Origin of the sequence: Meinhardsimonia xiamenensis, from assembly GCF_900102905.1 — a bacterium.
Lineage (GTDB): Bacteria > Pseudomonadota > Alphaproteobacteria > Rhodobacterales > Rhodobacteraceae > Meinhardsimonia > Meinhardsimonia xiamenensis.
The window spans coordinates 445,924-777,930 of record NZ_FNFV01000001.1 but is presented as its reverse complement, the minus strand read 5'-3'; the positions used below and the strand labels follow the sequence as shown (position 1 = coordinate 777,930).

The 332,007-nt window shown below is 68.3% G+C and carries 322 protein-coding genes, 3 tRNA genes and 1 pseudogene; 158 read left to right on the top strand and 168 right to left on the bottom strand.

Translation table 11 applies throughout. From position 1 onward, the window contains the following. From BLQ14_RS03775 to BLQ14_RS03765, 3 genes are all read right to left on the bottom strand, one after another. A partial coding sequence (locus BLQ14_RS03775; protein ID WP_143004456.1) for a GTP-binding protein occupies nucleotides 1–372 on the bottom strand: 372 nt, incomplete at its 3' end. An 87-nt stretch (nucleotides 373–459) separates the two neighbouring features. Then, nucleotides 460–1,107 carry a hypothetical protein gene (locus BLQ14_RS03770; RefSeq protein ID WP_176759520.1) on the bottom strand — a complete coding sequence of 216 codons (648 nt, stop codon included), beginning with the start codon at nucleotides 1,105–1,107 and terminating at the stop codon, nucleotides 460–462. A 103-nt stretch (nucleotides 1,108–1,210) separates the two neighbouring features. Further along, complete coding sequence (locus BLQ14_RS03765) at nucleotides 1,211–3,529, bottom strand: DNA topoisomerase IV subunit A (protein ID WP_092498230.1); 2,319 nt, start codon at nucleotides 3,527–3,529, stop codon at nucleotides 1,211–1,213. A 46-nt stretch (nucleotides 3,530–3,575) separates the two neighbouring features. Between BLQ14_RS03765 and BLQ14_RS03760 the strand changes: the two genes are divergently transcribed. The 5 genes from BLQ14_RS03760 to BLQ14_RS03740 all read left to right on the top strand — a co-directional run bounded on the left by BLQ14_RS03760 (nucleotide 3,576) and on the right by BLQ14_RS03740 (nucleotide 7,145). Beyond that, entirely contained in the window at nucleotides 3,576–4,406 is an 831-nt protein-coding gene (locus BLQ14_RS03760) for an SDR family NAD(P)-dependent oxidoreductase (RefSeq protein ID WP_092498228.1), read from the top strand. 117 nt (nucleotides 4,407–4,523) lie between these two features. Continuing rightward, nucleotides 4,524–4,724 (top strand): twin transmembrane helix small protein, encoded by a 201-nt coding sequence (locus tag BLQ14_RS03755; protein ID WP_092498226.1) that lies wholly within the window; start codon nucleotides 4,524–4,526, stop codon nucleotides 4,722–4,724. A 3-nt stretch (nucleotides 4,725–4,727) separates the two neighbouring features. Further along, nucleotides 4,728–5,300: a cob(I)yrinic acid a,c-diamide adenosyltransferase gene (locus tag BLQ14_RS03750; RefSeq protein WP_092498224.1), complete on the top strand. Its 573-nt coding sequence runs from the start codon at nucleotides 4,728–4,730 to the stop codon at nucleotides 5,298–5,300. A 145-nt stretch (nucleotides 5,301–5,445) separates the two neighbouring features. Then, complete coding sequence (locus BLQ14_RS03745; RefSeq protein ID WP_092498222.1) at nucleotides 5,446–6,204, top strand: electron transfer flavoprotein subunit beta/FixA family protein; 759 nt, start codon at nucleotides 5,446–5,448, stop codon at nucleotides 6,202–6,204. Next, a complete protein-coding gene (locus tag BLQ14_RS03740; protein WP_092498220.1) occupies nucleotides 6,204–7,145 on the top strand; it encodes an electron transfer flavoprotein subunit alpha/FixB family protein in 942 nt (313 codons plus the stop codon). The genes BLQ14_RS03745 and BLQ14_RS03740 overlap by 1 nt, the downstream gene beginning before the upstream one ends. 38 nt (nucleotides 7,146–7,183) lie before the next feature. Here the strand turns inward: BLQ14_RS03740 and BLQ14_RS03735 are convergent, their stop codons facing one another. Continuing rightward, nucleotides 7,184–8,029 (bottom strand): DUF6473 family protein, encoded by an 846-nt coding sequence (locus BLQ14_RS03735; protein WP_092498218.1) that lies wholly within the window; start codon nucleotides 8,027–8,029, stop codon nucleotides 7,184–7,186. Between the two features lie 214 nt (nucleotides 8,030–8,243). Here BLQ14_RS03735 and BLQ14_RS03730 point away from each other — a divergent pair, with 214 nt between their 5' ends. The 4 genes from BLQ14_RS03730 (at nucleotide 8,244) to BLQ14_RS03715 (ending at nucleotide 11,851) form a co-directional block, all read left to right on the top strand. After that, the gene (locus tag BLQ14_RS03730) at nucleotides 8,244–9,119 is read left to right on the top strand and encodes a 3-hydroxybutyryl-CoA dehydrogenase (RefSeq protein ID WP_092498216.1); all 876 of its coding nucleotides are present in this window, start codon (nucleotides 8,244–8,246) and stop codon (nucleotides 9,117–9,119) included. Between the two features lie 90 nt (nucleotides 9,120–9,209). Continuing rightward, nucleotides 9,210–10,208, top strand: a complete 999-nt coding sequence (locus BLQ14_RS03725; protein ID WP_092498214.1) for a VOC family protein — start codon at nucleotides 9,210–9,212, stop codon at nucleotides 10,206–10,208. Between the two features lie 63 nt (nucleotides 10,209–10,271). Continuing rightward, complete coding sequence (locus tag BLQ14_RS03720; RefSeq protein WP_245656915.1) at nucleotides 10,272–11,234, top strand: calcium/sodium antiporter; 963 nt, start codon at nucleotides 10,272–10,274, stop codon at nucleotides 11,232–11,234. A gap of 29 nt (nucleotides 11,235–11,263) precedes the next feature. Beyond that, complete coding sequence (locus BLQ14_RS03715; protein WP_170068391.1) at nucleotides 11,264–11,851, top strand: exopolysaccharide biosynthesis protein; 588 nt, start codon at nucleotides 11,264–11,266, stop codon at nucleotides 11,849–11,851. 15 nt (nucleotides 11,852–11,866) lie between these two features. On the opposite strand, the gene BLQ14_RS03710 is transcribed toward BLQ14_RS03715, so the two are convergent. The 7 genes from BLQ14_RS03710 to BLQ14_RS03680 all read right to left on the bottom strand — a co-directional run bounded on the left by BLQ14_RS03710 (nucleotide 11,867) and on the right by BLQ14_RS03680 (nucleotide 18,097). Then, nucleotides 11,867–13,165 carry an NAD(P)/FAD-dependent oxidoreductase gene (locus BLQ14_RS03710; protein WP_092498208.1) on the bottom strand — a complete coding sequence of 433 codons (1,299 nt, stop codon included), beginning with the start codon at nucleotides 13,163–13,165 and terminating at the stop codon, nucleotides 11,867–11,869. Nucleotides 13,166–13,197: 32 nt separating this feature from the next. Continuing rightward, nucleotides 13,198–13,476 carry an HPr family phosphocarrier protein gene (locus tag BLQ14_RS03705; protein ID WP_092498206.1) on the bottom strand — a complete coding sequence of 93 codons (279 nt, stop codon included), beginning with the start codon at nucleotides 13,474–13,476 and terminating at the stop codon, nucleotides 13,198–13,200. 18 nt (nucleotides 13,477–13,494) lie between these two features. Beyond that, a complete protein-coding gene (locus tag BLQ14_RS03700) occupies nucleotides 13,495–13,893 on the bottom strand; it encodes a PTS sugar transporter subunit IIA (protein WP_092498204.1) in 399 nt (132 codons plus the stop codon). A gap of 15 nt (nucleotides 13,894–13,908) precedes the next feature. Then, nucleotides 13,909–14,871, bottom strand: a complete 963-nt coding sequence (gene rapZ / locus BLQ14_RS03695; protein WP_092498202.1) for an RNase adapter RapZ — start codon at nucleotides 14,869–14,871, stop codon at nucleotides 13,909–13,911. Next, nucleotides 14,864–15,295, bottom strand: a complete 432-nt coding sequence (locus BLQ14_RS03690) for an HPr kinase/phosphorylase (RefSeq protein ID WP_092498200.1) — start codon at nucleotides 15,293–15,295, stop codon at nucleotides 14,864–14,866. The genes rapZ and BLQ14_RS03690 overlap by 8 nt, the downstream gene beginning before the upstream one ends. Before the next feature lie 372 nt (nucleotides 15,296–15,667). After that, nucleotides 15,668–17,305 carry an ATP-binding protein gene (locus BLQ14_RS03685; protein WP_092498198.1) on the bottom strand — a complete coding sequence of 546 codons (1,638 nt, stop codon included), beginning with the start codon at nucleotides 17,303–17,305 and terminating at the stop codon, nucleotides 15,668–15,670. A gap of 90 nt (nucleotides 17,306–17,395) precedes the next feature. After that, nucleotides 17,396–18,097, bottom strand: a complete 702-nt coding sequence (locus tag BLQ14_RS03680) for a response regulator transcription factor (protein ID WP_092498196.1) — start codon at nucleotides 18,095–18,097, stop codon at nucleotides 17,396–17,398. A 314-nt stretch (nucleotides 18,098–18,411) separates the two neighbouring features. On the opposite strand from BLQ14_RS03680, the gene BLQ14_RS03675 reads away from it, so the two are divergent. Then, on the top strand, nucleotides 18,412–20,013 hold the full coding sequence (locus BLQ14_RS03675; protein ID WP_092498194.1) for a phosphoenolpyruvate carboxykinase: 1,602 nt from the start codon (nucleotides 18,412–18,414) through the stop codon (nucleotides 20,011–20,013). 60 nt (nucleotides 20,014–20,073) lie between these two features. On the opposite strand, the gene BLQ14_RS03670 is transcribed toward BLQ14_RS03675, so the two are convergent. Together BLQ14_RS03670 and BLQ14_RS03665 are read right to left on the bottom strand one after the other, a co-directional pair. Beyond that, nucleotides 20,074–20,391, bottom strand: a complete 318-nt coding sequence (locus BLQ14_RS03670; protein WP_092498421.1) for a DUF1244 domain-containing protein — start codon at nucleotides 20,389–20,391, stop codon at nucleotides 20,074–20,076. A 67-nt stretch (nucleotides 20,392–20,458) separates the two neighbouring features. After that, nucleotides 20,459–21,241, bottom strand: a complete 783-nt coding sequence (locus BLQ14_RS03665) for an N-formylglutamate amidohydrolase (RefSeq protein ID WP_092498192.1) — start codon at nucleotides 21,239–21,241, stop codon at nucleotides 20,459–20,461. 138 nt (nucleotides 21,242–21,379) lie between these two features. On the opposite strand from BLQ14_RS03665, the gene pyk reads away from it, so the two are divergent. The 10 genes from pyk (at nucleotide 21,380) to mscL (ending at nucleotide 29,454) form a co-directional block, all read left to right on the top strand. Beyond that, nucleotides 21,380–22,825, top strand: a complete 1,446-nt coding sequence (gene pyk / locus BLQ14_RS03660; RefSeq protein ID WP_092498190.1) for a pyruvate kinase — start codon at nucleotides 21,380–21,382, stop codon at nucleotides 22,823–22,825. 14 nt (nucleotides 22,826–22,839) lie between these two features. After that, complete coding sequence (locus BLQ14_RS03655; RefSeq protein WP_092498188.1) at nucleotides 22,840–23,085, top strand: hypothetical protein; 246 nt, start codon at nucleotides 22,840–22,842, stop codon at nucleotides 23,083–23,085. A gap of 134 nt (nucleotides 23,086–23,219) precedes the next feature. Then, nucleotides 23,220–23,420, top strand: a complete 201-nt coding sequence (gene rpmI / locus BLQ14_RS03650; protein WP_092498186.1) for a 50S ribosomal protein L35 — start codon at nucleotides 23,220–23,222, stop codon at nucleotides 23,418–23,420. A 12-nt stretch (nucleotides 23,421–23,432) separates the two neighbouring features. Next, nucleotides 23,433–23,795, top strand: a complete 363-nt coding sequence (gene rplT, locus BLQ14_RS03645; protein ID WP_092498184.1) for a 50S ribosomal protein L20 — start codon at nucleotides 23,433–23,435, stop codon at nucleotides 23,793–23,795. A gap of 138 nt (nucleotides 23,796–23,933) precedes the next feature. Beyond that, nucleotides 23,934–25,007 (top strand): phenylalanine--tRNA ligase subunit alpha, encoded by a 1,074-nt coding sequence (gene pheS / locus BLQ14_RS03640; RefSeq protein WP_092498182.1) that lies wholly within the window; start codon nucleotides 23,934–23,936, stop codon nucleotides 25,005–25,007. Next, a complete protein-coding gene (locus BLQ14_RS03635; protein WP_092498180.1) occupies nucleotides 25,004–25,357 on the top strand; it encodes a DUF2513 domain-containing protein in 354 nt (117 codons plus the stop codon). The genes pheS and BLQ14_RS03635 overlap by 4 nt, the downstream gene beginning before the upstream one ends. Next, complete coding sequence (gene pheT / locus BLQ14_RS03630) at nucleotides 25,354–27,756, top strand: phenylalanine--tRNA ligase subunit beta (protein ID WP_092498178.1); 2,403 nt, start codon at nucleotides 25,354–25,356, stop codon at nucleotides 27,754–27,756. Before BLQ14_RS03635 ends, pheT begins: the two co-directional genes overlap by 4 nt. Before the next feature lie 63 nt (nucleotides 27,757–27,819). Further along, a complete protein-coding gene (locus BLQ14_RS03625) occupies nucleotides 27,820–28,497 on the top strand; it encodes a phosphoribosyltransferase (protein WP_092498419.1) in 678 nt (225 codons plus the stop codon). Next, nucleotides 28,494–28,949, top strand: a complete 456-nt coding sequence (locus BLQ14_RS03620; RefSeq protein WP_092498176.1) for a YtoQ family protein — start codon at nucleotides 28,494–28,496, stop codon at nucleotides 28,947–28,949. Before BLQ14_RS03625 ends, BLQ14_RS03620 begins: the two co-directional genes overlap by 4 nt. 73 nt (nucleotides 28,950–29,022) lie before the next feature. Further along, complete coding sequence (gene mscL, locus BLQ14_RS03615; RefSeq protein ID WP_092498174.1) at nucleotides 29,023–29,454, top strand: large conductance mechanosensitive channel protein MscL; 432 nt, start codon at nucleotides 29,023–29,025, stop codon at nucleotides 29,452–29,454. A gap of 3 nt (nucleotides 29,455–29,457) precedes the next feature. Here the strand turns inward: mscL and ald are convergent, their stop codons facing one another. Then, nucleotides 29,458–30,576, bottom strand: coding sequence for an alanine dehydrogenase (gene ald / locus BLQ14_RS03610; RefSeq protein ID WP_092498417.1), 1,119 nt, complete (start codon nucleotides 30,574–30,576; stop codon nucleotides 29,458–29,460). 137 nt (nucleotides 30,577–30,713) lie between these two features. On the opposite strand from ald, the gene BLQ14_RS03605 reads away from it, so the two are divergent. Continuing rightward, nucleotides 30,714–31,175, top strand: a complete 462-nt coding sequence (locus BLQ14_RS03605; protein ID WP_092498172.1) for an Lrp/AsnC family transcriptional regulator — start codon at nucleotides 30,714–30,716, stop codon at nucleotides 31,173–31,175. 8 nt (nucleotides 31,176–31,183) lie between these two features. Here BLQ14_RS03605 and BLQ14_RS03600 read toward each other — a convergent pair. The 8 genes from BLQ14_RS03600 to BLQ14_RS03565 form a co-directional block, all read right to left on the bottom strand. After that, nucleotides 31,184–31,259 (bottom strand) — tRNA-Arg (locus BLQ14_RS03600). Nucleotides 31,260–31,332: 73 nt separating this feature from the next. After that, nucleotides 31,333–32,592, bottom strand: a complete 1,260-nt coding sequence (locus tag BLQ14_RS03595; RefSeq protein WP_092498170.1) for an NAD(P)/FAD-dependent oxidoreductase — start codon at nucleotides 32,590–32,592, stop codon at nucleotides 31,333–31,335. A gap of 106 nt (nucleotides 32,593–32,698) precedes the next feature. Next, the gene (locus tag BLQ14_RS03590; protein WP_092498168.1) at nucleotides 32,699–33,766 is read right to left on the bottom strand and encodes an ABC transporter ATP-binding protein; all 1,068 of its coding nucleotides are present in this window, start codon (nucleotides 33,764–33,766) and stop codon (nucleotides 32,699–32,701) included. Next, nucleotides 33,766–35,037: an MGH1-like glycoside hydrolase domain-containing protein gene (locus BLQ14_RS03585; RefSeq protein ID WP_245656900.1), complete on the bottom strand. Its 1,272-nt coding sequence runs from the start codon at nucleotides 35,035–35,037 to the stop codon at nucleotides 33,766–33,768. The genes BLQ14_RS03590 and BLQ14_RS03585 overlap by 1 nt, the downstream gene beginning before the upstream one ends. Before the next feature lie 8 nt (nucleotides 35,038–35,045). Next, nucleotides 35,046–36,257, bottom strand: coding sequence for a carbohydrate ABC transporter permease (locus tag BLQ14_RS03580; RefSeq protein ID WP_092498166.1), 1,212 nt, complete (start codon nucleotides 36,255–36,257; stop codon nucleotides 35,046–35,048). After that, nucleotides 36,257–37,501 carry a carbohydrate ABC transporter permease gene (locus tag BLQ14_RS03575; protein ID WP_092498164.1) on the bottom strand — a complete coding sequence of 415 codons (1,245 nt, stop codon included), beginning with the start codon at nucleotides 37,499–37,501 and terminating at the stop codon, nucleotides 36,257–36,259. Before BLQ14_RS03575 ends, BLQ14_RS03580 begins: the two co-directional genes overlap by 1 nt. A 67-nt stretch (nucleotides 37,502–37,568) precedes the next feature. Next, nucleotides 37,569–38,927 carry an ABC transporter substrate-binding protein gene (locus tag BLQ14_RS03570; RefSeq protein ID WP_176759518.1) on the bottom strand — a complete coding sequence of 453 codons (1,359 nt, stop codon included), beginning with the start codon at nucleotides 38,925–38,927 and terminating at the stop codon, nucleotides 37,569–37,571. Further along, nucleotides 38,924–40,051 (bottom strand): LacI family DNA-binding transcriptional regulator, encoded by a 1,128-nt coding sequence (locus BLQ14_RS03565; protein ID WP_245656898.1) that lies wholly within the window; start codon nucleotides 40,049–40,051, stop codon nucleotides 38,924–38,926. Before BLQ14_RS03565 ends, BLQ14_RS03570 begins: the two co-directional genes overlap by 4 nt. 354 nt (nucleotides 40,052–40,405) lie before the next feature. On the opposite strand from BLQ14_RS03565, the gene leuC reads away from it, so the two are divergent. The 6 genes from leuC to BLQ14_RS03530 all read left to right on the top strand — a co-directional run bounded on the left by leuC (nucleotide 40,406) and on the right by BLQ14_RS03530 (nucleotide 46,469). After that, entirely contained in the window at nucleotides 40,406–41,812 is a 1,407-nt protein-coding gene (gene leuC, locus BLQ14_RS03555; RefSeq protein ID WP_092498158.1) for a 3-isopropylmalate dehydratase large subunit, read from the top strand. Between the two features lie 24 nt (nucleotides 41,813–41,836). Next, entirely contained in the window at nucleotides 41,837–42,373 is a 537-nt protein-coding gene (locus tag BLQ14_RS03550; RefSeq protein ID WP_092498156.1) for an HdeD family acid-resistance protein, read from the top strand. Between the two features lie 43 nt (nucleotides 42,374–42,416). Beyond that, complete coding sequence (gene leuD / locus BLQ14_RS03545; RefSeq protein ID WP_092498154.1) at nucleotides 42,417–43,022, top strand: 3-isopropylmalate dehydratase small subunit; 606 nt, start codon at nucleotides 42,417–42,419, stop codon at nucleotides 43,020–43,022. 278 nt (nucleotides 43,023–43,300) lie between these two features. Next, the gene (locus BLQ14_RS03540; protein WP_245656897.1) at nucleotides 43,301–44,125 is read left to right on the top strand and encodes a hypothetical protein; all 825 of its coding nucleotides are present in this window, start codon (nucleotides 43,301–43,303) and stop codon (nucleotides 44,123–44,125) included. Nucleotides 44,126–44,133: 8 nt separating this feature from the next. After that, entirely contained in the window at nucleotides 44,134–45,297 is a 1,164-nt protein-coding gene (locus BLQ14_RS03535) for an endonuclease/exonuclease/phosphatase family protein (RefSeq protein ID WP_170068370.1), read from the top strand. Nucleotides 45,298–45,335: 38 nt separating this feature from the next. Next, nucleotides 45,336–46,469 carry an alkane 1-monooxygenase gene (locus tag BLQ14_RS03530; RefSeq protein WP_092498152.1) on the top strand — a complete coding sequence of 378 codons (1,134 nt, stop codon included), beginning with the start codon at nucleotides 45,336–45,338 and terminating at the stop codon, nucleotides 46,467–46,469. Between the two features lie 34 nt (nucleotides 46,470–46,503). Here BLQ14_RS03530 and BLQ14_RS03525 read toward each other — a convergent pair whose 3' ends face one another. Both BLQ14_RS03525 and BLQ14_RS03520 read right to left on the bottom strand, forming a co-directional pair. After that, complete coding sequence (locus BLQ14_RS03525; protein WP_092498150.1) at nucleotides 46,504–47,232, bottom strand: endonuclease/exonuclease/phosphatase family protein; 729 nt, start codon at nucleotides 47,230–47,232, stop codon at nucleotides 46,504–46,506. Nucleotides 47,233–47,242: 10 nt separating this feature from the next. Next, nucleotides 47,243–48,595: a phospholipase D-like domain-containing protein gene (locus tag BLQ14_RS03520; protein ID WP_092498148.1), complete on the bottom strand. Its 1,353-nt coding sequence runs from the start codon at nucleotides 48,593–48,595 to the stop codon at nucleotides 47,243–47,245. Nucleotides 48,596–48,902: 307 nt separating this feature from the next. Between BLQ14_RS03520 and BLQ14_RS03515 the strand changes: the two genes are divergently transcribed. Genes BLQ14_RS03515 through BLQ14_RS03505 form a run of 3 tightly spaced genes read left to right on the top strand, consistent with a single transcriptional unit; the run spans nucleotide 48,903 to nucleotide 51,480 of the window. After that, a complete protein-coding gene (locus tag BLQ14_RS03515) occupies nucleotides 48,903–49,676 on the top strand; it encodes a 5-oxoprolinase subunit B family protein (protein ID WP_092498146.1) in 774 nt (257 codons plus the stop codon). Then, on the top strand, nucleotides 49,673–50,695 hold the full coding sequence (locus BLQ14_RS03510) for a 5-oxoprolinase subunit C family protein (RefSeq protein WP_092498144.1): 1,023 nt from the start codon (nucleotides 49,673–49,675) through the stop codon (nucleotides 50,693–50,695). Before BLQ14_RS03515 ends, BLQ14_RS03510 begins: the two co-directional genes overlap by 4 nt. An 11-nt stretch (nucleotides 50,696–50,706) precedes the next feature. Continuing rightward, a complete protein-coding gene (locus tag BLQ14_RS03505) occupies nucleotides 50,707–51,480 on the top strand; it encodes a LamB/YcsF family protein (protein WP_092498143.1) in 774 nt (257 codons plus the stop codon). A gap of 8 nt (nucleotides 51,481–51,488) precedes the next feature. On the opposite strand, the gene BLQ14_RS03500 is transcribed toward BLQ14_RS03505, so the two are convergent. From BLQ14_RS03500 to BLQ14_RS03490, 3 genes are read right to left on the bottom strand one after another with little or no spacing between them, the layout of a single operon-like run. Continuing rightward, nucleotides 51,489–52,706, bottom strand: coding sequence for an efflux RND transporter periplasmic adaptor subunit (locus tag BLQ14_RS03500; RefSeq protein WP_092498141.1), 1,218 nt, complete (start codon nucleotides 52,704–52,706; stop codon nucleotides 51,489–51,491). Between the two features lie 12 nt (nucleotides 52,707–52,718). Continuing rightward, a complete protein-coding gene (locus BLQ14_RS03495; protein ID WP_245656895.1) occupies nucleotides 52,719–55,091 on the bottom strand; it encodes an ABC transporter permease in 2,373 nt (790 codons plus the stop codon). Beyond that, nucleotides 55,088–55,828 carry an ABC transporter ATP-binding protein gene (locus BLQ14_RS03490; protein ID WP_245656893.1) on the bottom strand — a complete coding sequence of 247 codons (741 nt, stop codon included), beginning with the start codon at nucleotides 55,826–55,828 and terminating at the stop codon, nucleotides 55,088–55,090. The genes BLQ14_RS03495 and BLQ14_RS03490 overlap by 4 nt, the downstream gene beginning before the upstream one ends. 92 nt (nucleotides 55,829–55,920) lie before the next feature. On the opposite strand from BLQ14_RS03490, the gene BLQ14_RS03485 reads away from it, so the two are divergent. Genes BLQ14_RS03485 through BLQ14_RS03475 form a run of 3 tightly spaced genes read left to right on the top strand, consistent with a single transcriptional unit; the run spans nucleotide 55,921 to nucleotide 58,256 of the window. After that, nucleotides 55,921–56,547 (top strand): hypothetical protein, encoded by a 627-nt coding sequence (locus tag BLQ14_RS03485; RefSeq protein ID WP_092498137.1) that lies wholly within the window; start codon nucleotides 55,921–55,923, stop codon nucleotides 56,545–56,547. 3 nt (nucleotides 56,548–56,550) lie between these two features. Continuing rightward, on the top strand, nucleotides 56,551–57,498 hold the full coding sequence (locus tag BLQ14_RS03480) for an ABC transporter ATP-binding protein (protein WP_092498135.1): 948 nt from the start codon (nucleotides 56,551–56,553) through the stop codon (nucleotides 57,496–57,498). Further along, on the top strand, nucleotides 57,495–58,256 hold the full coding sequence (locus tag BLQ14_RS03475) for an ABC transporter permease (protein ID WP_092498133.1): 762 nt from the start codon (nucleotides 57,495–57,497) through the stop codon (nucleotides 58,254–58,256). The genes BLQ14_RS03480 and BLQ14_RS03475 overlap by 4 nt, the downstream gene beginning before the upstream one ends. Nucleotides 58,257–58,276: 20 nt before the next feature. On the opposite strand, the gene BLQ14_RS03470 is transcribed toward BLQ14_RS03475, so the two are convergent. The 3 genes from BLQ14_RS03470 to trpS all read right to left on the bottom strand — a co-directional run bounded on the left by BLQ14_RS03470 (nucleotide 58,277) and on the right by trpS (nucleotide 61,363). Continuing rightward, nucleotides 58,277–59,347: an NAD(P)/FAD-dependent oxidoreductase gene (locus tag BLQ14_RS03470; protein ID WP_092498131.1), complete on the bottom strand. Its 1,071-nt coding sequence runs from the start codon at nucleotides 59,345–59,347 to the stop codon at nucleotides 58,277–58,279. Continuing rightward, nucleotides 59,344–60,261: an aldo/keto reductase gene (locus BLQ14_RS03465; RefSeq protein WP_342670224.1), complete on the bottom strand. Its 918-nt coding sequence runs from the start codon at nucleotides 60,259–60,261 to the stop codon at nucleotides 59,344–59,346. The genes BLQ14_RS03470 and BLQ14_RS03465 overlap by 4 nt, the downstream gene beginning before the upstream one ends. A gap of 73 nt (nucleotides 60,262–60,334) precedes the next feature. Next, entirely contained in the window at nucleotides 60,335–61,363 is a 1,029-nt protein-coding gene (trpS, locus tag BLQ14_RS03460) for a tryptophan--tRNA ligase (RefSeq protein WP_092498129.1), read from the bottom strand. A gap of 224 nt (nucleotides 61,364–61,587) precedes the next feature. On the opposite strand from trpS, the gene BLQ14_RS03455 reads away from it, so the two are divergent. Continuing rightward, nucleotides 61,588–62,274 (top strand): rhomboid family intramembrane serine protease, encoded by a 687-nt coding sequence (locus tag BLQ14_RS03455; RefSeq protein ID WP_092498127.1) that lies wholly within the window; start codon nucleotides 61,588–61,590, stop codon nucleotides 62,272–62,274. Nucleotides 62,275–62,276: 2 nt separating this feature from the next. On the opposite strand, the gene murJ is transcribed toward BLQ14_RS03455, so the two are convergent. From murJ to BLQ14_RS03440, 3 genes are read right to left on the bottom strand one after another with little or no spacing between them, the layout of a single operon-like run. After that, nucleotides 62,277–63,818, bottom strand: a complete 1,542-nt coding sequence (gene murJ / locus BLQ14_RS03450; protein ID WP_092498125.1) for a murein biosynthesis integral membrane protein MurJ — start codon at nucleotides 63,816–63,818, stop codon at nucleotides 62,277–62,279. Next, nucleotides 63,818–66,694 (bottom strand): [protein-PII] uridylyltransferase, encoded by a 2,877-nt coding sequence (locus BLQ14_RS03445; RefSeq protein ID WP_170068390.1) that lies wholly within the window; start codon nucleotides 66,692–66,694, stop codon nucleotides 63,818–63,820. The genes murJ and BLQ14_RS03445 overlap by 1 nt, the downstream gene beginning before the upstream one ends. Further along, nucleotides 66,654–67,835 carry a penicillin-binding protein activator gene (locus tag BLQ14_RS03440; protein WP_249028370.1) on the bottom strand — a complete coding sequence of 394 codons (1,182 nt, stop codon included), beginning with the start codon at nucleotides 67,833–67,835 and terminating at the stop codon, nucleotides 66,654–66,656. The genes BLQ14_RS03445 and BLQ14_RS03440 overlap by 41 nt, the downstream gene beginning before the upstream one ends. Nucleotides 67,836–67,924: 89 nt before the next feature. On the opposite strand from BLQ14_RS03440, the gene rsmI reads away from it, so the two are divergent. From rsmI to BLQ14_RS03420, 4 genes are all read left to right on the top strand, one after another. Then, nucleotides 67,925–68,782, top strand: coding sequence for a 16S rRNA (cytidine(1402)-2'-O)-methyltransferase (gene rsmI / locus BLQ14_RS03435; protein ID WP_092498121.1), 858 nt, complete (start codon nucleotides 67,925–67,927; stop codon nucleotides 68,780–68,782). Continuing rightward, complete coding sequence (locus BLQ14_RS03430; RefSeq protein ID WP_092498119.1) at nucleotides 68,779–69,132, top strand: YraN family protein; 354 nt, start codon at nucleotides 68,779–68,781, stop codon at nucleotides 69,130–69,132. Before rsmI ends, BLQ14_RS03430 begins: the two co-directional genes overlap by 4 nt. A gap of 81 nt (nucleotides 69,133–69,213) precedes the next feature. Next, on the top strand, nucleotides 69,214–70,161 hold the full coding sequence (gene gshB, locus BLQ14_RS03425) for a glutathione synthase (RefSeq protein ID WP_092498117.1): 948 nt from the start codon (nucleotides 69,214–69,216) through the stop codon (nucleotides 70,159–70,161). Beyond that, nucleotides 70,158–71,072, top strand: coding sequence for an alpha/beta hydrolase (locus tag BLQ14_RS03420; protein ID WP_092498115.1), 915 nt, complete (start codon nucleotides 70,158–70,160; stop codon nucleotides 71,070–71,072). Before gshB ends, BLQ14_RS03420 begins: the two co-directional genes overlap by 4 nt. Here the strand turns inward: BLQ14_RS03420 and BLQ14_RS03415 are convergent. The 3 genes from BLQ14_RS03415 to cobU form a co-directional block, all read right to left on the bottom strand. Then, the gene (locus BLQ14_RS03415; protein WP_092498113.1) at nucleotides 71,029–72,552 is read right to left on the bottom strand and encodes a YifB family Mg chelatase-like AAA ATPase; all 1,524 of its coding nucleotides are present in this window, start codon (nucleotides 72,550–72,552) and stop codon (nucleotides 71,029–71,031) included. The two genes, BLQ14_RS03420 and BLQ14_RS03415, sit on opposite strands and share 44 nt — an antisense overlap. A gap of 117 nt (nucleotides 72,553–72,669) precedes the next feature. After that, a complete protein-coding gene (locus tag BLQ14_RS03410; RefSeq protein WP_281220836.1) occupies nucleotides 72,670–73,269 on the bottom strand; it encodes a histidine phosphatase family protein in 600 nt (199 codons plus the stop codon). Beyond that, on the bottom strand, nucleotides 73,266–73,811 hold the full coding sequence (gene cobU, locus BLQ14_RS03405; RefSeq protein WP_092498111.1) for a bifunctional adenosylcobinamide kinase/adenosylcobinamide-phosphate guanylyltransferase: 546 nt from the start codon (nucleotides 73,809–73,811) through the stop codon (nucleotides 73,266–73,268). The genes BLQ14_RS03410 and cobU overlap by 4 nt, the downstream gene beginning before the upstream one ends. 110 nt (nucleotides 73,812–73,921) lie before the next feature. Between cobU and BLQ14_RS03400 the strand changes: the two genes are divergently transcribed. The 5 genes and pseudogenes from BLQ14_RS03400 to BLQ14_RS03380 all read left to right on the top strand — a co-directional run. Continuing rightward, the gene (locus BLQ14_RS03400; protein WP_092498402.1) at nucleotides 73,922–74,797 is read left to right on the top strand and encodes an RNA polymerase factor sigma-32; all 876 of its coding nucleotides are present in this window, start codon (nucleotides 73,922–73,924) and stop codon (nucleotides 74,795–74,797) included. Then, on the top strand, nucleotides 74,797–75,621 hold the full coding sequence (locus BLQ14_RS03395; RefSeq protein ID WP_092498109.1) for a ChaN family lipoprotein: 825 nt from the start codon (nucleotides 74,797–74,799) through the stop codon (nucleotides 75,619–75,621). The genes BLQ14_RS03400 and BLQ14_RS03395 overlap by 1 nt, the downstream gene beginning before the upstream one ends. A gap of 62 nt (nucleotides 75,622–75,683) precedes the next feature. Next, the gene (gene coaBC, locus BLQ14_RS03390) at nucleotides 75,684–76,889 is read left to right on the top strand and encodes a bifunctional phosphopantothenoylcysteine decarboxylase/phosphopantothenate--cysteine ligase CoaBC (RefSeq protein ID WP_092498107.1); all 1,206 of its coding nucleotides are present in this window, start codon (nucleotides 75,684–75,686) and stop codon (nucleotides 76,887–76,889) included. Beyond that, nucleotides 76,882–77,352, top strand: coding sequence for a dUTP diphosphatase (gene dut / locus BLQ14_RS03385; protein WP_092498105.1), 471 nt, complete (start codon nucleotides 76,882–76,884; stop codon nucleotides 77,350–77,352). The genes coaBC and dut overlap by 8 nt, the downstream gene beginning before the upstream one ends. 8 nt (nucleotides 77,353–77,360) lie before the next feature. After that, nucleotides 77,361–78,113 (top strand): annotated as a pseudogene (locus BLQ14_RS03380) (HesA/MoeB/ThiF family protein); the annotation flags it as partial. A gap of 5 nt (nucleotides 78,114–78,118) precedes the next feature. Here BLQ14_RS03380 and BLQ14_RS03375 read toward each other — a convergent pair. After that, entirely contained in the window at nucleotides 78,119–78,970 is an 852-nt protein-coding gene (locus tag BLQ14_RS03375) for an urea carboxylase-associated family protein (protein ID WP_092498101.1), read from the bottom strand. A gap of 170 nt (nucleotides 78,971–79,140) precedes the next feature. Here BLQ14_RS03375 and BLQ14_RS03370 point away from each other — a divergent pair, with 170 nt between their 5' ends. Further along, nucleotides 79,141–79,401, top strand: coding sequence for a DUF167 domain-containing protein (locus BLQ14_RS03370; RefSeq protein WP_092498099.1), 261 nt, complete (start codon nucleotides 79,141–79,143; stop codon nucleotides 79,399–79,401). Between the two features lie 111 nt (nucleotides 79,402–79,512). On the opposite strand, the gene BLQ14_RS03365 is transcribed toward BLQ14_RS03370, so the two are convergent. After that, complete coding sequence (locus tag BLQ14_RS03365; RefSeq protein ID WP_092498097.1) at nucleotides 79,513–79,782, bottom strand: hypothetical protein; 270 nt, start codon at nucleotides 79,780–79,782, stop codon at nucleotides 79,513–79,515. 109 nt (nucleotides 79,783–79,891) lie between these two features. Here BLQ14_RS03365 and BLQ14_RS03360 point away from each other — a divergent pair, with 109 nt between their 5' ends. From BLQ14_RS03360 to BLQ14_RS03350, 3 genes are all read left to right on the top strand, one after another. Then, a complete protein-coding gene (locus BLQ14_RS03360) occupies nucleotides 79,892–80,602 on the top strand; it encodes a M48 family metallopeptidase (protein WP_092498095.1) in 711 nt (236 codons plus the stop codon). A gap of 84 nt (nucleotides 80,603–80,686) precedes the next feature. Continuing rightward, on the top strand, nucleotides 80,687–81,001 hold the full coding sequence (locus BLQ14_RS03355) for a DUF6455 family protein (RefSeq protein WP_092498093.1): 315 nt from the start codon (nucleotides 80,687–80,689) through the stop codon (nucleotides 80,999–81,001). Further along, a complete protein-coding gene (locus BLQ14_RS03350) occupies nucleotides 80,998–81,252 on the top strand; it encodes a DUF6455 family protein (protein ID WP_143004455.1) in 255 nt (84 codons plus the stop codon). The genes BLQ14_RS03355 and BLQ14_RS03350 overlap by 4 nt, the downstream gene beginning before the upstream one ends. A 6-nt stretch (nucleotides 81,253–81,258) precedes the next feature. On the opposite strand, the gene cutA is transcribed toward BLQ14_RS03350, so the two are convergent. Together cutA and rimO are read right to left on the bottom strand one after the other, a co-directional pair. Further along, nucleotides 81,259–81,576 carry a divalent-cation tolerance protein CutA gene (gene cutA, locus BLQ14_RS03345; RefSeq protein WP_245656891.1) on the bottom strand — a complete coding sequence of 106 codons (318 nt, stop codon included), beginning with the start codon at nucleotides 81,574–81,576 and terminating at the stop codon, nucleotides 81,259–81,261. A gap of 42 nt (nucleotides 81,577–81,618) precedes the next feature. Continuing rightward, nucleotides 81,619–82,980: a 30S ribosomal protein S12 methylthiotransferase RimO gene (rimO, locus tag BLQ14_RS03340; RefSeq protein ID WP_092498089.1), complete on the bottom strand. Its 1,362-nt coding sequence runs from the start codon at nucleotides 82,978–82,980 to the stop codon at nucleotides 81,619–81,621. Between the two features lie 108 nt (nucleotides 82,981–83,088). Between rimO and BLQ14_RS03335 the strand changes: the two genes are divergently transcribed. Then, nucleotides 83,089–85,110, top strand: a complete 2,022-nt coding sequence (locus tag BLQ14_RS03335; protein ID WP_092498087.1) for an AsmA family protein — start codon at nucleotides 83,089–83,091, stop codon at nucleotides 85,108–85,110. Nucleotides 85,111–85,215: 105 nt separating this feature from the next. Here the strand turns inward: BLQ14_RS03335 and BLQ14_RS03330 are convergent, their stop codons facing one another. Next, nucleotides 85,216–85,806, bottom strand: coding sequence for a GcrA family cell cycle regulator (locus tag BLQ14_RS03330; protein ID WP_092498085.1), 591 nt, complete (start codon nucleotides 85,804–85,806; stop codon nucleotides 85,216–85,218). A gap of 142 nt (nucleotides 85,807–85,948) precedes the next feature. Next, nucleotides 85,949–87,163: a GSCFA domain-containing protein gene (locus BLQ14_RS03325; protein ID WP_092498083.1), complete on the bottom strand. Its 1,215-nt coding sequence runs from the start codon at nucleotides 87,161–87,163 to the stop codon at nucleotides 85,949–85,951. A gap of 311 nt (nucleotides 87,164–87,474) precedes the next feature. On the opposite strand from BLQ14_RS03325, the gene BLQ14_RS03320 reads away from it, so the two are divergent. The 3 genes from BLQ14_RS03320 to gndA all read left to right on the top strand — a co-directional run bounded on the left by BLQ14_RS03320 (nucleotide 87,475) and on the right by gndA (nucleotide 91,244). Continuing rightward, nucleotides 87,475–88,644, top strand: a complete 1,170-nt coding sequence (locus tag BLQ14_RS03320; RefSeq protein WP_092498081.1) for an aspartate aminotransferase family protein — start codon at nucleotides 87,475–87,477, stop codon at nucleotides 88,642–88,644. A gap of 25 nt (nucleotides 88,645–88,669) precedes the next feature. Further along, on the top strand, nucleotides 88,670–89,596 hold the full coding sequence (gene argF, locus BLQ14_RS03315) for an ornithine carbamoyltransferase (RefSeq protein ID WP_092498398.1): 927 nt from the start codon (nucleotides 88,670–88,672) through the stop codon (nucleotides 89,594–89,596). Nucleotides 89,597–89,828: 232 nt separating this feature from the next. Next, a complete protein-coding gene (gene gndA / locus BLQ14_RS03310) occupies nucleotides 89,829–91,244 on the top strand; it encodes an NADP-dependent phosphogluconate dehydrogenase (protein WP_092498079.1) in 1,416 nt (471 codons plus the stop codon). On the opposite strand, the gene BLQ14_RS03305 is transcribed toward gndA, so the two are convergent. The 3 genes from BLQ14_RS03305 to BLQ14_RS03295 form a co-directional block, all read right to left on the bottom strand. Further along, the gene (locus BLQ14_RS03305; RefSeq protein ID WP_245656889.1) at nucleotides 91,239–92,132 is read right to left on the bottom strand and encodes an EamA family transporter; all 894 of its coding nucleotides are present in this window, start codon (nucleotides 92,130–92,132) and stop codon (nucleotides 91,239–91,241) included. The two genes, gndA and BLQ14_RS03305, sit on opposite strands and share 6 nt — an antisense overlap. 106 nt (nucleotides 92,133–92,238) lie before the next feature. Continuing rightward, nucleotides 92,239–94,707, bottom strand: a complete 2,469-nt coding sequence (gene hrpB, locus BLQ14_RS03300; protein WP_092498077.1) for an ATP-dependent helicase HrpB — start codon at nucleotides 94,705–94,707, stop codon at nucleotides 92,239–92,241. Between the two features lie 18 nt (nucleotides 94,708–94,725). Next, nucleotides 94,726–95,448 carry a DUF3108 domain-containing protein gene (locus BLQ14_RS03295; RefSeq protein ID WP_176759517.1) on the bottom strand — a complete coding sequence of 241 codons (723 nt, stop codon included), beginning with the start codon at nucleotides 95,446–95,448 and terminating at the stop codon, nucleotides 94,726–94,728. Between the two features lie 118 nt (nucleotides 95,449–95,566). On the opposite strand from BLQ14_RS03295, the gene meaB reads away from it, so the two are divergent. From meaB to BLQ14_RS03280, 3 genes are all read left to right on the top strand, one after another. Beyond that, on the top strand, nucleotides 95,567–96,589 hold the full coding sequence (meaB, locus tag BLQ14_RS03290) for a methylmalonyl Co-A mutase-associated GTPase MeaB (RefSeq protein WP_092498073.1): 1,023 nt from the start codon (nucleotides 95,567–95,569) through the stop codon (nucleotides 96,587–96,589). 142 nt (nucleotides 96,590–96,731) lie between these two features. Then, nucleotides 96,732–97,025 carry a 50S ribosomal protein L28 gene (gene rpmB, locus BLQ14_RS03285; RefSeq protein ID WP_092498071.1) on the top strand — a complete coding sequence of 98 codons (294 nt, stop codon included), beginning with the start codon at nucleotides 96,732–96,734 and terminating at the stop codon, nucleotides 97,023–97,025. A gap of 504 nt (nucleotides 97,026–97,529) precedes the next feature. Next, on the top strand, nucleotides 97,530–98,081 hold the full coding sequence (locus tag BLQ14_RS03280) for a copper chaperone PCu(A)C (protein ID WP_092498069.1): 552 nt from the start codon (nucleotides 97,530–97,532) through the stop codon (nucleotides 98,079–98,081). A gap of 21 nt (nucleotides 98,082–98,102) precedes the next feature. Here the strand turns inward: BLQ14_RS03280 and BLQ14_RS03275 are convergent, their stop codons facing one another. Beyond that, nucleotides 98,103–98,810: an NAD-dependent deacylase gene (locus tag BLQ14_RS03275; RefSeq protein WP_092498067.1), complete on the bottom strand. Its 708-nt coding sequence runs from the start codon at nucleotides 98,808–98,810 to the stop codon at nucleotides 98,103–98,105. Nucleotides 98,811–98,930: 120 nt separating this feature from the next. Between BLQ14_RS03275 and BLQ14_RS03270 the strand changes: the two genes are divergently transcribed. Then, complete coding sequence (locus BLQ14_RS03270) at nucleotides 98,931–99,320, top strand: carboxymuconolactone decarboxylase family protein (RefSeq protein ID WP_092498065.1); 390 nt, start codon at nucleotides 98,931–98,933, stop codon at nucleotides 99,318–99,320. Between the two features lie 15 nt (nucleotides 99,321–99,335). Here BLQ14_RS03270 and BLQ14_RS03265 read toward each other — a convergent pair whose 3' ends face one another. Both BLQ14_RS03265 and BLQ14_RS03260 read right to left on the bottom strand, forming a co-directional pair. Beyond that, nucleotides 99,336–99,671 carry an antibiotic biosynthesis monooxygenase family protein gene (locus BLQ14_RS03265; protein WP_092498062.1) on the bottom strand — a complete coding sequence of 112 codons (336 nt, stop codon included), beginning with the start codon at nucleotides 99,669–99,671 and terminating at the stop codon, nucleotides 99,336–99,338. A gap of 15 nt (nucleotides 99,672–99,686) precedes the next feature. Beyond that, complete coding sequence (locus tag BLQ14_RS03260) at nucleotides 99,687–100,094, bottom strand: universal stress protein (protein WP_092498060.1); 408 nt, start codon at nucleotides 100,092–100,094, stop codon at nucleotides 99,687–99,689. A gap of 168 nt (nucleotides 100,095–100,262) precedes the next feature. Here BLQ14_RS03260 and BLQ14_RS03255 point away from each other — a divergent pair, with 168 nt between their 5' ends. Next, a complete protein-coding gene (locus tag BLQ14_RS03255; protein ID WP_092498058.1) occupies nucleotides 100,263–100,775 on the top strand; it encodes a HugZ family pyridoxamine 5'-phosphate oxidase in 513 nt (170 codons plus the stop codon). 19 nt (nucleotides 100,776–100,794) lie between these two features. On the opposite strand, the gene BLQ14_RS03250 is transcribed toward BLQ14_RS03255, so the two are convergent. Beyond that, the gene (locus BLQ14_RS03250) at nucleotides 100,795–103,065 is read right to left on the bottom strand and encodes a glycosyl hydrolase family 28-related protein (RefSeq protein WP_092498056.1); all 2,271 of its coding nucleotides are present in this window, start codon (nucleotides 103,063–103,065) and stop codon (nucleotides 100,795–100,797) included. A 196-nt stretch (nucleotides 103,066–103,261) separates the two neighbouring features. After that, the gene (locus tag BLQ14_RS03245; protein ID WP_092498054.1) at nucleotides 103,262–104,869 is read right to left on the bottom strand and encodes a lysine--tRNA ligase; all 1,608 of its coding nucleotides are present in this window, start codon (nucleotides 104,867–104,869) and stop codon (nucleotides 103,262–103,264) included. A 132-nt stretch (nucleotides 104,870–105,001) separates the two neighbouring features. Here BLQ14_RS03245 and BLQ14_RS03240 point away from each other — a divergent pair, with 132 nt between their 5' ends. Beyond that, nucleotides 105,002–105,424 (top strand): tellurite resistance TerB family protein, encoded by a 423-nt coding sequence (locus BLQ14_RS03240; RefSeq protein ID WP_170068389.1) that lies wholly within the window; start codon nucleotides 105,002–105,004, stop codon nucleotides 105,422–105,424. 109 nt (nucleotides 105,425–105,533) lie between these two features. Here BLQ14_RS03240 and dacB read toward each other — a convergent pair whose 3' ends face one another. The 6 genes from dacB to clpS form a co-directional block, all read right to left on the bottom strand. Further along, nucleotides 105,534–106,913, bottom strand: coding sequence for a D-alanyl-D-alanine carboxypeptidase/D-alanyl-D-alanine endopeptidase (dacB, locus tag BLQ14_RS03235; protein ID WP_245656887.1), 1,380 nt, complete (start codon nucleotides 106,911–106,913; stop codon nucleotides 105,534–105,536). A gap of 163 nt (nucleotides 106,914–107,076) precedes the next feature. Next, a complete protein-coding gene (locus BLQ14_RS03230; protein WP_092498392.1) occupies nucleotides 107,077–107,691 on the bottom strand; it encodes a nicotinate-nucleotide adenylyltransferase in 615 nt (204 codons plus the stop codon). Nucleotides 107,692–107,749: 58 nt separating this feature from the next. Continuing rightward, nucleotides 107,750–108,670, bottom strand: a complete 921-nt coding sequence (gene hemF, locus BLQ14_RS03225) for an oxygen-dependent coproporphyrinogen oxidase (RefSeq protein ID WP_425412080.1) — start codon at nucleotides 108,668–108,670, stop codon at nucleotides 107,750–107,752. A 32-nt stretch (nucleotides 108,671–108,702) separates the two neighbouring features. After that, nucleotides 108,703–109,515 carry an SDR family NAD(P)-dependent oxidoreductase gene (locus BLQ14_RS03220; protein WP_092498050.1) on the bottom strand — a complete coding sequence of 271 codons (813 nt, stop codon included), beginning with the start codon at nucleotides 109,513–109,515 and terminating at the stop codon, nucleotides 108,703–108,705. Nucleotides 109,516–109,588: 73 nt separating this feature from the next. Then, nucleotides 109,589–110,593, bottom strand: a complete 1,005-nt coding sequence (locus tag BLQ14_RS03215) for a class I SAM-dependent methyltransferase (RefSeq protein WP_092498048.1) — start codon at nucleotides 110,591–110,593, stop codon at nucleotides 109,589–109,591. A gap of 24 nt (nucleotides 110,594–110,617) precedes the next feature. Then, entirely contained in the window at nucleotides 110,618–110,944 is a 327-nt protein-coding gene (gene clpS / locus BLQ14_RS03210; RefSeq protein WP_176759525.1) for an ATP-dependent Clp protease adapter ClpS, read from the bottom strand. A 168-nt stretch (nucleotides 110,945–111,112) separates the two neighbouring features. Between clpS and BLQ14_RS03205 the strand changes: the two genes are divergently transcribed. Next, nucleotides 111,113–111,817 (top strand): HAD family hydrolase, encoded by a 705-nt coding sequence (locus BLQ14_RS03205; RefSeq protein WP_092498388.1) that lies wholly within the window; start codon nucleotides 111,113–111,115, stop codon nucleotides 111,815–111,817. A 249-nt stretch (nucleotides 111,818–112,066) separates the two neighbouring features. Further along, nucleotides 112,067–113,455 (top strand): D-alanyl-D-alanine carboxypeptidase family protein, encoded by a 1,389-nt coding sequence (locus BLQ14_RS03200; protein ID WP_092498044.1) that lies wholly within the window; start codon nucleotides 112,067–112,069, stop codon nucleotides 113,453–113,455. Nucleotides 113,456–113,578: 123 nt separating this feature from the next. Here BLQ14_RS03200 and rpsO read toward each other — a convergent pair whose 3' ends face one another. Then, complete coding sequence (gene rpsO / locus BLQ14_RS03195; RefSeq protein WP_092498042.1) at nucleotides 113,579–113,848, bottom strand: 30S ribosomal protein S15; 270 nt, start codon at nucleotides 113,846–113,848, stop codon at nucleotides 113,579–113,581. A gap of 413 nt (nucleotides 113,849–114,261) precedes the next feature. Between rpsO and BLQ14_RS03190 the strand changes: the two genes are divergently transcribed. The 3 genes from BLQ14_RS03190 (at nucleotide 114,262) to BLQ14_RS03180 (ending at nucleotide 118,288) form a co-directional block, all read left to right on the top strand. Next, the gene (locus BLQ14_RS03190) at nucleotides 114,262–114,774 is read left to right on the top strand and encodes a hypothetical protein (RefSeq protein ID WP_092498040.1); all 513 of its coding nucleotides are present in this window, start codon (nucleotides 114,262–114,264) and stop codon (nucleotides 114,772–114,774) included. 202 nt (nucleotides 114,775–114,976) lie between these two features. Continuing rightward, nucleotides 114,977–116,440: a calcium-binding protein gene (locus BLQ14_RS03185; RefSeq protein WP_092498038.1), complete on the top strand. Its 1,464-nt coding sequence runs from the start codon at nucleotides 114,977–114,979 to the stop codon at nucleotides 116,438–116,440. 144 nt (nucleotides 116,441–116,584) lie between these two features. Beyond that, a complete protein-coding gene (locus tag BLQ14_RS03180; protein WP_092498036.1) occupies nucleotides 116,585–118,288 on the top strand; it encodes a calcium-binding protein in 1,704 nt (567 codons plus the stop codon). Here BLQ14_RS03180 and BLQ14_RS03175 read toward each other — a convergent pair. From BLQ14_RS03175 to rbfA, 3 genes are read right to left on the bottom strand one after another with little or no spacing between them, the layout of a single operon-like run. Next, a complete protein-coding gene (locus BLQ14_RS03175; RefSeq protein WP_245656885.1) occupies nucleotides 118,240–118,782 on the bottom strand; it encodes a DUF1643 domain-containing protein in 543 nt (180 codons plus the stop codon). The two genes, BLQ14_RS03180 and BLQ14_RS03175, sit on opposite strands and share 49 nt — an antisense overlap. Before the next feature lie 9 nt (nucleotides 118,783–118,791). Beyond that, a complete protein-coding gene (gene truB, locus BLQ14_RS03170) occupies nucleotides 118,792–119,697 on the bottom strand; it encodes a tRNA pseudouridine(55) synthase TruB (protein ID WP_092498034.1) in 906 nt (301 codons plus the stop codon). Beyond that, entirely contained in the window at nucleotides 119,697–120,113 is a 417-nt protein-coding gene (gene rbfA, locus BLQ14_RS03165) for a 30S ribosome-binding factor RbfA (protein ID WP_092498032.1), read from the bottom strand. Before rbfA ends, truB begins: the two co-directional genes overlap by 1 nt. 103 nt (nucleotides 120,114–120,216) lie before the next feature. On the opposite strand from rbfA, the gene dapB reads away from it, so the two are divergent. Further along, a complete protein-coding gene (gene dapB, locus BLQ14_RS03160; RefSeq protein WP_092498030.1) occupies nucleotides 120,217–121,029 on the top strand; it encodes a 4-hydroxy-tetrahydrodipicolinate reductase in 813 nt (270 codons plus the stop codon). 11 nt (nucleotides 121,030–121,040) lie between these two features. Here dapB and BLQ14_RS03155 read toward each other — a convergent pair whose 3' ends face one another. Together BLQ14_RS03155 and BLQ14_RS03150 are read right to left on the bottom strand one after the other, a co-directional pair. Next, complete coding sequence (locus BLQ14_RS03155) at nucleotides 121,041–121,739, bottom strand: RraA family protein (protein ID WP_092498384.1); 699 nt, start codon at nucleotides 121,737–121,739, stop codon at nucleotides 121,041–121,043. Between the two features lie 75 nt (nucleotides 121,740–121,814). Beyond that, the gene (locus tag BLQ14_RS03150; protein ID WP_211295346.1) at nucleotides 121,815–122,618 is read right to left on the bottom strand and encodes a YdcF family protein; all 804 of its coding nucleotides are present in this window, start codon (nucleotides 122,616–122,618) and stop codon (nucleotides 121,815–121,817) included. Nucleotides 122,619–122,849: 231 nt separating this feature from the next. On the opposite strand from BLQ14_RS03150, the gene BLQ14_RS03145 reads away from it, so the two are divergent. From BLQ14_RS03145 to BLQ14_RS03120, 6 genes are all read left to right on the top strand, one after another. After that, nucleotides 122,850–123,272: a c-type cytochrome gene (locus tag BLQ14_RS03145; RefSeq protein WP_092498028.1), complete on the top strand. Its 423-nt coding sequence runs from the start codon at nucleotides 122,850–122,852 to the stop codon at nucleotides 123,270–123,272. A 130-nt stretch (nucleotides 123,273–123,402) separates the two neighbouring features. Then, the gene (locus tag BLQ14_RS03140; RefSeq protein WP_092498026.1) at nucleotides 123,403–126,618 is read left to right on the top strand and encodes a 2Fe-2S iron-sulfur cluster-binding protein; all 3,216 of its coding nucleotides are present in this window, start codon (nucleotides 123,403–123,405) and stop codon (nucleotides 126,616–126,618) included. Between the two features lie 93 nt (nucleotides 126,619–126,711). Continuing rightward, entirely contained in the window at nucleotides 126,712–126,999 is a 288-nt protein-coding gene (locus BLQ14_RS03135) for a hypothetical protein (RefSeq protein WP_092498024.1), read from the top strand. Next, a complete protein-coding gene (locus tag BLQ14_RS03130) occupies nucleotides 126,996–127,538 on the top strand; it encodes an ATP-dependent zinc protease family protein (protein WP_211295345.1) in 543 nt (180 codons plus the stop codon). Before BLQ14_RS03135 ends, BLQ14_RS03130 begins: the two co-directional genes overlap by 4 nt. Beyond that, entirely contained in the window at nucleotides 127,535–128,440 is a 906-nt protein-coding gene (rimK, locus tag BLQ14_RS03125) for a 30S ribosomal protein S6--L-glutamate ligase (protein ID WP_092498022.1), read from the top strand. Before BLQ14_RS03130 ends, rimK begins: the two co-directional genes overlap by 4 nt. Next, nucleotides 128,440–129,483: a succinylglutamate desuccinylase/aspartoacylase family protein gene (locus tag BLQ14_RS03120; protein WP_092498020.1), complete on the top strand. Its 1,044-nt coding sequence runs from the start codon at nucleotides 128,440–128,442 to the stop codon at nucleotides 129,481–129,483. Before rimK ends, BLQ14_RS03120 begins: the two co-directional genes overlap by 1 nt. 118 nt (nucleotides 129,484–129,601) lie before the next feature. Here the strand turns inward: BLQ14_RS03120 and pnp are convergent, their stop codons facing one another. The 5 genes from pnp to BLQ14_RS03095 form a co-directional block, all read right to left on the bottom strand. Next, on the bottom strand, nucleotides 129,602–131,788 hold the full coding sequence (pnp, locus tag BLQ14_RS03115; protein ID WP_092498018.1) for a polyribonucleotide nucleotidyltransferase: 2,187 nt from the start codon (nucleotides 131,786–131,788) through the stop codon (nucleotides 129,602–129,604). 183 nt (nucleotides 131,789–131,971) lie between these two features. Beyond that, a complete protein-coding gene (locus BLQ14_RS03110) occupies nucleotides 131,972–132,313 on the bottom strand; it encodes a tRNA-binding protein (RefSeq protein WP_092498016.1) in 342 nt (113 codons plus the stop codon). 8 nt (nucleotides 132,314–132,321) lie between these two features. Beyond that, complete coding sequence (gene proC / locus BLQ14_RS03105; protein WP_092498378.1) at nucleotides 132,322–133,140, bottom strand: pyrroline-5-carboxylate reductase; 819 nt, start codon at nucleotides 133,138–133,140, stop codon at nucleotides 132,322–132,324. A 17-nt stretch (nucleotides 133,141–133,157) separates the two neighbouring features. Further along, nucleotides 133,158–133,658 carry a type III secretion system chaperone family protein gene (locus tag BLQ14_RS03100; RefSeq protein ID WP_092498014.1) on the bottom strand — a complete coding sequence of 167 codons (501 nt, stop codon included), beginning with the start codon at nucleotides 133,656–133,658 and terminating at the stop codon, nucleotides 133,158–133,160. Nucleotides 133,659–133,948: 290 nt separating this feature from the next. Next, nucleotides 133,949–134,254 carry an accessory factor UbiK family protein gene (locus BLQ14_RS03095; RefSeq protein WP_092498012.1) on the bottom strand — a complete coding sequence of 102 codons (306 nt, stop codon included), beginning with the start codon at nucleotides 134,252–134,254 and terminating at the stop codon, nucleotides 133,949–133,951. A gap of 96 nt (nucleotides 134,255–134,350) precedes the next feature. Between BLQ14_RS03095 and lgt the strand changes: the two genes are divergently transcribed. The 5 genes from lgt (at nucleotide 134,351) to BLQ14_RS03075 (ending at nucleotide 138,481) form a co-directional block, all read left to right on the top strand. Further along, a complete protein-coding gene (gene lgt / locus BLQ14_RS03090; protein ID WP_092498376.1) occupies nucleotides 134,351–135,256 on the top strand; it encodes a prolipoprotein diacylglyceryl transferase in 906 nt (301 codons plus the stop codon). After that, nucleotides 135,253–136,365: a class I SAM-dependent methyltransferase gene (locus BLQ14_RS03085; protein WP_245656882.1), complete on the top strand. Its 1,113-nt coding sequence runs from the start codon at nucleotides 135,253–135,255 to the stop codon at nucleotides 136,363–136,365. The genes lgt and BLQ14_RS03085 overlap by 4 nt, the downstream gene beginning before the upstream one ends. Further along, on the top strand, nucleotides 136,362–137,120 hold the full coding sequence (gene pgeF, locus BLQ14_RS03080) for a peptidoglycan editing factor PgeF (RefSeq protein WP_092498010.1): 759 nt from the start codon (nucleotides 136,362–136,364) through the stop codon (nucleotides 137,118–137,120). Before BLQ14_RS03085 ends, pgeF begins: the two co-directional genes overlap by 4 nt. Before the next feature lie 310 nt (nucleotides 137,121–137,430). Then, nucleotides 137,431–137,586 carry a hypothetical protein gene (locus tag BLQ14_RS15360; protein WP_170068388.1) on the top strand — a complete coding sequence of 52 codons (156 nt, stop codon included), beginning with the start codon at nucleotides 137,431–137,433 and terminating at the stop codon, nucleotides 137,584–137,586. Nucleotides 137,587–137,665: 79 nt separating this feature from the next. After that, entirely contained in the window at nucleotides 137,666–138,481 is an 816-nt protein-coding gene (locus BLQ14_RS03075; RefSeq protein WP_092498008.1) for a Hint domain-containing protein, read from the top strand. Between the two features lie 34 nt (nucleotides 138,482–138,515). Here BLQ14_RS03075 and BLQ14_RS03070 read toward each other — a convergent pair whose 3' ends face one another. Beyond that, nucleotides 138,516–139,016, bottom strand: a complete 501-nt coding sequence (locus BLQ14_RS03070; RefSeq protein WP_092498006.1) for an Lrp/AsnC family transcriptional regulator — start codon at nucleotides 139,014–139,016, stop codon at nucleotides 138,516–138,518. Nucleotides 139,017–139,216: 200 nt separating this feature from the next. Here BLQ14_RS03070 and trxB point away from each other — a divergent pair, with 200 nt between their 5' ends. The 7 genes from trxB to BLQ14_RS03035 all read left to right on the top strand — a co-directional run bounded on the left by trxB (nucleotide 139,217) and on the right by BLQ14_RS03035 (nucleotide 146,311). Continuing rightward, nucleotides 139,217–140,188 (top strand): thioredoxin-disulfide reductase, encoded by a 972-nt coding sequence (trxB, locus tag BLQ14_RS03065; protein ID WP_092498004.1) that lies wholly within the window; start codon nucleotides 139,217–139,219, stop codon nucleotides 140,186–140,188. 190 nt (nucleotides 140,189–140,378) lie between these two features. Then, nucleotides 140,379–142,085, top strand: coding sequence for a bifunctional sulfate adenylyltransferase/adenylylsulfate kinase (locus BLQ14_RS03060; protein ID WP_092498002.1), 1,707 nt, complete (start codon nucleotides 140,379–140,381; stop codon nucleotides 142,083–142,085). 128 nt (nucleotides 142,086–142,213) lie between these two features. Then, nucleotides 142,214–143,092: a TIGR01459 family HAD-type hydrolase gene (locus BLQ14_RS03055; protein ID WP_092498000.1), complete on the top strand. Its 879-nt coding sequence runs from the start codon at nucleotides 142,214–142,216 to the stop codon at nucleotides 143,090–143,092. A gap of 216 nt (nucleotides 143,093–143,308) precedes the next feature. Then, a complete protein-coding gene (locus BLQ14_RS03050; protein WP_092497998.1) occupies nucleotides 143,309–143,752 on the top strand; it encodes a MaoC family dehydratase in 444 nt (147 codons plus the stop codon). 40 nt (nucleotides 143,753–143,792) lie between these two features. Further along, nucleotides 143,793–144,734: a bifunctional riboflavin kinase/FAD synthetase gene (locus tag BLQ14_RS03045; protein ID WP_092498372.1), complete on the top strand. Its 942-nt coding sequence runs from the start codon at nucleotides 143,793–143,795 to the stop codon at nucleotides 144,732–144,734. A gap of 21 nt (nucleotides 144,735–144,755) precedes the next feature. Further along, entirely contained in the window at nucleotides 144,756–145,253 is a 498-nt protein-coding gene (locus BLQ14_RS03040; RefSeq protein WP_245656880.1) for a YcgN family cysteine cluster protein, read from the top strand. Further along, nucleotides 145,250–146,311, top strand: a complete 1,062-nt coding sequence (locus BLQ14_RS03035; protein ID WP_092497996.1) for a threonine aldolase family protein — start codon at nucleotides 145,250–145,252, stop codon at nucleotides 146,309–146,311. Before BLQ14_RS03040 ends, BLQ14_RS03035 begins: the two co-directional genes overlap by 4 nt. A 171-nt stretch (nucleotides 146,312–146,482) precedes the next feature. Here the strand turns inward: BLQ14_RS03035 and BLQ14_RS03030 are convergent, their stop codons facing one another. Then, nucleotides 146,483–148,786 (bottom strand): cytochrome P450/oxidoreductase, encoded by a 2,304-nt coding sequence (locus BLQ14_RS03030; protein WP_092497994.1) that lies wholly within the window; start codon nucleotides 148,784–148,786, stop codon nucleotides 146,483–146,485. Nucleotides 148,787–148,791: 5 nt separating this feature from the next. Further along, nucleotides 148,792–149,004, bottom strand: coding sequence for a DUF2905 domain-containing protein (locus BLQ14_RS03025; protein ID WP_092497992.1), 213 nt, complete (start codon nucleotides 149,002–149,004; stop codon nucleotides 148,792–148,794). 391 nt (nucleotides 149,005–149,395) lie between these two features. Between BLQ14_RS03025 and BLQ14_RS03020 the strand changes: the two genes are divergently transcribed. Next, entirely contained in the window at nucleotides 149,396–151,126 is a 1,731-nt protein-coding gene (locus BLQ14_RS03020; protein WP_092497990.1) for a type I secretion system permease/ATPase, read from the top strand. Nucleotides 151,127–151,178: 52 nt separating this feature from the next. After that, nucleotides 151,179–152,450, top strand: coding sequence for an HlyD family type I secretion periplasmic adaptor subunit (locus BLQ14_RS03015; protein ID WP_170068387.1), 1,272 nt, complete (start codon nucleotides 151,179–151,181; stop codon nucleotides 152,448–152,450). Nucleotides 152,451–152,583: 133 nt separating this feature from the next. Here BLQ14_RS03015 and BLQ14_RS03010 read toward each other — a convergent pair whose 3' ends face one another. Both BLQ14_RS03010 and BLQ14_RS03005 read right to left on the bottom strand, forming a co-directional pair. Then, nucleotides 152,584–153,945 carry a polysaccharide biosynthesis/export family protein gene (locus BLQ14_RS03010; RefSeq protein WP_245656878.1) on the bottom strand — a complete coding sequence of 454 codons (1,362 nt, stop codon included), beginning with the start codon at nucleotides 153,943–153,945 and terminating at the stop codon, nucleotides 152,584–152,586. Nucleotides 153,946–153,948: 3 nt separating this feature from the next. Continuing rightward, nucleotides 153,949–154,308, bottom strand: coding sequence for a rhodanese-like domain-containing protein (locus tag BLQ14_RS03005; RefSeq protein WP_092497986.1), 360 nt, complete (start codon nucleotides 154,306–154,308; stop codon nucleotides 153,949–153,951). A 331-nt stretch (nucleotides 154,309–154,639) separates the two neighbouring features. Between BLQ14_RS03005 and BLQ14_RS03000 the strand changes: the two genes are divergently transcribed. From BLQ14_RS03000 to BLQ14_RS02990, 3 genes are all read left to right on the top strand, one after another. Further along, complete coding sequence (locus tag BLQ14_RS03000) at nucleotides 154,640–155,341, top strand: LuxR family transcriptional regulator (protein WP_092497984.1); 702 nt, start codon at nucleotides 154,640–154,642, stop codon at nucleotides 155,339–155,341. 104 nt (nucleotides 155,342–155,445) lie between these two features. Continuing rightward, nucleotides 155,446–156,099 carry an acyl-homoserine-lactone synthase gene (locus BLQ14_RS02995; RefSeq protein ID WP_092497982.1) on the top strand — a complete coding sequence of 218 codons (654 nt, stop codon included), beginning with the start codon at nucleotides 155,446–155,448 and terminating at the stop codon, nucleotides 156,097–156,099. Beyond that, nucleotides 156,096–156,323, top strand: a complete 228-nt coding sequence (locus BLQ14_RS02990; protein ID WP_092497980.1) for a hypothetical protein — start codon at nucleotides 156,096–156,098, stop codon at nucleotides 156,321–156,323. Before BLQ14_RS02995 ends, BLQ14_RS02990 begins: the two co-directional genes overlap by 4 nt. A 67-nt stretch (nucleotides 156,324–156,390) precedes the next feature. Here the strand turns inward: BLQ14_RS02990 and ychF are convergent, their stop codons facing one another. Then, entirely contained in the window at nucleotides 156,391–157,488 is a 1,098-nt protein-coding gene (gene ychF, locus BLQ14_RS02985; RefSeq protein ID WP_092497978.1) for a redox-regulated ATPase YchF, read from the bottom strand. Between the two features lie 205 nt (nucleotides 157,489–157,693). Here ychF and trpA point away from each other — a divergent pair, with 205 nt between their 5' ends. Beyond that, a complete protein-coding gene (gene trpA / locus BLQ14_RS02980) occupies nucleotides 157,694–158,485 on the top strand; it encodes a tryptophan synthase subunit alpha (protein WP_092497976.1) in 792 nt (263 codons plus the stop codon). A 15-nt stretch (nucleotides 158,486–158,500) separates the two neighbouring features. Then, complete coding sequence (locus tag BLQ14_RS02975) at nucleotides 158,501–159,691, top strand: alpha-hydroxy acid oxidase (RefSeq protein ID WP_092497974.1); 1,191 nt, start codon at nucleotides 158,501–158,503, stop codon at nucleotides 159,689–159,691. 10 nt (nucleotides 159,692–159,701) lie between these two features. Here BLQ14_RS02975 and BLQ14_RS02970 read toward each other — a convergent pair whose 3' ends face one another. Further along, nucleotides 159,702–160,844, bottom strand: coding sequence for an MFS transporter (locus BLQ14_RS02970; RefSeq protein WP_092497972.1), 1,143 nt, complete (start codon nucleotides 160,842–160,844; stop codon nucleotides 159,702–159,704). A gap of 174 nt (nucleotides 160,845–161,018) precedes the next feature. On the opposite strand from BLQ14_RS02970, the gene BLQ14_RS02965 reads away from it, so the two are divergent. The 3 genes from BLQ14_RS02965 to BLQ14_RS02955 all read left to right on the top strand — a co-directional run bounded on the left by BLQ14_RS02965 (nucleotide 161,019) and on the right by BLQ14_RS02955 (nucleotide 162,900). Then, nucleotides 161,019–161,663 carry a 50S ribosomal protein L25/general stress protein Ctc gene (locus BLQ14_RS02965; protein WP_092497970.1) on the top strand — a complete coding sequence of 215 codons (645 nt, stop codon included), beginning with the start codon at nucleotides 161,019–161,021 and terminating at the stop codon, nucleotides 161,661–161,663. A 123-nt stretch (nucleotides 161,664–161,786) separates the two neighbouring features. Further along, nucleotides 161,787–162,470, top strand: a complete 684-nt coding sequence (gene pth, locus BLQ14_RS02960; RefSeq protein WP_092497968.1) for an aminoacyl-tRNA hydrolase — start codon at nucleotides 161,787–161,789, stop codon at nucleotides 162,468–162,470. A 25-nt stretch (nucleotides 162,471–162,495) separates the two neighbouring features. Continuing rightward, nucleotides 162,496–162,900 (top strand): DUF2237 family protein, encoded by a 405-nt coding sequence (locus tag BLQ14_RS02955; RefSeq protein ID WP_092497966.1) that lies wholly within the window; start codon nucleotides 162,496–162,498, stop codon nucleotides 162,898–162,900. A gap of 11 nt (nucleotides 162,901–162,911) precedes the next feature. On the opposite strand, the gene BLQ14_RS02950 is transcribed toward BLQ14_RS02955, so the two are convergent. From BLQ14_RS02950 to rpsA, 7 genes are all read right to left on the bottom strand, one after another. Beyond that, nucleotides 162,912–163,367 carry a helix-turn-helix transcriptional regulator gene (locus tag BLQ14_RS02950; protein WP_245656876.1) on the bottom strand — a complete coding sequence of 152 codons (456 nt, stop codon included), beginning with the start codon at nucleotides 163,365–163,367 and terminating at the stop codon, nucleotides 162,912–162,914. Continuing rightward, nucleotides 163,364–163,783, bottom strand: coding sequence for a hypothetical protein (locus BLQ14_RS02945; protein ID WP_092497962.1), 420 nt, complete (start codon nucleotides 163,781–163,783; stop codon nucleotides 163,364–163,366). The genes BLQ14_RS02950 and BLQ14_RS02945 overlap by 4 nt, the downstream gene beginning before the upstream one ends. Before the next feature lie 269 nt (nucleotides 163,784–164,052). Next, complete coding sequence (gene trpB / locus BLQ14_RS02940; RefSeq protein WP_092498366.1) at nucleotides 164,053–165,285, bottom strand: tryptophan synthase subunit beta; 1,233 nt, start codon at nucleotides 165,283–165,285, stop codon at nucleotides 164,053–164,055. Between the two features lie 33 nt (nucleotides 165,286–165,318). Further along, nucleotides 165,319–166,017: a phosphoribosylanthranilate isomerase gene (locus BLQ14_RS02935; protein ID WP_092497960.1), complete on the bottom strand. Its 699-nt coding sequence runs from the start codon at nucleotides 166,015–166,017 to the stop codon at nucleotides 165,319–165,321. A gap of 13 nt (nucleotides 166,018–166,030) precedes the next feature. After that, complete coding sequence (locus tag BLQ14_RS02930; protein ID WP_092497958.1) at nucleotides 166,031–166,396, bottom strand: lipopolysaccharide assembly protein LapA domain-containing protein; 366 nt, start codon at nucleotides 166,394–166,396, stop codon at nucleotides 166,031–166,033. 9 nt (nucleotides 166,397–166,405) lie between these two features. Continuing rightward, nucleotides 166,406–166,693 (bottom strand): integration host factor subunit beta, encoded by a 288-nt coding sequence (gene ihfB, locus BLQ14_RS02925; RefSeq protein WP_092497956.1) that lies wholly within the window; start codon nucleotides 166,691–166,693, stop codon nucleotides 166,406–166,408. A gap of 306 nt (nucleotides 166,694–166,999) precedes the next feature. Further along, on the bottom strand, nucleotides 167,000–168,685 hold the full coding sequence (rpsA, locus tag BLQ14_RS02920) for a 30S ribosomal protein S1 (protein WP_092497954.1): 1,686 nt from the start codon (nucleotides 168,683–168,685) through the stop codon (nucleotides 167,000–167,002). A 329-nt stretch (nucleotides 168,686–169,014) separates the two neighbouring features. Here rpsA and BLQ14_RS02915 point away from each other — a divergent pair, with 329 nt between their 5' ends. Both BLQ14_RS02915 and BLQ14_RS02910 read left to right on the top strand, forming a co-directional pair. After that, entirely contained in the window at nucleotides 169,015–170,553 is a 1,539-nt protein-coding gene (locus BLQ14_RS02915; protein WP_092497952.1) for an acyl--CoA ligase, read from the top strand. Then, nucleotides 170,550–171,539 carry a 2-dehydropantoate 2-reductase gene (locus tag BLQ14_RS02910; RefSeq protein ID WP_092497950.1) on the top strand — a complete coding sequence of 330 codons (990 nt, stop codon included), beginning with the start codon at nucleotides 170,550–170,552 and terminating at the stop codon, nucleotides 171,537–171,539. The genes BLQ14_RS02915 and BLQ14_RS02910 overlap by 4 nt, the downstream gene beginning before the upstream one ends. Nucleotides 171,540–171,572: 33 nt before the next feature. On the opposite strand, the gene BLQ14_RS02905 is transcribed toward BLQ14_RS02910, so the two are convergent. Further along, nucleotides 171,573–172,346 carry a DeoR/GlpR family DNA-binding transcription regulator gene (locus BLQ14_RS02905; protein WP_092497948.1) on the bottom strand — a complete coding sequence of 258 codons (774 nt, stop codon included), beginning with the start codon at nucleotides 172,344–172,346 and terminating at the stop codon, nucleotides 171,573–171,575. A gap of 178 nt (nucleotides 172,347–172,524) precedes the next feature. Between BLQ14_RS02905 and glpD the strand changes: the two genes are divergently transcribed. Together glpD and glpK are read left to right on the top strand one after the other, a co-directional pair. Further along, entirely contained in the window at nucleotides 172,525–174,102 is a 1,578-nt protein-coding gene (glpD, locus tag BLQ14_RS02900; RefSeq protein WP_092497946.1) for a glycerol-3-phosphate dehydrogenase, read from the top strand. Further along, nucleotides 174,099–175,586, top strand: a complete 1,488-nt coding sequence (gene glpK, locus BLQ14_RS02895; protein WP_092497944.1) for a glycerol kinase GlpK — start codon at nucleotides 174,099–174,101, stop codon at nucleotides 175,584–175,586. The genes glpD and glpK overlap by 4 nt, the downstream gene beginning before the upstream one ends. A gap of 77 nt (nucleotides 175,587–175,663) precedes the next feature. On the opposite strand, the gene BLQ14_RS02890 is transcribed toward glpK, so the two are convergent. Next, on the bottom strand, nucleotides 175,664–177,556 hold the full coding sequence (locus BLQ14_RS02890) for an acyl-CoA synthetase (protein WP_092498364.1): 1,893 nt from the start codon (nucleotides 177,554–177,556) through the stop codon (nucleotides 175,664–175,666). Nucleotides 177,557–177,673: 117 nt separating this feature from the next. Beyond that, entirely contained in the window at nucleotides 177,674–179,467 is a 1,794-nt protein-coding gene (locus BLQ14_RS02885) for an ABC transporter transmembrane domain-containing protein (protein WP_092497942.1), read from the bottom strand. A 134-nt stretch (nucleotides 179,468–179,601) separates the two neighbouring features. Between BLQ14_RS02885 and BLQ14_RS02880 the strand changes: the two genes are divergently transcribed. Both BLQ14_RS02880 and BLQ14_RS02875 read left to right on the top strand, forming a co-directional pair. Beyond that, nucleotides 179,602–180,018 (top strand): VOC family protein, encoded by a 417-nt coding sequence (locus tag BLQ14_RS02880; RefSeq protein ID WP_092497940.1) that lies wholly within the window; start codon nucleotides 179,602–179,604, stop codon nucleotides 180,016–180,018. 24 nt (nucleotides 180,019–180,042) lie between these two features. After that, nucleotides 180,043–180,924 (top strand): SDR family oxidoreductase, encoded by an 882-nt coding sequence (locus BLQ14_RS02875; RefSeq protein ID WP_092497938.1) that lies wholly within the window; start codon nucleotides 180,043–180,045, stop codon nucleotides 180,922–180,924. A 22-nt stretch (nucleotides 180,925–180,946) separates the two neighbouring features. Here BLQ14_RS02875 and BLQ14_RS02870 read toward each other — a convergent pair whose 3' ends face one another. The 7 genes from BLQ14_RS02870 to BLQ14_RS02840 form a co-directional block, all read right to left on the bottom strand. Continuing rightward, on the bottom strand, nucleotides 180,947–181,132 hold the full coding sequence (locus tag BLQ14_RS02870; RefSeq protein WP_092497936.1) for a hypothetical protein: 186 nt from the start codon (nucleotides 181,130–181,132) through the stop codon (nucleotides 180,947–180,949). A gap of 104 nt (nucleotides 181,133–181,236) precedes the next feature. Further along, nucleotides 181,237–183,186 (bottom strand): 1-deoxy-D-xylulose-5-phosphate synthase, encoded by a 1,950-nt coding sequence (dxs, locus tag BLQ14_RS02865; RefSeq protein ID WP_092497934.1) that lies wholly within the window; start codon nucleotides 183,184–183,186, stop codon nucleotides 181,237–181,239. A 27-nt stretch (nucleotides 183,187–183,213) separates the two neighbouring features. After that, the gene (locus BLQ14_RS02860; RefSeq protein ID WP_092498362.1) at nucleotides 183,214–184,035 is read right to left on the bottom strand and encodes a polyprenyl synthetase family protein; all 822 of its coding nucleotides are present in this window, start codon (nucleotides 184,033–184,035) and stop codon (nucleotides 183,214–183,216) included. 59 nt (nucleotides 184,036–184,094) lie between these two features. Then, a complete protein-coding gene (locus BLQ14_RS02855) occupies nucleotides 184,095–184,337 on the bottom strand; it encodes an exodeoxyribonuclease VII small subunit (RefSeq protein ID WP_092497932.1) in 243 nt (80 codons plus the stop codon). Next, entirely contained in the window at nucleotides 184,334–185,272 is a 939-nt protein-coding gene (locus BLQ14_RS02850; RefSeq protein ID WP_092497930.1) for a histone deacetylase family protein, read from the bottom strand. Before BLQ14_RS02850 ends, BLQ14_RS02855 begins: the two co-directional genes overlap by 4 nt. A gap of 25 nt (nucleotides 185,273–185,297) precedes the next feature. Continuing rightward, the gene (locus BLQ14_RS02845; RefSeq protein WP_092497928.1) at nucleotides 185,298–186,020 is read right to left on the bottom strand and encodes a winged helix-turn-helix domain-containing protein; all 723 of its coding nucleotides are present in this window, start codon (nucleotides 186,018–186,020) and stop codon (nucleotides 185,298–185,300) included. After that, a complete protein-coding gene (locus BLQ14_RS02840) occupies nucleotides 186,017–186,523 on the bottom strand; it encodes a MarR family winged helix-turn-helix transcriptional regulator (RefSeq protein WP_092497926.1) in 507 nt (168 codons plus the stop codon). The genes BLQ14_RS02845 and BLQ14_RS02840 overlap by 4 nt, the downstream gene beginning before the upstream one ends. A gap of 167 nt (nucleotides 186,524–186,690) precedes the next feature. On the opposite strand from BLQ14_RS02840, the gene BLQ14_RS02835 reads away from it, so the two are divergent. Beyond that, nucleotides 186,691–187,557, top strand: a complete 867-nt coding sequence (locus BLQ14_RS02835; RefSeq protein ID WP_092497924.1) for a branched-chain amino acid aminotransferase — start codon at nucleotides 186,691–186,693, stop codon at nucleotides 187,555–187,557. A 158-nt stretch (nucleotides 187,558–187,715) separates the two neighbouring features. On the opposite strand, the gene BLQ14_RS02830 is transcribed toward BLQ14_RS02835, so the two are convergent. Continuing rightward, nucleotides 187,716–187,802, bottom strand: a tRNA-Leu gene (locus BLQ14_RS02830). 127 nt (nucleotides 187,803–187,929) lie between these two features. On the opposite strand from BLQ14_RS02830, the gene BLQ14_RS02825 reads away from it, so the two are divergent. Next, on the top strand, nucleotides 187,930–188,928 hold the full coding sequence (locus tag BLQ14_RS02825) for a complex I NDUFA9 subunit family protein (protein WP_092497922.1): 999 nt from the start codon (nucleotides 187,930–187,932) through the stop codon (nucleotides 188,926–188,928). Nucleotides 188,929–188,932: 4 nt separating this feature from the next. On the opposite strand, the gene BLQ14_RS02820 is transcribed toward BLQ14_RS02825, so the two are convergent. Continuing rightward, nucleotides 188,933–189,736: an undecaprenyl-diphosphate phosphatase gene (locus tag BLQ14_RS02820; protein ID WP_092497920.1), complete on the bottom strand. Its 804-nt coding sequence runs from the start codon at nucleotides 189,734–189,736 to the stop codon at nucleotides 188,933–188,935. 258 nt (nucleotides 189,737–189,994) lie between these two features. Here BLQ14_RS02820 and BLQ14_RS02815 point away from each other — a divergent pair, with 258 nt between their 5' ends. Together BLQ14_RS02815 and gltB are read left to right on the top strand one after the other, a co-directional pair. Continuing rightward, the gene (locus BLQ14_RS02815; RefSeq protein ID WP_092497918.1) at nucleotides 189,995–191,431 is read left to right on the top strand and encodes an NAD(P)-dependent oxidoreductase; all 1,437 of its coding nucleotides are present in this window, start codon (nucleotides 189,995–189,997) and stop codon (nucleotides 191,429–191,431) included. A gap of 83 nt (nucleotides 191,432–191,514) precedes the next feature. Then, on the top strand, nucleotides 191,515–196,056 hold the full coding sequence (gene gltB / locus BLQ14_RS02810; protein WP_092497916.1) for a glutamate synthase large subunit: 4,542 nt from the start codon (nucleotides 191,515–191,517) through the stop codon (nucleotides 196,054–196,056). A gap of 39 nt (nucleotides 196,057–196,095) precedes the next feature. On the opposite strand, the gene BLQ14_RS02805 is transcribed toward gltB, so the two are convergent. Next, on the bottom strand, nucleotides 196,096–196,443 hold the full coding sequence (locus BLQ14_RS02805) for a DUF4342 domain-containing protein (protein WP_170068386.1): 348 nt from the start codon (nucleotides 196,441–196,443) through the stop codon (nucleotides 196,096–196,098). Between the two features lie 174 nt (nucleotides 196,444–196,617). On the opposite strand from BLQ14_RS02805, the gene mtgA reads away from it, so the two are divergent. From mtgA to BLQ14_RS02765, 9 genes are all read left to right on the top strand, one after another. Then, nucleotides 196,618–197,301: a monofunctional biosynthetic peptidoglycan transglycosylase gene (gene mtgA / locus BLQ14_RS02800; protein ID WP_245656874.1), complete on the top strand. Its 684-nt coding sequence runs from the start codon at nucleotides 196,618–196,620 to the stop codon at nucleotides 197,299–197,301. A 55-nt stretch (nucleotides 197,302–197,356) separates the two neighbouring features. After that, entirely contained in the window at nucleotides 197,357–198,022 is a 666-nt protein-coding gene (gene fzlA, locus BLQ14_RS02795) for an FtsZ-binding protein FzlA (RefSeq protein WP_092497910.1), read from the top strand. Nucleotides 198,023–198,037: 15 nt separating this feature from the next. Continuing rightward, nucleotides 198,038–199,093, top strand: a complete 1,056-nt coding sequence (gene queG / locus BLQ14_RS02790; RefSeq protein WP_092497908.1) for a tRNA epoxyqueuosine(34) reductase QueG — start codon at nucleotides 198,038–198,040, stop codon at nucleotides 199,091–199,093. A gap of 79 nt (nucleotides 199,094–199,172) precedes the next feature. Then, on the top strand, nucleotides 199,173–199,370 hold the full coding sequence (locus BLQ14_RS02785) for a hypothetical protein (RefSeq protein ID WP_092497907.1): 198 nt from the start codon (nucleotides 199,173–199,175) through the stop codon (nucleotides 199,368–199,370). A gap of 50 nt (nucleotides 199,371–199,420) precedes the next feature. Then, entirely contained in the window at nucleotides 199,421–200,365 is a 945-nt protein-coding gene (locus tag BLQ14_RS02780) for a DMT family transporter (protein ID WP_245656872.1), read from the top strand. A gap of 147 nt (nucleotides 200,366–200,512) precedes the next feature. After that, a complete protein-coding gene (locus BLQ14_RS02775) occupies nucleotides 200,513–201,337 on the top strand; it encodes a DMT family transporter (protein WP_092498360.1) in 825 nt (274 codons plus the stop codon). 74 nt (nucleotides 201,338–201,411) lie between these two features. After that, nucleotides 201,412–201,693, top strand: a complete 282-nt coding sequence (locus BLQ14_RS15255) for a hypothetical protein (protein ID WP_143004454.1) — start codon at nucleotides 201,412–201,414, stop codon at nucleotides 201,691–201,693. Continuing rightward, nucleotides 201,680–202,159, top strand: a complete 480-nt coding sequence (locus BLQ14_RS02770; RefSeq protein WP_215904813.1) for a hypothetical protein — start codon at nucleotides 201,680–201,682, stop codon at nucleotides 202,157–202,159. The genes BLQ14_RS15255 and BLQ14_RS02770 overlap by 14 nt, the downstream gene beginning before the upstream one ends. A 61-nt stretch (nucleotides 202,160–202,220) precedes the next feature. Then, on the top strand, nucleotides 202,221–202,472 hold the full coding sequence (locus BLQ14_RS02765; RefSeq protein WP_143004453.1) for a hypothetical protein: 252 nt from the start codon (nucleotides 202,221–202,223) through the stop codon (nucleotides 202,470–202,472). On the opposite strand, the gene BLQ14_RS02760 is transcribed toward BLQ14_RS02765, so the two are convergent. Together BLQ14_RS02760 and BLQ14_RS02755 are read right to left on the bottom strand one after the other, a co-directional pair. After that, complete coding sequence (locus BLQ14_RS02760; protein WP_092497899.1) at nucleotides 202,460–203,602, bottom strand: saccharopine dehydrogenase family protein; 1,143 nt, start codon at nucleotides 203,600–203,602, stop codon at nucleotides 202,460–202,462. The two genes, BLQ14_RS02765 and BLQ14_RS02760, sit on opposite strands and share 13 nt — an antisense overlap. Beyond that, nucleotides 203,599–204,678 carry a saccharopine dehydrogenase gene (locus BLQ14_RS02755; RefSeq protein WP_092497897.1) on the bottom strand — a complete coding sequence of 360 codons (1,080 nt, stop codon included), beginning with the start codon at nucleotides 204,676–204,678 and terminating at the stop codon, nucleotides 203,599–203,601. The genes BLQ14_RS02760 and BLQ14_RS02755 overlap by 4 nt, the downstream gene beginning before the upstream one ends. 74 nt (nucleotides 204,679–204,752) lie before the next feature. Here BLQ14_RS02755 and BLQ14_RS02750 point away from each other — a divergent pair, with 74 nt between their 5' ends. The 8 genes from BLQ14_RS02750 (at nucleotide 204,753) to BLQ14_RS02715 (ending at nucleotide 213,769) form a co-directional block, all read left to right on the top strand. Next, entirely contained in the window at nucleotides 204,753–205,958 is a 1,206-nt protein-coding gene (locus BLQ14_RS02750; protein ID WP_092497895.1) for a hydantoinase/carbamoylase family amidase, read from the top strand. Between the two features lie 235 nt (nucleotides 205,959–206,193). Continuing rightward, nucleotides 206,194–208,164 carry a long-chain fatty acid--CoA ligase gene (locus BLQ14_RS02745; RefSeq protein WP_170068385.1) on the top strand — a complete coding sequence of 657 codons (1,971 nt, stop codon included), beginning with the start codon at nucleotides 206,194–206,196 and terminating at the stop codon, nucleotides 208,162–208,164. A 110-nt stretch (nucleotides 208,165–208,274) separates the two neighbouring features. Further along, nucleotides 208,275–209,093 (top strand): ABC transporter ATP-binding protein, encoded by an 819-nt coding sequence (locus tag BLQ14_RS02740; protein ID WP_092497893.1) that lies wholly within the window; start codon nucleotides 208,275–208,277, stop codon nucleotides 209,091–209,093. A gap of 33 nt (nucleotides 209,094–209,126) precedes the next feature. Next, nucleotides 209,127–210,113: a branched-chain amino acid ABC transporter permease gene (locus BLQ14_RS02735; RefSeq protein WP_092497891.1), complete on the top strand. Its 987-nt coding sequence runs from the start codon at nucleotides 209,127–209,129 to the stop codon at nucleotides 210,111–210,113. 3 nt (nucleotides 210,114–210,116) lie between these two features. Further along, nucleotides 210,117–210,368: a hypothetical protein gene (locus BLQ14_RS02730; protein WP_092497889.1), complete on the top strand. Its 252-nt coding sequence runs from the start codon at nucleotides 210,117–210,119 to the stop codon at nucleotides 210,366–210,368. Next, nucleotides 210,368–211,492, top strand: coding sequence for a branched-chain amino acid ABC transporter permease (locus BLQ14_RS02725; protein ID WP_092497887.1), 1,125 nt, complete (start codon nucleotides 210,368–210,370; stop codon nucleotides 211,490–211,492). Before BLQ14_RS02730 ends, BLQ14_RS02725 begins: the two co-directional genes overlap by 1 nt. Nucleotides 211,493–211,579: 87 nt before the next feature. Further along, nucleotides 211,580–212,869: an ABC transporter substrate-binding protein gene (locus BLQ14_RS02720; RefSeq protein ID WP_092497885.1), complete on the top strand. Its 1,290-nt coding sequence runs from the start codon at nucleotides 211,580–211,582 to the stop codon at nucleotides 212,867–212,869. Nucleotides 212,870–212,944: 75 nt separating this feature from the next. Then, nucleotides 212,945–213,769 (top strand): ABC transporter ATP-binding protein, encoded by an 825-nt coding sequence (locus BLQ14_RS02715; RefSeq protein WP_092497883.1) that lies wholly within the window; start codon nucleotides 212,945–212,947, stop codon nucleotides 213,767–213,769. Here BLQ14_RS02715 and BLQ14_RS02710 read toward each other — a convergent pair. Continuing rightward, nucleotides 213,739–214,641: a hypothetical protein gene (locus tag BLQ14_RS02710; RefSeq protein WP_092497881.1), complete on the bottom strand. Its 903-nt coding sequence runs from the start codon at nucleotides 214,639–214,641 to the stop codon at nucleotides 213,739–213,741. The two genes, BLQ14_RS02715 and BLQ14_RS02710, sit on opposite strands and share 31 nt — an antisense overlap. Before the next feature lie 185 nt (nucleotides 214,642–214,826). Here BLQ14_RS02710 and BLQ14_RS02705 point away from each other — a divergent pair, with 185 nt between their 5' ends. After that, the gene (locus tag BLQ14_RS02705) at nucleotides 214,827–216,050 is read left to right on the top strand and encodes a phenylacetate--CoA ligase family protein (protein ID WP_092498356.1); all 1,224 of its coding nucleotides are present in this window, start codon (nucleotides 214,827–214,829) and stop codon (nucleotides 216,048–216,050) included. 59 nt (nucleotides 216,051–216,109) lie between these two features. Beyond that, a complete protein-coding gene (locus BLQ14_RS02700) occupies nucleotides 216,110–217,564 on the top strand; it encodes a peptidoglycan-binding protein (protein ID WP_092497880.1) in 1,455 nt (484 codons plus the stop codon). 176 nt (nucleotides 217,565–217,740) lie between these two features. Here the strand turns inward: BLQ14_RS02700 and ykgO are convergent, their stop codons facing one another. Together ykgO and BLQ14_RS02690 are read right to left on the bottom strand one after the other, a co-directional pair. Beyond that, on the bottom strand, nucleotides 217,741–217,866 hold the full coding sequence (gene ykgO, locus BLQ14_RS02695; protein ID WP_043868284.1) for a type B 50S ribosomal protein L36: 126 nt from the start codon (nucleotides 217,864–217,866) through the stop codon (nucleotides 217,741–217,743). Nucleotides 217,867–217,933: 67 nt separating this feature from the next. Continuing rightward, nucleotides 217,934–218,008: transfer RNA gene (locus BLQ14_RS02690), tRNA-Val, on the bottom strand. Between the two features lie 172 nt (nucleotides 218,009–218,180). Here BLQ14_RS02690 and BLQ14_RS02685 point away from each other — a divergent pair. Continuing rightward, complete coding sequence (locus BLQ14_RS02685; protein ID WP_092497878.1) at nucleotides 218,181–219,047, top strand: N-formylglutamate amidohydrolase; 867 nt, start codon at nucleotides 218,181–218,183, stop codon at nucleotides 219,045–219,047. 6 nt (nucleotides 219,048–219,053) lie between these two features. Here BLQ14_RS02685 and BLQ14_RS02680 read toward each other — a convergent pair whose 3' ends face one another. The 4 genes from BLQ14_RS02680 to BLQ14_RS02665 form a co-directional block, all read right to left on the bottom strand. Beyond that, nucleotides 219,054–220,307 (bottom strand): DNA polymerase IV, encoded by a 1,254-nt coding sequence (locus tag BLQ14_RS02680; RefSeq protein ID WP_092497876.1) that lies wholly within the window; start codon nucleotides 220,305–220,307, stop codon nucleotides 219,054–219,056. Nucleotides 220,308–220,345: 38 nt separating this feature from the next. Further along, a complete protein-coding gene (locus BLQ14_RS02675) occupies nucleotides 220,346–221,107 on the bottom strand; it encodes a TIGR01458 family HAD-type hydrolase (protein ID WP_092497874.1) in 762 nt (253 codons plus the stop codon). Between the two features lie 47 nt (nucleotides 221,108–221,154). Then, nucleotides 221,155–221,859: a purine-nucleoside phosphorylase gene (gene deoD / locus BLQ14_RS02670; protein ID WP_092497871.1), complete on the bottom strand. Its 705-nt coding sequence runs from the start codon at nucleotides 221,857–221,859 to the stop codon at nucleotides 221,155–221,157. A gap of 72 nt (nucleotides 221,860–221,931) precedes the next feature. Further along, on the bottom strand, nucleotides 221,932–223,896 hold the full coding sequence (locus BLQ14_RS02665; protein ID WP_092497869.1) for a methylmalonyl-CoA mutase family protein: 1,965 nt from the start codon (nucleotides 223,894–223,896) through the stop codon (nucleotides 221,932–221,934). A 298-nt stretch (nucleotides 223,897–224,194) separates the two neighbouring features. Between BLQ14_RS02665 and ccrA the strand changes: the two genes are divergently transcribed. From ccrA to BLQ14_RS02640, 4 genes are all read left to right on the top strand, one after another. Continuing rightward, on the top strand, nucleotides 224,195–225,487 hold the full coding sequence (gene ccrA, locus BLQ14_RS02660; protein WP_092497867.1) for a crotonyl-CoA carboxylase/reductase: 1,293 nt from the start codon (nucleotides 224,195–224,197) through the stop codon (nucleotides 225,485–225,487). Nucleotides 225,488–225,855: 368 nt separating this feature from the next. After that, the gene (locus BLQ14_RS02650) at nucleotides 225,856–226,569 is read left to right on the top strand and encodes a helix-turn-helix transcriptional regulator (protein ID WP_092497863.1); all 714 of its coding nucleotides are present in this window, start codon (nucleotides 225,856–225,858) and stop codon (nucleotides 226,567–226,569) included. 98 nt (nucleotides 226,570–226,667) lie between these two features. After that, the gene (locus tag BLQ14_RS02645) at nucleotides 226,668–227,303 is read left to right on the top strand and encodes an acyl-homoserine-lactone synthase (protein ID WP_092497861.1); all 636 of its coding nucleotides are present in this window, start codon (nucleotides 226,668–226,670) and stop codon (nucleotides 227,301–227,303) included. A gap of 47 nt (nucleotides 227,304–227,350) precedes the next feature. Next, on the top strand, nucleotides 227,351–228,886 hold the full coding sequence (locus BLQ14_RS02640) for an ATP-dependent DNA helicase (RefSeq protein ID WP_092497859.1): 1,536 nt from the start codon (nucleotides 227,351–227,353) through the stop codon (nucleotides 228,884–228,886). Between the two features lie 28 nt (nucleotides 228,887–228,914). Here BLQ14_RS02640 and BLQ14_RS02635 read toward each other — a convergent pair whose 3' ends face one another. The 12 genes from BLQ14_RS02635 to BLQ14_RS02580 all read right to left on the bottom strand — a co-directional run bounded on the left by BLQ14_RS02635 (nucleotide 228,915) and on the right by BLQ14_RS02580 (nucleotide 239,889). Then, nucleotides 228,915–229,703 (bottom strand): TIGR02186 family protein, encoded by a 789-nt coding sequence (locus BLQ14_RS02635; protein ID WP_245656870.1) that lies wholly within the window; start codon nucleotides 229,701–229,703, stop codon nucleotides 228,915–228,917. Continuing rightward, a complete protein-coding gene (locus BLQ14_RS02630) occupies nucleotides 229,700–230,623 on the bottom strand; it encodes a sulfite exporter TauE/SafE family protein (protein WP_092497857.1) in 924 nt (307 codons plus the stop codon). Before BLQ14_RS02630 ends, BLQ14_RS02635 begins: the two co-directional genes overlap by 4 nt. A gap of 182 nt (nucleotides 230,624–230,805) precedes the next feature. Then, nucleotides 230,806–231,732 (bottom strand): sulfite exporter TauE/SafE family protein, encoded by a 927-nt coding sequence (locus BLQ14_RS02625; RefSeq protein WP_092497855.1) that lies wholly within the window; start codon nucleotides 231,730–231,732, stop codon nucleotides 230,806–230,808. A 104-nt stretch (nucleotides 231,733–231,836) separates the two neighbouring features. Beyond that, nucleotides 231,837–232,802, bottom strand: a complete 966-nt coding sequence (locus tag BLQ14_RS02620; protein WP_092497853.1) for an ABC transporter permease — start codon at nucleotides 232,800–232,802, stop codon at nucleotides 231,837–231,839. After that, nucleotides 232,802–233,899: an ABC transporter permease gene (locus BLQ14_RS02615; RefSeq protein WP_092497851.1), complete on the bottom strand. Its 1,098-nt coding sequence runs from the start codon at nucleotides 233,897–233,899 to the stop codon at nucleotides 232,802–232,804. The genes BLQ14_RS02620 and BLQ14_RS02615 overlap by 1 nt, the downstream gene beginning before the upstream one ends. Next, complete coding sequence (locus tag BLQ14_RS02610; protein WP_092497849.1) at nucleotides 233,899–235,461, bottom strand: ABC transporter ATP-binding protein; 1,563 nt, start codon at nucleotides 235,459–235,461, stop codon at nucleotides 233,899–233,901. Before BLQ14_RS02610 ends, BLQ14_RS02615 begins: the two co-directional genes overlap by 1 nt. A gap of 87 nt (nucleotides 235,462–235,548) precedes the next feature. Then, entirely contained in the window at nucleotides 235,549–236,544 is a 996-nt protein-coding gene (locus tag BLQ14_RS02605) for a BMP family lipoprotein (RefSeq protein WP_092497847.1), read from the bottom strand. A 169-nt stretch (nucleotides 236,545–236,713) separates the two neighbouring features. Beyond that, nucleotides 236,714–237,133: a GNAT family N-acetyltransferase gene (locus tag BLQ14_RS02600; RefSeq protein WP_092497845.1), complete on the bottom strand. Its 420-nt coding sequence runs from the start codon at nucleotides 237,131–237,133 to the stop codon at nucleotides 236,714–236,716. An 11-nt stretch (nucleotides 237,134–237,144) separates the two neighbouring features. Beyond that, nucleotides 237,145–237,822 (bottom strand): tRNA (adenosine(37)-N6)-threonylcarbamoyltransferase complex dimerization subunit type 1 TsaB, encoded by a 678-nt coding sequence (tsaB, locus tag BLQ14_RS02595; protein WP_092497843.1) that lies wholly within the window; start codon nucleotides 237,820–237,822, stop codon nucleotides 237,145–237,147. Between the two features lie 13 nt (nucleotides 237,823–237,835). Beyond that, nucleotides 237,836–238,396, bottom strand: a complete 561-nt coding sequence (locus BLQ14_RS02590; protein WP_092497841.1) for a NifU family protein — start codon at nucleotides 238,394–238,396, stop codon at nucleotides 237,836–237,838. A 92-nt stretch (nucleotides 238,397–238,488) separates the two neighbouring features. Further along, a complete protein-coding gene (locus BLQ14_RS02585; protein WP_092497839.1) occupies nucleotides 238,489–238,944 on the bottom strand; it encodes a universal stress protein in 456 nt (151 codons plus the stop codon). Between the two features lie 81 nt (nucleotides 238,945–239,025). After that, complete coding sequence (locus BLQ14_RS02580) at nucleotides 239,026–239,889, bottom strand: branched-chain amino acid aminotransferase (protein WP_092497837.1); 864 nt, start codon at nucleotides 239,887–239,889, stop codon at nucleotides 239,026–239,028. Nucleotides 239,890–240,097: 208 nt separating this feature from the next. On the opposite strand from BLQ14_RS02580, the gene BLQ14_RS02575 reads away from it, so the two are divergent. Continuing rightward, nucleotides 240,098–241,510 carry an oligosaccharide flippase family protein gene (locus tag BLQ14_RS02575; protein ID WP_170068384.1) on the top strand — a complete coding sequence of 471 codons (1,413 nt, stop codon included), beginning with the start codon at nucleotides 240,098–240,100 and terminating at the stop codon, nucleotides 241,508–241,510. A 30-nt stretch (nucleotides 241,511–241,540) separates the two neighbouring features. Here BLQ14_RS02575 and BLQ14_RS02570 read toward each other — a convergent pair whose 3' ends face one another. Together BLQ14_RS02570 and BLQ14_RS02565 are read right to left on the bottom strand one after the other, a co-directional pair. After that, the gene (locus BLQ14_RS02570; protein WP_092497833.1) at nucleotides 241,541–242,743 is read right to left on the bottom strand and encodes a CaiB/BaiF CoA transferase family protein; all 1,203 of its coding nucleotides are present in this window, start codon (nucleotides 242,741–242,743) and stop codon (nucleotides 241,541–241,543) included. Then, complete coding sequence (locus BLQ14_RS02565) at nucleotides 242,740–243,918, bottom strand: pyridoxal phosphate-dependent aminotransferase (RefSeq protein ID WP_245656868.1); 1,179 nt, start codon at nucleotides 243,916–243,918, stop codon at nucleotides 242,740–242,742. Before BLQ14_RS02565 ends, BLQ14_RS02570 begins: the two co-directional genes overlap by 4 nt. A 168-nt stretch (nucleotides 243,919–244,086) precedes the next feature. Here BLQ14_RS02565 and BLQ14_RS02560 point away from each other — a divergent pair, with 168 nt between their 5' ends. Together BLQ14_RS02560 and BLQ14_RS02555 are read left to right on the top strand one after the other, a co-directional pair. Beyond that, nucleotides 244,087–245,703, top strand: coding sequence for a GMC family oxidoreductase (locus BLQ14_RS02560; RefSeq protein ID WP_245656867.1), 1,617 nt, complete (start codon nucleotides 244,087–244,089; stop codon nucleotides 245,701–245,703). A gap of 57 nt (nucleotides 245,704–245,760) precedes the next feature. Continuing rightward, nucleotides 245,761–246,615 (top strand): flagellar motor protein MotB, encoded by an 855-nt coding sequence (locus tag BLQ14_RS02555; RefSeq protein WP_092497831.1) that lies wholly within the window; start codon nucleotides 245,761–245,763, stop codon nucleotides 246,613–246,615. A gap of 4 nt (nucleotides 246,616–246,619) precedes the next feature. On the opposite strand, the gene BLQ14_RS02550 is transcribed toward BLQ14_RS02555, so the two are convergent. From BLQ14_RS02550 to BLQ14_RS02525, 6 genes are all read right to left on the bottom strand, one after another. Further along, on the bottom strand, nucleotides 246,620–247,273 hold the full coding sequence (locus tag BLQ14_RS02550) for a DUF1523 family protein (protein ID WP_092497829.1): 654 nt from the start codon (nucleotides 247,271–247,273) through the stop codon (nucleotides 246,620–246,622). Between the two features lie 119 nt (nucleotides 247,274–247,392). Beyond that, nucleotides 247,393–248,610 carry an aminopeptidase P family protein gene (locus BLQ14_RS02545; protein WP_092497827.1) on the bottom strand — a complete coding sequence of 406 codons (1,218 nt, stop codon included), beginning with the start codon at nucleotides 248,608–248,610 and terminating at the stop codon, nucleotides 247,393–247,395. Between the two features lie 172 nt (nucleotides 248,611–248,782). After that, nucleotides 248,783–249,784 (bottom strand): P1 family peptidase, encoded by a 1,002-nt coding sequence (locus BLQ14_RS02540; protein ID WP_092497825.1) that lies wholly within the window; start codon nucleotides 249,782–249,784, stop codon nucleotides 248,783–248,785. Nucleotides 249,785–249,792: 8 nt separating this feature from the next. Then, nucleotides 249,793–250,533, bottom strand: a complete 741-nt coding sequence (locus BLQ14_RS02535) for an SDR family oxidoreductase (protein ID WP_092497823.1) — start codon at nucleotides 250,531–250,533, stop codon at nucleotides 249,793–249,795. A 212-nt stretch (nucleotides 250,534–250,745) separates the two neighbouring features. Further along, nucleotides 250,746–251,852, bottom strand: coding sequence for a 3-isopropylmalate dehydrogenase (leuB, locus tag BLQ14_RS02530; RefSeq protein ID WP_092497821.1), 1,107 nt, complete (start codon nucleotides 251,850–251,852; stop codon nucleotides 250,746–250,748). 63 nt (nucleotides 251,853–251,915) lie between these two features. Next, the gene (locus BLQ14_RS02525) at nucleotides 251,916–253,004 is read right to left on the bottom strand and encodes an A/G-specific adenine glycosylase (protein ID WP_245656866.1); all 1,089 of its coding nucleotides are present in this window, start codon (nucleotides 253,002–253,004) and stop codon (nucleotides 251,916–251,918) included. A 131-nt stretch (nucleotides 253,005–253,135) separates the two neighbouring features. Between BLQ14_RS02525 and BLQ14_RS02520 the strand changes: the two genes are divergently transcribed. The 3 genes from BLQ14_RS02520 to BLQ14_RS02510 are packed head-to-tail and all read left to right on the top strand — an operon-like array spanning nucleotide 253,136 to nucleotide 255,463. Beyond that, nucleotides 253,136–253,621, top strand: a complete 486-nt coding sequence (locus BLQ14_RS02520; protein ID WP_092498346.1) for a DUF721 domain-containing protein — start codon at nucleotides 253,136–253,138, stop codon at nucleotides 253,619–253,621. Nucleotides 253,622–253,644: 23 nt separating this feature from the next. After that, nucleotides 253,645–254,313 carry a DsbA family protein gene (locus BLQ14_RS02515; protein WP_092497819.1) on the top strand — a complete coding sequence of 223 codons (669 nt, stop codon included), beginning with the start codon at nucleotides 253,645–253,647 and terminating at the stop codon, nucleotides 254,311–254,313. A 7-nt stretch (nucleotides 254,314–254,320) separates the two neighbouring features. Beyond that, nucleotides 254,321–255,463 carry a CaiB/BaiF CoA transferase family protein gene (locus tag BLQ14_RS02510; RefSeq protein ID WP_092497817.1) on the top strand — a complete coding sequence of 381 codons (1,143 nt, stop codon included), beginning with the start codon at nucleotides 254,321–254,323 and terminating at the stop codon, nucleotides 255,461–255,463. A 6-nt stretch (nucleotides 255,464–255,469) separates the two neighbouring features. Here BLQ14_RS02510 and BLQ14_RS02505 read toward each other — a convergent pair whose 3' ends face one another. The 7 genes from BLQ14_RS02505 to lepA form a co-directional block, all read right to left on the bottom strand. Beyond that, the gene (locus BLQ14_RS02505) at nucleotides 255,470–256,684 is read right to left on the bottom strand and encodes a 3-deoxy-D-manno-octulosonic acid transferase (protein WP_092497815.1); all 1,215 of its coding nucleotides are present in this window, start codon (nucleotides 256,682–256,684) and stop codon (nucleotides 255,470–255,472) included. A gap of 20 nt (nucleotides 256,685–256,704) precedes the next feature. Next, nucleotides 256,705–256,950 carry a DUF4170 domain-containing protein gene (locus BLQ14_RS02500; RefSeq protein WP_092497813.1) on the bottom strand — a complete coding sequence of 82 codons (246 nt, stop codon included), beginning with the start codon at nucleotides 256,948–256,950 and terminating at the stop codon, nucleotides 256,705–256,707. A 77-nt stretch (nucleotides 256,951–257,027) separates the two neighbouring features. Next, the gene (locus tag BLQ14_RS02495) at nucleotides 257,028–257,810 is read right to left on the bottom strand and encodes a 3'(2'),5'-bisphosphate nucleotidase CysQ (RefSeq protein WP_092497811.1); all 783 of its coding nucleotides are present in this window, start codon (nucleotides 257,808–257,810) and stop codon (nucleotides 257,028–257,030) included. Next, nucleotides 257,797–259,143 carry a TldD/PmbA family protein gene (locus BLQ14_RS02490; RefSeq protein WP_092497809.1) on the bottom strand — a complete coding sequence of 449 codons (1,347 nt, stop codon included), beginning with the start codon at nucleotides 259,141–259,143 and terminating at the stop codon, nucleotides 257,797–257,799. The genes BLQ14_RS02495 and BLQ14_RS02490 overlap by 14 nt, the downstream gene beginning before the upstream one ends. Nucleotides 259,144–259,267: 124 nt before the next feature. Then, the gene (locus tag BLQ14_RS02485) at nucleotides 259,268–260,767 is read right to left on the bottom strand and encodes a DUF2125 domain-containing protein (RefSeq protein WP_170068383.1); all 1,500 of its coding nucleotides are present in this window, start codon (nucleotides 260,765–260,767) and stop codon (nucleotides 259,268–259,270) included. A gap of 76 nt (nucleotides 260,768–260,843) precedes the next feature. Continuing rightward, nucleotides 260,844–262,211 (bottom strand): mechanosensitive ion channel family protein, encoded by a 1,368-nt coding sequence (locus BLQ14_RS02480; RefSeq protein ID WP_092497805.1) that lies wholly within the window; start codon nucleotides 262,209–262,211, stop codon nucleotides 260,844–260,846. A 97-nt stretch (nucleotides 262,212–262,308) separates the two neighbouring features. Continuing rightward, nucleotides 262,309–264,108 carry a translation elongation factor 4 gene (gene lepA, locus BLQ14_RS02475; protein WP_092498344.1) on the bottom strand — a complete coding sequence of 600 codons (1,800 nt, stop codon included), beginning with the start codon at nucleotides 264,106–264,108 and terminating at the stop codon, nucleotides 262,309–262,311. 104 nt (nucleotides 264,109–264,212) lie between these two features. Between lepA and BLQ14_RS02470 the strand changes: the two genes are divergently transcribed. The 9 genes from BLQ14_RS02470 to BLQ14_RS02430 all read left to right on the top strand — a co-directional run bounded on the left by BLQ14_RS02470 (nucleotide 264,213) and on the right by BLQ14_RS02430 (nucleotide 272,766). Beyond that, nucleotides 264,213–265,010, top strand: coding sequence for a pseudouridine synthase (locus BLQ14_RS02470; protein ID WP_092497803.1), 798 nt, complete (start codon nucleotides 264,213–264,215; stop codon nucleotides 265,008–265,010). 136 nt (nucleotides 265,011–265,146) lie between these two features. Further along, nucleotides 265,147–266,040 (top strand): TerC family protein, encoded by an 894-nt coding sequence (locus tag BLQ14_RS02465; RefSeq protein ID WP_092497801.1) that lies wholly within the window; start codon nucleotides 265,147–265,149, stop codon nucleotides 266,038–266,040. A gap of 100 nt (nucleotides 266,041–266,140) precedes the next feature. Continuing rightward, nucleotides 266,141–267,028 (top strand): 5-bromo-4-chloroindolyl phosphate hydrolysis family protein, encoded by an 888-nt coding sequence (locus tag BLQ14_RS02460; protein WP_092497799.1) that lies wholly within the window; start codon nucleotides 266,141–266,143, stop codon nucleotides 267,026–267,028. Between the two features lie 32 nt (nucleotides 267,029–267,060). Then, a complete protein-coding gene (locus BLQ14_RS02455; protein ID WP_092497797.1) occupies nucleotides 267,061–268,251 on the top strand; it encodes a toxic anion resistance protein in 1,191 nt (396 codons plus the stop codon). 7 nt (nucleotides 268,252–268,258) lie between these two features. Continuing rightward, nucleotides 268,259–269,197 carry a DUF2927 domain-containing protein gene (locus BLQ14_RS02450; protein ID WP_092497795.1) on the top strand — a complete coding sequence of 313 codons (939 nt, stop codon included), beginning with the start codon at nucleotides 268,259–268,261 and terminating at the stop codon, nucleotides 269,195–269,197. Between the two features lie 36 nt (nucleotides 269,198–269,233). Next, nucleotides 269,234–270,394, top strand: coding sequence for an SPFH domain-containing protein (locus tag BLQ14_RS02445; protein WP_092497793.1), 1,161 nt, complete (start codon nucleotides 269,234–269,236; stop codon nucleotides 270,392–270,394). Nucleotides 270,395–270,458: 64 nt separating this feature from the next. After that, nucleotides 270,459–270,926: a cytochrome b gene (locus BLQ14_RS02440; protein ID WP_092497791.1), complete on the top strand. Its 468-nt coding sequence runs from the start codon at nucleotides 270,459–270,461 to the stop codon at nucleotides 270,924–270,926. Nucleotides 270,927–270,946: 20 nt separating this feature from the next. Continuing rightward, on the top strand, nucleotides 270,947–272,071 hold the full coding sequence (locus BLQ14_RS02435; RefSeq protein WP_092497789.1) for a TFIIB-type zinc finger domain-containing protein: 1,125 nt from the start codon (nucleotides 270,947–270,949) through the stop codon (nucleotides 272,069–272,071). Continuing rightward, nucleotides 272,068–272,766, top strand: a complete 699-nt coding sequence (locus tag BLQ14_RS02430; protein WP_092497787.1) for a nitroreductase — start codon at nucleotides 272,068–272,070, stop codon at nucleotides 272,764–272,766. The genes BLQ14_RS02435 and BLQ14_RS02430 overlap by 4 nt, the downstream gene beginning before the upstream one ends. Nucleotides 272,767–272,824: 58 nt before the next feature. Here BLQ14_RS02430 and BLQ14_RS02425 read toward each other — a convergent pair whose 3' ends face one another. Next, nucleotides 272,825–273,241: an Hsp20/alpha crystallin family protein gene (locus BLQ14_RS02425; protein WP_092497785.1), complete on the bottom strand. Its 417-nt coding sequence runs from the start codon at nucleotides 273,239–273,241 to the stop codon at nucleotides 272,825–272,827. A 157-nt stretch (nucleotides 273,242–273,398) separates the two neighbouring features. Here BLQ14_RS02425 and BLQ14_RS02420 point away from each other — a divergent pair, with 157 nt between their 5' ends. Then, entirely contained in the window at nucleotides 273,399–274,328 is a 930-nt protein-coding gene (locus BLQ14_RS02420; protein ID WP_092497783.1) for a carbohydrate kinase family protein, read from the top strand. A gap of 7 nt (nucleotides 274,329–274,335) precedes the next feature. On the opposite strand, the gene cueR is transcribed toward BLQ14_RS02420, so the two are convergent. Beyond that, nucleotides 274,336–274,737: a Cu(I)-responsive transcriptional regulator gene (cueR, locus tag BLQ14_RS02415; RefSeq protein WP_092497781.1), complete on the bottom strand. Its 402-nt coding sequence runs from the start codon at nucleotides 274,735–274,737 to the stop codon at nucleotides 274,336–274,338. Nucleotides 274,738–274,750: 13 nt separating this feature from the next. After that, nucleotides 274,751–277,276, bottom strand: a complete 2,526-nt coding sequence (locus BLQ14_RS02410; RefSeq protein WP_092498342.1) for a heavy metal translocating P-type ATPase — start codon at nucleotides 277,274–277,276, stop codon at nucleotides 274,751–274,753. 211 nt (nucleotides 277,277–277,487) lie between these two features. Between BLQ14_RS02410 and BLQ14_RS02405 the strand changes: the two genes are divergently transcribed. Beyond that, nucleotides 277,488–277,925 (top strand): NUDIX hydrolase, encoded by a 438-nt coding sequence (locus BLQ14_RS02405; RefSeq protein ID WP_245656862.1) that lies wholly within the window; start codon nucleotides 277,488–277,490, stop codon nucleotides 277,923–277,925. A gap of 13 nt (nucleotides 277,926–277,938) precedes the next feature. Here BLQ14_RS02405 and BLQ14_RS02400 read toward each other — a convergent pair whose 3' ends face one another. Beyond that, nucleotides 277,939–279,693, bottom strand: a complete 1,755-nt coding sequence (locus BLQ14_RS02400; protein WP_092497779.1) for a Na/Pi cotransporter family protein — start codon at nucleotides 279,691–279,693, stop codon at nucleotides 277,939–277,941. A gap of 189 nt (nucleotides 279,694–279,882) precedes the next feature. Next, a complete protein-coding gene (aroQ, locus tag BLQ14_RS02395; protein ID WP_092498338.1) occupies nucleotides 279,883–280,329 on the bottom strand; it encodes a type II 3-dehydroquinate dehydratase in 447 nt (148 codons plus the stop codon). A 136-nt stretch (nucleotides 280,330–280,465) separates the two neighbouring features. Here aroQ and BLQ14_RS02390 point away from each other — a divergent pair, with 136 nt between their 5' ends. The 3 genes from BLQ14_RS02390 (at nucleotide 280,466) to gph (ending at nucleotide 282,725) form a co-directional block, all read left to right on the top strand. Next, nucleotides 280,466–281,389, top strand: a complete 924-nt coding sequence (locus tag BLQ14_RS02390) for an MBL fold metallo-hydrolase (protein ID WP_092497777.1) — start codon at nucleotides 280,466–280,468, stop codon at nucleotides 281,387–281,389. A gap of 122 nt (nucleotides 281,390–281,511) precedes the next feature. Further along, on the top strand, nucleotides 281,512–282,066 hold the full coding sequence (locus BLQ14_RS02385) for a thioredoxin family protein (protein WP_092497775.1): 555 nt from the start codon (nucleotides 281,512–281,514) through the stop codon (nucleotides 282,064–282,066). After that, entirely contained in the window at nucleotides 282,063–282,725 is a 663-nt protein-coding gene (gph, locus tag BLQ14_RS02380) for a phosphoglycolate phosphatase (RefSeq protein WP_092498336.1), read from the top strand. The genes BLQ14_RS02385 and gph overlap by 4 nt, the downstream gene beginning before the upstream one ends. 14 nt (nucleotides 282,726–282,739) lie before the next feature. On the opposite strand, the gene BLQ14_RS02375 is transcribed toward gph, so the two are convergent. From BLQ14_RS02375 to BLQ14_RS02345, 7 genes are all read right to left on the bottom strand, one after another. Continuing rightward, nucleotides 282,740–283,543: a 3-hydroxybutyrate dehydrogenase gene (locus BLQ14_RS02375; protein ID WP_092497773.1), complete on the bottom strand. Its 804-nt coding sequence runs from the start codon at nucleotides 283,541–283,543 to the stop codon at nucleotides 282,740–282,742. Continuing rightward, nucleotides 283,540–285,069 carry a class I adenylate-forming enzyme family protein gene (locus BLQ14_RS02370; RefSeq protein WP_092497771.1) on the bottom strand — a complete coding sequence of 510 codons (1,530 nt, stop codon included), beginning with the start codon at nucleotides 285,067–285,069 and terminating at the stop codon, nucleotides 283,540–283,542. The genes BLQ14_RS02375 and BLQ14_RS02370 overlap by 4 nt, the downstream gene beginning before the upstream one ends. A gap of 75 nt (nucleotides 285,070–285,144) precedes the next feature. After that, nucleotides 285,145–286,926, bottom strand: coding sequence for an IlvD/Edd family dehydratase (locus BLQ14_RS02365; RefSeq protein ID WP_092497769.1), 1,782 nt, complete (start codon nucleotides 286,924–286,926; stop codon nucleotides 285,145–285,147). Nucleotides 286,927–287,033: 107 nt separating this feature from the next. Next, a complete protein-coding gene (locus BLQ14_RS02360) occupies nucleotides 287,034–288,065 on the bottom strand; it encodes an SDR family NAD(P)-dependent oxidoreductase (protein WP_092497767.1) in 1,032 nt (343 codons plus the stop codon). A gap of 103 nt (nucleotides 288,066–288,168) precedes the next feature. Beyond that, complete coding sequence (locus BLQ14_RS02355) at nucleotides 288,169–288,954, bottom strand: iron chelate uptake ABC transporter family permease subunit (RefSeq protein ID WP_092497765.1); 786 nt, start codon at nucleotides 288,952–288,954, stop codon at nucleotides 288,169–288,171. Further along, nucleotides 288,947–289,720, bottom strand: a complete 774-nt coding sequence (locus tag BLQ14_RS02350; protein ID WP_425412079.1) for a metal ABC transporter ATP-binding protein — start codon at nucleotides 289,718–289,720, stop codon at nucleotides 288,947–288,949. Before BLQ14_RS02350 ends, BLQ14_RS02355 begins: the two co-directional genes overlap by 8 nt. Beyond that, nucleotides 289,717–290,241 carry a Fur family transcriptional regulator gene (locus BLQ14_RS02345; protein WP_092497763.1) on the bottom strand — a complete coding sequence of 175 codons (525 nt, stop codon included), beginning with the start codon at nucleotides 290,239–290,241 and terminating at the stop codon, nucleotides 289,717–289,719. Before BLQ14_RS02345 ends, BLQ14_RS02350 begins: the two co-directional genes overlap by 4 nt. 84 nt (nucleotides 290,242–290,325) lie before the next feature. Here BLQ14_RS02345 and BLQ14_RS02340 point away from each other — a divergent pair, with 84 nt between their 5' ends. The 3 genes from BLQ14_RS02340 (at nucleotide 290,326) to BLQ14_RS02330 (ending at nucleotide 293,290) form a co-directional block, all read left to right on the top strand. Continuing rightward, entirely contained in the window at nucleotides 290,326–291,336 is a 1,011-nt protein-coding gene (locus tag BLQ14_RS02340) for a zinc ABC transporter substrate-binding protein (RefSeq protein WP_092497761.1), read from the top strand. 65 nt (nucleotides 291,337–291,401) lie between these two features. Next, nucleotides 291,402–292,268, top strand: coding sequence for an SMP-30/gluconolactonase/LRE family protein (locus BLQ14_RS02335; RefSeq protein WP_092497759.1), 867 nt, complete (start codon nucleotides 291,402–291,404; stop codon nucleotides 292,266–292,268). Continuing rightward, the gene (locus BLQ14_RS02330; protein WP_245656860.1) at nucleotides 292,265–293,290 is read left to right on the top strand and encodes an aldose epimerase family protein; all 1,026 of its coding nucleotides are present in this window, start codon (nucleotides 292,265–292,267) and stop codon (nucleotides 293,288–293,290) included. The genes BLQ14_RS02335 and BLQ14_RS02330 overlap by 4 nt, the downstream gene beginning before the upstream one ends. On the opposite strand, the gene BLQ14_RS02325 is transcribed toward BLQ14_RS02330, so the two are convergent. Together BLQ14_RS02325 and BLQ14_RS02320 are read right to left on the bottom strand one after the other, a co-directional pair. Then, the gene (locus BLQ14_RS02325) at nucleotides 293,257–293,934 is read right to left on the bottom strand and encodes a nucleoside/nucleotide kinase family protein (RefSeq protein ID WP_245656858.1); all 678 of its coding nucleotides are present in this window, start codon (nucleotides 293,932–293,934) and stop codon (nucleotides 293,257–293,259) included. The two genes, BLQ14_RS02330 and BLQ14_RS02325, sit on opposite strands and share 34 nt — an antisense overlap. 136 nt (nucleotides 293,935–294,070) lie before the next feature. Further along, nucleotides 294,071–294,664: a 2-hydroxychromene-2-carboxylate isomerase gene (locus tag BLQ14_RS02320; protein WP_092497757.1), complete on the bottom strand. Its 594-nt coding sequence runs from the start codon at nucleotides 294,662–294,664 to the stop codon at nucleotides 294,071–294,073. Nucleotides 294,665–294,768: 104 nt separating this feature from the next. On the opposite strand from BLQ14_RS02320, the gene BLQ14_RS02315 reads away from it, so the two are divergent. Then, nucleotides 294,769–295,803: a ribose-phosphate pyrophosphokinase gene (locus BLQ14_RS02315; protein ID WP_092497755.1), complete on the top strand. Its 1,035-nt coding sequence runs from the start codon at nucleotides 294,769–294,771 to the stop codon at nucleotides 295,801–295,803. A 24-nt stretch (nucleotides 295,804–295,827) separates the two neighbouring features. On the opposite strand, the gene BLQ14_RS02310 is transcribed toward BLQ14_RS02315, so the two are convergent. From BLQ14_RS02310 to BLQ14_RS02280, 7 genes are all read right to left on the bottom strand, one after another. Further along, nucleotides 295,828–296,178: an H-type lectin domain-containing protein gene (locus BLQ14_RS02310; RefSeq protein ID WP_092497753.1), complete on the bottom strand. Its 351-nt coding sequence runs from the start codon at nucleotides 296,176–296,178 to the stop codon at nucleotides 295,828–295,830. Nucleotides 296,179–296,331: 153 nt separating this feature from the next. Continuing rightward, entirely contained in the window at nucleotides 296,332–296,739 is a 408-nt protein-coding gene (locus BLQ14_RS02305) for a F0F1 ATP synthase subunit epsilon (RefSeq protein ID WP_092497751.1), read from the bottom strand. Nucleotides 296,740–296,766: 27 nt separating this feature from the next. Further along, a complete protein-coding gene (gene atpD, locus BLQ14_RS02300; RefSeq protein ID WP_092497749.1) occupies nucleotides 296,767–298,191 on the bottom strand; it encodes a F0F1 ATP synthase subunit beta in 1,425 nt (474 codons plus the stop codon). A gap of 18 nt (nucleotides 298,192–298,209) precedes the next feature. After that, nucleotides 298,210–299,091, bottom strand: a complete 882-nt coding sequence (locus tag BLQ14_RS02295; RefSeq protein ID WP_092497747.1) for a F0F1 ATP synthase subunit gamma — start codon at nucleotides 299,089–299,091, stop codon at nucleotides 298,210–298,212. Nucleotides 299,092–299,115: 24 nt separating this feature from the next. Further along, nucleotides 299,116–300,654 carry a F0F1 ATP synthase subunit alpha gene (gene atpA, locus BLQ14_RS02290; protein ID WP_092497745.1) on the bottom strand — a complete coding sequence of 513 codons (1,539 nt, stop codon included), beginning with the start codon at nucleotides 300,652–300,654 and terminating at the stop codon, nucleotides 299,116–299,118. Next, nucleotides 300,655–301,215: a F0F1 ATP synthase subunit delta gene (locus BLQ14_RS02285; RefSeq protein ID WP_092498328.1), complete on the bottom strand. Its 561-nt coding sequence runs from the start codon at nucleotides 301,213–301,215 to the stop codon at nucleotides 300,655–300,657. It abuts the gene before it with no gap. A 303-nt stretch (nucleotides 301,216–301,518) separates the two neighbouring features. Beyond that, a complete protein-coding gene (locus BLQ14_RS02280; RefSeq protein WP_092497743.1) occupies nucleotides 301,519–302,262 on the bottom strand; it encodes a class I SAM-dependent methyltransferase in 744 nt (247 codons plus the stop codon). 62 nt (nucleotides 302,263–302,324) lie between these two features. On the opposite strand from BLQ14_RS02280, the gene gloB reads away from it, so the two are divergent. The 3 genes from gloB to BLQ14_RS02265 all read left to right on the top strand — a co-directional run bounded on the left by gloB (nucleotide 302,325) and on the right by BLQ14_RS02265 (nucleotide 306,783). Further along, entirely contained in the window at nucleotides 302,325–303,092 is a 768-nt protein-coding gene (gene gloB, locus BLQ14_RS02275; protein WP_092498326.1) for a hydroxyacylglutathione hydrolase, read from the top strand. Nucleotides 303,093–303,417: 325 nt separating this feature from the next. Then, on the top strand, nucleotides 303,418–305,736 hold the full coding sequence (gene clpA / locus BLQ14_RS02270) for an ATP-dependent Clp protease ATP-binding subunit ClpA (RefSeq protein WP_092497741.1): 2,319 nt from the start codon (nucleotides 303,418–303,420) through the stop codon (nucleotides 305,734–305,736). A gap of 18 nt (nucleotides 305,737–305,754) precedes the next feature. Further along, on the top strand, nucleotides 305,755–306,783 hold the full coding sequence (locus tag BLQ14_RS02265) for a M23 family metallopeptidase (protein ID WP_245656856.1): 1,029 nt from the start codon (nucleotides 305,755–305,757) through the stop codon (nucleotides 306,781–306,783). Nucleotides 306,784–306,789: 6 nt separating this feature from the next. Here the strand turns inward: BLQ14_RS02265 and BLQ14_RS02260 are convergent, their stop codons facing one another. The 3 genes from BLQ14_RS02260 to BLQ14_RS02250 form a co-directional block, all read right to left on the bottom strand. Further along, nucleotides 306,790–310,092 (bottom strand): peptidoglycan -binding protein, encoded by a 3,303-nt coding sequence (locus BLQ14_RS02260; protein WP_092497739.1) that lies wholly within the window; start codon nucleotides 310,090–310,092, stop codon nucleotides 306,790–306,792. A 3-nt stretch (nucleotides 310,093–310,095) separates the two neighbouring features. Beyond that, nucleotides 310,096–311,325 (bottom strand): biopolymer transporter ExbB, encoded by a 1,230-nt coding sequence (locus BLQ14_RS02255; protein WP_092497737.1) that lies wholly within the window; start codon nucleotides 311,323–311,325, stop codon nucleotides 310,096–310,098. 82 nt (nucleotides 311,326–311,407) lie between these two features. Continuing rightward, entirely contained in the window at nucleotides 311,408–311,983 is a 576-nt protein-coding gene (locus BLQ14_RS02250) for a gamma-glutamylcyclotransferase (RefSeq protein ID WP_245656854.1), read from the bottom strand. A gap of 45 nt (nucleotides 311,984–312,028) precedes the next feature. Between BLQ14_RS02250 and BLQ14_RS02245 the strand changes: the two genes are divergently transcribed. Beyond that, nucleotides 312,029–312,976: a DUF2125 domain-containing protein gene (locus BLQ14_RS02245; RefSeq protein WP_092497735.1), complete on the top strand. Its 948-nt coding sequence runs from the start codon at nucleotides 312,029–312,031 to the stop codon at nucleotides 312,974–312,976. Nucleotides 312,977–312,997: 21 nt separating this feature from the next. On the opposite strand, the gene BLQ14_RS02240 is transcribed toward BLQ14_RS02245, so the two are convergent. From BLQ14_RS02240 to BLQ14_RS02205, 9 genes are all read right to left on the bottom strand, one after another. Further along, nucleotides 312,998–313,963 carry an extensin-like domain-containing protein gene (locus BLQ14_RS02240; protein WP_092497733.1) on the bottom strand — a complete coding sequence of 322 codons (966 nt, stop codon included), beginning with the start codon at nucleotides 313,961–313,963 and terminating at the stop codon, nucleotides 312,998–313,000. Then, complete coding sequence (locus BLQ14_RS02235) at nucleotides 313,960–314,877, bottom strand: prephenate/arogenate dehydrogenase family protein (protein WP_092497731.1); 918 nt, start codon at nucleotides 314,875–314,877, stop codon at nucleotides 313,960–313,962. The genes BLQ14_RS02240 and BLQ14_RS02235 overlap by 4 nt, the downstream gene beginning before the upstream one ends. Next, nucleotides 314,874–315,965: a histidinol-phosphate transaminase gene (gene hisC, locus BLQ14_RS02230; protein ID WP_092497729.1), complete on the bottom strand. Its 1,092-nt coding sequence runs from the start codon at nucleotides 315,963–315,965 to the stop codon at nucleotides 314,874–314,876. Before hisC ends, BLQ14_RS02235 begins: the two co-directional genes overlap by 4 nt. Nucleotides 315,966–316,032: 67 nt before the next feature. Continuing rightward, nucleotides 316,033–316,566 carry a TIGR00645 family protein gene (locus tag BLQ14_RS02225; RefSeq protein ID WP_092497727.1) on the bottom strand — a complete coding sequence of 178 codons (534 nt, stop codon included), beginning with the start codon at nucleotides 316,564–316,566 and terminating at the stop codon, nucleotides 316,033–316,035. Between the two features lie 85 nt (nucleotides 316,567–316,651). After that, nucleotides 316,652–317,272 carry a 30S ribosomal protein S4 gene (gene rpsD / locus BLQ14_RS02220; RefSeq protein ID WP_092497725.1) on the bottom strand — a complete coding sequence of 207 codons (621 nt, stop codon included), beginning with the start codon at nucleotides 317,270–317,272 and terminating at the stop codon, nucleotides 316,652–316,654. Between the two features lie 194 nt (nucleotides 317,273–317,466). Continuing rightward, nucleotides 317,467–318,375, bottom strand: a complete 909-nt coding sequence (locus tag BLQ14_RS02215; RefSeq protein ID WP_342670223.1) for a Hint domain-containing protein — start codon at nucleotides 318,373–318,375, stop codon at nucleotides 317,467–317,469. A 36-nt stretch (nucleotides 318,376–318,411) separates the two neighbouring features. Further along, on the bottom strand, nucleotides 318,412–318,594 hold the full coding sequence (locus BLQ14_RS15655; protein WP_342670222.1) for a hypothetical protein: 183 nt from the start codon (nucleotides 318,592–318,594) through the stop codon (nucleotides 318,412–318,414). Nucleotides 318,595–318,692: 98 nt separating this feature from the next. Continuing rightward, nucleotides 318,693–319,619 carry a lipid A-modifier LpxR family protein gene (locus BLQ14_RS02210; RefSeq protein WP_092497723.1) on the bottom strand — a complete coding sequence of 309 codons (927 nt, stop codon included), beginning with the start codon at nucleotides 319,617–319,619 and terminating at the stop codon, nucleotides 318,693–318,695. A 130-nt stretch (nucleotides 319,620–319,749) separates the two neighbouring features. After that, nucleotides 319,750–322,038, bottom strand: coding sequence for an adenosylcobalamin-dependent ribonucleoside-diphosphate reductase (locus tag BLQ14_RS02205; RefSeq protein WP_092497721.1), 2,289 nt, complete (start codon nucleotides 322,036–322,038; stop codon nucleotides 319,750–319,752). A 111-nt stretch (nucleotides 322,039–322,149) separates the two neighbouring features. Here BLQ14_RS02205 and BLQ14_RS02200 point away from each other — a divergent pair, with 111 nt between their 5' ends. Then, complete coding sequence (locus tag BLQ14_RS02200) at nucleotides 322,150–322,584, top strand: DUF1489 family protein (RefSeq protein WP_092497719.1); 435 nt, start codon at nucleotides 322,150–322,152, stop codon at nucleotides 322,582–322,584. A gap of 20 nt (nucleotides 322,585–322,604) precedes the next feature. Here BLQ14_RS02200 and BLQ14_RS02195 read toward each other — a convergent pair whose 3' ends face one another. Further along, nucleotides 322,605–323,327 carry an NYN domain-containing protein gene (locus BLQ14_RS02195; protein ID WP_092497717.1) on the bottom strand — a complete coding sequence of 241 codons (723 nt, stop codon included), beginning with the start codon at nucleotides 323,325–323,327 and terminating at the stop codon, nucleotides 322,605–322,607. Between the two features lie 95 nt (nucleotides 323,328–323,422). After that, nucleotides 323,423–324,535 carry an S-(hydroxymethyl)glutathione dehydrogenase/class III alcohol dehydrogenase gene (locus tag BLQ14_RS02190; protein ID WP_092497715.1) on the bottom strand — a complete coding sequence of 371 codons (1,113 nt, stop codon included), beginning with the start codon at nucleotides 324,533–324,535 and terminating at the stop codon, nucleotides 323,423–323,425. Between the two features lie 138 nt (nucleotides 324,536–324,673). Between BLQ14_RS02190 and BLQ14_RS02185 the strand changes: the two genes are divergently transcribed. Next, entirely contained in the window at nucleotides 324,674–326,332 is a 1,659-nt protein-coding gene (locus BLQ14_RS02185; RefSeq protein ID WP_092497713.1) for a Y-family DNA polymerase, read from the top strand. 476 nt (nucleotides 326,333–326,808) lie between these two features. Continuing rightward, nucleotides 326,809–327,156 carry a DUF2794 domain-containing protein gene (locus tag BLQ14_RS02180; protein ID WP_092497711.1) on the top strand — a complete coding sequence of 116 codons (348 nt, stop codon included), beginning with the start codon at nucleotides 326,809–326,811 and terminating at the stop codon, nucleotides 327,154–327,156. Between the two features lie 3 nt (nucleotides 327,157–327,159). On the opposite strand, the gene BLQ14_RS02175 is transcribed toward BLQ14_RS02180, so the two are convergent. After that, a complete protein-coding gene (locus BLQ14_RS02175) occupies nucleotides 327,160–327,948 on the bottom strand; it encodes a C40 family peptidase (protein WP_342670221.1) in 789 nt (262 codons plus the stop codon). Between the two features lie 38 nt (nucleotides 327,949–327,986). After that, nucleotides 327,987–329,384 carry a leucyl aminopeptidase family protein gene (locus tag BLQ14_RS02170; protein WP_092497709.1) on the bottom strand — a complete coding sequence of 466 codons (1,398 nt, stop codon included), beginning with the start codon at nucleotides 329,382–329,384 and terminating at the stop codon, nucleotides 327,987–327,989. Nucleotides 329,385–329,593: 209 nt separating this feature from the next. Here BLQ14_RS02170 and BLQ14_RS02165 point away from each other — a divergent pair, with 209 nt between their 5' ends. Both BLQ14_RS02165 and BLQ14_RS02160 read left to right on the top strand, forming a co-directional pair. Beyond that, entirely contained in the window at nucleotides 329,594–330,895 is a 1,302-nt protein-coding gene (locus BLQ14_RS02165) for a lytic murein transglycosylase (RefSeq protein WP_092497707.1), read from the top strand. Between the two features lie 9 nt (nucleotides 330,896–330,904). Further along, the gene (locus BLQ14_RS02160; protein WP_092497705.1) at nucleotides 330,905–331,246 is read left to right on the top strand and encodes a YnfA family protein; all 342 of its coding nucleotides are present in this window, start codon (nucleotides 330,905–330,907) and stop codon (nucleotides 331,244–331,246) included. A gap of 10 nt (nucleotides 331,247–331,256) precedes the next feature. On the opposite strand, the gene BLQ14_RS02155 is transcribed toward BLQ14_RS02160, so the two are convergent. Continuing rightward, nucleotides 331,257–331,910 carry a peroxiredoxin gene (locus BLQ14_RS02155; RefSeq protein ID WP_092497703.1) on the bottom strand — a complete coding sequence of 218 codons (654 nt, stop codon included), beginning with the start codon at nucleotides 331,908–331,910 and terminating at the stop codon, nucleotides 331,257–331,259. Nucleotides 331,911–332,007 lie beyond the last annotated feature (97 nt).

Here is a 332,007-nt window from a genome sequence, read left to right as displayed (position 1 = left end):
CGGCACGCCCACCTGACGGGCCAGAAGGATGTGCTCGCGCGTCTGCGGCATCGGGCCGTCGGCGGCCGAAACCACCAGAATCGCGCCGTCCATCTGCGCCGCACCCGTGATCATGTTCTTCACGTAGTCAGCGTGGCCGGGGCAGTCGACGTGCGCGTAGTGGCGGTTCGGCGTCTCGTACTCGACATGCGCCGTCGAGATCGTGATGCCACGCGCCCGCTCCTCGGGAGCCGCGTCAATCTGGTCGTACGCCTTGAACTCGCCGTAATACTTCGTGATCGCCGCCGTCAGCGTCGTCTTGCCGTGGTCAACGTGGCCGATCGTGCCAACGTTCACATGCGGTTTCGTCCGTTCAAACTTTGCCTTTGCCATTCTTCCGGCGCCTCGCTGGTCTGGGGGGCGCTGTGACCCCCGGGTAGGTTTGCATCGCGCGCGAGATAGCGATGCTACCGTGCAAAATCAAGCACCCGATCTCCTGTCTTCGCCCTCTGCCTGTGCGGCCGGCGATGCGGGCCCCTCCTCCGGCGCCTGTGCTGCGCCCGCCTCCGCCCCGACGCCGAACCAGGCAGCGTTCTCGCGCAGCCACAGGTGGATCTTGCGCGCGGCATTGGCGGCGAGATCTTCCATCTGCTCGCGCCTGCTGCGCGTGAGCCCCGAACCCAGGACCGTGTCGCCGCCCAGGCTCTCGAAGACCGCCATGCGCCTTGGTTCGGCGTTCAGTTTCTCGCCCTTGGCGTCATCCCAGACGGTTACCCCGATGCCCAGCACCGACTTGGGGCTCGCGACCACCGGAATTCCGGGCAAGGCCAGCGTGTATCCGTCGACGCTGACCCCGATGTGATAGAGACGATCGCCCTCGTAGCCGCCAAGCTCGCGCCTGATCGCTTCGGCCAGCACTTCTTCCCATTCCTCGGCCGTCGCGGTGCGCGACAGCGGACCGACCGCCGGCGTCTCGGCGGTGACGATGACAAAGCCGAGGCGAAAGTCGCCAAGCGCGCCCTCGGGGCGCGAGGCCTCGCGCATCGCGGCCGGAGCCGAACAGGAGGCGAGCACGGCCGAAAGGGCGAGGGCGGCCGCGGTGCGAAGGAGTCGGGGCGCTGGCTGCATCTGATCGCTCCACGTGAACACCGCTCAGCCCTAGCCGAGAAGCCGCCACGCTGCAACGCCGCCACCCCAGGGCGGCCACCAGGCGCCCTCAGGTGAAGCGCCCTCAGGTGAAGCGGTTGTCGCGCGGGAAGCCCCTTGGCGCCATGCGCCCGGCGGTGGCGCGCCGGCCCATCCATTCGGTCAGGTCGTGCTCGGTGCGTGTCCGCCCGGCCGGATCGCGCCAGCTCAGCCCCTCGGCAAGACGGAAGGTGCGCGCATCCGACAGACCGCCGTCACGGTATTTCTGCAGCCGCACCCCCTTGCCCCGGGCCATCTGCGGCAGCTCATCGAGCGGGAAGACCAGCACCTTGCGGTTCTCGCCCACCACCGCGACATGGTCGCCCTCGACAGGGCGGCACACCTTCGCCCGGGCCTCGCCCTTGAGGTTGAGCACCTGCTTGCCCGCCCTTGTCTGGGCGAGCACATCGTCCTCGGCCACGACAAACCCTTCGCCCGTGCTGGAGGCGACAAGAAGCCTGCCGCCCGGCCGGTGCGGGAAGAGCGCAACGAGCTCGGCCTCGTTGGGCAGGTCCACCATCAGCCGGATCGGCTCGCCCATGCCACGCCCGCCCGGCAGGTTCGCCGCCGGCAGGGTGTAGAAGCGCCCGTTGGAGCCGAAGGCGAGCAGCCTGTCCGTCGTCTCGGCATGAAAGACGAAGCGGCCCCTGTCGCCGTCCTTGTACTTGAACTCCTGATCGAGCGGCACATGGCCCTTCATCGCGCGGATCCAGCCCATCTCCGAGCAGATCACGGTAACCGGCTCGCGCTCGATCAGCGCCTCGGGGGCGACCTCGGGCAGCTCCTCGGCGGTGGCAAAGCTCGTGCGCCGCGCGCCCCCCGGCGCGGTGGGGCCGAAGCGCTTCTTGATGTCCTTGAGCTCCTCGCCGATCCGCGCCCACTGGCGGCCCTCGTCGGCCAGGAGATCCTCGAGATCGGCGCGCTCCTCCATCAGCCGGTCACGCTCGGCGACAAGCTCCATCTCCTCCAGCCGGCGCAGGCTTCTCAGCCGCATGTTGAGGATCGCCTCGGCCTGCACCTCGGTCAGCTGCGCCTCGGCCGGGTCAAGCGGCCCCTCGCGCCCCGCAAGCGGCGAGACGTAATCGGCCTCCGAGGCCGCGCGCGGGTGCGGCGCGCCCCAGTCCTCGAACATGAGCGCCGTCTTCGGGTCGTCGTCGTAACGGATGATGTCGATCACCCGGTCGAGGTTGAGAAAGGCGACGATGAGCCCCTCGAGCACCTCGAGGCGGTGGTCGATCTTGCCCAGCCTGTGGCGCGTGCGCCGGCCCAGCACCTCGCGGCGGTGATCGAGGAAGGCGCGCAGCACCTCCCTGAGCGAGCAGACCTTGGGCGTGCGCCCGTCGATCAGCACGTTCATGTTGAGCGAGAAGCGCACCTCCAGATCGGAGTGGCGGAACAGCATGCCCATCATCAGCTCGGCATCGACATTCCTCGAGCGCGGCTCGAGCACGATGCGCAGGTCTTCGGCCGATTCGTCGCGCACATCGGCCAGAAGCGGCACCTTGCGGGTCTGGATGAGTTCGGCGAGCTTCTCGATGAGCTTCGACTTCTGCACCTGATAGGGAATCTCGGTGACCACCACCTGCCACTGGCCGCGGGGCAGCTCCTCGACCTCCCAGCGCGCGCGCAGCCGGAACGCCCCGCGCCCGGTGCGGTAGGCCTCGGCGATCTGCTCGCGCGGCTCCACGATCACCCCCCCGGTTGGAAAGTCGGGGCCGGGAATGTGGTCGAGCAGGGTGTCGTCGCGGGCGTTCGGCGCGCGGATCAGATGCAGGCAGGCATCCACGAGCTCGCCGATGTTGTGTGGCGGAATGTTGGTGGCCATGCCGACGGCAATGCCGCTCGCCCCGTTGGCCAGCAGGTTCGGGAAGGCCGCCGGCAGCACAACGGGTTCGCGCAGCGTGCCGTCGTAGTTGTCGCGGAAGTCGACGGCATCCTCGTCGAGCCCCTCCATGAGGGCTTCGGCAAGGGCCGTAAGCCGCGCCTCGGTATAGCGCGAGGCGGCGGGGTTGTCGCCGTCGATGGAGCCGAAGTTGCCCTGCCCATCCACCAGCGGGTAGCGCAGGTTGAAGTCTTGGGCGAGGCGGGCCATCGCGTCGTAGATCGCCGCGTCGCCGTGCGGGTGGTAGTTGCCCATCACGTCGCCCGAGATCTTGGCCGACTTTCGGAAGCCCCCGGTGGAGGAAAGCCGCAGCTCGCGCATCGCATAGAGGATGCGCCGGTGCACCGGCTTGAGCCCGTCGCGCGCGTCCGGCAGCGCCCGGTGCATGATCGTGGAGAGCGCGTAGGTGAGATACCGCTCGCTGATCGCGCGCGAGAGCGGCTCGAACTGCTCGATGTTGCGGTCTTCTGTGGTCTCGTTCATTGCTCTGGTGATAGCGCCGGGCCGGGCCGGGGTAAAGCACGAGGAAATGATGGCACGCTCGATCCTGATCACAGGCTGTTCGTCAGGCATCGGGCGCGATGCGGCAATGACGCTCAAGGCGCGCGGATGGCAGGTCTTTGCCGCTTGCCGCAAGGAGGCCGACTGCGAGGAGCTGCGCTCGATGGGGCTTTCCGCTCCGCGGCTTGACGTGGATGACCCCGCAAGCATCGGGCGCGCGCTCGATGAGGTGCTTGCCGCGACCGGCGGGCGGCTCGATGCGCTCTTCAACAACGCCGCCTTCGCGCTGCCCGGAGCGGTCGAGGATCTGCCGACGGAGGGCCTGCGCGCGATCTTCGAGACCAACCTCTTCGGCCTGCACGAGCTCACCCGCCGGGTGATCCCGGTGATGCGGGCGCAGGGCGCAGGGCGGATCGTGATGAACTCCTCGGTGCTGGGCTTCACGCCGGCGCGATGGCGGGGTGCCTATGTCGCCACCAAGCACGCGCTCGAGGGGCTCACCGATGTTCTCCGGCTGGAGATGCGGGGCACCGGCATTGACGTTGTGCTGATCGAGCCAGGCCCGATCACCACCCGCATCCGGCAGAACGCCATCCCCCATTTCGAGCGCTGGATCGACTGGGAGCAGTCGGCGCGCCGCGAGGAGTACGCGCGGCTCCGCGCCCGGCTTTACGAGGATCACGGACCCGACCGTTTCGAGCTGCCGCCCGCGGCCGTGACTCGCCGTCTCATCCACGCGCTCGAGTCGCCACGGCCGCGCCCGCGCTACCGCGTGACCACGCCCACGCATCTGGCCGAGGCCATGCGGCGGCTTCTGTCAACCCGGCTGCGCGATGCGATCCTGACGCGCAGCGGATGAGGAGTCGCGGCCGAGGCAAGTCGTCGCGGGCGGCGGCGAGCCGAACGACGCCTTTCGGCCTTCGCTTTTCGCCCCCCACGCCCTATGTCGAGGCCAAGACTTCAAGGGAGCCCGCCCATGCTCAGCGATCCGCTTTTCATTGTCGTCGCCGTCGCCATGCTCGCGGTGCTGGTCATTCTGATGGTCGGCGTCCTCGGCTTCGCGCGCGGCGGAGAGTTCAACCGCAAGCACGCCAACCGGATCATGCGCTGGCGTGTCGGCGCGCAGGCGGTGGCCATTGCGCTCATCGTCTTCTTCGTCTGGTATCGCGCAGGCTGAACCATGGTCGTGCTCAATCGCATCTACACCCGCACCGGCGATGCCGGAGACACCGCGCTCGGCAACGGGGCGCGCGTCTCGAAGGCTGACGCACGCGTTGACGCCTATGGCACCGTCGACGAGCTCAACTCCACGGTGGGCCTCGCGCGCTTGCACGCCACCGGCGAGATGGACAGCGCGCTCTCCCGCATCCAGAACGACCTTTTCGATCTCGGCGCCGATCTGTGCCGCCCCCTTGCGGAGGGCGAGGCCGAGGCCGAACACCCGCCCTTGCGGATCATCGCCGCGCAGGTCGAACGCCTTGAAGCCGAAATCGACACCATGAATGCCGGGCTCGAGCCCCTGCGCAGTTTCATCCTGCCGGGTGGGAACGCGCTGGCGGCGCATCTGCACCTCGCCCGCACCGTCGCCCGCCGTGCCGAGAGGCTGGCTGTCGCGCTGGCGCGCCACGAAGCCGTGAACGCCGAGGCGATACGATATCTCAACCGGCTCTCCGACTGGCTGTTCGTTGCCGCCCGCGTCGCCAACGACAACGGCCGGGACGACGTTCTGTGGGTGCCCGGCGCCAACCGATGAACGGCCAACCGGAGGCTGTTGGCGATAACGCGACGTCGCAAGCCCTTTTCCCGTCGATTTTGCCCTGTTAGGGTCGGGCGCGAGCCGCTATTGAGCGGCGAGGATGAGCGGGCCTCCGGGCCCGAGGTCAGAGGGAGAGACGCGAATGAAGGTGCTGGTGCCCGTCAAGCGCGTGATCGACTACAACGTGAAGGTCCGGGTCAAGCCGGACGGATCGGGTGTCGATCTCGCCAACGTCAAGATGTCGATGAACCCCTTCGACGAGATCGCGGTGGAAGAGGCGATCCGCCTGAAGGAAGCCGGCAAGGCCGATGAGGTCGTGGTGGTCTCCATCGGCGTGAAGCAGGCGCAGGAGACCCTGCGCACCGCGCTCGCCATGGGTGCCGACCGCGCGATCCTCGTCGTCGCCGCCGATGACGTGCATCAGGACATCGAGCCGCTCGCCGTGGCCAAGATCCTCAAGGGCGTGGTCGAGGAGGAAAAGCCCGGCCTCGTGCTCGCCGGCAAGCAGGCCATCGACAACGACATGAACGCCACCGGCCAGATGCTGGCCGCGCTTCTGGGCTGGCCGCAGGCGACCTTCGCCTCGAAGATCGAGATCGACGATGGCACCGCGCTTGTCACCCGCGAGGTCGATGGCGGGCTGCAGACCATCCGCGTCAAGCTGCCTGCGGTGGTAACGGTTGATCTGCGCCTCAACGAGCCGCGCTACGCGTCGCTGCCCAACATCATGAAGGCCAAGAAGAAACCTCTCGAGGAGAAGACGCCCGCCGATTACGGCGTTGACGTGACGCCGCGCCTCGAGGTGCTGGCCACCGAAGAGCCGCCCGCGCGCCAGGCCGGGCAGATCGTGGGCTCGGTTGATGAGCTCGTCTCGAAACTCAAGGAAGCGGGGGTGATCTGATGGCGGTTCTCGTTCTTGCCGAAATCACCGGCGGTGAGCTCAACCACGATGCCACCGCGCGCACCGTCACGGCGGCGTCGAAGCTGGGCGAGGTGACGGTTCTCGCCGCCGGCGCGAAGGCGGCCGATGCCGCATCGGAGGCGGCGAAGATCGCCGGGGTGAAAAAGGTGCTCCTGGCCGAGGATCCCTCGCTTGGCCACCGGCTTGCGGAGCCCACGGCCAACCTGATCGTCTCGCTCGCGGGCGAATACGATCACATCGTCGCACCCGCCACCACCGACGCCAAGAACGTGCTGCCGCGGGTGGCAGCCCTTCTTGACGTGATGGTCATCTCCGATGTCATCGAAATCGTTGACGCCGACACCTTCAAGCGCCCGATCTATGCCGGCAACGCCATCCAGACGGTGCGCTCGAAGGATGCCAAGAAGGTGCTGTCGATTCGCACCACGGCCTTCGATCCGGCCGGAGAACAGCCGCCTGCCCCCGTCGAGACCGTGGCCGTGCCCGCCGATCCGGGGCTGTCGGAGTGGGTCGAGGACAAGGTGGCCGAAAGCGACCGGCCCGAACTGACCTCGGCGAGGATCGTGGTCTCGGGCGGCCGCGGCGTCGGCTCGGAGGAGAACTTCAGGCTCATCGAGCAACTCGCCGACAAGCTCGGCGCGGCCGTCGGCGCCTCGCGCGCGGCGGTGGACTCGGGCTATGCCCCCAACGACTGGCAGGTGGGCCAGACGGGCAAGGTGGTTGCGCCCGAGCTCTACATCGCGGTCGGCATCTCCGGGGCGATCCAGCACCTGGCCGGCATGAAGGACTCCAAGATCATCGTCGCCATCAACAAGGACGAGGAGGCGCCGATCTTCCAGGTGGCCGACTACGGGCTTGTCGCCGACCTCTTCCAGGCGGTTCCCGAGCTCATCGAGAAGCTGCCGGAGAAGAACGCCTGACGCAGGCCGCGGCGTGATCGATCGCGAAGGCCCGCCGATCAGGCGGGCCTTTTCAATTCATCCCTCGGGGCGAAGAAGGGCACGAGGCGGGCGGCCACGTCGGCATGCACCCGCGGGCCGAGCATCTCGCGTGCCACGGCCTGCTCGATTTCCGAGAACACCATCGCCTCGCGCCCCGAGGCGATTTCCGCAGGGCTGGCGACATGTTCGACCAGTTGCGCACCGGTGTCCGCCAGGGCGTTCAGCATTTCGCGATTCACCAGAAGCGGCTCGCCGCCCGGAGTGAGTTCTTCGGCATCGTCTTCGGGCGCGCGGTCGGACAGCCACAGCAGGATCGCCCGTCCCGTGACCTGTTCGATCAGGCCGCGCATCCGCGCCACCCAGGCCGCCCGCAACTCCTCGACCACAAGATCGAAGCAGCGCGGCGATTGCGCACGCAATGCCATCAACAGGTGACGCGTGAAGTGGTATTCGGTGAAGTCCACCTCCGGATACAGCGCCTTCAGCGTCATCGAGGCGCGCAGGAACCTGTCATTGCGGCGCGGATGCACCGCGTAAAAGCGGTTCGACATGTTCTGTGCGCCCATGATCTGGATCACCACCGTCTCGGCCCGGGCGATGATCTCGAGCAGGCTCGAATCCTTGACGTAGAGGTCGAGGCCCGCATTGACGCAGCCAAGGTTGATCGCCGGGAGCCCCACCGCCCGGGACACCAGAACGGGAAAAGGCTCCTCGATGAACCTGCCGAATGTTTCGTTGCCCCCAAGATACACCAAATAGCGTCCCTCGGGTTCAACGCGCGGCCCCCGGAAGCTCACCTTCGAACGGCCATACTGACAAGGCTGGTAGTCCGGCCCCAGCCGGGCCGTGCCTGCGACGTGCATCGCGCCACCCCACGTTTGTCTCACACCCAAGAGACAGCATGACCCGCGCTGGTTGAGACTTGCCTAAGAGCAGCAATTTTCCGGATTTCCCGCCCCGCCTTGCCGGCGTCCGGCGAAACGGTCAGACCCGGATTGCGCCGCGCCACATTGCGGTTGCGCGAGGCGCGCGCGCGCCTATGCTGCCCGGGCACACAAGGAGCGGAACGGACAGGCCATGGAAATCCACAGCGTCGGAGTTGTCGGCGCCGGTCAGATGGGCAACGGCATCGCCCATGTCTTCGCGCTGGCCGGCTATGACGTGCTGCTTCACGACATCAGCCGCGAAGCGCTTGATCGGGCCCTCGCCACCATTGAGACCAACATGGGCCGGCAGGTGGCGCGAGGCAAGATTACCGAGGAAGACATGAAGGCCGCGCTCGGGCGCATCCGCACGACGATGACGCTGGCCGAGCTCGGCGCCTGCGACCTGATCGTCGAGTCGGCCACCGAGCGGGAGACGGTGAAGCAGGCGATCTTCGAGGATCTGGTGCCGCATCTGAAGCCGCACACGATCCTGACCACCAACACCTCCTCGATTTCGATCACGCGGCTTGCAAGCCGCACCGACCGGCCCGAGAAGTTCATGGGGCTGCACTTCATGAACCCGGTTCCGGTGATGCAGCTCGTCGAGCTCATCCGCGGCATCGCCACCGATGACGAGACCTATCAGACCATGCTCAAGGTGGTCGAGAGTCTCGGCAAGACGGCCGCGTCATCAGAGGACTTCCCCGCCTTCATCGTCAATCGCATCCTGATGCCGATGATCAACGAGGCGGTCTACACGCTCTATGAGGGGGTGGGGAACGTCGAGTCGATCGACAAGGCGATGAAACTTGGCACCAACCATCCGATGGGGCCTCTGGAGCTTGCCGATTTCATCGGGCTCGACACCTGCCTTGCGATCATGAACGTGCTGCATGAAGGCCTGGCCGACACCAAGTACCGCCCCTGCCCGCTCCTCGTGAAATATGTCGAGGCAGGCTGGCTTGGCCGAAAGACGCAGCGCGGCTTTTACGACTACCGCGGCGAGGTGCCCAAACCCACGCGATGACCCGAGGCGAAAGAGTGCCAAGCGGTGGGCACGGCGTGCCGCTGGTGCTCTGCGCCGGTCGCGCGCGAAAGACGCGCAAGGGAGAGGAGAATGCCGGAAAAGCAATCGCCCCCCGTCCTGCCGTTTGGCATTGCCCGCCTTGGCTATGTCGAGCGCTTCACACCCGACATCGACCGCGCCCGTGCCTTCCATGTCGACACCTTCGGCCTCCAGATCAGCGCCGAGGACGAACGGCACCTCTACCTGCGCGCCCTGCACGAGCGTGGCCACCATTCGCTCATCTTCGCCCAAGGGCCGGAAGCGGGGGCCGGGGCGCTTGGCTTCCGGGTGGCGCGCGAAGAGGATCTCGAGCGGGCGCATCGCTGGTTCACCGGCCGCGGCCTTCGCGCGGAATGGATCGAACGGCCGTGGACGGCTCGGCGGGTGCTGCGCGCTGCCGATCCCTGGGGTGTGCCGCTTGAATTCTACTGCGGCATGACGCCGATGCCGCCCCTGCACCAGCGCTACAGGCTGCACCACGGTGCGCGGCCGCTCTGGCTCGATCGCGTCTGCCTGCGGACCCCGGACGTTGCGGCGGCGGTGACGTTTTACGGTGCTCTGGGCTTCCTCATGTCAGAGGCGGTGCGCGAGAAAGACTCCGGCCGTCTTCGCGTCGCGCTTCTCGGCAACTTCGGCACGGGCGAGACGCTGAGCCTTGTCGAAGGAGCAGGCGCTGGACTGCACCACCTTTCATGGCGCGTGGAGACTCCGGCGCATGTGCTCGACTTTCTCGACCTGATGGCCACGACCGGGCATGGCGAAATGATCGAGCACGGCCCCGGCAGGCACGGCATCTCGAACGCGCTCTATCTCTATCTGCTCGACGCCGATGGTCACCGCACCGGTCTCGTCTGCGCCGGCGCCCGGCCGCCCGGGCCGGACGCGCCGCCCATCGTGTGGGATTACGACGACCCGCGCTGGCAGAGCCTGTGGGGGACGCCACCGCCGCCGGGCTGGAGCGAGCGGGTGATGCCCTTCATCGCCCCCGCCCCTTCCGCACGCAGGGCGGGTCTAGGCTCGCAGGGGCGCGCGCCTGTGCGGCGGGTGTGACTCCGGGCGTGATCGGGATCGCGACGAGCGGCTGAGCCGGGGCGGACGAGGGAGAGGAACGTGATGATTGACGCGGTCATGGTCATCGCCGGGCTGGCCCTCCTTTATGCTGGCGGCGAGGCGCTCGTGCGCGGCAGCGTGGCGCTTGCCCGTCGGCTGCGTGTCTCGAAACTCGTCATCGGCCTCGTCGTGGTGGGTTTCGGCACCTCGATGCCGGAACTGATCGTTTCGATCGACGCGGCGCTTGCCGGAACCCCCGAGATCGTGCTCGGAACGGTCGTCGGCAGCAACATCGCCAATGTGCTTCTTCTCGTGGGCACCGCGGCAGTGATTGCGCCGCTTGCGGGTTGGATGAGGGGCGCCGTGCGCGAGTCGATGACGCTCGTAGCCGTCACGCTGCTCATGTATGCGCTCCTGCGGGAAGACGTCATCGGCCGGGTTCAGGGCGCGTTGCTGCTGACCGGGCTGGTGGCCTATCTCGTCACCACCCACTGGCTCGAGCGGCGCGAACGCCAGGCATCGCTGCACGAGATCGAGGCGGCGGCGGTGGAACCCCTGCCTGCCGGCGGGGCATCCTACGCGCTTCTGTTCGTCGTCGGCGGGCTGGTCGGCCTGGTGCTGGGTGCGGACCTTCTGGTTGACGGGGCGGTGGACCTTGCCCGATTGCTGGGCGTGTCGGAGGCAGTCATCGGCCTTTCCCTTGTGGCCATCGGGACGTCTTTGCCGGAACTTGCGGCTACGGTGGTCGCCGCGATGAGACGCCAAGGCGATGTCGTGCTTGGCAACGTCATCGGAAGCTGCATCTTCAGAATACTCGGCATCACGGGCTTGACTGCGACGGTACAGCCCCTCACGGTTGATCCGCGCTTTGCCGGGGTCGACGGCATCGGCCTCGTTCTTTCCGCCGTGCTTCTTGCGCTTCTTCTCGCCCTGCGCCCCTCGATCGGGCGGCTGTGGGGCGGCACCATGCTCATTGCCTATGGCGCTTACGTCGCATTCCTCTACACCAATGGCGCTCCGTCTTAAGCGATGATGGGCGGCGAAGGAGCTCTGCCGTGGAAAAGCGGATTTCGGAAATCGTTGCCTCGCTGCACGAGGTTGGCGAGGGCGAGACGGTAAGCTTCGGCGAGATTCTCGCCGTCCTCGGTCGGCGGGCGCATGGTGCGGCGATGCTTGTCTTTGCCCTGCCCTGCTGGCTGCCGATGCCGCCGGGAATCCCCACGGCGTGCGGCGCGGCGATTCTGCTCATCTCGCTGCAACTGCTTGCTGGCCGCGAAACTCTCTGGCTGCCGCGCCGCCTGCGCGACCGGCGGCTTCCGCGCGCGGCACTTGCCCGCATTGCCGAGCGGATCGGCCCCACGGTCTCACGCGCCGAGCGGTTCTTCCGCCCGCGCCTGCCCGGGATTGCCGAGGGGCCGGTGGGTCAGGCCATCACCGGCGTTCTCGGCGCCGTTCTCGGGCTGACGATGATCCTGCCCATTCCCTTTGTCGGCAACATCCCCCCGGCGATTGCCGCGAGCTTCCTCGCCATCGGCCTGATCGAGCGCGATGGCGTGGCGCTTCTGGTCGCGCTTGCGCTTGCGTTCCTGGCGGCAGCTCTGGTGGCGCTCCTGTGGTGGGGCGTTGTCAACGGGCTGAACTGAGGCAGACAGGCGCGGTCAGCGCCAGCCTTGCCAGAGCTGATTGCCCAGGAAGACCGCCTCGAAGAGGGGCGCCTTGATATGCCTGAACGGATCGCGGTCAGGCGGCGTCAGCGGGAGCGGCAACGCATCGTCCCCTTCGCCGGCCAGAAACGCCGCGAGGTCGCGCCCGAAGACCGTGCCCGTGGTGATGCCGCGGCCGTTGTAGCCGATCGGGGCAAACACCCCTTCGGCCAGCTGATGGATGCGCGGCAGGTGATCGGGCGTCATGGCAATGCGCCCGTCCCATGCCGCCTCGAAACGCAGGCGGCCAAGGCGGGGAAACAGCCGCGCAAGTCGCGCCTGCGCAAAACGCTGCGAGAGTCCGTGAAAGGCCCGGTCCGCGCCGGCCGCGAACCCGCCCCGCAACCGCCCCATGCTGCCGATGACGAGCCGCCCCGCCGCATCCTTGCGCAATGAGCACATGACGGGCGCGGTATCCCACAGCCCCTGCCCCTCGGGCAGGATCTCCTCGGCGCGCTCGCCCAGCGGCTCCGTGGCCAGGTTGAAATAGTGGATTATGGTCAGATTCCGCCCCAGCCCCGGCCACAGGCGCCCGCCATATGCGTTGGTGCACACGACCACCCGCTCGGCCAGGAGCGCACCCGCGTCGCATTCAAGCCGCCATCGTCCGCCCGCGCGCAGGATGGCGCGCACCGGCGAACGCTCGCTGATCCGCACCCCCCTCGAGAGCGCCGCCCGCGCCAACCCCCGCGCGTAGGCCGCGGGGTTGATGGTGCCGGCCCGCCGGTCGAGGAGCCCGCCGTGAAACCCGCCACCGCCGACGAGCCGCGCCACCTCTTCCCTGTCAAGAAGCTCCACCGGGGCGCCGCGGCGCCGCCACGCCTCCGCGCGCGCCGCAAGCCCGGCAAGGGCGCGCGGTGAATGCGCCGCGTGGATCGTGCCGCTACGGGTAAGCTCGCAATCGATCCCGTGACGCTCGATCAGCCCCATCACATATGCAGGGGCCTGCCCGAGCTCATCGACAAGGCGCCGCCCGCGCTCGGGGCCAAGCGCGGCCTCCACCGCGTCGGGGGCAAGCCAGAGCCCGGCGTTCACCAGCCCCACGTTGCGCCCGGAAGCTCCGTGACCAACCCGCTCGGCCTCCAGCACATGCGCCGACATCCCCCTCTCGGCACAATGGAGCGCGGTGGAAAGCCCGGTGAACCCGCCGCCGACGATCGCCACGTCGCAGCGGGCTTCGCCGCAAAGCGCGGCTCCGTCCGGCCAGCGCTCCCTGGCCGTCACCTCCCACAGCGCAACCGGGGCCTCGACCATCGGTGCCTCTCCCGCTGTTCGCGCGCCAAAAGCTACATCTCCTCACCGAAACGGTCGGCCACCAGTGCCTCGATCGCATCGGCAAGCTTTTCGGCCTCCGGCCCGCGCGTGCGCAGCTCGATCACCGAGCCGCGGGAGGCCGCGAGCATCAGCAACCCCATGATGCTGTCGCCCGAGGCCGTGACGCCGTCCCGGCTGACCTCGGCCTCCGCGTCGTGGGCCTCGACCAGTTCGACCAGCTTGGCCGAGGCGCGGGCGTGCAGCCCCTTCTCGTTGACGATCGTCAGCTGTCGCGTGATCCACTCGCTCACCGCCGCCCACTCCTCTGGCTATTTGCGCACCGCCGGGCCGGAGAAGGCGTCGATGTACTTGCGGCCGGCCTCGAGCGAGATCGCGACCGCGTCGCGCAGCGGCAGGCTGCGCGATTTCGCGAGCTTGATCAGCATCGGCAAGTTGGCACCGTAGACGATCTGGCGGTTGGCCGGTTCACACGCCCTGAGGCTCAGATTCGAGGGCGAGCCCCCGAACATGTCGGTGACCACCACCACGCCCTCCCCCTCGTCAACGCTGTCGGCCGCGGCGCAGATTTCGGCCTGTTTCAACTCGCGGTCATGGTCAGGCTCGATCGTTATCGCCACAATGCCCCGCTGCTTGCCCACCACATGCTCGACGGCAGCAAGATATTCCTTCGCAAGACCACCATGCGCGACGATCACGATGCCAATCAAGGCGTCACCCCAAAGTCACCCCGAAGTGTCGGGCGCTGCCCCCATGCGCCGCTCCAGCTCCCTGTGCCTTATAGAGACCTGCCAGCCTGCCTTTTCAAGGCGATTCGCGAGCTGTTCGGCCAGCGTCACCGAACGGTGCCTGCCCCCCGTGCAACCGAAACCGATCGACAGATGCGACTTTCCCTCCTCCCGGTAGGCAGGGAGCAGGAAATCGACAAGCTCCGCGACCCGCTCGAAGAATTCGGCGTGCCGCGGATCGGCCGACACATGTTCTCGCACCCGGGGCGAGAGCCCCGTCAACTCGCGAAGCTCGGGCTCCCAGTGCGGATTGCGAAGAAAGCGCACGTCGAAGACGAGATCCATGCCGCGGGGTATCCCCCGCTTGTACGAAAACGAATGCAGCGAGACGCTGAGCCCGTGCTCGGGGCTTGGGTCGAAGAACCGCCGGATCTCGGCGGCAAGCTCGTGCGGTGTCAGCTCCGAGGTGTCGATCAGCACGTCGGCATGGGCACGGATCGGAACCAGAAGCTCCTGCTCGCGCTCGATGCCGATGCTCGGCGCCTCGGCACCCGCGAGCGGGTGGCGGCGGCGGGTTTCCGAATATCGGCGCACGAGCACGTCGCGCCGGCAGTCCAGGTAGAGCACCTCGACCCGCAACGCCGGGTCGCGCGCAAGTCGGGCGCGCAGCTCAAGAAAGCCGTCGACGCTGAAATCGCGGTTGCGCGTATCGAGGCCGAGCGCCAGCGGCCGCCCGATGGGCGGGCCGTCGAGCAGGCGCGGCAGAAGGCTGAAGGGCAGGTTGTCGATGACCTCGTAGCCTAGATCCTCGAGTACATGAATCGCCGTGGAGCGCCCGGCGCCCGAGGGGCCGGTGATCAGCACCAGGCGATGCGCCTCGCCCGCGCCCGCCTCGTCCACCTGCGCGGGCGCCGTTGGTGCCGCAGCGCGTTCAGCCGCGGCTTTCGCCTCATCAGACATCAGCCAGACCTCCTCCCCTGAGGTATTGCACGATCGCAGGTATGAGGATGGCGCTCTCGACCTTGTGAAGGAGCGGCACGCTCAGCGACAGGCACTCCCATGTGCGTTGCGGCGGCAGGCGCGCCTCCTCGCGGCGGCCGAGATCGACGACGAGCGCCAGCGGCACGTTCTGGCGCGACGCGGCCCGCAGCAGACCGACCCCGCGGGCCTCGATCACCCCCCTGAGACTGGGCGGTGCCGAGACGATGAGCCGCCCCTCCCGCGCCGCAATCTCGGTGCGGTCGTCGGCAACCAGATCCGCCCCAAGCGCCATCAGCGCCAGGGCATGCCCCGACTTGCCACTCCCGGACGGGCCGACAAACAGCACCGCTCGCCCCGAGAGGGCCACCGCCGTGCCGTGGACGATCGTGTTCGCCCTTCCCATCTTCCCGTCCCATCACCCGAAGAAGAGTCGCCCGAGTTGCCGGTGCATTGCCTCCGGTACCCCTTCCTGGCGCACCCCCTCTTGCCCGCTCGTGTCCCCGCAGACGCCTTGCGGCGGACATCGAACGCCCATCCCGCCCCCCATAACGCCCCCGCGCATCCTGCCCCCGCGCCGGTGTTCCCCGCGCGGATGATCTCGCCACCACCTGTCATGCGGCCCGCCGCGCCTCACGGCCGGAGAACACCGCTGCCGGCACGCGAGACGGCGCCGCGGGCAGCCCGGCCCTCTTGCCCGGCCCACCCGGCAGCGCCGCGCCCGACACACCGGACCCGGCCGCGCAATGTTGCGGCGGGGCCGCGTCGGTCGCAAGCCTCAGAGGGGCAGGCCGACGACGAAGCGCGCGCCCAGGGGCTCGGAAGTGACATCGGCATCGGTGGGGCGGATGTTCTCGGCCCAGATCACGCCGCCGTGGGCCTCGACGATCTGCTTCGAGATCGCAAGCCCAAGGCCCGAATTGTTGCCGAACTGGCCTTCCGGACGCTCCGAGTAGAAGCGCTCGAAGATCTTGGTGAGCGCGCCTTCGGGAATGCCGGGGCCGGTATCCTCGACCACCACGAGCACGCGATCCTCACGCCGTCGTGCCCACACGCGGATGGCATCGCCCTCCTGGCAGAAGGAGATCGCATTGGAGATGAGGTTGACGAATACCTGCGCCAGCCGCGCCTCGAGCCCGTGGATGATGATCGGCTCGGGCGGCATGTCGGTGATGAATTCGATGCCCTTGGTGCGCGCCTCGTTGCCGAGATAGTCGGTGAGGTTGCCCAGCATCTTGAGAAGGTCGAAGGGCTCCTCCTCCTCCTTGACCAGCTCGCTGTCGAGGCGGGAGGCGTTGGAGATGTCGCTGACCAGCCTGTCAAGCCGGCGCACATCATGCTCGATTACCTCCAGCAGGCGCTGACGCTGATCCTCCCGCTGGGTGACGCGCAGCGTGCCGATCGCCGAGCGCAGCGAGGCCAGCGGGTTCTTGATCTCGTGCGCCACATCGGCCGCGAACTGCTCGTTCGACTCGATGCGCTGGTAGAGCGCGGTGACCATGCCTCTCAGCGCCGCCGACAGCCGCCCGATCTCGTCGGGCCGGCCGGAAAGATCGGGAATCCGCACCTTCCGCGAACGTCTGCGCCGCACACTGCCGTCGACTCCCGCCTCAGCCGCGGCGGCGAGGTCGGCAATCGGGTTGGCGATGGTCGAGGCGAGCACCAGCGAAAGCCCGACCGAGACCAGCAGCGCGATCACGAACACCTGCAGCACCTGTTCCCGGCCGGCGCGCACCAGCGCGTCGATCTCCTCTCCCGAGGAGACGAGCTGCAGCACCCCAACGACACGATCGCCCTGCAGGATCGGCACGGCCACGGCAAAGATGGTGCGGCCGGAGGCATCTTCCGTCGCGCGCACCACGGCCCGCCCCTGCGCCGCGCGCTGCACGAGTTCGCCGCTGAGCGCCTCCTGACCAGCAGGCGCATCCGGCGCCGGCGTCGCGCCGACAAGCCTGAACAATGCCTGCCACACACCGGTGAGAAAGTCCGTCAGCACGGTGCGGGGCGCCTCCTGCGACAGCCCCTCCACAGGGTCAGGGCGAGCCGGCCCCGCGCGCTGGACGACCAGGTTGCCCCGTGGGTCGTAGAGCCGCGCCGTCACGCCGGGCGGCAGATCGAGAGCAGCAAGGGTCTCGGCCGGGTCGAGCCCATCGCCGCCGGCAAGGCTCACCGGCCCGTTGCGGGGCAGTCGCACCTCGAACACGTCGGCGGCAAGCCGGGCCTCGGCGACGAGATCGCGCGCACGCTGCTGCACGAGGCTGTCGCGCGCCGGGCTTAGGTACAGCACCCCGGCCACGAGAATGACCAGCGCCAGCAGGTTGAAGGTGACGATCTTCCGCGCCAGCGGCGAGCGGATGAACCTCAGCATCCTCGGCGTCCGGCCCTCGCTCTCGACCGAATCATCGGCCCGCGGCATCGCGATCCAGTCCTCTCCGAGGACAAGATCGCCCTGCCGCTCCCGGCGTTCTGCCGGCGCAGAAGACCCGGACACGGAGACCACCGGCGCCTACTCTTCGTTGTAACGGTAACCGATGCCGTAGAGCGTCTCGATCGCGGAGAAGTCCGGATCGACGGCGCGCATCTTCTTGCGCAGACGCTTGATGTGGCTGTCGATCGTGCGATCGTCCACGTAAACCTGGTCGTCATAGGCCACGTCCATGAGCTGATCGCGGCTCTTCACATATCCCGGCCGCTGCGCAAGTGCCTGAAGAAGCAGGAACTCGGTCACCGTCAGGGAAACATCATGGCCCTTCCATGTCACGGCGTGGCGCAAGGGATCCATCGTCAGGCTGCCGCGCACCATGACCTTGTTGGCCTCGCTCTCGCCGGCGTCGCCCTTGGTCAACGCCTCCTGCCGCCGCAGCAGCGCCCGGATGCGCTCGACCAGCAGCCGCTGCGAGAAGGGCTTGCGCACATAGTCGTCCGCGCCCATGCGCAGACCGAGCACCTCGTCGATCTCGTCATCCTTCGAAGTGAGGAAGATGACCGGCATCATCGTCTTCTGCCGCAGCCGCTGCAGCAAGTCCATGCCGTCCATCCGGGGCATCTTGATGTCGAGAACGGCCATGTCCGGCAGCCGCCGGTTGAAGGCGTCGAGAGCCGTCTGGCCGTCGTTGTAGGTCTCGACCTCGAAGCCCTCCGCCTCGAGAGTCATCGAAACGGACGTCAGGATGTTCCTGTCGTCATCGACGAGCGCGATCCGCGACATGGGAATTTCCTTTTCTGCTCTGCCTGCCTGTTTTTCCCGCATTGTTGCCATTTGGACCCGGCGAATCAACATCGAACTGCGAATCACACGGCTCCACGCCCCGTATGGGACGCGAAAATTCCGAACCAATGGCTAATTTGCCTCAGTTTCGGGCTGTCGCCGTGACGCTGCGACATTTCGCGCCAAACCGGTTGCGCTAACGTCGCCGATGGTTGCGCTAACGCCCTTCCCAAGAGCTGTATCTGTGAAAAATCATTGTGTTATACGGCAACACGGCAAACCGCCGGAGGAAGAGTATCGTGAGGAGCGGGAGCATGCGCGACGGGCGTTGCAACGAGAACTGGCGACTGGAGGATCAGGGCATCACCGGAGTGGCCCGCGCCTATTACAACCTTCTCGAGCCGGCCCTCGTCGAGGAGGCGATCAGGCGTGGGGAAGGCCACTTGGGGCGCGGCGGCACGATGCTCGTGACCACCGGCCAGCACACCGGCCGCTCGCCGAAGGACAAGTTCGTCGTCCGCACGCCCTCGGTCGAAGACACGATCTGGTGGGAGAACAACGCGCCGATGGCGCCGGAGGCGTTCGACCGGCTGCACGCCGACATGCTGGCCCACATGCAGGGCCGCGAGGTCTTCGTGCAGGATCTCTACGCCGGGGCCGATCCCGATCACCGTCTCGATGTGCGCGTGATCACCGAGCTGGCCTGGCATGCGCTGTTCATCCGCCATCTTCTGCGGCGCCCGAGCCGCGCCGAGCTCGCCGACTTCGTGGCCGACTTCACCATCATAAACTGCCCGAGCTTCAAGGCCGATCCCGCGCGCCACGGCTGCCGCTCGGAAACGGTGATCGCGCTCAACTTCGACCGCAAGCTGGTGCTGATCGGCGGCACCGCCTATGCCGGCGAGAACAAGAAGGCGGTGTTCACCCTGATGAACTACCTGCTGCCCGAGAAGGGTGTGATGCCGATGCACTGCTCGGCCAACCACGCCCTGGGCAACCCGGTCGACTCGGCCGTGTTCTTCGGTCTCTCCGGCACCGGAAAGACGACGCTTTCGGCCGATCCGGACCGGGTTCTGATCGGCGATGACGAGCATGGCTGGTCGGAAACGGGCATCTTCAACTTCGAGGGGGGCTGCTATGCCAAGACCATCAACCTCTCGCCCGAGGCCGAGCCCGAAATCTATGGTACCACTCACCGCTTCGCCACGGTGATCGAGAACATGGTCTTCGATGAAGAGGATCGCACCCTCGATTTCGACGACGACTCGATCACGGCGAACATGCGTTGCGCCTACCCGCTCGACTATATCTCCAATGCCTCGCCCACCGGGCTTGGCGGGCATCCCAAGAACATCGTCATGCTCACCTGCGATGCCTTCGGCGTGCTGCCGCCGATCGCGCGCCTGAACCCGGCCCAGGCGATGTATCACTTCCTGTCGGGCTTCACCTCCAAGGTGGCCGGCACCGAGCGCGGCGTGACCGAACCGGAGCCCACCTTCTCCACCTGCTTCGGCGCGCCCTTCATGCCGCGCCGGCCGGAGGTCTACGGCCAGCTTCTTCGCGAGAAGATCGCGCACCACGGCTCGTCCTGCTGGCTGGTCAACACCGGCTGGACGGGCGGCGCCTATGGCGTGGGCTCGCGCATGCCGATCAAGGCCACGCGCGCGCTGCTCGCCGCAGCGCTCGATGGCTCGCTCAACAACGCCGATTTCCGCAAGGATCCGAACTTCGGCTTCGAGGTGCCCGTGGCCGTTCCGGGCGTCGCGCCGGTGCTGCTCGACCCGCGCCGCACATGGGCCGACCAGGAGGCATACGACGCCCAGGCCAGAAAGCTCGTGTCCATGTTCGCGGAGAACTTCCACCAGTACGCCGATCACATCGACGAGGACGTGCGCGCGGTCGCGATCGGCGCCTGACACGAACGGGGGCGGAGCCCTTTCCTCCGCCCCCACGCCCCTCAGGGCCGATGCCGCGCCTCAGCCTTGCTCCTTGCCGACGTTCTCGGCAAAGGCCACCTTGAAGGCCGCCTGCTGCTCCGGCGTGGCATCGGTCTGATAGCGCGCCTTCCACTCGTCATAGGGCATGCCGTAGTAGATCTCGCGCGCCTCCTCCTTGCTCAGGGCGATGCCGCGCTCGGCCGCTGCCTCCTGATACCAGCGGCTGAGGCAGTTGCGGCAGAAGCCGGCAAGGTTCATCAGGTCGATGTTCTGCACGTCCCGTCGGTCTTCCATCAGGTGCTTGCGCAACCGACGGAAGGCCGCCGCCTCGATCTCGATGCGCGTGCGCTCGTCAATCTCCATGCTGGCCTCCCTCATTTCACGCCCCGAAAGTGGCGCGCGATCGCCCCGGCGTCAAACGCCGTTACACACCCGCATCCGCAAGCGCCGCCGAGAGAATCGGCGCCAGCCGCTCTGCCCAGCGCCGCTGGGCCTCGGGCGTGTCGATGAGATCATGCCGGATCTCGATGAGCGCATTCGGCCGTCCCTTCCTCAACGCATGACGGTCAATCGAGTCGCCCTCGAGGTAGCCCGCATATGGCTCGTTCTCGCCCACGCACAGGTCGCCCTCGGCTCTGAGCCGGGCGATCAGCGGGCGCGCGAGCCGGTCGTCGTGGCCAAAGAGGATGCCCACATGCCAAGGCCGCGGCTCACGCCCGCGCAGGCGGGGCGTGAAGCTGTGCACCGCGAGTATCACGCTGTCATGGCGGCGGGAGGCCAGCGCCTCGAGCGCGTCGTGATAGGGCCGGTAGAGCCGCGCCATGCGCCGCTCCCGCTCCGCCGCGTCGAGATGACGGTTTCCGGGAATGACCGTTCCGTCATAGAGCTGCATGATGAGCGTGGGGTCGTCCTCGCCGCGGTTGGGGTCGATGACGAGCCGCGAAAACGTCGAGAGCACGGCAGGCGCGCCGAGCAACTCCGAAAGGTGCCGCGCAACGCCTTCGGCACCGATGTCATATGCAATGTGGCGCTCCATCTCCAGCCGGGGCAGCCCAAGCGTGCCGCCGTTGATGAAGCTCGGCACATTGTTGGACGCGTGGTCACAGGTGATCGTCCAGCGCCCCGGCAACCCCTCGCCAATGAGGCGGAAGGGTGGCTCCACTCCGGCTTCCTCACCGCTCACTTCATGCCCGCGAATCTCTGTCATGGCGCCATCCGATACGCGAGCGCGCCGCCAAGCGCCAGTTGCGGCAGGGCGCCAATTCGTCCATAAGCGCGGCGGTTCCGTTATCGCTAACCGGGTCCTTCGACCCGTCCATCCCGTCACAAGAAGGGCCGTCCGCCAATGAGACGCCAGCGCAATGTCAAGATCGTCGCCACGCTGGGACCGGCGTCGAGCGACTACGAGATGATCCGCGCCCTGTTCGAGGCCGGTGCGGATGTGTTCCGCCTGAACATGAGCCATGGCAGCCATGAGGAGATCCGCAGCCGCCACGCGATCATCCGCCAGATCGAGGAAGACACCGGCCGCCCGATCGGCATTCTGGCCGACCTGCAGGGGCCGAAGCTGCGCGTCGGACGTTTCGCCAGAGGGGAGGAGGAACTTGAGGAGGGGCAGCGCTTCCGCCTCGACCTCGAGGACGCGCCCGGCGATTCCCGCCGCGTTCAGCTGCCTCACCCCGAGATCTTCGCCGCGCTCGAGCCCGGCGCAACGCTTCTCGTCAACGATGGCAAGATCCGCCTGCGGGTGGAGGAATGCGGCCCGGAGCACGCCGAGTGCATCGTCGTCGTCGGGGGCACCATCTCCGACCGCAAGGGCGTGAACGTGCCCGATGTGGTCCTGCCGCTCGCCGCGCTGAGCGAAAAGGACCGCGCCGATCTTGAATTCGTCTGCGAACTCGGCGTCGATTGGCTGGCGCTCAGCTTCGTTCAGCGCCCCGAAGACGTGATCGAGGCCAAGGCGCTGGCGCGTGGCCGCGCGGCGGTGATGGCCAAGATCGAGAAGCCCGCCGCGGTGCGGGCGTTTTCCGACATCCTCGCCGTGGCCGACGGCATCATGATCGCCCGCGGCGACCTTGGTGTTGAACTTCCGGTGCAGAACGTGCCGCCCATCCAGAAGCGGCTGGTGCGCGCGACCCGGGCAGCGGCCAAGCCGGTGATCGTCGCCACCCAGATGCTCGAGAGCATGATCGAATCGCCGGTGCCCACCCGCGCCGAGGTTTCTGACGTGGCCACGGCGATCTATGAGGGAGCGGATGCGGTGATGCTCTCGGCCGAATCGGCGGCCGGCGCTTATCCGGTGGAAGCCGTTCGGACAATGCACAATGTGGCGCTCGAAGTCGAAAGCGACCCCACCTATCGTGAGGTGATCGAGGCCTCGCGTCGGGCGCAGCGGGAAAGCGTGGCCGATGCCATCGTCTCCGCCGCTCGCGAGATCGCCGAGACGACCGATGTCAAGGCGATCTGCTGCTTCACCGAATCGGGCACCACGGCGGCGCTGGTCGCGCGCGAGCGCCCGCGCGTGCCGATCATCGCCATGACCTCTCGGCGCGCGGTGGCGCGGCGGCTCACCCTCACCTGGGCCATTTACTGCGTCATGAGCGAAGAGCTCGGCCGCTTCAAGCAGGCGGTGGTGCGTGCGGTGCGCGCAGCCACCGGCGAGGGCTTCGCCGAGCCCACCGATCAGATCGTCGTCACCGCCGGTGTGCCCTTCAACCAGCCCGGCACCACCAACATCGTCCGCGTCGCCCCTTGTGACGAACGGCTGATCTACCGCGCCGAGCCGGAGTAGGTTAAGGCTGGGCCATGGAGCCCACGCTGACCCATGACCTGTACATCGTGATCGGCATCGTGCTGGGCGGCTTTGCGCTGTCGGCGCTGCTCGGCGCCTTGGCCGACCGGCGCCGGCCCTGGCCGGCGCTTTTCGCGCTTCTGGTGGGGGCGGGCCTCGTCGGGCTTGCGGTCTCCCGGCAGCCGGAAGTCTATGACCTCGACGGGATTGCCCATGCCTTCATCCGCGTGATTGCCTGGGCGAGGAACCAGTTCGGCTAGTGTTTGCCGCGCGCGGGCGGGATTGGCACTTGCCAGCGGGAAGGCTTGGGCGTATAGGCCCGGGCTCGTGGCGCGCGTCCGGCCCGAGCGGCATGCCGAGGCGCGCGGAATACCGCCCGCAAGAGGAGACGGAAATGCCCAAGCTCAAGACCAAGTCGAGCGCCAAGAAGCGCTTCAAGATGACGGCCACCGGCCGGGTGAAATCGGCCCAGGCCGGCAAGCGGCACGGCATGATCAAGCGCACCAACAAGTTCATCCGCAATGCCCGCGGCACCACGGTCCTCTCCAAGCCTGACGAGAAGATCGTGAAGTCCTACATGCCATACGACCGCTGAGGAGGCCGCCCAATGTCCCGAGTGAAAGGTGGAACCACCACCCACGCCCGCCACAAGAAGGTGATCAAGGCCGCCAAGGGGTACTACGGCCGCCGCAAGAATACCTTCAAGGTCGCCCGCCAGGCCGTTGACAAGGCCAACCAGTATGCCACGCGCGACCGCAAGCAGCGCAAGCGCAATTTCCGCGCGCTCTGGATCCAGCGGATCAACGCCGCCGTGCGCGCCCATGACGAGGGCCTGACCTACTCGCGCTTCATCAACGGCCTGAGCAAGGCCGGCATCGAGGTTGACCGCAAGGTTCTGGCCGATCTCGCCGTACGCGAGCCCGCCGCTTTCGGCGCCATCGTCGAGAAGGCGAAGGCCGCGCTCGCCTGATCGGCACCTGCCGGATGCAATAGGGCCGCGGCACGCACCGCGGCCCTTTTCGTTTCCGCCTTCCGTCTGCGCCGGGCTTGCTTGCATTCGCCGGGGCGCCCCGCTAGCAGACATCCGACCGTTGCAGGGGGTTCGGGTATGGACGAGCTTCGCCAGAAATACCTCGAGGCCATCGCCAATGCCGCCGATGAAGCGGCGCTTGAAGCGATCCGGATCGAGGCCTTGGGCAAGAAGGGCGAGATCAGCCTGAAGATGCGCGAGCTGGGCAAGATGAGCCCGGAGGAGCGCAAGGTGATGGGGCCGGCGCTCAACGCGCTCAAGGACGAGATCAACGCCGCCCTCGCCGCGCGCCGGGCCGCGCTGGCTGACGCCGCGCTCGAGGAGCGGCTGAAGAGCGAGTGGCTCGACGTCACCCTGCCCGCCCGGCCGCGCCGCAAGGGCACGATCCACCCCATCAGCCAGGTCACCGAGGAAATCGTGGCGATCTTCGCCGATCTCGGCTTCTCCGTGGCCGAGGGGCCGCAGATCGAATCCGACTGGTACAACTTCGACGCGCTCAACATCCCGCCCGAGCATCCGACGCGGACGGAGATGGACACCTTTTACATGCACCGCGCGGCCGGCGACGACCGCCCGCCGCATGTGCTGCGCACCCACACCTCGCCGGTGCAGATCCGCGCGATGGAGGCGCATGGCGCCCCGATCCGCGTGATCGCGCCCGGCCGCGTCTACCGCGCCGATTACGACCAGACCCACACGCCGATGTTCCACCAGCTCGAGGGGCTGGCGATCGACCGCGACATCTCCATGGCCAACCTCAAGTGGGTGCTCGAGGAGTTCTGCCGCGCCTTCTTCGAGGTCGATCACGTGGAGCTCAGGTTCCGCGCCTCGCACTTCCCGTTCACCGAGCCCTCGGCGGAGGTCGATCTGCGCTGCTCCTGGGAGGGCGGCACGCTGAAGGTCGGCGAGGGCGATGACTGGATGGAGATCCTCGGCTCGGGCATGGTGCACCCGAAGGTGCTCAGGAACGCGGGCGTTGATCCCGATGAGTGGCAGGGCTTTGCCTTCGGCATCGGCATCGACCGGCTGGCGATGCTGAAATACGGCATCCCCGACCTGCGCGCCTTCTTCGATTCCGACCTGCGCTGGCTGCGCCACTACGGCTTCGCCGCGCTCGACGTCCCGACGCTGCACGGGGGGCTGAGCCGGTGAGACGAGACGATGATTTGATACGCGAGCTACTCCTCGAGTACGAGGGTAGCGATGAGTGGCTTCACTTGATCCCCGGCATGTATCAAGCTGCGCCGCCTGAAGAACGGCGGAAGCAATATCATGTCCTGCTCTTGATCGATGAGGGGCTGGCAGTCCAAGTGGGGGATGGAACCTTTCGCCTAACCTCTCAAGGTCACGATTACATAGACGCGATCCGCTCTGACAACGTTTGGAAAAAGACCAAGGATGCTGCATCGATAGTCGGAGGCGCCGGCCTGTCGGTGTTGAGGGAACTAGCGGTGGCCTACCTCAAAGAGGAAGTTGGCAATAGGCTTGGAATTACACTATGAAATTCACCCTCTCCTGGCTGAAGGATCACCTCGACACCTCCGCCTCGGTGGAGGAGATCGCCGAGACGCTCACCGACCTCGGGCTCGAGGTGGAGAGCGTCACCAACCCCGCCGAGCGGCTCAAGGACTTCACCATCGGGCTGGTGCTCGAGGCCGAAAAGCACCCCGACGCCGACCGGCTGCGCGTGTGCAAGGTGGAAACCGACCGGGGCGTGAAGCAGATCATCTGCGGCGCGCCAAATGCGCGGGCGGGCATCCGCGTGGTGGTGGCGCATCCCGGCACCCACATCCCCGGCATCGACACCACCATTCAGGTGGGCAAGATCCGCGGCATCGAGAGCCACGGCATGATGTGCTCGGAACGGGAAATGGAACTCTCCGACGAGCACGACGGCATCATCGAGCTGCCCGGAGAGCCGCCCGTCGGCATGCGCTTTGTCGACTGGCTGGCCGAGCATGACCCGGCCAAGGTCGACCCGGTGATCGAGATCGCCATCACTCCCAACCGGCCCGACGCGCTTGGCGTGCGCGGAATCGCCCGTGATCTTGCCGCCCGCGGCCTCGGCACGCTCAAGCCTTACGAGGTGAAGCCCGTCGAAGGGCGCTTCGAGAGTCCCATAAAGGTTGAGATCGACCCCGCGCTGAAGGAGAAGGGCTGCCCGCATTTCACCGGCCGCCTGATCCGCGGCGTGAAGAACGGGCCTTCGCCGCAATGGCTTCAGGACCGGCTGAAGGCGATCGGTCTCAGGCCCATCTCGGCGCTCGTCGACATCACCAACTTCCTCACCTACGACGTCAACCGCCCGCTGCACGTCTTCGATGCCGACATCGTCAAGGGCAATCTGCGCATCCACCCCGCCAAGGGCGGCGAGGAAATCGTGGCGCTTGACGAGAAGACCTACCGGCTCGAGCCGGGCATGATGGTGATCTCAGACGATGCCGGCCCCGAGAGCATCGCCGGCATCATGGGCGGCGCGCACACCGGCGTGACCGAGGAGACGGTCAACGTCTTTCTGGAATCGGCCTGGTGGGATCCGGTCACCATCGCCTCCACCGGGCGCAGGCTGAAGATCAACTCCGACGCGCGCTACCGCTTCGAGCGCGGTGTCGATCCCGAATTCACCCTGCCCGGGCTCGAGGTGGCCACGCGCATGATCCTCGAGCTGTGCGGTGGCGAGCCCTCGGATGTGGTCGCCGATGGCGCGCCCATCGATACCGATCGCGCCTACCGCTTCGATCCCGAGCGCATCGAGCGGCTGGTGGGCATGTCGATCCCGGCCGAGGTGCAGCGGGCAACGCTCGAGGCGCTCGGCTTCCGGCTCGAAGGCGACATGGCGCATCCGCCGAGCTGGCGGCCCGACATCCAGGGCGAGGCCGATCTCGTGGAAGAGGTCGCCCGCATCGCCTCGCTGACGAAGCTTCAGGGCCGGGTGCTCGCGCGGCCCGAGCCGGGTGTGGCCCGGCCGATCCTGACGCCGATGCAGAAGCGTGCAACTGCCGCCCGCCGGCAGGTCGCCGCGCTTGGCTACAACGAATGCGTCACCTATTCCTTCATCGACAAGGCCTCGGCCGAGATGTTCGGGGGCGGCGGGGACGAAACCCGCATCGAGAACCCCATCTCCAGTGAGATGAGCCACATGCGCCCCGATCTGCTGCCGGGGCTTCTGCAGGCGGCGGCGCGCAATCAGGCGCGCGGATTCGCCGATCTGGCACTCTTCGAGGTCGGCCCCGTCTTCACCGGCGGCGAGCCGGGCGAGGAACGCATGGCGGTGGCGGGGCTTCTCGTCGGCCACACCGGCCCGCGTGACCCGCACGGTGCGCGCCGGGCAGTGGATGTCTTCGATGCCAAGGCCGACATCGAGGCAGTGCTCGAAGCGGTCGGCGCGCCCGCGCGCACGCAGATCCTGCGTGGCGGCCCGGCGTGGTGGCATCCGGGCCGTCACGGCCGCATCTGCCTTGGACCGAAGGTGGAGCTGGGCGTCTTCGGCGAGCTCCACCCCAAGGTGCTTCAGGCGCTTGACGTGAGGGGTCCGGCGGTGGCCTTCACGGTCTGGCTCGATGCCATACCCGAGCCACGGCGCAAGGGGGCGACGCGCCCGGCGCTGGCCACCTCCGATCTGCAGGCGGTGGATCGTGACTTCGCCTTCGTCGTCGACGCCGACGTGGAGGCGGCCGCGGTTGTCGCGGCGGCGGCCGGAGCGGACAAGGCGCTGATCGAGTCGGTTTCCGTCTTCGACGAGTTCCGCGGCGGGGCGCTTGGCGAGGCGAAGAAATCGCTCGCCATCACCGTGCGGCTGCAGCCCAGCGATCATACATTGACGGAAGCCGAGATAGAGGCCGTCTCGGCGAAGATCGTCGAAAAGGTCGCCAAGGCCACGGGCGGTGTCTTGCGCCGCTGACGGGGGGCATTAGCATTCATGCCTCCGGCGGGGGTATTTGCCCCCAGGATGATGGAGGCGGCCATGAAGCGATTTGCCGACCGTGAAGAGGCGGGCCAGCTTCTGGCCGAGCGTCTGGCCGCCGAGGGGCCGTGGAATGATCCGGTTGTCCTCGCGCTTCCGCGCGGCGGCGTCCCCGTGGCGCGCCCCGTCGCCGACCGGCTTGGGGCGCCTCTCGATCTGCTCCTCGTCCGAAAGATCGGTGCGCCGGGAAACCCCGAACTGGCCGTTGGCGCCGTGGTGGACGGCACCGATCGCGAAGCGGTCTGGAACGACGATCTCCTTCGCCTCATGGGGCTGTCGAGGGAGGACATGGCGCCTGCCGTGGCACGGGCGCTCGCCGAGATCGAGGAGCGGCGGCGGCTGTATCTGGGCGACCGCGCGCCGGTCCCGGTCGAGGGCCGGGACGTGATCGTGATTGACGATGGCATCGCGACAGGTGCCACCATGCGGGCGGCGCTGCGGGCGGTGCGTCGGCGCAACCCGGCCTCGGTGACGCTCGCCGTGCCGGTGGCGCCCGCCGACACGCTGCACGAGCTTCGCCCTCTGGTCGACAGGCTGGTTTGCCTCGCTGTGCCCGAACCGTTTCATGCCGTCGGGTTGCATTATGAGGATTTCCGCCAGACAACCGACGAAGAGGTGCGCGCGCTGCTCGCGCGCGGGCCGGAGATTGGCGGGCAGGAACAGAAGGGCGGGGCATGACACTGAAGGTCTATCTCTCGGGCGAGATTCACACCGACTGGCGCGCGCGGATTATCGAGGGCGCGCGGGGGCTTGATGTGGAGTTTTCCGGCCCGGTGACCGATCACGCCGCTTCCGATGATTGCGGGGCGGCGATCCTGGGGGAGGAGAGCGATCCCTACTGGCGCGATCACAAGGGGGCGATGATCAACGCCATTCGCACGCGCAAGGGCATTCGGGATGCCGATGTGGTGGTGGTGCGTTTCGGAGAGAAGTACCGCCAATGGAACGCGGCCTTCGATGCGGGCTGTGCGGCGGCGCTTGGCAAGTCTCTGATCGTGCTGCACCCCGAGGAGCATCAGCACGCGCTCAAGGAAGTTGACGCCGCCGCACTTGCCGTGGCACGGGAGCCGGAGCAGGTGGTGCAGATCCTGACTTACGTTCTGACAGGCCGACTGCCCGGCCGCGACTGAGACGGAACGCCTTCAGGGCCTGCCCGGCTCGCAGGCGCCTGCCGGCAACGGAAATGAACAGGGAGGGGCGGAGATGCTCAGCGAGTTCAGAAAGTTCATATCGCGCGGCAATGTCATGGACATGGCCGTCGGTATCATCATCGGCGCCGCCTTTACCGCCATCGTCAAGAGCCTCGTCGATGACGTGATCAACCCGATCATCGGCCTGTTCCTTGGCGGTGTCGATTTCACCAATCACTACCTCGTTCTTTCCGGCACGGTGCCGGAGGGAGCAAGTCTTGCCGAAGCGCGCGAAGCCGGGGCATCGGTGCTGGCCTATGGGTCCTTCCTGATGTCCGTGCTCAATTTCCTCATCGTCGCCTGGGTGGTGTTCCTGCTCGTGAAGACCGTCAACCGCATTCGCGACGCGGTCGAGGCCAAGGAGGAGGCCGCCGAGCCCGCGCCGAAGGGGCCGAGCGAGCTCGACGTTCTTCTGGACATCCGCGACGCGCTCAAGAAGGGCTGATCCCTACTTCTTCAGGGCAAGCTGGGGCGAGAGCACATCGAGCCCCTGCGCCTTGCCGACCTCGTAGTTGGTCAGGTGCCCGGCGTGCACGTTGAGCCCGTCGAGCAGGTGCGGATCATCCTCGCAGGCCTTGCGCCACCCCTTGTCGGCGATCGCGAGGATGAAGGGCAGCGTCGCGTTGGTGAGCGCGATGGTCGAGGTGCGCGGAACGGCGCCGGGCATGTTGGCCACGCAGTAGTGCACGATTCCGTCCACCACGAAGATCGGGTCGGCATGGGTGGTCGGGCGTGACGTCTCGAAGCAGCCGCCCTGGTCAATGGCGACGTCGACCAGGACGGCGCCCGGCTTCATGTCGGCAAGCTGGGCGCGGCTGACGAGCTTGGGTGCGGCGGCGCCGGGAATGAGAACGGCCCCGATGACCAGATCTGCCGTCTGCACGAGTTCGGCGGTGACGGCGCGGTTGGAATGGCGGGTGCGCAGCCGCCCACCGAAGGCCTCGTCCAGATGGCGCAGCCGCGGGATCGAGCGATCAAGCACCGTCACTTCGGCGCCCATGCCCGCGGCGACGCGGGCGGCATTCGTGCCAACCACGCCGCCGCCGATCACCACCACCCGCGCCGGTGCGACGCCGGGAACGCCGCCAAGGAGCACGCCCCGGCCACCGTTCACCTTCTCGAGCGCCCAGGCCCCCATCTGCGGCGCCAGCTTTCCGGCCACTTCGCTCATCGGAGCAAGAAGCGGAAGTCCGCCCTGGGCATCGGTCACCGTTTCGTAGGCGATGGCCGTCACGCCCGAAGCGATGAGATCCCGCGTCTGCTCCGGGTCCGGGGCAAGATGCAGGTAGGTGAAGAGAACCTGACCCGCCCTGAGGCGCTTGCGCTCCACCGGCTGCGGCTCCTTGACCTTGACGATGAGCTCGGCGCGCTCGAACACTTCCTCAGCGGTGGCGACGATTTCGCCCCCCGCATCCACATAGTCGGCGTCGGCAAAGCCCGCTCCCTCGCCGGCGCCGGTCTCGACCAGAACCGAGTGGCCGTGGTGCACCGCCTCGCGAACGGTGTCGGGCGTCATGCCGACCCGAAATTCCTGCGGCTTGATCTCCTTGGGGCAGCCGATCAGCATGTTCATTCTCCTCCATCCGGCATGACGGGATCATGCCGGAGACGGCGCGAAATGTGATCGACAATGCCGCTTGGAATCTTGGCGCGCTGTCGTAGATTGTTCGGCATTGGCCATGATTTGCGCACGGAAATTGCGCCATGCATGAACTCGACGCCATAGACCGCAGAATCCTGAACGTTCTGCAACGGCATGGCCGGATCTCGAACGCCGAGCTTGCCGAGCGGGTGCACCTGTCTCCCTCGGCCTGTCACAGGCGCGTGCAGCGGCTCGAGCAGACAGGGGTGATCGCCGGTTATGTCGCGCTGCTCGACCCGCGCAGGCTCGGGCGGCCGACCACCGTTTTCGTGGAGATCACCCTCTCGGGCCAGACGGAGGACATTCTCGACGCCTTCGAGCGGGAGGTGGCGCTGATACCGGATGTGCTCGAATGTCACCTCACCGCTGGCAGCGCCGACTATCTGCTCAAGCTGTCGGTCCGCGACACGGAGGATTTCGCCCGCATCCATCGCCGCTATCTCGCCCGCCTTCCCGGCGTGGCGCAGATGCATTCGTCGTTTTCCCTGCGCACGGTCTGCCAGACCACGGCCCTGCCGGTCTAGAGACGGGGTGGCGGCCCCGGCAGGAGTCGAACCTGCGACCCACCGCTTAGGAGGCGGTTGCTCTATCCGCTGAGCTACGGGGCCGGACGGATGGAGTGATAGCGGGCGTTGCGCCGACTGTCACCCCACGATCGAAACGGCCGCGAGCCTGGCGTGCTCATGGGCGCTGCCGCGCGAAGCGTGCCGGCGTATAGGGCGCGACGTCGAGGTTGGGCTTTCGGCCCGAGATCATCTGCGCCAGAAGCCGCCCCGTGCGCGGCCCGGCGGTGAGCCCGATATGGTGGTGCCCGAACCCCAGCCAGACCCCCTCTACGCCCGGCACCTCGCCGATCACGGGGATCGAGTCGGCCGTGGTCGGGCGATGGCCCATCCACACGCGCTCCTCCTTCCAGCGCAGCCCCGGCATCGCCGCCCGCGCGCCGCGCCGCAGAAGCTCGACGGGGGCGCGGCGCGGCCCGGCCGCCAGCCCACCGAATTCGACCACCCCCGCGAGCCGCAGCCGCCCCTCCATTGGCGTGACCACGAACTTGCCACCGGCGATCATCACGGGCGCCCTCGGCATGGCGGAAGGCTCCCACAGCTCGAGGTGATAACCGCGCTCGGTCTCGAGCGGCACGTTCAGGCCCAGCCTTCGCGTCAGCGCACCGGACCAGGCGCCGGCGGCGATCACCACCGCCTCGGCGGCGATCGTCTCGCCGCCCGCGCGCACGCCCGTCACCCGCCCCGCCTCGCGCGCGATGTCGGTGACCTCGGCGCGGATGACGCGCCCGCCCTCGGTCTGAAAATGCGCGGCGAGCGCGCGCAGATAGGCAGCCGGATCGGTGATGTGCCCATGCCCGGCGAAGCGCACCGCAAAGCCCAGCTCGCGGGAGAAGACCGGATCATAAGCATGGAAGGCCGGGCCTTCGAGCTCCTCCCATTGCCAGCCAAGCTCTTCACGCAGGCTCCAGCCGAAGGCATCGGCCCGGAACTCCTGCCGCGACCGATAGACGTAGAGATAATCCGACGGCACCACGAAGCGTTCGGCGAGAGTGCCGCGGGCAAGCGCGAGATGCTCGGAAAGGCTGTCGGCCACGACCCCGTGAATGGCCCGCGCGATGCGCCGGGTCTCCCGCGCATTGGCGTGGGACAGATAGCGCCACAGCCACGGCGCAAGTCGCGGCAGATGGCGCCAGCGCAGAAAGAGTGGCTGATTGGGGTCGAGAAGCATGCGCGGCGCCTTGGCCAGAAGCCCCGGCACCGTCACGGGAACTACCGCCGCGGAGGCCAGCACGCCGCCATTGCCGTAGCTCGCACCGGCGGCAGGGCCCTCGCGGTCGATCAGCGTGACGCGGTGGCCTTCCCGCTGGAGCCACAGGGCGGTCGAGACGCCAACGATACCGGCACCCACGACAGCAACGCTGATGCCCTGACCCATGGCGCCCGCCTTCCGCGCACTCCGCCCCGACTCGCGGGGCCCCGACTCGCGGGCATGCTTTGCGCCGTGCTCGCCTGCTGTCAAGCAACCGCCAACACGGGGGCTGTCACGCCAGCTGCTGAACCGGCTCGATCCTGAGCCCCCCGGCATCGAAGAAGTGCATGCGCGCCGGTGGAAAGTCGAGCCCGACCACATCCCCAGGCCCCACCGCCTCGTCGCCGTGCGAGCGCACGGTGATCTGGCCCAAGGGCCCGCCATCGAGGATCACGAAGCTGTCCGCACCGAGATATTCGAGGACATCCACCTTCGCATCAAACCAGCCCTCGCCGGGCCGGGTGAGGGTGATGTGCTCGGGCCGGATGCCGAGCCGTGCCGCCGGGCGGCTGCCGGCAAAGGCCCCGGCGCGGCCGCCTTCGAGATGAAACCGCCCCTCCTCGGTGCGGCAGGGCAGGATGTTCATCGACGGGCTGCCGATGAACTGCGCCACGAACAGATTGGCTGGCCGCTCATAGAGCTCGCGCGGCGCGCCGACCTGGGCGATGGTGCCGAACTCCAGCACCACGATGCGGTCGGCAAGCGTCATCGCCTCCACCTGGTCATGGGTGACGTAGATCATCGTCGCCCCGAGCCGCTGGTGGAGCTTGGCGATCTCGAGCCGCATTTCCACCCGCAGCGCCGCGTCGAGGTTGGACAGCGGCTCGTCGAAGAGAAACGCCGTCGGCTCGCGCACGATCGAGCGGCCGATGGCCACGCGCTGGCGCTGCCCGCCCGAGAGATCCTTCGGCCGCCGGTCGAGATAGGGCTCGAGCCTCAGGATCTCGGCGGCCTTTCGCACCTTCTCCTCGATCTCGGCGCGCGGGCGGCCGGCGGCCTTGAGAGCAAAGCCCATGTTGTCGCGCACGCTCATGTGCGGATAGAGCGCGTAGGACTGGAACACCATCGTCAGCCCGCGCCTGTAGGGAGGCTCGGCAGTCACGTCGCGCCCTTCGATCAGGATCTGCCCGCGCGAGGTTTCCTCAAGTCCGCCGATCATGCGCAGAAGCGTGGACTTGCCGCAGCCCGAGGGACCGACAAAGACCACGAACTCGCCGTCGGCGATGGTCAGGTCGATGCCCTTGATGACCTGCGCCTCGCCGAACCACTTTTCCGCCCCGCGCAGCTCGATCGAACCCATCACGCTCCCTCCCCGTTGAGCCCGCCGCGCGCCCATGTCAGCCAGATCGCGGCTGTCCAGGTGAAGGCGTCGCCGCCGCAGGGCGTGCCGTCGAGCGGGTCGAAATATTCCCAGAAGCCGCCATTGGCGATCAGCTCCGCCGTCTCGCGCCTGAGCCTCGCCTCGAGCGCGTCGCGGCCGCTGTCCCTCATCCCGATGGCGATGAGCGCGTTGACCACGGGCCATGTCGGCCCGCGCCAGTAGCGCCGCGACTCGAAGCCTGGCGCGGCGGGGTCGGAGGAGGGTATGCCGAAGCGCACCCGGTCCCAGATCGCGATCAGCCGCGCCTCGGCCTCGTCGCGGGCGCAGTTGGCAAGCCAGGCAAGGAAGGCGCCGGAAGAAATCGCCGGGGCGAACTCCCCGCTCCTGAGATCGCGCGCCACATGCGCCCCGAGCTTTTTGTGCCAGATCATCGGCAGCGCGGCGACGAGATCGGCGGCCCACCCCTCGAGCGTGGCGATCTCGCCGGGGTCCGCCCCAAGCTCCTGCCCCAGCGCGGCGAGGTCGCGATGGGCGCGGATGAGGATGAAGGTGATCGCCGGATCGGCCATCAGGAAGGGGCCGCGTTCGACGATCGTCTGCTGGTCCCATCCGCAGTCGCGCCCGAATTGCAGGATGGCGAGGAAGCGGTCGTAGTCGAGCTTTCCGGGCCGCATCGAGGCATCGACATGGCCGGTGTCGCGGCGGGTGTACTCGCCAACCCCCGAGGCATCGACGCGGGCCATGCCCGGATCCCAGTCGGTGCAGTTGTCGCGCCCCGATTCCCAGGGGTGGGCGACCGCCGCCACCCCGTGGCCGCACCGACAGCGGCGCCACCAGCGGTGCCAAGCCAGCATCTTCGGCCAGAGCGCCTTCATGCGCGCGCGCCCGGCCACCGGGTCGGCAGCGAGGATGCGGCGCGCAAGGATCGCCGCCACCGGCGGCTGGCTGATGCCCGAGGTCGGCGGATCGGTGCGCGTGCCCCACACCTCGGGGCCAGGAAAATAGCCCGGATCGGGGCGGTGGAAGATGATGTGGGGCACCATGCCATCGGGCCACTGCGCCGAGAACAGCGTCTCGAGCTCCGTCCAGGCGCGGTCCAGGTCGAAGGTGGAAAAGCCCCAGGCGGCAAAGGCCGAATCCCAGTTCCACTGGAAGGGGTAGAGCCCCTTGGTGGGAATGGTGTAGCCGCCCATGTCATTGCCGCGCATGATCTCGCGGGCGCGCGCATCGAGCGCTTCGATCCTGTCCATCACGATAGTCATCCCTTGACGCTCCCCGCGGTCAGCCCCTTGGTCATGAAGCGCTCGAGGCCGAGAAAGAGCAGCATGATCGGCACGGTCGCGATCACCGCGCCGGCCATGAGGTGCTGGCGCGGCACCTCCGAGGAGTTGAGCATCGCCACCCCGCGCGTCAGCGTGAACTTGGCCGGGTCGTCGAGCAGCATGAAGGCGAGGAGAAACTCGTTCCACGCGATCATGAAGACATAGAGCGCCACGCTCGCGAGCGCGGGCAGCGAGAGCGGCAGCGTGATCTTCCAGATCACCTGCAGGCGGGTGAGCCCGTCCATCAGCCCGGCCTCCTCCACCTCCGCCGGCAGGCCGCGGAAATAGCCCTGCAGCATGTAGAGCGCGACCGGGATGGTGGTGACGGGGTAGATGAGGATGAGCCCCGAGATGGTGTTGCGCAGACCCGTCATCGAGAAGGCGATGTAGATGGGCAGCGCCAGCACGATCATCGGCACCATGTAGATCAGGAGGATCGAGCGCGAGAACAGCGTCCGCCCGGTGAACCGCAGCCGCGCCACGGCATAGGCGCCGGGAATGCTGACGAGCAGCGTGATGATGACGGTCAGCACCGAGACGTAGAACGAAGTCCAGAGATAGCGGCCGAAGTTGAAGTCTCGGAAGAGCTCGACATAGCTGCGAAAGACCCCCCAGCCCTTGTCGAGATCGAGCGAGAAGTCGAGCGGATTGGCCAGAAGCGCCTGCTGGCTCTTCAGGCTGGTCATCACCATCACGTAGAAGGGAATGGCCACGATCGCGGCGAAGATCACGTGACCGGTGGCGGTGAGAAACCGGATCACGGCCGCCTCGAAGGCGTGGCGGGAGAGCGCGCCGCGCCCGAGCCCCGCGAGCATCCAGCCAAGCGGCAGGGCGGCGCCCGCGCCGAGGCCGAGGGCGGCGACGGCGCGCGCGCCCGTGCCGACGCCATTGCCGATCACAACCGGGCCGAGACCGGCGAGTGTTGCCGCCGCCATCAGCGCCGCGGCCACGGCAGGCCCCGCCCGCCCGGCTTCGCGCCATGAGGCGGGCCAGAGCAGCGCGCCCCAGACTGCGGCCAGAGTGAGAGACGGGCGGAAGGCGCCGCCGGTGGCGAAGGACATCACAACCGCCACGGTGGTCGCGGCGACCATCACCCAGAAGACGCCGATCAGCGGACCCGCGACGAAGCCGAAGCGGAGCGCGCGCATCACAGCCCCTCCTCGCGGCTGACGTATTTGAGGAAGAAGATCGAGAAGACGAGCAGCACGCAGAAGATCACCACCGCAACCGCCGCGCCCGCGCCGATGTTCGACACGGCGAAGGCCTGCTCATAGACATCCACGGTGAGGGTGCGCGTGCCGGCGTTGCCGCCTGTCAGGAGGAAGATGTCGTCGAACTTGTTGAAGGTCCAGATGAAGCGCAACAGGAACAGCACGCTGAGGATGCCCATGAGCATCGGCAGGCTGATCCAGCGGAACTGCTGGAAGGGGCTGGCGCCGTCCATCTCGGCGGCCTCGTACATCTCCGCGCCGATCGACTGCATCCGCGCGAGGATGAAGAGGAAGGACAGCGGAAAGTAGCGCCAGATCTCGAACACCGTCACCATGACGAGCGCCAGCGGGCGCTGGCCGAAGAAGTTGATCGGCGTCTCGACAACGCCCATCTGGACGAGAAGCGCGTTGACCGAACCCGAGAACGGGTCGAACAGCGTCACCCAGGTGAAGGCCACCGCGATCACCGGCGCGACATAGGGAAAGAGGTAGAGCCCGCGCAGGATCCCCTTGCCGCGGAAGGCGTGGTTGAGCAGCAGCGCCGCGAACAGGCCCACCACGATGGCGCCGATGGTGCCGAAGACCGTGTAGAAGGTGGTGGCATAGAGCACGTCGATAAATTCGCGGCTGTCGAAGACGGCGCGGAAGTTTTCGAGCGTGAATTCCCCCGAAGTCAGAACGTTGACCGACTCGCCCGTCACCACCGGCGCGCTCGCGCGGATGTCGGCGCCGCTTGCGAAATAGGCCTCTGTCAGCGTGACGGGGAGGCGCAGCCGTTCGCTCTGCCCTCCCTCGAAATCGCCGAGCCTGCAGCTCAGCCTGCGCCCCTCGAGCGCGCAGCGGGGGTCGAGCTCGCCGACCTCCACGCCCTCGGGAATCTCGTCGGTGAGGGTGACGTTCAGGATCGGCTTGTCCTGCGAGGAGTTGCGGATGCGATACTCGATCTGCCCGGCATCTCCGGGCGCCTTCGGGCCGCCCCGGAGCGACTCCCGCACGAGCGGCGTCGGCGGGCGCAGGTCAGCCAGCGTGACCGGCTTGAAGCTGATCCAGAACACCGCGAGGAGCGGCAGGATCACCACCGCGGCAACGCTGATGATGGTGGGCGCGAGCAGCCCCCAGGCAAGGCGTGCCTCGCGGCGCGCGAGGGGGCCCTTGCCTCTGGGTGGGTTGGCGGCGGTCATCGGGGAAGGCTCCGCATGCGCGAGAAGGTGGGCCGGGCAGCACGCGCGCCGCCCGACCCGGGGAGGATCACCTGATCTTGGCAAGCTCGGCGTTCATCTCGGCCACCGCCTCCTTGGCGTCGATCTCGCCGTCGATGAACTTGCGCACGACGCGGTTGATCACCTGGCTGTTGATGATCTTCGAGGCAAGCGCGAGCTGGCCTTCCTTCACGCCCCAGCGCTGGGCCACGTCGAGCCCGCCCACGATCTCGTCGATCATCTCCTGCGGGTAGAGCTCCGAAAGCGGCGCCTTGCGGTCAACGCCCACGGGCAGCTTCGACCATGCCTCGACGAACTTGTCCGGGTCATCCGGCGTACCGCGGCGGACGGGGAACTTGCCCTCGGGCGCGATGGCCAGCGTCTGGGTGTAGCCCTCGTCCATCGAGAACTTCACGAACTCCATCGCCGCTTCGGTGTCGGCGTCTGCCGTGATGCCGAAATAGCGGATGTCGGCCCAGGCCGCACCCTCGGGGTTCGAGGGGCCGGCGAGCTTGGTGACGATGCCGGTCTTCGAGGCAAGCTCGCGGCTCGTCGGGTCGTCGTTGATGGTGGGCGGGGCGCTGTCGCGCAGGCCGGCAAGCTCGTCGAGGATGAAGGGCGACCAGATGATCATCGCCGCCTTGCCAGCGAAATAGAGCTCGCGCGACTGCTTCCAATAGAGCTCGCCCGGCGGCGAGGCTTCGGCGAGCGCCTTGTAGAATTCCAGAACCTCGATGGTGCGCTTCTCGTCAAAGCCCTTGAAGCCTGACCCGTCAACCGGCGTCGCGCCGTTGGCGAGGAAGACGTGCTCGAGCACCTGGCTCATGAAGTTCTCGTCCACCTTGGTGGCGGCGACGAAGCCGTACATCTCGGGCGGGTTGTGAAGAACCTCGATGGCCTTGAGGATGTTGGCATAGGAGTTGGGCGGCTCGAGCCCGTTGGCCTCGAAGAGATCGCGGCGGTAGACGATCATCTGTGTCCATCCATCGACCGGCACCGAGGCCCAGCCATCGCCGAACCTGGCCATGTCGAGCGCGCCCGGCGCGAAGGTCGAAGGATCGAGCGCCATGATCACCTCGGTCGCCGCCTCGGTGTCCAGAATGCCGTCTTCCGCCCAGGGAAGGGCATATTGCAGGGTGTGGTAGATCACGTCCGGCAAATCGCCGGCGGCGAAGGCGGCGGTGGCGCGCGTGCCGAGCTCGGACTCGGTGACCGGGATCACCTCCACGCCGATGCCGGTCTTGGCCTTGAACTGTGCGGCCATCTCCTCCTGCTTGGCCAGGCGCTCGGGCTGCTCCTCGGTGGTCCAGAAGCGGATGTCGGCGAGCGCGGCACCGGCGAGCAGCATGGTTGCCGCCGAGGCGCCGGCGAGAAGCCGGCCCAGAGTCTTCGTGGCATGAAACGTCATGTCATCCTCCCATCTGTTCTTGTGACATGCTGGCGTAGGGCCCGGAGTCTTCGGGCCAGTTCGGAACTGGTCAGTTCGGGCGGCCCGTCGGAGCCGCCTTCGCGCAGGCGTGCGCGCTCGGTCTCGCGCAGGGCTTCGGCCTCCTCCCCCCGTATCTGGCGGATGAGGAGATGCGCGAGCCGCTCCCCGGCGCGCTTGGTGTCCACGTCGAAGCTGGTGAGCGAGGGCCGGGCAAGCGCGCCCTCCGGCACCCCGTCATAGCCGATGACCGAAAGCTCGCGCCCGATGGCAAGGCCGAGCTCTGCCGCCACCGGCCAGGCGCCGAGTGCCGCCATGTCAACGGCAAAGACGATCGCCGTGGGCGGCTCGGGCAGGGCAAGGAGCGCGCGCGTGGCCGCAGCTCCCTCCTGCGGCGTCAGCGCGTCGCGGCGCATGAGCTCGGGCGCCTCGGCAAGGCCCGCCTCCCTCAGGCCCGCGCGGTAGCCTGCCTCGCGCAACACCGAGTAGTTGTAGCGGTTGCCGCCGTTGACAAAGGCAATCCGGCGGTGGCCGAAGGACGCGAGCCGCAACACCGCCTCGCGCATCGCCTCCTCGCCGAGAATGTCATACCAGCTGCAACCGCGCCCGTCGCCGGTGCGCCCGAAGAGCACGAAAGGCACGCCGAGCGCGCGCAACAGCGCCACGCGCGGATCCTCGATCATGGTGCGTGGCAGCACGAAGCCGTCGGCCTTGTGCTCTTCGACGAGCCGGCGCAGCACCCCGGCAAGCTCTGCCTCGGAAGGGGCGGTGGAGACGGTCAGCGTCCAGCCCTCGCGGCTTGCTTCCTGGGTGAGGCCGGAAAGGAACTCGGCAAGAAAAGGCCGCATCCCGTCGTGCACGTCGCTTTGCAGGACGAGCCCCAGGGAGCGGGTGCGGCCGGTGCGGATGGCCTGCGCGTGGCTGAGCGGCCGGTAACCCATGCGCTGGGCGGCGCGCTTCACCCTCAGGCGCGTCGACTCGGAAATGTCCGGGTAGTCGTTAAGCGCGCGCGACACGGTGCCCTTGGCCAGCCCCAGCGCGTCGGCGAGTTGGCCGATGGTCACCCGTGGCGGGCGCTGCAGGCGTTTCTGTCCTGTCGTTGTCACCGGCATCCTCCCCTGCTTCGACGATTCGTGACTTCCGAAACCGGTTTCGGCAACGGTTTTCTGGCGCCTCTCTTCCGCAGTGGCCGCCACCGCCGCCTTGCCGGCCGCCCACGCAGCGTGTCTGCGGCCGCGTCGTGCGCCCTTGCACAGTGCCGGTGCAAGGGCTACCTGAAACGGCGATGGAACCGGTTTTCGACATCGATGATCATCGGCGCCTGCCTTGGCGCTTCTATGGGGCGACGCTCACCGTCCTCGCCCGACTTTGACGCGCCCGCAGGACGCGCGCCCGCCGGCGCGCCGTTTTCCCGGGCGTACGCCCGTCCCACAGAATCCGAACATCGCGGGAGAGGAATGATGACCGCCCCGAAGACGCTCTATGACAAGATCTGGGATGCCCACCTCGTGCATGAGGCCGAGGACGGCACCTGCATCATCTACATCGACCGCCACCTCGTGCATGAGGTGACAAGCCCGCAGGCCTTCGAGGGGCTGAGGCTCTCGGGCCGCACGGTGCGCTGCCCCGAAAAGACGGTGGCGGTGCCCGACCACAACGTGCCGACCGACCCGGACCGGCTGAACGGCATTCGCGACGAGCAGTCGCGCATCCAGGTGGAGGAGCTGCGCCGCAACGCGCGCGAATTCGGCATCGAGCTCTACGATGTTGACGACATCCGTCAGGGCATCGTGCACATCGTCGGCCCCGAGCAGGGCTGGACGCTGCCGGGCATGACCATCGTCTGCGGCGATTCGCACACCGCCACCCACGGCGCCTTCGGCGCGCTGGCGCATGGCATCGGCACGAGCGAGGTCGAGCATGTGCTCGCCACCCAGACGCTCATTCAGAAGAAATCGAAGAACATGCTGGTGCGTGTCGATGGCGAGCTGGCGCCGGGGGTGACGGCCAAGGACATCACGCTGTCGATCATCGGCAAGACCGGCACCGCCGGCGGCACTGGCCATGTGATCGAATACGCGGGCTCGGCAATCGAGAGCCTGTCGATGGAAGGGCGCATGACCGTGTGCAACATGGCCATCGAGGGCGGCGCGCGCGCGGGCCTCATTGCCCCCGACGAGAAGACCTTCGAATACATCAAGGGCCGCCCCCATGCGCCGAAGGGCGAAGACTGGGAGAAGGCCCTTGCCTACTGGCGCACGCTGAAGTCCGACCCCGGCGCGCATTACGACAAGGTGGTCGAGATCGATGCCGCCGACATCGCGCCGGTGGTGACCTGGGGCACGAGCCCCGAGGACGTGCTGCCGATCACCGCCACGGTGCCGCACCCCGAGGATTTCGAAGGCCCCAAGCGCGAGGCGGTGCGCCGGGCGCTCGACTACATGGGGCTGACGCCGGGCATGAAGCTGACCGACATCGAGATCGACACCGTGTTCATCGGCTCCTGCACCAACGGGCGCATCGAGGATCTCCGCGAGGTGGCGAAGATCATGGAGGGCCGCAAGGTCAAGGAAGGCATCCGCGCCATGATCGTTCCGGGCTCGGGGCTGGTGCGCGCCCAGGCCGAGGCCGAGGGCATCGCGCAGAAGCTGATCGAGGCCGGCTTCGAGTGGCGGATGGCCGGCTGCTCGATGTGCCTTGGCATGAACCCCGACCAGCTGAAGCCGGGCGAGCGCTGCGCCTCCACCTCGAACCGCAACTTCGAGGGCCGTCAGGGCTACAAGGGGCGCACGCATCTGCTCTCGCCGGCCATGGCCGCGGCGGCGGCGGTGACGGGCCGGCTGACGGATGTGCGCGATCTGCTGTAAGCTCGTGGCCGGGAGGGCCGGATCATGCTGAACTGGAAGAAATGGATGCTCGCGGGGGGTCTGGCCCTCCTCTTTGGCGTGCTGGTCATCTACGACGCGGTCACCGCCTCGCTGGCGATCACGACGCTTGCCGGCGTGCTCTTGCTCATCGCGGGGCTGTCGCAGATCTTCGCCGCCTTTGACGAGCCGCGCGGGCGCGAACGCGGGCTCTCTCTCGTTCTCGGCATCCTTGCGAGCGTGCTCGGTTTGGCCTTCGTGGCCGACCCCGAATCCGGCGTGATCTCGCTGGCGCTTGTCGTGGTGGTCCTGTTTGCCATCGGCGGCGCGGCGCGGCTCGCCTGGGCGTGGATTCTGCGCGGCACGCCGGTGTTCTGGCCGATGCTCGCTTCGGGCGCGCTGGAGCTTCTGCTCGCGGGCTATGTGGTGGCGAATTTCGATGTCGCCGGCCCGAGGCTCATCGGCATCCTGTTCGGCGTCGAGCTTCTGGTCACCGGCCTTGTCCTGATCGCCCTTGCCAACTTCATCCGCTCGGCCACCGGCGCCGGGCGCCCTGAGATCTGACACATGAGCCGGCACCTCCGCCGGCCGACATCGGAGTGAAACGATGGAAAAATTCACCACGCTGACCGGGGTTGCGGCGCCCCTGCCGCTGATCAATGTCGACACCGACATGATCATCCCCAAGCAGTTCCTGAAGACGATCAAGCGCACGGGGCTTGGCAAGAACCTCTTCGACGAGATGCGCTATGACCGCGATGGCAACGAGATTGCGGATTTCGTGCTCAACCAGCCAGCCTACCGCAATGCCCAGATCCTGATTGCCGGCGACAACTTCGGCTGTGGCTCGAGCCGCGAGCACGCCCCCTGGGCGCTGCTTGATTTCGGCATCCGCTGCATCATCGCGCCGAGCTTCGCGGACATCTTCTACAACAACTGCTTCAAGAACGGCATCCTGCCCATAGTGCTGCCCCAGGAAGAGGTCGACATTCTCATGGAGGATGCGAAGAAGGGGGCCAATGCGCGCATCACCGTTGACCTCGAGAGCCAGACCATCACCACCTCCGATGGACAGGAGATCCACTTTGATATCGACCCGTTCAAGAAACACTGCCTGCTGAACGGGCTCGACGACATCGGCCTCACGCTCGAGCACGTGGACAAGATCGATGCCTATGAGGCTCGTCTCAGGGCTGAGCGCCCCTGGGCCTGAGCGCAACGCCTGCGCGACTCGACTCAACATCTTGCGTCGCCCCAGTGGGGCGGCGCAAGGCTGATGCAAAAATGATGCAAGCTTGCACCACTTTCTCCCCGAAATTGCCGTTTCCGTTTTGTTAACTTTCCCAGAGCCTTGCCGGGGAAAGTGAAAGTGGGCAGGATCATGGCAAATATGAGGCAGCCCGCTGGCAGTGGCGGGATCAACTGGGAACAAGGGCGCGGCATCGTATCGCTCCCGTCCAGATTGAGGGTTTCGGAGCGGTGATTGCACGCATGACAGGGGCGGTTCTGCGCGCAGTGCTGGTGGTGCTGCTGGTCGTCATGCCCTCGATGGCAATGCCGGGGATTTCGGACGACGCCATTCAGATCGTCACCCTTGTGGCCATCTTCGCCGCGGCTCTCGTGATCTTCGAATACGGTTCGGTCTATCCCGGCATCGTGGAGTTCCGCGCCGCTCCCCCCTACAACCGGATCCGCTACGTCACGCTGCTCGTGATCGTGTTCGCGCTGACGATGGTCGCGCGCCACGAAATCCAGCCCAACGACGTGAGCCGGGTCATCGTGACGGCGGGCGTTGCACTCGCCGATCTGCTCGACTTTCCCTACAGTCCCGTGCGGATGGCGGCGCTCATGCTGCCGGAAACGGCCGCGCCCGCGCTGGCCGAACGTTTCCGCATCTCGGCCGCCATCGCCTACACCGTGTCGATCTCGTCGCTGGTGGTGTTCGCGTATTTCGTGCAGTTCCGCCGCTGGCCGCTCAACGCCGGCCCATTCAACGTGTGGATCAATCTGCCCACCTTCGACCCGACACGCGGCGAGGATGTCGTCTCCCGCCTGACGCGCGATGGCCGCGTTTACATCGCGTTAGGGGTCGTGGTGCCATTTCTCGTGCCTGCGGCGGTGCGGGCCGCCGCTGCGGTGCTTGGCACCGTCGAGGTCGAAAATCCGCTGACGATGATCTGGGTCGCTGCGGCATGGGCGTTTCTGCCGACAAGCCTTCTGATGCGCGGCATCGCGCTGAGTCGCATCGCAAGCCTGATTGCGATGCGCCGACGCCGCGCGCCACAGCCCGTGGCAGGGTTCCAGCCGGCCGTCTGATCCGACGCGTGCTTGTCCTGCTGGCGGCAGTGCTCGCCGCCAACGGGGAGGCTTCGGGCGAATCGCTGCGCATCGCCACTTGGCACGCGCCGCTCTCGCGCGAGGGGCCGGGCCTTCTCCTGCGCGACATTCTCGCGGGCGAGCGGCAGGTCATGGCGGTGATCGAGCGGATCGCCGCCCTTCGCCCCGACATCCTTCTGCTGACGAATTTCGACTGGGACAGCGGCGCACAGGCCCTCGACGCTTTCGCCGCGCGCCTGCAGGCGGCGGGGCTCACGCTGCCCTACCGCCTTTCCCGGCGCCCCAATGCAGGCTGGCGGACGCCCCTCGATATCGACGGCGACGGCCGGCGGGGCACGCCGCGGGATGCGCGCGGATACGGGCGCTTCAGCGGAGCCGGCGGGCTGGCGCTTTTCTCGCGGCTTCGACTTGACGAGGGAATGATGCGCGACTTCACCGCGCTGCGATGGGCCGAGCTGCCGGGGCACCTGCTCAGCGTGGAGGAGGCGCGGCGCGCCGGGGACGGCGGGCCCTGGCTGTCATCGACCGCCCATTGGGATGTGCCGGTGATCCTGCCTGGCGGCGCGCGGCTGCACCTTCTGGCCTTTGCGGCAACGGCGCCGGTCTTCGACGGGCCGGAGGATTTCAACGGCCGACGCAACCACGACGAAATCGCATTCTGGCACGCCTATCTCGACGGGCGGCTCGCCACGCCGCCGCCGGGGGCGCCCGTGGTCGTGCTCGGCCTGGCCAATCTCGACCCCGCCGATGGCGAGGGGCGACATGAGGCGATCAGGACGCTTGCCGCCCATCCCCGCCTGCAGGACGCGCGCCCGCGCAGCGAGGCAGCGCTGCACGCCGCGCGCCGGCAGGCAGGGGCAAACGCCCGACATCGGGGGGATCCGGCTCTCGACACCGCGGATCTCGATGATGCGGAGGACGGCCCGGGCAATCTGCGCCTGTCCTACATCCTTCCCGACCGGCGCCTGACGGTCACCAGCGCCGGCGTCGCGTGGCCGAGACAACCCGAACCGCAGAGTGCGCGGTTTCGTCACCACCTCGTTTGGGTCGATGTCGACGTGCCGGAAGGCCACTGCGCGGCACCCGAGACCCGTGACCGCTGTCCAAATGCCGCAGCGGGGCGAATTGAAAGGGAACGAAGTGCGCGCTAACCTCGTGCCTTGGGGGCCAAACAGGTTTCGGCATCGGCATGATACCCGCAAGGCAGGTTGCACGTCTCCACAACGCTCTTCCGTTCTGGCTGTCGCTGGCGCTGATCCCGCTGGCGGTCTACGGCGCCCTCAAGGGGGGGTGGGCCGTCCTTCTGGTGCCGGTGGCAACATGGTGGCTCTTCACCCTGCTTGACGCGATCACCGGCCGCTATGAGGAAAACGCCGACCCGCAGACACCGGAGGAGGCGCTGTTCTGGTACCGGCTGATCACGCTCATCTGGTTCCCGCTGCAGTTCGCGCTTCTGGTGTGGATGCTGTGGTATGTGCCGCGCGCGCCGCATCTCGGCACGCTGGAGAAGATCGCGCTCTTCTTCGGCATGGGGGTGATCTCGGGCACGATCGGGATCAACTACTCCCACGAGCTGATGCACCAGAAGAACCGGCTTGAGCGCTGGCTCGCCGATCTACTGCTGGCAAGCGTTCTCTACAGCCACTTCCGCACGGAGCACCTGCTGGTGCACCATGTGTATGTCGGCACCCCGCGGGATGCGGTGACTGCGCGTTACAACGAGGGCTTTCACCGCTTCTTCGTGCGCGTTCTGCCCCAGTGCCTTGCCTCGGCCTTCCGGGCCGAGCGCGAGCGCCTCGCGCGCAAGGGCCGGCCCTGGTGGGATCGGCGAAACCCCTTCTGGCGCTACTGGGCGCTGCAGCTGGCCTTTCTCGTACTTGCCTATGCGCTGTCGGGATGGGTTGGCGTGGGTCTCTTCGCCTTTCAGGCGTTCGTGGCCATCTGGCAGCTCGAGCTTGTCAACTACGTCGAGCACTACGGCCTTACCCGCCGCTATCTCGGCAACGGCCGCTTCGAGCATGTCCTGCCGCGCCATTCCTGGAACGCTTCGCACCGCGCCTCGAACTGGCTTCTGATCAACCTGCAGCGCCATTCGGACCATCACTACAAGCCCGACCGGCGCTTCCCGCTACTGCAGAACCACGACGAGGACGAGGCGCCGCAGCTGCCCTTCAGCTATCCGCTGATGACGACCGCCGCGATGATCCCGCCCCTTTGGCGGCGCGTGATGAACCCAAGGGTGCGCGCCTGGCGGCGGAAGTACTACCCGGACATCACCGACTGGAGCAGCTGGCCGGGGATGGGTGACGCCGCCGCCCGCTGATCCGGGTTGAGACCGGCTCCCAAGGACAGGCTTTTCACGCGCAGCCTTCCGCAGCGGGCGCTTCGCTCAAGCTGAAATCGGCCACCATCGGCAGATGGTCGGAGGCAAGACGCGCCTCGGCCTCGCGAACGACACGCGCGCTGAGCAGCGCGAACTCGCGGGAGGCGGCGATGCGGTCCAGGGGAAAGATCGGACTGCGCGCGTGAAAGGTGGGCCCCGCATCGATGATGTTGAAGCGCCTGGCAAGGCGGCCAAGCCCCACCTTGAGGGAACGTTCGTTGAAGTCGCCGGCAATGAGGGTGGGGTGCGCCTCGTCCTGCCCCATCAGGCGGATGAGCGCCGAGAGTTGCGCCCGGCGCGAGGCGCGCATCAGCCCAAGATGCACGCCGAATACCCTGATCTCGCGCCCGCCGACGGCAAGCAGAGCCTGCACCGCGCCGCGGGGCTCGACGCCGGGCAGGTCGTGATGGTCGCAGGAAATGATGCGTACATGCTCGCGCACCAGTATGCCATTGCCATGCCAGCCGAGGCTGCGTCGGCCATGCTCGAAAGGAACCGGACGCAGGCCCGTGACCGCGCGCAGCTCCTCGCGGTCAAGCACCGGATCGCGGGGCGGCAGGCGGCGGTCGGCTTCCTGCAGCGCGACGATGTCGGCGTCGAGCGCGGCGATCACGCGCATGATGCGTTCGGGGTCGCGGCGCCGGTCAAGGCCAACGGCCTTGCGTATGTTGTAGGTGGCGACACGCAGGCGCAATGCGTCCATCGCCGGTCTCTCACAGAATCGGGGCGCCGAGGCGGAAGACGCCCTCGATGACCCTTCTGGGCAGGCTCACCGGTCGAATGCCCTCCTCGCAATGGGTCTCGGCCTCGGCGAACCACTCCTCGAGCGCCCTGCGGCTGCCGGAATCATAGGCGAAGAGCGCCAACTCGAAGTTGAGCAGCATGGAGCGCGTGTCGAAGTTGGTCGTTCCGATCATGCCGACATCGTCGATGAGAAGAACCTTGGCATGCATGTTGCTGCCGGCATAGCGCAGGATGCGACCGCCGGCATGCGCAAGGCTGCGCAGGTAGCTGCCACGGGCAAGGTCCGGGGTGAGATGGTTTGACCGGTCCGGGATCAGCAGCCGCACATCGAGTCCCCGCCGCGCGGCAACCGACAGCGCCTGATCGAGCGCATCGGTGGGCACGTAGTAGGGCGTCGCCACCCAGACCCGCTCGCGCGCACGGTGGATGGTGTTGACAAGCCCGTCGTGCAGCGCATCGCTGGGCTCATCCGGTCCGGCCGGGACCATCTGCAGCACCGCCGTTCCCGTTTCGGGAACCGGGTTGTAGGGGGGAACGTCCGGTGCGGGGTTGTCGATGTCCCATCCCGCTTCGAAGACATCGATGAAGGTCTGCACCACCGGCCCGGTGACGGTTGCCGTCAGGTCGACCCAGGAATCGGGCGAGCCGCGCAAGTACTCATCGGCGATGTTCCGCCCGCCAAACCACACCCGGGCGCGGTCGGCGATGACCATCTTGCGGTGATTGCGCAGGTTCAGGTGCCCGCGCTCGGGCATGCGCAGGAACGGCGAAAACCAGCGCAGCTGGCCGCCGGCCCGCCGCAAGGCCCGGAGCTCACGGCGCGGCCGGGGCACCATGCCGCCGAACCAGTCGAGATTGAGGCGCACACGCACCCCTTCCCGGGCCTTCTCGGTGAGCCTGCGGACGAACCAGCGCCCCGTCTCGTCATTGGCAAGCAGGTAGAACATCGCGTCGATCGACTCCTCGGCTTCGTCGATCAGCGCGGCGAGGCTTGCCCAGGCCCGATCCGGCGGGCCGTGCAGCAGCATCCGGTTGCCCGAGGTCGCCCTCTCGCTTCCAAGCCGGGCGAAAGTCTCTGCGACGGGATGTTCGTCCGCTTCCCTCGGCATGCCCTTGAAGCGGATCGGCAGGTATCCCGAGCCCCGCTTGCGAAAGCCGAGAATGACGAAGAACGGAACCGCCACCCATGGCATCGTGACGATGAACACGATCCACAGCGCCGCCGACTGGGGGGAGCGGCGCTGTTCGAGCACGACAATCACGGCGCCGGCCGCGAGCAACCCGCCGAGCAGCGGCCAGAGATAGGCTGTGACAGGTTCCATTCGCTGCGGCCTCTCTGGTTGATCGTGTTCCCGTCTCGGTCCGCGATGATGGCGTGATTGGGGACAAGTGCAAGGCGCGCGGCTACCTTTGTCCGCAAACGCACGGGCAGTGGTTTGCCCTGCGCGCGGTTGGCCGTGACCGGGCCCCGGCAGCCGAGGGCGCCGAGGCCCTTGGCGTCTTGCGGTGAAATCCTGCCGTGTCTCGGGCGAACAACCACCTGAAAGTGCAGGGCTGGGCCTTGCCCATCGCCGCGCGATGCTTTTCACCTGTTCGCATCTTTCTTTCCGGCTTCGAGGTTGAAGCGTGATGTCCGACGCTCGTGATGCGGCCAGCCCCGAACAGCCCGCCCGTGGCTTTCCGCGCCTGCGCCGGGCCGGTCTCTCGGGCCTCCTGGTCAGCTTCGGCGACAGGCTCACCGAACCCGCAAACCGCGCCGCGCTTGCCTTCCGCGCCGCGATAGAGGCCGAAGACTGGCTTGAGGTGGAGGAGACGACGTCAAGCCTTGTCTCAACCTTCCTGCGCTTTGACCCGCTCGCGGTGCCGCACGCGCAGATGGAGGCGCGTCTTACCCGCCTGATGACCGCGCGCAACTGGTATGCCGCCCCCCTGCCCCATGGCCGACGGCACTGGCGCATTCCCACCGTCTGGGGAGGCGATCTCGCCCCGCAGCTTGCGGAGGCCGCCGCACTCGCCGGGCTCGACGAGGCGGCGGCGCGGGCAGAGCTCTCGGGCACGCGCGTGCGGGTTCTGACCATCGGTTTCGCACCGGGCCAGCCCTATCTGGGCGAGCTGCCCGAGCACTGGAACCTGCCGCGCCAGACCGCGCTTAACCCGCAGGTGCCCGCGGGCGCGCTCGTGCTTGCCATACGGCAGCTCACGCTCTTCACCTCCGCAAACCCGACCGGCTGGCGGCATGTTGGGCAGGTCGCCTTCCGCCTCTTTCGCCCCGATGCCGAGAACCCCTTTCCGCTGCGCCCCGGCGACGAGGTCACCTTCACCGACACCCCCCGCGAGGCGTGGGAGCGGATGCGCGCCGCCGACCCCGACAACGCCGGCGCCACCTGGGAGGCGATCGGATGAGCGCGGAACTCATCGTCCACTCCGCGGGCCCTGCCGTCACGGTGCAGGACATGGGCCGGCCCGGATGGCTCGCCGAGGGGCTGGGGCGCGGCGGCGCGATGGACCGGCTCGCACTCTCGGAGGGGGCGGCGCTTCTCGGCCAGCCCGAGACATGTGCCGCTCTCGAGATGGGCGGCATGGGCGGGGTGTTCGAGGTGACGGTCGATGTCGAGATCGCGCTGACCGGCGCGCGCATGGCCGCGCGTATCGACGGCCGCCCCATTGCCTGGAACGCCAGCCACCTCCTGCCCGCCGGCGCGCGGCTCGAGATCGGCGCGGTGCAGGAAGGGGCGTGGGGGTATCTCCATCTTGCCGGGGGCATCGCCACCGAGCCCCTGCTCGGCTCGCGCGCGGCGCATCTCGTCGCCGGCATCGGGCGGGCGATCCGCGCGGGCGACCGCCTTCCTCTCGGCGCTCCCGCCTCAACCGGGCGCGCGGGGCTCTGCGTTGAGCCCGAGCCGCGATTTGCGGGCGGCGTGGCGCGCGTGCTGCCCGGCCTTCAGGCCGATTTCTTTGCCGAGAGCGAACGCGCCCGCTTCGCCGCCACCCGTTTCACCCGCGACATGCGCGCCAACCGCATGGGCGTGCGGCTGACCCCCGAAGGCGAGGGCTTCATGGGCGCGGCGGGGCTCACCATCGTCTCCGAGGTGGTCATGCCGGGCGATGTGCAGGTGACGGGGGACGGCGCGCCCTATGTGCTGATGACCGAGTGCCAGACCACCGGCGGCTATCCGCGCATCGCCACGGTGATCGAGCCCGACCTGCCGCGGGTGGCCCAGGCTCCGGCTGGCGCGGAGCTGCGCTTTACCTTCGTCAGCCTCGAGGAGGCGGTGGACGCCGAGGCCCGCGCGCGGCAGGATCGGGCGGGGCTGAAGGCGCGGGTGCGGCCGCTCGTGCGCGATCCGGCCGAGATTCCCGACCTTCTGGCGTATCAGCTGATCGGCGGGGTGATCTCGGCCACCGACCCGCCGCAAGAGTGAGGAAATGTGCCATGGCAGGCAAACGCGTCGATCTCAACGCCGACATGGGTGAAAGCTTCGGCCCTTGGCGCATGGGCAATGACGAGGCGCTCCTTGACATCGTCACTTCGGCCAACATCGCCTGCGGCTTCCATGCCGGCGATCCGGACCACATGGCACGCACCATGCGCCTTGCCGTGGAGAAGGGCGTCGGCATCGGCGCCCATCCCGGTTTCGACGATCTGAAGGATTTCGGCCGCCGCCGCATGGCGCTCCCGCATGACCGGCTGGCCAGTCTCGTCGCCTATCAGCTCGGCGCGGCACAGGCGATTGCCCGGCTTGTCGGCGGCGAGGTGCGGCATCTGAAGCTGCACGGCGCGCTGGCCAACATGTGCGCCGAAGACGAGGCGATGGCGCGCGCCTGCTACGAGGCGGCGCTGAAGGTGGCACCCGACATCATCATCATGACCATCGCTGCCACCGCTCAGGAGCGCGCGGCCACGGCGCTCGGGGCGCGGCGCGCGGGAGAGATTTTCGCCGACCGCGCCTACAACGACGACGCCACGCTCGTCGATCGCAGCCAGCCCGGCGCCATGATCCACGACCCCGAGGAGGCCGCACGGCGCATGGTGGCAATGGCAAAGGAGGGCGCCATCATCACCGAGAGCGGCAAGCGCATCCCGACGCGCATCGACACCATCTGCCTGCATGGTGACGGGCCGACGGCGGTGGAGATCGCCCGCGCCGTGCGGAGTGCGCTGGAAGCAGCAGGCATCGAAGTGCGCGCCTTCGACGGGGAAAGGTAGCGCCGCGCTCAGCTTGAGGTGCGGGAGACGATCTCCACCCCCTCGACCACGCGGTCGGAAGGGTGAACGATGACCACGTCACCCGCGCTCAAGCCTGACAGAAGCTCTGCCACCTCGCCATTGCGCCGGCCAAGCTCCACCCTGACCCGGCGCGCGCGCCCCTCGCGCACGGTGAAGGCAAACCACTCGCCGCCCTCGCGAAAGACCGCGCTCAGCGGCAATTGCACGACATCTTCCGCCTCCCATTCGATGATGCGCAGATAGACGGCAAAGCCATGGCCGAGGCCGGGGCGCTCCTCGGGAGGGGTGAGAATGTCGAAGATCGCATCCACGCGTTGCTCCTCAATCCCAAGGGCGGAGACCTTGGTGCGCGCCACCGGCTCGATGCGCCTCAGCCGCGCTTCGAGAGCCTCGGCGCCGCCCCACCGTTCGACGCTGGCCCGCGCGTCGGGCGGCAGGCGCACCGCGTCGGCGGAAAGAAGATCGGCCACGATCTCGAGGTCGTCGGGCCGCCCGACCGAGACGAGGAATTCTCCCATCTGCACCGGCCGCGCGCTGATTTGCGCCACCTCGAGCACCACGCCATCGGCGGGCGAGCGGATCTCGAGGCAGCAGCCCTCGCAGCAAGGGCCGCCCTCTTCGGCAAGCTCCTCGGGATCGACAAGCGCGGCGCGGGCACGGGCGAGCGCGCTGCGGGCGCGGGCCTCCTCCGAGCGCGCAGTGTCAAGGGCCGCTTCCTTGAGCTTGAGAATGCGGTGGGCGTTCTCAAGCTGTGTGGTGCTGGCCACGCCGCGCTCCACAAGCTTGACGATGCGCTCATATTCGGTGCGGGCGTAGTCAAGTTCCTCCTCGGCCTGCCGGACCCGGCTTGCCGCAGCGGCGAGCGCGGCCTCCGCCTCCCGCACCGCCGCCTGAGCCTCGAGGCGCGCGCGCGCGTCAAGAAGCGGCGGCGCGGCGGGGCGGACGATCGCCACCACCGTCTCGCCCTTCACCACCGGGTCGCCCACGCGCACCGGCGAGCGCTCGGCGCGCCCGGTGAAAGGCGCGGCCACCTCGAACACCTCGCGGATGCGCGTGCGCCCGTCGGCGCCGACGGTGATCTGCATCGGGCCGCGGGTCACTTCAGCGAGATCCACCGGCACCGGCTGAGGCCGGAAGGCCGCCCAGAGGAGTCCCGCCAGCGCCGCCGCGCCCAGCGTCGCCCCGATCAGGGTGCGCATCTTCATTGACTGTTCCCTCTATTCCCTTGTCTTCATCACTTCGATCAGATCGAGCCGCGCGAGCCGCCGCCGCACCGCGAGCGCCGAGGCCGCCGCCGCCGCCAGCACGACGAGCGAGGCCTTTGCGAAGGTGTCGCGCTCGAGCACCAGAGGAATGGTGTAGAGATCGGAGGCGAAGCCCTCCACGATCAGCCAGGCAAGCCCGGTGCCGATGGCCCATCCCAAGGGTTGGGCAATGATCGCCAGAAGCAGCGTCTCGCCCATCAGGATGTAGGAAACCTCGCCTTCCGTGAAGCCGAGGATGCGCAGGCTGGCGAGATCGCGCGCGCGTTCGGAGAGCTGGATGCGGGCGAAGTTGTAGGCCACGCCCACGGTGATCAGCACCGCGACAATCACATAGATCGTCGCCATCACCGTGACGTTCTGGTCGATCGTCTCCTGAAAGGACTGGCGCGCGCGGTTGAGCATCACCGGGGCCGACAGGCGCGGCAGTTCCTTCAGCGCGGCCTGAAAATCATCGTGCCGGGCGGGGTCAAGCTCGACATGGATGACCGAGAGCCGCGGCCCCTCGCGCCTGAGCCGGCGCAGCGCCTCCTCCTGCATGTAGGCGCCAAGGCCGATGTACTGGGTGACGACGCCGGCAACCGTCACCTCCGCCGTCTCCCGCCGGCCGCTCAGAAACTCCACCTCGATGACGGTGCCGGGCGGTGCCTCCAGCACCTCCGAAAGCCGCTTCGAGATCAGAATTCCATCGCTAGGCGCCTCGACCGCGTTGCCATCGGCATCGAGCGCGCGGGCGAGCGTGGCGCCGGGGGGGCGCGCCTCGATCGCCAGTCGCCGCGACAGATGCCCATGCCGCAACCTGACCGGCACGCTGCGCCCGCCCTCCACCATCATCACGCCGGGCAGGCGCGCCACCTCGTCAAGCGCGACCGGGGGCAGCTCGCGCGTCGGCACCAGCGTCGCATCCTGCCGGTTGGCGCGGAAGAAGGCGTTGTCCATCATCTCGTCCATCGAGTCGAACATGAAGCCCGACGAGACGAGCACGGCCACGGCAAACGCGATGCCAAGCGCGGTGAGCGCCGCGCGCAGGGGCCAGCGGAAGATGCCGCGCAAGATCATCGTGGTGGGCTGCGAGAGCCGCAGCGCGGCAATCACCCGGTCGATCGCGCCGCGCCGGTAGAAAGGCGGCGCGGGCGGCGCCATTGCCACCGCCGGCGGCAGGCGCGCGGCCTTCATCGCGCTGCGCAGGGCGCCAAGAAGGGCGCTGGCAAGCCCGAGCACGCCCGAGACAGCATAGGCGTCGGACGGGTTGGCGAAGATCACATAGGGAAAGTCGAAGTACTGCGCATAGAGCTCTGCGAGCTCGCGCGACATCCATGCGCCAACGCCATAGCCCACGGCAATGCCTGCAACCGCGATCAGCGCCGCAAGCGAGAGGTAGTGGAAGGCGACCTCCCTGTTCGAATAGCCCAGCGCCTTCATCAACCCGATCTCGGAGCGTTCCAGCTCGATGATCCGCCCCACCACCATGCTCACCAGAAAGGCCGCGATGCCGAAGAACACCGGCGGCAGCACCACCGCCATGTTGCGCAGCTGCTCGATCTCGGAGTCGACGAAGGCATGGCTCTGCTGCAGGTCGCGCCCATGCGCGCCCTGAGCGCCGTAGTGTTCCAGAAGCCGGTCGAGCCGGTCGATCACGTCGGCCTCAGGCGCCCCGCGCGCAAGCGCCAGCGCCAGATCGTTGAAGGCACCCTCCATGTCGTAGGCCGCCGCGAGCATGCGTTCGGGCAGCCACATGACGGCGAAGTTCAGATTGTCGGGCATCAGCCCGCCCGGCGGCAGCGTATAGATGAACTCGGGGCTCAGCACCGTGCCGGTGATCCTGAGGGCGCGTTTCTGGCCGTTGAGCGTGGCGTGGATCACCGTTCCGATCGCGTAGCCGTTGGCGCGGGCAAAGGGCTCGTTGACGGCAACCTCATCGCGCGCCTCGGGCCGCGGCAGCCGACCCTCGCGCAGAAGTGGCACGTTCAGCAGCGGCTCGCCCGCGGGCGGAAGGGAGATCAGCCTGCCCACCGCCACCTCGGGATGGTCGGGAAGATCGAGCACCGCCATGCCGGTGATGCGCGCCTCCACCGCGCGCACGCCCGGCAGGGCGCGTATCTCGGGCAGAAGCGTGCGCGGCGCGCGGGTGACGGCGGCGAAGACATCGGCGAAGCGGTTGCGCTCGTAATAGGCTTCGCGGGTCTCGAAGAGAGCGCGATGCATGCCGAAGGACATCAGGAGGATCGCCACACCTGCCGCCAGCACCAGCGCAATCGCCAGCGACTGCGCCCAGAGCCGGCGGATGTCGCGAAGAAGCTTGCGGTCGAGTGCGCGCAGGCCCCTCACCAAGAAATCTCCTCGGGCGGCAGGCGCGCCTCGTTCACTTCGACCGCCGCGATCTGTCCGTCATGAAAGCGGATCACGCGATGCGCCATGAGCCGGATCGCGGCGTTGTGGGTGATGACCACGGTGGTGGTGCCGAGCTCGGCGTTGATGCGGTCGAGCACCGAGAGCACCTGCACGCCGGTCTTGCTGTCGAGCGCGCCGGTGGGCTCGTCGCACAGCAGCACCTCGGGCCGCTTGGCGATGGCGCGGGCGATCGCCACCCGCTGCTGCTCGCCGCCCGAAAGCTCGGCCGGAAAGTGATCCATCCGGTGCTCGAGCCCGACAAGGCGCAGCGCCTCCTCCGGCGGCATGGGGTTGGCGGCGATGTCGGTGACAAGCGCGACGTTCTCGCGCGCGCTGAGGCTGGCGACGAGATTGTAGAACTGGAAGACGAAGCCCACCTTGTCGCGCCGGTAGCGGGTAAGCTCGCGGTCCGAGAGCGTGGCAAGGTTGATGTCGCGAAACCACACCTCCCCCGAGGTCGGCCTGTCAAGGCCGCCGAGGATGTTGAGAAGCGTCGACTTGCCCGAGCCGGAGGGGCCGAGCAGCACCGACATCTCCGACTCGTAAAGGTCAAGATCGACGCCCCTCAGCGCCATCACCTTGACCTTGCCGGTGTCATACACCTTGGTCAGCCGGCGGGTGCGGAACACCTCCGCCGGCTGCGGCGCGGCTTCTGTCATTGCGGCTTCGCTCATGGGCTCCGGGCTAGCTGATGACTACGCGGCACACCTTGACACGGCTCAAGCCCCGGCGCACCCCTTGAGCCTCAGCGAACGGGGAGACAGCCATGTTCTTCGAGGAAGGCTGGGCGGCGATCGCCGACGTGACCGCCGAGGTGACAGAACGGGTCGAGGCCTTTCACGCCCGCGCCAGCGCCCGGTCAGGCGGCGCGCCGGTGCCGCGCAAGACGGTGCTCGAGGACGTGGCCATCTCGGTGTGGGAGATCTGCGACGCGGCCACCAAGGTCGGGGTGACCACCGCCGCCGGAACGCTCGTCCCGGCCTCCAAGCGGCTCCTCGAGTGGGATGACCCGCGCAAGCTGTGGAACCGCCACCTTGACCTCAGGCTCGGCAATGTCGGCTCCGCGCCGATCCCCGGCATCACCGATGCCGAGCTGCGCGCGCGTTACGGGGCGTTTCTCCACCTGCCCGTGGCGATTCCCGAAAACGGGGTGGAATCCTCGCTGAGTTTTCTGGAAGAGGAGCTTGCCAACAAGGGCGCGAACCGCGAGGCCGAGATCGAGGTCGCCGCGCAGATCGTTTCCGCCTTCGATGCCGGCCGGACAATCACCCGCCGCCTCGCGCGGGCCGAGTTCGGCGCCAAGCTCTCGCGCCGCAGCTTCAAGATGGCATGGGCCGCCGCGATGGATGTGCGACCCGCGCTTGCCGCCGGGCACGGCCGAGAGGAAGGTTGAGCCATGACGTCAGCCACCCAGCCGGTCATCCGCATCGAAAACCTCACCAAGACCTACGCCTCGGGCGTCACCGCGCTGCACGGCGTCTCGCTCGACATCCTGAAGGGCGAGATCATCGCCCTTCTCGGCCCAAACGGCGCCGGCAAGACCACGCTCATCTCCATCATCTGCGGGGTGGCGACGGCAAGCTCGGGGCGGGTCACGGTGAAGGGGCACGACACCGTGACCGACTACCGCGCGGCGCGCGCGCTCATCGGGCTGGTGCCGCAGGAGATCTCGCTCGAGCCCTTCGAGCCGGTCATCAACACGGTGCGCTTCTCGCGCGGGCTCTTCGGCCGGCCGCGCGATGACGCGCGCCTCGAAGAGGTGCTGCGCGCGCTGAGCCTGTGGGACAAGCGCCATGCGCGGGTGATGGAGCTTTCGGGCGGGATGAAGCGGCGGGTGCTGATCGCCAAGGCGCTTGCCCATGACCCCGAGATCCTGTTTCTCGACGAGCCCACCGCGGGGGTGGATGTGGAGCTGCGCAAGGAGATGTGGGAGCTCGTGCGCGAGCTGAAGGCACAGGGCACCACCATCATCCTCACCACCCATTACATCGAGGAGGCCGAGGCCATGGCCGACCGCATCGGCGTGATCAACCGCGGCCGGCTTCTGGTGGTGGAGGAGAAGACCACGCTCATGCGCCGGCTGGGAAAGAAACGCATGGTGATCGAGCTGCAGGAGCCGCTGGCGGAGCTGCCGGGGGCGCTCGCGCCCTACCGGCTCGAGCTCAGCGAGGACGGCCGGCGCCTCACCTATCATTACGACACCACCGCCACCCGCACCGGCATCACCCGCCTTCTGGCCGATCTCGCCGGGGCGGGGCTGAGGGTGCGCGACATCGAAACCGCGCAAAGCTCGCTTGAGGAGATCTTTGTCGATCTCCTGCGCGAGGAGGAGGCAAGGCCATGAACTGGATCGCGATCCTTGCCATCTACCGCTTCGAGATGGCGCGCACCTTCCGCACCATCTTCCAGTCGATCCTGTCGCCGGTGATCTCGACCTCGCTCTATTTCGTCGTCTTCGGCGCGGCCATCGGCTCGCGCATCGCCGAGGTCGAGGGCATCAGCTACGGCAGTTTCATCGTGCCGGGGCTCATCATGCTCACCGTGATGACCCAGGCGATCAGCGTCGCGAGCTTCGGCATCTATTTCCCGAAATTCATTGGCACCATCTACGAGATCCTCTCCGCGCCGGTGAACTTCATCGAGATCGTCATCGGCTATGTCGGCGCGGCGGCGACCAAGGCGCTGATGATCGGGGTGATCATTCTCGCCACCGCGACCTTCTTCGTGGAGGTGCGCATCGAACACCCCGTCTGGATGGTCGCCTTCCTCGTGCTCACCTGCATCTCGTTCGCGCTGATGGGCTTCATCATCGGCATCTGGGCGCGCAACTTCGAGCAGCTGCAGCTGGTGCCGCTTCTGGTGGTGACACCGCTCGTCTTTCTCGGCGGCAGCTTCTACTCGATCACCATGCTGCCCGAATTCTGGCAGAAGGTGACGCTGTTCAACCCCGTGGTCTATCTGATCTCGGGCTTCCGCTGGTCATTCTTCGGCATGGCCGATGTGGCGGTGGGGGCGAGCTTTGCGGCAATCGCGCTTTTCACCGGGCTGTGCCTTGCCGTGATCTGGTGGATCTTCCGCACCGGCTGGCGCATCAGGAACTGAGCGCCGCCCACGTCACCCGCTCACGCCAGCCGCGCGGGCGAGAGCGCCGCGGCCAGATCCCGGCCGATCTCGGGCGCGCGCCCGGCGATGAGGTCGGCGGCGAGCCGGCTCGCCGCGGGCGAGGTCTGGATGCCGTAACCGCCCAGTGCGGCGTGCCAGAAGAAGCCGGGCGCATCCGGGGCAAAGCCGATCACCAGCTGACGGTCGGGGGCGAAGGAGCGCAGGCCCGCCCAGCTCGTCTCCACCCGCGTCACCGGCTCGGTGACGACGCGCTCGTAGCGGTGCAGCCCCTCGGCCAGCACCATGTCGTCGGCCCACGCATCATGCGGCTCGACCGGGTCTTCATCGGCCGGGGAGACGAGGAGCTTGCCGGCGTCGGGCTTGGCATACCACGTCTCGCCGGGGCCGAAGAGCATCGGCCAGCGCCGCACATCCTGCCCGCCGGGCGCCGGAAGCCGCGCCATCGAGCGGCGGAAGGGCGTCAGCCCGATGCGCCGTACCCCGGCGAGCCCGGCGATGCGGTCAGCCCAGGCGCCCGCGGCGTTGACGAGCAGGCGCGCGGCGATCTCCTCGTCGCCCGCCGTCACGCGCCATCCGTCGCGCGCCCTCGCGATCGCCGTCACCGGGCTCTTCAGCCTGATCTCGCCGCCATGCGCTCTCACCTCGCGGGCGTAACCCTGCAGGAGCAGGTCAACGTCGATGTCCCAGGCCTCCGCATGCCAGCCCGCGCGCGTGACGACCTCCGGGTTCAGGATCGGCACCATCTCGCGCGCCTCGGCGACAGTGATCGGTTCCATGCCCATCGAGGCCATGTCGGTGTCAAAGGCTTCGCGGTCCTCTTCGGTACCCACAATCATGAAGCCCCGCGGCGCGAGCACGCCGGCTTCCTCCAGAAAGGCCCGGCTCGCGCGGTTGAGCGCGCGCGTCGACGGCAGGCCGTAGCTTTCCTCGAACATCGCCGCCGAGCGGCCGGTGGCGTGATAGCCGAGCCCCTCCTCCGCCTCCACCACCACCGTCTTGCCCAGCGGCGCGAGACGGGAGGCGACCGAGATGCCGCCGATGCCGCCGCCGATGACGAGAAAGTCGATCATGCCTCCTCGGTCCTGTCCGTGGCCGGCGGCGGAGCCGGCACCAGCTGTGACAGCCGCGCGTAAAGGGCGTCATCCATGTCGAACGCGATGGCCGCGAGCGAGGGGGCAAGCTGCTCGGGCGTGCGCGCGCTCAGGATCGGTCCGGTCACGGCCGGATGGCGCGCCGCCCACGCCACGGCAAGCATGGCCGGCGACACGCCCATCTCGCCGGCGATCGCGGCGAGCCGCTCGGCCACCTTGTGGAGTGTCGGGTCGCCATACCGGCGGGCGTAGGCCGCATCGTGGAGCAGACGCCCGGTCTCGCCCCGGGCGTATTTCCCGGTGAGAAGCCCGCCGCCCAGCGGCGAGTAGGTCATCACCGCAAAGCCCTCCGACAGCGCCATCGGGAAGATCTCGACCTCGGCCGTGCGCTTCACCAGCGAATACATCGGCTGGATCGCGGTGATCTTCAGACCGAAGCGCGCGGCCACCGAAGCCGCCTTCATCACCTGCCAGGCGGCATAGTTCGACACGCCCACGTGGCGCACATGCCCCGCCTCGACAAGGCGCGCCATGGTCTCGAATGTCTCCTCAAGGGGCGTCTCGGCGTCCCAGCGGTGGAGGTAGAGCAGATCGACCATGTCCATACCCAGCCGTCGGCGGCTCTCGTCGAACTGGGCGGTGATGTTGGCCCGGCTCGCCGGCAGCGGCCAGGCGCATTTGGTGGCGATGTAGAGCCTGTCGCGCTCGGCCGCGGCGAAACGGCCCAGAAGCCGCTCGGATTCGCCGCCCGTGTAGCCGTAGGCGGTGTCGAAATGCGTGATCCCTGCGGCGCGGGCGGCCTCATACATGGCGCGGCTTGCGGCCTCATCGGCGCCGCCGCCGAACTGCATGGTGCCAAAGGCGAAGCGGGGGACGGGTGCGCCGTCCGGCATTGTCAAGGGTGTCATGGCCGCGAAAAGAGCACGCCACGGCGGAAAGGAAAACCCCTTCCCACCCCGCGCCACGTCAGCCGCGCGTCTGCACCAGCCCGACGATCTCGTAGGTCTTGCGCAGGATCGGCGCGGCGATCTCCTCGGCCCGATCGGCGCCGCGCGCGAGAATGCGGTCGATCTCGGCCTGATCCTGCATCAGCTCGGCCATGCGCTTCGAGATCGGCGAGAGATGCGTCACCGCAAGCTCCGCGAGCGCGGGCTTGAACTCGGAGAACTGCTTGCCGCCGAACTCGGCCAGCACCTCGGCGACGCTCTTGTCGGCGAGCGCGGCATAGATGTTGACGAGGTTGCGCGCCTCGGGGCGCCCTTCGAGCCCTTCGGGGCTCTCGGGCAGCGGGTCGGGGTCGGTGCGGGCCTTGCGGATCTTGAGCGCGATGGTGTCGGCATCATCGGTGAGGTTGATGCGGCTCATGTCCGAGGGGTCGGACTTCGACATCTTCTTGGTGCCGTCACGCAGGCTCATCACGCGCGTCGCCGCCCCCTCGATCACCGGCTCGGGCAGCGGGAAGAACTCCACCCCGTAGTCGTGGTTGAACTTCGCGGCGATGTCGCGGGTCAGCTCCAGGTGCTGCTTCTGATCCTCGCCGACCGGCACATGGGTGGCGTGGTAAAGCAGAATGTCGGCGGCCATCAGCGTGGGATAGGCAAACAGCCCCAGCGAGGCGTTCTGGGCGTTCTTGCCGGCCTTGTCCTTGAACTGGGTCATGCGCTGCATCCAGCCCAGCCGCGCGACGCAGTTGAAGATCCAGGCAAGCTGGGCGTGACCGGCCACCTGGCACTGGTTGAACAGGATCGAACGCTCGGGGTCGATGCCCACGGCGATGTAGCCGGCGCAAAGCTCGCGCGTGGCCCGGCGCAGCGCCTGCGGCTCCTGCCAGACGGTGATCGCATGCAGATCGACGATGCAGTAGATGCACTCGTAGACGCCCGCATTCTGCATCTCGACGAAACGTTTCATCGCGCCGAGATAGTTGCCGAGCGTCAGCCCGCCCGAGGGCTGGATGCCTGAAAACACCCGAGGGGTGAAGCCGCCTTCGGCCATTCGTCCCGCTCCGTCTGGAAGTCCGTCTGGAAATTCGCGCCGGGCTCGCTTAACGCTGGCTGCAAGGCTCGTCAAGGAAAGCGCCGGATGCACGACACACGCCAAGCAGCGCCTGTATCTCTTAAGCGGCGGGCGGCGCCCGGGGCGAGGGGGGCGCTGCCCGGCCTCACGGTCGGGCCGGGATGCGTGTTCCGACCTATCTTCAAGACAGTAAAGCCGCACTGATGCACAGCGACCACAACGCCTCGCCCGTCAATCCCATCCCGCCGGTGGTGCTGGCGCTTGCCGCGGTGATCGCGCTTGTCGAGATCGCCTTTCAGCTCGGCGCGCGGGGGCTCGTGGGCGGGCCGGATGCGGTGGGCTGGCGGCTCGCGGCGATCGAACGCTTCGCCTTCGTGCCGACCATGCTCGACTGGATGCTCGAGCACGGCCGCTTCCCGCTCGACTTTCTCGTGCGCCTCGTTGCTTACGCCTTCGTGCATGCGAGCTTCACCCACATGCTCTTCGTCGTGGTCTTTCTGCTGGCCTTGGGCAAGATGGTGGCCGAGGTGTTCAATCCTTGGGCGTTTCTCGCGCTGTTCTTCGGCTCGGCCATTGCCGGGGCGCTGGCCTACGGGCTTCTTGTCGACACGCGCACCCCGCTCATCGGCGGCTTTCCCGCCGTCTACGGCCTGATCGGCGCCTTCACCTTTCTGCTGTGGGTGCGGCTCACGGTGCTGGGCGAGGCGCGCTGGCAGGCCTTCACGCTCATCGCCATGCTGCTCGGCATCCAGCTCATCTTCGGCCTTCTCTTCGGGGGCGGCATGGACTGGGTCGCCGATGTGGCGGGCTTTGCCGCGGGCTTCTGCCTGTCCTTCGTGCTGAGCCCCGGCGGCTGGGCGCGGCTCATCGACCGGCTCCGGCAACGCTGAATTCAGCGCCGCAAGGCCGCGCGCACCTCGCCGAGCCTGAGCCCGCCGAAGAGATGGGCGGCGGCGAAATAGACCGCCCCGCCGAGCCCCACGAGAAGCGCGAGCGCCCCATACCGCCAGCCGGGCGCGGCAAGCCACGGCTCAAGCGCGGCGGCAGCGGCGGCAATGGCTGCGCCCATGACGAGCGCGGCGGCAAGGATTCGGATGATGCGGCGGCGGAAACGCTCGTCGAGCGCGGCGGCCTGCCCCATCCCGCGCGCGCCGCGCCACAGCAGCCAGACCATCGCCCAGGCGGCAAGGGTGGTGCCGAGCGCGGCGGCGAGAAAGCCGACGAGCGGCGCGAGCCCTATGGCGACACCCGCGTTCACCAGCATCGAGGCGACGGCGTAGCGAAAGGGGGTGCGCGTGTCCTCCCGCGCGAAATAGAGCGGCTGCAGCACCTTCTGGAGCACGAAGGCAGGGAGGCCCGCACCATAGACCACAAGCGCGGCGGCCGTCGGCGCGACATCCTCCGCCCCAAACGCGCCGCGCTGGAACAGGACAGACACGAGCGGCTCGGCAATGACCATGAGCGCCACCGCCGCCGGCAGGGTCAGGGCAAGCGACAGCTCGCCGGCGCGGTTGAAGGCCTGCCGCCCGCCCGCGTCGTCACCCGCGCGGAGCCTGCGCGAGAGATCGGGCAGGAGCACCACGCCGATGGCGATGCCCACCACCCCGAGCGGCAGCTGATAGAGCCGGTCGGCATAGTTGAGCCAGGCGATGGCGCCGTCAAACCAGCTCGCCACCTGCCGGCCGACAAGAAGGTTCACCTGCACCACCCCGCCCGCAAGCGCCGCCGGCGCGGCGATGATCGCCAGACGCTTCAGCTCCGGCGTCCAGCGCGGGCGGCGCAGGCGGATCCCGAGCCCCGCGCGGAATGCGGCCACCCAGACAAAGCCAAGCTGCGCCATGCCCGCCGCAACAACACCCCAGGCGAGCCAGCGGCCCTGCACCACATCCTCCGCCCCGGCGCTGGCCACCAGCACGGTGACGAGAATGACGTTGAGGAGCACCGGGGCCGCGGCCGCGGCCCAGAAGCGCCCCGCGGCGTTGAGCGCGCCCGAGACGAGAGCTGCGAGCGAGATGAACAGGATGTAGACAAAAACGATGCGCCCGTAGTCCACCGCAAGCGCCATGCGGCTGTCATCGGCAAATCCCCCGGCCATGGCCAGCACCAGAAAGGGCATTGCCGGAATCGCGATCGCCGTGAAGACCACCAGCACGCCCGCAAGCGCGCTCATCGCGTCGGAGGCGAAGCCGTCGGCATCCTCGCCCGCCTCGAGCTTCTTGGCATAGAGCGGCACGAAGGCGGTGTTGAAGGCGCCTTCCGCGAAGAAGCGGCGGAACATGTTGGGCAGGGCGAAGGCGATCAGGAAAGCCTCCGCCACCGGTCCCGCACCGAGGAAGGCGGCGATCAGCACGTCGCGCACGAAGCCGAGGATGCGGCTTGCGAAGGTCCATGCGCCGACCGCGAAGAAGGCCGCCGCCAGCCGGATCGGGCGCATCAGCCCTCCGCCCTCTGGGCGCCCTGCTCGATCGCCTGCCGCAGCTTCTTCTCGAGTGCGCGGCGCTTGGCCTCGGAGTGGAGCTTCAGCCCGAACATGTCCTTCACATAGAAGGTGTCGACGACCTGCGCGCCATAGGTGGCGATCACGGCCGAGGCGATCTGGATGTTGTTCGCGGCAAGGGTGCGGGTGAGGTCGTAGAGAAGGCCGGGCCGGTCGCGGGTGTCCACCTCGATGATGGTGTAGATGTCGGAGCCCTCGTTGTCGAAGGTGATGGTGGTGGGCACGCGGAAGGCGCGCTCGCGCTTCTTCATCCGGTCGCGGTCGGCCAGCGCGTCACGGGCGATCACCTCGCCCTTCAGCGTCTTCATGATCATCTGTTTCAGCCGCGGCAGGCGGGATTGTTCGAAGGGGTTGCCCTCGGCATCCTGTATCCAGAACACCGCCGTCGCCCAGCCGTCCTTGGAGGTGTAGGTGCGCGCGTCAACGACATTGGCGCCCACAAGCGCCAGCGCCCCGGCAAGGCGCGAGAAGATGCCGGGGTGGTCGGCCAGCACGAAGCAGGCCCGCGTGGCGCCGTGGTCGGGATCGGGCTCGATGTCGATCAGGATCTCGTCTTCGCGCGCCTGTCGCAGGAGCCGGGCAAAGACGACATGGGTCGAGGTCGGCAGCCCCTGCCAGTAAGGGCCGTAGTGGCGCTGGGTCTCGATGCGCAGATCCTTCGGATCCCAGTCCTTGAGCGCCTCGCGGAGCGCTCGCTTGGCCTCGTCCTCCCGCGCCTCGCGGTTGATCGCCTCAAGCCCGTTCTCGAGCGCGGTGGCTGTGGCACGGTAGAGCTCGCGCAGAAGCTCCGCCTTCCAGTTGTTCCAGACCTTCGGCCCCACCCCGCGGATGTCGCAGACCGTCAGAACGGTCAGCAGGTCGAGCCGCTCGCGCGTCTTCACCGCCTTGGCGAAGTCGCGCACGGTGCGGGGCTCGGCGATGTCGCGCTTCTGGGCCATGTCGGACATCAGCAGGTGATAGCGCACCAGCCATTCGAGAGTCTCCGCCTCCTTGGGGCGCAGCCTGAAGCGGGGCGCGAGGCGACGCGCGATCTGCGCGCCCACCACCGAGTGGTCTTCCTCCCGGCCCTTGCCGATGTCGTGGAAGAGAAGCGCGAGGTAGAGCACCTTGCGATTGACCCCGGCCTTGAGGATGCTCGAGGCGATGGGCAGCTCTTCCACGAGCTCGCCACGCTCGATCTCGGCGAGGATCGAGATGCACTGGATGGTGTGCTCATCCACCGTATAGGCGTGATACATGTTGAACTGCATCATCGCCACGATGGGGGCGAACTCCGGAATGAAGGCCGCGAGCACGCCGAGCTCGTTCATCCTCCTGAGCGCGCGCTCGGGATTGCCATGCTTCAGGAGCAGGTCAAGGAAGATGCGGTTGGCCTCGGGGTCGGCCCGCATTTCGTCGTCGATGAGGTGCAGGTTGGCCGTCACCAGCCGCATCGCGTCCGGGTGGATGAGAAGGCCGGTCCTCAGCCCCTCCTCGAACAGCCGCAGAATGTTGAGCTTGTCGGCCAGAAAGGCCTTCTCGTCAGCGACCGTCAGCCGGTTGCGGACGACCTTGTAACCCTTCTTCACGCGGCGGGGGCGGCGGAAGAACCGCGTGAGCCCCGGTGCGCGCTTGACGTGCCGCTCCTCGAGCACGGTGAGAAAGATGCGGGTGAGCTCTCCCACCTTGGTGGCGTGGCGGAAATAGTCCTGCATGAAATGCTCGACCGCCCGGCGCCCGCCATGGTCGGTGTAGCCCATGCGCTGCGCCACCTCGACCTGCATGTCGAAGGTGAGCTGATCCACCGCGCGCCCGGCGATCAGGTGCAGATGGCAGCGCACTGCGTTGAGGAAGTTCTCGGCCTCGAGGAACGCGTCATATTCGTCCTGGCGGAATTCCTTCAGGCGAACCAGCTCGGCGCGGTCCTCCACCCCGTGGATGTACTTGTCGATCCAGAACAGCGTGTGCAGGTCCCGCAGGCCGCCCTTGCCTTCCTTGACATTGGGCTCGACCATGTAGCGCTGACCGCCCTGGCGGCGCAGCCGCTCGTCGCGCTCGGCAAGCTTGGCCTCGATGAAGTCGGCCTCGGTGCCGCGGAAGAGCTCCTTCCACAACCGCTTCTTCAACTCGTCGGCGAGCGGCTTGTAACCGGCGACGAAGCGATGTTCGAGAAGCGCGGTACGGATCGTGTAATCCTCGCGGCCGAGGCGGATGCACTCCTTCACGCTCCGGCTGGAATGACCGACCTTCAGGTGCAGATCCCAGAGCATGTACAGCATGCTCTCGATCACGCTCTCCGCCCAGCCGGTCACCTTGTAGGGCACGAGGAACAGAAGATCGACGTCGGAGAAGGGCGCCATCTCGCCGCGCCCGTATCCCCCCACGCCAAGCACCGCCAACCGCTCGCCCTCGGTTGGGTTGGGCCGCGGATGCAGAAACGTCACCGCCACCTTGAATGCCGCGGAGACAATCCCGTCGGTGAGATAGGCGTAGGCACGCACCGTGGGCAATGCCTCGCGCGGGCGGGCCTCGAAGGCTTCCGCGATCCGCTCGCGGCCGCGCGTGAGCGCCTCGCACAGGACCTCGACAGCCGCGTCGCGCAGCGCGCGCCCGGCGCCGGCGCTGCTCGTCTCGCCCAGCGCCTCGGAGACGGAGGCCAGACGCGCGGCCACCGCCTCGGGGTCGAAGATCTCGCGGGGGGGGGCAATCAGCTCGCCGGGCTCGGCCAGAAGCCGCGAGGCAGGCAGGAGCGCCCGCGCCGGCTCCAGCGCCAGTGCCGCGGCGGGCGGCGCCTCAGATGCCGGCGCCGCCAAAGCTTCTCGGGGCGGGGTCAAGCACCACCACCTCCTCATCGCGGATCGTCGCCACCGCGAGCGCCCGCTCCACCGTGCCATCGCCACGCAGGCGGAAGACGCCGTTGACACCAAGGAAGCCCGAGGGCTGGGTGAGGCCCGATGCCGCGAGCGCGTCGGACTTTCCGGCCTTCACCAGCGCCCCGATCGCGGCGATGCCGTCATAGGCCAGCCCGGCGATGGGATGCGGCGGTGTGCCATAAGCTTCGGCGTAGCGGGCCTCGAACTGCTGCATCAGTGCCGGGTCGGGAATGGCGAACCAGCCGTTCTGCAATCCCGGCAGCTCCAGCGCGCTGCGCGGAATGTCCCAGCGCTGCAGACCGATGAACTGGGTCTCGGCCGGATCGATGCCGTTCTCGGTGAGAAGTTGCGTGAGGATCGGCAGCGCGCCGGCGGTGCCCGAGGTGAAGGCCACCGACTGTGCCCCGGTGGAACGGATCATCTCGGCGATCTTGGGCACCGCGTTGACGACGCCGGTCTGCGAGAGTTCGAACGGGAAGATGCCCCGCACCTCGACCCCGGCCGCGGCGGCGGCCGCGGCAAAGGCGTCCCGCCCCTTTTCCTCGGCCGGGCTCTGACCATGCACGATCACCAAGCTCGACTTGCCCTGGGCCGCGGCGAAACGCATCAGTCGATTCGCCGTGTTCTCGAAGGTGTGCCCGAGAACGAAGACATTGCCGCCGGCGATGTCCGTGTTGTTCGAAAATGCCAGCACGTTGACCCCGCGCGGGCGCACAGCCTCGCCGGCGGCACGCGCCGCGCCCGAATACACCGGACCGAGCAGGATGCGCGCCCCGTCATCCACCGCCTGACGCGCAACCTCCGCCGCGGTGGCCGGCTGCCCAGCGGTGGCATAGACCCGCAGATCGATCTCGACGCCGTCAAGATCGGCCATCGCCAGCCGCGCGGCATTCTCGAGGGACCTGGCCAGCGCCTCGTCGCCGGGCTGGCCCGAACCGGCCGGCACGAGCAACGCGACAGGAACCGGCCTGGAGGTGTTGATGCGCGGCCCGCCCGAACCTGCCCCAGGGGCAACATCGCATGCGGCAAGCCAGAGAACCGAAAACAGGGCAACGATCAGCCCGGCGGCACGACGGACGGAAAACGGCGGCAGGCTCGGCAAGGTCACTTCCCAGATTGCGCGGCGGTTGCGATCGGGCGCAGACTATGCGCAACCGTGCAGGGAGTAAACGGCCACAGGGAAGGAACCCGATGCCCCCAGAAAAAAAGCCGCTTCTGCCGGGGCTCTACCTCGTGTCGACGCCAATCGGCAATGCACGGGACATAACCCTCAGGGCGCTCGACGTTCTCGCCGCCGCCGACGTTCTGGCGGCGGAGGATACGCGCAGCCTCCGGCGACTCATGGACATCCACGGCATCGCCCTCGAAGGGCGCCCGCTGCTTGCCTACCACGACCACAATGCGCCTGCCGTGCGCCCGCGCCTTCTGAGCGAACTGCGCGAAGGCAGATCGGTGGCCTACGCGCCCGAAGCCGGGACGCCGCTGATCTCCGATCCCGGCTACGGGCTCGTGCGCGCCGTGATCGAGGCCGGGCTGCCCCTCACCGCGGTGCCCGGTCCCGCTGCGCTGGCCACCGCGCTCACCCTTGCCGGCCTGCCGACCGACCGTTTCCTGTTTGCCGGCTTTCTGCCCAACGGTTCGACGGCGCGGCGCAAGGCGCTCGCCGAGCTCGCCGCAGTCCCCGCCACGCTGGTCTTCTACGAATCGCCAAGACGCGTTGGGGAAATGTTAGCAGACGCAGTGCTAACACTCGGAGAAGAGAGACAGGCCGCAATCTGCCGGGAACTGACCAAGCGATACGAGGAAGTGCGCCGCGGCTCGCTCGGCGAACTCGCCCGGGAGCTTGCCGAGGAGAGGCTGCGCGGCGAAGTCGTGGTGATCATTGACCGAAACCGAGGGCAGGCCGATGCCGGCGAGCTCGAGACTGCCCTCAGGGAGGCGCTGAAGACCATGAGCGTGAAACAGGCCGCGGGCGAGGTCGCAAGCCGTCTCGGGCTGCCGCGCAGGCAGGTCTATCAGGCGGCCCTGAAATTGGGAGAAAAGCCATGAGCGGGCTTCAGTCGCATCTTTCGGGCCTTGCGGCCGAGGAGGCGGTGGCGCGCGCCTACGAGCGGCGCGGCATGACGGTGGCCGAAAGGCGCTGGCGCGGGCCCGCCGGCGAGATTGACCTGATCCTGCGCGATGGCGCGGCCGTCGTCTTCGTCGAGGTGAAGAAGGGGCGTGACTTCGCTGCCGCCGCCGCCCGCCTGACCGCCCGTCAGATCGAGCGCATCGTGGCATCCGCCGCGGCCTTTCTCGGGGGAGAGCCGGCGGGTCAGATGACCGAGGCGCGCATCGATGTTGCCCTCGTCGACGAACGAGGTGAGCTCCACATTCTGGAGAACGCGGTGCTGGCGTGAGGCCGCGCGCCCGCAGGCCATTGCGCCCCCTCTCCGGCTGGGCCATCAAGGGGCTGGAGAATTCTGCCGGGAGGCTGGCCGATGGCCCTGAAAGTCGCGATCCAGATGGACCCGATCCACGGGATAAACATTGACACCGACAGCACCTTCCGCCTCGCGGAGGAGGCGCAGGCGCGCGGGCACCGGCTCTTCTACTACACACCCGACCGGCTGGCCGTTCAGGAGGGCACCGTGACCGCGCGCGGTCACGATCTCGTGGTGCATCGCGTGGCCGGCGATCATGCCGAGCTTGGGCCGGAACGCGAGGTCAGCCTGCGTGACTTCGACGTCATCTGGCTGCGCCAGGATCCGCCGTTCGACATGGCCTACGTCACCACCACCCATCTGCTCGACCTTGTCCATCCGCATGCACTGGTCGTCAATGACCCGTTCTGGGTGCGCAACTTCCCCGAAAAGATTCTCGTTCTCCGCTTTCCCGAGATCACCCCGCCCACGACCATCGCGCGGGATCTCGCCACGCTGCGCGCCTTTCGTGAACGCCACGGCGACATGATCCTGAAGCCGCTTTATGGCAACGGTGGCGCCGGCGTGTTCCGCCTTGACCCGAACGACCGCAATCTCAACGCCCTTCACGAGCTCTTCACGAGCCTCACGCGCGAGCCGCTGATCGCGCAGAAGTTCATTCCCGATGTCGAGGCGGGAGACAAGCGCATCATCCTGGTCGACGGCGAGCCGGTCGGGGCCATCAACCGTGTCCCGCAAGCGGGGGAAACCCGGTCGAACCTGCACATAGGCGGCCGGGCCGAGCCTGCGCGGCTGACCGATCGCGACCGCGAGATCTGCGCCGTCATCGGCCCGACCTTGCGCGAGAAGGGACAGGTCTTCGTGGGAATCGACGTGATCGGTGGATGGCTCACCGAGATCAACGTGACCTCGCCCACGGGCATCCAGGAACTGGAGCGATTCGACAACATCAACGTCGCCGCTCGAATCTGGGAGGCTGTCGAGGCAAGGGTCGCTGCGCGGTGAGCCTCGCGCTCGCCCTTCTCAAGCTCTATCTGCGGACGGTGCAAAAGCCATGGCTTGCCCGCGTGAAGGATCCGGCCGCCGCCCGCCGTGCCTTCGAGCGTTCGGCGCGCCTCGCCGCCATGCCCGCCGGCGCGCTGCTCCTTCCGCGCCGCGTCGGCAATGTGCCGGGACTGTGGGTTTCCTGCCGCCCGCGCGGCGCGGGCCTCATTCTCTACTTCCACGGCGGCGCCTACGTGATGGGCAGCTCGGCCACCCACAAGGCCATGGTGGCCCGGCTGTGCGCCCTGACCGGGGCCGAGGCCTTCATTCCCGACTACCGGCTTGCCCCCGAACACCCGTTTCCCGCCGCCTTCGAGGATGCCTGCAGCGTCTGGCAGGATCTGCTCGCCCGCGGCTACCGGGCCGACGGCATCGTTATCGGTGGCGACAGCGCCGGCGGCGGGCTGATGCTCGCCCTCCTCGCCGCGACATGCCGGCAAGGCGGCCCCCACCCCGCCGCCGCCTTTGCCTTCTCTCCCTGGACGGACCTGACGCTTTCGGGCGCGTCACTGCGCGAGAACGCCCGCGCCGACCCTCTCCTCCCGGCCGGGCGGGTGGCCGAGGCGCGCGACTACTATCTTGCCGGGGCCGACCCGGCAGACCCCCGCGCCTCGCCGCTTCTCGCCGACTTTCCCGGCGCCCCGCCGGTATTCCTGCAGGCGGGGATGACGGAAATCCTGCGCGACGACACGACCCGAATGGCCGACCGCCTCGCGGCGCAGGGCGTCGACGTGGTCACCGATCTGTGGCCGGACAGCCCGCATGTGCTGCCGATCTTCCAGGGGTGGGTGCCCGAGGCGGACGAGGCGCTTGCGCGCGCGGCCGCCTTCATCCGGCAACGGCTTCCCGCAGCTCGGGCAAGCGGTAGCTGACGGCCTCGGCAATGTGCGGGCGGCGCACGCGCTCCGAGCCGTCGAGGTCGGCGATGGTGCGCGCGACGCGCATCACCCGGTGATAGCCGCGCGCGCTGAGCCCGAAACGCTCGGCGACACGGGCGATGAGGGCGCGCCCTTCGGCGTCGGGGGAGGCGATTTCGCTCAGCACGGCGCCCTCGGCATCGGCGTTCACGCGCAGCCCGTTGCGGCCGGCGAACCGCGCCGCCTGAACCTCGCGTGCCGCAGCCACGCGCGCGGCGACCGCGGCGGAGCTCTCTCCGCCCGCCGGAAGGTCGAGATCGGCGTAGCTCACCGGGGGCACTTCCACGCGCAGGTCGAAGCGGTCCATCAGCGGGCCGGAGATGCGCCCCATGTAATCTTCGCCGCAGGACGGGGCGCGCCCGCAGGCCCGGGCCGGATCCGCGAGATGGCCGCAGCGACAGGGATTTGCAGCCGCCACCAGCATGAAGCGGCACGGATAGCGCACATGCGCATTCGCCCGCGCCACCACCACCTCGCCCGTCTCGATCGGCTGGCGCAGCGTCTCGAGCACGGCGCGGGAGAATTCGGGTAGCTCGTCCAGAAACAGCACCCCGTTGTGCGCCAGCGAGACCTCGCCGGGCTTCGCGCCCTTCCCGCCCCCGACGATCGCGGCCATCGAGGCGGTGTGGTGCGGCTCGCGGAAGGGGCGCAAACGCGAGATCCCGCCCTCATCGAGCAGTCCGGCGAGCGAATGGATCATTGAGGTCTCGAGCGCCTCGGCCGGGCTCATCGGCGGCAGGATGCCCGGCAGACGCGCGGCCAGCATCGACTTGCCCGAGCCGGGAGCGCCGACCATCAGAAGGTGGTGCCGCCCAGCCGCGGCGATCTCGAGCGCGCGCTTGGCCCGCTCCTGCCCCTTCACCTCGGCCAGATCGCGGCCGGAGGAATGCCCCACCACCTCGCCGGGCTCGGCCGGCGCCAGCACGCTGACCCCGGTGAAATGCTGCACGGCGGCGGCAAGGGTTTCGGGGGCGATCACCTGCGCGGCGCCGACCCAGGCCGCCTCGCGCCCGCAGGCTTGCGGACAGACAAGCTTGCGCCCTCCCTCGGCGGCACACATCGCCGCCGGCAGCGCGCCGTTGACCGCCATCAGCCGCGCATCGAGTGACAGCTCGCCCAGTGCCACGACCTCCTCGACGTCCTCCGGCGAAATCACCTCGAGCGCGGCGAGAAGCGCCAGAGCGATCGGCAGGTCGAAATGGGAACCTTCCTTGGGCAGGTCGGCGGGAGCGAGATTGATGGTGATCCGCCGCGAAGGCAGCGCCACGGATATCGCCGCGAGGGCGGCGCGCACCCGCTCCCGCGCCTCCGACACCGCCTTGTCGGGCAACCCGACGATGGAAAAGCCGGGCAGGCCCGGCGCGAGGACGCATTGCACCTCTACAAGACGCGCCTCGATCCCCTCGAAGGCCACCGTGTAGGTGCGTGCGACCATGGGGCATCTCCCGCCTCCTGCCCTTCGGGGGAAGGGTTAACTGAACAGGCCTTTAGGTTTGGTTAACCCGCCCGCCGCGATCACCCCCGCGCCCGCGGCCGGTGTGGCTGCCGCGCCTCAGGGGGCGTGATTGACGCGCAGCAATCGCCAGCCCATCCCGGCCTCGGCTTCCCCTGCGGCTTCGATAATGGTGACAGAGAGCGGATCGATGCGGTGAGCGAAAGCCGCGCGCGCATCGAGCCGGCCTGCGCGCGCGACCTGGGTGAGGATCACGCCGAAATGCGCCACGACGATCAGCACGCCGCCCCGCCTGGCACGCAGCAGCCTGTCGAGCGTGGCGTTGACGCGGGCCGCGAGATCGTCCCAGCTCTCGCCGGCGGGCGCCCGCACGGGCCCCGGCGCCTCGTAGAAATCGCGCAGGAGTTCCGGTGACTCCCTCTCGATCTCGGCATAACGGCGCATCTCCCACGCCCCGAAATTCAGCTCGCGCAGCCCCGGCTCGTCGGGCAGGCGCGGGCGCGCGCCGGCGATGGCATCGGCCGTGGCGCGGGCGCGGGCAAGGTCGGATGAAACGACCGGCGCATCGGCCGGCAGAAAGGCCGACAGCCGGGCGATGGTCTCCCTGTCGGAGAGATCGGCGGGCAGATCCGTCCAGCCCACCATGCCCTGGGCATGGGTCGGCCCGTGGCGCACGAGATAGAGCCGCGCGGGCCTCAACGCAGCGCCTCCGGCAGTGCCCCCTTGAGCACCAGCGGCAAACCGGCGACGACCGCCACCGCGAGATCGGCGCGCGCTGCAAGTGTCTGGTTCAGGCGCCCCTGCGCATCGCGAAAGCGCCGCGCAAGTGCGTTTTCGGGCACGATGCCCGCCCCCACCTCGCTGGAGACCACCACGACCGGCGCCGCGCAACTCCGCAGGGCGGCGAGAAGCTCCTCCTCGGCTGTCTCGAGATCATCCCCGGCCAGCAGGATGCCGGTGAGCCAAAGCGTGATGCAGTCGATCAGCACGGCCTCCCCGGGCCGTGCCGCGCCGAGCGCCGCCCCAAGCGCGCGCCCCGCCTCCACCTCGCGCCAGTTCCGCCCCCGGCGCGCCTTGTGCGCGGCGATTCGCGCCGCCATTTCGGGGTCATCGCCCGCCTCCGCCGTGGCGACATAAACCGGCGCAAGTCCACTGCCCATCACGAGCCGCTCGGCAAAGGTCGACTTGCCCGAGCGCGCACCGCCGATCACAAGACTGAGCGCGGGCAGTAAAGTTTGCATAGTTTCCCTTTGAATTTGCAAAGGAGTGCTTAGGTTGGTTGCGGAAAAGTGAACGGAATTTCCGCCCGCCCCGTATAAGGGATGTAAGGGCGGAAAGGGAGAGCATGAACATGGCCCTGGATTTTCCCGATCAGGATATCTCGCGTCTGGCGATGCAGGCGGAGCTTCTCGACGCCGAGACCGAGCGCGAGCTGGCCATCGCGTGGCGCGACCGCCGTGACGAGGCGGCGCTGCACCGGCTGGTGACGGCCTACATGCGGCTGGCAATCTCCATGGCCGCCAAGTTCCGCCGTTATGGCGCGCCGATGAACGACCTCATCCAGGAGGCGGGGCTTGGGCTGATGAAGGCGGCCGACAAGTTCGACCCCGACCGCGGCGTGCGCTTCTCGACCTATGCGGTGTGGTGGATCAAGGCCTCGATTCAGGACTATGTGATGCGCAACTGGTCGATGGTGCGCACGGGCTCCACCTCCTCTCAGAAGTCCCTGTTCTTCAACATGCGCCGGGTCCGCGCGCGGCTCGAGCGCGAGGCCATGGCGCGTGGCGAGAGCCTCGACTCGCAGCAGCTGCGCGAGCGCATCGCCCGGGAGGTTGGTGTGCCGCTGCGCGACGTGGAGATGATGGAGGGTCGCCTCGCCGGCTCCGACTTTTCGCTCAACGCCACCCAAGCCTCGGACGAGGACGGGCGCGAGTGGATCGAGACCATCGAGGACGAGGACGCGCAGACCGCCGAGATGGTTGCCCATGCGCATGACAACGCGACGTTGCGCGGCTGGCTCGTGGAAGCGATGGGTGCGCTGACCGAGCGCGAGCGCTACATCGTCACCGAGCGCAAGCTGAAGGATCCTCCGCGCACGCTGGAGAGCCTCGGCAACGAGCTTGGCCTGTCGAAGGAACGCATCCGCCAGCTCGAGGTGCAGGCTTTCGACAAGATGCGGCGCAAGCTCGAGGCGCAGTCGAAGGAGGTTCAGGAGTTTCTCGCCTGATGCGTCGGGCGCTGGCCGGCCTGACGCTTGCGCTCGCGGCACTGGCCCCGGTCGAGGCGCGGCAGATCACGGCAGAGGAGCTTGCCTCCCTGCCGCCGGCCGATGTGGTGATCGTCGGCGAGGTCCATGACAACCCCGTTCACCACGTCAATCAGGCCACGGTGATTGCGGCGCTGCGCCCCCGCGCCCTTGTCTTCGAGATGCTGACCGATGCGCAGGCCCGGCGGCTGACACCGGAGCTGGTGGACACGCCCGAACCTCTCGATGCACTGCTGGGCTGGTCCGCGGCAGGCTGGCCGGACATCCGCATCTATCTTCCCGTGTTCCGCGCCGGGCGGGGCCTGCCCGTGTTCGGCGGCGCGGTTCCGCGCGAGGCCGCGCGGCGGGCCGTGCGCGAGGGGGCCGCCGCGGTGCTGGGCGACTCGGCGGCGCTGTTCGGGCTCGATGAGCCGCTCGCTGCAGAGGAGCAGGCACTCCGCGAGGCCGAGCAGGCCGAGGCGCATTGCAACGCCCTGCCCGAGGACCTTCTGCCCGGCATGGTCGCCGCGCAGCGGTTGCGCGATGCTGCGCTTGCGCGCGCGGTCATCGCGGCGATGACCGAGACCGGCGGGCCGGTGGTCGTCATCACCGGCAACGGTCACGCCCGCCGCGATCGCGGCGTGCCCCTGATGCTGGCGCGCGCCGCACCCGAGCTCACGGTGCTGTCGATCGGCCAGCTGGAAGCGCCGCCGGAAGAGGGCGAGACACCACCCTTTGATCTCTGGCTGGTCACGCCGCCGCATCCCCGGCCCGACCCGTGCGAGGAACTCCGCCGGCGCCAGTAGTTGTCACGCCCGTTGCGAGCGCCTAGTCTCCGCTGGCCGCCCGTTGGCGCGCGGAGGGCCAAATGCTTCAGGGCAAGCGCATTCTTCTGATCATCGGTGGCGGCATCGCCGCCTACAAGTCGCTCGAACTCATCCGCAGGCTGCGCGAGCGCGGGGCATCGGTGACCCCGGTTCTCACGCGCGCCGGTGCCCAGTTCGTTACCCCGCTGTCGGTCTCGGCTCTGGCCGGAGAGGCGGTGCATGATGAGCTTTTCGACCTCACCGCCGAGGCCGAGATGGGCCACATCGAGCTGAGCCGCGCGGCAGATCTGGTGGTGGTTGCACCGGCCACGGCGGACCTGATGGCAAAAATGGCCGGCGGACACGCCGACGATCTCGCCTCGACGCTGCTCATGGCGACCGACAAGCGCGTTCTGATCGCTCCGGCCATGAATGTGCGCATGTGGCAGCACCCCGCCACGCAGCGCAATCTTGCCACGCTCATTGCCGATGGCGTGCTCACGGTCGGCCCGAACGCGGGCGACATGGCCTGCGGCGAGTTCGGCCCCGGCCGCATGGCCGAGCCGATGGAGATCGTCGCCGCCATCGAGGCGGCGCTTACCGACGGCCCGCTCGAGGGCAGGCGCATTCTCGTCACTTCGGGGCCGACCCATGAGCCCATCGACCCGGTGCGCTACATCGCCAACCGCTCCTCAGGCGCGCAAGGCGCGGCGATCGCCCGAGCGCTTGCGGCGCTGGGGGCTGAGGTGACCTTCATCACCGGCCCGGCGAGCGTGCCGCCGCCGCAAGGCGTTCAGATCGTGCCGGTGGAAACCGCGCGCGAGATGCTCGAGGCGGTGCAGGCGGCGCTGCCCGTCGATGCCGCCGTCTTTGCCGCCGCCGTGGCCGACTGGCGGGTGAAGGAAGCGGCCGGGACCAAGCTCAAGAAGGACGGCTCGGGCCGTCCGCCCAGGCTGGAGTTTGCCGAGAACCCCGACATCCTCGCCACCATCGCCCAAATGCAGGAGGGCCGGCCGCGGCTCGTGATCGGCTTTGCCGCAGAGACCCACGATGTGATTGCACACGCCACGGAAAAGCGCGCGCGCAAGGGCTGCGACTGGATCGTGGCCAATGACGTCTCGCCGGCCACCGGCATCATGGGAGGTGCCGAGAATGCGGTGACGCTCATCACCGCAGAGGGGGCGGAGAGCTGGCCGCGCATGTCGAAGGAGGAGGTCGCGCGAAGGCTCGCCGCGCGCATTGCCGAGGCGCTGGGCGAGGATGGCTGAGGTGGTGGTGCGGCTCATGCGGCTTCCGGGTGCCGACCCCGAGGTGCCGCTGCCCGATTTCGCCACCGCCGGCGCCGCGGGCGCCGACATCCGCGCCAATCTCCCGCTTGAACATCGCGAAGGCGGGCTCACCCTTGCGCCCGGCGCGCGCGCGCTGGTGCCCACGGGCTTTGCCATGGCTCTGCCCCAGGGGTTCGAGGCGCAGATCCGCCCGCGCTCGGGGCTGGCGCTGAAACATGGGCTCACGGTGCTGAACAGCCCCGGCACCATCGACGCCGACTATCGCGGGCCGGTGGGGGTGATTCTCGTCAATCTGGGAAGCGAGACGGTGACCATTGTCCATGGCGAGCGCATCGCGCAGATGGTGGTGGCGCCGGTCACGCGGGCCGTCCTCATCGAGGTGGACAGGCTGGAAGAGACGACGCGCGGCGCAGGCGGGTTCGGATCGACGGGGAGGCGCTGATGGCCGCGACGCTTTCGAGCGAAGAGCTCAGGCGCTACGCCCGCCACATCATCCTGCGCGAGATCGGGGGCACCGGGCAGAACCGGCTGAAGGCCGCGCGTGTGGCGGTGGTCGGCGCAGGCGGCCTGGGCGCGCCCTCGCTCCTCTATCTCGCGGCGGCGGGCGTGGGGCGCATCACCGTGATTGACGATGACGTGGTGGAGGAGACCAACCTGCAGCGCCAGGTCATCCACCGCGAAGCCTCGATCGGCCGGCCCAAGGTGGAGTCGGCGGCAGAGGCCATGCGCGCGCTCAACTCCTTCATCGAGGTTGCCCCGCTTGCCCAGCGACTCACGGAGGAGAACGCCGATGCGCTGCTCGCCGGTCACGACTTGGTGCTCGACGGCTGCGACAGTTTCGCCACGCGCTACACGGTCAATGCCGCCTGCGTGCGTGCGGGCGTGCCGCTCATCGGCGCCGCGCTGAGCCAGTGGGAGGGGCAGATCAGCCTTTTCGACCCGGCCCGCGGCGCGCCCTGCTACCGCTGCGTCTTTCCCGAGGCGCCGGCGCCGGGGCTTGCGCCCAGCTGCGCCGAAGCGGGCGTGCTGGGGCCGCTGCCGGGTGTCATCGGCGCGATGATGGCGGTGGAGGCGGTGAAGGCGATCACGGGGGCGGGCGAGACGCTGGCCGGCCGGCTGATGATCTATGACGCGCTCTATGCCGAGGTACGCAGCATCACCATCCACCGCCGCCCCGACTGCCCCGATTGCGGGGGGATCTGAGGCGCTCAGGCGCCGTGGCTGCGGTCGTAGCCGTTGACCGGCGGTGACGCCCAGTCGCCCAGCGCTTCCGCGGGCGTCGCGAAGACTTCCACCAGCAGCGGGAAGCAGGCCGCCTCGTCGGAGGAATGGGTCGCCGAGCAGTCACCGCCCGGGCAGGCGCTGAGCGCGCCCAGAAGCGGGATTTCGGCGAAGAACTCGGTGAAATCGCCGGGCCGGACGGGGCTTGCCTTCATGAAATACTGGCCCGTGTCGCGCGTGAAGCCCGTGCACATGAAGACATTCATCACGTCATGCACGCGGAACTCGGCCGCGCGCACATCCTCTCCCGTCTCGGCGGCGATGGCGCGGGTGAGGTTCGAGTGGCAGCAGTGGTGATACATTTCGCCGCCCGACAGGAGGTAATGGGTGTAGGGGTCGCAGCGCGTGCCGATGACGTCATGCACGCCGCCGCCGAAGGCGTCGAAGCCGTACCAGTCGAGCGTGTCCTCGGTGATGGTGGCCATCGGCCGCAGCCAGGGGAAGCACGACCACAGCCGGTCGCCGGTGCTCAGATGCGTGCCGTGCAGCGCCCGCGTCTTGCCCGAATAGAAGCGCTCGGAGAGGTTCTCCGCGTTCCACAGGTTGAGGTCGCCGACCTGCGGCCCCTCGACGCAGGTGATGCGGAAGAAGCCACACACAGGCACGCGAAAGGCGCGCCCCTCGCGCGGGGGCACGATGACCTCGTCGGTCTTCCACGCCGCCGCGCGAAAGCGGGCGTAGAGCGCAAGATCAGGCCGGGGCAGCGTGTCATCGGGGTAGCAGATGACGGGCGCCACGGCGCGGCGGGCATCGGCGTCGGGGGGCGGGGAGTGGGGCATCGTGAAGCTCCTTGCCGTTGCTGGCACCGGCATCACGCCGGCGCCGCTCGTGCGGCACTCTCGGGCGGTGGTCGGACAGCGTCAAGCCGCCGCGACCGGCGCCGACGCTTGCGTGGAGGCGGCCCGGCGGTACTGTGGGGCTGGTCGCGCAAGCGCGGCGGAGGGAGCGAATGGCACGGGAGATTGCCGAAATCGCAGCGCATGTGCAGCCGGGGAAGCCGTTTGCCGTGCGCGTGCAGCCGAAGGCGCGGCGCGAGGCGGTGACGCTTGCCGACGGGCGGATTCGCGTTTTGACCACCGCCGCGCCGGAGGCCGGAAAGGCCAACAAGGCCGTCACCCGACTGCTCGCCCGCGCCCTCGGCGTGGCGCCCTCGCGGCTGACGCTGCTCGCGGGAGAGACCGCACGCGACAAGCTTTTCCGGCTCGACTGAACAAGCCGTTGAGCTGGCCCTTCGGGCTGTGCCTCCGGCGGGGGTATTTCTGCCAGGATGATGCAACCGGCCGAGTCCCGGCGCTGTCCGGAGCGCCTGTGGCAATCCCGCTCAGCCGCGCGGGCGCGTCCCGCCGCGCAGACGATAGACGCCCTCCGGAAGGTTCAGCGCCGCGGCAAGATCGCGAAGCTGAGACTCCGAGAGGGTGATCTTCTGCACGCTGTCGCTGACCGGGTCGTACTGTTCGATGGTCACGCAGTCATCGAAGGCGTGAATGACCACATCCTCCTGCAGATGCGACGGGCCCTTGCCCGATGCCGGTCGTCCCTCGTCGATGAGGGTGATGACTGTCGCGTCGAAATCATGCTCGATGCTGAACATGCGCAGAGACTAGCGCCTGTGGGAGAGATTGCCCAGCGCCGTTGCGCGCGATGGCGCCCGGCCTGAGCGGGCGCTATGGTCACCGAAACCTTGCCTGCCGGAGACCTCGATGACCCGCCTTGTTGCCGCACTCCTTCTCGCTGCATTTGCCGCCGCCTGCGCGCCACTGCCCGAGCCTGGCCCGCCGTCGCCCCCGGCCGCGCCCGAGAGCGCGTTGCCGCCCCCCGACGTTGCCGCGGCGAACTTCGTTGCGGTGGTGGAGCGCGTCGAGCCGGTGGCCGAGCGCCTGTGCCGCGAAACCGCGCCGGCCCGCAACTGCGACATCGAGATCGTGGTTGACGCCCGGCACGGCCTGCCGCCCAACGCCTTTCACACCATCGCGAAGGACGGAACGCCCCTCGTCATCTTCACAATCTCGCTGATCGCCGAGGCACGCAATCAGGACGAACTCGCCTTCATCATGGGCCATGAGGCGGCGCATTACATTCTCGGTCACATTGCGCGTGCGCAGACCCGGGCGGCGGAAGGCGCGCTGATCGCCGGGGTTCTGGGCCAGCTCACCGGCGCCGACATCGCCACGGTCAGGCGCATGCAGCGGGTGGCCGCGGAAGTGCGCGCGCGCAGCTACTCCAAGGCCTACGAGCTCGAGGCCGACGCGCTTGGCGCCCGCATCGCGCTTGCCGCGGGATACGACCCCATCCGCGGCGCCGAGTACTTCACCCGCATTCCCGACCCCGGCAACCGCTTCCTCGGCACGCATCCGCCGAATGCTGCGCGCATCGCCGTGGTGCGGCAGGCCGTGGCCGGCGTTGGCGGCTGAGCGCGACTTGACGCCGATCAAGGCCGCGCCGGGCGATTCGTGACAGGCTTCGGGTCAGGTCATGAAGAGCGAAAGGGCGGCGGCATGGGCGGCATCGGGCGCGACGGCGGCATTTCCGGGCACTCGGCCGCAAGGGCTGCGGCCGCAAGAGGCGGCGTGTGGCAGGCGCAGGCGATGGCGCGCACCCTCGGCGTTGACCTTGTCCGCGCGCGGCTCGCGGGATGTCTCGACGAGGAGCGGAGCCGGCGGCTGATAACAAGCTGCGCGCGCTGCCCGGAACTGGCCGAGTGCATGGCCTTTGTTGGCGCGCCCCCCCGGAACGCGCAGGCCGCGCCCGCGTTCTGCCCCCTCGCCGACATCTTCGAGATGCTGCTGGAACTCCCGGGATGCCCGCGATGAGCCTGCCGCCCCCCGGCAACCTGCGCGCGCGTGAGCGGCGCACGCCAAGCCTGATGCTCGGCATGGCCGACCGGCTGGGCATTGCGACCGCGCCGCTCGATGACCGGGTGCGGGCGCGGCTGGCCGCGCGGTGCAGGGTCTGCACGCGCGCCGGTGACTGCATCCTGTGGCTGGTGGCGCGGAATGCGGCGGAGCACGCCCCCGGCTGGTGCCTCAACGCCGAGGAATTCGGCGTGCTGGGCGGGCGCTGACGATGCTCACCCCCCGGTCTCGTCGCGGATCCAGGCGGCGGTGTCCGGCTCGGCCTCCACTCCCGTCCATGTAATCGCCGGCAGGTCGTAGGGGTGGCGGGTGCGGATCAGCTCCACAAGGTCGGCAACGCAGCCGCGCCGCGTCTTGAGTGCGAGGACGACCTCTCCCTCCTCCTCGATCCTCCCCTGCCAGTGAAACAGGCTGCGCACCGGGCCGGAGATGTTGGCGCAGGCCGCAAGCCGCGCCTTGAGAGCCGCGCGCGCAAGCGAAGCGGCGGTGTCCTCGTCGGGACAGGTGACGTGAAGCTCGACCACACGTGTCATGGCAAGGGAGCCTAACCGCGTCCGCCGATTTCGCAAAGCCCTTCAGCGGCTCACGAGACGCCCCCAGAGATCGTATTCGCCCGCCTCGTCGACCTCCACCTCGACGATGTCGCCGGGGGAGAGTGTCTCGAAGCCCTCGTCGATGAAGAGATTGCCGTCTATCTCCGGGGCGTCGGCCGTGGTTCGGCAGGTGGCGCCTTCTGCATCGACCTCATCGACGATCACTTGTATCCGCCGGCCGACCTTCGCCGCGAGCTTCGCCGCCGAGATCGCCTGCGCGCGTTCCATGAAGCGGTGCCAGCGCTCCTCCTTCACCTCTTCGGGAACGTGATCGGGCAACTCGTTGGACCGTGCGCCCGCGACGTTTTCGTATTTGAAGCATCCCACCCGGTCGAGCTGCGCCTCATCAAGCCAGTCGAGCAGGGTTTCGAACTCCTCCTCCGTCTCCCCCGGAAAGCCCACGATGAAGGTGGAGCGGATAGCGATATCGGGGCAGATCGCGCGCCACTCGGCAATGCGCTCGAGCGTCTTCTCCGCCGCCGCCGGTCGGGCCATGCGGCGCAGCGTGTCGGGGTGGGCGTGCTGGAACGGCACGTCGAGATAGGGCAGCACAAGCCCCTCGGCCATCAGCGGCACAAGCTCGCTCACGAAAGGATAGGGGTAGACGTAGTGCAGCCGCACCCAGGCGCCGAGCCGGCCGAGATCGCGCGCGAGGCTGATGATCGGCGCCTTGTCGGGCCGGTCCTTCCAGTCGGTGCCGTAGGCGGAGGTGTCCTGACTGATGACGAGAAGCTCGCGGACGCCGGCCTCGACGAGCCTTCCGGCCTCCCGCAGCACCGCCGCGGCAGGGCGGCTCTGCAGCTTCCCGCGCATGGAGGGGATGATGCAGAAACGGCAGGCGTGATTGCAGCCTTCCGAGATCTTCAGATAGCTGTAGTGGCGCGGGGTGAGCTTCACGCCCGTGGGCGGCAGCAGGTCGATGAAGGGGTCGGGCGCGGGCGGCACGGCGGCATGCACCGCGTCGAGCACCGTCTCGTACTGGTGCGGCCCGGTCACGGCGAGCACGCGGGGGTGCGCGCCGGTGATGAATTCGGGCTCGGCGCCAAGACAGCCGGTGACGATCACCCGGCCGTTCTCCTTCAGCGCCTCGCCGATTGCCTCGAGGCTCTCGGCCTTGGCCGAGTCGAGAAAGCCGCAGGTGTTGACGATCACCGCATCGGCGCCGGCGTAGTCGGGCGAGATGCCGTAGCCCTCGGCCCTGAGCCGGGTGAGGATGCGCTCGGAATCAACAAGCGCCTTGGGGCAGCCGAGCGAGACCATGCCGATGGTCGGCTGGCCCTTGCGGCGGGTTTCGGGCAGCGCGGCGCGGGCGATGTCGGGGCGAAGATCGGGCGGGTTGGTCATGTGCGGGGCATTTAGCGCAAGCGGGGGCGATCAGGAAGGCCGCCTTGCAATTTCGCCCCGCGCAACCGAAGTAGGAGCACAGCCGTCAGTCTCATCGGGGGAAGGCCCATGCGCTGGATCGGACGCGTTCTTCTGGCCCTGGTGGTGGCAGGGGCGATTTTCCTTGCCGGGCTGTTTCTTGTGCCCAGCAGCGGCCTTGCACGGTTCCTGGAGGCGCGCATCGAGGCGGTGACCGGGCGCGATGTCACGATCGAGGGAGAAGTGCGCCCCTCGCTCTGGCCGCAGATCGGTTTTCGCACCGGGCGCGTGCTCATCGCCAATGCCGACTGGGGCGAGGGCGCCCCGATGCTCGAGGCCGACGGGCTGGTCGTCGGCGTGGAGCTTCTGCCGCTCATGCGGGGCGATATCGAGATCGGCGAGATCACCGCCGTTCATCCCCGCCTGCTGGTGGAGACGGGCCCGGACGGTGCCATCAACTGGGACGTGTTCAGCCGGGCCGATTCCCCGTCGGCGGCCAGACCTTCGGAGCCGGCGGAGACGGGCACCGCGCGCCCCACCCGCCGCATCTCGCTGCAGCGGCTGTCGCTCACCGATGCCGCGATCCGGTTCATTGACCGCAAGGGCGGCGGCGACATTGCCTTCACGGACATCGATATCGAGGTTCAGGCGCCCGATTTCTCCGGCGCCACCCATTTCGACATCCGCTGGAGACGCGGCGGCGAGCCCATCCGCCTTGTCGGCGAGCTGGGCCGGACCCAGGCGTTTCTGGACGGCGCCCCATCGCCCTTTAGCGCCGCGATCGAGGCCGCGGGATCCCGCCTGACGCTCGAGGGCGACGCGCGCCTGGAAGGCGCGGCCCGAGGGCGGGTGCGGGCCGACATCGCCGATACCGGAAGGTTCCTGGCCGCCTTCGGGCTGGCCGGCGTCGACCTTCCCGCAGGCCTGGGGCGCAGGGGTTGGCTCGAGGCGCGGTTTGATCTTTCTCCGGAAGGCGCGCTGCGCCTCGACGACATCGCCGCCGATCTCGAGGGCACGCGGCTGTCGGGCAATCTCGCCGCGGCCTTCGCCGGAAAGCCCCGCATCACCGGGCAGGTCAACGCCTCGCAGCTTGTCCTGCCGCCGGTCGGCGGCAGCGGCGGCAGCGGCGCGGGGGGCGCGCGCGCGGACGTGACAGCGGCCGAAGGCTGGCCGACAACCCCGATCGACGCCTCGCCGCTCGCGCTGGTCGACGCGGACATCGCCTTCACTGCCGCCGAAGTCGTCGCCGAACCGGTCCGCCTTTCCGATCTGGCCCTGCGCCTGACCATCGACAACGCCCGGGCCGTCGCCGATGTGACCCGCGCGCGGGGCTTCGGCGGCCAGCTTTCCGGCCGTTTCGTGGCCAATGCGCGGCGCGGCTTCTCCGTCCGCGCCACCGCCTCGGCCACGGAAGTGGACATGTACGAGATGCTTCGGGCCTTCGCGGGCTTCGATCGGCTCGCGGGCACCGGACAGGCCGAGATCGACGTGCTTGGCGTCGGCACAAGCGTCGATGCGATCATGCGCTCGCTCGAGGGCAGCGCGGCGCTCTCGGTGCGCGACGGCGAGATCTTCGGCCTCGCTCTTGCGCGGCTCTTCCTCAACGAGGGCGTGCGCGGCGGATCGACCATCTTCGACAGTCTCGCAGCGACCTTCGATATCGCAGGCGGCGTGGCGCGCAACGACGATCTGTTCATCGACATGCCCGCCCTCGAGGCCACCGGCGCGGGGCAGATCGACCTGGGCAACCGGACCATCGACTACCGCGTGACGCCGCGCCTGCCGAAGGAAAGCGTCGGGCGCGAGGTGGTCTTTCCGGTCATCATCCGCGGCCCGTGGTCAGCGCCGCAGATCAGGCCGGACCTCGAGGCCGCGATCCGCCAGACCTTCGAGCGGGAGATCGACGCGGGCCGCGAGCGGTTGCGTGAAGAGGTGACGAAGAAGCTGGAGGAGGTCATCGGCGGGGCCAACGGAGGCTCTGCAGCCGGTTCGCCTCAGGCCGCGCCCGAGCAAGGGGCGCCAGCCGCGCCCCGCACACCCCAGGACATCCTCCGCGAGGAGCTTGAGCGAGGCGGGCGCAATCTGCTGAACGATCTTCTTGGCGGACGTTAGGCGAAATCGCCCGCGGCAGCTGGCCGCACCGGCTGGCCGTACACCCGTGCCCGGCGCCACGCCGCGGCTCGCGGCCGGGCAGGCGCCTGCTGCCCGGCACCTCGCTCAGCGGCGGCGGTCGCGGCGCGCGCTCATGGGTTGATAGGCGAGCGCGACATGGGCCTCGCAATAGGGCTTGCCATGTTGCACCGGAAGACCGCAGAACCAGAAGTCATCCGTTGCCGGGTCACCGACCGGCCATTTGCAGGTGCGCTCGGTCAGCTCCATGAGGCTGAGCCGGAGCGCCTTGCTCTCCACCTTCCGCACCCGGGCAAGTGCCTCGGGGTCGATCTCGTTGGCCGAAGGCTGCGGCGGCAGGGGTTGGCCTGCCGGAATGATCTTGCGCAGTTGGGGCTGCGGCTGCTGCGACACGGCGGCCTCGGCTTGCGGCTGCGCCGGCTTTTCCTCGGCGGCTTCCGCGACTTCCTCGGGCTGTGCCGCACTGACCGGCTCGGTCGCCGGTGCCTCCACCTTGTTGGCGGCGGCAGGACCCTGCGCGGGCGCGCCCGCGTTGCGGTTCGAAAGGCCAAGGCGGTGGACCTTGCCGATCACGGCATTGCGCGTCACACCGCCGAGCTCCTTGGCGATCTGGCTGGCGCTGGCGCCCTCCGCCCACATCTTCTTGAGCAGTTCCACCCGTTCCTCGGTCCAGGACATGCGTGAGGCTCCTGTTGAATTTCTGCACCCGAGACGCAGCGCGTGTCGGGCATGCGGCAGCGGCGCGATGCCGCCGCCGCGCTGCGACGGCGTACTATCTTAGTCTTCGCCACCGCGGATACAAGTGAGCCCGGCGCAAGTCCTATTCGGCGGCGAGCCTGACGGCCATCCCTTCCAGCCATTCGTCGCGCAACCGCTCGAGAAGGGCGCGGATTTCGGCATCCTCCTCCGGATCGCGGGAGAGGCGCTCGCGGGCAAGATAGCGATCGATCCCGGCGAGCTTGCGGTGGTTGACGATGCGCAGCAGATCACGCGGCAGGTTTCCAGCGGCAGCCTGCGCACGCACCCAGGCCTCGGTCAGCGAGGGGCGCGTTTCCTCCCTGCCCTCGCACCAGACATGCTCGAAGAGGGTCATGATGAAATCGAGCGTCTGCGGCACGGGGTGCCGCCGGTCGGCCCGGTAGGGCAGGCGGAAGACATCGGTGATGATCTCGTAGGACGGCCAGTAGTAGAGACAGCCCTCGTCGCGTTTGGCCCGCATCACCTCGTCGATGGCCACGCGCAGCACCGATTTCGACACCGAATTGGCGGTCAGGCAGGAGACATCGCGGAAGGTGGCGATGAGCGGGATCGGCGAGAGCGTGAAGATGATCTTCGCCTCCGGCCGGTGCTTGCGGATGAGCTCGTAGATCGCCAGCATGTTCTCGCGGTTCTCCTCCACCGAGGAGACGCGGAACTTGTGGCGCGACGGGTCGTAGACATCCTTCGGGATCGTGCGCCAGAAGACGTTGCCGGTGGGCTCGTCATACCACACCTCCGACAGCCCGAAGGTGAGGATGAACACGTCCGTCTCGTCGAAGATGCGCTTCGTCTCGAGGCGCACAGCCTCGTCATAGCCGTATTCCTCGGCGTTGTAGCCGTGCCAGAGCGGCTGCTCGAAGACCTTGTTTTCCCACGCCCATTCGAACTGCTGGCGGATGACGAAGGAATTGACCATCCCCTCGCCCATGCTCACCACATAGGCCGCCTTCGCCTCCTCGCGGCTGTTGAGCACGTTGTAGTTGCGCGCGCTCAGCCAGCGCGAGATGTTCGCGGCGAAACAGGAACCGAAGGCGGTGATCTGGGTGGAAGGGGTGATCAGCGGCTTCTCCGGCGCCCAGCCGTGCAGGACATGCTTGCGCACGGCATCAACGCCGACCATCTGCGCGGCCTTCGGGTTGAAATTGGTGCTCTCGCCGCGAAACCAGGTGCGGTGCTCGCGCGAGTCCTTCGTGGTGCGCTGAAACACCAGCTGCCGCATCCCCGTGGCATCGTCCGTCACCAGATGATCCTGCTCTCCGCGATGCTTGCCTGTCATGTCCCACCTGCTCGATTGTCTGCCTCGCGGAAACAATGGCCGGCAAATGTGACAAGATTTGGGAAAAGCGGCAGAAAATGCGACCGAATTCGACCCGCCCGCAGAAGATTCCGGGGCTGGACAAGATCGCGCCGCCGCGCTAGGGGGCGCGCATGACCAAGCCGAGCGCCCTTTCTCCGTTGCGACGCCGACGTCGCGCCTGACGCGCCCCGCGGGCGGTGCGCCCGCCCTTGGTCCTGCCTTCTCCCATCTCGTTGACACGCGGCTCCGCCTCGTGCACCTCTCTGAACTTCAACAAGGATTCTGCGGCCATGATCCCTGCCGTTCTTCCCACATACAATCGCGCGCCTGTCACCTTCGTCCGGGGCGAAGGCTCCTGGCTGACGGCGGAGGACGGCAGCCGATATCTCGACCTCGGCGCGGGCATTGCCGTGAATGCGCTGGGCCACGCCCACCCGGCACTCGTCGCCGCGCTCACCGAGCAGGCGCAGAAGCTGTGGCATGTCTCCAACCTCTACCGCATCCCGCAGCAGGAGGCGCTGGCCGAACGGCTGGTCGCCGAGACCTTTGCCGACACCGTTTTCTTCACCAATTCCGGCACCGAGGCGCTGGAGCTGGCGGTGAAGATGGCGCGGCGGCACTTCTTCGAGGCAGGCCAGCCCGAGCGCCACGAGATCATCGCCTTCGAGGGCGCCTTTCATGGCCGCTCCATCGCTGCGATCTCGTCCGCAGGCGGTGAGAAGCTCACTCGCGGCTTTGCCCCGCTCCTGCCCGGCTTCGTCCATGTGCCCTTCGCCGACATCGAGGCGGTGCGGGCGGCGCTGAGCGAGCGCACGGCGGCGATTCTCATCGAACCCATTCAGGGCGAGGGCGGCATCCGCCCCGCGCCCGACGCCTTGCTGCGGGAGTTGCGCGAGATCTGCGACGAAACCGGCACGCTCCTGATCTTCGACGAGGTGCAATGCGGCATGGGCCGGACGGGCCGGCTCTTCGCGCATGAATGGGCCGGAGTGACGCCCGACATCATGATGGTGGCCAAGGGCATCGGCGGCGGCTTCCCGCTGGGCGCGGTTCTCGCCACCGAGCGGGCGGCGGCGGGCATGACCGCGGGCACCCATGGCTCCACCTATGGCGGCAATCCGCTGGCCTGCGCCGTGGGGCTGAAGGTGACCGAGATCATCGCCGATCCGGCCTTCCTTGCCGAGGTGAACCGCAAGGCGGGGCTCCTGCGCCAGGGGCTCGAGGGGCTGGTGGCCAGCCATGATGCGGTGTTCGAAGAGGTGCGCGGCGCGGGGCTGATGCTGGGGCTCAAATGCCGGGTCAGCAACGCCGATGTCGTCTCGGCCGGCTATGCGCAGCACATCCTCACCGTGCCTGCGGCCGACAATGTCGTGCGCGTGCTCCCGCCCCTGAACATCAGCGATGAGGAAATTGCCGAGGCGCTCGCCCGGCTCGACGCGGCGGCGGCTTCGCTCGCCTGATGCGCGCCCTGAAGGATCGATTGCGATGAACCACTTTCTCGACATCCACAAGACCGACCCCGCCGATCTGCGGGCCATGCTCGATCAGGCGCACGCGATGAAGCGCGCCCGCGACGGCCGGCCGAAGGCCGCGGCGGATGACAGCCAGCCGCTCGCGGGGCACATGGTCGCGCTCATCTTCGAGAAGCCCTCCACCCGCACCCGGGTGTCGTTCGACGTGGGCGTGCGCCAGATGGGGGGGCAGAGCATGGTGCTCTCGGGCGCCGACATGCAACTCGGCCATGGCGAGACCATTGCCGACACCGCCCGCGTCATGAGCCGCTATGTCGATCTCATCATGCTGCGCACCTTCGACGAATCGGTGCTTCTGGAGATGGCCGAGCACGCCAGCGTGCCGGTCATCAACGGGCTGACCGACCGCACCCATCCCTGCCAGATCATGGCGGACCTGCTCACCTGGGAGGAAAAGCGTGGCTCCATCGCCGGGCGCAAGGTCACCTGGTGCGGGGATGGCAACAACGTCTGCGCCTCATGGCTGCATGCGGCCGGGCAGTTCGGCTTCGATTTCACCTTCTCGGGGCCCGCGCAGTTCGACCCCGATCCCGAGTTCGTGGGCTTTGCCCGCGAGAAAGGCGCGCGCGTTGTCATCGAGCGCGACCCGTTCAAGGCGGTGGAGGGGGCTGATCTGGTGGTCACCGACACTTGGGTGAGCATGCATGACAGCCAGTCCACCCGCGAGCGGCGCCACAACCTGTTGCGCCCCTATCAGGTGAATGCCGCGCTCATGGCCCACGCCAAGCCGGACGCGCTCTTCATGCACTGCCTGCCGGCCCATCGCGGCGAGGAGGTGACATCGGAGGTGATGGACGGCCCGCAATCGGTGGTCTGGGACGAGGCCGAAAACCGGCTCCATGCGCAGAAGGCGATCATGCGCTGGTGCTTGGGCGTTTAGAGAATCCGCGACAAGGGCAGCGGCCGGCCCGACGGGGCGGGAAGCGAAGCGCCCGCCCCGTGGGGGGCGGGTCGGGCGCTGCCCGGCCTGACGGCCGGGCGCGGCGAACGAAAGCGACGCACCGCTTTGCCCCGTCGATGGCGCCAGCTGCGCCCCCGCCGCTGTTGCATCCCCCGGCTGAGCGCCTAGTCTTGGCGCGGGCGCGGCCGCCCGCAGCATTCAGGGGGACAGGATGAGCAAGGCACGCATCGGCCTCGTTGGCCTTGGCGTGATGGGCGCCAATCTCGCGCTCAACATCGCCGAAAAGGGCTTCACGGTGGCGGTTCACAACCGCACCGCCGCGCGGATTCACGAGTTCATCGCCGATGCCGGCCCGCTTGCCGAGCGCCTCATCCCCGCCGAGACACCCGCCGCGCTTGCCGCCGCGCTGGGGTCTCCGCGCGCCATCATCATCATGGTCAAGGCCGGCGCGCCCGTGGACGAAACCATTGCCGCGCTCAAGCCCCATCTTGACCCCGGCGACATCATCATCGACGCCGGCAACGCCAATTACGAGGACAGCGAGCGGCGCGCGCGCGAGCTTGCCGCCGAGGGGTTCCGCTTCATCGGCCTCGGCGTCTCGGGCGGCGCGGAGGGCGCGCGCCACGGCCCTTCGCTGATGGCCGGGGGCGATGCCTCCGCCTATGCCGAGATCGAGGACATCCTCACCGCCATCGCCGCCCGCTTTGCCGGCAAGCCCTGCGTGGCGCTGCTCGGGCCCGGCGGGGCGGGGCATTTCGTCAAGACCGTGCACAACGGTATCGAATATGCCGAGATGCAGCTCATCGCCGAGATCTACGGGCTCCTCGCGCAGGTGGAGAAGCGCCGGGCGTGGGACATCGCCAGGCTCTTTGAACAATGGAATGAGGGGCCGCTGCGCTCCTACCTCATCGAGATCACCGCCAAGGTGCTGCACGCGCTCGACCCGGTGAGCGGCGCGCCGATGGTGGATGTGATCCTCGACCGCGCAGGCCAGAAGGGCACCGGCCGCTGGACGGTGATCGAGGCGCTCAAGCTCGGCCAGTCGCCCCTGATGATCGAGGCGGCGGTGGCCGCGCGCGCCTGGTCGTCGGAAAAGGACCGGCGCGAGATGGGCGCAGAGCTTCTGCCCGCCCCCCGTCACGAACCGGCGCCGCCCATCCTCGACGCCGATCTCGAACGCGCGCTGATCGCCGGGCGCGTCATCGACCACGCGCAGGGCTTTGCGCTGATGGCCGCCGCGTCCGAGGCGCATGGCTGGAACATCGACCTTGCCCGCGTGGCCGAGATCTGGCGGGCGGGCTGCATCATCCGCTCCGAGATGCTCGACGACATCGCCGCCTCGATCCGCGAGGGGCTGCCGGGCGGGCTTCTGATCTTCGCCCCCTATTTCGTGGAGATGCTGGAGGAGGCGGTGCCGGGGCTCAGGCGCGTGGCCGCCGGCATGATCCTGCGCGGCCAGCCCGCGCCTGCTCTCGGCGCCGCCATCGCCTTCTGGGACAGCATGCGACAGGCCCGCGGCACCGCCGCGCTCATCCAGGCCCAGCGCGACTATTTCGGCGCCCACGGATTTGCCCGGATCGACGCCGAGGGGGAGGGCCATCACGGCCCATGGGCCGAGGGCTCATAGCCGCATCAAGGGCACCCCGGCCGCGATGAGCGCGGCGGCGGCCAGCCGCCAGGGCGTCAGCCGCTCGCCCAGCATGAAGGCGCCGATCAGGATGGCGAAGAGAATCGATGTCTCCCGCAGTGCGGCCACCAGCGCGATCGGCGCGCGGGTGAAGGCCCAGACGACGATGGCGTAGGCCCCGAAGGACATCGCAGCGACAAGCGCCCCCTGCCCCAGCGCCGGCCTCAGCGCCACAAAGGCGCCCGGCCCCCGCGTGGCCAGCGCCCAGAGCGAGATCAGCACCGCATCGCCGATGAACATCCAGGCGACGAAGGCCCCGGCATGCCCCGCGGCGCGGGCGCCATGGCCATCGACCAGCGTGTAGCTCGCGGTGGCCGCAGCAGTGGCGAGGGCAAACGCCAGCGCCCGGCCCTGCATCCGCACCCCGCGCCCGTCCGCTCCGGTTGAGCCGCGCGCGGCCATCAGAAGGATGCCCGAAGAGATGAAGAGGATCGCGAGCACCTCCATCAGCGCCAGCCGCTCGCCCAGCGCGATGAGCGAGACCACGGCCACGATCAGCGGCGCGGTGCCGCGCGCGAGCGGATAGGCCTGGGTGAGATCGGCATGGCGGTAGGACTGGACGAGAAAGAGCTTGTAGCCGGCATGGATCACCGCCGAGGCCACGAGCCAGGGCAGCGCCGCCGCCGCCGGCAGGGGCGAGACGAACAAGAGAAGCGCGCCCAGCACCGCCTGGCCGATGGAGAGCATCAGCACGAGGCTGAAACGGTCAAGGCCGATGCGCACGAGCGCATTCCAGCCGGCGTGCAGCACCGCCGCCCCGAGCACCGCGATGAAGACGAAAAGTTCCATCGCGCCGTTGTCGCGCGGCGCGGCGGTCCGGTCAATCACGGGCGGCGATGACCGAGGGTAGCGCCCGGCCCGACGGGGTGGGCCGCGAAGCGCCCGCCCCGTGGGGGGCGGGACGGGCGCTGCCCGGCCCGATGGGCGGGCGCCATTACCGCTTCCGCGCCTTCGCCCTCAGCGTGGGGTCGGCCGCGATCGGATCCTCGGGCCAGGGGTGTTTGGGGTAGCGGCCACGCATCTCCTTGCGCACCTCGGCATATGAGCCGGCCCAGAAGCCCGGCAGGTCGGTGGTGGTCTGCACCGGCCGGCCCGCGGGCGAGAGCAGCGTGATCTTCAGCGGCACCCGCCCCGGCCCGATCCGCGGATGCTCGGTGAGCCCGAAGAACTCCTGCAGCCGCGCGGCCACCTCGGGCGTGCCGCTTTCATAGTCGATCGGCAGGCGCCGGCCGAGCGGGCTCACGAACTCCGCCGGCAGCTCCCGGTCGAGCCAGGAAAGCGCCTCCCAGCCGAGCCGGGCCTTGAGCGCCTCGGTGATGTCGAGCCGCTTCAGCGCCTCGGCGCTGTCGATCCCCTGCGCCGCGAGCGTGGGCAGAAGCCATTCCTCGAGATCGGCGAGAAGCGCCTCCTCCGACAGGTCGGGCAGATCGGCCCCGCCCGCCCGCGCGAGCGCCACCCGCGCCGCCAGCCGACGCGCCGGCGCCGTCCACGGCAGGCCGAGCGCGCGGATGCCCGCGCACATCGCCCGCGCCACCGCCTCGGCCGGGGCATCGCGCCAGATGCGGTCGTCGAGCACCAGCGCGCCAAACCGCTCCTGCCGGCGCGCCACCACGCGCCGCTCGCGACGGGACCATTCGCACAGATCGACCCAGCCGATCGCCTCGCCGTGGACCGCGCGCAGCTCCGCCTCGCTGATCGGCAAGGCGAGCCGGATGCGCGCCTCGCGCCCTGCCCCCTCAAGCTCGGTCGCCACGATCAGCCGCTGACCGGCGAGCGGGTCGGCGGCATCCATCTCGGCCCCCCGCCCGCCGGAAAGCACCCAGCGCGGCGCCTCGCCGGGCCGGCGCAGTCCGATCCGGTCGGGGTAGGCAAGCGCGGCGGCCTGCGCGGGGCTCATGGGCTCGGCCGGTCTGCGCCCCCGCACAAGCCGCGCCAGTCGCCGCGCCTCGCCGCGCGCGCGCTCGAGCGTGGCGCGGTCGGGCGCAAGCCCCTCCTGGCGGGCGAACCGGGCGGGATCGGCAAGCGCCCTGAGCCGCAGCGCAAGGTCAACCCCTGCCCCGCGCAACGGGTCGCGCTCGCCCAGAAGCGCGGCCAGTGGCGCGGCATCGGGGCCGGCCCTGAGCAGCATGTGCGCGAGCCGCGGATGGACCGGCAGCGCGGCCATCTCGCGGCCGTGCGGGGTGATCCGCCCCGCCGCGTCGAGCGCGCCGAGCCGCGCGAGCAGCGCGCGGGCGGCGGCAAGCGGACCGGCAGGCGGCGGGGTGAGAAAGGCAAGCCCCGCGCCATCGCCCGCCCCCCATGCGGCAAGCTCGAGCGCGAGCGGCGCCAGATCGGCCGTCTCGATCTCGGGCGGGGCGAATGCGGGCAGCGCTCCCTCCTGCGCCCGCGCCCAGAGCCGGTAGCATACCCCCGGCGCGACGCGCCCCGCCCGCCCGCGCCGCTGATCCGCCTCGGCCCGGCTCACGGGTTCGGTGACAAGCCGGCTCATGCCCGTGCCGGGGTCGAACCGCGCCCGGCGGGCAAGCCCCGAATCGACCACGACCCGCACATCCTCGATGGTCAGCGAGGTCTCGGCGATGGACGTCGAGAGCACCACCTTGCGCCCCTCGCGCACAGGCGCGATCGCCGCGCGCTGCTGCGCAAAGGGCAGAGCCCCGTAGAGCGGCAGCACCCGGCAGTCCGCCGGAAGCCGACCGTCAAGCCGCGCGGCCACGCGGCGGATCTCGCCCTCGCCGGGCAGGAAGACGAGCACGCCGCCCTCCGTCTCGGCCACGGCGCGCGCCACTGCCTCGGCGACACGCTCTTCCACCCGCTCGCCCGGCCGGGGCGGCGCCTCGAGCCAGCGCGTCTCCACCTCGAAGGCCCGCCCCCCGGCGCGAATCACCGGCGCGTCGTCGAGCAGCGCGGCCACCGGGGCGGCGTCGAGCGTCGCCGACATCACCACGAGCCTGAGGTCGGGCCTGAGCGCGCCGCGCGCCTCCCAGGCAAGCGCCAGCCCCAGATCGGCGTTGAGGGAGCGTTCGTGAAACTCGTCGAAGATCACGGCACCCACACCCTCGAGTGCGGGGTCGGACTGGATCATGCGGGTGAGCACGCCTTCGGTGACCACCTCGATGCGCGTGGCCGGCGAGACCTTCGTCTCTCCGCGGATGCGGAAGCCCACCGTGCGCCCCACCGGCTCGCCCAGCATCTCGGCCATGCGCGCCGCCGCCGCCCGCGCGGCCAGCCGCCGCGGCTCGAGCATCACGAGCCGCCCCTCGAAGGCCCTGGCCTCAAGCAGCGCGAGCGGCACGCGCGTGGTCTTGCCCGCCCCTGGCGGCGCCTCGAGCACCGCGCGCCCCTCGCGGCCAAGAGCGGCGAGAAGCGCGGGCAGCGCCGCTTCGACGGGCAGCCTGTGGCTCATGGGGCGGGGTCGGTCAGCTCACCGGCGCTTGACGTGCACCGTTCCATATGAGGTGGAGACACGCACCTCCGCAACCTCCAGCATGCCGCTGCCATTGGGACGGTAGTGAAAGGTCATGGGGGTGATGCCGCCGTTCTCGAGTTCCCATTCGCGATAGCCGGCAAGACGTTGATACTGGGCGGTGCAGCGCAGGCCGTCTCCCTCCGGCTCGGGGCGGACTATCACCAGGCGGCTGCGGCGCACGCCGTCAAAGAGCGTCACCGAAAAGCGGCATGCTTCCTCGCGCGGCACATCACGCAGCGCCAGGAACACCGCCGTTGCCGGGTCGACCGCGTCGCCCTGGGTGGCGGGGTCAACATCAGTGGGCTGCGGCTTGCGCGGCGGGTCGTGGCGCACGACGCGCGGCACCCCGTTCGAGTACTCGATCACTCTTTCGCCCACGCGCTTGCCGTAACGTTCGTCTTCCTCGTAGCGTTCCGGCACCAGCCGCCCGTTGGCAACGCGCCCGACGGCCTTGACGGTGTAGGCAACATTCACGAGAGCGCGCAGAAGCCCGGTCGAGCGCAGCTGCCCGGCCAGCGAATAGCGCGTGTCGGTCAGGAGCGCCTCGAAGGCCGCCTCGCCCGCGCGAATGCCGAGGTACACCACGTCATAGCGCTGGGAGATACGCTCCTGCGCCGACGCAAGCGCTGGAAGGAGCGCGAGCGCGGCGACAAGCATGGGGCGAAAGGCGATCTGCATGGGCATGGCCTCCTCGGCCTTCCGGAGCTGTTGCACGGCTGGACAAGCGCGCCAACAAGGGCAAGAAACCGGCGGCAAGGTCAACTCTCGCGCCCGGCAGCCGGCAAAGGATCGCCCAATGAGCCCATCCCGCACCCCCGATCCGCAAGCGTTGGCGAAGGCGGTGCTCGCCGGCGACCGACGGGCACTCGCGCGCGCCGTGACGCTGGTGGAGAGCACCCGCTCCGATCACCGCAAGGCCGCGCTTGCGCTGCTCGAAGCGCTCAGGGGCAGAGGCGGCGAGAGCCTGCGCATCGGGCTTTCCGGTACCCCCGGCGTGGGCAAGTCCACCTTCATCGAGGCCTTCGGGCTGCATCTCGTCGAACAGGGGCTAAAGGTGGCGGTGCTCGCCGTCGATCCCTCCTCGGCGCGCACGGGTGGCTCGATTCTCGGCGACAAGACGCGGATGGAGCGGCTGTCGCGCGCGCCGCAGGCCTTCATCCGCCCCTCGCCGAGCCTCGGCGCGCTTGGCGGCGTGGCAAGGCGCACCCGGGAGGCCGCCGCAATCGTCGAGGCCGCAGGCTTTGACGTGGTGCTCATCGAGACGGTCGGCGTCGGCCAGTCCGAGACGATGGTGGCCGATCTCACCGACATCTTCGTGCTCCTGATGGCGCCGGCGGGCGGCGACGAGCTGCAAGGCGTGAAGCGCGGGATCATGGAAGCCGCCGACCTCATCCTGGTGAACAAGGCCGATGGCGATCTCGCCGCGGCCGCCGAGCGCACGCGCGCCGACTACGCCGCCGCGCTGAGGCTCATGCGCCCCCGGCCAGGCGACCCGGAAGGCTGGCCGAAGGTGATGTGCGTCTCGGCGCTCACCGGGCACGGCATAGCCGAGGCCTGGGCGGCGATCAGCGAGCTTGCGGACGCGCGCCGCGCCTCGGGCGCCTTTGCCGCGCGGCGGGCGGAACAGGCGCAGCGCTGGTTCGAGGACGAATTGCACCGCGGGCTTCTCGAACGCCTCACGGGCGATCCCCGCCTTGGGCAGGCGATTGCCGCGCTCGAAGCCGATCTTGCCGCCGGCCGCATCGCCCCGAGCGTGGCCGCCGAACGGGTGATCGAAAGCCTTTTCGGCGAAGGCGAGGGCGCGGCGAGAAGGCCCTGAGCGGGCCTTGACGGCGCGCCGCCCTTGGGCTAGTTGCCCGCGACGGATTGACGGGGCGCAGCCCGTGGCGGCGCCCCCTTTGGCCATAGCCCTTCGTCGCGCCAGCCCGGCGCCAGGGCAAGATGACGAGGACAAGAACGCCATGTCGCGCCGCTGCGAACTGACCGGAAAAGGGCCGATGGTCGGCAACAATGTCAGCCACGCCAACAACAAGACCAAGCGCCGCTTCCTGCCCAACCTGCACGAGGTCACGCTGATCTCCGACACGCTGGGCCGTTCCTTCAAGCTGCGCATCTCTTCCTCGGCGCTGCGCAGCGTCGACCATCGCGGCGGGCTCGACGCCTTCCTGCTGAAGGCGAAGGACGCCGACCTTTCGCCCAACGCGCTGAACATCAAGCGCGAGATCGAGAAGGCGCAGGCCGCGGCCAACGCCTGAGCACTTCGCGGAGACGGATTTCGCGGCCTTGTCCGGCGCCGGGCAGGGCCGCTTCCTTTTGCCGCTTTCACATTTCAGACCGACGCGCTAGCTGAAGGGCCATGAGGACGCTGCGCGACCGCCTGCTCCCCGCCTTTCTCGTGGTGGTGCTTCTCATCACCTCGGGGGCGATGGCCGCTGCCCGGGGTCAGGCGCGCTCCGCGAGCGGAGAGATCGTGCTTTGCACCGGCACCGGGCCGGTCTCCGTGGCGGTGGACGCGCGCGGCAAGCCCTTGGGCAAGCTGCACATCTGCCCAGATTGCGCGCTCGGCCTCTTCGCCGTTGACGCGCCGGCGCCGCTCGTCCCCGCCCGCGCCCTCAAGCGCCGAACGCCTCGCCCCACCGCGCGCAGAGCCTGCGCTTGCCATCCACCGCCGCGGCCTGCCGGAAGCGCGCGGCCCTCCCGCAGCCTGATTCGTCCATCGACCGATCAAGACCCGAACGGACAAAATCAGGAGAGCATCAATGTCCCGCATTCCGCTTTTCGGCGCGGCGCTGGCCGTCGCCGCTTCGCTGGCCTTTCCCACGCTCGCCAATGACGCCATCCGCATCGAGGATGCCTATTTCCGCATGGCCACCCCGATGGCGCCAAATGGCGCCGCCTTCATGATCATCCACAACGACGCTGACACCGACGACCGTCTGATCGACGCCCGCTCGCCGATCGCCAAGCGAGTCGAACTCCACACCCACATCGATATGGGAGAGGGGGTCATGAAGATGACCCATGACGAGGATGGCTTCGAAATCCCCGCCCATGGAAGCCGTGCCCTCGCCCGCGGGGGCGATCACGTCATGTTCATGGGGCTGATCGAGCGGCCCGGCGATGGCGAGAGCATCCCGCTGACCCTGGTCTTCGAGAAGGCAGGAGAGATCGTTCTCGAGGTGCCGGTCGATCTCGAGCGGGCGGACGGAATGGGCCACGGCGGCCATGGTCACGGTGCCGGCGGCATGGGTCACGGCGAAGGCGGCATGGGCCATGGAGAGGGCGGCATGAGCCACGGCCATGGCAACTGAGGCGGCGCGCGGCCGGGGGAGCTACTCCCGGCCGCCGGCCTGCCCCAGAAGCCGCTCCACCCATGCCGGCACGATCTCGGTGGCCGGGCCGGTGATGACCTCGTCGAAGGCGCCGGCGGTGGCCGAGGGCTCGAGGTTGAGCTCCACCGTATGCGCCCCGGCCATCGCCGCCTCGGCCACGAAGCCGGCGGCCGGATAGACCGTGCCCGAGGTGCCGATGGCGGCGAAGAGATCGGCGCGCGCAAGTGCCGCGCCGATCTCATCCATGCGATAGGGCATCTCCCCGAACCACACGACATCGGGCCGCGTCGCCCGCGCCCCGCAGGCCGGGCAGCGGTCATCGGGCGCCATCACCTCGGGTGCGTCCCAGCGATGCCCGCAGGCCCCGCACAGGGCGCGCGCAAGTTCCCCGTGCATGTGGATGACATTGCGCGCGCCCGCCCGCTCGTGCAGGTCATCGACATTCTGGGTGACGATCAGCACCTCGCCGGGCCACTCCCTCTGGAGCCGGGCGAGGGCGAAATGCGCGGCATTGGGCCGGGCCGCGCGGCAATTGGCGCGGCGGGCGTTGTAGAACTCATGCACGAGCGCGGGGTTGCGGGCGAAGCCCTCGGGGGTTGCGACCTCTTCAAGGTCGTATTGCGTCCACAACCCGCCCGCATCGCGGAACGTGCCGAGCCCGCTCTCGGCCGAGATCCCCGCCCCGGTGAGTATGACGATATTGCGCATCCACCTGCTCCTCTGCCCGGCTCCGCGCCAGGGCCTGTCACTCTCGGCGCTTTCGCCCCCTTGCGGCAACGACTAGGCTCAAGGCGTTTCAGTCACAACCAATCAATCGGGGAGGAAATCGTGAGCCTGTTTGACGAGGATCTGTTCAGGAAGGGGCTCGAGCAGCGCAAGGCGGTGCTCGGTGCGGAATATGTGGAGAAGGCGCTGAACGAGGCCGACGACTTCTCGCGCCCCTTCCAGGAGGCGATGACGGCCTGGTGCTGGGGCTTCGGCTGGGGCGACGAGACCATCGACCGCAAGACGCGCTCGATGATGAACCTCGCCATGATCGGCGCGCTCGGCCGCATGCATGAGTGGGAGACGCATCTGCGCGGCGCGCTCAACAATGGCGTGAACGTGGAGGAGATCCGCGCCATCATCCATGTGGTCGCCATCTACTGCGGCGTGCCGATGGGCATGGAGTGCTTCCGCGTCGCCCGGCGCGTGCTCAGCGAAAAGGGCCTCATCTGAACGGCCCGGCGGCGGTCAGCCCGCCCCCGGCGCCTCATATACCGCCGCCACCTCATACATCACCGGCTCGAAGCTGCGGCAAAGCTCGGTGATACGCCGGTTGCGCTCGCGCATCTCCTCGCTGCGCAGCATCGCCTGGAAATCCTCGCGCCGTCGCCACTGCGAATAGTTGGCGATGCGGGTTTGTGCGTCATTGACGTGCAGCGCCGCCGCGATGAACCCCGGCCGGCGCGATATCACCTGCGCGTAGGCGTCCTGCAGAAGCTCCAGAACTTCCCCGCAGGTTCCGGGCGTCACCTCGAAAGTTGTTATCACGGTCTGAACATCGGTCTTGCCGGTGACCTTGAGCATTGATCCCTCTCCTCCTCAGCGCAGGACGTGCACGGCGCTGGCGGTATGGCGCACGACACGCGCAGCCGTCGATCCAAGGAAATAGTCCTGCAAGCCCGGCCGGTGGGAGGCGATCACGATGAGGTCAACCCCATGTTCTTCGGCCCAGTCCACGATGGTGCGCCCCGCGTGGCCCACCGTCACTTCGGTGGCGACATCCGTGCGCGCGCCGAGAAGCGCCTCTAGCGCCGCCCGTGATTCCTCGATTCGCCGCTCCATGTGCCCCTCGGGCAGGTACTGCGCGGCATATGCCGGGACCGATTCGACAACGTGAAGCGCGGTGATCTTTCCGCCTCCCGCCAGCAACCGGTCCGCCACACCGAGTGCCTCTCCGATGTCGTGCTCGTGGTCGAGCGCAACCGGGATCAGGATGTTGCGATACATGACGCGTCCTCCTCCGTTTTGCCCGATGCTACATGGAGGCGGCGGAAAGGGGAATTGATCCATGTCATCCCCGCGCGCGCGGCGACAAGAGCCGCCCGGAAAGGCCCATGAGGATTGCGCGCCCTGCGCACCGCCATAACCTCGGATACCACCAAGGGAGACAGACAGATGCCAGGCGAAAGCCGCCGGACAGACCCGATCCGTCCCGCCGACGAAGAGGCGCGCACACTGGCGCGCAAGCTTCTCGAACACGCGCGCCACGGTGCGCTCGGCGTCATCGACCCGCAAAGCGCTGCGCCCTTCGTGACCCGTATCGCGGTGGCGCGCGACGCGGACGGCACACCACTGACGCTGATCTCGGCGCTCGCTCAGCATACGGCGGCGCTTCGCTCCGACCCGCGCGCATCGCTCCTTCTCGGAGAACCCGGCCCACGCGGCGATCCGCTGACCCACCCGCGGATCACGCTGGCGGCGACTGCGCGCTTCCTGCCCCGCCCTTCGGCAGAGCACGATGCCGCCCGCGCCCGCTACCTCGCGCAGCAGCCCAAGGCGAAGCTTTACATCGACTTCGCCGACTTCTCGCTCGTGCGCCTCGAGGTCTGCAGCGCCTTCCTCAATGCCGGTTTCGGCAAGGCCTACGCGCTCACCCCCGCCGACCTCGGGCTGGGCGGCGGGGGCTGATCGTGCGCCCGGTCAGGCCTCAGGTGGGGTTGTCGACCCGCGCGGTGACCTGAACCTTGCCCTTGCAGGCTTCCGACCAGGTCAGGCGGATCTGGTTCTGCGCCGAGCCGTAGCGCACCGTGGCAAAGGGCATGGTGAAGATCCAGGCGTTCGAGGCGTTCCTGATCGGCCCTTCGGCCGTGACCGCCTCCATCGTCCGCGCATAGCCGCCGAAGGGCAGGTAGTCGCCGAAGTTCAGCACCCAGTCCTTGGCGGCACTGTTCTGCTGAAAGGCCAGCGTCACCGGGCAGATCGTCTGATAATCGACACCGTTGAAGGTGTTCTCCTCGAACACGACATTGCGGAAGCGGCTGAAATCGAGCGTGGCAAAACTGGTGTCCACCCGCTCCACCCGCGTGATGTTGCCGCTCACCGTGCGGAAGGTGTTGCCGGTCACGCTGAGCCCGTGCAGGTAGTGCCCCGTGCCATGCGGGCGAATGACGATCCACGCAAAGCTCGACATCGCCCCGATGGTGGTGAAGATGTTGCCGGTGATCGACAGCCCCCCGAAGGAGAACTCGTTGCTGAAATCGGGGTGCTCGTCATGCTCGTTGGTCATCTCGATCGAGGCGTTGTCGATGTAGTTGCCCGTGACCACCGACTTGACGTTCTTGGCGGTGAAGATGATCCCCGCCGGCCGGAAGGCATTGGTCGCGCTGTCGCCCTGGAACCAGTGATTGCCCACGATCATGTGGCCGGTGCCGTTCAGCACCGCCGTGTGCCGGAAGTGCTGGAACCAGCTGTTGCGCAACTTAAGGTCATTGGCGTTGACGTTGAAGGCGATGGTGGAGCGGTTCGCCGCCGTAAGCGGTGACTCGTTGGAGAAGAAACGGCAGCCGTCGATCTGCATGCCTTGGCACCCCCGCCCCGGCGAGGTGATGGCCCGCGCGGCAGGCTTGGTAAAGTGGCACTCGTTGAAATCGATGAGTGAGCCTTGGGGCGACAGGATCACTCCGCTGGCATAGCCGTTGCCCTGAAAGTTGATCTCCGAGAGGGTAAGCTTGGAGAGACTGGAGAACCCGGTGAAATCGAGGATGTAGCGAAAGCGCCGGAAGGTGTAGCTCTGGCTCGCCGCCGCCCCGAAGAGCGGGCTTGAGAGGGTAAGCTCCCCGGCCGAGACGTTCTTCGCCTGCACATAGACCTCGCGGCCCACGCCCGCCCCTTCCACCAGAGAGCCGACCTCTATCGAGCCGATGTTGGAGACATTCTTTAGCTTCAACGGGTCGGATGCCGAATAGCTCGCCGTTGCCGTCACCACCCCTTCGGCCCAGTTCGAGCTGTTCTGGGCGGCGAAGGTGCCGTTGCGGATCACCCGGCGCGTGGCGAAACTCGTCTTGTTGCTGACCGCCGCCTGCATGTCGATCGGCGCGTCAAGGTCGATCTGCCGGCCGTTGAGGTCAAGCGCCTCATGGTCGGTGTAATTGAGGAGCGCCTGAAACGCGCGCCTGAAGCCCTCCACCTCGTCGCCAAAGGCATCGACATAGGTGTTGAGTTCGTAGTTGTCCCTTAGCACCAGCACCGCTTCGGGCGGCATCGTCACCTTGCCCTCGAAGCGCACCGGATTGTCCATGGTCACGGTCGAGCCCAGGTAGTAGAGCCCCGCCGGCACCAGCACCTGCCGCCCGTTGGCCGCGGCGTCGGCGGCGGCAAAGGCGGCGGCGTCATCGGTGATCCCGTCGCCCACCGCCCCGAAATCGATCACATCCACCCAGTCGAGCAAATCGCGCGAATACTCCGCGGTGATGTCGGCGATCTCGATGTCATCGACCCGGATCAAACCGCCGTTCGGCCCGGTGATGTCGATGCCGAAGTGACCATAGGCCACCCCGCCCCACACCATGTCCACGCCCGTGCGCTCGCCGGTTCCGATGATGGCGCTGACCTCGACCACCTGGCCATAGGCCGTGAGCTGCGTCGAGGGGCCGGCCTCGGTGACACCCGAAACCTTGGCGCCATTCGCCGCCGCCGGATAGCCTGCGATCCTGACCGCGGGCATCGCCCCCGAAATCGCCTTCACCCGCGCCGTCACCCGCAGATACCGACCTGCGGTGATCGGCGTCTGCCCCATGTAGCGCAGCCGCTGGGTCGTCTGGGTCTTCACGATCTCCAGACAGCCGCCGAAATCCTGATCGGCCGGGACGAAGGCCGCGTCGGTGGCATTGGCATAGGTCGCGGTGCCCGGCGTGCCGTCCTCGCGCGACCACACGTCAAGCCCGTCGGCAAAAGGCGGCGGATTGAGCCCGTTGGCCATGAAATCCCCTTTCCATTCTCGCACTGGCGCCCACCCCCGCGCGCCCGCTGCCCGCGCGATGGCCGCAGGCCACCGCCACCGGACAAGCCGATCTCGCGGGAAGGCCCGGGCACGCCGCCCGGGCGGAAAAGGGAAGTATCACCGGCAGGGCAAACGCCCCGCTAACGCACCGCGCGCAGGTGCCCCCTGGCGCGGCTCAGACCGTCTCCTCGGCCTTCGCCCCGAGCCTGCCGGCAAGCGCCTCATCGATGAGCCGCGCGGTCTCCTCGACCCCGTAGAGGGCGATGAACCCGCCGAAACGCGGCCCCTGGCTCGCGCCCAGAAGCACCTCGTAGAGCGCCTTGAACCACTCGCGCAGCGGCTCGAAGCCATGTTCCTTGCCCACGGCAAAGACCATCGACTGCAGCTCTTCGGGGTCCGCCGGCCCCTGCCAGGCGCGCAGCCGGTCGCGCAGATCCTCCAGCGCCGCGCGCTCCTTCTCGTCCGGCGCCCGGTAGTGCCGCCTGGGCTTCACCAGATCGTTGAAGTAGCGCACCGCATACTCGGCCGCCGCGTCAAGGTCGGGATGCGTCTCTGGGCTCGCCTCGGGCGCGTAGCGACGAATGAAGCCCCAAAGCGTCTCCTTGTCCTGCGCCCCGGCGACACTGGCGAGGTTGAGCAGCATCGCATAAGACACCACCATGTGGCTTTCGGGCGGATTGCCGCGGTGGATGTGCCAGACGGGGTTGTTGAGCCGCGCGGCCAGATCCTGCCCCGGATAGGCCCGCAGCTGCTGGTGATATTCGTCCACCGCCTTCGGGATCACATCGAAATAGAGCCGCTTGGCCGTCTTCGGCTTGAGATACATGAAGTAGCTGAGGCTCTCGGGCGGTGCGTAGCGCAGCCACTCCTCGATCGAGAGCCCATTTCCCTTCGACTTCGAGATCTTCTGCCCGTTCTCGTCGAGAAACAGCTCGTAATGGAACAGCTCCGGCACCCGCCCGCCGAGAATGCGGCAGATCTTGGCGCTGAGCTCGGCGGAGGGAATGAGATCCTTGCCGAACATCTCGTAGTCGACACCGAGCGCGGCCCAGCGCATCCCCCAGTCGGGCTTCCACTGCAGTTTCACATGCCCACCCGTCACGGGGATCTCCACCTTCTCCCCGTCAGGCTCCTGATAGACGATCGTCCCTTTCGCCACGTTGCGCTCGAGCGTGGGCACCTGCAGCACCCGTCCCGTCTTGGGGCTGATCGGGAGGAAGGGCGAATAGGTCTCGCGCCGGCTGGCGTCCACGCCCCCGAGCGAGGGCAGCATCACCGCCATCACCTCGTCGAAGCGCTCGAGCACTCGCAGAAGCATCTCGTCGAACTTGCCCGATCGGTAATATTCCGTGGCGGAGGCGAACTCGTAGTCGAAGCCGAAGCTGTCCAGAAATGCCCGCAGGCGCGCATTGTTGTGCTCGCCAAAGCTCGCATGCTCCCCAAACGGATCACGCACCCGCGTCAGCGGCAGGCCCAGATCCTCCTTCATCTGCTCCTGATTGGGCACGTTGGAGGGCACCTTCCTCAGCCCGTCCATGTCGTCGGAAAAGCAGATGAGCCGGGTCGGGATGTCCGAGATCGTCTCGAAGGCATGGCGCACCATCGAGGTGCGCACCACCTCGCCGAAGGTGCCGATATGCGGCAGCCCCGACGGCCCGTAGCCCGTCTCGAACAGCACATGTCCCTTCTCCGGCGGCGCCTTCTCGTAGCGCTTGAGCAGCCGGCGCGCCTCCTCGAAGGGCCACGCCCTTGAACTCATCGCCGCGTCACGGAGATCGGACATTGCATCATCATCCCAGCTTTCGACCCGGGCCGCGAAATGCGCCCTGACAGGCCCGCCTTCCTATTGCCGGCTGCGTCATGCGTCAATATTTGTGACCCAAGCCCTTCCTTCCCCAAGCCGGAGCCAGCACCCGTGCCCGACAGCCCCAGCTCCTTTTCCCCTCAGGACAGTCTCGTCGCGATCATGATCGCCGTGTCCGCTTCGGACGAGACAATCCGCACCTCCGAACTCGTGACCATCGAGTCGATCGTCGATCACCTGCCGGTGTTTGCCGATTACGACGCCGACCGGATGCGTGAAGTGGCCCAGATCGTCTTCGAGCTGTTTGCCGAGGAGGAAGGGCTCGATGCCTTCTTCGGGCTTGTGCGCGCCGGTCTTCCCGAACGCCTGCACGAAACCGCCTATGCGCTCGCCTGCGACGTCGCCGCGGCCGACGGGCGCCTCGGTCAGGTCGAGCTGCGCATGCTCGAGGAAATCCGCCACGAGCTGAATATCGACCGCCTGCACGCCGCCGCCATCGAGCGCGGCGCCCGCGCGCGCCATCTCACGCTGTAGCGCCCTGCCAGTCCGAAAGGCGGGCCCGCCCCATCCTCACCCTGGGGGAAATACCCTCGCCGAAGGCACGCGCCCCTTGGGGGCGCGTTCGCGCGCAGCGCGCTTGCCCTCATGCAGCAAAGATGCTGCCCCACCGCGCAAGCAGCTCGTTCTGCATGCGCCGCGCCCGCAACGTCCAGGCACGGCCGCCTTCCGGCCGCTCGCGTTCCTCGGGCCGCAGCGCCGCGCGCCTTTCAAGGTCCGCCGAGATGATGGCAAAGGCCAGCCGCCGCCCACTCGGCGTCGCGACATATCCCGCGAGCGCACTCACGAAATTGAGCGTGCCCGTCTTCGCGTGCACCTCGATCGGCGAGTCGGGCATCGGCAGCCCGTTGGAATCGCGCATGCTCATCCGCCGCAGGAGCGGCGCAAGCTGCGCCCGGGCCAGCGGATGCCTCAGCGCCGTCACCAGATCTGACGCGCAAAGCCGCGCCCCGTCTCCCAGCCCCGAATGATCGATGAAACGGGGCCGGCGCAACACCAGCCGCTCTCGCGCCCAGGCTTCCATGCTCGCCGCGGAATCGGCCAGAGAGACCGGCGAGCGGCCGCGCGCGCGGCTGGCGGTGAGCCCGACCACCTCGGCCGTCAGGTTTGTCGACCAGTGCAGCATGCCACGGAGAATCCCGCGCAGCTCCCCGCTTTGCCAGGCAAACAGCGTCTCTCCCGGCGGCGCGTGATCGGTGATTTCAGGCTCAGGCAGTGACACCCCCTGCGCCGCCGCCAAGCTGCGGAAGACCTCGCCGACATAGCGCGCCGGCTTGCGCACCGGCAGCCATCGCCCCCCGCCGTTGCCCAGCGCCGGCCGCGCCACCGTCCACTGATCCGATCCCCCCTGGTCGGCATAGGTGTAGACGGGCAGCTCGCGGTCCACCACCTGCATGCGAGCTATGCGAACCTCCGGCCGAAATCTCTCCGCGCGTGCATCGAGTGTCACCCGATACCCCTCGGCCTGCCGTTGCCACTCGAAGTAGACGCGGTTGAAGTTCAGGTTCAGCCCCGAGATCGCCGGGTTGTAGCCCGCCTGCGGCGGTTGGCCGGGCTCGATCGCCGGCACGAATGGCAACGCACCCGGCGCGAGCAGAAGCCGTCCACCGATCCGGCGGACCCCGTTCTGCGCCAACGCCCGCGCCATGTCGCCGAGCGCATCCGTGTCGAGAGTCGGGTCGCCGCTTCCGACCAGCACGAGGTCGCCCTTGATCAGGCCATCCTCGATCGGCCCGGTCGCGACAAGACGTGTGACAAAGCGGTAATCCGCACCCAGCATGTCAAGCGCATAGAGCGCAGTGAGGCTCTTGACCACGCTGGCAGGCGGCAGCCGGCGCACCGGGTTCTTCACCTCCAGAAATTCGCCCGTATCCACGTCACAGACGGCAAGCGAGGTCATCCCGCCGAGGCGCGCGGCAGCGATGATGTCATCGACCGTGGCCGACGAGAGAGGATGAAGGCGCACGGGCCGGGGCGCGGGAAAGGGAGACCGCCGAGGCGCGTCCGCGGCTGCCGGCCAAACCACCACCGCGGAACAGGCCAGAGCCGACGAGACGAAAGCGCGTCTCGAAATGCGCAAAACCAATTCTCCCAGCGCGGCGCGCTCGGGCACGCTGCCCCTGCCGCGCTTACCTAATCCACTCGCCTCGCATCCGAATTGCGGTCGAGGACAAATCCGTCATGGGAATATTGATAAAACACCATGCGGGTGGCGGGCAATCGGCAAGCAGGCGCGCCCTTGCCGCGGGCAGCCGGTAGCGGCGAAACCGCAACGCAGCCGGGGAGCGGCGCGCGGCGATGCGCTCTCCGGGGCGGGCAATCACGCCGACCGGCAGCATGCACATGATCTCCTCCCAACGCTCCCAGCGGTGGAATCCGGCCAGATTGTCCGCCCCCATGAGCCAGACAAAGCGCATGCCCCGGTAATGCGGCAACAGCTTGTGCAAGGTCTCGGCGGTGTAGCGCGTGCCGAGCCGGGCCTCGATGTCGGTGATGCGCACCCGAGGATGGCGCATGATGGCCCGCGCCGCGGCCATGCGCCGCTCGAGCGTCGCCGGGGCCTCGGGCTTCAGCGGATTGCCGGGGCTCACCAGCCACCACACCTCGTCAAGCCCGAAGCGCTTCAGCGCCTCGCGGGTGATGTGAACATGTCCCTGGTGTGGCGGATCGAAAGACCCTCCCAGCAGGCCGACCCGCCGCCCCGGCCGGACGGGAGGGAAAGTCCACGCGCCCGCCTCGGCCAGGCGGGCGGTTCCGAAACTTCGGCTGCACCCTTTCAATGGCCCGCCCCGTTGCCGCCCCTCAGGGCCACTTCGCCACGGGTGGAAGGCTCATCAGCACCGCCTCGGGATCATGCCCCGTCTCGAGGCCGAATTTCGTGCCCCGGTCATAGACGAGGTTGTACTCGGCATAGAGCCCGCGATGGACAAGCTGCGTTTCCCTGTCCGCATCAGTCCAGGGCGTGTTCCGCCGTCGCTCCGCAATCGGAAGGAAGGCGGGCAGGAACGCGCGGCCAACGGCCTGCGTGAAGGCGAAATCCGCCTCCCAGTCGCCGGTGTTGAGATCGTCGTAGAAGATCCCCCCCACCCCCCGCGCTCTTCCGCGATGGGGAATGAAGAAATACTCGTCCGCCCAGGCTCTGAAGCGCTCGTAGTAGCCCCCGTCATGCGCATCGCACGCCGCCTTCAGCGTGGCGTGAAAATGGGCGGTGTCCTCCGCGTATTCGATGCAGGGATTGAGATCGGCTCCGCCCCCGAACCACCAGCCATGCGGTGTCCAGAACATGCGGGTGTTCATGTGCACCGCCGGGATGTGCGGGTTCTGCATGTGCGCCACGAGGCTGATGCCCGAGGCCCAGAAGCGCGGATCCTCGGACATTCCGGGCAAATCGCGCCGCGCCGCCATCGCCTGCACGGCCCGCGGGCCGAGTCGGCCATGAACGGTGGAGACATTCACTCCCACCTTCTCGAACACCCGCCCACCGCGCATCACGCTCATCAGCCCGCCGCCCGCATCCGAGCCATCCTCGCCCCGACGGCGCGTCTCGCGCATCTCGAAGCGGCCCGGCGCGCGGTCGGCGAACGGGCCGGTTGTCTGACTGTCCTCAAGCGCCTCGAAGGCGGCGACGATCCGGTCGCGCAGCTCGCGGAACCATGCCGCTGCGCGCGCCTTCTCCTCTGCCATCGTCCCGCCGTCCGCCATTGCCCCGCCTGTCCCGTTCATCGGTGTCGCGCTCCTGCCCCCTGCTTGCCTTCTCAGTGTGCCGGCGGCGTCACCGGGTCGATCAGCGTGCGCCCGCCATCGATGACCAGCACCTGCCCGGTCATGAAGGCCGCCCCCTCGGAGGCGAGGTACTGCGCCGTCTCCGCCACCTCGCGCGCCGAAGCGATGCGGCCGAGCGGGGTCTTCTCCACGATTTCCTCGCGATACGCGTCATTGCCCTTGAGCGCATCCTTCAGCGAGGCACTCATCACGCTGCCGAAGGCGATCGCATTCACACGGATGCGGTGCGGCGCGAGCGCGACCGCCAGCCCCCGCGTGAGTTGCTCGACCGCCGCCGAAGCGACCGAAAAGCCCAGAAGCTCGGGCCTGAGCCGCTGCGCCGCGATCGAGGAGAGATTGATGATCGCCCCGGCGGTCCCCTCCTCGCGTCCTTCCTCCCGCGCCTGCCGAATCATCCGCCGCGCCACCAGCCGCGAAAGGCGCAGCGCGGTGAACAGGTTGTGATCGAGCATTTCCTCGACGGTCTCGTCATCGGGATTGAGCGAATCGGCCAGCGCCACGCGGCGGCAGGCATTGACCAGAATATCGACCCGGTCGAAGGCATCTATGGTTGCCGAGAGCAGGTTGGCGAGCGTCAGCTTCTCGCGCAGATCACCGGCGAAGAAGCGCACATTCCCTCCCTCGCCGTCTTCCACCGGCCCGCACTCGTCCTTGAGTCGCGCCTCGTCCATGTCGGCAAGCATCACGTTGGCGCCCTGGCTGATGAAATGCCGAGCAATGGCCAGGCCGATGCCGTTGGCGCCGCCGGTGACGATGGCCGTCTTGCCGGAGATGGAAAAGGTCATGCTGTCTCCGTGAAACTCTTGTTCGGGCCGCCCGCCGCGAATCCCCCGCCGGTGCCGGCCAGCCTAGCCGATTTCAGCGCCGCCCGCGATTGCGCGATGCCAGCGGCCGGACCGCCTCGATGACCTTGAAGCCGCCGTCCCCACCGATCTCGCGCACCTCCGCAAATGCCGCGCGCAGATCCCGCTCATACGGCAAATGCCGGTTGGCCACCAGATAGAGCCGCCCCGAAGGCTTCAGAAGCCGGGCCGCAGCCGCAATGAACGCCCGCCCCAGCGCCGGGTCGGCCCGCCGTCCGGCATGAAACGGCGGATTTGTCACCACGCAGTCGAAACTCGCTGCCTCGCCCCACTCCGTGACGTCTGCCCAGTGAAAGACCGCCCGCGCATCGGAAATATTGCGCCGCGCACAATCGAGCGCCGCGTGGTCGGCTTCCACAAGGTCGAGCCGCCCGACGTCCGCCCGCTCGAGAATGCTCCGCGCGAGATACCCCCAGCCCGCGCCCAGATCGGCAACCTTCTTGCCCAGCTTCGGCGGCAGCGCCTCAGTTAGGAGCCGTGAGCCCCGGTCGGGCGCATCGGCGGAAAAGACGCCCGGCCGCGTGATCCAGCCGCCCTCTATCTCGCGCGGCTCATCGGCCATGCGCCAGTCGGAGAAATCCCCGCCCTCGAACCAGAACATCTTGCCGTGAGCGCGCGCCACCACCCCGCCGAGCTCCACCCGCCGGCGCACCTCGCGCAGCAGCCCGTCGATGCCGTCGGTCTTCTGCCCGTCCACGAGCACCGGCCCGCCGCCGGTGATCTCGGCGGCCAGAGCAATGCGGTCTCGCGCGAGCTCGCGCACCCGCGGCAGAGAGACAATCGCCGCCTGGTATCTGCCCTGCGGAGCGAGGCGCACGGTGTATCCTGCCGCCTCGAAGGCATCGTGATCGGGTCGGAACCCCTGAATGATCTCCAGCCCCTCGCGCGGCAGGACCGAGAGGTCGTCACCCCTGCGCGGTTCGATCACGGCAACGCGCGACAGGCGGTCGATGCGCGGCGCGCCTTCCTCGAGCGCGCGGGTCAGGCGGGATGAATTCATCGCGAAAGGCGCCGTGGCGGCGCGCTACTCCCTTTCCATCGTGCACTGCAGCGGGTGCTGGTGGCGGCGGGCGAAATCCATCACCTGGCTGACCTTCGTCTCCGCGATCTCGTAGGAGAACACACCGACCACAGCCACCCCCTTCTTGTGCACCGTCAGCATCAGTTCGAATGCCTGTGCATGGCTCATGCCGAAGAAGCGCTCCAGAACATGCACGACGAACTCCATCGGCGTGTAGTCGTCGTTGAGCATTAGCACCTTGTACATCGGCGGCCGCTGGGTCTTGGTGCGGGTCTGAAGGGCAACACCTGTGCCGCCTTCGCCAGCGCCATCATCCTTCTTTCCGGCCATGGTCACGGGCTTGGCAATCACGCGCGTCCTCGATGCGTCCGACGGTTCAAAGCAGCTTGGCGTGGCGACTATATATTCCGACGAAAGCGTGTGAAAAGGGGCCGGTTGCCCGGCATTGTGCGCAACAAGGGTGGCACGCCGGGCGCCAAACGGGGCGAAGGGTTGCAGATGGCACGACGGTTGACGGCAATAGGCTTCGATGCCGACGACACGCTCTGGCACAATGAACAGTTCTTCCGCATGACTCAGGCGCGCTTCGCCGAACTTCTGGCCGATCACGCCGACCCCGACCATCTCGACGAACGCCTGCTTGCCGCGGAACGGCGCAACCTTGGCCATTACGGCTACGGCATCAAGGGCTTCATGCTGTCGATGATCGAGACCGCCATCGAGGTGACCGAGGCGCGCGTGCCCGCCAGCGTGATCGGAGAGATCATCGCCGCAGGTCAGGAGATGCTCCGCCACCCCATAGAGCTTCTCCCGCACGCCCGCGAGGCGGTGGAGGCAGCCTCGGACGCCGGCTTTCGCGTGGTGCTGATCACCAAGGGCGATCTTCTCGACCAGGAACGCAAGCTCGCCCAGTCGGGTCTTGGCGAACTCTTCGACGGGGTGGAGATCGTCTCCGAAAAGACGCCGGATATCTACGCCCGCATCTTCTCCCGGCACGGCAGCGGACCGGAGCAGGCGATGATGGTGGGCAATTCCATGAAGTCCGACGTGCTGCCGGCAATCGCCGCGGGAGGCTGGGGCGTGCATGTGCCCCACGATCTCGCCTGGGAACTCGAACATGCGGACCCGCCCGGCGACCGTACCCGCTTCCGGGAGCTTGCCCATCTCGGCGAGCTGCCCGCCCTGCTGCAACAATTCCTGTAAATGCCGGCCATATTCCTGCCGCATTGAAACAATTCAATCAGCATCGATTCGAGGGCGCGCATCTTTGCCCGTCGATCAACGGCTTGGCGAGGAAAGCTGACGCGGTTAACATCACCCTGACCGGGCGCCAGACCCGGACGGAACGAGGCAGACACGATCGTGAGCGTGCAGGCACGCAGAGGCAGGATTCCATGCCCAGCCCCGTTTCGCTGGGGTCTGATCGCAATCCTTGTGCTGTTGTGCGCGATCATGGGCGGTCCGGGCCGCGCCGCACCCTACGCCGCCATGGTGATGGACGCGCGCACGGGCGAAGTCCTGCACTCGCGCAACGCCGACACGCGGCTTCACCCCGCCTCGCTGACCAAGATGATGACGCTCTACATCGCCTTCGAGGCGGTGGAGCACGGCGAGATCTCGCTCGACACGCTGGTGACGGTCTCGCGCAAGGCCGCCTCCGAGCCACCCTCGCGGTTGGGTCTGCGGCCGGGCCAGAAGATCAAGCTGCGCTATCTCATCCGCGCAGCGGCGGTGAAGTCGGCCAATGACGCGGCCACCGCCATTGCCGAGGCGATCGAGGGCTCCGAAGCCGCATTCGCCCGGCGCATGAACCGCACGGCCAAGGCGCTAGGCATGACCCGGACCACCTTCAAGAATGCCCACGGGCTTACCGAAGCCGGGCACCTGTCCACCGCCCGCGACATGACCATCCTGGGCCGGCACATCCTTTACGACTACCCCGAATACTACAACCTCTTCTCCCGCCGCTCGACCGATGCCGGGCTTCGAACCGTGAGCAACACCAACCGCCGCTTTCTCAGCGACTATCGCGGCGCTGACGGCATCAAGACCGGCTACACGAAGGCTTCGGGCTTCAATCTCGTCGCCTCGGCCGAACGCGGCGGCGTACGCATCATCGCCACCATGTTCGGCGGCCGGTCCACCGCCCAGCGCAACGCCCGCGTGGCCGAGCTTCTCGACCTGGGCTTCAAGCGCGCGCCAGCCCGCGTCGCCTTCCGCCCGCCGAAGAAACCTCCCTACGGCAAGGCGGTCGCCGTGGCCTCGGCCGGTGTCACGGCCGTCGGCCGCAGCCCGCGACCGCTGCCACGTCCACGGTCCGGCCCCGCCTTGCCCGAAGCGCTGATCGCGGCGATCCGCTCGCAGGTCACCGAATCGGTCGAGACCACGCGCGCGGCCGTGTCGCCCTCCCAGATCGGACCGGACCCGGCACCCGAGGCGCCCGTTTCCACCATTGCCACCGTCACCCCGCCGCCCCGTCCCACGCCCGAATCGCTGCCGGCGAGCGCCATCGCCGAGCTGCCCGACTCCCCGGGCACGCCCGCGCTCGAACGGGCAGAAAGTGCAGGGCCTATCGTCGTCACCCGCGTTTCCACCTCTGGTGGACGCCTGTGGGGAATAAATGTGGGCCGCTACTCCACCCGCTACCGCGCCGAACAGGTGCTCTTGCGCACCGCCCTCAGCGAGATCGGCACGCTTGGCGACGCGCTGCGCAAGGTGGTGCAGACAGGCCGGGGCTTCGAGGCCAATTTCGTCGGGATGTCGCGCGAGGCCGCCGATCTGGCCTGCCGGCGGCTCACCGCCCGTGGCCTTCCCTGCGAAACAATCGGCCCCCAGGGTTGACGGGCTTGACGGGCGCAAGGCCCGGCCCGGAAATGTGAAGGGGCCGGCGCGCGGTCGCGAGCGCCAGCCCCCTCAAGCCGGCCCGCAGGCTGCCATTCCTCCCGCGGGCATGTGCGTGAAGCGTCAGCGGCGGATGCCGAGACGCTTGATGAGATCCTGATAACGCGCCTCGTCCTTGCGCTTGAGATAGTCGAGCAGCTTGCGCCGCTGCGCGACCAGCTTCAAGAGCCCGCGGCGGGAGTGATTGTCCTTCTTGTGGGTCTTGAAGTGTTCGGTCAGCGTGGCAATGCGGCTGGTCAGGATCGCCACCTGCACCTCGGGCGACCCGGTGTCGCCCTCGTGGGTGGCATATTCCTTCATCAGACGGGCCTTTTCCTCGGCAGTGATCGACATCGGGGTCTCCTTTCCTGATCTGCGGGCACAAGCCGGGATGTCGTCCAGCAAGGTCCATGGAGTCGGACGCCGGGCAACAGGGGCACCGGCGCCGGCTGCGCGCGTATAAGGCCTTTTCTCCTGTTTGCAAAGCCCCTGTACAGCCCCATGCAATCCGATTCGTCCGGCGCGCATGCACGGCAGGAAACTGATCGCCGAAGGCGCACGATGCGGCCAACGCGCCACGCACTGTCTCGGCTGCGGAAACGGACGGCCGCGCCGCATTCCGCCGCATTTGCAAGTTCTCGACCCGCGTCGCATGATATCGACTTCGATCCTCGGTGCATGGCCGAAAAGCCACGGGCTCCGGCGCACGCGGACGGCACAAGACGCGCGGCAGAAGCGGCGCGGAAATCACAGGGCCTCGGAAAGCGATGTTCGGCATTCTGGAGTTTCTCGGCCTGGCCACGCTGGCACAGGGGTTTGACTCCGCCGGGCCCGACGAGAAGGAATCCGGCGAAACCGAATCGCTCGGCCACGACTCCCTCGCTGCCAACAGCACTGCAGATCCCGCCCTCGCCGAGGGCCCGAGCTCACCCGGCTCTCCGGCCTGGACTCTTCTCTATGGGGGCGAGGGACCTTCGGCGGCCGCAACCGAGAACGCTTCCCTTCTCTCGCGCGACGACGCCCCAGTTCCGCTCATCGACGAATTCGACCCGGCAATGGAGCGGCTGGTCATAGGCTACGATACCGAAGCCTCATCCGCTCCCCACGTCACCATCGAGAGCGCCGCCGACGCGAACGGCAATCTCATCGATATCATCCGCCTCAATGGCGCGCCGGTCGCGCGGGTCGTGTCGCTTCCCGGTGCACCCGCCCTGTCACTCGACAGCATTGCTCTCGTGCCGGAATCGGAACTCGATGACCAGGGTCGGACGCCCGCCTGACGGTCACCCACGGCAACAATCGTCACGACTTTCTTCCATTGTTGCGCGGATCGGGCGGATGCGCGGAGATGCGAGCGCGATTGCGGCAAAAATCTGGCTTCCGTCGCGAAATGGGGCAAGGCTTTGGCAAATGGCCGGCAATTCGGGGGCCGAGGCGTCATCGATGGTGGGCGGGCCGACATCAGCAGGGTGAGGAAGGGACATGTTCGCGATTTTTGCACTTCTGGGATTGATCGCCGCCGGCTTCGCGCTGGACATCGGCACGAATGATGATTCCGAAGACACGGCTACCGATGACACGGGCAGCACCTCTGGCGGCACTTCCGGAGGAGCCACCGATGGCGCCGATCGCCTGATCGGCACCGATGCCGCGGACGAGCTCGATGGCGGGGCCGGCAATGACACGATCCTCGGCTGGCTGGGCAACGACCAGCTTCTCGGCGGCCCCGGCAAGGACGAGATGCTTGGCGGCCCCGGCAACGACACGCTCGACGGCGGGGATGGGGCCGATCTTCTCTCCGGCGGCGACGGTGAGGACGTCGTCAACGGCGGTCCGGGGAACGACCAGCTTCTGGGCGGCAGCGGCGACGATGTTCTCAATGGCAACGACGGTGCCGACATGATCGCCGGCGATTACGGCGCCGATTCCATCAACGGCGGCGCCGGGAACGACATCCTGTTTGGCGGCGGTGGCGACGACACGATCGACGGGTTCACGGGCAACGACCGAATCCATGGCGGCAACGGCAACGACGTGATCGATGGCGGCGAAGGTGACGACCTCGTCGAGGGCGGCGAAGGCAATGACGACATCTCGGGCGGCGAGGGCAACGATGTGCTTTATGGCCGCGGCAATGACGACCTCATCCGTGGCGATGCCGGCAACGACTTCATCGAGGGAAACACCGGATTTGACCGGCTCGAGGGCGGCACAGGCAACGACACGCTTCGGGGCGGCTACGGCAACGATGAGCTCTTCGGCGAGGACGATGACGATGAACTCGACGGCGGCGACGGTGATGACATCCTCGACGGCGGGGCGGGCGCCGATAGGCTGTTCGGCGGCGCGGGCAATGACAGCCTGGCCGGCGGCGACGGCAATGATGTGCTCCAGGGCGGCGGCGGCCAGGACACGCTGAACGGCGGCGAGGGAGATGACATTCTCGACGGCGGCGGGCAGGATGACACGCTTGACGGAGAGGCGGGCAACGATGTGCTGGTCGGGGGCCTCGGCGCCGACACGCTGAACGGCGGCGCGGGCAATGACCGGATCGAGGCGATTGTTCTGGAAAGCGCCGCTCCCGGTGAGGCCGACCAAGACGAGGGCGACACGATCGATGCCGGTGACGGCGATGACACGTTGCTGCTGGGCACCGGCGACATCGCCCTCGGCGGCACGGGCGCCGATACGTTCGTTGTCGGAAACTATGTCGATGGCGCCGCCCCGGTGATCCCGGACTTCAACTCCACCGAGGATCAGCTGGTGATCGCCTATCAGGGCACTCCACCCGGGACGATCACCATTGAAACGGCGGTGCCGAGCTCCGGGCCGAGCATCTCGCTCATCAAGGTCGACGGCGAGACCGTCGCCGAAGTCACAAACAACTCGGGCACCCCGATTTCCGTCTCCGACATCGCGCTGGTGCCACTGTCTGAGCTGCTCTGAGCGGCTGCGCTGCGGCGGTCCACGGCCGCCGCAGCGTTCCTTCCGTCTCGGCGTTAACCTTGATTCCATTTCATTATTTCGCCCGTTCATGCTCCGTTCCATGCTACCCTCCTGCCTCGTGGGGTGAGACAAACGGAGTGGGGCATGCTCGCTGCAATGCTGCTGCTGGGGCTGGTTCCCTTGGCCTTCCTTCCGGTTCTGGAAGAAGAGGAGAACGACGACGACGCGAGCGAAACCGGGCCGGTGGAGCCCGGCAGTGCCGAGGGCACCGGCGATCTGCTTGTTGACGAGCCGCCGCCGGACAGGGGAGCGGAAGCGCGGCTCTTCGAGCCCGAAACCGGCCCCGGCGAGTACGCGTACGAGGACTTCCGCCCCGGCGAGGATCGTTTGCGCATCGACCTCGGCTCGCTCGAGGGCGAGGTGAGCTTCACTACGGAGTTTTCCGATCGCGGCGCGAGCATCTCGATCGACACCGCCGAGGGCGCGATGGTGCTCACCTTTCCGGGGCAGGAATCGCTGCCCGCCGACGACATCGAGATCATCCTGCACGACGAGGGCGGCGGCGCGCCCGAAACCATCCCCCTCGCCGAACTCCTCGCCTTCGAGGGGAGTGACGACGCCGCCACCGGAGGCGACAGATTGGACGATGCTCTTGACCCGCTCGATCCCGAGGATCCTGGCAATCCGGGTGGCGGCGGGGGCGAGCCCGGCCTCGACCCGCTTGACCCCGAAGATCCGGGGGAGCCGGGGGGCGGCGGTGATAAGCCCGGCCTCGATCCGCTCAACCTCGACCCTGGCCCAAGCTGGGGCGTGGGCGGTGACCCGGCGGTGAGCGAGGCACTCGAGGCCGCGCTCACGCGCGACAGCGCCGCCGCGGCGGGTCTGGATGCGGCGCTCACGCGCGCGAACCATCCTGCTTCCACAGTCACGCACCTCGGCGACGGCGACGACACCCACGCCCTTCCCGATGACGGCATCGGGGGAACGGGCGAGGGAGAGGTCACGCTCTTCTCTGGGACGCCGGCCGTGGCCTCCGAAGGCGGGGTCGCGGTGGTGGATGGCGCGGGCGGCAACGACACGCTCACCGGCGGCGATGGCGCGGCGTGGCTCTTTGGCGGGCCGGGCAATGACACGATCACCAGCGGCGAAGGCGCGACGGCCGCTTTCGGCGGCGAGGGGGAGGACCGGATTTCGGCCGCATCCGCGCGCGCCGGCGCCTTCATCGACGGCGGCGCAGGCGACGACACGCTCACCGGCAGCAGCGGCAGAGACTTCATCGAAGGCGGCAGCCACGCTGCAGCGGCTGCCGTCAGCGACAACGATGTGATCGACGGCGGTGCAGGAGACGACATCCTGCGCGGCGGCTTTGGAGCCGACGTGATCCGCGGGGGCGAGGGCGATGACGTCATCGACCATCACGGGCGGATCGAGGAGCGCGAAGAGGAGGTCCGCCGCGTCTTCTCCGACCACATCGACGGCGCGGCCGATGTGCTCGACGGAGGCCCCGGCAACGACACGCTCATCATGGACAGAGGCGACACCGCCACCGGCGGACAGGGGGAGGACTATTACTGGGTCTGGAGCGACGGCAATGATGCCGAAGCGGCTCCGGCGGTCATCACCGACTTCGAGGTGGGCACCGACTTTCTGCACATCTCGCTCAACCCCGAGCTCGGGTCGGCGCAGGCGTGGGATCTGCGCGTCGAGCCCTCGCCCGACGGGCAGGACGCCCATGTGATCGTTGCGGGCGATCTCGTGGCGGTGCTGAAAGACGCACCCGATGCCACCGACGCCGATGTCTATGTCGAGGTCAAGCCCGACGTCTTCGCCGCCGCCCCCCAAGGCTGAAGCGGCACCGCATACCCGACATAAAGCGGGTGGCGCGGCTGGCCGCCCTTGGTCAGGCCCAAGTGGAACATCGGTTTGCCAGCACGCCGCAGAAGCGCCGTCACCGCCTCCGCGCGTCCCTGCCGCGCGCCATGCGCGCCCCAAGCGCACAAGATCGCATCGGCCCACGCCGCCGCTTCAGCGATGGCGGCGTCATTCTCCGGCCCCACCGGGTCCGGCGCGGCGAAGAGATCGGCCGGGCGCGTCGCCCGAAAGGCGAAGAGATTGACCACCCCGAACGCCCCCTGCCCCAGGGCACGCGCCCGCCGCTCGCATCGCTCGATGGTGGGGTCATTGGCGCGCTCGGTGGCGGTCGAGGGGTTGAGCATCACGTAAAGGAGCCGCGGCGCCGCCTCATCCCAAACACGGGTGAGCGCATAGCGGTAGCCCTTGCAATCGGAATAGACCGCCCGCGAGCGCGTGCCGCCCTTCTCGAAGCTGCGCGTGATGGCCACGCGGCAGGCTCAGCCGCGGAACACACGCGTGGGGTGCAGCTCCCCCGCCCGGTAGGTGCCGACCGCCACCGCTCTGCCCTGCCAGGAGGCCCAGGCCGTCTCGCCATATTCGGCGTCGGCGTTCAGCACCATGCCGGGGTTGCCGTTTCTGAGCCGCGCCGCGCCCTCGGCCGTGCAGCGCAGCTCGGGAAGCTCGGCCAGCCCCGCCTCGAGCGGCAGGAGCCGCGCGTCAAGCTCGGGGCTCTGCGCCAACGCCTCAAGCTCCTCCCAGGAGATGGCGTCCTCCTCCTCGAAGGGCCCGCTCCACAGCCGCCTGAGCGCGGTGACATGGCCATGGGTGCCCAGCGCCTCGCCAAGGTCGCGGGCAACCGCCCGCACATAGCCGCCCTTGCCGCAGACCATCTCGAAAACCGCATGATCCGCGTCGGGCTGATCCACAAGCTCGAGGCTCTCCACCCACAGCGGGCGCGCGGCAAGCTCCGGGCTCTCCCCCTCGCGCGCCAGTGCATAGGCGCGCTCGCCGTCGATCTTCACCGCCGAGAACTGCGGCGGCACCTGCATGATCTCGCCACGGAAGGCGGGCAGCGCGGCCTCGATCTCCTCGGCGGTCGGGCGCTCGTCGGAGCGCGCGATCACCTCGCCCTCGGCGTCATCGGTGTTCGTCGCCTCGCCCCAGCGCACGGTGAAGCGGTAGCACTTCAGCGCATCCGTCACATAAGGCACCGTCTTCGTCGCCTCGCCCAGCGCCACCGCAAGAATGCCCGTGGCCAGCGGGTCAAGCGTGCCCGCGTGTCCCGCCTTCTGGGCCTGAAGCGCCCAGCGCACCTTGTTGACCACGGCGGTGGAGGTCAGCCCCGCGGGCTTGTCCACCACGAGCCAGCCGGAGATGTCCCGGCCCTTCCTGCGTCTGGCCATCAGTCGTCCTCGTTCGTCTCGCCGCCGCGCAGATCGCGCCTGACCTCCTCGCTCTCGAGAAGCCGGCGCGTGGCGTCCATCCGGTCGAATGTCTCGTCAATGGCAAAGCGCAGCTCGGGAGCGAATTTCAGATTGAGCCCCCGGCTCACGATGCGCCTCAGCTCGCTGCGGTTGCGCCGCAGAAGCTCCAGCGCCTCGTCGCGCCGCTCGCCGCCAAGTGGCAGCACGAAGGCCGTGGCCACGCGCAGATCGGGCGAACAGCGCACCTCGCCCACGGTGATCGACATGGCGTTGAGCTCGGGGTCATGCACCTCGCCGCGCGCCAGCACCTCCGCCAGGCGCCGGCGGATGAGCTCGCCCACGCGAAGCTGGCGCTGCGAGGGCGCGCGCCCGGAGATGTGGGGTTGTCTGGACATGGGCGGTCACATAGGGCCGAGGGGAGCGGCGCGCAAGCGCCCTTTCACCCGCGCCCGCCCCGCGCTAGGGAAGAGCCACCGATCAAGAAGGAGCGAGAGGGCAATGACCGACCGGCCGGGCGTTCTGATCACGGGAGTTTCGGGGCGGATGGGCCGGATGCTCACCGAGCTCGTCATCGCCTCCGATGACATGCGGCTCGTGGCGGCGCTCGAGCGGCCGGGCCACGAGTGGGTAGGCCAGGATCTCGGCCTTGCCATGGGGCGCGGCGCGCTCGGCATCACCGTGACCGACGACCCGCTGGAGGCGTTTGCCAAGGCGCAGATCGTGCTCGACTTCACCGCGCCCGAAGCCTCGGTCGAGTTCGCCCGCCTCGCCGCGCAGGCCCGCGCGGTGCATGTGATCGGCACCACGGGCTTCACCGAAGAGCAGCTCGCCGCGCTCAGGCCCGCCGCGCGCCACGCCGTCATCATCCGCGCCGGCAACATGAGCCTCGGCGTGAACCTCCTTACCGTTCTCGTGCGCATGGTCGCCGAGAAGCTCGACGCGGACTACGACATCGAGATCGTCGAGGCCCACCACAATCGCAAGGTCGATGCACCCTCGGGCACCGCGCTGATGCTGGGGGAGGCCGCGGCCGAAGGGCGCGGGGTGAAACTTGCCGAGGTGGCCGACCGCGGCCGGGACGGCATCACCGGCCCGCGCGAGCGCGGCCACATCGGTTTTTCCGCCATCCGCGGCGGCGACATCATCGGCGAGCATCAGGTGATCTTCGCCGGGCAGGGCGAGCGGCTGGTGCTCGGCCATGTCGCCTCGGACCGCGCGCTTTTCGCGCGCGGCGCGCTCAAGGCCGCACTCTGGGGCATGAACCGGAAGCCGGGTGAATACGACATGCTCGACGTGCTCGGCCTGCGCTGAGGCGGGGCGTCTCAGTCCACGTATTCCACCGCCTCTGATGCCAGGAGGTCGATGATGTCGGGCGGCACCGCCATGCCGCCGGCGATCTCCGCATCAAGCGCGGCTTCGGCCGCACGCACGCGGGCGATCCCTTCGATCACCTCGTCAATCCGCTCGTAGGGCACCACCACCACGCCATCGCTGTCGGCCACGATCATGTCGCCGGTGTCCACCCGCTGCCCGCCAATCTGCATCGGCAGGCCCACGCGGCCGGGGCCGGTGCTGTAGGGGGAAGCCGGGGTGAGCCCGGTGCACCATGCCGGCAGACCCGTGGCCACGATTCCCTCGAGATCGCGCATCGGCCCGTCGGTGACGATTGCCGCCGCCCCGGCATTGCGCGCCATCGCCGCGAGCTTGTCGCCCGCCGCCGCGCAGCCCGCATAGCCCGAGGCACCGGCCACCAGCACGTCCCCCTCGCGCAGAAAGGCAAGCGCGGCCAGCGTGGCGAGAATGTCCGCCGGCCCGTTGGCCGCGGTCAGCGCCGGCCCGGCCACATGGCCCGGCAACCGCCCGCCATGCTCAAGCGGCCGGATCGCCTGATCGAGCGCGCCGGCCCCTTTCATGGCATCGACCACGAAACTCGTGGGCACATCCCGAAAGGCGGCGATCTGCTCCGCGCTCGGGCGCCGCGCGGGGCGGCGGATGGTCAGCTTCGGCGGTTCCTCGATCATCTCCGGCCTCTCTGCGCTTGGGCATCTGGCGCATTCGGCGGCCATCGCATGGCCCATGTCAAGCCGCCTTGAGCCCTAGCCCGGAGGCACCCCGCACTCGGCCGTCCGCCCCGAAAGCCCGTAGGCCAGAAGCCCGACCCACTCCTTGACGCCGCGACGCAGCGCATCGCCATGCTCCCACAGCTCCCACTCCGGCCTGAGGCCCAGCATCCCGCTGCGCTGATCCACCGGATAGGGCACCACCGGCCAGCCAGCGGCGCAGAACACGCCCATCGCGCGCGGCATGTGCCAGGCGCTCGTGACCAGCACCCAGGTTTCGCCCGGCCGCGGCTTGGCAAGCGGGCGGGAGAAGATCGCGTTCTCCCAGGTGTTGCGCGAGCGGGTCTCGAGAACGAGCCGGGAGCGCTCGAGCCCCGCGTCGGTCAGGACCGCCGCGGCCACCTCCGCCTCCGTGCTCCGCGCTCCTCCGAGCCGGCCGCTGCCCCCGGTCACGACAACACGCGCATCGGGAAACTGCCGCGCCAGCGCCAACCCGGCGAAAAGCCGCTCGCCCGCGCCATTGAGCTCGGGCATCCCCCAGAGTCGCGACAGCTCCGCCTCCTCGGCGCCGGAAAGCACGATGATCCCGTCAACACGCGAAAGCGCGGGCCGCGGCGGGTAGCGCGCCTCCAAGGGCCCCAGCACCAGATCGCCCACGGGCCAGGCGCCGAGAAGGAGCACAGCAAGCGCTGCGCCGCCCAGCCAGCGTCGGGCTGCCCCGACCCGGCCCTGGGCCAGGCGCCGCAGCGCAATCACAAGGGCGAGGAACAGCCATGTCTCGGGTCTTGCCAGAAGGCCCAGAACCTTCGAGGCCACAAAGAAGATCGTCCCGCCGCCCACATCGCCCTCCGGCTTTTCCGCCCTGTCGACGCAAACGTGAGTATTCGTCGCATTGCGCTTGTGTGGCAAATCCCCTTAGCTGCGTGTTGCACGCCGCCCGTCACCGGGCTTGCGCCGAGGATTGCGCAGACGGCCATGCTGCGGCGGGCGCACTTGACTGTTCGTGAGGCGCCACGGCCCCGTGCGGCCGGCCGGCGCCAACCCAGGAGCGAAACCGAGGAGAGACGGACAATGAAATCCACCATCGCAATCATCGCCGCCGCGCTTCTGGCGGCCCCCGCCCTTGCCGATGGCAACCCTGCCGAAGGCGAGAAGGTGTTCAAGAAGTGCATCTCCTGCCACGTTGTTGCCGACCCGGACGGCAATGTCCTTGCCGGCCGCGGCGCCAAGACCGGCCCCAACCTCTACGGCATCGCCGGGCGCGTGGTTGGCAGCGAGGAGGGCTTCCGTTACTCCGACGGGCTCAAGGCCCTCGGCGAGCAGGGCGTGGTCTGGGACGAGGAGCACTTTATCGCCTTCGTGCAGGATCCCACCGGCTGGCTGAAGGATCAGCTCGGCGACTCCAAGGCGCGCTCGAAGATGTCCTTCAAGGTCCGCAAGGAAGACGAAGCCCGCGACGTCTACGCCTATCTGGCGCAGTTCGGCGCCCAGTAAGCCGCGCCGCGACAGCCGCGCGAAGGGGCCGCCGGCCGTGGCCGCGGCCCCTTTTCGTTGCAAGTGCCACGACTGGACATCCGCTCCGCCTCGGCTACTGTCTGGCCATGAACTCTCGACGCTCCTGGCCATGACGCTCCGCTTCTTCTCCGACCGCAAGCGCCCCGTGCACATGGGCCCGTTCCCGCTCGAGCTGCTCGAGCGCGGCCCGATGCCCGATCTCTCCGCCGTCCCGCCGATGCCGGGACTCGACTTCCGCAGGCCGCACGCCCCTGCCTCCATCGTCAATGCCATGGCCGAGTATCAGGCGATGATGGACGCGATCCGCGACGGGCTCGTCAACCGCGCCCGCGCCGAGGTGCCCTCCGATCCGCTCGAGCGGGCCAACCACCTCAAGGCCTTCGGCTATTTCTCCGATGCCTCGATGGTGGGTATCGGTCCTGTGCCGCCTGAGGCCCTCCTGCCCGCCCCGCGCCGCAACCCCGACATCGACCGCCTCGCACACGACCTGCGCACGCGCCAGACCAAGACGCTCGCCTCGGGCATCGACCTCATCATGGCCGACCTCAAGGAGTCGATGGAGGCGCCGCCCTCCACCATCGAGGGCCACCGCCACGCCATCGTGTTTCTCTACGAGATGCCGCGCGACCCGCGCCCCGGCGAGAAGGGCTGCGACTGGCTCGAGGACGCGCAGGCCCACCGTGCCTGCCTGCGCGCGAGCGAAACGGCGGTGGTGCTGGCCAACTACATCCGCCTTCTGGGATGGGACGCGAAGGCGCACACCGTCACCTCCTCCGACGTTGACCTCAACAGGCTCGCCGTCGCCGCGGGCCTTTGCACGGTGGAAAACGGCGCGCTGCATGCGCCCTGGCTCGGCCCCCGCTTCGGACTCGCCGCCCTGACCACCGATTTCGAGCTTGCCCATGACGCCCCGCTCAGGCCCTGGTCCGAGCAGCCCGCCTGGCGGGTGAAGGGGCCGTCATGGTGGCTTGGCACCCGCTCGCGCCGCTCCGCGCTCAATGGCGATCCGTTCGCCCGGCGCGACTTCGCCGACGGCCCGCACCCCTTCGAGACGCTCAAGCGGGTGGAGGAGCCCACCACCTACATCGACGAGGCGCGCATTCCCCGCGTGCCCAAGCGCACCGACATGTTCGCCCGCGCCCAGTTCGGCGACATGGGCCGCGCCGTGCAGGAGGGCGCCAAGGGCGGCCATTATGCGCGCAAGGCCGCGCCCTCGATGGCCCAGCGCCGCGTGCTCGGCGCCTTCGTGCTGTTGCAGGACGGCGAGCCGAACGCGCAAGGCCCCCGCCCCGCCGATCCCGAACGCAACGCCCTCAACATCAAGGCGGCGAGCTATTTCCTCGGCATCGACGCGGTCGGCATCTCGCGCTGCCCCGAATGGGCCTGGTATTCGCACGACGCCGCCGGCGAGCCCATCGACCCGCCCCACGATCAGGCGATCTCGATGATTGTCGACCAGGGCTACGAGACGATGGAGGGCGCCTCGGGCGATGACTGGATCTCGGTCGCCCAATCGATGCGCGCATACTTGCGGTTTTCGCTTCTGGGCGGGGTGATCGCGAAGCAGATCCGCAACCTCGGCTACTCGGCCAAGGCGCACACGGTGCTCGACGGCGAGGTGCTGCAACCGCCGCTCCTGCTCCTGTCGGGGCTCGGTGAGGTCAGCCGCATCGGCGAGGTCATCCTCAACCCCTTCCTCGGCCCGCGGCTCAAGTCGGGCGTGGTGACGACCGACATGCCACTCGCCCACGACAAGCCGGTGGATTTCGGCCTGCAGGCCTTCTGCGAGGCGTGCAACAAATGCGCCCGCGAATGCCCCTCGGGCGCGATCACCGCCGGGCCGAAGCTGATGTTCAACGGCTACGAGATCTGGAAGTCCGACAGCCAGAAATGCGCCACCTACCGCATCACCACCGAGGGCGGCGCCATGTGCGGGCGCTGCATGAAGACCTGCCCGTGGAACCTCGAGGGCCTGTTCGCCGAGCGCCCCTTCCGCTGGCTGGCGATGAACGTGCCCCGCGCCGCGCCCTGGCTCGCGCGCCTTGACGACGCGGTCGGCAAGGGCGGGCTCAACCCGGTGAAGAAATGGTGGTGGGACATCGAGCTTCACGAGGACGGCGCCTACCGCCCCGCCCGCCAGCCCGTGAACGCGCGCGACCTGCAAAAGGATCTCGAGCTGCGCTACGAGGACCAGACGCTTGCCGTCTATCCCGCGAACCTCGCCCCGCCGCCCTGGCCCTACCCTTTCCCGATGGACAGGGAGGCCGGCATCGAAGCCTATCAGAAGCTCGTAACGGCGGCTGAATACCGCGCCCGCATTGCCGCGGGGGATGAAGCGCACGTCCACCACTACACGAACGACCAGGGCGAAAGCCCGGTGCTGCGCGTCGTCGTCTCCAAGGTGGAGAAGATGACGCCCGACATCACCAAGTACGAGTTCCGCGCCCTCGACGGCGGCGAGCTGCCCGCATGGGAGGCCGGCGCGCATCTCGACGTGGTGGTGGCGCCCGAGTTCCTGCGCCAATACTCCATGTCGGGCGACCCGGCCGACCGCAGCGTCTACCAGATCGGGGTGTTGCGCGAGGATCAGGGGCGCGGCGGCTCGAAGCTTCTGCACCGCATCTTCACCGAAGGGCGCAAGGTCTTCATCTCGCGCCCGATCAACCACTTCCCGCTCGACGAGACGGCCGAGAAGAGCTTTCTGATGGGCGGGGGCATCGGCATCACGCCCTTGATCGCCATGGGCCACCGGCTGCATGCGATCGGGCGCGATTTCGTCATGCACTATTCGGTCAAGTCGCGCGCGGCGGCCGGTTACCTCGACGATCTCGCCGCCTTCCCCTGGGCCGATCGGGTGCATCTTCACGTCTCCGACGAGGGCACGCGCGCCGATCTCGACGCGATCCTTTCAGGCTGGCAGCAGGGCTGGCACCTCTACACCTGCGGGCCGGATCGCTACATGAAATCGGTCATCGAGGCGGCCGAGCGGCAGGGCTGGCCCGAGGAGGCGGTGCATCTGGAGTATTTCTCCGTTCCCGAACAGCCCGACTACGTCAACCACCCCTTCACGCTGCGCCTTGCCCGCTCCGGGCGCGAAATCGAGGTGCCCGCCGACAAGACGGCCACCGATGCTCTGGCCGAGCATGGCATCCATATCGACGTGAAATGCGCCGACGGGCTGTGCGGGGTGTGCAAGGAGCGGCTTCTCTCGGGCGAGGTGGAGCATCGCGACTTCGTGCTCTCGAAGGCCCAGCGCGCCGAGAGCATCATCCTCTGCCAGTCCCGCGCCGCCGAGCCGGGCGGCGTGATCGAGGTGGATCTCTGACTGCGTCGCGGCCGCTGAATTGACGCAACATCACCATCTGTCAGAAAATTTCGTCTATGGACAAAATTTCATTACCTGCTATTAGCCCGCCGCATGTGCGAAGCGACCCATGACAGAGCCATCGAGGCCTGCGCCGAGCGGCTGGCCCGCCTTTACGGCAGGAGTTTCGGAGGCAAGCCCTCCGGCCGGTACCGGATTTCCGCCAAGCTGCTGCGCCAGCTCATGGGGCGTCGGCGCCTCTACGAGGACGACATGCGCGCCCTGTCGCGCGCCCTCTACGAGCGCGGCTTCGTGCTTATCGACATGGACAGTTTCGCCGTGGTGATGAGCGTGAACACCTTCGTCAACTACCGCCGCGTGAACGAGGAGGCGCTCACGTGACCCCCGACCCGAACGCCGCGGCTCCCGCCGGGGCCAGCGGCTGGGGCGTGGTCGGCTGGCGCGAACGCGTCGCGCTGCCCGAACTCGGCCTTGATCTGCTGCCCGCCAAGATCGACACCGGCGCGCGGACCTCGGCGCTGCACGCGACGCACATCGTTGAATTCGAAAGGGACGGGCGGCGCTGGGTGCGCTTTCACATTCCCCATGCCAGCGGCGTGCATGCCCGTGACTGCGTGGCGCCGCTTGCCGACCGCCGCCGGGTGAAGAACACCGGAGGCGTGCCGCAGGAGCGCCATGTGATCGAAACACTGCTGGTTCTCGGACGCCGCCGATGGCGCATCGAAGTCACGCTTGCCGACCGGGCGGAAATGCGCCACCCGCTGATCCTCGGGCGCACCGCGATCCGCCGTCACCGTCTGCTGGTCGATCCGGGCCGCTCCTGGCTGTGGGGCGCGCCTGTCGTCTCGAGGCACCGCAGCTCCCTCAAGGCGGCGCCAGACCGTCAGGAGACAACCATAACGGAAAGGACGCCGTCATGAAGATCGCGATGCTCGCACGCAACCCCAACCTCTACTCGCATCAGCGGCTGAAGGAGGCGGCCGAGGCGCGCGGCCATGAACTTGACATCATCAACACGCTGCGATGCTTCATGAACATCGCCTCGCACCGGCCCGAGATCTACTATCACGACAAGAAGCTGCCCCACTATGATGCGGTGATCCCGCGCATCGGCGCCTCCGTCACCTTCTACGGCCTTGCGGTGCTGCGGCAGTTCGAGATGATGGGCGTCTTCCCCCTCAACGAGAGCGTTGCCATCGCCCGCTCGCGCGACAAGCTCCGTTCGCTGCAGCTTCTGGCGCGCGACGGCATCGGCCTGCCGGTGACGACCTTTGCCCACGACCCCAAGCTCACCGACGAGGTGGTCAAGCTGGCCGGCGGCGCGCCTCTGGTCATCAAGCTTCTGGAAGGCACCCAAGGCATCGGCGTGGTGCTCGCCGACACCGACCGCTCGGCGAAGTCGATCATCGAGGCGTTCCGGGGCGCCAACATCAACATCCTCGTGCAGGAGTTCATCAAGGAGGCCGGTGGCACCGACATCCGCGCGCTGGTGGTCGGCGGCCGGGTGGTGGCGGCGATGAAGCGCAAGGGGGCGGAGGGCGAGTTCCGCTCCAACCTGCACCGGGGCGGCAGCGCCGAGCTCATCAAGCTCTCGCCCGAGGAACGCTCCACCGCCGTGCGCGCGGCCAGGTGCATGGGTCTCAACGTCTGCGGCGTGGACATGCTGCGCTCGAACCACGGGCCCGTGGTGATGGAGGTCAACTCAAGCCCCGGCCTCGAAGGGATCGAGAAGGCCACCGGCCTCGACGTCGCCGGCAAGATCATCGAGTTCATCGAGAAGAACGCGAAGGAGGGCCGGACGCGCACGCGGGGCAAGGGCTGATGGCCAGACGCGACGCCTTCGAGATCAACGGCACGTCCGTGGCGCCGGGCACGCGCCGGACCGTGGAAATCCCGGTCGGCGTGCTGTCCGATCACACGCCGGTCACGATGTCGGTTCACGTGGTGCACGGGCGCAAGCCGGGGCCGGTGATCTTCGTCTCCGCCGCCATTCACGGCGACGAGGTGATCGGGGTTGAGATCGTCCGGCGCCTTCTCAACACGCGGGCGCTGCGCTCGCTGTCGGGAACGCTCCTGGTCGTGCCGATCGTCAACACCTTCGGCTTTCACAACCGCTCGCGCTACCTGCCGGACCGGCGCGATCTCAACCGCAGCTTCCCCGGCTCGCCGCGCGGGTCGATGGCCGCCCGCCTCGCGCACCGCTTCATGAACGAAGTCGTCCTGCGCTCATCCTTCGGCATCGACCTGCATTCGGCCGCCATCCACCGCACCAACATGCCGCAGCTGCGCATCACGCCCGACAACGACCGTCTCGAGGAACTGGCCCGCGCCTTTGCCGCGCCGGTGCTGCTGCACTCGAACGTGCGCGAAGGCAGCCTGCGCGCCGCAGCCGCCGAAGCCGGGGTGGGAATCCTCCTCTACGAGGCCGGCGAGGGCCTGCGCTTTGACGAGGACTCGGCGCGTTTCGGGGTCGCCGGCATTCTCAGGGTCATGCAGGCGCTCGAGATGCTTCCGGCGCGCCTCGTGCCGAAGGCGAAGGCGCCAAGCGTGGTCTGCCGCAGGTCCGTCTGGCACCGCGCGCCCATGGGCGGGCTGTTCCGCGCGCGCCAAGCCCATGGCGGGGTGGTGAAGGAAGGCGAGATCCTCGGTGTCATCGCCGACCCGCTCGGCGAGACCGAAGCCACCATCCGCGCCGCGGGCGACGGCATCGTCATCGGCCGGACGACCATGCCGGTGGTCTATGAGGGCGAGGCGCTCGTGCATGTGGCGCTGACCGCGCGGCCGGAGGAAGCCGAAGCGCGCCTCGACGCCCTCTACGACACCAGCGAGGAGGAGCGTCTCTTCGACGAGGACGAGATCATCTGAGCCGTCCGACGGGCGCGCCCCGAAATGTTTCGCGCGCGAAACATTTGGCGCGCCCCGCGCAACGAAAAAGGCCCCGGCATGTCGCCGGGGCCTTCGCCTTCACGGTTTTTCGGGGCGCTCAGCCCTCCGCGCCCTCTTTCCTGCGCGAGCGGCGCCGCCCGCCGCCCTTGGGGCCTTCGTCACCGCCGGCGCCCTCGATCTCCTCGCCGGTCTCCTGATCGACGGCCTTCATGCTCAGCCGCACCTTGCCGCGATCATCGAAGCCCAGAAGCTTCACCCAGACCTCCTGCCCTTCCTTCAGCACCTCGGAGGGATGCCCAAGCCGGCGATCGGTGATCTGGCTGACATGCACCAGGCCATCGCGCTTGCCGAAGAAGTTCACGAAGGCGCCGAAGTCGACGAGCTTGACCACCTTGCCGCGGTAGACCTTGCCTTCCTCCGGCTCGGCGACGATCGAGAGGATCATCTCGCGCGCCTTCTCGATCGCTTCGGGATTGGCCGAGGCGATCTTGATCAGACCGTCGTCGTTGATGTCGACCTTCGCGCCCGAGGTCTCGACGATCTCGCGGATCACCTTGCCGCCCGAGCCGATCACCTCGCGGATCTTGTCCGTGGGCACGGTCATCGTCTCGATGCGCGGTGCGTGAACCGAGAACTGGCCCACGCCGCTGATGGCCTTGGACATTTCGCGCAGGATGTGCAGCCGGCCCTCCTTGGCCTGCTCAAGCGCCTGGCGCATGATCTCGGGCGTGATGCCCGACACCTTGATGTCCATCTGCAGGCTGGTGATGCCCTTCTCGGTGCCGGCGACCTTGAAGTCCATGTCGCCGAGGTGGTCCTCGTCACCGAGAATGTCGGTGAGCACCGCAAAGCGGCCGTCGGATTCAAGGATGAGCCCCATGGCCACGCCGGCCACGGGCGCCTTGATCGGCACGCCCGCGTCCATCATCGACAGCGAGGAGCCGCAGACCGTGGCCATCGAGGAAGAGCCGTTCGACTCGGTGATCTCCGAGACGAGCCGGATGGTGTAGGGGAATTCGGTCGCCGGCGGCAGCACCGCCTGCAGCGCCCGCCAGGCAAGCTTGCCATGCCCGATTTCGCGCCGGCCCGGAGGCCCGACGCGCCCCACCTCGCCCACCGAATAGGGCGGGAAGTTGTAGTGCAAGAGGAAGTTCGAGCGGAAATTGCCGTGCAGCGCGTCGATGATCTGCTCATCCTCGCCGGTGCCAAGCGTGGTGACCACCAGCGCCTGCGTCTCGCCGCGGGTGAAAAGCGCCGAGCCGTGCGTGCGCGGCAGAAGGCCCACCTCGGCCTCGATCGGGCGCACCGTCTTCAGATCGCGCCCGTCGATGCGCAAGCCGCCATTGACGATGTCGCCGCGCAGGATCTCCGACTCGAGCTTCTTGAGCGCATCGCCAAGGTTTTCGTCGGCCTGCTCCTCCTCCGAAAGCTCCGCCTTGATCGCCTCGCGCGCCGCGGCGATGGCCTTGGTGCGCTCCTGCTTGTCGCGGATGGCGAAGGCCGCGCGCATGCGCTCCTCGCCGAGCTTCTTCACCTTCTCGTAAAGCGCGGTGTAGTCCGGCGGGGTGTAGTCGAAGGGCTCCTTGGCCGCTTCCTCGGCCAGCTCCACGATGAGGTCGATCACCGGCTTGAGCTGTTCATGGCCGAACTGGACGGCGCCGAGCATCTCTTCCTCGGAGAGCTCATAGGCCTCCGACTCGACCATCATCACCGCGTCCTTCGTCCCCGCCACGACGAGGTCGAGCCGCTGCTCGGGGTTCGAGCGCAGATCGTGCATGTCCTCGACATCGGGGTTGAGGATGTATTCGCCGCCCGCGTAGCCCACGCGGCAGCCGGCGATCGGCCCCATGAAGGGCACGCCCGACAGCGTGAGCGCCGCAGAGGCGGCAATCATGGCCACGATGTCGGGATCATTGACAAGATCATGGCTCAGAACGGTGCACATCACCAGCACTTCGTTCTTGAAGCCCGGCGCGAACAGCGGCCGGATCGGCCGGTCGATCAGCCGCGCGGTCAGCGTCTCCTTCTCGGTGGGACGCGCCTCGCGCTTGAAGAAGCCGCCGGGCACCTTGCCGGCGGCATAGTATTTTTCCTGATAGTGGACAGTGAGCGGGAAGAAGTCCTGCCCCGGCTTCGCCTCCTTGGCAAAGGTCACCGCGGCATGCACCGAGGTCTCTCCCAGCGTGGCCACCACGCTTCCGTCGGCCTGTCGCGCGATCTTTCCCGTCTCAAGTGTGAGGGTCTCGTCCCCCCACTGCATCGATTTCTTCACTACGTTGAACATCATCGTTTCCTGCATGGGCCATCCCGGCGGTCCGGGTGCGCCCCGTATCATTGGCAGCCCCATTGCTGCCGACCCCAATCCTCACAGCGTCGCCGGGGTCAGTGCGTCACGTCTCAGATGGCGACGCCCTAGCGCGTTTTGAAGGCTTTGGAAAGAAGGAAGGTGAGCGCCGCGCCCAGCGCCTCAGAACATCCGCCCGCCCACCGGCACGTCGCGCTCGGGGACCAGAAGGACGACCTCGCCCTCCTCATCCGGCACGCCGAGCACCAGAACCTCGGACATGAACCTGCCGATCTGGCGTGGCGGAAAGTTCACCACCGCCACCACCTTGCGCCCGACAAGCGCCTCCGGGCTGTAGTGGCGGGTAAGCTGGGCGGAGCTCTTCTTCACCCCGATGCCGGGGCCGAAATCGACCCAGAGCTTGATCGCGGGCTTGCGTGCCTCCGGGTAGGGCTCGGCGCGCACCACCTCGCCCACGCGGATGTCGACCTTCAGGAAATCGTCAAAGCTGATCGTCTCGCTCATCGCGCGCCTCAGCCGGCAAGCTCGCGCGAGCGCTCGGCCGCCGCATGAATGGCGCGGCGCATGAGTGGCAGAAGCCCGGCTTCGGGGTCCATCAGCACCTCGAGCGCCGCGGCGGTGGTGCCGCCGGGGCTCGTGACATTGACCCGCAGCCGATCGGGCGGCTCCGCTCCTTCGGCGGTGGCCAGCGCCCCCGCACCCGCCACCGTGGCCTTGGCCAGCCGCATGGCAAGCTCGGGCGCCAGCCCCTCCGCCTCGCCGGCCGCCGCCATCGCCTCGATGAGCAGAAACACATAGGCCGGCCCCGAGCCGGAGACGGCCGTGACCGCATCCATCTGCGCCTCGCTCACGAGCCGCACCGTCTCGCCCACAGCCGCCAGCAGCGCCTCGGCCTGCGCCATGTGCGCCTCGCCCGCCGCGGCATTGCCGATGAGCGCGGTGATCCCCCGGCCGATCGCCGCCGGCGTGTTCGGCATGGCGCGCACGATCGGGGTCGCCGCCCCGAGCACCTCCTCGAAACGCGCAATCGGCGTGCCGGCGGCGATGGAGATCACCAGCGTCTCCCCGCCGCCCAGCGCGGCGAGCTGCGGCAGCGCCTCGCCCATCATCTGCGGCTTGACGGCGACGACCGCCACCGCCGGCGCCTCCGGCAGGGGCGCGTTCAGATGCACGCCGACAAGCCCCTTCAGCCAGTCCGAAGGGCGCGGCTCGATCACCCACACCGACTCGGCCGGCAACCCCTGCCGGAGCCAGCCCGCGAGCATCGCCGAGCCCATCTTCCCGCAGCCAAGCAGCACAAGGCCGCGCCGGGCGATCTCGTCAAATGCCATCACGCCCTCCGTGCCCTTCACGCCCGCCCGTAGGCCTCGGCAATGGCCACCTTCAGCGCCTCCTCCGGCGCGCGATCGCCCCAGGCGACCAGCTGGAACGCCGGATAATAGCGCTCGGCCGCACCGACGGCGGCGGCGATCATCCGGTCGATCTGCTCGGCGGAGGCGTGCATGCCGCCCGCGAGCACCAGCCCATAGCGATAGACCATCAGCCGCTGCTCTGCCCAGTAGGTGAAGGCGCCGGCCCAGAGCGCATCGTTGGTCCGGTTCAAGATGTCGTGAAGCGCGGCCATCCGGTGCGCGGGGGGCTCCATCTCGAAGGTGCAGATCAGCCGCAGCGTCTCGTCATGCGGCATCCAGGCCAGCGTGATCGAATAGGTCCGCCACTGCCCCTCGATCGCCATGGCGATCTGGTCATCGCCGACGCGGTCAAAGTCCCAATCCCTGTACTCGGCGATGTGCTCGACGATGTCGATGGGATGGAGATCGTCGGTGTTCAGCTGCTCCGAAAGCGACATGCCCGGCCTCACTCGCTTGCCTTCGGGAGCGCGTCTGTGCCGCGCGCCTCTTGCCTGCCCTAAGCCGGACCAGTCGGCACCGGCCCAGCCCGGCACCATGGTGTGCGCAAAGATTCCACGAGTAAAGCGTTATTTTGGGGTTATCTGCAGGAAGTTGGGGATGTGGACAGTTTCGCCACCAGACTTAGCGGGACCGCAGGACACCGCACGCTCCCCCGAGCCTCATCATCCTGGTGAAAATACCCCCGCCGGAGGCACCGCGCGGCACGCGCGGTTCCCCTCGCGCCCGATCAGTCTTCCGACGCGGCCTTGCGCCGGCGCGCGGCCGGCTTCCTCCCCGCCGCCTCGAGCGCGGCCAGCCGCTCCTCGAGCGCGGCGAGCCGGGCGGCGAGCGCATCATTCTCCTCGCGCGCCTTCACCGCCATCAAGCGCACCGCCTCGAACTCCTCGCGGGTGACGAGATCGCGGTCGGCCAGCCAGCGCTCCAGCATGCTGCGAAAGGCGGTCTCGGCCTCCTGCTTCGCCCCCTGCGCCACGCCCATGGCGTTGCTCATCAGTTGCGAGAGATCCTCGAGAAGCTTGTTGCGGGTCTGCATCGGCGCACCTCCTGACATCCCGCCCTATATGAAGCCCCGGCCGGCACGGAACAAGGCCGGTTGACCGCGCCGCGCGGCGCCGCCACAGAAGAGGCCATGATGCTTGCCATTCCCTTCCCGCCCGTCAGCCCCGAGGTCTTTTCGATCGAGATCGGGGAAATCACGCTCGCGCTGCGCTGGTATGCGCTGGCCTACATCGCCGGCATCCTGATCGGCTGGCGCATCATGGTGGCGGCGGTGCGCCGCCCGGCGCTGTGGAACCGCGACGGCCCGCCGATGACGCCCGCGCAGATCGAGGCGCTGGTGACCTGGCTCATCCTCGGCATCATCCTCGGCGGGCGGCTCGGCTATGTGCTCTTCTACAATCCCGGCTACTACCTTGTGCATCCCGCCGAGATCATCGCCGTGTGGCAGGGCGGCATGTCCTTTCATGGCGGCATGCTGGGGGTCGCGGTCGCTCTGTGGCTGTTCTGCCGGCGCCACCGCATCGCCGTCCTGCCCGCGCTCGACCTGCTCGCACTGGCCGCGCCGCCGGGGCTGTTCCTCGGCCGGCTGGCCAATTTCATCAACGCCGAACTCTGGGGAAGGCCGACCGACCTGCCCTGGGGCGTGATCTTTCCCGGCGCCGCCGCGCAGGACTGCCCCGGCATCGAGGGTCCATGCGCACGCCACCCTTCCCAGCTCTACGAGGCCGCGCTCGAGGGGCTTGCCCTTGGCCTCGTGCTCTTCTGGCTTGCGGGCCGGCGCGGCGGCTGGCTCAAGCGGCCGGGCGCGCTCACCGGCGCCTTTCTCGCAGGCTACGGTCTGGCCCGCTTCGCGGTGGAGTTCGTCCGCCAGCCCGACCCGCAATTCGTCGTGCCGGGCAACCCCCTGGGCCTCGCCCTGCATGCGGGGGGCTGGGGTCTGACCATGGGGCAGATCCTGTCGCTGCCGATGATCCTGCTTGGCGCATTGTTCATCGCCCGCGCCCGACGCAAAGGCGCTGCCGGAGCGCGCGCGTGACGCCGCTGGCGAAGAGGCTCGCGGCCCGGATCGCAGCCTCCGGCCCCATCACCGTGGCCGAATTCATGGCCGCCTGCCTTTCCGACCCCGAGCACGGCGTCTATGGCGCCGGTGATCCGCTCGGCGCGCGTGGGCATTTCACGACCGCGCCTGAAATCAGCCAGATGTTCGGCGAACTTCTCGGCCTTGCGCTCGCCCAGAGCTGGCTTGACCGCGGCGGGCCCGCGCCGGTCACCCTCGCCGAACTCGGCCCCGGCCGCGGCACGCTGATGGCCGATGCGCTGCGTGCCACGCGGGCGGTGCCGGGCCTCGCCGAGGCGCTGCGCGTGCATCTCGTGGAGACATCCGCGCCGCTGCGGGGCCGGCAGGCGGAGGCTCTGGCCGGGCCGTCGCCGCTTTGGTGGCACGAAAGCGTCGGGACATTGCCCGAGGAGGCTCCGCTTCTTCTGATCGCCAATGAATTCTTCGACGCCTTGCCCATCCGCCAGTTCCAGCGTTCAGGCGTGGCCTGGCGGGAAAGGCTGGTCCGCCTTGATGACGAGGGGCGGCTTGCCTTCGCCCTTGGCGCTCCCTGCCTGCCGGAGCCGCTGGCGCCCCGTCTGGCCGACACCCGCGAGGGGGACATCGTCGAGCTTTGCCCGGCCGCGGAAGCGATCATGGGCGAGATCGCGCGCCGAATCGCGGCGCGGGGGGGCGTCGCGCTCATCATCGACTATGGCGGTTGGCATTCGCTCGGCGACACCTTGCAGGCGCTGAGCCGGCACCGGCGCGTCGATCCGCTGGCCGCGCCGGGCGAGGCCGATCTGACCGCGCATGTCGATTTCGAGGCGCTTGCCCGGGCCGCCCGCGCCCCCGCGGGCACGGCCATTGCGGTCAGCGAACTCACCCCGCAGGGCGTGTTTCTGGAGCGTCTCGGCATCACCGCGCGTGCGCAGGCGCTCGCCCGCGCGCTCGCGGGCCCGGCGCTCGAAGCCCATGTTGCCGCGCACAGGCGCTTGACGCATCCGCAGGAAATGGGAAGCCTCTTCAAGGTACTCGGCCTGTGGCGGCATGGCGATCCGCCGCCGCCGGGCCTCTCTCCGATGCCGCAGGAGGCGAGCACAGAATGAAGCTCGACATCATCACTCATCCGCTGCTGCGCGGCACGCCGCACGGCTTCTTCGGCCGGCGGGGCGGGGCATCGTCGGGCATCTTCGCCGGGCTCAACTGCGGCGGCGGCTCCTCCGATCAGAGCGAGGCAGTTGCCATCAACCGCGCACGCGCCGCGCAGGCGCTGGGCATCGGGCCCGAGGCGGTGGTGGGGGTGCATCAGGTGCATTCGGGCGACGTGGTGCGTGTCGAGGGCCCGCTCGCGGGCGAGCGCCCCCGCGCCGACGGCATGGTGACCGCGGCGCCGGGCATTGCGCTTGCCATCCTCACCGCCGACTGCGCACCGGTGCTTCTGGCCGATCGCGAAGCCGGTGTCATCGGGGCGGCGCACGCCGGCTGGAAGGGCCTGCTCGCCGGCATTCTCGAGACGGTGGTCGACGAGATGGTCGCCGCGGGCGCGCGGCGCGAGCGCATCAACGCGGTGATCGGGCCGACGATCTCGCAGCGCGCCTATGAAGTGGGGCCCGAATTCCTTGACGCCTTCGCCGTGGAAGACCCCGAGAACCTGCGCTTCTTCGCCAACGGCGAGGGCGACCGCTACCTTTTCGACCTGCCCGGCATGGGACTCGCGCGGCTCAGGCGCGCGGGCATCAACGAGGCGGCCTGGACCGGCCACTGCACCTACTCCGACCCCGAGCGGTTCTATTCCTACCGCCGGTCCTGTCACCGGGGCGAGGCCGACTATGGCCGCCTGATCTCGATGATCCGTCTCTGAGGCAGGCCCGAGGCGCGGAGCGCGTCAGCGGGTTGGATCAGGGGGTGGGATCAGGGCGTGAGGCTCCGGCGCCTTTCCACCCGCCCGCCCCGGCCTCGCCCGGCGCCCCGGCGCCAGCGGCGGGGGATGGCAAGGCACGCCCCGATCGCGCCATAATTGGCCCCGCCGGGGCCAGACAAATCCGCAGTTTCCGTCATTCTGTTGCCCGATTGGACAGCGAGATTTCCCGGCAGCAGGCGGGCCGCGAGGGCCGCGAACCGATCAGACAGCCCCCAAAGGGCACGCGGGACGAGACACGAAGGGAAACGCCATGAAGACGAAGAAGCGCAGCTGGATCAGGTCCGCGATCAAGGAAGCGGAAAACTGCGACTTCCAGATGCCCTGGGCCCGCGGCGCCCGGCGCGAGGCCTTCATCTCCCGGCGCCGCGCCCAGGCCCTGGCGCGCACACCGCGCGCATCGGCCTGAACGGGGATCCGGCGGGGCGCGGCTTGCCTGAGCAGCCCGTGGCAGGTGACCCCGCCCGCAACGACGGAGACCGGCACAGATGACCTACCCGCACCGACCCGCGAGAGGAACCAACCTTCCGGCCACCACTGGCAAGGCGGGATCTGGACCGGCGCCATGGACTGTCCGCCCCATCGGCGCCTCGGGGTCGGGCCTGCCCCTCGGGCAACCTTCGCGGCGCTACGAGATCCTCGCGCTCGACCGCAAGGGCAACCTGGTCGACGAGATGCGCGCCGCGCCGGCGCACCCGGTCTTCGACAGCGCCTTCACCGCCATCGCCCGCGGCGCCCTGGTGATGACCGAAGCGGGGCCCATGGCGGTGGAAGATCTGGTGCCGGGCATCAAGGTGGAAACTAGCGATGCCGGCCTCCAGACGCTGATGTGGCGGGGGGCTGCGCTGATCCAGCCACGAATGAAGGACGGCGTGCCGCAACCGGGGCTGTGGCGCATCCCGATGGAAAGCTTCGGCCCCCAGCGCCCAGCGCCCGACCTCGTTCTTGGCCCCGGCGCGCGGCTCGTCTGGCGCTCACCCGAGCTGATCGAACGGGTCGGCACCAAGGCGGCGCTGGTGCCGCTCCCTGCCTTCGACGACAGCTTCAGCGTCGTGCGAATCGCGCCCGCCTCGCCCGTACGCGTCTTTCATCTCGGTTTCCGCCGTCATCACATCATCGCCGTGAACGGGATCGAGATCGAAACCGTCCATCCCGGCCCCGATGCCCTCGCCCGCATGGGCACGGAAGTGGCGCGGATCTACCTTTCGCTCTTCCCGCACTTCGAGCATCTGTCGGACTTTGGCCCGCTTGCCCTGCCGCGTCTGGGTCGCGACGCGGCCGAAGCGCTTCTGCACCTCGGCTGAACGCGCAACGCGTCAGGCCGCGCGCTTTTTCGCCTCAGGCCTCCTGAGCGAGCCTCTCCTCGAGCACCTCGAAGGGCACGCCGGGCAGATCCTTCGCGTCACGGATCACGAGCGAGGTCTTGACGCTGACGACATTCTCCGCCGCCGTCAGCTCCTCGGTGAGGAAGCGCTGGAAGGTGGAAAGATCGGGCGCCACGCATTTCAGCAGGAAATCCACCTCGCCGTTGAGCATGTGGCATTCGCGAACCAAGGGCCACTCGCGGCAGCGCTGCTCGAAAGCGGTGAGATCGGCCTCCGCCTGGCTCTGAAGCCCGACCATGGCGAACACCGACACTTCGAAGCCCAGCTTGCGGGCGTCGATATCGGCGTGATAGCCGCGGATGTAGCCCGCCTCCTCGAGCGCGCGGACCCGGCGCAGACAGGGAGGCGCCGAGATGCCGACGCGGCGGGCCAGCTCGACATTGGTCATCCGCCCGTCGGCCTGCAGTTCGGCGAGAATCTTGCGGTCGATCGCATCGAGCTTGTGGCCGGCCATCAGCCTGTTCCTCCGAAACCTCAGGAGACTGCGAAACGGCGCGCATCAACGCAACATTGTTTCGCTTTTGCGCAATTTTGTTATTCCAACTTCCCGCCAGACGCAAGCCGCGGCGCATCGCCGCCATGGGGCGGGGGCGGGCTTTCGCAGCACGCCGCGCGCCTCTATATGGAATGCCACACGACATTCGGGGGTGCGCCATGGGCGAGACACGACATGCGAAGGTTCTCATCATCGGCTCCGGACCGGCCGGCTACACGGCGGGCATCTACGCCGCGCGCGCCATGCTGGAGCCCGTGCTGATCCAAGGCATGCAGCCGGGCGGGCAGCTGACCATCACCACCGAGGTCGAGAACTGGCCCGGCGACAAGGAAGTGCAGGGCCCCGAGCTGATGGCGCGGATGGAGGAACATGCCCGCGCCATGGGCACCGAGATCATCGCCGATCACATCAACAGGGTCGATCTCAAGACGCGCCCCTTCACCGCGGTGGGCGACAGCGGCACGACCTACACGGCCGATGCGCTGATTCTCGCCACTGGCGCCCAGGCGAAGTGGCTCGGCCTGCCGAGCGAGGAGAAGTTCAAGGGCTTCGGCGTGTCCGCCTGCGCCACCTGTGACGGATTCTTCTACCGCGGTCAGGAGGTGGTCGTGGTGGGCGGCGGCAACACGGCCGTGGAAGAGGCGCTGTTTCTGACCAATTTCGCCACCAAGGTCACGCTCATCCACCGCCGCGACGAACTGCGCGCGGAAAAGGTGCTTCAGCAGCGGCTCTTCTCCAACCCCAAGATCGAGGTTCTGTGGAACCACACGGTGGAGGAGATCCTCGGCACCGAAGACCCGAAGGGCGTCGAGGGCGTGCGGGTGAAGAACGTCAAGACCGGCGAGGTCAGCGAAATCCGGTGCAAGGGCGTCTTCATCGCCATCGGCCATGCGCCCGCCTCGGAACTGGTGAAGGATCAGCTCGAGACGCACATGGGCGGTTACGTCAAGGTCGAGCCCGGCACCACCAGGACGTCGGTACCGGGCGTCTTTGCCGCCGGTGACCTGACCGATCACGTCTACCGTCAGGCCGTCACCTCGGCCGGCATGGGCTGCATGGCCGCGCTCGATGCCGAACGCTTCCTCGCCGAACGCGGCATGGACGCGGTCGTGACCGAAGCCGCCGAATAGCGCCCCGCATCGCCTCTCGACAGCCGGCGCGGTGCGCAAGCCGCGCCCGAGATGCCACGCATGCGCCATTACGGGGGCAGTGCTGCCGCAAGGGCATTGAACCTCGTCTGCCCGGCGGGCTATGGGAAGCACCGCCGCCCGGTGGGCCGTGCCGCCGGCAAGAAGCAGAGAGACAAGCCCCGAGATGAGAATGCAATTGGCAAATCTGGCTCCGGTGCCGGAGCTTTACGTGTCCTGGGACAGCGCCCAGAAACTGAAGATGGAAGCCGCCGGGCTGGCAAGCTGGGATTTGACCCCGCGCCAGATCTGCGATCTCGAGCTTCTGATGAACGGCGGGTTCTTCCCACTCAAGGGTTTCCTCGGCGAGGACGACTACGAAAGCGTCGTCGAGACGATGCGCCTTGCCGACGGCACGCTGTGGCCGATCCCGATCACGCTCGACGTGAGCGAGGAATTCGCCAAGTCCATCGAGCTTGGCCAGGACATCGCCCTGCGCGATCAGGAAGGCGTGATCCTCGCCACCATGACGGTGACCGACCGCTGGACGCCCGACAAGCGGCGCGAGGCGGAGAAGGTGTTCGGCGCCGACGATATCGCCCACCCGGCGGTCAACTACCTGCATCACACCGCGGGCAAGGTGTATCTCGGCGGCCCGGTGACCGGCATCCAGCAGCCGGTGCATTACGACTTCCGCGCCCGCCGCGACACGCCCAACGAGCTGCGCGCCTTCTTCCGCAAGCTCGGCTGGCGGCGCATCGTCGCCTTCCAGACGCGCAACCCCTTGCACCGCGCCCATCAGGAGCTCACCTTCCGCGCCGCGCGCGAGGCGGAGGCGAACCTGCTGATCCACCCCGTCGTCGGCATGACCAAGCCGGGCGATGTTGACCATTTCACCCGCGTGCGCTGCTACGAGGCGGTGCTCGACAAGTACCCCGCCGCCACCACCCACATGAGCCTTCTGAACCTCGCCATGCGCATGGCCGGCCCACGCGAGGCGCTCTGGCACGGGATCATCCGCCGCAATCACGGCTGCACCCATTTCATCGTCGGCCGCGACCACGCCGGCCCCGGCAAGAACAGCCAGGGTGACGACTTCTACGGGCCCTACGATGCGCAAGAGCTCTTCCTCGAGCATCAGGAGGAGATCGGCATCGAGATGGTGCCCTTCAAGCAGATGGTCTACGTGCAGGAGAAGGCCCAGTATTTCCCGGCCGACGAAGTGCCGGAGGGCTGCACGGTGCTCAACATCTCCGGCACCGAGCTCAGACGCCGGCTGCGCGAGGGGCTGGAGATCCCCGACTGGTTCTCCTTCCCCGAGGTGGTGGAGGAGCTGCGCCGCCGCTTCCCGCCGCGCCACAAGCAGGGGTTCACGGTGTTCTTTACCGGCCTGTCCGGTTCGGGCAAGTCGACCATCGCCAACGCCCTCATGGTCAAGCTGATGGAGATGGGCGGCCGGCCGGTGACGCTGCTCGACGGCGACGTGGTGCGCAAGCATCTCTCCTCCGAGCTCGGCTTCTCCAAGGAGCATCGCGACCTCAACATCCGCCGCATCGGCTTCGTCGCCTCCGAGATCACCAAGAACGGCGGCATCGCCATCTGCGCGCCGATCGCACCCTATGCCGCCACCCGCCGCGCCGTGCGCGAGATGATCGAGCAGTACGGCGCCTTCGTGGAGGTGCATGTGGCCACCAGCCTCGAGGAGTGCGAACGCCGCGACCGCAAGGGCCTCTACAAGCTCGCGCGCGAGGGCAAGATCAAGGAGTTCACCGGCATCTCCGACCCCTACGAGGTGCCCGAGAACCCCGAGCTGCGCGTCGATACCGAAGGCGTCGATGTTGACACCTGCGCGCATCAGGTCCTTCTGAAGCTTGAGCAGATGGGCCTCGTCGCGGTCTGAGGCCGCGGTCAGCGCCGCGCCGCATGGCGCGACATCCGCCCGGTCCGGCGCCATTCGGAGGCGCCGGACCGGGGCGCAAACGCATCACCCGCGCCGCCGCGCCGGCGCGCCCATAGCGACGGGAACCGATGACCGAAATCGTCCACGCACTTGCCGACATCTCCGCCCCCTATGAGGCGCTGTTCTGCGATCTGTGGGGCTGCGTGCATGACGGTCTGCGTGCCTTCCCGCAGGCCGTTGCCGCTCTCGAGGCCTTCCGCAGGAATGGCGGCGCCGTGGTGCTGCTGACCAATGCCCCACGCCCCCGCGCCGAAGTTGAACGCCAGATCGCCGGCTTCGGCGTGCCCGACAGCGCATGGGACGTGGTCGTGACCTCGGGCGACGCGGCGCGGGTGGCGCTCTATTCGGGCGCGGTTGGACGGCGGGTGTTCCACATCGGCGAGCCGCGGGACCTGAGCTTCTTCCAGCCGCCGCGCACGATGCGCAACCCCATCGAGATCGAGCGCGTGCCGCTTGAACAGGCCGAAGGCATCGTCTGCACCGGCCCCTTCGACCCCCACGCCGACCCGGCCACGCTGCGCCCGCAACTGCTATATGCAAGGGAAAAGGGCCTGAAGCTTCTCTGCGCGAACCCCGACATCGTCGTCGACCGCGGCGACAGCCGCGAATGGTGCGCCGGCGCCGTCGCCCGCCTTTACGAGGAGATGGGCGGCGAGGTGCTTTACTTCGGCAAGCCCCATCCGCCGATCTACGAGCTCGCGCGCCAGCGCCTTGCCGAGATCGGGCGCGAGCCTGCCCTCGCGCGCACTCTCGCCATCGGCGACGGCATCGAGACCGACGTGCGTGGCGCCTTCGGCGAGGACATCGACGCGCTCTTCATCACCGGCGGACTCGCGGCGGCGGAAACCGGCACGCCGCCGGGCGGCGACCCCGACCCGAAGAAACTCGCCGCCTTCCTCGCGCGCCATCAGCTCGCGCCGCGATTTGCCATGGGTTTCCTGCGGTAAACCGGTGCGCGCCACGCGGCATGTCATCCTGGTGCAAATACCCCGGGGTCCGGGGCGGAGCCCCGGTCACGCCGCCCCATTGTCGCGCAGCAACTAAGTTTCAGAAATCCACCGTCACACGCCATTAAATTTCCCGTACGCATTGCGCGTGCTGCATTGCCGCGTTATGCTGCAGCGCAACATCAGGCGCAGCTGTTCCTCATGGCGGAGACGGAAATGCTCGATAACCTGCCGCGCGGCACCATCTGCATCGAGGATCTCGAGATCGGCATGAGCCGGTACGTGCAGAAACAGATCACCGACCGCGACATCGAGCTGTTCGCCGAGGTCTCCACCGACCGCAACCCGGTGCACCTTGACGACGCCTACGCGATGGACACCCGCTTCGAGGGCCGCATTGCCCACGGGATGCTGACCGCATCGCTGATCTCGGCGGTGATCGGCGAGCAGCTGCCCGGTCACGGCTCCGTCTACATGCGCCAGGACCTGACCTTTCTCGCGCCGGTGCGGCCGGGCGACACGGTGCGCGCGGAGGTGACGGTGGCCGATATCGACCACGCCCGCCGCCGGGTCACCCTTGATTGTCGGTGTTCGGTGGGCGATACGGTCGTGCTGAAGGGCGAGGCGCTGGTGCTGGCGCCGAGCCGCAAGTTCGACTGAGGTCTCGCGGGCGGCCCCCGCGCACGCAGTCCGGGGGATGATGCGGATCTTCGAGCACTGGAAACTCGAGCCGGAGCAGCGTGAGGGCGCGGCCGCGGCAATCGGCAATTTCGACGGCGTCCACCTCGGCCATCAGGCGGTGATCGATCTTGCCCGCGGCGAGGCCCGGCGCCGCGGCGTTCCCCTTGGCGTGGTCACATTCGAGCCGCACCCGAGAGAATACTTCGCCCCGTCCGCCCCGCCCTTCCGGCTGATGAATGCCGAAACCCGCGCCCACCGGCTGGAAAAGCTGGGCGTCGACGTGCTCTATCAGCTTCCCTTCGGCGCCGAGCTCGCCTCGCTCAGCCCCGAGGCCTTCGCCCGCGAGGTCATCTGTGCCGGGCTTGGGCTCTCGCATGTGGTGGTCGGGCGGGATTTCCATTTCGGCAAGGGACGGGCGGGCAATACCGCCGACCTGCAGCGGCTTGGCGCGGAACTCGGCTTTGGCGTGACGGTGGCCGAGCTGGTCACCGGCCCCGGCGGGCTCGAGATCTCCTCGACCGCCATTCGCGAGGCGCTGAGCGCGGGACGGCCGCGCGAGGCGGCGGCGATGCTCGGCCACTGGCACCGCATCGACGGGCCCGTGCTGCATGGCGACAAGCGTGGCAAATCCCTCGGCTTCCCCACCGCCAACATGTCGATCGAGCGGCTGCACCCGCCGCGCTTTGGCGTCTATGCGGTTCTCGTCGATGTTCTCACCGGCCCCTGTCGCGGCAGCTACCACGGTGCCGCCTCGATCGGCATCCGCCCGATGTTCGGCGGGAGCCACCCGAACCTGGAAACCTTCATCTTCGACTTCGAGGGCGACCTTTACGGCGAACATCTCTCCGTGGGGCTGGTGGAGTTCCTCCGCCCCGAAGCGCGCTTCGAGAGCATCGAGGAGCTCATGGCGCAGATGGCGCAGGACTGTGCCGCGGCGCGCGCAATTCTGGAAGCTCTGTGACCCGCTCCAATGTGCCCCGCGATGGCTGGCAACCTGCGCTCCATGCGACGTGACCCGATCAACCGTGAGGGGCTGCGCCCGCGCTTCTGGGAACGGGTCCCGCTTGCGCGCATGACCAGGGCCGAATGGGAGGCTCTGTGCGACGGTTGCGGGAAGTGCTGTCTCAACAAGCTCGAAGACCCTGACATGCGCGAGGTGGCGCTGACCCGCATCGCCTGCCGTCTCTACGACGACGAGACCTGCCGCTGTGCGCATTACGAGAACCGCCGCCAGATCGTGCCCGACTGCGTGGTGCTCACCCCGGAGAATATCGCGCGCAATGCCTACTGGATGCCCGCGACCTGCGCCTACCGGCTGCTTTGGGAAGGCCGGCCGCTCCCCGACTGGCATCCGCTCATCTCGGGTCGGCCCGAGTCGGTGATCGAGGCGGGGGTGGCTGCTCATCGCTGGACGCTGCCCGAACTCGACGTTCCCGAGGAGGAGTGGGAAGATCACATCATCGAGGAGCCCGGAACATGAACTTCGCCTCCGACAACACCTCCCCCGCCCACCCCAGGGTCATGGAAGCGCTGGCGCGCGCCAATGAGGGTTACGCGCCATCATACGGCGAAGACACGCTGACCCGCGCCGCGGAGGCGCGCATCAGGGACGTCTTCGAGGCGCCGGAGGCAACGATTGCCTTCGTTGCCACGGGCACGGCGGCGAATGCGCTTTCGGCGGCGCTTCTCTGCCCGCCCTGGGGTGCGCTCTATGCGCATGAGGGGGCGCACATCTTTTATGACGAGTGCGGCGCGCCCGAGTTCTACACCGGCGGCGCCAAGGTGGTGCCGGTGCCGGGCGCGCACGGGCGCATCGACGCAGACGCGCTCGCCGCCGCCATCACGGCACAGATGACGGGCGATGCGCATTCCGTGGTTCCCTCGGCGCTGTCCATCACCAACGCCACCGAGGCGGGAACCGTCCACCGCCCGGAGGACGTCGCGCGGCTTGCCGCCGTTGCCAGAGCCCGCGGGCTCGGCGTGCACATGGATGGGGCGCGGCTTGCCAATGCGCTTGCCGCGAGTGGCGCCGCACCGGCGGAAATGACGTGGAAGGCCGGGGTGGACGTGCTGAGCTTCGGCGGCACCAAGAACGGGCTGATGGCCGCCGAGGCGGTTGTGGTCTTTGACGGTGCACGGGCCGAGTCGCTGCCCTTCCGCCGCATGCGCGCAGGGCATCTGTGGTCCAAGCACCGCTTTCTGGCCGCGCAGATGCTGGCCTATCTCGACGGCGGGCTGTGGCTCGAGCTTGCCCGCGCAGCCAACGCGATGGCCGCGCGACTTGCGCAGGGGCTTGCGAGGCTTTCCGGAGTGGAGCTTCTGCACCCGGTCGAGGCCAACGAGGTTTTCGCCGCCTTCCCGCGCGCTGCGCATCGCAAGCTGCGTGAGGCCGGCGCGGCCTATGCGCTCTGGCCCGAGACGCAGAGCCTTGAGGGCGTGGCAGAGGCGCCGCTGAGCGCGCGCATGGTGGCGAGCTGGTGCACGCAGGAGGAAGAGGTCGATCGTTTTCTCGAGGTGCTCGCCAACGCGCTGGGCTGACCCCGTTGGAAGCGGGAGCGGCTCTCATCATGAGACGAGGGTCGCGACCGCCCGGGCGGGTGCGAGAATCGCGCCCGCCAAGGGGGCGGGCGGGCGCGGCCCGGCGCTGACGCACCGGGCAGAAAAGCTGCAAGGGAAAAGACGCAGAATACTTTCAGGCGGCGAGGTGTGTCACAGCCCCAGCACGATCCGCCTGCCCTTCGCCCGCGAACAGCAGGTCATCATCCGGTCGCCGCGGGCGCGTTCGGCCCTCGAGAGCACGCGGTCGCGGTGGTCGATCTCGCCCTCGACGACGCGCGCCTCGCAGCTGCCGCACAGCCCCTCGCCGCAGTCGCTCTGGATGTCGATGCCCGCGCGCCTGAGCGCGGCATAGAGCGTCTCGTCAGCGGCGACCTCAACCACCAGACCGGAATCGGCCAGCACCGCCTCGAAGGCATGTTCCCGCGCCGGATCGAGCGTCGCCGCGCCGGTGGTGAAATACTCGAAGTGCAACGCCCCCTCGGGCCAGCCGCGGGCAAGCTCCCGCAGCGCATCGAGCATCCGAGCCGGCCCGCAGGCATAGACCTGCTCGCCTTCCGTCACGGCGGCGAACTCGCCCGCAAGATCAAGTCGCGTGCCCTCGTCGCTGACATGCAGCTGCGCGCGTGGCCCGTGATCGGCAAGGACGCGATCGAGAAAGGCCATGCGCGCGCGGCTCGGCCCGCAGTAGTGCAGCGTGTAGTCGCGGCCGAGTACCTTCAGCCGGTCGGCCATGGCGAGGATCGGGGTGATGCCGATGCCGCCTGCGATGAGCCGGTAGCGCGCCGCGCTCTCGTCGAGGCGGAAATGGTTGCGCGGCCCGGCCACCTGCACCTCCGCCCCCTCGCTGAGCGCGTCGCAGAAATGGCGTGAGCCGCCGCGCCCCTCCGCCTCGCGCAGGATGGCGATGCGCCAGCGCCCCTCCTCGCCCGGCGCCGAGCACAGCGAATACTTGCGCCGAAAGCCGCCCGAGACGAGATCGACGTGCGCGCCTGCGCTCCAGCCGGGCAACGGCCGGCCGCGCGGATCGGCCAGAAGGAAGCTCTTCACGCCCTCGGCCTCCTCGCGCGCCTCCACGATGACCACCCGGCGCAGGATGTTCTCCTTCACCGGCGCGCCGATCGGGAAGCTCACCGCCCGCTCGCGCAGGGCGGGCTCGCGCCGCTCGGGGTTTTCGGCCGGATCCCATTCCACCAGAAGGCTCTTTGGGCCGCGGAAGGCGATGTTGCACAGCCCCTCGAAGCTCTGACCGGGCTTGAGCCGCATGTGCGGCAGGCGGCGGGTGAATTCGTCGAGAAACACCCGCATCTCCATCCGCGCGATGTTCTTGCCCATGCACTGGTGCGCGCCATAGCCGAAGGAGAGATGCTCCACCGCATTGTCCCGGAAGATGTCGAGCTCCTCGGGGTTTTCCCAATGGCTCTCGTCGCGGTTGGCCGAGGCCATGACCAAGAGAAGCCGCCCACCCTCGGGGATGGTCACGCCGCCGACCTCGGCCTCGCGGGTGGCGATCCGCCGCCAGGCGATGATCGAGCCGCCCATGCGCAGGCATTCCTCCACCGCGCTGGGGATGAGGCCGGGGTTGGCGCAGAGCTCCTCCCAGGCGTCGCGCCGCTCGAGCAGGAGCCGGAAGGCGTTGGCGGTGGCGAGCGTCGTGGTCTCATGCGCGGCGACGAGAATCGCCATCATCATCGAGCGCATGTAGCTCTCGGGCACGATGTCGGGGTGGCGGAAGTGCTGGCGCACGGTCTCGTACATCCAGCCCTCGCCCGACGGATCGGCAATCATCCGGTCGAGAATGGCGTTGGCCTTCTGCCAGAAGCGGCCGACATTCTCGGCGATTTCGCGCTGCTCCTCGGGCGTCGGCCGGCCCCAGGTGTTGAGCGTGTGGGCGGCGGCGAAGCGGGTAAGCTCATCGGCATCTTCCTCCGCGACGCCGAGGAAGTGGAGCGCCACCTTCAGCGGCACGTCCCTGAAGATCTCGGCCACCAGATCGGCATGGCCCCGGTCGATGAAGCGGTCCATGTGCGCGCGGGTGAGGCGCCGCACCATGGGCTCGTGGCGCGCGAGCCGCTCGGGCAGGAAATCGGCCATCAGGAGCCGCCGGCGCTCCATGTGATCGGGCTCGTCCTCGTTCACCATGGTGCGCTGGAGATTGTAGCCGTAGCGCTTCAGGATCGCCTGCACCTCTTCGGTGGGCGGGGTGATCTTTTCGAGCGCGATTCGCGGGGAGAAGGTGATGTTGTCGCGGAAGACGGCCTTCACATCCTCATGGCGCGTGACCACCCAGTAGCCGATGTCGGGGGCATAGAAGACCGGCTCCTCGGCCCGCGCCCAGGCAAGCGCGGCGGCCGGATCCTCCTGATAGGGCCGCTCGAAGGGGCGGAAGGCGGCCGCGCGCGGCGAGATCGGGCAGCCGGTGGGAGAGCGCAGCGGGGTTTCGTCACCGTGGGCCATGGGGGCTACCGCCCGACGATCCAGAGAATGAGGTTCAGCACCACACTCAGCACTACCGAGACGAGAATGGCGCTGACGATGGGGATATAGATGCGCGCGCCGCCCCTCTCGATGACGATGTCACCGGGCAGGCGGCCAAGGCCGAGCTTCTGCACCAGCGGCCACAGAAGCCCGGCGAGGATGAGAATGATGCCAAGCGCGATCAGAAAACGGGACATGTGCCGCGCGCCTCCCTGTTTCAGCCTGCGATAATCCTGCGCGTTGCCGGCCGGATGTAAAGCCCGCCGGTCCACGGGGGCGCAGCCGCCCGCCTGCCAGCGCGCGGGCCGCATCAAGGGAATCTTCACCTGCGGCGTGGACAGTCCCGGCAGGGTCAGGCGGCGCAGCCGGGCCGGCGGCCTTCGATCACGGCACGGCGTGGCGCCCGGCGCCGGCCGGCCCGCAACGGGGAGAGGCGGCATGCCGCAGTATCGTGATGCAACGAGCCGAACATCCCGCCCACAGGCACTCACACCGCCTGCCGATGCCACCGGCCGCGCGCACCGGGGCTGAACTGCTCATGGGCGGTGTCACTGCACGCGCGCGGCGCCCGGCCGGAGGAGCGGCGCCATGACGGTGGCCAATATCGCCACCGGCCGGGAAGAGCTCGCCAGGGTCATGCGCGCAGCCACGCCCCTCATCATATTCGCGGCGGTGGCAAGCGCCTTCGTCAATCTGCTCATGCTGACAGGCCCGCTCTTCATGCTGCAGGTCTATGACCGGGTGCTCACCAGCCGCTCGGAGGAGACGTTGGTGACGCTGACACTTCTCGTCGCCTTCCTCTTCGTGATCATGGGCCTGCTCGACTGGGCGCGGGCCCAGGCGATGGCGCGCGTCGGCGCCCGCTTCCAGTCCTGCCTTGACGGGCGGCTGTTCGACTCAACGCTCGCGAAGGCGGTCAGTGACGCAGACCGGACGTCCGGGCAGGCACTCTCCGACCTTGCGGCGGTTCGGCAGTTTCTCTGCGCGCCGGTGCTCATCGCCCTCTTCGACATGCCCTTCGCGCCGCTCTTCGCGGTGATGATCTTCCTCTTCCATCCGCTGCTCGGCATGGTCGCGTTCGCCGGTGGGGGCATCCTGATCCTCATGACGGCGCTCAATCAATGGACAACACGCCGGCACGGCGCGAAGGCGCTCCGCGCTGCCTCGGAGGCCGAGGCGCTGGCGGCCGGCTTCCTCACCGGGGCTGAGGCCATTCTCGGCATGGGAATGGGCGATGCCGCGCGGGAGCGGTGGCAGCGATTGCGCAGGCGCGGCCTGTGGCATTTCATCGCCGCATCCGACCGGGCCGCGGCACTCGGTGCGGCGACCAGATCGTTCCGCCTGTTCCTGCAATCGGCGATGCTGTCGGCGGGTGCCTGGCTGGTTCTGCATGAACAGTTGAGCGCGGGCGCCATGGTGGCCGCCTCCATCCTGCTGGGCCGGGCGCTGGCGCCGGTGGAGCAGCTTCTCGCGGGCTGGCCGCTGGCACAGCAGGCTCTTGCCGGATGGCGCCGGCTCGCACGACAGCTCGCGGCGACGCCGCGCCGGCCGCCCCGCACCCGGCCGCCCGTGCCGCGGGCGCGGCTCGGCGTGCGTGATCTGGTCGTCATCCCTCCGGGGGAGAGGCGGCCGGCGCTTTCGGGCATCACCCTCGAGCTCGAGCCCGGCCAGGCGCTTGGCGTGATCGGCCCGAGCGCGGCCGGCAAGTCGACGCTGGCGCGGGCCGTCGTCGGGCTGTGGCCCGCCAGCGCCGGCCGGATCGTGCTCGATGGCGCCGGGCTTGCCCAGTACCCGCCCGACGCGCTCGGTCGCCACATCGGCTATCTGCCCCAGTCGGTGCGGCTGTTTCGCGGAACCATCGCCGAGAACATCGCGCGCATGGCCCTCTGTCCCGACCCGGAAGCGGTGGTGGCGGCTGCACGCATGGCCGGGGCCCACGAGATGATCACGGCCTTCGACGAGGGATATGACACGTTGCTCGGCGACGAATCGCGCCTGTCAGGCGGGCAGCGCCAGCTCGTCGGTCTCGCCCGGGCGCTTTACGGCGCGCCGAAACTCCTCGTTCTCGACGAACCGGACGCCAACCTCGACAGTGTCGGCAGCGCGCGCGTGAACGCCGCCATCCGGGCGATGAAGGAACGGGGCGGCGCCGTGATCGTGATTGCCCACCGGCCTGCCGCGATAGCCGAATGCGAGCTGCTGCTGACGCTGGATGCCGGGCGGCAGAGGGCATTCGGCCCGCGCGAGTGCGTTCTGGGAGAGCAGGTGCGCAACAGCGCGGAGCCGCGCGCACGGCTCACGCCGGTGGCCCGGCCATGACATGGGCGGGCGCGTCATGACCAGCCGCCGGGCAGGGCCATGGTCGGCGCGAATGCCTGTCACGCTGGGCCTCCTCGCGATGGTGGCGCTGGTGCTGGGCCTTGGCGCCTTCGGCGTCGGCGCGGGCATCGAGGGCGCGGTGCTCGCACCGGGCACTCTTGGCGTGGAGAACCATCGCCAACCCGTCCAGCATCAGGAGGGCGGGACGGTGGCCCGCCTGCTGGTGCGCGAAGGCGATCGCGTGGCAGCGGGCCAGCTCCTGCTGCAACTTGACGGCGCTGCACTCCGCGCCGAGCGGGCCATCATCCTCTCCCAGCTTGATGAGGCGCGTGCCCGCATGTCCCGCCTGCGCGCCGAGCGCGACGGGCTCGATGCGGTGGCGTTTCCGCCAGAACTCGTCGCCGCCGCCGGCGGGGATGGTGAGGTGGGCGAACTGCTGGAGGGACAGCGCCGGCTCTTTGCCGCGCGCCGGGCATCGAATGCCCAGCTTCGGGCCCGGATGGCCGAGCGAATCAGGCAGCTTGAAAACCAGAGCCGGGGCCTCGCCGCCCAGCGGGAGGCGGTGCGCCAGCAGATGAGCCTTCTCGAGAAGGAACTCGCCCGGCTGCGGCTTCTCCTCGGCAAGGGGCTTGCGCGGTCCTCCGAGGAACTGGATCTGCGCCGCGAGCTTGCGCGGCTTGCCGGCGCGCTCGGCGCGCTTGATGCCGACATCGCGCGCACCGGCGGGATGATATCCGAATCGCGGCTCGAGCTCGTTCGCATCGAGAGTGCGCAGCGCGAGGCAGTCATCGCCGAGCTGCGCGATCTCCGCCTCGCGGTGAGCGAGCTCGAGACGCGGCGCCTTGCGCTCGACGAACGCCTTGCCCGGCTGGACATCCGCGCACCGGTGCCGGGCGTCGTGCACGGGCTGGGCGTGCACGGCGCGGGCGCGGTGGTGGCCGCGGCCGAGCCGATCCTGAGCATCGTGCCCGACGAGAGCCCGCTCGTGGCGCGCATCCGCATTTCCACAGAGGCGGTCGACGAGGTCCACGCGGGACAGCCGGTGACACTGCGGTTTCCAGGCCTCGACCAGCGGATGACACCCGCCATCACCGGCATCCTTGCCCGCATCTCGGCCGACGCCTTCTCCGACGAGGCGCGCGGCGCTTCCTACTACGCCGGCGAAGTCACGCTGGGCCCGGCCGAGACGTCACGGCTCGGCGATGTCCGGCTGGTGCCCGGCATGCCTGTGGAGGCATTCATCACTACGGAAGCGCGTACGCCGCTTTCCTACCTGCTGCGGCCGATCGGGCGCTATTTCGCCCGAGCCCTGCGCGAGAGGTAGGCACCGATGAGGGCAAGGTAACGCCCGCCGCCGCCGCGGCCCGCGGCGAGGGGAGCGGCGACAGGCGCGCGCCGCGCGCAAGAGAGCGCCGAGAGCGCGCGCCCCGGCCGGCCCGCCGCGACCCTGCGTTGCCTCAGTTGCTCGCGGCGGAAACACCCGAGGTGATCAGCGCCGGAACGAACTGCCTGAGCACGCGGTGCCAGCGGGTGATCGGCTGTTCGGCGACGAAGATCACGTCATTGGGCCGGAGCTCGAACCGCGTGGCAAGCACGAGATTCGCCGCATTGCGCGCGTCAAGATGCCAGGCCGTCACGCGCGATCCATCCGCCGTTTCGGCGCGCAGCACGTAGATCTGGGAGGGATTGCCCGTTTCCGTGGGCACCCCGCCCTCGCCGAACAGCGCATCGGCAAGGCTCGCCTGCCGCTCGAAGGGCAGCGCAAATCGCCCCTGCGCCGCGACCTCGCCGGCGAGATAGACGTGATCGCGCGGGACCGCATCGAGCTCGACACGGGCAAGGAAATTCCGCCGCGCCTCTTCCAGCGCCGCGCGCCGCCTGCCGATTTCCGCCTCGAGCTCGGCGAGCGCCCGCGCCCGCACCTCCTGGCGCAGCTCGGCCAGGCGGATCTGCTGCTCGAAATAGGCCCTCGCCCGCTCGAGATCGTAGCCCTCGTCCACGAAGATCACATCGCCCGCCAGAACCGGCAGCGCCGCGACGGAGGCATTGTGGCCAATGTCGGAAAGCGGGATCTCGTACAGGCGCCCGTCCCGGAAGAGACGGACCACCGCGAAACGCTCGTCCACCTGCTCGACGCCGCCCGCGGCGGCGAGGACCTCCGCCAGCGTCGGGCGCTGCAGGCCGATGGCAACGGCACGCGGCGCGCGCACCGCCCCGCCCACCACAGCGCGATGCGCCCTGAACTCGGCAACCTCGAGCCGCGCGGCCGGATCGAGGCCGGCTTCCAGGAGGGCGCGGGCAAGCTCCTCCTCGGCTTCGGCAATGGTCCTGCCCACCACCGCCACACGCCCGACGGAGGGTATGGCGATGGACCCGTCATCCTGAACCGTGTAGCGCGCCCGCGGTGCGGCACCGCCGGTCTGATCCGGCGCCGCACCGGGAAGGCCGGTGACCAGAAGCACATCGCCGACGCCGAGCCGGTATGGCGCGTCTTCCACCCTTGGCGGCAGCCGGGTGCTCACCGGAGCCGGGATCTCTTCGGGCGGGACGGCGGCCTCGGGCAGCGCGCCGGCGCCGCGCCACTGGCCGCTTGCACCCGCGAGCGCGGCGAACGCTGCCGGCAGGGTGCGCGGCCGGTAGGGCACGGCGTTGGCCCTCGGCAGCGTGACGGGCGTGACCGGGACCACCTGCACCTCCACCGGCCCCGCCGCCTCGCGCACATCCGGCGACACGTATGCCGCGCCGCAGCCGGTCAGCAGCGCGACGCCCGCAGCCACCAGCCACCGGACCAGCCTTGTTGCCGCCGTCGGTCCCGTCACTGGTCAGGCGCCTCCCGCCGCTCCACGGCCGGTGGGCTGCCGCTCCCCGTGCAGGACCACCGGCAAGCCCTGACGCGCCCACTCGATGATGCCGCCCTCGAGGTTGACGGCATTGTCAAAGCCCTGCGCCCACAGCGCCTCGCCGATCTGGCGCGACCGCCTCCCCGACCGGCACGCCCACACGATCGGCCTGTCGCGCGGGATCTCGTCGAGCCTGTCCTGCGCCTCGGACAGCGGCAGGATCAGCAGCGCCTCCACGTCATAGGCGGCCGCGGCAATCTCGTCGCGCTCGCGCACGTCAACCAGAATGGCGCCGGCCCGCAGCATCTCCATGGCCTCCAGCGGTGTCTTCCCCGGCAGCATGGCTCGCCCCGCAATCGTCAATGATTCGGAATGCGTTCTTAGCAGGGACGTGGCCGCAAGGGCATATCCCGCGCGAGAAAAGGCGCCGGAGGCCCGCCGGTGTCACATTTCGGCCAGACCGCGAGCATGAAAGGCGCCACTCGCCTCAGTAGCGACTGGAATCGCACAAGAACATGTCCAAATCATAGGCAAGACAATCCGGGAGGGACCTGCCCTTGCGCTGCCCGGATCGGGCCCCTCGGCGCCTCCGTCAAGGCCTCTGTCCGGGCTCTCGACCTTTACGGACGGGCAGGTTATCCTGACCTTTGGCGACCGAGTGGGAAGTGCGCCCATGGACCTGATCGATCTGAGCACGGTTCCCGGCACCGATGACAGCTTCCTGCGCTTCATCAACGAGCTGTGCCAGGAATTCGAGCTCGATCACGCCTCCTATGCCACGGTGAATCCCGTCAGCGGATCGGTGCAGGGTTACGCGAACTACCCCGAAGGCTGGCGGATGCACTACATGCGACACCAGCTTCACCGCTTTGACCCGGCGCTTCATGTCGCCGTGCGCAGCATCGCGCCGGTGGACTGGAGCCGCTTCCAGCGTGACGAAAAGTTCGATCTCGTCTTCCGCCCCGCCAACGAATACGGCATCCGCCCACAGGGGATGACGGTACCGGTGCGGGGACCATACGGCGACTGCGGGCTGCTCAGCGTGACGCGCGATTGCGACGATGCCGAATGGGCGCTCCTGCGCAAGAAGATCATGACACCGCTGCAGGGCGCCGCGGTGCACCTGCACGACGCGGTCATGCAGTCGAATGTCCTCACACGGGCGCTCTACCTGCCCGCCCTGTCGAGCCGGGAGCGCGAGATCCTGCAGTGGATCGCGGCAGGCAAGACCCAGCAGGACGTGGCCGATATCCTCACCATTTCGGCGCGGACCGTGGAAGTGCATCTGCGCTCGGCGCGGGAGAAGCTCGGCGCGCTGACCACGCCGCAAGCCGTGGGGCGGGCCATCGGCCTTGGCCTGATCCAGCCCGGATAACGCCGACCGCTGCGCTCTGACGGCGCCAACTACGGGATTTCCCGTATGGTGGGAGCGAGAGGTTTCTCTCAAGCTCAACCATAGGGAAACTGGGAGTTGTCGCCATGATCATCGTGATAGACGGTCTCAATCAGGACGCCTTCTCGGACGTGCTCGAGGACGTCTTTCGCCTTCGCAAGCGCGTTTTCCATGACCGGCTCGGCTGGGAAGTGACGGTCACCAACGGCATGGAATACGACCGATTCGATGCGCTCTATCCCGCGCATGTCGTCTCGCTCGACGACGAGGGCAATGTGGTGGGCTGCATGCGCCTTCTGCAGACCACCGGACCACACATGCTTTCGGACGTGTTCTCGGCGATTCTCGACGGCGAGCCGCCGATCCGCAGCTCCACCGTCTGGGAGGCGACGCGCTTCTGCGTCGACATGAACCGGCTCAAGAGCGGGCGCGGGCGCAACACCATCTCCTATGTCACCTCGGAGGTGATGATCGGCGCCTTCGAGTATGGCATGGCCGCCGGCATCACCGATGCGGTGGCGGTGATCGACCCGGTGATGGACCGCGTGCTCAAGCGCGGCGGCAACGCGCCCTGCGGCTATCTCGGAACGCCCAAGCCGATGGGCAAGGTCACGGCTCTCGCCGCACTGATGGACGTGACGCCCGAGCGCGTGGCCGCCATCCGCAACTACGCAGGGATTCACCACGACGTATTCGTGGATGAAGACTCGCTGCGCAAGCAACGGGCGATGGCGGCATGACCAGGCGGGCCGATCGCGCCGGCGCCGCCCGACTGGGGCGGGGCGGCGCCTTCGCCACGCTGGCACTGGAGCAGATCCGCAATCCCGCGCTGAGAAGCTATGTGAGCGAACAGCTGAGCATGGCACGAAACGAACGTGACCTCGCGGCTGCGCTGATGATCCTGATCGAGAACATCGGCTGGGCCGATCAGGATGAGCAGCGCCGCCGCTGGGGACCGCACTGACCCCTTCTCTCCCTGTGCGCGGTCAGCGTCGCCGCCGGTTCTCATCACCGGCGGCGGCGCGCTTGCCTCAGGCGTTGAAGAGGAAGTGCATCACGTCGCCGTCCTGCACCTCGTAGCTCTTGCCCTCGATGCGCATCCGCCCGGCATCCCTGGCACCCTGCTCGCCACCACAGGCGACGTAGTCGTCGTAGGCGATGGTCTCGGCGCGGATGAAGCCGCGCTCGAAATCGCCGTGGATCACGCCCGCCGCCTGCGGGGCCAGCGTGCCAGCCTTGATCGTCCAGGCCCGCGCCTCCTTCGGGCCGACGGTAAAATAGGTGCGCAGGCCAAGGAGCGCATAGCCCGCGCGGATCAGCCGGTCGAGCCCCGGCTCCTCTAGCCCGAGCTCTTCGAGAAACATCTTCTGCTCCTCGGGGTCGAGCTGGGCGATTTCCTCCTCGATCTTGGCGGAGATCACCACCACGCCCGCGCCCTGCTCGGCAGCCATCTGGGCCACGCGCTCGGTGTGGGCGTTGCCCGTCGCGGCTTCGGCCTCGGAGACGTTGCAGACGTAGAGCACCGGCTTTGCGGTGAGAAGCTGGAGCATCTTCCAGGCCTTGGCGTCTTCCTCGGCCACTGGCACCGAGCGCGCCGGCCGCCCGGCCTCGAGCGCCGCCTTCGCCGCCAGAAGCAGCCGCTCCTGCTGCAGCGCCTCCTTGTCGCCGCCACGCACCTTGCGCGAGAGGTTCGCCAGCCGCCGCTCCACCGACTCAAGATCGGCAAGCATCAGCTCGGTCTCGATGGTCTCGGCATCGGCGATCGGGTCAACCCGCCCCTCGACATGCGTCACATCGCTATCCTCGAAGCAGCGCAGCACATGGGCGATGGCGTCAACTTCGCGGATGTTCGCCAGAAACTGGTTGCCCAGCCCCTCGCCCCGGCTTGCCCCCTTCACCAGCCCGGCGATGTCGACGAAGGTCATGCGGGTGGGGATGATCTGGCGTGATCCGGCAAGCCGCGCCAGGGTCTCCAGCCGCGGGTCGGGCACGGCCACGTCGCCGACATTCGGCTCGATGGTGCAGAAGGGAAAATTCGCCGCCTGTGCCGCGGCCGTCCGTGTCAGCGCATTGAACAGCGTGGACTTGCCCACATTCGGCAAGCCGACGATGCCGACCTTGAAACCCATCTCGTTCCCCCGGGGTGGAAATCGCGCGCCGCTGATAAGCCGGTGCCCCCCGCTTGGCAAGCAGCCGGCGCGCCTGTTGGCACCTGCAGAGATGGGAAGCGCCGCGCACCGGCGCAAGGCCACATCACCAGTGGCCGCGGGCGCTTGCACTTTCCGCCCGTTTCGCGGCAAATCGGGCGAGATCGAGGGGAGCGAGGGAGCCGCCATGACCCGCATCGACGAGACGTTCGCGAGGCTCAGGGGCGAGGGCCGCAAGGCCTTTGTCGCCTACATCATGGCGGGCGATCCCGACCCCGACACCTCGATGGAGATCCTGCGCGGCCTGCCCGCCGCTGGAGTGGACATCATCGAGCTCGGCGTTCCCTTCACCGACCCCATGGCCGACGGCCCCACCATCCAGCTTGCCGGCCAGCGCGCGCTGGCCGCCGGCCAGACGCTGCAGAAGACGCTCGACATGGTGGCCGAGTTCCGCCGCGAGGACGACGCCACGCCGATCGTGCTCATGGGGTATTACAACCCCATCTACAACCGCGGGGTGGACCGCTTTCTCGAGGATGCGAAGGCCGTCGGCGTGGATGGGCTCATCGTCGTCGATCTGCCGCCCGAGGAGGATGACGAGCTTTGCATTCCGGCGCAGCAGGCAGGGCTCAACTTCATCCGTCTCGCCACGCCGACGACCGACGACAAGCGCCTGCCCAAGGTGCTGACCAACACCAGCGGCTTCGTCTATTACGTTTCGATCACCGGCATCACGGGCGCGGCGGCGGCGCAAGCCGAGGAAGTCGCCCCCGAAGTCGCGCGCATCAAGGCGAAGACCGACCTGCCGGTGGTGGTGGGCTTCGGCATCAGGACGCCCGAGGCGGCGGAGGCCATCGCGCGCGTGGCCGATGGCGCCGTCGTGGGCTCGGCGATCGTGGCCAAGATCGGCGAGGGCCGACCGGTTGCGGAGGTGCTGGAGTTCGTGCGCACGCTGGCCGAGGGCGCCCATCGCGGGTGAGAGAGGGAGGATACCATGCCCGTCATCACCAACATCGACGATCTCAAGGAACTCTACCGGCGGCGCGTGCCGAAGATGTTCTACGACTACGCCGAGTCGGGGAGCTGGACGGAGCAGACCTTCCGCGACAACGAGCGCGACTTCGACCTCATCCGCCTGCGCCAGCGCGTGGCGGTTGACATGTCGGGCCGCTCGACCGCCTCGACGATGATCGGAGAGGAGGTGGCACTGCCGGTGGCGCTGGCGCCGGTTGGGCTGACGGGCATGCAATGCGCCGATGGCGAAATCAAGGCCGCGCGCGCGGCCGAGAAGTTCGGCGTGCCGTTCACGCTCTCGACCATGTCGATCTGCTCGATCGAGGATGTGGCCGAGCACACCACCCGGCCCTTCTGGTTCCAGCTCTACACCATGAAGGATACCGACTTCACCTCGCGGCTGATCGAGCGGGCGCGCGCGGCAGGCTGCTCGGCGCTCGTCATCACGCTCGATCTTCAGATTCTCGGCCAGCGCCACAAGGATCTGAAGAACGGCCTTTCCGCCCCGCCGAAGCTGACCCTGCCGGTGATGCTCGACCTCGCCACGAAATGGCGCTGGGGCCTTGAGATGCTGGGCACGAAGCGCCGCCAGTTCGGCAATATCGTCGGCCATGTGAAGGGCGTGTCCGACACTTCCTCGCTGATGGCCTGGACGGCCGAGCAGTTCGACCCCGCGCTCGACTGGGGCAAGGTCGCGAAGCTGATGGAGCAGTGGGGCGGCAAGGTCATTCTGAAGGGCATCCTCGATGTCGAGGATGCGAAGAAAGCGGCCGAGCTTGGCGCTGACGCCATCGTCGTCTCCAACCACGGCGGGCGCCAGCTCGACGGCGCGCTGAGTTCGATCCGCGCCCTGCCGGCGATCCTCGATGCGGTGGGCGACAAGGTCGAGGTGCATCTCGATGGCGGCATCCGCTCCGGCCAAGACATTCTCAAGGCGGTGGCGATGGGCGCGCAGGGCACCTACATCGGCCGCGCCTTCGTCTATGGGCTCGGGGCGATGGGCGAGGCCGGGGTGACGAAGGCGCTGGAGATCCTGCAGCGCGAGTTCGACCTCACCATGGCCTTCTGCGGCCGCCGGCGGGTGGAGGAGGTCGACCGCGACATCCTGCTCGTGCCGGAAGACTTCGAGGGCCGCTGGAAGGACTGGGGCCCGCGCAAGCGCCGCGCCTGAGCGCCGGGCCCTACAGAAGCGAATTGCGCGCCCGGATCCACGGCAGGGGCAGCGGCGCCAGCGCCAGAAGCAGGGCCACGGCGCCAAAGGCCGCGCCAAGGCCCACGAGCTCGCTCAGCCCGCCCATCAGCACCGGGGCGATGACAAAGCCGGAAAAACCGATCACCGCGGTGCGGGCAATGGCGGCGGTGCGGTCGGCGGGCGCGACGAGCTGGCCGACCATCGCCAGCCCCAGGGGCCCGATCACCGAGACACCGAGCCCAAGCACGGCAAAGCCGGCATAGGCCACCGCCGGGACCGGTGCGGCGGCGGCGACGAGCGCGCCGGCCGCGGCCATGAGGCTGGCCCAGACGACCACCTGCGAGGGGCGCAGGCGCACGCTGACCGCCTGCCCGGAGAAACGGCCCACGGCCATGGTCAGCCCGAGCATCGCCGGTCCCAGCGCTCCCTGCGCCGCGCTACCGCCGAGCTCGCGCTCGATGAAGAGTGCCGACCAGCTCTCCACCGTGGCCTCGGCCATGAAGGCGACGAGCACGATGGCCCCGCACATGATGACCGGACCGAGTGACGAACCACGCGCGGCGGCACCTCTGGACGGCGTGTGTTCCGGCGCCGCGGCCAGCCCCGGCGCGAGCAGCAGCGTCACCACCCCGAGCGCGGCAAACGTCGCCACCGTTGGCGTGCCGGCTTCTCGGGCAAGGCCGGCAGCGACAGCGCTTGCGGCATAAGCGGCCGAGAAGGCGCCGTGGTTGGCGTTCATCAGGCTGCGGGAGTGGCGCGATTCAAGCTCCGAGACGCGCGCGTTCATGATCACGTCCGTCAGCCCGGAGGCGGCGCCTGCCAGAACCATCGCCAGAGCGAAACTTGCCGGCCCGATGGCCAGACCCGGCAGCAGGAAGGCGCCGGCCAGCACGAGCGCGGCCAGGGGCAGCCCGCGCGCACCGAAAAGCCGGTCGGCCCGCGGGGCCAGCCACATGGCGCTCACGAGCCCCAGGGCCGACGAAAGCAACAATGCCCCGAATTCACCGTCGGAGGCGCCGATTCGCGCCTTGATGACGGGAACATTGGCCGCGAAGGCGCCCCAGTAGAGGCCGACGATCACGAATGCCGTGGCCGGAGCGCGACACAGTCTCAGGGGCGCGATAACGCTCATGCGTCTGCCTGTGCACCGGCCCGCGCATGGCCGCAAGCCGCGAGTTGCAGGACGCGAGCGCATTTGCCCTTTTCAAGCCGCCGCGGCTCAACTATACGCGCGGCTTCATCGGGGCATACACCCTTGGAGGATGCGCCCGGTGTCACGTGACAGAACCTTTCGGAGATTTCAGACATGGCTGGTGAGATTCCAGATCTTCACGCCAAGTTGCGGACGGGGACGGGCAAGGGGGCCGCTCGTCAGGCACGGCGTGAGAACATGGTGCCCGGTGTGGTCTATGGCGACCACAAGGATCCGGTGCCGATCAACATCCCCTTCAACGAGCTGGTGAAGCGGCTGAAGGCGGGGCGCTTCCTCTCGACGCTGTTCAACCTCAAGGTCGAGGGCATGGACGACGTCCGGGTGATCTGCCGCGGCGTGCAGCGCGATGTGGTCAAGGATCTGCCGATCCATGTGGACTTCATGCGCCTGCGCCGCACGAGCCGGGTGGACGTTTACATCCCGGTGGAATTCGTCAACGAGGACGAAGCCCCCGGCATCCGGCGCGGCGGCGTGCTGACCGTGGTGCGCCCGGAGATCGAGCTCAACGTGGTCGCCGGCGACATCCCCGAGAAGGTGGTGGTCGACCTCACGGGCCTCGACATCGGCGATGTGGTGACCATCTCGCAGGTGGAGCTTCCCGCCGGCGCCAAACCCACCATCGAGCGCGATTTCGTGATCGCCAACATCTCTCCGCCGAGCGGTCTTGTGGCCGAGGAGGAAGAAGGGGAAGGCGCCGAGGCCGGCGAAGTGCCGGCCACGGAGCAGTCGGAGGACTGACCCGCACGCGCGCCCCGAGCCGGTGGAACGCAACGCACGGGGCCCTTCGGGGCCCCGTTTTCGTTGCGCACCGTTGCGGCGGCGCCCCGCGCGCCCTAGTTTCGAACCAAGGAGGAGCAGGCAATGCGGCTATTCGTGGGGCTCGGCAATCCGGGCGAGAAATACGCCCGCAACCGCCACAACATCGGCTTCATGGCGGTGGACCGCATCGCCGAGGACCACGGCTTTTCACCCTGGCGACGCAAGTTTCACGGCCTCGTCTCTGAAGGCCGCCTTGGCGGCGAGAAGGTCATCCTGCTCAAGCCCGAGACCTACATGAATCTCTCCGGCCAGGCGGTGTCGGAGGCGATGCACTATTACAAGCTCACGCCCGAGGATGTGATCGTGTTCCACGATGAGCTCGACCTTGCCCCCGGTAGGTGCCGCTGCAAGACGGGCGGCGGGCATGCCGGGCACAACGGGTTGCGCTCGATCCATGCCCATATCGGCGACGGCTACCACCGGGTGCGCATCGGCATCGGCCATCCCGGCCACAAGGACCGCGTGACGGCCCATGTGCTCGGAGACTTTTCCAAGGCCGATGCCGCGTGGCTCGACGACCTCTTGCGCGGCATCTCCGACGGCGCCCCGGCTCTGGCGCGCGGCGATACCGCGGCCTTCATGAACGCGGTTGCGCGACGCGTGGCCCCGCCCCGCGCCAGCAAGACCGAGAAGGCCGCAAAAACCCCGCCCGAAGCCGAGCAGGCGGCGCCCCGAGAAGAAGAGGGAAAGAGCCCCCTTGAGCGCCTCATCGACCGGTTCCGCTGAACCCGCAATCCGCGAGGGAATGCCCATGCGCACGGACCCTTCCATCAACGTCCTCGGCGGCCCGCTGCAGCCATGCTCGCGCGCGCCCATGACCGGTCTCTTCCGCAACGGCGCCTGCGACACCTGCGCCGAGGACACCGGCAGCCATACCGTCTGCGCGGTGATGACGGCCGAATTCCTCGCCTTCTCCAAGTATGTCGGCAACGACCTCTCGACCCCGCGGCCGGAATTCCTGTTCCCCGGCCTGAAGCCCGGCGACCGCTGGTGCCTGTGCGCCGCGCGTTTCCTGCAGGCCCACGACGAGGGCTGCGCCCCGAAAGTGGTGCTCGAGGCGACGCACGCGCGCGCACTCGAGATCGTGCCGCAGCACATTCTTCGCGCCTGCGCGCTTGACCCGGGCACGCCGCCCGGAACGGCAAACCACGGCTGATCGGCCGCTTTTCACGGCCGCACGCCCATCAGGTCATCGAGAAACAGGCTCAGAAGCTGCGCCCGCCCGCTCACGCCGGCCTTGCGGTAGATGGCATTGGTCTGCGCCTTCACCGTGCCTTCGGAAGTTTCCCTCAACCGCGCGATTTCGGCAATCGAGCAGCCCTTGAGGGCAAGGAAGGCGACATCGCGTTCCGCCGGGGTCAACCCCCATTCATCGAAGCGTTGCTGCATGAGCGCATGGAACGCCGCCGAAGCCGCGTCGATCTGCGCCTGCATGCGGCGGTTGAGCTTCAGCGTCCGCTGGAGCGCGATTGCCCCCAGCACGACACCGAGAACAAGCCCCAGCGGGGCGCCAATCTCGATCGGCTCGCGCACCGTCTCCGCTGCAGCCGGACCGGCACTTGCGACCATGACCGTCGGGAAGCCACCGGCAAGAAAGCTCCTGCGATCCGGTCTGCTGTTCATCGCTGTCGCCATGTCGCCACCATCTGCGCCGCCCCACGGAACGCAAGGCGCGGACGGGCACCCACAGTGCCCGCCCGCAGGAGAGGCAACCCTCTGTCGTCGTCCCGCCCCCCGCGGCCGCCATCATCGTCGTCATGGTCGTCGACACGGCCACCGTCGCGATCATCGCCATGCTGCTCATCGCGCGAGACGTCGTCATTCGCGTCGACAAAGTCATCGTCGCGCGAACGGATGAACACGCCGCTGCGCCCGGCATCATCGCCGGCCGGGGCCGTCTCCTGCTTCACGATGCGCCCGGTGGCGCGATCATACACCACCTCAAGCTTCGTCGCCCCGCGCACCGCCTCGACCTTGACCGTGGAAGGGCCGTTCTTGATCTCGATGAACTCGAAGCCCTGAGACTGCAGATCGCTCACGATGGCGTCGGTGAAGGGGGGTCGGCCTTCGCGCCGAGGGCAACCAGCAGCGCCACGCCCAGACCCGCTGCAATCTTCTTTCTCATGTGTCGTCCTCCTGATGCCGTCCTGCGACCCGCCGGCGGCGGGCCGATGGGGACAGCAAGGCAGAGGACGCCACCCGCATCCATTCGACGGAGGTTTATCGCGCGGCGGATAATCGGCCGGCGGATGGCCATAAACTCCCGTTTATGGGCCTACCCGTCCTTGGGGCCTCACCCCTCGGGGCCTCACCCCGCTTGCGGCATCTCCATGCCGAGCGCGCGGGCTACGGTGAAGATGTCCTTGTCGCCCCGGCCGCACATGTTCATGCAGATCAGGTGGTCGCGCGGCAACTCGGGCGCGATCTTCATGACATGCGCCAGCGCATGGGAAGGCTCGAGCGCGGGGATGATTCCCTCGAGCCTGCAGCACAGCTGAAACGCCTCGAGAGCCTCGGCATCGGTGATCGCCACATATTCCGCGCGCCCCGTCTCGTAGAGCCAGGAATGCTCGGGTCCGATGCCCGGATAGTCGAGCCCGGCCGAAATCGAATAGCCCTCGAGAATCTGCCCGTCGTCGTCCTGCAAGAGATAGGTGCGGTTGCCGTGCAGAACGCCCGGCCGCCCGCCGGTGAGGGAGGCGCAGTGCTGCATCTTCTCGTCCACGCCCTTGCCGCCCGCCTCGACGCCGATGATCCGCACATCCTTGTCATCAAGGAAGGGGTAGAACAGCCCCATCGCGTTCGACCCCCCGCCGATCGCCGCCACCAGCGTGTCGGGCAGCCGGCCCTCGGCCTTGAGCATCTGCGCCTTTGCCTCACGCCCGATGATCGACTGGAAGTCGCGCACCATGGCCGGATACGGGTGCGGCCCTGCCACCGTGCCGATGCAGTAGAAGGTGTCGCGCACATTGGTCACCCAGTCGCGCAGCGCGTCGTTCATCGCATCCTTGAGCGTGCCGCGCCCGGAGGTGACCGGAACGACCTCCGCTCCCAGAAGCCGCATGCGAAAGACATTGGGCGCCTGCCGCTCCACGTCATGGGCGCCCATGTAGACGACGCATTTCAGCCCGAACTTGGCGCACACAGTGGCCGTCGCCACACCATGCTGGCCGGCCCCCGTCTCGGCAATGATCCGCGTCTTGCCCATGCGCCGGGCAAGAATGATCTGCCCCAGCACATTGTTGATCTTGTGCGCGCCGGTGTGGTTGAGTTCGTCGCGCTTGAAATAGACCTTGGCGCCACCGAGATGCTCGGTCAGCCGCTCGGCGAAATAGAGCGGGCTCGGCCGGCCGACGTAATGCTCCCAGAGGTCATCCATCTCCGCCCAGAAGCTCTCGTCGGTCTTGGCGCGCTCATACTGCTCTTCGAGATCAAGGATCAGCGGCATGAGCGTCTCGGAGACGAAGCGACCACCGAATCGGCCGAAACGGCCGCGCTCGTCGGGGCCCGTCATGAAACTGTTGATCAGGTCTTCGGCCATGGCGCTCTCCATCTGGGCAGGCCCCTCATTCCATCATCTTGGTGAAAATACCCCGGGGGGTCCGGGGGGCAAGGCCCCCCGGCGCACCTGCCCCAAGGCCCGAGCGAATTCGGCGATTCGCGCCGCATCCTTGATGCCGGGCGCCGATTCCACCCCCGACGAGACATCGACCTGCCGGGCGCCGGTCAGGCGGACGGCCTCGGCCACATTGTCCGGCGTCAGCCCCCCGGCCAGCATCCAGGGCACCGCCCAGCGCCGCCCCGCGACAAGGCGCCAATCGAAGGCAACCGCGTTGCCTCCCGGTCTGTCGGCTCCCGGCGGCGGCTTTGCGTCCACCAACAGCTGGTCCGCGACACCCGCGTAACGATCTAGGTGGGCGAGATCGTCCTCATCGGCCACGCCCACCGCCTTCATCACGGGCAGGCCGAAGCGCGCCTTGATCTCGGCCACCCGCGCCGGGCTTTCGCGCCCGTGCAGTTGCAGCATGTCGACCGGCACCCGCGCAAGGATGGCCTCGAGCATCGCGTCATCGGCATCCACCGTCAGCGCGACCTTCGCCACCCCGGGGGGCACTCCCAGCGCCAGTTCCGCGGCCCGGTCAATGTCGAGGTGCCGCGGGCTGCGCGGAAAGAAGACGAAGCCGAGATAGGCGGCACCCGCACTGACGGCCGCGGCAACGTCCTCGGCACGGGTCAGGCCGCAGATCTTGAAGCGAATGGCGAGGGAGGTCATCGCAAGGTCCGGCTCAGGCCTTCCCACCCTCTTCGAGAAGCGCCAGCACCTCGTCGCCGCCGGCCGCCTCGCGGCGCGCCCTTGCCACCTCGCGCTCCAGCCGCTCCCGCTCGCGCCGCTCGCGCGCAGCCTGGGCGCGATAGCGGTGCTCACGGAGCCATTCCCACACGAAACCGATGAACAGTCCGGCCACCACGCCGCCGAAGATGACCACCCACAGCGGCAGCGTCGCGCTCCAGTTCCAGCCGGTCAGCAGCGTCAGCTGCTCGGGCAGGGCACGCAGGGTCACCGGCGCGGAATTGGCCAGCGCCAGCGTCACCAGAACCACGGTCACGAGCGCCAGGAAGGCGTAACGGATGTAACGGATGTAGCGGGCCATGTGCCGTGGTCACTCCTCGTGCCCGTTCAGGCGATCCCTGAGCAGCTTGCCGGTCTTGAAGAAGGGAACATGCTTTTCTTCAACCTGCACCGATTCGCCCGTGCGGGGATTGCGGCCGATCCGCGCATCGCGCTTCTTCACGGAAAAGGCCCCGAAGCCGCGCAGCTCCACCCGGTCACCGCGTGCCAGCGCCTCGATGATCTCCTCGAAAATCGTGTTCACGATGCGCTCGACGTCGCGCTGGTACAGGTGCGGGTTCTCTTCCGCAATCTTCTGGATCAGCTCGGACCTGATCATCTCATCTCCCCCCTTCGCGCTGCCGGTCTCGCACAGTCCCCTTGTCGCCGGGGCAGCCGGCACCGCGTCAATATAGGCGCAATGCGTCCCGCGCCAAACCCGAACATGGCCTGCAAAGCGGAGTTTTGCCCGGCTAATGCGCTGATTCACGGCTCATTTACAGCCTCACGCCACGTCAGGCACCTGCATCGCGCATCGCCTCCGGCCCGGCATCGGCGCGCAACGCCGGCGATTCGCGCTGGAGCTGTCACGGGAAAGGCCCCGCCACGCGGGCGGGGCCTATCAGAGCCGTCGGCGCAGAACCGGTTACTTGTCGTCGCCGCCGCGCAGCGCAGCGCCGAGAATCTCGCCAAGCGAGGCACCGGAGTCGGAAGAGCCGTACTGCTCCACCGCTTCCTTCTCCTCGGCGATTTCCCGCGCCTTGATCGACAGGCCAAGCCGCCGGCTCTTCGGGTCGACGTTGGTGACAAGGACATCGACCTTGTCGCCGACCTGGAAGCGCTCGGGCCGCTGCTCGGAGCGGTCGCGGCTGAGGTCGGAGCGGCGGATGAAGGACTTCATGCCCTCGTATTCCACCTCGATGCCGCCATCCTCGATGGCGCTGACCGTCACGGTGATCACGTCGCCGCGCTTCACGCCGGCCACGGCCTCCTGGAAGGGATCGCCTTCAAGCGCCTTGATCGAGAGCGAGATGCGCTCCTTCTCGGTATCGACCTCGGTGACCACCGCCTTGACGATGTCGCCCTTGCGATACTCCTTGATCGCCTCCTCGCCGCGCTTGTCCCAGCTGAGGTCGGAGAGGTGCACCATGCCGTCGATGTCGCCCTCGAGGCCGACAAAGAGGCCGAACTCGGTGATGTTCTTGACCTCGCCCTCGACGACCGTGCCCACCGGATGGGTCTCGGCGAACACCTCCCAGGGGTTGCGCTGGGTCTGCTTGAGCCCGAGGCTCACGCGGCGCTTGGCCGGGTCGATCTCGAGCACCATCACATCCACCTCCTGGGAGGTCGAGACGATCTTGCCCGGATGGACGTTCTTCTTGGTCCAGCTCATCTCGGAGACGTGCACGAGCCCCTCGATCCCCGGCTCGAGCTCCACGAAGGCGCCGTAGTCGGTGATGTTGGTCACGCGGCCCTTGTGCACCGAACCAACCGGGTACTTCTCCTCCACCGTGTCCCACGGGTCGGCCTGCAGCTGCTTCAGCCCGAGGCTGATGCGGTGGGTCTCCTTGTTGATCTTGATCACCTGCACCTTGATGGTCTCGCCGATGGAGACGATCTCGGAGGGGTGATTGACGCGCCGCCAGGCCATGTCGGTGACGTGCAGAAGGCCGTCCACGCCGCCAAGGTCCACGAAGGCGCCATACTCGGTGATGTTCTTGACCACGCCTTCGACGACGTCGCCCTCGTTGAGCTGCGCGATGACCTCGGCGCGCTCGGCGGCACGGCTTTCCTCGAGGATCGCACGACGGGAGACGACGATGTTGCCGCGGCGCCGATCAAGCTTGAGAATCTGGAACGGCTGCTTGAGCCCCATCAGCGGGCCGGCGTCGCGCACCGGGCGCACATCCACCTGGCTGCCCGGAAGGAAGGCCACGGCACCGCCGAGATCGACGGTGAAGCCGCCCTTGACGCGGCCGAAGATGGCGCCTTCAACGCGCTCGTCATTGGCATAGGCCTTCTCGAGCCGGTCCCACGCCTCTTCGCGGCGGGCCTTGTCGCGGCTCAGCACCGCCTCGCCGCGGGCGTTCTCGACCCGCTCGAGGAAAACCTCGACCTCGTCGCCGACCTTGATATTCGGCTCCTCGCCGGGGCTTGCGAATTCCTTCAGATCGACGCGGCCTTCCATCTTGTAGCCGACGTCGATGATGGCCTGGCCATTCTCGATCGCGATGACCTTGCCCTTGACGACAGAGCCCTCCTTGGGGGTGTCGATCTCGAAGCTTTCGTTGAGGAGGGCTTCGAATTCCTCGCGTGTTGCAGTTGCGGTCATTAAGTTCAGGTTCCTTTCAGTGTATCGTCATTTCCGGCCAGGCGGTTGTCTCCGCCGGTCTTTGAGTGGTTCTGCCCCGCCAGCCGCCCCGGGTCTCTTCCATGCAAATCAGGGCCGGCGGTTGTCCCCGGCCCTGCCCAATGGTTCTTCCCGAGGCTCTGGCGGCCTCCCGATGCGCGGCTCTCTAGCCGCTTCGCCCCGCGCTGGCAAGTGGCCACGCTGCCAGGCCGCCGTGCTCGCGAGCCGCCGTGCATCACTGCACGGGGCGGTGTGCATTGCCGCCGCCGCAGCCGCGCGCCATACTCCGCGCGGACAATGTGGAGGAACAGATGCCAGACGCCTCGCCACGCACCATTGTTGATCTTGTCGCGCGCGCGGATGGCCCCGCCATCGGCGCGCCGGGCACCGACCATATCACATATGGGGAGCTCGCGGCGCAGATCAACCGCACCGGGGCCCAGCTTGCCGGCGCCGGCGTGGGCCGGGGCGACGGCGTGGCCATCGTGCTGCCGAACGGGCCGCACATGGCAACGGCCTTTCTCGGCATTGCCGCCCACGCCACCGCCGCCCCCCTCAACCCCGCCTACAGGGAAGAGGAATTCGCCTTCTATCTCGAAGACCTCGAGGCGCGGCTTCTGATCGTCGCCGAAGGGGTGGAGACCCCCGCGCGCGCCGCCGCCGCGCGGCTCGGCATCCCTCTGGCCGAGCTGCGCCGGGAGAGCGAGGCGGGAATCTTCACGCTGGTCGGCGCGGATGGCACGCCCCTGCCCGAGGCGGAGGCCACGCCGAACGGCCCCGAGGACGAGGCGCTGGTGCTCCACACGTCGGGCACCACCTCGCGGCCGAAGATCGTGCCGCTCACCTCGCGCAACATCTGCGCCTCGGCCGAGAACATCGCCCGCACGCTCAAGCTCGCCCCCGGCGACCGCTGCCTCAACATCATGCCGCTTTTTCACATCCACGGGCTGATCGCCGCCGTGCTCGCCTCGGTGCAGGCCGGCGCGGCGATCAGCTGCACACCGGGCTTCGACGCGCTGCGCTTCTACGGCTGGCTGAAGGAGACGGACCCGACCTGGTACACCGCCGTGCCGACGATGCATCAGGCGATCCTCGCCCGTGCCCCGCGCAATGCCGAGATCATCAGGGGCGCGCGGCTGCGCTTCATCCGCTCCTCCTCGGCCTCGCTGCCGGTGCCGGTGTTCAATGCGCTCGAGGAGACCTTCGGCTGCCCGGTGATCGAGGCCTACGGCATGACCGAGGCGGCGCACCAGATGTGCTCGAATCTCCTGCCGCCGGGCAAGCGCAAGCCGGGCACGGTGGGCGTGGCGCAAGGCCCCGAGGTGGAGCTGATGGACGAGGAGGGCAACATCCTGCCCCGCGGCGCCGTGGGCGAGGTGGTGATCCGCGGCGAGAACGTCACCAAGGGCTACCGCAACAATCCAAAGGCCAATGCCGAGAGCTTCGTGAACGGCTGGTTCCGCACCGGCGATCAGGGGCAGTTCGACGAGGAAGGCTTCCTGACGATTCGCGGCCGGCTGAAGGAGATCATCAACCGTGGCGGCGAGAAGATCAGCCCGCGGGAGGTCGATGACGTGCTGATGGCGCACCCGGCCATCGCCCAGGTTGTCACTTTCGCCATCCCCCACCGGATGCTGGGTGAGGATGTGGCCGCGGCGGTGGTGCTGGCCGAAGGGGCCACGGCCACGCCCGCCGAGATCCGCGCCTTCGCCGCCGAGCGGCTGGCCGCCTTCAAGGTGCCCGCGAAGGTGCTGATCCTCGACGAGATCCCCAAGGGCGCCACCGGCAAGCTGCAACGCATCGGGCTTGCCGAGAAGCTGGGCCTCGCCGAGCCGGAGGCGGCGCAATGAAGATCTGCGTCTTCGGCGCCGGCGCCATCGGCGGGCTGATGGCTGCGCGGCTCGCGAATGCCGAGATCGAGGCGCAAGTCTCCGTGGTCGCGCGCGGACCCCATCTTGCCGCGATCCGCGACAACGGGTTGTGGCTGATCTCCGAGGAGTTCGGCGACCAGGTGGCGCAGGTCGAGGCCACGGATGACCCCGCCGAGCTCGGCCCGCAGGACTATCTGGTGCTGACGCTCAAGGCCCACTCCGTTCCGCCCATTGCCGAGAAGCTCAAGCCGCTCGTCGGACCCGAGACCTGCGTGGTCACCGGCATGAACGGCGTGCCCTACTGGTATTTCCACGGGCTGGGGCCTGAGTGGGAAGGCCGGCGGGTGGAGGCGGTGGACCCAGGCGGCGTCGTCTCTGCCGCACTTCCGCCCGAGAAGGCGCTCGGCTGTGTTGTCTATCCCGCGGCGGAGGTCGAGAAACCGGGGCTGGTGCGCCACATCTCCGGCGACCGCTTCACGCTCGGCGAGCCGGACGGGTCGAAATCCGAACGCGCCCAGCGCTTTTCCGAGGCGCTGCGCAAGGCCGGCTTCAAGGCGCCGGTGCGCCCGCGCATCCGCGACGAGATCTGGGTGAAGCTCTGGGGCAACATGGCCTTCAACCCGCTCTCGGCGCTCACCCATGAGACGCTCGACCACCTCGCCACCCGCCCCGAGCTGCGCCGCATCGCGCGTGCGATGATGCTCGAGGGGCAGGCCGTGGGCGAGGCGCTGGGTGCGCGCTTTCCGATCGATGTGGACAAGCGCATCGACGGGGCGGCTGCGGTCGGCGCGCACAAGACCTCGATGCTTCAGGATCTGGAGCGCGGCCGGCCGATGGAGATCGACGCGCTGGTCACGGCGGTGGTCGAGCTCGGCCGCGCCGTGAACATCGAGATGCCGATGACCGAGACGATTCTGGCGCTGGTGCAGGCGCGGGCGCGCGTCGCGGGGCTTTATCCAGGTTGAGCATCTTGCCCGGCCGCCGGGCCGGGCGCCGCCCTACCCTTCCCGTGCCTCGGCGACCACCACCCGGGTGCCCCACTCCGCGCAGCGCGACGCGACAGCGTCCGGCGGTGGCGTGTCGGTATAGAGCGCCTCGACCTCGGCAAGCGAGGCGATCCGCACCGGCGCGGCGCGCTGAAACTTCGAGTGGTCGGCGACCAGAAAGGCACGGCGCGCGCGGGCGAGGATCATTTGGCTCACCCCGACCTCGTGAATGTCGAAATCCAGAATGTCACCCTCGGCATCAAGCGCCGAGCAGCCGATCACCGCGATGTCGGTCTTGAACTCGCCGATCGCGCGCAATGTCTGCGCGCCCACAAGCCCCCCGTCCGAGCGGCGCAGCACCCCCCCGGCCACGATCACCTCCGCGCCGGGGTTCTCGGCAAGGATGTTGGCCACGTTGAGATTGTTGGTCACCACCATGATCTTGCGATGGGCGAGAAGCGCGCGCGCCACCGCCTCGGTGGTGGTGCCGATGTTGAGAAACAGCGAGCAATCCTCGGGAATGTCCGCCGCCACCCGCGCGGCAATGGCCGCCTTCGCCTCGGCGTTCAGCGCCCGGCGCTCGGCATAGCCGATGTTGGCCACGCCCGAGGGCAGGATCGCCCCGCCATGCACCCGCGTGAGCCGCCCGCTGGCGTCAAGCTCGGCGAGATCGCGGCGGATGGTCTGCTCGGTCACACCGAAGCGGCGGGCGAGATCCTCCACCGTCACCCGGCCCTCGCGGCGGGCGATCTGCAGGATCTCGGGCAGGCGGATGGTTTGCGACATGGGGGGTTGCCTCCTTGCGGGCAGGATGCGCGTTTCGATTCGCTTTTACAAGCTATCGGTCATCGCAAGCTGATATCGAAAACAAAACGCGTATAAACGATCAATCTCGAAAATTTCCCTTTGACAGGTCCGGCGGCGCCATGCTTCATGGCCGCGGATTTCGGCAGGGGAGGCGGCCATGGGCGAACCCAGCGATCTCTTCATCATCGGGGGCGGCATCAACGGCTGCGGCATCGCCCGCGATGCCGCCGGGCGCGGCCTGTCCGTGACGCTTGCCGAGAAGGGCGATCTGGCGCAGGCCACCTCATCGGCCTCGACAAAGCTCTTTCACGGCGGCCTGCGCTATCTGGAATATCTCGAGTTCCGCCTCGTGCGGGAGGCGCTACGCGAGCGCGAGGTGCTCTTGCGCAACATGCCGCACATCTCCTGGCCGATGCGCTTCGTTCTGCCGCTGAACCCGGAGATGCGCTTTGACACCGACACGCCGGTGAGCCGCATGCTGGGCCTTCTCATGCCCTGGGCGAAAGGCCGCCGGCCGGCCTGGGTGATCCGGCTCGGCCTCTTCCTCTACGACCATCTCGGCGGGCGCGAGATCCTGCCCGGCACGCGCACCCTCGACCTCACCCGTGACCCGGCCGGCGCGCCGCTGCGCCCGGAATTCCGCAAGGCCTACGAATATTCCGACTGCTGGGTGCAGGACTCGCGCCTTGTGGTGCTGAACGCCCGCGACGCGGCCGAGCGCGGCGCACGCATCCTCACCCGCACCGAAGTTCTCTCTGCCCGCCGCGTGGGCGGGCTCTGGCAGATCGACTGCCGCGATGCAGAGGGCCACGAGACCACACACCGCGCGCGCATGCTGGTCAACGCCGCCGGCCCCTGGGTGAGCCAGATCCTGCATGAGCGCATCCATGTGGAGACCAACGCGCGCATCCGCCTCGTGCGCGGCTCGCACATCGTCACCCGCCGGCTCTTCGATCACGACCGCGCCTACTTCCTGCAAGGGCTGGACGGGCGCATCATCTTCGCCATCCCCTATGAGGAGGATTTCACCCTCATCGGCACAACGGATGTCGAACACCCCGACCCGGACACGCCGCCCGTCTGCACCGAGGCGGAAAAGCGTTATCTCCTCGACTTCGCCAATCTCTACTTCCGCAACCCGGTCAGCGAGGATGACATCGTCTGGACCTATTCGGGCGTCCGCCCCCTTTATGACGACGGTGCCAAATCGGCCACCGCCGCCACCCGCGACTACGTGCTGAAGCTCGACACGGACGAGGACGGCCGCGCCCCGCTTCTCGATGTCTTCGGCGGCAAGATCACCACCTACCGCCGGCTGGCCGAAGCCGCACTCGACAAGGCCCGCCGCTTCTTCCCCAGCCTCAAGGGCCCGTGGACGGCCGCCGCACCGCTGCCCGGCGGCGCCTTTCCCGTCGATGGCGTGGAGGATGAAATTGCCGCGCTTCTCGCCCGTGCCCCTTTCCTCGGCCGCGACTGGGCGCGGCGGCTCGTGCGCGCCTACGGCACCGAGGCGCAGAAGATTGTCGGGGAGGCGAAGAGCGCCGCTGATCTCGGCGAGGATTTCGGCGCCACGCTGACCGAGGCGGAAGTGCGCTGGCAGATGAAGCACGAATTCGCCCGCACGGCGGAAGATGTGCTCTGGCGCCGCAGCAAGCTTGGCCTCAGGATGAACGCCGATCAGATCGCGCGGCTTCAGGCATGGATGGCCTCGCAGTTGGGGGAGGAAAACGCATGAGCCACGTTCTCGCCATCGACCAGGGCACCACCTCGAGCCGCGCCATCGTGTTTGACAGCGCGCTGAAGGTGAAGGCGGTCGCCCAGCAGGAATTCACCCAGCACTTCCCCGCTTCGGGCTGGGTCGAACACGACCCCGAGGAGATCTGGCAGACGGTGCTCTCGACCTGCCGCGCCGCGATGGAGAAGGCGGGCCTCACCGCCGCCGACATCGCCGCCATCGGCATCACCAATCAGCGCGAGACCACCGTGGTGTGGGAGCGCGACACCGGCAAGCCCATCCACAACGCCATCGTCTGGCAGGACAGGCGCACGGCGCCTGCCTGCGCGCTCTTGCGCTCCGAGGGCCACGAGCCGATGTTCACCGAGGCCACGGGGCTCTTGCTCGACCCGTACTTCTCCGGCACCAAGCTGCAATGGCTGCTCGACCATGTCGAAGGCGCGCGCGCCGCGGCCGAGGCCGGAAGGCTTGCCTTCGGCACCATCGACAGCTTCCTGATCTGGCGGCTCACCGGCGGCAAGGTGCACGCCACCAACGCCACCAATGCCGCGCGTACGCTTCTCTACGACATCCGCCGGGGGGAGTGGAGCCGGGGCATCTGCCAGATCCTCGATGTGCCGATGCAGATGCTGCCCGAGGTACGCGACTGCGCGGCCGATTTCGGCGTGACCGACCCTGCCATCTTTGGCGCTGCCATCCCCATCCGCGGCGTGGCGGGCGACCAGCAGGCGGCCACGGTGGGCCAGGCCTGCTTCGCGCCCGGCATGATGAAATCCACCTACGGCACCGGCTGCTTTGCACTTCTCAACACCGGCACCGAACCGGTGACCTCGCAAAACCGTCTGCTCACCACCATCGCCTATCAGCTCGCCGGCAAGCCCACCTACGCGCTCGAAGGCTCGATCTTCATCGCCGGCGCCGTGGTGCAATGGCTGCGCGACGGGCTTGGCATCATCGAAAGCGCCGCCCAGTCGGGCGAGCTTGCCGCCCGTGCCGACCCCGGCCAGGAGGTCATCCTCGTCCCCGCCTTCACCGGCCTCGGCGCCCCCTACTGGAACCCCGACTGCCGCGGGGCGATCTTCGGCCTCACCCGCGGCACCAGCCGCGCCGAGTTCGCCCGCGCCGCGCTCGAAAGCGTGGGCTTCCAGACCCGCGACCTGTGGGAGGCAATGCGCGCCGACTGGCCCGGCGCAGGCGAGGGCGCCGTCCTGCGCGTCGATGGTGGCATGACCGCCTCGGACTGGACGATGCAGTTTCTTGCCGACATCCTCGGCGCCCCGGTCGACCGGCCCGAGGTTCTGGAGACAACCGCCCTCGGCGCCGCCTGGCTCGCCGGCATGGCCACGGGCGTCTATCCGGGGCCGGAGGAATTCGCCCGGAGCTGGGCGCTCGACCGCCGCTTCACCCCGCAGACGGACGAGCCCACCCGCGCGCACCGCTACGAGCGCTGGCAGCGCGCCGTCGAGGCCACGATGAGCGTCTGAAACCGGGCGCGCCCTGCCCCCATCACCCTGGGTCAAATACCCACCCGCGCCGGCGCCAGCCGGGGCGGCACGCGCGCTCAGTCGGCCCACTCCCACGGCCGGGTGTATTCGCCCAGCACCTTCTCCACCTCGGCCTCATCCACCTCGCCGGTCCTTCTGAGCCGCGCCACCAGCCCGCGGCGCTTGTCCTCGACCACTTCGAAGACCTCGGCCGCAATCCCGGCCTTCGTCAGGGCCTCGTTGTAGACGCGCGTGATCGCGAGTTTTCTCAGCGCCGGCTTGAACACCTTGCCCACCGCCGTCTTCGGCAGCTCGGGCAGGATCTCCAGATACTTGGGATGCGCCGCGCGCTCATGGATGTGCTTCTTCGCATGCTCCATCAGCTCGGCCTCGCTCACCTGCGCGCCTTCCACGAGCTCCACGTAAACCGCCGGCAGCTCGCCGGCGAAGGCATCGGGCTGGCCGATCGCCCCGGCAAAGGCCACCGCCTCGTGCGAGAGCAGCGCCTCCTCGATTTCGGCCGGGTCGATGTTGTGGCCGCCGCGGATGATGAGATCCTTCGCGCGGCCGGTGATCCACAGATAGCCGTCGGCGTCGAGTCGCCCGAGATCACCGGTGCGCAGATGCGTGCCCCAGGCATAGAGCCCGATGTTCTTCTCCGGGTCGGTATAGGTGCCGCCAGGGATGACGCCGGGGTTGGAGACGCAGATCTCGCCAACTTCGTCCACCCCCATCTCGCGGCGCACCTCGCCCTTCTCGTCGCAGTCGAGGATGCGCACATCCGTGTAGGGAAACGGCACGCCCACCGAGCCGATCTTCTTCTCCCCCGAAGGCGGGTTGCAGGAGACAAGGCAGGTGGCCTCGGTCAGCCCGTAGCCCTCGACGATGGTCACGCCGGTGGCCTTCTGAAAACGGTGATAAAGCTCCACGGGCAAGGGAGCCGAGCCCGAAAAGGCGACCTGAAGCGTCGAGACATCGGCATCGACGGGCCGCTGCATCAGCGCCGCGATCGCCGTCGGCACGGTGATGACAAAGCTTACCTTCCAGCGCTCGATGAGCTTCCAGAAATTGTCGAACACGCCCTCGCCCCGATAGCCCGCAGGCGTCGGGAACACCACATGCGCGCCAGAGCTGATCGAGGCCATCACCACCACCACGGCGGCGAAGACGTGAAAGAGCGGCAGCGGGCAGATCAGCGTGTCCTTCTCCGTGAAGAGAAGCTCCTGCCCCAGCCAGCCGTTGTAGATGAGGCCGGAATATTTCTGCTGCGCCACCTTGGGCATGCCGGTGGTGCCCCCGGTGTGAAAGAGCGCCGCGATGCGGTCCTCGCGCACGTCCTCAAAGGCGAGCTTTTCGGGCTGGCGCGCAAGCTCGCGGGTGAAGCTCAGCACCCGCGCCTTGTGGCGCGCGGGGTTCTTCGGGCGGATCAGCGGCACGATCCATGATTTCGGCGGGGTCAGGTAGCGCAGAAGATCGACCTCGAGCACCGTCTCCACATTCGGCGCCATCGCCACCGCCTCGGCCGCCTTCTGCGGCACGTCCGTCTTGGGAAAGGCGCGCAGCGTCACCAGCACCTTCGCGCCCGTCTCGCGCAGGATGCCGGCGATCTGCTCGGCATCGAGCAGCGGGTTGATGGGGTTGACCTTGCCCGCGACCGCGCCGCCAAGGAAGGCAAAGAGCGTCTCGTTGCAGTTGGGCAGAAGGTAGGCCACCGTGTCATCCGGGCCGATGCCGAGGCTGCGAAAGAGGTTCGCGGCCTGCGTGACGCGGGCGTGAAACTGACGCCATGTGAGCGTCTCGGCCGGATCCTTCGGCCCCGAGAACATCTGAAAGCTCATCGCCGGGCGGTCGGGAAACGCCTCCGCCGTCTTGGTCAGCCGTTCATAGAGCGTGACCGGAACATCGCGCGCCTCCCACGGCATTTCGGCTTCAATGGCGTCGCGGTCGGCCTTCGAGGCAAATCGTGCCATGGCAATTCCTCCCTTGGGCCGCATGCGGCCCTCTCCCCCTGGCCGGCAAGGATGGAAGGATTGCGCCCGCGTTTCAAGAAGGCGGCGCGGGTGTCGTTGCGGCAGTTTGCAGGAGGCCTACTCGGCCGCTGCCATCCCTTCGGTGAACTGAAGCCGCGCCAGACGCGCATAAAGCCCGCCCTCGGCCACGAGCTCGTCATGGGTGCCTTCGGCGACGATGCGCCCTGCCTCGAAGACGACGATGCGGTCGGCCCGCTTCACCGTGGCAAGGCGGTGCGCGATCACCAGCGTGGTGCGATCCCGGCTGAGCTTCTCCACCGCCTCTTGCACCGCGCGCTCGCTCTCGGCGTCAAGCGCACTCGTCGCCTCGTCGAGAAGCAGCACCGGCGCGTCGCGCAGGATCGCCCGGGCAATGGCGATGCGCTGGCGCTGGCCGCCCGAGAGCATCACGCCGCGCTCGCCCACCTCCGTCTCATAGCCCTTGGGAAGCTCCATGATGAACTCGTGCGCCGCCGCCGCGCGCGCGGCCTCTTCCACCTCTTCGTCGCTCGCGTCGGGCCGGCCGAAGCGGATGTTCTCGCGCACCGTGGTGGCGAAGATCGCCGGCTCCTGCGGCACCAGCGCGATCTCGCGGCGAAAGTCGGAGCGCGCCATGTCGCGCAAATCGATCCCGTCGAGCCGCACCGCGCCCTCGTCGGGGTCATAGAAGCGCAGGATGAGCTGGATCACGGTTGACTTGCCCGCTCCCGACGGGCCCACCAGCGCCACCGTCTCGCCGGGGCGCACCTTCAGCGTCACATCGTCGAGAGCGCGCGTGTCGCGCCGGGTGGGATAGCTGAAGGAGACGTGATCGAGCTCGATCTCGCCCTTCACGGGGCGCGGCAGCGGCACGGGGTTTTCGGGGTCGCGCACCGCATCGACCGCGCCCAGAAGCTCCACCAGGCGCTCGGTGGCGCCGGCCGCGCGCTGAAGCTCGCCCCAGATCTCCGACAGCGCGCCCACGGCACCCGCCACCATGATCGCGTAGATCACGAACTGCACGAGCTCGCCCACGCTCATCACATCGGCCCGCACATCGCGCGCGCCCACCCAGAGCACGCCCACGACGCCGGTGAAGATCAGCCCGATCACGATCACCGTCATCACCGCGCGCACCGCGATGCGGTGGCGGGCAGAGAGGAAAGCCGTCTCCGTCACCTCCGAGAAGCGGCGGCGCGCCTCCTCCTCGGCGGTGAAGGCCTGCACCGTCTGCACCGCCGAAAGCGCCTCGGAGGCATTGCCCGAAGAGGCCGCAATCCAGTCCTGGTTCTCGCGCGACAGCCGACGCAGGCGGCGGCCGAGCGTGATGATCGGCACGATCACCACCGGCACCAGCAGGAGCACGAGGCCGGTGAGCTTGGGCGAGGTGACGAGCATCAGCGCGAGCCCGCCGAAGAGGATGAGCACGTTTCTGAGCGCCACCGAGATCGAGGAGCCGATCACCGACAGGATCACCGTGGTGTCGGTGGTGATGCGGCTCAGCACCTCGCCGGTCATGATCCGCTCGTAGAAGGCGGGGCTCATGCCGATGACGCGATCGAAGACGGCCTTGCGGATGTCGGCCACCACCCGCTCGCCAAGCCGGGTGACGAGGTAGTATCGAAGCCCGGTGCCGATCGCGAGCGCCCAGGCGATGGCGAGCGCGGCCAGGAAGTACTGGTCGAGCAGCCGGGCGACCTCGGTCTCGAAGCCGTCCACCACCCGGCGCACCGCCAGGGGCAGCGCCAGCGAGATCATGGCGGTGAAGACCAGCGCCACGAGCGCGGCGGCCATGAGCAGCCGGTAGGGCTTCAGGAACGGCCAGAGCCGGCGCAGCGCGCCGATGTCGCGCGACTTGGCGCGATCTTCCTTCGAGGTCTCGTTGCGCGCCATTGGTCCTCCTGCTTCACACGGCTCCGCGCAGGCTTAGACGAGGGGGCGCCGACGAACAAGCGCGCCCCTCCCCTCTGGCGCAGCACACGCTGCGGCGTTTAGGCTCGCCCGGTCACAATCCGGGGAGGTGCGTCATGCGCTGGTCGATCCATCACGTCAATCTGGAGGCCCGCGATGTGCGGGCGGCGGCGCGGTTCTATTCCGCCGTTCTGGGGCTTGAGGAAGGGGCGTGGCGCTTTCCGCCCGCGCGCGGCTACCTGCCGGCCGAGCCCGACCGGCTGGCGCTCTTCCCCGACGGGCGGGGGGTGAACACCGGGCTGCACCTCATCGCGCCCGACCCCGACTTCGCGCGCCGCAACAACCTCATGCACAACCCTTCGATGGGCGGGCATGTCGCCCTTCACGTCGACGATCTGGACGCCGTCGCGGAGCGGTTGCGCGCGGCCGGCATTGCCTTCTCGGAGGTGGGGGAATTTGCCATTCCGGGGCTCAGGCACATCTACGTCGAGGATCCGGCCGGCAACCTGCTCGAGATCAACGGGCCGGCCTGAGCGCACATGAGAGGGGAGCGGATCATGGCAGGGCAGATGCTGATCTTCGGCGCCGGCTACACGGGCCGCGTCTTCGGGGCGCGGCTTGCGCAGGAGGGCTGGCGGGTGTGGGGCACGACCCGCGAGCGCGAACGGCTGGAGGGGCTCGCCGGAGTGGGTATCGAGCCGCTGCTCTGGCCGGGCGAGGATCTCGCCCCCGCCATTGCCGCCGCCGATCACCTTCTGGTCTGCACCGCACCCGATGTGGAAACAGGCGATCCGGTGCTGCGCGACTGGCGGGCGGCGATGGCCGCCGCCGCCCCCCGGCTCAAATGGGTCGGTTATCTCTCCACCACAGCCGTCTACGGCGATCACGCCGGCGGCTGGGTTGACGAGGAGACGCCGCTTGCGCCCGCCACGCCGCGGGGCCGGGCGCGCGTTGCCGCCGAGGCCGCCTGGCAGGCGCTTGCCGAGGAAACCGGGCTGCCTTTGCACATCTTCCGGCTTGCGGGCATCTACGGCCCCGGCCGCGGCCCCTTCGCCAAGCTGCGCGCGGGCACGGCGCGGCGCATCGTCAAGCCCGGCCAGGTGTTCTCGCGCATTCATGTCGAGGACATCGCCACGGTTCTCGCCGCCTCCGTCGCCCGGCCGAACCCCGGCGCGATCTACAATGTGTGCGACGACGACCCCGCGCCGCCCGAGGAGGTGATGGCGCATGCCGCACGGATCATGGGGCTGCCGGTTCCGCCGGCGGAGGATTTCGCGACGGCGCAGATGAGCCCGATGGCGCGCAGCTTCTACGCCGAGTCAAAGCGGGTGCGGAATGACCGGATCAAGCGCGAGCTGGGCGTCAAACTGAAATACCCGACCTACAAGGCCGGGCTCGAAGCGCTTCTCAAGGCAGAGAAAGCGGCCGGCGCGGCTTAACCGCCGCGCCGACCTGCGCAGTTCAGTTGGACAGAGCCGCCGCGACAACCGCCGCGGTCAGCAGCAGGACCACCCAGCTGTCGGACGCCGTCGCCGCCGTCTCGGTGCGCACGACTTCCGGCTCCATCATTGGCGCGCCGGGCCCGTCGGCCCACGCCGCGGTGGAAACGAGCATCGACAGGCCGATTGCAAGGACTGCTTTCTTCATTTGCCTAACCCCCAACGAGAAGTTCGGGCGCGAACATAGGCGGGCCCGTTCTCGAGTTCCAGAGGACGCCCCTTGCACCAAGAGACGAACGTTGCAAATGCGCATCAGGCGCGCAGGCTCGCAATGTCGGTCACGCCCAGCACCTCGAGCGCCTTCGCCTCGATGTGACGGGCCGAAAGCCCGGCGATGTCATACATTTCCGCCGGCGTCGCCTGGTCTATGAACACGTCCGGCAGCGCCATGGAGCGGAACTTCAACCCCCGGTCGAACACACCCTCTTCGGCCAAGAGCTGCGCAACATGGCTGCCGAAACCGCCGATGGCACCCTCTTCGAGGGTGATCAGCGCCTCATGCTCGGCCGCCAGCCGCAGGATCAGCTCGCGATCGAGCGGTTTGGCGAATCGCGCATCGGCCACCGTCGGCGCGAGCCCGCGCGCCGCCAGCGCCTCGGCGGCGATCAGCGTCTCCTGCAGCCGCGTACCGAGGGAGAGCAGCGCCACGCGCCCGCCCTCGCGGATGATCCGGCCGCGCCCGATCTCGAGCGGTCTGCCGCGCTCTGGCATCTCCACGCCCACGCCCTCCCCGCGGGGGTAGCGAAAGGCGATCGGCCCCTCGTCGTAGCCGGCTGCGGTGGCGACCATGTGCACAAGCTCCGCCTCGTCGGCCGCGGCCATCACCACGAAGCCCGGCAGGTTCGACAGAAACGCGATGTCGAATGCGCCGGCGTGGGTGGCGCCATCGGCCCCGACAAGCCCGGCGCGGTCGATGGCGAAGCGCACGGGAAGGCGCTGGATGGCGACATCATGCACCACCTGGTCATAGCCGCGCTGCAGGAAGGTGGAGTATATCGCGCAGAAGGGCTTGAGCCCGCCGGCCGCCATGCCGGCCGAGAAGGTCACGGCATGCTGTTCGGCAATGCCCACATCGAAGCAGCGGCGCGGGAAACGCTCGGCGAAAAGGTCAAGGCCGGTGCCGTCGGGCATGGCGGCGGTGACGGCGACGATGCGCTCGTCATCCTCCGCCTCGCGGATGAGCGCACGGGCAAAGACCTTGGTGTAGGTCGGCGCGTTCGAGGGCGCCTTCTTCTGCTCGCCGGTGACGACGTCGAACTTGCCCACGCCGTGGCCCCGGTCACGGGCGCGCTCGGCCGGGGCGTACCCCTTGCCCTTCTGGGTGATGACATGGATGAGCATCGGCCCGGTGGCACGCTCGCGCACGGTGCGCAGCACCGGCAGGAGCTGGTCAAGATCATGCCCGTCGATCGGCCCGACGTAGGAAAAGCCGAGTTCCTCGAAGAGCGTGCCGCCCACGGTGAGGCCCTTGAGCATCTCCTTCGCGCGCCGCGCGCCCTCCTGGAAGGGGTGCGGCAAAAGGCTGATCGCGCCCTTGGCGGCGGCCTTGAGCTCCTGAAACGGCGCCCCGGCATAGAGCCGCGAGAGATAGGCCGACATCGCGCCCACGGGCGGGGCGATGGACATCTCGTTGTCATTGAGGATGACGAACATGCGCTTGCCCAGGTGGCCTGCGTTGTTCATCGCCTCATAGGCCATCCCGGCCGACATCGCCCCGTCACCGATCACCGCGATCACGTCGCCGATGGGGCCGGTCTCGTCCCGCCCGCCCAGATCGCGCGCCACGGCAAAGCCGAGCGCGGCCGAGATGGAGGTGGAGCTGTGCGCCGCGCCGAAGGGGTCATAGGGGCTCTCGGCGCGCTTGGTGAAGCCCGAAAGCCCGCCCTTCTGGCGCAGGGTGCGGATGCGGTCGCGCCGGCCGGTCAGGATCTTGTGCGGATAGCACTGGTGGCCGACGTCCCAGATCAGCTTGTCGCGCGGGGTGTCGAAGACGGCGTGGATGGCCACGGTGAGCTCTACCACGCCAAGCCCCGCGCCGAGATGGCCACCGGTGACCGAGACCGCGCTGATCGTCTCGGCGCGCAGCTCCTGCGCGAGCCGCTTCAGCTCGGCGTCGCTGAGCCGCTTCAGGTCAGCCGGCTCGCGCACGCGGTCGAGCGTGGGCGTGGCGGGTCTGGGGGTGGTTTCCGGCGTGTCCGACATCTCTCCGCGCCCCTCGGGGGCGTCCGATCACATCTCGCGGGCAATAACGAAGCGGGCCGCTTCCCGCAACCCGTCGGCGGCGGCGCCGTAGCCATCGAGCGCGGCAATCGCCTCATCCACAAGCTCGGCCGCGCGCGCGCGCGCGGCCTCAAGGCCGAGCAGCGAGACGAAGGTTGCCTTGCCGCGGGCGGCATCCTTGCCGACGCGCTTGCCGGCCTTCGCCGCGTCGCCTGCGACGTCCAATATGTCATCGGCGATCTGGAATGCCAGCCCCAGCGCCCGCGCGTAAGCCGCCATCGGCGCGGGGTCGGCGCCGGCAAGCCGCGCCCCCGCCTCGGCCGACCAGACGATAAGCGCGCCGGTCTTGTTGGCCTGAAGCGCGGTGATCTCGGCAAGGGTGAGGGGGCTCGTCGCGCTCTCGGCGGCGATGTCCTGCGCCTGGCCGAGCACCATGCCTTCAGCCCCGGCTGCACGCGCGAGCCCCGCCACAAGCGCGATCCGCACGGCCGGGTCGGGATGCGCGGCCTCATGCGAGGCAAGCTCGAAGGCCAGCGACTGCAGCGCATCGCCCACCAGAACGGCCGTCGCCTCGTCCCATTTCACATGCACGGTGGGCTGGCCGCGGCGCAAGTCATCGTCGTCCATGCAGGGCAGATCGTCATGGACGAGCGAATAGGCATGCATCGCCTCCACCGCCGCCGCCGGCCACAGCGCCTGCTCTTGCGCCGCCCCGTGCAGCGCCGCGCCTTCGAGCACGAGAAAGCCGCGCAGCCGCTTGCCGCCCTTCAACGCATAGGCCATCGCCGACCCGAGCGGCAGCGCGCCCGAGGCCGCGAGCTTCGGCGCCATCACCTCGTCGAGAAAGGACTCGAGCGGCGCGGTGCGTGCCCGCAGCCGCTCCGCGAAGCTCACAGTCCCTCGACCGGCGTCGTGCCCTTGGGCGTGCCGGTCTCATCCAGCGTGATCGCCTCGATCTTCTCCTCCGCCTCGCGCAGCTTCTCCTCGCAGCGCTTCTTCAGCTTCGCGCCGCGCTCGTAGAGCTCGATCGACTTCTCGAGCTCCACCTCGCCCGACTCGAGCTGCCGCACCACCTCCTCAAGGGCGCGCATCGCCTCCTCGAAGGACATTTCCTCGACCGGCTTCTCGCTCATTCCTCGCCCCTCTCCATCAGCACCGATACATGGGCGGCCACGCTCGCGGCCAGCGCCTGAAGATCATAGCCCCCTTCCAGAGTCGAGACCACGCGCCCGCCCGCATGGCGCGCGGCGACATCGCAGATGCGCCCCGTCAGCCAGGCGAAATCCTCTTCCGTCCAGTTGAGCTGCGCGAGCGGGTCGGCGGCGTGGGCGTCAAACCCCGCCGAAACGAGCACCAGCTCGGGCGCGAAGGCGTCGATGGCGGGCAATATCTCGCCGTCCCAGGCCGCGCGCATCTCGGCGCCGCCGGTCATGGGCTTGAGGGGGACGTTGATGATATTGCCATGCGCGCCACGCTCCTCGCGGCTGCCGGTGCCGGGATAGAGCGGCATCTGGTGCGAGGAGGCAAAGCGCACGCGCGGCTCGTCCCACATCAGATCCTGCGTGCCGTTGCCGTGGTGCACGTCGAAGTCGAGAATGGCCACGCGCGAAAGCCCGTGCCGCTCGAGCGCGTGGCGCGCGGCGATGGCGACATTGCCGAAGAGGCAGAAGCCCATGGGCCGCGCGCGCTCGGCGTGATGGCCGGGCGGGCGCATGGCAACGAAGGCGTTGGCAACCTCGCCCGCAAGCACCGCATCCACCGCCGCGATGCAGCCGCCCACGGCGCGCAGCGCCGGCTCCCACGAGCCGGGGCTGACGAAGGTGTCGGCATCGAGCGCGACGTAGCGGCTCTCGGGGATCGCGGCGCGAATCGCCTCGATGTGGCCGCGCGGGTGGCAGAGTTCGAGGTCGGCCTCCGACGCCTCCGGCGCCTCGCGCCGATCAAGGGCGGTGAAGGCGGGAGCCTCCAGCGCGCGCCAGATGGCCTCGATGCGCGCCACCTGCTCGGGGTGGCCGGGGGGCGTGACGTGCTCGCGCGCCGAAGGATGGGTAAAAAGCGCGGTGGTCATGGGCCTCTCGCTCCTGCTCGGCGGATCAGTCGGGAACCAGCATGTAGCCGACGCCGCGCACCGTGAGAATGTAGCGCGGATTCTTCGGGTCGGGCTCGAGCTTGCGCCGCAGCCGCGTGATCTGGACATCGACGGCGCGCAGCTGCGCACGCGCGTCCTGCTCTGACCGCCTTGCATCGCGGCCAGCGGCCTCGAGCGACCTTCCCATGCCGTCAATCAGGCTCTCGCGGCGCACCGGCGCGCCAGCCGCAGCGGCCAACCGCTCCATCAGTCGCGTCTCGGCCGCGGTGAGGCGCAGTAACGCGCCATTGCGGCGCAACTCGCGCGTCACCGGATCGAAGCGCGCGCTGCCGAGGCGAATCGCCTGTTCCTCCGGCCCGGCCGCGTCCTCGCGCGGCACGAGCTGCTCGATCATGGCAAGAAGCTCTTCGGGGGCAAAGGGGCGTGCCAGCACGGCACGCGCACCGGCATCACGCGCCGCCGCGGCCTCCTCCGGCCCGGCCGCAAGCGCCAGGAGCGGCGCGCGCCCGGCCATGGCGAGCTCGCTTGCCGAGGCTGCGGGAGCCACGACGAGATCGAAGTCCAGCCCCTCGAGGAGCCGCCGCGCATGGCCCGCGTCCCGCGCGGCGGTCACAAGACAGCCGTGACGCGACAGCCATCCTCTGAGGAGCCCGCGCAACCGCTCGTCCGGCTCGACAAGCAACAGGTGACGCTGAAGCCCCTGCGGCACGGCCCGAGCCTCGCTCATCCACCCTCCTTGAGGCGGTTGAAATGGGCGCGCAACTGCGGGTCCATCATCGCCTCGAGCACCTTTCGGAAACCGGCGACCGCCTCGGGCCCGGCGGCGCGGTAGGCGGCGCGCATGCGCTCGCGCTGCACCTCCGAAAGCCGGGTCTCCAGCTCGGCGCCTTTGTCGGTCAGGTAGAGGTGACGCTCACGCTTGTCACGATTGCCCACGCGGCTTTCCACGAGCCCGTCCTCGATGAGCGTGCGCAGCACGCGGTTGAGCGACTGCTTGGTCACGCCCAGAATGTCGAGCAGGTTGTTCACGGTCGTTCCCGGACAGCGGCGGATGAAGTGCAGCGCGCGGTGATGGGCCCGCCCGTAGCCGTTCTCGGCAAGGATCCTGTCCGGGTCGGCAGTGAAACCGCGATAGGCGAAGAACATCGCCTCGATTCCCTTACGGAGCTGTTCGTCGGTCAGATACAGAAGGCTCTCGCCCCCCGCCCCCGGTCCAGCGTGATCGGTCATGCCCGCAAATCCCGTTTCCTGACATTCTCAGTTTATGTCAGCCTTGTTGACATTCCAAGGTCTGGCTGTTAGCGGTTTGCCGATTTTGCGCAAGATTGTATCCGTTTCGGACCTATCGCGCGCAACATGTGAAAAGCCGGTTGCGGCATCGGGAAAGGAACACGGTCATGTCGGGCTATGACGATCGGGACGGCTACATCTGGATGGACGGGCGCCTTGTGCCCTGGCGCGAGGCGAACGTGCACATTCTGACCCACGCGCTGCACTACGCCTCGTCGGTCTTCGAGGGCGAGCGCGCCTATGGTGGCAGGATCTTCCTTTCCCGCGCACATTCCGAGCGGCTGCACTTCTCGGCGAAATGCCTCGATTTCGAGATTCCCTGGACCGTCGATCAAATCGAGCAGGCCAAGGAGCAGGTGCTGAAGGCCAACAACCTCACCGACGCCTATGTGCGCGCCGTCGCCTGGCGTGGCTCCGGCGAAGACATGGGCGTTGCCGCCCGCCGCAATCCCGTCCGCCTCGCCATCGCCGCCTGGGAGTGGGGCAGCTACTACGGCGACGCCAAGTACAAGGGTGCGAAGCTCGACATCGCGCGCTGGAAGCGTCCGAGCCCCGAGACGATTCCCGTTCACGCCAAGGCGGCCGGGCTCTACATGATCTGCACGATCTCCAAGCACCAGGCCGAGAACAAGGGCTGCTCGGATGCGTTGTTCATGGACTATCGCGGCTATGTGGCCGAAGCGACGGGTGCGAACATCTTCTTCGTGAAGGATGGCGAGGTGCACACGCCGAAGCCCGACTGTTTCCTGAACGGACTGACGCGGCAGACGGTGATCGGCCTTCTGAAGGACCGCCAGATCAAGGTGCACGAGCGCCACATCGAGCCGCGCGAGCTCGAGGACTTCCAGCAGTGCTGGCTGACGGGCACGGCGGCCGAGGTCACGCCCGTGGGTCAGATCGGCGACTACACCTTCGAGGTCGGCCAGCTCACCCGCGAGATCGCCGAGGCCTACGAGAAGCTGGTGCGCAGCTGAGCTCCGGGTCGCGGCACGTCAAGGGTGCCGCGCGCCCGCACCTGCGCCCGCGTCGGGGCAAGGGCGCCCGCGTCGGGGCAAGGGCGCGCCCGTGCGGGACGATGCCCGCCCCACCATGGCCGGTATCACGTTCTTCGGGAAACAGTTCTGCGGGGGAATGGTGCCCAGGAGAGGACTCGAACCTCCACGCCCATACGGGCACTAGCACCTGAAGCTAGCGCGTCTACCAGTTCCGCCACCTGGGCAGGTGTCGTGAGCGGCGATGTATCTCCGCCCGAGGGGGGTGTCAACGGCCGATCGCGCGTTCCGGTCGTCTTGTTTGCGCGCGCACGGAACGCTAAGGAGAGCCGACCCATCCAGAGGAGGCAGGCGATGTCGAGGCTCGTGACGGTTTTCGGCGGCTCCGGGTTCATCGGGCGCTACATCACCGAACGGCTGGCCGAGGATGGCTGGCGCATCCGGGTCGCGGTGCGCCGGCCCAACGAGGCGCTCTTTACCCGCACCTACGGCGTTCCCGGCCAGATCGAGCCCGTCTTCGCCAACATCCGCGACGAGGCAAGCGTGCGGCTTGCCACCCGTTCCGCCGACGCGGTGGTCAACTGCGTGGGCGTTCTCACGCCGTCCGGCGCCAACAGCTTCAGCGCCGTGCATGACGAGGGCGCGGGTCGGGTCGCGCGCATTGCTGCCGAGGAGGGCGTTGAGCGCGTGGTGCACGTCTCCGCCCTCGGCGCCGATCCGCAGAGCCCGAGCCTCTATGCCCGCACCAAGGCCGCCGGTGAGGCGGCGGTGCTGGCCGCGCGGCCGGACGCGGTGATATTGCGCCCATCGGTGGTGTTCGGACCCGAGGATCAGTTCTTCAACCGTTTCGCCGCCATGGCACGGATGTCGCCGGTGATTCCGGTCTTCGGGGCGCGCACGCGCTTCCAGCCCGTCTATGTCGAAGACGTCGCGGCCGCGGCGGTGAATGCCATCGACAACGACGAGACCGCCGGCGTGTATGAGCTCGGCGGGCCGGAGATCGACGATTTCGCCGGGCTCATGCGCCGCATGCTCGACGTCATCGAGCGGCGCCGGCTGATCCTGCCGCTTCCCTTCTGGGCGGGCGCGGCGATCGGCGGCGTGAGCGAGGCGCTGTCGGCGCTGACCATCGGGCTTCTGACGCCGCCCGTCACGCGTGACCAGATCCGGCTTCTGCGGCGCGACAACGTGGTGTCGGAGACGGCGCGCGGGCTCATTGACCTCGGCGTCACGCCGACGCCGATGGAAGCGGTGCTGCCCGAGTATCTGTGGCCCTATCGCCCACTCGGGCAATACGCGGCGATACGCGACAGCGCCCGGCGGCTCAGGGCGCGGCACCGGCACGGCGCGTGAACGGTCAGCCGTAGGCGACCCACAGCAGCACAAGGCCCAGCCCCACGCGATAGATGACGTAGGGGGTGAAACTGAGGCTGCGCAGGAGGCGCATCATCAGACTGAGCGCGAGGAGCGCCGCGGCGAACGCGAATGCCGCGCCGATCACCATGTCGGACAGCCGCCCGGGGTCGCCCGAAAGCGCGACCTCGGCACCGAGGAGCGCCCCCGACGCAAGAATGGTCGGTATCGACATCAGCATCGACAGGCGCGCGGCGTCGTGACGGGCGTAGCCGAGGCGCCGCGCGGCGGTAATGGTCACACCCGACCGCGAGGTGCCGGGGATGAGCGCCAGCGCCTGCCACAGGCCCATCACCACGGCGTCACGCAGGCACCATTCCTCGCTTCGCTTGACCTGCTGTCCTGTCCTGTCGGCCCACCACAGAAGCAGCCCGAAGATCAGCGTTGTCCAGCCAATGACGGCAACAGAGCGCAGCGCCGCGGTCAGCCCCGCGAGTTCGAGCAGCGCACCGGCCAGGACGACGGGAACGGTGGCGATGACCAGCAGCAGCGCGAGCAGCGCGCCCGGCTCCCCGACGCGCCCTGCAAGAAGCGCCGGCAGGCCGCCCGCCGCCAGGCGCACATCGCGCCAGAAATACAGAATCACCGCCAGAAGCGTGCCCACATGCACGGCCACATCCACCGCCAGCCCCTGGTCAGCCGCACCGGTGAGCTGCGGCAGGAGGATCAGATGCCCTGATGAGGAGATGGGCAGGAACTCGGTGATCCCCTGGATCGTGGCGACGAGAAGCAGATGCAGGATGGGCATGGGCCGGGCTCGCGTGAGGAACGCCCGAAACCTATCCGCTTCACCCGCAATGGAAAGCTCAAAAACAAGTCAGTATTACTTACCTGTTATCACGCATTTTGACCCGGTCGGCTCCAGCCCGCGCGGATTGCGGCGAAAGTTATGTCAGTATTTCTTACTTTTCTTTGGTGTCGCGATCATGTACATGACACCGCGACCAGAACGGATGACCCCGGCGCGCGGGCCGGAGGAGCACCGAGGACAGCAAGGAGCCCCACCGTGAAGAAGCTCAGAATGCTCCAGTTCGTCGATGTACCGATGGAAACGCCGCCGAAGCGTCCCGCGCCCGCACGCGCGCACGACTTCCGCGAGATCTATGGCGAATTTGCCGCGGAAAAGGCCGCGCAGCAGGCGGCGCGCTGCAGTCAGTGCGGCGTGCCCTACTGCCAGACGCATTGCCCGCTGCACAACAACATCCCCGACTGGCTCAAGCTCACCGCCGAGGGCCGGCTCGAAGAGGCCTACCGCCTGAGCCAGTACACGAACACCTTTCCCGAAATCTGCGGCCGCATCTGCCCTCAGGACCGGCTTTGCGAGGGCAATTGCGTGATCGAACAGGCGGGCCATGGCACGGTAACCATCGGCGCGATCGAGAAGTTCCTCACCGACACCGCCTGGGAGCAGGGCTGGGTCGACATCCCCTCCCCCGCCCATGAACGCGAAGAGAGCGTCGGGATCATCGGCGCGGGGCCGGCCGGGCTTGCCGCGGCCGACAGGCTCCGGCGTGCCGGCGTGCAGGTCACCGTCTATGATCGGTATGACCGGGCCGGGGGTCTGCTCACCTACGGCATTCCCGGCTTCAAGCTCGAAAAGCCGGTCGTCATGCGCCGGATCGAACAGCTCGAGAAGGGCGGCGTGACCTTCCGCCTCGACTGCAACGTCGGCGAGGACATCGGCTTCGACGAGATCCGCGCCGCGCATGACGCCGTGCTGATCGCCACCGGCGTCTACAAGGCGCGGGTGATCGACGCGCCCGGCGCCGGTGCGCGCGGGATCGTGCGCGCGCTCGACTATCTCACCGCGGCCAATCGCGTGGGCTTCGGCGATCGCGTGCCCGAGTTCGAGGACGGCACGCTGAACGCGGCCGGCAAGCGCGTGGTGGTGATCGGCGGCGGCGACACGGCGATGGACTGCGTACGCACCGCGATCCGCCAGGACGCGGTGAGCGTGAAGTGCCTCTACCGGCGAGACCGTGCGAACATGCCGGGCTCGGTGCGCGAGGTGCAGAACGCCGAGGAGGAAGGCGTCGAGTTCGTCTGGCTCACTGCTCCGAAAGGTTTCGTCGGCGACCCGGTGGAAGGGGTCATCGTGCAGAAGATGCGCCTCGGCGCGCCCGATGCCACGGGACGCCAGAAGCCCGAGCCGATAGAGGGGGCGGAGTATGTCGAGCCCGCCGATCTGGTCATCAAGGCGCTGGGCTTCGAGCCGGAGGAGCTGCCCCGGCTCTGGGGCGTGGATGGCCTCGAGGTGACACGCTGGGGTACCATCAAGGCCGACTTCCGCACCCATGCCACCAGCCTCGACGGGGTCTATGCCGCGGGCGACATCGTGCGGGGCGCGAGCCTCGTCGTCTGGGCGATCCGCGACGGGCGCGAGGCCGCCGATGCCATTCTTGAACGCTTCGCCGCCGCGGCGCGGCAGATTGCCGCCGAATGAACGGCGCAATGAACCGCAACCGTCACAAAAGATGCCGGCGCGGGCCACGCGGCTCCCGGCATTTCCGCAAGGAGTGATCCGCCATGACCGATCTTTCCCCAACCGAATGGGCCCGCGAGGAAGAGGCGCGCCGCGCCCGCATCGCCGAAACCGGCATGTACGCGCCCGAGACCGAGCATTCCTCCTGCGGGGTCGGTCTCGTCGTCTCGATCGACGGCAAGCCGTCGCGCAAGGTGGTCGAACTCGGCATCGAGGCGCTCAAGGCGGTCTGGCACCGCGGCGCGGTTGATGCCGACGGCAAGACGGGCGACGGCGCCGGCATCCACGTGCAGATCCCGGTGGCCTTCTTCCACGACCAGATCGAACGCACCGGCCACGCTCCGCGCCGCGACCGGCGGATCGCGGTGGGCCAGGTGTTCCTGCCGCGCACCAATTTCGGCGCGCAGGAGACCTGCCGCACCATTATCGAGACGGAAGTGCTGCGGATGGGTCACCTCATCTACGGCTGGCGGCATGTTCCGGTGAACATCGACGTGCTCGGCGAGAAGGCCAACGCCACCCGCCCCGAAATCGAGCAGATCCTGATCGCCGATGGCAAGGGCCTCGATGAAGAGACCTTCGAGCGGGAACTCTATGTCATCCGCCGGCGCATCGAGAAGGCGGCGGCCGCGGCGCAGGTTTCGGGCCTCTACATCGCTTCGCTCTCCTGCCGGTCGATCATCTACAAGGGCATGATGCTGGCCGAGCAGGTGGCCGAATTCTACCCCGACCTGAAGGACGAGCGCTTCGAGTCGGCCTTCGCCATCTATCACCAGCGCTATTCCACCAACACCTTTCCGCAGTGGTGGCTGGCGCAGCCTTTCCGCATGCTCGCCCACAACGGCGAGATCAACACGCTCAAGGGCAACCTCAACTGGCTCAAGAGCCACGAGATCCGCATGGCGAGCGCGACCTTCGGCGAGTGGGCCGAGGACATCAAGCCGATCGTGGCGCCGGGCTCGTCCGACTCGGCCGCGCTTGACGCGGTGTTCGAGGTGCTGGTGCGCGCCGGTCGCTCGGCGCCCATGGCCAAGACCATGCTGGTGCCCGAGGCCTGGTCGAAGCAGGCCGTGGAGCTGCCGCAGGCCTGGCGCGACATGTATTCCTACTGTAACGCGGTGATGGAGCCGTGGGACGGGCCGGCCGCGCTGGCCATGACCGACGGGCGCTGGGTCTGCGCCGGGCTCGACCGCAACGGTCTGCGTCCGCTCCGCTATGTCGTCACCGGCGACGGGCTTGTGATTGCCGGCTCGGAGGCGGGCATGGTGCCCACCGACGAGGCCACCGTGCGCGAGAAGGGCGCGCTGGGGCCGGGGCAGATGCTGGCCGTCGACATGGAGGAGGGCCGCCTCTACCACGACACCGAGATCAAGGACCGCCTCGCCGCCGCCCAGCCCTTCGGCGAGTGGGTGAAGAAGATCACCGAGCTTGATGACGTGCTCGCAAGCGTGACCGAGAAGCCGATTTTCTCGGGCGAGGAGCTGCGGCGCCGCCAGATCGCGGCGGGCTACACGCTCGAGGAGCTCGAGCAGATCCTTGCTCCCATGGCCGAGGAGGGCAAGGAGGTGGTCGCCTCGATGGGCGACGACACGCCGCAGGCGGTTCTGAGCGAGAAATACCGCCCGCTCAGCCACTTCTTCCGCCAGAACTTCAGCCAGGTGACGAACCCGCCGATCGACTCGTTGCGCGAGCACCGGGTGATGAGCCTGAAGACGCGCTTCGGCAACCTCAAGAACGTGCTCGACGAGGACTCCAGCCAGACCGAGATCATCGTTCTGGAAAGCCCCTTCGTCGGCAATGCCCAGTTCGAGAAGCTGGTGGAGAGCTTCAACGCGCCAATGGTGGAGATCGACTGCACCTTCCCCGCCGGCGCCGGGGACGGCGCGCTCGAGGCGGGGCTCAAGCGCATCCGCGCCGAGGCGGAGGATGCGGTGCGCTCGGGTGCCGGGCACATCGTGCTGACCGACCAGCACCAGGGCCCCGACAAGGTGGCGATGCCGATGATCCTTGCCACTTCGGCCGTGCACAGCTGGTTGACGAAACAGGGGCTCAGAACCTTCACCTCGCTCAACGTGCGGTCGGCCGAATGCATCGACCCGCACTACTTCGCGGTGCTGATCGGCTGCGGCGCGACCACTGTGAACGCCTATCTCGCCGAGGACTCCATCGCCGACAGGATCGCGCGCGGCCTGCTCGACGGCCCGCTCACCGAGGCAATGCGGCGCTATCGCAACGCCATCGACCAGGGGCTTCTCAAGATCATGTCGAAGATGGGGATCAGCGTGATCTCCAGCTACCGTGGCGGGCTCAATTTCGAGGCCGTGGGCCTGTCGCGCGCCATGGTCAACGAGTATTTCCCCGGCATGCTCAGCCGCATCTCCGGCATCGGGGTTTCGGGCATTCAGAAGAAGCTGGAAGAAGTGCACGCCCTGGGCTGGAAGGGGGCGGCAGACATCCTGCCCATCGGTGGCTTCTACAAGCTCCGGCGGACCGGCGAGACCCATGCCTGGGACGCGCAGGGCATGCATCTGATGCAGTCGGCCTGCGACCGGGCGTCCTATGCGCTGTGGAAGCAGTTCTCGGCCAAGATGCGGAGCCTGCCGCCTATCCATCTGCGCGACCTTCTGGACTTCAAGCCGCTCGGCAAGCCGGTGCCGCTCGAGGAGGTCGAATCGATCACCTCGATCCGCAAGCGCTTCGTCACGCCCGGCATGAGCCTTGGCGCGCTCAGCCCCGAGGCGCACAAGACGCTCAACATCGCCATGAACCGGATCGGCGCGAAATCCGACTCCGGCGAGGGCGGCGAGGATCCGGCGCACTTCAAGCCGCTCCCGAACGGCGACAACGCCAGTGCCAAGATCAAGCAGGTGGCCTCTGGTCGCTTCGGGGTGACGGCGGAGTATCTCAACAACTGCGAGGAGCTGGAGATCAAGATCGCCCAGGGCGCCAAGCCCGGCGAGGGCGGCCAGCTGCCCGGCATCAAGGTCACGCAACTGATCGCGCGGCTGCGCCACTCCACGCCGGGGGTGACGCTGATCAGCCCGCCGCCGCACCACGACATCTACTCGATCGAGGATCTCGCCCAGCTGATCTACGACCTCAAGCAGATCAACCCGCGCGCGAAGGTCTGCGTGAAGCTGGTGGCGCAGTCGGGCGTCGGAACCATCGCCGCGGGCGTGGCCAAGGCCAAGGCCGACGTCATCCTGATCTCGGGCCACAACGGCGGCACCGGCGCCTCGCCTGCGACCTCGATCAAGTATGCCGGACTGCCCTGGGAGATGGGGCTGTCGGAGGCGCATCAGGTGCTGGCGATGAACAACCTGCGCGACCGGGTGACGCTGCGCACCGATGGCGGGCTGCGCACCGGGCGCGACATCGTCATGGCAGCGATGCTGGGGGCTGAGGAGTACGGCATCGGCACCGCGGCGCTCATCGCCATGGGCTGCATCATGGTGCGCCAGTGCCAGTCGAACACCTGCCCCGTGGGCGTCTGCACGCAGGACGAGCGGCTGCGCGCCAAGTTCACCGGCACCGCGGACAAGGTGGTCAACCTCATCACCTTCTACGCCCAGGAGGTGCGCGAGATTCTCGCCAGCCTCGGCGCGCGCTCGCTCGACGAGGTGATCGGGCGCGCCGACCTTCTGACCCAGGTCAGCCGCGGGGCGGCGCATCTCGATGACCTCGACCTCAACCCGCTGCTGATCACCGTCGATGGCGCCGACCGCATCCGTTACGACCGCAACCGGCCCCGGAACGAGGTGCCGGACACGCTCGATGCCGAGATCCTGCGTGACGCGGCGCGCTTCTTCGAGGACGGCGAGAAGATGCAGGTGAGCTATGCGGTGCGCAACACCCACCGCACCATCGGCGCGCGGGTGTCATCGGAGATCGTGCGCCGCTTCGGCATGCGCAACAATCTGCAGCCCGACCACCTGACGGTAAAGCTGCAGGGCTCGGCCGGCCAGTCGCTTGGCGCCTTCGCCGCGCCGGGACTCAAGATCGAGGTCTCGGGCGATGCCAACGACTATGTCGGCAAGGGGCTCTCGGGCGGCACCATCGTGGTGCGCCCGCCGATGGGCTCGCCGCTCAAGGCCGACGAGAACACCATCATCGGCAATACCGTGCTTTACGGCGCGACCGATGGCTACCTGTTCGCCGCCGGCCGCGCGGGCGAGCGCTTCGCGGTGCGCAACTCGGGCGCCAAGGTGGTGGTGGAGGGCTGCGGCTCGAACGGCTGTGAATACATGACCGGGGGCGTTGCCGTGATCCTCGGCCGGATCGGCGCCAACTTCGCCGCGGGGATGACGGGCGGGATGGCCTATGTCTACGATCCCGAAGGGAAGGCCACGGCGCTGATGAACCCCGACTCCATCGTCACCTGCCCGGTCACGGTGGAGCACTGGGAGCATCAGCTCAAGTCGCTCATCGAACGTCACGCCGCCGAAACCGGCAGTGCCAAGGCGACCCGCATCCTTGCCGACTGGGAAAGCGAACTGCGCCACTTCGTGCAGGTCTGCCCCAAGGAGATGCTGGACAAGATCCCCGCGCCCCTTGGCATCGAGAGCGAGGCGATCCCGGCCGAGTGACCGGGATCGGGCACCGTTGCAACGAGAGGCGGCCTTCGCTCAGGAGGCCGCCTCGTCATTTGCCCGGCTTGAAGTCGGTGTTTCGGGCGCGGCGCCTTGCCCCGGTTCACCCTCGCGCTCGACCTCGATCTCGATGCGCGCGATGAGCCCCGCAACAACGCCCAGAACCGCGAGCCAGGGCGCGGTCAGGGCCACGGCGCCACCGACGATCACCCCTGCCGTCACCGGCAGCTCGAGCACGAAGTCTCCGTCCTTGTCCTTGAGCCGCAACTTGCGGACATTGCCCTCTCGAATGAGCCGCTTGACCTCATCGATGAGCTGGTTGCCCGCCACCTCGATCTGCTCGACAAAGGTACGGGCCTTGTCCTTGAAGTCCTTCTCGGTCATCTCCTGTCTCCGCTGGCTGAGTGAAGCGCTTGGCACTGAGATGGGGGTTTGGCGCCGGCTTGCAACGCCTGCGCCGGGCAATTTGCCGGGGTTGACCGGCGCGCGCCCCGCCGGCATCAGGTTGCGATGACACGAAAACCGAAGGCTGGCCGAAGCCCCCGTAGGGGCCGCAGCATGATCCGCGCGCTGCGCCGGCTCCTGTGGCGCACGGCGCTGATCGCGGCTGCGGCGGCGCTCCTCGCGGTCTGCGTCTTTGCCGTCTTCGATCCGCCCGTCACCCGCACCATGGCCGAGGAGCGGCGCCGGCTCGGCCAGATAGAGCACGCCTGGGTACCGCTCGAGGAGGTCGCGCCCGTGATGCGCCGCTCGGTCGTGGCGGCGGAGGACGCGAACTTCTGCCTGCACTGGGGGTTCGATCTCGCCGCGATCCGCGCCGCCATCGACGCCGGTGCGACGCGCGGCGCCTCGACGATCACCCAGCAGACGGTGAAGAATGTCTATCTCTGGCAGGGGCGGAGCTGGACGCGCAAGGCGCTCGAGGCGTTGCTGACCCCGCTCGTGGAGCTGATCTGGTCGAAGCGGCGTATTCTCGAGGTATACCTCAACGTCGCCGAATTCGGCGAGGGGGTGTTCGGGGTGCGCGCGGCGGCAATGAAGTACTTCGGTGTCGCGGCCGCCGATCTCACCCCGCGCCAGGCCGCGCTTCTGGCGGCGGTCCTGCCCGCGCCCCGCAGCCGCTCGCCGGTTGCGCCCGATGCCGCCACGCGCCGGCGCGCCGCGGCGATCATGGATGGCGCCGAGACCATCCGGCGCGACGGACGCTCCGCCTGTTTCGAGGATGACACGGGCAAGAGTTGAATCGGACGCGGCTTCGCGGCATTGAGGGCGGGTTCTCTCGCAAACGGTTCAGGCCATGATCCGACTGTTTCACGTCCCCCTCTCGCCATTCTGCCGCAAGGTTCGCCTGTCGCTGGGAGAAAAACGCCTCGAGGTGGAGCTCGTGGAAGAGCGCTACTGGCAGCCGAGCCGCGAGTTCCTGCGCCGCAATCCCGCGGGCAAGGTGCCGGTTCTGAAGATGAACGGCCGCACGCTGGCCGAAAGCGCGGCGATCTGCGAATACATCGAGGAGCTCTACCCCGACCCGCCGCTGATGCCAAAAACGCCCGAGGGGCGCTACGAGGTGCGCCGCCTGGTCGCCTGGTTCGATGACAAGTTCAACGCCGAGGTTACCTCGAAGCTGCTGCATGAGCGGGTGACGAAGAAGCTGATGGGCAAGGGATACCCCGACTCGCGGCTGGTCAAGGAGGGTGCGCAGGCGATCAAGTACCACCTCGACTACATGGGCTGGCTCCTCGACCACCGGCGCTGGCTGGCGGGCGACGCGATAAGCCTTGCCGATTTTGCCGCCGCCGCCCACCTCTCGGCGCTCGACTATATCTCGGACGTGGACTGGAACCGCAACGCCAACGTCCGCGAGTGGTATGCGAAGATCAAGTCGCGCCCGGCCTTCCGCTCGATCCTCGCTGACCACGTGCCCGGCTTCCCGCCGCCGCCGCATTATGCCGACCTCGATTTCTGAGGCGGGGCGGCTGCGATGAGCGCCGCCCCCGATCCCGCCGCGCTCAAGGCGGAGCTTCTGCGCGAGGCCGAGGCGGTGGGCTTTGCCGAAGCGCGGGTCACCACGCCCGATGCCATCCCCGAGGCGGCAGAGCGGCTCAGGCACTTCGTCGAGCTTGGCCGCCACGGCACCATGCGCTGGATGGCCGAGCGGATGGAATGGCGCGGCAACCCCGCCGCGCTCTGGCCCGAGGCGCGCTCGATCGTGATGCTCGCCGATCTCTATACCCCGCGCCACGACCCGCTCGAGGTGCTGAAGAAGCGCGAGGCCGGCGCGATCTCTGTCTATGCCGGGGGCCGGGACTATCACGACGTCATCAAGAAGAAGCTCAAGCGGCTTGGGCGCTGGCTGCTTGCGCGCGCCGGCGGTGGCGAGATCAAGGTCTTCGTTGATACCGCGCCGGTGATGGAGAAACCGCTCGGTCAGGCCGCGGGGCTCGGCTGGCAGGGCAAGCACACGAATCTTCTCAGCCGCCGGCTCGGCAACTGGTTCTTTCTCGGCGCCATCTTCACCACGCTCGAATTGCCCCCCGATGCGCCGGAGGTCGAGCATTGCGGCAGCTGCACCGCCTGCCTCGACATCTGCCCCACGCGCGCCTTTCCCGCGCCCTTCCAGCTCGATGCCCGGCGCTGCATCTCCTACCTGACCATCGAGCATGCCGGCCCGGTCGACCCGGAGCTGAGGCCCGCCCTCGGCAACCGCATCTATGGCTGCGACGACTGCCTTGCCGTGTGCCCGTGGAACAAGTTCGCCCGCGCCGCAAGCGAGGCGCGCTATGCCATGCGCGAGGAGCTGCGCGCGCCCGATCTGGCACAGCTCGCCCGGCTCGACGACGCGGGCTTTCGCGCCTTCTTCTCCGGCTCGCCGATAAAGCGAATCGGCCGCAACCGCTTCGCGCGCAACGTGGCCTACGCCATCGGCAACTCGGCCAGCCCCCGCCTTCTGCCGATTGCCCAGGAACTGAGCAACGATGCCGACGAAACCGTCGCGGAGGCGGGAAGATGGGCTGCGGCACGGCTTCGCCAGAGGTGAGGAGCCCCTTCACTTGGCGCGCGCGACACCCACATGCTACGCTGAAGTCAACGATCGAGGCAGCAAGGGAGGACCACCGATGCGCCGACATCTCATCGATCGCGGCCACAGCGAATCCAATACCGCGCGGGCGCGCGTCTATGCGCTGCTTGACCGCGCCTACCTGCTGCAGGACCGTCACCCGAAGCTGCGCACTCTGGCCCGGCGGCCCCGCAGGGCCTCCGATACCGCGCGGTTGCTGCAGTATCTGCGCATCGCCCGTGGCCGCGAGGCCTGAGCCGCAAGCCATTCACCCCCCTGTCATTTTCCCGTGACAGGGGCTAGAGCATGGGTGTTGGCAACGAAGTGTCTCCGCCCATGCACCCCCTGCGCGGCATTCTCCTGACCACCACCGCCGTCACCCTCTTCGTGGTGATGACGAGCTTCATCAAGGCCGCGCCGGGCATCCCGCCGGGGGAGGCGGTGTTCTTCCGTTCCGCCTTCTCGCTGCCGGTGATCGTGATCTGGCTTGCGGTGCAGGGGCAGTTTCCGCACGGGCTGCGCACCCGCAACTGGAAGGGGCACGCGTTGCGCGGCGTGGCGGGCAGCCTCGCCATGGGGCTCGGCTTCACCGGGCTGCATTACCTGCCGCTGCCGGAGGTCACGGCGATTCGCTTCGCCACGCCGATCCTGATCGTGCTCTTCGCCGCGCTCATCCTTGGCGAGCGCATCCGGCTCATCCGCCTTTCGGCGGTTGCCGCGGGGCTTGCGGGCGTGCTCATCGTGATGTGGCCGCGGCTGACCTTCTCGGGCGGCGAGGGCGCGCTGTTCGGAGCGCTGGCCACGCTTGCCTCGGCAACGCTGGCCGCACTCGCCCAGATCTTCATCAAGAGCCTCACCTCGGTCGAGCGGACCGAAGCGATCGTCTTCTACTTCGCGCTCACGGCCTCGATGCTGTCGCTCCTCACCCTGCCCTTCGGCTGGGTCTGGCCAAGCCCGGAGGAATGGGCCTTCATGATCGGCGCGGGGCTCTTCGGCGGGGTGGGCCAGATCCTGCTGACCGCGAGCTACCGCTACGCCGACGCGAGCGTGCTGGCCCCCTTCACCTATGTCTCGATGATCTGGTCGCTGATCATCGGCTATGTGGTCTTTGCCGAGGTGCCGACGGTGCCGATGCTCGCGGGCGCGGCGCTGATCGTGGCGGGAGGCGTGGCGATCATCCTGCGCGAGCGCCAGCTCGGCCAGCGCCGCATCGCCGAGGCCAAGCTCCGTGCCCAGACCCGAACCCACTGAGGGGAATGGACGCGTACCGAATTTTCGCGCTAGAATCGGGCATCAACACCTTCAGACGCGAGTCGCGCCGTTCCTGTAACAACCGCCTCCCCCCTGCGCCCCTCGGGCGGCCCTGCCCGCACGGACAACTCCCGCGCCGTGCTGGTCATGGCGCTGGCGATGTTTCTCTTTGCCGCGGTCGATGCGCAGGGAAAGTTCCTCACTCAGAGCCTGCACCCGATCCAGATCGTCTGGACGCGGCAGCTGGGGCTTCTCGCCGGCGCCTTCGTGCTTCTGGCACTGCGCGGGCGGGCGCTTCTCGACACGGGCCAGCCGATGGCGCAATTCGTGCGCGGCGCGCTCGCGGCCACATCGGCCACGCTCTTCATCACCGCCGTCGCCTTCGTGCCGCTTGCCGATGCGGTGGCGATCAGCTTCGTCGCGCCCTTCATCGTCACGCTGATGGGCGCGATCTTCCTGCGCGAGCCGGTGGGCCTGCGGCGGTGGGCGGCCGTGATCGTGGGCTTTGTCGGAACGCTGATCGTCATCCGCCCCGGCCTTGGCGTGCTGCATCCGGCGGCGTTTCTGGTGATCGGGGCGGCGGCGCTCTTCTCGCTGCGCCAGATCCTCAGCCGCAGCCTCGCCGCGACCGACCGCACCGAGACGACTGTGGCCTACACCGCCTTCGTCGGCAGCGCGCTCCTCACCCTGCCCCTGCCCTTCGTCTGGCGCACCCCCGACTGGGGGCTGGAACTCGCGCTGCTGATCGGCATGGCAGTCATTGCCGGGGTGGCCGAACTCATGGTGATCAAGGCGCTCGAGATCGGCCAGGCGGTGGTGGTGGCCCCGGTGCATTACTCGATCATGATCTGGGCAACCGTCTACGGCTGGCTCCTTTTCGGCCAGCTCCCCGATTTCTGGACGTGGATCGGCGCGGCGATCATCGTCGCCACCGGCATCTACACGCTCAACCGCGAGCGGCGGTCGCAATAAGGCAAACGGCCATCCTCTTTTCGGGATTCACAAGACGTACCATCTGATGTAGCCTGATGGCGGGAGGCTCTCAAATGTCAGATATCGACTTGCTGGAGACCGTGAAGCCCGTCGTGGAGGCAGAGCTGGCGCCGGTGAAAGTTTCGCGTGTTTCAATTTCGGAAGACGTCGACGACGAAGGCGACAGAATATTCCGCATAGTCGTCGTGCTTGAGTCGGATAGGCGAAAGCTGGACCCGAAAAAGGTTGTTGGCTTGGCGCGACATCTACGTGAGCCGCTAGCACGAATCCACAGGACTGGATTCCCCGTTTTCTCTTTTGTAACACAAGATGAGCTCGACGGTGAAGCCGCTTGATCTTATCAAGACCGCCCGCCGCCTTGTTGGGCGAAAAGGGCGACGAAGGCCACCACAAAGCGATCTGAAGCGTGCAATTAGCAGCGCATATTATGCACTTTTCCACACCATGTGCGCTAACTGCGCAGATCTATTGATTGGAACGGGGAGCGCAAACAGGAGTCGAAAAGCTTGGCTGCAAGCCTACAGAGCGGTAGATCACGGATACGCCAAGAGTCAATGCAAGAATAGCGAAGTAATTTCCAAGTTCCCAAAGGAAATAGAGGATTTTGCAAACCAGTTCATCGAATTGCAAATTGAGCGCCACAAAGCCGATTATGACCCGAGTTCGAGATATACGCTAACAGAAGTTCATGCCTCTATTGATGCTGCGGAGCAGGCCATTAAGATGTTTAAGAGAGCCCCGCTGAAAGATCGTCGTGCTTTTGCAGCGTGGACAGCGTTGCGAGTGCGAGACCGATCTTGATCTACAGCGCTTGCCGCTTCACAACCATCAAGGTTTACCTTTAGATCGAGTGAATTTGGTGATGCGTTCTGGACGAATGGAAACGCCGTATTATGCCGAGCTCATGGTCATCAAGGCGCTCGAGATCGGGCTGGCGGTGGTGGTCGCGCCGGTGCATTACTCGATCATGATCTGGGCAACCGTCTACGGCTGGCTCCTCTTCGGCCAGCTCCCCGATTTCTGGACGTGGATCGGCGCGGCGATCATCGTTGCCACCGGCATCTACACCCTCAACCGAGAGCGGCTGGCGGCGCGGCGCGCTCAGGCGAGGTGATCGACCCGCGCCATGTGCTGGGCGAGGCCTGCGACTGTCTGCAGCCAGTCGCGCACAAGCTCCCGCTCCTTCGGCGCGGCGCTGACACCGGGCGCAATCCGGCCCGCGCCCACTGCCTCCACCGCCAGCGAAACCGGCACCGAGACAAGCCGCGCCATCGCCGTGCCGCGTTCGTCACCCCAGGCATCGAGCACATGGCTCTGGTGCCAGACCGGCCGGCCCTCGCGCTCGGCTCTCAGCGCCACAACGAGCACCACCCGGTCGGGCTCGCCCGGCGCGTAGGCGTTCTCGGTCCAGAGCGCATTCGAGAGCTCCCTCAACCGTGCCTCGCCTGCTTCTCCCTCAAGGCTTTCGATCTCGGCGAAGACCTCTTGCCAGGCATCGGCCCAGCCCTCGAGCCTGAGCGTGCCGCGCACGAACTCGCGCACAGGCCATTCTGGCTCGAAGCCGTATTCGGCCATGAAGGGCAGTGAGTCCCGGTTTGGATAGACCTCGAAGGTCTCCGGCTCGGGCAGCGGCGCGACGTAGCGGCTGATCGCCTGCCAGGGGCGGGCGACGTCGAACACCTCGCCGTCACGGATCGACCGCGAGGGCGAGCGCAGCGCCTTCAGAACGCCCAGAGGCGACCAGCTGAACTTGTAGCGGAAGGGGTTGGGGTGCTTCGGCACGCCGCCGCAATAGGAGATGAAGGAAAGCGTGTTGGCCGGGTTGAAGGCCGCGCTCTCGCGGTACTCGGCGATCAGGTCATGGGCCATCAGATGGTCGATGCCCGGATCAAGCCCCACCTCGTTGACGAGCGCCACGCCTGCCGCCTTGGCGCGCTCGTCGAGCGCGCGCATCTCGGGCGAGATGTAGGATGAGGAAACGAAATGCGCGCCCTTGGCGATGGCCGCCTCCGCCAGCGGCACATGCCAGTCGGCCGGCAGCATCGAGACCACCACATCGCCCGGGCGCAGCTCCGCGCCCAGCGCCGCGATGTCGAAGGCGCGGATCGCGTCGGTGAGATCGCCCACCGCCGCCACCGCCTTCTCGCGGGTGCGGTTCCACACGGTCACATCGTGGCCTGCCTCGATCAGCCGTCTCAGCCCCGGAACCGCCGAAAGCCCGGTGCCGCACCAGTGGATGGTCATGCCTGTGTCTCCTTCTCCGCGCCCAGCGCCTGCACATGCCGCTCGAACTCCGCCGCAGCGCGCGCCCACACGCCCTCGTCGATGCGGTCGAGCGTCGCCAGATGCGGCAGGAGCTGGGCGGCGAAATCTTCCGAGCTCTCGCGCGGCAGGAGCGAGGGCAGATTGTCGATCGCGGTCACGTCGAGCGGCGGCGCCTGATGCACCCGCAGGACCGGCTCCTCCCATGTCGTGACCCGGTCATAGACCTTGATGGGCGAAAAGTCGCTTTCTGGGTCGCAGGCGATGTCGCCGATCACCGTGAGCCGGCGGGATGCCGTGACGGCATCGGCCGGAACGAAGACGGGGCAGCCGGGGCGGGCGAGGATGCAGTTGAGAAACACCTCATGCTCGAGGATCTCGGGGAACGGCCCGCCATGGGCCGTCTCGGCGATGTCCCAGCGGGTCGTCTCGACCCCGACAGCCTTGCACAAATCGCTCGCCCCGGTGCCCACGCGCCCCAACGCCCCGATGACGATGGCGCGCGGGCGCTGAACGGCTGCCGAATCCAGGCGCGCCTGCGTGTCGCGCACCAGCGCCTCGGCGCTTCCGGCCACGCCGACAGGCCCGAGAATGCCGCCCTGCGCCTGCGCGGCCCAGGCCCACAGCGCCACCGCCGCGCCGGCAAAGCCCGCCCAGTAGCCGAAGGCGGCCACGCGCCGGCCGGTCTCGTCGGTGAGATATTCGAGGTCATAGAGCCGCCCGCCGCCGGCCCGGAAGCGCTCCAGCAGGCGCCGCCCCGCCGGCTGGCCCTTGTAAGCATGGCCGAACATGATGTGGCGATGGGTGAGCGGGCTGCCATCATCGGACAGCTCCTTGAGGCCGAAGATGAAGGCATCGGCAGGTGCCTCGCGCCAGCTGCCCTCGGGGGCAATCTCGGCCCCCGCCTCGCGGTAGGCGTCGATGGGGATGGCGCGCTGGCGGCTCTCCTCCACCGTCACGGCAAAGCCGCGGCGCAGGAGCTCGCGCGCGCCCTCGGGCGTCAGCCCCACCCTCTGCTCATGCGGCCGCTCCTCGGCCCGGACCCAGATGTGCGTCATCCCTCGCTCCCGTCACGCGCCCGCGCTACTTTGCGGCGGCAACGCATTTCCGGCGCAAAGCACAGGAGCCAGCGATGAAGGTCAAGCCCGAACGTTTCCTTGCCGATCTCCATGCCCTGCGGCGCTTCGGCGCCAGGGGCGGAGGCGTGGTGCGGCCGGCCTTCAGCGACGCCGACATCGCCGCGCGCGACTGGCTGGCGGAGCGATTTGCGGAGGCCGGCCTCACCCCGCGATTCGACGCGGTGGGCAATCTCTTCGGGGTTGCGCCTGAGGCGGGCGGCATTCTTCTCGGCTCGCACAGCGACAGCCAGCCCGAAGGCGGCTGGCTCGACGGTGCCTTCGGCGTGATCGCGGGGCTCGAGGTGGCGCGGGCGGCGCGCGAGGCGGGTCTTGGCGGCGTCTCCGTCGTCTCCTTCTCCGACGAGGAGGGGCGCTTCGGCGGGCTCACCGGCAGCTCGGTCTGGAGCGGCGCGATGACACTCGCCGAGGCCGACCGGCTGACCGATGCGGCGGGTGTGACGCTGGCCGAGGCGCGCGCCGCGCTCGGGCAGCGGCCCGGCGAGGCACCGCCTCCCGAACGCTTCAGCGCCTTCATCGAGCCGCACATCGAGCAGGGGCCGTGGCTCGAGAAGGAAGGGAAGGTCGTGGGCGTTGTCACCGACATCGTCGGCATCCGCGACCTGCCCATTCGCCTCACCGGCCAGCAGAACCACGCCGGCACCACGCCGATGGCCTTCCGCCGGGATGCCGTGCAGGGCTTCGTCGCCGCGGTGACGCGCATCAACGCCGCGCTCGAGGCGCTGGCCGGGCCGGTCACGGTCTGGACGGTGGGCCGGGTCGAGGTCACGCCCAATGCCTCCTCGATCGTGCCGGGGATGGTGCGCTTCTGGGTGCAATGGCGCGACCCCGACGCAGAACGCCTGCGCGCGATGGAGGAGGCAATCCGCCGCGCGGTCGAGGCGGCGGCGCGCGAGCGCGGGCTCGGGCTGGAGTTCGGCCGGCTCTTTGCCATCGACCCGCAGCCGATGGACGCGCGGCTTGTCGAGACGCTGGCCCGGGCGGCGGAAGAGGAGCTGCCCGGACGCTGGCGGCGCATGCCCTCGGGCGCGCTGCACGACGCCTCCAACGTGGCGCGGCGGATGCCGGCGGCGATGCTCTTCGTGCCGTCGAAGGGCGGCATCAGCCATGACTTCGCCGAGGACACCGATGAAGCCGATCTCGTCGCCGGCCTCGCGGTGCTCGCCCGCGCGGTTGCCGAGGTCGCGGCAAAGGCAGCTTGAGGCCTGCTGCGTCGCGGCCCTTCTGGCAGCCGGCACACCGGAGCTTCGAGCGCTACAGGTGGCCGAGGTGTGTACGCGGGACCGGGAGGCAGAGTCTTGACCGGCCGTTCGGTCGAAAAGACCACTTGACCGAGGCGAAAAATCCGTCACCTTAGGCTCGTCCGGCACGGGGGGAGACGTGGCCGGGCCGCCGCCCGGAAACGGTCCCGGCGAAAACCGCAAGGGAGGAACATCGTTGGCACGGGATGCGGGCGCGGCTGACGCCCTGATCAGCATACCTGCGCTTCTGGCGCGCAACGCACGCCAATACGCCACGCGCACGGCCTACCGCGAAAAGGAATTCGGCATCTGGCAGAGCTGGACGTGGCTCGAGGCCTCCGAGGAGATCCGGGCGCTCGCCATGGGCTTTCTGGCGCTTGGCATGGAGCGCGGCGATCACGTGGCGATCATCGGCCGCAACCGCCCGGCGCTCTACTGGTCGATGGTGGCGGCGCAGTCCGTGGGCGCGATTCCGGTGCCGCTCTATCAGGACGCGGTCGCCGAGGAGATGGCCTATGTGCTCGAGCACTGCGGCGCGCGCTACGTGGTGGCAGGCGATCAGGAGCAGGTGGACAAGGTGCTGGAGGTGCAGGACCGGCTGCCGAACCTCGAGCACATGATGTATCTCGACCCGCGCGGCCTGCGCAAATACGACCACACCCGGCTGCACGCACTCAAGGACGTCGCCGCCGAGGGGCGTGTGGCCCATGAGCGTTTCGAGAAGATCCTGGCCGAGCGCATCGCCGCCATCGGCTATGACGACACCTGCGTGATGCTCTACACCTCGGGCACCACCGGCCGGCCCAAGGGTGTGGTGCTGTCGAACCGCAACATCATCGAGAGCTCCCGCGCCTCCTGCGAGTTCGACAAGCTGACCTGCGAGGAGGAGGTCCTCGCCTATCTGCCCATGGCCTGGGTGGGCGATTTCATCTTCTCGGTGGGGCAGGCCTACTGGGCCGGTTTCTGCGTGAACTGCCCCGAGAGCCCCGAGACGATGATGAACGATCTCAAGGAGATCGGGCCGACCTATTTCTTCGCCCCGCCGCGGGTCTTCGAGACCATGCTGACCAATGTGATGATCCGCATGGAGGACGCCGCGCGCCTCAAGAAGCGGCTGTTCGACTACTTCATGGATCATGCCCGAAAGGTCGGCCCGGCGATTCTGGACGGCAGGCCCGTGGGCGGCTGGGACCGCTTGAAATATTGGCTGGGCGAATTCCTGATCTATGGCCCGCTGAAGAACAATCTCGGCCTCAGCCGCATCCGCGTGGCCTACACGGCGGGCGAGGCGATCGGGCCGGAGATCTTCCAGTTCTTCCGCGGGCTCGGGATCAACCTCAAGCAGCTCTACGGGCAGACCGAGGCGAGCGTCTTCATCACCGTCCAGCCCGACTCGGAGGTGCGTGCCGATACGGTGGGCGTGCCCGCGCCGGGGGTGGAGATTCGCATCGACGAGAAGGGCGAGGTCTACTACCGCAGCCCCGGCGTCTTCGTGGAGTATTACAAGAACCCCGAATCGACGGCGAAGACCAAGGACGCCGAGGGCTGGGTGGCCACGGGCGACGCGGGCTTCATCGAGCCCGAGACGGGGCATCTGCGCATCATCGACCGGGCGAAGGACGTGGGCCGGATGGCCGACGGCAGCCTGTTCGCGCCGAAATACGTCGAGAACAAGCTGAAGTTCTATCCCAACATCCTTGAGGCGGTGGTGTTCGGTGCCGGGCGCGACTACTGCACCGCCTTCATCAACATCGACCTCACCGCCGTGGGCAACTGGGCCGAGCGCAACAATATCGCCTATGCCTCCTACCAGGAGCTGGCCCAGCACCCGAAGGTCTACGAGATGATCCGCGAGCACGTGGAGGAGGTGAACCGCTCGCTGGCGCAGGACGAGATGCTTTCGGGATGCCAGATCCACCGCTTCCTGGTCCTGCACAAGGAGCTCGACGCCGACGACGGAGAGCTCACCCGCACCCGCAAGGTGCGCCGCGGTGTGATCGCGGAGAAATACGCCGACCTGGTGGAAGCGCTCTACAGCGGTGCCGAAAGCGTCTACACCGAGACGGAGGTGACCTATGAGGACGGCCGCAAGGGTGTGATCAAGGCCACGGTGAAGATCATGGATGCCCCGGTGGTGGAGCCGCGGCCGAAGATGGCGGCGGAATGACGCGAGGGATTCGGCGCCTCGGCAGGGTCGGCGTGGCGCGGCGGGGGCGCTGCCCCCGCACCCCCGGGGTATTTGGCCCAGGATGATGTGCAAGGGAGGAGGAGCAGAGCGTGCTCGACAGCTCTGAGGTGACCGTCACGGCGGATGGCCGCCGGATTGGTGGGGTGCTGATGGACATCCGGAACATCACCCTGCGCTTTGGGGGCGTGGTGGCGATCCGCGATACCTCCTTCGACATCCGCGAAGGCGAGATCCGGGCCATCATCGGCCCGAACGGGGCGGGCAAGTCCTCGATGCTCAACGTCATCTCGGGCTTCTACCACCCCCAGGAAGGGGAGATCTGGTTTCGCGGCGAGAAGCGCCCACCGATGAAGCCCTATCAGGTCGCCCGCCAAGGCATCGCGCGCACGTTCCAGAACATCGCACTCTTCGAGGGGATGAGCGTGCTCGACAACATCATGACCGGGCGGCTCACGCACATGAAGACGGGGCTGGCCGCTCAGGCGATCTGGTGGGGGCGCGCCGAGGCCGAGGAGGTGGCCAACCGCGAGGTGGTCGAACGCGTGATCGACTTTCTCGAGATCCAGCACATCCGCAAGACGCCGGTGGGGCGGTTGCCCTACGGGCTGAAGAAGCGGGTGGAGCTGGCGCGCGCGCTGGCCGCGGAGCCGAAGCTCTTGCTGCTCGACGAGCCGATGGCGGGAATGAACGTGGAGGAGAAGGAGGACATGAGCCGCTTCATCCTCGACGTCAACGACGAGTTCGGCACCACAATCGCGCTTATCGAGCATGACATGGGGGTGGTGATGGACCTCTCCGATCGGGTGGTGGTGATGGACTACGGCAAGAAGATCGGCGACGGCACCCCTGACGAGGTGCGCAACAACCAGGACGTGATCGACGCCTATCTGGGGGTGGCCCATGACTGAGACGCGGTTCACCGAGCGCAGGGAGGCAGTGTGATGCCCGAGCAGCTTCTGTTTGCCATCGAGGTGACGCTGAACGGCCTGATGGCGGGCGTTCTCTATGCGCTCGTGGCGCTGGGATTCGTGCTGATCTACAAGGCCAGCGGCATCTTCAACTACGCGCAAGGCGTGATGGCGCTCTTCGCCGCGCTCACGCTGGTGGGAATCATGGAGGGGCAGGTTCCCTTCGCCCATCTCATCAACGCCATCTTCGGCACCGACATCCATCACTTCGGCTGGCACGTGCCGGCACTGGCGGCGATTCTGCTGACCATGCTGGTCATGGTGGTCCTCGCCTGGGCGGTGAACCGGTTCATCTTCCGCCATCTGGTCAACCAGGAGCCGATCATCCTGTTCATGGCCACCATCGGGCTCGCCTATTTCATGGAAGGCTTCGGCGATCTGATGTGGGGCTCGGACATCAAGAAGCTCGACATCGGCCTGCCGCAGGGGATCAACACCTGGATCGACGAGGTCACATACAACGCCTTCGGCTACGGCTTCTTCATCGACAATCTCGACATCGTGGCGAGCATAATCGCCGCGATCCTCGTTGCCGCACTGATCGCCTTTGCCCAGTACACCAAGCAGGGCCGGGCGATGCGGGCGGTGGCCGACGACCATCAGGCGGCGCTTTCGGTGGGCATCTCGCTTGAGTTCATCTGGGTGATGGTCTGGTCGCTCGCCGGTTTCGTGGCGCTGGTTGCCGGGGCGATGTGGGGGGCCAAGTCGGGGGTGCAGTTCTCGCTGTCGCTCATTGCGCTCAAGGCGCTGCCGGTGCTGATGCTGGGCGGTTTCACCTCCATTCCCGGCGCCATCGTCGGCGGGCTCATCATCGGCGTGGGCGAGAAGCTCTTCGAGTTTCTTGTTGGGCCGCTGGTGGGCGGGGCAACGGAGAACTGGTTTGCCTATGTTCTGGCACTCGTCTTCCTCGTCTTCCGCCCGCAGGGGCTGTTTGGCGAGAAGATCATCGAAAGGGTCTGAGCCATGGCCAAGCTGATTGCGACCGTCAACGTCATTGCCTGGTGCGGCTTCTGGGCCTTCGGCTACATCGCCCTGACCAGCCAGACCGAGGGCGGGCCGAACACGCTGATTGCGCTGCTGCTGGCCGCGGCCGGCGGCGGCATCGGGCTGATGTGCTGGATGTGGCTCGTGCGGCACGCCGAGGAGATCGGCTACGCGCCGCGCCACCCGCGCAAGCTGCCGCGCAACCCCGGTGAGGAAGAGGAGACCGTCTGATGCTTTACCGCGAGGCCGGCGAGTTTCACACAAGCTATGTGCAGGACGGGCAGACCTTTCCGATCCGGTTCGACCGCTACGCCTATTACGCGGTGCTGGTCATCGGCTTTCTGGTCATCCCCTTCGTCATCAACGACTACTGGCTCAACGCCATCTTCCTGCCCTTCCTGATCTACGCCATCGCGGCCCTGGGGCTGAACATTCTCACCGGCTATTGCGGGCAGGTGAGCCTCGGCACCGGCGGCTTCATGGCCGTGGGCGCCTATGCCTGCTACAAGTTCATGACCGGCCTCGACATCTGGCTGCCGGGCGAGAACGGCGAGTGGGTGCGATACGCGCTGCCGCCCATCAACATCTTCTTTTCGGTGATCCTTGCCGGCATCGTGACCGCGGGGGTGGGGGTGCTCTTCGGTCTGCCCTCGCTTCGGATCAAGGGCTTCTACCTGGCCGTGGCCACGCTGGCGGCGCAGTTCTTCCTCGTCTGGCTGTTCAACAAGTGGGCCTGGGCCTACAACTACTCCGCCTCGGGCCAGATCACCGCACCGACGCGCTCGATCTTCGGTGTCGAGATCACCGGCCCCACCGCCCAGCCCTGGGCCGCATACCTCTTCTGCGCGGTCTTCGTCTTCGTGCTGGCGTGGCTGGCGCGCAACCTCACCCGCGGGGCGACGGGGCGGAAGTGGATGGCGATCCGCGACATGGACATCGCCGCCGAGATCATCGGGGTGAACCCGCTTGCGGCAAAGCTCTCGGCCTTCGCGGTGTCGTCCTTCTTCGTCGGCATCGCGGGGGCGCTGTTCTTCTCCGTCTATCTCGGCGCGGTCGAGGTGACCGAGGCCTTCGGCATCCAGAAATCCTTCCTCGTTCTGTTCATGATCATCATCGGCGGGCTGGGCTCGATCTTCGGCTCCTTCGCCGGCGCGGCCTTTCTGGTGCTGATGCCGGTGTTTCTGAAGAACCTGCTCGTGGGAACGCTCGGCTGGCCCACGAGCCTTGCCGAGCACACCCAGTTCATCATCGTCGGCGCGCTCATCATCGGCTTCCTGATCGCCGAGCCGCACGGGCTCGCGCAGCTTTGGCGGCTGACAAAGGAGAAACTGAGGCTTTGGCCCTTCCCCTACTGAGGCTAGGGTGAGGGCATGGGGGCCGGGCATTGCCGGCCCGAGACGGCAAACGCCCCGAACGGGGCCAGTCCAAGGGAGGAGAAGGACGTGAAACTGAAACTGGCAAGCCTGGCATTGGCCGCGGTCATGGCCGCCGGCCCCGCGATGGCGGAACTGGTGTTCCCCTCGCTCGACTACCGCACCGGGCCCTACGCGCCCAACGGCATTCCCGTGGCCGACGGATATGCCGACTACTTCACGCTGCTCAACGAGCGCGACGGCGGCATCGGCGGCGTCAAGGTGCGCGTGCTGCCCTGCGAAACCGGCTACAACACCGAAAAGGGGGTCGAGTGCTACGAGGCCACCAAGGGCGAGGGCGCGCTCGTCTACCAGCCGCTCTCCACGGGCATCACCTATCAGCTGATCCCCAAGGCCTCGGCAGACGGAATTCCGATCCACTCCATGGGCTACGGCCGCACCTCGGCGGCGAATGGCCGGGTGTTCGAGTGGGTCTTCAACTACCCCGCCAACTACTGGGATGGCGCCTCGATCATGATCAAGCACATCATGGATCTCGAGGGCGGCGACATCTCGGGCAAGAAGATCGCGCTCGTCTACCACAACTCCGCCTACGGCAAGGAACCGATCCGCACGCTGGAGGAGCTGTCCAAGAAGCACGGCTATGAACTCATGCTGCTGCCGGTGGATCACCCCGGTCAGGAGCAGAAGTCGCAGTGGCTGCAGATCCGCCGTGAACGCCCCGACTATGTGCTGATGTGGGGCTGGGGCGTGATGAACCAGGTGGCGATTCAGGAAGCCGCCAACATCCGCTTCCCGATGGATCACTTCATCGGCATCTGGTGGTCGGGCTCCGAGAATGACGTGCTGCCCGTGGGCGCGGGTGCCGACGGCTACAAGTCGCTGGCGGTGACCGCGCCGGGAATGGATTTCCCGATCTACGAGGATCTGAAGAAATACGTCTATGACAAGGGTCTTGCCGCCGGCAACGGCGACCAGATCGGCCGCGTGCTCTACAACCGCGGGCTCTATGCGGCGATGCTCGCCGCCGAGGCCGCGCGCACGGCGCAGGAGATCCACGGCGTGAAGGACATCACCCCCGCGATGATGCGCGACGGGATGGAGGCGCTGAACATGACCGAGGAGCGGATGGCCGAGCTTGGCCTGCCGGGCTTTGCCCCGCCGTTCAAGGTCACCTGTGCCAACCACGGCGGCTCGGGCCTTGCAGCCGTGCAGCAGTGGGATGCCGACACCCAGACCTGGTCGCTGGTGACGGACTACATCGCTTCCGACCGCTCGGTCATCGACCCGCTCATCGAGGAGGACTCGATGGCCTACGCCAAGGAAAACGGCATCACCCCGCGCGACTGCGCCGAGTGATCCCGGCTGAAACTGCGGCCGTCCCTTCGGGGTCGGCCGCTCTTCCGACCCTTTCCACGATCAGGATGAGTTTCGATGCTCGACGCCGGCCGCACCGAGGAAATGCTTCTCGAGGTCAACAACATCGAGGTGATCTACAATCACGTGATCCTGGTTCTGAAAGGGGTCAGTCTCACCGTGCCCAAGGGTGGAATCACCGCGCTTCTGGGTGGCAACGGTGCGGGCAAGACCACCACGCTCAAGGCGATCTCCAACCTGCTCAAATCGGAGCGCGGCGAAGTCACCAAGGGCTCCATCCTCTATCGCGGCGAGCGGGTGCAGGATCTGAGCCCCTCCGAACTGGTGGAGCGCGGCGTCATCCAGGTGATGGAGGGACGGCACTGCTTCGAGCATCTGACGGTGGAGGAGAACCTTCTGACCGGCGCCTACACCCGCAAGGACGGGCGCGCCGCGATCGAGGCCGACCTCGAGATGGTCTATTCCTATTTCCCGCGCCTGAAGGAGCGTCGGAAGAGCCAGGCCGGCTACACTTCGGGCGGCGAGCAGCAGATGACGGCGATCGGCCGGGCGCTGATGAGCCGGCCCGAAACGATCCTTCTCGACGAGCCGTCGATGGGGCTTGCCCCGCAGCTTGTCGAGGAAATCTTCGAGATCGTGCGCGATCTCAATCAGAAGGAAGGCGTCTCTTTCCTTCTCGCCGAGCAGAACACCAATGTGGCGCTGCGCTTTGCCACCTACGGCTACATTCTCGAGTCGGGGCGCGTAGTGATGGATGGCCCCGCCGCCGAGCTGCGCGAGAACCCCGACGTGAAGGAATTCTACCTCGGCATGTCGGAAGAGGGCCGCAAGTCCTTCCGCGACGTGCGCAGCTACCGCCGCCGCAAGCGCTGGCTCAGCTGAGCGCCAGGCCGGGCCCGCGCTGCCTCCGCCTTCATCTCGGCAATGCGCGCCAGAGCCTCGGCCCGCGTGGCCCGCACATTGGCGCGCACCCCTTGGCCCTGAGCGTGCAGGCGGATCTCCGCTTCGACATCGGCACCGGCTCCATAGCGCACCGCACCGAGCCCGCCGCCCTCGACAAGCCGCTTGCTGCGCACTGCCCAAGGCACCCAGGCTTCGGGCCAGATGCGCACCTCGCCGTAGTTGACGAGGAAGTACCAGCGCCGGCCGCTCCGGGTGATTTCCTCCTCGAGGTAGTCGAAGAAGTCGTTCACGTCCCGGCTGTGACGGAACTCGAAGCCGCCGAGATCGACCTCCATGATCTCCTGCGCTTCCAGAAACCGCACCCGCGCGGCGATTTCCTCGCGTGTGTGCGTGGGCTCATGCACGATGCGCCGCAGCCGTTTCGAGGGCATCTCGCCGAGCCGGGCCAGAGCCGAGGCACGATCGGCAAAGAGGTTGGGGTCAAACCGCTCGGTGCCGGCATCGCGCGCGATCTGTCGACGCGTCTCCTCGGAGTCATCGACGCGTACGGTGCCCATCGAATGGGCAAGGTTGAGCTCCCTGCCGCGCCGCGAGAAGGCAAACCACGCCTCCGGCTCGACCCGGCTGCCGGAATAGTTGACGAGGAGGAACCACTTGCCCTCGCCGGTTTCCGCAATCCGCTCCTCGACCCGGTCATAGAAGGCGTTGACCTCCGCCGCGCTGCCGAGACGCAGGCCCGAGAAATCGAGCTCCATAACCTCGATGTCGTCATGAAAGGTCACGCGCCGGTCGATTTCATCACGCGACAGGGCCGGCACGGGCGGGCAGGCAAGGGCGGCAAGGGCTGGCATGGACTTCTCCACAGACAGGATCTCCGCTGGGCCAGCATTTATGCTGCGACGCAGCATCGCGCCACCCGTCCCCCCTGCAATTCCGGCAACCCCGCAATTACCGTGGCGCAACGCGATCAGGCGTTTACAGTGCGTCACGAGATGACCCGTGCGCCGAGTACCCGGCCATGCGAGAGAGGATGGAAATGACGAGATATTACGACGAGCTCGAGACGCGCAGCGCCGATCAGCGCGCCGCGGACATTGCCCGCGCATTGCCTGCCCAGATCGCCCATGCCAAGGCCAAGGCACCCGCGCTGACCGAGCTGCTGAGCGACGTGGAGCCGGCCGAGATCACCAGCGTCGAGGCGCTGGCGCGCCTGCCCGTGATCCGCAAGTCGGCGCTTGTCGAGGCGCAGGCGAAGAACCCGCCCTTCGGCGGCTTTGCCGCCCTGCCCGCCCATGAGTTCGAGCATGTCTTCCAGTCCCCCGGCCCCATCTACGAGCCGGGGCGCACGACCCATGACTGGTGGCGCATGGGGCGCTTCATCTTCGCCTGCGGCATCGGCAAGGGCGACATCGTGCAGAACTGCTTTGCCTACCACATGACGCCGGCCGGCATGATGTTCGAGAGCGCCGCGCGCGCGGTCGGCGCAACCGTCTTTCCTGCCGGGACGGGTCAGACGGAGCTGCAGGTGCGCGCCGCCCATGATCTTGGCGTCACCGCCTATGCGGGCACGCCCGACTACCTGAAAGTGATCCTCGACCGGGCCGACGAGATGGGCGTGAAACTCGGCATTCGCCGCGCGGGCGTCGGCGGCGGGGCACTCTTTCCCTCGCTCAGGCAGGAATATGCCGATCGCGGCATTCTGTGCCTGCAATGCTATGCCACGGCCGATCTTGGCAATATCGCCTATGAAAGCGAGGCGCAGGAGGGGATGATCGTGGACGAAGGCGTGATCGTCGAGATCGTACGGCCGGGCACCGGCGACCCGGTGCCGGAGGGAGAGGTTGGCGAGGTGGTCGTGACCACGCTCAACCCCGATTATCCGCTGATCCGCTTTGCCACCGGCGACCTTTCGGCGGTGCTGCCGGGGCAGAGCCCCTGCGGGCGGACCAACATGCGCATAAAGGGCTGGATGGGCCGGGCCGACCAGACCACCAAGGTCAAGGGCATGTTCGTACGCCCCGAGCAGGTGGCGCAGCTCGTGGCGCGGCACCCAGAGGTGAAGCGGGCGCGCGTGATCGTCACGCGCCAGAACGAGCAGGATCTGATGACCGTTCGGCTTGAAAGCGTGGCGACCGACCCTGCCCCCTATGCCGCCTCGGTCAAGGAGATCCTGAAGCTCAAGGGCGAGGTGGAGATCGTCCCGCCCGGCAGCCTTCCCAACGACGGCAAGGTCATCGACGATCAACGCCGCTACGACTGACAGAGCCCCACGCCGCCGGGCCCCGGCGCGCGGATGTGGCAAAAGCCAGGGAGGAGCGAATGAGACAGAGGCCTGCACGACGTCACCTCGCCGCCATCCTTGCCGGAGCGCTCGCGGCCGTGGCCTCCATCGCCTCGGCGGAGGACCGCGCGCTGATCGTGACCGCGCGCGACTATGCCAGCCTGCCCGACGCCCCCGAGACGCGCAGCATCGCCTTTCTCGGCTACCGGCTGCAGGAGCTCGGGTTCGAGGTCAGGGCCTTTCGTGATCCGCGCGCGGAGGTGCTGCGGGGGGAGATGGGGCGCGCGGTCGATGCCCTTGCCGCCAGCGACAGGCTGGTGATTCTCGTCTCGGGCCATGTCGTGCACAACTCCCGCGATGCCTGGATGCTGACCACCGATGCCTCGGTGCTCGATCCTTTCGCCGCCGGCGCCGCGGGCGTGTCGATCGGGGCGCTCGTGGACATTGCCGGCGACGTGGCCAAGGCCCATCCCGGCAGGGTGATCGTGGCGGTGGCCGACAGCGACGCGAGGCTCGAGCCGCGCCTCGGGCTCGCGGACGGTTTCGCGCTTGGGGCGGTGCCGGAAGGCGTGGCCCTGCTTGCCGGCCCGCCCCGGCTTCTGGCCCGTTTCCTTGACGAGGAGCTGCTCGTGCCCGGCCGGAGCGTTGCCGGGGCGATGCGGCGGGCCCCTGCCGCGATCCGCGCGCGCGGCACGGTGTCCTCGCGTCCCTTCCTGCCCGCCGACAACGCGCAGGATGAACTTGAGGAAAGCTTCTGGCGCCGCACGGTGGAAGCGGACAGCATCGAGGGCTATCGCGATTATCTGCGCCTGTTCCCCGAGGGTCGTCATGTCGAGGAAGCGCGCGCGAGGCTGGCCGTGCTGGAGGAAACACCCCAGGAGCGGGCCCGCAGGCTGGAAGCCGAGCTTGACCTGACCCGCAACCAGCGCCGCGACATCCAGCGGGACCTGAAGCGTCTGGGCTATTACGACAGGGCGATTGACGGGATCTTCGGCCGCGGAACCCGCAGCGCCATTGCCCGTTGGCAGGACGACAACGACTTCGACGCCACCGGCTTCCTCACCGCGAATCAGATCACGCTGCTCGATCGGCAGGCGACGGAGAAGGACGATGCCGCATGGCAGGAAGCACAGGAGGAGGATACCCCCGAGGCCTACCGCCGTTACCTCGAGGCCTTCCCCGACGGGCGCCATGCCGAAGACGCCCGCGCGCGCCTCGCCGCGCTCGGCCCGCGACTGCCGCCCGTCCCGGAGGATGTGCGCCGCGCTGCCGCCGCGCGCGAACGTGCGCTTGGGCTCACCCCGCCGTTCCGGCGACTGGTGGAGTTCCGCCTCGCCGCGCTCGGGCTGGAGCCGGGGCCGGTGGACGGGCTGTTTGACGAACGAACGCGCACCGCCATCTACCTTTATCAGCAAGATCACGGCCTTGAAGCCACGGGCTATCTGGACCGGGCCACTCTCGCCTCGCTGGCGCTCGGCGCCGTTCTTCGCTGAGATCGGTCGAGACGCGTCCACGCGCGTAACGCGCGCTCATGTGCCGCTCGAGACCCTTGCGAAAAACGGCAAGGGCCACCCCGCGCGAGGGTGGCCCTCAGTCAATTCCGTTGATCTGCCCGCCGGGCGAACCCGCGGCCTGTCCCCGGCCCCGCCGTCGCCGCGGGGTATCAGGTTCAGCCCTGGCGCGCCTTGTAGCGGCGCTGCGTCTTGTTGATGACGTAGACGCGGCCCTTGCGGCGCACGACGCGGCAGTCGCGATGCCGGTTCTTCAGCGAGCGGAGCGAGTTCCTGACCTTCATGGTCCCTCTCCTGATGTCGCGGCGCCGGTGCGCCTTGCGTGAGTGTCCCGCCCCGAGGGGCGCATGATGGTGGGCGGTACTGGGATCGAACCAGTGACCCCTACGATGTCAACGTAGTGCTCTACCGCTGAGCTAACCGCCCTCGGCAGGAGGCTGCGCCCCGCCCGCAGCGGCGCCGGACCCGGCGCCGAACGAACAAGACGCGGGATGCCCCGCGCCGGTCGCCGGGTCTATAAAAGGACTCGCGCGAGGGATCAAGGGCTTTCGGGAAACGCCTGTTTGCCGCTATAGTCGCGGCGTCCAGAGGTTCGCCCATGCCCGCACCGGCCTATGAGCTGCGCCGCCCACGGCGGCAGGAAACCAGCGTGGTCTTCGCTTCGCCCCACAGCGGGCGGGACTATCGCCGCGCGTTTCTCGACCGCATCGCGCTGGACGAACGCAGCGTGCGCAGCTCCGAAGACGCCTATGTCGACCTTCTCTTCGCGGACGCCCCTCTGTTCGGTGCGCCCCTCCTTCTGGCGCTTGCGCCGCGCGCGTTCATCGATCTCAATCGCAGCGCCGATGAGCTCGATCCGGCTCTCATCGAGGGCGTGAGACTCACCGCACAGAACCCGCGCGTGACGTCGGGCCTCGGGGTGGTGCCGCGCGTTGTGGCGGGGGGGCGGGCCATTTATCGCGGGAAGATCACCCGCGCCGAGGCGGAGGAGCGAATCGCGCATTTCTGGAGACCCTACCACGCCGCGCTCGAGACGCTCCTGCGCGAGACGCGCGCGCGCTTCGGCGAGGCGATTCTCGTGGACTGCCACTCGATGCCGCACGAGGCGATAGAGAACATCGGCCCGCGCGGGCGACCGCGCCCCGAGATCGTGCTTGGCGACCGCTTCGGCGCCGCCGCATCCGCCGAGATCGTCGACCGGATCGAGGCCGCCTTCACCGCCGCGGGCCTGCGCGTGGCGCGCAACAGCCCCTTTGCCGGCGCCTACACCACGCAGCATTACGGGCGCCCTTCGATGGGCCAGCATGTGGTGCAGGTCGAGATCGATCGCGCGCTCTACATGAACGAGCGCCACATTCGCCCGAACGCCAACTTTCAGGCCTTCCGGCTATTGATGCGCGGCATCGTCCAGGACATCGCCGCCATCGGCCTGCGCGACGACGCGGCCCCTCTCGCCGCCGAATAGGCTCCCTCAGCGCAGCGAGCGCCCCTTCAGTATCGCCTCCGGGCCGAAACGTGCCCGAATCCGGTCAGCCGCGCGCTCCGCTTCCGCGCGTCGCCGCGCGCCGGGGTCGAGAAGATCGCCCGACAGATCGGCCTCTTCGGCCGATACGATGGCAGAAAGCCCCACACCGACCAGCCGGAAAGGCCCGGCCTCGCCCGCGCGCCGATAAAGCCCCTGCGCCGCACGCCAGATGCGGTCGGCCAGCTGGGTTGGCTCGTCAAGCGTCTGGCGGCGGGTGAGCAGCCGGTGATCGGCGCGCTTGAGCTTGAGCGTCACCACCCGCCCCGCGCGCCCCTTGGCCTTGGCTCGATCGGCGACCTTTTCGGCAAGCCGCCAGATGTGGCCCTCGATCAACTCGGGGTCGGCGGTATCCTCCATCAGCGTGATCTCGTTGGAGATGGATTTCACCGGCGCATCGGCGCTCACGCGCCGGCTGTCCTGTCCACGCGCGAGATTCCAGAGCCGCTCGCCCATGGCGCCGAAGCGTCGGGCGAGGTCGCCCCTTTCCCAGCGGCGCAGATCGGCGATTCGGTGAATCCCTGCGGCCTCGAGCGCCGCGCGCGTCGCCGCGCCCACACCCCAGATCAGCGACACCGGCTTGTCGCGCAGAAAGGCGTCCGTCTCCGCCTGCCCGATCACCGAAAAGCCCCGCGGCTTGTCGAGATCGCTTGCCACCTTGGCCAGAAACTTGTTGTGCGAAAGCCCGATCGAGGCGCTGATGCCAAGCTCGCGCTCCATGCGTTGCACGAGCCGGGCCAGCATCACCGCGGGCGGCGCGCCGTGCAGCCGCTCGGTGCCCGACAGGTCAAGAAACGCCTCATCAAGAGAGAGCGGCTCGACCGCCGGGGTCAGCTCCTCCATCATCTCGCGAATGCGGCGCGAGACGGCGGCGTAGACCTCCATCCGCCCCTTCACCACCACCGCCTCGGGGCAGAGCCTGAGCGCCTGAAACATCGGCATGGCCGAACGCACGCCCTTGAGCCGGGCGATGTAGCAGGCAGTGGAAACGACGCCCCGCCGCCCGCCGCCCACGATCACCGGCTTGTCGCGCAGCTCGGGATTGTCGCGCTTTTCGACGGCGGCGTAGAAGGCGTCGCAATCCACATGGGCGATGGTGAGCGAGAAGAGCTCGGGATGCGAGACGACGCGCGGGCTCAGGCAGCGCGGGCAGCGCGGGCCGGCGTCAAGCTGTGTGAGGCAGTCGCGGCAGAGTGGGGGCATGGGGCCAGCCTAGCGCGAGTCGCGCCCGCGCGCACGGCTCAGACAAGGATGCGCTCGACCGCCTCGGCCAGATCGTCCACCACGGCGCTTGGGCGCGGCGTCACGCGCTCCTCGTCGCCTTCGCGGTACTTGCCGGTGCGCACGAGAATGCCCAGCCCAAGCCCCGCGGCGAGCGCTCCGGCGACGTCGGCCTCGGCGTCGTCGCCGACCATGGCGACCTCACCCGGTGCGCATCCCATCGAGCGCGCTGCCGCCTCGAAGAAGGCGGGCGCGGGCTTGCCGAGCACCAGCGCCTCCCGCTCCGCGCCATATTCGAGCGCGCGCACGAAGGCGCCGGCGTCAAGGCTGAGCGCGCCGTCGGCATCGACGAAGCGGCGGTTGGCGGCCAGTGCAAGGAAGTCGGCCCCCGCCATCAGCTTGCGAAACGCCTCGTTGAGCCGCTCATAGGTAAAGAACGGCCCCGCGTCGCCCACCACCACCGCCTCGGGCAGGCCCTCGGGCGCATCGGCGAAGTCGGGCGCGAGATCGGGATGGATCAGCAGATGCGCGCTGCGGCGGTTGGCCCTGAGCCACGCAACGGCGGCGCGCGCGGGGGCAAAGATTTCTTCTGCGCGGGCGGGAATACCGGCTGTCTCGAGCCGCGCGACCAGCGCCGAGACCGGCTTGCGCGTGGTGTTGGTGAGATAGCGCACGGCCAGCCCCGCCGCGTGCAGCCGGGCAATGGCCTCGGCCGCGCCCGGCACGGGGCTTTCGCCCTCGAAGATCACCCCGCCAATATCGAGCAGAACGCCGCGGATCATGTCCTTGATGTGTGGCCGCCTTTCGCCTGCGTCAACCGCTGCCCACCTCAGGCAAAGGCCGCCTCGAGCGCGATTTCCACCATCTCGCCGAAGCTGCGCTCGCGCTCTTCCGAGGGCAAGGCCTCGCCGGTCTGCAGATGGTCGGAGACAGTGAGCACCGCAAGCGCGCGCGCGCCATGCCGCGCGGCGACGGTGTAAAGCTCCGCCGCTTCCATCTCCACGGCCAGAACCCCGTGGCGCGTCATCTGCTCGTTGAGGTCCGGGCGCTCGTCATAGAAGGTGTCCGAGGAATAGATGCCGCCGACATGCACCCGCGCCCCGCGCGCCTCCGCCGCCGCGGCCGCCGCGCGCAAGAGCCCCCAGTCGGCGCAGGGGGCGAAGTTGAGCTCGCGGAAGATCGGTTTCGACGGGGTGGAGATCGTCGAGGCGGTCATGGCGAGCACGATGTCGCGCACCCGCACCTGTGGCTGCATGCCGCCGGCCGAGCCGATGCGGATGAGCGTTTTCGCGCCATAGTCGTGGATGAGCTCGTTGGCATAGATCGACAGGCTCGGCATGCCCATGCCCGAGCCGTGGATGGTGACGCGCCGGCCGCGCCATGTGCCGGTGAAGCCCAGCATGCCGCGCACCCGGTTCACCTCGCGGGCGTCCTCGAGAAAGGTTTCCGCCGCCCATTTCGCCCGCAGGGGGTCGCCCGGCATGAGCACGGTTTCGGCGATCTCCCCCGGTGCCGCGCCAATGTGAATGGTCATCTGCCCGTCTCCCTCAGCCTCGCGCCAGAATGACGCGGGGGGGAGCGGCGGGCAAGCGCCTGTGACGGGCGTTCAGGCCGCCGCGGCCTCGGGGTCGGCGAGCGTGACGATGTCGGCCATGATGCGGTTGAGCGCAAAGTCCTTGGGCGTGTAGACGCGCGCCACGCCCATCGCCTTGAGGCGGCTGGCATCCTCCGCGGGGATGATGCCGCCCACGACCACGGGCACATGGCCCAAGCCCCGCGCCCGCAGCTCCGCGAGCGTCGCCTCCACCAGCGGCAGGTGCGAGCCGGAAAGGATCGACAGCCCAACCACATGCGCGCCCTTCTCCGCCGCCGCCTCGGCGATCTCGGCGGGTGTCAGGCGAATGCCGTCATAACGGATGTCCATGCCGCAGTCGCGGGCGCGGGCGGCGATCTGCTCGGCACCGTTGGAATGGCCATCGAGCCCGGGCTTGGCGACCAAGAAGGATAGCCGCCGGCCCAGCCTGTCAGAGACGGCATCGACGGCCGCGCGCAGCTCCTCGAGCCCCTCGGTGCGGTTCGAGGGGGCGGGGCTTACTCCGGTGGGCGCGCGGAAGCGGCCGAAGACCTCGCGCATCACCTCGCCCCATTCGCCGGTGGTGACGCCCGCCCGCGCCGCCTCGATGGAGGGGGGCATGATGTTCGCACCCGTCACCGCTGCCTCGCGCAGCGCGGCAAGCGCGGCCTTCACGCGCTCAGGGTCGCGCGCCGCCCGCCATGCCTCGAGCCGGGCGATCTGGTCGGCCTCGGCGGCCTCGTCCACCACCATGATGGCCTCCGGCCCCGAGGTCAGCGGCGAGGGCTCGGCCTCGGTAAAGCGGTTGACGCCGACCACCACCGTCTCGCCCGACTCGATGGCGGCGATGCGGGCGGCATTCGATTCGACAAGCCGCGACTTCATGTAGTCGATCGCCTCCACCGCGCCGCCCATCGCGTCGATGGTGGCGAGCTCGGCGCGCGCGCCCTCCTTCAGCTCCTCCACCTTGGCCGCCACCACCGGGTTGCCGTCGAAGAGATCGCCGTATTCGAGAAGGTCGGTCTCATAGGCGAGGATCTGCTGCATCCTGAGCGACCACTGCTGATCCCACGGCCGCGGCAGGCCCAGCGCCTCGTTCCAGGCCGGAAGCTGCACCGCGCGCGCGCGGGCATTCTTCGAGAGCGTCACCGCCAGCATCTCCAGAAGGATGCGATAGACGTTGTTCTCGGGCTGCTGCTCGGTGAGCCCCAGCGAGTTGACCTGCACGCCATAGCGGAAGCGGCGGTACTTCGGGTCTTCCACCCCGTATCGCTCGCGGGTGATCTCGTCCCACAGCTCGGTGAAGGCGCGCATCTTGCACATCTCGGTGACAAAGCGGATGCCCGCGTTGACGAAGAAGGAGATGCGCCCGACCATGGCGGGGAAGTCCTCCGCCGGCACCTTCCGCCGCAGATCGTCGAGGACCGCCGTCGCCGTGGCCAGCGCATAGGCCAGCTCCTGCTCGGGCGTCGCGCCTGCCTCCTGCAGGTGGTAGGAACACACGTTCATCGGGTTCCATTTCGGCATGTTGGCCCGCGTCCAGGCGGCGACATCGGTGATGAGCCTGAGCGAGGGCTTCGGCGGGCAGATGTAGGTGCCGCGCGAGAGGTATTCCTTGATGATGTCGTTCTGCACCGTGCCCTGAAGGCGCGCGATATCGGCCCCCTGCTCCTCGGCCACCGCCACATAGAGCGCCAGAAGCCAGGGCGCGGGCGCGTTGATGGTCATCGATGTGTTCATCCGCTCAAGCGGGATGCCCTCGAAAAGCGTGCGCATGTCACCCAGATGGCAGATCGGCACGCCGACCTTGCCCACCTCGCCGCGGGCAAGCTCGTGGTCGCTGTCATAGCCCGTCTGTGTGGGCAGATCGAAGGCCACCGAAAGCCCCGTCTGCCCCTTCGCGAGATTGGCGCGATAGAGCGCGTTGGACGCGGCCGCCGTGGAATGGCCGGCATAGGTGCGAAAGAGCCAGGGGCGGTCGCGGGTGGTCTCGGTCATCGGGCTTGGCCTTTCGTGATCGGGCAATTTTCTTGCTCGGTTTAGGTCATATGCGACAGATTGTACCCCTGTCAACGCGCTGCGCTGCGGCAGGAGCTTTCGCGGCGTCGTGGCAAAGGCAAGGCCGCGCCCTGGCTGGAAGCGGCGTGAATCCAGCCCTCCCCACGCCATCGGCGTATCCAATGGTCACAAAATTGCTTGCTGATGGCATTTCTGATCAGAAAATTGCTTGACGATCTCGTCTCCGCCATGCAGAAACGATTCTGCAATGCGGCAACCCGAAGTGGCGGAGAAGGACATGGCCCTGGACAGCGAAACCCCACTCGCAAGCTACGAGGCGCCCGAGAAGGAGCTCTACGAGATCGGCGAGATCCCTCCGCTCGGCTATGTGCCGCCGAAGATGTATGCCTGGACCATCCGGCGCGAGCGCCACGGCGACCCGGACAAGTCCTTTCAGGTCGAGGTGGTCGACACCTGGAAGCTCGACAGCCACGAAGTGCTGGTTCTGGTGATGGCCGCGGGTGTGAACTACAACGGCGTGTGGGCCGGCAAGGGCGTGCCGATCAGCCCCTTCGACGTGCACAAGGCTCCCTATCACATCGCCGGCTCAGACGCCGCCGGTATCGTCTGGGCGGTTGGAGAAAAGGTGAAACGCTGGAAGGTGGGCGACGAGGTTGTCATCCACTGCAACCAGGACGACGGCGACGACGAGGAGTGCAACGGCGGCGACCCGATGTTCTCGCCCACCCAGCGGATCTGGGGTTACGAGACGCCCGATGGCTCCTTCGCACAGTTCACCCGCGTGCAGGCCCAGCAGCTGATGCCGAGGCCGAAGCACCTAACATGGGAGGAATCGGCCTGCTACACGCTGACGCTGGCCACCGCCTACCGGATGCTCTTCGGCCATCACCCTCATGAGCTGAAGCCGGGCCAGAACGTGCTTGTGTGGGGCGCGTCAGGGGGCTTGGGCTCCTATGCCATCCAGCTCATCAATACCGCCGGCGCCAATGCCATCGGCGTGATCTCCGACGAATCCAAGCGCGATTTCGTGATGGGGCTGGGCGCCAAGGGCGTCATCAACCGCAACGAGTTCAAATGCTGGGGGCAGCTTCCCAAGGTTGGAACGCCGGAGTGGAAGGAGTGGTTTGCCGAGGCACGCCGCTTCGGCAAGGCGATCTGGGATATCACCGGCAAGGGCGTGAACGTGGACATGGTCTTCGAACACCCCGGCGAGGCGACCTTCCCGGTCTCCACCTTCGTTGTGAAGAAGGGTGGCATGGTGGTGATCTGCGCCGGCACCACCGGCTACAACCTGACCATGGACGCGCGCTATGTGTGGATGCACCAGAAGCGCATCCAGGGTTCGCATTTCGCCCATCTCAAGCAGGCGGCGGCCGCCAACCGGCTGATGATCGAGCGCCGGCTTGACCCGTGCATGTCGGAGGTCTTCCCCTGGGAGGAGATCCCGCGCGCGCACATGAAGATGATGCGAAACGAGCACAAGCCGGGCAACATGGCGGTGCTGGTGCAGGCGCCGCGCACCGGCCTGCGCACCTTCGAGGACGTGCTCGAGGCAAGCCGCGGACACTGAACACGGCACCCCGATTCGGCAGGAGCGCGGTCGCATGGCGCGGCCGCGCTTCTCGTGTCACGCGGGCACTGATCCAGTCTTTCCAGAGGCCTGACGATCCATGCCTTCCCCGTTTTTGGGGAATGGAAAAATGCGAATGTTCGCGTCTCGAGCATGCATGTTATGGTTGAATTAATGCTCTGTTAACCTATCCTCGGGAGGTTCCTTGATGGGACATGACTGGATACTCGACGTCCTCGCGGATCTGAAGACCTACGCCAGGCAGAACGGTCTTTCCGCGTTGGCCTCCCAGCTCGACGAGACCATCCTCGTCGCAGCGGCGGAGGCGGCGACGTCGCAGAACGGGACGCCCTTGGCGGCGATGGGGCATGCGGCGACGGCTCGAGGCGCTTATCGAGCGATTGGCAGAGGTGGAAACGGTTGAAGCGCTCACCGAGCTCATCCATGCGCTCCGTGACAACCTCGATGTCGAACATGTCGTCTATCACTCGGTGAACAGCACGGGCCAGCAATACGGCATTCTCACCTATTCCGACGCCTGGGTGGAACGCTATCTCGAACAGGATTACGCCCGCATCGACCCGGTGGTGCAGGGGTGTTTCCGCCGCTTCCACCCGGTTGACTGGAAAAGCCTGGACTGGTCGGGGAAGCCTCAGCGAACCCTTCTCGGCGAGGCAATCGAAGCAGGCGTGGGCCGGCAGGGCCTTTCGGTGCCGATCCGCGGGCCCAACGGCCAGTTCGCCCTGTTCAGCGTCTCCGACAACCGTTCGGATGCCGAATGGGCGCGCCACACCGCGGCCCGGGTGCGCGAGCTGATCCTCGTTGCCCATTACGTCAACCAGAAGGCACTGGAGCTTGAGCGCGGCACCGACATGGTTCCGGTCAGGAGCCTCTCGCCACGGGAGATCGATGCGTTGACGCTTCTGGCGATGGGTTACAGCCGCGCTCAGGCGGCCGAAAGCCTCGCCATCTCCGAACACACGCTTCGGGTCTATATCGAAAGCGCGCGCTTCAAGCTTGGCGCCTCGAATACCACCCATGCCGTGGCCCGCGCGCTCACGCAAGGGCTTCTCGTGGTCTGAGGCCTGCCAACGGCAGACGTTAACAGAGCGCCCTGCGCGCAGCGATTTGCTTAGCCCTCCCGCACCAATCCTCTCGCCAATCAGACGAGAGGGCGAAAATGCTGCGCTACATCTATGCCGACAGCCTTGACCAATACCCCCGCCTCGCCGCCACCATGTTCCGCGACCGCGCCCGTCAGTTTGCCGAGCGCCTCGGCTGGCAGGTTGAGGTAAACGAGAAGGGCGAGGAGCGCGACGAATACGATGCGCTGAACCCGCTCTACGTGATCTGGGAGCGCCCCGATGGCAGCCATGGCGGCTCCATGCGCTTTCTGCCCACTGTCGAGCGCTGCATGATCAACGAGCATTTCCGCCATCTCACCGGCGGCGTGCGCATCGAAAGCCCGCTGATCTGGGAATGCACGCGCTTCTGTCTCGCCCCCGATTCCGACGCCCGCGTCTCGGCGGCCCTGATGCTTGGCGGTCTGGAGCTCGGGCTCGGCTTTCACCTCGCCCATTCCATCGGCGTTTTCGATGCGCGCATGCTGCGTGTCTATCGCCGTCTCGGCTGGGAGCCCACGGTGATCGGCCAGAGCGGCGAGGGCCGCGCCGCCCTCTGTGCCGGTCTGTGGGAATTCGACCCGACCCTGCGCCCCCGGCTTCTCGCCCGTGCCGGGGTCAGCGCGGCGCAGTCGCGTCGCTGGTTTGCACGGGCATTCACCGCCGCACCAAAGGCGCGCCCCGTTCCTGCCTGAGGCGTTCGCATCTGGCGGAGGGCGGGGCACGCCGCTAGGTTCCGGCCATGACCAGCGCGCCCCCGCTCGCCCTTTCCGACGACCAGGCCGAGGCCCATGACCGCATCGCCGAGATGCTGGCCGCGGCCGGGGTCGATCTTGTCGAAGGTTCGCTGAGGCCCCCGCGCGAAGGCGCCGGGCGGCTTCTTGCCGTTCTGGGCAAGGCCGGCTCGGGCAAGACGGCGCTTCTGGCCGAACTCTTCCGCGCCCTCCTCGCCGCCGGGGTCGAGCCGGTCTCGGGCGACTGGGAGGGTCGGCGCCGCCCCGATCGGCGCACGCTGGCCGTGCTCGCCCCCACCAACAAGGCGGCAAGCGTTCTGCGGGGCCGCGGCGTGCCGGCCACGACCATCCACCGCATCCTTTACACCCCCGTCTACGATCCCGAATACGAGAAGATCGCCGAATGGCTCGCCGGCGAGGCGCCGCGGCCCCAGGTCGAGGGGCTCACCGATGCCGCCCTCGACCGGGCCGAGGCGTTCTATCGCTCCAACGCCTCGATCCCCGGCGCGCTGGCTGCCGCAGGGCTGCGGGGATCGGACTTCATCCGCGGCTGGAAGCGCCGCGACGACCCGCTCGACATCGGCTTCGTCGACGAGGCCTCGATGCTGGATGCGCGTCAGCTCGAAGACCTGAAGGAGATTTTCTCCACCCTGGTTCTGTTTGGCGATCCTGCCCAGCTCGCGCCCGTGGGGCAGGGTGGCGAGATGGTCTTTGACCGGTTGCCCGAGGAAAGCCGAATCACCTTGCGCCGCATCCACAGACAGGCGGCGGACAACCCCATCCTCGACCTTGCCCACGCGCTCGCGGACCCCGCGCTCGGTTTCGAGGACTTCGAGCGGATGATTGCCGAACGTGCACAGACGGATTCGCGCATCATGGTTTCCGGGCGGGTCGACTGCGACCTGATGGCGCGCTCTCCGGTGCTCGTGTGGCGCAACGCGACCCGCATCCGCCTGATCCAGGCCTTCCGCGCCGCCCATGATGCGCCGCCCGACACCTTGCTGCCCGGAGAGCCGCTCATCTGCGATGGCATCGAGCTTCCGCTCAAACACCGCCGCAAACGCCTCGATCTCGAGGCGCGCGGGCTGATCAAGGGCGCGCAGGCGATCTTTCTCGGCCCCGGTCGCCGGGCGGGCTTCCTGCGCCTGCATGTCATCGGCGCGGAAGAGCCGCAGATGTCCGCCGCCTCGATCGTCCGCATCGAGAGCCCCGAGGAGGAGGAGCCCCTGATTCCCTACGCGGCGAGGATGGGCGCGATATTTCTGCACGGCGCGGCGGTCACGATCCACAAGGCGCAGGGATCGCAGTGGAACACCGTTCAGGTCTTCGGGCCGGATCTTTGGGCGGCGGCACGCACGGGCCGGGTGGAAAGCGGCGCCCCGCTCTGGAAACGGCTCGCCTATGTGGCCATTACCCGCGCCGAGGAGCGGCTGATCTGGGTCACGCGCTACCGCCTCGGCCGACCTGCCCGGCCGCTTTCGGTGGACGACCTTCAGCAGACCCCCGCGCGGCTGACACTCGCGAGCCCCTCGGCGGAGGCCTGAGCCACCTGCCCGCCTCGCCCGCGCCGGATCAGCTGCGGATGTAGCGGAAGACGGCGGAGGCGAGCCAGCCGGCACAGATGGCCAGAGCCAGCGACATAAGGCCATAGATCAGCGGCTGCTCGTGGGCGAGGGTGAAGATCCAGCGCTCGAGCCCGACCTTGCGCACCGGAATGGACGTCTGGAAGACATCCACCACCCTGCCCCCGCGCGTGAGAAAGATGCGCGCCCAGTAGTCGCCTTCCGTGAGGTTTGCCGGCAGGCTGATCCGGGTGCGAAAGAGCGTCTGGTCGGTCACCTGCACCACCCCTTCGGCAAGCTGGTAGAGTCCGGCCTTGCTGCGGATGCGGATGAGCGCCTCGGTGAAGGCCTCCGGGTCCGCCACGCCCTCTGGTGCACTGAGCCAGCGCACCGCCTGCTCGATGGACACCTTGTGCTTGGCGTCTTCCTCGGGGCTCAGAACCTCGGAGAACGGAACCGACGTGGCCACGGCATAGAAACTCGGGGCAAGGTCGATCTCGACCGCCTCCGAATTCACCCAGATTCCGAAGCGCCTCTCCTTGCGGCGCACCACCACACGCTCGGAGGGGCCGGCCACCGATATTGCCACCTGAAGGGGCGGGCCGGAAGGAATGGGCGCCTGCCGCTTCACGGCACCGAAGATCAGGAGCTCCGAGCCGCCGAAGCTGGCGGTGATCGAAATTCGGTTCTGGCTCAGCCCTGCGATCACCTTCTCATAGGCAATCGCCGGAAGCGCAATACCGAGGACAAGCACCAGCACGACAGCACCGCGCATGGCGACGGATGCGGCCCGGCTCATGCGTGACCTCCGGCAGCGCCGACGCTGTAGAGTTCCGTCGGGGTCAGCAGCAGATCAAGCGCGAGCTTGCCGCAGACGGCGAGCACCATGAGCGCGAGCAGTATGCGCAACTGCTCGGCGCGCAGATAGGCGCCAAGCCGCGTGCCGATCTGCGCGCCGATGACGCCGCCGAGGATCAGGATGAGGGCCAGCATCATGTCGACCGTGTAGTTGGTCGTCGCGTGCATCAGCGTGGTGAAGGCGGTGACGAAGATGATCTGGAACAGCGACGTGCCCACCACCACCTTCGTCGGCATGCCGAGGAGATAGATCATCGCCGGCACCATGATGAAGCCCCCGCCCACGCCCATGATTGCCGCCAGCACGCCCACCAGCATTCCCACGCAAAGTGGCGGGAACACCGAGATGTAGAGCCCGGAGGTGCGGAACTTCATCTTCAGGGGCAGCTTGTGCACCCAAAGATGCCTGTGGCGCCGCGCCGGTGCGCGCTGGCCCGAGCGGGCCTTGCGCAGGGCGTTCAGGCTTTCGACGAACATCAGGCTGCCGATGATGCCGAGAAAGAGGATGTAGCACAGCTTCACCAGCAGGTCGACCTGCCCGATTTCGCGCAGCGCGGCAAACACCTGCACGCCGGCCGCGGCGCCGATCAGACCGCCGACGAGCAGCACGATTCCCATTCTCAGATCGACCGTCCTGCGCCGCAGATGCGCCAGAACCCCGGAAAACGACGACGCGACGATCTGATTGGCTTCCGTTGCCACTGCCACGGCGGGTGGGATGCCGATGAAGAACAGAAGCGGCGTCATCAGAAAACCGCCACCCACGCCGAACATGCCGGAAAGCACACCGACAACGCCGCCGAGCCCGAACAGCAGGAGCACGTTGACGGAAAGTTCGGCAATCGGAAGGTAGACCTGCATCCTCTCCCGCCTCCGGCCAGCGCCGCCCTGTGCTCACACTGCGGCGAAAACGGCGGCAAAGTCAAAGCCTCGCGGAACCCCGACGAGCACAATTGCGGCAAAATTCCCCGATCTCCGGCCCGAAGGATCCTCGGATGGTCGCGCTGCCCCGGCCGGGGTGAAATGCCTGTCGGCCGAGGCACTCAGCCGCGGCCTGTTGGAGCGACCGCGAAAACCTCCGCCGGCGGGCGCAGCATGTCGAAGCCGAGCTTGAGGCAGACCCCGAGCACCAGAAGCGCGAGCAACACGCGCAGCTCCTCGCCCTTTATCCTTGCGCCGATCATGGTGCCGATCTGCGCGCCCACGACGCCGCCCACGAGCAGTATCAGCGCAAGCACCATGTCCACCGTCTGGTTCATCACCGCGTGCATGAGCGTGGAGAAGGCGGCAACGAAGATGATCTGGAAGAGCGACGTGCCGACGACCACCTTGGTCGGCATGTTGAGAAGGTAGATTATCGCCGGCACCACGATGAAGCCCCCGCCCACGCCCACGCCCATGATGGCGGCGAGAAAACCCACCGCCATACCGATGAGCGCCGGCGGGATGACCGAGATGAACAGCCCGGAGGTGCGGAAGCGCAGCCTGAGCGGCCAGCCCTGCCCCCAGCCATGGCGCCGGCGGCGGGGGGCCGGGGGGCCGGCGCTACGCGCCCGGCGCAGCGCCGCGAGACTTTCCATGAGCATCAAGGCGCCGATCACGCCGAGGAACACGACGTAAAAGATATTCACCATCAGGTCGACCTGCCCGGCGGCGCGCAGGAGCGCGAAAACCTTCACGCCCGCGCCCGAGCCGGCAAGCCCCCCGACGAGGAGGACGAGCCCCATGCGCACATCGACCGTCCGCCGCCGAAGATGCGCGAGAATGCCTGAAAAGGAGGAGGCCACGATCTGATTGGCCTGAGTCGCCACGGCCACGGCGGGCGGGATGCCGATGAAGAACAGAAGCGGCGTCAGCAGAAAGCCCCCGCCCACGCCGAACATTCCCGAGAGCACGCCCACCACGCCGCCCAGTCCCAGAAGCAGAAAGGCGTTCACCGACACCTCGGCGATGGGCAGATAGATGTGCATGAGCGTTCCCACGGGCCGGGCGGGCGTCAGACGGGGTCTCGGCCGCATGGCTGGCGGAGCCGTGGCTAGACCTCGGCCCCGCCGCTGTCAATGTCGCAGGGCGCTCAGCGCTCCTTCACGTATGGCTCGCCGCCCGCGCGCGGTGGGATGGCGCGGCCGACGAAGCCGGCGAGAATCACCACCGTGAGGATGTAGGGCAGCGCCTGCATAAATTGCGTCGGCACGTTGATGCCGAGGACGTCGATGTTCTGAAAGCGGTTGCCCATTGCCTCCAAGAGCCCGAAGAGAAGACAGGCCAGCAGCGCATAGCCCGGCCGCCACTTGGCGAAGATGAGCGCGGCAAGCGCAATGAAGCCGCGGCCCGCGCTCATCTCGCGCACGAAGCCCGCGGCAAGGCCGGTGGCGAGATAGGTGCCCGCAAGCCCGCAGAGCGCGCCGCAGATGATGGTGGCGGTATAGCGCAGGCCGATCACCGAAATCCCGGCCGTGTCCACCGCCTCGGGGTTTTCGCCCACCGCGCGCAGCCGCAGTCCGAAGCGCGTGCGGTAGAGCACCCACCACGACAGGGCGACGGCGGCGAAACCTGCATAGACAAGGATCGAATGGCCCGAGATCAGATCGGCATAGATCGGGCCGATCACCGGCACGCCGCGCAGGGCTTCGGCGAAGGGCAGGGTGATTTCCTGAAACCGCGCCGCCCCCTCGAGCTGCGGCGTGCGCCCGCCGAGGCTGAACCAGCTCTGCCCGACGATCACCGTCACGCCCGAGGCGAGAAAGTTGATCGCCACGCCGGAGATAAGCTGGTTGCCCCGGAAGGTGATCGAGGCGACACCATGGATGAGCGCGAGGAAGATCGAGGCGCCCATGCCGGCCAGAAGTCCCAGCCAGACCGAGCCTGTGAAGGCCGCCACCGAGGCCGAGAAGAAGGCCGAGGCCAGCATCTTGCCCTCAAGCCCGATGTCGAAGATGCCCGAGCGCTCCGAAAACAGCCCCGCAAGACAGGCGAAGAGAAGCGGCGTCGCGAGCCTCAGCGCCGAATCGAGCACGAGGATGACGGTGGTGAAATCCATCAGCGCGCCCCTCCCCTCAGCCGCAGGAACAGCCCCTCAAGCGGCATGCGCACCATGTTGTCGAGCGCCCCGGTGAACAGGATCACGAGCCCCTGGATGACGAGGATCATCTCGCGGCTCACCGCCGGTTTCTCGAACTCGAGCTCGCCGCCGCCCTGATAGAGCATCCCGAACAGAAGCGCGGCGAGGAACACGCCGGCGGGATGCGAGCGGCCCATCAGCGCCACGGCGATGCCGACGAAGCCCGCGCCCTGCACCGAGTCGATCACCAGCCGCTCGGCCTCGCCCATCACCGAATTGATCCCCATGAGCCCGGCAAGGGCGCCCGAGATCAGCATGGTGACCATGGTGATCTTCACCGGGTTGATCCCGGCATAGACCGCCGCCGGCTCCGAATGGCCGAAGGCGCGGATCTGGTAGCCAAGCCGCGTGCGCCAGATCAGGAACCACACGGCGACGCAGGCAAGGATGGCGATGAAGAAGGTGATGTTGAGCGGTGCCGACTTGGAGAAGTCCAGCCCCACCCAGCTTGCCATGTCATGGGCCGAGGGCAGCCGCGCCCCTTCGGGAAAGCGCGCCGTCTCGGGTGACATCTGGCCCGGCTTCTTCAGCACATTGACGAGGAGATAGACCAGAAGCGCCGAGGCGATGAAATTGAACATGATCGTGGTGATCACGATGTGGCTGCCGCGCTTCGCCTGCAACCAGGCCGGAACCGCCGCCAAGGCCGCCCCAAAGAGCGCCCCGGCGAGGATCGCGGCGGGCAGCGCCAGCGTCCAGTGCGGCCAGGGGATGAAGAGGCAGACAAGCGCCACCCCGAGCCCGCCAAGCCCCGCCTGCCCCTCGCCGCCGATGTTGAAGAGCCGCGCATGGAAGGCAACCGCCACGGCAAGGCCGGTGAAGATGAAGTTGGTGGCGTAATAGAGCGTGTAGCCCCAGCCGTAGGTGGAGCCGATCGCTCCGTTGACCATGATGGCCACCGCCTCGATGGGGTTCTCGCCGATATAGAGCACCACGAGCCCGGAGACGATGAGCGCGAGCGCCAGATTGATGAGCGGGATCAGGGCCACATCGGCCCATTTCGGCAGACGCCCCATCACGCCGCCTCCCCCGCCACGCCGGCCATGAGAAGGCCGAGCTCGCGCTCGTCGGTCTCGCCCGGCAGCCGCTCGCCCATGATGCGCCCGTCGAACATCACCGCGATCCGGTCCGAGAGCGACATGATCTCATCGAGCTCCACCGACACCAGAAGGATCGCCGCGCCCTGATCGCGCAGCGCGATGATCTGCTGGTGGATGAACTCGATGGCGCCAATGTCCACCCCCCGCGTGGGCTGGCCGACGAGCAGGAGCGCCGGCTTGCGGCTCATCTCGCGCGCCAGCACGATCTTCTGCTGGTTGCCGCCCGAAAACGCCTTGGCCTGCAGCGCGGCATTCGGCGGGCGCACGTCGTATCGGTGCATCTTTTCTTCGGCGTCCCGGCGGATGGCGGTGTTGTCCATCATCAGCGCGTTCTTCTGGTAGGCCGGGTCGTGGTGATAGCCGAAGATCATGTTCTCCCACGCGAAGAAATCCATGATCAGGCCCAGCTTCTGGCGGTCTTCGGGCACATGGGCGATGCCGAAGGCGCGGCGCGACTGCCCGTCCGCCCCCTTGCCCGAAAGCGCCAGCGGCACCCCGGCAAGCCGCACCTCGCCCTCGCCTTTGGTGATGCCGCCCAGAACCTCCAGAAGCTCCGACTGGCCATTGCCCGCCACCCCGGCAATGCCGAGGATCTCGCCCGCCCGCAGCTCGAAGGTAATCCCCTTCAGCCGCTCAACGCCATCCTCGTCGGTCACGCGCAGGTTTTCGACCTCGAGCACCACCTCACCCGGCCGCGCCGGCGTCTTCTCCACCCGCAGCAATACCTTGCGCCCCACCATCAGCTCGGCGAGCTGCTCGGGCGTGGTCTCGGCGGTCTGCACCGTGGCCACCATCTCGCCCCGGCGCATGACGCTCACCGTGTCGGTGATGGCCATGATCTCGCGCAGCTTGTGGGTGATGAGGATGATCGTCTTGCCCTGCTCCTTCAGCCCCTTGAGAATGCGAAAGAGGTGATCGGCCTCGGCCGGCGTGAGCACGCCCGTGGGCTCGTCGAGAATGAGAATGTCCGCCTCGCGGTAGAGCGCCTTGAGGATCTCCACCCGCTGCTGGTGACCCACCGAAAGTTCCTCGACCAGCGCGTCGGGGTCGACCTGCAGCTCGTATTCCTCGGCAAGCTGGCGGAGCAGCCCGCGTGCCTTGGCAAGCGATGGCCGCAGGAGCGGTCCGTCCTCGGCGCCGAGGATGACGTTCTCGAGCACGGTGAAGTTCGGCACCAGCTTGAAGTGCTGGAACACCATGCCGATGCCGGCGCGGATGGCATCGAGGCTCGAATGAATCTCGGTCTTCCGCCCGCGAATGAAGATCTCGCCCGCATCGGCGCGGTAAAAGCCGTAGAGAATCGACATCAGCGTGGACTTGCCCGCGCCGTTCTCGCCGATGATGCCGTGGATGGTGCCGGGCATCACCGTAAGTGAAATGTCCCTGTTGGCCTGCACCGGCCCGAAGGCCTTGGAAATGCCCCGCAGCTCGATCGCGGGCACGGGCCGCCCGGATGCCTCCGCCTGCTCCGCCTGCATGCCTCTCCCCCTCGCCTGCCTTGCGCGCTTGCCCGCAGAGAGGGGCCGCCCTCCCCCGAGCGGCCCCTCCCGCGCGTCAGCCGCCGGTCACTCGACCGGGCAGCTGTCGTCGCTCATGTAGTCGTGCACCTTGATCTCGCCGGCGATGATCTTGGCCTTGGCGTCCTCGACGGCGGCCTTCATCTCGTCGGTGATGAGCGCGGCGTTGTACTCGTCAAGCGCATAGCCCACCCCGTCATTGGCGAGGTTCATCAGCAGGAAGCCCGGCTTGAAGGTGCCCTCGGTGCCGGCCTTGAAGACATTGTAGACGGCGTTGTCCACCCGCTTGACCATCGAGGTCAGAACCGAGCCGGGGTGCATGTAGTTCTGGTTGGAATCAACGCCGATCGAGTAGATGCCGGCATCGGCCGCGGCCTGCAGCACGCCCACGCCGGTGCCGCCCGCGGCGGCATAGATCACGTCCGCCCCCTGCGCGATCTGCGCGCGGGCAAGCTCGGCGCCCTTCACCGGGTCGTTCCAGGCCGCAGGGGTGGTGCCGGTCATGTTCTGGATCACCCTGATCGAGGGATCGACAGCCTTCACCCCCTGCACATAGCCGCAGGCGAACTTGCGGATGAGCGGAATGTCCATGCCGCCGATGAAGCCCACGGTCTTGGTCTGGGTCTTCATGCCCGCAAGCATGCCGACAAGATAGCTGCCTTCATGCTCGGCAAAGACGATCGACAGCACATTGGGCTGATCGACCACCATGTCGATGATGGCGAAGTTCGTGTCGGGGTAGTCGGGGGCCACGCGCTCGAGCGTCGAGGCATTGGCAAAGCCCAGCACCACGATGGGGTTGGCGCCGCGCTCGGCCATCTTGCGCATGTTCTGTTCGCGCTGCGCCTCGGACTGAAGCTCCGTCTCGATGTAGCTGCCGCCGGTTTCCTTCACCCAGCGCTGCGCGCCGTTGTAGGCGGCTTCGTTGAACGACTTGTCGAACTTGCCGCCAAGGTCGATGATCAGGCCCGGCTCGGCCAGAGCCGCCACCGCGCTCATCGCAAGCGCCGCTCCGGCGCCAAGGACTGTCTTGAAAACGGTCATGTTTCTCTCCCGGTTGTGCCGGGGCGCTCGCCGGATGCGCCTGCGTCGCCCCAGACATGATGATTACCGCGTCTCCCGCGGCTCACTGACTGGGGATTAGCGCGCGCTTTGACCGGCCGGTCAAGGCAAATCCGGCATCGAAGGATGGCTCGGCCCCGTTGACGCCGGGTCACTCCCCGTCCACCGAGATGGCAAGAGCGCGCTCCATGATCACCGCGTCCACCCGTCCGCCGGAGGCCGTGGCATAATAGCCCCGCCGCCGCCCGCATTCGCGCCACCCCAGCGCCGAATAGAGGCTGCGCGCGGCGGCATTGTCCTCTGCGACCTCCAGAAAGGCGCGCCCGGCGCCGCGTCGCGCCGCCTCGGCCTCGAAAGCCATGACAAGGGCCCGCCCCGTACCGCGGCGCCGGCGCTCGGGTGCCACCGCGAGAGTAAGAAGCTCGGCCTCCCCGGCAACGGCGCGGCCGACCAGGAGCCCGCCATCGCGGACAACGCAAAAGACGGCAGGCTCGGCGAGAAGGCCCGCGAATGCCGCCGCGCTCCAGGGTTGCGGATGCGAGGTGAACACGCGCGCGTGCAGAGCGGCCATCTCTTCGGGGCTCACGGCAGGATCGCCGGCGGCGCCTCCTTCGGCGGGGCGGCATCCGCCGGACGAAGGTAAAGCGGGCGCGGCCGCTCGCGCACCGTCTCAAGGCGTGCAGCCGCGATGCGCGCGATCGCCACGGCCGGGTTCGCCACCGGCAACGCCACGGAGGCGTCGAGCAGGGCGGCAATCCTGCCGGCCTCGGGGCCGATGCAGGTGAGCGCGCCACCGCCGGGCGCCTCGGCAAGACGCGCCGGCACCTCGTCCGGCGTCGCGAGAAACGGCTCCGAACCCGCCCCGCCCGCGCCAAAAAGCTGCAGCGCCAACTGACCGCGTGGCGCGGGGAGGCATGCAAGCGCCGGGAGCGGCGCCCCGGCGGCCAGCGCCTCGAACATGGTCACGCCCACGGCCGGAACCTCCAGCGCCAGCGCGAGCCCCCTCGCGGCCGCGACCGCAATGCGCACGCCGGTGAAATTGCCCGGCCCTGTTCCCACGCCGATGCCGTCGAGGTCTCGCCAGGCGATTCCCGCCTGCTTCAGAAGCCCCTCGAGCATGGGAAAGAGCCGCTCCGCCTGACCGCGCCCCATCTCCTCATGGGCCTCGGCCAGAACCTCGCCCCCACGCAGGATGGCCCCGCCGCAATGCGCAGCGGAGGTGTCAAAGGCAATGAGAAGAGGCGCGGGAGAAGCGCTCACGAAGCGGCATGCATCAGAGGTTGACCGGGCGAACCTCGACCACCTCGGGGATGTAATGGCGAAGCAGGTTCTCGATGCCCATCTTCAGCGTCAGTGTCGAGGAGGGGCAGCCTGCGCAGGCCCCCTGCATGTGCAGATAGACCACACCCCGGTCGAAGCCGTGGAAGGTGATGTCGCCGCCGTCCTGCGCCACCGCCGGGCGCACGCGGGTGTCGAGAAGCTCCTTGATCTGGTTGACGATCTCGGCGTCGGGGCCGTCGTGTTCGGCGTGGCCCGACGCCTGCTCCTCACCCTCGATCGCAGGCGCGCCGGACTGGAAATGCTCCATGATCGCGCCGAGAAGCGCGGGCTTGATGTGCTCCCAGGCCACGTCTTCGGCCTTGGTGACCGTGACGAAGTCGGAGCCGAGGAACACCCCCGTCACCCCCTCGACCTCGAAGAGCCGGCGGGCCAGCGGGCTTTTCTGCGCCGCTTCCGGCGAAGGAAAATCCGCCGTCCCGGAGCCGAGCACGGTCTGGCCGGGCAGAAACTTCAGCGTGGCAGGGTTCGGGGTGGATTCGGTCTGGATGAACATCGGGCGCTTCCTTGCTTGCAGGTCAGGATATGCGCCCCGGCGCGGGAGCTGTCAAGGATTGGAACGATTCTAAACTTCGGCTCCTTGCGCCCTCAGGTCACCGCCTCGAGCTGTTCTTTCGAGAGGTTGCCCGGCACGATCGTGATCGGCACCGGCAGCGTGCCCGAGGCGCGCGTGAGCTGCGAGACGAGCGGTCCGGGCCCGGATTTCTCGGTACCCGCCCCGAGAACCAGCACGCCGATTTCCGGGTCTTCCTCGATCTGCGCGAGGATCTGGGGCACGGGCTCGCCCTCGCGGATGACAAGCTCGGGATTGACGCCGACCTTGTCGCGCATCCACTTGGCGAACACCTCGAAGTGGGCATGGATGCGCTCGCGCGCCTCCTCGCGCATGATGTCGCCGACCCCGATCCAGTGCTGGAACTCCTCGGGCGGGATGATGGCGATGATCTGCACCCCGCCGCCCGTCTTTGCCGCGCGCAGTGCAGCGAACCGCATGGCGTTGAGGCACTCGCGGCTGTCATCGAGCACGACCAGAAACTTGCGCATCCCTGCTACTCCCGCGGTGCCGCCCACACCGGCGCGATCATGGCCGAGGGCGCAACATCTGGCAACAGCACATGCGGTTGCTCAGCGCCGCGAATGCGCCCAGTCCCAGTAAAGCTCGCGCACCCGCCGGGTCATCGGGCCGACCTGATAGTGCGTGCCGTCGAACTCGGTGACTGGCGTGACCTTGTTCATGTTGCCCGACATGAACACCTCGTCCGCCTTGCGGAAGTCCTCGAAGGTCAGCACCGTCTCATGCACCTTCACCCCGTCGGCGACGAGATTGCTGATGTGGCGCGCGCGGGTGATGCCGGCAAGGAAGGTTCCGTTCGGGATCGGGGTGTACACCTCGCCGTCGCGCACCATGAATATGTTCGCCGTGGCGGTCTCGGCGACATTGCCCAGCGCGTCGGTCACCAGAGCGTTTGTGTAACCCTTCGCGCGTGCCTCGGCGAGCATGCGGGCGTTGTTGGGATAGAGACAGCCGGCCTTGGCATTGACCACGGCATCCTCGAGCACCGGGCGGCGGAAGCGCGTGGTGGTCAGCGTCGCGGTGGCATCCGGCGGCGCCATCGGGATCGCCTCGAGACAGAGCGCAAAACCGGTGCGCTTGGGTTGCGGGACGATCGCCGTCACATCGCCATCGATCGCCCAGTACATCGGCCGGATATAGACGGCGGTGCCGGGCGAAAAACGCTTCACTCCCTCGAGCGCGATCTCCACCATCTCCTCGGTGGAGACGGTGGGACGGATCATCATCGCCTCGGCCGAGCGGTTGACCCGCGCGCAATGCGCCTCCAGATCGGGCGCCACCCCGTCCACCCAGCGGGCGCCATCGAAGACCGAGCTGCCCAGCCATGCACCGTGGTCGGCGGCGCGCATGACCGGCACGTCGCCATCATGCCAACGGCCTTCGAAATAGGTGCGGATTTCGTTGCTCTGGGCCATGGCTCCCTCCGGCAGAAGATCGCGCGCAGATTAGGAGCGGCGCGCGGCAACGTCCACCGCCCCGATCGGCGGCCGCGAAAGCGCGCCCGGCGCAGCCCGGGCGGCTTGCCTGCCGACGCCGCTCGGGCCAATCTGTGTGGCACATGACGTCATGGGCCGAGGCCGTGCAGCGACCCCTCATCACCGCCTGCGAGACGCGGGAGCGCCGATGCTGAAGATTGTCGCCTCGCCCTTTGCCGTTGGCGTCGGCGCACGGCTGATCGGTCAGCTCATCGCCTTCGCCACGGTCATTCTCGCGGCGCGTTATCTCACCCTGGCCGATTTCGGCAGCTACGCTGTCGCCTGGGCGGTCACGGTGATTGCAACAAGCTTTGTCTTCTCCGGGCTTCACCAGGCCTGTCTGCGCAGCCGCGACATCGAGGCCGATGGCGACACCCTGTTCTGGCTCATGCTGGGGGTGGGGGCATGCGGTCTCGTGATCATGCTCGGCATCGGCCTGCTTGCCGGGGGGAGCGGCAGCGGCACCGGGCGCGTGTTTCTCGGCCTTTCGGTCATTCCGCTTGCAAGTGCCCCCGTGGCATGGCTCGAGGCGCTTCTCATGCGTGCCGGGCGGGCGCGCGCTGCGGCGGCCCACGTCGCAGTGGCCGAGTCTCTGGGCCTTTGCGTGGCCGCGGCGACACTCGAGGCCGGCCTTGGCACCATGGCTCTCGTCGCCGCCCGCCATGCGGTGGTGCTTGCCGGCCTTCTCATGCTGCTCGGGCTCGTGCGCAGGCGCCCCCGGCGGCGGTTCCGCTCCGACAGGTTGCGCGAGATCCGCGCCACCGTCACACCGCTGTGGGTCACGACGAGTCTCGCGATGTTTTCCAATTACGGCGCCGATCTCGTTCTGGGCGCCTTCCTCTCGCCCGCCGCCGTCGGCGCCTACCGCAGCGGCGCACGCATCACCATGACAGTGGCCGACCTCATCGTGCAGCCGCTTGGCAAGCTCAGCTGGTCGCGTTTCACCCGGCATGAGAAGGACGCCGACCCACAGGCCATCGCCCGGGCCTGGCTCGAGAACATGGCGGCGGCGGCACTTCTGTTCTGGCCGATCGCCTGCGGGCTGGCGCTTCTGGCCGCGCCGTTGGTGGAGACGGTCTTCGGCCCGGCATGGCTTCCGGCCGCGCCGGTGGTGGCGCTGCTTGCGGTATCCCGTTCTTTGCGGCTGTTCTCGGCGCTTCTCGAGCCGGCACTCATCTCAACCGGACACGCCGCAACCCAGCAGCGCATCCGCCTGTGCTCGGCGGTGGTTCTGCTGTTGCTTCTGGTCGCCTGGGGCCGGGCGGGCGCAACCGAGGCGGCCTTGGCCCAGATCGGCACCGCGCTCTTCCTCGCCGTCATGGCCGTTCCCGCACAGGCGCGGGCGCTCGGGATCGGCGCGAGGAGCCTCGTCCGCTGCTTCCTGCCGGGAGCCGGCATGGCGCTGGCATGCGCCGTGACCATCCTGCTGACGGAGGGCATGCGCGCGGCGCTGCCCGGCGCGCAGGGGCTTGTTGCCACGGTGGCATTGCTCGGCCTCCTCTGGCTTGCCGGGCTCGCGATTGCCCTGCGCAGCGGGCGGCTCGTCCTGCCCACGCCGTGAGGCGACAGAGAGGCCGCCCATGGCGCGGGTTCAGACCACGCCCCTTGCACGCAGGGCCGCGATCTCCTCGCCGCTCAGCCCGAGCTCGCGGAGGAGCTGTTCGGTGTGCTCGCCAAGCCGCGGCGGCGGCGCGGCTGGCGCGGGGCGCGCGCCGTCAAGCACCACCGGCGAGGCAAGAAGCGCCACGCGCTCGCCGTCGACCTCCTGCTCCGCCGTGAGCCCGCGCCCGGCCAGCTGCTCGGAAGCGAGCGCCTCTGGCACGCTCAGCACCGGGCCCGCCGGCACGCCGAGGCGGTTGAGCTCCTCCACCCATTGCGCGGCTGGGCGGGTGCGCAGCACCGCTTCAAGCTCGGCCTTCAGCGCCTGACGGTTGGCCTTGCGCGCCTCGCGGGTCGCGTAATCGGGGTGGGTGATGAGGTCATCCCGCCCCAGATGCCGGGCGAGCGCCTGCCACTGCTCCTCGCGGTTGGCGGCGATGTTGATCGGGGCATCGGCGGTGGCGAAGGTGCCCGAGGGCGCGGCGGTGAAGTTCTCGTTGCCCTGGGGCTTGGGCTCGACGCCACCGATGAGCCAGTTCGACACCACCCAACCCATCGTCGAGAGCACCGCCTCGGTCATTGAGATGTCGATGAAGCCGCCCCTCGGCTCGGCATTGAGCGCCGCGGCAATGGCGAAGGCCGCGGTCATCCCGCCAATGGTGTCGGCGAGCGGATAGCCCACGCGCAGCGGCGCCGAACCCGCATCGCCGGTGATCGACATCACCCCCGCCACACCCTGCACGATCTGGTCATAGGCGGGGTTGTCGCGCCACGGGCCGTCCTGCCCGAAGCCCGAGATCGCGCAGTAGATGAGGCGGGGATTGACCTCGGCCAGCGCCTCATGGCCGAGCCCGAGCCGCTCCATCACGCCGGGGCGGAAGTTTTCCACCAGCACATCGGCACGGGCGACGAGGCGGCGGAAGATTTCCTTCCCCTCCTCGGCCTTCAGATCGAGCGTCACCGATTTCTTGCCCGCGTTCTGGGCAAGAAAGGAGATGCCCATGAGGCGGGCGTTGCGCTCGGGATCGGCGCCGAGCTGGCGGGCGAGATCGCCGCTGCCCGGGCGCTCGACCTTGATCACCTCCGCGCCCATCAGCGCGAGCTGATAGCAGCAGTAGGGCCCGGCAAGCACATTGGTCAGGTCGAGCACGCGCACGCCCGCAAGCGGCGCCTGCCGCTGGCCTTTTGCACTCATCCCGGCGTCCCGGTGGCGAGGAAGTCGCCCATGCGCTCGAGCGCGCGGGCGATGTTCTCGCGGCTGTTGGCGTAGCTGATGCGGATGTAGCCCTCGCCCAGCACCCCGAAGTCCGGCCCGCCGATGGTCGCCACCCCGGCCTTTTCGAGAAGCGCCGAGGCAAGCGGCTTGGCCTTCCATCCCGTCCCGGTGATGTTGGGGAAGGCGTAGAAGGCGCCCTTGGGGGTGATGCAGGTGACACCCGGCAGCTCGTTGAGAAGCTTCACCACGAGTTTCCGGCGGGCATCGAACTCGGCCACCATCTTGCGCACCGCGTCCTGCGGCCCGGTCAGCGCCTCGAGCGCGGCGAACTGGGTCGGCGCGTTGACGCAGGACCAGCAGTTGACGGCAAGCTTGCGCGCCTTGTCGTAGAGCCGGTCCGGCCACACCGAATAGCCGATGCGCCAGCCGGTCATGGCATAGGTCTTCGACCAGCCGTTCAGGAGGATGAGCCGGTCGCGGATCTCGGGGAAGGTCAGAAGGCTCACATGCTCCTCCCCGTCATAGACCATCTGGTCGTAGATCTCGTCAGAAAGAACCGCGACCTCGGGGTGGGCGGCCAGCCCCGCCACGAGCTTTTCCACCTCCGCGCGCGGGGTAACCCCACCGCAGGGGTTGGCGGGCGAGTTGAGGATCATCAGCCGCGTCTGCGGGCTGACGAGCGACAGCGCCTCGTCGGCCGAGAAGGCAAAGCCGTTTTCCTCGCGGATCGGGATGGGCACGGGGCGGGCGCCGGTGAACTCGATCATCGAGCGGTAGATGGGAAAGCCGGGGTCGGGGTAGAGGATGTCCACCCCCGGCTCGCCGAACATCAGGATGGCGGCGAACATCGTCACCTTGCCGCCCGGCACGATCAGCACGTTGTCGGGGTTCACCTCAACCGCGAAGCGGCGGTTGAGATCGGCCGAGACCGCCTCGCGCAAGGGGAGGATGCCGGTGGCCGGGGTGTAGCCGTGCTGGCCGTCGCGCAGCGCCTTCACCGCGGCCTCCACGATGTTCGGGGGCGTGGGAAAGTCGGGCTGGCCGATGCCGAGGTTGATCACGTCCATCCCCTGCGCCGCGAGCGCGGCCGCCCGCGCGAGCACCGCAAAGGCGTTCTCCTCGCCGATCCTGTCGAAACCCGCCACCGTGCGCATCACCATGCCCTCCGATCTGATGACGCCTTGGGCTTAGGTCCGGCCGCGCGCAAGGTCAATCGACGCCGTTCGCCGTCACCTCCCGCCGCGAGGCCAGACAGCGCCCGCCCCTCTTGCGGCCGCCGCGCCGATTGCGTTTGCTGCAAGCCGGGGAAGGCGGAGGGGAAAATGACCGACAGCATCGAAACCGATTACGTCATCGTCGGCGCAGGCTCGGCGGGCTGCGTGCTCGCCAACCGCCTGAGCGAGGATGCGGCTGTGGTGCTTCTCGAGGCCGGCGGGCGCGACAACTACCACTGGGTGCACATCCCGGTGGGCTATCTCTACTGCATTGGCAACCCGCGCACCGACTGGGGCTTTCGCACCGCGCCCGAGCCGGGGCTCAACGGCCGCAGCCTCCTTTACCCGCGCGGGCGCATCCTCGGCGGCTGCTCTTCGATCAACGGCATGATCTACATGCGCGGGCAGGCGGCCGACTATGACCACTGGCGCCAGCTCGGCCTGCCCGGCTGGGGCTGGGAGGATGTGCTGCCCTACTTCCGCAAGTCCGAGGACTACGTGGAGGGCGCGAACGAGTATCACGGCGTGGGCGGCGAGTGGCGGGTGGAGAACCAGCGCCTGCACTGGGACATCCTCGACCGCTGGCTGGAAGCGGCGGTGCAGGCGGGCATTCCCGAAACCCGCGACTTCAACACCGGCGACAACGAGGGCGTCGGTTACTTCAAGGTCAACCAGCGCGCAGGCTGGCGGATGAACACCGCCAAGGCCTTCCTGCGGCCTGCGCGCAACCGCCCCACGCTCAGGATCGAGACCCACGCCCAGGCCGAAGGGCTGATCCTCGAGGGCCGGCGCGCCGTGGGCGTGCGCTTCCGCCAGCACGGGCGCTTGCGCGAGGTGCGGGCGCGGCGCGAGGTGATCCTTGCCGCTGGTGCCATCGGCTCACCGCAGCTTCTGATGCTCTCGGGCGTGGGCCCGGCGGGGCATCTGCGCGAGATGGGCATCGAGGTCGTGCTCGACCAGCCGGAGGTGGGCGCCAACCTGCAGGATCATCTGCAGCTGCGCTGCGCCTACCGGGTGGAGAACGCGAGGACCCTCAACACCCTTGCCGCAAGCCTCATCGGCAAGGCGCGGATCGCCGCCGAATACGCGCTCTTCCGCACCGGGCCGATGTCGATGGCGCCCTCCCAGCTTGGCGCCTTTGCCCGCTCCGGCCCCGATGTGGCCACGGCCGATCTCGAATACCACGTCCAGCCGCTCTCGCTCGATGCCTTCGGCGAGCCCTTGCACCCCTTCGACGCCATCACCGCCTCGGTGTGCAACCTGCGGCCCGAATCGCGCGGCTCCGTGCGCCTTGCATCGCCGGACCCGAGGGCGCACCCGGTGATCGCGCCGAACTACCTTTCGGCCGAGCGCGACCGACGCGTCGCCGTCGCCGCGATCCGGCTGACGCGCAGGATCATGGCCCAGCCCGCCCTCGCGCCCCATCGCCCGCAGGAATTCAAGCCGGGCCCCGAGGCGCAAAGCGACGAGGAGCTCGTGCGCGCGGCCGGCGACATCGGCACCACCATCTTCCACCCCGTGGGCACGGTGCGCATGGGGGCCGATGAAGCCGCGCCGCTCGACGCGCGGCTGCGCTTTCGCGGGATCGGGGGGCTCAGGGTCGTCGATGCCAGCGTCATGCCGACGATCACCAGCGGCAACACCAACTCACCCACCATCATGATCGCCGAGAAGGCCGCCGACATGATCCGAGAGGATGCGCGCCAGCCTGCCCGCGCGCGTTAATCGGCGCTTCACTCCCGGCTGCTACCCCTGAGGCGGGGTAGTGAGAGAGGTGGTGGGATGAGCGCGAAATCCAACGCGCCCGTCATCATCAAGCGCAAGAAGGTCGTCGGCGGCGGCGGACACCACGGCGGGGCGTGGAAGGTCGCCTATGCCGATTTCGTCACCGCGATGATGGCCTTCTTTCTCCTGATGTGGCTTCTGAACGCGACGACCGAAAAGCAGCGCAAGGGGATTGCCGACTATTTCAACCCGACGATCCCGATCAACCGCATCTCCGGCGGCGGCGAGGGCTCATTCGGCGGCACCAACATCTTCTCGGAACGTGTGCTTGCCCACAACGGCACCGGGGCGAGTGCCCGCTTTCCCACCGAGGAGTTTCAGGCCCGCGGCGCCACCGGCACGGACAGCACGCGCGAGGAGGCAGCAGCCGCGGCACAGGCCGAAACGGCGCTGCGCGAGATCGAGGAGACACTCAACGCGCGCGGCGGCGAGAGCATGGCCAGCCGCGGGCTCATGCGCCACATCGTCACCCGCGTCACCGACGAAGGGCTGATCGTGGAGCTGTTCGATCTGCCGGGCCGCGCCCTGTTCGAGCCTGACGGCGACACACCCACCCCGCTGATGGAAGCGCTGGTGCAGCTTGTGGGAGAGGTGTTTGCGCTTGCGGTCAATCCCATCGCCGTGCAGGCGCATCTGCGCGCCCGGCCGCTGGTGGCGGCCGAAAGCGTGGCGGCATGGGAGCTTTCCAGCCGCCGCGCCCATCGCAGCCGGCAGATGCTCGAAGCCACGGGCCTGCCGCCCCAGCGCATCCAGCGCGTCACCGGCTATGCCGACCGCAAGCCCGCGGCGCGCGATCCGATGGCGGTGCGCAACAACCGGGTGGAGCTGATCCTGCTGCGCGAGGTCAGGTGACGGCTCAGCGCGGCGCGCGACCGAGGAGCCGGTCGATGAACCTGCCAAGGCGGCCGCGCGCCCTGTCAAACCGCTGGTCGGCCTCGTCGAGAGCCGCGTCGGCCTTCTCGAACAACGGGTCGATATGGCGCCGCCGGAACCGGCGCCAGAGCTGGCGCAGGGTGAGCGCGATCACCAGCAGAAGCGTGATCAGGACGATGTTGAACCAGGGGATCAGCGTGACGTTGGGGTCGTCGATCGGCGTGATCGAAATGGCATTGGGGTAGATCGAGAAGAACTCGTTGCGCCAGCCGTAATGGGTGACGATCACCCATTGCGGGTTGTCCTTGGTCGAGCGCAGGTCGGCCGCCTCGGCCTGCAGGGTGGCGGCGTCGAACTTGAAGTAGGGCGGCCAACCCCAGCCGGTGTCCTCGTTGCGGTAGACGATCACCTTGCCGTTGGGGCGCACCGCCTGGATGAAGAACACGTCGCGGCTGGTCACGGTTGGGTCGGAGCCGGATTCGCGCGCGGCCCAGAACCACGCATTCGCCCCCGGATCGACGCGCTTTTCGTAGGTGTCGGTGATGCGCACGATGTCGCGCTGGGGAAGATTGTAGTGCAGAAAGGCGATGACCAGCACCGCCACCACGATCCGCAAGGTCCATTTGACGTAGCGCATGCGCAAAGCCCTCCCCGGCCGGGTGGCGCGCCGGTCCTTCCGGCGCGCCTGAAGCGTTGGCCGCATGTAAGCGCCCGCCGCGCCCCTGCCAAGGCCGGGCCGGTGAGAGCGCCCGCGCCTCAGGCCGGGTCGATGACGTTGAACTCCGGGCCGTAGGGATAGCCGGTGATGTCTTCCGCGCCGGTCTCGGTGACGATGAGGATGTCATGCTCGCGGTAGCCGCCGGCGCCGGGCTGGCCTTGCGGGATGGTCAGCATCGGCTCCATCGAGATCACCATGCCCGGCTCGAGCACCGTGTCGATGTCCTCGCGCAGCTCGAGCCCCGCCTCGCGGCCGTAGTAGTGGCTGAGGATGCCGAAGGAGTGACCGTAGCCGAAGCTGCGATACTGCAGAAGCCCGCGTTCGGCGAAGAAGGCATTGATCGCGTGGGTGATCTCGGCGCAGCTCACGCCGGGGCGGATCAGCGACATGCCGTATTCGTGGGCGGCAATATTGGCCTGCCAGATCGCCATCGAGGCCGCATCCGGCTCGCCGAGGAACATCGTGCGCTCGAGCGCGGTATAATAGCCCGAGATCATCGGAAAGGTGTTGAGCGAGAGAATGTCGCCGCGCTCGAGCCGCCGCGCGGTGACGGGGTTATGCGCCCCGTCGGTGTTCAGCCCCGACTGGAACCATACCCAGGTGTCGCGATACTCCGCGTCCGGAAAGCGCGCGGCGATCTCGAGCTCCATCGCGTCGCGGCCGGCCATGGCGATGTCGATCTCGCGCGCGCCCTCGCGCACCGCCTCGCGGATCGCATGACCGCCGACATCGGCCACCGCCGCGCCCTGCCGGATCAGCGCGATCTCGGCCGGAGACTTGCGCATCCGCTGCCGCATGGTGGCGGGCGCAAGGTCGATCACCGCCTGCGGGGCAAGGAAGTGCTCGAGCCGCGCGCGCTGGGCCACCGTCAGGTGATCGGCCTCGTAACCCACGCGCCGCCCGGTGCCGGCGACATGGGCCACGGCGCGCCAGAAATTGTCGCGCGCCCAGTCGGTGTAGGTGAGGTTGTCGCCGTGGCAGCGCCGCCAGGGCTGGCCGCCGTCGATCCCGGCGGAGATGGTCACATCGGCGCTGTCGGTCACGACCAGCGCATAGGGCCGGCCGAAGCTGCAGTAGAGAAAGCCCGAGTAGTAGGCGACGTTGTGCATCGAGGTGAGCACCGCCACCTCCACCCCCTCGGCCGCCATCGCCGCGCGCAGGCCCGAAAGCCGCGCCTCGTATTCTTCGGGCGCAAAGGGCAGCGGGGCCTTCTCGCCGTTGTGAGAGACATGGAATGCAGGTCGTGTGTCGGTCATCGTCGAACCTCCCACCGGGTGCGGGGGTTCGCCACCGTCCCGCACCGCCAAAAGGTCCCGGCGTTCAGGACGGACAGGGAGCGCGCGTGCCGGCGACGCCATCGCCGGGGCTCCATGCCGGGAAATACGCGCTCCAGCGCCCTCGGGCAAGCACGGGGTGAGGCAAGGCGGCTCAGCCCGCGAACCGCTCGCACCAGGCGGGCAGCGCGTCGCCCGGCGCGGGGCGCGCGGCGTGCACGCCGCGGGCGATGGCGCGCGCAAGGCAGCTGGCCGCGGCATGGCCGATGAGCAGAAGCTCGGCGGCCGGGTCGGAAAGCGCGCGGCTGCCGGTGGCAGCGGCGAAGACGAGATCGCCGTCAAAGGGCGTGTGGCTTGGCACGATCGCGCGCGCCATGCCGTCATGGGCGGCGATGGCCATGCGCCGCGCCTCGGCCTTGGTCAGCCGCGCATCGGTGGCGACGATGGCAATGGTGGTGTTGGCGCCGGGCTCGGGTGCGTGGGTCTTGAGCGCGGGCAGCGCGGCGGGGTCGGGCGGCTCGGGCAGGCCCAGCCCGCCGAACTCCTCGCCGAACTCGAAGGGCGCGGCCCAGAAGCGCCCGCGCGCGTCGCCCACGGGCGAGCCCAGCGCATTGACGGCCACCAGCGCGCCCACCGTCACGCCCGAGGGCAGCACCACCGAGGCCGAGCCGAGCCCGCCCTTGAGCCCCGCCACCGTGGCCCCCGCGCCCGCCCCTTCGCTGCCAAGGGCGAAATCCTCGGCCGCCTGCAGGAGCGCCGCGCGCCCAAGCGCGGGATAGGGGTTCTGCACCCAGCCCTTGTCGCCGCCATTCAGAAGATCGAAGAGGATCGCGCCGGGCACGATCGGCACCCGCTGATCGCCCACCGCAAAGCCGCGCCCCTGCTCGCGCAGCGCATCTGCCACGCCGGAAGCCGCCGCAAGCCCCAGCGCCGAGCCGCCCGAAAGCACCAGCGCATCGACCTCGCTGACGAGGTTCTCGGGGGCCAGAAGGTCCGTCTCCCGCGTGCCGGGCGCGCCTCCCATCACATGCACAGCCGCCGTGAAGGGCGACGCGGCCGTCAGCACCGTCACGCCGGACTTCAGCCGCGCGTCCGCGGCATTTCCGACGAGGAGCCCCTCCACATCGGTGATGAGGTTGCGCGCGCCGGGGCGCATGGCCGGGCTCATATGCAGCGTCCGCCGTCCACCTCCAGCGCCACGCCGGTAACCATGCTGGCCTCGTCGGAGCAGAGGTAGAGCGCGGCGTTGCCCAGATCCTCGGGCGTCGAGAACCGCCCGAGCGGAATGGTGGCAAGAAAGGCCGCGCGGCGCTCAGGCGTGTCCTCGCCGAGAAAGCTCTTCAGAAGCGGGGTCTCTCCCGCAACCGGCGCCACTGCGTTGACGCGGATGCCATGGGGGGCGAGCTCCACCGCCATGGTCTTCGTCGCGGTGATCATCCAGCCCTTCGAGGCGTTGTACCAGTTGAGGTTGGGCCGTGGGCTGATGCCGGCGGTGGAGGCGACGTTGAGGATCGCCCCCTTCCCCCGCGCCTTCATGTGCGGCACCAGCGCGCGGGCGGTGAGATAGACCGACTTGGCGTTGACGGCGAACACCCGGTCGAAATCGGCCTCGGGCACGTCCTCGAGCGGCATGGGCAGATGGGTGATGCCGGCGTTGTTGACGAGAATGTCGACATGGCCGAAGGCCGAAAGCGCGGCATCGGCCATTTCATCGACGCTGGCGCCGTCGGAGACATCCACCTTCTGCGCCAGCCCGCCCACCTCGTCGGCCACGCGCGCGGCGGCCTCGGAATTGATGTCGGCGACCATCACCTGCGCGCCTTCGGATGCAAAGCGCCGCACGATGCCCTCGCCAAAGCCGGAGCCGCCGCCGGTGACGATCGCTGTCTTGCCCTCAAGCCGCATGGTCTCTCCTCCCTGTCTCGCGCGGCCAGTCTAGGCGTTCGAGAAGCGGTGCCAAGCGGTCTCGTCCTTCGCTGCTTGCGAAGGGTTCCGTCCGGGGGACCGCCCGGCCGTCAGGCCGGGCAGCGCCCGATCCGTCCCCCAGGGCGGGCGCTTCATCGCGCCCACCCTCGGGCCGGGCGCTCCCCTTGTCTCTTGTGACTGTCGGCGGCGCGTCAAAGACTCGCGTCAAGCGCGGCGAGAATGGCGTCGCCCATCTGTGAGGTGGAAACCGGGCTGGCCCCCTCGGCCTGAATGAGATCGGCGGTGCGCACGCCGTCGGCCAGAACCTTCTCCACCGCCCGCTCGAGCCGGTCGGCCTCCGCGCCCTGATCGAAGGAATAGCGCAGCGCCATGGCGAAGCTCAGGATGCAGGCGCAGGGGTTGGCCTTGCCCTGCCCGGCAATGTCCGGCGCCGAGCCATGCACCGGCTCGTAGAGCGCCTTGGGCCGGCCGTTTTCCATCGGCGCGCCGAGCGAGGCCGAGGGCAGCATGCCGAGCGAGCCGGTGAGCATCGCGGCGGCATCCGACAAAAGGTCGCCAAAGAGATTGTCGGTGACGATCACGTCAAACTGCTTGGGCCAGCGCACGAGCTGCATGGCGCCCGCGTCGGCATACATGTGGCTGAGCTCCACATCGGGGTATTCGGCGTCGTGAACCTCCTGCACGACCTCGCGCCAGAGCACGCCCGATTCCATCACGTTCGCCTTCTCCATCGAGCAGACCTTGCCCGAGCGCCGCCGCGCCAACTCGAAGGCCGAGCGCGCCACGCGCGCGATCTCGGACTCGGTATAGCGCTGGGTGTTGATGCCCACGCGCTCGTTGCCTTCGCGGAAGATGCCGCGCGGCTCACCGAAATAGATGCCGGAGGTCAGCTCGCGCACGATCATGATATCGAGCCCGGCCACCACCTCGCGCTTGAGCGAGGAGAAATCGGCCAGCGCATCGAAACACTGGGCGGGGCGGAGGTTGGCGTAAAGGTCCATCTCCTTCCTGAGCCGCAGAAGGCCGCGCTCGGGCTTCAGCTCGAAGGGCAGGCTGTCATACTTCGGCCCGCCCACGGCGCCGAGCAGCACGGCATCGACCTCTTGCGCTCGGGCCATGGTCTCGTCGGTGAGCGGGGTGCCGTGGACGTCATAGGCCGCGCCGCCGACGAGATCGCGGGTGACGTCGAACTCGAGCCCGCGCTTTTCGCCGAACCAGTCGATGATGCGCTCGACCTCGGCCATCACCTCGGGGCCGATACCGTCTCCGGGAAGGATCAAGAGGGAGGGCTTGCTCATGGCTGATGTCCTGACTGGTTCGGTTGTCTGTCCGGCTTCGCCTAGCCCGCGTGCCGCACGGGGTCAAGAAACCGCCGCAATCGCGGGATGCTCGCGCGCCACCGCATGCACCTTGCGCATCAGGCTCGGCAGCGCCTCGGCGCGAAACGCCTCCGCAGGCACGAAGCTGCCGCGCCGCGGCTCCACCCCCGGGGCGGCGAGCGTGACGAACACCTCCAGCTCGAGGTGGAAATGGGTGAAGGTGTGGCGCACCCGCGCCCCCGCATCGCTCCACTCGGCGGCAAGCGGCGGCGCCGGCGCGGGGGCGTCGCCCTCCGTCCACTCGCTGACCGGCCAGCCCAGAGTGCCACCGAGAAGGCCGCGGGGCGGGCGGCGCTCCAGAAGCCAGGCGCCGTCACCGGCGCGCCGCGCCACATAGGCGATGCCCCGCCGCCGCGGCTTTGGCGTCTTCGCCGCGCGGCGCGGAAGCTCGCGGGCGAGTCCCGAGGCGCGGGCGGCGCACGCGAAGGCCAGCGGGCAGCGCCCGCAGGCCGGCGCGCGCGGCGTGCAGACGGTGGCGCCGAGATCCATCATCGCCTGCGCGAAGTCGCCCGGCCGGTGCGGCGAGACGAGCGCTGCGGCATGGGCGGCGAGCCGCGGCTTGGCCTTGGGCAGGGGCTCTTCGACCGCGTGGAGGCGCGCCATGACCCGCTCCACATTGCCATCCACCACCGCCTCGGGCGCATCATGGGCGATGGCGGCGATGGCGGCGGCGGTATAGGGGCCGATGCCCGGCAGCTTCTCGAGCCCCTCGCGGGTGGAGGGAAACCGCCCGCCGGCCTCGGCGACGATCCGTGCGCAGGCGTGCAGGTTGCGGGCCCGCGCGTAGTAGCCAAGCCCCGCCCACTCGGCCATCACCTGCGCTTCGCTGGCGGCGGCGAGATCCTCGACGCGCGGCCAGAGCTCGGTGAACCGGGCGAAATAGCGGCGCACCACCGCCACCGTGGTCTGCTGCAGCATCACTTCCGAAAGCCAGACGCGGTAGGGGTCGGGCCTGACCCCGCGCGCCCGCTCGGCCGGCCCCACCCGCCAGGGCAGCGCGCGGGCATTCGCGTCATACCAGGCCAGAAGCCGCGCGCGCAGTTCGGCCTTCGTCCAGTGTTCAGTGTTCACGCAAGTGTCACCTCTCGCCCGGCCCGATTCCTCTGGAACCCGCTGCCTGCGGGCTTACAATAGCCGCACGCGCGGCGACGTCCATCAGGGCTGCCCGCGAACGACGGAAGGTGGCTGAGGCTGGCATGGCGATGCAGGCGGAGCGCGGGCGACGGGGATTTCAGCGCGCGGCGGCGTTCATGGACCGCCCCCTTCGCGCCGTTTCCGAGGCACGCGGTTTCGCCGTTGCCCGGCTGCTGACCCGCTGGCCCGAGATCGTGGGCGAGGAGATCGCGCGTATCGCCCGGCCGGTGAAGGTGAGCTATGCGCAGGGCGGCTTCGGCGCGACGCTGACGCTTCTGACCTCGGGGGCGCACGCGCCCTTCGTGCAGGCGGAGGTGCCGCGCATTCGCGAGCGGGTCAACGCCTGTTACGGCTACAACGCAATTTCGCGCATCCGCATCACCCAGACACATGCGGCAGGCTTCGGCGAGCCTGAGCGCTCGTTCGAAAGCCCCAGGCCCGACCCCGAAGCCGCCCGGCAGGCCGAAACCCTCGCGCGCGAGGTTTCCGATGAGCGCCTGCGCAGAGCCCTGGCCTCGCTCGGGCAGAACATCCTTTCCAGAAGCCGCGCCTGAAGCGGCCCAACAGCAGGACTGCCATGAAACGCATCTTCTCCACCCTCACCGCCGCAGCCTTCGCCCTCGTCACGCTCACGGCCGGAGCCTTTTCCCAGTCCCAGAGCGAAGTCGATACCTCGCTTGCCCCGGATTTCGTGCTTGGCAACCCCGATGCGCCGGTGACCATCGTCGAGTACGCCTCCTTCACCTGCCCGCACTGCCGCAATTTCCACGCCGGCCCGCTGAAGCAGCTGAAGGCCGACTACATCGACACCGGCAAGGTGAAGCTCGTCTACCGCGAGGTCTATTTCGACCAGTTCGGCCTCTGGGCGGGGATGGTGGCGCGCTGTGTGGCGCAGACTCCCGAAGGCGAAGTCAGCGCCGACGACGCGGCCAGCGCACGCTATTTCGCCATGGTGGACGTGCTCTACGAGAAGCAGAAGGAATGGCTTGATGCCACCGACGCCGCGGGCATCGCCGACAATCTGCGCCGGCTCGGCCGCGCGGCGGGGCTTTCCGACGAGCGGCTCGACGCCTGCCTGACCAACCGCGACCTCGCGCTTGCCATGGTCGCGCGCTACCAGGAAAACGCCACCCGCGACGGGGTGGAGGCAACGCCCTCCTTCGTGATCGGTGGGACCACCTACAAGAACATGGCCTACGAGAAAATGGCCGAGCTGATCGAGGCCGAACTCGCCAAGGCAGAGTAGGCCGCCGATGGGCGCACCGCTCGAAGGGCTCAAGGTCGTTGAACTGGCACGCATTCTGGCCGGCCCCTGGGCCGGGCAGATGCTGGCCGACCTCGGCGCCGACGTGATCAAGGTCGAAAGCCCCAGGGGCGACGACACCCGCCAGTGGGGGCCGCCATTCGTCGAGCGCGAGGGGGATGTGTCGGCTAGCTACTTTCACAGCTGCAATCGCAACAAGCGTTCGATCGCGGTGGATTTCGCCACGCCCGAAGGCCAGGAGACGGTGCGCGCGCTCGTCCGCGATGCCGACGTGGTCATCGAGAACTTCAAGGTCGGCGGGCTGAAGAAATACGGGCTTGATTACGACAGCCTCGCGAGCCTCAACCCCGGTCTCGTCTACTGCTCGATCACCGGCTTCGGGCAGGATGGCCCCTACGCCCACCGCGCGGGCTATGACTACATCATCCAGGGCATGTCCGGCATCATGTCCGTCACCGGCGAGCCCGATGGCCAGCCGCAGAAGGTTGGCGTTGCGGTGGCCGACATCTTCACCGGGGTCTATTCGGTGGTGGCGATCCTCGCCGCGCTGCGCGAGCGCGACCGCATCGGCCGCGGGCAGTGGATCGACATGTCGCTTCTCGACGTGGCCACGGCGGTCACCGCCAATCAGGCGATGAACTACCTCACCACCGGCACCCCGCCGCAGCGGCTCGGCAACGCGCATCCCAATCTTGCGCCCTATCAGGTCTTCGACTGCGCCGACGGCTGGATCATCATCGCCACCGGCAACGATGCCCAGTACCAGCGGCTCTGCCGCGTGCTCGGGCTCGACTGGATGGCAGAGCATCCCGACTATCTGACCAATGCCGACCGCATCGCGCACCGCGAGGAACTCACGCGGCTGCTCACCGAGGCAACGCTGAAGCGGGGGAAGGCCGAGCTCTTGGCCGCCTGCGAGGCGGAGGGCATTCCCGCCGGGCCGATCAACGATCTCGCCGAGGTCTTCGCCGACCCGCAGATCCGCCATCGCGGGCTCCAGGCCGAGATCGGCGGCGTGCCCACGGTGCGCGCGCCCTTCCGCTTCTCGGAAAGCGAGCTCAGGCTGGAAAGGCCCTCGCCGAAGCTCGACGAGCACGGTGAGGAAATCCGCCGCAAGCTTGGCATTCGCTGACCCGGCTCAGCGGTCGAGCATCTCGGTGATGATTTCGATGGCGCGGTCGGTCACCTCCGCGCCGGCCGAGGCCAGCTCCCACGCCGCCTGCGCCATGCGCGCAGCCTGATCAGGCGCCAGAAGCTCCTCCAGGGCGTGGAAAAGCTCGGTCTCGTTCTGAACCATGCGCGCACCGCCCGCGCGCGCGAGGCGCGCGCAGGCCTCCGCATGCGCCGGAACGCTGGGCCCGTGCAGGATCGCTGAACCGAGCGCCGCTGGCTCGAAGGGGTCGCAGCCGGGCCCGCCGTAGAGCGAGGAGCCGAGAAAGCTCACCGGGGCGAGGCGGAACCACAGCCCATCCTCGTCGTCGCTGTCGGCCAGAAAGATCTGCACCTGCGCCTCGGGCTCGTCACCCGCGCTCCTCAGGCCCACCGACCAGCCCTCGTCCCGCAGGCGCCGCGCAAGCAACGGACCCTGTGCCGGATCGGCCGGCCGCAGCACCAGCAGAAGCCTGTGGGCATAGGCCCTGAGGCGGCGATGTGCCGAAATCGCGGCATTCGCCTCTTCGGGGGTCACCCGGTGCGCCAGCCACAGCTGCCGGCCCCCCAACAGCTCGACCATCGCCTCATGCTCGGCTGGGTTGCAGGGAAGCGGCACCCCCGCCTCTTCGAGCCGGCCGGCATGTTCGAGCCGGTCGCCCCGAACGCCCATCCGGCGGAAATCGTCGAGCGCCTCCGCGTCGCCGGCGAGCACATGCGAAAATGCCGACATCAGCGCGCGCGTCATACCCGGCCGCCAGCGAAACGCACCCTGATGCGGGCGCGCCGTACCCGCATCGAGCATGATCAGCGGCACCCCGGCCCGCGCGCTGCCGCGAACGAGGGCCGGGCGCAGATCGCATTCGGTCCACACGCCCAGATCGGGGCGCCAGTACTGGAGAAACCGGTCCACCGCGCCGGTGCGCTCGGCCGGCACCGGCACTCGAAACCCCGCGGATGCGACACCGCCCGCCGCCACCGGCGGGAAGCGCCGCGCCGAAGACGTGAAGAGAACATTCAGACCGGGGCGGGCGCTTTTCAGCCGCCGGGCAAGTGCCGTGACCGCCGGGGTCGGAAGGGCCTGGCCGGCATGGAACCACACGAGCTTTCCCTCCGGGCGCACCGGCCAGTCGGGCACGGCCTCGGTCGCCGGGTCCGAACGGCGGGCGAGCAGGTAGAACGCCAGTGCGGGCGACCCCGGCATCACGGCAGCGGCGGCGCGGCTCAGTCGCCAAGCTCCTCTGTGGGCGAGGCTTCGGCTTCCTCGTCGCGCAGGCGGTGCAAATGGGCGATGAAGTAACGCATGTGTGCGTCGTCCACCGTGCGCTGGGCCTCGGCCTTCCACGCCTGATAGGCGGACTGATAGTCGGGGAAGATGCCGACGATATGGATCTTCGAGGGATCCTTGAACACCGTCTTCTGCGGGTCGACGAGCTCCCCTCCGAAGACCAGATGCAGTCGCTGGGCCATGGGTGTCATCCTGTTACTGCCTGATTGCGCGCGGACCATATCCGCCGCGACGCCGCGGCGAAAGCCGTCCGGCGTGTTCAGGGTGCGAGCGCCCGCAGAAGGGCGGCATGCGTGGCGGGCGGCCCCGCGATCACGCCATCGGCGCGGGCCTCGGGCGTGTTGAAGCGCAGGGGCGCGCCGTGCCGGTCGGTCACCACCGCGCCGGCCTCGCGCGCGATCACGGTGCCCGCGGCAATGTCCCACTCCCATGCGGGCCGGTGCGTGAGCATGGCATCATGCCGACCCTCGGCGACGAGGCACATCCGATAGGCGAGGCTGGGGCGAAACTCCCTTCTGAATGGCGGCACCACCCCGTGCCGCCACAGCTCGGGCTCGAGCACCGAGCGCGAGGCCAGCACGCGCGCGCCATCGAGCCGGCCGCGCCCCTCGGTCACGCTGATCGGCTTGCCATCGAGCCGGGCACCGGCACCGCGACTGGCCGTGTAGAGCCTGCCCATCGCCGGAAGCTGCACCACCCCGGCAATGGCCGCGCCGTCCTCGACCACGGCAAGCGACAGCGCCCAGGTCCGCTCATGCGCGACGAAGGCGCGGGTGCCATCGATCGGATCGACGACAAACACGCGCCGTGCCGAGAGTCGCGCGGTGCCGTCCTCGGTCTCTTCCGAAAGCCAGCCGTAGTCGGGGCGTGCCTTGCCAAGCCTCTCGCGCAGGTAGGCATCAACGGCGAAATCGGCCTCCGACACCGGCCCGGCGCCCCCCGCCTTGTGCCAGACGGACTGTTCCGAACGCCAATAGCGCATGGCAATGGCGGCGGCTTCGGCCGCCGCCTCGATCAGCAGCGCAAGGTCACGCTCCGGCAATGGTGAGCCCCTCGACCAGCAGCGACGGCACCATGCGGCTGCGATGCGGCCTGGCGTCATTGGCCGGGATGATCGTGGCGAGCATCTCGCGCAGATTGCCGGCCAGGGTGCATTCGTTGACCGGATAGGCGATCTCCCCATTCTCCACCCAGAAACCCGAGGCTCCGCGGGAATAGTCGCCGGTGGTCGGGTTGATCGAGCTTCCCATCAGCGAGGTGACGAGAAGCCCGCGCCCCATCCGCCGCATCAGTTCCTCGCGGCTCGCCTCGCCCTGGGTCAGGGCGACGTTGGACACGCCGGGCGTCGGCGGTGAGGAGGTGGTGCGGGTGGCGTTGGCGGTGCTTTCGCGGCCGAGCCGGCGCGCCGTGGCAAGATCCAGAATCCAGCCCGTCAGCACCCCGTCGTCGACGATCGCCCGGGCCCGCGTGGGCAGGCCCTCGGCATCGAAGGGACGCGAGCCCGGGATGCGCGGGCGGTGCGGATCCTCGATGAGCGACAGCCCCCGCGGCAGCACGGGCTTTCCCTCAGCGTCAAGCAGCCAGGACGAGCCGCGCACGATAGCCGCACCATTCGCCGCGGCGAGGAGATGGCCGATGAGGCCCGCCGCGACGCGTTCGTCATAGATCACCGGAAAGGCGCCGGTGGGCGGCTTGCGGGCGCCGGCGCGCGCCACGGCGCGCTCGCCGGCGATGCGCCCGATTTCCTCGGGGCTCGGCAGGTCGGCCTGAAAGACGCGCGACTCTCCCATGTAGTCGCGCTCCATCGCCGTGCCCTCGCCGGTGATGGCCACACAGGAGATGCCGCGCTCGGTGCGCGCGTATCCCCCGGAAAAGCCGTTGGTGGCCGCAAGGTGCAGCCGGGTTCGCCCATAGCCCGCCGACGCCGACTGCACCTGCGTCACTCCGGGGACTGCCAGCGCCGCGGCCTCGGCGCGGCGGGCGTCCTCCTCCAACATCTCCGGGGTCGGCTCGGGCGAGGGATCCTCAAGCTCGAGCGCGGCGAGATCCCAGTTCCGCGCAAGCTGGTCCGGTTCGGCAAGGCCGATCCAGGGGTCTTCCGGGGCCTCGCGCGCCATCGCCACGGCGCGGGCAGCCATCTCGGCAATGGTGGCATCGGAACTGTCGGAGGCCGAGACACACGCCTGCCTCTGTCCGATCAGCACGCGCAGGCCAAGATCGATGCTCTCGGAGCGCTCGGCATGTTCCAGCCTGCCGCCGCGCACATCGATCGAGATCGACGTGCCGTCCACCACGAGCGCGTCTGCCGCCTCGGCGCCGGCGCGTCCGGCCGCATCGATCAGCCGCGCGGCGATCTCTTCAAGCGATCTGTCCATGGCCCTGCCTCCTGCCTTTCCCGGGCCCGAGGTAGTCCGCCGCATCCGTGCGCGCAAGCCACGGCCCGAAAGCCGGCGGAGCCGCCCGAAGCGGCGGCCCTTTCAGGAAGGTGCGCCGGACACCCTAGCGGAGACGTTGGCCATTCGCGTAGACGGCGCCGTCCTTGGTGATCTCGATCCGGGAGGAAAGCTCGTCCTCGCCGCTCGGCCGGGCGAACATCGCGCTCATCATGCGCACGCCCATGGCCTGATCCTGCGGCAGGATCCCCATGGCAACCAGCCTGTCGAGCAGGGCGTTGCCCCCGCGCAGCACCAGATCCACCGCTCCGGTGGGGCGCGGCACACCGCCGAAGGTCGTCAGATCGGCGTTGTCGAAGGTGAAGCCGCCCGTTCCGGTGAGCTCGGCTCCGGCCGCAACCACCCTGAGTTCGTTGAGGTCGAGGGAGTGCAGTTCGCCGGGCACCTTGCCCTCCATCTTCTCGGCAGCCTCCGGATCCATGATGTCGAACGCCCAGTTCGCCTTGCCGTCGACATCGACGACGACGGTTGCCGGGTCGTGCGGCAGCTGCCCCGCCGGGTCGATGACCGACCAGATCATGTCGCTGAGTGCGAGCTCTTCGAGGCGCAGCTCCATGTCCAGATCCTGAGGCGTCTCGCTGGCCAGAATCGGCATGCCGACGGCCGTGACCAGACGGCCGATGGAAAATGCCACCTCGGGCAGAGGGATGTCATTGCCCGAAAGCCTGAACTGGGCATCGCTGCTCGTTGCCCTGTAGCGCATCCCCCGTTCGGACAGCGCAAACTCGAGCCCGCCTGAAGACTGCTCGGCGCGGAGGGTGAAGGCGTCCTCCCTGTCGGCGAAATCCGAAACATAGCTCGCCGGGCCGTGGGCAAGCGTCATGTCCACCGCGAAACCGGCCCTGAGCGCCGCCGCCAGGTTTTCGGGGTCAACCGGCATCAGCGTGCCGGCAAAGCGCGAATCCACGTTCTGCAGGCTGAGCGCCACATCGAGCCTGCCCTCGACTTCGGGATCGACGGCCCTGACCTTCAGGTCGAGCCCGCCCGCGGAAAAGTCGCCGGCGATCGGTGTCGGTTCGGCCATGCCGATCCGGTAGCTGCCCTTCACATCGGGAATCACCGCCGAGAGATCCATGTCCACCGGCTCATCGCCGACGGCAACTTCCTCGGTGCTCACCCGCATGGCCACCGCCGTGTAATCGTATGCGACCTCCTCGGCGTCGCCCGAGGCGACGATGACCAGACCCTCCTGTTCCACGGCTAGGCGCATGCGGGAGGTCGCTCCACCCTCGCGCGTCTCGATCGCAACGTCGTAGCGCGGCGACATGGTGACAAGCACCGTGCCGTCCGGCCGCTCGCGAAAGACGATCTCGTCAAGGCGGCCGGTTATCTCGGCCTCGGGCGCCACCATGGTCATCACCAGGTCGGTAACCGTCACCTTCTCGCCGGTCGCGGTGACGGTGCCGGTGATCTCCGCCTGCCCACCGCTCTCGGCAAGGCGTTTCCAGCTTTCCCAAACCTGCATCGCCGACACCTCGGCGCCGGCGGGTCGCACAAGGGCGGTTGCAACAGCAATCGAGGCGGTCAGCAGCAATGCGCGCGACATCGAGAATCCTTTCATCAATCGGAATGTGCCACCCCGAGCTTCGACCGGTGGCGTCGGCAGGTCAAGAAGCGACGCCTCAGGCGGGCGCGTCCTCTCCCGGCGCCGGGGCGCTGCCGCCGGGGGGAGTCACGCGTGCGACGACCTCCGAGCCCGGCAGCACCTTCACCTCCCGCTGCGGGAAAGGAATGGTGATCCCGTTCTCCTTGAAGATGTCCCACAGCGCCAGATACACCTGCCCCCGCACGTTCGTCAGACCTTCGACGGGATCGCGGATCCAGAACCGCAACACGTAGTCCACCGAGCTGTCTCCGAAGCCGGTGATGTGGCATACGGCGGGGCGGAACTTCAGCACCCGCTCCACGCGCTGCGCCGCCTGCACCGCAAGCTCGCGCACCTTGTGCGGATCGTCGTGGTAGGACGTGCCGAACGTCAGGTCGATGCGAACGTAGTTGTCGGAGTGGGTCCAGTTGACGACCTGACCGGTGATCAGATCCTCGTTCGGGATGAGGTATTCCTTGCCGTCGCGCGTCACCACCGAGGCGTAGCGGGCGCCGAGCGTTTCGATCCAGCCGAAGGTGTCGCCGAGGCTGATCACGTCGCCCGGCTTGATCGACTTGTCCATCAGGATGATGATGCCCGAGACAAGGTTCGAGACCACCTTCTGCAAGCCGAAGCCGAGGCCAACGCCGATCGCGCCCGAGAGCACCGCAAGCCCCGTGAGGTCGAACCCCACCGCCTTCAGTCCGATGAAGAAGGCTGCGGCATAAAGGCCCACCTGCAGCACCTTCACGATGAGGACCCGCATCGAAGGCGAGATATCCTCGTTGCGACTCACCTGCGCGGAGACCGTGGAGGTGAGAAATCGCGCGCCGGCAAACAGCACCGCCGTGACCACCAGCGCCTTGAGCACCGAAAGAAGCGACAGGCGGAAGTCGCCGAAGCTGACGGCGGCGCTGTCGAGAAGCGCGGCTGTCTCGTCGAGGAGGTCGAGATAGAAGAGGATCACATAGACCCACAGCGCCCAGGTGACGATCTTGCGCAACATGGCGTTGCGCACCAGCCGGGCGGCGAGGCTGACCAGCAGCATGGCCGTGGCGATGGTGGCCACGAGCTCCAGCAGGTAGCTGCGCGAGGGAAAGTTCGTGAACAGCCGCACCGTGAAGGTCGCCGCCCAGGCCAGCGCCGCGAAGAAGATGAGCTGCAGCCGCCGGTGGATCACCACGAGAACCCGCAACCGCCACTTCGGCCAGCCCTCGAGCTGGCGCATGCGCTCGTGCATCCGGGGTCCGATCCAGCGCCGAAGAAGCCAGGCGGCGATGAGGCAGCCGATGAGAATGGCGATCTGGTAGAGCCGCGAGGGCAGGAGCAGGTTCATCACCTGCGCCTCGAGTGCTTTCAGATAGCTCTCAAGCTCCCCGAGGAGCGCCTGCCATTCGTCTTCCATTGCAGCCCTTCAGCTGGCGGTCGTGTGGCGCGATCCTGACACGCGCCGGGCAGGCACGGCAAGCGCCAGCGCAGCGCAGGGCACTTCGCGCGTGAGGTCAGCTGTCCATCTTCAGCGCGTTGATGAAGGCGGACTGCGGAATCTCCACCTTGCCGAACTGGCGCATCTTCTTCTTGCCGGCCTTCTGCTTCTCCAGAAGCTTCTTCTTGCGCGTCACGTCCCCGCCGTAGCACTTGGCGGTGACATCCTTGCGCAGCGCCGCAATGGTCTCCCGCGCGATCACCTTGCCGCCGATCGCCGCCTGGATCGGAATCTTGAACATGTGGCGCGGAATGAGCTCCTTGAGCTTCTCCACCATCGCCCGGCCGCGCGCCTCGGCCCGGTCGCGGTGGACCATCACCGACAGCGCGTCCACCGGCTCGCCATTCACGAGAATCTGCATCTTGACCAGATTGTCAGCACGGTAACCGGTGAGCTGGTAGTCGAAGCTCGCGTATCCCTTGGTCACCGATTTCAGCCGGTCGTAGAAGTCGAACACCACCTCGTTCAAGGGCAGGTCATAGACCACCATCGCCCGGTTGCCGGCATAGGTCAGGTCAAGCTGGATGCCGCGCCGGTCCTGACAGAGCTTCAGCACATCGCCGAGATACTCGTCGGGCACGAGGATCGTCGCCTTGATCCGCGGTTCCTCGATGTGGTCGATGTGGGTGGGGTCGGGCATGTCGGCGGGGTTGTGCAGCTCGCGCACCGTCCCGTCCTTCATGTGCACGTGATAGACCACGCTCGGCGCGGTGGTGATGAGCTCGATGTCGAACTCGCGCTCGAGCCGGTCGCGCACCACCTCCAGGTGCAAAAGCCCCAGAAAGCCGCAGCGGAAGCCGAAGCCGAGCGCGGCCGAGCTCTCCATCTCGTAGGTGAAGGAAGCGTCGTTGAGCGCGAGCTTCTCGATGGCGTCCCGCAGCGCCTCGAAATCATTGGAGTCCACCGGGAACAGCCCGCAGAACACCACCGGCTGCGCAGGCTTGAAGCCCGGCAGCGGCGCGGCGCAGGGCCGTTTCTCATGGGTGATGGTGTCGCCCACCCGCGTGTCGCGCACCTGCTTGATCGACGCGGTCAGCACCCCGATCTCGCCCGGCCCGAGCTCCGCCACGTCGGTCATCTTCGGGCGCAGGACGGCGAGCTTGTCGACAGTGTATTTCGCCCCCGTCTGCATCATCAGGATACGGTCGCCCTTGCGGATGATCCCATCCATCACCCGGATCATGACGACAACGCCGAGGTAGGGGTCATACCAGCTGTCCACCAGCATCGCCTTGAGCGGCGCGTCACGGTCGCCCCTGGGCGCGGGCAGGCGATGCACGATGGCCTCGAGCACATCCTCGATCCCCTGCCCCGTCTTGGCCGAGATCTCGATGGCGTCGGAGGCGTCAATGCCGATCACGTCCTCGATCTGCTCGCGCACGCGGTCGGGGTCGGCGGCCGGCAGGTCGATCTTGTTCAGGACCGGCACGATCTCGTGATCGGCCTCGATCGCCTGATACACATTGGCCAGCGTCTGCGCCTCCACCCCCTGTGTGGCATCGACCACCAGAAGCGAGCCTTCCACCGCCCGCATCGAGCGGCTGACCTCATAGGCGAAGTCCACGTGCCCCGGCGTGTCGATAAGGTTCAGAACGTAGGTCTCGCCGTCCTTCGCCCTGTATTCGAGACGCACGGTGTTGGCCTTGATGGTGATCCCGCGCTCGCGCTCGATGTCCATCGCATCAAGGAGCTGCTCCTTCATCTCGCGCTCGCTGACCGCGCCGGTGTACTGGATCAGCCGGTCGGCAAGCGTGGATTTTCCATGGTCGATATGCGCGACGATGGAAAAGTTGCGGATATGGGCGAGATCGGTCATGGGCGCGATATGATGCAGCGAAGCGACCCGGTCAATGGCCCGCATCGGCCCTTGCCGAAGAACCACGCGCCCGATACGGGCGCAGAGCCTGTGAAAGACCTGCCATGAACACTCGCAAACCCACCCCCAGCCCCGCCACCGACAAGGGCGAGCGCATCGCCAAGGTGCTGGCCCGCGCGGGCATCGCCAGCCGCCGCGACGCCGAGCGCATGATCGCCGAGGGCCGGGTCGCGGTGAACGGCCGGGTGATCGACAGCCCCGCCCTCAACGTCACCGCCGCCGACCGCATCACCGTCGACGGCAAACCCCTGCCCGCCCCGGAGCCGCCGCGGCTGTGGCTCTACCACAAACCCGCGGGCCTCGTGACCACCGCGCGCGACGAAAAGGGCCGCCCCACGATCTTCGACCGCCTGCCGCCCGACCTGCCGCGTGTGATGCCGGTGGGCCGGCTCGACATCAATTCCGAGGGGCTTCTGCTGCTCACCAATGACGGAGAGATCAAGCGCCGGCTGGAGCTGCCCTCCACCGGCTGGCTGCGCCGCTACCGGGTGCGAGTGAAGGGCACGCCGACCGAAGAGATGCTCGCGCCGCTGCGCGAAGGCCTCACCCTCGACGGCGAGCGCTTCCAGCCCATGCAGATCACCATCGACCGCCAGCAGGGCGCCAATGCCTGGCTCACGGTCGGCATACGCGAGGGAAAGAAGCGCGAGATCCGCCGCGCGATGGAGGCGGTCGGCCTCACCGTCAACCGCCTCATCCGCATCTCTTACGGCCCCTTCCAGCTCGGCCAGCTCAAGCCCGGCGAAGTCAGGGAAGTGCGCCCGCGCGTTGTGCGCGACCAGCTCGGCCTCGCTGAAACACCCGCCCCCACGCGCCCCACCCGCCGCGAATTAAAGCCCTGAGCCTCATCACCCTGGGGCCAAATACCCTCGCCGAAGGCATGCGCGCCAGGGGCGCGCATTCCGCCCCCGCTTGTCGCCGGGGGCGACATCTGTATTGCTCGCACAAACCCCAGCGGCAAACGGAGGGCACCACGCCATGGCCGATCTTCTCACCCTGCAGAACCTGGGCAACCTTCTGATGCTGTGCTTCCTGCAGGCGGTGCTCGGCTTCGATAACCTGCTCTACATCTCGATCGAGTCGAAACGCGCGCCCGCCGCGCACCAGCGCGCGGTGCGCTTCTGGGGCATCATCCTCGCCGTGGCGCTCAGGGTGGTGCTGCTTTTCGTCATGCTCCACCTGATCGGCGCACTGTCCGAGCCGTTCCTGATCCTCGGCTGGGAGGGGGTGCTCGAGGGCGGCGTGAACTTCGCCACGGCCGTGTTCATCATCGGCGGCATCTTCATCATGTACACCGCGGTCAAGGAGATCGCGCACATGCTCTCGCTCGACCATCTGGAGACCGACCTCGGCAAACGCCCGGCGAAATCGGCGGCGCGGGTGGTGGCGATGATCGTGACCATGAACCTCATCTTCTCCTTCGACTCGGTGCTCTCGGCCATCGCCATCACCGATGTCTTTCCGGTTCTGGCGCTCGCGATCCTGCTTTCCGGCGCGGCAATGATCTGGCTTGCCGACGGCGTCAGCCGCTTTCTCGAGAAGAACCGCATGTTCGAGGTGCTGGGGCTCTTCATCCTGCTGATCGTGGGCGTGGTGCTTCTGGGCGAGGCGGGGCCGGCGGCGGCGCATGCGATGCATGACGAGGCGCTGCAGATCCGGATCTTCGGCTACGAACTTCTGCCGATGTCGAAGACCACCTTCTATTTCTCGGTGATCGTGCTCGTCGCGGTAGAGGCGGTGCAGTCGGGCTACGCGCGCAAGCCGCCGCCGAGCGGCAGGCGCGCGCGCGGCAAGCCGCGGAGTAGCGCAGGCCGGGCCGTTAGCGCTGGCACGGTGCAGCGCGATCACCTATATCTGGGCGCGATTCCGTGAGCGCCAGGGAGACGCGCGTGTCGGCCACCGCCCTGAAGAAGATCGCCTACGCAGCGCTCATCGCGCTCATCCTCTATGTGGCGATCCAGGGAGCGGGCTGATGGCGGCACGACGCTACGGCGCGCGCTACAGCCCCAAGGGCGAGCCTGCCCCCGAGGCACCGGCCGCCCCGCCATGGCATGGCCGTCGGCCAAGGCCGATGGGCGCGCGGCTCAACATGCTCTTCGTCGCGCCGCTGGCCATCCTCGTCTCCGCCTTCTTCCAGCCACCGATGGGCCTTGCGCTCGACCTCGCCGCCTTCGGCCTTCTGGAGCTTGCCGCCTGGCTCACCCGCGAGGGGGTCAAGGCCCATGCCGCCTATGATGCCCGCCGCATCGCCCGCCGCCCCGCCTTCCCGCGCAAGATCGCGGGCGCGGTCCTGACCGGAGCGGGGCTCTCTCTCGCCGGCTTCTCGCCCGGGGCAAGCCTTGCCGCGCCAGCGATCTATGCCGTGCTCGGCGTGGCGCTGCATCTTCTCGCCTTCGGCCCCGACCCCCTGCGCGACAAGGGCGCGGGCGACATCGACCTCTTTCAGACCGACCGCGTGGCGCGCGCTGTGCAGGAGGCCGAGAAGCATCTCGCCGCCATGGCCGAGGCGATCAGGCGCACCGGCGACCGCGCGCTCGAGGCGCGGGTGGAGCGATTTCAGGCCACCGCAAGGCACATGATGCGCACGGTGGAGGACGACCCGCGCGATCTCACCGCCGCGCGGCGCTATCTCGGCGTCTACCTTCTGGGCGCGCGCGACGCGACGTTGAAATTCGCCGATCTCTATGCCCGCAACCGCGACGCGCAGGCGCGGGCCGATTTCATTGCGCTTCTGGATGACCTTGAGAGAAATTTCGCCGCTCGCACGGCAACGCTTCTTGAAGACGACCGCGCCGACCTCGACATCGAGATCGAGGTTCTGCGCGACCGACTCGCCCGCGAGGGGGTGGTGCGTGGTTGAGAAAAGATGAATTCGAGACAGGAGACAGGGACATGTCGGAGTCGATCCGTTCCAAGGCCGAGGCGACGCTGAAGGACCTCGAGGAAGTCACCGCCACGGTGCTGCCCGAGCCCAAGGGCGAACTCGTGCCCATCGAGGCCGCCGAACCGCCGCTCGCGGAGGAGATCCGCAAGGCGATGGAGGAGATCGACCTTTCCGACACCGGCTCCATCGTCAGCTTCGGCAGCCGCGCCCAGGCCGAGCTGCAGCAGATCAGCCAGGCAATGCTGCAGGGCGTGCGCAACAAGGATGTGGGCCCGGCCGGAGACGCGCTGCGCGAGATGGTCACCACCATCCGCGGCTTCTCGGTCGACGAGCTCGATGTGCGCCGCAAGCGCAGCTGGTGGGAGCGGCTTCTTGGCCGTGCGGCCCCCTTTGCCAAGTTCCTCGCCCGCTACGAGGAACTTCAAGCCCAGATCGACCGCATCACCGACAACCTGCTCGAGCACGAACACAGGCTTCTCAAGGACATCAAGGCGCTCGACCGGCTCTATGAAAAGACGCTCGAGTTCTACGACGAGCTTGCCATCTACATCGCCGCCGGCGAGGCCAAGCTGAAGGAGCTTGACGAGACGATCATCCCAGCCAAGGAGCGCGAGGTGGAGGCCGCGCCCGAAGAGGAACAGGTGCTGCGCGCCCAGGAGCTGCGCGATCTGCGCGCGGCGCGCGACGATCTGGAGCGGCGGGTGCATGACCTGAAGCTCACCCGGCAGGTCACGATGCAGTCGCTGCCCTCGATCCGGCTCGTGCAGGAGAACGACAAGTCGCTGGTCACCAAGATCAACTCCACCCTCGTCAACACCGTGCCGCTGTGGGAGACGCAGCTCGCCCAGGCGGTGACGATCCAGCGCTCGGCCGAGGCGGCGGCGGCGGTGCGCGAGGCCTCCGACCTGACCAATGAGCTGCTCACCGCCAACGCCGAGAACCTGCAGCAGGCCAACCGCGTCGTGCGCGAGGAGATGGAGCGCGGCGTGTTCGACATCGAGGCGGTGAAACAGGCCAACGCCACCCTGATCGCCACCATCGAGGAGTCGCTGAGGATCGCCGATGAGGGCAAGGCGCGCCGCGCCGCCGCCGAGGAAGAACTCAAGAAGATGGAGGCCGAGCTTCGCGACACGCTGGCCGCGGCCAAGGCACGCCGGGACGGGGTCGGCGACACGATCGCCACCAGCGTGCAGGGCTGAGGCCGCCTTGGGCGGGTTTGGCCGCAGGACCTGGGCGGCGCTTCTGGCCAGCCTCACGCTTGCCGCCTGCGAGGTGCAGGCGCCGGTGCCGGTTGCGCCCCCCGCAAGGCCCCAGCCGGCCCCGGCCACCGCCTACACCTCACCCCTGAGCCGCGAACTGGCGGACTACTACGCACGGGTGGAGCGCGATCTCGTCGCGCAAGGGCTTCTGCGCACCGATGGCGGCGGCCCCGACACCCCCTTCACCCAGCGCCAGCTCGTGGAGGATTTCATCCGCATCGCCCTCTATGAGGAGTTCTCGAATGTCGGCGGCTTCATGGTCGCCCGTCAGACCCGCAGTCGCCTGCACCGGTGGGAGAAGCCGGTGCGAATCGGCATCGAGTTCGGCGCCTCGGTGCCCGACGCGCAGCGCAGGGCCGATCGGGCCGAGATCGCGGCCTATGCCCGCCGCCTCGCCCGCGTCACCGGCCATCCGATCTCGGTGGTCTCGCAGGGAGCCAACTTCCATGTTCTCGTTGTCAGCGAGGATGAGCGCCGCAGGCTCGGCCCGCACCTCAAGGAGCTTGCGCCCTCGCTTTCCCCCGCCGCCATCCGCGCAATCGAGGATCTGCCGCGCTCGACCTTCTGCCTCGTCTTCGCCGTGGACCCGGACGGCACCGGCACCTACGACCGTGCCGTGGCCATCATGCGCGCCGAACATCCGCCGCTCTTACGCCGCTCCTGCATCCACGAGGAAATCGCGCAGGGCCTCGGCCTGTCCAACGACAGCCCCGACGCGCGCCCCTCGATCTTCAACGATGACGAGGAATTCGCGCTTCTGACCACCCATGACGAGCTTCTGCTGAGGATGCTCTATGACCCGCGGATGCGCCCCGGCATGACCCCCGAAGAGGCGCGCCCCGTTGCCGAGATCATCGCCGCCGAGCTGATGGGCGGCCCCGCATGAGCCAGATTTGACCCGAGCCCGAGCAGGGAGAGACCGATGGGCATTCTCGATTTTCTGACCGGCGAGTTCATCGACGTCATCGAGTGGACGGACGACACTCGCGACACCATGGTCTGGCGCTTCGAGCGCGAGGGCCACGAGATCAAGTACGGCGCCAAACTCACCGTGCGGGAGGGGCAGGCGGCGGTGTTCGTCCACGAGGGGCAGCTGGCGGATGTCTTCACCCCCGGTCTCTACATGCTCGAGACCAACAATCTGCCGATCCTGACGAAGCTCCAGCACTGGGACCATGGCTTTCGCTCGCCGTTCAAGTCGGAAATCTATTTCGTCAACACCACCCGGTTCACCGATCTCAAATGGGGCACCAAGAACCCCATCATCCTGCGCGACCCCGAGTTCGGGCCGACGCGCATTCGCGCCTATGGCACCTATTCGATCCGGGTGAAGAATCCCGCGCGCTTTCTCGTCGAGATCGTCGGCACCGACGGCGAATTCACGATGGACGAGATCAGCTTCCAGATCCGCAACATCATCGTGCAGGAATTCTCCCGCGTGATCGCCTCGTCGGGCATCCCGGTTCTCGACATGGCCGCGAACACCGCTGATCTGGGCAAGCTCGTCGTGGCCGAGGTGGCGCCGGTGCTCGAGCAATACGGGCTCGAGATGCCCGAGTTCTACATCGAGAACATCTCGCTCCCGAAACCGGTGGAGGAGGCGCTCGACAAGCGCACCTCGATGGGGCTCGTGGGGGATCTTGGCAAGTTCACCCAATACGCCGCCGCCGAGGCGATGAGCCATGCCGCGCGCAACCCCGGCGGCGCGGGCGCCGGAATGGGCGCGGGGATGGGTGCCGCCCTCGGCGCGGCGATGGGCGCGCAGATGACGCAGGCCGGGCCTTGGGGTGCCGCGCCGGGCGCGCAGCCGGCAGCGACGCCCGCGCCGGCCGCAGCAGCTCAGGCCGCTGCTCCACCACCGCCGCCACTGCCGGTCGAGCATGTCTGGCACATCGCCGAAAAGGGGCAGACAAAGGGGCCGTTCTCGCGCGCCGACCTGGGCCGCATGGCCACCGCCGGCGAGCTCAAGCGCGAAACCTGGGTCTGGACCCAGGGGCTCGACGGCTGGAAGCGCGCCGAGGACGTGCCCGAGCTGGCCCAGCTCTTCACCGTGATGCCACCGCCGCCTCCGCCGGAGGACTGAGTGACGGAATTCGCAGTGCGCGGCGTAGTAGGCTCGGCAACACGACACATCACGGAGCTTCGAGATGAAGGGATATTCCCGCGCGCAGATCGCGCTGCACTGGCTGACGGCCGTTCTGATCGTCGCTAGCTGGATCACCCATGAGGACATGGGCCGCGCCCTGCGCGCGCGCCTCGTCGAAGGCGCCGATGCCACGCCTCTGCATGTGCCGATCGGCATCATCGTGTTCGTCCTTGTCGTGATCCGCCTCGCGCTGCGCTTCTGGCAAGGCGCGCCGGAGCCGGTGAGCGGATCGCCCGTGATGCGCCAGGCCGCGATCTGGGGGCACCGGCTTCTGTATGCGTTGATGCTTCTGGCTCCTGCGCTGGGAATGGCCGCGTGGTTCGGCGGCATCCGCGAGGCGGGGGAGCTGCATGAGGCGGTGAGCAATGCGCTGATGCTGGTGGCGCTTGCCCATGCCGCGCTGGCGATCTGGCATCAGTACTGGCTGCGCGACGGCACCTTGACGCGGATGCTCAGGCCGGAAAGCTGAAGCGCAAGGGGGCGCAGGGCATGGAGGAAGACAAGGCGGGCGCCGACACGGCAGCAAGGGGGGAGGAGCATCACTTCCCCTGCCCCTCCTGCGGCGGCGATCTGCGCTTTGCCCCCGGCGAGGGCCGCCTCGTCTGCGATTACTGCGGCCATGAAGAGCCCATCGACGCCGCCCCCTCCGCCCGCATCGAGGCGATCCGCGAGCTTGACTTTCGCGCCGCGCTCGAGGCGCGGCTGCCCGAGGCGGAGACGGTGGAGATACGCACCGTCTCCTGCCCGAGCTGCGGCGCGGTCATCGAGATCGACGGCGACACCCACGCCGCCGAATGCCCCTACTGCGCCACGCCCGTGGTGCTCGACAGCGGCACCACGCGCCACATCAAGCCGCGCGCGGTGCTGCCCTTTGCGCTCGACGAGCGCGCCGCGCGCGCGGCGATGACCGAATGGCTCGGCAGCCTCTGGTTCGCCCCGAACGGGCTGAAGCAATATGCCCGCAAGGGCCGGCGCATGACCGGCATCTACATGCCGTTCTGGACTTTCGACGCCGACACCGAATCCACCTACTGCGGCGCGCGCGGCACCGTCTATTACGTCACCCGCACCCGCACCGTGAACGGCAAGACGCAGACGGTGCGCGAGCAGCGCATCCGCTGGACGCCCAAGTCGGGCCGGGTGGCGCGCTTCTTCGACGATGTGCTGGTGCTCGCCTCGCGTGCCCTGCCACGCAAGTATACCGAGGCGCTGGAGCCCTGGGATCTGGCCGCGCTCGAGCCCTACCGGCCCGAGTATCTCGCCGGCTTCCGCGCCGAGGCCTACACGGTGGAGCTCGACGAGGCGTTTCGGCTCGCGCGCGAGAAGATGGACCGGGTGATCGAGCGCGACGTGCGCTTTGACATCGGCGGCGACCGCCAGCGCATCCACGAGATCAACACCACGATCCGCGACGTGACCTTCAAACATGTCCTGCTGCCGGTCTGGACGGCGGCCTACAAGTATCGCGGCAAGAGCTACCGCTTCGTCGTCAACGGCCGCTCGGGCCGGGTGCAGGGTGAGCGGCCCTGGTCGGCCTGGAAGATCGCGTTTGCGGTTGTAGCGGGACTCATCATCGCTGGCGCCATCGGCTATCTCATCGCGCAGAACCAATGACCGAACTCTCCGACGCCTACCGCACCCTTGCCGCGCTTCTCCACGCGCGCCACTCCTGCCGCGCCTTCCTGCCCGAACCCATCCCGCGGAGCACGATCGAGGCGATCCTTGCCGCCGCCCAGCGCGTGCCCTCCTGGTGCAACGCCCAGCCCTGGCAGGTGATCGTGACCTCGGGTGAGGAGACGGAGCGGCTGCGCGCCGGGCTCATCCGCGCGGTGAGGACCGCGCCCGAAGCGCCCGACATCCCCTTTCCGACCGCCTATGAGGGCATCTATCGCGAGCGCCGCTCGGTTTGCGGCTGGCAGCTTTACGGCGCGGTGGGCGTGGAGCGGGGCGACCGCGAGGGCGCGCGGGCGCAGATGCTGGAGAACTTCCGCTTCTTCGGCGCCCCGCATGTGGCGCTGATCACCACCCCTGCCGCCCTCGGGCCCTATGGTGTGCTTGACTGCGGCGGCTATGTGACCGCCTTCACGCTGGCCGCCGAGGCGCTTGGCGTGGCGACGATCCCCCAGGCGGCGGTGGCGCCCTATGCGCCCTTCCTGCACCGCCATTTCGACATCCCCGACGACCGCTGGGTGGTCTGCGCCATCTCCTTCGGCCGGGAGGACCGCGACCACCCCGCCAACGCCTTCCGCACCGAACGCGCGCCGCTCTCGGAGGTGGTGGAGTGGCGCGGCACGCCACCCGAGGGATGAAGGGAAAAGGGGCCGCCGGATCTCTCCGGCAGCCCCTTTCAACCTTGCAGGCCGCCCGTCAGCCCTTCTTGATCTCGACCTTCTTCGAGGCCGGCGGCTCGGGCTGAACACGCGGCACGGTGATGGTCAGCACGCCATCCTTGAGCTCGGCCTGAACCTTGGCCTCATCCGCATCGGCAGGCAGGCGGAAGCTGCGAGCGAAGGCGCCGTACTGCCGCTCGGAGAAATACCAGGTCTCGCCCTTTTCCTCCTTCTCGCTCTTCTTCTCGCCCTTCACCGTGACAACACCGTTCTCCACGGTGATGTCGATATCCTTCTCGTCCACGCCCGGAAGCTCGATCTTGATGACATAGGCATCTTCGGTGGAGGCGGCTTCGGAGGCCGGAGTGAGCCACTCGGCCAGCCGCGCGCCAAAGCTGCGGAAGGGCTCGTAGAGCGAGGGCCAGAAGCTTGAGAGTTCGGATTTCTCGACCATGGCTGGACCTCCTTCCATCAATCCTTGACCAGTTGTGATGTGGGAAGCCTTTCGCGCGTTTGAAGAGAGCTCACCTTGACACGCATCAAATTCCGGGGCGATTGCCTCTGTCGGCGCCGGGAGTTAAAGGGCGTTAGCGCTAACTGGAGGGGCGACAATGATCCTGTGCTGCGGCGAGGCGCTTATCGACATGCTGCCGCGCAAGACGGCGGCGGGGGAGGATGCCTTCGCCCCCTACCCCGGCGGCGCCGTCTTCAACACCGCCATCGCGCTCGGCCGGCTTGGCGCGCGGGTGGGCTTTTTCTCGGGGCTGTCGCGCGATCTCTTTGGCCAGAGGCTGATGGCGGCGCTCGAGGAAGCCGGGGTTGATCACTCCCTCGCCGCCATCTCCGACCGTCCCACCACGCTCGCCTTCGTCACGCTCAAAGACGGTCACGCAAGCTACGCCTTCTACGACGAGAACACCGCCGGGCGGATGCTTGGCGAGGGCGACCTGCCCGAGCTGCCCGCAAGCGTCACAGCGCTCTTCTTCGGCGGCATCAGCCTTGTCGCCGAGCCCTGCGGCTCGGCCTATGAAGTGCTGATGCTGCGCGCGGCGAAAGACGGCCGGCTGACGATGATCGACCCCAACATCCGCCCCGGCTTCATCACTGACGAAACCGCCTATCGCGCACGGCTTGCCCGCCTTCTCGCTGTGGCCGACATCGTCAAGCTGTCCGACGAGGATCTGCGCTGGCTCGAAGGCGCGGGCGAGGTGAGCGATCTCGCGGGAGCAATCCTGGCGCGCGGGCCGAAACTCGTGCTGATCACGGAGGGGGCTTCCGGCGCGCGCGCCTTCACGCGCCGTGGCGCGCTGCATGTGCCGGCCGAGGCTGTGGAAGTCGTCGATACGGTCGGCGCGGGCGACACCTTCAACGCCGGGGTGCTTGCGGGGCTTGAACGCGAAGGCATGCTCTCGCGGCAAGCGCTGGCCGATGCGACGGATGAGGCGCTTGAGCGCATAGTCGGCCTCGGCATCCGAGCCGCCGCCGTCACCGTCTCGCGCGCGGGGGCCAATCCGCCCTATGCGTCCGAGCTCGGGCTTTGAGCCGCGCTCAGGCGTCGCGCCTCACCCCAGCCCCCAGATCCTCCAGAATCGGGCAGTCGGGCCGGTCATCGCCGTGGCAGGCTTCGACGAGATGGGCGAGCGTGGCGCGCATGGCCCGAAGGTCGGCAATCTTGGCGTCGATCTGGGCGAGGTGGCGCTCGGCGATGCGCTTGACGTCCGCGCTTGCGCGGCTGTCGTCCTCGTAGAGGGCCAGAAGCGCGCGGCAGTCCTCGATGGAGAAGCCGAGCGCGCGGGCACGGGCGAGGAAGGTGAGCTTGTGCAGGTCGCGCTCGTCGAAGGCGCGGTAGCCGTTGGCATCGCGCTTCGGGCGGATCAGCCCGATGTCCTCGTAATAGCGGATGGTCTTGGCCGGCAGGCCCGAACGTTCGGCCACGTCTCCGATGTTCATTCCCGTGTCTCCGTCATTCCGCTGCCGCCGGACGCAGCCCGGCCTCCGCCTTCCCCGCCGAGGCGTCCGGCTCCTCGGAGAGCGCAGGCTTCAAATAGCGCAGCCTGAGCGCGTTGGAGAGCACGAAGACGCTCGACATGGCCATCGCCCCGGCCGCCAGAACGGGCGAGAGCATGATCCCCGTCGCCGGGTAGAGCACACCGGCCGCCACCGGGATGAGTGCGGTGTTGTAGCCGAAGGCCCAGAACAGGTTCTGGCGGATGTTGCGCATCACCGCGCGGCTGATGGCGAAGGCGTTGACCACGCCGCGCAGATCGCCCGACATCAGCACCACATCGGCCGCCTCGATGGCCACATCGGTGCCGGTGCCGATGGCAATGCCCACATCGGCCTCGGCAAGGGCGGGAGCATCGTTGATCCCGTCGCCGACGAAGGCGAGCGGGCCGTGTTCGCCGCGCAGCCGGCGCAGCGCCTCCACCTTGCCCGCCGGCAGCACCTCGGCCACCACCGCGTCGATGCCAAGCTCCTCGGCAATCGCCCGCGCTGTCACCGCATTGTCGCCGGTGATCATCGCCACCTTCAGCCCCTGTTCGTGCAGGGCAGCGATGGCCGCGGGGGTTCCGGGCTTGACCGGATCGGCAACACCGATCACCGCCGCAATCCGCCCGTCGATGGCGGCAAGGAGCGGCGTGCGCCCGCGCCGCGCAAGCTCGGCGAGGCGCTCCTCCATCTCGCCCAGCGCGACGCCCTCGCGCTTCATCAGCCGGTCCGCCCCGACCAGCACCTCGCGCCCGCCCACCCGCGCGCACACGCCATAGCCCGTGATCGCCTCGAAGGCCTCGGGCTCGGCAAGCGTCAGATCACGCGCCCGCGCCTTCGCCACGATCGCCTTTGCGATGGGATGCTCCGAGCGCGCCTCCACTGCCGCCACGGCGGCGAGCACTTCCGCCTCGGAAAAGTCTCCGACCACGGCGAAGTCCGTCATTTCCGGCTGACCGCGGGTGAGCGTGCCGGTCTTGTCGAAGGCGACCACGCGCACCTCCTCGAGCCGCTGTAGCGCATCGCCCTTGCGGAAGAGCACGCCCAGCTCGGCCGCGCGGCCCGTCCCGACCATGATCGAGGTCGGCGTCGCCAGCCCCATGGCGCAGGGGCAGGCGATTATGAGAACCGAGACGCCCGCGACGAGCGCGTGCCCCAGCGCCGGCTCCGGCCCGACCGCAAGCCAGATGAGCACCGTCACCGCCGCCACCGCCATCACCGCCGGCACGAACCAGGCGGTGATCCGGTCGACGAGACCCTGCACCGGCAGCTTCGCCCCCTGCGCGGCCTCCACCATGGCGATGATCTGGGCCAGCACGCTGTCGGCCCCCACCGCCGTGGCACGCACCCTGAGCGAGCCGCTGCCGTTGACGGTGCCGCCAACGACCTGCGCGCCGGGGCGCTTTTCCACCGGCACGGGCTCGCCGGTGATCATGCTCTCGTCCACGAAGCTCGCGCCCTCGACCACCTCGCCATCGACCGGCACCCGCTCGCCGGGGCGGATCTCGACGATGTCGCCAGGCACGATCTCCTCGATCGGCACCTCCACCGCCGCCCCGTCGCGGATCACCCGCGCCGTCTTCGGCTGCAGGCCGACGAGCCGGCGGATCGCCTCGCCGGTGCGCCCCTTGGCGCGCGCCTCGAGCCAGCGGCCGAAGAGGATCAGCACCACGATCACCGCCGCCGCCTCGTAGTAGACCTGCGCCGTCCCCTCGGGCAGAAGTTGCGGGGCGAAGGTCGCCACCACCGAAAAGAGATAGGCCGCCGAAGTGCCAAGCGCGACGAGCGCGTTCATGTCGGGCGCACCCCGGAAGAGGGCGGGAAAGCCCTTGGTGTAGAAGCGCAGTCCCGGACCTGAGAGCACAATGGTGGTCAGAACGAACTGGATCACCCGGCTCGTCTGGTGCCCGATCGTCGCGCCGATGAGCGCGTGCATGCCGGGAATGAAATGGCTGCCCATCTCCAGAACGAAGACCGGCGCCGCCAGCACCGCGGCCAGCAGCGTGAGTCGGCCGAGCCTTTCGATCTCGGCGGCGCGGCGCGCCTCGGCGGGCGCCAACTCCGCGCCCCCTTCCGTTCTGCGCGGGTGGGCAGGATATCCGATTGCGGCGGCAGCCTTGGCAATCTCCGCCGGGGTCGTCGTGCCCGCGAGGTAGCGCACACGGGCGGACTCGTTGGCCAGATTGACGCTGGCCTCGATCACCCCCGGCACCGATTTCAGCGCCTGTTCCACCCGCCGGACGCAGGAGGCGCAGCTCATGCCCTCGATGTCGAGAACCGCCTCGGTGACCACCGGCGCATAGCCCGCCTTTTCCACCGCCTCGACGAGCGCGGAGGGCGGCACCGCCCCGTTCAGGGTGACGCGGGCGGTTTCGGTGGCGAGGTTCACGGAGGCATCGGCAACGCCGGGCACCGACTCCAGCGCCGCCTCCACCCGCCGCACGCAGGAGGCGCAGCTCATACCTTCCACCTGAAGCGTCAGATCGCAGCTTCCCGCCATGGCGGCCTCCATTTCTCTGCCCAGGCTTCCCTGCCCGCGGCCCGGCCTTTTCGTGAGCAAGGGCGAACTAATGGTTCCAGTTACTGGAAGGTCAAGGCCTCTTGCCCGTTTTCTGGCGGAACCGTTGATTCGCCGAATCGGAGAAGCTATTGTTTTCGGACAAACACGCGCGAATAACGTAAGAGCAGTGTCCAGAAAAAAGGCACGACAAGTGGCCGCGCTGCCGTTGCGGCGGCGCGAGGACGGGACGCTCGAGGTGCTTCTGGTGACCTCGCGCGACACCGGCCGCTGGGTGCTGCCCAAGGGCTGGCCGATGAACGGCAAGCCGCCCTGGCGTGCCGCCGAGATCGAGGCCGAGGAGGAGGCCGGCGTCACGGGCCGCGTGGCGCGCGACGATCTGGGCCGCTACCACTACGGCAAGCGGCTCGACGGCGAGCGCGTGATCGATTGCCGGGTGAAGGTGTTTCCGCTTCTGGTGGAGCGCGAGCGCGAACGCTGGAAGGAAGCCAGGGAGCGGCAGCGGCGCTGGTTCTCGCTGGCCGAGGCAGCCGAAGCGGTGGACGAGCCCGAGCTCAAGGAGCTTCTCCTCAAGCTTGACCGCAAGCGCGGCAAGTCGAAGGTGGTGCGGGAGCTGCTCAAGGCGGGATGACCCTCCCTGATCTTCAGCCAGCCGGTGGCGCCGTCGCTGGTGCTTCCTCTTCCTCATCTTCCGGCCGCGTCCGAGCGGGCGCCTGGCCGCGGAACAGCGCAAGTTCGGTCAGGGCGATACGCTGGAGAATGCGGAAGATGTCATCGAGCGCCTCGGTGATCTCGATCTCGCGGGCGTAGGTCGTCAGGCGCCGCGGCGCATCGGCCCTCAGGCGCAACTCCTCGTGGCGCGCGATCTCGTCAACGAGAGCGCCAATATCGGAACGCATCCGCCGTGCCGCTTCGGCGCGGTCGATATCCTGGCCCTCGAGCGCGGCGATCACCTCGTCAAACGCGGCGAGGATGCGGCCGTGGAGCCCGCCGATCAGCTCTGCAGTGGCCTGACTGATGACGACTTCCTCCTCGATGCGCTTCTGACCGGTGCGCACCATGCCCACCGAGATCAGATCGCCGATGTGCTCAAGATCGTTGGCGATGCGCGCAAGCGAGAGCTGCGCCGCCCCCTGCTCGGGCGTGAGGTCGCGCTGCCCCAGCCGGCGGAGGTAGTCGAGGATCGCCCGGTGGAGGAGATCCACCGGCCGGTCCATCACATGCAGCCGTTCCAGATCATCCGGGCTGCCAGAGATGACGACGTTCAGGCATTCGGCGAAGAGCGCGCGCACCATGCCGGCAAGTCGGGCGATTTCCCGGCGGACCGCGTCAAGCGCGATGGGCGGCACGCCGAGAAGCTGCGGGTCGAGATGGCGCGGCTCGGCCCCCGGCACCGACTGCTCGGGGCGGTCGGGAAGGAGGCGTTCGACGAGCCGGGCGAGCTGCGGTGTGAACCAGATGAAGATTGCCGCATTGGCGAGGTTGAAGAGCGTGTGCACATTGGCAAGCTGGCGCGGCACTTCGGCGGCGGCACGCGCGGCACCCGTCAGCTCCGGGTGCACCGGCGACATCCAGCGTGCCGCCGCGGCAAGCTCGGGAATGAACCCCAGCCACAGAAGCGCTCCGGCAAGGTTGAAGAGCGTATGGATCAGCGCCGTGCGCACCGCCGCGCGGGGCTTGCCGATGGCGGCGAGGAGGGCGGTGACGCAGGTGCCGACATTGGCGCCGAGGATCATGGCAATGGCGGGCTCAAGCGCGAGCAGCCCTTCACCGGCCATGACGATGAGAATGCCCGTTGTCGCCGAGGACGATTGCACAAGCGCCGTGAACCCCGCCCCAAGCAGGAGCGCCGGCAGGGGCGAGTCCAGTCGCGTCATCGCCTCGAGAAAGGAAGGGTAGTCGCGCAATGGCGCCACCGCCTCGCTCATCACGTTCATTCCGAGAAACAGCATGCCGAGCCCGAGGAACACCCGCCCCCATTCCGCCGGGCGTCCGCGCCGGGCGACAAGGGCGGCGAAATAACCCGCCGCCAGCATGGGCAGTGCCGGCGCCGTGGGCTTGAAGGCAAGGATCTGGGCGGTGATCGTGGTGCCGATATTGGCGCCTAGGATGATCGCCACGGTCTGGGCAGTGCTCATCAGCCCGGCCGAGACAAAGCCGACCAACAGCACGGTGGTGATCGAGGAGGACTGCACCAGTGCTGTCAGCACCGCTCCCGCGACGAGGCCGACGAAGCGATTGGCCGTCATCCGTGCCAGCCAGGCCCGCAGCGCATCGCCGGCAAGCTGGCGCATGGCGCGGGTCAGCACATCCATGCCGAAGAGAAACAGCGCCAGCCCGCCCAGAAGCCCCGAGCCGAGCGCGAGGGCGTCAAGCTCGACTGCGCCGGGTGTGCTCATGCGCCCATCGCCTTCCGCCCCATGTCACCTCTCGCCGCATCTCGCCCTGCCGGCAGCCTTCATCATGGGGGGCGGAGATGAAAGATGCCAGCCCGTCCGCCGTGCCGCGAGGGCGGGACCGGGGGGCTGTCTGCCCCCCGGACCCCCCGAGGGTATTTCCACCAGGATGATGGGAAAAGGGCGCGCTCTTCAGCCGGCGCTCGTCAGCAGCCTGGCAACGCGCATGAGCGCGAGGTGGTAGCCTTGCGTGCCGCAGCCAGCGATCACGCCATCGGCGCGTAGCGACACATAGGAGTGGTGGCGAAAGGATTCGCGCTGGTGGATGTTGGAGATGTGCACCTCGATCACCGGGCCGTCGAAGGCCTTGAGGGCATCGAGGATCGCCACAGAGGTATGGCTGTAGGCGGCCGGGTTGATGATGATGGCGTCCGCCTCCTCACGGGCGCGCTGGATCCAGTCCACGAGCTGATGTTCGGCGTTGGACTGCAGAAAGCGGATGGCGAGGCCAAGCTCGCCGGCGAGTGCCTGGCAGCTCTTTTCCACATCGGCGAGCGTTTCGCTGCCGTAGAGATGCGGCTCGCGCTTGCCGAGGAGGTTGAGGTTTGGCCCGTTGAGAATGTCGACACGTCCCGCCACTGCGGCCTCCAATCTGTCTGCGCCCGGACCGCATGGAAGACAGAAAGCCGCGGCGGTGACAAGCGCAAGCGCGCTTCCGCTTGCCGCCGGCAGGGGGATCATTCATATTCCTTACAGGGAATATGAGGAGGGCGCGATGCAGATTTCCAAACGTCAGTTCATCGTCGGGGGTGCCGCGGCTCTGGGGGCGGCGGGGCTTCCGGCGCGGCTTTGGTCGGGCACCACGCTTGAATTCGGGGAACTGCGCATCGACACGCTCTCCGACGGGTATCTCGTGATGCCCGCGAGCTTTGCGCTGGCGGGGCTTGACGCCGAGGCGGTGGCGCCGATCCTTGCCCGCCACGGGCTGTCGCCCGAGGGGCCGTTCGAGCCGCCCTGCAATGTCACGCTCCTGCGCGACGGCGAGCGGGTGGTGATGTTTGACGTGGGCTCGGGGCCCAACTTCATGCCTACGGCCGGCAAGCTCGATGAGGCGCTCGATCTGCTCGGGATCACGCGCGACGATGTCACCCATGTTGTCTTCACCCATGGCCATCCCGACCACCTCTGGGGTCTCCTGGACGATTTCGGCGACCCTGCGTTCTACAATGCCGAGTTCCTCATGGGGGCCGACGAGTTCGCCTACTGGATGGATCCGGACACGGTGAACACCATCGACCCTGCCCGTCAGAGCTTTGCCGTGGGAGCGAAGAACCGGCTCGAGGTGATCGCGGATGTCGCGCGGACGTTCAGCGACGGCGAGGAAATCCTGCCCGGCGTGGCGGCGCGCGCCAGCTACGGGCACACGCCTGGCCACATGAGTTTCGAGATTTCGACGGGCGGCGAAAGCGTGATGGTGGTGGGTGATGCGATCATCAATCATCACCTCGCCTTCGAGCGCCCCGACTGGCCGGCACCTTCTGATCAGGATCCCGGAACCGGGGCGCGGACACGGGTCGCGCTTCTTGACCGGCTGGCGCATAAGCAGATGACTTTCATCGGCTTCCACCTGCCCGGCGGCGGCATCGGCCGCGCCGAGCGCAAGCCTGACGGGGGCTATCGCTTCGTCGGGATGGGGTAAGGGCCGCAGGGCGCAGCAGGCAGCCCGGACGGCTTGCACATGGAACCGATCGGAAGGATCCTGCGCTGCAGGCAGTCTGCGGCGCGCCGCCCGGACGATGCGGTTTGATCGGGAGAACAGCAATGGCGGTAACAACGCCCGTGTGCGACTTCGGCTGGAAGGCGGTGGATTTCTCGCTGCCGGCCACCGACGGGAAGACCTACACCCTTGACGACATCCGCGGGCCGAAGGGCACGCTGATCATGTTCATCTGCAACCATTGCCCATACGTGAAGGCGGTGATCGACCGGATCGTGCGCGACGCGAAGGAGCTGCAGGCCATGGGGATCGGCGTTGCGGCAATCAACGCGAACGATGCCGAAGCCTACCCCGAGGACAGCTTCGAGAACATGAAGCGCGTGGCCGAAGAGCACGGCTTCACCTTCCCCTATCTCCATGACGAGAGCCAGGAGGTGGCGCGCGCCTATGGCGCGGCCTGCACGCCCGACTTCTTCGGCTTCAACGCCAATGACGAGCTGCAGTACCGCGGCCGGCTCGACAGCGCCGGGCGCGCCCCGGCCGGGCCGGACACAAGGCGCGAACTGGTCGAGGCGATGAGGATGATCGCCGAGACGGGCAAGGGGCCCAAGGAACAGACCCCCTCCATGGGCTGCTCGATCAAGTGGAAGCCGGCGTGAGCGGCGTTGTCTTCGACCTCGACGGCACGCTGATCGACAGTGCGCCGGACATTCATCTGGCGGCAAACGAGGTGTTACGCGCGGAAGGCTTGGGTGAGCTCGACCTGCCGACGGTGAGGAGCTTCATCGGCAATGGCGTGGCGGTGCTGATCTCGCGCTGCATCGAGGCGGTGGGCGCGGAGGAGACACCGCAGCTTCACGCCCATCTGAGCCGCGAGTTCCTCCGTATCTACGAAGGCGAGCCGCGGCTGACTCGGCTATATCCGGGCGCCGAGGAAGCCATCCGTACGCTCAAGGGCCAAGGCTACCGAGTCGGGCTGTGCACCAACAAGCCCGAGGCGGCGACGGCGGCGGTGCTCGAGCATTTCGGCGTGATCGACCTTTTCGACGCGCTCGTCTGCGGCGATACCCTCCCCGCCCGCAAGCCGGACCCCGCACCGCTGCGGCACGCGATCGAGGAGCTCTCGGTGCGCCGGGTGGCCTATGTCGGCGACTCCGAGGTCGATGCAGAGACCGCCGAGCGCGCCAAGGTGGCCTTCGCGCTTTACACCGGAGGCTATCGCAAGGCGCCCGTGGAAGCCCTCTATCACGATGCGCGCTTCGACCACTTCGACGAGCTGCCGCCGATCGTCAACCGGCTCGCGCCGCCGCCCGAGTAAGGGCGCGCGGGAGGCTACTGCGCCGTCCAGCCGCCATCGACCGGGATCGCCGCGCCGGTGACGTTGTGGGCAAGCGGCGAGCAGAGCCACAGCACCAGCGCGCCGATCTCCTCGGGCTCGGACATGCGAAGGCTCGGCTGCTTCTCGGCCAGGAGATCTGCCACCGCCGCGTCGAGATCGCCGCCATGGGCCTTCGCGCGCGCCTCGATCTGCGGCTCGATCAGCGTCGTGCGTGTCCAGCCCGGGCAGATGCAGTTGGCCGTCACGCCGCCGGTGCGCGCATTTCCGCGCGAGGCATATTCCAGTGCGGCAACCTTCGTCAGCCCCACGAGCCCGTGCTTGGCGGCGACATAGGCCGCCTTCTCCTTCGAGGCCACGAGCCCATGCACCGAGGCGATGTTGATCACCCGCCCATAACCGCGCTCGGCCATCAGCGGCATCGCCGCCTGCATGGTGTGAAAGGCCGCCGAGAGGTTCACGGAAAGGATCTCATCCCATTTCTGGCGGGGCATCTCGGCGAGCGGTGCGGTGTGCTGGATGCCGGCGTTGTTGACGAGAATGTCCGCCCCGCCCCAGGCCCGCACCGCCTCCATCATCCGCGCGATGTCATCGGGGTTGCGCAGGTCACCGTGAAAGAACTCCGCTTGCGGCGCGCCCGCCTCCTCGAAGGCCTCGCAGGCTTCGTGAATGGCGGCATCGCCGGCAAGCCCGTTGACGGCGATACGCGCGCCTGCGCTCGCCAAGGCCCGCGCGATCGCAAAGCCGATCCCCTGCACCGAGCCGGTCACAAGCGCGGTCTTGCCTTTCAGATCAATCATTGCTCCGCCTCCCTTGCCATTGCCGCCAGCCGCTCGCGCAGCACCGTCTTCAGCACCTTGCCGTAATTGTTCTTCGGCAGCTCGTCCACGAACAGATACGCCTTCGGCCGCTTGAACCGCGCGATCGCCGCGAGGCAATGGGCATCGAGCGCGGCTGCGTCGGGTGCCCAGTCGGCCTCGGGCACCACGAAGGCGACCACCTCCTCGCCCCATTCGGCCGAGGGCCGGCCGACGACCGACACCTCATGAACGCCCGGGTGAGTCAGGAGCACCTCCTCCACCTCGCGCGGATAGATGTTCGACCCGCCGGAGATGATCACATCCTTCGACCGGTCCACGAGCGTCAGATACCCCTGCGCATCGAGCCGGCCCACATCGCCCGTCATCAGCCAGCCGCCCCTGAGCGTCTTTGCCGTCGCCTCGGCGTTCTGCCAGTAGCCGGGCATCACCGGCAGCCCGCGCACCATGATCTCGCCGGTCTCGCCCACGGGCAGGGCCCGGCCCTCGGCATCCCCCACCGCCACCTCCACCACCGACTGCGCGCGCCCCACCGAGCCGATGATCTCCGCCCGCCGCGGATGGGCGCGGTTCGCCACATCCTCCCGCGACAGCGCGGAGATCGCCATCGGGCACTCGCCCTGCCCGTAGATCTGCACGAAGACCGGTCCGAAGACGTCAAGCGCCTCCTCGATGTCGGCGCGATACATCGGCCCACCGCCATAGACGATGGTGCGGATGCCCTCCCCCGGGCTCCCCGCTTTCTTCGCCGCATCGGTGAGTCGCCGCACCATGGTGGGGGCGAGGAACATCGACACCGGCCCATGGTCGCGCGCAAGCTCCAGCACCTCGGCCGGATCGAACCCGCCTGAGGCGGGCACCAGATGCCGCGCGCCCTTCAGCACGTGGATCAGTTCGTAAAGCCCCGCCCCGTGGCTCATCGGGGCGGCATAAAGCGCGGCATCCTGCGGCTGAACCATGTCTACATCCACAGGATAGGCCAGCGAGGTGGCCATCAGCATGCCGTGGGTGATGCACACCCCCTTGGGCCGGCCGGTGGTGCCGGATGTGTAGAACAGCCATGCCAGATCGCCCGGCGCCCGCTCGACAACCGCACCGCCCCGGCCTTCGCACATCGCCGCGAACTCCGGCCCCGGCGCGACAACCTGCGCCACATCGCTTTCGGCGGCGAGCGCGGTGCCAAGCTCGGGCGAGACGAAGGCGAGCCGCGCCCCGGCATTGCCGAGGATCCAGGCCGCCTCGCGCGCATGGAGCTTCGCATTCACCGGCACCGCCGCCGCCCCCGCGATCCAGATGCCGAAAAGCGCCACCAGATATTCCGGCGCGTTCCTCATCCAGATGGCAACGCGGTCGCCCGGCGCAACGCCCGCCTCCTCGAGCGCACGGCCGAGCGCCGCGGCGCGCGCGTGAAATCCGGCGTAATCGGCCACCACCTCGCCGCCACGCATCAGCGCAGACGCCTCCCCCCTCACCTGCGCCACACGCTCAAGCCAGAGCGCCAGATTCATCACGCCCCTCCCCGGCTTCCATCATCCTGGGCCAAATACCCTCGCCGAAGGCACGCGCGCGGGACGCGCGCGCCCTCAGTGGTTGTCGCGCGGCACGTTGTCGATCCGCCCGATGTCGCGGTATTTCACCGCCGGCTCCAGCACCATGCCGCGGTCGAACTGACTGACCATCGACCGCTGAATCTCCTGCCACGGGGTCTGGCTCGCGGGATAGGGGTAGCCGCCGCGGGCCTCGAGATCGGCGCGCCGGCGCGCGAGCTCCTCATCGGAGATGAGGATGTTGGCCGAGCCTTCCTTCAGGTCGATGCGGATGCGGTCGCCCGTCTGCACCAGAGCGAGTCCCCCCATCGCCGCGGCTTCGGGGGATGCGTTAAGGATCGAGGGCGAGCCCGAGGTGCCGGACTGCCGCCCGTCGCCGATGCAGGGCAGCTCGCGGATGCCACGCTTGATGAGTGCGGCGGGGGGCTGCATGTTCACCACCTCCGCCCCGCCCGGATAGCCGATCGGCCCCGTGCCGCGGATGATGAGAATCGAATGCTCGTCGATGCCGAGCGCGGGATCCTCGATGCGCGCGTGATAGTCCTCCGGCCCGTCGAACACCACCGCCTTGCCCTCGAAGGCATCGGGGTCGTCAGGGTTCGACAGGTAGCGGGCGCGAAACTCCTCCGAGATCACCGAGGTCTTCATGATCGCGCTGTCGAAGAGATTGCCCTTGAGGTTGATGAAACCGGCATTCTCCTTCAGCGGCCGGGAGAAGGGGCGGATCACATCCTCGTCGAGAATCCGCGCATCCACATAGTTCTCGGCCACCGTGCGCCCCGTCACGGTCAGCGCATCAGGGTGCGGCAAAACGTCGGCCCCCATTAGCTCGGCGATGATCGCCGGCACGCCGCCGGCGCGGTGGAAGTCCTCCGACAGATACTCGCCGGCGGGCTGCACATTGGCCAGAAGCGGCAGGTGATAACCGATCCGCTGCCAGTCGTCGTTGGTCAGCTCGATGCCAAGGTGCCGGGCGATGGCGTTGAGGTGGATCGGCGCGTTGGTCGAGCCGCCGATGGCGGAGTTCACGGCGATGGCGTTGTGGAAGGCCTCCACGGTCATGATGTCGGCGGGCTTGAGATCCTCATGCACCATTTCCACGATCCGCCGCCCCGTCGCATAGGCCATCTGCCCGCGCTCTCGGTAGGGGGCGGGGATCGAGGCCGAGCCGGGCAGCTGCATGCCCAGCGCCTCGGCCAGCGAATTCATCGTCGAGGCGGTGCCCATGGTGTTGCAGTAGCCCACCGAGGGCGCCGAGGCGCAGGCGATCTCCATGAAGCCCTCATAGTCGATCTCGCCGGCGGCCAGCATCTTGCGCGCCTCCCAGATCGCCGTGCCCGAACCCGCGCGCTTGCCGTTGAACCAGCCGTTGAGCATCGGACCCACGGAAAAGGCGATGGCGGGGATGTTCACCGTTGCGGCCGCCATCAGAAGCGCGGGCGTGGTCTTGTCGCAGCCGATGGTCAGCACCACCCCGTCGATGGGGTAGCCATAGAGCGACTCCACAAGCCCCAGATAGGCAAGGTTGCGGTCGAGCGCGGCGGTGGGGCGCTTGCCGGTCTCCTGAATCGGATGGACGGGAAATTCGAAGGCGATGCCGCCCGCGTCACGGATGCCCTCGCGCACGCGCTTGGCGAGCTCCACATGGTGGCGGTTGCAGGGGCTGAGATCACTGCCGGTCTGGGCGATGCCGATGATCGGCTTGCCCGACTGCAGTTCCTCGCGGGTGATCCCGTAGTTCAGGTAGCGCTCGATGTAGAGCGCGGTCATGCCCGGATTTTCAGGGTTGTCGAACCATTTCTGGGAACGGAGTTTCATCGCCTCGCCTCATGCTGAGCAGCCTCGCTCCCTCTCTGCACCCAAGCGCGTTGGGCCGCAAGCGCCACCCCGCACCGTCCACCCATCGGACGGCTGACGCGGCGCGATCACGCGACGGGCTCGGGCTTGTGGTATTCCATAAGATACCACTCGGCGAAATGGCGCAGGCCCACCTCGAGCGGCGTCCTGGGCAGCGCGCCCACCAGCGCCTCGAGAAGCGAGGCATCGGCCCAGGTCGCCGGCACGTCGCCGGGCTGCATGCCGACGAAGTTGTACTTCGCCTTCCGCCCCAGCGCGCGCTCGAGCGCGGCGACGAAATCCATGAGCTTGACCGGCGCGGAGTTGCCGATGTTGACCACCCGCCAGGGCGCCACCGGCGAAAGGCTGTCGCCGGGGATGGGCGCGCCTCGCGCTCCCGGCGCCGGTGGCACTGCCCCGCCGAGACGGATCAGCCCCTCCACCAGATCGTCGACATAGGTGAAATCGCGGCTCATGTCGCCGTGGTTGTAGATGTCGATCGGCCTGCCGGCCATGATGCGTTCGGCGAACTTGAAATAGGCCATGTCGGGCCGGCCCCATGTGCCATAGACGGTAAAGAAGCGGAACATGGTGGTCGGCAGACCGTAAAGATGGGCGTAGGAATGCGCCATCGCCTCGGTCGCCTTCTTGGTGGCCGCGTAGAATGACATCTGCCAGTCGGCGCGGTCGGTTTCGGCATAGGGCATCTTGCCGTTGGCGCCATAGACCGAGGAGGTCGAGGCCAGCATGAGATGCCGCGGGGGATGGGCGCGGGCCGCCTCGAGCAGCCGGAAGGTGCCGGTGATGTTCGATTGCAGGTAGCTTTCGGGCGCCTCCAGCGAGTAGCGCACACCCGCCTGCGCCGCGAGGTGCCAGACCATCGCCGGCCGCACATGCGAGAACAGCGCATCGAGGGCGCCCGGCGTCTCCAGCGCCTCCTCCACGAAATCGAAGCCTTCCTGCTTGCCGAGGATCTCCAGCCTCCGGCGTTTCAGGACCGGGTCGTAATATTCGGTCACCGAGTCGAAGCCGATGACGCGGTGACCTTCCTTCAAAAGCCGGTTGGCAAGGTGGAAGCCGATGAAGCCGGCCGCGCCGGTGACTAGATGGGTCTCGGGCATCACATCCTCGCGTCAGGCTCGCATCAGGCCGGAGCGTGCAGGTGTCCGCCCCCGCCGATCTCGAAGGTGGCGCATCGGCCGCCCGCCCGCAAGCACCCCGCCGTCATCTCCGTCGTCCGAGCGGCAGAAGCGCCACGAAGATCACCGCCGCGGCGGTCACGATGCTCGGGCCTGCCGGAGTGTCCCACATGAGCGAGCCCCACAGCCCCGCCACCACCGAGAGCGCGCCAAGCACCACCGCCCAAACGGCCATTGTCTCGGGCGAGCGCGACAGCGCGCGCGCGGCCGTGGCCGGCACGATCAGCATTGCCGAAATCAGGAGCGCGCCGACAACCTGCAGCGCCACAGCGACCATCAGCGCCAGGGCCACCGTCAGCACCAGCCGCTCGCGGCGCGGGTCGATGCCCTCGGAAACCGCCAGCTCGTCATTGAGCGTGGCGGTCAGAAGCGCCTGCCAGCGCCACGCAAGCAGCAGAGCGACACCGGCTGCCCCGCTCCAGATCACCGCCACATCGCGCGGGCCCACCGCGAGGATGTCGCCGAACAGGAAGGCGGCGAGATCGACGCGCACGCCCTGCACGAAACTCACCGCGACAAGCCCGAGCGCCAGCGCGCTGTGCGCGATGACGCCAAGGGCCGCATCCATACCGTGCCCGCGCTCGGCCAGCCCGCTCACGGCAAGGGCCATCGCAAGCGCCACCGCAAGCGTGCCCGCCGTCACCGAGATGCCGAAGCCAAGCGCGATCGCCACCCCGAGAATCGCCGCATGCGCCGTGGCATCGCCGAAATAGGCCATCCGCCGCCAGACCACGAATGCCCCGAGCGGCCCGGCCGCAACCGCCACACCGAGGCCCGCCAGAAGCGCGCGCAGGAGCCATGGTTCAGGCATGGTCGGGCTCCTCTGCTTCACATGCGGCAGCCGGATGTGCCGGTCCGTGGTGATGCGCATGCTCGTGGCGGTAGAGCGCGAGCGCCCCGCCGGTGCCGAGCCCGAACAACGCGCGATATTCCGGCGCTTCGGAGACGACCTGCGGCGTGCCCTCGCAACATATGTGCCCGTTGAGGCAGATCACCCGGTCCGACGCGCTCATCACCACGTGCAGGTCGTGGCTGACGAGAAGCACCGCCGCGCCGGTCTCGGCCCTGATCTCCTCGATCAGCCGGTAGAAAGCCGCCTCGCCCGGCTGGTCAAGGCCCTGTGTCGGCTCGTCCAGAATGAGGATCTGGGGATGCGACATCAGCGCGCGTGCGAGCAGAACCCTTTGCAGCTGCCCGCCGGAGAGGGACGCCAGCTGACGACCCTCGAGCCCGGCAACACCCACCCGCGCAAGCGCCGCCGCCGTCTCTGCCCTGCTGCGGCGCACGGGCAGTGACAGGAAGCGCGCCACCGTCATCGGCAGTGTCGCGTCAACGGCCAGCCTTTGCGGCACGTAGCCGATACGCAGGCCCGGGGCGAGCCGGACCCGCCCCGAGATCGGCCGGATCACCCCCAGAAGCGCGCGCAGCAGGGTGGACTTGCCGCTGCCGTTCGGCCCGACGATGGTGACGATCTCTCCGGGCCGGATCGCCAGGTTTATGTCGTCGAGAACCACGCGGCCGCCATAGCCGGCGCGGAGATTCTCCGCCACGATGAGCGCGCCGGCCTCGCCGCTCACCTGTCCGCCTCGCCGCCGTCGCACGCCGGGCAGAGCCCGAGCGCCTCGATCATCACCCGCTCCGGCGCGAAGCCGAGCGCCGCCGCATCCACCTCAAGACCCTCTCGCGCCCGTGGCGCGGCCACCTCCGCCACGGCGTTGCACTGGCGGCAGATCAGAAACGCCGGCGCGTGCTCGGCATCAGGGCAGGTGCAGGCGGCAAAGGCGTTGAGGCGGCGGATGCGGTGCGCAAGCCCGTGCTCGACGAGAAAGTCCAGCGCGCGGTAGGCCACCGGCGGCTGATGGCCGTAGCCCTCGGCGGCGAGCCGCTCAAGCAGCTCATAGGCCCCGAGCGCGCGGTGTTCCTCCAGCAGTATCTCGAGCGCCCGGCGCCGCACGGGCGTGAGGCGCGCGCCCCGCTGCGCCGCAACACGCTCGGCCGCCGCCAGCGCCGCCCCCCGACAGGCGGCATGGTCATGCTGCGAGAAGGCCAGCACAGCCTGCGGCCGCTCGGGCGCGCCCCGCTCATTCCGGTTGCCCATGGCTGTTCCCGTCTTGTTATAACATTACGTCTGTGTTTATAGTCCGCGCCCGCACGCACCGCAAGCAACAAGGGATGGTGTCACATGTTCTTCCGCAATTTCCTCGCCTGCCTTTCCGCCGTCGCCACGGCCATTGCCGCCGCGCCCGCCCTGCGCGCCGAGGCGCCGCGCGTGGTGGCCGACATCGCCCCGGTCGCGGCGCTCGTCGCCGAGGTGGCAGGTGACCGGTTCGAACCGGCGCTGCTCGTTCGCGGCGCGGCCGACCCGCATCACATGCAGCTGAAGCCGGGCGAGGCGCGCGCCATCGCTTCGGCCGATCTCGTTGTCTGGGTCGGGCCGGAGCTTACGCCCTGGCTCGCCGATGCTCTTGACAATCTTGCTCCCAGGGCACGGCGCCTGACGCTTCTCGACGTGCCCGGCACGATCACGCGCGCGCCGTTGTTCGCCGATCCCAGAGCCTCGGAAGAGGCGCCGGCCGGCCTGCACGGACACGAGTCGGGGCACGATCACGAGCATGGGGGTGACCAGGCCCACACGCATGCCGAGGACGCGCATCACAGTCACGACCACGCCCATGGCACGCGCGATCCGCATGCCTGGCTCGACCCGGCAAACGCCGCCGTCTGGGTCGAAGCCATCGCCGAAGCGCTCGCCGAGATCGATCCCGGCGCGGCAATGCACTACCGCGAAAACGCCCGGGCGGGACAGGCCCGGATCGCGCAGGCCGAGGCCGCGGTGCGCGAACGGCTCGCCGCGCTCGGGGAGATCGGCTTGATCGTTCAGCATGACGCCTGGGCCCATTTCGCCGACCGTTTCGGCCTGCACATCCGCGCCAGCCTTGCCGACAGCGATGCCACCGCGGCGGGCGCGCACCGCATGGCGTGGCTGCGCGAGACCTTGGCCACGGGCGAGCTGCTGTGCCTCGTGGCCGAAGCGCCCGCACCCTCCCCGGCCATGCGACGGCTTGCCGCCGACACCGGGCTGCCGATGGTTGTGGTCGATTTTCTGGGGCTGGAACTTCGCGCCGCCCAGGGCGAATATGCGCGCCTGATCCTCGGGCTCGCCGAATCGCTCGCCCAATGCGCCCGGCGCTAGGCGCAGGCGGGCCGGGTACGGCTCCCGGCCCGGGCTGTGCTGGTGTGAGGGAGGAAAAGCCGGCGATGAACGCCACGATCTTTGACGACCGTGCCTGCGAGCTGGGCGAGGGCCCGCTCTGGCATCCCGAACGCGGGCAGCTTTTCTGGTTCGACATCCTTGCCGGAAAGCTCCTCAGTCGGGCGGATGACCAGCCGCTCGAATGGCAGTTCGACGAGCTTGTCTCCGCCGCCGGCTGGATTGACCGTGACCGGCTCCTGATCGCTTCCGAGACCGCGCTTTTCACCTTCGATCTTGAAACCGGCGCCCGTGAAGATGTCGCCGCGCTCGAGGCCGACCGGCCCGGCACGCGCAGCAACGACGGACGCGCCGATCCATGGGGCGGCTTCTGGATCGGGACCATGGCCAAGGCCGGGGCGCGGGGCGAGCGCGGCGCGATCTACCGCTATTTCCGGGGTGAACTGCGCCAGCTATTCGCGCCGGTCGCGATCCCGAATGCGATCTGTTTCGACGCCCCGCGCGAATGCGCCTATTTCTGCGACACGCTGAAGGGGCGGATCATGCGCCAGAAACTCTCGCCGCGCGACGGCTGGCCCAAGGGGGAGCCGGAGGTGTTCATCGACCTGCGCGCGGAGAAGCTGAACCCCGACGGCGCGGTGGTGGACGCCGAAGGGCGGGTCTGGACCGCCCAGTGGGGCGCCGCGCGCGTGGCCGTCTACGCGCCTGACGGCCGCTTCGAAGGGGCGGTGGCCATTCCCGCCCGGCACTCCTCCTGCCCCGCCTTCGGGGGAGAGGGGCTCTCCACCCTCTTCTGCACCTCGGCCCGGCAGGATCTCGACGCGGCCATCCTTGCCGCCGAGCCGCAGAACGGCATGACCTTCGCCCTCGAGGGCGCCGGGCGTGGCCTTCCGGAATTCAAGGTGACGCCATGATGACATCCGTTCCGCCCACGCCCGGCGTCGCGCCCTTCGGCAGCCTGCCCGATGGCCGGGCTGTAGAGGCCGTCGTCATCGCACGCGGGCCAATGTGGGCCCGGGTGCTGACCCTCGGCGCCATACTCCACGAGCTTCGCCTTGAGGGCGTCGAGCACTCTCCCGCCCTTGGCTCGCCGGAACTCGGCCTCTATGCCGGCCCATTGCGCTACTTCGGCGCCATTGTGGGGCCGGTGGCCAACCGCATCGGCGGCGCCTGCGCGCGCATCGCCGGGGAAGAGCACCATTTCCCCGCCAATGAAGGCGGTCGCACCACGCTGCACGGCGGCCCCGAAGGCACTCACGCGCAGATCTGGCGTGTGCAGTCGCTCGACCCGTCGGCCGTGACCCTGACGCTCGCCCTTCCGGACGGGCTTGGCGGCTTTCCCGGCAACCGGCACGTCAGCGCGCGCTACGCCCTCACCGAGGACGGCGCGATGGAGCTGACCATCGAGGCGGAAAGCGACGCGCCGACACTTCTGAACTTCGCCCATCACGGGTTCTGGAACCTCGACGGCACTCCCACCATCGCCGGCCACCGCCTCAGGATCGCCGCCGACCGCTACCTGCCGGTGGACGAGCACCTCATCCCCATCGACGGGCCGGCACCGGTCGCGGACACGCCCTTCGACTTTCGCGCAGGCCGCGTGCTCGACCCCGCGCATGACGTCCGCCTCGATCACAACTTCTGCCTCGCCGGGGAGCGGCGCGACATCACCCGGGCGTGCGAACTCACCGGCGCCTCCGGCCTGTGCATGGCCATCGACACCACCGAGCCGGGCCTCCAGGTCTACGACTCCGCCCGTGGCCCCGAGCCGCCTCTGCCGGGGCATGACGGGCGCCTGCTTGGCCGGTTCTGCGGGCTGGCACTCGAGCCGCAAGCCTGGCCCGACGCGCCGAACCACCCCGGCTTTCCGTCGATCTGCTTCGGCCCGGGCGAGCGTTACCGTCAACTCTCGCGCTTCTCCTTCAGCCGGGTCTGAAGCACCAGATCGCAGGGCAGCCGCCGGGCCAGCACCCGCCGGGCATTCGGAAGGTCATTGCCGTCCACCTTGGCGCGCGCGGCCTCTTCGCTGTAGCCATGCCCGAGCCAGCGCGCCATCAGGCGTCGCTCGAGCTCGGCCTCGTCCACCTCGAGAAACACCGAAAGATCCCATTCCCCGGCAAGGTCCCGCCATGGCGCCTCGTCGAGCAGAAGGTAGTTTCCCTCTATCACGGCAACGCCCGCTGCGGGGCCAACCACGGCCGCGCCGGCAATCGCGATCTCGCGGGAGCGGTCGAAGACCGGTATCACCACCTCATCCTCGGTACCGAGGCGGCGCACCATATGGGCAAACCCTGCCCCATCGAAGGTTTCCGGCGCCCCCTTGCGGGCCAGCAGCCCGCGCGCCTCGAGCAGCCGATTGTCGAGATGAAATCCATCCATCGGCACCAGCGCCGCCGGCCCTTCAGCGCGACCGGCGTTGAGGCGCCGCACCAGAGCCTCGGCAACCGTCGACTTGCCCGAACCCGGTGGCCCGGCAACGGCAAGGCGCAGCCGCCGCCCGCGCGGCATGCGTCCTTCGAGCCGCGCCGCGATCTGCGCCGCGGCCGCATCCACCCCGCTCTCCATGACAACCTGCTCCATCCCCGTGCTCCCGAAGGCGTCCCGTGGCGGTGCCCGCCCGCCCCTTGGGCCACCGGCCCCGCCTCCTGCCTCCATCATCCTGGGTGCAAATACCCCGGGGGTTCGGGGGCGGAGCCCCCGCGACACACCAGGGCCCTCAGCTGCGTGCCAGCGCGCGTTCAAGATCCTCCAGCCGGTCCTGTCCCCAGAAGGCCTCCTCTCCCAGAAGATAGAACGGAGAGCCGAAAACCCCGCGGTTCACCGCCTCCTCGAGATTGGCGGCATATTCCTCGGCACCGGCGAGCATGCCCCGGTCGGCAAGCGCCGGGTCGAAACCCGCCGCGGCGAGACAGTCCCGAATCACATCATCCTCGGCAATGTTGCGATCCTCCGCCCAGGCCGCGCGCAACAGCCCGTGCACGAGCGCGCCCAGGTCACCGCCTCCCTCCTTCTGGGCGGTGATGATGGCGTAGGAGGCGGGCGCCTGATTTGTCGGAACGAAGGCAGGCTGAAGGTTGATGGGAAGCCCGAGCTTTTCCGACTGGCGGCGCAGTTCCTGCAACCGATAGGCCTGCCGCGCGGGATGGCGCTCGGCGGGCAGAAGCCCGCCGGTGCGCTGAAACAGCGCCACGATGTCCACCGGTACGTAGCGAATGGTGGCGCCATGACGGGCCGCGATCTCCTCAAGCCGCGTTCCGGCCAGATAGGCAAAGGGCGAGATCACCGAAAAGAAGTAGTCCACATGCGCCATTCCGGCCTCTCCGCTGCCCGCTGCTTGTTGGAATGAGCGTATCGGGGTGATAAGCGGTGTCAACGTCACGAATCCGTCATATCCCGCTGCCACGGACACTTCCCATGCGACTGACCTCCGAACCCAAGCTCATCGCGGGCAATGCCAACCGTACCCTGGCCCGTGCCATCGCCCGGCGCATGTCCATGCATCGCGGCATGTCGGTTGACCTTGTCGATGCGCGCGTCGAACGCTTCAACGATCAGGAAATCTTCGTCGAGGTTTTCGAGAACGTCCGCGGCGAGGACATGTACATCATCCAGCCGACCTCCAAGCCCGCGAATGACAACCTGATGGAACTCCTGATCATGACCGACGCGTTGCGCCGGTCATCGGCGGCGCGGATCACCGGCGTGATTCCCTATTTCGGCTACGCCCGGCAGGACCGCCGCACCAAGGCGCGCACGCCGATCTCGGCCAAACTCGTGGCCAACATGATGGTCGAGGCCGGGATCGAGCGGGTGCTGACGATGGATCTGCACGCCGCCCAGATCCAGGGGTTCTTCGACATCCCCGTCGACAACCTTTACGCCTCGCCCGTGTTCGCGCTTGACATCATGCATGTCTTCCGCGGCCGGCTGAACGAAGTGACCGTGGTCTCGCCTGACGTCGGCGGCGTGGCACGGGCCCGGGAGCTGGCCAAGCGCATTGGCTGCGCCCTGGCGATCGTCGACAAGCGCCGCGAGAAGCCCGGCGAAGTCGCCGAGATGACCGTCATCGGCGACGTGAAGGACAAGATCTGCATCATCGTCGATGACATCGTCGATACCGCGGGCACGCTGTGCAAGGCGGCCGAAGTGCTGATCGAGAACGGCGCCAGCGAGGTGCACTCCTACATCACCCACGGCGTGCTCTCCGGTCCGGCGGTCGAGCGCATCGAGAACTCGGTGATGAAGACCCTCGTCATCACCGACACCATCGAACCGACCGAGGCCGTGCGCCGCGCCTCCCGCATCCGCATCGTTCCGGTTGCCCCGGTCTTCGCGCAGGCGATCATAAACATCTGGAACGGAACGTCGGTGTCCTCGCTGTTCGACAGCACCACTCTGGAGCCGATCTACGAAGGTCTCTACTCGCACCTGCCCGAGGAGGTGACCTGAGGCGCCGGCCGAAGGCGCGCGCGGTCAGTCGATATCCCAGTCGTCCGGGTGGCGCGCCTCGCCCATGGCGAGCCAGTCGGCGCGGACGCGGGCAACGCGCGTATCGCCCCAGGTGCGGAACACGAGCTCGAAGCCCGTCGCCGTTACGTTCTCCGCCCGCAGGTCGGTGCGGTGGTTGCGTGCGTGGTCAAGGTCGAGCATCGAAAGCGAGACATGCACGACCGGCGCCCCTCGGAAGGGCTCGGAAAACCGGATCGGGCGGCGGCTCTCGCGCGGGCCTTCGCCCGTCCACATCTCGCCCTCATGCTGAAAGTCTGAAAACATCAGTTCCGAGCCCTGATCGAGCCCGATGAGATAGTTTCGAAGCTTCTTCATCTGCGTACCTGCCCTTACGGCAAGTTGCACCGGAAAGACGGCGCAATTGCGGCATTTCTCCGCACAATGACCACAAGGAAGCCGGCCCCACAAGAAACGGGCCGCGTGCTGTGCCGCGGCCCGTCAATTCCTTGCCGGTGGCGCAATACCACGTCAGGCGTAGGAAACGCCCAATGACTCGGCCAGCGCCCGGATATCGGCCAGAGTCTTCTCGGCAATATCGACGCGGGTCCCCGTTGCCTCCGCACGGAACGCCTCGGCAGCGGCCATGAGCTCGGCGATGAACTCCCGCGTCACCTCGTCGCGCGGCATCGCCCGTTCGGCGAGCACCGACGCGCCTTCGGGGCCGATCTCGGCGAACCCGCCCGAGACGACAAAGTCAACCGCGCCGTCCGGCCCGTTTGCGGCCACCACCCCCGGCCGCAGCGTGGTGACGACCGGCATGTGGCCGGGATAGGCGGTCATGTCGCCCTCGGCGCCGGGGATCAGAACGGAGCCGGCCTGCATCGAGGCCAGTCTCCGCTCGGGCGCCACAAGGTCGAACTGCATCGTGTCAGCCATGTCGGCTCCCCTGTCTCACGCCGCCCGTCAGGCCGCCTCCGCGGCCAGACGCTCGGCCTTGGCGATCACGTCGTCGATGTCGCCAACCATGTAGAAGGCGGCCTCCGGCAGGTGGTCGAACTCGCCGGCAACAACGCGCTTGAAGCTGTCGATCGTCTTCTCGAGCGGCACCTGCACGCCCGGATGGCCGGTGAACACCTGCGCCACGTCGAAGGGCTGGGACAGGAAGCGCTGGATCTTCCGCGCGCGGGCCACGATGAGCTTGTCCTCTTCGGAAAGCTCATCCATGCCGAGAATGGCGATGATGTCCTGAAGCGCCTTGTAACGCTGCAGGATCGCCTGCACGTCGCGGGCCACCTGATAGTGCTCCTCGCCGACGATGGCCGGGTCGAGGATCCGCGAGGTCGAATCGAGCGGGTCCACGGCCGGGTAGATGCCGAGCTCGGCGATCTGGCGCGAAAGCACGGTCGTCGCGTCGAGGTGGGCAAACGAGGTCGCCGGCGCCGGGTCGGTGAGGTCGTCGGCGGGCACGTAGATGGCCTGCACCGAGGTGATCGAACCGGCCTTCGTCGAGGTGATCCGCTCCTGCAGCGCGCCCATGTCGGTGGCCAGCGTCGGCTGGTAGCCCACCGCCGAGGGGATGCGGCCAAGAAGTGCCGACACCTCCGAACCCGCCTGGGTAAAGCGGAAGATGTTGTCGACGAAGAACAGCACGTCGGTGCCGGACTCGTCGCGGAACTTCTCCGCCAGCGTCAGTCCGGTCAGCGCCACGCGGGCACGCGCCCCCGGCGGCTCGTTCATCTGGCCATAGACCAGCGCCACCTGGCTTTTCTCCAGATCGTCGAGCTTGATAACGCCCGATTCGATCATCTCGTGGTAGAGGTCGTTGCCCTCACGGGTCCGCTCGCCCACGCCGGCAAACACCGAGTAGCCCGAGTGCACCTTGGCGATGTTGTTGATCAGCTCCATGATGAGCACGGTCTTGCCCACGCCGGCGCCGCCGAAGAGGCCGATCTTGCCGCCCTTGGCGTAGGGCGCGAGCAGGTCCACCACCTTGATGCCGGTCACGAGGATCTCCGACTCGGTCGCCTGCTCCTCGAAGGAGGGGGCGGGCTGGTGGATCGGGCGGTATTCGGTGGCCTTGACCGGGCCCTTCTCGTCAACCGGCTCGCCGATGACGTTGAGGATGCGGCCGAGCGTCGCGCTGCCCACCGGCACGGAGATCGGCCCGCCGGTGTCCACCACCTCCTGGCCGCGCACGAGGCCCTCGGTGGCGTCCATGGCGATGCAGCGCACGGTGCTCTCGCCGAGGTGCTGGGCAACCTCGAGCACCAGCCGGTTGCCGTGGTTGTCGGTCTCGAGCGCGTTCAGGATCGGCGGCAGCTCGCCGTCGAAGTGCACGTCCACCACGGCGCCGATCACCTGGGTCACGTGTCCCTTTGCCTTTGCCATTGAAAAGTCTCCGTATCCTTAGAGCGCCTCGGCGCCCGAGATGATTTCGATGAGTTCCTTGGTGATCGCCGCCTGCCGCGAGCGGTTGTACTGGATCGTCAGCTTGTCGATCATCTCGCCGGCGTTGCGGGTGGCGCTGTCCATCGCGCTCATCCGCGCGCCCTGCTCGGAAGCGGCGTTTTCGAGCAGCGCCGAGAAGATCCGCGTGGCCACGCCCTTCGGCAGCAGCTCCTTCAGGATCTCCTCCTCATCGGGTTCGTAATCATAGAAGGCGGAGGCCTGCGCCCCGGCTTCCTCGCCCTCCTCGAAGGCCGCGGGGATCACCTGCTGCTCGGTCGGGATCTGGGAGATCACCGACTTGAAGGTGTTGAAGAAGATCGTGCAGACGTCAAACTCGCCCGCCTCGAAGCGGGAAAGAATGTCATGCGCGATCTCGCGGGCGTTCTCGTAGCCCACGTTGCGCACGCCGCCGAGGTCGACATGGCCCACGAACAGCTTGGCGTATTCGCGCTTGAGCTGCTCGCGGCCCTTCTTGCCCACCGTCAGGATCTTCACCGTCTTGCCCGCGGCCAGCAACTCCTGGATGCGGCTGCGCGCGAGGCGCACGATCGAGGAGTTGAAGCCGCCGCACAGCCCCCGCTCGGCGGTCATCACCACCAGAAGGTGGGTCTGGTCGCTGCCGGTTCCCACCAGCAGCCTGGGCCCTTCGCCGGTGGCCCGGGCGGTTGCCGACAGGCGGGCCATCAACGCACCGAAGCGCTCCGCATAGGGCCGGGCGTTTTCGGCCGCCTCCTGGGCGCGCCGCAGCTTGGCCGCCGCCACCATCTGCATGGCACGGGTGATCTTCCGCGTCGACTTGACGCTTTCGATCCTGATCTTCAGATCCTTCAGGCTTGGCATGGATCAGCCTCCAACCTTTCCGGATTACACGAAGTCGGCGGCGTATTCGTCGATCGCGGCCTTGATCTTCTCTTCCAGCTCACCGGCAACCTTGCGGTCGTTGTAGGTGATGTCGTCCAGAAGGTCCTGGTGCTTGCCCCGCAGATGGGCCAAGAGCCCGCGCTCGAAACGGCCCACGTCGCGCACCGGCAGCTTGTCGAGATAGCCGTGGGTGCCGGCATAGATGACGCAGACGATCTCGGCGTTGGTCAGCGGCGAGTACTGCGGCTGCTTCATCAGCTCGGTCAGGCGCGCGCCGCGGTTCAGAAGCCGCTGGGTGGCGGCGTCGAGGTCGGAGCCGAACTGGGCAAAGGCGGCCATCTCGCGGTACTGGGCAAGCTCCAGCTTCACCGTGCCGGCCACCGACTTCATCGCCTGGGTCTGCGCGGCCGAGCCCACCCGGCTCACCGAAAGGCCCGTGTTTACCGCCGGGCGGATGCCCTGGTAGAACAGCTCGGTCTCGAGGAAAATCTGACCGTCGGTGATCGAGATCACGTTGGTCGGGATGTAGGCCGACACGTCGCCCGCCTGCGTCTCGATGATCGGCAACGCGGTGAGCGAACCGGCGCCATAGTCCTCGTTGAGCTTCGCGGCGCGCTCCAGAAGACGCGAATGCAGGTAGAACACGTCGCCCGGATAGGCTTCGCGCCCCGGCGGACGGCGCAGCAAGAGCGACATCTGACGATAGGCGACGGCCTGCTTGGACAGGTCGTCGTAGATGATCAGCGCATGACGGCCGCTGTCGCGGAAATACTCGCCCATCGCGCATCCGGCATAGGGCGCCAGGTACTGCATCGGCGCGGGCTCTGAAGCGGTCGCGGCGACGACGATGGAGTACTCCATCGCGCCGGTTTCCTCGAGCTTCTTGACCAGCTGGGCCACGGTCGAGCGCTTCTGCCCGACCGCGACATAGACGCAGTAGAGCTTCTTCGATTCGTCGTCACCGGCGGCTTCGTTGTAGCTCTTCTGGTTCAGGATGGTGTCGAGCGCCACCGCGGTCTTGCCGGTCTGGCGGTCGCCGATGATCAGCTCCCGCTGGCCGCGCCCGATCGGGATCATCGCGTCGATCGCCTTCAGCCCGGTGGCCATGGGCTCATGGACCGACTTGCGGGGGATGATGCCGGGAGCCTTGACGTCGGCGACGCGCCGCTCCTTGGCCTCGATCGGCCCCTTGCCGTCGATCGGGTTGCCCAGCGCGTCGACGACGCGGCCGAGCAGGGCCTCGCCCACCGGCACGTCCACGATCGAGTTGGTGCGCTTGACGATGTCGCCTTCCTTGATGTCGCGGTCGTTGCCGAAGATCACGATGCCGACGTTGTCGACCTCGAGGTTGAGGGCCATGCCGCGGATGCCGCCGGAGAACTCCACCATCTCGCCGGCCTGCACATTGTCGAGCCCGTAGACCCGCGCGATGCCGTCGCCCACGCTCAGCACCCGGCCGACTTCGGCGACCTCGGCTTCCTGACCGAAGTTCTTGATCTGCTCCTTGAGGATGGCAGAAATTTCAGCAGCTTGGATCGCCATTTATCCGACCTCTTTCATCATGTTCTGCATGTGGGCGAGCTTGGACCGGATCGACGTGTCGACCATCCGCGAGCCCACCTTGACCACCAGACCGCCGATGAGGCTCTCATCGACGGCCGCATTGATCCTGACCTCCTTGCCCACGGCCGCCTTGAGCGCCTTGGCAAGCTTTTCAGACTGCGCCTTGGTCAGGGGCTTGGCCGAGAACACCTCCGCCGAAACCTCGCCCTTTTCCTCGGCGATCATGTTTCTGAGCGCCCGCACGAGCTGCGGAAGCACGAAGAGCCTGCGCTTGGAGGCCATCAGCCCCAGCGTGTTGACCATGATCTTCGAGAGGCCGATCTTCTCGGCCACCGCCTGCACCGCGCGCGCCTGCTCCTCGCGCGAGTAGATCGGCGAGTTGATCAGCCGCCGGAACTCCGCACTCTCGGCGAGGATGCTCTCCAACAGGTCGATATCCGCCTCGAGCGCGGGCAGGGCCTTGTCTTCCTTCGCCAGCTCGAAGACGGCCGTGGCATAGCGTTGCGCGATGCCCATGGAAAGCGAAGCTGTTTCGGACACGTCCACCCCTTCGACTACATCGGCCCGCGCGAGCCCCCTGACGGGCGCAGGCACAAGCCACGGCTGCGACGCGCCGGAGGGCGCGCCCTCGAAATCGGCGCCGCTGTAGCAGAGGGCCGCCGATGCCGCAACAGCGAAGAACACGTGATCGTGAGCCGCGCGCCCCTGAAAACAGGTTCGCACGCCCGCGATCGGCCCTGTTCCGGGCGATTTGCCGCACCATCAGCCCGCGCAGGCGACGATTTCTGCATGCGATTGCATACCTTTCGCTCAACCAGCGTCAAGCCGGCCGACGGGCCGCCCTCAGACCGGCTTCGCCTCCGGCTGGCCGATCCCTTCGAGCACCTGAAGCGGGCGGCGGCGCGTCACCCTTTCGCCGGGCGGGCGGGCCACCACCTGCTTGCTGGCCTCCACCATCAGCGCACCGCCGGCGAATCGGGGCGAGAAGCGCTGCCCGATCCGTTCGACAAGCCCGCCCGACCGCAACCAAAAGCCCCTGCGCGACGGTGGCTGGAAGAGCGCTGCCAGATGCCGCTCGGGCATGAAGCCATGGCTGCGCAGCTGCCCTTCGAGCTGGCCCAGGGTGTAGGGTCGGCCGAAGCCGAAGGGCGTCGCATCGCTGCGCGACCACAACCCGCCCCGGTTCGGAACGATGAAGACGGCTCGCCCCCCCGGCGCCAGAACGCGCCAGCACTCCTCGAGCAGCCGCCCCGGATTTTCCGAGGTCTCGAGTCCATGCAGCATCAGCACCCGGTCGGCCGTCTCCGTCTGCAGGGGCCAGAGCGTTTCCTCGCACAGCACCGATACATTCGGGCGACCGGCCGGCCAGGCCATCACGCCCTGCTGACCGGGCATGAGCGCGATCACCCGGCGCGCCTCGCCGAGGTAGGGGCGCAGCAGCGGCACCGCAAAACCGAAGCCGACGACCGTCTGCCCCCTCGCGTTCGGCCACAGGCGCAGGAGCTGATCGCGCACCGCGCGCTGAGCCGCCCGGCCCAGACCCGTGCGGTAATAGAATGTGCGCAGATCCAGCACGTCGAGGTGCATTGCAGCGCGCCTCCTTCCGCGCAAAGCTCAGCGCCACAATAGCCGAAGCCGGAGGAATGACCATGCCCGCAGAGATCGTGACCGTCCCCTGCCTGACCGACAATTACGCCTTTCTGCTGCATGACGCCGGCAGCGGCGCCTGCGCCGTGATCGATGTGCCGGAGGCCGAACCGGTCATCGCGGCGCTCGATGCGCGGGGTTGGCGGGCGAGCCACATTCTCATCACCCATCACCACGCCGACCACGTGCAGGGCGTGAGCGACGTCGCTGCGGCCACGGGCGCCGTCGTTGTCGGCGCTGCGGCTGACGCTCATCGCCTGCCGCCGCTCGACCGCGCCGTGGCCGAGGGCGACCGTATCGACGTGGGCGGCATCCAGCTTGAGGTGATCGAGGTTCCCGGTCACACCCTCGGTCATGTCGCCTTCGACGCCCCCGCGGCCGGCGCGGTTTTCACTGCCGACAGCCTGATGGCCCTCGGTTGCGGACGGCTGTTCGAGGGCACGCCGGCGCAGATGTGGTCGAGCCTGATGAAGCTCGCCGCCCTGCCCGACGACCGGCTTGTGTGCTCGGGGCACGAATACACGGAAGCCAACGCCCGCTTCGCCCTCACGATCGAGCCCGACAATCCCGAACTGCGCCGCCGCGCCGCCGAAGTGCACGCGGCACGCGCCGCCGGTCGGCCGACCGTGCCTTCCCGCCTCGGCGAGGAAAAGGCGACAAACCCGTTCCTTCGGGCGCATCTGCCTCAGGTGAAGCGCGCCCTCGGCATGGAAGGCGCCGACGACGTGGCCGTATTCGCCGAGATCCGAGCGCGCAAGGACCGTTTCTGAGCAGCCTCGTGACAGCCGCGCGTGTCAAGGGGCCAGCCATTGAATGCGCGGGGTCCGGACCCCACATTCACGGGTGTCGAGCCGCATGGTCGCCGCAGAGGGGCGGCCCTTCCCGACAGAATGGGCAAAGCCGCAACGACGGGTGCCCGCCGCAAGATGCGCGGCGTCTCCCTGCCCGCAGGGGCTCACGGAAAGTTTGTCGCCACGGGGGCGAAGAATTTTCTTGAAGCGCGGCGAATAAAACCGAACTTTAATATCCAGAGGCCACGGTGGGGCGCGGGGCCAAGGCTCCGGGCCCGCCCAGATCAACGAGGAGCATGTAAGCGTGCCGTCTTTCTCCCACACCCTTGAGCAAGCCATTCACGCCGCGCTGGCCCACGCCAACGCCCGGCGCCACGAACTGGCGACGCTCGAGCATCTCTTGCTGGCGCTGATCGACGAACCGGACGCCGCCAAGGTGATGAAGGCGTGCAACGTCGATCTCGAAGCGCTCCGCAAGACGCTCATCGAATTCATCGAGGATGACCTCTCCACCCTCGTCACCGATGTCGAGGGGTCGGAGGCGGTGCCCACCGCCGCGTTCCAGCGGGTCATCCAGCGGGCCGCGATCCACGTCCAGTCTTCCGGCCGGAACGAGGTGACGGGAGCCAATGTCCTGGTGGCGATCTTCGCCGAGCGCGAGTCGAACGCCGCCTATTTCCTGCAGGAGCACGACATGACCCGCTATGACGCGGTGAACTTCATCGCCCACGGCGTGGCGAAGAACCCGTCATACGGCGAGTCCCGCCCGGTGACCGGCGCCGACGACACCCATGAAGAGGAGCAGTCCCAGGCCGAGGACGGCAAGGAATCGGCCCTGGCGAAGTATTGCGTCGATCTCAACGCCAAGGCGCGCAAGGGCGATGTCGACCCGCTGATCGGCCGCGAACACGAGGTGGAACGCTGCATTCAGGTGCTGTGCCGCCGGCGCAAGAACAACCCGCTTCTGGTCGGTGATCCCGGCGTGGGCAAGACCGCCATCGCCGAGGGGCTGGCGCGCAAGATCGTGCAGGGCGAGACGCCCGACGTGCTGAAGAACGCCACCATCTATTCCCTCGACATGGGCGCGCTCCTTGCCGGAACGCGCTACCGGGGCGATTTCGAGGAGCGGCTCAAGGCCGTCGTCGCCGAGCTCGAGAACCACGAGGATGCCATCCTGTTCATCGACGAGATCCATACGGTGATCGGTGCGGGCGCGACCTCGGGCGGGGCAATGGACGCCTCCAACCTGCTCAAGCCCGCGTTGCAGGGCGGCAAGCTGCGCTGCATGGGGAGCACCACCTACAAGGAGTTCCGCCAGCACTTCGAGAAGGATCGCGCGCTGTCGAGGCGCTTCCAGAAGATCGACGTGAACGAGCCGTCGGTGGAAGACACGGTGAAGATTCTGAAGGGGCTGAAGCCGTATTTCGAGAAGCACCACGACATCAAGTACACCAATGACGCGATCCGCACCGCGGTGGAGCTGTCGGCGCGCTACATCAATGACCGCAAGCTGCCTGACAAGGCCATCGACGTGATCGACGAGGCCGGCGCGGCGCAGCATCTGGTGGCCGAATCCAAGCGCCGCAAGACGATCGGCGCGAAGGAGATCGAGGCGGTGGTGGCAAAGATCGCCCGCATCCCGCCCAAGAACGTCTCCAAGGACGATGCCAAGGTGCTGAAGGACCTCGAGGCCAATCTCAAGCGCGTGGTCTTCGGTCAGGATGCCGCCATCGAGGCGCTGGCAAGCGCGATCAAGCTCGCCCGCGCCGGGCTGCGCGAGCCCGAGAAGCCGATCGGCAACTACCTGTTCGCCGGGCCCACCGGCGTCGGCAAGACGGAGGTTGCCCGCCAGCTGGCCGACCTTCTGGGCGTGGAGCTCCTGCGCTTCGACATGTCCGAGTACATGGAGAAGCACGCGGTCTCCCGGCTGATCGGCGCACCGCCGGGCTATGTCGGCTTCGATCAGGGCGGCCTTCTGACGGACGGGGTGGACCAGCACCCGCACTGCGTGCTGCTGCTCGACGAGATCGAGAAGGCACACCCGGATGTCTACAACATCCTTCTGCAGGTGATGGACCACGGCAAACTCACCGACCACAACGGCCGGCAGGTGGACTTCCGCAATGTGATCCTGATCATGACCTCGAACGCGGGCGCTGCCGAACAGGCGAAGGCCGCCATCGGCTTCGGGCGCGACCGGCGCGAGGGCGAGGACACGGCGGCGATCGAGCGCACCTTCACGCCGGAGTTCCGCAACCGGCTTGACGCGATCATCAGCTTCGCGCCGCTCTCACGCGAGGTGATCCTGCAGGTGGTCGAGAAGTTCGTCCTCCAGCTCGAAGCGCAGCTGATGGACCGCGGCGTGAGCATCGACCTGACCCCGGAGGCGGCCGACTGGCTGGCCGAGAAGGGCTATGATGACAAGATGGGCGCGCGCCCGCTTGGCCGCGTGATCCAGGAGCACATCAAGAAGCCGCTGGCCGAAGAGCTCCTTTTCGGCAAGCTGGCGAAGGGCGGGGTCGTGCGCGTGGGCGTCAAGGATGGCGAGATCGCGCTCGACATCGTCTCGGCCCAGCCGCCACGCCTCGGCAGCCGCAAGCCGCCGCTTCTGACGGCGGACTGAGCCGAGCGCGGGGGCGACGTGCCCCGGACCGGCATTGTCACAGGCGTCGCCGCGCTCGCGGCGGCGCCCTTTCTGTTCGCAGCGCCCATTGCCGCCCAGACACCGGCCGCCCCCGAGGCGCCGCCGCCCCGGCTCGCCTTTCCCGTCGACTGCACGCTCGGGAAGGACTGTTTCGTTCAGAATTACGTCGACCGCGATCCCGGGCCGGGCTTTCTCGATTTCGCCTGCGGTCCGCTCGGCTATGACGGTCACCGCGGCACCGACATCGCCCTGCCGGACCTGGCGGCGATGCGCCGCGGCGTCGCCGTGCGCGCCGCCGCCGCCGGACTGGTGCGCGCGACGCGCGACGGAATGGCGGACAGTCACGACCCGGCAGAGGCGTTGCACGTGCCTTCGGACCGGGCCTGCGGCAACGGCGTGGTGATCGACCATGGCGAAGGGTGGGAGACGCAGTATTGCCATCTCGCCAATGGCAGCGTTGCCGTGCGAGCGGGGGATCGCGTCGCCGCCGGCGATACGATCGGCCGCGTGGGCATGAGCGGGCGGGCGGAGTTTCCGCACCTGCACATATCGCTTCGCCACGACGGGGCGCCGGTCGATCCATTCCGCCCCGGCGCCTTCAGCCCCGATCGTTGCGCGCCGCCCGAGGGGGCCACGCCGAGCCTGTGGCTGGAGCCCTTCCCCTATCGGCCGGGCGGCTTCGTGAGCGCGGGTTTTGCCGACCGCGTGCCGGAATTCATGGAGATCAAGGAAGGTACGGCCGCCGCCGCTTCGCTTGCCGCAAGAGCCCCCGCGCTGGTCTTCTGGGTTCACCTCTTCGGGGTGCGCGCGGGCGACCGGCTGGAGCTCTCCCTGACCGGACCGGAGGGCCAGACGCTCGTGGTGCAGTCCTTCGCGCTCGACCGCACCCAGGCGCGCCTGTTTCGCGCCAGCGGGCGACGCGCCCCGCCGCAGGGCTGGGCCGCAGGCAGCTACCGCGGCACCGCCGCGCTCTGGCGCGGCAATCAGGTCATCGACCGCATGGAGGCCGCCGTGGCCGTGCGCTGAGCGGCGTCAACGCTCGGTCAACTTCAGCTCGATGCGGCGGTTGCGGGCGTATGCCTCTTCAGTATCGGCCGGGTCGATGGGCTGATATTCTCCGAAGCCGGCGGCGGCCAGGCGGTGCGGATCAAAGCCAAGCTCGTCGACCATGTAGCGCACCACCGAAGCTGCGCGGGCCTGGCTGAGTTCCCAGTTGTCGCGGAAGCGCGCACCCGGCGCCAGCGGCCGGCGGTCCGTGTGGCCGTCAACCCGAAGAACCCAGTCGATGGAGTCGGGAATGCGATCCTTCACGCGGTCAAGGATCTCCACCACCTTGGCGATCTGCCGCTTGCCCTCCTCGGTGAGGTCCGCCGACCCGGACGGGAACAGCACCTGCGAGGAGAACACGAAGCGGTCGCCGACGATCTCCACGCCCTCGACACCACCGAGCACCTTGCGCAGCTCACCGAAGAACTCCGAGCGGTAGGTTTCAAGCTGCTGCTCGAGCTGTTCCTTTTCGCGCCGGAGTCGCTCGGCCTCGGCAGCCTCGAGTTGGGCGCGCCGGCGCTCCTCGGCCGCTGCGCGTGCCAGCGCCATGTTGAGCTGCTGACCGAGCGTTTCGATCCGCACCTGCGCCGCCTTCTCGCGCTCGGCGGCCTCGTCGAGCAATGCCTGAAGGCTGCCAAGCTGCGCCCGCAGCGCCGCCACCTCCTGGCGGAGCGCCTCCATCTTGCGCTGCCCCTCGAGAAGTTCGGCATTCTTCCGCGACAGCTCGTCCTCGGCGAGCTCCAGCAGCCGCGCCCTTTCGCTGGCCTGATCGCGGGCGCGGCTCGCGGCCTCCTCAAAACGCTCGCGCGCGGCCAGCGCCGCCGCCAACCGGTTGCGCAACTCCTGCTCGTCGTCGATCTCGGCGCGCAGCGCCTCGAGCTCGGCCTTCAGAGCGGCGATCTGATCGTCGCGCGCATCGGTCGCCGCTTCCGCCTCCTGCTTCGCCGCCAGCGCCGCCTGCAGGCGCTCGGTCAGATCCTTCTGCGCCTCCCGGGCGGCCGCCAGCAGCGTGAGCGTCTCCTCCGCCCGTCTGCGCTCCTCCTCCAGAACCAGCGTCATCGCGGCAAGCTCGTCCTGCGCGTTGGCCAGCTCCCTGCGCAGCCGCTCCGCCGCCGCAGCCTCGGCAAGACGGGCCTTCTCCTCCTCCGACAGCCGCGCCTCGCGCTCGGCCAGCCTTTGCCGCAACGCCTCGGCTGCGGCGCGTTCGGCCAGAAGGTCGCGCTCGCGCTCCGAAAGCTCCTGCTGAGCACTTTCGAGACGCTTGCGAAGCTCCTCGGCCGCCGCGGCCTCGGCAAGGCGCGCCGCCTCGGCCTCGTCGATCCTTGCGCCTGCTTCCTCCAGCTTGCGGCGCAAGTCTTCAAGCGCGGCCTCGGCGGCCACGCGCTCGGCCTCGCCGGCGTCAAGCCGCGCCTGCAATTCCTCGAGCCTTCGGCGCAGGTTCTCGACGGCGGCACGCTGGGCGAGTTCGGCCGCTTCGGCCTGCGACAGCGCGGCGCCCGTCTCCTCCAGCTGGCGGCGCAGCGATTCGACCGTCGCCGCCTCGGCGAGGCGCGCCTGTTCCTCCTCGCTGAGCGTGCTCCGCGCATCCTCAAGCTCCCGGCGCAGCGACTCGATGGTGGCCTGGAGAACGAGCCTTTCGGCCTCTTCCTCGGCGAGCCGGTCGGCGAGCCCCTCGAGCTGGCGGCGCAACGCCACCGCCGCCGCCTCGCTGGCGAGCCTTGCCGCCTCCTGCTCGGAAAGGCGCGTTTCGGTTTCCTCGAGCTGGCGGCGCAGAGCCTCGAGCGCCGCCTGTTCGGCAAGCCGCGCCGCCTCATCGGCATCAAGCGCTTCCCGAAGCCGCATCACCTGCGCCTGCAGTTCTGCCGCCTTGGCCTCAGCGGCTTCGCTCGCGCGTGACGCCGCCTGAAGCTCGGCGCGGGCACGCTCAAGCTCGCCCCTCAGCGCTTCGGCCTGCGAATTGGCCCTGTTGCGCGCCTCCTCGCTCTCGGCCAGCGCCGCGCGCAGCGACTCGAGCATCGCCAGCCTTTCCTCGGCGCTCGCTGTCGCCGCACCGAGCGACTGGCGAAGCGCTTCGGCCTTCTGTTCGGCGGTCGCAAGCGCGCCTTGAAGGCGCGACGCCTCGGCGCGCGCGGCGTCGCGGGCTGCGATCTCCCGCGACAGTTCCGCCTGCAGCCGGACGATATCCGCCCGCATCGCGGCGGCATCGCCTTCAAGCCCTTGGCGCGCGGCCTCGGCCGCGGTCAGCAGCTCCTGCAAGCGCGCCAGACGCTCGCTCAGCTCCTCGCGCCGCAGCTCGGACTGCGCGAGGCGCGCCTCGAGCTCCGCAAGACGGGCGCTGAGTTCCTCCCGGGCGGCGGCTCCGGCATCGCGCGCGGCGGCGGTCTCCTTCAGCTCGGCCTCGGTGGCCGCGAGCCTCTGGCTCAGCGCCATCAGCTGGGCGGTGAGATCCTCCCGGCTCTCGGTTTCCTCCGCGAGGGCCGCCTGCAGGGAAAGGATCTGCTCACGCAGCGAGACGTTGTCGCCGGCCACGTTCTGACGCGCCGAGCGCTCGGCGGTCAGGGCGGCCTGCAATGCGGCAAGGCGCGCGTTGGCCTCCTCGTTCGCGCCCTTGGCCGCGTCCAGCGCCGCAAGCGTCTCGGCCAGCGACGCCTCACGCGCCTCGAGCCGGTTGCGCAGATCGGCAATCAGCGCCTCGAGCGCCTCGCGGCGGGCCGCAGCAAGACGCGCCGCCTCCGCCTGGGCGTCGATCTCCTCGCGGGCCTTGGCCAGCGCCAGCTGCAACGCCTCGCGTTCGTCCAGACGGCGGGCATTTTCTCCCTTCAGCGCTTCAAGGTCGGCGGCAAGAGCCGCACCCTCGGCACGCGCGCTGTCGCGCTCGGCCAGCAGCGAGGCGACCTGTTCCTCGAAGCTCGCGATGCGCGCGGCCTGATCCGCGATCCTCGCCTCGCCTGCAGCGATCGTCTGGCGCAGACGGCCGATCAATTCGGCCTGAGCGGCACCTTCGGCCCGCGCGTCGGACAGCGCCGCGCGCAATGCCTCGACATCCTGTTCCAGCGTGAAGGCGCGCTGCTGCTCGAGGCCGAGCGCGCGCGAAAGTTCGGCAAGCTCGGCATGCAGCTGGTCAAGCTCGGAGTCGCGGCCGATGATTTCTTCGCGCAGGACGAACTGCACAACCATGAAGATCGTCAGCACAAAGAACAGGACCAGCAGAAGCCCCGTCATCGCATCGACAAAACCCGGCCAGATGTTGCCGGAGACGCGATTGACGGCGCGCCGGTTCAGCCCCACGACCTAGCCCCTGTTCGCGCCGACCGACGCGCGATCGGCTCCGCCGTCGCCACCGGCCGCCGCACGGCTCTGGGCTTCGGCAAGCTCCCGCACCGCCCGTGTGAGTGCGGCAAGGTCGGCGCGCAGTTCCGCGGCAATCTCCTGGCGTCCGGCAGACATCTCCTCGAGGATGCGCAGAAGCTGCACGTCGATCGAGCGCAGACGCATGCGGCTTTCGGCATCGACATGAGCGCCCGCGGCCGTGGCCTCCAGCACCTCGGTCAGCCGCTCTTGCGCGGCGGCGACGCGCCCGAGGGCCGCGCCCGTGGCGGCGGGGTCGGCATCGAGCTTCGCCGTCAGCCCCTCGATGGCGCCGGCGAGCCCCGAGATACGCTCCTCGAGTGCCGCGCGCGATGCGTCGGCCTGCGCGAACATGCCGCGCATGGCCTCGATCTGCTCGGCCATGTGGTCGAGCACCGCCGAGACGATGCCGATATCGCTGCCCGTGCCGTCCCCGTCACTGGCAAAGCCCAGTCGCGTGATCGACGAAAGCCACTCCTCGAGTTCGCGATAGAAACGGTTCTGACCGTGACCGGCGATAAGCTCGAGCAATCCCACCACGAGCGAGCCCGCAAGGCCCAGAAGCGAGGACGAAAAGGCGATGCCCATGCCGCCGAGCTGTTTCTCGAGGCCGCCCATCAGGCGGTTGAAGATTTCAAGCCCGCTCTCGTCTCCCTGCGGCGCGAGCGAGCGGATCGTCTCCACCACCGCGGGCACCGTTGTTGCAAGCCCGAAGAAGGTGCCGAGAAGGCCGAGGAAGATCAGAAGGTTGACAATGTAGCGCGTGATGTCGCGCACCTCGTCGATGCGGCTCGCCACCGAGTCGAGAATGGAGCGCGCCGAGCTCGGCGATATGTGCCGATGCGGGCCGCGCGTGCGCATGAGCGCCGCCATCGAGGCCAGAAGCCTGGGCGGCTTGATCTGGTCGTGACCGGGGCGGTTGGCGGCGAAACCGACGATCCACCTGACCGATGCCACCTGCTGGTAGACCTGCCAGAAACAGGCGAGCACGCCGATCACGAACACCACTGCGATGGCTCCGTTGAGCCAGGGGTTGGCAAGAAAGACGGATGAAACCCGCGGCCAGGCGACATAGGCGCCCGCAAGCACAAGGCCGAGCGCCACCAGCATCATGAGAAGCTGGCGAACAGGCTGGGAGAAATACGGCTCGGCCTCGCGATCCGGCTGGTCCATCTGGACGTGTCCTGGCCCGGTCATCTGGCCCACCAAGATAGGGTGGAACCGGGAAACTGCCAACACGCAATATCGCGGCAGATCACACCGCCGCGATCGCCCGAACGCGCGCCGCGAGCCAGGTCAGCTCCTTGTCCTCGATGCCCAGTTCTTCCAGATGCGCGGCGGTGTTGAAAAGGTATTCGGTGTTGGGTCCGCGCCCGCCCCGCGCACGGGCAATGATGCGCGCCTGTTCCTCGAGCGGCAGGCCGCCGCAGTACTGCACATGGTTGCGGTCGATCACATAGACCACCGCTTTCACCTCGCGCCCGTCGGCAAGGCGTACGGGCATCACCCGCTCGAGATAGGCCGAGGAGATGAGCTCGCGCGCCCTGAGCTCCTCGAGCACCCGCGCGCGCTCCGCCTCCGGCACGCGAAAGGCCAGGCCGTGGCAACGCGCGCCCGGCTTCTCGTCGAGCGCAAGCACCAGCCCCGGCCGCTCGGGCGTTCCGCGGTGGTGAATCGAACGCATGCAGAAGCCGCGCGCATAGCCCGAGAGCTCGGCGACCGCGCGCTCGGCCGGGGAAAACCCCGGATTCCACATCAGCGAGCCATAGCCGAAGACCCACAGGGGCTCGAGCTGCTCGGCTTCGGGTGTAATGACGCTGGCCCAGTCCATCACCGGCCTATATGCACCTTGCAGCGGCGATGAGAAGGGGCGGCAATGCGGATTCTGTTCGGGCTTGTGCTGGCTGCGGCCATCGCCTGGGGTGGCTGGTGGTTCGTGGCCAGCCGGGCGGCGGAGGCGGCGCTCACAAACTGGCTCGAGGCACGCTCCGAGGCCGGAGAAACGGGCTGGCGCGTCCATCACGAGGGAATCGCCCTCGCCGGCTTTCCCAACCGCATCGACTTTCAGATCAGCCGGCCGCGCATCGAGTGGCCCGGGCATGGCGTGAGCTGGTCGGCCCCGTTCCTGCAGATCTTCGCCCTGAGCTACAGGCCGCATCACCAGATCATCGTCTGGCCCGGAGAGCAGCTGCTCACGGTCGCCGGCGAGCAGCTTTCCGTGAGCACTGACGACATGCGGGCCAGCATCACCTTCATTCCCAAGGCCAGCCCCGAGCTCGATCGGGTCGTGATGGTGGCAAAGTCCCCGCGGGTCGAGAGCGCGCGCGGCCTGCGTGCTGCGGCCGGCACGCTGCGCCTCGCCACGCGCCCCGGCGCGGCACGGCCGCTTGCCCGCGATCTGGCGCTGGAGGTGACCGATCTCTCCGTTTCCGCCCCGGCGATGCCCATGCCGTCACCGTCCGGCACGCTGCATGTGGAGATGACCGCGACACTCGACCGCCCGCTTGACGGAGCGGCGCTCGCCGGGGCGCCCCCGCGTGTGCGCGCCATCGAGATTACCTCGGCCTATCTGCGCTGGGGGCCCCTGCGGCTTGACGCCAGCGGACAGGTGGAGCGCGACGCCACCGGAGGGCTCGTCGGCGAGGTGGCGCTGTCGTCCGACAATTGGCCCGCGGCTCTGGCGCTGCTTGGCGCAACGGGGATCATGGCGGGGCGCGACCTGGCACTCCTGAAAAGCCTGACCGAGAGCGACCCGACGCTCATGTTCGACATTCGTGGCGGCGCGCTCTGGCTCGGCCCGCTGCGCCTGGCCACGCTCCCATGAGGCGCGGCCGCTTGGCGCGGGTCAGCGGCAATAGGGGCCGCTGCGATGGCGCGCGGTGTCGAGATGAAGGTGATCCTGATGGTAGCGGTCGGCATCGGGACCGAGAACCGTCCCGAAGGGGCCGCAGGCACCGGCATGCATGCGGCGCAGAAGCGGCCCCTGAAACTGGTCGCGCCACCCCTTCAGCACGGTCAGCGAGACACCGTTCTTCAGATTGATGGCCGAAATGTCCACCGCCCTGCCCTTGCCATGCTCGGAGATCTTGGCGCCAGGCCTGCTGTTGCGCGTGCGGCAGGAGTAGCTCGCGATCACCCTGATCGAGGCGACGCCGCCCCCCAGCCGCCCCACGGTTGGCTTGACGCTGCCCTGAACCCAGCTCTTGAGCGCCTTGGCGGTGGTGCAATCCATGATCGCGCCTTGCGTCAGCGGCACGCCCGCGACCTCGGTCACGCGCACGGGCCTGGCCACGCCGCAGGCCTGAAGCCGGCCCTTGATCGGGGCCAGCGTCTCGCCGCGAATTGCCCGATCGCCGCAGATCGGGCCGCTCTTCCCGGTGACAAGCGGGGCCGGAGTTCTCTGGGCGACGGCGCTGGCCCGCAGGACACGCGCCCTTCCAATCCCGTCGGGGCGCGGCTCGGGGCGCGGCGAAAGCCGCACCGCAGCCCCCGACGCCGCGAGCACCACCTGCGCCCGCTCCGCCGGGTCGGGCACCGGCGCGCTGCCCGTGCGCAGCGGCAGAAGGCGCACCGCCGCGGCAACCCGGCGGGCGATCACGTCCTCGGGCCGCGAAGGCGGCCGCGGCGAGACTGCCACGACGGGCGCTGCCAGCGGGCTGCCCGACGCGCGCACCTCGCGCAGCGCGGCTGGCGCAGAGGGCCTTACATGCGGAAAGAGCGAGCTTTCGGGCGCGCTGGCATCCCCGGTCGCGGGGACGGCCGGCGCAAGCAGCGCGGCCAGCAAGAGACCCGAAAGTACCGCCCGACTCACGTTTTCCTGATCCGCCCGAAATCCGGTGCCGGTGTGTCCTGCCCGGCTTCGATGATGCCGCGCCGGATCGCCCGCGTGCGGGTAAAGTAATCGAAAAGCATCTCGCCGTCACCCGTGCGGATGGCCCGTTGCAGCGCGAACAGCTCTTCGGTGAAGCGCCCGAGGATCTCGAGCGTGGCGTCCTTGTTGGTCAGGAACACGTCGCGCCACATCGTCGGGTCGGAAGCCGCGATGCGGGTGAAGTCGCGAAAGCCGGCGGCCGAGAACTTGATCACCTCGCTGTCGGTGACACGCTCGAGGTCGTCGGCCACGCCAACCATCGTGTAGGCGATGAGATGCGGCGCGTGGCTCGTGACGGCGAGCACCAGATCGTGATGGTCGGCGTCCATCGTCTCGACATTGCTGCCGAGCGCCTGCCAGTAGGCCGTGAGCCGGGCGAGTGCCTCGGCGTCGGTTTCCTCGTCGGGCACGAGCAGGCACCAGCGGTTGTCGAAGAGTTCGGCGAAGCCGGCCGCGGGGCCGGAGTGCTCGGTGCCGGCCAGAGGGTGGCCGGGAATGAAGTGCACCGTATCGGGCAGATGCGGCTTGACCGCGCGGATCACGTGACGCTTCACCGATCCCACGTCGGTGACGGTGGCGCCGGGCGCAAGCTCCGGCCCGATCTCGCGCGCCACCTGCCCCATCGCGCCGACCGGAACGGCGAGCACCACCAGATCGGCGCCCTGGACGGCCTCGGCCGCCGTCTCCACCACCCGGTGGCAAAAGCCGATCTGGCGCGCTTCCTCGCGCGTCTTCTCGGTGCGGGCGGTGCCGACGATCTCGCTCTTCATGCCCGCGCGTCGCATGGCATGGGCCATCGACGAGGCGATGAGCCCGAGCCCGATCAGCGCGACGCGCTTGTAATCCTCTCTCATGCGGTCGCTTCCCTGAAATCCCTGACCGCGGCAATCACCCGCCGCACGGCCTCTTCATCGCCCACGGTGATGCGCAGCGCCTCCGGCAGGCCGTAGCCCGCCACGCGGCGCACGATGATTCCCTCCCGCCGCAGCCAGGCGTCGCAGGCCTCGGCCTCCGCGGCGCTCGGGAAGCGGGCGAGCACGAAATTTGCCTGGCTGGTATCTGAAGGCACGCCGAGCCGCGCGAGCCCTTCGGCGAGCATGGCGCGAAGCCGGCGGTTTTCGGCCGCGCAACGGGCGGTATAGTCGCGGTCGCGGACTGCCGCCTCCGCCGCCGCGAGCGCCGGGCCGGAGACATTGAACGGCCCGCGAACACGGTTGAGCACGTCGATCACCGCGCGCGGCGCATATCCCCAGCCCACGCGCAGCCCGCCAAGGCCGTATATCTTGGAGAAGGTGCGCGTCATCACCACATTGTCGCGCGCCTCCACCAGCGCCGCGCCACCGTCATAATCCTCGACGAATTCGGCATAGGCGCCATCGAGCACCAGAAGCGCATGTTCGGGAAGGCCGTCGGCCAGGCGGGCCAGCGCATTGCCGCCGATCATGGTGCCCGTGGGGTTGTTGGGGTTGGCGATGAAGACAAGCCGCGTGCGTTCATTGGCGGCAGCGAGGATCGCCTCCACATCCGTGACGCGCTCGCGCTCGCGCACCTCAACCGGCGTCGCCCCCGCCGCCAGCGCCGAGATGCGATACATGGCAAAGCCGTGCTCGGTGTGGATCACCTCGTCGCCGGGGCCGGCATAGGCCTGACACAGAAGGCTGATGATCTCGTCAGACCCCGCGCCGCAGATGATCCGATCGGGGTCCAGCCCATGCACCTCGCCGATCGCCGCGCGCAAGGCGCGGTGGTCGGAGGAAGGGTAGCGGTGCAGGCTGCTCGCGCAGGCCTGATAGGCCTCGATCGCCTTGGGGCTCGGGCCGAAGGGGTTTTCGTTGGAGGAAAGCTTGAGCACTCGCTCGGGGGGGACACCAGGAAGCGCCGACTCCCCCCCTTCGTAAAGCGCGATATCGAGAATTCCCGGCTGGGGTCGTATGTCGGTCATGGACGGAAAACTCGCTGGTGCGCCGCATGCGCGCGGGCGCGGCGGAGGTGGTGACGACAGGCTCCGGCTAGTGGTTCGACGTTGCCCTTTCCTTCAGCCAGTCCATGGCGGCAAGCAAGACGCCGGAGACGACGAACACGAGATGCAGCGTGATGAGCCACCTGAGCCCTTCCCAGGAAATGCTCGTCTCGGTGCGCCCGATCTCCATGAACCGCTTGAGCAGGTCGATGCCGGAGATCGCCACGATCGAACCGATGAGCTTGATCTTGAGCCCCGAGAAATCGATCTTGCCCATCCACGTCGGTCTGTCTTCCCGCCCGCCGAGGTCGAACTTCGAGACAAAGTTTTCGTAGCCGGAGAATATGACGATCACCACGAGGTTCGCGACAAGGGCGATGTCGATGAGCGTGAGCGTGACGAGGATCGCATCCTGATACGGAAGCGACAGCGCCTTCGGCAGATAGCGGAGAAGATCGCGCAGAAAGACGACGAGAAGCAGCACGAGCAGGAGCGCAAGGCCCAGATAGACCGGCGCCAGAATCCAGCGCGAGGCAAAAAGCAGTCGCTCGAACCTCTCTTCCGTGCGGGTCTTGCCTGTCATCGCCATATCCTCCGATCTCGAGCAAGAAGAAGGGCCGCGCCCGGATGTCCGCGCGCGGCCCTTGGTGCCGGTCGCGAACCCGGTGTCAGTTCTTGGCGTAGAATTCCACGACGAGGTTCGGCTCCATCATCACCGGATAGGGCACATCCGCAAGCCCCGGCGTCCGCAGGAAGGTGGCGCGCATCTTGGAGTGGTCGACCTCGAGATATTCGGGCACGTCACGCTCGGGCGACTGCACCGCCTCGAGCACCAGCGCCATCTGCTTGGCCCGGTCGCGCACCTCGATCACGTCGCCCTCCTTCACGCGGTAGGAGGGGATGTTGACGCGACGGCCGTTGACCATGACATGGCCGTGGTTGACGAACTGGCGGGCGGCAAAGATCGTCGGCACGAACTTGGCGCGGTAGACCACGGCGTCAAGACGACGCTCGAGCAGGCCGATGAGAAGCTCGCCGGTGTCGCCGCGGCGCCGCTCGGCCTCGGCATAGATGCGGCGGAACTGCTTTTCGGTGATGTCGCCGTAGTAGCCCTTCAGCTTCTGCTTGGCGCGCAGCTGAAGCCCGAAGTCAGACATCTTGCCCTTGCGGCGCTGGCCATGCTGGCCGGGTCCGTATTCGCGGCGGTTGACCGGGGATTTCGCGCGACCCCAGATGTTCTCGCCCATCCGGCGGTCGATCTTGTACTTGGCAGACGTGCGCTTGGTCACGGCTGATCTCCTTCACTAGTTTCCTGCCGTCAGGGTGTCCCCTTCCGGCGATGAAGGGCGTTGTCCTCTGCCTTGCGGCCGACAGGCATCCCCTTGCGGGGGCCACCAACACCAGAGTTCCGGCCGGGCCGCGAAGCCCCGCCAGAGAGCGCGCTTATAGAGGTCGGAGCGAGGCTGTCAACAGCCCATGACGTTCAGTGCAGCGCCGGCGGGGCATGCAGCATGATCGCCGCCTCGGCGGCGTCGAGCGGCCTGCGGGCGAAGTCGCCATAGGCGAAAGGATCCCGCGCAAGCTCGGGCACGCGCGTGAAGAGCTCCGAGCGCTGGGCCTCGTCGATCGCCGAAAGCGGCATGCCGGCGGGGTGGAAGCTTTCCGTCTCGACACCGTTGGCCCAGACGATCTGATGCCGCTCCAGAAGCAGATGGACGTAAATGACCTCCCGGCTGCTCCGGTCAACGGTGACGCGCCGGTCGTCGATCAGGTCACGTGCCCGCACGAGAACCTCATCTTCGTTGAAAAGCGCGCGCGCCCGCGCGCCGCGCAGCAGGATGCGATGATCGGGCGAGACCAGAAGATCGCGCTCCGGCACCTCCCCCTCCTGGCCGATGCCGCCGCTACTGTCGCTGAGCGCGCCGGCCCGCAGACGCACCGGCCGCAGCTCGGGCTGTGCCTGCAGCCGCGCCCCGCTGATCCGCCGTCGGCCCACCCAGAGCACCGGCTGCGGCCCGCTGTCGCGCGTCAGCACCAGGTCACCCTCATCCAGAAGGCCCGCCGGCAGCGCCCCTTCCGGCGTGGCAATGAGCGTGTCGGGCGTGAAACAGATCACCGCGGAGGCTTCGGGCGCAACGCGTCTGAGCACGCCATCGGCCAGCATCAGCTGGCACACCCACAGGTCGCGCCCTTCAGGCGGCATCTCGTCCAGAAACATGAGAAGCGGCGACGCCTCGGGCAGCTCGATCAGCGTCGCGATCCAGCGCCGCCTGCCGTCGGTCACCGCGAAGCCCCGGTCGAGAAGCGGGGCGTCGGTTTCGTCGCGCGCCCCTTGGGTCACCGCGGCGTCGCCCTTCCCCCGGCGCCGCGCCATCGGCAGAACCGCGCCCATGCGCCTTGCCACGCCGCGCGCGGCGTGACGGCGAAGCTAACCCACCTCCTCGGCACCCGTGAGAACCAGCGGCCTGTCGGGCCCGTCAACCCGCACCGCGCGCCCGCGCCAGCGCCAATTGGCGCCCGTCACGAGAGCACTGGCTGGCGCGCCGGCCAACCCGTCGATCTCGGTCTGTGCCCAGGAGATGACGAACGTGCCGCGATAGCCCGTCGTCATGCCTGCTCTTTCCTGCCTGCTCGTGTCTGTTCTTGTTTTGTGGATGACAGGTTAGCAGATCGGAAACAGTCTGGGAATCCTTCCCTTTCGGAAAGTTTTCAGAACCGGAACTTCAGCGACAATGACCCCACAACCTGCCCCTCGGGCTGGCCCTGAAATTCCTTGCCGAGCCAGGTGACACCATAAAAGAGGGTGCTGCGCTCGCCTTGCCAGGTGAGACCTGCGCGCAGGCGGGTCCGCGTGGGTTCGGGCACTGCCGGCTCGCCTGCCGGCAGATAGGCGGAGGAGGCGACATGGGCGATGTCGCCGCCAAGCGTCAGGCTCAGCCCCTGCGCGCCGGGAGCCGCGTGATACTGCTGGCCGGTCACGACGTCGCGCAGCCACAGCCCGCCAGAGCCGGCCCTGCCGATTTTCAGGTCGGCGCCGGCACGCACCAGTGTCTCCACGCCAACCTGCCCCTCGACGAAGGGCATGAGGCGCACGGCACCGCCGGCCATGCCGATCTCGCGCGTGACGGAGGCGGTGGCGGTCGGGTGAAACGCGTTCGGGATCTGATTGGCAAGCGCCGGCGCCGGCGAAGACATGCCGAACAGATCATGCACGAATTCCTGAAACCCGCCGAGTCCGGTCATCGGCCCCGTTGCGACGAGATCCCCGCCCAGGGAAAACCGCGTTCGCCCGCGTTCGAAATGGCTGTGAAGACCGACGCTCAGCGCGCCGACATAGCGGCGGTCGCCGGGCGCAGGGCTTGCAAGATTTGCCGGCGCGATGATTTCGCCACGGAAACGGTACTCGAGAACCTCGCCCATGCTTTCCGGCAATGCGCCGGACCAGGGCTCGCGCCCGCGCAGCCAGCTGACGGTGTATGATCCCGTGCGCCACCGGTCGCGGCCATCGCCCAGCCCGTCATTGTTGAACAGACGCCCGAAACCAAGCGTCTGCCGCCCGTCCTGGGCGGGCGCGATGGATGGAACTGCCAAGAGAAGACAGGCCACGGCTGGGAGGGCACGCAGAAACCGGATCATCTCAACCTCTTCGCTGCCGGCCCCCCACCGGTGCGCGTCTTCTAGCAGAGCGGCGCCGTCTGTACCATGGGTCAGTGGATGGCGGGCGAAGGTGCCGTGGCAAGCCCGCCACAAGCACCCGCAGCCAGCGTCAACCGCATTTCGAATATCCGCAATCCATGCAGGTCAGGCAGCCCTCGATCATGCGCTGATCGAAGCTGCCGCAGGCCGCGCAGACCGGGCCGCGCGGCGGCTCCTCGAGCGGCACCACGCGAGCACTCGGGTCGATCTTGAGCCCCAGCCCCTCGCCCTCGATGAAGCCGATCTCGATCAGATGGCGCTCGATCACCCCGCCGATCGCGGCCAGGATCGAGGGCACGTAGCGCCCCTCCATCCACGCGCCGCCGCGCGGGTCGAATACGGCCTTGAGTTCCTCCACCACGAAGGAGACATCGCCGCCGCGGCGGAACACCGCCGAGATCATCCGGGTGAGCGCCACCGTCCAGGCGAAATGCTCCATGTTCTTGGAATTGATGAAGATCTCGAAGGGCCGTCGGCGGCCGTTCACGACGATGTCGTTGATGGTGATGTAGAGCGCGTGCTCGCTGCCCGGCCACTTGAGCTTGTAGGTCGTGCCCTGAAGCTCCTGCGGCCGGTCGAGCGGCTCGGAGATGTAGACGACATCGCCATGCGGCTGGGCGGGCTCGCCCTCTCCTTTCGCGACGACTTCGGGCTTCTTCTCCTTCTCGCCCACGCTCAGCACCGCGCCCGTCACCGGGTTCGGCCGGTAGGTGGTGCAGCCCTTGCAGCCCTCGGCATAGGCCTCGAGATAGACGTCCTTGAAGGCGTCGAAGGGGATGTCCTCGGGCACGTTGATGGTCTTGGAGATCGAGGCATCGACCCATTTCTGCGCCGCCGCCTGCATGCGGATGTGCGCCTGCGGGGTCAGGGTGGAGACATCGACGAAATGCTCGGGAAGCTCCTTGTCGCCATGCTTCTCGCGCCAGAGCTGCACGGCGTAGTCCACCACCTCCTCCTCGATGCGCGAGCCGTCGGGCTGGAGCACCTTGCGCTTGTAGGTGTAGGCGAAGACCGGCTCGATGCCGCTCGAGACGTTGCCGGCATAAAGGCTGATCGTGCCGGTAGGAGCGATCGAGGTCAGAAGCGCGTTGCGGATGCCGTTCCTGGCCACAGCCGCGCGCACTTCCTCGTCCATCTTCATCAGCATCGGCGCGGCGAGGTATTTCTCACGATCGAAGAGCGGAAAGGCGCCCTTCTCGGCGGCAAGCTCGGCGCTTGTGAGATAGGCGGTGCGGGCGATGCGGTGCATCCAGTCCTCGGTCGCGGCCACCGCCTCGGCCGAGCCGTAGGTGATGCCGAGCATCAAGAGCGCATCGGCAAGCCCGGTGACGCCGAGCCCGATGCGGCGCTTGGCGCGCGCCTCCTCCCACTGCTGCGGCAGCGGAAAGAGCGACACGTCAATGACATTATCCATGAGCCGCACGCCGGTGCGCACCAGCTCTTCCAGCTCGTCGAAATCGAGCCGGGCCGAAGGCTCGAACGGGTCGCGCACCAGCCGGGCGAGATTGACCGAGCCCAGAAGGCAGGCGCCGTAGGGTGGCAGCGGCTGCTCGCCGCAGGGGTTCGTGGCCGAGATCGTCTCGCAGTAATAGAGGTTGTTCTCGGCATTGATGCGGTCGATGAAGATCACGCCGGGCTCGGCATAGTCGTAGGTGGCGCGCATGATCCTGTTCCACAGATCGCGCGCCCGGACGGTGCGCCAGACCTTGCCGTCAAAGACCAGATCCCACGGTCCGTCGGCCTTCACGGCCTCCATGAAGGCGTCGGTCACCAGCACGCTGAGGTTGAAGTTTCGCAGCCGCGCCGGGTCGGACTTGGCGGCGATGAACTCCTCGATGTCGGGGTGGTCGCAGCGCATGCAGCCCATCATCGCGCCGCGCCGGGAGCCCGCCGACATCACCGTGCGACACATCGCGTCCCACACGTCCATGAAGCTCAGCGGGCCGGAGGCATCCGCCCCCACCCGGCGCACCGGCGCGCCCTTCGGGCGGATGGTGGAGAAGTCATAGCCGATGCCGCCGCCCTGCTGCATGGTCAGCGCCGCTTCCTTGAGGTTCTCGAAGATCCCCTCCATCGAGTCGGGGATCAGCCCCATCACGAAGCAGTTGAACAACGTCACCTGCCGCCCGGTGCCGGCCCCGGCGAGGATGCGCCCCGCCGGCAGGAAGCGGAAATCCTCGAGCGCCGCGTAGAAGCGATCTTCCCAATAGCTGGGGTCGTCCTCGACCGACGCGACGGCGCGCGCCACGCGCCGCCAGCTGTCCTCGACGGTCTTGTCGATGGGCGTGCCGTCGGGCGCCTTGAAGCGGTACTTCATGTCCCAGATGGCTTCGGCGATGGGCGCGGCAAAACGGGTCATCGCGGGATCCTCATGCGATGGGAGAGGAAGGCAAAAGATACGCCTCCCGCTTGCCTCGCGCAACTGATGGCGTCAGGATGACGCCGCAACACCACGATCTGGGGGGATCGCGTGGGAAGGGGCAGCCTCAACCTCGTCAAGCTCTGCGTCGGCACCGACACGGTGGAGGAGCTCGCCGCATGGCAGGCGCGCCGCGCGCGCGCGCTGCCCGGCGGCCTGCCACGCCACGTCACCCGCATGTGGCCGCGGCGGCAGGCGGAACTTCTCGACGGCGGCTCGCTCTACTGGGTGTTCCGCGGGCTGATCCTCGCGCGCCAGCGCATCCTTCGGCTGGAGGAGGTCATCGGCGAGGACGGGGTGCGCCGCTGCGGCATCGTGCTCGACCCCGAGCTTGTGCGCACCGAGCCGGTGCCGCGCCGGGCCTTTCAAGGCTGGCGCTACCTGCCGGCCGAGGAGGCGCCGCGCGACCTGGCCGCGCCGCAGGCCGGCGAGAGCGCGCTGCCGGCCGAGCTCGAGCGGGCGCTCTCCGAGATCGGCGTGCGTTGAGGGCGCGACGCGCTTCAGGCTCAGTCCCGGCGGCGGATCAGGGTCTGGTTGCCCTCCTTGCGCATCTCGAAGCGCGGCAGCTCGCGGACGAGGTCCGAGAGCTTGCGCTTGCCGTAGGTGCGGGTGTCGAAATCGGGGTGCTCGGCCATGATCGTCTGCCCGATCTGGCCCAGCGCATACCACTCGTCATCCTGCTCGATCTTGCCCATCGCCGCGAGGATGAGCGGGATCGCCTCTGTCGGTGGTTTCTTCGCCGTCGCCGGGCGGGCGCGCGCGCCACGCTCGGCCGTGGCATCGGTGTCGTCAACGATGTTCTCGATCAGGATGAAGCGGTTGCAGACATTGCGCAGTGACTCCGGCGCCTTCGCCTCCCCGATGCCGATGACATCGAGCCCCTGCTCGCGGATGCGGTTGGCGAGCGCGGTGAAGTCGCTGTCGGAGGAAACCAGCACGAAACCGTCGAAACGCCCGGTGTGAAGGATGTCCATCGCATCGATGACAAGACCGATGTCGGAGGCGTTCTTGCCCTTGGTGTTGGCGGTTTCCTGATGCGCCACCAGCCCCAGCGCGCGCACCGTCTCCGACCAGCCCCTGAGCTGACCCGAGGACCAGTCTCCATAGACGCGCCTCAGCGCTGGCTCGCCGAAGGACGTGATCTCGCGCAGGATGGCGGCGGCGTATTTGGCCGGAATGTTGTCGGCGTCGATCAGGACGGCGTAAAGTGGGCGGTCGCGGCTGGGCATGAGTCTCCTGCGGTTCGCGGAAATCGGGGGCACCGTGGGGTTTGCCCCCGGCCCCCGCAGGGTATTTTCAAAGCCCACGAAGGGCGAGAGGAATTTCAGTAGACCACCACGGCGCGGATCGACTTGCCTTCGTGCATCAGCTCGAAGCCCTTGTTGATCTCCTCGAGGCTGAGGGTGTGGGTGATCATCGGGTCGATCTCGATCTTGCCCTGCATGTACCAGTCCACGATCTTCGGCACGTCGGTACGCCCGCGCGCGCCACCGAAGGCGGTGCCGCGCCAGACCCTTCCGGTAACCAGCTGGAAGGGGCGGGTGGAGATTTCAGCCCCCGCCGGGGCCACGCCGATGATGATCGACTCGCCCCAGCCCTTGTGGGCGCATTCGAGCGCGGTGCGCATCACCTGCACGTTGCCGGTGGCATCGAAGCTGTAGTCGGCGCCGCCGCCGGTGAGTTCGACGAGATGGGCGACAAGGTCGCCCTCGACCTCGTTCGGGTTGACGAAGTCGGTCATGCCGAAATGCTCGGCCATCGCCCGCTTGGCAGGGTTGATGTCAACGCCCACGATCTGGTCGGCCCCGGCAAGGCGCAGCCCCTGGATGACGTTGAGGCCGATGCCGCCGAGGCCGAAGACCACGCAGCGGCTGCCGATCTCGACCTTGGCGGTGTTGATCACCGCGCCGATGCCGGTGGTCACCCCGCAGCCGATGTAGCAGATCTTGTCGAAGGGGGCGTCTTGCCGGACCTTTGCCACCGCGATCTCGGGCAGGACGGTGTGATTGGCGAAGGTCGAGCAGCCCATGTAGTGGCGAATCGGCGTGCCATCGAGCATGGAAAAGCGGGTAGTGCCGTCGGGCATCAGCCCCTGGCCTTGCGTCGCGCGGATCGCCTGGCAGAGGTTGGTCTTGGGATTGAGACAGTATTCGCACTCGCGGCATTCGGGAGTGTAGAGCGGGATGACGTGATCGCCCGGTTTGACCGACTTCACTCCCTCGCCGACCTCGAGCACCACGCCCGCGCCCTCGTGGCCGAGGATCGAAGGGAAGATGCCCTCCGGGTCTGCGCCCGAGCGCGTGAACTCGTCGGTGTGGCAGATGCCGGTGGCCTTGATCTCCACCAGCACCTCGCCGGCCTTCGGCCCCTCGAGGTTGACATCCATGATCTCGAGCGGCTTTCCCGGCTCGAGGGCAACGGCGGCGCGGGTGCGCATGGTCTCTCCTCCCTGTTCGTCCTTGGTGCGAGCCTCCGGCAAGGCGCGCGCCATTGCAACCACGGATGCGCGGCGCGACTCGACTCGGCGGTCGCGGCCGAGATAGATTGAGAACAAATATGGAACATTGCTGCCGTCATGCCCCACCGCCGCATCCTCTCGCTGTGGTTTCCGCGTCTTGCCGCCGAGCGGCTCCTGCGGCGCGAGCGCGGCCTGCCGCCGGGGCCGCTGGCGGTGGTGGAGACGCGGGGCAACGCCCAGCTTGTCGCCGCGCTCTCGGCCGAGGCGGAGGCGGCGGGGTTGCGGGTGGGCCAGCCCCTGCGCGATGCGCAGGCGATGTGCCCGGCGCTTGTCGTGCGGCTCGCCAATCCGGCGGCGGATGCGGCATTTCTCGCAACGCTCAGGCGCTGGGCGGAGAAGTTTTCGCCCTGGGTGGGGGAGGAGCCGCCGGCGGGGCTGGTCATCGACATCACCGGCGCGGCGCATCTCTTCGGCGGCGAGGAGGGCGTGCTGGCGGCGGTGGAGGCCGATTGCGCCGCCTTCGGGCTGACGGTGCGCGCCGGCATTGCCGACACGGTGGGCGCGGCCTGGGCGCTGGCCCGATTCGCCGGGCGCAGGGCGGGGGCGTTGCGCTCGGGCGATGCCATCGACCAGGAGGCGCGCGCCACCCGCGCCCGTGCCGCCCGCCGCCGCCACTGGGAGCGGGGCGGGCCGGCGCCGGCTGCCAGCGCTGCCGGGGGGAGCGAGGCGCGCATCGCACTGCCGGGCCACACGCGGGCGGCGATCGCCGGGCTGCCGGTGGCCGCGCTGCGGCTTGAGCCCGAAACGGTGGCCGAGCTCACCCGGCTCGGGCTCAGGCGCATCGGCGATCTCGCCGGTCAGCCACGGGCCGCGCTTGCCCGCCGGTTCGGCCCCACGCTCATCCGCCGGCTCGATCAGGCGCTGGGGGTCGAGCCCGAACCCGTCTCTCCCGCCCGGCCCGAGGCGCGCTTTGCGGTGCGGCTGACGCTGCCCGAGCCGATCGGGCTTGAGGCCGACATCATGGCCGCCATCGACCGGCTTCTGCCCGCGCTCGAGCGGCGGCTCCGCGACAAGGGCCGGGGGGCGCGGCGACTGCGGCTCGAACTCTTCGGCTGCGAGGGCGGCCGGCAGGTGATCGAGCTGGGGCTCGCCCGTCCCACGGCCGCGCCCGAGCGCATCCGCCCGCTCCTGATGCTGAAGCTCGGCGACATCGAGGCGGGCTTCGGCATCGACGCCGTGCGCCTCGAGGCGGTGGTGACCGAGCCCGTCCACCCCCGCCAGCATCAGGGACACGCCGAGACGGCGGCGCGGGCGATCGGCCGGGCAGGACAACAGGCCGCGCTTGACGACCTGATCGGCCGGCTCGGCGCGCGCATCGGGCTCGAGGCGATCATCCGCCTGCATCCTGCCGAGAGCCACATCCCCGAAAAGAGCTTCTCCCGCCTTGCCGCCGCCTGGTCGGAGCCTGCGCCCGCTCCCTGGCCGCCGGGGCCGGCGCCGCGCCCGCTTCTCCTCTGGCGGCCCGAACCGGTGACGGCGGGGGAAGGCCCCGCGCCACCCGCGCGCTTTCGTTGGCGGCGGCGGGAGTTCGTGACCGCCGAGGCCATCGGCCCCGAGCGCATCGCGCCCGAATGGTGGCTGGACGATCCCCAGTGGCGCTCGGGCGTGCGCGACTACTGGCGGGTAACGACGGCCGAAGGCGCGCGGCTGTGGCTTTTCTACGCCCATGGCGCGGCGACGAGTCCGGGCTGGTTCTGTCAGGGCAGCTTCGCCTGAGGCAAAAGAAAAACCCGCCGGCGGGCGGCGGGTCTTCTGGCGCGTGACGTCCCCGACGCGGTGGCTTGGGTGGGGGCTGTTGAACCGCCGCGCCGGGGAGAAGCACTCACTCGCTACGGGGAATGTTCTCGCCTACGGGCGTGGCGGATTCGCGGAACGGCGGCGGCGGTTGCCAGGAATCTTCGGGGCAATTTCGCGGCGGCGCCCCGCGGGCCGGAAAACGAAAGCCCGCCACGGCGCGACCGTGCGGGCATAGGCAAGGAAGCCGGACCATCGGGTATCGAGAGGCGGCGCACCGGCACCGGCATCGGTGGGGGCTGATACAACCGCGCGCCGGCGGCCGCCTCTCGCTACCGGCTCACTTCTCACCGAAGAGAATGGCGAAAAGGCGACAGCGATGTGAAACCTTGGCGGCAACGCCCGGTGCGGGACGAGGAATTCTTGATTTCGCTCGGGGATCGCGCCACGTTTCGCCCATGACGATACAGACCCCCACGCCGCTTTCGGGTTCGACCCGTATCCCCGAGCAGGTGGCGTTCGACAGGGCGGAGCTAAACCGGATCCTTACCCTCTATGGCCGCATGGTCGCCGCCGGCGAGTGGCGCGACTATGCCATCTCGCATCTGCGCGATGTGGCGGTGTTCTCCATCTTTCGCCGGGCCGCCGAGCACCCGCTTTACCGCATCGAGAAGCGCCCCAAGCTGCGGCTGAGGCAGGGCATGTACGCGGTGATCGGGATGGATGGGCGCATTCTCAAGCGCGGCGGCGACCTTGCCGCGGTGCTCAGCGTGCTTGAGCGCAAGCTGATACGCGCCGTGGAATAGGGATCAGGGCCGCCGACAGGAGGTGACCGGCCCGCCGCCTGCCGCAACGATGCGTGCGCGCGCCTCGGCCAGCGGCTCGCGCACCACCGCCATGTGGTGGGCGTTGGCGTGTATGAGCGTCGCCTCATCGGCCATCATGCCCACATGCCCTTTCCAGAACACCAGGTCGCCGCCGCGTAGGTCCTCCCGCGTCTCAATGGCGCGGCCGACGGTCTCCTCCTGCTGGTCACTGTCGCGCGGGCAAGGCTGGCCGGCGGCGCGCAGCGCGAGTTGGACGAGGCCCGAGCAGTCGATCCCGAAGGCGCTGTTGCCGCCCCAGAGATAGGGCGTGCCAAGAAACATCTCGGCAATGGCAATCGGATCCTCCGCCCGCGCCGCGAGCGGCTCGATATGGGCGCGCGGCACGAAACCGCCCCCCGAGATGGCACAAAACGCGCCTTCCTCGCCCTCGACCGCCAGTTCGCTGGCGAAACTCAGCGCCTCGCGTTCGCGCGCCTTGATGTCGGGGGCGGTGTAGAGATGGGTTGCACGCACGCGCACCCGGTGGGTGGGCGTCACATCGGGCGCAAGCGCGTCGAGCGGCAGCCAGCCAACGTAGCCGTCGCCCTCATCGAAGCCGAAACCCCAACCCTCGCGCGCCTCAAGCAGGCGGAAGGCGTGGCCGAACAGCATCTGCTTGTCGCGCGGCCCGCCGGGCGCCGCGCACAGGTCAACCACCGGCAGCCGAATGCGCCGCCGCTCACCCTCGGTCACGCGCCGGCCCGCCGCCTGCGCGGCAAGGGAGACATGCACCACCCGCTCATTGGCAGGAATGCTGCGGCGGTCGCGCCTCACAGGCCGAGAACGCCGGGCAGGGCTTCCAGCAGCGCCCGGGCACCCTGCCCCACGCCTCCCTTGGGTCGGCCGGGGGCGGGCTCAGGCTGCCAGCCGTAGATGTCGAAATGCGCATAGCGCGGCGCGTTCTCGACGAAGCGGCGCAGGAAGAGCGCCGCCGTGATCGCCCCGGCAAAGCCTCCCTTCGGCGCGTTGTCGAGATCGGCGATGCCCGGCTCGATCATTTTCTCATAAGGCTCCCAGAACGGCAGCTGCCAGAGCGGGTCGGCCACCTTCGCGCCCGCCTCGGCGAGGGCTGCCGCAAGGGCGTCATCAGTGGCGAAGAAAGGCACGAGATCGGGCCCCACCGCCACCCGCGCCGCACCGGTGAGCGTGGCCATCGACACGATCAGATCCGGCGCCTCCTCATCGGCGAGCGCGAGCGCGTCGGCGAGGACGAGGCGGCCTTCGGCATCGGTGTTGTTGACCTCCACCGTCAACCCCTTGCGCGAGGTCAGGATGTCACCGGGCCGGAAGGAGGCCCCCGACACCGCATTCTCCACCGCTGGCACCAGCACCCTCAGCCGCACCGGCAGGCCAAGCGAGGCGATCATCTTCGCCAGCCCCGCCACCGTGGCCGCGCCGCCCATGTCCTTCTTCATCAGCGCCATCGACTGGGACGGCTTGAGATTGAGCCCGCCGGTGTCAAAGCACACGCCCTTGCCGACAAGGGTCAGCTTCGGCCCCCGTTCTCCAAGCCGCAGGTCGATCAGCCGCGGCGCCCGCGCCGCTGCTCGGCCCACGGCGTGGATCATCGGCAAATTCGCCTCAAGAAGCGCCTCGCCGCGGGTGACGGCAATCGCGGCCCCGATCTCGCCGGCCAACGCCTCGAAGGCCGCTTCGAGTTCCTCGGGCCCCATGTCGCAGGCCGGCGTGTTGATGAGATCGCGTGTGAGCGCCTCGCCCGCGGCGATGGCCTCGAGCCGGGCGGCATCGACGCCCTCAGGGGCGACGAGACGCGCCGGCTCGGCCGCCTCCTCCGGTGACTTGCGGTAGCGGTCGAAGCGGTAGGAGTCGAGCAGCCAGCCCAGCGCCGCCTCTTCCATGTCCCGCCCCGGGGCAAGGCCCGATGCGATACGCCAGACGCCCCCGGGCAGGCTGCCGCGCGCGGCGGCGGCGGCGAATCGCGTGCGCGCGCGCTCGCTCGTCGAACCCAGCCCGGCCACGGCAAGCGCCACCCCGCCTGCCCCGTCGGGAACCAGCGCGACGCGGCCCAGCGCGGGGCGGAAACCGGTCGCGGCGAGCCAGTCGGACACGCGCTCGGGCTGGCCGGCGCGCCAGTCGTCGTAACCCTCGGCCGTGACGTAGTGGAGCGGCGTGGCCGGGGCGCCGGACTGTGCGAAACGGATGGACATGCGGCACGATCCTCGAGCTGGGCACGGGCACGGAGCAGCCCGCCTCTCGGCGCGAAGTGTGCTCATCAGCGTCGCCGCGCGTCAAGGCGGGCGGCAGCCTCCCGCCGGTGCAGGCGGCTCGGCCGTGCACACCCTTCAAGCGGGTGGACGGCTGCGCTAGGCTTGGGACAACGGCAGACAAAGGTCGAAAACCCACCGGGGCAGGCAGCATGCGGCAGTTTCTCCAGTTTCTGGGCATTCCGGTCGCGATGGCCGGCTCGCTCTGTGCCGCTCTCGCGCAGACATCGCCGCCGGTGGAGCTTTCCCCCCGCCCCGCAGCCCGCCCCGGAGACTCCGCCATGACCGCACCGCGCGAGACCCGCCCGCATCGCATGCCCGCGCCGGCGTCCTGCTCCGGCGGCTTCCTGAAGTGGCGCGACGCGTTCCGCGCCCGCGCCCTCGCCAGGGGCGTGCAACCGTCCGTGTTCGACCGGGCGATGGCCTCGGCCCGCTATGACCCCGGAATCGTCGAGCGCGACCGCAACCAGAGCGAATTCACCCGCGCGATCTGGGACTATCTCGACAGTGCCGTGTCGGCGGCCCGCGTCCGCGCCGGAGAGGCCGCGCTCAAGGCCCACGCCCGGATTCTTGCGGCAATCGAGCGCCGCTACGGGGTGGAAAAGGAAATCGTCGCCGCGATATGGGGGCTCGAGTCGAGCTACGGCGCGGTGCGCGGCGACACGCCCATCTTCACCGCCCTGGCGACGCTCGCCTGCGACGGCCGCCGCCAAGCTTTCTTCGAATCCCAGCTTGTCGATGCGCTTAAGATCCTCCAGTCGGGCGAGGCGCGCCTTGCGCAGATGAGGGGAAGCTGGGCGGGCGCCATGGGCCACACCCAGTTCATGCCCGCCGCATGGCTGCGATTCGCGGTGGATTTCGACGGCGACGGCCGGCGCGACATCTGGAGCGACGATCCCACCGATGCGCTGGCCTCGACTGCTGCGTATCTCGCCGGCAACGGATGGCGCAAGGGTCAGCCCTGGGGGTTGGAGGTCAGGCTGCCCGAAGGCTTTGACTACATGGCCACAAGCGAGCGGGTGAAAAAGCCGGTTTCCGCCTGGATGGCGATGGGCGTGCGCGACGCGCGCGGCAGGCGCATCCCCGAGCACGGGCCAGCTTCCATCCTGCTTCCGGCGGGGCACCACGGCCCGGCCTTCATGATCTTCGACAACTTCCACGTGCTTGAGCGCTACAACACTGCAGACGCCTATGTCATCGCGGTCGGGCATCTGGCCGACCGCCTGCGCGGCGGCGCCCCCATCCGCCACCCGTGGCCACGCGGCGACCGGATGCTGAATTTCGCCGAGCGGGTGGAGCTGCAACAGCGGCTCACCGCCGCGGGCTTCGACACCAGGGGCGTTGACGGGATCATCGGCCCCAACACCATCGCCGCCATCCAGGCCTGGCAGGCCGCGCAGGGGCTCGTGCCAGACGGTTACGCTTCGCTCGCGGTTCTGGCGGCACTGCGCTGAGACCCGGCCATGGGTGCGGTGCTGAAGGGATACGCCGTCTTCCTCGCGGCCGCGCTGGCCGAGATCGGCGGCTGCTACTGTCTGTGGATGTGGCTCAGGCTCGGGCGAAGCGCCCTGTGGCTCCTGCCCGCAATGGTGCTGCTTGTCTTCTTCGGCGCGCTCCTCACCCGCGTCGACGTGGCCTTCGCCGGGCGCGCCTATGCCGCATATGGCGGGGTCTACATCGCCGCCTCGCTGGGCTGGCTCTGGCTCGTCGAACGCCAGACGCCCGACCGGTGGGACGCGCTCGGCGTTGCCCTGTGTCTCGCGGGCGCAGGGGTGATGCTGCTCGCCCCCCACGCCCGCGGCTGATCCGCCCGCCTCAGGCCGGCAGCTTGGTCATGCGCAGATAGGGCAGCTTGGCCTCGAACTCGCCATACTTCGCCCGCGCCTCCTCATCGGAGACCGAGAGCGGAATGATCACGTCCTGCCCCTCGGTCCAGTTGGCGGGCATCGCAACGTTCTTCTCCGCCGCCTTCTGAAGCGCATCGAGCGCCCGCAGCACCTCGGCGAAGTTGCGCCCCACGTTCATCGGGTAAAGCATCGACAGCTTCATCTTCTTGTCGGGGCCGATGATGAACACGGCGCGCACCGTCTCGGTGTCGTTGGCGGTGCGCCCGTCGGGCAGATAGGCGTCGGCCGGAAGCATGTCGAAGGCCTTCGACACCTTCAGGTCGACATCGGCGATGATCGGGAAGCTCGCCGGCGCACCGGCAACCTTCTCGATGTCCTGCTTCCACAGCTTGTGCTCTTCCACGCCATCAACCGACAGTCCGATCACCTTGGTGTTGCGCTTGGCCCACTCGTCGGCCAGCTGCGCAACCGCGCCGAACTCGGTGGTGCAGACCGGGGTGAAGTCCTTGGGGTGGGAAAACAGGATCGCCCAGCTGTCACCGATCCAGTCATGCAGCGCGAATGTGCCCTGATCGGTCTCGACGGTGAGATTGGGAATCGTCTCGTTGATACGGATTGCCATCGGGCTTCTCCTTGCTTGCGACAGAAAAGGCTCCGCCTTCCATATGTGCGTGCCACGCCGCGCTGCCTAGACCTTTCCGCGCCCACGCGCTAGGCCT

Bases quoted from the DNA above. Each gene is read 5' to 3' on its own strand.
- BLQ14_RS03770 (WP_176759520.1), bottom strand. From the start codon at position 1,107: ATGCAGCCAGCGCCCCGACTCCTTCGCACCGCGGCCGCCCTCGCCCTT.
- BLQ14_RS03765 (WP_092498230.1), bottom strand. From the start codon at position 3,529: ATGAACGAGACCACAGAAGACCGCAACATCGAGCAGTTCGAGCCGCTC.
- BLQ14_RS03760 (WP_092498228.1), top strand. From the start codon at position 3,576: ATGATGGCACGCTCGATCCTGATCACAGGCTGTTCGTCAGGCATCGGG.
- BLQ14_RS03755 (WP_092498226.1), top strand. From the start codon at position 4,524: ATGCTCAGCGATCCGCTTTTCATTGTCGTCGCCGTCGCCATGCTCGCG.
- BLQ14_RS03750 (WP_092498224.1), top strand. From the start codon at position 4,728: ATGGTCGTGCTCAATCGCATCTACACCCGCACCGGCGATGCCGGAGAC.
- BLQ14_RS03745 (WP_092498222.1), top strand. From the start codon at position 5,446: ATGAAGGTGCTGGTGCCCGTCAAGCGCGTGATCGACTACAACGTGAAG.
- BLQ14_RS03740 (WP_092498220.1), top strand. From the start codon at position 6,204: ATGGCGGTTCTCGTTCTTGCCGAAATCACCGGCGGTGAGCTCAACCAC.
- BLQ14_RS03735 (WP_092498218.1), bottom strand. From the start codon at position 8,029: ATGCACGTCGCAGGCACGGCCCGGCTGGGGCCGGACTACCAGCCTTGT.
- BLQ14_RS03730 (WP_092498216.1), top strand. From the start codon at position 8,244: ATGGAAATCCACAGCGTCGGAGTTGTCGGCGCCGGTCAGATGGGCAAC.
- BLQ14_RS03725 (WP_092498214.1), top strand. From the start codon at position 9,210: ATGCCGGAAAAGCAATCGCCCCCCGTCCTGCCGTTTGGCATTGCCCGC.
- BLQ14_RS03720 (WP_245656915.1), top strand. From the start codon at position 10,272: ATGATTGACGCGGTCATGGTCATCGCCGGGCTGGCCCTCCTTTATGCT.
- BLQ14_RS03710 (WP_092498208.1), bottom strand. From the start codon at position 13,165: ATGGTCGAGGCCCCGGTTGCGCTGTGGGAGGTGACGGCCAGGGAGCGC.
- rapZ (WP_092498202.1), bottom strand. From the start codon at position 14,871: ATGTCTGATGAGGCGAAAGCCGCGGCTGAACGCGCTGCGGCACCAACG.
- BLQ14_RS03690 (WP_092498200.1), bottom strand. From the start codon at position 15,295: ATGGGAAGGGCGAACACGATCGTCCACGGCACGGCGGTGGCCCTCTCG.
- BLQ14_RS03685 (WP_092498198.1), bottom strand. From the start codon at position 17,305: ATGCCGCGGGCCGATGATTCGGTCGAGAGCGAGGGCCGGACGCCGAGG.
- BLQ14_RS03680 (WP_092498196.1), bottom strand. From the start codon at position 18,097: ATGTCGCGGATCGCGCTCGTCGATGACGACAGGAACATCCTGACGTCC.
- BLQ14_RS03675 (WP_092498194.1), top strand. From the start codon at position 18,412: ATGCGCGACGGGCGTTGCAACGAGAACTGGCGACTGGAGGATCAGGGC.
- BLQ14_RS03665 (WP_092498192.1), bottom strand. From the start codon at position 21,241: ATGACAGAGATTCGCGGGCATGAAGTGAGCGGTGAGGAAGCCGGAGTG.
- pyk (WP_092498190.1), top strand. From the start codon at position 21,380: ATGAGACGCCAGCGCAATGTCAAGATCGTCGCCACGCTGGGACCGGCG.
- BLQ14_RS03655 (WP_092498188.1), top strand. From the start codon at position 22,840: ATGGAGCCCACGCTGACCCATGACCTGTACATCGTGATCGGCATCGTG.
- rpmI (WP_092498186.1), top strand. From the start codon at position 23,220: ATGCCCAAGCTCAAGACCAAGTCGAGCGCCAAGAAGCGCTTCAAGATG.
- rplT (WP_092498184.1), top strand. From the start codon at position 23,433: ATGTCCCGAGTGAAAGGTGGAACCACCACCCACGCCCGCCACAAGAAG.
- pheS (WP_092498182.1), top strand. From the start codon at position 23,934: ATGGACGAGCTTCGCCAGAAATACCTCGAGGCCATCGCCAATGCCGCC.
- pheT (WP_092498178.1), top strand. From the start codon at position 25,354: ATGAAATTCACCCTCTCCTGGCTGAAGGATCACCTCGACACCTCCGCC.
- BLQ14_RS03625 (WP_092498419.1), top strand. From the start codon at position 27,820: ATGAAGCGATTTGCCGACCGTGAAGAGGCGGGCCAGCTTCTGGCCGAG.
- BLQ14_RS03620 (WP_092498176.1), top strand. From the start codon at position 28,494: ATGACACTGAAGGTCTATCTCTCGGGCGAGATTCACACCGACTGGCGC.
- mscL (WP_092498174.1), top strand. From the start codon at position 29,023: ATGCTCAGCGAGTTCAGAAAGTTCATATCGCGCGGCAATGTCATGGAC.
- ald (WP_092498417.1), bottom strand. From the start codon at position 30,576: ATGCTGATCGGCTGCCCCAAGGAGATCAAGCCGCAGGAATTTCGGGTC.
- BLQ14_RS03605 (WP_092498172.1), top strand. From the start codon at position 30,714: ATGCATGAACTCGACGCCATAGACCGCAGAATCCTGAACGTTCTGCAA.
- BLQ14_RS03595 (WP_092498170.1), bottom strand. From the start codon at position 32,592: ATGGGTCAGGGCATCAGCGTTGCTGTCGTGGGTGCCGGTATCGTTGGC.
- BLQ14_RS03590 (WP_092498168.1), bottom strand. From the start codon at position 33,766: ATGGGTTCGATCGAGCTGCGCGGGGCGGAAAAGTGGTTCGGCGAGGCG.
- BLQ14_RS03585 (WP_245656900.1), bottom strand. From the start codon at position 35,037: ATGGACAGGATCGAAGCGCTCGATGCGCGCGCCCGCGAGATCATGCGC.
- BLQ14_RS03580 (WP_092498166.1), bottom strand. From the start codon at position 36,257: ATGCGCGCGCTCCGCTTCGGCTTCGTCGCGGGTCCGCTGATCGGCGTC.
- BLQ14_RS03575 (WP_092498164.1), bottom strand. From the start codon at position 37,501: ATGACCGCCGCCAACCCACCCAGAGGCAAGGGCCCCCTCGCGCGCCGC.
- BLQ14_RS03570 (WP_176759518.1), bottom strand. From the start codon at position 38,927: ATGACGTTTCATGCCACGAAGACTCTGGGCCGGCTTCTCGCCGGCGCC.
- leuC (WP_092498158.1), top strand. From the start codon at position 40,406: ATGACCGCCCCGAAGACGCTCTATGACAAGATCTGGGATGCCCACCTC.
- BLQ14_RS03550 (WP_092498156.1), top strand. From the start codon at position 41,837: ATGCTGAACTGGAAGAAATGGATGCTCGCGGGGGGTCTGGCCCTCCTC.
- leuD (WP_092498154.1), top strand. From the start codon at position 42,417: ATGGAAAAATTCACCACGCTGACCGGGGTTGCGGCGCCCCTGCCGCTG.
- BLQ14_RS03540 (WP_245656897.1), top strand. From the start codon at position 43,301: ATGACAGGGGCGGTTCTGCGCGCAGTGCTGGTGGTGCTGCTGGTCGTC.
- BLQ14_RS03530 (WP_092498152.1), top strand. From the start codon at position 45,336: ATGATACCCGCAAGGCAGGTTGCACGTCTCCACAACGCTCTTCCGTTC.
- BLQ14_RS03525 (WP_092498150.1), bottom strand. From the start codon at position 47,232: ATGGACGCATTGCGCCTGCGTGTCGCCACCTACAACATACGCAAGGCC.
- BLQ14_RS03520 (WP_092498148.1), bottom strand. From the start codon at position 48,595: ATGGAACCTGTCACAGCCTATCTCTGGCCGCTGCTCGGCGGGTTGCTC.
- BLQ14_RS03515 (WP_092498146.1), top strand. From the start codon at position 48,903: ATGTCCGACGCTCGTGATGCGGCCAGCCCCGAACAGCCCGCCCGTGGC.
- BLQ14_RS03510 (WP_092498144.1), top strand. From the start codon at position 49,673: ATGAGCGCGGAACTCATCGTCCACTCCGCGGGCCCTGCCGTCACGGTG.
- BLQ14_RS03505 (WP_092498143.1), top strand. From the start codon at position 50,707: ATGGCAGGCAAACGCGTCGATCTCAACGCCGACATGGGTGAAAGCTTC.
- BLQ14_RS03500 (WP_092498141.1), bottom strand. From the start codon at position 52,706: ATGAAGATGCGCACCCTGATCGGGGCGACGCTGGGCGCGGCGGCGCTG.
- BLQ14_RS03490 (WP_245656893.1), bottom strand. From the start codon at position 55,828: ATGAGCGAAGCCGCAATGACAGAAGCCGCGCCGCAGCCGGCGGAGGTG.
- BLQ14_RS03485 (WP_092498137.1), top strand. From the start codon at position 55,921: ATGTTCTTCGAGGAAGGCTGGGCGGCGATCGCCGACGTGACCGCCGAG.
- BLQ14_RS03480 (WP_092498135.1), top strand. From the start codon at position 56,551: ATGACGTCAGCCACCCAGCCGGTCATCCGCATCGAAAACCTCACCAAG.
- BLQ14_RS03475 (WP_092498133.1), top strand. From the start codon at position 57,495: ATGAACTGGATCGCGATCCTTGCCATCTACCGCTTCGAGATGGCGCGC.
- BLQ14_RS03470 (WP_092498131.1), bottom strand. From the start codon at position 59,347: ATGATCGACTTTCTCGTCATCGGCGGCGGCATCGGCGGCATCTCGGTC.
- BLQ14_RS03465 (WP_342670224.1), bottom strand. From the start codon at position 60,261: ATGCCGGACGGCGCACCCGTCCCCCGCTTCGCCTTTGGCACCATGCAG.
- trpS (WP_092498129.1), bottom strand. From the start codon at position 61,363: ATGGCCGAAGGCGGCTTCACCCCTCGGGTGTTTTCAGGCATCCAGCCC.
- BLQ14_RS03455 (WP_092498127.1), top strand. From the start codon at position 61,588: ATGCACAGCGACCACAACGCCTCGCCCGTCAATCCCATCCCGCCGGTG.
- murJ (WP_092498125.1), bottom strand. From the start codon at position 63,818: ATGCGCCCGATCCGGCTGGCGGCGGCCTTCTTCGCGGTCGGCGCATGG.
- rsmI (WP_092498121.1), top strand. From the start codon at position 67,925: ATGCCCCCAGAAAAAAAGCCGCTTCTGCCGGGGCTCTACCTCGTGTCG.
- BLQ14_RS03430 (WP_092498119.1), top strand. From the start codon at position 68,779: ATGAGCGGGCTTCAGTCGCATCTTTCGGGCCTTGCGGCCGAGGAGGCG.
- gshB (WP_092498117.1), top strand. From the start codon at position 69,214: ATGGCCCTGAAAGTCGCGATCCAGATGGACCCGATCCACGGGATAAAC.
- BLQ14_RS03415 (WP_092498113.1), bottom strand. From the start codon at position 72,552: ATGGTCGCACGCACCTACACGGTGGCCTTCGAGGGGATCGAGGCGCGT.
- cobU (WP_092498111.1), bottom strand. From the start codon at position 73,811: ATGCAAACTTTACTGCCCGCGCTCAGTCTTGTGATCGGCGGTGCGCGC.
- BLQ14_RS03400 (WP_092498402.1), top strand. From the start codon at position 73,922: ATGGCCCTGGATTTTCCCGATCAGGATATCTCGCGTCTGGCGATGCAG.
- BLQ14_RS03395 (WP_092498109.1), top strand. From the start codon at position 74,797: ATGCGTCGGGCGCTGGCCGGCCTGACGCTTGCGCTCGCGGCACTGGCC.
- coaBC (WP_092498107.1), top strand. From the start codon at position 75,684: ATGCTTCAGGGCAAGCGCATTCTTCTGATCATCGGTGGCGGCATCGCC.
- dut (WP_092498105.1), top strand. From the start codon at position 76,882: ATGGCTGAGGTGGTGGTGCGGCTCATGCGGCTTCCGGGTGCCGACCCC.
- BLQ14_RS03375 (WP_092498101.1), bottom strand. From the start codon at position 78,970: ATGCCCCACTCCCCGCCCCCCGACGCCGATGCCCGCCGCGCCGTGGCG.
- BLQ14_RS03370 (WP_092498099.1), top strand. From the start codon at position 79,141: ATGGCACGGGAGATTGCCGAAATCGCAGCGCATGTGCAGCCGGGGAAG.
- BLQ14_RS03365 (WP_092498097.1), bottom strand. From the start codon at position 79,782: ATGTTCAGCATCGAGCATGATTTCGACGCGACAGTCATCACCCTCATC.
- BLQ14_RS03360 (WP_092498095.1), top strand. From the start codon at position 79,892: ATGACCCGCCTTGTTGCCGCACTCCTTCTCGCTGCATTTGCCGCCGCC.
- BLQ14_RS03355 (WP_092498093.1), top strand. From the start codon at position 80,687: ATGGGCGGCATCGGGCGCGACGGCGGCATTTCCGGGCACTCGGCCGCA.
- BLQ14_RS03350 (WP_143004455.1), top strand. From the start codon at position 80,998: ATGAGCCTGCCGCCCCCCGGCAACCTGCGCGCGCGTGAGCGGCGCACG.
- cutA (WP_245656891.1), bottom strand. From the start codon at position 81,576: ATGACACGTGTGGTCGAGCTTCACGTCACCTGTCCCGACGAGGACACC.
- rimO (WP_092498089.1), bottom strand. From the start codon at position 82,980: ATGACCAACCCGCCCGATCTTCGCCCCGACATCGCCCGCGCCGCGCTG.
- BLQ14_RS03335 (WP_092498087.1), top strand. From the start codon at position 83,089: ATGCGCTGGATCGGACGCGTTCTTCTGGCCCTGGTGGTGGCAGGGGCG.
- BLQ14_RS03330 (WP_092498085.1), bottom strand. From the start codon at position 85,806: ATGTCCTGGACCGAGGAACGGGTGGAACTGCTCAAGAAGATGTGGGCG.
- BLQ14_RS03325 (WP_092498083.1), bottom strand. From the start codon at position 87,163: ATGACAGGCAAGCATCGCGGAGAGCAGGATCATCTGGTGACGGACGAT.
- BLQ14_RS03320 (WP_092498081.1), top strand. From the start codon at position 87,475: ATGATCCCTGCCGTTCTTCCCACATACAATCGCGCGCCTGTCACCTTC.
- argF (WP_092498398.1), top strand. From the start codon at position 88,670: ATGAACCACTTTCTCGACATCCACAAGACCGACCCCGCCGATCTGCGG.
- gndA (WP_092498079.1), top strand. From the start codon at position 89,829: ATGAGCAAGGCACGCATCGGCCTCGTTGGCCTTGGCGTGATGGGCGCC.
- hrpB (WP_092498077.1), bottom strand. From the start codon at position 94,707: ATGAGCCACAGGCTGCCCGTCGAAGCGGCGCTGCCCGCGCTTCTCGCC.
- BLQ14_RS03295 (WP_176759517.1), bottom strand. From the start codon at position 95,448: ATGCAGATCGCCTTTCGCCCCATGCTTGTCGCCGCGCTCGCGCTCCTT.
- meaB (WP_092498073.1), top strand. From the start codon at position 95,567: ATGAGCCCATCCCGCACCCCCGATCCGCAAGCGTTGGCGAAGGCGGTG.
- rpmB (WP_092498071.1), top strand. From the start codon at position 96,732: ATGTCGCGCCGCTGCGAACTGACCGGAAAAGGGCCGATGGTCGGCAAC.
- BLQ14_RS03280 (WP_092498069.1), top strand. From the start codon at position 97,530: ATGTCCCGCATTCCGCTTTTCGGCGCGGCGCTGGCCGTCGCCGCTTCG.
- BLQ14_RS03275 (WP_092498067.1), bottom strand. From the start codon at position 98,810: ATGCGCAATATCGTCATACTCACCGGGGCGGGGATCTCGGCCGAGAGC.
- BLQ14_RS03265 (WP_092498062.1), bottom strand. From the start codon at position 99,671: ATGCTCAAGGTCACCGGCAAGACCGATGTTCAGACCGTGATAACAACT.
- BLQ14_RS03260 (WP_092498060.1), bottom strand. From the start codon at position 100,094: ATGTATCGCAACATCCTGATCCCGGTTGCGCTCGACCACGAGCACGAC.
- BLQ14_RS03255 (WP_092498058.1), top strand. From the start codon at position 100,263: ATGCCAGGCGAAAGCCGCCGGACAGACCCGATCCGTCCCGCCGACGAA.
- BLQ14_RS03250 (WP_092498056.1), bottom strand. From the start codon at position 103,065: ATGGCCAACGGGCTCAATCCGCCGCCTTTTGCCGACGGGCTTGACGTG.
- BLQ14_RS03245 (WP_092498054.1), bottom strand. From the start codon at position 104,869: ATGTCCGATCTCCGTGACGCGGCGATGAGTTCAAGGGCGTGGCCCTTC.
- hemF (WP_425412080.1), bottom strand. From the start codon at position 108,670: ATGAACGGGACAGGCGGGGCAATGGCGGACGGCGGGACGATGGCAGAG.
- BLQ14_RS03220 (WP_092498050.1), bottom strand. From the start codon at position 109,515: ATGACCTTTTCCATCTCCGGCAAGACGGCCATCGTCACCGGCGGCGCC.
- BLQ14_RS03215 (WP_092498048.1), bottom strand. From the start codon at position 110,593: ATGAATTCATCCCGCCTGACCCGCGCGCTCGAGGAAGGCGCGCCGCGC.
- clpS (WP_176759525.1), bottom strand. From the start codon at position 110,944: ATGGCCGGAAAGAAGGATGATGGCGCTGGCGAAGGCGGCACAGGTGTT.
- BLQ14_RS03205 (WP_092498388.1), top strand. From the start codon at position 111,113: ATGGCACGACGGTTGACGGCAATAGGCTTCGATGCCGACGACACGCTC.
- BLQ14_RS03200 (WP_092498044.1), top strand. From the start codon at position 112,067: ATGGGCGGTCCGGGCCGCGCCGCACCCTACGCCGCCATGGTGATGGAC.
- rpsO (WP_092498042.1), bottom strand. From the start codon at position 113,848: ATGTCGATCACTGCCGAGGAAAAGGCCCGTCTGATGAAGGAATATGCC.
- BLQ14_RS03190 (WP_092498040.1), top strand. From the start codon at position 114,262: ATGTTCGGCATTCTGGAGTTTCTCGGCCTGGCCACGCTGGCACAGGGG.
- BLQ14_RS03185 (WP_092498038.1), top strand. From the start codon at position 114,977: ATGTTCGCGATTTTTGCACTTCTGGGATTGATCGCCGCCGGCTTCGCG.
- BLQ14_RS03180 (WP_092498036.1), top strand. From the start codon at position 116,585: ATGCTCGCTGCAATGCTGCTGCTGGGGCTGGTTCCCTTGGCCTTCCTT.
- truB (WP_092498034.1), bottom strand. From the start codon at position 119,697: ATGGCCAGACGCAGGAAGGGCCGGGACATCTCCGGCTGGCTCGTGGTG.
- rbfA (WP_092498032.1), bottom strand. From the start codon at position 120,113: ATGTCCAGACAACCCCACATCTCCGGGCGCGCGCCCTCGCAGCGCCAG.
- dapB (WP_092498030.1), top strand. From the start codon at position 120,217: ATGACCGACCGGCCGGGCGTTCTGATCACGGGAGTTTCGGGGCGGATG.
- BLQ14_RS03155 (WP_092498384.1), bottom strand. From the start codon at position 121,739: ATGATCGAGGAACCGCCGAAGCTGACCATCCGCCGCCCCGCGCGGCGC.
- BLQ14_RS03145 (WP_092498028.1), top strand. From the start codon at position 122,850: ATGAAATCCACCATCGCAATCATCGCCGCCGCGCTTCTGGCGGCCCCC.
- BLQ14_RS03140 (WP_092498026.1), top strand. From the start codon at position 123,403: ATGACGCTCCGCTTCTTCTCCGACCGCAAGCGCCCCGTGCACATGGGC.
- BLQ14_RS03135 (WP_092498024.1), top strand. From the start codon at position 126,712: ATGTGCGAAGCGACCCATGACAGAGCCATCGAGGCCTGCGCCGAGCGG.
- rimK (WP_092498022.1), top strand. From the start codon at position 127,535: ATGAAGATCGCGATGCTCGCACGCAACCCCAACCTCTACTCGCATCAG.
- BLQ14_RS03120 (WP_092498020.1), top strand. From the start codon at position 128,440: ATGGCCAGACGCGACGCCTTCGAGATCAACGGCACGTCCGTGGCGCCG.
- pnp (WP_092498018.1), bottom strand. From the start codon at position 131,788: ATGTTCAACGTAGTGAAGAAATCGATGCAGTGGGGGGACGAGACCCTC.
- BLQ14_RS03110 (WP_092498016.1), bottom strand. From the start codon at position 132,313: ATGAGCGAGACGATCAGCTTTGACGATTTCCTGAAGGTCGACATCCGC.
- proC (WP_092498378.1), bottom strand. From the start codon at position 133,140: ATGGCATTTGACGAGATCGCCCGGCGCGGCCTTGTGCTGCTTGGCTGC.
- BLQ14_RS03100 (WP_092498014.1), bottom strand. From the start codon at position 133,658: ATGTCGCTTTCGGAGCAGCTGAACACCGACGATCTCCATCCCATCGAC.
- BLQ14_RS03095 (WP_092498012.1), bottom strand. From the start codon at position 134,254: ATGCAGACCCGCAACAAGCTTCTCGAGGATCTCTCGCAACTGATGAGC.
- lgt (WP_092498376.1), top strand. From the start codon at position 134,351: ATGATGCTTGCCATTCCCTTCCCGCCCGTCAGCCCCGAGGTCTTTTCG.
- pgeF (WP_092498010.1), top strand. From the start codon at position 136,362: ATGAAGCTCGACATCATCACTCATCCGCTGCTGCGCGGCACGCCGCAC.
- BLQ14_RS15360 (WP_170068388.1), top strand. From the start codon at position 137,431: ATGAAGACGAAGAAGCGCAGCTGGATCAGGTCCGCGATCAAGGAAGCG.
- BLQ14_RS03075 (WP_092498008.1), top strand. From the start codon at position 137,666: ATGACCTACCCGCACCGACCCGCGAGAGGAACCAACCTTCCGGCCACC.
- BLQ14_RS03070 (WP_092498006.1), bottom strand. From the start codon at position 139,016: ATGGCCGGCCACAAGCTCGATGCGATCGACCGCAAGATTCTCGCCGAA.
- trxB (WP_092498004.1), top strand. From the start codon at position 139,217: ATGGGCGAGACACGACATGCGAAGGTTCTCATCATCGGCTCCGGACCG.
- BLQ14_RS03060 (WP_092498002.1), top strand. From the start codon at position 140,379: ATGCAATTGGCAAATCTGGCTCCGGTGCCGGAGCTTTACGTGTCCTGG.
- BLQ14_RS03055 (WP_092498000.1), top strand. From the start codon at position 142,214: ATGACCGAAATCGTCCACGCACTTGCCGACATCTCCGCCCCCTATGAG.
- BLQ14_RS03050 (WP_092497998.1), top strand. From the start codon at position 143,309: ATGCTCGATAACCTGCCGCGCGGCACCATCTGCATCGAGGATCTCGAG.
- BLQ14_RS03045 (WP_092498372.1), top strand. From the start codon at position 143,793: ATGCGGATCTTCGAGCACTGGAAACTCGAGCCGGAGCAGCGTGAGGGC.
- BLQ14_RS03040 (WP_245656880.1), top strand. From the start codon at position 144,756: ATGGCTGGCAACCTGCGCTCCATGCGACGTGACCCGATCAACCGTGAG.
- BLQ14_RS03035 (WP_092497996.1), top strand. From the start codon at position 145,250: ATGAACTTCGCCTCCGACAACACCTCCCCCGCCCACCCCAGGGTCATG.
- BLQ14_RS03030 (WP_092497994.1), bottom strand. From the start codon at position 148,786: ATGGCCCACGGTGACGAAACCCCGCTGCGCTCTCCCACCGGCTGCCCG.
- BLQ14_RS03025 (WP_092497992.1), bottom strand. From the start codon at position 149,004: ATGTCCCGTTTTCTGATCGCGCTTGGCATCATTCTCATCCTCGCCGGG.
- BLQ14_RS03020 (WP_092497990.1), top strand. From the start codon at position 149,396: ATGACGGTGGCCAATATCGCCACCGGCCGGGAAGAGCTCGCCAGGGTC.
- BLQ14_RS03015 (WP_170068387.1), top strand. From the start codon at position 151,179: ATGCCTGTCACGCTGGGCCTCCTCGCGATGGTGGCGCTGGTGCTGGGC.
- BLQ14_RS03005 (WP_092497986.1), bottom strand. From the start codon at position 154,308: ATGCTGCCGGGGAAGACACCGCTGGAGGCCATGGAGATGCTGCGGGCC.
- BLQ14_RS03000 (WP_092497984.1), top strand. From the start codon at position 154,640: ATGGACCTGATCGATCTGAGCACGGTTCCCGGCACCGATGACAGCTTC.
- BLQ14_RS02995 (WP_092497982.1), top strand. From the start codon at position 155,446: ATGATCATCGTGATAGACGGTCTCAATCAGGACGCCTTCTCGGACGTG.
- BLQ14_RS02990 (WP_092497980.1), top strand. From the start codon at position 156,096: ATGACCAGGCGGGCCGATCGCGCCGGCGCCGCCCGACTGGGGCGGGGC.
- ychF (WP_092497978.1), bottom strand. From the start codon at position 157,488: ATGGGTTTCAAGGTCGGCATCGTCGGCTTGCCGAATGTGGGCAAGTCC.
- trpA (WP_092497976.1), top strand. From the start codon at position 157,694: ATGACCCGCATCGACGAGACGTTCGCGAGGCTCAGGGGCGAGGGCCGC.
- BLQ14_RS02975 (WP_092497974.1), top strand. From the start codon at position 158,501: ATGCCCGTCATCACCAACATCGACGATCTCAAGGAACTCTACCGGCGG.
- BLQ14_RS02970 (WP_092497972.1), bottom strand. From the start codon at position 160,844: ATGAGCGTTATCGCGCCCCTGAGACTGTGTCGCGCTCCGGCCACGGCA.
- BLQ14_RS02965 (WP_092497970.1), top strand. From the start codon at position 161,019: ATGGCTGGTGAGATTCCAGATCTTCACGCCAAGTTGCGGACGGGGACG.
- pth (WP_092497968.1), top strand. From the start codon at position 161,787: ATGCGGCTATTCGTGGGGCTCGGCAATCCGGGCGAGAAATACGCCCGC.
- BLQ14_RS02955 (WP_092497966.1), top strand. From the start codon at position 162,496: ATGCGCACGGACCCTTCCATCAACGTCCTCGGCGGCCCGCTGCAGCCA.
- BLQ14_RS02950 (WP_245656876.1), bottom strand. From the start codon at position 163,367: ATGAACAGCAGACCGGATCGCAGGAGCTTTCTTGCCGGTGGCTTCCCG.
- trpB (WP_092498366.1), bottom strand. From the start codon at position 165,285: ATGGCCGAAGACCTGATCAACAGTTTCATGACGGGCCCCGACGAGCGC.
- BLQ14_RS02935 (WP_092497960.1), bottom strand. From the start codon at position 166,017: ATGACCTCCCTCGCCATTCGCTTCAAGATCTGCGGCCTGACCCGTGCC.
- BLQ14_RS02930 (WP_092497958.1), bottom strand. From the start codon at position 166,396: ATGGCCCGCTACATCCGTTACATCCGTTACGCCTTCCTGGCGCTCGTG.
- ihfB (WP_092497956.1), bottom strand. From the start codon at position 166,693: ATGATCAGGTCCGAGCTGATCCAGAAGATTGCGGAAGAGAACCCGCAC.
- rpsA (WP_092497954.1), bottom strand. From the start codon at position 168,685: ATGACCGCAACTGCAACACGCGAGGAATTCGAAGCCCTCCTCAACGAA.
- BLQ14_RS02915 (WP_092497952.1), top strand. From the start codon at position 169,015: ATGCCAGACGCCTCGCCACGCACCATTGTTGATCTTGTCGCGCGCGCG.
- BLQ14_RS02910 (WP_092497950.1), top strand. From the start codon at position 170,550: ATGAAGATCTGCGTCTTCGGCGCCGGCGCCATCGGCGGGCTGATGGCT.
- BLQ14_RS02905 (WP_092497948.1), bottom strand. From the start codon at position 172,346: ATGTCGCAAACCATCCGCCTGCCCGAGATCCTGCAGATCGCCCGCCGC.
- glpD (WP_092497946.1), top strand. From the start codon at position 172,525: ATGGGCGAACCCAGCGATCTCTTCATCATCGGGGGCGGCATCAACGGC.
- glpK (WP_092497944.1), top strand. From the start codon at position 174,099: ATGAGCCACGTTCTCGCCATCGACCAGGGCACCACCTCGAGCCGCGCC.
- BLQ14_RS02890 (WP_092498364.1), bottom strand. From the start codon at position 177,556: ATGGCACGATTTGCCTCGAAGGCCGACCGCGACGCCATTGAAGCCGAA.
- BLQ14_RS02885 (WP_092497942.1), bottom strand. From the start codon at position 179,467: ATGGCGCGCAACGAGACCTCGAAGGAAGATCGCGCCAAGTCGCGCGAC.
- BLQ14_RS02880 (WP_092497940.1), top strand. From the start codon at position 179,602: ATGCGCTGGTCGATCCATCACGTCAATCTGGAGGCCCGCGATGTGCGG.
- BLQ14_RS02875 (WP_092497938.1), top strand. From the start codon at position 180,043: ATGGCAGGGCAGATGCTGATCTTCGGCGCCGGCTACACGGGCCGCGTC.
- BLQ14_RS02870 (WP_092497936.1), bottom strand. From the start codon at position 181,132: ATGAAGAAAGCAGTCCTTGCAATCGGCCTGTCGATGCTCGTTTCCACC.
- dxs (WP_092497934.1), bottom strand. From the start codon at position 183,186: ATGTCGGACACGCCGGAAACCACCCCCAGACCCGCCACGCCCACGCTC.
- BLQ14_RS02860 (WP_092498362.1), bottom strand. From the start codon at position 184,035: ATGGCGCCGAAGCTCGCGGCCTCGGGCGCGCTGCCGCTCGGGTCGGCG.
- BLQ14_RS02855 (WP_092497932.1), bottom strand. From the start codon at position 184,337: ATGAGCGAGAAGCCGGTCGAGGAAATGTCCTTCGAGGAGGCGATGCGC.
- BLQ14_RS02850 (WP_092497930.1), bottom strand. From the start codon at position 185,272: ATGACCACCGCGCTTTTTACCCATCCTTCGGCGCGCGAGCACGTCACG.
- BLQ14_RS02845 (WP_092497928.1), bottom strand. From the start codon at position 186,020: ATGAGCGAGGCTCGGGCCGTGCCGCAGGGGCTTCAGCGTCACCTGTTG.
- BLQ14_RS02840 (WP_092497926.1), bottom strand. From the start codon at position 186,523: ATGACCGATCACGCTGGACCGGGGGCGGGGGGCGAGAGCCTTCTGTAT.
- BLQ14_RS02835 (WP_092497924.1), top strand. From the start codon at position 186,691: ATGTCGGGCTATGACGATCGGGACGGCTACATCTGGATGGACGGGCGC.
- BLQ14_RS02825 (WP_092497922.1), top strand. From the start codon at position 187,930: ATGTCGAGGCTCGTGACGGTTTTCGGCGGCTCCGGGTTCATCGGGCGC.
- BLQ14_RS02820 (WP_092497920.1), bottom strand. From the start codon at position 189,736: ATGCCCATCCTGCATCTGCTTCTCGTCGCCACGATCCAGGGGATCACC.
- gltB (WP_092497916.1), top strand. From the start codon at position 191,515: ATGACCGATCTTTCCCCAACCGAATGGGCCCGCGAGGAAGAGGCGCGC.
- BLQ14_RS02805 (WP_170068386.1), bottom strand. From the start codon at position 196,443: ATGACCGAGAAGGACTTCAAGGACAAGGCCCGTACCTTTGTCGAGCAG.
- mtgA (WP_245656874.1), top strand. From the start codon at position 196,618: ATGATCCGCGCGCTGCGCCGGCTCCTGTGGCGCACGGCGCTGATCGCG.
- fzlA (WP_092497910.1), top strand. From the start codon at position 197,357: ATGATCCGACTGTTTCACGTCCCCCTCTCGCCATTCTGCCGCAAGGTT.
- queG (WP_092497908.1), top strand. From the start codon at position 198,038: ATGAGCGCCGCCCCCGATCCCGCCGCGCTCAAGGCGGAGCTTCTGCGC.
- BLQ14_RS02785 (WP_092497907.1), top strand. From the start codon at position 199,173: ATGCGCCGACATCTCATCGATCGCGGCCACAGCGAATCCAATACCGCG.
- BLQ14_RS02780 (WP_245656872.1), top strand. From the start codon at position 199,421: ATGGGTGTTGGCAACGAAGTGTCTCCGCCCATGCACCCCCTGCGCGGC.
- BLQ14_RS02775 (WP_092498360.1), top strand. From the start codon at position 200,513: ATGGCGCTGGCGATGTTTCTCTTTGCCGCGGTCGATGCGCAGGGAAAG.
- BLQ14_RS15255 (WP_143004454.1), top strand. From the start codon at position 201,412: ATGTCAGATATCGACTTGCTGGAGACCGTGAAGCCCGTCGTGGAGGCA.
- BLQ14_RS02765 (WP_143004453.1), top strand. From the start codon at position 202,221: ATGCGTTCTGGACGAATGGAAACGCCGTATTATGCCGAGCTCATGGTC.
- BLQ14_RS02760 (WP_092497899.1), bottom strand. From the start codon at position 203,602: ATGACCATCCACTGGTGCGGCACCGGGCTTTCGGCGGTTCCGGGGCTG.
- BLQ14_RS02755 (WP_092497897.1), bottom strand. From the start codon at position 204,678: ATGACGCACATCTGGGTCCGGGCCGAGGAGCGGCCGCATGAGCAGAGG.
- BLQ14_RS02750 (WP_092497895.1), top strand. From the start codon at position 204,753: ATGAAGGTCAAGCCCGAACGTTTCCTTGCCGATCTCCATGCCCTGCGG.
- BLQ14_RS02735 (WP_092497891.1), top strand. From the start codon at position 209,127: ATGCCCGAGCAGCTTCTGTTTGCCATCGAGGTGACGCTGAACGGCCTG.
- BLQ14_RS02730 (WP_092497889.1), top strand. From the start codon at position 210,117: ATGGCCAAGCTGATTGCGACCGTCAACGTCATTGCCTGGTGCGGCTTC.
- BLQ14_RS02725 (WP_092497887.1), top strand. From the start codon at position 210,368: ATGCTTTACCGCGAGGCCGGCGAGTTTCACACAAGCTATGTGCAGGAC.
- BLQ14_RS02715 (WP_092497883.1), top strand. From the start codon at position 212,945: ATGCTCGACGCCGGCCGCACCGAGGAAATGCTTCTCGAGGTCAACAAC.
- BLQ14_RS02710 (WP_092497881.1), bottom strand. From the start codon at position 214,641: ATGCCAGCCCTTGCCGCCCTTGCCTGCCCGCCCGTGCCGGCCCTGTCG.
- BLQ14_RS02705 (WP_092498356.1), top strand. From the start codon at position 214,827: ATGACGAGATATTACGACGAGCTCGAGACGCGCAGCGCCGATCAGCGC.
- BLQ14_RS02700 (WP_092497880.1), top strand. From the start codon at position 216,110: ATGAGACAGAGGCCTGCACGACGTCACCTCGCCGCCATCCTTGCCGGA.
- ykgO (WP_043868284.1), bottom strand. From the start codon at position 217,866: ATGAAGGTCAGGAACTCGCTCCGCTCGCTGAAGAACCGGCATCGCGAC.
- BLQ14_RS02685 (WP_092497878.1), top strand. From the start codon at position 218,181: ATGCCCGCACCGGCCTATGAGCTGCGCCGCCCACGGCGGCAGGAAACC.
- BLQ14_RS02680 (WP_092497876.1), bottom strand. From the start codon at position 220,307: ATGCCCCCACTCTGCCGCGACTGCCTCACACAGCTTGACGCCGGCCCG.
- BLQ14_RS02675 (WP_092497874.1), bottom strand. From the start codon at position 221,107: ATGATCCGCGGCGTTCTGCTCGATATTGGCGGGGTGATCTTCGAGGGC.
- deoD (WP_092497871.1), bottom strand. From the start codon at position 221,859: ATGACCATTCACATTGGCGCGGCACCGGGGGAGATCGCCGAAACCGTG.
- BLQ14_RS02665 (WP_092497869.1), bottom strand. From the start codon at position 223,896: ATGACCGAGACCACCCGCGACCGCCCCTGGCTCTTTCGCACCTATGCC.
- ccrA (WP_092497867.1), top strand. From the start codon at position 224,195: ATGGCCCTGGACAGCGAAACCCCACTCGCAAGCTACGAGGCGCCCGAG.
- BLQ14_RS02650 (WP_092497863.1), top strand. From the start codon at position 225,856: ATGCGGCGACGGCTCGAGGCGCTTATCGAGCGATTGGCAGAGGTGGAA.
- BLQ14_RS02645 (WP_092497861.1), top strand. From the start codon at position 226,668: ATGCTGCGCTACATCTATGCCGACAGCCTTGACCAATACCCCCGCCTC.
- BLQ14_RS02640 (WP_092497859.1), top strand. From the start codon at position 227,351: ATGACCAGCGCGCCCCCGCTCGCCCTTTCCGACGACCAGGCCGAGGCC.
- BLQ14_RS02635 (WP_245656870.1), bottom strand. From the start codon at position 229,703: ATGAGCCGGGCCGCATCCGTCGCCATGCGCGGTGCTGTCGTGCTGGTG.
- BLQ14_RS02630 (WP_092497857.1), bottom strand. From the start codon at position 230,623: ATGCAGGTCTACCTTCCGATTGCCGAACTTTCCGTCAACGTGCTCCTG.
- BLQ14_RS02625 (WP_092497855.1), bottom strand. From the start codon at position 231,732: ATGCACATCTATCTGCCCATCGCCGAGGTGTCGGTGAACGCCTTTCTG.
- BLQ14_RS02620 (WP_092497853.1), bottom strand. From the start codon at position 232,802: ATGGATTTCACCACCGTCATCCTCGTGCTCGATTCGGCGCTGAGGCTC.
- BLQ14_RS02615 (WP_092497851.1), bottom strand. From the start codon at position 233,899: ATGGGGCGTCTGCCGAAATGGGCCGATGTGGCCCTGATCCCGCTCATC.
- BLQ14_RS02610 (WP_092497849.1), bottom strand. From the start codon at position 235,461: ATGCAGGCGGAGCAGGCGGAGGCATCCGGGCGGCCCGTGCCCGCGATC.
- BLQ14_RS02605 (WP_092497847.1), bottom strand. From the start codon at position 236,544: ATGACCGTTTTCAAGACAGTCCTTGGCGCCGGAGCGGCGCTTGCGATG.
- BLQ14_RS02600 (WP_092497845.1), bottom strand. From the start codon at position 237,133: ATGGCCGCTCTGCACGCGCGCGTGTTCACCTCGCATCCGCAACCCTGG.
- BLQ14_RS02590 (WP_092497841.1), bottom strand. From the start codon at position 238,396: ATGTTCATCCAGACCGAATCCACCCCGAACCCTGCCACGCTGAAGTTT.
- BLQ14_RS02585 (WP_092497839.1), bottom strand. From the start codon at position 238,944: ATGCGCAAGTTTCTGGTCGTGCTCGATGACAGCCGCGAGTGCCTCAAC.
- BLQ14_RS02580 (WP_092497837.1), bottom strand. From the start codon at position 239,889: ATGGCCCAGAGCAACGAAATCCGCACCTATTTCGAAGGCCGTTGGCAT.
- BLQ14_RS02575 (WP_170068384.1), top strand. From the start codon at position 240,098: ATGCTGAAGATTGTCGCCTCGCCCTTTGCCGTTGGCGTCGGCGCACGG.
- BLQ14_RS02570 (WP_092497833.1), bottom strand. From the start codon at position 242,743: ATGAGTGCAAAAGGCCAGCGGCAGGCGCCGCTTGCGGGCGTGCGCGTG.
- BLQ14_RS02565 (WP_245656868.1), bottom strand. From the start codon at position 243,918: ATGCGCACGGTGGCGGGTTTCGACAGGATCGGCGAGGAGAACGCCTTT.
- BLQ14_RS02560 (WP_245656867.1), top strand. From the start codon at position 244,087: ATGACCGACAGCATCGAAACCGATTACGTCATCGTCGGCGCAGGCTCG.
- BLQ14_RS02555 (WP_092497831.1), top strand. From the start codon at position 245,761: ATGAGCGCGAAATCCAACGCGCCCGTCATCATCAAGCGCAAGAAGGTC.
- BLQ14_RS02550 (WP_092497829.1), bottom strand. From the start codon at position 247,273: ATGCGCTACGTCAAATGGACCTTGCGGATCGTGGTGGCGGTGCTGGTC.
- BLQ14_RS02545 (WP_092497827.1), bottom strand. From the start codon at position 248,610: ATGACCGACACACGACCTGCATTCCATGTCTCTCACAACGGCGAGAAG.
- BLQ14_RS02540 (WP_092497825.1), bottom strand. From the start codon at position 249,784: ATGCGCCCCGGCGCGCGCAACCTCATCACCGATGTGGAGGGGCTCCTC.
- BLQ14_RS02535 (WP_092497823.1), bottom strand. From the start codon at position 250,533: ATGCGGCTTGAGGGCAAGACAGCGATCGTCACCGGCGGCGGCTCCGGC.
- leuB (WP_092497821.1), bottom strand. From the start codon at position 251,852: ATGAGCAAGCCCTCCCTCTTGATCCTTCCCGGAGACGGTATCGGCCCC.
- BLQ14_RS02520 (WP_092498346.1), top strand. From the start codon at position 253,136: ATGCAGGCGGAGCGCGGGCGACGGGGATTTCAGCGCGCGGCGGCGTTC.
- BLQ14_RS02515 (WP_092497819.1), top strand. From the start codon at position 253,645: ATGAAACGCATCTTCTCCACCCTCACCGCCGCAGCCTTCGCCCTCGTC.
- BLQ14_RS02510 (WP_092497817.1), top strand. From the start codon at position 254,321: ATGGGCGCACCGCTCGAAGGGCTCAAGGTCGTTGAACTGGCACGCATT.
- BLQ14_RS02505 (WP_092497815.1), bottom strand. From the start codon at position 256,684: ATGCCGGGGTCGCCCGCACTGGCGTTCTACCTGCTCGCCCGCCGTTCG.
- BLQ14_RS02500 (WP_092497813.1), bottom strand. From the start codon at position 256,950: ATGGCCCAGCGACTGCATCTGGTCTTCGGAGGGGAGCTCGTCGACCCG.
- BLQ14_RS02490 (WP_092497809.1), bottom strand. From the start codon at position 259,143: ATGGACAGATCGCTTGAAGAGATCGCCGCGCGGCTGATCGATGCGGCC.
- BLQ14_RS02485 (WP_170068383.1), bottom strand. From the start codon at position 260,767: ATGTCGCGCGCATTGCTGCTGACCGCCTCGATTGCTGTTGCAACCGCC.
- BLQ14_RS02480 (WP_092497805.1), bottom strand. From the start codon at position 262,211: ATGGAAGACGAATGGCAGGCGCTCCTCGGGGAGCTTGAGAGCTATCTG.
- lepA (WP_092498344.1), bottom strand. From the start codon at position 264,108: ATGACCGATCTCGCCCATATCCGCAACTTTTCCATCGTCGCGCATATC.
- BLQ14_RS02470 (WP_092497803.1), top strand. From the start codon at position 264,213: ATGAACACTCGCAAACCCACCCCCAGCCCCGCCACCGACAAGGGCGAG.
- BLQ14_RS02465 (WP_092497801.1), top strand. From the start codon at position 265,147: ATGGCCGATCTTCTCACCCTGCAGAACCTGGGCAACCTTCTGATGCTG.
- BLQ14_RS02460 (WP_092497799.1), top strand. From the start codon at position 266,141: ATGGCGGCACGACGCTACGGCGCGCGCTACAGCCCCAAGGGCGAGCCT.
- BLQ14_RS02455 (WP_092497797.1), top strand. From the start codon at position 267,061: ATGTCGGAGTCGATCCGTTCCAAGGCCGAGGCGACGCTGAAGGACCTC.
- BLQ14_RS02445 (WP_092497793.1), top strand. From the start codon at position 269,234: ATGGGCATTCTCGATTTTCTGACCGGCGAGTTCATCGACGTCATCGAG.
- BLQ14_RS02440 (WP_092497791.1), top strand. From the start codon at position 270,459: ATGAAGGGATATTCCCGCGCGCAGATCGCGCTGCACTGGCTGACGGCC.
- BLQ14_RS02435 (WP_092497789.1), top strand. From the start codon at position 270,947: ATGGAGGAAGACAAGGCGGGCGCCGACACGGCAGCAAGGGGGGAGGAG.
- BLQ14_RS02430 (WP_092497787.1), top strand. From the start codon at position 272,068: ATGACCGAACTCTCCGACGCCTACCGCACCCTTGCCGCGCTTCTCCAC.
- BLQ14_RS02425 (WP_092497785.1), bottom strand. From the start codon at position 273,241: ATGGTCGAGAAATCCGAACTCTCAAGCTTCTGGCCCTCGCTCTACGAG.
- BLQ14_RS02420 (WP_092497783.1), top strand. From the start codon at position 273,399: ATGATCCTGTGCTGCGGCGAGGCGCTTATCGACATGCTGCCGCGCAAG.
- cueR (WP_092497781.1), bottom strand. From the start codon at position 274,737: ATGAACATCGGAGACGTGGCCGAACGTTCGGGCCTGCCGGCCAAGACC.
- BLQ14_RS02410 (WP_092498342.1), bottom strand. From the start codon at position 277,276: ATGGCGGGAAGCTGCGATCTGACGCTTCAGGTGGAAGGTATGAGCTGC.
- BLQ14_RS02400 (WP_092497779.1), bottom strand. From the start codon at position 279,693: ATGAGCACACCCGGCGCAGTCGAGCTTGACGCCCTCGCGCTCGGCTCG.
- BLQ14_RS02390 (WP_092497777.1), top strand. From the start codon at position 280,466: ATGCAGATTTCCAAACGTCAGTTCATCGTCGGGGGTGCCGCGGCTCTG.
- BLQ14_RS02385 (WP_092497775.1), top strand. From the start codon at position 281,512: ATGGCGGTAACAACGCCCGTGTGCGACTTCGGCTGGAAGGCGGTGGAT.
- BLQ14_RS02375 (WP_092497773.1), bottom strand. From the start codon at position 283,543: ATGATTGATCTGAAAGGCAAGACCGCGCTTGTGACCGGCTCGGTGCAG.
- BLQ14_RS02370 (WP_092497771.1), bottom strand. From the start codon at position 285,069: ATGAATCTGGCGCTCTGGCTTGAGCGTGTGGCGCAGGTGAGGGGGGAG.
- BLQ14_RS02365 (WP_092497769.1), bottom strand. From the start codon at position 286,926: ATGAAACTCCGTTCCCAGAAATGGTTCGACAACCCTGAAAATCCGGGC.
- BLQ14_RS02360 (WP_092497767.1), bottom strand. From the start codon at position 288,065: ATGCCCGAGACCCATCTAGTCACCGGCGCGGCCGGCTTCATCGGCTTC.
- BLQ14_RS02355 (WP_092497765.1), bottom strand. From the start codon at position 288,954: ATGCCTGAACCATGGCTCCTGCGCGCGCTTCTGGCGGGCCTCGGTGTG.
- BLQ14_RS02345 (WP_092497763.1), bottom strand. From the start codon at position 290,241: ATGGGCAACCGGAATGAGCGGGGCGCGCCCGAGCGGCCGCAGGCTGTG.
- BLQ14_RS02340 (WP_092497761.1), top strand. From the start codon at position 290,326: ATGTTCTTCCGCAATTTCCTCGCCTGCCTTTCCGCCGTCGCCACGGCC.
- BLQ14_RS02335 (WP_092497759.1), top strand. From the start codon at position 291,402: ATGAACGCCACGATCTTTGACGACCGTGCCTGCGAGCTGGGCGAGGGC.
- BLQ14_RS02330 (WP_245656860.1), top strand. From the start codon at position 292,265: ATGATGACATCCGTTCCGCCCACGCCCGGCGTCGCGCCCTTCGGCAGC.
- BLQ14_RS02325 (WP_245656858.1), bottom strand. From the start codon at position 293,934: ATGGAGCAGGTTGTCATGGAGAGCGGGGTGGATGCGGCCGCGGCGCAG.
- BLQ14_RS02320 (WP_092497757.1), bottom strand. From the start codon at position 294,664: ATGGCGCATGTGGACTACTTCTTTTCGGTGATCTCGCCCTTTGCCTAT.
- BLQ14_RS02315 (WP_092497755.1), top strand. From the start codon at position 294,769: ATGCGACTGACCTCCGAACCCAAGCTCATCGCGGGCAATGCCAACCGT.
- BLQ14_RS02310 (WP_092497753.1), bottom strand. From the start codon at position 296,178: ATGAAGAAGCTTCGAAACTATCTCATCGGGCTCGATCAGGGCTCGGAA.
- BLQ14_RS02305 (WP_092497751.1), bottom strand. From the start codon at position 296,739: ATGGCTGACACGATGCAGTTCGACCTTGTGGCGCCCGAGCGGAGACTG.
- atpD (WP_092497749.1), bottom strand. From the start codon at position 298,191: ATGGCAAAGGCAAAGGGACACGTGACCCAGGTGATCGGCGCCGTGGTG.
- BLQ14_RS02295 (WP_092497747.1), bottom strand. From the start codon at position 299,091: ATGCCAAGCCTGAAGGATCTGAAGATCAGGATCGAAAGCGTCAAGTCG.
- atpA (WP_092497745.1), bottom strand. From the start codon at position 300,654: ATGGCGATCCAAGCTGCTGAAATTTCTGCCATCCTCAAGGAGCAGATC.
- BLQ14_RS02280 (WP_092497743.1), bottom strand. From the start codon at position 302,262: ATGCACCTCGACGTGCTGGATCTGCGCACATTCTATTACCGCACGGGT.
- gloB (WP_092498326.1), top strand. From the start codon at position 302,325: ATGCCCGCAGAGATCGTGACCGTCCCCTGCCTGACCGACAATTACGCC.
- BLQ14_RS02255 (WP_092497737.1), bottom strand. From the start codon at position 311,325: ATGGACCAGCCGGATCGCGAGGCCGAGCCGTATTTCTCCCAGCCTGTT.
- BLQ14_RS02250 (WP_245656854.1), bottom strand. From the start codon at position 311,983: ATGGACTGGGCCAGCGTCATTACACCCGAAGCCGAGCAGCTCGAGCCC.
- BLQ14_RS02245 (WP_092497735.1), top strand. From the start codon at position 312,029: ATGCGGATTCTGTTCGGGCTTGTGCTGGCTGCGGCCATCGCCTGGGGT.
- BLQ14_RS02235 (WP_092497731.1), bottom strand. From the start codon at position 314,877: ATGAGAGAGGATTACAAGCGCGTCGCGCTGATCGGGCTCGGGCTCATC.
- hisC (WP_092497729.1), bottom strand. From the start codon at position 315,965: ATGACCGACATACGACCCCAGCCGGGAATTCTCGATATCGCGCTTTAC.
- BLQ14_RS02225 (WP_092497727.1), bottom strand. From the start codon at position 316,566: ATGACAGGCAAGACCCGCACGGAAGAGAGGTTCGAGCGACTGCTTTTT.
- BLQ14_RS02215 (WP_342670223.1), bottom strand. From the start codon at position 318,375: ATGGGCGCGGTTCTGCCGATGGCGCGGCGCCGGGGGAAGGGCGACGCC.
- BLQ14_RS15655 (WP_342670222.1), bottom strand. From the start codon at position 318,594: ATGACGACGGGCTATCGCGGCACGTTCGTCATCTCCTGGGCACAGACC.
- BLQ14_RS02210 (WP_092497723.1), bottom strand. From the start codon at position 319,619: ATGATCCGGTTTCTGCGTGCCCTCCCAGCCGTGGCCTGTCTTCTCTTG.
- BLQ14_RS02205 (WP_092497721.1), bottom strand. From the start codon at position 322,038: ATGACCCGTTTTGCCGCGCCCATCGCCGAAGCCATCTGGGACATGAAG.
- BLQ14_RS02195 (WP_092497717.1), bottom strand. From the start codon at position 323,327: ATGCCCAGCCGCGACCGCCCACTTTACGCCGTCCTGATCGACGCCGAC.
- BLQ14_RS02190 (WP_092497715.1), bottom strand. From the start codon at position 324,535: ATGCGCACCCGCGCCGCCGTTGCCCTCGAGCCGGGAAAGCCGCTCGAG.
- BLQ14_RS02185 (WP_092497713.1), top strand. From the start codon at position 324,674: ATGCCCCACCGCCGCATCCTCTCGCTGTGGTTTCCGCGTCTTGCCGCC.
- BLQ14_RS02180 (WP_092497711.1), top strand. From the start codon at position 326,809: ATGACGATACAGACCCCCACGCCGCTTTCGGGTTCGACCCGTATCCCC.
- BLQ14_RS02170 (WP_092497709.1), bottom strand. From the start codon at position 329,384: ATGTCCATCCGTTTCGCACAGTCCGGCGCCCCGGCCACGCCGCTCCAC.
- BLQ14_RS02165 (WP_092497707.1), top strand. From the start codon at position 329,594: ATGCGGCAGTTTCTCCAGTTTCTGGGCATTCCGGTCGCGATGGCCGGC.
- BLQ14_RS02160 (WP_092497705.1), top strand. From the start codon at position 330,905: ATGGGTGCGGTGCTGAAGGGATACGCCGTCTTCCTCGCGGCCGCGCTG.
- BLQ14_RS02155 (WP_092497703.1), bottom strand. From the start codon at position 331,910: ATGGCAATCCGTATCAACGAGACGATTCCCAATCTCACCGTCGAGACC.